The sequence below is a fragment of the Polynucleobacter sp. AP-Capit-er-40B-B4 genome, assembly GCF_018882245.1.
Classification (GTDB): Bacteria; Pseudomonadota; Gammaproteobacteria; order Burkholderiales; family Burkholderiaceae; genus Polynucleobacter.
In genome coordinates this window covers 1-461,373 of record NZ_JACVOV010000001.1, presented here as the reverse complement: position 1 = coordinate 461,373, position 461,373 = coordinate 1, and the positions used below count along the sequence as shown (strand labels likewise).

The 461,373-nt window shown below is 45.4% G+C and carries 436 protein-coding genes, 5 tRNA genes, 1 other RNA gene and 1 pseudogene (1 of these 443 only partly in view); 299 read left to right on the top strand and 144 right to left on the bottom strand.

From position 1 onward, the window contains the following. From xsc to ICN19_RS02190, 4 genes are all read left to right on the top strand, one after another. Nucleotides 1-287, top strand: partial view of a sulfoacetaldehyde acetyltransferase gene (gene xsc / locus ICN19_RS02205; protein WP_216245404.1) — the 3' end only. It extends 1,522 nt beyond the left edge of the window; only the last 287 of its 1,809 coding nucleotides appear in the window; the start codon falls outside the window, past its left edge; the stop codon is at nucleotides 285-287. 91 nt (nucleotides 288-378) lie between these two features. Next, nucleotides 379-1,362, top strand: coding sequence for a tripartite tricarboxylate transporter substrate binding protein (locus ICN19_RS02200; protein WP_216245401.1), 984 nt, complete (start codon nucleotides 379-381; stop codon nucleotides 1,360-1,362). Nucleotides 1,363-1,380: 18 nt separating this feature from the next. Continuing rightward, nucleotides 1,381-2,613, top strand: a complete 1,233-nt coding sequence (locus ICN19_RS02195) for an aconitase X catalytic domain-containing protein (RefSeq protein ID WP_216245399.1) — start codon at nucleotides 1,381-1,383, stop codon at nucleotides 2,611-2,613. Then, nucleotides 2,610-3,017, top strand: a complete 408-nt coding sequence (locus ICN19_RS02190; RefSeq protein ID WP_216245397.1) for an aconitase X swivel domain-containing protein — start codon at nucleotides 2,610-2,612, stop codon at nucleotides 3,015-3,017. Before ICN19_RS02195 ends, ICN19_RS02190 begins: the two co-directional genes overlap by 4 nt. 7 nt (nucleotides 3,018-3,024) lie before the next feature. Here ICN19_RS02190 and ICN19_RS02185 read toward each other — a convergent pair whose 3' ends face one another. The 6 genes from ICN19_RS02185 to ICN19_RS02160 are packed head-to-tail and all read right to left on the bottom strand — an operon-like array spanning nucleotide 3,025 to nucleotide 9,849. Further along, on the bottom strand, nucleotides 3,025-3,600 hold the full coding sequence (locus tag ICN19_RS02185; RefSeq protein ID WP_255536906.1) for a nitroreductase: 576 nt from the start codon (nucleotides 3,598-3,600) through the stop codon (nucleotides 3,025-3,027). A gap of 9 nt (nucleotides 3,601-3,609) precedes the next feature. Further along, nucleotides 3,610-4,545, bottom strand: a complete 936-nt coding sequence (locus ICN19_RS02180; RefSeq protein WP_216245395.1) for a DmsC/YnfH family molybdoenzyme membrane anchor subunit — start codon at nucleotides 4,543-4,545, stop codon at nucleotides 3,610-3,612. Then, a complete protein-coding gene (locus ICN19_RS02175; RefSeq protein WP_216245393.1) occupies nucleotides 4,545-5,204 on the bottom strand; it encodes a 4Fe-4S dicluster domain-containing protein in 660 nt (219 codons plus the stop codon). Before ICN19_RS02175 ends, ICN19_RS02180 begins: the two co-directional genes overlap by 1 nt. After that, nucleotides 5,201-8,089, bottom strand: a complete 2,889-nt coding sequence (locus tag ICN19_RS02170) for a molybdopterin oxidoreductase family protein (protein WP_216245391.1) — start codon at nucleotides 8,087-8,089, stop codon at nucleotides 5,201-5,203. Before ICN19_RS02170 ends, ICN19_RS02175 begins: the two co-directional genes overlap by 4 nt. A gap of 11 nt (nucleotides 8,090-8,100) precedes the next feature. Beyond that, on the bottom strand, nucleotides 8,101-9,009 hold the full coding sequence (locus ICN19_RS02165) for a bifunctional enoyl-CoA hydratase/phosphate acetyltransferase (protein WP_370625107.1): 909 nt from the start codon (nucleotides 9,007-9,009) through the stop codon (nucleotides 8,101-8,103). 39 nt (nucleotides 9,010-9,048) lie between these two features. Further along, nucleotides 9,049-9,849: an IclR family transcriptional regulator gene (locus ICN19_RS02160; RefSeq protein WP_255536905.1), complete on the bottom strand. Its 801-nt coding sequence runs from the start codon at nucleotides 9,847-9,849 to the stop codon at nucleotides 9,049-9,051. Nucleotides 9,850-10,040: 191 nt separating this feature from the next. Between ICN19_RS02160 and ICN19_RS02155 the strand changes: the two genes are divergently transcribed. Genes ICN19_RS02155 through ICN19_RS02145 form a run of 3 tightly spaced genes read left to right on the top strand, consistent with a single transcriptional unit; the run spans nucleotide 10,041 to nucleotide 14,026 of the window. Continuing rightward, nucleotides 10,041-11,027 (top strand): tripartite tricarboxylate transporter substrate binding protein, encoded by a 987-nt coding sequence (locus ICN19_RS02155; protein WP_216245383.1) that lies wholly within the window; start codon nucleotides 10,041-10,043, stop codon nucleotides 11,025-11,027. A 49-nt stretch (nucleotides 11,028-11,076) separates the two neighbouring features. After that, nucleotides 11,077-12,486, top strand: coding sequence for an aldehyde dehydrogenase family protein (locus ICN19_RS02150; RefSeq protein ID WP_216245375.1), 1,410 nt, complete (start codon nucleotides 11,077-11,079; stop codon nucleotides 12,484-12,486). 4 nt (nucleotides 12,487-12,490) lie between these two features. Beyond that, nucleotides 12,491-14,026: an AMP-binding protein gene (locus tag ICN19_RS02145; RefSeq protein WP_216245373.1), complete on the top strand. Its 1,536-nt coding sequence runs from the start codon at nucleotides 12,491-12,493 to the stop codon at nucleotides 14,024-14,026. 5 nt (nucleotides 14,027-14,031) lie between these two features. On the opposite strand, the gene ICN19_RS02140 is transcribed toward ICN19_RS02145, so the two are convergent. From ICN19_RS02140 to ICN19_RS02125, 4 genes are read right to left on the bottom strand one after another with little or no spacing between them, the layout of a single operon-like run. Next, nucleotides 14,032-15,303 (bottom strand): SulP family inorganic anion transporter, encoded by a 1,272-nt coding sequence (locus tag ICN19_RS02140; protein WP_216245370.1) that lies wholly within the window; start codon nucleotides 15,301-15,303, stop codon nucleotides 14,032-14,034. Nucleotides 15,304-15,308: 5 nt separating this feature from the next. After that, a complete protein-coding gene (locus tag ICN19_RS02135; RefSeq protein WP_216245368.1) occupies nucleotides 15,309-16,910 on the bottom strand; it encodes a GMC family oxidoreductase in 1,602 nt (533 codons plus the stop codon). Between the two features lie 5 nt (nucleotides 16,911-16,915). Beyond that, nucleotides 16,916-17,746, bottom strand: a complete 831-nt coding sequence (locus tag ICN19_RS02130) for a 3-keto-5-aminohexanoate cleavage protein (protein ID WP_216245361.1) — start codon at nucleotides 17,744-17,746, stop codon at nucleotides 16,916-16,918. A 15-nt stretch (nucleotides 17,747-17,761) separates the two neighbouring features. Next, the gene (locus tag ICN19_RS02125) at nucleotides 17,762-18,574 is read right to left on the bottom strand and encodes an IclR family transcriptional regulator (protein ID WP_216245359.1); all 813 of its coding nucleotides are present in this window, start codon (nucleotides 18,572-18,574) and stop codon (nucleotides 17,762-17,764) included. Nucleotides 18,575-18,687: 113 nt separating this feature from the next. On the opposite strand from ICN19_RS02125, the gene accB reads away from it, so the two are divergent. The 7 genes from accB to ICN19_RS02090 all read left to right on the top strand — a co-directional run bounded on the left by accB (nucleotide 18,688) and on the right by ICN19_RS02090 (nucleotide 24,652). Then, on the top strand, nucleotides 18,688-19,254 hold the full coding sequence (accB, locus tag ICN19_RS02120; protein WP_370625106.1) for an acetyl-CoA carboxylase biotin carboxyl carrier protein: 567 nt from the start codon (nucleotides 18,688-18,690) through the stop codon (nucleotides 19,252-19,254). Next, a complete protein-coding gene (locus ICN19_RS02115) occupies nucleotides 19,254-20,711 on the top strand; it encodes a pyruvate carboxylase subunit B (RefSeq protein ID WP_216245357.1) in 1,458 nt (485 codons plus the stop codon). The genes accB and ICN19_RS02115 overlap by 1 nt, the downstream gene beginning before the upstream one ends. Nucleotides 20,712-20,770: 59 nt before the next feature. Next, the gene (locus tag ICN19_RS02110) at nucleotides 20,771-22,054 is read left to right on the top strand and encodes an ABC transporter substrate-binding protein (RefSeq protein ID WP_216245355.1); all 1,284 of its coding nucleotides are present in this window, start codon (nucleotides 20,771-20,773) and stop codon (nucleotides 22,052-22,054) included. Between the two features lie 5 nt (nucleotides 22,055-22,059). Continuing rightward, nucleotides 22,060-22,833: an ABC transporter permease gene (locus ICN19_RS02105; RefSeq protein ID WP_216231457.1), complete on the top strand. Its 774-nt coding sequence runs from the start codon at nucleotides 22,060-22,062 to the stop codon at nucleotides 22,831-22,833. A gap of 29 nt (nucleotides 22,834-22,862) precedes the next feature. Further along, nucleotides 22,863-23,651: an ABC transporter ATP-binding protein gene (locus ICN19_RS02100; RefSeq protein ID WP_216245354.1), complete on the top strand. Its 789-nt coding sequence runs from the start codon at nucleotides 22,863-22,865 to the stop codon at nucleotides 23,649-23,651. Beyond that, on the top strand, nucleotides 23,648-24,400 hold the full coding sequence (locus tag ICN19_RS02095; protein WP_216245351.1) for a sulfite exporter TauE/SafE family protein: 753 nt from the start codon (nucleotides 23,648-23,650) through the stop codon (nucleotides 24,398-24,400). The genes ICN19_RS02100 and ICN19_RS02095 overlap by 4 nt, the downstream gene beginning before the upstream one ends. A 105-nt stretch (nucleotides 24,401-24,505) precedes the next feature. After that, complete coding sequence (locus ICN19_RS02090) at nucleotides 24,506-24,652, top strand: hypothetical protein (protein ID WP_216245349.1); 147 nt, start codon at nucleotides 24,506-24,508, stop codon at nucleotides 24,650-24,652. 97 nt (nucleotides 24,653-24,749) lie between these two features. Here ICN19_RS02090 and ICN19_RS02085 read toward each other — a convergent pair whose 3' ends face one another. Continuing rightward, entirely contained in the window at nucleotides 24,750-24,914 is a 165-nt protein-coding gene (locus ICN19_RS02085; RefSeq protein ID WP_216231461.1) for a hypothetical protein, read from the bottom strand. A 111-nt stretch (nucleotides 24,915-25,025) separates the two neighbouring features. Beyond that, nucleotides 25,026-25,802: a ferredoxin--NADP reductase gene (locus ICN19_RS02080; RefSeq protein WP_216180507.1), complete on the bottom strand. Its 777-nt coding sequence runs from the start codon at nucleotides 25,800-25,802 to the stop codon at nucleotides 25,026-25,028. Nucleotides 25,803-26,014: 212 nt separating this feature from the next. On the opposite strand from ICN19_RS02080, the gene ICN19_RS02075 reads away from it, so the two are divergent. Further along, on the top strand, nucleotides 26,015-27,199 hold the full coding sequence (locus tag ICN19_RS02075) for an acetate/propionate family kinase (RefSeq protein WP_216245347.1): 1,185 nt from the start codon (nucleotides 26,015-26,017) through the stop codon (nucleotides 27,197-27,199). Nucleotides 27,200-27,287: 88 nt separating this feature from the next. On the opposite strand, the gene lysS is transcribed toward ICN19_RS02075, so the two are convergent. The 4 genes from lysS to ICN19_RS02055 all read right to left on the bottom strand — a co-directional run bounded on the left by lysS (nucleotide 27,288) and on the right by ICN19_RS02055 (nucleotide 32,750). Next, nucleotides 27,288-28,838 carry a lysine--tRNA ligase gene (lysS, locus tag ICN19_RS02070; protein ID WP_216245345.1) on the bottom strand — a complete coding sequence of 517 codons (1,551 nt, stop codon included), beginning with the start codon at nucleotides 28,836-28,838 and terminating at the stop codon, nucleotides 27,288-27,290. Nucleotides 28,839-28,871: 33 nt separating this feature from the next. Then, nucleotides 28,872-29,976 (bottom strand): peptide chain release factor 2 gene (gene prfB / locus ICN19_RS02065; RefSeq protein WP_216245343.1). Its coding sequence is split into 2 segments (ribosomal slippage): nucleotides 28,872-29,894 and nucleotides 29,896-29,976, totalling 1,104 coding nucleotides; the frame shifts between segments, so codons are not numbered across the junction. 34 nt (nucleotides 29,977-30,010) lie between these two features. Continuing rightward, complete coding sequence (gene recJ, locus ICN19_RS02060; protein WP_216245341.1) at nucleotides 30,011-31,762, bottom strand: single-stranded-DNA-specific exonuclease RecJ; 1,752 nt, start codon at nucleotides 31,760-31,762, stop codon at nucleotides 30,011-30,013. Between the two features lie 7 nt (nucleotides 31,763-31,769). After that, a complete protein-coding gene (locus ICN19_RS02055) occupies nucleotides 31,770-32,750 on the bottom strand; it encodes a hypothetical protein (protein ID WP_216245339.1) in 981 nt (326 codons plus the stop codon). A 46-nt stretch (nucleotides 32,751-32,796) separates the two neighbouring features. Between ICN19_RS02055 and ICN19_RS02050 the strand changes: the two genes are divergently transcribed. From ICN19_RS02050 to ICN19_RS02000, 11 genes are all read left to right on the top strand, one after another. Continuing rightward, nucleotides 32,797-34,059 (top strand): lipoprotein-releasing ABC transporter permease subunit, encoded by a 1,263-nt coding sequence (locus ICN19_RS02050; protein WP_216245338.1) that lies wholly within the window; start codon nucleotides 32,797-32,799, stop codon nucleotides 34,057-34,059. Beyond that, on the top strand, nucleotides 34,052-34,747 hold the full coding sequence (locus ICN19_RS02045) for an ABC transporter ATP-binding protein (RefSeq protein WP_216245336.1): 696 nt from the start codon (nucleotides 34,052-34,054) through the stop codon (nucleotides 34,745-34,747). Before ICN19_RS02050 ends, ICN19_RS02045 begins: the two co-directional genes overlap by 8 nt. An 11-nt stretch (nucleotides 34,748-34,758) precedes the next feature. Beyond that, a complete protein-coding gene (locus tag ICN19_RS02040) occupies nucleotides 34,759-35,595 on the top strand; it encodes a TatD family hydrolase (protein ID WP_216245334.1) in 837 nt (278 codons plus the stop codon). A gap of 64 nt (nucleotides 35,596-35,659) precedes the next feature. Further along, complete coding sequence (locus ICN19_RS02035) at nucleotides 35,660-36,448, top strand: ComEC/Rec2 family competence protein (RefSeq protein ID WP_370625138.1); 789 nt, start codon at nucleotides 35,660-35,662, stop codon at nucleotides 36,446-36,448. Further along, nucleotides 36,417-37,970: a recombinase family protein gene (locus tag ICN19_RS02030; RefSeq protein ID WP_216245332.1), complete on the top strand. Its 1,554-nt coding sequence runs from the start codon at nucleotides 36,417-36,419 to the stop codon at nucleotides 37,968-37,970. Before ICN19_RS02035 ends, ICN19_RS02030 begins: the two co-directional genes overlap by 32 nt. A gap of 496 nt (nucleotides 37,971-38,466) precedes the next feature. Then, entirely contained in the window at nucleotides 38,467-38,778 is a 312-nt protein-coding gene (locus ICN19_RS02025; protein ID WP_216245330.1) for a hypothetical protein, read from the top strand. Beyond that, nucleotides 38,778-39,383, top strand: a complete 606-nt coding sequence (locus ICN19_RS02020; protein WP_216245328.1) for a hypothetical protein — start codon at nucleotides 38,778-38,780, stop codon at nucleotides 39,381-39,383. The genes ICN19_RS02025 and ICN19_RS02020 overlap by 1 nt, the downstream gene beginning before the upstream one ends. Before the next feature lie 107 nt (nucleotides 39,384-39,490). Then, the gene (locus ICN19_RS02015; RefSeq protein ID WP_216245326.1) at nucleotides 39,491-39,865 is read left to right on the top strand and encodes a hypothetical protein; all 375 of its coding nucleotides are present in this window, start codon (nucleotides 39,491-39,493) and stop codon (nucleotides 39,863-39,865) included. A 205-nt stretch (nucleotides 39,866-40,070) separates the two neighbouring features. Continuing rightward, nucleotides 40,071-42,137: an AAA family ATPase gene (locus ICN19_RS02010; RefSeq protein ID WP_216245324.1), complete on the top strand. Its 2,067-nt coding sequence runs from the start codon at nucleotides 40,071-40,073 to the stop codon at nucleotides 42,135-42,137. Between the two features lie 353 nt (nucleotides 42,138-42,490). Continuing rightward, complete coding sequence (locus ICN19_RS02005; RefSeq protein WP_216245322.1) at nucleotides 42,491-42,733, top strand: hypothetical protein; 243 nt, start codon at nucleotides 42,491-42,493, stop codon at nucleotides 42,731-42,733. Nucleotides 42,734-42,972: 239 nt separating this feature from the next. Next, nucleotides 42,973-43,362: a hypothetical protein gene (locus ICN19_RS02000; RefSeq protein WP_216245320.1), complete on the top strand. Its 390-nt coding sequence runs from the start codon at nucleotides 42,973-42,975 to the stop codon at nucleotides 43,360-43,362. Between the two features lie 10 nt (nucleotides 43,363-43,372). Here the strand turns inward: ICN19_RS02000 and ICN19_RS01995 are convergent, their stop codons facing one another. After that, entirely contained in the window at nucleotides 43,373-43,687 is a 315-nt protein-coding gene (locus ICN19_RS01995; protein ID WP_216245318.1) for a helix-turn-helix domain-containing protein, read from the bottom strand. A gap of 160 nt (nucleotides 43,688-43,847) precedes the next feature. Here ICN19_RS01995 and ICN19_RS01990 point away from each other — a divergent pair, with 160 nt between their 5' ends. The 3 genes from ICN19_RS01990 to ICN19_RS01980 are packed head-to-tail and all read left to right on the top strand — an operon-like array spanning nucleotide 43,848 to nucleotide 45,762. Further along, complete coding sequence (locus ICN19_RS01990) at nucleotides 43,848-44,738, top strand: hypothetical protein (protein ID WP_216245310.1); 891 nt, start codon at nucleotides 43,848-43,850, stop codon at nucleotides 44,736-44,738. Between the two features lie 10 nt (nucleotides 44,739-44,748). Beyond that, on the top strand, nucleotides 44,749-45,264 hold the full coding sequence (locus ICN19_RS01985) for a hypothetical protein (protein ID WP_216245309.1): 516 nt from the start codon (nucleotides 44,749-44,751) through the stop codon (nucleotides 45,262-45,264). Between the two features lie 57 nt (nucleotides 45,265-45,321). After that, a complete protein-coding gene (locus ICN19_RS01980) occupies nucleotides 45,322-45,762 on the top strand; it encodes a hypothetical protein (RefSeq protein ID WP_216245308.1) in 441 nt (146 codons plus the stop codon). A gap of 13 nt (nucleotides 45,763-45,775) precedes the next feature. On the opposite strand, the gene ICN19_RS01975 is transcribed toward ICN19_RS01980, so the two are convergent. From ICN19_RS01975 to ICN19_RS01940, 8 genes are read right to left on the bottom strand one after another with little or no spacing between them, the layout of a single operon-like run. Continuing rightward, nucleotides 45,776-46,318: a hypothetical protein gene (locus ICN19_RS01975; RefSeq protein WP_216245307.1), complete on the bottom strand. Its 543-nt coding sequence runs from the start codon at nucleotides 46,316-46,318 to the stop codon at nucleotides 45,776-45,778. Between the two features lie 8 nt (nucleotides 46,319-46,326). Beyond that, complete coding sequence (locus ICN19_RS01970; RefSeq protein WP_216245306.1) at nucleotides 46,327-47,205, bottom strand: exonuclease domain-containing protein; 879 nt, start codon at nucleotides 47,203-47,205, stop codon at nucleotides 46,327-46,329. A gap of 36 nt (nucleotides 47,206-47,241) precedes the next feature. Further along, nucleotides 47,242-47,592 carry a DnaJ family molecular chaperone gene (locus tag ICN19_RS01965; RefSeq protein WP_216245303.1) on the bottom strand — a complete coding sequence of 117 codons (351 nt, stop codon included), beginning with the start codon at nucleotides 47,590-47,592 and terminating at the stop codon, nucleotides 47,242-47,244. After that, nucleotides 47,579-48,319, bottom strand: a complete 741-nt coding sequence (locus ICN19_RS01960) for a hypothetical protein (protein WP_216245301.1) — start codon at nucleotides 48,317-48,319, stop codon at nucleotides 47,579-47,581. The genes ICN19_RS01965 and ICN19_RS01960 overlap by 14 nt, the downstream gene beginning before the upstream one ends. Before the next feature lie 3 nt (nucleotides 48,320-48,322). Beyond that, nucleotides 48,323-49,147 (bottom strand): DUF2167 domain-containing protein, encoded by an 825-nt coding sequence (locus ICN19_RS01955; RefSeq protein ID WP_216245298.1) that lies wholly within the window; start codon nucleotides 49,145-49,147, stop codon nucleotides 48,323-48,325. Further along, entirely contained in the window at nucleotides 49,144-49,434 is a 291-nt protein-coding gene (locus ICN19_RS01950) for a DUF6804 family protein (protein WP_216245296.1), read from the bottom strand. The genes ICN19_RS01955 and ICN19_RS01950 overlap by 4 nt, the downstream gene beginning before the upstream one ends. Before the next feature lie 15 nt (nucleotides 49,435-49,449). Beyond that, nucleotides 49,450-50,787: a J domain-containing protein gene (locus tag ICN19_RS01945; RefSeq protein WP_216245295.1), complete on the bottom strand. Its 1,338-nt coding sequence runs from the start codon at nucleotides 50,785-50,787 to the stop codon at nucleotides 49,450-49,452. A gap of 49 nt (nucleotides 50,788-50,836) precedes the next feature. Further along, on the bottom strand, nucleotides 50,837-51,172 hold the full coding sequence (locus ICN19_RS01940; protein ID WP_216245293.1) for a hypothetical protein: 336 nt from the start codon (nucleotides 51,170-51,172) through the stop codon (nucleotides 50,837-50,839). A 330-nt stretch (nucleotides 51,173-51,502) separates the two neighbouring features. Between ICN19_RS01940 and ICN19_RS01935 the strand changes: the two genes are divergently transcribed. Further along, nucleotides 51,503-53,215: a DNA internalization-related competence protein ComEC/Rec2 gene (locus ICN19_RS01935; protein WP_216245291.1), complete on the top strand. Its 1,713-nt coding sequence runs from the start codon at nucleotides 51,503-51,505 to the stop codon at nucleotides 53,213-53,215. A 28-nt stretch (nucleotides 53,216-53,243) separates the two neighbouring features. Next, nucleotides 53,244-53,615: a glycine zipper family protein gene (locus ICN19_RS01930; protein ID WP_216245288.1), complete on the top strand. Its 372-nt coding sequence runs from the start codon at nucleotides 53,244-53,246 to the stop codon at nucleotides 53,613-53,615. Nucleotides 53,616-53,714: 99 nt separating this feature from the next. Here the strand turns inward: ICN19_RS01930 and ICN19_RS01925 are convergent. Beyond that, nucleotides 53,715-53,791 (bottom strand) — tRNA-Met (locus ICN19_RS01925). A 155-nt stretch (nucleotides 53,792-53,946) separates the two neighbouring features. On the opposite strand from ICN19_RS01925, the gene ICN19_RS01920 reads away from it, so the two are divergent. From ICN19_RS01920 to radA, 3 genes are read left to right on the top strand one after another with little or no spacing between them, the layout of a single operon-like run. Further along, nucleotides 53,947-55,890: a potassium transporter Kup gene (locus ICN19_RS01920; RefSeq protein ID WP_216245287.1), complete on the top strand. Its 1,944-nt coding sequence runs from the start codon at nucleotides 53,947-53,949 to the stop codon at nucleotides 55,888-55,890. Then, nucleotides 55,887-56,396: a hypothetical protein gene (locus ICN19_RS01915; protein ID WP_216245285.1), complete on the top strand. Its 510-nt coding sequence runs from the start codon at nucleotides 55,887-55,889 to the stop codon at nucleotides 56,394-56,396. Before ICN19_RS01920 ends, ICN19_RS01915 begins: the two co-directional genes overlap by 4 nt. Before the next feature lie 33 nt (nucleotides 56,397-56,429). Next, complete coding sequence (gene radA / locus ICN19_RS01910) at nucleotides 56,430-57,794, top strand: DNA repair protein RadA (protein WP_216245283.1); 1,365 nt, start codon at nucleotides 56,430-56,432, stop codon at nucleotides 57,792-57,794. Between the two features lie 24 nt (nucleotides 57,795-57,818). Here the strand turns inward: radA and prmB are convergent, their stop codons facing one another. From prmB to dapD, 3 genes are read right to left on the bottom strand one after another with little or no spacing between them, the layout of a single operon-like run. Next, entirely contained in the window at nucleotides 57,819-58,715 is an 897-nt protein-coding gene (gene prmB, locus ICN19_RS01905) for a 50S ribosomal protein L3 N(5)-glutamine methyltransferase (RefSeq protein WP_216245281.1), read from the bottom strand. 45 nt (nucleotides 58,716-58,760) lie between these two features. Further along, the gene (dapE, locus tag ICN19_RS01900) at nucleotides 58,761-59,912 is read right to left on the bottom strand and encodes a succinyl-diaminopimelate desuccinylase (protein WP_216245279.1); all 1,152 of its coding nucleotides are present in this window, start codon (nucleotides 59,910-59,912) and stop codon (nucleotides 58,761-58,763) included. A gap of 9 nt (nucleotides 59,913-59,921) precedes the next feature. Continuing rightward, nucleotides 59,922-60,749: a 2,3,4,5-tetrahydropyridine-2,6-dicarboxylate N-succinyltransferase gene (gene dapD, locus ICN19_RS01895; protein ID WP_216245277.1), complete on the bottom strand. Its 828-nt coding sequence runs from the start codon at nucleotides 60,747-60,749 to the stop codon at nucleotides 59,922-59,924. A 175-nt stretch (nucleotides 60,750-60,924) separates the two neighbouring features. Between dapD and smc the strand changes: the two genes are divergently transcribed. Genes smc through ICN19_RS01875 form a run of 4 tightly spaced genes read left to right on the top strand, consistent with a single transcriptional unit; the run spans nucleotide 60,925 to nucleotide 68,044 of the window. Continuing rightward, nucleotides 60,925-64,446, top strand: coding sequence for a chromosome segregation protein SMC (gene smc / locus ICN19_RS01890; protein WP_216245275.1), 3,522 nt, complete (start codon nucleotides 60,925-60,927; stop codon nucleotides 64,444-64,446). Next, a complete protein-coding gene (locus ICN19_RS01885; RefSeq protein ID WP_255536903.1) occupies nucleotides 64,447-65,514 on the top strand; it encodes a cell division protein ZipA C-terminal FtsZ-binding domain-containing protein in 1,068 nt (355 codons plus the stop codon). Nucleotides 65,515-65,523: 9 nt separating this feature from the next. Then, nucleotides 65,524-67,539 carry an NAD-dependent DNA ligase LigA gene (gene ligA, locus ICN19_RS01880; RefSeq protein ID WP_216245272.1) on the top strand — a complete coding sequence of 672 codons (2,016 nt, stop codon included), beginning with the start codon at nucleotides 65,524-65,526 and terminating at the stop codon, nucleotides 67,537-67,539. A gap of 13 nt (nucleotides 67,540-67,552) precedes the next feature. Next, complete coding sequence (locus ICN19_RS01875) at nucleotides 67,553-68,044, top strand: NUDIX hydrolase (protein WP_216245270.1); 492 nt, start codon at nucleotides 67,553-67,555, stop codon at nucleotides 68,042-68,044. Here the strand turns inward: ICN19_RS01875 and ICN19_RS01870 are convergent. Both ICN19_RS01870 and map read right to left on the bottom strand, forming a co-directional pair. Then, the gene (locus ICN19_RS01870; RefSeq protein WP_216245268.1) at nucleotides 68,041-70,638 is read right to left on the bottom strand and encodes a [protein-PII] uridylyltransferase; all 2,598 of its coding nucleotides are present in this window, start codon (nucleotides 70,636-70,638) and stop codon (nucleotides 68,041-68,043) included. The two genes, ICN19_RS01875 and ICN19_RS01870, sit on opposite strands and share 4 nt — an antisense overlap. 4 nt (nucleotides 70,639-70,642) lie before the next feature. Next, on the bottom strand, nucleotides 70,643-71,521 hold the full coding sequence (map, locus tag ICN19_RS01865; RefSeq protein ID WP_304608687.1) for a type I methionyl aminopeptidase: 879 nt from the start codon (nucleotides 71,519-71,521) through the stop codon (nucleotides 70,643-70,645). A gap of 226 nt (nucleotides 71,522-71,747) precedes the next feature. Here map and rpsB point away from each other — a divergent pair, with 226 nt between their 5' ends. The 16 genes from rpsB (at nucleotide 71,748) to ICN19_RS01785 (ending at nucleotide 86,713) form a co-directional block, all read left to right on the top strand. Further along, nucleotides 71,748-72,497 (top strand): 30S ribosomal protein S2, encoded by a 750-nt coding sequence (gene rpsB, locus ICN19_RS01860; protein ID WP_068322489.1) that lies wholly within the window; start codon nucleotides 71,748-71,750, stop codon nucleotides 72,495-72,497. After that, entirely contained in the window at nucleotides 72,497-73,381 is an 885-nt protein-coding gene (gene tsf / locus ICN19_RS01855; protein WP_216245262.1) for a translation elongation factor Ts, read from the top strand. The genes rpsB and tsf overlap by 1 nt, the downstream gene beginning before the upstream one ends. 186 nt (nucleotides 73,382-73,567) lie before the next feature. Further along, the gene (gene pyrH / locus ICN19_RS01850; RefSeq protein WP_068322494.1) at nucleotides 73,568-74,278 is read left to right on the top strand and encodes a UMP kinase; all 711 of its coding nucleotides are present in this window, start codon (nucleotides 73,568-73,570) and stop codon (nucleotides 74,276-74,278) included. Between the two features lie 11 nt (nucleotides 74,279-74,289). Continuing rightward, entirely contained in the window at nucleotides 74,290-74,850 is a 561-nt protein-coding gene (gene frr, locus ICN19_RS01845) for a ribosome recycling factor (RefSeq protein WP_216187785.1), read from the top strand. A gap of 25 nt (nucleotides 74,851-74,875) precedes the next feature. Further along, nucleotides 74,876-75,649 (top strand): isoprenyl transferase, encoded by a 774-nt coding sequence (locus ICN19_RS01840; RefSeq protein WP_216245261.1) that lies wholly within the window; start codon nucleotides 74,876-74,878, stop codon nucleotides 75,647-75,649. Between the two features lie 26 nt (nucleotides 75,650-75,675). Beyond that, a complete protein-coding gene (locus tag ICN19_RS01835; protein ID WP_216245260.1) occupies nucleotides 75,676-76,503 on the top strand; it encodes a phosphatidate cytidylyltransferase in 828 nt (275 codons plus the stop codon). Next, entirely contained in the window at nucleotides 76,503-77,699 is a 1,197-nt protein-coding gene (gene ispC / locus ICN19_RS01830; RefSeq protein ID WP_216245259.1) for a 1-deoxy-D-xylulose-5-phosphate reductoisomerase, read from the top strand. The genes ICN19_RS01835 and ispC overlap by 1 nt, the downstream gene beginning before the upstream one ends. Then, nucleotides 77,687-78,820: an RIP metalloprotease gene (locus tag ICN19_RS01825; protein ID WP_216245258.1), complete on the top strand. Its 1,134-nt coding sequence runs from the start codon at nucleotides 77,687-77,689 to the stop codon at nucleotides 78,818-78,820. The genes ispC and ICN19_RS01825 overlap by 13 nt, the downstream gene beginning before the upstream one ends. After that, nucleotides 78,817-81,156, top strand: a complete 2,340-nt coding sequence (bamA, locus tag ICN19_RS01820) for an outer membrane protein assembly factor BamA (protein WP_370625104.1) — start codon at nucleotides 78,817-78,819, stop codon at nucleotides 81,154-81,156. Before ICN19_RS01825 ends, bamA begins: the two co-directional genes overlap by 4 nt. Nucleotides 81,157-81,174: 18 nt before the next feature. Continuing rightward, nucleotides 81,175-81,702, top strand: a complete 528-nt coding sequence (locus ICN19_RS01815) for an OmpH family outer membrane protein (protein ID WP_216245257.1) — start codon at nucleotides 81,175-81,177, stop codon at nucleotides 81,700-81,702. Nucleotides 81,703-81,707: 5 nt separating this feature from the next. Next, complete coding sequence (gene lpxD / locus ICN19_RS01810; protein ID WP_216245256.1) at nucleotides 81,708-82,775, top strand: UDP-3-O-(3-hydroxymyristoyl)glucosamine N-acyltransferase; 1,068 nt, start codon at nucleotides 81,708-81,710, stop codon at nucleotides 82,773-82,775. A 46-nt stretch (nucleotides 82,776-82,821) separates the two neighbouring features. Next, nucleotides 82,822-83,271 carry a 3-hydroxyacyl-ACP dehydratase FabZ gene (gene fabZ, locus ICN19_RS01805; RefSeq protein WP_068322521.1) on the top strand — a complete coding sequence of 150 codons (450 nt, stop codon included), beginning with the start codon at nucleotides 82,822-82,824 and terminating at the stop codon, nucleotides 83,269-83,271. After that, nucleotides 83,271-84,068 carry an acyl-ACP--UDP-N-acetylglucosamine O-acyltransferase gene (gene lpxA, locus ICN19_RS01800; protein ID WP_216245254.1) on the top strand — a complete coding sequence of 266 codons (798 nt, stop codon included), beginning with the start codon at nucleotides 83,271-83,273 and terminating at the stop codon, nucleotides 84,066-84,068. Before fabZ ends, lpxA begins: the two co-directional genes overlap by 1 nt. A gap of 4 nt (nucleotides 84,069-84,072) precedes the next feature. Then, a complete protein-coding gene (lpxB, locus tag ICN19_RS01795) occupies nucleotides 84,073-85,284 on the top strand; it encodes a lipid-A-disaccharide synthase (protein ID WP_216245998.1) in 1,212 nt (403 codons plus the stop codon). Further along, nucleotides 85,281-85,874, top strand: a complete 594-nt coding sequence (gene rnhB / locus ICN19_RS01790) for a ribonuclease HII (RefSeq protein WP_216245253.1) — start codon at nucleotides 85,281-85,283, stop codon at nucleotides 85,872-85,874. The genes lpxB and rnhB overlap by 4 nt, the downstream gene beginning before the upstream one ends. Nucleotides 85,875-85,888: 14 nt before the next feature. Then, nucleotides 85,889-86,713 (top strand): RNA methyltransferase, encoded by an 825-nt coding sequence (locus tag ICN19_RS01785; RefSeq protein ID WP_216245251.1) that lies wholly within the window; start codon nucleotides 85,889-85,891, stop codon nucleotides 86,711-86,713. A 15-nt stretch (nucleotides 86,714-86,728) separates the two neighbouring features. On the opposite strand, the gene ICN19_RS01780 is transcribed toward ICN19_RS01785, so the two are convergent. Next, on the bottom strand, nucleotides 86,729-87,556 hold the full coding sequence (locus tag ICN19_RS01780; protein WP_216245249.1) for a pyruvate, water dikinase regulatory protein: 828 nt from the start codon (nucleotides 87,554-87,556) through the stop codon (nucleotides 86,729-86,731). A gap of 106 nt (nucleotides 87,557-87,662) precedes the next feature. Between ICN19_RS01780 and ppsA the strand changes: the two genes are divergently transcribed. Then, the gene (gene ppsA, locus ICN19_RS01775; protein WP_255536902.1) at nucleotides 87,663-90,068 is read left to right on the top strand and encodes a phosphoenolpyruvate synthase; all 2,406 of its coding nucleotides are present in this window, start codon (nucleotides 87,663-87,665) and stop codon (nucleotides 90,066-90,068) included. 83 nt (nucleotides 90,069-90,151) lie between these two features. On the opposite strand, the gene ICN19_RS01770 is transcribed toward ppsA, so the two are convergent. The 5 genes from ICN19_RS01770 to smpB all read right to left on the bottom strand — a co-directional run bounded on the left by ICN19_RS01770 (nucleotide 90,152) and on the right by smpB (nucleotide 94,881). Continuing rightward, nucleotides 90,152-91,024, bottom strand: a complete 873-nt coding sequence (locus tag ICN19_RS01770; RefSeq protein ID WP_216245247.1) for a peptidase — start codon at nucleotides 91,022-91,024, stop codon at nucleotides 90,152-90,154. A 52-nt stretch (nucleotides 91,025-91,076) separates the two neighbouring features. Beyond that, a complete protein-coding gene (locus tag ICN19_RS01765; RefSeq protein ID WP_216245245.1) occupies nucleotides 91,077-91,874 on the bottom strand; it encodes a transglutaminase family protein in 798 nt (265 codons plus the stop codon). An 18-nt stretch (nucleotides 91,875-91,892) separates the two neighbouring features. After that, nucleotides 91,893-92,870: an alpha-E domain-containing protein gene (locus ICN19_RS01760; RefSeq protein WP_216245244.1), complete on the bottom strand. Its 978-nt coding sequence runs from the start codon at nucleotides 92,868-92,870 to the stop codon at nucleotides 91,893-91,895. A 13-nt stretch (nucleotides 92,871-92,883) separates the two neighbouring features. Further along, entirely contained in the window at nucleotides 92,884-94,296 is a 1,413-nt protein-coding gene (locus ICN19_RS01755) for a circularly permuted type 2 ATP-grasp protein (RefSeq protein ID WP_216214219.1), read from the bottom strand. Between the two features lie 132 nt (nucleotides 94,297-94,428). After that, nucleotides 94,429-94,881 (bottom strand): SsrA-binding protein SmpB, encoded by a 453-nt coding sequence (gene smpB / locus ICN19_RS01750; RefSeq protein ID WP_068321829.1) that lies wholly within the window; start codon nucleotides 94,879-94,881, stop codon nucleotides 94,429-94,431. A gap of 25 nt (nucleotides 94,882-94,906) precedes the next feature. Here smpB and ICN19_RS01745 point away from each other — a divergent pair, with 25 nt between their 5' ends. The 13 genes from ICN19_RS01745 (at nucleotide 94,907) to ICN19_RS01685 (ending at nucleotide 106,242) form a co-directional block, all read left to right on the top strand. Further along, nucleotides 94,907-95,338 carry a type II toxin-antitoxin system RatA family toxin gene (locus ICN19_RS01745; RefSeq protein ID WP_215348746.1) on the top strand — a complete coding sequence of 144 codons (432 nt, stop codon included), beginning with the start codon at nucleotides 94,907-94,909 and terminating at the stop codon, nucleotides 95,336-95,338. Further along, nucleotides 95,331-95,681, top strand: a complete 351-nt coding sequence (locus tag ICN19_RS01740) for an RnfH family protein (RefSeq protein ID WP_216245242.1) — start codon at nucleotides 95,331-95,333, stop codon at nucleotides 95,679-95,681. The genes ICN19_RS01745 and ICN19_RS01740 overlap by 8 nt, the downstream gene beginning before the upstream one ends. A 26-nt stretch (nucleotides 95,682-95,707) precedes the next feature. Beyond that, nucleotides 95,708-97,171, top strand: coding sequence for an IMP dehydrogenase (gene guaB / locus ICN19_RS01735; protein ID WP_216245240.1), 1,464 nt, complete (start codon nucleotides 95,708-95,710; stop codon nucleotides 97,169-97,171). 35 nt (nucleotides 97,172-97,206) lie between these two features. Beyond that, nucleotides 97,207-98,814: a glutamine-hydrolyzing GMP synthase gene (gene guaA / locus ICN19_RS01730; RefSeq protein WP_068321816.1), complete on the top strand. Its 1,608-nt coding sequence runs from the start codon at nucleotides 97,207-97,209 to the stop codon at nucleotides 98,812-98,814. A gap of 30 nt (nucleotides 98,815-98,844) precedes the next feature. Next, nucleotides 98,845-99,642, top strand: a complete 798-nt coding sequence (locus ICN19_RS01725) for a ferritin-like domain-containing protein (RefSeq protein WP_216245238.1) — start codon at nucleotides 98,845-98,847, stop codon at nucleotides 99,640-99,642. A gap of 4 nt (nucleotides 99,643-99,646) precedes the next feature. After that, nucleotides 99,647-101,545: a radical SAM protein gene (locus tag ICN19_RS01720; RefSeq protein WP_216245236.1), complete on the top strand. Its 1,899-nt coding sequence runs from the start codon at nucleotides 99,647-99,649 to the stop codon at nucleotides 101,543-101,545. A 65-nt stretch (nucleotides 101,546-101,610) separates the two neighbouring features. Further along, complete coding sequence (locus tag ICN19_RS01715; RefSeq protein WP_216245234.1) at nucleotides 101,611-102,312, top strand: hypothetical protein; 702 nt, start codon at nucleotides 101,611-101,613, stop codon at nucleotides 102,310-102,312. Further along, entirely contained in the window at nucleotides 102,288-103,016 is a 729-nt protein-coding gene (locus tag ICN19_RS01710) for a hypothetical protein (protein WP_216245232.1), read from the top strand. Before ICN19_RS01715 ends, ICN19_RS01710 begins: the two co-directional genes overlap by 25 nt. A gap of 28 nt (nucleotides 103,017-103,044) precedes the next feature. Then, nucleotides 103,045-103,698, top strand: coding sequence for a 7-carboxy-7-deazaguanine synthase (gene queE / locus ICN19_RS01705; protein WP_216245231.1), 654 nt, complete (start codon nucleotides 103,045-103,047; stop codon nucleotides 103,696-103,698). A gap of 35 nt (nucleotides 103,699-103,733) precedes the next feature. After that, entirely contained in the window at nucleotides 103,734-104,198 is a 465-nt protein-coding gene (gene queD / locus ICN19_RS01700; RefSeq protein ID WP_216245228.1) for a 6-carboxytetrahydropterin synthase QueD, read from the top strand. After that, on the top strand, nucleotides 104,199-104,657 hold the full coding sequence (gene tadA, locus ICN19_RS01695; RefSeq protein WP_216245227.1) for a tRNA adenosine(34) deaminase TadA: 459 nt from the start codon (nucleotides 104,199-104,201) through the stop codon (nucleotides 104,655-104,657). Then, on the top strand, nucleotides 104,654-105,598 hold the full coding sequence (locus ICN19_RS01690; protein ID WP_216245224.1) for an LD-carboxypeptidase: 945 nt from the start codon (nucleotides 104,654-104,656) through the stop codon (nucleotides 105,596-105,598). The genes tadA and ICN19_RS01690 overlap by 4 nt, the downstream gene beginning before the upstream one ends. Before the next feature lie 77 nt (nucleotides 105,599-105,675). Beyond that, on the top strand, nucleotides 105,676-106,242 hold the full coding sequence (locus ICN19_RS01685; protein WP_216245222.1) for a heme-binding protein: 567 nt from the start codon (nucleotides 105,676-105,678) through the stop codon (nucleotides 106,240-106,242). On the opposite strand, the gene ICN19_RS01680 is transcribed toward ICN19_RS01685, so the two are convergent. From ICN19_RS01680 to ICN19_RS01660, 5 genes are read right to left on the bottom strand one after another with little or no spacing between them, the layout of a single operon-like run. After that, the gene (locus tag ICN19_RS01680) at nucleotides 106,239-107,126 is read right to left on the bottom strand and encodes a 23S rRNA (adenine(2030)-N(6))-methyltransferase RlmJ (protein ID WP_216245220.1); all 888 of its coding nucleotides are present in this window, start codon (nucleotides 107,124-107,126) and stop codon (nucleotides 106,239-106,241) included. The two genes, ICN19_RS01685 and ICN19_RS01680, sit on opposite strands and share 4 nt — an antisense overlap. Before the next feature lie 12 nt (nucleotides 107,127-107,138). Then, the gene (locus ICN19_RS01675; protein WP_216245218.1) at nucleotides 107,139-107,924 is read right to left on the bottom strand and encodes a phosphatase PAP2 family protein; all 786 of its coding nucleotides are present in this window, start codon (nucleotides 107,922-107,924) and stop codon (nucleotides 107,139-107,141) included. 5 nt (nucleotides 107,925-107,929) lie between these two features. Next, complete coding sequence (locus ICN19_RS01670; protein WP_216245217.1) at nucleotides 107,930-109,189, bottom strand: glycosyltransferase family 9 protein; 1,260 nt, start codon at nucleotides 109,187-109,189, stop codon at nucleotides 107,930-107,932. 17 nt (nucleotides 109,190-109,206) lie between these two features. Then, nucleotides 109,207-110,250 carry a lysylphosphatidylglycerol synthase transmembrane domain-containing protein gene (locus ICN19_RS01665; protein ID WP_216245216.1) on the bottom strand — a complete coding sequence of 348 codons (1,044 nt, stop codon included), beginning with the start codon at nucleotides 110,248-110,250 and terminating at the stop codon, nucleotides 109,207-109,209. A gap of 49 nt (nucleotides 110,251-110,299) precedes the next feature. Continuing rightward, nucleotides 110,300-111,796: a glycosyltransferase family 39 protein gene (locus tag ICN19_RS01660; protein WP_216245214.1), complete on the bottom strand. Its 1,497-nt coding sequence runs from the start codon at nucleotides 111,794-111,796 to the stop codon at nucleotides 110,300-110,302. 47 nt (nucleotides 111,797-111,843) lie between these two features. On the opposite strand from ICN19_RS01660, the gene ICN19_RS01655 reads away from it, so the two are divergent. Further along, a complete protein-coding gene (locus tag ICN19_RS01655; RefSeq protein ID WP_216245212.1) occupies nucleotides 111,844-112,641 on the top strand; it encodes a DUF3047 domain-containing protein in 798 nt (265 codons plus the stop codon). Nucleotides 112,642-112,665: 24 nt separating this feature from the next. On the opposite strand, the gene ICN19_RS01650 is transcribed toward ICN19_RS01655, so the two are convergent. After that, nucleotides 112,666-114,936 carry a cation-translocating P-type ATPase gene (locus tag ICN19_RS01650; RefSeq protein ID WP_216245210.1) on the bottom strand — a complete coding sequence of 757 codons (2,271 nt, stop codon included), beginning with the start codon at nucleotides 114,934-114,936 and terminating at the stop codon, nucleotides 112,666-112,668. Between the two features lie 51 nt (nucleotides 114,937-114,987). Here ICN19_RS01650 and ICN19_RS01645 point away from each other — a divergent pair, with 51 nt between their 5' ends. From ICN19_RS01645 to ICN19_RS01580, 14 genes are all read left to right on the top strand, one after another. Next, a complete protein-coding gene (locus tag ICN19_RS01645; protein ID WP_216245208.1) occupies nucleotides 114,988-115,182 on the top strand; it encodes a heavy-metal-associated domain-containing protein in 195 nt (64 codons plus the stop codon). A 66-nt stretch (nucleotides 115,183-115,248) separates the two neighbouring features. Further along, complete coding sequence (locus tag ICN19_RS01640; RefSeq protein ID WP_216245206.1) at nucleotides 115,249-115,896, top strand: DUF47 domain-containing protein; 648 nt, start codon at nucleotides 115,249-115,251, stop codon at nucleotides 115,894-115,896. An 80-nt stretch (nucleotides 115,897-115,976) separates the two neighbouring features. Beyond that, complete coding sequence (locus tag ICN19_RS01635; protein WP_370625137.1) at nucleotides 115,977-116,918, top strand: anion permease; 942 nt, start codon at nucleotides 115,977-115,979, stop codon at nucleotides 116,916-116,918. Nucleotides 116,919-117,047: 129 nt separating this feature from the next. Then, complete coding sequence (gene apbC, locus ICN19_RS01630) at nucleotides 117,048-118,136, top strand: iron-sulfur cluster carrier protein ApbC (protein WP_216245202.1); 1,089 nt, start codon at nucleotides 117,048-117,050, stop codon at nucleotides 118,134-118,136. Nucleotides 118,137-118,150: 14 nt separating this feature from the next. Next, complete coding sequence (locus ICN19_RS01625; RefSeq protein ID WP_216245200.1) at nucleotides 118,151-118,684, top strand: DUF3305 domain-containing protein; 534 nt, start codon at nucleotides 118,151-118,153, stop codon at nucleotides 118,682-118,684. Further along, nucleotides 118,681-119,262 carry a DUF3306 domain-containing protein gene (locus ICN19_RS01620; protein ID WP_216245198.1) on the top strand — a complete coding sequence of 194 codons (582 nt, stop codon included), beginning with the start codon at nucleotides 118,681-118,683 and terminating at the stop codon, nucleotides 119,260-119,262. The genes ICN19_RS01625 and ICN19_RS01620 overlap by 4 nt, the downstream gene beginning before the upstream one ends. 11 nt (nucleotides 119,263-119,273) lie before the next feature. After that, nucleotides 119,274-121,364 (top strand): 4Fe-4S binding protein, encoded by a 2,091-nt coding sequence (locus ICN19_RS01615; protein WP_216245196.1) that lies wholly within the window; start codon nucleotides 119,274-119,276, stop codon nucleotides 121,362-121,364. After that, the gene (locus ICN19_RS01610) at nucleotides 121,361-122,011 is read left to right on the top strand and encodes a molecular chaperone (RefSeq protein WP_216245193.1); all 651 of its coding nucleotides are present in this window, start codon (nucleotides 121,361-121,363) and stop codon (nucleotides 122,009-122,011) included. Before ICN19_RS01615 ends, ICN19_RS01610 begins: the two co-directional genes overlap by 4 nt. A gap of 115 nt (nucleotides 122,012-122,126) precedes the next feature. Next, nucleotides 122,127-122,348 carry a formate dehydrogenase gene (locus tag ICN19_RS01605; RefSeq protein ID WP_216214270.1) on the top strand — a complete coding sequence of 74 codons (222 nt, stop codon included), beginning with the start codon at nucleotides 122,127-122,129 and terminating at the stop codon, nucleotides 122,346-122,348. Nucleotides 122,349-122,414: 66 nt separating this feature from the next. Beyond that, nucleotides 122,415-125,393 carry a formate dehydrogenase subunit alpha gene (locus ICN19_RS01600; protein WP_216245191.1) on the top strand — a complete coding sequence of 993 codons (2,979 nt, stop codon included), beginning with the start codon at nucleotides 122,415-122,417 and terminating at the stop codon, nucleotides 125,391-125,393. A 27-nt stretch (nucleotides 125,394-125,420) separates the two neighbouring features. Then, nucleotides 125,421-126,077 (top strand): formate dehydrogenase FDH3 subunit beta, encoded by a 657-nt coding sequence (gene fdh3B / locus ICN19_RS01595; RefSeq protein ID WP_216245189.1) that lies wholly within the window; start codon nucleotides 125,421-125,423, stop codon nucleotides 126,075-126,077. Beyond that, nucleotides 126,077-126,313, top strand: a complete 237-nt coding sequence (locus ICN19_RS01590; RefSeq protein WP_216245187.1) for a hypothetical protein — start codon at nucleotides 126,077-126,079, stop codon at nucleotides 126,311-126,313. Before fdh3B ends, ICN19_RS01590 begins: the two co-directional genes overlap by 1 nt. A gap of 47 nt (nucleotides 126,314-126,360) precedes the next feature. Further along, complete coding sequence (locus tag ICN19_RS01585; protein ID WP_216245185.1) at nucleotides 126,361-127,422, top strand: formate dehydrogenase subunit gamma; 1,062 nt, start codon at nucleotides 126,361-126,363, stop codon at nucleotides 127,420-127,422. Between the two features lie 3 nt (nucleotides 127,423-127,425). Continuing rightward, nucleotides 127,426-127,722, top strand: a complete 297-nt coding sequence (locus ICN19_RS01580; RefSeq protein WP_216245182.1) for a hypothetical protein — start codon at nucleotides 127,426-127,428, stop codon at nucleotides 127,720-127,722. Here ICN19_RS01580 and ICN19_RS01575 read toward each other — a convergent pair whose 3' ends face one another. Beyond that, nucleotides 127,723-128,430, bottom strand: coding sequence for an ATP-binding cassette domain-containing protein (locus tag ICN19_RS01575; RefSeq protein WP_216245180.1), 708 nt, complete (start codon nucleotides 128,428-128,430; stop codon nucleotides 127,723-127,725). After that, nucleotides 128,423-129,118, bottom strand: a complete 696-nt coding sequence (locus ICN19_RS01570; protein ID WP_216245177.1) for an ABC transporter permease — start codon at nucleotides 129,116-129,118, stop codon at nucleotides 128,423-128,425. The genes ICN19_RS01575 and ICN19_RS01570 overlap by 8 nt, the downstream gene beginning before the upstream one ends. A 66-nt stretch (nucleotides 129,119-129,184) precedes the next feature. On the opposite strand from ICN19_RS01570, the gene ICN19_RS01565 reads away from it, so the two are divergent. The 3 genes from ICN19_RS01565 to cls are packed head-to-tail and all read left to right on the top strand — an operon-like array spanning nucleotide 129,185 to nucleotide 131,609. Beyond that, the gene (locus ICN19_RS01565; protein WP_216245175.1) at nucleotides 129,185-129,385 is read left to right on the top strand and encodes a hypothetical protein; all 201 of its coding nucleotides are present in this window, start codon (nucleotides 129,185-129,187) and stop codon (nucleotides 129,383-129,385) included. A 38-nt stretch (nucleotides 129,386-129,423) separates the two neighbouring features. Continuing rightward, on the top strand, nucleotides 129,424-130,137 hold the full coding sequence (locus ICN19_RS01560) for an endonuclease/exonuclease/phosphatase family protein (protein WP_255536901.1): 714 nt from the start codon (nucleotides 129,424-129,426) through the stop codon (nucleotides 130,135-130,137). Further along, complete coding sequence (gene cls / locus ICN19_RS01555; RefSeq protein ID WP_216245171.1) at nucleotides 130,134-131,609, top strand: cardiolipin synthase; 1,476 nt, start codon at nucleotides 130,134-130,136, stop codon at nucleotides 131,607-131,609. Before ICN19_RS01560 ends, cls begins: the two co-directional genes overlap by 4 nt. On the opposite strand, the gene ICN19_RS01550 is transcribed toward cls, so the two are convergent. Together ICN19_RS01550 and ICN19_RS01545 are read right to left on the bottom strand one after the other, a co-directional pair. Further along, entirely contained in the window at nucleotides 131,606-132,790 is a 1,185-nt protein-coding gene (locus tag ICN19_RS01550; RefSeq protein ID WP_216245168.1) for a CaiB/BaiF CoA-transferase family protein, read from the bottom strand. The two genes, cls and ICN19_RS01550, sit on opposite strands and share 4 nt — an antisense overlap. 12 nt (nucleotides 132,791-132,802) lie before the next feature. Further along, on the bottom strand, nucleotides 132,803-133,972 hold the full coding sequence (locus ICN19_RS01545; protein WP_216245166.1) for an acyl-CoA dehydrogenase family protein: 1,170 nt from the start codon (nucleotides 133,970-133,972) through the stop codon (nucleotides 132,803-132,805). A 202-nt stretch (nucleotides 133,973-134,174) separates the two neighbouring features. On the opposite strand from ICN19_RS01545, the gene ICN19_RS01540 reads away from it, so the two are divergent. Next, nucleotides 134,175-134,678 (top strand): YqaA family protein, encoded by a 504-nt coding sequence (locus tag ICN19_RS01540; protein ID WP_216245164.1) that lies wholly within the window; start codon nucleotides 134,175-134,177, stop codon nucleotides 134,676-134,678. Here the strand turns inward: ICN19_RS01540 and ICN19_RS01535 are convergent. The 8 genes from ICN19_RS01535 to ICN19_RS01500 all read right to left on the bottom strand — a co-directional run bounded on the left by ICN19_RS01535 (nucleotide 134,675) and on the right by ICN19_RS01500 (nucleotide 141,821). Continuing rightward, complete coding sequence (locus ICN19_RS01535) at nucleotides 134,675-135,379, bottom strand: ABC transporter ATP-binding protein (protein WP_216245162.1); 705 nt, start codon at nucleotides 135,377-135,379, stop codon at nucleotides 134,675-134,677. The genes ICN19_RS01540 and ICN19_RS01535 overlap by 4 nt on opposite strands. 14 nt (nucleotides 135,380-135,393) lie before the next feature. Beyond that, complete coding sequence (locus ICN19_RS01530; RefSeq protein ID WP_216245160.1) at nucleotides 135,394-136,149, bottom strand: ABC transporter ATP-binding protein; 756 nt, start codon at nucleotides 136,147-136,149, stop codon at nucleotides 135,394-135,396. Then, entirely contained in the window at nucleotides 136,149-137,108 is a 960-nt protein-coding gene (locus ICN19_RS01525; RefSeq protein WP_216245158.1) for a branched-chain amino acid ABC transporter permease, read from the bottom strand. The genes ICN19_RS01530 and ICN19_RS01525 overlap by 1 nt, the downstream gene beginning before the upstream one ends. 14 nt (nucleotides 137,109-137,122) lie before the next feature. Then, nucleotides 137,123-138,007 (bottom strand): branched-chain amino acid ABC transporter permease, encoded by an 885-nt coding sequence (locus ICN19_RS01520; RefSeq protein ID WP_216245157.1) that lies wholly within the window; start codon nucleotides 138,005-138,007, stop codon nucleotides 137,123-137,125. An 87-nt stretch (nucleotides 138,008-138,094) separates the two neighbouring features. After that, nucleotides 138,095-139,330, bottom strand: coding sequence for an ABC transporter substrate-binding protein (locus ICN19_RS01515; RefSeq protein WP_255536900.1), 1,236 nt, complete (start codon nucleotides 139,328-139,330; stop codon nucleotides 138,095-138,097). A gap of 74 nt (nucleotides 139,331-139,404) precedes the next feature. Continuing rightward, a complete protein-coding gene (locus ICN19_RS01510) occupies nucleotides 139,405-140,646 on the bottom strand; it encodes an FAD binding domain-containing protein (RefSeq protein ID WP_216245155.1) in 1,242 nt (413 codons plus the stop codon). Nucleotides 140,647-140,655: 9 nt separating this feature from the next. Beyond that, nucleotides 140,656-141,114 carry a VOC family protein gene (locus ICN19_RS01505; protein ID WP_216245152.1) on the bottom strand — a complete coding sequence of 153 codons (459 nt, stop codon included), beginning with the start codon at nucleotides 141,112-141,114 and terminating at the stop codon, nucleotides 140,656-140,658. A 14-nt stretch (nucleotides 141,115-141,128) separates the two neighbouring features. Beyond that, entirely contained in the window at nucleotides 141,129-141,821 is a 693-nt protein-coding gene (locus ICN19_RS01500) for a TetR/AcrR family transcriptional regulator (RefSeq protein ID WP_068321682.1), read from the bottom strand. Between the two features lie 112 nt (nucleotides 141,822-141,933). On the opposite strand from ICN19_RS01500, the gene ICN19_RS01495 reads away from it, so the two are divergent. From ICN19_RS01495 to ICN19_RS01470, 6 genes are all read left to right on the top strand, one after another. Then, nucleotides 141,934-142,410, top strand: coding sequence for a CoxG family protein (locus ICN19_RS01495; protein WP_068321679.1), 477 nt, complete (start codon nucleotides 141,934-141,936; stop codon nucleotides 142,408-142,410). A gap of 128 nt (nucleotides 142,411-142,538) precedes the next feature. After that, nucleotides 142,539-143,393, top strand: a complete 855-nt coding sequence (locus ICN19_RS01490; RefSeq protein ID WP_216245149.1) for a xanthine dehydrogenase family protein subunit M — start codon at nucleotides 142,539-142,541, stop codon at nucleotides 143,391-143,393. Nucleotides 143,394-143,434: 41 nt separating this feature from the next. Continuing rightward, nucleotides 143,435-143,944 carry a (2Fe-2S)-binding protein gene (locus tag ICN19_RS01485; protein WP_068321673.1) on the top strand — a complete coding sequence of 170 codons (510 nt, stop codon included), beginning with the start codon at nucleotides 143,435-143,437 and terminating at the stop codon, nucleotides 143,942-143,944. 20 nt (nucleotides 143,945-143,964) lie between these two features. Continuing rightward, nucleotides 143,965-146,361 (top strand): xanthine dehydrogenase family protein molybdopterin-binding subunit, encoded by a 2,397-nt coding sequence (locus tag ICN19_RS01480; RefSeq protein WP_216245147.1) that lies wholly within the window; start codon nucleotides 143,965-143,967, stop codon nucleotides 146,359-146,361. Nucleotides 146,362-146,481: 120 nt separating this feature from the next. Next, complete coding sequence (locus ICN19_RS01475) at nucleotides 146,482-147,258, top strand: 3-hydroxybutyrate dehydrogenase (RefSeq protein ID WP_068321670.1); 777 nt, start codon at nucleotides 146,482-146,484, stop codon at nucleotides 147,256-147,258. A 197-nt stretch (nucleotides 147,259-147,455) separates the two neighbouring features. Continuing rightward, complete coding sequence (locus tag ICN19_RS01470) at nucleotides 147,456-148,049, top strand: urate hydroxylase PuuD (RefSeq protein ID WP_216245146.1); 594 nt, start codon at nucleotides 147,456-147,458, stop codon at nucleotides 148,047-148,049. A gap of 65 nt (nucleotides 148,050-148,114) precedes the next feature. Here ICN19_RS01470 and ICN19_RS01465 read toward each other — a convergent pair whose 3' ends face one another. The 3 genes from ICN19_RS01465 to ICN19_RS01455 form a co-directional block, all read right to left on the bottom strand. Next, nucleotides 148,115-149,284 (bottom strand): NAD(P)/FAD-dependent oxidoreductase, encoded by a 1,170-nt coding sequence (locus tag ICN19_RS01465; RefSeq protein ID WP_216245144.1) that lies wholly within the window; start codon nucleotides 149,282-149,284, stop codon nucleotides 148,115-148,117. Nucleotides 149,285-149,342: 58 nt separating this feature from the next. Further along, nucleotides 149,343-149,510, bottom strand: a complete 168-nt coding sequence (locus ICN19_RS01460) for a rubredoxin (protein ID WP_216245142.1) — start codon at nucleotides 149,508-149,510, stop codon at nucleotides 149,343-149,345. A gap of 61 nt (nucleotides 149,511-149,571) precedes the next feature. Continuing rightward, complete coding sequence (locus ICN19_RS01455; RefSeq protein ID WP_216245140.1) at nucleotides 149,572-150,057, bottom strand: rubrerythrin family protein; 486 nt, start codon at nucleotides 150,055-150,057, stop codon at nucleotides 149,572-149,574. Nucleotides 150,058-150,202: 145 nt separating this feature from the next. On the opposite strand from ICN19_RS01455, the gene ICN19_RS01450 reads away from it, so the two are divergent. Beyond that, nucleotides 150,203-151,108 carry a hydrogen peroxide-inducible genes activator gene (locus ICN19_RS01450; RefSeq protein WP_216245138.1) on the top strand — a complete coding sequence of 302 codons (906 nt, stop codon included), beginning with the start codon at nucleotides 150,203-150,205 and terminating at the stop codon, nucleotides 151,106-151,108. A gap of 82 nt (nucleotides 151,109-151,190) precedes the next feature. After that, on the top strand, nucleotides 151,191-152,291 hold the full coding sequence (locus ICN19_RS01445; RefSeq protein ID WP_216245136.1) for an alkene reductase: 1,101 nt from the start codon (nucleotides 151,191-151,193) through the stop codon (nucleotides 152,289-152,291). Between the two features lie 54 nt (nucleotides 152,292-152,345). On the opposite strand, the gene ICN19_RS01440 is transcribed toward ICN19_RS01445, so the two are convergent. From ICN19_RS01440 to ICN19_RS01420, 5 genes are all read right to left on the bottom strand, one after another. Further along, nucleotides 152,346-152,522 carry a hypothetical protein gene (locus ICN19_RS01440; protein WP_161484699.1) on the bottom strand — a complete coding sequence of 59 codons (177 nt, stop codon included), beginning with the start codon at nucleotides 152,520-152,522 and terminating at the stop codon, nucleotides 152,346-152,348. A gap of 23 nt (nucleotides 152,523-152,545) precedes the next feature. Beyond that, nucleotides 152,546-153,112, bottom strand: a complete 567-nt coding sequence (locus ICN19_RS01435) for a cytochrome b (protein ID WP_216245134.1) — start codon at nucleotides 153,110-153,112, stop codon at nucleotides 152,546-152,548. 67 nt (nucleotides 153,113-153,179) lie between these two features. Beyond that, nucleotides 153,180-153,371 carry a hypothetical protein gene (locus tag ICN19_RS01430; protein WP_216245132.1) on the bottom strand — a complete coding sequence of 64 codons (192 nt, stop codon included), beginning with the start codon at nucleotides 153,369-153,371 and terminating at the stop codon, nucleotides 153,180-153,182. A gap of 23 nt (nucleotides 153,372-153,394) precedes the next feature. After that, nucleotides 153,395-154,003 (bottom strand): hypothetical protein, encoded by a 609-nt coding sequence (locus ICN19_RS01425; protein WP_255536899.1) that lies wholly within the window; start codon nucleotides 154,001-154,003, stop codon nucleotides 153,395-153,397. A gap of 192 nt (nucleotides 154,004-154,195) precedes the next feature. Beyond that, nucleotides 154,196-155,341: an L-lactate dehydrogenase gene (locus tag ICN19_RS01420; RefSeq protein ID WP_216245130.1), complete on the bottom strand. Its 1,146-nt coding sequence runs from the start codon at nucleotides 155,339-155,341 to the stop codon at nucleotides 154,196-154,198. 147 nt (nucleotides 155,342-155,488) lie between these two features. Here ICN19_RS01420 and ICN19_RS01415 point away from each other — a divergent pair, with 147 nt between their 5' ends. After that, entirely contained in the window at nucleotides 155,489-156,391 is a 903-nt protein-coding gene (locus ICN19_RS01415; protein ID WP_216245128.1) for a DMT family transporter, read from the top strand. 114 nt (nucleotides 156,392-156,505) lie between these two features. Beyond that, a complete protein-coding gene (locus ICN19_RS01410; protein WP_216245126.1) occupies nucleotides 156,506-157,654 on the top strand; it encodes an aminotransferase class V-fold PLP-dependent enzyme in 1,149 nt (382 codons plus the stop codon). A gap of 91 nt (nucleotides 157,655-157,745) precedes the next feature. Here the strand turns inward: ICN19_RS01410 and ICN19_RS01405 are convergent, their stop codons facing one another. Further along, on the bottom strand, nucleotides 157,746-158,375 hold the full coding sequence (locus tag ICN19_RS01405) for an FABP family protein (protein ID WP_216245124.1): 630 nt from the start codon (nucleotides 158,373-158,375) through the stop codon (nucleotides 157,746-157,748). 81 nt (nucleotides 158,376-158,456) lie between these two features. On the opposite strand from ICN19_RS01405, the gene ICN19_RS01400 reads away from it, so the two are divergent. Continuing rightward, complete coding sequence (locus ICN19_RS01400; protein WP_216214327.1) at nucleotides 158,457-158,735, top strand: protein tyrosine phosphatase; 279 nt, start codon at nucleotides 158,457-158,459, stop codon at nucleotides 158,733-158,735. A gap of 11 nt (nucleotides 158,736-158,746) precedes the next feature. Here ICN19_RS01400 and ICN19_RS01395 read toward each other — a convergent pair whose 3' ends face one another. Both ICN19_RS01395 and ICN19_RS01390 read right to left on the bottom strand, forming a co-directional pair. Beyond that, entirely contained in the window at nucleotides 158,747-159,724 is a 978-nt protein-coding gene (locus ICN19_RS01395) for a DMT family transporter (protein ID WP_216245121.1), read from the bottom strand. Nucleotides 159,725-159,730: 6 nt separating this feature from the next. Beyond that, nucleotides 159,731-160,615: an NAD(P)H-hydrate dehydratase gene (locus ICN19_RS01390; RefSeq protein WP_216245120.1), complete on the bottom strand. Its 885-nt coding sequence runs from the start codon at nucleotides 160,613-160,615 to the stop codon at nucleotides 159,731-159,733. A 64-nt stretch (nucleotides 160,616-160,679) separates the two neighbouring features. Between ICN19_RS01390 and ICN19_RS01385 the strand changes: the two genes are divergently transcribed. Further along, nucleotides 160,680-162,095 carry an MBL fold metallo-hydrolase RNA specificity domain-containing protein gene (locus ICN19_RS01385; protein ID WP_216245119.1) on the top strand — a complete coding sequence of 472 codons (1,416 nt, stop codon included), beginning with the start codon at nucleotides 160,680-160,682 and terminating at the stop codon, nucleotides 162,093-162,095. Between the two features lie 9 nt (nucleotides 162,096-162,104). On the opposite strand, the gene ICN19_RS01380 is transcribed toward ICN19_RS01385, so the two are convergent. Continuing rightward, on the bottom strand, nucleotides 162,105-162,842 hold the full coding sequence (locus tag ICN19_RS01380) for an ABC transporter substrate-binding protein (protein ID WP_216245117.1): 738 nt from the start codon (nucleotides 162,840-162,842) through the stop codon (nucleotides 162,105-162,107). Nucleotides 162,843-162,905: 63 nt separating this feature from the next. Beyond that, nucleotides 162,906-163,106 (bottom strand): hypothetical protein, encoded by a 201-nt coding sequence (locus tag ICN19_RS01375; protein WP_068320974.1) that lies wholly within the window; start codon nucleotides 163,104-163,106, stop codon nucleotides 162,906-162,908. A 164-nt stretch (nucleotides 163,107-163,270) separates the two neighbouring features. Between ICN19_RS01375 and ICN19_RS01370 the strand changes: the two genes are divergently transcribed. From ICN19_RS01370 to ICN19_RS01360, 3 genes are read left to right on the top strand one after another with little or no spacing between them, the layout of a single operon-like run. After that, complete coding sequence (locus tag ICN19_RS01370) at nucleotides 163,271-164,128, top strand: LOG family protein (protein ID WP_216245113.1); 858 nt, start codon at nucleotides 163,271-163,273, stop codon at nucleotides 164,126-164,128. Nucleotides 164,129-164,152: 24 nt separating this feature from the next. Then, nucleotides 164,153-164,665: a hypothetical protein gene (locus tag ICN19_RS01365; protein WP_216245110.1), complete on the top strand. Its 513-nt coding sequence runs from the start codon at nucleotides 164,153-164,155 to the stop codon at nucleotides 164,663-164,665. Between the two features lie 3 nt (nucleotides 164,666-164,668). Beyond that, nucleotides 164,669-165,886 (top strand): NAD(P)/FAD-dependent oxidoreductase, encoded by a 1,218-nt coding sequence (locus ICN19_RS01360; protein WP_216245108.1) that lies wholly within the window; start codon nucleotides 164,669-164,671, stop codon nucleotides 165,884-165,886. A gap of 19 nt (nucleotides 165,887-165,905) precedes the next feature. Here ICN19_RS01360 and ICN19_RS01355 read toward each other — a convergent pair whose 3' ends face one another. After that, nucleotides 165,906-166,667 (bottom strand): TerC family protein, encoded by a 762-nt coding sequence (locus ICN19_RS01355; protein ID WP_216245106.1) that lies wholly within the window; start codon nucleotides 166,665-166,667, stop codon nucleotides 165,906-165,908. A gap of 63 nt (nucleotides 166,668-166,730) precedes the next feature. Between ICN19_RS01355 and ICN19_RS01350 the strand changes: the two genes are divergently transcribed. Beyond that, entirely contained in the window at nucleotides 166,731-167,708 is a 978-nt protein-coding gene (locus ICN19_RS01350; RefSeq protein ID WP_370625103.1) for a Bug family tripartite tricarboxylate transporter substrate binding protein, read from the top strand. Here ICN19_RS01350 and ICN19_RS01345 read toward each other — a convergent pair whose 3' ends face one another. Next, on the bottom strand, nucleotides 167,709-168,098 hold the full coding sequence (locus ICN19_RS01345) for a group II truncated hemoglobin (RefSeq protein ID WP_216245104.1): 390 nt from the start codon (nucleotides 168,096-168,098) through the stop codon (nucleotides 167,709-167,711). It lies immediately after the preceding gene. Between the two features lie 103 nt (nucleotides 168,099-168,201). On the opposite strand from ICN19_RS01345, the gene ICN19_RS01340 reads away from it, so the two are divergent. After that, entirely contained in the window at nucleotides 168,202-168,717 is a 516-nt protein-coding gene (locus ICN19_RS01340; protein WP_216245102.1) for a hypothetical protein, read from the top strand. A 62-nt stretch (nucleotides 168,718-168,779) separates the two neighbouring features. Here ICN19_RS01340 and ICN19_RS01335 read toward each other — a convergent pair whose 3' ends face one another. Continuing rightward, nucleotides 168,780-169,001, bottom strand: a complete 222-nt coding sequence (locus ICN19_RS01335; protein WP_216231565.1) for a TIGR02450 family Trp-rich protein — start codon at nucleotides 168,999-169,001, stop codon at nucleotides 168,780-168,782. Nucleotides 169,002-169,470: 469 nt separating this feature from the next. Here ICN19_RS01335 and ICN19_RS01330 point away from each other — a divergent pair, with 469 nt between their 5' ends. Continuing rightward, nucleotides 169,471-170,520, top strand: a complete 1,050-nt coding sequence (locus ICN19_RS01330; RefSeq protein WP_216245101.1) for a fumarylacetoacetate hydrolase family protein — start codon at nucleotides 169,471-169,473, stop codon at nucleotides 170,518-170,520. Nucleotides 170,521-170,570: 50 nt separating this feature from the next. Here ICN19_RS01330 and ICN19_RS01325 read toward each other — a convergent pair whose 3' ends face one another. Both ICN19_RS01325 and ICN19_RS01320 read right to left on the bottom strand, forming a co-directional pair. Further along, complete coding sequence (locus ICN19_RS01325; protein ID WP_216245099.1) at nucleotides 170,571-172,160, bottom strand: rhodanese homology domain-containing protein; 1,590 nt, start codon at nucleotides 172,158-172,160, stop codon at nucleotides 170,571-170,573. Between the two features lie 25 nt (nucleotides 172,161-172,185). Then, entirely contained in the window at nucleotides 172,186-173,160 is a 975-nt protein-coding gene (locus ICN19_RS01320) for a tripartite tricarboxylate transporter substrate binding protein (RefSeq protein WP_216245098.1), read from the bottom strand. 159 nt (nucleotides 173,161-173,319) lie between these two features. Here ICN19_RS01320 and ICN19_RS01315 point away from each other — a divergent pair, with 159 nt between their 5' ends. Further along, entirely contained in the window at nucleotides 173,320-173,508 is a 189-nt protein-coding gene (locus ICN19_RS01315; protein WP_028819023.1) for a hypothetical protein, read from the top strand. 102 nt (nucleotides 173,509-173,610) lie between these two features. Here ICN19_RS01315 and ICN19_RS01310 read toward each other — a convergent pair whose 3' ends face one another. Next, on the bottom strand, nucleotides 173,611-173,904 hold the full coding sequence (locus ICN19_RS01310; protein WP_255536898.1) for a DUF1330 domain-containing protein: 294 nt from the start codon (nucleotides 173,902-173,904) through the stop codon (nucleotides 173,611-173,613). A 55-nt stretch (nucleotides 173,905-173,959) separates the two neighbouring features. On the opposite strand from ICN19_RS01310, the gene ICN19_RS01305 reads away from it, so the two are divergent. Together ICN19_RS01305 and mmsB are read left to right on the top strand one after the other, a co-directional pair. Then, the gene (locus ICN19_RS01305; protein ID WP_216245096.1) at nucleotides 173,960-174,229 is read left to right on the top strand and encodes a cupin; all 270 of its coding nucleotides are present in this window, start codon (nucleotides 173,960-173,962) and stop codon (nucleotides 174,227-174,229) included. Between the two features lie 10 nt (nucleotides 174,230-174,239). Further along, nucleotides 174,240-175,121 carry a 3-hydroxyisobutyrate dehydrogenase gene (gene mmsB, locus ICN19_RS01300; RefSeq protein WP_216245992.1) on the top strand — a complete coding sequence of 294 codons (882 nt, stop codon included), beginning with the start codon at nucleotides 174,240-174,242 and terminating at the stop codon, nucleotides 175,119-175,121. Here the strand turns inward: mmsB and selD are convergent. The 5 genes from selD to ICN19_RS01275 form a co-directional block, all read right to left on the bottom strand. Beyond that, nucleotides 175,111-176,178, bottom strand: a complete 1,068-nt coding sequence (gene selD / locus ICN19_RS01295) for a selenide, water dikinase SelD (RefSeq protein WP_216245094.1) — start codon at nucleotides 176,176-176,178, stop codon at nucleotides 175,111-175,113. The genes mmsB and selD overlap by 11 nt on opposite strands. 26 nt (nucleotides 176,179-176,204) lie before the next feature. Next, entirely contained in the window at nucleotides 176,205-177,485 is a 1,281-nt protein-coding gene (locus tag ICN19_RS01290; protein ID WP_216245092.1) for a DEAD/DEAH box helicase, read from the bottom strand. A gap of 142 nt (nucleotides 177,486-177,627) precedes the next feature. Further along, nucleotides 177,628-178,206 (bottom strand): hypothetical protein, encoded by a 579-nt coding sequence (locus tag ICN19_RS01285; protein ID WP_216245090.1) that lies wholly within the window; start codon nucleotides 178,204-178,206, stop codon nucleotides 177,628-177,630. Nucleotides 178,207-178,226: 20 nt separating this feature from the next. Next, nucleotides 178,227-178,661 (bottom strand): YbgC/FadM family acyl-CoA thioesterase, encoded by a 435-nt coding sequence (locus ICN19_RS01280; protein ID WP_216245088.1) that lies wholly within the window; start codon nucleotides 178,659-178,661, stop codon nucleotides 178,227-178,229. Nucleotides 178,662-178,667: 6 nt separating this feature from the next. Then, nucleotides 178,668-179,105: a GNAT family N-acetyltransferase gene (locus ICN19_RS01275; protein ID WP_216860605.1), complete on the bottom strand. Its 438-nt coding sequence runs from the start codon at nucleotides 179,103-179,105 to the stop codon at nucleotides 178,668-178,670. 160 nt (nucleotides 179,106-179,265) lie between these two features. Here ICN19_RS01275 and ICN19_RS01270 point away from each other — a divergent pair, with 160 nt between their 5' ends. Beyond that, on the top strand, nucleotides 179,266-179,847 hold the full coding sequence (locus ICN19_RS01270; RefSeq protein ID WP_255536897.1) for a hypothetical protein: 582 nt from the start codon (nucleotides 179,266-179,268) through the stop codon (nucleotides 179,845-179,847). Between the two features lie 67 nt (nucleotides 179,848-179,914). Here the strand turns inward: ICN19_RS01270 and ICN19_RS01265 are convergent, their stop codons facing one another. Beyond that, a complete protein-coding gene (locus tag ICN19_RS01265) occupies nucleotides 179,915-180,730 on the bottom strand; it encodes a substrate-binding domain-containing protein (RefSeq protein WP_216245989.1) in 816 nt (271 codons plus the stop codon). Between the two features lie 85 nt (nucleotides 180,731-180,815). On the opposite strand from ICN19_RS01265, the gene ICN19_RS01260 reads away from it, so the two are divergent. The 5 genes from ICN19_RS01260 to ICN19_RS01240 all read left to right on the top strand — a co-directional run bounded on the left by ICN19_RS01260 (nucleotide 180,816) and on the right by ICN19_RS01240 (nucleotide 185,416). Beyond that, the gene (locus ICN19_RS01260; protein WP_216245086.1) at nucleotides 180,816-181,838 is read left to right on the top strand and encodes a substrate-binding domain-containing protein; all 1,023 of its coding nucleotides are present in this window, start codon (nucleotides 180,816-180,818) and stop codon (nucleotides 181,836-181,838) included. Nucleotides 181,839-181,877: 39 nt separating this feature from the next. Then, nucleotides 181,878-182,633 carry a molybdate ABC transporter substrate-binding protein gene (gene modA / locus ICN19_RS01255; protein ID WP_216245084.1) on the top strand — a complete coding sequence of 252 codons (756 nt, stop codon included), beginning with the start codon at nucleotides 181,878-181,880 and terminating at the stop codon, nucleotides 182,631-182,633. Between the two features lie 158 nt (nucleotides 182,634-182,791). Beyond that, nucleotides 182,792-183,037: a FeoA family protein gene (locus tag ICN19_RS01250; protein WP_216245083.1), complete on the top strand. Its 246-nt coding sequence runs from the start codon at nucleotides 182,792-182,794 to the stop codon at nucleotides 183,035-183,037. Next, nucleotides 183,030-184,943: a ferrous iron transporter B gene (locus tag ICN19_RS01245; RefSeq protein WP_216245082.1), complete on the top strand. Its 1,914-nt coding sequence runs from the start codon at nucleotides 183,030-183,032 to the stop codon at nucleotides 184,941-184,943. The genes ICN19_RS01250 and ICN19_RS01245 overlap by 8 nt, the downstream gene beginning before the upstream one ends. Before the next feature lie 77 nt (nucleotides 184,944-185,020). Further along, nucleotides 185,021-185,416, top strand: coding sequence for a cytochrome c5 family protein (locus ICN19_RS01240; RefSeq protein ID WP_216245081.1), 396 nt, complete (start codon nucleotides 185,021-185,023; stop codon nucleotides 185,414-185,416). Between the two features lie 46 nt (nucleotides 185,417-185,462). On the opposite strand, the gene ICN19_RS01235 is transcribed toward ICN19_RS01240, so the two are convergent. Further along, nucleotides 185,463-186,464, bottom strand: a complete 1,002-nt coding sequence (locus tag ICN19_RS01235; protein ID WP_216245080.1) for a tripartite tricarboxylate transporter substrate binding protein — start codon at nucleotides 186,462-186,464, stop codon at nucleotides 185,463-185,465. 106 nt (nucleotides 186,465-186,570) lie between these two features. Between ICN19_RS01235 and ICN19_RS01230 the strand changes: the two genes are divergently transcribed. Genes ICN19_RS01230 through ICN19_RS01220 form a run of 3 tightly spaced genes read left to right on the top strand, consistent with a single transcriptional unit; the run spans nucleotide 186,571 to nucleotide 188,652 of the window. Continuing rightward, complete coding sequence (locus ICN19_RS01230) at nucleotides 186,571-186,852, top strand: SemiSWEET transporter (RefSeq protein ID WP_216245079.1); 282 nt, start codon at nucleotides 186,571-186,573, stop codon at nucleotides 186,850-186,852. A gap of 34 nt (nucleotides 186,853-186,886) precedes the next feature. After that, complete coding sequence (locus ICN19_RS01225; RefSeq protein WP_216245072.1) at nucleotides 186,887-187,579, top strand: fumarylacetoacetate hydrolase family protein; 693 nt, start codon at nucleotides 186,887-186,889, stop codon at nucleotides 187,577-187,579. Between the two features lie 20 nt (nucleotides 187,580-187,599). Next, nucleotides 187,600-188,652, top strand: a complete 1,053-nt coding sequence (locus tag ICN19_RS01220; RefSeq protein ID WP_216245070.1) for an alpha/beta fold hydrolase — start codon at nucleotides 187,600-187,602, stop codon at nucleotides 188,650-188,652. A 16-nt stretch (nucleotides 188,653-188,668) separates the two neighbouring features. Here the strand turns inward: ICN19_RS01220 and ICN19_RS01215 are convergent, their stop codons facing one another. Beyond that, entirely contained in the window at nucleotides 188,669-189,448 is a 780-nt protein-coding gene (locus tag ICN19_RS01215; protein WP_216245068.1) for an enoyl-CoA hydratase/isomerase family protein, read from the bottom strand. Nucleotides 189,449-189,558: 110 nt separating this feature from the next. Here ICN19_RS01215 and ICN19_RS10150 point away from each other — a divergent pair, with 110 nt between their 5' ends. The 7 genes from ICN19_RS10150 to ICN19_RS01185 all read left to right on the top strand — a co-directional run bounded on the left by ICN19_RS10150 (nucleotide 189,559) and on the right by ICN19_RS01185 (nucleotide 195,353). After that, nucleotides 189,559-189,717 (top strand): DUF5993 family protein, encoded by a 159-nt coding sequence (locus ICN19_RS10150; protein WP_216187565.1) that lies wholly within the window; start codon nucleotides 189,559-189,561, stop codon nucleotides 189,715-189,717. A gap of 6 nt (nucleotides 189,718-189,723) precedes the next feature. Beyond that, nucleotides 189,724-190,287: a disulfide bond formation protein B gene (locus ICN19_RS01210; protein ID WP_216214395.1), complete on the top strand. Its 564-nt coding sequence runs from the start codon at nucleotides 189,724-189,726 to the stop codon at nucleotides 190,285-190,287. Between the two features lie 36 nt (nucleotides 190,288-190,323). After that, nucleotides 190,324-191,322 (top strand): tripartite tricarboxylate transporter substrate binding protein, encoded by a 999-nt coding sequence (locus ICN19_RS01205; protein WP_216245066.1) that lies wholly within the window; start codon nucleotides 190,324-190,326, stop codon nucleotides 191,320-191,322. A 103-nt stretch (nucleotides 191,323-191,425) separates the two neighbouring features. After that, nucleotides 191,426-193,276, top strand: a complete 1,851-nt coding sequence (locus ICN19_RS01200) for a COG3014 family protein (protein WP_255536896.1) — start codon at nucleotides 191,426-191,428, stop codon at nucleotides 193,274-193,276. 11 nt (nucleotides 193,277-193,287) lie between these two features. Further along, nucleotides 193,288-193,644, top strand: coding sequence for a YcfL family protein (locus ICN19_RS01195; RefSeq protein WP_216245064.1), 357 nt, complete (start codon nucleotides 193,288-193,290; stop codon nucleotides 193,642-193,644). A 34-nt stretch (nucleotides 193,645-193,678) separates the two neighbouring features. After that, the gene (lpoB, locus tag ICN19_RS01190) at nucleotides 193,679-194,269 is read left to right on the top strand and encodes a penicillin-binding protein activator LpoB (RefSeq protein WP_216245061.1); all 591 of its coding nucleotides are present in this window, start codon (nucleotides 193,679-193,681) and stop codon (nucleotides 194,267-194,269) included. 28 nt (nucleotides 194,270-194,297) lie between these two features. Next, entirely contained in the window at nucleotides 194,298-195,353 is a 1,056-nt protein-coding gene (locus tag ICN19_RS01185) for a hypothetical protein (protein ID WP_216245060.1), read from the top strand. Between the two features lie 34 nt (nucleotides 195,354-195,387). Here the strand turns inward: ICN19_RS01185 and ICN19_RS01180 are convergent, their stop codons facing one another. The 5 genes from ICN19_RS01180 to trxA form a co-directional block, all read right to left on the bottom strand. After that, nucleotides 195,388-196,779 (bottom strand): MATE family efflux transporter, encoded by a 1,392-nt coding sequence (locus ICN19_RS01180; protein WP_216245058.1) that lies wholly within the window; start codon nucleotides 196,777-196,779, stop codon nucleotides 195,388-195,390. Between the two features lie 3 nt (nucleotides 196,780-196,782). Beyond that, nucleotides 196,783-198,501: a glycosyltransferase family 39 protein gene (locus ICN19_RS01175; protein ID WP_216245056.1), complete on the bottom strand. Its 1,719-nt coding sequence runs from the start codon at nucleotides 198,499-198,501 to the stop codon at nucleotides 196,783-196,785. 89 nt (nucleotides 198,502-198,590) lie between these two features. Further along, complete coding sequence (locus ICN19_RS01170; RefSeq protein WP_068321059.1) at nucleotides 198,591-198,938, bottom strand: type B 50S ribosomal protein L31; 348 nt, start codon at nucleotides 198,936-198,938, stop codon at nucleotides 198,591-198,593. Between the two features lie 156 nt (nucleotides 198,939-199,094). Next, nucleotides 199,095-200,357 carry a transcription termination factor Rho gene (rho, locus tag ICN19_RS01165; RefSeq protein ID WP_011903147.1) on the bottom strand — a complete coding sequence of 421 codons (1,263 nt, stop codon included), beginning with the start codon at nucleotides 200,355-200,357 and terminating at the stop codon, nucleotides 199,095-199,097. Between the two features lie 284 nt (nucleotides 200,358-200,641). Continuing rightward, complete coding sequence (gene trxA, locus ICN19_RS01160) at nucleotides 200,642-200,968, bottom strand: thioredoxin TrxA (RefSeq protein ID WP_068321063.1); 327 nt, start codon at nucleotides 200,966-200,968, stop codon at nucleotides 200,642-200,644. Between the two features lie 97 nt (nucleotides 200,969-201,065). Between trxA and ICN19_RS01155 the strand changes: the two genes are divergently transcribed. From ICN19_RS01155 to ICN19_RS01130, 7 genes are all read left to right on the top strand, one after another. Further along, nucleotides 201,066-204,071: a PD-(D/E)XK nuclease family protein gene (locus ICN19_RS01155; RefSeq protein ID WP_216245054.1), complete on the top strand. Its 3,006-nt coding sequence runs from the start codon at nucleotides 201,066-201,068 to the stop codon at nucleotides 204,069-204,071. Next, nucleotides 204,068-207,583 carry a UvrD-helicase domain-containing protein gene (locus ICN19_RS01150; protein ID WP_370625102.1) on the top strand — a complete coding sequence of 1,172 codons (3,516 nt, stop codon included), beginning with the start codon at nucleotides 204,068-204,070 and terminating at the stop codon, nucleotides 207,581-207,583. The genes ICN19_RS01155 and ICN19_RS01150 overlap by 4 nt, the downstream gene beginning before the upstream one ends. Nucleotides 207,584-207,607: 24 nt before the next feature. Beyond that, entirely contained in the window at nucleotides 207,608-207,733 is a 126-nt protein-coding gene (locus ICN19_RS10175; RefSeq protein ID WP_255536895.1) for a hypothetical protein, read from the top strand. A gap of 152 nt (nucleotides 207,734-207,885) precedes the next feature. Further along, a complete protein-coding gene (locus tag ICN19_RS01145; protein ID WP_216245050.1) occupies nucleotides 207,886-208,368 on the top strand; it encodes a LexA family transcriptional regulator in 483 nt (160 codons plus the stop codon). Continuing rightward, nucleotides 208,334-209,695, top strand: a complete 1,362-nt coding sequence (locus ICN19_RS01140) for a Y-family DNA polymerase (protein ID WP_255536894.1) — start codon at nucleotides 208,334-208,336, stop codon at nucleotides 209,693-209,695. Before ICN19_RS01145 ends, ICN19_RS01140 begins: the two co-directional genes overlap by 35 nt. A 63-nt stretch (nucleotides 209,696-209,758) precedes the next feature. Further along, nucleotides 209,759-209,902, top strand: a complete 144-nt coding sequence (locus tag ICN19_RS01135; protein ID WP_216245048.1) for a hypothetical protein — start codon at nucleotides 209,759-209,761, stop codon at nucleotides 209,900-209,902. A 160-nt stretch (nucleotides 209,903-210,062) separates the two neighbouring features. Next, nucleotides 210,063-210,605 carry a TIGR00645 family protein gene (locus ICN19_RS01130; RefSeq protein WP_216245046.1) on the top strand — a complete coding sequence of 181 codons (543 nt, stop codon included), beginning with the start codon at nucleotides 210,063-210,065 and terminating at the stop codon, nucleotides 210,603-210,605. Between the two features lie 18 nt (nucleotides 210,606-210,623). Here ICN19_RS01130 and ICN19_RS01125 read toward each other — a convergent pair whose 3' ends face one another. After that, nucleotides 210,624-211,283 carry a putative quorum-sensing-regulated virulence factor gene (locus ICN19_RS01125; protein WP_216245044.1) on the bottom strand — a complete coding sequence of 220 codons (660 nt, stop codon included), beginning with the start codon at nucleotides 211,281-211,283 and terminating at the stop codon, nucleotides 210,624-210,626. 254 nt (nucleotides 211,284-211,537) lie between these two features. Between ICN19_RS01125 and ICN19_RS01120 the strand changes: the two genes are divergently transcribed. The 3 genes from ICN19_RS01120 (at nucleotide 211,538) to ICN19_RS01110 (ending at nucleotide 214,678) form a co-directional block, all read left to right on the top strand. Continuing rightward, nucleotides 211,538-212,104, top strand: coding sequence for an SRPBCC family protein (locus ICN19_RS01120; RefSeq protein WP_216245035.1), 567 nt, complete (start codon nucleotides 211,538-211,540; stop codon nucleotides 212,102-212,104). A 65-nt stretch (nucleotides 212,105-212,169) separates the two neighbouring features. Beyond that, a complete protein-coding gene (locus tag ICN19_RS01115) occupies nucleotides 212,170-213,159 on the top strand; it encodes a sulfurtransferase (protein WP_216245033.1) in 990 nt (329 codons plus the stop codon). A gap of 409 nt (nucleotides 213,160-213,568) precedes the next feature. Next, a complete protein-coding gene (locus tag ICN19_RS01110) occupies nucleotides 213,569-214,678 on the top strand; it encodes a linear amide C-N hydrolase (RefSeq protein ID WP_216245027.1) in 1,110 nt (369 codons plus the stop codon). 6 nt (nucleotides 214,679-214,684) lie between these two features. Here ICN19_RS01110 and ffs read toward each other — a convergent pair. After that, nucleotides 214,685-214,783, bottom strand: an RNA gene (gene ffs, locus ICN19_RS01105) — signal recognition particle sRNA small type. A gap of 32 nt (nucleotides 214,784-214,815) precedes the next feature. Between ffs and dnaX the strand changes: the two genes are divergently transcribed. The 14 genes and pseudogenes from dnaX (at nucleotide 214,816) to rlmD (ending at nucleotide 230,320) form a co-directional block, all read left to right on the top strand. Continuing rightward, nucleotides 214,816-216,492, top strand: coding sequence for a DNA polymerase III subunit gamma/tau (gene dnaX, locus ICN19_RS01100; RefSeq protein ID WP_216245025.1), 1,677 nt, complete (start codon nucleotides 214,816-214,818; stop codon nucleotides 216,490-216,492). A 56-nt stretch (nucleotides 216,493-216,548) separates the two neighbouring features. After that, nucleotides 216,549-216,872, top strand: coding sequence for a YbaB/EbfC family nucleoid-associated protein (locus ICN19_RS01095; RefSeq protein WP_072582156.1), 324 nt, complete (start codon nucleotides 216,549-216,551; stop codon nucleotides 216,870-216,872). Nucleotides 216,873-216,895: 23 nt separating this feature from the next. Beyond that, the gene (recR, locus tag ICN19_RS01090) at nucleotides 216,896-217,510 is read left to right on the top strand and encodes a recombination mediator RecR (RefSeq protein WP_215349117.1); all 615 of its coding nucleotides are present in this window, start codon (nucleotides 216,896-216,898) and stop codon (nucleotides 217,508-217,510) included. A gap of 89 nt (nucleotides 217,511-217,599) precedes the next feature. Next, nucleotides 217,600-217,818, top strand: coding sequence for a ParD-like family protein (locus ICN19_RS01085; protein WP_216245023.1), 219 nt, complete (start codon nucleotides 217,600-217,602; stop codon nucleotides 217,816-217,818). After that, nucleotides 217,815-218,087 (top strand): type II toxin-antitoxin system RelE/ParE family toxin, encoded by a 273-nt coding sequence (locus ICN19_RS01080; RefSeq protein WP_216245021.1) that lies wholly within the window; start codon nucleotides 217,815-217,817, stop codon nucleotides 218,085-218,087. Before ICN19_RS01085 ends, ICN19_RS01080 begins: the two co-directional genes overlap by 4 nt. Nucleotides 218,088-218,286: 199 nt before the next feature. Next, a complete protein-coding gene (locus tag ICN19_RS01075; RefSeq protein ID WP_216245019.1) occupies nucleotides 218,287-219,702 on the top strand; it encodes a carbohydrate porin in 1,416 nt (471 codons plus the stop codon). A gap of 184 nt (nucleotides 219,703-219,886) precedes the next feature. Next, nucleotides 219,887-221,437 (top strand): TolC family protein, encoded by a 1,551-nt coding sequence (locus ICN19_RS01070; protein ID WP_216245017.1) that lies wholly within the window; start codon nucleotides 219,887-219,889, stop codon nucleotides 221,435-221,437. Between the two features lie 9 nt (nucleotides 221,438-221,446). Next, nucleotides 221,447-222,718 (top strand): efflux RND transporter periplasmic adaptor subunit, encoded by a 1,272-nt coding sequence (locus tag ICN19_RS01065; RefSeq protein WP_216245015.1) that lies wholly within the window; start codon nucleotides 221,447-221,449, stop codon nucleotides 222,716-222,718. Further along, on the top strand, nucleotides 222,719-225,796 hold the full coding sequence (locus tag ICN19_RS01060; protein ID WP_216245013.1) for a CusA/CzcA family heavy metal efflux RND transporter: 3,078 nt from the start codon (nucleotides 222,719-222,721) through the stop codon (nucleotides 225,794-225,796). Between the two features lie 18 nt (nucleotides 225,797-225,814). Then, nucleotides 225,815-226,609 carry a 5'/3'-nucleotidase SurE gene (gene surE / locus ICN19_RS01055; protein ID WP_216245012.1) on the top strand — a complete coding sequence of 265 codons (795 nt, stop codon included), beginning with the start codon at nucleotides 225,815-225,817 and terminating at the stop codon, nucleotides 226,607-226,609. Nucleotides 226,610-226,638: 29 nt separating this feature from the next. Continuing rightward, nucleotides 226,639-227,262: pseudogene (locus ICN19_RS01050) on the top strand (protein-L-isoaspartate(D-aspartate) O-methyltransferase); the annotation flags it as partial. A gap of 37 nt (nucleotides 227,263-227,299) precedes the next feature. Beyond that, nucleotides 227,300-228,061, top strand: coding sequence for a peptidoglycan DD-metalloendopeptidase family protein (locus ICN19_RS01045; protein WP_216245009.1), 762 nt, complete (start codon nucleotides 227,300-227,302; stop codon nucleotides 228,059-228,061). A 17-nt stretch (nucleotides 228,062-228,078) separates the two neighbouring features. Then, the gene (locus ICN19_RS01040; protein ID WP_216245007.1) at nucleotides 228,079-228,900 is read left to right on the top strand and encodes a 3'-5' exonuclease; all 822 of its coding nucleotides are present in this window, start codon (nucleotides 228,079-228,081) and stop codon (nucleotides 228,898-228,900) included. Continuing rightward, nucleotides 228,893-230,320: a 23S rRNA (uracil(1939)-C(5))-methyltransferase RlmD gene (gene rlmD, locus ICN19_RS01035; protein WP_216245987.1), complete on the top strand. Its 1,428-nt coding sequence runs from the start codon at nucleotides 228,893-228,895 to the stop codon at nucleotides 230,318-230,320. Before ICN19_RS01040 ends, rlmD begins: the two co-directional genes overlap by 8 nt. A gap of 359 nt (nucleotides 230,321-230,679) precedes the next feature. Here the strand turns inward: rlmD and ICN19_RS01030 are convergent, their stop codons facing one another. Then, the gene (locus ICN19_RS01030) at nucleotides 230,680-231,381 is read right to left on the bottom strand and encodes a Bax inhibitor-1 family protein (protein WP_216245005.1); all 702 of its coding nucleotides are present in this window, start codon (nucleotides 231,379-231,381) and stop codon (nucleotides 230,680-230,682) included. A gap of 261 nt (nucleotides 231,382-231,642) precedes the next feature. On the opposite strand from ICN19_RS01030, the gene ndk reads away from it, so the two are divergent. The 15 genes from ndk (at nucleotide 231,643) to ICN19_RS00955 (ending at nucleotide 248,610) form a co-directional block, all read left to right on the top strand. Further along, nucleotides 231,643-232,068: a nucleoside-diphosphate kinase gene (ndk, locus tag ICN19_RS01025; protein WP_068321117.1), complete on the top strand. Its 426-nt coding sequence runs from the start codon at nucleotides 231,643-231,645 to the stop codon at nucleotides 232,066-232,068. A 31-nt stretch (nucleotides 232,069-232,099) separates the two neighbouring features. Then, entirely contained in the window at nucleotides 232,100-233,296 is a 1,197-nt protein-coding gene (gene rlmN / locus ICN19_RS01020) for a 23S rRNA (adenine(2503)-C(2))-methyltransferase RlmN (RefSeq protein WP_216245003.1), read from the top strand. A gap of 26 nt (nucleotides 233,297-233,322) precedes the next feature. After that, on the top strand, nucleotides 233,323-234,591 hold the full coding sequence (gene ispG / locus ICN19_RS01015; RefSeq protein WP_216244992.1) for a flavodoxin-dependent (E)-4-hydroxy-3-methylbut-2-enyl-diphosphate synthase: 1,269 nt from the start codon (nucleotides 233,323-233,325) through the stop codon (nucleotides 234,589-234,591). 38 nt (nucleotides 234,592-234,629) lie between these two features. Beyond that, nucleotides 234,630-235,958: a histidine--tRNA ligase gene (hisS, locus tag ICN19_RS01010; protein ID WP_216244990.1), complete on the top strand. Its 1,329-nt coding sequence runs from the start codon at nucleotides 234,630-234,632 to the stop codon at nucleotides 235,956-235,958. 47 nt (nucleotides 235,959-236,005) lie between these two features. Beyond that, nucleotides 236,006-236,665, top strand: coding sequence for a tetratricopeptide repeat protein (locus ICN19_RS01005; RefSeq protein WP_216244988.1), 660 nt, complete (start codon nucleotides 236,006-236,008; stop codon nucleotides 236,663-236,665). Then, a complete protein-coding gene (gene bamB, locus ICN19_RS01000; protein ID WP_216244986.1) occupies nucleotides 236,665-237,822 on the top strand; it encodes an outer membrane protein assembly factor BamB in 1,158 nt (385 codons plus the stop codon). The genes ICN19_RS01005 and bamB overlap by 1 nt, the downstream gene beginning before the upstream one ends. Further along, the gene (der, locus tag ICN19_RS00995; RefSeq protein ID WP_216244983.1) at nucleotides 237,819-239,183 is read left to right on the top strand and encodes a ribosome biogenesis GTPase Der; all 1,365 of its coding nucleotides are present in this window, start codon (nucleotides 237,819-237,821) and stop codon (nucleotides 239,181-239,183) included. The genes bamB and der overlap by 4 nt, the downstream gene beginning before the upstream one ends. A 161-nt stretch (nucleotides 239,184-239,344) precedes the next feature. Beyond that, nucleotides 239,345-239,587, top strand: a complete 243-nt coding sequence (gene hfq / locus ICN19_RS00990; RefSeq protein ID WP_068321135.1) for an RNA chaperone Hfq — start codon at nucleotides 239,345-239,347, stop codon at nucleotides 239,585-239,587. Beyond that, complete coding sequence (gene hflX / locus ICN19_RS00985) at nucleotides 239,580-240,821, top strand: GTPase HflX (protein ID WP_255536935.1); 1,242 nt, start codon at nucleotides 239,580-239,582, stop codon at nucleotides 240,819-240,821. The genes hfq and hflX overlap by 8 nt, the downstream gene beginning before the upstream one ends. Further along, nucleotides 240,811-242,295 (top strand): FtsH protease activity modulator HflK, encoded by a 1,485-nt coding sequence (gene hflK / locus ICN19_RS00980; protein WP_216244969.1) that lies wholly within the window; start codon nucleotides 240,811-240,813, stop codon nucleotides 242,293-242,295. The genes hflX and hflK overlap by 11 nt, the downstream gene beginning before the upstream one ends. Then, on the top strand, nucleotides 242,295-243,164 hold the full coding sequence (gene hflC, locus ICN19_RS00975; RefSeq protein ID WP_216244963.1) for a protease modulator HflC: 870 nt from the start codon (nucleotides 242,295-242,297) through the stop codon (nucleotides 243,162-243,164). Before hflK ends, hflC begins: the two co-directional genes overlap by 1 nt. A 20-nt stretch (nucleotides 243,165-243,184) precedes the next feature. Then, entirely contained in the window at nucleotides 243,185-244,348 is a 1,164-nt protein-coding gene (locus ICN19_RS00970) for an ATP phosphoribosyltransferase regulatory subunit (RefSeq protein ID WP_216244961.1), read from the top strand. A gap of 65 nt (nucleotides 244,349-244,413) precedes the next feature. Continuing rightward, nucleotides 244,414-245,754, top strand: a complete 1,341-nt coding sequence (locus ICN19_RS00965) for an adenylosuccinate synthase (RefSeq protein WP_216244959.1) — start codon at nucleotides 244,414-244,416, stop codon at nucleotides 245,752-245,754. A gap of 55 nt (nucleotides 245,755-245,809) precedes the next feature. Then, nucleotides 245,810-248,023: a malate synthase G gene (locus ICN19_RS00960; RefSeq protein WP_216244957.1), complete on the top strand. Its 2,214-nt coding sequence runs from the start codon at nucleotides 245,810-245,812 to the stop codon at nucleotides 248,021-248,023. Nucleotides 248,024-248,094: 71 nt separating this feature from the next. Beyond that, nucleotides 248,095-248,610, top strand: coding sequence for a hypothetical protein (locus ICN19_RS00955; protein ID WP_216244955.1), 516 nt, complete (start codon nucleotides 248,095-248,097; stop codon nucleotides 248,608-248,610). Here the strand turns inward: ICN19_RS00955 and ICN19_RS00950 are convergent. Beyond that, entirely contained in the window at nucleotides 248,576-249,091 is a 516-nt protein-coding gene (locus ICN19_RS00950; RefSeq protein ID WP_216244953.1) for a hypothetical protein, read from the bottom strand. The genes ICN19_RS00955 and ICN19_RS00950 overlap by 35 nt on opposite strands. A 108-nt stretch (nucleotides 249,092-249,199) precedes the next feature. Here ICN19_RS00950 and ICN19_RS00945 point away from each other — a divergent pair, with 108 nt between their 5' ends. From ICN19_RS00945 to ICN19_RS00930, 4 genes are read left to right on the top strand one after another with little or no spacing between them, the layout of a single operon-like run. Then, on the top strand, nucleotides 249,200-250,414 hold the full coding sequence (locus ICN19_RS00945) for an MFS transporter (RefSeq protein ID WP_216244951.1): 1,215 nt from the start codon (nucleotides 249,200-249,202) through the stop codon (nucleotides 250,412-250,414). Nucleotides 250,415-250,424: 10 nt separating this feature from the next. Then, nucleotides 250,425-251,111, top strand: coding sequence for a dienelactone hydrolase family protein (locus ICN19_RS00940; protein ID WP_216244949.1), 687 nt, complete (start codon nucleotides 250,425-250,427; stop codon nucleotides 251,109-251,111). A 5-nt stretch (nucleotides 251,112-251,116) separates the two neighbouring features. After that, the gene (locus ICN19_RS00935; protein ID WP_216244947.1) at nucleotides 251,117-251,923 is read left to right on the top strand and encodes a DUF4239 domain-containing protein; all 807 of its coding nucleotides are present in this window, start codon (nucleotides 251,117-251,119) and stop codon (nucleotides 251,921-251,923) included. Nucleotides 251,924-251,940: 17 nt separating this feature from the next. Next, nucleotides 251,941-252,441: a hypothetical protein gene (locus ICN19_RS00930; protein WP_216244945.1), complete on the top strand. Its 501-nt coding sequence runs from the start codon at nucleotides 251,941-251,943 to the stop codon at nucleotides 252,439-252,441. On the opposite strand, the gene ICN19_RS00925 is transcribed toward ICN19_RS00930, so the two are convergent. Both ICN19_RS00925 and ICN19_RS00920 read right to left on the bottom strand, forming a co-directional pair. Next, nucleotides 252,427-253,737, bottom strand: a complete 1,311-nt coding sequence (locus ICN19_RS00925; RefSeq protein WP_216244943.1) for an APC family permease — start codon at nucleotides 253,735-253,737, stop codon at nucleotides 252,427-252,429. The genes ICN19_RS00930 and ICN19_RS00925 overlap by 15 nt on opposite strands. An 89-nt stretch (nucleotides 253,738-253,826) precedes the next feature. After that, nucleotides 253,827-253,913 (bottom strand) — tRNA-Leu (locus ICN19_RS00920). Between the two features lie 157 nt (nucleotides 253,914-254,070). Between ICN19_RS00920 and rnr the strand changes: the two genes are divergently transcribed. From rnr to ICN19_RS00900, 4 genes are all read left to right on the top strand, one after another. Then, a complete protein-coding gene (gene rnr / locus ICN19_RS00915; RefSeq protein ID WP_216244942.1) occupies nucleotides 254,071-256,452 on the top strand; it encodes a ribonuclease R in 2,382 nt (793 codons plus the stop codon). Between the two features lie 35 nt (nucleotides 256,453-256,487). Further along, a complete protein-coding gene (gene rlmB, locus ICN19_RS00910) occupies nucleotides 256,488-257,255 on the top strand; it encodes a 23S rRNA (guanosine(2251)-2'-O)-methyltransferase RlmB (RefSeq protein ID WP_216244935.1) in 768 nt (255 codons plus the stop codon). A gap of 15 nt (nucleotides 257,256-257,270) precedes the next feature. Further along, nucleotides 257,271-257,456 (top strand): DUF2892 domain-containing protein, encoded by a 186-nt coding sequence (locus ICN19_RS00905; protein WP_216231624.1) that lies wholly within the window; start codon nucleotides 257,271-257,273, stop codon nucleotides 257,454-257,456. Nucleotides 257,457-257,541: 85 nt separating this feature from the next. Beyond that, nucleotides 257,542-258,405, top strand: coding sequence for a carotenoid biosynthesis protein (locus ICN19_RS00900; protein WP_216244934.1), 864 nt, complete (start codon nucleotides 257,542-257,544; stop codon nucleotides 258,403-258,405). A gap of 19 nt (nucleotides 258,406-258,424) precedes the next feature. On the opposite strand, the gene tal is transcribed toward ICN19_RS00900, so the two are convergent. Next, entirely contained in the window at nucleotides 258,425-259,402 is a 978-nt protein-coding gene (tal, locus tag ICN19_RS00895; RefSeq protein ID WP_216244933.1) for a transaldolase, read from the bottom strand. 93 nt (nucleotides 259,403-259,495) lie between these two features. Between tal and rpiA the strand changes: the two genes are divergently transcribed. Beyond that, the gene (rpiA, locus tag ICN19_RS00890) at nucleotides 259,496-260,206 is read left to right on the top strand and encodes a ribose-5-phosphate isomerase RpiA (protein ID WP_216244932.1); all 711 of its coding nucleotides are present in this window, start codon (nucleotides 259,496-259,498) and stop codon (nucleotides 260,204-260,206) included. A 235-nt stretch (nucleotides 260,207-260,441) separates the two neighbouring features. On the opposite strand, the gene ICN19_RS00885 is transcribed toward rpiA, so the two are convergent. Then, nucleotides 260,442-260,714, bottom strand: a complete 273-nt coding sequence (locus ICN19_RS00885) for an oxidative damage protection protein (protein ID WP_068321192.1) — start codon at nucleotides 260,712-260,714, stop codon at nucleotides 260,442-260,444. Between the two features lie 32 nt (nucleotides 260,715-260,746). Beyond that, nucleotides 260,747-262,111, bottom strand: a complete 1,365-nt coding sequence (gene argA, locus ICN19_RS00880; RefSeq protein WP_216244931.1) for an amino-acid N-acetyltransferase — start codon at nucleotides 262,109-262,111, stop codon at nucleotides 260,747-260,749. 65 nt (nucleotides 262,112-262,176) lie between these two features. Here argA and hrpA point away from each other — a divergent pair, with 65 nt between their 5' ends. The 11 genes from hrpA (at nucleotide 262,177) to ICN19_RS00825 (ending at nucleotide 277,289) form a co-directional block, all read left to right on the top strand. Next, nucleotides 262,177-266,211 (top strand): ATP-dependent RNA helicase HrpA, encoded by a 4,035-nt coding sequence (gene hrpA / locus ICN19_RS00875; RefSeq protein WP_216244930.1) that lies wholly within the window; start codon nucleotides 262,177-262,179, stop codon nucleotides 266,209-266,211. A gap of 59 nt (nucleotides 266,212-266,270) precedes the next feature. Beyond that, nucleotides 266,271-267,305 carry a cytochrome D1 domain-containing protein gene (locus ICN19_RS00870; protein WP_255536893.1) on the top strand — a complete coding sequence of 345 codons (1,035 nt, stop codon included), beginning with the start codon at nucleotides 266,271-266,273 and terminating at the stop codon, nucleotides 267,303-267,305. A 17-nt stretch (nucleotides 267,306-267,322) separates the two neighbouring features. Next, nucleotides 267,323-268,102: a polysaccharide deacetylase family protein gene (locus tag ICN19_RS00865; protein WP_216244929.1), complete on the top strand. Its 780-nt coding sequence runs from the start codon at nucleotides 267,323-267,325 to the stop codon at nucleotides 268,100-268,102. Nucleotides 268,103-268,105: 3 nt separating this feature from the next. Further along, nucleotides 268,106-269,077 (top strand): sterol desaturase family protein, encoded by a 972-nt coding sequence (locus ICN19_RS00860; RefSeq protein WP_216244927.1) that lies wholly within the window; start codon nucleotides 268,106-268,108, stop codon nucleotides 269,075-269,077. A 29-nt stretch (nucleotides 269,078-269,106) separates the two neighbouring features. Continuing rightward, the gene (locus tag ICN19_RS00855; protein ID WP_216244926.1) at nucleotides 269,107-269,976 is read left to right on the top strand and encodes an EI24 domain-containing protein; all 870 of its coding nucleotides are present in this window, start codon (nucleotides 269,107-269,109) and stop codon (nucleotides 269,974-269,976) included. Nucleotides 269,977-270,004: 28 nt separating this feature from the next. Further along, the gene (locus ICN19_RS00850; protein WP_216245984.1) at nucleotides 270,005-270,859 is read left to right on the top strand and encodes a molybdopterin-binding protein; all 855 of its coding nucleotides are present in this window, start codon (nucleotides 270,005-270,007) and stop codon (nucleotides 270,857-270,859) included. Nucleotides 270,860-271,064: 205 nt separating this feature from the next. Beyond that, nucleotides 271,065-272,480, top strand: a complete 1,416-nt coding sequence (glnA, locus tag ICN19_RS00845; protein ID WP_216244924.1) for a type I glutamate--ammonia ligase — start codon at nucleotides 271,065-271,067, stop codon at nucleotides 272,478-272,480. 14 nt (nucleotides 272,481-272,494) lie between these two features. Continuing rightward, nucleotides 272,495-273,628 carry a nitrogen regulation protein NR(II) gene (gene glnL, locus ICN19_RS00840; protein WP_216244922.1) on the top strand — a complete coding sequence of 378 codons (1,134 nt, stop codon included), beginning with the start codon at nucleotides 272,495-272,497 and terminating at the stop codon, nucleotides 273,626-273,628. After that, nucleotides 273,625-275,076, top strand: a complete 1,452-nt coding sequence (gene ntrC / locus ICN19_RS00835) for a nitrogen regulation protein NR(I) (RefSeq protein ID WP_216244920.1) — start codon at nucleotides 273,625-273,627, stop codon at nucleotides 275,074-275,076. The genes glnL and ntrC overlap by 4 nt, the downstream gene beginning before the upstream one ends. After that, nucleotides 275,069-275,917: an exodeoxyribonuclease III gene (xth, locus tag ICN19_RS00830; RefSeq protein ID WP_216244917.1), complete on the top strand. Its 849-nt coding sequence runs from the start codon at nucleotides 275,069-275,071 to the stop codon at nucleotides 275,915-275,917. Before ntrC ends, xth begins: the two co-directional genes overlap by 8 nt. 67 nt (nucleotides 275,918-275,984) lie before the next feature. Beyond that, entirely contained in the window at nucleotides 275,985-277,289 is a 1,305-nt protein-coding gene (locus ICN19_RS00825; protein ID WP_216244913.1) for a lipase family protein, read from the top strand. A gap of 113 nt (nucleotides 277,290-277,402) precedes the next feature. On the opposite strand, the gene ICN19_RS00820 is transcribed toward ICN19_RS00825, so the two are convergent. From ICN19_RS00820 to ICN19_RS00805, 4 genes are read right to left on the bottom strand one after another with little or no spacing between them, the layout of a single operon-like run. Beyond that, a complete protein-coding gene (locus ICN19_RS00820) occupies nucleotides 277,403-279,529 on the bottom strand; it encodes a M3 family metallopeptidase (protein WP_216244911.1) in 2,127 nt (708 codons plus the stop codon). A gap of 53 nt (nucleotides 279,530-279,582) precedes the next feature. Further along, nucleotides 279,583-280,437, bottom strand: coding sequence for a bifunctional methylenetetrahydrofolate dehydrogenase/methenyltetrahydrofolate cyclohydrolase FolD (folD, locus tag ICN19_RS00815; protein ID WP_216214530.1), 855 nt, complete (start codon nucleotides 280,435-280,437; stop codon nucleotides 279,583-279,585). A gap of 15 nt (nucleotides 280,438-280,452) precedes the next feature. Beyond that, entirely contained in the window at nucleotides 280,453-281,100 is a 648-nt protein-coding gene (locus tag ICN19_RS00810) for a response regulator transcription factor (RefSeq protein ID WP_068321237.1), read from the bottom strand. A 35-nt stretch (nucleotides 281,101-281,135) separates the two neighbouring features. Then, nucleotides 281,136-283,622, bottom strand: a complete 2,487-nt coding sequence (locus ICN19_RS00805; RefSeq protein ID WP_255536892.1) for a PAS domain S-box protein — start codon at nucleotides 283,620-283,622, stop codon at nucleotides 281,136-281,138. Nucleotides 283,623-283,866: 244 nt separating this feature from the next. Between ICN19_RS00805 and aceE the strand changes: the two genes are divergently transcribed. The 3 genes from aceE to lpdA (ICN19_RS00790) are packed head-to-tail and all read left to right on the top strand — an operon-like array spanning nucleotide 283,867 to nucleotide 289,980. Beyond that, nucleotides 283,867-286,563 (top strand): pyruvate dehydrogenase (acetyl-transferring), homodimeric type, encoded by a 2,697-nt coding sequence (gene aceE / locus ICN19_RS00800; protein ID WP_216244908.1) that lies wholly within the window; start codon nucleotides 283,867-283,869, stop codon nucleotides 286,561-286,563. A 15-nt stretch (nucleotides 286,564-286,578) separates the two neighbouring features. Beyond that, nucleotides 286,579-288,186, top strand: a complete 1,608-nt coding sequence (aceF, locus tag ICN19_RS00795; RefSeq protein ID WP_216244906.1) for a dihydrolipoyllysine-residue acetyltransferase — start codon at nucleotides 286,579-286,581, stop codon at nucleotides 288,184-288,186. Nucleotides 288,187-288,195: 9 nt separating this feature from the next. After that, nucleotides 288,196-289,980 carry a dihydrolipoyl dehydrogenase gene (gene lpdA / locus ICN19_RS00790; RefSeq protein ID WP_216244904.1) on the top strand — a complete coding sequence of 595 codons (1,785 nt, stop codon included), beginning with the start codon at nucleotides 288,196-288,198 and terminating at the stop codon, nucleotides 289,978-289,980. A 55-nt stretch (nucleotides 289,981-290,035) separates the two neighbouring features. On the opposite strand, the gene ICN19_RS00785 is transcribed toward lpdA (ICN19_RS00790), so the two are convergent. Further along, a complete protein-coding gene (locus ICN19_RS00785; RefSeq protein WP_216244902.1) occupies nucleotides 290,036-290,590 on the bottom strand; it encodes a phasin family protein in 555 nt (184 codons plus the stop codon). 198 nt (nucleotides 290,591-290,788) lie between these two features. Between ICN19_RS00785 and ICN19_RS00780 the strand changes: the two genes are divergently transcribed. Both ICN19_RS00780 and ICN19_RS00775 read left to right on the top strand, forming a co-directional pair. After that, nucleotides 290,789-291,676 (top strand): DMT family transporter, encoded by an 888-nt coding sequence (locus tag ICN19_RS00780; RefSeq protein ID WP_216244900.1) that lies wholly within the window; start codon nucleotides 290,789-290,791, stop codon nucleotides 291,674-291,676. A 119-nt stretch (nucleotides 291,677-291,795) separates the two neighbouring features. Beyond that, a complete protein-coding gene (locus ICN19_RS00775; RefSeq protein WP_216244899.1) occupies nucleotides 291,796-292,812 on the top strand; it encodes a serine hydrolase in 1,017 nt (338 codons plus the stop codon). Nucleotides 292,813-292,814: 2 nt separating this feature from the next. On the opposite strand, the gene ICN19_RS00770 is transcribed toward ICN19_RS00775, so the two are convergent. The 13 genes from ICN19_RS00770 to ICN19_RS00710 form a co-directional block, all read right to left on the bottom strand. Beyond that, complete coding sequence (locus ICN19_RS00770; protein WP_216244897.1) at nucleotides 292,815-293,639, bottom strand: IclR family transcriptional regulator; 825 nt, start codon at nucleotides 293,637-293,639, stop codon at nucleotides 292,815-292,817. A gap of 102 nt (nucleotides 293,640-293,741) precedes the next feature. Beyond that, the gene (locus ICN19_RS00765) at nucleotides 293,742-294,776 is read right to left on the bottom strand and encodes a quinone-dependent dihydroorotate dehydrogenase (protein WP_216244894.1); all 1,035 of its coding nucleotides are present in this window, start codon (nucleotides 294,774-294,776) and stop codon (nucleotides 293,742-293,744) included. A gap of 9 nt (nucleotides 294,777-294,785) precedes the next feature. Beyond that, nucleotides 294,786-295,532 carry an arginyltransferase gene (locus ICN19_RS00760; protein ID WP_216244892.1) on the bottom strand — a complete coding sequence of 249 codons (747 nt, stop codon included), beginning with the start codon at nucleotides 295,530-295,532 and terminating at the stop codon, nucleotides 294,786-294,788. Then, nucleotides 295,529-296,266 (bottom strand): leucyl/phenylalanyl-tRNA--protein transferase, encoded by a 738-nt coding sequence (aat, locus tag ICN19_RS00755; protein ID WP_216244891.1) that lies wholly within the window; start codon nucleotides 296,264-296,266, stop codon nucleotides 295,529-295,531. The genes ICN19_RS00760 and aat overlap by 4 nt, the downstream gene beginning before the upstream one ends. A gap of 9 nt (nucleotides 296,267-296,275) precedes the next feature. Next, complete coding sequence (locus ICN19_RS00750; protein ID WP_216244889.1) at nucleotides 296,276-296,836, bottom strand: NUDIX hydrolase; 561 nt, start codon at nucleotides 296,834-296,836, stop codon at nucleotides 296,276-296,278. A gap of 9 nt (nucleotides 296,837-296,845) precedes the next feature. Further along, nucleotides 296,846-298,672 carry a bifunctional chorismate-binding protein/class IV aminotransferase gene (locus ICN19_RS00745; RefSeq protein ID WP_216244888.1) on the bottom strand — a complete coding sequence of 609 codons (1,827 nt, stop codon included), beginning with the start codon at nucleotides 298,670-298,672 and terminating at the stop codon, nucleotides 296,846-296,848. A 24-nt stretch (nucleotides 298,673-298,696) separates the two neighbouring features. Continuing rightward, complete coding sequence (locus ICN19_RS00740; protein ID WP_216244886.1) at nucleotides 298,697-299,272, bottom strand: peptidylprolyl isomerase; 576 nt, start codon at nucleotides 299,270-299,272, stop codon at nucleotides 298,697-298,699. Nucleotides 299,273-299,354: 82 nt separating this feature from the next. Next, nucleotides 299,355-299,981, bottom strand: coding sequence for a 2-hydroxychromene-2-carboxylate isomerase (locus tag ICN19_RS00735; RefSeq protein ID WP_216244885.1), 627 nt, complete (start codon nucleotides 299,979-299,981; stop codon nucleotides 299,355-299,357). Between the two features lie 6 nt (nucleotides 299,982-299,987). After that, nucleotides 299,988-301,301 (bottom strand): replication-associated recombination protein A, encoded by a 1,314-nt coding sequence (locus ICN19_RS00730; protein ID WP_216244883.1) that lies wholly within the window; start codon nucleotides 301,299-301,301, stop codon nucleotides 299,988-299,990. Nucleotides 301,302-301,305: 4 nt separating this feature from the next. Then, nucleotides 301,306-301,785, bottom strand: a complete 480-nt coding sequence (locus ICN19_RS00725; RefSeq protein ID WP_370625101.1) for a DUF3429 domain-containing protein — start codon at nucleotides 301,783-301,785, stop codon at nucleotides 301,306-301,308. Nucleotides 301,786-301,817: 32 nt separating this feature from the next. Then, nucleotides 301,818-302,672, bottom strand: a complete 855-nt coding sequence (locus ICN19_RS00720; RefSeq protein WP_216244882.1) for a 3-hydroxybutyryl-CoA dehydrogenase — start codon at nucleotides 302,670-302,672, stop codon at nucleotides 301,818-301,820. 1 nt (nucleotide 302,673) lies between these two features. Further along, nucleotides 302,674-303,402, bottom strand: a complete 729-nt coding sequence (locus tag ICN19_RS00715) for a glutathione binding-like protein (protein ID WP_216244879.1) — start codon at nucleotides 303,400-303,402, stop codon at nucleotides 302,674-302,676. An 8-nt stretch (nucleotides 303,403-303,410) separates the two neighbouring features. After that, nucleotides 303,411-304,607 (bottom strand): pyridoxal phosphate-dependent aminotransferase, encoded by a 1,197-nt coding sequence (locus tag ICN19_RS00710; RefSeq protein WP_216244877.1) that lies wholly within the window; start codon nucleotides 304,605-304,607, stop codon nucleotides 303,411-303,413. An 85-nt stretch (nucleotides 304,608-304,692) separates the two neighbouring features. Here ICN19_RS00710 and yaaA point away from each other — a divergent pair, with 85 nt between their 5' ends. Both yaaA and ICN19_RS00700 read left to right on the top strand, forming a co-directional pair. After that, nucleotides 304,693-305,469 carry a peroxide stress protein YaaA gene (gene yaaA / locus ICN19_RS00705; RefSeq protein WP_216244875.1) on the top strand — a complete coding sequence of 259 codons (777 nt, stop codon included), beginning with the start codon at nucleotides 304,693-304,695 and terminating at the stop codon, nucleotides 305,467-305,469. Then, nucleotides 305,469-306,680: a DUF2863 family protein gene (locus ICN19_RS00700; protein WP_216244873.1), complete on the top strand. Its 1,212-nt coding sequence runs from the start codon at nucleotides 305,469-305,471 to the stop codon at nucleotides 306,678-306,680. The genes yaaA and ICN19_RS00700 overlap by 1 nt, the downstream gene beginning before the upstream one ends. Before the next feature lie 96 nt (nucleotides 306,681-306,776). Here the strand turns inward: ICN19_RS00700 and ICN19_RS00695 are convergent, their stop codons facing one another. Both ICN19_RS00695 and ICN19_RS00690 read right to left on the bottom strand, forming a co-directional pair. Next, nucleotides 306,777-307,151, bottom strand: coding sequence for a hypothetical protein (locus ICN19_RS00695; RefSeq protein ID WP_216214573.1), 375 nt, complete (start codon nucleotides 307,149-307,151; stop codon nucleotides 306,777-306,779). Between the two features lie 13 nt (nucleotides 307,152-307,164). Further along, a complete protein-coding gene (locus tag ICN19_RS00690) occupies nucleotides 307,165-308,154 on the bottom strand; it encodes a malate dehydrogenase (RefSeq protein WP_215349315.1) in 990 nt (329 codons plus the stop codon). Between the two features lie 158 nt (nucleotides 308,155-308,312). Between ICN19_RS00690 and ICN19_RS00685 the strand changes: the two genes are divergently transcribed. The 24 genes from ICN19_RS00685 to ICN19_RS00570 all read left to right on the top strand — a co-directional run bounded on the left by ICN19_RS00685 (nucleotide 308,313) and on the right by ICN19_RS00570 (nucleotide 330,912). Then, nucleotides 308,313-309,050 carry a GntR family transcriptional regulator gene (locus tag ICN19_RS00685; RefSeq protein WP_216244871.1) on the top strand — a complete coding sequence of 246 codons (738 nt, stop codon included), beginning with the start codon at nucleotides 308,313-308,315 and terminating at the stop codon, nucleotides 309,048-309,050. Between the two features lie 145 nt (nucleotides 309,051-309,195). Further along, entirely contained in the window at nucleotides 309,196-309,615 is a 420-nt protein-coding gene (sdhC, locus tag ICN19_RS00680) for a succinate dehydrogenase, cytochrome b556 subunit (RefSeq protein WP_216244869.1), read from the top strand. A gap of 24 nt (nucleotides 309,616-309,639) precedes the next feature. After that, entirely contained in the window at nucleotides 309,640-310,005 is a 366-nt protein-coding gene (gene sdhD / locus ICN19_RS00675; protein ID WP_068321349.1) for a succinate dehydrogenase, hydrophobic membrane anchor protein, read from the top strand. 4 nt (nucleotides 310,006-310,009) lie between these two features. Beyond that, nucleotides 310,010-311,788, top strand: a complete 1,779-nt coding sequence (gene sdhA / locus ICN19_RS00670) for a succinate dehydrogenase flavoprotein subunit (RefSeq protein WP_216244868.1) — start codon at nucleotides 310,010-310,012, stop codon at nucleotides 311,786-311,788. 17 nt (nucleotides 311,789-311,805) lie between these two features. After that, nucleotides 311,806-312,510, top strand: a complete 705-nt coding sequence (locus ICN19_RS00665) for a succinate dehydrogenase iron-sulfur subunit (RefSeq protein ID WP_216244867.1) — start codon at nucleotides 311,806-311,808, stop codon at nucleotides 312,508-312,510. Continuing rightward, on the top strand, nucleotides 312,507-312,776 hold the full coding sequence (locus ICN19_RS00660; RefSeq protein ID WP_216244866.1) for a succinate dehydrogenase assembly factor 2: 270 nt from the start codon (nucleotides 312,507-312,509) through the stop codon (nucleotides 312,774-312,776). The genes ICN19_RS00665 and ICN19_RS00660 overlap by 4 nt, the downstream gene beginning before the upstream one ends. 82 nt (nucleotides 312,777-312,858) lie before the next feature. Beyond that, the gene (gene gltA, locus ICN19_RS00655) at nucleotides 312,859-314,172 is read left to right on the top strand and encodes a citrate synthase (protein WP_216190122.1); all 1,314 of its coding nucleotides are present in this window, start codon (nucleotides 312,859-312,861) and stop codon (nucleotides 314,170-314,172) included. Between the two features lie 17 nt (nucleotides 314,173-314,189). Further along, the gene (leuC, locus tag ICN19_RS00650; RefSeq protein ID WP_216244865.1) at nucleotides 314,190-315,599 is read left to right on the top strand and encodes a 3-isopropylmalate dehydratase large subunit; all 1,410 of its coding nucleotides are present in this window, start codon (nucleotides 314,190-314,192) and stop codon (nucleotides 315,597-315,599) included. Between the two features lie 12 nt (nucleotides 315,600-315,611). After that, entirely contained in the window at nucleotides 315,612-315,818 is a 207-nt protein-coding gene (locus ICN19_RS00645) for a hypothetical protein (RefSeq protein ID WP_068321367.1), read from the top strand. 41 nt (nucleotides 315,819-315,859) lie between these two features. Beyond that, entirely contained in the window at nucleotides 315,860-316,507 is a 648-nt protein-coding gene (gene leuD, locus ICN19_RS00640) for a 3-isopropylmalate dehydratase small subunit (protein ID WP_068321370.1), read from the top strand. Between the two features lie 23 nt (nucleotides 316,508-316,530). After that, entirely contained in the window at nucleotides 316,531-317,601 is a 1,071-nt protein-coding gene (leuB, locus tag ICN19_RS00635; protein ID WP_216244864.1) for a 3-isopropylmalate dehydrogenase, read from the top strand. Nucleotides 317,602-317,650: 49 nt separating this feature from the next. Next, entirely contained in the window at nucleotides 317,651-318,808 is a 1,158-nt protein-coding gene (gene asd / locus ICN19_RS00630; RefSeq protein WP_216244863.1) for an aspartate-semialdehyde dehydrogenase, read from the top strand. 10 nt (nucleotides 318,809-318,818) lie between these two features. Next, nucleotides 318,819-320,216 carry a FimV/HubP family polar landmark protein gene (locus ICN19_RS00625; protein ID WP_216244860.1) on the top strand — a complete coding sequence of 466 codons (1,398 nt, stop codon included), beginning with the start codon at nucleotides 318,819-318,821 and terminating at the stop codon, nucleotides 320,214-320,216. 1 nt (nucleotide 320,217) lies between these two features. Then, nucleotides 320,218-321,048, top strand: coding sequence for a tRNA pseudouridine(38-40) synthase TruA (truA, locus tag ICN19_RS00620; protein ID WP_216244858.1), 831 nt, complete (start codon nucleotides 320,218-320,220; stop codon nucleotides 321,046-321,048). Between the two features lie 59 nt (nucleotides 321,049-321,107). Further along, nucleotides 321,108-321,782: a phosphoribosylanthranilate isomerase gene (locus tag ICN19_RS00615; protein WP_216244848.1), complete on the top strand. Its 675-nt coding sequence runs from the start codon at nucleotides 321,108-321,110 to the stop codon at nucleotides 321,780-321,782. Nucleotides 321,783-321,815: 33 nt separating this feature from the next. Beyond that, nucleotides 321,816-323,009 (top strand): tryptophan synthase subunit beta, encoded by a 1,194-nt coding sequence (gene trpB, locus ICN19_RS00610; protein ID WP_068321388.1) that lies wholly within the window; start codon nucleotides 321,816-321,818, stop codon nucleotides 323,007-323,009. 34 nt (nucleotides 323,010-323,043) lie between these two features. Then, on the top strand, nucleotides 323,044-323,841 hold the full coding sequence (gene trpA / locus ICN19_RS00605; protein ID WP_216244846.1) for a tryptophan synthase subunit alpha: 798 nt from the start codon (nucleotides 323,044-323,046) through the stop codon (nucleotides 323,839-323,841). A gap of 5 nt (nucleotides 323,842-323,846) precedes the next feature. Continuing rightward, nucleotides 323,847-324,734, top strand: a complete 888-nt coding sequence (accD, locus tag ICN19_RS00600) for an acetyl-CoA carboxylase, carboxyltransferase subunit beta (protein ID WP_068321394.1) — start codon at nucleotides 323,847-323,849, stop codon at nucleotides 324,732-324,734. 4 nt (nucleotides 324,735-324,738) lie between these two features. Continuing rightward, nucleotides 324,739-326,064 carry a bifunctional tetrahydrofolate synthase/dihydrofolate synthase gene (gene folC, locus ICN19_RS00595; RefSeq protein WP_216244843.1) on the top strand — a complete coding sequence of 442 codons (1,326 nt, stop codon included), beginning with the start codon at nucleotides 324,739-324,741 and terminating at the stop codon, nucleotides 326,062-326,064. Between the two features lie 3 nt (nucleotides 326,065-326,067). Then, on the top strand, nucleotides 326,068-326,883 hold the full coding sequence (locus ICN19_RS00590) for an SPOR domain-containing protein (RefSeq protein ID WP_216244841.1): 816 nt from the start codon (nucleotides 326,068-326,070) through the stop codon (nucleotides 326,881-326,883). After that, nucleotides 326,883-327,449 (top strand): CvpA family protein, encoded by a 567-nt coding sequence (locus tag ICN19_RS00585; RefSeq protein ID WP_216244839.1) that lies wholly within the window; start codon nucleotides 326,883-326,885, stop codon nucleotides 327,447-327,449. The genes ICN19_RS00590 and ICN19_RS00585 overlap by 1 nt, the downstream gene beginning before the upstream one ends. A 4-nt stretch (nucleotides 327,450-327,453) precedes the next feature. After that, nucleotides 327,454-328,992, top strand: coding sequence for an amidophosphoribosyltransferase (purF, locus tag ICN19_RS00580; protein WP_216244838.1), 1,539 nt, complete (start codon nucleotides 327,454-327,456; stop codon nucleotides 328,990-328,992). 60 nt (nucleotides 328,993-329,052) lie between these two features. Continuing rightward, nucleotides 329,053-330,261 carry an O-succinylhomoserine sulfhydrylase gene (locus ICN19_RS00575; RefSeq protein ID WP_216244837.1) on the top strand — a complete coding sequence of 403 codons (1,209 nt, stop codon included), beginning with the start codon at nucleotides 329,053-329,055 and terminating at the stop codon, nucleotides 330,259-330,261. A 30-nt stretch (nucleotides 330,262-330,291) separates the two neighbouring features. Continuing rightward, a complete protein-coding gene (locus ICN19_RS00570) occupies nucleotides 330,292-330,912 on the top strand; it encodes a bifunctional 2-polyprenyl-6-hydroxyphenol methylase/3-demethylubiquinol 3-O-methyltransferase UbiG (protein WP_216244836.1) in 621 nt (206 codons plus the stop codon). Nucleotides 330,913-330,916: 4 nt separating this feature from the next. Here ICN19_RS00570 and ICN19_RS00565 read toward each other — a convergent pair whose 3' ends face one another. Both ICN19_RS00565 and modB read right to left on the bottom strand, forming a co-directional pair. Continuing rightward, nucleotides 330,917-332,023 (bottom strand): ABC transporter ATP-binding protein, encoded by a 1,107-nt coding sequence (locus tag ICN19_RS00565; RefSeq protein WP_216244835.1) that lies wholly within the window; start codon nucleotides 332,021-332,023, stop codon nucleotides 330,917-330,919. Beyond that, the gene (gene modB / locus ICN19_RS00560; RefSeq protein WP_216244834.1) at nucleotides 332,023-332,676 is read right to left on the bottom strand and encodes a molybdate ABC transporter permease subunit; all 654 of its coding nucleotides are present in this window, start codon (nucleotides 332,674-332,676) and stop codon (nucleotides 332,023-332,025) included. The genes ICN19_RS00565 and modB overlap by 1 nt, the downstream gene beginning before the upstream one ends. A 155-nt stretch (nucleotides 332,677-332,831) precedes the next feature. Here modB and ICN19_RS00555 point away from each other — a divergent pair, with 155 nt between their 5' ends. The 17 genes from ICN19_RS00555 (at nucleotide 332,832) to mnmH (ending at nucleotide 345,580) form a co-directional block, all read left to right on the top strand. Then, nucleotides 332,832-333,119 carry a metalloregulator ArsR/SmtB family transcription factor gene (locus ICN19_RS00555; RefSeq protein WP_216244825.1) on the top strand — a complete coding sequence of 96 codons (288 nt, stop codon included), beginning with the start codon at nucleotides 332,832-332,834 and terminating at the stop codon, nucleotides 333,117-333,119. Nucleotides 333,120-333,138: 19 nt separating this feature from the next. After that, complete coding sequence (gene soxC, locus ICN19_RS00550; protein WP_216244823.1) at nucleotides 333,139-334,539, top strand: sulfite dehydrogenase; 1,401 nt, start codon at nucleotides 333,139-333,141, stop codon at nucleotides 334,537-334,539. Then, entirely contained in the window at nucleotides 334,523-335,611 is a 1,089-nt protein-coding gene (locus ICN19_RS00545) for a c-type cytochrome (RefSeq protein WP_216244821.1), read from the top strand. The genes soxC and ICN19_RS00545 overlap by 17 nt, the downstream gene beginning before the upstream one ends. A 67-nt stretch (nucleotides 335,612-335,678) precedes the next feature. Then, entirely contained in the window at nucleotides 335,679-336,131 is a 453-nt protein-coding gene (gene soxY, locus ICN19_RS00540; RefSeq protein ID WP_216239504.1) for a thiosulfate oxidation carrier protein SoxY, read from the top strand. Nucleotides 336,132-336,185: 54 nt separating this feature from the next. Beyond that, complete coding sequence (gene soxZ, locus ICN19_RS00535) at nucleotides 336,186-336,494, top strand: thiosulfate oxidation carrier complex protein SoxZ (RefSeq protein ID WP_068321433.1); 309 nt, start codon at nucleotides 336,186-336,188, stop codon at nucleotides 336,492-336,494. A gap of 52 nt (nucleotides 336,495-336,546) precedes the next feature. Further along, the gene (gene soxA / locus ICN19_RS00530; protein WP_216244818.1) at nucleotides 336,547-337,362 is read left to right on the top strand and encodes a sulfur oxidation c-type cytochrome SoxA; all 816 of its coding nucleotides are present in this window, start codon (nucleotides 336,547-336,549) and stop codon (nucleotides 337,360-337,362) included. Between the two features lie 19 nt (nucleotides 337,363-337,381). After that, complete coding sequence (gene soxX / locus ICN19_RS00525; protein ID WP_216244817.1) at nucleotides 337,382-338,020, top strand: sulfur oxidation c-type cytochrome SoxX; 639 nt, start codon at nucleotides 337,382-337,384, stop codon at nucleotides 338,018-338,020. 49 nt (nucleotides 338,021-338,069) lie between these two features. Further along, nucleotides 338,070-339,800, top strand: a complete 1,731-nt coding sequence (soxB, locus tag ICN19_RS00520) for a thiosulfohydrolase SoxB (RefSeq protein ID WP_216244814.1) — start codon at nucleotides 338,070-338,072, stop codon at nucleotides 339,798-339,800. 21 nt (nucleotides 339,801-339,821) lie between these two features. Beyond that, on the top strand, nucleotides 339,822-340,259 hold the full coding sequence (locus ICN19_RS00515) for a DsrE family protein (protein WP_216244812.1): 438 nt from the start codon (nucleotides 339,822-339,824) through the stop codon (nucleotides 340,257-340,259). 43 nt (nucleotides 340,260-340,302) lie between these two features. Beyond that, entirely contained in the window at nucleotides 340,303-341,223 is a 921-nt protein-coding gene (locus tag ICN19_RS00510) for an MBL fold metallo-hydrolase (protein ID WP_255536891.1), read from the top strand. Between the two features lie 77 nt (nucleotides 341,224-341,300). Continuing rightward, nucleotides 341,301-341,612 (top strand): hypothetical protein, encoded by a 312-nt coding sequence (locus tag ICN19_RS00505; protein ID WP_216244808.1) that lies wholly within the window; start codon nucleotides 341,301-341,303, stop codon nucleotides 341,610-341,612. Between the two features lie 21 nt (nucleotides 341,613-341,633). Then, nucleotides 341,634-342,755 carry a YeeE/YedE family protein gene (locus ICN19_RS00500; protein ID WP_216244806.1) on the top strand — a complete coding sequence of 374 codons (1,122 nt, stop codon included), beginning with the start codon at nucleotides 341,634-341,636 and terminating at the stop codon, nucleotides 342,753-342,755. A 19-nt stretch (nucleotides 342,756-342,774) separates the two neighbouring features. Continuing rightward, on the top strand, nucleotides 342,775-343,212 hold the full coding sequence (locus ICN19_RS00495; protein WP_216244804.1) for a YeeE/YedE family protein: 438 nt from the start codon (nucleotides 342,775-342,777) through the stop codon (nucleotides 343,210-343,212). Between the two features lies 1 nt (nucleotide 343,213). Then, nucleotides 343,214-343,660, top strand: a complete 447-nt coding sequence (locus ICN19_RS00490; RefSeq protein ID WP_216244802.1) for a YeeE/YedE family protein — start codon at nucleotides 343,214-343,216, stop codon at nucleotides 343,658-343,660. Nucleotides 343,661-343,714: 54 nt separating this feature from the next. Then, a complete protein-coding gene (locus ICN19_RS00485) occupies nucleotides 343,715-344,059 on the top strand; it encodes a TIGR01244 family sulfur transferase (protein WP_216214643.1) in 345 nt (114 codons plus the stop codon). Between the two features lie 21 nt (nucleotides 344,060-344,080). Continuing rightward, the gene (locus ICN19_RS00480) at nucleotides 344,081-344,500 is read left to right on the top strand and encodes a thioesterase family protein (protein WP_216244801.1); all 420 of its coding nucleotides are present in this window, start codon (nucleotides 344,081-344,083) and stop codon (nucleotides 344,498-344,500) included. 6 nt (nucleotides 344,501-344,506) lie between these two features. Beyond that, the gene (gene mnmH / locus ICN19_RS00475) at nucleotides 344,507-345,580 is read left to right on the top strand and encodes a tRNA 2-selenouridine(34) synthase MnmH (RefSeq protein WP_216244799.1); all 1,074 of its coding nucleotides are present in this window, start codon (nucleotides 344,507-344,509) and stop codon (nucleotides 345,578-345,580) included. An 8-nt stretch (nucleotides 345,581-345,588) separates the two neighbouring features. On the opposite strand, the gene ICN19_RS00470 is transcribed toward mnmH, so the two are convergent. Beyond that, on the bottom strand, nucleotides 345,589-346,767 hold the full coding sequence (locus ICN19_RS00470) for an acyl-CoA dehydrogenase (protein WP_216231704.1): 1,179 nt from the start codon (nucleotides 346,765-346,767) through the stop codon (nucleotides 345,589-345,591). Between the two features lie 104 nt (nucleotides 346,768-346,871). Between ICN19_RS00470 and ICN19_RS00465 the strand changes: the two genes are divergently transcribed. Further along, entirely contained in the window at nucleotides 346,872-347,582 is a 711-nt protein-coding gene (locus ICN19_RS00465; RefSeq protein ID WP_216244794.1) for a queuosine precursor transporter, read from the top strand. 103 nt (nucleotides 347,583-347,685) lie between these two features. Next, entirely contained in the window at nucleotides 347,686-349,293 is a 1,608-nt protein-coding gene (locus ICN19_RS00460) for an ABC-F family ATPase (protein WP_215349448.1), read from the top strand. A 38-nt stretch (nucleotides 349,294-349,331) separates the two neighbouring features. On the opposite strand, the gene ICN19_RS00455 is transcribed toward ICN19_RS00460, so the two are convergent. The 4 genes from ICN19_RS00455 to ICN19_RS00440 all read right to left on the bottom strand — a co-directional run bounded on the left by ICN19_RS00455 (nucleotide 349,332) and on the right by ICN19_RS00440 (nucleotide 352,904). Next, a complete protein-coding gene (locus ICN19_RS00455; protein ID WP_216244793.1) occupies nucleotides 349,332-349,601 on the bottom strand; it encodes a DUF1289 domain-containing protein in 270 nt (89 codons plus the stop codon). Beyond that, nucleotides 349,598-350,770: a GNAT family N-acetyltransferase gene (locus tag ICN19_RS00450; protein WP_216244792.1), complete on the bottom strand. Its 1,173-nt coding sequence runs from the start codon at nucleotides 350,768-350,770 to the stop codon at nucleotides 349,598-349,600. The genes ICN19_RS00455 and ICN19_RS00450 overlap by 4 nt, the downstream gene beginning before the upstream one ends. A 2-nt stretch (nucleotides 350,771-350,772) precedes the next feature. Next, complete coding sequence (gloA, locus tag ICN19_RS00445) at nucleotides 350,773-351,159, bottom strand: lactoylglutathione lyase (protein WP_216244791.1); 387 nt, start codon at nucleotides 351,157-351,159, stop codon at nucleotides 350,773-350,775. Between the two features lie 74 nt (nucleotides 351,160-351,233). Further along, complete coding sequence (locus tag ICN19_RS00440; protein ID WP_216244789.1) at nucleotides 351,234-352,904, bottom strand: electron transfer flavoprotein-ubiquinone oxidoreductase; 1,671 nt, start codon at nucleotides 352,902-352,904, stop codon at nucleotides 351,234-351,236. Nucleotides 352,905-353,062: 158 nt separating this feature from the next. Between ICN19_RS00440 and ICN19_RS00435 the strand changes: the two genes are divergently transcribed. From ICN19_RS00435 to ICN19_RS00395, 9 genes are all read left to right on the top strand, one after another. Next, nucleotides 353,063-353,764 (top strand): CoA transferase subunit A, encoded by a 702-nt coding sequence (locus tag ICN19_RS00435; RefSeq protein ID WP_216244781.1) that lies wholly within the window; start codon nucleotides 353,063-353,065, stop codon nucleotides 353,762-353,764. A 42-nt stretch (nucleotides 353,765-353,806) separates the two neighbouring features. Next, entirely contained in the window at nucleotides 353,807-354,457 is a 651-nt protein-coding gene (locus tag ICN19_RS00430) for a CoA transferase subunit B (RefSeq protein WP_068321494.1), read from the top strand. An 81-nt stretch (nucleotides 354,458-354,538) separates the two neighbouring features. Beyond that, nucleotides 354,539-356,368: an alpha/beta fold hydrolase gene (locus ICN19_RS10255; protein WP_216244778.1), complete on the top strand. Its 1,830-nt coding sequence runs from the start codon at nucleotides 354,539-354,541 to the stop codon at nucleotides 356,366-356,368. A 21-nt stretch (nucleotides 356,369-356,389) separates the two neighbouring features. Next, nucleotides 356,390-358,423, top strand: coding sequence for a bifunctional (p)ppGpp synthetase/guanosine-3',5'-bis(diphosphate) 3'-pyrophosphohydrolase (locus ICN19_RS00420; RefSeq protein ID WP_216244776.1), 2,034 nt, complete (start codon nucleotides 356,390-356,392; stop codon nucleotides 358,421-358,423). 219 nt (nucleotides 358,424-358,642) lie between these two features. Then, complete coding sequence (locus tag ICN19_RS00415; protein WP_216244775.1) at nucleotides 358,643-359,191, top strand: hypothetical protein; 549 nt, start codon at nucleotides 358,643-358,645, stop codon at nucleotides 359,189-359,191. After that, nucleotides 359,184-361,973, top strand: coding sequence for a hypothetical protein (locus ICN19_RS00410; RefSeq protein ID WP_216244774.1), 2,790 nt, complete (start codon nucleotides 359,184-359,186; stop codon nucleotides 361,971-361,973). The genes ICN19_RS00415 and ICN19_RS00410 overlap by 8 nt, the downstream gene beginning before the upstream one ends. Nucleotides 361,974-361,975: 2 nt before the next feature. Further along, complete coding sequence (locus tag ICN19_RS00405) at nucleotides 361,976-365,365, top strand: tyrosine-type recombinase/integrase (protein WP_216244773.1); 3,390 nt, start codon at nucleotides 361,976-361,978, stop codon at nucleotides 365,363-365,365. Nucleotides 365,366-365,668: 303 nt separating this feature from the next. Further along, a complete protein-coding gene (locus tag ICN19_RS00400; RefSeq protein ID WP_216244772.1) occupies nucleotides 365,669-366,262 on the top strand; it encodes a hypothetical protein in 594 nt (197 codons plus the stop codon). 217 nt (nucleotides 366,263-366,479) lie between these two features. Next, the gene (locus tag ICN19_RS00395) at nucleotides 366,480-366,767 is read left to right on the top strand and encodes a hypothetical protein (RefSeq protein ID WP_216244770.1); all 288 of its coding nucleotides are present in this window, start codon (nucleotides 366,480-366,482) and stop codon (nucleotides 366,765-366,767) included. Between the two features lie 356 nt (nucleotides 366,768-367,123). Here ICN19_RS00395 and ICN19_RS00390 read toward each other — a convergent pair whose 3' ends face one another. After that, nucleotides 367,124-370,429, bottom strand: a complete 3,306-nt coding sequence (locus ICN19_RS00390) for a hypothetical protein (RefSeq protein WP_216244768.1) — start codon at nucleotides 370,427-370,429, stop codon at nucleotides 367,124-367,126. Between the two features lie 128 nt (nucleotides 370,430-370,557). On the opposite strand from ICN19_RS00390, the gene ICN19_RS00385 reads away from it, so the two are divergent. The 7 genes from ICN19_RS00385 to ICN19_RS00355 all read left to right on the top strand — a co-directional run bounded on the left by ICN19_RS00385 (nucleotide 370,558) and on the right by ICN19_RS00355 (nucleotide 377,807). Next, on the top strand, nucleotides 370,558-370,707 hold the full coding sequence (locus ICN19_RS00385) for a hypothetical protein (RefSeq protein ID WP_216244766.1): 150 nt from the start codon (nucleotides 370,558-370,560) through the stop codon (nucleotides 370,705-370,707). 140 nt (nucleotides 370,708-370,847) lie between these two features. Then, entirely contained in the window at nucleotides 370,848-371,447 is a 600-nt protein-coding gene (locus tag ICN19_RS00380) for a hypothetical protein (RefSeq protein WP_216244764.1), read from the top strand. Nucleotides 371,448-371,461: 14 nt separating this feature from the next. After that, complete coding sequence (locus ICN19_RS00375) at nucleotides 371,462-372,193, top strand: hypothetical protein (protein ID WP_216244762.1); 732 nt, start codon at nucleotides 371,462-371,464, stop codon at nucleotides 372,191-372,193. Next, a complete protein-coding gene (locus tag ICN19_RS00370; protein WP_216244761.1) occupies nucleotides 372,190-373,599 on the top strand; it encodes a hypothetical protein in 1,410 nt (469 codons plus the stop codon). The genes ICN19_RS00375 and ICN19_RS00370 overlap by 4 nt, the downstream gene beginning before the upstream one ends. Before the next feature lie 159 nt (nucleotides 373,600-373,758). Continuing rightward, complete coding sequence (locus ICN19_RS00365) at nucleotides 373,759-375,126, top strand: DUF2779 domain-containing protein (RefSeq protein ID WP_255536890.1); 1,368 nt, start codon at nucleotides 373,759-373,761, stop codon at nucleotides 375,124-375,126. 209 nt (nucleotides 375,127-375,335) lie between these two features. Beyond that, nucleotides 375,336-376,439 carry an ATP-binding protein gene (locus ICN19_RS00360; protein ID WP_216244759.1) on the top strand — a complete coding sequence of 368 codons (1,104 nt, stop codon included), beginning with the start codon at nucleotides 375,336-375,338 and terminating at the stop codon, nucleotides 376,437-376,439. Nucleotides 376,440-376,442: 3 nt separating this feature from the next. Next, entirely contained in the window at nucleotides 376,443-377,807 is a 1,365-nt protein-coding gene (locus tag ICN19_RS00355) for a VWA-like domain-containing protein (protein WP_216244757.1), read from the top strand. Between the two features lie 27 nt (nucleotides 377,808-377,834). Here the strand turns inward: ICN19_RS00355 and ICN19_RS00350 are convergent, their stop codons facing one another. Next, complete coding sequence (locus ICN19_RS00350; RefSeq protein WP_216244755.1) at nucleotides 377,835-378,257, bottom strand: hypothetical protein; 423 nt, start codon at nucleotides 378,255-378,257, stop codon at nucleotides 377,835-377,837. Nucleotides 378,258-378,755: 498 nt separating this feature from the next. On the opposite strand from ICN19_RS00350, the gene ICN19_RS10250 reads away from it, so the two are divergent. From ICN19_RS10250 to ICN19_RS00300, 10 genes are all read left to right on the top strand, one after another. Continuing rightward, nucleotides 378,756-380,282 carry an OmpA family protein gene (locus tag ICN19_RS10250; protein ID WP_216244753.1) on the top strand — a complete coding sequence of 509 codons (1,527 nt, stop codon included), beginning with the start codon at nucleotides 378,756-378,758 and terminating at the stop codon, nucleotides 380,280-380,282. 16 nt (nucleotides 380,283-380,298) lie between these two features. Beyond that, nucleotides 380,299-380,946 (top strand): hypothetical protein, encoded by a 648-nt coding sequence (locus ICN19_RS00340; protein ID WP_216244751.1) that lies wholly within the window; start codon nucleotides 380,299-380,301, stop codon nucleotides 380,944-380,946. 44 nt (nucleotides 380,947-380,990) lie between these two features. Continuing rightward, nucleotides 380,991-382,553 (top strand): DUF4407 domain-containing protein, encoded by a 1,563-nt coding sequence (locus ICN19_RS00335; RefSeq protein ID WP_216244749.1) that lies wholly within the window; start codon nucleotides 380,991-380,993, stop codon nucleotides 382,551-382,553. Nucleotides 382,554-382,585: 32 nt separating this feature from the next. After that, on the top strand, nucleotides 382,586-384,547 hold the full coding sequence (locus ICN19_RS00330; protein WP_216244748.1) for a caspase family protein: 1,962 nt from the start codon (nucleotides 382,586-382,588) through the stop codon (nucleotides 384,545-384,547). Continuing rightward, nucleotides 384,544-386,226, top strand: coding sequence for a DUF4407 domain-containing protein (locus ICN19_RS00325; protein WP_216244747.1), 1,683 nt, complete (start codon nucleotides 384,544-384,546; stop codon nucleotides 386,224-386,226). The genes ICN19_RS00330 and ICN19_RS00325 overlap by 4 nt, the downstream gene beginning before the upstream one ends. Further along, complete coding sequence (locus ICN19_RS00320; RefSeq protein WP_216244746.1) at nucleotides 386,223-387,866, top strand: C1 family peptidase; 1,644 nt, start codon at nucleotides 386,223-386,225, stop codon at nucleotides 387,864-387,866. Before ICN19_RS00325 ends, ICN19_RS00320 begins: the two co-directional genes overlap by 4 nt. 2 nt (nucleotides 387,867-387,868) lie before the next feature. Beyond that, complete coding sequence (locus ICN19_RS00315) at nucleotides 387,869-388,987, top strand: hypothetical protein (protein WP_216244745.1); 1,119 nt, start codon at nucleotides 387,869-387,871, stop codon at nucleotides 388,985-388,987. 16 nt (nucleotides 388,988-389,003) lie between these two features. Beyond that, nucleotides 389,004-393,968, top strand: a complete 4,965-nt coding sequence (locus ICN19_RS00310) for an AAA family ATPase (RefSeq protein ID WP_216244744.1) — start codon at nucleotides 389,004-389,006, stop codon at nucleotides 393,966-393,968. Between the two features lie 84 nt (nucleotides 393,969-394,052). Next, nucleotides 394,053-397,361 (top strand): tetratricopeptide repeat protein, encoded by a 3,309-nt coding sequence (locus ICN19_RS00305; protein ID WP_216244742.1) that lies wholly within the window; start codon nucleotides 394,053-394,055, stop codon nucleotides 397,359-397,361. A 238-nt stretch (nucleotides 397,362-397,599) separates the two neighbouring features. Then, nucleotides 397,600-398,687 (top strand): IS3 family transposase gene (locus ICN19_RS00300; protein WP_216244739.1). Its coding sequence is split into 2 segments (ribosomal slippage): nucleotides 397,600-397,852 and nucleotides 397,852-398,687, totalling 1,089 coding nucleotides; the frame shifts between segments, so codons are not numbered across the junction. Nucleotides 398,688-398,724: 37 nt separating this feature from the next. Here the strand turns inward: ICN19_RS00300 and ICN19_RS00295 are convergent. The 3 genes from ICN19_RS00295 to ICN19_RS00285 form a co-directional block, all read right to left on the bottom strand. Continuing rightward, entirely contained in the window at nucleotides 398,725-398,949 is a 225-nt protein-coding gene (locus tag ICN19_RS00295; protein WP_216244737.1) for a hypothetical protein, read from the bottom strand. Between the two features lie 406 nt (nucleotides 398,950-399,355). Further along, nucleotides 399,356-401,251: a hypothetical protein gene (locus tag ICN19_RS00290; RefSeq protein ID WP_216244735.1), complete on the bottom strand. Its 1,896-nt coding sequence runs from the start codon at nucleotides 401,249-401,251 to the stop codon at nucleotides 399,356-399,358. Next, nucleotides 401,244-402,218 carry a hypothetical protein gene (locus ICN19_RS00285; protein WP_216244734.1) on the bottom strand — a complete coding sequence of 325 codons (975 nt, stop codon included), beginning with the start codon at nucleotides 402,216-402,218 and terminating at the stop codon, nucleotides 401,244-401,246. The genes ICN19_RS00290 and ICN19_RS00285 overlap by 8 nt, the downstream gene beginning before the upstream one ends. Before the next feature lie 141 nt (nucleotides 402,219-402,359). Between ICN19_RS00285 and ICN19_RS00280 the strand changes: the two genes are divergently transcribed. The 4 genes from ICN19_RS00280 (at nucleotide 402,360) to ICN19_RS00265 (ending at nucleotide 409,358) form a co-directional block, all read left to right on the top strand. Next, nucleotides 402,360-405,713: a hypothetical protein gene (locus tag ICN19_RS00280; protein WP_216244733.1), complete on the top strand. Its 3,354-nt coding sequence runs from the start codon at nucleotides 402,360-402,362 to the stop codon at nucleotides 405,711-405,713. A gap of 197 nt (nucleotides 405,714-405,910) precedes the next feature. Then, nucleotides 405,911-407,248 carry a formylglycine-generating enzyme family protein gene (locus ICN19_RS00275; protein ID WP_216244729.1) on the top strand — a complete coding sequence of 446 codons (1,338 nt, stop codon included), beginning with the start codon at nucleotides 405,911-405,913 and terminating at the stop codon, nucleotides 407,246-407,248. Nucleotides 407,249-407,273: 25 nt separating this feature from the next. Continuing rightward, complete coding sequence (locus tag ICN19_RS00270; protein WP_216244727.1) at nucleotides 407,274-407,816, top strand: GNAT family N-acetyltransferase; 543 nt, start codon at nucleotides 407,274-407,276, stop codon at nucleotides 407,814-407,816. Between the two features lie 75 nt (nucleotides 407,817-407,891). Then, nucleotides 407,892-409,358: a tetratricopeptide repeat protein gene (locus ICN19_RS00265; RefSeq protein WP_216244725.1), complete on the top strand. Its 1,467-nt coding sequence runs from the start codon at nucleotides 407,892-407,894 to the stop codon at nucleotides 409,356-409,358. Between the two features lie 11 nt (nucleotides 409,359-409,369). On the opposite strand, the gene ICN19_RS00260 is transcribed toward ICN19_RS00265, so the two are convergent. The 4 genes from ICN19_RS00260 to ICN19_RS00245 form a co-directional block, all read right to left on the bottom strand. Beyond that, a complete protein-coding gene (locus ICN19_RS00260) occupies nucleotides 409,370-411,205 on the bottom strand; it encodes a hypothetical protein (protein WP_216244723.1) in 1,836 nt (611 codons plus the stop codon). A gap of 68 nt (nucleotides 411,206-411,273) precedes the next feature. Continuing rightward, entirely contained in the window at nucleotides 411,274-411,447 is a 174-nt protein-coding gene (locus tag ICN19_RS00255; RefSeq protein ID WP_216244719.1) for a hypothetical protein, read from the bottom strand. Between the two features lie 6 nt (nucleotides 411,448-411,453). Then, a complete protein-coding gene (locus tag ICN19_RS00250) occupies nucleotides 411,454-413,394 on the bottom strand; it encodes an AAA family ATPase (protein WP_216244717.1) in 1,941 nt (646 codons plus the stop codon). Between the two features lie 231 nt (nucleotides 413,395-413,625). Next, complete coding sequence (locus tag ICN19_RS00245) at nucleotides 413,626-413,781, bottom strand: hypothetical protein (protein WP_216244711.1); 156 nt, start codon at nucleotides 413,779-413,781, stop codon at nucleotides 413,626-413,628. Between the two features lie 156 nt (nucleotides 413,782-413,937). On the opposite strand from ICN19_RS00245, the gene ICN19_RS00240 reads away from it, so the two are divergent. From ICN19_RS00240 to ICN19_RS00230, 3 genes are read left to right on the top strand one after another with little or no spacing between them, the layout of a single operon-like run. Continuing rightward, entirely contained in the window at nucleotides 413,938-417,615 is a 3,678-nt protein-coding gene (locus ICN19_RS00240) for a tetratricopeptide repeat protein (RefSeq protein WP_216244709.1), read from the top strand. Nucleotides 417,616-417,644: 29 nt separating this feature from the next. After that, the gene (locus ICN19_RS00235; RefSeq protein WP_216244707.1) at nucleotides 417,645-421,115 is read left to right on the top strand and encodes a tetratricopeptide repeat protein; all 3,471 of its coding nucleotides are present in this window, start codon (nucleotides 417,645-417,647) and stop codon (nucleotides 421,113-421,115) included. Nucleotides 421,116-421,124: 9 nt separating this feature from the next. Then, nucleotides 421,125-422,255 (top strand): leucine-rich repeat domain-containing protein, encoded by a 1,131-nt coding sequence (locus ICN19_RS00230; RefSeq protein ID WP_216244705.1) that lies wholly within the window; start codon nucleotides 421,125-421,127, stop codon nucleotides 422,253-422,255. 3 nt (nucleotides 422,256-422,258) lie between these two features. Here ICN19_RS00230 and ICN19_RS00225 read toward each other — a convergent pair whose 3' ends face one another. The 3 genes from ICN19_RS00225 to ICN19_RS00215 are packed head-to-tail and all read right to left on the bottom strand — an operon-like array spanning nucleotide 422,259 to nucleotide 424,287. Continuing rightward, nucleotides 422,259-422,816, bottom strand: coding sequence for a GIY-YIG nuclease family protein (locus ICN19_RS00225; RefSeq protein ID WP_216244703.1), 558 nt, complete (start codon nucleotides 422,814-422,816; stop codon nucleotides 422,259-422,261). Between the two features lie 3 nt (nucleotides 422,817-422,819). Beyond that, entirely contained in the window at nucleotides 422,820-424,070 is a 1,251-nt protein-coding gene (locus tag ICN19_RS00220) for a tyrosine-type recombinase/integrase (protein ID WP_216244701.1), read from the bottom strand. Beyond that, complete coding sequence (locus tag ICN19_RS00215) at nucleotides 424,063-424,287, bottom strand: hypothetical protein (RefSeq protein ID WP_216244698.1); 225 nt, start codon at nucleotides 424,285-424,287, stop codon at nucleotides 424,063-424,065. Before ICN19_RS00215 ends, ICN19_RS00220 begins: the two co-directional genes overlap by 8 nt. Before the next feature lie 139 nt (nucleotides 424,288-424,426). Here ICN19_RS00215 and ICN19_RS00210 point away from each other — a divergent pair, with 139 nt between their 5' ends. From ICN19_RS00210 to ICN19_RS00150, 13 genes are all read left to right on the top strand, one after another. Continuing rightward, a complete protein-coding gene (locus ICN19_RS00210) occupies nucleotides 424,427-424,603 on the top strand; it encodes a hypothetical protein (protein ID WP_216244696.1) in 177 nt (58 codons plus the stop codon). Between the two features lie 304 nt (nucleotides 424,604-424,907). Then, nucleotides 424,908-424,984 (top strand) — tRNA-Val (locus ICN19_RS00205). A 124-nt stretch (nucleotides 424,985-425,108) separates the two neighbouring features. After that, nucleotides 425,109-427,031: a threonine--tRNA ligase gene (thrS, locus tag ICN19_RS00200; protein ID WP_216244695.1), complete on the top strand. Its 1,923-nt coding sequence runs from the start codon at nucleotides 425,109-425,111 to the stop codon at nucleotides 427,029-427,031. Between the two features lie 43 nt (nucleotides 427,032-427,074). After that, nucleotides 427,075-427,599, top strand: a complete 525-nt coding sequence (gene infC, locus ICN19_RS00195) for a translation initiation factor IF-3 (protein ID WP_205627502.1) — start codon at nucleotides 427,075-427,077, stop codon at nucleotides 427,597-427,599. Between the two features lie 127 nt (nucleotides 427,600-427,726). Further along, nucleotides 427,727-427,924: a 50S ribosomal protein L35 gene (rpmI, locus tag ICN19_RS00190; RefSeq protein WP_011902674.1), complete on the top strand. Its 198-nt coding sequence runs from the start codon at nucleotides 427,727-427,729 to the stop codon at nucleotides 427,922-427,924. A gap of 25 nt (nucleotides 427,925-427,949) precedes the next feature. Beyond that, on the top strand, nucleotides 427,950-428,315 hold the full coding sequence (rplT, locus tag ICN19_RS00185; RefSeq protein ID WP_011902675.1) for a 50S ribosomal protein L20: 366 nt from the start codon (nucleotides 427,950-427,952) through the stop codon (nucleotides 428,313-428,315). Nucleotides 428,316-428,340: 25 nt separating this feature from the next. Then, nucleotides 428,341-429,387 carry a phenylalanine--tRNA ligase subunit alpha gene (gene pheS, locus ICN19_RS00180; protein ID WP_216244690.1) on the top strand — a complete coding sequence of 349 codons (1,047 nt, stop codon included), beginning with the start codon at nucleotides 428,341-428,343 and terminating at the stop codon, nucleotides 429,385-429,387. Between the two features lie 33 nt (nucleotides 429,388-429,420). Further along, nucleotides 429,421-431,877: a phenylalanine--tRNA ligase subunit beta gene (pheT, locus tag ICN19_RS00175; protein ID WP_216244688.1), complete on the top strand. Its 2,457-nt coding sequence runs from the start codon at nucleotides 429,421-429,423 to the stop codon at nucleotides 431,875-431,877. 49 nt (nucleotides 431,878-431,926) lie between these two features. Further along, nucleotides 431,927-432,250, top strand: a complete 324-nt coding sequence (locus ICN19_RS00170) for an integration host factor subunit alpha (RefSeq protein WP_216244687.1) — start codon at nucleotides 431,927-431,929, stop codon at nucleotides 432,248-432,250. After that, a complete protein-coding gene (locus ICN19_RS00165) occupies nucleotides 432,228-432,578 on the top strand; it encodes a MerR family transcriptional regulator (RefSeq protein WP_068321516.1) in 351 nt (116 codons plus the stop codon). Before ICN19_RS00170 ends, ICN19_RS00165 begins: the two co-directional genes overlap by 23 nt. Before the next feature lie 25 nt (nucleotides 432,579-432,603). Continuing rightward, nucleotides 432,604-432,680: transfer RNA gene (locus ICN19_RS00160), tRNA-Pro, on the top strand. Between the two features lie 34 nt (nucleotides 432,681-432,714). Next, nucleotides 432,715-433,128 carry a PaaI family thioesterase gene (locus tag ICN19_RS00155; protein WP_216244685.1) on the top strand — a complete coding sequence of 138 codons (414 nt, stop codon included), beginning with the start codon at nucleotides 432,715-432,717 and terminating at the stop codon, nucleotides 433,126-433,128. A gap of 183 nt (nucleotides 433,129-433,311) precedes the next feature. Beyond that, complete coding sequence (locus tag ICN19_RS00150) at nucleotides 433,312-433,596, top strand: H-NS family nucleoid-associated regulatory protein (RefSeq protein WP_216244683.1); 285 nt, start codon at nucleotides 433,312-433,314, stop codon at nucleotides 433,594-433,596. 84 nt (nucleotides 433,597-433,680) lie between these two features. Here the strand turns inward: ICN19_RS00150 and ICN19_RS00145 are convergent, their stop codons facing one another. Continuing rightward, complete coding sequence (locus ICN19_RS00145; RefSeq protein WP_216244681.1) at nucleotides 433,681-434,379, bottom strand: excisionase family DNA-binding protein; 699 nt, start codon at nucleotides 434,377-434,379, stop codon at nucleotides 433,681-433,683. Between the two features lie 299 nt (nucleotides 434,380-434,678). Here ICN19_RS00145 and ICN19_RS00140 point away from each other — a divergent pair, with 299 nt between their 5' ends. The 9 genes from ICN19_RS00140 (at nucleotide 434,679) to bamC (ending at nucleotide 446,114) form a co-directional block, all read left to right on the top strand. Next, entirely contained in the window at nucleotides 434,679-437,534 is a 2,856-nt protein-coding gene (locus ICN19_RS00140) for a 2-oxoglutarate dehydrogenase E1 component (protein WP_216244679.1), read from the top strand. Nucleotides 437,535-437,578: 44 nt separating this feature from the next. Beyond that, complete coding sequence (odhB, locus tag ICN19_RS00135; RefSeq protein ID WP_216244677.1) at nucleotides 437,579-438,790, top strand: 2-oxoglutarate dehydrogenase complex dihydrolipoyllysine-residue succinyltransferase; 1,212 nt, start codon at nucleotides 437,579-437,581, stop codon at nucleotides 438,788-438,790. A gap of 12 nt (nucleotides 438,791-438,802) precedes the next feature. Further along, on the top strand, nucleotides 438,803-440,239 hold the full coding sequence (gene lpdA / locus ICN19_RS00130) for a dihydrolipoyl dehydrogenase (protein WP_216244675.1): 1,437 nt from the start codon (nucleotides 438,803-438,805) through the stop codon (nucleotides 440,237-440,239). Next, nucleotides 440,240-441,343, top strand: coding sequence for a cell division protein ZapE (gene zapE / locus ICN19_RS00125; protein ID WP_216244673.1), 1,104 nt, complete (start codon nucleotides 440,240-440,242; stop codon nucleotides 441,341-441,343). A 9-nt stretch (nucleotides 441,344-441,352) separates the two neighbouring features. After that, nucleotides 441,353-442,204, top strand: a complete 852-nt coding sequence (locus tag ICN19_RS00120) for a 3',5'-nucleoside bisphosphate phosphatase (RefSeq protein ID WP_216244671.1) — start codon at nucleotides 441,353-441,355, stop codon at nucleotides 442,202-442,204. A gap of 39 nt (nucleotides 442,205-442,243) precedes the next feature. After that, on the top strand, nucleotides 442,244-443,446 hold the full coding sequence (locus ICN19_RS00115; protein ID WP_216244668.1) for a tryptophan--tRNA ligase: 1,203 nt from the start codon (nucleotides 442,244-442,246) through the stop codon (nucleotides 443,444-443,446). Between the two features lie 6 nt (nucleotides 443,447-443,452). After that, nucleotides 443,453-444,019, top strand: coding sequence for a bifunctional 2-polyprenyl-6-hydroxyphenol methylase/3-demethylubiquinol 3-O-methyltransferase UbiG (locus tag ICN19_RS00110; protein ID WP_216244667.1), 567 nt, complete (start codon nucleotides 443,453-443,455; stop codon nucleotides 444,017-444,019). A 77-nt stretch (nucleotides 444,020-444,096) separates the two neighbouring features. Beyond that, nucleotides 444,097-444,969, top strand: coding sequence for a 4-hydroxy-tetrahydrodipicolinate synthase (dapA, locus tag ICN19_RS00105; RefSeq protein WP_216245981.1), 873 nt, complete (start codon nucleotides 444,097-444,099; stop codon nucleotides 444,967-444,969). Beyond that, nucleotides 444,969-446,114: an outer membrane protein assembly factor BamC gene (gene bamC, locus ICN19_RS00100; RefSeq protein WP_370625136.1), complete on the top strand. Its 1,146-nt coding sequence runs from the start codon at nucleotides 444,969-444,971 to the stop codon at nucleotides 446,112-446,114. The genes dapA and bamC overlap by 1 nt, the downstream gene beginning before the upstream one ends. A 62-nt stretch (nucleotides 446,115-446,176) precedes the next feature. On the opposite strand, the gene ICN19_RS00095 is transcribed toward bamC, so the two are convergent. Then, entirely contained in the window at nucleotides 446,177-446,353 is a 177-nt protein-coding gene (locus tag ICN19_RS00095) for a hypothetical protein (RefSeq protein ID WP_167345990.1), read from the bottom strand. 109 nt (nucleotides 446,354-446,462) lie between these two features. After that, entirely contained in the window at nucleotides 446,463-447,695 is a 1,233-nt protein-coding gene (locus ICN19_RS00090; RefSeq protein ID WP_216244663.1) for a cupin domain-containing protein, read from the bottom strand. Between the two features lie 55 nt (nucleotides 447,696-447,750). Here ICN19_RS00090 and ICN19_RS00085 point away from each other — a divergent pair, with 55 nt between their 5' ends. After that, the gene (locus tag ICN19_RS00085) at nucleotides 447,751-448,350 is read left to right on the top strand and encodes a peptidylprolyl isomerase (protein ID WP_216245980.1); all 600 of its coding nucleotides are present in this window, start codon (nucleotides 447,751-447,753) and stop codon (nucleotides 448,348-448,350) included. Nucleotides 448,351-448,424: 74 nt separating this feature from the next. Here ICN19_RS00085 and cysE read toward each other — a convergent pair whose 3' ends face one another. Beyond that, on the bottom strand, nucleotides 448,425-449,186 hold the full coding sequence (gene cysE, locus ICN19_RS00080) for a serine O-acetyltransferase (RefSeq protein ID WP_216244661.1): 762 nt from the start codon (nucleotides 449,184-449,186) through the stop codon (nucleotides 448,425-448,427). A gap of 23 nt (nucleotides 449,187-449,209) precedes the next feature. Then, nucleotides 449,210-449,962 carry an RNA methyltransferase gene (locus ICN19_RS00075; protein WP_216244660.1) on the bottom strand — a complete coding sequence of 251 codons (753 nt, stop codon included), beginning with the start codon at nucleotides 449,960-449,962 and terminating at the stop codon, nucleotides 449,210-449,212. Nucleotides 449,963-450,104: 142 nt separating this feature from the next. Here ICN19_RS00075 and ICN19_RS00070 point away from each other — a divergent pair, with 142 nt between their 5' ends. Next, nucleotides 450,105-450,893 carry an inositol monophosphatase family protein gene (locus tag ICN19_RS00070; RefSeq protein ID WP_216244658.1) on the top strand — a complete coding sequence of 263 codons (789 nt, stop codon included), beginning with the start codon at nucleotides 450,105-450,107 and terminating at the stop codon, nucleotides 450,891-450,893. Between the two features lie 30 nt (nucleotides 450,894-450,923). On the opposite strand, the gene ICN19_RS00065 is transcribed toward ICN19_RS00070, so the two are convergent. Genes ICN19_RS00065 through ICN19_RS00055 form a run of 3 tightly spaced genes read right to left on the bottom strand, consistent with a single transcriptional unit; the run spans nucleotide 450,924 to nucleotide 453,104 of the window. Next, the gene (locus ICN19_RS00065) at nucleotides 450,924-451,706 is read right to left on the bottom strand and encodes a UDP-2,3-diacylglucosamine diphosphatase (protein ID WP_216244656.1); all 783 of its coding nucleotides are present in this window, start codon (nucleotides 451,704-451,706) and stop codon (nucleotides 450,924-450,926) included. Beyond that, the gene (locus tag ICN19_RS00060) at nucleotides 451,703-452,206 is read right to left on the bottom strand and encodes a peptidylprolyl isomerase (RefSeq protein ID WP_216244655.1); all 504 of its coding nucleotides are present in this window, start codon (nucleotides 452,204-452,206) and stop codon (nucleotides 451,703-451,705) included. Before ICN19_RS00060 ends, ICN19_RS00065 begins: the two co-directional genes overlap by 4 nt. Further along, complete coding sequence (locus ICN19_RS00055) at nucleotides 452,181-453,104, bottom strand: M48 family metallopeptidase (RefSeq protein ID WP_216244653.1); 924 nt, start codon at nucleotides 453,102-453,104, stop codon at nucleotides 452,181-452,183. The genes ICN19_RS00060 and ICN19_RS00055 overlap by 26 nt, the downstream gene beginning before the upstream one ends. A gap of 60 nt (nucleotides 453,105-453,164) precedes the next feature. Between ICN19_RS00055 and cysS the strand changes: the two genes are divergently transcribed. From cysS to ICN19_RS00025, 6 genes are all read left to right on the top strand, one after another. Next, on the top strand, nucleotides 453,165-454,586 hold the full coding sequence (gene cysS, locus ICN19_RS00050; protein WP_216244651.1) for a cysteine--tRNA ligase: 1,422 nt from the start codon (nucleotides 453,165-453,167) through the stop codon (nucleotides 454,584-454,586). After that, nucleotides 454,586-455,260, top strand: a complete 675-nt coding sequence (locus ICN19_RS00045) for a DNA-3-methyladenine glycosylase (protein ID WP_216244649.1) — start codon at nucleotides 454,586-454,588, stop codon at nucleotides 455,258-455,260. Before cysS ends, ICN19_RS00045 begins: the two co-directional genes overlap by 1 nt. Nucleotides 455,261-455,269: 9 nt before the next feature. Further along, complete coding sequence (locus ICN19_RS00040; protein ID WP_216244647.1) at nucleotides 455,270-456,241, top strand: acetyl-CoA carboxylase carboxyltransferase subunit alpha; 972 nt, start codon at nucleotides 455,270-455,272, stop codon at nucleotides 456,239-456,241. Further along, on the top strand, nucleotides 456,207-457,529 hold the full coding sequence (gene tilS / locus ICN19_RS00035; RefSeq protein ID WP_216244645.1) for a tRNA lysidine(34) synthetase TilS: 1,323 nt from the start codon (nucleotides 456,207-456,209) through the stop codon (nucleotides 457,527-457,529). The genes ICN19_RS00040 and tilS overlap by 35 nt, the downstream gene beginning before the upstream one ends. Nucleotides 457,530-457,589: 60 nt before the next feature. Continuing rightward, nucleotides 457,590-458,840, top strand: coding sequence for an aspartate kinase (locus ICN19_RS00030; protein ID WP_216244644.1), 1,251 nt, complete (start codon nucleotides 457,590-457,592; stop codon nucleotides 458,838-458,840). 72 nt (nucleotides 458,841-458,912) lie between these two features. Then, nucleotides 458,913-459,007 (top strand) — tRNA-Ser (locus tag ICN19_RS00025). Nucleotides 459,008-459,076: 69 nt separating this feature from the next. On the opposite strand, the gene ICN19_RS00020 is transcribed toward ICN19_RS00025, so the two are convergent. Next, nucleotides 459,077-459,349 carry a hypothetical protein gene (locus ICN19_RS00020; RefSeq protein WP_216244642.1) on the bottom strand — a complete coding sequence of 91 codons (273 nt, stop codon included), beginning with the start codon at nucleotides 459,347-459,349 and terminating at the stop codon, nucleotides 459,077-459,079. A 148-nt stretch (nucleotides 459,350-459,497) separates the two neighbouring features. On the opposite strand from ICN19_RS00020, the gene ICN19_RS00015 reads away from it, so the two are divergent. The 3 genes from ICN19_RS00015 to ICN19_RS00005 are packed head-to-tail and all read left to right on the top strand — an operon-like array spanning nucleotide 459,498 to nucleotide 460,794. After that, nucleotides 459,498-459,899, top strand: a complete 402-nt coding sequence (locus ICN19_RS00015) for a hypothetical protein (protein ID WP_216244641.1) — start codon at nucleotides 459,498-459,500, stop codon at nucleotides 459,897-459,899. Nucleotides 459,900-459,915: 16 nt separating this feature from the next. Next, complete coding sequence (locus ICN19_RS00010) at nucleotides 459,916-460,419, top strand: hypothetical protein (RefSeq protein ID WP_216244639.1); 504 nt, start codon at nucleotides 459,916-459,918, stop codon at nucleotides 460,417-460,419. 12 nt (nucleotides 460,420-460,431) lie between these two features. Further along, on the top strand, nucleotides 460,432-460,794 hold the full coding sequence (locus ICN19_RS00005; RefSeq protein ID WP_216244637.1) for a hypothetical protein: 363 nt from the start codon (nucleotides 460,432-460,434) through the stop codon (nucleotides 460,792-460,794). Nucleotides 460,795-461,373: the final 579 nt, after the last annotated feature.

The following is a 461,373-nucleotide window of genomic DNA, read 5'->3' as shown; positions in this document are numbered from 1 at the left end:
CTGAGAAAAAGAACCAAGTTGACTTCTATAACCGTCGCTTTGTGGCAGGCGAGCTTGAGAGCCCAAGTTTTGCGGGTATCGCACAATCTATGGGTGCAGAAGGCATTGTGGTTGACCAGCTTGATCAAGTTGGGCCAGCCCTGAAGAAGGCTGTTGAAATGCAGATGAAGGAAGGTAAGACCTGTGTTATCGAGATTATGTGTACTCGTGAACTCGGTGATCCGTTCCGTCGTGATGCTTTATCTAAGCCAGTACGTTTCTTGGATAAATATAAAGATTACGTATAAGACGTGATAACCATAAAGAAAGAGTCCGGTTTAGCTGGACTTTTTCTTTTACGCTAGACTATTTCTACCCACACTCTGCTGAGGTCTGTTTATGAATACCCTAATAACTAAAGGTTTCAAATGTTTCTTAGCATGCTTTGGTTTGATTGTTTTTTCAGGCAATGTGCTAGCCCAAACTTACCCGAGTAAGCCGATACGCTTAATCGTCCCATTTCCTCCTGGGGGTCCAACTGATATTGTCGCTAGACCGTTAGCGGTGCTATTAGGCGATCGCTTAAAAGAGCAAGTCGTTATTGAAAACAAGGGCGGAGCAGGGGGTTCAATTGGCGCTGATCTAGTGGCAAAGTCGGCCCCGGATGGCTATACCTTATTCATGGGAACGGTCGGTACGAATGCAATCAATGGAAGTTTGTATAAGCAGTTGCCTTATGACATGACTAAAGATTTCACACCAATCGCCTTGGTAGCTACAGCCCCAGTTGTAATTGTTGTGAACTCCAGCGATCGCATTAAAACTCTTGCAGAGTTAATTGCAGAGGCTAAATCAAAGCCCGAAACAATTGCGTATGGGTCTGCAGGAAATGGAACTCCGGGACATTTGACTGCGGCCTTATTTGAATCAACCACACAAATTAAGCTGAAGCATATCCCATATAAAGGAAGCGCTCCTGCAGTCACAGATTTAATTGGAAATCAGATACCTTTGGTTTTTGATCCAATTCAGTCAGTCTTACCCCATATCACTTCAGGAAAATTACGCGCTTTGGCTGTGACTAGTAAGACGCGTTCACCGTTGCTACCGAGTGTGCCAACAGTAGCAGAATTAGGTTATCCACAGTTTGAATCCACTGCTTGGTGGGCTTTATTTGCCCCAGCTAAATTGCCTGAGCCAATTACCAAAATACTAAGAATGGATACAGAAAAGGTGGCGCAATCAGCGGCTTTTAAGGAGCGCTTAGGCAACTTGGGAGTGCAGCCAAATACTGACTTTAAAGAAAGTTTAGCGAACTTTCAAACAAGTGAAATTGCTAAGTGGGCTAGAGTAGTCCGTGACTCTGGCGCTACTGTTGATTAATAGTTGATAAGAGAAAAAATGAAACTGAACGCAGAAGAAAAGGCAATGCTTGCTGGAGAGTTTGGGCCAGTTAGACAAATTGCAATTCAACATCAAATTAAGGTGGGTGAATTTTTTGGTGCTGAGGATTTAGTTCCTGTATCCCAGGCTCATATCATGGCTGATACAGAGAGTCTTGGTGAGGCTGGGGTTGAGTGGTTAGAGGGATTGGCAAAAAATGCTATTGCAGACCGCATGGTTCGTATCCCAACCATTACCGACCCAAGAGGAACCGATTTCACAAAAGCGAAACAATTGGGTCAAACCGAAAAGATGCTTGAGTTGGAGAGACGTGCGATTGATGCATTTGTCAAAATGGGTGTATCAATGACAGACACCTGTATTAATTACCAAACGATTATGGCTCCGGTGTTCGGCGAGCATTTAGCGTTTGGCGATACGGGCGTCGTGATCTACTCAAACAGTGTTTGTGGTGCTCGATCTAATTTTGAGGGCGGCCCTTCGGCATTAGCGGCGGGTCTTACCGGCAGAACACCGCGTTATGGCTATCACTTAGATCAATACCGTAAACCAACTCATCGTTTTAAAACTTCATGGACTCCTCAGACTTTGAATGAATGGGGTGCGTTAGGTGGATTAATCGGAAAAAAATCGGGTAACTACTGGTCTGTACCTGTGCTCGAGGGAATTGCAGGCCATCCTGGCTCTGATGCTATGAAGCATTTTGGCGCAGCCATGGCCAGTTTTGGTTCTACGGCTTTATTTCATGTGCTGGGAGTGACTCCTGAGGCTCTGCGGCCCCGAGATCTTGAGTATCTTCATCTTCCAGAGATTCTTATCACTAAAGAAGAGGTGATGGGATTGCAAAATTCGTATCGGATTGCGGAAGAAATCGATGTCGTTGTATTTTCGGCTCCGCAATTAAGCCTGATGGAAATGAAGAGTATTGCCGAGTTGTGCAATGGCAAGAAATTTATCAAGCCTTTGCTAGCCATGACAAGTCCGCAAGTGAAGCCTGACTCTGATCGCATGGGCTATACCGAAATGATTGAGAGTGCTGGCGGAACGGTGTTTTCTGGCATGTGCTTTTATCAATCGTATGCGAGAGAAATTGCCGAGACAAACGGATGGAAGGTGTTGGCAACAAATAGCGCAAAGATAGTAAATATTTTGGGTGGCTATGGCTACACGCCGATGTTGGCGTCGATGGAAGATTGTGTTCAGGCTGCTGTAACGGGGAGACTTAAGTGAGTACAAAAATATATAAGGCTAAACATGCTCAGGGCGAGAGTATCGAGGGTGAGTGCCTTAGCGCATCAGATGGTTTTTCCGCTCGTTATGACTTAGATCGTCTTAAGGGAGTCTTTTCAAGACCGGCTCATAAGTTATATGGCCAATCGTATAAAGATAAAATTTTGGTATTAGATGCCGCCAAAGGTGGCGTTGCAAGTGCTTGGATGCTATTTGAGATGAAGTCTAGGAATCTTTGTCCATCAGCCATTATTTTTAATGCTGTAAATCCAATTTTGGCCCAAGGCGCAGCACACGCCGGCATCCCCATGCTAAGTGGTTTTGATTGCGATATCACTCAAGCTATTGTCAGCGGGGCTAGATTGCGCATCGATACCAAGAACCAAACAGTAGAGGTTCTCTAGTTATCTTTTAAAAAATGGAGTGGTATTCAGATAAGCTCGGTCGAATACGGCCGGGCTTATTTTTTAATACCGTGCCGATCGTAATAAAGCAGATGGGCTCTTCGTCATCGGTGAGTTGAAATAATGCTCTAATGCGATCGCTTTGTAGTGCTCTACCGCTCGATAATCCTGAGCCAAAACCAAAGGCGTAAGCGCTTAAGAGAATGTTTTGAATGGCGCAGCCAAGAGATATGAGCTTTTCTTGCCTGCTGATATCTTCATTGCTGTCTTTGTAGTTTGCCACTGCCAGCAATAGTAGTGGTCCACGAGAGGCTTTATCAAGCGCTTCTTGTTGTTGTATTGAAGTAGCCTCTTGATCTCGATCTAGCAGACATTGACGAAAAACCTCGCCAAGAGCAGAGCGACTACTTTCTTGTATTTCAATGAAGCGCCATGGCACCATTCTGCCGTGATCAGGTGCCGCATTAGCTGCCAAGAGGATGGTTTCCTTTTGAGCTTGACTAGGACCTGGGTTACCCAGCCTTTTCGGTGATATGTGAGTTCTGCCGTGGATAAGCTGTTCGGCAAATTGATCCATCGGCATCAGGTGAATTTAGGAAACTCGTTGGTAATACAAATTTTGTGGATGGTTGGCTTCTGCAAAAAACATCCATCTTTCTGCGAGTAAACCCAGATAGTTGATGAGCAATGCCAATGCAATCACCAAGAAACTAGGTGAGCTAATGGCATAAGCCATCAAAATCATGGGGACCACATAAGCACAAAGCAAAATGATCTTACGTAAATTAGCTATCACTTTATCTGTTTGATGATGAAAGAATTCACGAGTATTAAAACTCCCGCCCATAAGACCCATAGAGGTTTGGCGAATATTGTTACCTTTGATGCCAGTCGCTGAAGCTAGATTTGACTTAGGCTTTAGTTTGCGGTTGCGGCTCCAAATCCAGAGCTTTAGATTGAATGATAAAAATAATAGTAAGAAAGCAATAACTGAAAGTGGAGCATCAATCATTTGTACAGAAGTATCTCCCCATACTGCAATGAGAAGTTCTAACAAGATCCAGCCTGAAGTCATCCCCAGCAGAATAAAGTTAGTTAGGGTGGAAGGGTGGGACCACTCCTGAATGAAGCGAATACACTGATAGATCTTTGCGGTGCATACCCAAAGAGCCATGGTGGTGAAAAGCAGAGCAAGCCATAGCCACTGCGGTACTTGGCTAAAGCGCGCATAGAGGTAAATAACTACTGTGACAGCCATAACTGCTGGTAGAGCGATAACCTCTCTCGATAACCAGGAAGTTCTCCACATCATGGCAGCGCGCCATGCTCGCTCGGGGTGACCCAAGTGAAAGAATGAAGCAACTAAGCCCAAAGCTAGCAGAACAAAAGCAACTGGTAGAGCGAGGTTAGTAAGAAATGCGCTTGGGGTGGCTTGGCTATGCAAGTTTGCTAGCGCTATAAAAAATAGTAGGCCTTGAGCCATTCCGGCCAAGGTGGTAAAGAAAATAATTGAAAATTGTGGGCGCATTATTTGTCATTCCTTGCTGCATCAATCGTTTCCATAATGGAGCGCGGTAAGTAGTGATTGGCTGGTTGAGTTTCCCATTCAGGCATGAGCGCATAACCTGAGCGTTCTTCTATCGCTTTGCTTGCGGCAGACTCTGGATCATGTACATCACCAAAGATGCGCGCGCTAGTAGGACATGCTAGTACACAAGCCGGTTTTTTCTCAGCCTCTGGCAAAGTCTCGCTATAGATGCGATCTACACAGAGTGTGCACTTAGTCATCACCTGGCGTTCTTGATCAAGCTCGCGTGCGCCGTAAGGGCAAGCCCAAGAGCAATAGCTGCAACCAATGCATTTATCGTAGTCTACGAGAACGATGCCATCCTCTTTGCGTTTATAGCTTGCACCAGTAGGGCAAACTGGAACACAGGGGGGCTCTTCGCAATGCAAGCAAGATTTTGGAAAGTGAACCGTCTGTGTATTTGGGAATGTACCTGCTTCAAAGGTTTGCACTCTATTAAAGAATGTGCCACTTGGGCTAGCCCCATAAGCATTAAGATCGGTTAGTGGACCTGCTGAGCCAGAGGTGTTCCACTCTTTACAAGAGGTAACACACGCATGGCAACCCACACATACATTTAAGTCAATAACGAGAGCTAGTTGTTTATTTTTTTTGCTCATTTTGTCTCCCCCGATTTTTTGAGGGCCATTCCAGGAACTTCATATGCTTTTACTTGTGGCCAAGTTTCTTTTGGTTCATTTTCATCTGCGGGCGCCAATCGAACTCTGACGTCATACCAGCCAGCTTGACCAGTGATTGGATCGGAGTTGCTGACGGTAAATCCGCCCAATGGAAGCTCTTCAGAGATGAGGTGGTTTAACAAGAATCCTTTTTTAGATTCATCCGCATCGTTTGTCAGGCTCCAAGCGGATTCTGCTTTACCAATCGCATTCCAAGTCCATACTGTGCCTGGGTCAACCGCCTCTGAATGCCTTGCCATGCAGCGGACTTTGCCCCATTGAGATTCAATCCACATCCAGGCGCCATCAGCGATGCCGCTCTTGAGTGCAGTAGCAGTGTTGACGTATAAATAGTTGTGGCTATGAATTTGCCTTAACCAAGCGTTCTGTGAGTCCCATGAGTGGTACATCGCCATTGGGCGCTGGGTAATTGCATTCAATGTAAATTTAGTGAGATCAGTTGCTTCATCTTCCAGCGGTGGATACCAGAAAGGCAGCGGATCAAAGTATTTGTAGATGCGTGCTTTGAGATGTTCTGGAGGTTGTGCGCCGGGACGTTTTCCGGTAGATGCCAATCTAAAACGTTGCAAGATATCTGAGTAGATCGCAATCATGATTGGATCATTCTTCTGGCGCAGAGCATTTTCTTTTGAGAAGTCTAAGTAGCCCTTGTTCCAGTTGCGCATGTATTGATGCTCTGGAGGCATGTGATATTGATGCACGCAATTGTTTTCAGCGTATTTTTGCCACTGATTTGGATTGGGTTCGCCGCGCAATGGCTTATCCCCATCTTTGCCGCGCCAACCACTCAAGAACCCAATACCTGAATCAGGAGTGGTTTGGAAGCGGGTAATAAAGTCAGGGTAATCTTTGAACTTGCGCTCACCTTCTGGAGTGGTAAACGCCGGGAACTTTAAACGTGAAGCCAATTCAATCAATACTTCCTGGAATGGTTTGCATTCGCCTAAAGGCTCCAGAACAGGGATGCGCACAGAATCAACAGGACCATCAAACTCCGAGATTGGTCTATCAAGCATGCTCATTACATCATGGCGCTCGAGATAGGTGGTATCAGGAAGTACTAAGTCTGCAAAGTCCACCATCTCGGATTGAAATGCATCACACACTACTAAGAATGGAATCTTAAATTCACCATCATCATTTTTGGCGTTGAGATGTTCACGAACTTCCATGGTATTCATGGTGGAATTCCATGACATATTAGCCATGAAGATCATGAGCGTATCGATGGAGTAGGGGTCACCCTTCACTGCATTGGTGATGACGTTATGCATTAATCCATGTGCAGCTAACGGGTGCTCCCAGGAATAGGCTTTATCAATACGCAGCGGTTTGCCATCAGAATCTAGCGCCAAATCTTCTGGCTGTGTTGGCCATCCGAGTGGAGGTTTAGCTAGCGGGGTATTTGGCTTGATGTCATTTTCAGAGGAAGGGGGCTTTGCATTTGGCGGCACCTGTCTTGGATAAGGCGCTTTGTGTCTAAAACCACCTGGACGATCGATGGTGCCCAATAGTGACATCAGTACAGCTAAGCCACGAGTTGTCTGAAACCCGTTTGAGTGGGCAGATAAGCCGCGCATCGCATGGAAAGCAACGGGTCTACCGGTTACAGAGTCATGTTTTTCGCCCCAAGAATCTGTCCATGGAATCGGTAATTCAAATTCTTGACCGAATGCAGTGTCTGCCATTTCAAGCGCAAGCTTCCGAATGCGTTCTGCAGGAATACTAGTGATAGCTGCAGCCCATTCTGGAGTAGTTTCACTAACTTGTCGTTTGAGAAGTTCAAATGAGGGAGCTACTTTCTTGCCTTGGTGTGGGCCTGGGCCCATCACATATTCGCCGAGCAGTGCTGGCGATGTTCCTTGCGCAAAACAAGGTTTAGCGCTTTGAGATTTTTCATCCCAGATATATTTGTTGTGTGGCAAATCGGTATTGAGTGGGTCAGAGTCAGGGTCATACAGGAATAAGCCTTCCTCCGGACCTGAATCCATACAAACTAATTGTGCTGAGTTGCTAAAGCGCTTTAAGAATGGGGCGTCGTATTTCTCAAGGCGAATCAGTTCATGCATCAAGGCCATAAATAATGCACCATCGGTTCCGGGTTTAATCGGAATCCATTCATCAGCAATAGCAGAGTAGCCAGTTCTCACTGGGTTGATAGAGATAAAGCGACCGCCAGCCCGTTTAAATTTAGATAAAGCAATCTTCATTGGATTGCTATGGTGATCTTCAGCTGTGCCAATCATGACAAATAATTTCGCTTGATCTAAATCTGGACCACCAAATTCCCAGAAGCTCCCACCGATGGTGTAGATCATGCCTGCAGCCATATTTACAGAGCAAAAGCCGCCATGCGCTGCATAGTTAGGCGTGCCAAACTGCCTTGCAAATAAACCGGTTAAGGCTTGCATTTGGTCGCGACCAGTAAAGAGGGCAAATTTCTTTGGATCAGTGGCGCGAATTTTCGCAAGACGCTCAGTCAGAATATCAAAAGCCTTTTCCCAGCTAATGGGCTCAAACTCACCGTTCCCTCTTTCACTTCCTGCTTTACGCAACAGCGGCTGCGTGATGCGCGCAGGGGAATTCTGCTTCATGATTCCTGAAGAGCCTTTGGCGCAGATGACGCCTTGGTTCAAAGGGTGCTCAGGATTGCCGTCGATATAGACTAATTTGCCATCGCGCAGATGTGCTCGAATGCCACAACGACAGGCGCACATATAGCAGGTAGTTTTTTTGATCTCCGTTGCGGGTGCTTGCTTATTAATCGGGTCATGCACGGGATCATTGGAAAATATTTTGAACATGGTCTTCTCAATTATTGAGGGTTTTTGGCAAGCAGAATAGCCATCGCTGTGGATGCCACTCTAGAAAAAACAGAATCAGATCTGGAGGTCAGGGTGATTGGAACTTGAGCGCCCAGAATGGTGCCTGCACATTCAGCACCCGCCATATAGACAAAGGACTTGTAAAGGATATTGCCGACTTGCAAATCAGGCATCAAAAGTAGGTCAGGATCGCCCGCTACCTTTGAATAAATCCCTTTTGTTCTGGCTGACTGTGCGGAAATCGCATTATCAAATCCAAAAGGACCTTCGATGATCGTATCTGGAAAAATTGGATGAGCAATATGTTCATCAACAATCTCTTTTGCATCCGTGGTGGAAGACATTGCAGGGTTAATCACTTCAGTAGCTGCAATGATTGCTACTTTGACGTTGCTAATACTTAATCTCTTTAAGGCATCCAAGCTATTCGCTAGGATTTCTCTTTTGAGTTGGGCGTTTGGCGCAATATTCACAACAGCATCAGTTACGCCAAGCAGCTTGTGGTAGCGCGCAAGTTCAAATAAGAAGAGATGACTGACGCGTTTATCAGTGCGCAATCCATCTCGATGCACAATCGGCCCCATGAGGTCTTCGGTGTGCAAAGATCCCTTCATCAAAACTGCTAGCTTGCCCTCTTTCACCATCTCAACCGCTTTCTTGGTTGCCAAGATCGGATCTTTAGGTGTGTCCACAATCTGTATGCCGTCTAAACAAAGTTCCTCTATTGCCGCAAGTTCTTCAATGTCTTTTTTGGGGCCTATCAAAATCGGAGTGCATAACTGTCTTTTAATGAGATCGAAAACAGTTTCTAGCGCTGGAGCACTGAGGGGATAGACCACCCCGAGAGGTAGATTGCTCTTAGCCTCCTCAATCATTTTTTCTAAGAGTGGATATTTCACGTTTAGATTTGTCCTGAGGTGGCTTTGATGCTGTACTAATTAGGAAAGGGTTTGAGAGATGCGCTCAGACGCTTCTTTTAGCTTAGGAATATGTTCCATCGCTTGATTTAGAGGGAGTCTTGCTGTTGCTGCATGAACGGCAATCGCTGCTACTACCTCACCTAGTGAGTCCTTGACGGGTACTGCCACACAAGAAACTCCTAATACATATTCTTCGTTGTCTACCGCATAGCCGGTACTCACAATTCTTTCCATCTCTGATTCCAATAGGTGGCGATCAGTAATAGTTCTATGAGTAAATTGCTGTAGCGGAAGACTTTCTAAAATCTTGGTACGCTCATCTACAGGTTTGTAAGCAAGAAGTAATTTTCCGCTGGCACTGCAATGTGGAGGTAGCACTGTGCCTGGCGGTAGGTGAAGGCGCAAAGCCCAGTCAGCTTCGACGCGATCCAAATAAAACAATTCACCGCGCCTTAAAACAGCAAGGTTGCAGGTTTCACCTAGTTCAGCGACTAAGCCGCGTAGGATAGTATGACGAATAGCTGAAACACTATCGTGCGTCATTGTGGACATCGCCAGATGAGAAAGTCGCTCACCAGGGGCATAGGTTCTTCCGCCTGGCTCCCTTGCTACCAAGCCTGCCTCTTCAAAAATGGCCAAGGTTCTATGCAGGGATGCTTTTGGCATTCCGGTAATTTGCATGAGTTGGGCTAGGGTGGCGGGCTGCTGCAATGCGGCCAAAGCCTCCAAGATCACTACGCCTTTGAGCATGGATGAGTTCTCGCTGGAACTATCCCTTTTAGCGGTATCAGGCTGTTCTATGGTGTCTAATTCAAGCATGGGCGTTAGATCTCATGAAATGTGTCATTTTGTTCATTCTAATAGAACAAGGTTGTAAATTCCAGGGAAAATGTTAGTATTTTTACTTATACGAAACAACTTGTTCCGTTTAATAAGATCATTTATGCTTTCTCATACAGTAAATAAGGGCTAAGATAAGCCTAAAAGTAGTACTAAATAGGAGATTGGTTATGCGTAGAAGCAATCTATTAGCCGCTGTACTGTCAACAACCCTTGCTTTTATGGGCTCACTCGGTTGGGCTCATCTTGCTCAGGCACAAGCATGGCCAACTAAGCCAATCAAATTTATCGTTCCTTATCCACCTGGTGGAGGCACTGATGTGATCGCGCGTATTGTGCAGGAGCCATTAAGCCAAGCGCTTGGTCAGCAGGTCATTATTGATAACCGCGGCGGCGCGGGAGGATCTATCGGAACGGATATTGCAGCCAAGTCACCATCAGATGGTTACACCGTTTTGTTTACGCTTTCATCACACACTATCAATCCGGCAATTTATCCAAAACTGGCTTTTGATACTGAAAAAGATTTTTTACCAGTTTCTTTAGTTGCTTCATTGCCCCAAATCTTAGTAGCCAATCCAGATTTCCCAGCTAAGTCTGTTAAAGAAGTTATTCAAATGGCAAAGGCAAAACCAGAAGCAGTTTCATATGCCTCTGTGGGTAATGGATCGCCTGGCCACTTAGCTGGTGCGATGATGGCGGGGTCTGCCGGTGTTTCAATGATGCATATCCCATACCGTGGGGGTGGTCCTGCAATTACTGATGTCATGGCTGGTCAGGTGCCGCTGCTTTGGGTTTCCATTCCTGCTGCAGCTAACTACGTCAAGGCTGGAAAGCTCCGTGCATTAGCGGTGTCTACCGTAAAACGTTCACCAGTTTTCCCAGACGTGCCAACCATGGCTGAACTAGGTTTCAAGGATTATGAAGTGGACTCTTGGTATGCCATGTTTGTGCCAGCGGGTACACCACAGCCAATTATCGATACTTTATATAAGGCTACAGTCAAGGTGCTCGCGGAGCCTGCCGTTAAGGACAAATTGCTTGCTCAAGGTGCTGAGGCAGTTGGTAGTACGCCTGCTCAATTAGGAGCGATTGTTAAAACTGAATTGGTTAAATGGAAAAAAGTAACCAAGGATGCAGCAATTAAAGCCGAATAAATAAGTTCACCCTAAAGATGTGCAGTAAATAAATAAGATAAGAATACTAATGATGACGCCAGTTGAAGCAATTATTGAACGTGGACGTGTTGCCCAGAAGTTATATGAGGGTTACACACAAGCTCAAGTGAACTTAGTGGTTGAGGCGGTTGCCTGGGCGATTCTTGAGCCAAAGCGAAATCAAGAGTTGGCAGAGCTTGCTGTTCAAGATACTGGCTTAGGGGATGTGGCTGATAAGTTCAAAAAGAACTTTAGAAAAACCTTGGGATTAGTGCGCGACTTAAGTTACGCAAAAACAGTTGGCATTATTTCCGAGGACTTAAAGTCGGGTTTGACAGAGTATGCTCGTCCCGTTGGTGTGGTGGCTGCTATTACACCGTCAACCAACCCTGGCGCTACCCCGATTAATAAAATCTTAAATGCTTTGAAGTGCCGAAACGCGGTAGTAGTGGCGCCTTCTCCAAAAGGGTATTCGACTTGTGCCCGTTTGCTCGAGTTCGTACATCAACAATTAGATCTAGTTAAGGCGCCTAGAGATTTAGTGCAGATGTTGCCATTTCCGATTACCAAAGATTCCACCAATGAATTGATGCGCTTAGCTGATTTGGTTGTGGCAACTGGATCTCAGGCAAATATTCGTGCTGCATATACCTGTGGCACTCCTGCTTTCGGTGTTGGGGCTGGTAATGTTCTGGTTATTATTGACGAGCATGCTGATCTTGCTAGTGCAGCCAATAAAATATTGCAGTCCAAAACATTTGATAACGCCACTAGTTGCTCTAGTGAGAATGGCGTGGTGATTTGCTCTCAGGTTTATGACAAAGCTATCGGTGCGCTGGAGGCGGCAGGTGGCTTGATGCTAGATGCCGCTGATAAGAAGCGACTGGAAGCTGTTATGTTTCAGAATGGCAAACTGACTTCAACATTGACCGCTCAGAATCCAGCGGTAATTGCTGAGCGTGCGCAATTGCAAAATCCAAAGGCAAAATCAGCCAAATTCTTTATGGTTGAAGAGCAGGGCTTCGGGCCTTCAGTTCCTTTTTCTGGCGAAAAATTAAGTCCCGTCTTGACGGTGTGGAAGGCTACAGATTTTGAAGCTGCCAAAGCATTAATTTCCAATGTATATGCTTATCAAGGAGCGGGTCATTCTGTTGGTTTACATACCGCACAAAGTGGTGAGACTTTAGAGTCTCGGGCTGCCGCTCTTGCACAGCAATTGCCTGTTGCCAGAATCATTGTTAACCAGGCACATGCGATTGCTACTGGCGGTAGTTTTGAAAATGGCTTACCGTTTTCCTTATCCATGGGTTGCGGAACATGGGGTAAAAATAATTTCTCAGAGAACATGAACTATCGCCACTACCTCAACATTACGAGAGTGGTTAGACCCATTCCGGAGCATGTGCCCAAGGTTGAAGATTTGCTGAAAGAGTATTTCAGTCGCTATCCTCAGGCGTAATTCGATGATGACTGCTTCATGCAAGAGTTTGGGTGAGGTGCTTTCATATTGGGAGAAGGTTCAGCCTGAAAAACCATTTTTGTTTGCTCCTGAAATTAGCGCTGCCCTGACTTATGGGCAGCTTGCCAAGGAAGCGCGTCATTTTGAAGCCTGGTTGGAGCAGGAGAGTATTAGTGCAAAGGGTCATGTGGGCCTCTTTATGCAAAATGGGCGCCAAACCACTACAGTTTTTTTGGCAACCATGGCCTGTGGGCGAGTGATTACCCCTTTAAATCTATTGGCGCCCACCGATCAACTAGCTTGGGTGTTAGATCACAGTGATATTGAGGTGTTGTTTTATTCGCCCGATAAGAAGCAGGGATTATTTTTAGCTCTTGAGAAGACCAAAAGAAAATTCAAGGTGATTGAGCTAGATCCAGATGCGGCAGCAGGACCATTTATGCAGTGCGCACCCGGAATATTGCCATCGGCTACGTCTTCACAACCTGCTCTCTTGATGTATACCTCCGGTACAACCGGAACTCCTAAGGGGGTCTTGCTTACCCACGCTAATCTATTGCATGCTGCGCGCTCTATGGCAGCATGGCACTCATTAACACAGTCAGATATTGTGTTGAGTTCACTGCCGATTTACCACATCAACGGACAAGTTATCTCAACAATCACACCATTTGTATCCGGTGGGTCTGTGGTGGCGCCACATGCTTTTTCTGTTTCAAGTTGGTGGAGTTTGGCAATTCAGTATCGCTGTACTTGGATCAATATGGTTCCTACCATCATTGCGTATTTGATTAATGCCGCTAAGAGTGGTGGTGCATTGCCTAGTCGCGAGGACTTGAAGTCGATTCGATTTGGTCGATCTGCCTCTGCTCCTCTACCGCCCGAGCATCATCGTGAATTTGAAGCTCTCTTTGGAATCACCGTCATTGAGGGAATGGGTATGACAGAGTCAGCCTCAATGGTCTTTTGTAATCCCCATGACGAAAGTAGACGCTACGGTAGTCCTGGCCAACCTTGTGGTGTAGAGGCTAAAGTTATTGATCCAGAGGGCAACCTTCTTGGTAACAATACCGTGGGTGAAATTTGTCTACGCGGTGGGAACGTACTCAATGCTTACTACAAGGCGGAGGCGGAAACCACCAAAGCTTTTGATAGTGAAGGTTGGTTAAAAACTGGTGATCTGGGTATGCGTGACGATGATGGTTTTTATTTCATCACCGGGCGCTTGAAAGAGTTGATCATCAAAGGCGGAGAGAATATTGCTCCACGCGAAATCGATGAGGCAGTCTTGAAGCATCCCGCAGTATTAGATGCCGCGGCAGTGGGTATTCCTGATAGCAACTATGGACAAGAAATTATGGTCTGTATTGTTCTCAAGCCAGAAGCAAAATGTACTGAAGACGAAATGCGTTCATTCTGTCTAAAAGAGCTGGGGAAATTTAGAACACCCAAAATCATTCTCTTTATGGAAGATCTACCGCGTGGACCCTCGGGTAAAGTGCAGCGCCTAAAGCTATTGGATCTACAAAAAGCACACTAGGTTTTCTAGGTCTTTGCGGTAAAGCGTTTGATGAGTATGGAACTGATGATTCCAGCAAGTATTGCCCATTCCAGTGGAATAGTAATAGTGCCAATGCCGGTAATTAACATTGGAATCCATTCTCTTGCTCCCATATGAAATTCATGGCGAATCTGCTTTATATCAATTAAGTTCCAGGCTACCACTAGTAATAGGGATGCAATAACTACGTAGGGGATATGCTTTGCTAGTGGCGAGACAAAGGCAAGCAAGATAAAAAGAAAAACGGCAGCGCAAATCGCTGAGAGCGGTGTTTTTGCTCCAGAGGCAAGGTTTACGCCAGTGCGATTGAATGAGCCGCTAGCAGGGTAGGCAGAGAAGAATGACCCGCATACATTGGCCAACCCTTGCCCAATAAATTCTTGGTTAGCATTGAACTGATCTTTTGTTTTTAATGCAATTGCGCGTGCAATAGCCATTGCTTCGGTCGATGCCAGCAGTGTCATGATCAGGGCGGCGCTAAATAGCTTTTGTAAAGTTTCGCTACTTAAGTCTGGGCTGGATATTGGCGGGAATGCACCGGGTATTTCCTGAACTTTTTTGAAGGCAACCACGCCAGGCATTAATGTTTCAAGTAAAGCAGCTGCAATGCTTCCTAGTACAACGGCTACCAGCATGGCAGGTAGAAAGCGATTCAGTGGCTTCCAGATTTGAATGGCGATTAAGGTGAAGAGCACTACCGCTGGCGCTGCCATTTGCCATTGATTGTTGATCAGTGCGAATGCTACAGCACTGATTGTTTCTGGAACACCCTTGCCTCTTGGAATATTGATGCCAAGAAGGGTGCCCAGTTGGCTATTAATAATCAGAATTGCTGCGCCAACAGTGAAACCAACAATGACTGAGTGTGGAATCTTTTCTACCCATTTACCAGCTTTAGCTAATCCTAAGACGAGTTGCAATGCGCCTACTAAAAAACTCAGCGTTAAAACATAACCAACATATTGATCTGACTCCGGAAGTGCGAGCGGGGAAATCAGTGCCATCGTTGTGAGGGAGATGGCGTTGGCTGGACCAGTAACCATTAAGCGGCTTGAGCCAAATAGCGCTGCAATTAGGCACGGAATCATGGCTGCGTATAGGCCATAGTGAGGCGGCATACCTGCTAATAATGCAAAGGCAATACCCTGAGGCATAACAACAATGGCGCCAGTCAGGCCAGCAAAAATATCTGCGCGTATCGTTCCTAGCGTTCGGTACTCAGGAAGCCACTTACTAAAAGGTAGTTGCCAGCGCATCGGGCTTAAATTCGACCCAAGATCAAATCGGCAGCTCTTTCTGCAAGCATTACCGCAGGCCAGTTGGTATTGCCCGAAGGTAAGGTTGGCATCGCCGAACAATCAACAACTCTGAGGCCTTGTACACCCCTCACTTTTAATGAAGCATCGAGTACTGCCATCGGGTCGCTATCTGGTCCCATTTGGCAGGTACCGGTTGGATGAAAAATCGTTGCGCCATTATTGCGGCAAAACTCTAAAATTTCTTCATCGGATTGTGGGTTATTCGGTTTTACCTCTCTAGTAATCAGAGAGCGAAGCGGTTCAGTTTGCGCAATTTTTCTGGCGTACTTAACGGCAGCAATGCTAATTTCACGGTCATATGATGTTGACATGTAATTAGCAAACATCTTGGGGGGTACCAGTGGGTCTGTTGACTGAATGCGGACGTGACCACGGGATTCTGGTCTGAGTTGGCATACCGACATAGTAAATCCAGAGAAGGGATGAACCTTGCCACCAGCCATCTCTGCAGAAAGTGTTGCTAAGTGAAACTGAATGTCAGGTGTTTTGGAGTCCTTCATCACGCGTGTAAAGAGACCGCCTTGATTGATGCCGATTGAAAGCGGTCCACCGCGAAAGAATAACCAATCTAAGCCCATCTTGAGTTGTCCAAACCAAGAGGAGAGTTGGTCATTAGTCGAGATGGGTTGATTTAATTCATAAATTAGGCGGTGCTGTAGATGATCTTGTAGATTTTCTCCAACTCCTGGCAAGTCATGCACAAGCGGGATATTAAATTCTTGCAATAGTTTGGCTGGACCCACTCCAGATAGTTGCAAAATTTGGGGGCTCTGAATAGCGCCTACACTCAGGATGACTTCTTTATTAGCGCGCACTATGCTTTTTTTACCGTTACGGAATATTTCAATACCTACGGCTTTTTTATTCTCAAAAATAACTTTACAAGCCTGACTGTCTGTCAGGATTTCTAGGTTATTACGATGCTTAGCGGGTTTTAAATAAGCAACCGCGGTACTGCAGCGAAAACCTTTGTGGGTAGTGAGTTGATAGTAGCCAACCCCTTCTTGCGTTAAGTTATTGAAATCATCTGTCTCGGGCACCCCTAAAGCATTGGCAGTCTTTTTAAATGCTTCCACCAATGGATGTTTCTTCGGAATAGACGACGCCTTTAAGGGGCCTTTTTGTGAATGGAGTGGCTCGCTTAAGCGATCATTTCCTTCTGCTTTTTTAAAGTAGGGCAGTACATCATCCCAGCCCCAGCCAGGATTTCCAAGGTCGCGCCAAGTGTCGTAGTCTTCTTTTTGTCCGCGAATAAAAATAAGACCATTGATTGAACTGGAGCCACCTAGTGTCTTGCCTCTAGGCCAATAAATCTGTCTATTGTTTACACCGGGATCAGGCTCAGTCTGAAATTTCCAGTTCAGCTTTGGATCCCACATCGTTTTTGCGTATCCAATTGGTAAATGAATCCAGGGAGAGCGGTCCTTGGGTCCCGCTTCAATTAAGCAAACAGAGTTCTTGGGGTCCTCTGAGAGGCGGCTAGCTAAAACACAACCAGATGAGCCGCCGCCGACAACGATGTAATCAAAAGATGTATTGGACATATTGATTAATGCTTTCTTAATCCCAAAATTTCACGAGCTTGCGCCGGGGTTGCTACTGTGCGGTTGTAATTAGGCGCCATCTCAGCAAGGCGCGCAACGAGTTCGGCATTGTCTTTAGCGGCTCGAGTTTTATCAAAGCGCGTATTGTCTTCAAGGCCTGTTCTGACATGACCACCTAATTCGAGAGTCCATTCATTGACTGGTAATTGATGACGTGCAATACCGGCTGCAGTCCATGTCGCATCTGGCATGATTGCCTTTAATTCGGAAATGAGAAATTCTAGAATCGTGCGTCGTGCGGGCATTGCATTGGGGATGCCCATGACAAATTGCACGTGTGCTGGTGCTTTGAGGAGACCGCGTTCAACTAAATTGGCAGCGTTATAGAGCATAGCAAGGTCAAAAATCTCGATTTCTGGCTTGATCTCGTACTTCAGCATCTCGCTTGCAAGGCCATCTACAAACTCAGGGGGATTTTCATAAATCCCCGTTGGAAAATTCACGGAACCTGTTGCGAGTGAGGCCATGTCAGGTCGATGGAACAACATTCCACCGCGAGCAGCTTGATCTCGTCCACGACCACCAGTGGAAAACTGAATAATCATTCCTGGACAATGTTTTTGTATGCCCTCTTGAACAGCTGCATATAAATCAGGATCTGAACTGGGGGTTTCATCTGCATTACGCACATGAATATGCGCAAGGGATGCACCCGCTTCAAACGCTTTATGCGTTTCTTCAATCTGCTCGCTAGTAGTGACTGGCAATCCTGGACAATCTTTCTTGCGAGGTATTGCGCCTGTCATTGCTACTGTGATGATTACGGGAGTGGTCATATTGTTTCCATGAAATTAATTGCTGGTATCGGATAGGCTGCTTTGAATATCATTCGCTGCACGCTTTAATGGCTTGACATAAAAATCAATCGATTTTTCTTGCATGCGTGGGGCTGGACCATGCGCTGTAATAGTGGCAAATGTTTTATATTTTGAATTGATGACTGGCACGGCAATTCCAATAAATCCCTCTAGGAAGGCCGATTCATCAAGGGCATAGCCATCATTGCGAATTTTTTCAAGCTCAACAAATAGTTTGTCGTAAGTAGTTATTGTTCTTGGTGTGTAGGTTTCAAATGGCTCGTTACCTAGCGAGCGTCGAACCTGCAACTCAGTCATGCCTGAGAGAAATAACTTTCCACTCGCAGTGCAGTGCAAGGGCACGCGCATGCCGAGATCCACGTGAAGACGAATAGGCGCGCTTGTCTCGACGCGATCTAAATACATTACTTTATTGCCGTCCAAGATATTGAAGTTACAGGTTTCACCAATTTCTTCAACAAGACGTTTCATTACCGCTACGCGTTGTGACCGAATTGAGTCCACAGAGAGAATATTCATTCCCATGATTCTGAGTTTTGCGCTTGGCTGAAAACGTCTGCCATTGGGATCGCGTTCGATAAATCCTTGGGCAACTAATGTATTAAGCAATCTAAATGCCGTGGGTTTGGCTAAGCCGGTTCCTGTGGAAATAGTCTCAAGAGTGAGTGGAAATTCTGATTCGGCAATAGTTTCCAGTATGAGCAATACCTTTTCCGCCATGCTGGATTTAGCGGATTCTTCCAATATTTCGGCTGGAGGAGTGATGCGGGAGAGCTTTTGTGGCATTTATTGAGGATTTTTTGAAGATATTTGCGTTTTTAAGTGTTTACCCTTAAAGCATTTCACCTGATGATACTTTAAATTTCATTAGAGAAAATATTAACTAAAAATACGAGACAGTGCAAACAAAAAAGAAAGTCGCCTCAAAAGCGAAAGTAAAGACAAAGCCTTCCAAAAAAGTTCCAGTTAAAAAAGCTGCAACGAAGGTTAAGTTGCCACCTGAATTCACGATGAAGCAGGTGAAGGAAATTGTTGCCCTCATTAAGGATGCAGGCACGTTCACTACCTTCGGCTATAAGACTGAGGAATTTGAGATTGAGATTTCAGTAGGTCCACAAATCACATCAGCGCCGAGCACTTATGTTGCGCCTCAAGTAGCCATGCCTACATCTGTAAGCATTGCCGCTCCTGCTGTTGCTGCATCTTCGTTAAGTCTTTCCCCATCAGAGCGCGCTATTAAAAGCCCGATGATCGGAACTTTTTATCGCAGACCAAGTCCTAGCTCCGATCCGTTCGTTGAGGTGGGTGATAGCGTCACACCTACAACAGATCTATGCATTGTCGAGGTCATGAAATTGCTTAACACCATACCTGCGGAATGCACGGGGAGGGTATCTCGTATCCTGGTTGAAGATGGTGCGACGATTGAAGTTGGACAACCACTCATGGTGATTGAGCTGACTTAATGGCAACTAAAAAACCATTCGAAATGATCGACGTCACTCTGCGCGATGCGCATCAGTGCCTTTGGTCTACTCGTATGACTACTCCCCATATGTATCCAGCTCTAGCTGATATAGATCAAGCCGGCTATGGCTATATCAACATATTGGGTGGCGCTGTTTTTGATGTCATGGTGCGCTTCTTGCGCGAAGACCCATGGAGGCGCATGAGGTTTTTAAGCGAGCAACTCAGTACTCCAACAGACGCATTAACGCGCGGTCAAAGCATTTATACATTTGAATTGTTTCCAGACGATGTTGTGGCACTCAATGTAGAGTTGTTGGCTCAGTCCGGCGTCAGAGTATTGACTGTTTATGACGCTCTGAACGATAACCGCAATATCGAATCTTCTGTAAAGGCTGGCAAGAAACACGGCATGCTCATTAATGCTATGTTGACTTATGCCTTAAGTCCTGTGCACGACGATGCTTACTTCATTGCCCGTACACGTGAGTTGGTTAAATTAGGTGTAGATTTCATTTCGGTAAAAGATCCTACCGGCTTGCTTACCCCCGAAAGATCGGCGACTCTTTTCCCTGCCGTGGTTTCTGCGGCAGCAGGCATTCCCATTAAATTACATTCGCATTGCCAATCCGGTTTGGCGCCATTGGTATACGAAGAGGCTATCAAGGCTGGGTTTGCTTATGGCTATGTGGCAACTGATTGCTTAGCAAATGGTGCCTCTCTCCCTTCAGTGCTGGATGTGTATGCCAGCGCTCAAAAACTCGGTCGAGCGCCCAAGATGAATCATTCAGCCTTGCAAAAGGTGGATGAGTACTTTGATTGGATTTGCGCGCGCGACAATTTTGCTCGAGGAGAGAAGGCGGCGTATGACCCAGCTCTATACGAGCATCAAATCCCCGGCGGGATGATTTCTAATCTGCGCGCTCAATTAGCTACGATGGGCATCTCTCATAGAGAGGCAGAGATTCTGGAGGAGACCGCGAGAGTTCGCGAGGATTTGGGTTACCCCATTTTAGTGAGCCCATTTGCTCAATATATTGTTACTCAAGCAGTCCTGAATGTGATGCAGGGTGAACGCTATAAAACAATCCCTGATGAGATAAAGCTTTATCTCAAGGGTCACTATGGAAGATTGGCTGGCACACCAAGCGCTCAGGTTATGGCGCGTGCGAACGTAGACTATGACGCCTCTCGTCGACCTGGTGAATTAATTGAGCCTGCTTTGCCTGGCCTAAGAAAAAAATGGGGCCGCTCAATTAGCAAGGAGCAGTTGAGTCTTCATGCCTTTTATCCTGAGCATCTTGCCTTGGGTTTGAAGGACGGTGCCCAAGAGGCTTTGAAGCAGGGACCTGCTTTACAGCCCTTTACTGAGTTGGTGAAGTATTTAGTTATGAAAAAAGAATATAGAAAAATTAGAACCAGATTGGGTGGTATAGAGTTAAGCTTCAGCAGTTAGTTTTTTGGCCTTTGCTTTTGGTATTTGGTGCAAGAAATTTCAATTTTAAGGAGATCGTAATGAAACAATTTAGCGCATCACGCCGTATCTTTTCAGTGCTCGCTGTCGCCATGTTATCGGGCGCTCCAATGCTGTCAATGGCACAAAACGCCACAAAGTTCAATGATTATGGGTGGCCAGAGGGAGCGGATGAGAAAGTCTCAGCTAAGTCTGTAGCTTGGCTCAAGGAAAAAGGCTGGTGGCCTGTGCAAATTGCTTTCCAACCGCCTTGGTCTGGTCAAAATACAGTCAATTTGGTAATGGATAAGAAAGGTCTTTTATCTAAGCGCGGTATCGAGGCTAAATTACAGGCGTTCCCATCGGGACCTGCGATCAATGAAGTCATTATTTCTGGGCGATTCCAGTTTGGTAATGGAGGTAACTTCCCATTCACCTCTTTGATTGATAAAAACATTCCCGTGAAGACAATCGCGGTAATTAATACTAATTTGATGCACGCTGTTTTAGTGCCATTGGATTCCAAGATCAAATCCTTTAAGGACTTCAAGGGCTCCAATCCACCAGCAACTATTGGTATCGTGACTGGCTCCTCAGCTGAGTTTTATATTCAAGCAGCAGCTAAAGCGAATGGCATTGAGATTGGCAAAGATATCATCCTAAAAAATATGCCTCCAGGTGAGCAAATGGCGATGCCAAAAGGTATTGATGCGGTAGTTCCTTGGGACCCAACCCCAACCATCATGTCTAAAGAGCGCAAGAACGCTAGAATTATTAGCGACAGCTATCCGTACAACATTTATGCCGGTACCTTCTATGTGCGCCAAGAAGTCATTGATAACGCACCTGACGTAGTGCAAGCATTTACTGATGCGATTGCCGAGGCAACACTTTGGATTAGAAAGAATCCAGATGCTGCGGTTGATGTCATGCAAGAAGATCCAAACTTGAAGAACTATTCAAAAGACATCTTGCGTCAACAAATCTCTGCCTACAACTTGCTCTATAAACCTAATTACATTTACCCAATTCCGGTATTTTGGGGTCGTGCAAATGAGCCAATCTACACATGGCTTTATGAGAACAAGCGTATTCAGAATAAGTTAACCGGCATTGATTTTGCGCGCGCAGTAGATACACGCTTTATGGATAAAACGTTCGAGAAGTTAGGTTGGGCAACAATTTCAAGACCACCATTTTTACCAGCCAGCTGGTCTGCGCCAATGGATAAAACTCCGTATCCAACTTATATGAATCCATTAAATACCACTACACCACAGCCTTTCCCAGAAAAGGGTGATCTCGTAAGAGATTGGTCCTTTGATGGTAAGACCTATAAGAAATAAGAGCTATGCCAATAATTAACTTTTTCAAGCAATTTCGTCGTCTAGCTTTATTGATTATTTTGCTTGCCGCCTGGGAATATGCCAGTCGGTTTATTTTGGATAAAACTGAATCTACCTTGTTGCCACCTCCTTCGGGAGTGGCGCAAGGCGGTTTTGAATTAATGCAGTCTGGAGAAATCTGGAAGCATTTATTCGATAGCTTATCTAGAGAATTTGTGGCGTTTTGTTATGCCTCTGTCGCTATTCCCCTGGGAATAGTGATGGGGTGTTTTAAATGGGTGAACGAGCAGGTGGATCCAATTGTAGAAATTTTGCGACCTATTCCCCCAATCGCCTGGATCCCGCTAAGTATTTTGTGGTTTGGTGTTGGTAACACTCAAAACCAATTCATTATTTTCTTGGGAATTTTCTTCCCAATATTATTGAACACGATTGATGCTGTAAAAAATGTAGAGCCGAACCTCATTCGAGCAGCACGCTGTTTGGGTGCTGGTTCTTGGGGTGTGATTACTCGTGTAGTTCTGCGTGCAGCCCTACCTCAGATAGTGACCGGTATTCGTATTGGTTTGGGAGTGGGTTGGATGGCCTTGGTTGCGGCCGAGCTGGTTGGCGCCAATTCTGGTTTGGGATTCTTAATTAATGATGCGCGTACTGTTTTGCGTACTGACTATATTTTGGTTGGTATGTTGGCTATTGGCGTAATTGGCTTATGCCTCGATAGACTCATTAGATACACGGCCCAGAAACTCATGCCGTGGTCAAGAGCGCTTAATGCCTAACCAGTTTTGTTAATAAACTAATCATTCAAATGAATAATTCAATGCCAGCACTTAAAGTAGATCACGTAAGAAAAATTTATCCTTCAATGCATGCTAAGGGTCAAGAGGTCTTGGCTATTGAGGATATCTCGTTAGAAGTTCGCAAGAATGAGTTTTGCTCAATCTTGGGCCATAGTGGCTGTGGAAAGACAACTCTTCTCAATTTGATTGCTGGATTTGAAACTCCGACAGCAGGTCATATTGAATGTGCTGGCAAGGTAGTAAATGGTCCTGGGGCAGATCGCTCGATGGTTTTTCAGGACTATGCGCTATTCCCATGGCTAACCGTTTACGACAACATTGCATTTGGTTTAAAAATCAAAGGCATTAATGCGGGTGAGGTTAAGCAGATTGTGACGCGCTTTGCTGCGCTGGTAGGCTTGAGTCAATTTACCAATCACTATCCTCATCAACTCTCCGGTGGTATGCGTCAACGAGTATCTATTGCTAGAGCGCTAGTTGTTGATCCTACCGTCTTGTTAATGGATGAGCCATTTGCTGCCTTGGACGCGCAAAATCGCGCCATGATGCAAGCTGAAATGATTCGAATTTTGAATGAGGAAAGCAAGACAGTTGTCTTAGTTACTCATAGCATTGAAGAGGCTATTAATCTTTCAGACGTCATTGTCGTGATGACACGTCGCCCTGGAAGAGTGAAGGAAATTATTCGGGTACCAGAGCCTCGCAGAATGGTTGAGGATACTCCTGCTTATTTAGAGATCCGCCGTCAAATTCGCGATCTCATCGCCGGCGAGCACGATGTTAGCGAGGCTGTTTGATTTTTGAAAACCTAGCCGCAATTTGTTTATTAACATTTGCGGCAATTTTTGGTGGTTTCATTCGAAGGTTAAGTGGTTTCGGTGGGGCGCTCATTATGACGCCCGTTCTCATGTGGATATTTCCGATTCCATTTTTGATCCCGATCGTGATGTGCTCTGAAGTGTTCGGTGGTGCATTGCTTTCTAGGCACTGGAAATTACATCAAGAAGATCGATCTCGTCTTTGGGCAATGTTATTTTTTTCAGTCATTTTTCTACCTCTGGGTATTTGGCTGGGCGGACTAATACCAATCTCAATATTGAAAACAGCTACAAGCGCAGTCATTCTATTTTTTGTTAGCTACTTACTTCTCAAGCCGCATGTGCGAGTAACAAGCTCGAGTCTTTTGGATGGCTTAGCAGGAAGTCTTTCGGGCTTATTGTTGGGTTCTTGTGGAATAGGTGGGCCACCTGCTGCGCTGTATCTTAATTCGACCAATCAAGCATTCGATAGAACACGGGCCCTGTTATCTCAATTTGTTTCTGGTATTTCAATCTTTGCAATTGTTGCGGCGAGTCTGATGGGTGGTGGAATCGATTGGCTTGCCTATCTTGTGGTCGCCATTCCAGCGTATTGGCTAGGAATGAGGGTCGCTAAAGGGGTTTTACAGGCCCACGCAGTATCAGATGGCGTATTGAAAAGGCTCTGCCTGCTGCTACTGATTGCGAATGCGGCAATTAATTTACTGTTTTTGTTTATATTGAAATAGGTATAAGCAAATGAAATATATATTCTTTTCAGATATATAAAAAAACTCTATTCTCTAAGCTCACTAGATGCATATGCCAGCTTAGATCAAATGAAGGAGTTCAAAATGGGTTACACAACAGAAAATAAGCAAGATGCTGTGGTTGAATCAGTTTTGCTAACTACAGAAAAAATATTTATCGCCTCAAAGGGTAGCGATCGCTCTGACAGCACCCAAGCCAATGAAGTGGTTTACTTTCAAATAGAAGACTAGTGCTTCTGAAAAACATGCACCCTTATGCGGGTGTAAACCAGAAAAATAAAAACCGCCACTGAGGCGGTTTTTTTATATCTATTTTTAAATCAAAACATTATGAAAAAGAGGTCTCAAATTCCTCAGTTTTGATGGCATTCATTAGAAAGAGAATTTGTCTTTGAAAGCTTTTTCTCTCATCAACCTTGTCGTGAGGCAAGCGATCATGCTCGCGTAGCAAGCTAATAATGGCTGGGTTGTAATGCTCTCTGACCGGGGACATCTTGGCTCCTTGAAACCATATTCGTTAGAAACACTGTAACAAGGACGCTATATATTGACAAGTAATATATAGCGATAACTAAACTACTTTTGTGTATATAAAGCTTAGCGCTTACTTTTCTACGAAAGCACGTTCAAATACGTAGTCGCCAAGCTGGCCAAGGCTTGGAGAGACCTTAAAGCCTTTGGCATCCAGCATTTCAGCGGTTTCTTTGAGCATGGAAGGGCTGCCGCAAATCATAGCCCTGTCTACTGCTGGGTCTAATGGAGGAAGGCCAATGTCTTTAAATAGCTGACCAGACTCAATGGCGGTAGTCAGGCGTCCAGTATGTTTAAAAGCCTCTCTAGTTACTGTTGGGTAGTAGATCAGTTTTTCACGAATGATTTCACCAATATATTCATCTTGAGTGAGTTCATTCTTGATGTAATCGCCGTAAGCCAGTTCACTAACAAGGCGTACCCCATGGATTAACACTACCTTCTCAAATTTCTCATAGGTATCTGGGTCGCGAATAATGCTCATGAATGGCGCAAGACCTGTTCCTGTACTAAAGAGGTATAGATGTTTACCTGGGTTTAAATCGTCAATAACCAATGTGCCAACGGATTTTTCGCTGACGAGAATGGGGTCTCCTACTTGAATCTTTTGTAGGCGCGAGGTGAGTGGCCCATCTTGAACCTTGATGCTTAAAAATTCTAGATGCTCTTCATAGTTTGGACTGGCAACACTGTAGGCTCTCACTAAGGGCTTGCCCTCAACTTCGAGGCCAATCATCAGAAAGTGACCACTCCGAAAGCGCAGGCCTTTATTGCGGGTGGTTGTAAAGCTAAAGAGCGTGTCGTTCCAGTGGTGAACGGTTAGAACGGTTTCAGTGTTGTAGGCTGCCATAAAAGCTTAATTTGATTGTCTAAAACCTAATTATCCTCAATCTTGAAGTGATTCAGGGGGTATCGCGGCGCTAAAGGCCAATTAACTTCTCATAAGTTATCTACTTTTACTTATAAGGGCCTTGGTTTGGGCTTTTAGGGGGGTAACTCGCTATCATCTAGGGGCAAGCAGCGCCAATGCTGGTCGACCTTTAATTCACACTATATTTTCTTATGGCAATTCTGACTGTTAATGCAGGTTCTTCATCTCTCAAGTTTTCAATCTATCCGACTAAGCAGGGATCGGTGCTGCCATCCATCCTCTCAGGCAGTTTTGAGGGGCTAGAGCCCGGTGGAAAAACAGAGCTTCGTTATGCCTACCAAGGGGTGGAGCATGCTGAGCATTTTCAGGATGTAGATCAGGATCCATTTATTGCAGCTTTAATGCACCTCAAAGAGTTATTGCTTGAAATCAAAGGATTGCCATCAATTAGAGCGGTCTCCCATCGCATTGTTCATGGAGGCTCAGAGTTTTTTCGACCGATTGTCTCTACTGACGCAATACTAGAAAAACTATCTGCTATGAGTGCGCTGGCACCATTGCATCAGCCTCATAGCTTGGATGGTGTGAAAGCATTTTCTCAAGTGTTTCCCGGTATTCCTCAAGTGCTTTGTTTTGATACAGCTTTTCACAAATCAATGAGTCACCTTGAAACTTCTTTGGCCTTGCCTAAAGAGATTACCGATCAAGGTGTGCGACGCTACGGTTTTCATGGCATCTCTTATCAGTACATTATTGGTGAATTAAACGAGAACTCCAATAGGGCGAAAGATAAAGTACTTATGGCTCATCTAGGCAACGGCGCTAGTTTATGTGCCGCGATTGATGGAAAAAGTATTGCTACAACAATGGGCTTCTCCGCCCTGGACGGCCTAATGATGGGCACTCGTAGCGGCTCGTTAGATGCTGGTGTGTTGATGTATCTGGTGGAGCGTGGTTATACCCACGATCAGTTGCAAGATCTACTCTATAGAAAGAGTGGTTTGCTTGGGGTATCCACTATTTCAGCGGATATGCGCAAATTGAGAAGTGATTCCAATCCTTTAGCTAAAGAAGCGATTGAACTTTTTATCTACAAAATTATGCGTGAGGGCGGCGCCATGATTGCTTGCCTTGGCGGCCTTGATTTGATTTCATTTAGCGGCGGCATTGGTGAGCATGATCCCGCTTTGAGGTCTGCGGTATGCAAAAAATTTGCTTGGCTTGGCATTGAGTTGGATGAAAAGTTGAACCAAGAAGCCATCAAAGGATTAACTCTAAAAATTAGCACACCGCAAAGTCGTGTCGAGGTTTGGGTTGTTCCAACTGACGAAGGGGTAATGACTGCGCAAGAGGCCCTTAATTTGCTACGCTCTTAGTGCTGAAGTCATGCTCTTTGGTAACTAGAGGCTGAGTGAGTAAATAAAAAAGCGGGGTAATAACCCCGCTTTTTCTTTGTGGAGGAATTTACTCTTCTTCGCGACGTAAATGCGGAAACAGAATCACATCACGAATATTTGGCGCATCAGTTAGCAGCATCACCAAGCGATCAATGCCGATACCGCAACCGCCGGTTGGAGGCATGCCGTATTCTAGGGCACGGATGAAGTCGTGGTCAAAGTACATCGCTTCTTCATCACCCGCTTCTTTTTGCTCTACTTGCTTGCGGAAGCGATTGGCCTGATCCTCGGCATCGTTTAACTCAGAGAAACCATTGGCAATTTCGCGACCGGTGATAAAGAGTTCGAAACGCTCAGTAATGCCTGGTCGGGTATCGGATTCTCTGGCAAGAGGACTCACTTCAATTGGGTAATCAATGATGTAAGTTGGCTCCCAGAGGTGCTCTTCAGCAACCAATTCAAAAAGGGCCAATTGAAGGGCGCCAATGCCGGCATTCTTGAGGGTAGGGGCATCCGGATTCTCGCCGCCTTTTTTCAATTCAGTGCGAATGAAGTTAATGTCTTCAAGTTGGGCCGCTTCATAGCTCTTGCCTGATTGACCGCAGTACTTGAGGATGGCTTCAGTAATGGTTAGGCGCTGGAATGGCTTGCTCAGATCAAGCTCGCGACCTTGGTGGGTCAGCACAGCAGTACCTTGTGCATCAATGGCAGCAGCACGAATCAACCCCTCGGTGAAGTCCATGAGCCAACGGTAATCTGTGTAGGCCGCATAGAATTCCATCATGGTGAATTCTGGGTTATGACGTGGACTGACGCCTTCATTGCGGAAGTTGCGGTTAATTTCAAAGACACGCTCAAAACCACCAACCACTAAACGCTTAAGGTAAAGCTCAGGAGCAATACGCAAGAACATTTGCATATCGAGAGCATTGTGATGAGTAATGAACGGCTTAGCTGCTGCGCCACCAGGAATGGGGTGGAGCATCGGAGTTTCAACTTCCATAAAGTCTGCATCTAACATGTGGCGACGTAATGAAGCGATCGCGTTACTACGTGCTTTAAATGTATTGCGGCTTTCTGGATTAACAATCAAGTCTACATAGCGTTGACGATATTTAGTCTCTAGGTCTGAGAGGCCGTGGAACTTATCGGGCAATGGACGCAATGACTTGCTGAGAAGACGTAAATTGCTGCACTCAACCGAGAGTTCGCCCTTATTGGTCTTAAAGAGATTACCTTCAGCAGAGATAAAGTCGCCCATGTCCCAATGCTTGAAGGCGCCATGAACATCAGCGCCGCTGAGCTCATCATTGATATAGAACTGAATCTGGCCGCTGCGATCTTGAATAGTGGCAAAGCTCGCTTTACCCATCACACGCTTGAGTACCATGCGTCCGGCAACTTTGACATGAACCTTCTTTGCTGCTAACTCTTCTTTAGTGAGGCTGTCATAGTGCGCATGCAAATCAGATGCCAAATGCGTAGGAACAAAATCATTTGGGAATGCAACACCGCCAGCGCGAAGCTTGGCGAGCTTTTCACGGCGCTCGGCAATGATGTGATTCTCATCAACTACTTCAGTAGCTGCGGCAGTGTCTAAGTTGGTTTTATCGTTCATGTTTATCGCGGTGCAGTAAAGGGTATGAGGTTATTACACGCCTTGTTTCAGGCTGGCTTCAATAAAAGCATCAAGATCGCCGTCCAATACTTTTTGAGTATTGGAAATCTCAACGTTAGTACGTAAATCTTTGATGCGGCTTTGATCTAAAACATAAGAGCGGATTTGATGGCCCCAACCTACATCTGTCTTGGTGGCTTCTAGCTTGTCTTGTTCGGCGCGACGCTTTTGCATCTCATGCTCATATAGGCGAGACTTCAGCATGGTCATAGCCTCAGCACGGTTGCGGTGCTGGCTTCGGTCATTCTGACACTGCACCACAATACCAGTCGGAATATGGGTTAAGCGTACTGCTGAGTCAGTTTTATTGATGTGCTGACCACCCGCACCAGAGGCGCGATAGGTGTCTGTACGAATATCAGCAGGATTGACTTCAATCTCAATCGAATCATCAATCTCTGGGTAAACATAGATAGAGGCAAATGATGTGTGACGACCATTGGATGAATCGAATGGTGATTTGCGTACTAGGCGATGCACACCAGTTTCAGAGCGGAGGTGACCATAAGCGTATTCACCATCGACTTTGATGGTTGCGCTTTTAATACCCGCAACATCACCATCAGATTCTTCGAGGATTTCAGTTTTGTATCCTTTGCGTTCGCAATACTTGAGATATTGACGATAGAGCATACTAGCCCAGTCACAGGCTTCAGTACCGCCAGCACCTGCTTGAATATCGATAAAGCAATTGCAAGAATCCATCTCATTGTGGAACATTCGACGGAACTCAAGGTCGCCAATAATCTTGCTGTAGCCTTCAACATCTTTCTCAATAGCGGCAATCGTTTCAAAATCGCTTTCCTCTTTGGCCATATCAAATAGCTCAAGAGCGCTAGTAATGTTGGTGTTGAGATCAGTGAGGGTGGCAACTACGCCATCGAGCAGTTTCTTTTCTTTGCCCAGGGCTTGCGCTTTCTTTTGATCATCCCAAATTGTGGGATCTTCCAGTATTGAATTAACTTCGGTAAGGCGACGTGACTTTACGTCGAAGTCAAAGATACCCCCGAAGAGCTTGCTCACGGGTGAGCAGATCGGACAAGGTATTCGAAATAATATTTAGTTGTTCAGCTTCCATCCCCTAATTATAAGGGGGTTATTGCTGCGGACCCTCAGGCGCTAGGGGCCTCATCATGGGCTTCAATCATCAGCTGAACGCGAGCTTGACCTTGATAGCGGTCAGTGACCAATCGATAGGCTAGTCTGGCTTTGGCCGGCAGGCTTTGCGTGCGGTTAAACCAAACTGCTGTTAATGGTTTGGGGCTTGCTCCAGCCCCTAGGGGCTTCACCATTAAGCGAAGATGTTTTTCTTTCATGAGGCTTTGCTGGGAAATCTCAAATTCCCCGTAGAAAATAGGCTGAGGGAAGCCTTGACCCCAGATTTCTTCCGCTAAAAGGTCGCCAATTTCCGAGGTAAATTCAGAAGGATCTAAACCACCATCATGTGCATGGCGGCGCTCGAGCAATTCATCTGTGAGTAACTCGGATGCAACCTGCTGAAAGCAAGTATCAAACCTCTCAAAATCTTCTTTGCGAATAGTTAATCCAGCAGCCATAGCGTGACCACCAAATTTCAGAATGAGTCCAGGCTCACGTTTAGAGACTAAATCTAGCGCATCTCTTAAATGAAAGCCTGTCAGTGAACGGCCTGAGCCACGCAATTCTTCTCCGGTATTGCCATCCGCAGGGGCAAACACAATTGCAGGGCGATTAAAACGTTCTTTTAGACGTGAAGCAACAATACCTACAACGCCTTGATGCCATTCTGGATTCCACAAGCAAATACTATTGCGCTCAGACATGGTGCCAGAAAGCTGATCTTCAGCTAGATGAGAGAGTGCGGTTTCCTGCATGCCGGCTTCAATCACGCGACGTTCGCGATTAATGCGATCAAGCTCATGCGCTAAGGTCATTGCTTCATCTGTATTGTTGGTCAGTAGTAAGCGGATGCCTAAGGTCATATCCGCCAGACGACCAGCTGCATTGAGTCTGGGACCAATTGCAAAGCCTAAGTCAAAGGTATTAGCCTTGCGTGGATCACGTGTAGCCGCCTGAAATAGCGCTTGAATTCCTGGCTGTGATATTCCCGCGCGAATGCGTTTCAAGCCATTGGAAACTAAAACTCGATTGTTGCGATCAAGTTGTGCAACGTCTGCGACTGTTCCCAAAGCAACCAGATCTAAAAGGTTCTCTACCTTTGGTTGAGTTTCATTCGTAAATTTGCCACGCTTGCGAAGTTCAGCGCGAAGGGCAACTAGTAAGTAAAACATGACGCCAACACCAGCGAGTGCTTTACTCGGAAAGCTGCAACCAGGTTGATTTGGATTTACGATTGCCAGTGCTTTTGGTAAATGATCTCCAGGAAGGTGATGATCAGTCACAATAACTTCCATGCCAAGTTCTTTGGCACGATTAACACCAGCTTCGCTTGCGATACCGTTATCAACGGTAATTAAATATTTTGGTTTGGGGTTTTGCTGCGCAGCTAATTCCACTACTTCGGGGGTCAGTCCGTATCCCATCGTAAAGCGATTGGGCACCAGAAATTGAATCGGAGTGTCTGGTCCGCCTAGCATACGTAAGCCTCGGAGACCAACAGCGCAGGCGGTAGCCCCATCGCAGTCGTAATCAGCAACGATGAGCATCGACTCTTTTCTTTCGAGGATATCGGCAAGTAAAGCGGCGGTGCTGATGCAATTCTTAAGCTCAACCGGTGAAATGAGCTGCTTTAAATCTAACGAGAGTTCTTCAGGGGACTGCAGGCCACGTGCAGCATAGAGCCTGGCTAGCAATGGATGCAAGCCGCTCTGCGCCAACCAGGTTGCAGTACGTTCTGAAAAAGGGCGTTGAGAAAATAGGCTCATAAGAAACTCATGCTTGCGTGATTTCTTTCCAAGTCAGATGTTCTGACTTTTTCCAGAATGCCCAAGATTTTTTATAAAGATCCTTGACCGTAAGAATACGCTCACGAACTTTTCCTTTTGGAAAATCAATCAGAGCAACTTCATCGATTTGTTTTCTTATCAGTGCCGCACTGAGTTGTGGCCATGCCAATTGAGGTTGCTCAAGCCAAGCAAAGGAGCCAGCTAGATTATTCTCATTCACAGTAATTTCGTATGAAAGGCCTAAAAGCCTCGCTAGACCTGGCAATAAAGGGTGTTGACCAATTATGCGTTGGGATTGTTTTATTGACTCCGCTGGCTGCACATCATTCAGTTTGCCAATACCACTAATCCAGAGCGAGTTAATGCTAGGCATACCACGTTGTTCGCGCTCTTCGTTTACTGGACCAATATGCCAGAGCATTTGAATTTCATTTTGGAGTTTGCGCCAACGCTTAGCGATGCCTTCTTTGCGACTATCGCGCGGCATCCACCAATCAATATTGCGGCCATGCGCTTGATCAACGCTATAACTGGTAAGACTAAAAAAAGGTCCTGCAGGAATAAACCAATAGTGCTGGTTTTGGAAAAGGATGGGCTTCTGAAAATCTTCCTCTATAAAAGGTAGTGCTGCTTTTAGTAGTTGGGCAGATTCTTCTGCTGTCAGGTCAATCTGGTTTTGCCCCATCAAAATAAGGTGATCTCGTGTGGCATGCAGATGAACTGGTTGTAGGCAGGCAATGACTTCGGTTGGATTGACTGCTTGATTTGATTGCCCAAGTAGTAATACTGGGGCAAGCGGCATCGCCTCCCCGAGCAAAAAGCGCTCATGGGGCAAGCCTTGTCTTGGACCTTTCTTACTTTCGGGCTCGTCTAAGACATCTTCCCCTGAAAGTAACAGGGTAAAACGGCGAAGTTGGCCTAGGGTGGGGGTGGAATTAGCAATCATTCCCCTGATTTTAGGTGGCATTTGAGTATTCCATCAGTTTGCCCGCGCGATTCACTAAACTGTGGCTATGTTGAGACTTCCTATTGAGCTAGAAATTGGCCTGCGCTACACCCGATCCAAGCGTCGTAAGACGGTGGGAAAGCGTGACGGCTTCCTATCCTTTATCTCCGGAATCTCTACCGCAGGTATTGCTTTAGGAGTTGCATCACTGATCGTAGTTCTCTCTGTCATGAATGGCTTTCAGAAAGAAGTGCGCGATCGCATGTTGTCGGTTTTATCTCATGTGGAAATTACTGCGCCTGATGGCTTGCCAAACTGGGAGCCGCTGGCGCTCAAAGTGGCGGCTCAACCTCATGTTGTTGGCGTGGCCCCTATGGTGAGCTCTCAAGGACTTCTTAGTCGTGAGAGCATGATGCGCGGCGTAGCGATTCGTGGCATCTTGCCAAGTGAAGAAGGTAAAGTATCTGACCTACCAAAACAATTTGTTGCAGGCAGCATTGACGATTTAAAGCCAGGAAGTTTTGGCGTTGCCTTAGGCGCGCAGTTGGCAGCAATTGTTGGTGCACACGTGGGTGATCGTATTAATTTAATTGTTCCTGAGAGTGATTTAACTCCAGCAGGTGCAATGCCTCGCATGCGCACACTTCAGGTGGTGGGCATTGTGGATAGTGGTCATTATGAATATGACAGCTCCTTAGCCATCATGCATTGGAAGGATGCTGCTGCCTTATTACGGCTTCGTGACCCATCTGGCTTGCGCGTCAAGGTGGATGATATGCAGCGTGCACCAGAGGTTGCTAATGAGTTGGCAGCCATCGTGCCTCAAGCTCTGTGGGTGACAGACTGGTCAAGATCTAACCGTAATTGGTTTGCAGCTGTTCAGACTGAGAAAAAGATGATGTTCATCATTCTGACTTTGATTATTGCTGTTGCGGCATTTAATTTAGTATCCACTCTAGTAATGACGGTGAATGAGAAGCAGGCAGATATTGCTATTCTGAGAACAATGGGTGCTAGCCCCGGGCTTATTCAGAGAATATTTTTAATTCAAGGCTTATCGATTGGTTTATTGGGGTCCTTAGCTGGGGTAGGTTTGGGTTTATTAATTGCGCTCAATATCGATGTCATTGTTCCAGTTATTGAAGCAATCTTCCGGGTGCAATTCTTGCCGCGCGAGGTGTATTTCATTAGCGAGCTACCTTCTGATGTCAGAGCTAGCGATGTGTTGACGGTTGGTTTGATGGCCTTTGGCCTATCTGTATTGGCGACCTTGTATCCAAGCCGCAGAGCAGCTAAGGTTCAGCCAGCGGAGGCATTACGTTATGAGTAATTTGGAGAACTTAGTGCTCAAAGCCAGGGGCCTCGCCAAGACTTATGGTCAGGGGCCTACTGCAGTTGAGGTTCTTAAAGAGATTGATTTAGATGTAGCACCTTCAGAGAAAGTTGCCATTGTTGGATCCTCAGGTTCTGGCAAGAGTACTTTGCTACATCTTTTGGGCGGTTTAGATAATCCAAGCTCCGGTTCAGTGGTTTTGGCTGGCTCTAATTTAAATAACTTATCAGTGAAGAAATTGGATCAGCTGCGCAATCGTAGTCTGGGCTTCATTTACCAGTTTCATCACCTCTTAGATGAATTTAGTGCTGTCGAGAACGTTGCATTACCGCTGCGTATCCGCGGTTTGAGTAATGATGAGTCGATGGATTGCGCTAGCAAAATGCTCAAAGCAGTTGGCTTATCGGCACGTGAGCTTCATACCCCGGGTGAGCTGTCGGGTGGAGAGCGTCAGCGTGTTGCGGTTGCTCGAGCCCTAGTTGGCAATCCTGCTTGTGTTTTGGCGGATGAACCTACGGGCAACCTAGATACTGAGACTGCTGATGGTGTATTTGATTTGATGTTAAATATTGCTCGCGACCAAGGCACTGCCTTTGTGATCGTGACTCATGATCCTGTACGCGCTAAACGTTGTGATCGGATTTTGCATTTAGAGCGTGGAGTATTAAAGCCATTCTCAGTGTAAGTAGATATCCCATGTGGATCGATACTCATTGCCATCTAGATGCCCCAGAGTTTTCGAGCTCATTAGATGCAGTTATTCAGGCGGCCAAAGAAAAAAACGTTAAAGCAATACTGCTGCCGGCCGTAAAGGCGGCTGATTGTGCGCACGTAAAAGAATTGGCTCACCAATATAGCCAAGAAATTCCTGGATTGGTTTACACCCTTGGAATTCATCCCTTGTATACCAATCAAGCACAAGAGGATGATATCGCTACGCTTGAGAAGCATATTGTTGAATCACTCTCTGATACCCGCTTTGTAGGTGTGGGCGAGATTGGTTTGGATTATTTTGTCGAGCATCTAGATCCTCATAAGCAGGAATTCTTTTTCAATGCTCAGTTGGATTTAGCGCAGAGATATCAGTTGCCCGTAGTCTTGCATGTTCGCCGCTCGCAAGACACCATCCTAAAAGCATTGCGTCGCCGCAATATCTCCAGTGGTATTGCGCATGCTTTTAATGGTAGCTTTCAACAGGCAGAACAATTTATTGAGCTTGGGTTTAAGTTGGGCTTTGGTGGTGCAGCCACTTATGAGCGGGCCTTGCAAATCCGCAGACTCTTAAAAGAGTTGCCACTCGGCAGTATTGTTACTGAAACCGATTCCCCTGACATTCCGCCTGCATGGCTTAGGAAAGAAGGCATTGCCTTTAATGAGCCCGCGTTTGTGGAGAGAGTTGCAAGAAAATTAGCCGCAATTCGAGGAGTTGATGATTCTGAGTTTGCTTCAGTCGTATGGGGCAATGCAATGCAAGCATTGCCACGTTGGTCTGTCCTCTGTACAAGTATTCCTAATCTCCATTTAGCTTCTTAATAATTTGCGTTTAGCTATTACGGCGTTTATCGCCGGGGGATCGCTCCTTCTCTTTTTACCGCAAGTGCCAGAATATTGGTCATACATATGCATTGGGAGCTGTATCACTTCCTCGGTTGCAATCTTCTTTGCTTCAAATAGATCCCCTTTAAAAACACTAGCAGTAATTGCATTGTTATTCACGATGGGGTTTTCATGGAATGCTCGATATGCTGAAAACCGCTTGGAGAATATTCTTGCGCTAGAGTTGGAGGGCAAGGAGTTAAATCTTGAGGGTAGAGTGGCAGCATTGCCGCAAAGTCATTCGTCGGGAGCAAAGTTTGCTTTTGAGGTTGACAGGGTCAGTATTGGAAAAGAGGTTCTTGAGCGCTTTCCAAAAAGAATTTATTTGAGCTGGCAGCCCGCCTGGAGAAATCCTCAGACTATCCCAGATATCGTTCCTGGTCAGCGCTGGAAGTTCAAGTCTAAATTGAAACGTCCATATGGTTCACTGAATCCTTATACCTTTGATTTTGAGCGCTGGTCCTTTCATCAAGACTTTGGCGCAAGTGGCTCAGTCAGGTCCGGGGAGTTGTTACTAGATAAAGATATTTCCTGGGCTGAAATTGAGTTGCGTATGGAAGTTATACGTTGGCACTTGCGTAAAAAGATACGGTCCATGCTACCGGACGATGCTAGGTACGCGGGCGTGCTGATTGCTTTAGTGATGGGTGATCAAAACGCAATTGATCAGGATGACTGGCAAGTGTTCAACGCAACTGGCATTGGACATCTCATCTCAATTAAGTGTAATATATACCCATCATATAAGGGGGCGCATCGTGCCAATAGCATTCAGTTACTTACGGTTTAGTAGTGAGAAGCAGAGCAAAGGTGATAGCTTGCGTCGCCAACGTGACTTAGCTCTGAGGTATATAGAACAGAACCCAGACCTAGAGTTAGAGCTAGACACCACACTAAATCTAACTGATGCAGGTCTGTCCGCATATAAGGGGGTGGCGCAGAAGAAAGGTGCGTTGGGCGTCTTCATGCGACTAGTTGAAGATGGTGAGATACCAGCCGGCTCTTATTTACTTTGCGAATCCTTAGATAGGTTGAGTAGGGAAACGCCACGTAAAGCCATGGAGCAACTTGGCTCGTTAGTCGATGAGAACATCATTGTGGTTACCCTAAACGATGGTAAGACCTACACCAAAGAAGTTCTGGACGAAGATCCAACCGCACTACTGATCAGTATCTTATTGATGTCACGAGCGCATGAAGAATCAAAGACAAAATCACTGCGGATTAGCGCGGCATGGAATAACAAGTTCAACAAGATTAAAGACGGAGTGCAGCTCACAGCCCGTGTGCCGTTCTGGATTCAAAAGACAGACAAAAGCAAAACAATTGAGGATAAGGCTGCGATAGTTAAGGAAGTATTCAGGCTGTCTGCTAGTGGCTTAGGGGCCATGAAGATAGCGCAAGAGCTTAATGATAAGAAGTTCCCCACGCCAACAGGCAAAACCAAAGTTTGGGCGCTATCTAGCGTGAAGAAGATATTAGCCTCAGAGGCGGTGCTAGGTACCTTGGTAACAGCTGATGGCCAAAGACATGAGAAGTATTACCCTGCGATCATCAATTCAAAGCTGTGGTTAAAGACTCGTTACATTGGTCAAAGCTCTGCAGGGGCTAGAGGTACATTGGAGGCTCATCCACTGTCTGGCCTAATGTTTTGTAAGCACTGTGGAGCTACTGCTCAGCGCAGCGGTAAGTCTGGGCGTGTGAGGCAAGATGGCACCAAGAATAATTGGAAAACCTTAGTATGCGCCAAGTCTTTAAGCAATCCAAAAGATGAGCATGGAAACGCCAAGAGCAAGAAGAACTGTGAATACCGCTCGATCAGCTATGACCGCATTTTAAATAGCGTTAAGTCTGCGCTAGTGCAGATGGATGACTATACCCCGACCGATGATATTGGTAAGCAGTTAAAAGAAAAGCGCCATCGTGCTGAGCAGATTCAAGATTTGATTGACATGGTTATGAGTCCAATAGACGGAAAATACACCAAAGAGACGCCCACATCAAAAGCTAACCTAGCGAAGATGTTCATGGAGTTAGACGGCATTAAGAAAGAGATGGTAGAGCTGGAGCAGGTGAGAAGACCAACTAGCCAACGCCTATTTGAGGGGGCACGTAAAGCAATCTTAGGTGGTGAGGTATCAAATGCCTTGATGAGGCAAACCATTAAGAAGTGTGACATTGACTTCAAGCGTGGTCAGCTGGATGTATATGGACACGATGGGCATTCTATTCTTGGTGTCGTTTTGAAGGACGCAGAAGAGCTCAAGAAGGATGCGAAAAAAAGACTCTTTATAGCTGGGAGCAGGGGATAAATATGATTATTGGTGGAGTAATTTCAGCTCTTAGTTTGTACGACATATTTCACAATGGGTTCACTATTTCGGTTTTGGGCTGCTTTTTACTGGGGCTATATTTAATGACTCATGAGCATAATCATTAATTGATACGCCTGATTTTGATTCAATTGATAGACAATTGTTTGGGGCGAAACAGAACTTTATTTTGGATAGGCAGTAAAAAGTGGGGCGGAAAGGCTGTTTTTCTTGTATTAATATATATAGAGGGAACATTTTTGAGTCATAAAACAGCAAGCCTTGTAGGCAGTTTTGAACGACTTGAGCGTCATGATCACTCTAGGTTTAAACGAGGCTAAAAACAGCCTTAAAACGCCTCAGAATTGAAGACTTGTACCTGAAGTAATGGCAGTAGAAGTAAGCCGATGCGTCGGTAGTGCGGTCACCATTGCGCTGACACCACTTAGCAAACAAATCACATTTTTATTCGTTAATTTATTTAAAGGGCATTCCTATGCGCTCATCATTGCTACATCCATCGAAGCACATTCCACAACATATCCAGTATTTATCTGGAGAAATTCACACGTCTATGAACAACGTAAAACTTACTCAATCACAAACTCAAGAGCTAAAAGCTATTTGGGCCCCCATACGCCGAAACCAACTGGTAGAGGACAAAAAGTCGGCCCCTATTTGGATTCGATTGGCTCAGCCTGAAGCTGAAATGTCACACGCTCAGCTGTTTGCCTGCGCCACCATCTTGGCTGACTTGGATCTTGATATTCCACAATTCGTTCACGATATTTTGCATGGAGGGGAGTAATGAACGCTCAGGAGATCAATAAGACCTTAGATAAGGCTCACGATTACACAAATAGCATTCTCCAAGAGATGGATGGGCTGTACCTACCTGAGCAGATCCCATACTTTTTGCACGTTTGGCTATTGCAGGCTGCCTATGGCCTTCGTCATCATGGTTTTCAGTTGGCTGATATACAAAATCTCATCCTTGAAGAATTTAAGCCCGCGCAAGACATTGCATTTGATGATGTGTTGGAGGCGCTGCCAAATCCGCGCAGTCTAGCCCATGAGGCTTGGGAGTTTAGATTTTTATTTTCTGAGTACGAAGTGTCAAAGCGAATTTACGTTGATGCTGATGAGGCTATTCCAATGCTTAGATTAACCTTCCCAATGTCCGCTAAGAATGGACGTGGGCGGGTATGGTTAAAACGATCGGAAAGCCAAGAAAAATTAGATAAGACCGATCTACGTGATTTCGTTCGAATTGTTGAGCAAATTCGTGACCTTAGCGGATTGGAGGTGGTGGTGACGTCATCAGCCCATCATTGGTTGGTAAAAACGATTGCCGCTTCCGAGTTCTTTGAGCACCCAAACGTTTCTATTGCGAAGCGCGGAGATGTGAGATGAGTGGGGGTATTCCAAAGGGTATAAAAATCATATCAACACCCAAGTACCAAAAGGAGTTTGAGGACAGAATTATTGAGCTTGGAAAGGCTGGAGCCACACCTTCAATCATGGCTGATGAGCTAGGAGTGAGCGTTGATCAGTTGGAAGATTGGGCTCGCTCTAAGAAGTTATTCAAACAGGCTTTATCAGTTGCGATGACTTCTAGTCGGGCATTTCATGAGCGACGACTTATTGAGTCATATAGCAATAAAGACTCAAATAGCACGTTAATTCAAACACTATTGAAGGCTAACTTTGGAGATGCATATCAAACCAGCACTTATCAGCCCGTTGGATCTGGCGGAAGAAATAAAAAGCAAGATGTGGCAGACCCGATTGATTTCCAACTCGAAATTTCAGCATTATTGATGGAGCTGAGGGGTAGTGGTGACTCAACTCCCATTGGAGTCATGAAGAATAAAAAGAAAACGGAAGTGCAGTAACTAAAACGACTGGGCAGGGTCGCCCAATTGGTTGATAGCTACGAATTAACCATGTAAGACCGAGCAAGTAGCTCTCCACTGACGCGGAATGAGTCAGTGGTAAATCAAGTTGCGGGGCGGCTGGAAACAGTGAGAGTCCCGACGAAAAATGAATCCGCACCGAGTTCGTGGCATTTAACGATCGAGTGAATGAAGGATTTACAAAATGAAAGAATCTAAAGGCGCGAAGCGCCCAAAGTGCAACTACAGTTCAATACCTAAGCAATTAAGAGCTGAGCGCACATACATCTATTGGAAGTTGGAGCAAGACCCTAAAACGGGCAAGACTATCAAGAGACCAATAAACCCTCAAACAATGCTCTATGGTGGTCAGAACGACCCGACCTGCTTTGTCACGCTAGACGAGGCAGAAAAGGTGTTTACCCAAGAAGCAGCAAAACAAATGCCTGCTATTCATGGCATTGGTATGGCGTTTAAGAACGACCAAATCATTGGTATAGATTTGGATAAGGTGTTTGATCAAAGCGGGAACTTAAAGCCTGTTGCCAAGGATATTTTGGAAAACGCCAGAGGATTTGTGGAGAAGTCTGTCAGCGGTACTGGTTACCACATCATTACTAAAACAGATAAGCCATTTACCAATTACAAGGACCATGACATTGGCTTTGAGGTCTTCAAAAGTAATATGTTTATCGCGCTCACTGGAGATGTGGACGAGCAATATAGCGCCAAGGAGTTCCCTAAGTCACCAGTTGATCTTGCTGTATTGGATAAGTATTTAAAGCGCTCTACAGAGGCGTATGAGGTCTCTAAACAGGCATTTGATGGCTTCTCTCAAACAAGAGATTTAAACCTCTGTAATGACGAATTAAGAAGCATTGTGATGTCCATACAGCCGCCTGACGATGGTTATGAATTCTGGCTTAAGGTGGGCATGGCAATCCATCACCAAACCAGAGGATCGGACGAAGGTTTAGATATTTGGAAAGAGTACTCAACTCAAGATGCGGATGTGTTTGGTGCTTATGGCGGTGACTCACAGCTTAATTACAAATGGCGCACCTTCTACAAAGGCGGAGCTAAGGAGTCTGTTACAGCTTCAACATTGCGCTGGTTGGCTAAAGAGTTTCCAAAGTTTAGACAGGCTGCTCTTAAGGACCAAAGCTACGCACTGGGGCAGACTTCCGCCACGGAATATGTAATAGATGGAATCATTTCCGAAGGTATCTTTGTGTTGGCTGGGCAGAGTGGAATTGGTAAGACAACCTTGCTATTGCCATTGGCTGCGTATGCCGCACATCTTTGTGCTGATAGGGATGAACTCAAGCCTGCATTAAGAAGACCCGTTCTATACCTCACAGAAGATAGAAAACAAGCTCTTAGGATTCTCTCAGGCTTGCGCAATCATTGCGGAGTTACTAAGTCTGAGGATGAGTTTAATAAGTGGTTCCACGTTAGAGAAACCCAGCGCATGTCTAAAGGGCAGATTGCGAAGTTAATAAGAGACTTTGCGGCTGAGAATAAGGTTTACATGGATGGAGCTAATGGCGAGCCCGTTTTAATACCTCCACTAATTGTTGCGGACACACTTGCTGCCACGCTAGACCTAGAGGACGAAAATAACAACGCACTGGTCTCTGAGTTCATCAGTACCATTAAATTGGCTTGTTCTGAGACAGGTACATCCCTATGGCTCATTGCTCATATCAGCAAGGTAAATAACAAGGCGGAGATAGAGAACATGACAGCCAGAGGAGCATCAGCTTTTGGTGCGGATGTTCATGGCACTGGGTTTGTTATTAAGGATCCACAAGTCGGCGAAGACAAGCGGTTCTTGATTATGGGTAAAAAGCGTTACGAGGCCTCATTCAATGAGCTGTGCTTTAAAACTGAGCGGTACGAGGTTGAGGTAACCAATCGCCTTGGACATAAGTTAATCGAGTCCTATCGCGTTGGTTTCGCTTCTAAGTCAGGATTTGAGGAGCGTAAAGAGGAGGGCAAGATTCGCCAAATTACCAAGTACGAAACCGAAGTGATGGGTGCTGTGCGTGGGTATGGGCAGCCATACATCACCATTAAGACCCTTTCAGCCATTATGGACTCAACTGGGGGTACTAAGTACCAAAGGCTAACCGCATCGGTCAGCAAGCTAGTCCAAGACGGCGTGTTGGAAATGATAAGTGGCAAAGACGCTATCGAGCTTGGGATACCTTTGGAATCCAACACTAAGGCGGTGTATTCGCTTCCAAAAGTGGAGGATTTTGCGGTATGAGAAATGGAAATAGCTTTTGCAAACTACTTGGAAATAGGTGGAAACAACCAAAAATAGACCCCTATAAACAGGGGCTCTGCGGGGAGGGGGTTGTTTCTTCCCCTAAGGAAATAACAAAAGGAAATAACGAAACAACCTGCGCCATTTCCAAAATAAAAAGGTCCTCGAAAGATGGGAGGGAGAGATTAAAAATCTCTCTCCCCTCCTCCCTATCTCTCTGTTTTCGTTCTTTGAGAAACAGATTGGAAATAGCTTCGAAACAACTTGGAAATAACCCGAAACAACCCGTAGTTACAAGGCCCTAATTGGAAATAGCTTGGAAACAACCCAACAAATAACGATGGAAAAATACTATGAATGAATCAAAAACAACTCTTCACACACTAACCGCAGCCCAAACCTTAGAGCTAAAGCAGATTTGGGATGGGCAGAGGGCAAAACTAAAGCCTGACGACTTTATTTTTATCAAGGTAAAGCTAGGTAGACCTCAAGCCAAGCTGACCATCAACCAGCTATACCGAATGACTATGACTTTGGCAGAGGCGGGTTATGAAGAAATACCAGAGTGGCTGTTAAGCATGCTTGACCCTGAGTAGTGCCGATAAAAAAAGGCCGAGGTGGTGGATGGACATAATCTTTCCGCTTCCTCGGTAAAAAGCTATACGAACACCGCGCCCAGCTGCAATAGGGGCTATGTGGCAAAACATCACACACACATCACTAGCAGCTCCACAAACAACAGCCAATTAGGTGCTGTGTAAACACACTAAACACAGCATTTCAAACTTAATGGAACAGTAGCACCCAAACCAAACATTTAAAGGAACCAATCAACATGGAACAGAACATAACCAAAACACGCAAACCAAAGACTCCAAGACGTGTAGACCCAGCTAAAAGGGATGTCCGCAAGGCAGATACCACTAACTTGGATGTAGTTAAATTAGCTCGCACCTATTGGGAAATAGCAGACCTACTCGAAGGCACGCTTGAGAATCTGACGCTTCATAACTCGCAGCGAAAAGTAAATCTAGCGCTCATGTACAAGTGCCGCTTACAGGCCAAATCACTGTGGCATCACATGGAGCCGCCACGTAAGGATTGCTTTGTGAGTTACGAGCTAACCGATCAAATGTACCGAGCGGCGCTGGAGGAAGAGAAAAGACGTATATCTAGGGAGTCGGCAGCGGTCCCAAGAACTACGGAGAAAATCCACTTTAGTTAATTTAATATGACTAGAGCTGCTTTTTAATTTTTTGTAACTCAGCCACGCTCAGCTTTGCTAGCTGAACAATCAGATCCGCTAAGGCCTCGTTTTCACAATACAAGTATGCCAATGGAACATTTAATACATCTGCAATTGCTTTTGAGGTTGTGACAGCGGGCTCATGGATTGAGTTCTCATATCGACTAATTCGCGTGCCAGCTGAGCCTTCCTCCAGACCAATTAATACACCCAGCTTTTCCTGAGATAAACCGTTGGCTAGCCTTGCGGCCTGTATTCGAGGGCCAATTGGGGATTTAGGGTGGCTATTTGAGGCCGTATTCATTCATACGATATTCGTAGGTTATGCTTGCACTGTCCTTACGTTTTTCGTAGTATTTATAAAGAATGTAAGCAAATTTAAACCCTACTGGCCCGCACTAATGAAACCTTTGTTCATCCTGCCACTTCTAACGTCGATGCTATTAATTGCCGGGTGCAATCAAATGCGTCCTCAGCAAAATTACAATTCCAACCCGAGTGTTAGCCAACCAGAAAATAAGAACCAAATTGCAAATAGGGCTGGCCAAGCATCAACCGAATGCCAGAAGCGCGTAAGAGAGACTCCTAATGGCAAGCTGGTAGAAGCAAACCTTCTAGTATTTACTGATACCCAAGCAAATAAGTTTGACCTGTACTCATCCAAAGCTCGCTTAAATGATCAGCAAAAAAAGAGCTTGAAGCAATTTCTGTCGGAAGTAATGCCCTGTAGAACTATTAGGCTTGATGGCACAAAAGGAACGGCCTATTACCCAATTCTTCAAAAAGATTACGCAAGCAAAGACGCGATCTATACCAAGATGATCTCCGGGCAAATGAGTATTGGGGATGCCAATAATGCTATTAAGCAAATCAACCTTAATACGGGCGAGGAGTTTAAGAAATTAAATCCACAGGCATCTAGACCCCAAGCGCCAGCTGGACCCGGTAATGTGATCGGTCAAACTTTTGATAGCCAAGCAAATGGAAATATCTATTTGTACGATGGTCCTTGCAAACTCCCAAATTACAGTGGCAACTACCCATTACGCTGGGACGCCAAGAGGGCCGACAATGGTGCCTTCATTGGTGAAGGTTGCTACACGGTGAATCAGCAACAAGTCACCATGATTGCAACTACTGGATTAACTGTCAGTCGTCCTATGTCCGTATTTCAAGGGGGCGGTAATAAGTCTGTTTTCCAATCTTTTGGCGAAGGACTTCAGAGAGCCACAACTTATTGGAATAACTCTGCAGCTGAAACTCAAAGAAACACTACGAACTTAACCCCCGGCATGACTGGTGGAAATGGCATGAACTGCACTCCAGATGGTCGTGGCGGATATAACTGCAGATAGAAAGATCGAAATGAAGAAAAAATATCTAGTACTGCTCACATTAGCTTTTTTGTGTAATGAGGTCATGGCTCAGGCGGCGGTTATTGGCAGAACCTATGATTCACAGGCGAATGCTTATTTCACTTTATATAGCTCCGGATGCAGGGACTCGCGCTATTCAAGCTCTTATCCTTACCATTGGGAGGCAACAAGCCCGAATGGGGCTGTTTTAACAGCACAAAATGGCCAGCAAATGATTGGTTGTTACGCATTAAATCAACAAACTTCTCAAGTCCTGCTTAATGCCAATGGCCACGAAATGCCGCTACCTTTTTCTGGGTTTGCAATTGCATCCAATCAAAACCCCGGCGGCGGTATCTTAGACTTCTTGAGGGCCATCGGTGATGGCGTTAATAGAGCGGCTACCTATTACAACAACTCGGCAGCTCAGACACAAAGAAATACGACAAACCTAACCCCGGGAATGACGGGTGGCAACACAATGAACTGCACGCCTGACGGTCGCGGCGGCTATAACTGCCGATAGAAATCTGTGAAATATTTTTTAATAGCCTTAGCCGCTATCCTGCTATCGGGAAATACTGTGGCAAAAGATATTCAAATCTTTGTTGATCCATCCGATAATTTCACTGAAATAACACTTACAGATGAAGAGTGTCCCAATAAAATTGCTCGCGATAAAAACTATCACTGGCTATACAAAATTAAAGGGGTGAAAACGGGATGTTACGGAGACAATGGAAAAGATGGAGCTGAGGGCATTTGGTTCTATATGGTCTTCGTGGATGGATCCTACAGGAAAGGGAAGTACACGTTGCAACAAATAGCCGATGCTATTGAAGCAAAACGACACCCTGCGCCCTTGGTGCCACTCCCGCAGTTTAACTATCCAATGCCCGCTCAAAACAACCCGGCCCCTCCAACCTACACACCTCCTACCAACTTAACGCCCGGACTTACCAGAGGCAATTCTGGCGGCTTTGATTGCACGCCAAACGGCTCAGGCGGATTCTATTGTCGGTAACAGCAACCGACCATCAAAACAAGCCTTGTTGGGTCTGTGCCCCAATCGCATTGTGTTGTTTTGCTGCCTTTTTTTGCCACTCCCAATGATCATGGGTGGCCTTAGTCAATTTATCGAATACCACTTTATTGAGTCGCCTATCTTTGTCTGAAGCGGTGAATTCATACCCACATTTTTTATTATCAAGTTTTGCTTCACAACTCTTAGGAGAATTTCTCCAAATCTTTCCCGAAGTAACATTCCCGCATTTTGGGCATTTTTGCTGCCACTGATCGTAGACGCCTAGAGTCTTGTACTTAGCAAATCGAATCAAATTAGTCACTGACTCAATTTGAGTCTCATGCTGGTATGAACCCCAAGCCGGAGCACCGCTTGTGCTCTTCTCAAATCCAGAAATCCAATAGGTTCTTGTTAATTGCTCAGAAGCAACAACCTCCGTTTCCTTGGCAACAATATTGGTTGAGTACACGAAATAGTATTTAGCATCTGGAGAGACAAGCTCTAACTCCAAGTCCTTATTGTCGAGTAATTCCCTTACAACGTTTTCTAGTTCCATAGCATCACCTAACTTAACTTACAGATCTGCATAAAATCGCTTTCTGAAAATATTCTGACTCTATTACCATCAGCAACCATTTTCTCAACTTTTAATTGCTTAGAGCTTTTGTCCTTACCCTTCAAATGAGCGGGCTCTTGAACGCCCGTTACCAAGCATGTGGTACCTTTTTTTACGTCATTGTGAATAGTAAAACCAAGACTTGCAGCCAATTTTTGCGCCTCGACCCTAACCATTGAAAGGGCTCCTGTAAACACAATAGCCTCACCGTAATACTCTCCCTCAGGATTGGGTTCAAAATCCTTGGGATCAAATGGCTTATATGAACTTGATCCAGAACCTAGGGAAATAGGCCTATTTACCAACTCTAACCAATCTTCAATTTTAGTGTTGGTTAGTTCAAGTAGTTTAATTACAACCGCAGCGCACGTAGATGCATCATCAAGTGCGTCATGAGGCTTAGTACTTAAGTCAAAATGTTTAGCCAAATTCTGAAGTCCATATCCTTTGCGAGAATATTCAGGCAGCGCCCTTCGTACGACACGCGTGGTATCAAGCCAAGGGTTGTTAATGGGTGATAACCCATATTTAACAATCACTTTTTCAAGCGCCCGTCTATCAAACCATCCATGACTTAAAACTAGGCTTCCTTTAAGAAAATTTTCCACATCTTTATAAATTTCCGGAAATGTTGGAGCACTCTCAACATCCTCTTCTTCTATTCCATGAATTGATACATTCATCCCGGCGAAGTAATCTTCTGGATTCACCAATGATTCGTAAGCATCAACTTGAATTCCATTTTCATATCGCACGATTCCAATTTGACAGATGCTGGATATGTCCTCATTTGCAGTTTCGAAATCAATGACGACAAAGTTACTCATAGGCTAGCCAATCAAATATCTATTATTTTGGTACGGTCAATTATTAAAACTACGAATTGCCTCATCATAGGCTGCGTTTATCTGCTTAGTCTTACGCTGTGCAATTTCATTAAATTCTGGGCCCATAGTGCTGACCTTATCAGGGTGGTACATAGAGATCTTACGTTTATAGGCTGCCTTGACCTCATCCATAGAGGCGCTTGAAGGCAAATCCAACACAAGGTACCAAGCGCCATCACTTTTATCAGGGGGGGATGCGCGCTCACCACTGTTTGACTGAGCGCTAGTCCAATCATTCTCCTTTTTAAAAAATCTTATTACCGCCGATGTTCCCCAGTAGCCAACTAGAGCCAGGACAATAACTACATACCAATCATTGCTCGACATCACTTAACCCTAATTTTGATTTGTAATTCTTAAGTTCACGGTTCCGAGAGTCAGATTCATCGTAAAAGGATGCTAATAAATCAATCTTTCGAGAGACTTCATATTTGGTGGATTCAAGGTCCGCCGATTTTTGAAGCGAAAAGTAGAAGCCATCACATTGGAATGCTTGCTTATTGGCAATCTTTTTTGTGATAGCCGCCATATACGCAGGGACTAATAGCAACTCAAAATATATTGCAGCAATATCAGCATAGGAAAGTTCTAATTTCTTTCTCAAAGTCAAAAGAAAGATCAGGGCACCTATTAAACAAAGTGCATGTATGGGCAATAAAATGATGAATGCGCCTGAAATCCCAAAATAATAAGTAAGGAACGGGCCCGATACTAAGTAAAGAAATGCAATTGATCCAATCACTCTAAACGGCAAGATACGGCTCTCAAATAGTCTGATGCGTCGAGCGGTCCTTATATAACCTTCTTTGTGTGATCGATTTGAATCAACCTGCAATCTAAAAAATGAAGAAAAAGGGGTGAGGGGATTGAGTAAATTAACCTCTTTCCCTCCAAACTCAAAACCATTAAGAGAGATCAGTGGCTTAAGGCGACCCCATAGCGTTTCAGTGATGATGACCTCATTAGACTTGGTAAGCTTTATGTTCTCCAAAAGATAAAATAAAAAAGCTACCAACCAAAATAGATATTCTGTCGTTAATAGCTGATGTATCAAAACTTATCCTTGCTTTTTACCAAATAACTTTTTCACAAATGCGCCTACTGCTGCAAATGCGCCAAGGATTGCAACCCACAATAATTTGAAGCCGCCCTTAGAGGCGACTGCTGCTGCTGCACCGCCCGCAACTAGTGCACCCAAACCGTATGCGGCAATTTTGTCGCCCTCTTTAAACTCTGAGTATCTCTCACCGGGGTTATATTCAAATTTTGTAAGGGCGGTGTTAAAGGACTTAATATCCCTATCTAAAGTCTTTGGATCTGTAACCAATACAGCGCTCATATATCCACCACGGCCCAATATACGAGTCGAAAAATTAATTGTAGAAACATTTTTCTCATCATGCAATTTTGTCGCCCACTCTAAACGTTTCGTAGCTGAATCGTATCGCGGAGGAATATACCAACCATCTAGATATAAAGGTGGCAGTCCTTCTTTTTTTCGATCCTCATTGTCAACCTTATCTCGCTCTTTCATAGACTTCATAAGAGCATCAGCATCTATTTTTTCATCATCCTTAACATACCCTGCCGCCGTGAAGTGGAAAATTGCAAACCAACCCTCCGTTGGGTTGTAGATCGTATAAGTATTTGGTGCCTCAGGATTACCATTTAACTTTAAAAACTTTTGAGTATCTTGGTTGCCTAAAAACAAAACATCTTTTGGGATTTTAATTTTTGCTTTATCACCAATATCCCCCGTTGCCGGGGATGTCTTCCAATCTAGAGCTAGTAGAGCCTTGTCAGCTTCACTAAGTTCATTTGCCGCATTTGCTGAAAATATAGTGAGCAAAGATAGACTAAGAGCTACCAATATTTTTCTCATGACCAATCCTCTTTTTTATACTTTTTAAATAAGAAATAACTACAAGCCAAGTCAATTGGCACCCAAACTAATTTCGATAAAAAAACTGCAGCAAATGGATTAAAGAGCACAGCGATAACAATAGTGATTGCTTTTGTGTTTTGACTTAGCTGCTTCCAATCTCGAATAAGCAAATAAATTAAGCCCAAACATACCACCGGACGAAGCAGTAAATAGTAGCCATAGGGCAACGGCAGCACCGCGATCAGAATTAAAACTGCTAAAGCCTGCGGGAAGTTAATCTTCATATGCTTAAAATTTCCTTAGAACTGACCAGCGCCAATTTTGATGCTTTGGGTATTTCCACCGCGGACTGCCTGCAAAGTCAGACTATGACCAATGTACTGATTACCCTCGATGTGAAAATCCACCAAATCCTTTATTTCCGAGTAGTCAGTTTGACTGCCAAATAAACTATAGGGTCCATACCAAATATTGCCAGATGCAATTTTTACTTTATAAACCCCAAGCGGTACAGAAAAATCTACCGTTTCACCTGCTCTGGCAAATCCAGTCATAACGGTCATCCCCGTGCTGGCATTCACCAATTTAACAACGTAGTTTGGTCCGTATGAATTCGAAGTAACCCTAAACGTTGGGTACTGTTGATTGGGGTTTAAAGAAACTAAATAACTCATTGGACCAGACTCCGGGGTAGGCATTACTGCCAATGAAGAATCTGGATTTGCAGGAGTTTGATATGTAGGAGCGGACCTTTCATAAGCAACATTTGACTTATGATCCTCGTAGGCAATCCATGTCCAAAGACTTCCAATAATCCCTACGGCCAATCCCAATTGCCATATAAAGACTTTGCCTTTGAATCCCCATTGATTCTTTAACTCTTTAATTGGGCTACCGTTATTAAGCGCAGCTAATAATGATTGAACTCGGCTTACCAATTGCTCGGCCTCTTCATCCGCAGGATAACCAAGCTTTCGTCTTTTTCCATCTTTTTGTTTTTGCAACTTCAAAGACCACTCTAGAGCTTCGGATGCCACACTTCGTGCTAAATCAAGCTTTCCAATTGAATAGAAATAGGCAGCTTGATACGCCAAGATATGTGCATTCTGCTCAATAGGCTGCTCACCACCCAATAAGTTTCTAAATAAAGCTGGAACGCTATACAAAGGACCCCACGGGAATCCCCACCAACCAAAAAACCATGTGATTGCACTGCATTTAAGGGCTTGCTTAGCCGCACAGGTTGCGCAATACATTCCTTGCGTTGCGTCTTTATGCGTCATTACAAGATAGCTGTAGACCTTATAAAAAATCGCGTATCTTGGCTGTGCGGTAATGCAACCGCAAGCCGTGCACTTAATTGGCTCTAATGGCTTGTCTTCTGCTTGCGGACCGCTTTCGTAAGAGCCTGTATTCAAACCCAAAGTATCGTATTCAGATCGCTTATTGGGATCGCCTAGCACTGAGTAGGCGGTTTGAAGTTGTTGGAAAATACTAGTTGTATCTTTGCCGGGGTTTCTATCTGGATGCAAGTCCATCGCCTTCTGGCGATAGGCTTTTTTAATGTCTTCAGAAGTGGCACTAGAGCTTACGCCCAACAATGCGTAATAACCTAATGGGTCATTAATATTTGACATTAAGTAAGGTCAATCTTTCTTAACTAAGTTCACCATTGAAAGAACCGATTTAGCCGGTAATGAGGCCAACTAAAAAGAAGAAAATAAAAGTAGCAAACTTCACAATGAGGGTGCTAATAAATGCACGTATAAGCACATCATTTACAACTTTGCTTTCTTCCTCCTTTTTGCTTGCTGCACGCTCCTGTAAATACATAAATACAACAAAACATGCTGTGCTATAAAGCATGCTTGATACTAAGGAGCTCGGGAAGTAGCTCCAATTAATGTCAGCTTCTCCTGTGTATGGGGTGGTAACACCCAAAAAAGATATGAGAAGTCCAAAGATGCTCCAATTACGCAAATAGCGCATGGCATCTTTCGTTTTATATATTTCAAAATTCATTATTGACACTTTTATTAGGGGTTAAATATTCGCTGTAAGTATTTAAAGGGTCGTTCAAATAATTATCACCATATTAAGGCATCACTATGCCCAACACTCTGTTTTAAGTGTTATTTCCATTCGGCAGGGTCTGCAAAGTGAAAAACGTGCTTCATACTTATCTCCAGAGACTCTAATGCCGTAACTTTTTTCAAAAAATTATCTGAACTTGCTTGCTGTTGGAGCCTCTGGATCGATGGGGTGGGGTACCTGAAATGTCGGGGTTGGTTATTAAAGAAGCCCCCGGGGTGCCCATTGAGCTAAAAATATCCCCTAAATCATGGGTAGTAGTTGCATTTAATCTCAATATCAGGGCTTCATGTCACGATGTTGGCTGGTGTGGGCGCTTCTTTTGCGGCCTTCATTTGGCGTCGACGTACTTGGCCTCTGATTGCACCGGTTAGTAAGGTTGCAGCAATCTCTGGATTTATCACAGCATTTGTTTATGCATGGTTAGCTGGCTTTCAGATTCCGGCGCAAAGAACGATGTATATGGTTGGTGTTGTAGCGTTTGCTTTATGGACCGGCAGAAATCCTCGTTCGTTTGATATCTGGTGGTGGGCTTTGGCTTTTGTGCTGCTCATTGATCCTATGGCTCCTTATACCCCAGGCTTTTGGCTATCTTTTGGTGCAGTGGCGGCTATTTTGTATGCGATGGGTGATTCGTCTGGTTTGCTCGGGATTCCGACTGGAAAGGAGTTGCAAGTTCATTGGTCACTTCGTGCGATTCAAGCTTTGCGTGAGGCATGTCGTGTACAAGCTGTTGTCACGCTGGCACTATTGCCATTTACTTTGTATTGGTTTTATCAAGTTTCTGTTGTCTCGCCATTGGCCAATGCTTTTGCCATACCTTTAGTGAGTTATGTCGTGACGCCGTTGGCAATCATCGGAGCAATGCTTCCAGAATTCATTGGCCGCTGGTTAATATGGTCCGCCCATGCTGCTATGGAATATTTGGCCATCACCCTTGAATGGATGGCGAATTGGAGTTGGTCTGTAGTCTGGTCACGGCAGCCGGAGTGGTGGCTGTTCCTAGTCTCTAGTGTAGGAATTATTTATGCGATCCGTCCAGGCGATATTAGGGATACATGGAAGCGAAGATTGCTTGGAATTGTTTTTTCTATTCCATTATTTATTTCACCCTTCCAGTTTTTGAACGTATCTGATCTTGCACAAGGAGAATTTAGCGCAAGCATTTTGGATATCGGCCAGGGCACTGCAGTGCTTATTGAAACTGCAAACAGAAGATTGCTCTATGACGCTGGACCCATTCAAGGCAAGAAAGACGATGCTGGTCAGAGGATCATTCTTCCTTATTTTCGCGGTAGAGGAATCGATCATATTGATCGCATGGTAATTAGTCATAGTGATAGCGATCATGTAGGTGGTGCCGCGACACTGCTAAAACACATTCAGTTTGATTTTATGATGGGGTCTTTGCCCAGCGGCAATCCCTTGTTGGAAAATTTGCGGGCCAGAAGCATTCCCAGCATCCCATGTCGATTTGGTCAGCGCTGGGTATGGGATGGCGTCGAATTCGTTATCTGGCATCCCCATGAAGCAACGGTATTTTCGAATCAACACCCTGGAAAACCCAATGAGATGAGCTGTGTGCTGGAAGTGCGAAATACGCAAAGCTCACTTTGGTTAACGGGCGATGTTGAGAAACAGGGTGAGGCAGAAATCACAGAACGGCTAGATGCGGAAATGCTTAAGGAAATTGGCGAAAGGGAATTGATATTTATGGCGCCACATCATGGCAGTAAAACATCTTCTTCGGTGGCGCTTCTCAAGCGATTGGAGCCCAATCAAGCATTTGCCCAAAATGGCTATCGAAATCGATACGGGCACCCGCATCCTGATGTGACTGCTCGCTACAAAGATTTAGATATTCCTTTTTATCAAACTCCAGAAACGGGATTTCAGACTTGGTCATTTAAAAATAATGCCAAGTCTTCAACACAATTTTGGAGGCATGATATAAAACGACTATGGCATCGCTAGATGTGGAATTGAATAAAAGGAATTGCTTATGAATAAGCTACTCGTCTTATCTTCTTTGGTAGTTGCTATTACAGTTGGTTGTGCTGGAGCAAATGTGCGACCGCTAGTGGATATGAAGGGCGTCAATGAATCTGCTTATGAGAAAGATTTAAGTGATTGCCAGGCTTATGCGCAACAACAGTCTGGCATGGGCGAGACTGCCGCCAAGGGCGCTGGTGCCGGTGCAGTGGTGGGTGGATTGTTGGGTCTTGTTACGGGCGGCAATAAGACTGGCATCGTTCAGGCAGCTGGTGCTGGTGCAGTGATTGGAGGTGCAGGCGGCGCCTTTACAGGCAATCAAGCCCAGGAGGCGGTTGTAAAGCGATGTTTGAGTGGGCGCGGTTACAAGGTTTTGAATTAAGTCCAAGCCTAAATAGTCCAAAAGCCTGAGAAATCAGGCTTTTCTATCGCCTAGAAAAGCAAAAAGCCCTTAAAAATTAAGGGCTTAGAGCGTAAATCTTGGTTGCGGGGGCAGGATTTGAACCTACGACCTTCGGGTTATGAGCCCGACGAGCTGCCAGACTGCTCCACCCCGCGTCTGAAGCTGAAATTCTACCATTTTTTGAGGGTCCCTGTCGAGGTATTCCTGCAAATAAAGCATATATAAGCGGTTTTGGAGTGCAAATTCTGGATTTGACGCGTCTCCAGAAGGAGTAACATATTGCCACGCAACATCACGCTAAGGTTTATTAATGTCAGTTAGCAATCCTGAGTTTTCCGAGTCATCCTTATTAAGGCCTGTGGAGATTTCTCGAGAGGATCATCCTCATAAGAAAGGTGCCTCCATATCTTTGATGTTTGCCGCAATCGGCGTTGTGTTCGGAGATATTGGCACAAGTCCCCTATACGCACTTAAGGAATGTTTTAGCCCCGAGCACGGAATACCGTTTTCACCAGAGGCTGTCTATGGTGTGATCTCAATGGTTTTTTGGGCTTTTGCGGTTGTCGTTTCGCTGAAATATGTTCTATTCGTGATGCGTGCAAATAATCATGGTGAGGGCGGCATTTTGGCGCTGATGGCGCTAGCGCTAAGAACGGCACCTGCTAACTCCAAACGTTCATTGCTGATCATCATGGCCGGTGTATTTGGCGCCTGCATGTTCTATGGCGATGCAATCATCACACCGGCGATTTCAGTTCTGTCTGCGGTTGAGGGTCTAGAGGTCATCTCTCCTGATCTGACTCGATATGTCATACCAATCACCATCTTTATCTTAGTCATCCTCTTTTTTATTCAGAAGACAGGCACTGATCTAGTTGGAAAACTTTTTGGACCCATCATGATGCTTTGGTTCATTGCCATTGGATTGATGGGCTTGCATCAGATTATTCAGAACCCAGCTATTTTTGCGGCCATTAATCCTCTGTTTGCCATTCGTTTTCTGATTGAGCATTCACTACAAGGCTTTATCGTTTTGGGCGCAGTCTTCTTGGTATTGACTGGTGCTGAGGCTTTATATGCCGATATGGGTCACTTTGGACTCAAGCCTATTCGTATGGGTTGGTTTTTTATTGTGATGCCTTGCTTGCTCTTGAATTACTTCGGGCAGGGTGCAATGTTCTTGAATGATCCTGAGACGATCACCAATCCATTTTTCTTAATGGTGCCAGAGTTCTTGGTCTTTCCATTGGTCATTTTGGCTACTTCAGCGACCGTGATTGCTTCGCAAGCAGTTATATCAGGCGCCTTCTCAATGACCAGTCAGGCGATTTTGCTGGGCTTTTTACCTCGCATGAAAGTGCGTCATACATCCGACAGGGAAATTGGACAGATCTATATGCCGCTCGTGAACTGGGTGCTGTTGATTCTGGTAATTGCGGTTGTTTTGGCGTTTAAGCAATCGGCAAACTTGGCTGCTGCCTACGGTATTGCTGTTACTACCACCATGATTGTGACGACATTCTTGGCGGCAATCGTGATGCGTGTTGTGTGGCGCTGGAATTCTCTTTTAGTTGCTTTGGTAATCGGCGCTTTCTTGGTGGTGGATTTGGCTTTCTTAACTGCCAATTTATTAAAAATCATGGAGGGTGGCTGGTTCCCATTATTGCTAGGCGCTGTTTGCTTCCTATTCTTGATGACGTGGTACCAGGGTCGTAAGATTTTGCGTCAGAATGCCATGAATAATGGCATTGAATTAAAGAGTTTTATCGATTCATTGATGATGCATCCTCCGCATCGGGTTGAGGGAACTGCAATCTTCCTAACGGCACACGTAGATTATTTGCCTGTTTCATTCCTGCACAACTTAAAACATAACCACGTATTACATGAAAGAGCTTTTTTCTTAAAAGTCAGTATTTGGGATGTGCCATACGTAAAAGATAGCGAGCGCATTACCTTGCGCGATCTTGGAAATGGAATTTATGTAGTGCGTGCGGTATACGGCTTTAATGAAACTCCGGATATGGGTCAGATTATTGAGTTAATTGAGAAATCATCAGATCTGAAGTTTGATTTAATGAATACTTCATTCTTTTTATCGCGCGACACGATTGTTTCGTCTCCCGTTTCTGGGATGGCTGTATGGCGCGAAAAATTGTTCTGCTGGATGTATCAAAATGCTGGCCGTCAGTCCGACTTCTTCAAAATTCCTGCAAACCGTTTAGTTGAGTTGGGTGCGAAGGTAGAGATTTGAGAAAGAATCTTTTGCTCCAATCAAAGATATTAATTTCAATATTTTTGTTGTCGACTGCATTGAGCGGTGTTGTATTAGCCACTCCTGCAGAAGAGGCTGAGCTCGAGCAGTTAAACAGAATTGAGCAAGAGTTAGAGCTTCAGCGTGAGTGGGCAAAGTATCGTTGGGGCAAAGCCTCCTCTGACTGTTATCAAAATTATTGGGTTAATAGCTGCCTTAAGGATGCTCGCGCCACGTATCGCAAAGAAATCGACCCAATACGTGAGCAAGAAGTAGCCTTACATGAAGTTCAGCGCAAGCTGCGTGAAAGTCTCAAGAGCCAAGAAGATATCAAGCGCGCTGCTGAGAGGGCATCATCAGAGAAAGCGGCTGAACGTGCAGCGAACCAGCGCGAGTTTGAGCAGAAGCAAAAGGATGCAGCAGCTCGAGCTGCTGATTTAGAGCAACGTCGTAAAGATGCCCCTAAGCGTGCGCAAGAAAATAAAGCGGGCACTCAGCTCGATTAATGTTTTACTAATTTCAATTTTATTGGGCAACTCTTGGCTAAAGTCAAAACGGTTTATATCTGTCAGTCTTGCGGTGGCACCTCTGCCAAGTGGCAAGGTCAGTGCCCATCCTGTCAGGCATGGAACACCTTGGAAGAGGGCCTTCCAGAAACCACCTCTAATGCTCGATTTCAGGGGCTGGCGCAATCATTGCCAAGGCAAAAGCTTTCCGCTATCACTGCTGAGGACTTGCCAAGATTTAGTACGGGCGTAGAAGAGTTTGATCGTGTTCTAGGTGGTGGCTTGGTTCCGGGTGGCGTTGTACTCTTGGGTGGCGATCCTGGTATCGGTAAATCAACTTTGCTATTGCAAGCACTCGCAGAGATGAGTGCTGCTGGTATGAATGTGCTCTATAGCAGTGGTGAAGAGTCAGCTGCTCAGATTGCATTGCGTGCAAAACGTATTGCATTGGACGCTCCTCAATTAGAAGTCTTAGCAGAGATTCAGCTGGAGAAGTTGATCTCTATTATGGATACCGTGAAGCCACAAGTATTAGTGGTGGACTCTATTCAAACTTTGTACTCAGAGGTGCTGAGTTCGGCCCCTGGTTCTGTTGCGCAAGTGCGTGAGTGTGCGGCGCAACTCACTAGAGCTGCTAAATCTAGTGGTATCTGTGTGTTGATGGTGGGTCACGTGACTAAGGATGGTCATCTCGCTGGCCCTAGAGTTTTAGAGCATATTGTTGATACTGTTTTGTATTTCGAAGGCGACACCCATTCCTCTTTCCGCTTAGTTCGATCTATTAAGAATCGTTTTGGTGCTGTGAATGAGTTGGGTGTATTTGCCATGACTGAAAAAGGCTTGCGGGGTGTTACTAATCCGTCGGCAATTTTCTTGTCACAACATGAGCAAATGGTTCCTGGTGCTTGCGTGCTAGTGACGCAGGAAGGTAGCAGACCTTTGTTGGTAGAGATTCAGGCCTTGGTAGATATAGCGCATGTGCCCAATCCTCGCCGCTTAGCTGTTGGCCTGGAGCAGGCTCGCTTAGCCATGCTCTTGGCTGTGTTACATCGTCATGCTGGTGTTGCTTGCTTTGACCAAGATGTATTCTTAAACGCGGTAGGTGGCGTCAAGATTTCTGAGCCGGCTGCCGACTTAGCTGTATTGCTAGCAATTCAATCATCGATTCGCAACCGTGCGTTACCAAAAGAGTTAATCGTATTTGGTGAGGTTGGTTTGGCTGGAGAGATTCGTCCCTGTCCACGTGGTCAGGAGCGTTTGAAAGAGGCTGCTAAATTGGGTTTCACTGTGGCCATCATTCCAAAAGCCAATATGCCTAAGACAAAGATTCCAGGCTTAAAGGTTATTCCGGTCGAGCGAATTGATCAGGCTATCGCTGCTGCTGCAGAGCTCAGTTAATTTTCTAGCCAATCGTTAACTTGCTTAACGCAAGTCTTCTGCTTGAATCAGTAAGACCTGTTCTTCACCTGCAGACACTTCCATCCAGATTGCCGGAATTTGTGGGAAAGCCTTTTTGAAATTCTCATACTCATTACCAATCTCAAGCAAAATGGCACCGCGCTCTGATAAATAATCAGGGGCTTGAGCAAGAATACGTCTAACTAAATCCATACCATCCTCACCGCCGGCTAAAGCAAGCTCTGGCTCAGCATGGTATTCAGCTGGAAGCGCATTCATAGAAGCTGCATTCACATAGGGTGGATTGCAAATAATGAGATCGAAGAGATTGTCTTCATTGGGCTCGGGTAGCGCATCCCAAAGGTCTCCATTCAATAGTTCTACTTGGGAGCTTAGGCTATGACGATCAACGTTACGCGCTGCCACTGAGAGTGCAGGCATGCTGATATCGCAGGCACTCACGTGTATATCTGGACAAGATAGCGCTAAGAGTATTGCGAGCGAGCCATTGCCAGTGCAAAGATCCAGTGCTTTGCCGTCTGCTGGTAACCAAGGTTCTAGCGAACCATCGACGATAAGTTCTGCAATCCAGGAGCGCGGCACTATGCTTTGTTCGCTGCAAAAGAATGGCACACCCATGAGCCATGCTTCACCCAGAATATAGGCTAGTGGCTTGCGTGTTGAGATTCTGGTATCGGCAACAGTGGATGCCTTTTTCTGTTGATCTTCAGAGATTGCATCGTCTAAATGATCAAGCGCTTCTGCTGGGCTGAGATCAAGTTGTTTGCTGACAATCCATAAGGCTTCGCTTTGCGCATCAATTGCCCCATGGCCGTAATGCAGTTTTCCCGCTTCGAGTTTTTGTGCAATCTGGTTGATGCACTGGTTCACGGTAAGGTATTGCTGAGACTCAGGGTCCATGATGGAGGGTTCTTTGGAAAAAAAGGGTGGGGCGCAGTTAAGCGATCAAGCGATAAGCTGTTCGAGAGTCTTACGGTAGATGTTTTTGAGGGGTACCACGTCATCCACAATGACGCACTCATCGATCTTATGGCTTGTAGCATTCAAGGGCCCAAACTCCACCACTTCTTTGCAGATTCTGGCAATAAAGCGGCCATCGCTTGTGCCGCCAGTGGTGGAAAGCTCTGTATCGATATTGGTTTCTGCTTTGATGGCTTTGCGTAATGCGCCAGCCAAATCGCCATCACCAGTAATGAATGGGCTACCGCCTAATACCCAATTAATCTCAAATTCAAGGCCCGCATCCTTCAGAATTTTTTCTAGACGTTCACGCAATTGTTCTGGTTTGCTCTCAGTGGAGAAGCGGAAATTAAAGTCGATAACAAGTTCGCCAGGAATGACATTATTTGCACCAGTACCAGCATGTACATTGGAAATCTGAAAACTCGTAGGTTGAAAGTATTTATTACCTTTATCCCACTCAGTTTCTACTAATGCAGAAATTGCCGGAGCAGATAGATGAATAGGGTTCTTGCCTAAGTGAGGGTAGGCAATATGCGCCTGAATACCTTTTACTTTGAGCTTGCCGGATAGTGAGCCGCGACGACCGTTCTTAATCATGTCGCCGAGCTGATCCACTGAGGTGGGCTCGCCAATCACGCAGTAGTTCAAACGTTGACCATGCTTTTGTAGACGTTCGCACATAATGACTGTGCCATCGTTAGCAGGCCCCTCTTCATCGCTGGTGATTAAGAAGGCGATAGAGCCTTGATGATCTGGGTGCGCAGTGACAAATTCTTCTGTGGCCACTACAAAACCAGCGAGAGAGGTTTTCATATCCGCTGCGCCACGACCATAGAGCATGCCGTCACGAATCGTTGGCGTGAAAGGATTGCTTGTCCACTTTTCTAAAGGACCGGTAGGGACTACATCGGTATGTCCAGCAAACATCAAGACTTTGCCTTGATCTCCAGCTTTACCTTTTTTGATCGCCCATAAATTCGTTACCTGAAAATTTTCAGGGCCACTCACTACGCTTTCAGTATGAAAACCGATTGCTTGCAAACGCTTAGCAATTAAATCTTGGCAGCCACCATCGGCCGGTGTAACAGAATGGCAGGCGATGAGAGCTTCGGTGAGCTCTAGTGTGGCGCTCATAGATTTAACTTAATCGCGGAGTAATTCGTTGATGGCAGTCTTAGCTCGAGTCTGAGCATCAACCTTCTTCACGATGATGGCTGCATACAAGCTGTATTTGCCACATGCAGATGGAAGGGATCCTGGAACTACTACAGAACCTGCTGGTACGCGACCGTAGTGCACTTCACCAGTTTCACGATCGTAGATCTTGGTACTTTGGCCGATATAGACACCCATAGATAAAACAGCGTTTTCTTCGATCACGACACCTTCAACAACCTCGGAGCGGGCGCCGATGAAGCAGTTATCTTCAATAATGACTGGGCCGGCTTGAATTGGCTCGAGAACGCCGCCAATACCAACACCTCCAGAAAGGTGAACGTTTTTGCCGATTTGGGCGCAAGAACCTACGGTTGCCCAGGTATCCACCATCGTGCCTTCGCCTACATAAGCGCCAATATTGACGTAAGAAGGCATTAAAACGGCGTTTTTACCGATAAATGAGCCGCGGCGGGCTACGGCAGGGGGTACTACTCTGAAGCCGCCAGCAGCAAAGTCAGCTGCTGTGTAGTTTTCAAACTTGCTTGGAACCTTGTCATAGAACTGGGTAAAGCCGCCAGCACTCATGGGTTTGTTGTCTTCTAGGCGGAAAGAGAGCAATACAGCCTTCTTAACCCACTGGTTCACTTCCCATTTGCCTATGTCGCGGCGCTCAGCCACACGAATAGTGCCGGCATTTAGGCCTTCTAAGACCGCATTTACGGCATTACGGACATCCCCAGGGGCGCTATCTGGGGACAGGTTTGCGCGGTTTTCCCAGGCTTGTTCAATGATGTTTTGTGGTGATTGGCTCATGCTTTTTAGTTAACTATCGGATTGTTAAGGGATTTTGTCCCTGAGGGTAGATTTATCATTATATAGATGGGGCAAAAACGCGTCTAAGCACCCTCAAGCTTGCTATCATCTTCCCACTTTAGCTTTAATTTTTACCCCTTTATTTGAACCCTCTTTTTTCCCTGCAAAGTACGCCGTGCAACTGAAATCCATCAAACTTTCTGGCTTTAAGTCTTTCGTAGACCCAACCCATTTTGAAATGCCTGGCCAATTAATTGGCGTTGTGGGTCCTAACGGTTGCGGAAAGTCGAACATTATTGACGCTGTTCGCTGGGTTCTGGGTGAATCCCGCGCTAGCGAATTGCGTGGAGAGTCCATGCAAGACGTTATTTTTAATGGTTCTGGTTTACGTAAACCATCTGGTCGTGCCAGCGTAGAACTCATTTTTGATAACACTGAGGGACGTGCTCAAGGTCAGTGGAGTGCTTTTACAGAATTGGGTATCAAGCGTGTTTTAACGCGCGATGGAAATTCTAGTTACTACGTAAACAATCAAGTAGTACGTCGTAAAGATATTCAAGATATTTTCTTGGGCACTGGTATGGGTCCAAGAGGTTACGCAATTATTGGTCAAGGTACTATCAACAGAATTTTGGAAGCAAAGCCAGAAGAGTTGCGCGTATTTTTGGAAGAAGCTGCTGGTGTTTCTAAATATAAAGAACGTCGCAAAGAAACTGCTTCACGTTTAGAAGATACGGTAGAAAATTTAACACGCGTTGAAGATATCTTGCGCGAACTCGATCAGCAGCTCACTCGTTTAGAAAAACAAGCAACTGTTGCTGAGCGTCATGCCGAGCTTTCTACGCAGATGAAATCACAGCAACAACTGTTGTGGTTTGTGCGTCAGACCGAGGCTGGTAAAGAGCAGGAGCGTCATGCCAACGGTATCCGTGATACTCAGGTTGGCCTAGAAGAACAGACCGCAAAGCTGCGCCACGTAGAAGCTGAGCTAGAGACAATGCGCACACAACAGTACGCATTACAAGATAAAGTTTCTCAAGCCCAAGGCGATTTATATCAAACCAATTCTGACGTGAGTCAGGTTGAGTCACAGATTCTTTACGTGCAAGAAGCGCGTCAACGCTTACAACAACAAACCCAAGACTTGCAGGCTCAATTACAGCGTTGGACTGTGCAAGAGACTGATGCAGCGCAAGCGCAGCGTACTACTGAGCACGAGCTTTCTTTAGCTGCTGAAAAAGAGCAAACACTCTTGGCGGATTTAAATGGCTTGCAAGAGCAAATGCCAAGTCGTGAAGAAGCTTATCAAAATGCCTCACGCGAACTCAATAGCGCACGTGATGCATTGGCTTCAATTGAGCAACGCTTGGCAAGTTTGGGCGAACGCCTGCGCTCCATGTCGGCTCAGTCAGATGAATTAAAAGGGCGCGAGACTCGCCTTGTTGGTGAATTCGATGGCCTGCGTCGTCCAGATGCTGAAGCATTGCAGATGGCGATTGATCGTCAAGCAATGGCAGCTCGCAAAGTGGATGAAGCCAAGCATCGCGCTGTTGAAACCCAGCAACGCGTACCTGCTGCTGATGAAGCGCGTAACGCTGCCCAGCAAAAAATTCAGGAAGCAAATCAGGATTTAGCTCAAACCGAAGCTAAATTGACTGCATTGACTGCCTTACAGGCTAGCGTTCAGGCGCAAGGCAAGATTGGACCTTGGCTAGAGAGCAAGGGTCTTAAAGAAAGCAAGCGTCTTTGGCAGGAACTCAAAGTAGAGAGTGGTTGGGAAGCCGCGCTTGAGTCAGTATTGCGTGAGCGTTTGGCTGCGGTTACTGCAAAGAGCGTCCAAGAAACATTGGCTCTGGCTAATGATGCACCCCCAAGCCGTTTGGCAATTTTGCTCGCGGAAGAAATTACTCCAGCGCATACCTCTGCCCCAGCTGACTTCACGCCATTACTAAGTCGCGTTCAAAGTGCTGGTGCAGCACGACTCACTTCCGTATTGCAAGAGTGGTTGGACAACATCTATATCGCTAGCAGTCTTGAGGATGCTTTACATCGTCGTGAAAAATTACCTGCTGGTGGCGCATTTGTTACTCAACAAGGCCATTTGGTTAGCCGCGTTGGTGTGCAGCTTTACGCAGCTGATTCTGAACAAGCCGGTATGTTGGCTCGTGCTCAAGAGATGGAGAGTCTCGAGAAGCAATTACGTGCGCAACAGCTGATGCAAAGCGAACTAAAGGGTGAGCTGGATCAATGTGTTGCCAACTATCAGGCAGCCCATCAAGCGGCTGAGCAAGCTCGTGAAAATGCCGAACATGCTGTTCAAGAATCGCATGGCTTTGAAGTGGAAAGAATGCAGTTGACCCAGGCTGAAGAACAGTACAGTCAACGTGCGGCGCAGATTCAGGGCGAGTTAAGTGAATTGCGCCAGCAGATGGAGCAGGTGAGCCAGACTCAAGAGCAGTCTGCTGCTGAGTTGCTTGAATCTGAAGAATCAAAGCAAGGTTTGCAAGAAGCCTTACAAGTAGCTCAAGAAAAATTAGAGCGCTCTACTGAAGAGCGTGATCGTTTGCGTGAGTCGCTCCGTGCTGCCGAGATGGCCGCACAAGAGGCAGCATTTGCTACTCGTTCATTGCAACAGCGTATTGCCGACTTGCAACGTGATCAAAGTACTGCGCGTACACAGATCATGGAGATTCAAGATAAGCACGATGCTGCCGCTCAAGAATTAGAAACTTTGAGTGATGAAGAAGCGCAAGATAAATTGCAGGGCTTATTGCTAGCTCGCAGTGCACGCGAAGCTGCTTTGGCAAATGCGCGTACTGAACAAGATGCTTTACTACATCAGTTACGTGAAGCTGATGAGTCTCGTATGCAAGTTGAGCGTAGTTTGCAGCCAATGCGTGACAAAGTGGTTGATTTGCAATTACGTGAACAAGCTGCGCGATTGAATTTTGAGCAATTCGCTACCTTATTGTCTGATGCTGAAGCTGATCTCACTGCACTCGAGGCGAGTTTTAGTCCTGACCTGAAAGTTGGTGCATTACAAAGCGAAGTGAATCGCTTGAATACTGAGATTCAGTCTCTAGGGCCTGTCAACATGGCTGCGCTAGATGAATTGTCTAGTTCACGTGAGCGTAAGCAGTTCTTGGATGCACAATCTGCGGACTTGAATGAAGCGATGCAGACATTGACGGATGCAATTGCCAAGATTGATGCAGAGACCCGCGATTTATTGCAGGGCACTTTCGATCAAGTGAACGGCCACTTTGGAAAACTGTTCCCTGAATTATTTGGCGGTGGTCATGCTGAGTTGGTGATGACTGGCGAAGAGATTTTGGATTCAGGTGTTCAGGTCATGGCACAGCCTCCTGGCAAGAAAAACAGCTCGATTTACCTCCTGTCTGGTGGTGAAAAGGCTTTGACTGCAATTGCCTTGGTGTTCTCACTCTTCCTCTTGAACCCAGCCCCATTCTGCTTGCTGGATGAGGTTGATGCGCCATTGGATGATGCAAATACCTTGCGTTATGCAAATCTAGTGGCCAAAATGTCAGATAAGACACAGTTTTTGTTTATCTCACACAACAAGATCACTATGGAAATCGCCCATCAATTGATTGGTGTCACGATGCAAGAGCAAGGTGTATCCCGCATTGTTGCTGTGGATATTTCTTCTGCAGTATCAATGGTAGAGGCAGCCTAAATGTATGTAGAACAAATCATGACGATGTTGGGTTTGTCTGATTTGCAGTTGGCGTTGGCTGTTATTGGTCTTTTAATTCTGATAGCGGTAGCCGTTCTGAACATTAAGTATGCTCGCGCACGTCGCAAAGCAAAGGAAATTTATTTTTCTGATGATCGTTTTGCACGTGAACCAAGCTTTAACCAGGGATTTGCGGATGCTGATGCTTCAGGTCGAGCAGAGCCCAGCTTTAGTGAAGCCTTAACAACCATCTCCGCCCCAGAAAAGTTCGCGATTGATCCGCGCATCGATTGCGTCATAACCTTGCGTTTTGATGAAGCCATAAGCGGCGCAGAAATTCTGGCAGAAATTAATGCTTGGACTGACCTTGAGGCTCAATCTACGGCTCGTTGGATGTGCGAGGGCTTAAACGCGGATATCGATGCAGCTGAAGATTGGGAAGAATTAAGTCCCGAGGGATCTTATTCAGAGTTGCAGCTAGCTATTCAGTTGGCCAGTCGCAAAGGTCCAATTGGCGTCTTAGAGCTTTCTGATTTCTGCTCTCGTGCTCAGGCTCTTGCTGAAATTTTGGGCTCCCAAATTGATATGCCTAGCGTTAGCACTATGCTGGAAAGTGCTAAAGAATTAGATGTGATGGCTGCTGAGAGTGATATTCAATTGAGTATCAATGTTCTTTTTGATGAACCATGTCCGTGGGGTAACTTTGATGCCCTCATGCGTCAACGTGGCTTCAAGTTATCTCGCAACGGACGTCAATACGAATATCTCAGTAAAGGCGTGGTGCTTTTCAATAGCGCCGATTTGGACCCGAATAAGTCGGTAACTCAAGTCACTTTGTTGTTAGAAGTGCCTTTAGTTTCGCAAGATGAGCGCGCATTTGAAAGAATGCTGTCTGAAGGTGTGGAGATTGCACAAGCAGCACATGGCCGCTTGGTAGATGACAATGGCATTAACTTAAGTGAGGCTGCGGTGATTAGCATTCGTCAGCACCTTGATGTTCTTTATGCCAATCTAGAGAAATCCGGCATTTCTGCTGGATCTTCTACAGCCAGCAGACTCTTTAGCTAGGAAATTACTTTGTCGTCCACAAGTCCGACAAATTTAGCGGAGCGCTACGCATTCTTACAAGCCGAGCTCGCGCGCCTTGAGCATGCATACTATGTTTTAGATAATCCACTCCTGCCTGATATTGAGTATGACCGTCTCTATCGCGAGTTATTGGATATTGAAGCCGCTCATCCAGAGTGGATTACCCCAGAGTCTTTATCTCAGCGTGTAGGTGGGGCAGCTCTAAAGGAGTTTGATTCAGTCACTCATGCAGTGCCAATGCTTTCTTTGAATAACGCCTTTGAAGACGCTGAATTGATTGCCTTTGACCGTCGTTGTCGCGAGGCGCTCCACTCAGATCATGTCACTTATGCTGGTGAACTCAAGTTCGATGGCCTTGCAATCTCCCTTCGCTATGAAAATGGCTCATTAGTTACCGCTGCAACTCGTGGTGATGGAGCTAGCGGTGAAGATGTCACGGCTAACATCAAAACGATTCGCGCTATTCCGCTCAAACTCACTGGAAAAAACATTCCACAAGTCTTAGAGGTGCGCGGCGAGGTCTTTATGTATCTCGAAGACTTTGAGAAGATGAATCGACAAGCCGCAGAGTTGGGTGAAAAAGAATTTGCTAATCCTCGCAATGCTGCAGCAGGCAGCCTGCGTCAATTGGATTCCAAGATTACCGCTAAGCGACCTTTGTCTTTCTTTGCCTATGGCTTAGGTGCTCTAGAGCCTCAGTCTTGGTTGCCCAAAACCCATGCAGAACTACTCAATGCTTATGCGGAATTGGGTCTACCAGTTTGCTCTGAGCGCAAGGTATTGCACTCAGTTCAAGAAATTCTCAATTTCTACAATGAGATTGGTGCTAAGCGTGATTCCCTGCCTTATGACATTGATGGTGTGGTCTATAAGGTGAACTCCATTGCTGAGCAAGCTAAGTTAGGCTTTGTCTCGCGCGCCCCTAGATTTGCGTTGGCCCATAAGTATCCCGCTCAAGAAGCGCTTACTACCGTTTTAGGTATTGACGTACAAGTAGGGCGCACGGGCGCAATCACCCCAGTAGCAAGACTTGCTCCGGTAGAAGTAGGCGGCGTTACCGTCACTAATGCAACCCTACATAATGAAGACGAAGTTAAGCGCAAAGATGTACGAATTGGCGATACCGTTTCAGTACGCAGAGCAGGTGATGTAATTCCTGAAGTGGTTTCGGTAATTAAGGACCGCCGTCCAGTAGATGCAAAAGAATTCCAAATGCCAATTCGTTGCCCTGTCTGCGATTCTCATATCGAGCGCCTGGCAGATGAAGCTGTAGCGCGCTGTAGTGGCGGACTATTCTGTGGCGCTCAGCGTAAACAGGCTTTAATTCACTTTGCGCATAGAAGAGCTCTTGATATCGAAGGTCTAGGCGAGAAGATCGTTGATCAGTTGGTAGATCACAACCTCGTTAGAACTCCCGCAGATCTATACAGATTAGGCTTCACAGCACTGGCTAACTTAGAGCGCATGGGTGAGAAGTCAGCCGATAACCTCATTCAGGCAATCAACCAATCCAGAAATACCACGCTAGCCCGATTTATCTTTGCATTGGGTATTCGTCATGTGGGCGAGACTACCGCCAAGGATTTAGCAAATCACTATCAATCGATGCATGCCTTAATGGATGCCAATATGGAAGATCTGCTCACGGTCAAAGATGTTGGGCCTGTAGTTGCTGATTCCATCACGAGTTTTATGCAAGAGGCTCACAATCGCGAAGTGATTGAGCAACTCCTAGCATCCGGAATGCAACTCGCCGTAGAAGAAAAAGTGATTAGTGCTGCAGTAGCAGGTAAAACCTTTGTGCTGACCGGCACATTCCCAACAATGACAAGAGATGAAGCTAAAGATCTTTTGGAGAAGGCGGGTGCCAAGGTTGCCGGATCAGTTTCAAAGAAAACAGACTATGTAGTTGCCGGTACAGATGCTGGCAGCAAGCTCACGAAAGCAGAAGAATTGAGTGTTCCTGTGATTGATGAAGCTGCAATGCTCGATCTTCTTAAGTAATTACTTTTTGTGCATGAATATTATTTCTCAAATTGCCGTTCAGGCACGTAACACTATTCATGAGGCTCAGTGCAATGCGATTCTGGAGTCATCAAACCCATTTTCTCGCGCAACCATCCAGGGTCATATTACAGCTAGCGGTTTAGTAGTTAAGGATGGTAAGGCTTTACTAATTTTTCATCCTTATATCAAGCGCTGGTTCCAGCCTGGCGGCCATATTGATGAAGGCGAATCTCCGATTGCGGCTGCAATTAGAGAGGTTTACGAAGAAACTGGCTACGTCTGCGAACTAGACTCTGACAGTCAAGATCCGATTGATATTGATATTCACGAGATCCCTGAAAATCCTAAAAAGGGCGAGGGCGCTCATTTACATATTGATTTGCTTTATTGCTTGCGAGTCGTGCGACAAGAACAATCAGCAGAAGATATTGAATGTAAGTGGTTTGCTTTCAGTGATATCGAAAGCATTCGAATCCAGCGCACCTTGGCTAAACTCGCTTAAGCCCCCAAAGCCTCAAGTAATTCTGTCTCAAGCTGAATCTGTAGTTTAGGATTCTTACCCAAGTTGGCAGCATCTAAGAGTAGAACGTCTTCCACTCTTTCGCCAAGCGTGTTGATCCTTGCCGTATGAATCGATACTTGATGTTTGGCTAATACTCGAGAGATGGTGTAGAGCAAACCAGTGCGGTCGCTTGCTGATAGAGCGAGTGTGTAATATCTGCCTCGTTCATCTGGAACCATATGTACGCGTGGCTGAATAGGGAAAGTGCGCGATTGTCTTGAGAGGCGACCCATGCTTGGTGTTGGTAGTGGCTCACTATTGGTTAGTGCTGCCGTTAGCTCAAACTCGACCAGCTGAATAATGTCGCGGTAGCTGCCACCCTCATCTACCAAGTTGCTACCTGAGATTTGGAAGCTATCCAAGGCATAGCCGTGACGTGTTGTATGAATGCGAGCATCCCAAATAGAGAAGCCGTGTTTCTCAAAGTAAGCGCAGATTCTGGCAAATAAATCTTCTTGGTCTTTAACGTAGACAGCTACCTGCAGTCCCTCGCCAATCGGAGACAGTCTGGCCCTGACAATCGGCTGCTCACTATTTACTTTATTAAATAGGTGTCTTGTAAGCCAGGCAATATCGGAAGAGTCCTGCCTTAAGAAGAAGGCTACATCTAATTGCTTCCAGAATTCTTCGTAAGCATCATCATTAATGCCGTAAAGACGTAACTTTGCTTTTGATTCTTCTTGGTGTTGCGCTAATTCTGAGGAGGCATCTGGCTTAGCTCCACCTAATACTCTTAACGTTGCGCGATACAAGTCTTCAAGGAGTTTGCCTTTCCAGGCATTCCAGACTTTCGGGCTAGTGCCTCGAACATCAGCAACGGTGAGTAAGTAGAGCGCAGTGAGATGACGCTCATCACCCATCTTTTTAGCAAAAGCTTTCACGACATCAGGATCAGTGATGTCTTGCTTCTGAGCTGTTTGGCTCATATTGAGATGTTCAGCTACCAACCATATTAAAAGCTCAGTATCTTTTTTATCCAAGCCATGTTCTTTAGCGAACTTGCGTGTATCTGCCTTTCCTAGTTGCGAATGATCGCCCCCACGCCCTTTAGCAATATCATGAAAGAGGGCTGCAATGACGAGTAACCAAGGCTTCTCAAAGTGAGCAATGAGACTGCTGCAGAAAGGGAACTCATGAGTGTGTTCAACCACCATGAAGCGGCGCACATTGCGTAGCACCATCAGGATGTGTTGATCTACTGTGTATATATGGAACAGGTCATGCTGCATCTGCCCAACAATTTTTCTGAAGGCAGGAAGGTATCGCCCTAGTACGCTGCTACGATTCATCAGGTGGAAAGCACGGCTTACACCTTCAGGCTGCTTCAAGATCTCCATAAAAAGCGCGCGATTAATCGGGTCTTTGCGCCATTTGCTATCCATCTTAGTTCTGGCGTTGTAGAGCGCCCTGAAGATGGTTGCCGATAAGCTCTTTACATTAGATGTTTGGGCAAACACTAGGAAGGTTCTTAGAATTTGCTCTGGATGTTTTTGAAAGAGCTGCGGGTCGGTAATATCCAATACCCCTTGGCGCTCAATAAAATATTCATTACCTTCACCTGGAATAGGGTGAGTAGTTTTGGATTCCTGCGGGAAGAGAATAGCCTCAATGTTCTGCAATAGAACATCGTTCAATTGGGTTACCGCTTTAGCTGCCCAATAGTAGCGGCGCATGATTGCTTCGCTAGCAACCCTTGAGGATTCTTCTTCGATGCCCATAGATGCTGCTAAGGATGCCTGCAAATCAAAAGCCAGGACATCTTGTCTGCGTTTTGCTAGGAGGTGGAGGTTAGCGCGTAAGGTCTCTAAAAATCGCTGATTTCGATTAAGTTCAGTAAGCTCACGTTTAGTAACCAGTCCAGCCTCGTGGAGATCTTTGAAAGTGTCGCCCAAAAGCGCGGCTTTACTTACCCAGGAGATCACTTGTAAATCGCGTAATCCACCAGGACTCTCTTTGCAGTTAGGTTCTAATGAGTATGGAGTATTTTGATACTTGTAGTGGCGCTGAATTTGCTCTGCTTGCTTTGCTTGAAAGAATGCCTTTGGATCCATGGCTGCTTCAAATGCTTTGGTGAAGTCTTTGAATAGCTGTTTCTTGCCACAAAGGAATCGTGCCTCTAGAAGCGAGGTGCGTACGGTGACATCTTGTTCGGACTCGGACATGCATTCAGCGATATTGCGCACTGAGGAACCAATCTCTAAGCCCACATCCCAGCAACTGGCAATAAATTGCTCAACTTGCTTTGATAGGGCGATGGCTTGCTTTTCATCTTCCGGCAAAAGGATGAGGATATCGATATCAGAGTATGGAAATAAAGCATTTCTTCCATAGCCGCCAACAGCTATTAAAGTGGCTTCATTTTTTAAGCCGCAGCTATTCCAAAGATAAGCAAGCAGTTGATCGCTCATCTTGGTAAGTTGTTTGGTTAACTTACCTACTGACTGTGTTTTTTTAAACTCGTCGTAAGCGGTTTCGCGAGCAGCACGCAGGCTAGCTGCATCAGTGATATTGCCGGCTGCCCGAGGCTTGCTCATGAATTTATGCGCTTACTAGAGTTGGTCTAAAAGATAGGCCCTTTACACAATCAGGCGGGGGGTTGCTACCCTCGGACCAGGTCAGTACTTCAACGCCAGTTTGAGTCACTAGCAGAGTGTGCTCCCATTGAGCTGACAAGCTGCGATCTTTTGTTTTGACGGTCCACTGGTCAGGCATAGTGCGAATATCTCTTTTGCCAGCATTAATCATTGGCTCGATAGTGAATGTCATGCCGGCTTCTAGTTTTTCACCAGTACCCGGTTTGCCGTAATGAAGAATTTGCGGATCTTGGTGAAATACTTTGCCGATGCCATGACCGCAGTATTCACGAACTACTGAGTAGCCAGCTTTCTCAGCATGAGTTTGAATGACATAACCAATGTCACCCAAAGAGGCTCCTGGTTTAACTTGAGCAATACCAAGCCACATGCATTCAAAAGTAATTTGGGTGAGACGCTTCGCCATGACAGAAACTTCGCCCACCATGAACATGCGACTGGTATCGCCGTAATATCCATCAGGGGTAATAACGGTGATGTCCAGATTTACTACGTCACCAACCTTCAAAACTTTGTCGCCAGGAATGCCGTGGCAGATCACATCATTTACTGAGGTGCAAATTGAAGCTGGAAAAGGAGGGTAGCCGGGGGGCTGATAGTTCAATGGAGCGGGAATGGTTTTTTGGACATCGCGCATGTATTCATGGCAAATGCGATCCAGCTCTCCAGTGGTAATCCCGGCTTTGACATGAGGGGCCACATGATCTAGAACTTCGCTGGCTAAGCGGCCAGCTTCGCGCATCCCTTGGATGTCTTTTTCTGCGGTAAATACACTATTCATGCCTTGATTATCAACGACTTGGAGAGTTTTGGTTTGCTCCAATTGCCTAAAAATTAAGCAAATATCCCATTTTTAGGGCATCTGAAGGCTATTTTGGGGGTTGACCCCTTTTTCTGCCTGAGGGCGAAGGCGGCTAGAGCATTGATATTTAAGCTATAATTTTGGTCTCAGGTCTATTTTGGACTTGAAATCGCGAGTTGAGCCTTCCAGGGTGGCGTTTTTTAGCGCAGCTAGGACTCAACTTTAGAACCAACCCTTAGGAGAAGTTATGTCAGTAACTATGCGTCAAATGCTGGAAGCCGGTTGCCATTTTGGTCACCAAACTCGCTTCTGGTCCCCAAAGATGGCCCCATTTATTTTCGGTCATCGCAACAAAATCCACATCATCAACTTGGAAAAAACATTGCCAATGTTTCAGGACGCCCTGAAATTTGCAAAACAAGTTGCTGCTAATCGTGGCACGATTTTATTTGTTGGTACTAAGCGCCAATCACGCGAGATCATTGCTGAAGAAGCTGCTCGTGCTGGTATGCCTTACATCGACAGCCGTTGGTTGGGCGGTACGCTCACTAACTTCAAAACTGTTAAAGGTTCCCTCAAGCGTTTGAAAGACATGGAAGTTGCTAAAGAAGCTGGCGACTGGGAAAAGCTTTCCAAGAAAGAAGCTTTGACTAATGACCGTGATCTCGACAAATTGCAAAAAGCGCTTGGCGGTATCAAGGATTTGAACGGCGTTCCTGATGCGATTTTCGTAGTGGACGTTGGCTATCACAAGATTGCCATTACTGAAGCTAACAAGCTTGGTATTCCAGTGATCGCTGTTGTGGATACCAACCACTCACCAGAAGGTGTTGACTACATCATCCCTGGTAACGATGACTCAAGCAAAGCTGTAACCCTCTATGCACGTGGCATTGCTGACGCAATCCTCGAAGGCAAGGCTAACTCTGTTCAAGAAATCTTGACAGCAGTTAAAGAAGGTGAAGAAGAGTTTGTTGAAGAAGGGAACGCTGAATAATGGCCGCTATTACCGCTGCAATGGTTGGCGAGTTACGCGCCAAAACTGATGCTCCAATGATGGAGTGCAAAAAAGCTTTGACTGAGGCTGATGGTGATATGGCACGTGCAGAAGAAATTCTGCGTGTAAAGCTTGGTAGCAAAGCTGGTAAAGCAGCTTCTCGTGTAACTGCTGAAGGTATCGTTGCTGCTTCTATCAATGGCACTACTGGCGCATTGTTAGAAGTGAACTGTGAGACAGATTTCGTTTCTAAGAACGATGACTTCTTGGCATTTACAAACGATTGCGTGAAGTTGGTTGCTGAAAAGAACCCAGCTGACGTTGCTGCATTGTTGGCATTGCCATTGAATGGTCAGACTGTTGATGAAGTTCGTAGCGCATTGATCGGTAAGATCGGCGAGAACATCATGCCACGTCGCTTCAAGCGTTTTACTGGTAGCAGCAAGTTGGTTTCATACCTCCATGGCACACGTATTGGTGTAGTGGTTGAGTTCGAAGGTGACGACACTGCCGCTAAAGACGTAGCAATGCATATCGCTGCGATGAAGCCAGTGGCTTTATCCATGGCCGAAGTTCCTGCTGAAGCGATTGCTGTTGAGCGTAGCGTTGCTGTTCAAAAAGCTGCTGAATCTGGCAAACCACCAGAAATCGTTGAAAAGATGGTTGAAGGCTCTATTCAGAAGTACCTCAAAGAAGTTTCTTTGTTGAACCAGACTTTCGTTAAAAACGACAAGCAAACTGTTGAGCAAATGCTCAAGGCTGCAAATACAACAATCAAGGGTTTCACCATGTTTGTTGTAGGTGAGGGCATTGAGAAGCGTCAAGACGACTTTGCAGCTGAAGTTGCTGCACAAGTAGCTGCCGCCTCTAAAGCAACTGCTTAATTAGCCAGTTTGGGGCTTGCCCCAGCCGGTCGGCAATACCCTAAAGGGCGCAGAAACTAAGGTTTCTGTGCCCTTTTCTTTGGTCCCTCCCAAGCCCTTTATAATTCGGCTGAGATATTAAAAAGCGCTTAAAGATCAATAAGCTAAGTAAGTTAATTACTTGGCAAATTACGGAAAATTAAAAACATGCCAGCCTACAAACGAGTCCTCCTAAAACTATCTGGTGAAGCCCTTATGGGTGACGATGCTTTCGGCATTAACCCAGTCACCATTGATTCCATGGTCAAGGAAATTGCCGAGGTTGTGAATAGCGGAGTGCAGCTAGCGATTGTGATCGGCGGCGGCAATATTTTCCGCGGTGTTGCTGGGGGTGCTGCAGGGATGGATCGCGCAACTGCCGATTACATGGGCATGTTGGCAACCATGATGAATTCTTTAGCGCTGCAAGATGCCTTGCGTCAAAAGGGTGTTGAAGCACGCGTGCAATCTGCTCTGCGCATGGATCAAGTCGTTGAACCTTATATTCGTCCTCGTGCAATTCGTGCGATGGGTGAAGGCAAGGTGGTGATCTTCGCGGCGGGTACTGGCAATCCATTCTTTACAACCGACACAGCGGCCGCTCTTCGTGGCGCTGAGATGGGTGTCGAAGTGATGCTCAAGGCTACCAAGGTAGATGGTATCTATAGCGCAGATCCAGTAAAAGACCCAACAGCTACTTTATATAAAACCATTACGTTTGACGAAGCATTAATCAAGAATCTACAAGTGATGGATGCAACTGCATTTGCGTTGTGTCGTGATCGTAAATTACCAATCAAAGTATTTTCAATACTCAAGCCAGGCGCATTAATGCGTGTAGTGCAAGGTGAGCCTGAAGGTACTTTGGTGCACGTTTAATAGGAGGCCTGATGTCTGCAGCAGAAATTAAAACCACTACCAATCAAAAGATGGAAAAGTCTCTTGAGGCTTTGAAAACCAATTTAGCCAAGATTCGCTCTGGCCGAGCCAATCCAGGAATCCTGGAGCACATTCATGTGGATTACTACGGTAACCCAACACCATTAAGTCAGGTTGCTAGCTTGGGCTTAGCCGATGCACGCACAATCAATGTTCAGCCATTTGAGAAGACTATGGTTGCTGCCATTGAGAAGGCAATTCGTGATTCTGATTTAGGTCTAAATCCAGCTTCTCAGGGCACTGTAATTCGTGTTCCAATGCCTGCTTTGACTGAAGAGCGTCGTCGTGAGTTAACAAAGGTTGTGAAGAGCGAAGGCGAAGATACTAAGATTGCTGTGCGTAATTTGCGTCGTGATGCGAATGAGCATCTCAAGCGTTTAACCAAAGATAAAGAAATTTCTGAGGATGACGAGCGTCGTGCTACTGATGATATTCAGAAGATGACTGACAAAGCGGTAGTTGATATTGACAAGATCATCGCTGAAAAAGAAAAAGAGATCATGACGGTTTAAAGGCCTGATTGAACTTCAGATTCTAATGACTCAACACTCCAGTTCAACCCTAGCCATTCCAGAGGTCAGCGCTGTACCTCGCCATGTAGCAATCATCATGGATGGTAATGGGCGCTGGGCTAGTAAACGGATGATGCCTCGTGTGGCAGGACACTCCGAAGGTTTAGGCGCCGTTCGCAGAATTGTTCAAGAGTGTCGCAAACTTGGGGTGGAGTATCTAACTGTATTTGCTTTCAGCTCTGAGAACTGGCGTCGCCCACCTGAAGAAGTGGGCTTTTTGATGAAGCTATTTTTAAAGTCTCTTAAGGGTGAAGTTTCCCGTCTTGCAGAAAACGATATTGCTCTGCGATTGATTGGCGACTTAAGTCGTTTTGATACCGCCATTCAAGAGATGGTGGAATTTTCTGAGAAAAAGACCGCTGGTTGCAAGGGTCTCACTTTTACGATTGCCGCAAACTATGGTGGCCGCTGGGATATTTTGCAGGCAATGCGTCAATGTATTGCGGCAAATCCCAATTTGAAGCCAGAGCAGGTCACCGAGGAGTTGCTTCAACCCCATCTTTCGATGGCTTACGCTCCAGAGCCGGATTTATTTATTCGTACTGGTGGCGAACAACGCGTCAGTAATTTCTTGTTATGGCAACTAGCTTATACCGAGCTGTATTTCACAGATATCTTGTGGCCTGATTTTGATGAGAAAGAATTACACAAAGCGTTCGACTGGTTTAGTCAGCGCGAACGCCGTTTTGGTCGTACCAGTGCTCAGCTTGCATCGCAAGCGATGAGCGATGCAGTTTGATGTAGTTCATTGCTAAGCTAATTCCCATGCTAAAAACCAGAGTTATTACCGCCCTTGTCTTATTGGCGGTTCTTCTGCCTATTTTGTTTCTACTGCCACCAATTTATATTGGCGTCTTCTTCTTGCTGACTTTGATGGTTGCTGCTTGGGAGTGGAGTCGCTTACTTGCTCCTGAAGCAGGTCGCGCAGCCTGGCTGTATGCTTTATTTTGCTTGGTCATTATTCTGTTTTTACTCGGCATGCAAAATGCCTCCTGGCAGTTTGCTTTATTGCTGCTAGCAGTTGTATTTTGGTTCTTTGTTGCGCCATTTATATTGGCCAAAGGAATGAATCTTTCTTTGCAAAAGCTACAACCTTTTTATGTCGTACTTGGCCTCATATTGCTCCCGGCAACTTGGTTTGCATTGGTGTTCCTACGCGAGCTAGGCCTGATCTTTTTGCTGAGTACGATAGCTTTGGTTTGGGTCGCAGATATTGGCGCCTACTTTGTGGGGAAGGCCTTTGGTAAGCGTAAGCTTGCAGCGCAAATTAGTCCGGGTAAATCTGTTGAAGGTGCGGTTGGTGGCTTAATACTTTGTTATGTTTATGCATTTGCTTGTGTCTACTATTTCTCCTTTGAATCTACTTTATTCGGCGCCTGGGCAATTCGCTTTGGTTGGATTCCAATGTTCTTAATGGTCACGGTACTAGTAGCCTTCAGTATTTTTGGTGATTTATTTGAGTCTCAACTCAAACGCTTGGCAGGTGTTAAAGATTCCAGTCATTTATTGCCCGGTCATGGTGGGGTATTAGATCGCGTAGATGCCTTGATACCAACGATGCCGATCGCGGCGCTCTTAGCAGGGTTTATCTGATGTCAGTAAAGCAGGTCGCCATCCTAGGTTCAACGGGATCTATCGGCGTCAATACGCTGGATGTGATCCGAGCGCATCCAGGTCGTTTTAATGTGGTTGCGCTTACTGCAGCCAAGCAAGTCGATTTACTTGCTCAGCAATGCGCAGAATTTAAGCCGTCTATTGCAGTTGTATCTGATGCGGATGGTGCTGCTCGTTTGAGCAAGCTTCTGCTTGAGAAAAAAATCAATACTCAAGTTTTGTATGGGCCAGAAGCTCTGGTTAATGCTGTTACCGATTCTGATTGCGATACCGTGATGGCTGCGATTGTGGGCGCCGCTGGATTAGTTCCTGCATTAGCTGCAGCAAAGGCTGGCAAAAGAGTGTTGCTGGCAAATAAAGAAGCGCTGGTGATGTCTGGTGATTTGTTTATGCACGCTATGAAAGAGGGTGGCGGTGAACTGCTGCCAATTGATAGTGAGCACAATGCCATCTTTCAATGCCTACCCGAGCAATTTTCAAAAGAGCCAAATCCTCGACTTGGGGTTGAGGAACTTTGGCTAACAGCATCTGGCGGACCATTCCGAAATACGCCATTGGATCAGCTGGCGAACATTACTCCTGAACAGGCTTGCGCACATCCTAATTGGGTGATGGGCAGAAAAATTTCTGTTGATTCTGCAACGATGATGAATAAGGGTCTTGAAGTCATCGAGGCGTTTTGGTTATTCGGCTTGCCTTTGGAAAAAATCAAAGTATTGATACACCCGCAAAGCGTGGTGCATTCAATGGTTCGTTACCGCGATGGCTCAGTATTGGCGCAACTGGGTCAACCGGATATGCGCACCCCGATTGCTTATGGCTTGGCATGGCCAGAGCGCATTGATGCAGGAGTGGCGCCGTTGAGTTTGACGCAGTTAGCATCCTTGAGTTTTGCCGAGCCTGAGTTGACACGTTTTCCTTGCCTCTCCCTGGCCTTCGCTGCTGCCAAAGTGGGCGGTACCGCTCCAGCAGTTCTCAATGCTGCAAATGAGATTGCGGTAGCGGCATTTTTGGATGAAGGCTTGCCATACTTACAGATTCCAGTTGTGGTGGAGAAGGTATTGAATGCTATCCCTGCATCCAGCGCGAATTCTCTTGAGGTGATATTAAGTATTGATGCAAGGGCACGTGAGGCAGCAAAAGAAGTGGTGAAGGATATTCTTTGCAGGCATTGATTACTCTCGCTGCCTTTTTATTAACTCTGGGCGTGCTGGTTAGCTTTCATGAGTTTGGACATTTTTTAGCTGCTCGTTGTTGTGGTGTTCGAGTACTTCGCTTTGCGATTGGTTTTGGTAAACCGATTTACACCTATCATGCAAAAAATAAAACCGAATGGGTGTTGGCCTCCATTCCACTCGGTGGTTATGTGAAATTGCTGGATGGAAGAGATCGTCAACAAGTTATTTCGCCGGCAGAAGAGTGCCAGGCTTTTGATAAAAAACCCCTTTGGCAACGTTCTTTGATTGTGGCTGCAGGCCCCTTCGCTAATTTTTTCTTGGCGATTGTTTTCTTTGCCTGTATTTATCTATCTGGCGCTCCCCAGTTGCCGGCCGTATTGCAGACTCCCCCTGAAAGTTCGGTAGCTGCCAAGTTGGGTGTCGCTGAGGGCGATCGGGTAATCGGCTGGCAGGATTTGGGTTCTCAGGCTGATAGCGTGCCCCTTTTTGGTGAATTCAAGCCTGTTCCCAGCTGGAATGCTTTGCGCTGGAATTTGATGGATGCCTTAACGGGGGAGGACGGCTTTGCGCTAGAGCTCCAAACCCCCTTGGGCGCTCGCTACATAAAAGCCTTTCATGCTAATGATTTACCCAAAATCAGCCCTGATAAGGACCCAATCATGGCTTTGGGCTTGCTACCTGCGCCTAGCCCACTAGAAAAGTGGCAGGAACTCAGATTAGGCCCTTTGGATGCCGTCATATTTGCTTCGCAAAGGGTATGGGTCATCACCAAGGTATCCGCAAGGTTAATGGCTGGTCTATTTACAGGGAGTACCTCCTTAAAGCAACTGGGCGGACCTCTCAGTATTGCGGATATGGCAGGCAAGACAGCTCAGGTAGGGTGGCAACCATTTTTAGCCTTTTTAGCACTTATGAGTATTAGCATTGGTTTGCTGAATTTGCTGCCTTTTCCGATGCTTGATGGGGGTCAGCTACTGTATGATGCATGGGAGTTGGTCGCCGGTAAGCGGATTTCGATATCAATGCAGGAACAGTTTCAAAAACTGGGCTTTATTTTGCTGATTTCTATGTCATTGCTGGCATTGTTTAACGATTTACAACGCTATATTTCGCCTTGAATTCTCTGACAATATCTTTCCGTATTTTTGCCCGTTTCATTGCCCACATCTCGGTTCTTTTTGCGCTTGGATTGAGTTTGAATGTTTCAGCGGCTGATTCTTTTGTGGTGAAAGATATTCGTGTTGAGGGTCTCCAGCGTGTCGAGCCTGGTACGGTATTTAGTTATCTACCTGTTCAAGTCGGCGATACCTTTACAGAAGAAAAAGGTGCTGAATCGATCAAAGCACTTTATGGCACTGGCTTTTTTAGAGACGTGCAGATCCAAGCGCAGGGCAGTGTTCTGATTGTGATTGTTGAGGAGCGCCCAACAATTTCTCGAATTGAATTTACGGGGATGAAAGAGTTCGACCCTGAGAACGTACGTAAATCACTGAAAACGGTTGGGGTAGCCGAAGCCCGTTTTTACGACAAAGCCATTATTGATAAAGCGGAACAAGAGCTTAAGCGTCAATACGTTGGTAAAGGTATGTACGCAGCAGAAGTGGTGGCTACCGTAACTCCTGTAGAGCGTAATCAAGTAGCGATTTACTTCAATATTGACGAAGGTCCAGTTGCCAAAATTCAAGAGATTAATTTCATTGGCAGTGAAGTATTCAGCGAAGGCACTTTAAGAAGTGAGATGCAGCTTAAAACAGGCGGCTGGCTATCTTGGTACAGCAAGGACAATCTTTACTCAAAGCAAAAATTAACCGCTGACTTAGAGTCCATTCGCTCCTATTATTTGAATCGTGGTTATCTCGAGTTTGTGATTGAATCAACTCAGGTGTCGATTACGCCGGACAAAAAAGGTGTCTACCTCACAATCAGTATTCGTGAAGGAAAAAAATTCACCGTTAAGGATGTGCGCCTAGCAGGTGAAACTCTTGGTAAAGAGGCAGAGCTAAAACAATTAATTGTTTTAAAGCCTGGCGATACTTTCTCGTCAGCACGTTTGACAGAGAGCACGAAGGCGATTGCTGAGGTCTTAGGCTCTTATGGTTATGCCTTTGCCACAATTAACCCACAACCCGATATTCGCCGTGATGTAGCCGAGGTTGATCTCACCTTGGTTATCGATCCGGGGCGTCGCATTTATGTTCGTCAAGTGGCCATTACCGGAAATGCTAAAACTCGAGACTTGGTGATTCGTCGCGAGATGCGCCAGTTTGAGAGCTCATGGTTTGATAGTGAAAAAATTGACCTTTCTAAAAAGCGCTTGGGTCGTTTGGGCTACTTTACAGAAACTGATATCACCACAGAGGATGTTCCAGGATCCCCCGATCAAGTTGACGTTAATGTGAAAGTAACGGAGAAGCCAACTGGTGCAGTGACTATCGGCGCAGGCTTCTCTTCAACAGAAAAATTGATCTTGTCTGCTGGCGTGAATCAAGACAATGCTTTTGGTACCGGCACGGCAATTGGTTTGAATGCGTCCCTGGGTAAGATTACGCAAAATTTAACGCTTTCTAATTACGATCCTTACTTTACTGAGGATGGCATCAGTCGCTATACCGATTTGTACTACCGCTCATCTAAGCCGCTGTACTACGCGGGCGATCCGGATTATCAAATTAAATCCGTAGGTTCGAATATCAAGTTTGGTGTCCCTTACACAGAAGTTGATCGCGTTTTCTTTGGAACTGGTATTGAGGTGTTTAGTATTTATGCCACTACCAACACGCCAATTCCTTACCAAAACTATGTCACTAGTTACGGTGGAACCGTGCCAGGACGTCTACAAACATACAACGTGCCCTTGACTGTAGGTTGGGCGCGTGATGGTCGTGACAGTACATTGATTCCATCAGAGGGTTCTTTGCAGCAGCTCTCCGGTGAGGTGGGCACTCCTGTGGGCGACCTTACTTTTTATCGACTCTTTGGCCAATATCAGAAGTACCACTCTTTCTCTAAAGGCAATATCTTGTCCTTTAACGGCGAGGTTGGATATGGTGAGGCGTATGGCAATAAACCATTCCCAATTACCAAAAACTACTATGTAGGTGGTATTGGTTCTGTGCGTGGTTACGCCCCTGGCTCATTAGGGCCTCAGTATTACAACACCGTCATCGGCGCTTACCAGCCTACAGGTGGCCAGTCTAAGATTGTTACGAACGTGGAATACACCTTCCCGGTTCCAGGTTCTGGCACAGATAAAACCCTGCGCCTCTTCACCTTCGTGGATGGCGGTAATGCTTTTGGGGAAAACATCAATTTAGTTCTGAGATACTCCTACGGATTGGGTTTATCATGGATATCACCGCTAGGGCCTTTGAAGTTCAGCTACGGTATTCCGTATAAGTCACTACCAACGGATAATATCCAGCGTTTACAGTTCCAAGTGGGCACAGCGTTTTAATTGTTTAAGGAAAGTTTTATGAAGTTCTATCAACCTTCAAAATGGATTCAAATTGGCATTATTGCTGCTGTAACAGCAATTGCTGCCCCTCAAGTGTTTGCTCAAGACGCTGGTACGCGTGTTGCAGTTGTGAACTCTGAGAAAGTATTTAACGAGTCTAATCTCGCTAAAGCAATGCAGACTCGTTTGCAGAATGAGTTTACAAAGCGTCAGAATGATTTGCGTGACAGCGCTCAAAAGATTAAGTCTGCTGCTGAAAAGTTAGACCGTGATGCTGCTGTGATGAATGAAGCAGAGCGTATTCGTCGTCAACGTGAATTGGCTGATCAGGATCGCGAATTGCAGCGTAAGCAACGTGAGTTCACCGAAGATCTCAATCAGCGCACTTTCGAAGAGCGCGCCAAGATTGCAGAAAAAGCAAATGCAGTATTAAAGCAAATTGCGGAACAAAGAAAAATTGATGTCATTGTTCAAGAAGCAGCTTATGTCAGTCCTAAGGCTGATGTGACCGATGATGTTATCAAGGCTTTAAATAGCCAGAAGTAAGTTTTATGCCGACCGCCATCGAGCTGGCCGAACAGTTTCAAGCAAGCTTGGTGGGGGAGGCTTCCCACGGATTTACGGGCCTCGCTCCATTGGAGCGAGCACAGTCCGACCAAATATCCTTTTTATCCAATCCGCTCTACCGCCAGCAGGCTAGCGAAAGCAATGCCGGAGCTTTGATTGTTGGTCAATCGGACCTCGAATTTTTACAAGCCAATCCTAGTGCCAATTCAACAAAGCGCGTGTATTTTGTTTCCAAAAATCCATATGCTACTTTTGCAAGAATGGCGCAACAATTCGCTAAAGCGAGCGGTCCAAAATACGAGCCAGGAATTCATGCTAGCGCGGTAATTGATTCAACTGCTACTGTTCCATCCTCATGTCATATTGGGCCGTTTGTACACATCGGTGCAGGTGTAAAACTTGGCGAGCGCGTTTCTATACTTGGCAACACTAGCGTTGCTAAAGATAGCGTTATTGCAAGCGATACGCTGATCTACCCATCTGCATCAATTTATTACGGCACTCAAATTGGTGAGCGCTGCATTATTCATAGTGGTGCAGTAATTGGTGCGGACGGTTTTGGCTTTGCTCCTGATTTTTCTGCAAAGGGTGGGGAGTGGGTCAAGATTCCACAGACAGGACGTGTTGTCATTGGTAATGACGTCGAGATCGGTGCATCAACCACCATTGATCGTGGCGCAATGAGTGATACGGTAATTGGCGCTGGTACCAAGATAGATAACCAGGTGCAAATAGCGCATAACGTCATCGTTGGCGCTTGCTGCGTAATAGCCGGTTGTGCAGCAATCTCTGGCAGTACTAAGATTGGTAATTTCTGCATCATTGGTGGCGCCGCCAACTTTGCAGGCCATTTGACAATTGCAGATAGAACCACGGTTTCTGGCAACACTTCGATAATTCGCTCCATTACAGAGCCTGGTCAGCATTTCACGGGCGTATACCCATCAATGCTCCACGGTGCGTGGGAGAAAAATGCTGCTATTTTGCGTGGTCTAGATAAAATACGTCAGCGCTTGCGCTTACTTGATAAGAATAAATCTTCAGAGTCTTAAGATTTTATAAATCTAAAATTAATATTTACTTTTCAGCGGGTCATTTATGAGCACACCAATCGCAATCGACATTAACAAGATTCTTAAATTGCTGCCGCATCGCTACCCGTTTTTATTGGTCGATCGTGTGCTAGAAATTTCCCCGCGTGAAAGTATTACTGCGTTAAAAAATGTCACGATGAACGAGCCATTCTTTCAGGGCCATTTTCCTGATTTTCCAGTGATGCCTGGAGTGCTGATTATTGAGGCCTTGGCTCAAACAGCAGCCCTACTCACTTTCTCTGAGGAACGCGCTGAGGATGCCATTTATTACTTTGCCGGCATTGATGGCGCACGCTTCAAAAAGCCTGTTTTACCTGGCGATCAGCTGATCATGACCGCTACATTAGAGCGGGGTCGTGCTGGTATTTACAAGTTTGCAGTTAAGGCAACTGTAGATGGTGAGATTGCTGCAGAAGCAAATATCACTTGTGCGGTACGTACGAAAGGCGCGTAATGACTCGGATTCATGCATCTGCCGTAGTGGACAGCAAGGCTGAGCTAGCTAGCGATGTTGAAGTTGGTCCTTATTCCGTAATCGGACCTAACGTCAAGATTGGTGCCGGAACGAAGGTTGGTTCTCATACCGTGATTGAGGGTTTTACAACCATAGGCAAAGAAAATAACTTTGCACACTTTGCTGCTATTGGTGGTCCTCCGCAGGATATGAAATACCGTGGCGAGCCAACCCAACTCATTATTGGTGACCGTAATACTGTCCGTGAGTTCACGACGATTCATACTGGCACATCACAGGATGAAGGCATAACCCGTATTGGCAATGACAACTGGATCATGGCTTATGTGCATATTGCTCATGATTGTCAGGTTGGTAATCACACAATCTTTTCAAGTAATGCCCAAGTTGCTGGCCATGTGCAAGTAAATGACTGGGCAATTATGGGCGGCATGTCTGGCGTGCATCAATTTGTTCGTATTGGTCAACATGCGATGTTGGGCGGTGCCTCTGCTTTAGTGCAAGATATTCCTCCGTTTGTGATTGCTGCTGGAGATAAGGCCTCCCCTCATGGAATTAACGTAGAAGGCTTAAAGCGTCGCGGATTCTCGAGCGAAACAATTTCTGCATTGCGCCAAGCTTATAAGGTTCTCTATAAGGATGGCCTGAGTTTCGAAGAGGCTAAAGTAGAAATTCAGAAGATGGTAGTTGCCTCTGCAGGTGATCCTGCAACTGCCGAGAAGCTTGCGCAGTTCCACGATTTTATTGCCGCCTCTACTCGCGGCATTATTCGGTAACGGAATTACTTTGCCAAAGTTAGCTTGTGTAGCTGGCGAACCTTCTGGCGATCTTTTAGCAGCGCCAGTCCTTAGCGCGCTAAATCAAATTCCAGATATGTCTGGTTTAGAGGTATACGGTATTGGCGGTCCTCGCATGCAAGCCGAAGGTATGCACTCTGACTGGCCTATGGAAACCTTGAGTGTGCGCGGTTATGTTGAAGCCATCAAGCAACTTCCAGCCATACTGAAGCTTCGCAAAGAGCTCATTCAAAATCTTCTCAACGAAGGTCGACCTGACGTCTACTTAGGAATTGATGCGCCAGACTTTAACTTAGGCGTTGAGTTGGAATTACGTAAGGCGGGTATCCCGACATTGCATTTTGTCTCGCCATCGATCTGGGCATGGCGAGCAGGGCGTATTAAGAAGATTTCACAAGCTGTTGAGCGCATGCTCTGCATCTTCCCATTCGAGACCGAAATCTATGACAAAGCAGGTGTAGCCTCGACTTATGTAGGGCATCCGTTGGCTAGCGAGATTCCGCTTGAGCCCAATGCCCACCAAGCCAGAGAAAAATTAAGCCTACATCTCAAAATACCTGCTGCATCTTTAGACGGATTGGTAGTGGCGGTCTTGCCTGGCAGTCGCGGTTCCGAGATCGAGCTTATTGCCCCTGTCTTTTTTGAAACCATGCAGTTATTGACCGAGAGATTAAAAGGTCAAAAACTTCACTTTTTAATTCCGGTGGCAACGCCACGCTTGCGTGAGCCGCTTGAGCAACTTTTGCTTAAGGCAAAGAATATCAATGCGGATATTCAGATTCGTTTGTTGGATGGCATGGCCGATGAGGTGCTTGAGGCATCCGATGTTGTACTCATTGCCAGCGGTACGGCCACATTACAAGCAGCCTTATGGAAAAAGCCGATGGTGATTTCGTATAAGGTACCTTGGTTAACTGCGCAAATCATGAAGCGTCAAGGCTATTTGCCTTATGTGGGTCTACCAAATATCCTTTGTGGAGAGTTTGTTGTCCCTGAACTTTTGCAGAATGAAGCAACTCCTGAAAAATTAGCAAATGCACTTCAAGATTGGCTAGATAATCCGATGAAGGTTGCCAAACTCAAAGAGCGTTTCGCGCAGATGCATGAAACTTTACGTCGTCCTACTGGCCTATTGGTTGCGCAAGCCGTGGCACAAACAATCGCCAATAATCGCAATAAGCAAGTAAGCGCATGAGCCTCATTTGGGTCTGTGGTGTTGATGAGGCGGGGCGTGGACCATTAGTGGGCGCTGTAGTAGCTGGCGCTGTAGTGCTCGATCCCAATAATCCGATTGAAGGATTAAAAGACTCCAAGAAATTAACTGCTGCTCGTCGCGAATATCTCTATGAGCAAATTATGCAAAAGGCAAAAGCCTGGGGTGTGGGCGAAGCTAGCCCGCTAGAGATTGACCAGATCAATATCCTGCAGGCTACGATGTTAGCAATGCGTAGGGCAATTGAAGATCTCACCACTCGCTTAGGCGCATGGCCTGATAAAGCGTTGATTGATGGTAATCGCTGCCCAGAGTTGCCAATTGCTGCGGAAGCAATTGTGAAGGGTGACTCTAAAGAGCCGGCCATATCCGCAGCTTCAATTGTGGCAAAAGTGACGCGTGATCGTCAGATGATGTCACTACATGAGCTTCACCCAGAATATGGGTTCGCACAGCATATGGGGTATCCAACAGAAGCTCATTTTGCAGCCCTCAAGCAATATGGCGCATGTGATCAGCATAGAAGAAGCTTTTCGCCGGTGCGTAAAGTGCTTGAATCGATTGAAAATTAAGTTATAAATAAGTTATGAACTTTGATCTCATTACCTCCAAGGAGAATCCTTTATTTAAGGAGGTTCGCAACCTGCAAGCCACAGGCTCTAAAGGGCTGAAGGCTAGGCTAGCTAGTGGTCAAGCTTTATTGGAGGGTATTCATCTTGTACAAACCTGGGTAGGTGATCCAGCGCTAAAGACTTTGCTTACTTCAGAAATCGGTCTAAAGAATATTGAAATCTCTCAAGCCGTCTACGAACATCTCGAGATTTGCCCTGAGACCAAAGTATTTCAGTTGGATAGCGCCCTCTGGGACTTACTTTCAGATTTAGTGAATGCGCCGCATATTGCAGGATTGTTAGACCTACCTAAATCGACTCTCGCAACACCGCAATCGATTCCAACTCTTAATGGCGATGTAGTGATATTGGATCGAGTGCAAGATGCCGGAAACGTAGGATCAATTTTGCGCACTGCGGCTGCGGCTGGATTTACTCAAGTGATTGCATTATCTGGTTGCGCTCATCTTTGGTCTACCAAGGTACTACGCGCTGGCATGGGGGCACACCGCTTGCTTGATCTTTATGAAGGTTGGTCTAATCAGCAAGTATTGAGTGCGGTAACCGCGCAATTACTGGCAACTACAGCCGATGCAGAACATGATCTATATTCCCTAAAAAAGGATCTGCTGCATCCAGTTGCCTGGGTGATGGGTAGCGAAGGGCAGGGAGTTTCAGGGGATCTGCTTGCTCAGGCTAAAGGTGTATCCATCCCAATTGACCCAAGGGTAGAGTCTCTCAATGTCTCAACGGCAGCAGCCGTGTGTTTATTCGAGACGATGCGTGTAAGGCGAATTTAGTTCGACCTTAAAGCATCAACCCAAGATTGTTTTATCTGACTTAATTGCTTGAAGAACGGTAGTAGCAATCTCTTCAATGGATTTACTGGTTGTGAGCACCCAAGGGATGGATTGTTTTTTCATCATCGCCGTTGCTTCATTAATTTCATAACGACAGTTTTCAAGCTTGGCGTAATTGCTACCAGGTCTGCGCTCATTGCGAATTTCTGAGAGTCGTTCAGCATCAATCATCAGCCCAAAGATCTTCTGACGATAGGGCACTAAATCCTTGGGTAGCTGTCCCCGTTCAAAGTCTTCCGGAATAAGGGGATAGTTTGCTGCCTTGAGGCCGTATTGCATTGCAAGGTACAAGCTCGTAGGAGTTTTCCCAACTCTGGAGATGCCAATGAGGATGACATCAGCCTCAGCTAAGTTTTGATTGGATTGGCCATCGTCATGGGCTAATGAGTAATTAATCGCCTCTATACGGTTCTTATAGGCTTCGGTATCCGCATTGTGGTGAAGCCGGTTCATGGCATGGGTGGATTTCATGCCGAGGGCTTCCTCGAGAGGGGCTACAAAAGTCTGGAACATATCGAGGATGAGGCCGTTTGCCTTCCCTACGATGGCATTCAGCTCGGAATTCACCAAAGTGGTGAAAACAATGGGTTGAACCCCATATTTGCTTGCTGCTTGATTAATGCTACTGACGGCGTCATGGGCTTTGTCAATGCTATCCACGAATGGCACTCGAATATGCTTAAAAGTGGCCTCAAATTGAGCCAAAATCGACTGGCTGAAGTTCTCGGCGGTAATGCCGGTACCGTCAGAAACGATAAAAACAATGCGGGTTTCGTTAGACATAGATTTAGCTTAAAAGTCGGGGTCAGCACTACAATAGAATCATATTAAAGCATGCCCCATATAAGGTGGCCGCTACACCAGTTTCCTTATCTTTAGAGAGTATTTTATGTCCAACCAACAGCAACAAAATAGCAGTATGGCTGATGCCTATGTTTTGCCTTTTGAGCAACTTCGCATGACGGATGTTGAATCCGTCGGCGGTAAGAATGCCTCACTAGGAGAAATGATTTCTCAGTTAGCTTCTACTGGGGTTCGTGTTCCAACTGGTTTTGCTACCACTGCATTGGCATTCCGTGATTTTCTAAAACATAACAATCTGACTGAGCGTATTCAACAGCGTTTAGAGGGTTTAAATATTGATGATGTACGTGCATTAGCACAAGCTGGTGCAGAGATTCGTAACTGGATCGAAACAGCGCCATTTCAACCAAAATTAGATGAAGAGATTCGCAAGGCATTTGCAGTTTTGGATGACTCTGGTAAAGGCTCATTCGCAGTGCGTTCATCAGCTACTGCTGAAGACTTACCTGATGCTTCTTTTGCGGGCCAACAAGAGACATTCTTGAACGTCGAGGGTATTGATGATGTTCTCAAGAAGATTCGTGAAGTATTTGCCTCGCTTTATAACGATCGTGCGATCTCCTACCGTGTTCATAAGGGCTTTGCACATGCTGAAGTAGCCTTATCTGCTGGTATCCAGCGCATGGTGCGTTCTGACCTTGGTGCTGCAGGCGTGATGTTCACATTGGATACTGAATCTGGATTTGAAGATGTGGTTTTCATTACTTCAAGCTATGGCTTAGGCGAGACAGTAGTGCAGGGCGCAGTTAACCCTGATGAGTTCTATGTATTCAAAACCACTTTAGCTCAGGACAAGAAGGCAATCATTCGTCGCTCTTTAGGTTCTAAGTTGATTCAAATGCAGTTTGCGCCTAAGGGCTCTGCAGAAAAAGTGCAGACAGTCGATGTCTCTCCAGAGAAGCGTAACCGCTTCTCATTAGAGGATGCCGATATTACTGAGTTGGCAAAATACGCCATGATCATTGAGAAGCACTATGGTCGTCCGATGGACATCGAGTGGGGTAAAGATGGTCAAGATGGTCGCATCTATATCCTTCAGGCGCGTCCTGAGACCGTAAAGAGTCAAGCTGCTGGCCAAGTAGAGATGCGCTACAAGTTAAAAGGTAGCTCAAAGGTATTGGCAAAAGGCCGTGCGATCGGTCAAAAGATTGGTGCTGGTCCAGTACGCATCATTCGTGACCCAAGCGAAATGGATCGTGTTCAGCCTGGTGACGTATTGGTTGCAGACATGACTGATCCGAACTGGGAGCCAGTCATGAAGCGTGCTTCTGCGATTGTGACTAACCGTGGTGGTCGTACCTGTCACGCTGCGATTATTGCTCGTGAATTAGGTGTGCCTGCGGTTGTTGGTTGTGGTGATGCGACTGAGCATTTGCAAGACGGCATGATGGTGACAGTTTCTTGCGCAGAGGGTGATGAAGGCCATATCTATGATGGCTTGATCGAAACCGAAGTTACTGAAGTTTCTCGTGGTGTATTGCCAGAGATTCCAGTAAAGATCACCATGAATATTGGTAATCCTCAATTAGCATTTGATTTCTGTCAAATTCCAAATGCTGGAGTTGGCTTAGCTCGTCTCGAGTTCATTATTAACAACTACATTGGCGTGCATCCACGTGCAGTATTGGAGTACCCAAACATTGACCCAGATCTCAAGCGTGCAGTTGAGAGTGTGGCCCGCGGCTATGCCAGCCCACGTCAGTTTTATGAAGATAAGTTGGTTGAAGGTGTGGCAACTATTGCTGCAGCCTTCTATCCAAAGCCAGTAATCGTTCGTTTGTCAGACTTCAAATCTAACGAGTACAAGAAGTTGATTGGCGGATCACGTTACGAGCCAGACGAAGAGAATCCAATGTTGGGTTTCCGCGGTGCATCACGTTATGTATCAGAAGACTTCGGCGAGGCTTTTGCTCTAGAGTGCGCAGCAATGAAGCGTGTTCGTGAAGATATGGGCTTGGATAACGTTGAGATCATGGTTCCGTTTGTGCGTACGATCAAGCAAGCTGAGCGTGTGATCAATATGATGGAAAAGTTCGGCCTCAAGCGCGGCGTGAATGGCTTACGTCTCATCATGATGTGCGAGATCCCATCCAATGCTATTTTGGCTGATCAGTTCCTCGAGTACTTTGATGGCTTCTCTATCGGTTCAAATGATATGACTCAGCTAACTTTGGGTCTAGATCGTGACTCTGGTATGGAATTGCTGGCAATCGACTTTGATGAGCGTGATCCAGCAGTGGAGTTCATGATTGCCCGTTCCATTGATGCATGCCGTAAGCAAAACAAGTACGTTGGCATTTGCGGTCAGGGTCCTTCAGATCACCCAGACTTTGCGCGTTGGTTGGTTGAGAAGGGCATTACTTCCATCTCATTAAATCCAGATAGCGTAGTAGCTACTTGGGAGATGTTGGGTAAGAACTTAAAAGCCTAATAACGGTTCAAGAAGTAAAAGTAAAAAGGCCTAGATTCTTCTAGGCCTTTTTGTTTGGTGAAACAGGAGAGTGTTGCAGCTGTTTATTTTGCTTTTACCTTGGCGCTAGTTTTCTTAACTGGCTTCTTGGCGATTGGAGGCGCTACTTTTATTTTTGATTTTGCTGGCTGGCGATTAATGGGAACTGCACCCATCTTTTTGGCCGGTGCTGAAATTGCGCTCGACTTATTGGCGCCACTCCAGCTTGGTTCTGAAATTGAGTTAAACGCTGCTCGCAGTTTTTCGCCCCAAAGCTGATGAATCATCTGGAAGTAGGGGTTAGACTCATCCATCGTTACTAGCTTATTGGCTTTGAGAGAGTTCTTCTCATAAACGAGCAAGTCAAGCGGCAGACCTACAGAAATATTACTGTTGAGAGTGGAGTCCATGGAGATTAAGGCGCACTTGGTTGCAAGATTCAATGAGGTGTTGAAGTTCAACACTCTATCTAGAATCGGCTTGCCATACTTAGATTCGCCAATCTGGAAGTAACAAGTCTCAGGTGTAGCTTCAATAAAGTTTCCGGCTGAGTAGATATTAAATAGTCGGGGTCTTTCACCTTTAACTTGTCCGCCAAAAATGAGATTGCAGTTAAAGTCAATTCCTGCTTTTTCTAATGCCCTATGGTCGCGCTCGTATACTTGTTTAATCGCATCGCCAATAACAACGGCGGCATCATGCGTGTTTTCAGCAGTCCAAAGATTCTTCCCATTCAAGAGCTGCCCTTGTAGGAGAATTTCTTTAACGGCTTGCGTGATGGCGAGATTACCGGCGCTCATCAGGGTGAAGAAACGATCCTTTTCTTGGAACAAGGTCATTTTTCTGAAGGTGCCGATTTGATCTACGCCTGCATTAGTGCGGGTATCCGACAAAAATACAAGGCCATCTTTCAGGCAAAGCCCAACACAGTACGTCATTCTCTAACCCTCTTCATTATTTCTGGTGATTATCTCTTAAAAACCAGATGGGCTAGCTCAGCTGTTGAATGGAGATATTGGCGCTCAGTTCTTCGCCACCGCCCCCGGTGCGCACCCCTTTTACAGGGGCTGCGGAGTAGTAGTCGCGACCTACCGCTAGCCTGATGTGACGCGAATCAATAAGGCAGGCATGGGTGATATCAACGCTCGTCCAAATACCTTTTTCAATGTCGCTGCAAAAGTCTATCCATGCATGACTTGCAAGATTTGGGGATTCTTCTGCAAAGAAATAGCCACTGACATATCGAGCTGGTATTCCAGAGGCTCGACATAGGCTCAGCATAATATGGGCATGATCTTGGCAGACACCAGATTTCATGGCAAAAGATTGCGCAGCAGTGGTGGCAAAGTTAGTCTGTCCTGGGGTATACACAATCAAACCTTGAACTGCCTCAGCGAGTTTAAGTACTTGATCAACAGAATTTTTCTTTGGCAGGCTGTATGAGAAATACTCCAACATGGCATCTGTTGGCTCGGTTAGATTGGTTTGCTGCAAAAGGTAATAAGGGGAAACTGATTTAGCATCATCAATGAACTCAAAAGCATCCTGCGTATGAACTTCACCCTCAGCCTCAAGCATCATCGAGGTATAGGGAGTCTCTTGCACAAAGACGCTGCATACGTTCCCGAAGGTATCAATGGAGTTGGATGCCTTAATCGGAGTGCTAATCTTCCACTTATCAATCTGCTGGCCTGCGACGGCCGGTGGAGTCAAGCGTAATTCCTGAATGGAGTAACGCACAGGCGTTTCATAGCGATATTCAGTGCGGTGGCGGATCTTTAGGTGCATATATTCTTTGGTGAAGTCTTAAGCAACCGCTAACGGGATGAGGTATGCATTACTAAATTCATCAGCAATGTGATTAATGCGCTCCAAGAAAGACTCAATATATTCTTCTAAGCCTTGCTCAAAAACCTCATCGATATCGGAGTAATCCATGCTTGCTTTGAGTTTGCCGAGTAAGCGTTCAATTTCTTTGGATTGCTGATTCTTTACCTCTGAAATAAGGGGAATGAGTTCATTTACGCAGCACACCAGGGAGCGCGGCATTTGTTTATTAAAGATCAGTAGCTCGGCAACTTGTTTTGGCGTTACCTGGTCTGAATAGATCTGACGATAGATTTCAAAAGCGGATACCGAACGGAGCAATGCAGCCCAGTGATAGAAATCAAAGAATTCCCCATCAGTACCTTCGTCTGACGATTTATTGGCGCCAAGCACCTTTAGGGTTGCTTGATCTTCATATTTGGTTTCTAGAATACGGGCAGTGTTATCCGCGCGCTCCAGCAGCGTTCCAACGCTAATGAAGTAGAAGGCCTCGTTCTTAAGCATCGTGCCATAGAGAACGCCTCTAAAGAGGTGGCAGCGATGTTTAACCCACTCCAGAAGGCGACTGGGGTCAGCTTGATGTCTCGCTTCTAGGATGCGCTGTAGTTCAAGCCAGGTAGTGTTCTGGGTTTCCCAAACTTCGGAAGTAATCTTGCCGCGAATGACGCGCGCATTCTCACGGGCGGCATACAAACATGACACGATGCTGGAGGGATTGCTGGTTTCATAAATCATGAAATCCAGTACATTCTCGCGATTGATCACATCATATTTGCTTAGAAAGGCTTCTTCTAATTTAGAAATCGTCAGCAATTTTTTCCAGCTTTGTTCTAAAAACTCAGCAGGCTGCGGAAGGAGGGATGTCTGATGGTTTACGTCGAGCATGCGGGCAGTATTCTCTGCGCGCTCGGTATAGCGAGCCATCCAATAAAGACAATCAGCGGTACGACTAAGCATGTTTACTCTTTCCTTATTTCTCTAGCACCCAGGTGTCTTTAGTTCCGCCACCTTGCGAGGAGTTCACTACTAAAGAGCCTTCTTTGAGAGCAACCCTGGTCAATCCACCTGGCACCATCTTGATGGTTTTGCCTGACAGCACAAAGGGTCTTAAATCGATATGTCTTGGGGCAATACCTGACTCAACAAAAGTGGGGCAAGTAGAAAGAGCCAGTGTGGGTTGAGCAATGTATTTATCTGGATTGGCGATGAGATGTGTTCTAAATTCTTCAATCTCTGCTTTAGTGGAGGCTGGACCCACTAACATGCCATAGCCGCCAGCACCATGAGTGAGTTTAACTACCAACTTCTCTAAATTTGCTAAGGTATATGCAAGATCATCGGTCTTACGACACTGGAAGGTTGGTACATTATTCAGAATCGGTTTTTCACCAAGATAAAACTCAATCATCTCGGGCACATAGGGGTAAATTGATTTGTCATCAGCTATACCCGTTCCAATTGCATTGGCTAATGTCACATTGCCAGCGCGATGCGCGGACAGCAGTCCCGCAACACCCAAGGTGGAGTCAGAGCGAAACGCCAATGGATCTAAGAAGTCATCATCGACACGGCGGTAGATCACATCGACTCTCTCAGGGCCCTGGGTAGTGCGCATAAAGACTTGTTCGTTCTTAACAAATAAGTCCTTACCTTCAACCAACTCAACGCCCATCTGCTGAGCAAGATAGCTGTGCTCAAAGTAAGCAGAGTTATACATCCCGGGGGTTAGTACAACTACGTTTGGTTTTTTAACATCATCGGGTTTTACGGACTTAAGACATTCCAGTAAAAGATCGGGGTAGTGCTCAACTGGCGCAATGCGATATTTTTGGAAGAGGTCGGGAAAGAGTCGCATCATCATCTTGCGATCTTCAACCATATATGAAACGCCAGACGGAACGCGTAAGTTATCTTCTAATACGTAGAACTCGCCTTCACCAGCGCGCACGATATCAATACCAGCAATTTGTGCGTAGATATCACGCGGCACACTCACATTGCGCATCTCTGGACGATATTGCGCGTTGTTATAAATCTGTTCGGCAGGAACAATCCCTGCTTTAATGATTTCTTCATCGTGATACACGTCATAGATGAAGCGATTGAGTGCTTTAACGCGTTGGCGTAAACCTGCTTCAAGTTGCTCCCACTCTTTAGCGGTAAAGATTCGAGGCACTTGATCAAAAGGAATGGTTCTTTCTGAACCTAGGTCGTCACCATAGACGGCAAAAGTAATGCCTACTCGTCTAAAGATGAGGTCGGCTTCAGCGCGCTTGAGACCCATAAGGGTGTCACTTTGCTGTTTTAACCAGTTGTGAAAGATTTGGTAGTGGGGACGCGCTTTGCCTGCGGCGTCGAGCATTTCGTCAAAAGGCAATTTCATAGTTACAAAACTAATGCCTTTATAAAAGCTGATACGAATGATTTGAAGCGGCTTGGTGCTGTACTGCACCAGAAAGGTGCATAAATGCTCAGGTACTAGCTTTCAGGCCAGTCTAACCCAGTTTTTGGGAAGTTAAGCGTTTAAATCGCCTCTGGCAATCCGCCCCTTTTGTACTTCCCACTCACGTTCTTTCGTGGCCGCACGTTTGTCATGCTGCTTTTTGCCTCTGGCAAGGCCAATTTCGCACTTCACGTTCCCTTTGGAAAAGTGCAGGTTTAGTGGGACAAGGGTGTAGCCCTTTTGCTCTACTTTCCCTATAAGCTTGCGGATCTCAATAGCGTTGAGAAGTAGTTTTCTGGTGCGGGTGTTATCAGGCACGATATGGGTAGAGGCTGATAGGAGTGGGGTGATATGGCAGCCAATCAGGAATAGCTCCGCCTTGCGAATGACAACATACGCTTCCTTGATGTGCACGCGACCTGCGCGGATGGCTTTTACTTCCCAGCCTTCCAGTACAAGCCCTGCCTCAAAGCGCTCCTCGATAAAATAATCAAAGAAGGCTTTTTTGTTATCGACGATACTCATATTTATTTAGCTCTCAAGAACGATTATGGCAGACGTCTACAAGACCGTTTTAATTGGCCAATCAGCCGACCGCATGTATGGCTTGGTGACAGATGTTGCCCGCTATCCTGAGTTTCTACCGTGGTGTGGCGGCGTGGAAATTTTTGAGCAAACAGAGACTGTGCTCGACGCCAAAATCAATATTCATTTCAAGGGAATTACCCAGTACTTTCATACTCGAAACGTGAACCATCGCCCAGAAACCATCGATATGGTCTTTGTAGATGGTCCGTTTAAGCATTTTTCGGGGCAGTGGAACTTTATCCCTTTGCGAGAAGACGCCTGTAAGGTGGAGTTCAAACTCCATTGGGAGTTTAAGAGCGCCATCCTAGATAAGATTATCGGCCCCGTCTTTGGCCACATAGCCGGTACCTTTGTGGATTGTTTTGTTAAGCGCGCTGAAGAGCTGTATGGCTGAGCGCATCATCAATCTATTTCTCTGTGATGCTAGGCAGGGGGAGCCAGTGCTCAAGCCGTTTCAGCTGCATCTGGACCAAGGTCAGTCAGCTACGGTAGGGTTGGCGCTAGTCAAGGCCGGTATTGCGACTGGATCCGATGACCCAGTTTTGGCTAGAAAGGGCTGCTTTGGGGTCTTTGGGAAGCGCAAGGACTGGGATAGCCCTATTTACAACAATGATCGCCTGGAGCTTTATTCACCCCTATTAATAGACCCGAAGACGGTTCGGCGCAAAAAGGCCAACCAGAACCAGGATGCCAAATTCCAGGCTGCCGCAGCTAAAAGAAAGGCTAGGAGGCTATAATCGGTTTTTGCGACTAGGGGTTTTGCATGCGACTCATTCAAAAAGCACTCACTTTTGACGATGTGCTCCTCGTACCGGCCTATTCATCGGTACTCCCTCGAGATGCCAGCTTGGCAAGTAAGTTAACTCGAGAAATTTCACTCAATACACCATTGGTGTCCGCAGCTATGGATACCGTGACCGAAGGTCGCTTGGCAATTGCCATGGCCAGCGAAGGTGGTATTGGCATCATTCATAAAAACTTAAAGCCTGCCGAGCAAGCGCGTGAAGTAGCGAAAGTTAAGCGCTACGAATCTGGTGTGCTGCGTGATCCAATCACCATCAGTCCGGATGTCACTTTGCGTCAAGTGATTCAGCTTTCTCGTGAACATGGCTTCTCTGGTTTTCCAGTTCTCGTTGGTAAAGAGGTGGTTGGCATTATTACCAACCGCGATTTGCGTTTCGAAGAAGACTTGGATGCGCCAGTCAAAAGCAAAATGACTCCACGTGAGCGTTTGGTGACTGTAAAAGAAGGTTGCTCATTGGACGAAGCAAAACGTTTAATGAGTCAGCATCGCTTAGAGCGCGTATTGGTTGTTAACGACAAGTTTGAGTTACGCGGTCTCATTACTGTAAAAGATATTCTAAAAGCTACCGAGCATCCAAATGCTTGTAAGGACGGCGAAGGCAAGCTGCGCGTGGGTGCAGCGGTAGGTGTTGGTCCTGATAATGACGAGCGTATTGAGTTGTTGGTGCGCGCTGGTGTTGACGTCATCGTAGTAGATACTGCACACGGCCATAGCCAAGGTGTTTTAGATCGTGTGAAGTGGGTTAAGAAAAACTACCCTCATGTGCAAGTAATCGGCGGCAATATTGCTACTGGCGATGCTGCTAAAGCATTGGCCGATCATGGTGCGGATGGTGTGAAAGTGGGTATTGGCCCTGGCTCTATTTGTACAACTCGTATTGTTGCTGGTGTTGGTGTTCCACAAATCACAGCAATTGTGAATGTGGCGACTGCGCTCAAAGGTACTGGTATTCCACTGATTGCTGATGGTGGTGTGCGTTACTCCGGTGACGTTGCTAAAGCATTAGCAGCTGGCGCTAGTTCTGTAATGATGGGTGGCATGTTTGCTGGTACTGAAGAAGCTCCTGGAGAAGTGTTCTTGTATCAAGGGCGTTCTTATAAGAGTTATCGCGGCATGGGTTCTTTGGGCGCGATGGCAGATGGTTCTGCCGATCGTTACTTCCAAAGCGACATTGTTGCGAATGCCGAGAAGCTTGTGCCAGAGGGAATTGAAGGTCAAGTGCCATATAAGGGCAGCGTATTAGCAATCTTGCATCAGCTCACTGGTGGTATTCGTTCCTCCATGGGTTACCTCGGCTGCAAAACCATTGCTGAGCTCCATGAGAAAGCCAATTTTGTAGAAATCACTTCAGCTGGTGTGCGTGAGTCGCACGTTCATGATGTGAAGATCACTAAAGAAGCGCCAAATTACCATATTGATTAACAAATAAAAAAGCTGAAATAAAGGCCGTTCCTTTCGTGCACGACAAAATACTGATTCTCGACTTTGGTTCACAAGTAACTCAACTGATTGCTCGGCGTGTGCGCGATGGGCGTGTGTATTCAGAAATCCATCCTTACGATTGCGATCCTGAATTTATACGCAAGTTCATTCAAGAGCAGGGCGGCAAAGGGATCATCCTTTCTGGCGGACCTAGCTCTGTTACTGAAGACGGTAGTCCACGTGCGCCACAAATTGTTTTTGAGCTTGGTGTTCCTGTATTGGGTATTTGCTACGGCATGCAAACGATGGCCACTCAGTTGGGCGGAGCGGTTGCATCTGCTGAGTCTTTGGGTAAGGCTCGTGAGTTTGGTTACTCTGAAGTTCGTGCGCATGGCCACACTAATTTACTTAAAGGCATTCAGGATTTCTCCACTAGCGAAGGCCATGGCATTCTCAAAGTGTGGATGAGCCATGGAGATTCTGTTACTACATTGCCTCCATCATTCAAGTTGATGGCATCAACTGAGTCATGCCCTATTGCCGGCATGGCTGATGAAGAGCGTCGTTTCTATGCATTCCAGTTTCATCCTGAGGTAACTCACACCATCCAAGGCACAGCAATCATTGAGCGCTTTGTGCATGAGATTTGCAAATGCAAGCCTGATTGGGTAATGGGTGACTACATTGCTGAGGCGGTAGAAAATATTCGCAAACAAGTGGGCGATGAAGAAGTCATCCTTGGTCTGTCTGGCGGTGTTGACTCCAGTGTTGCTGCAGCCTTAATTCATCGAGCTATTGGTGATCAGTTGACATGTGTGTTTGTTGACCATGGCTTACTTCGTCTCAATGAAGGCGATATGGTGATGGAGATGTTTGCACGTAATTTGGGTGTGAAGGTTATTCGTGTCGACGCTAAAGAAACCTTCATGGGTGAATTGGCTGGCGTTGCCGACCCAGAAGCAAAGCGCAAAATTATTGGTAAGGAATTCGTTGAAATTTTCCAAACTGAATCTGGAAAAATTCAGAATGCAAAGTGGCTTGCTCAAGGAACTATTTATCCAGACGTGATTGAATCCGCTGGTAAGGGCAAGAAGGGCGCGCATACGATTAAGAGTCACCATAATGTTGGCGGCTTGCCTGAAGACATGCATCTCAAATTGCTCGAGCCATTGCGCGAGCTATTTAAGGATGAAGTGCGTGAACTTGGTGTTGCTTTAGGTTTGCCTCGTGAGATGGTGTATCGCCATCCTTTTCCTGGGCCTGGCCTTGGTGTCCGAATCTTGGGTGAAGTGAAGGCTGAGTTCGCTAGTCTTTTGCAGCGTGCCGATGCTATCTTTATCGAAGAATTACGCAATACGATCGACGAAGCAAGTCAGAAATCTTGGTATGACCTGACTAGCCAAGCATTTGCTGTCTTCTTGCCGGTGAAGTCTGTTGGTGTGATGGGTGATGGCAGAACATATGAATATGTTGTTGCTCTCCGTGCGGTGCAAACCCAAGACTTTATGACTGCGCACTGGGCTCATTTGCCACATGAATTGCTTGGTAAAGTTTCTAATCGCATCATTAATGAAGTGCGTGGCATCAATCGGGTTGTATACGATATCAGTGGAAAACCACCAGCAACGATTGAGTGGGAATAAGGGGCGGGCTAAATCAGCCTGCTAATTCCTATGTTTGAGTTACGAGCATCAGCACTCGCAATCCTAGCAAGCTCTGATGCGCAGACTAAAGTAAGTCAGCTGCTTGAGTTGTTTGATGAATATCAGCGGCAACGAGTAACCCTTTATATTTCTCGCAAGATTGATTCTCAAGATCTCATTCTTCCTGGTCGTCCATTAAAGCCAGAACTCGTACTTCCTAAGCTAGTGCCCAAAAGAAGAATGGATACCCCTGAAGGTAGAGCAGGTTTATTGCACTCCTTAGCCCATATTGAATTTAATGCCATGAATCTTGCATTAGATGCTATCTGGCGCTTTCCTGATATGCCTCAGGAATACTATGAGGATTGGCTGAAGGTTGCTAAAGAAGAGGCTTATCACTTTAGTTTAGTAAATGAGCATCTGCATACGCTTGGCTTTACTTATGGCGATTTTCCGGCTCACAATAGTTTGTGGGAGATGGTTGAGAGAACAACGGATTCAGTCATCGCCAGAATGGCGCTTGTTCCCAGGACCATGGAAGCAAGAGGGTTGGATGCGGTGCCATCGATTCGAGATCGCTTTAAGCAAATCAAAGAGACTCGAGCTGTAGAGATTCTAGAGATCATTCTCAATGATGAAATCGGGCACGTGCTAATTGGTAATCGTTGGTTTAATTTTTTATGTTCTAAAGACAATCTATCCCCGATTACCGCTTATCGTGAATTAGCTGGAAAATATCGGGCACCTGTTCTGAAGGGTCCATTCAATATCGAGGCTCGTAAACAGGCGGGCTTTACATCTGAAGAGTTAAGTCTCCTTGGAGCATAGCCACATGAAGGTATTAAGCCTCATCCCTCCGATGACACAGCTCAATACCCCGTATCCCTCTACGGCTTATCTCACGGGATTTTTGCGATCGCGTGGTGTTGATGCTGTACAAGAGGATTTGGCTTTAGCTCTGGTACTCAGTTTTTTTACACCCGAAGGTTTATCAGAAATTCATGCCCAAGCTCTCAGCATGCCTGAAGAGAGTCGCAGTGCAAGCGTCAACTTTTTTCTAGATTACTTTCCCACTTATCAATCCACAATCTCGCCAGTAATTACTTTCTTGCAGGGGCGCGATAGCACCCTGAGTCATCGCATTAATAGCCGAACTTTTTTGCCTGAAGGACCGCGCTTTTCATCGCTTGATGCGTTTGATGAAGAAGAGGCTGGTGATTCCTTGTCTTGGGCCTTTGGTGCTCTGGGATCACAGGATCGAGCACGTCATTTGGCAACTCTTTATCTCAATGATCTTTCCGATGTTTTGCGTGATGCCGTAGACGAACGTTTTGAATTCGTGCGCTATGCAGAGTCACTGGCAAGCAGTCAGCCTACTTTCACACCCTTAGCGGATGCACTGCATGCCAAGCCAACCCTGATGGATATGCATTTGCATGCGCTTACCAACCAAGCAATTGAGCGTCATCAGCCGAGCCTAGTGCTTTTATCAGTCCCATTTCCTGGGGCAATGTATGCAGCGCTACGCATTGCCCAAGTTATTAAGAGTAAGTATCCACAAATCAAGATTGCTTTAGGCGGTGGTTATGTCAACACAGAGTTGCGCGAGCTCTCCGAAACCCGAATATTTGATTACGTTGATTTCATTACTTTGGATTCTGGGGAAAGGCCACTATTGGCCTTGCTAGATCATCTTGCTGGCAAGCGCTCTGTTGAGAGGTTGGTGCGCACTTTTATTCGCAATGCGAACAATCAAGTGCAATACCTCAATTGGCAGGAGCCAGATATACCTTTCGAAGAGGTTGGTACCGCCACCTGGGATGGATTGCCACTAGGTTCTTATTTATCGCTCCTAGATATGCTCAATCCCATGCATCGCTTATGGAGCGATGGACGCTGGAATAAGCTTACGGTTGCACATGGATGTTATTGGAAGAAATGTAGCTTCTGTGACGTATCGCTTGACTATATCTCTCGTTATGAAACTGCATCAGCGAGTTTGTTGGTGGATCGCATTGAGCAAATTATTGCCGAGACTGGGCAAACGGGCTTTCATTTTGTTGACGAAGCAGCGCCGCCAAAAATATTAAAGGCTTTGGCGGAGGAGCTTATTCGTCGACAAGTTGTGATTTCTTGGTGGGGTAATATTCGCTTTGAAAAAACCTTCACACCAGCATTGGCTGAACTTCTAGCTCAGAGTGGTTGTATTGCTATGTCAGGTGGTCTTGAGGTGGCTTCTGACCGTTTACTGAATCTGATGAAAAAAGGCGTATCAGTTGAGCAGGTGGCTCAAGTGACCAAGGGCTTTTCAGATGTAGGTATCTTGGTGCATGCATATCTGATGTATGGTTTCCCAACTCAAACTGTGCAAGAAACAGTGGATGCTTTGGAGTATGTAAGGCAGTTATTTGAGAGCGGCTGCATCCAAAGCGGCTTCTTTCACCGATTTATCTGCACAGTTCATTCTCCGGTAGGACTAAATCCACAAGAGTATGGAATCGAATTGGTACCCTTGCCTGAAATCACTTTTGCCAAGAATGATGTCTCCTTTATCGACCCGACTGGGGTGGATCACGACCTGTTGGGGCAGGGCTTGAGGAAAGCGCTTTATAACTATATGCATGGTGTGGGTTTTGATATCAAAGCACATTCTTGGTTTGATGGTTTGGGAATCGCTATTCCAAAGACAACGGTCCCCAAGAATTTCATAGAGAATGCCTTGTACCAATAGCTTGATCGCAGGATTCAGACTTAAAATAATTTCGTGAAGTAATCAGATTAATGCGGGAGCAGAAAATGAATTTATCGCGTCGTACTTTTATTGCATCAGCTGCCTTAGCCCCAGTCGCTTGCGGCGTACCTTTGGCCTACCAGAGAGGTACCCCTGTTGCTCAACCAAGACCTACTCCAAGTGTGAGAGCCCCTCAGGTTGGGCAGGAGTGGACATATGTCAAGCGCGATGTTTTCGATGGCAAGATCCGCGGAGTGATTACAGAAAGAGTCGCTAGTGTTGGCTCAACCATTGTGATAGAGCGCAGAGATGAGGATGGCAGTCAATTACCAAGTGAGATACAAGGGCCTTGGGGTGTAGTGCAATTAGATACATCATGGCCGCGCCTTATGAGCTTCAAGCCACCGATTCCCCTGTGGCCCGAAGAGTTGACATCAAGCTGGAGCAAGCAATTGAATACCAAATATAGCTTAGGCGGATACTCTGAAAACGCCTATGGGTGGCAAGAATATATGAGTGCACATGGTTGGGAGCAAATTACTGTTCCTGCCGGCACTTTTTTAACTTTACGTTATCAAAACCTGATTAACTTCGAGAGCAATGATGACAATAAAGTCAATTGCATTCGTAAGCAAACCATTTGGTTTGCCCCAAGCATTGGTCGCTGGGTAGCCAAAGAGTCATCCGGTTCGTACATGATTCAGGGGCAGTTAGGAATGCCCAATTTAGAGGATAGCTATCAATGGCAACTGACTTCATACAAGTAAATACTTTCCGCCGATTACTCTTTCTGGCTCTACCAGCTTTGCTATTGGGCTGCATTACTTCTCAGCCTGTTCCTAGAGGTCGAATTGAGGCGCAACCTGTGCCACCTCCTGCAGTAAGAGCGCCAAAGATTGGTCAAGAATGGGTCTATCAAGTTCGCAATGTTTTTAATCAAGAGATTGTGGATACCGTCACAGAAAGGGTGATATCGGTAGGTGATCAGATTCGAATTAGTCGCTCTGGAGTTAAGGCGGGACCACTGCCAGATGAAATTCAGTCGCCTTGGGGATATGTCATTCAAGATCCGCATTGGCAGCCTCCTCAAAAATTTACTAAAGCCATTCCCTTGTGGCCCGAGCAATTGCAGGTTGGCTGGAATAAGTTCTTTACCACCCAATATGAGGTCGTTGCTTATCCTGGGTCTACTTACTACTGGGGTCTTAGCATGACTGCAACCCAGTGGGAGCGCATTAAATCTCCTGCCGGTGAGTTTTTAGTATTACGAGTTCAAAACGAAATGCCGAATTTTGTCAGCAATGACCTCTTTAGGGTTGGCAATATTCGGAGTGAGGAGTTATGGTTCTCGCCAGAGATTGGTCGGTGGGTGGTTCGCAGGAGCTCCGGACGCTACATTACCTCTGGCGTATATTGGGCAAACGCCTACTGGGAGGATTTCCTGGAGTGGGAGTTAATCTCCTGGAAGTAAGCAAAGCGCTTAAAATAGGTGCATTGCTATGTATACCGTAAAAGAACTATTTCCCACCCTTCAAGGCGAAGGTGCCCATGCTGGTAGGGCGGCAGTATTTTGCCGCTTTGCTGGATGCAATCTATGGAGCGGTCGCGAAGAAGATCGCGCTACTGCCATTTGCCAATTCTGCGATACCGATTTTGTCGGCAGTGATGGTTTTGGTGGCGGCAAGTTTGATGCCGCTATTTCACTTGCGGATGCCATCGAGACTGCATGGCGCAGTACTTCTGCTGGACCTCAGCAACGTTATGTAGTTTTTACTGGTGGCGAACCACTTCTCCAGTTAGATGACGAATTAATCGCAGCGCTTCACCAAAAAGGTTTTGCAATTGCTATTGAAACCAATGGCACGATGAAAGTTCCCAAGGGAGTTGATTGGGTTTGTGTAAGCCCCAAAGCTGGTTCTGACTTAATTGTTCTGCAAGCAGACGAGCTAAAGCTAGTGATTCCACAACAAGATCATGCGGATTTAGAAAAGATCATGGCTCGTTTTGAGAAGATGGACTATCGCAATCGCTTCTTGCAGCCCATGGATGGATCGGACCTGAAAAGTAATACAGAATTGGCCGTCAGCTTATGTCAAAAACGTCCTTTATGGAGATTGAGTCTGCAGTCTCATAAACTGATCGGGATTCGGTAATCAAGCTAAGCGACAATATATTAAAAGAGCACTTAATGACAACTAAACAACCAGCCATCTCCATTACCCGCCGACTCGAGTTCGACTCTGGTCACCGTATTCCGAATCATGATGGACAGTGTCGCCATCTTCATGGGCATCGCTATGCAATAGAGGTGACGCTGACTGGTGAGGTGGCGGATCATCCTGGTAAAGCAGATGATGGAATGGTTTTGGATTTTGGCGATATCAAACGTTTAACCAATCAATACGTTGTTGAGTTGTGGGACCATGCATTTTTAGTGGCAAAAGAGGATGAGGGATTGGTTGCTTTCTTGGCGACATTACCTAACCATAAGACCGTCATCATGGAGCATGTGCCTACTGTAGAAAATCTTGCTAATGCAGCGTTTGCCATTTTGCAGCCTGTATTTAGTAAAGCTTTTGGTGGTCGCTTAGAGCTTTCATCCATTCGTCTTTACGAGACGCCCAATTGTTGGGCTGATATTCATTCTGCCTAAATGACCCAAGCTGAGCTTGACCAGCAATATATGCGCATGGCAATTGAGCAAGCTCAGTTGGCGGCGCAATCAGGTGAAGTTCCTGTAGGCGCTGTACTGGTCAAAGATGGCCAAGTTATTTCCAAAGCTTTTAATAAGCCAATTGCAAACCATGATCCTAGTGCACATGCTGAAATGCTGGCTCTAAGAGAGGCCGCTTTAGCCGAAGAAAATTACCGTATTCCAGACAGCACTCTCTATGTCACTCTTGAGCCATGTGCAATGTGTTCTGGAGCCATGCTTCATGCTAGGATTGGTCGTGTGGTCTATGGGGCGCCAGATCCTAAGACAGGCGCAGCAGGCAGTGTTTTAGATATTTTTGCCTCTAAGCAAATTAACCATCAGACTAGCGTGGAAGGTGGCATCATGAGTGAAGAGTGTGGTCAGTTGTTGCGCGATTTTTTTAAGGGACGACGTTGAAATCCATTCACCTGATTGCTCCGTCTGGAGCAAGCTTAGATAGCAAAAGTCCTCTAGCCGGCATCAATTGGTTAGAGGGTCAAGGCATTGCTGTAGAAAACACGGATTGTGTGAGTCGAGTTTATGAGCGCTTTGCAGGTAGTGACGAGGTGCGTCTTACGGAGATCAATCACTTATCCCAGTTAGATCCGCGTACCTTAGTGATGGCCATGCGAGGTGGTTATGGCCTCCATCGTTTGCTTTCGGGCATTGAATGGAATGCGATTGCAAAAGCGATTCAAAATGGTTTGCAAGTATGCGGTCATAGTGACTTCACGGTATTTCAGCTGGGTTTATTGGCGAAAACGGGTGCATTGACATTGGCTGGACCAATGCTCAATTATGACTTTGGGCGACTTGGCGATGATGGCGCTCCAGTAGTGCCGGATACATTCATGTGGCAGCATTTTCAAAATGCCACTGAAGGCCGCAAGTTGGAATGTGCAGTATCAGCTCCGCAAGCTTTCTTGGGTAAAGCCAAGACTAGCTCCCTCACAGGTCTGCTATGGGGTGGAAACTTAACTGTTGTAGCGGGTTTAGTTGGTACGCCTTACCTTCCCAGCAATAAGCAAACGCAAGGCGGCATCTTGTTCCTTGAAGATGTAAATGAGCATCCTTATCGGATTGAAAGAATGATGATGCAGCTTCTGGATGCGGGAGTACTCGCAAACCAGGGTGCCATTCTGTTGGGTGGATTCTCCGCTTACCGTCTATACGATAACGATAAAGGTTATTCGCTCGAGCGGGCTATAGAGGCGATTCGTAAACGTTTGCCAGAAGAGGTTCCAATTTTGACTGGTCTTCCGTTTGGGCATCAGGCAAATAAATTAACTTTGCCTGTAGGTGCTTCAGCAAATTTAAGCTTCAACTCAAATAGATTTCAGTTGAAATCCCAGTGGTAGCTATCAGAAATCTTTTGAGTCACCCTTTTTTAAAGGGTGCTTTCATTCTCATTGCATTTATATTTACAGGAGCAGTCATGGCAACCGAAGAGCCAAAATACACTGTTCTTGAAAAAGAATCTCCTTTTGAAATACGATCTTATGCACCAATGATTGTGGCCGAAGTTCAGGTTGAAGGGGATTTAGATGGGGCATCCAGCCAAGGCTTCCGTTTAATTGCTGCCTATATATTTGGCCAGAACCACGTGAGTGAAAAAATAGCGATGACCGCACCGGTGACGGTAGTTGATCAAACTATCAAGAGCTCAAAAATTGCTATGACCGCTCCCGTAGGGATTGAGTCAAATGCTGGTAAATGGGTTCTGTCGTTTGTGATGCCGGCTGAGTACACCATGGAAACGATACCTAAGCCACTGAATTCTCAGGTGCAATTGCGTCAAATTCCGGCAGTAAAAAAAGCTGTTATCAGCTTTAGCGGTTTTTATAACGACCAAAAAGTTGCCGAGAAAACTCTCGAGCTAGAGCAGTGGATGAATTCCAAGAATCTACAAAGCGTTGGTACTCCGAATTTTGCGCGTTACAACCCGCCTTGGACTTTGCCGTTTATGCGCCGTAACGAGGTCATGATTAACCTGCGTGACTAATTCTTCGCTTCAAAGCTTTTCAATAAAAACTGACCGCCACCATTAATGCCTAAAGCTTTCGTTAGGGTAGGTAAGGCTTGAGCCAAATGTTTTTCTAGGGTCCAGGGTGGATTAATAATAAACATGCCGCTGGACTGAAGACGACGTTCACCAGGTGCATTTTCAACGCGTAACTCTGTATGGAGCCAAGAGCGTTTATGAGTTGCCGCAATTTTTTTCAAGCGATCAGGCAGGGCGATAGATTCTCTTCTGGAAATAACGGGATACCAGATTGCATAGCAGCCTGTGGCAAAGCGTTGCAATGCCTCTTCCATAGCGGTCTCAAGATAGCGATAGTCTTGTTTGTCTTCATAAGAGGGGTCAATCAAAACCAAGCCTCGTCGGCTGGGAGGGGGGAGCAATCCTTTAAGTCTGGAAAAGCTATCTTCGGCATAAACATCAATCTGTTTTGATTGTTTCAGCTCACCAATATTATGGCGAAGAATATCAATCTCTTTGGGGTGCAGCTCAAATAACTTAAGACGATCTTGTGGGCGCAATAGGCGAGCCAGAATGAAGGGGGAGCCGGGGTAAGTTGTCAGTTGCCCATCAGCATTCTCTGCATTGATGAATTTCAAATACTCCAAAATACTTTCTGGAATTGGCGTATTCGCATGCTTGCAGGTTTCTACATATTGAGTGAGGCGAACAATTCCGCCATCCGCTTCTTTACTGACGGTAGAGAAACCATCTTGCAGGCTATAAATACCTGCCCCAGCATGGGTATCCACCAAGGTGAGAGCCCCAGGCTTCTCTTGTAGGTACTCGGCTAAATGAATGAGGGTGAGATGCTTGAGGATATCCGCATGACTGCCGGCATGAAACGCATGTCTGTAGCTAAACATATTAGGTTGCGCTCATTTTGGACGTGCTTGCGTAAATTGTGCTTTGCCATAAAGTACAAGCGTAATCACGATAATGGCGATCGAAGCGTATTGGAGTGGTTGATTTAATTCAAGATCCATTTTTTGGGTGAAGTGCGAGTAGGTTGCTACAACACCACCAAGCGCAATGAGATGAGCCCATATTTTTTTGGGTCCCAACTGACTCTCCGGAAAGTGATTAGCTAACCAAGCCCCAATCATGCCGCACCAAATACCAAAACCTGCTCCCCCTAAAACATCGGTTAGCCAATGTGCTCCAACAGCATTACGCGAGAGCCCTACTAATACAGCTACAACAAATAAAAGCAGGAGTGGCGCCCTTTTTTCTTTGGATGCTGAGAAATAGAAAGCGCTAGCAATAGCAAATGCTGTGAGGGTGTGACCAGAAGGAAAGGCTCTGTGAAGCAGTGCTTCGCCGATGCGATAAAAGCTTCCCTCAGTCAAAACCCCTGCGGGTCTTGGTAGATTAAATATACCTTTCAATACCGAGCTTGTTACAGCCGCTATAGCGCCAGCAAATAAACCTGCAGTGAGGATTCTTGGTGCTAACAATAAAAGCGGGAAAGCTAATGCAAAAACACCCCAGCCATTACCTAAGAAGGTAAGCCAAGCCCAAAGTGTGTCTGGTAGCTGCTGGGTAAATTGATTGATCAATAGAAAGCTACTGCTCTGAAGATCGCCAAAGTAGATGATGGCTGCAAGTGCGAGCGGGGCTAGCGGGATAAACCAAGCAAACCCAGGTATCGCATTTTTACTCATGCAGCTTAACGAGCCTTTGCCTGATCTGCATCTTGTAATTGCTTAATCACTTTATCTAGTACTTGTGGAACGGTGATGGCTTGCATGCAGACATTGTCATGACAAGGTGTTTTACGGTGATTAGCGGCGCTCACGCAAGGAGAGCAGGCCAAGTTAGCGGTGATGGCGATGGAATTGCCAACAGAACCATATAGGGCTGGAGTTTCAGGGCCAAAGAGAACAACAGTTCTTAATGGGGTTACCGCTGAAAAATGGCCAGGACCAGAATCGTTGGTCACCATCACATCGGATAGTGTGTAAAGGGGTGGTAATTCAGCAAAGCTGACCTGTCCTGCGAAGTTCAGAGCATTTTTAATATTTGCTACGGCACGAACTTTTTCTACGTAGACGAATTCAGCAGGTGATCCAGTAACGAGTATGAGGTCTTCTGGATATTTCTGATGAATGGCTTGAATCAACTCAGAAAAGCGCTGCTGTGCCCAACGACGCTGTGGCAGCAGATCGCTTGCGTTTGGGTTAATCAGAATGAGACGATTTTTGCCGGGCGCATAATGAATATTGGCTTCTTTGGCTAGCTTCTCAATGCGTTCACGAACTTTTTCTAAAGCGCTTGGATTAATGATGGCTTGCTCTAAGCGAACCTCTGAATCTGGAATTTCAATCTTGCTAAAAGGAACTTCAATCTTCTGTGCAAAGGCCGCATGAATCAGCGAAATAAAGTTCTTAGTAATGTGAATATGTGGGTTGTAATGAACCTTACGGGTCAACATGAAACCACGCCACAAGCCTTCGCCATGAAAGATGTGATAACCAACGCGACGGCGTGCGCCACACATGCCAGTTAGTAAAGCTGTGAAGCGTGAAAACAGCTCCAAATCAATGACGGTATCAATGCGATGTTTGCGGGCAAGCATCAGAAAGAGCAGAGTGTCTTTGATTAAGCCGCCCAAGCTTGATGAATCAATCGTAAAGATATTTTCTGGTTTAACAGTATTGAGCAAAGTGAGGCTGGCACGATTGCTTTTAAAGATGAGGAAAAATATCTCTGCTCCACGAGCCTGCGCATTGCGCATTGCTGGGTCTACCAAAATCGCGCTACCCATTTCTGAGAGTTCAATAAAGAGTAATTTTTTTGGAGTCTCTGGCCCGCGATTAAATACATTCTTAATACCATCAATCAAAGCAATAACAGGACTCACGATTGCACAAAGAGGTACGCCGACCCAATGATCAATGGCGCGCATAGTGTTGACGCTAATAGTCATAGTTTTGCTCTAAAAAATTATTTTCGTTTTAATAAAAAGTAGGCGCCAGGTAGAACTGACAGAACGGTAATTGCCCCATAGCTGATGGAGGCCAGAACTGTTAACGATGGATTCACACCCCACAGAGCTAAGACTGAAGAAAGGGTAGCTTCACGCAATCCCCAGCCAGAGATGCTGATCGGCAGCATGAGTAGAAGACTGAGAGCCGGTAGGCCAATCATGAGACCTTCAATAGGTGCATCTACTCCATAAGCCTTTAGACAACATAGCAAGGCCAATATGGTCAGGAAGTGGATGCCAATTGCTAAGCCAGCTTGCGCAATATTTTTGGGCCATGAAAATGCTAGCTGAATCCCAGGCATCGCATTATTCATATTGAAGCGATCCAGAAATTTTTGTAATAGCTGCTTGCTTGGCCCCCAAGCCAAGATAAGTGCAATGGCTATGCCTGCTAACAGCATTACCGCCATGACTGCATAGCCTAAGTCTTGTCCCCATGCTGCAAGAGTGGCTCCACCCAATATCAAGCCAATGGCGCCGAGTAAGTTATTGCCTGCTAAACCTAAAAGGCGATCGACTAAAACCATTGCAAAGCTTAGGCGTAATTTCGGTGTAGCGTGCTCAAGGTCTACTGAATGATGAAGCTCTTCATCTAACACTTTGGTTTCGGAGAGGTTGCCAGTGTTAGTGAGGTGGGTTGCAGTAATCGCACGATAGCTATCGCCACCTAATGTGCTGGGTAGACCTTGGTTAATGAGACCGCCAGCAAAGTAGAGGCCGATATAGGAGCGGATACGGCGCGGGAATCCTACTGCTTGCATGAATAATCCCCAGCGATAGCCACCACAAATAAAGGCGCACATCATGCTCGCTAGTGCGGCCAGAAACCACAGGGGTTGCATCTGAATATGGGTGTCAAACAGTGAGCGCCAGTCAATTCCGCTGGTAGCCTTCCATAGCAAAGCGATGGACAGAAGAACCCGAATGGTGGGCCAAGCTCGCTTGAGAATGGATTTCCACCCCGACTGGGTTTTGGGGGTGGGCTTAGCTTGTGAACTCATAAGCGTAAGGATAATGCCTTGGGCGCCTAAGGTCTTGAATTTGGGGGAATTACTCTGAAGTACCTGGCCCCCGCCAGTTGCTACAAAGGCTAAAGTCAAATTTGGACAAAATTCGACCAAATCGCTCAATTTCAAGGCTATCAAGGGGCTGACATGCCTCAAAGGCCGACTTATTGCCTACCGGCAGAGGGTAAGTCATGCCAGACCAGCTAATAAGAAGGATATTTGCGCCAACTGGGATCTCGCCGAACCAGAGGTCAAATTGATCTTGTCTCTGATCTAAGACAAATACCGGGGTAGGTGACGCATACCAAGCAGCGCGACTACCTAAGGTCCAGTTTTGAACAGCGATGCCATTTGCTTTGGTGGCTTTAGTAAGCTCCGCTGCTTTCTGACCGGCAATTTTCCATCCATATAAATCTGCAATTGGATTGGATTTAATCGAGGCTGTATTGATGCCTCCGGATAGGACATAAGCAAAGCCAATACAACACATTGCAATTTGGATGAAAAACAAAATACGAATCCAATGGCGATGTTGCATTGCCCATGCTTTTGCTAAACCCATTCCGGCAAAAGGAGCGAGACAGAACCATGCAGGTGAGGTCCAGTGAGGAAGGCCGCCTCCACCTGCCAAGCTGGTAAAAATTACAAAAGGAATAAAAAAGAATCCTAAAAGCGCAACTAGAGAAAGCTTTGCCCCGTGCATGCAGTCTTTTAAAAAAACAAAAGTGCCCAAAACAAAGAGGGGGCCAAAGACGAGAATTTGAATGCCAATGTACGCAGCCAGTCGGCGCCAAAGCCATTCGCCGCCGCCGCCATGGGCAAGCTGGTATTTAAATGAAATCCAGTCATTAACCCAATTCCAATAAAGCACGGGTGAGATGAGCAATAGGGCTGTCAATGCTGCCAGCCAGAAACCTACTTTAGTGAACCAAGATTTTCTGGGTGAACTGAGGAATACAAACAACAAAGCAAACGCTGTAAATGCGGCGGTGTATTTGCTAAGGCCTGCGAGACCCAGCAAGATGCCAGTCACAATCCAATCACCAATACTGAATCGATCTTTCCTTAGCCAACGAAGTGCCATTAGCATCAGTCCAAGGCTTAACGGTGCCAGCAGGGTGTCGGGCAATAAACCAATTGCTAGTACATGTAGCATCGGTGCGGCAGTAATGATTAAGACTGCCAACAGACCGCATAAATTTGCTGATGGTAGTGCGCTGGTGAGGTAGCCAGCATTACGTCCTTGAATTAGACGATGAAGCTCAATCGTGACTTGATAAACCAAATAACAAGAAACAATCCATAACAATTCTGGGATAAGGCGAATGACACCTTCAGAAGATGTCAGGGCAACCAAAGGCCACTGAATCCAGCCCACTAAAGGCGGGTGATCGAAATAGCTCCAAGCCAAGTGTTGGGCATACAAAGCATAGTGAGCCTCATCCACCGAGAACTCAATAGAAAAACCCAGGGCCAAATGCACCACCGCGGCAATAAAGACGCAGATTACGGCCCAGCTTGAGGGTGATTGATGGCGCATGAGATGATTTTAGACTCACATCGAGCAATCTTTGGGACAATTGAGGTATGTGGAAGCGAGCCCCTTTATTTTTAATTCTCAGTACGATCCTTTTTTTGGTCGGTTGCGCGGGTTTAAGTAGCGATTCGGTACAAAACGAAGCCGGTCAACCATTTAATGCGGATCAGCTGCCAGCTCAAGAGGAGTTGCCTAAATTCTCTGCTGAGACAGCCCGTAGCGGTATGCCAAATGGGTGGAATTTTTATCGCATCGCACCCTTTAAAAAGAATACGGTGTATCGCCTTGAGAGTTACCAAGGAAAAACTGTGCTGAGTGCAAATTCGAAAACCTCTGCATCTGGATTGGCGGTGAAGTTGCGTCCTCGTCAGGCATCAAACCTACTGCTGCAATGGGAATGGAAGGCGCTAAACCCAATCGTCAATGCTGACAATGCCGATGGATATGCTGACGATGCGCCGCTGCGTATTTTGGTTGCGTTTGATGGTAATAAATCCAAGCTACCCTTAAAAGAAAAAATGACTTTTGAGATGGCTAATCTGATTAGTGGTCAAGAGATGCCGTATGCCACGCTGATGTATATCTGGTCAGGAAAATCGCCTATCGATACCATCATTACAAATGCACATACTTCCCGTATCAAAATGATTGTGGTGGATTCTGGTTGGGACAATTTAGGGCAGTGGCATAAACACCAGCGTGATATAGCTGCTGACTATAAGCGTGCCTATGGCGAAGCGCCTGGTGAAGTCATTGGTATTGCCTTGCTGACAGATACGGACAACACGAAGTCAGAGACGCGAGCGTTTTATGGCGATATTGAATTGATACGCAAGAATGCAAAATAAGTAAGACGTACTAAAAAGATGTTTTTAGTGGTGAGTAGGGCGCCAGCGCTTGAGTAAAAGCGCATTGCTCAGAACGCAAAAGCTAGACAGCGCCATAGCGCTTCCGGCCAGCATCGGCGAGAGATAGCCCAGAGCAGCTAAGGGGATGCCAGTGGCGTTAAAGATAAAAGCCCAGAATAAATTTTGCTGAATTTTTTGCCAGGTTCGCTTGGAGATATCAATTGCATTTGCAACTAATGTGGGGTCACCTCGCATTAAGGTGATGCCAGCGGCCTGCATTGCAACATCAGTACCGGTAGACATGGCCATACCAACATCTGCGGTAGCTAAGGCAGGTGCATCGTTCACACCATCACCTACCATCGCAACAAATTGGCGACGTCCCTCTTTAGATTGAAGTTTGCGAATAATCTCTGCTTTATCGCTTGGCATAATTTGCGCGAACACTTCTTCAATACCAATATTTTTTGCGACACGATTCGCTGCGGCAACGTTATCACCGGAAAGCATTACTGCTCGAATATTGAGATGGTGTAATGAGGTAATTGCCTCTCGAACATTCTCTTTCAGCTCATCCCCAAATGAGAATATGGCAATTGGTGAAGTGGGTACTTCATTGCTCATCAAGATCGAAACAGTTTGACCAGCCTCAAAACAAGCCTTAGCCTTGCCCAGTATTTCGGCATGATGGTGGTTGCCCTCTAGGGATGCAATGCTCTGTAGGGTAAGGCTCTGTCCAGCAAGGACGCCAGCGCTAGGTTTTCCGCTAATACCAATGCCCGGCAATGCTTTGCTGTCGGTCGGCGTTATCGGGGTCAAACCATTTTGTTTAGCGGCGTCTAGGAGTGCTTTTGCAAGAGGGTGCTCACTACCAAGTTGAAGGCCTGAAGCTGTTGCCAGAATGTCATTCTCTGAAAATGCACTATCAAAAGAAATCACCTTCAGCAGTCTTGGCTTGCCAACGGTGAGTGTTCCTGTTTTATCAAACGCAACCACATTCAAGCGATGCGCCAACTCTAAAACTTGTGGGTCTTTAATTAAAATTCCAAAGCGGGCTGCTACCCCTGTGCCTGCCATGATGGCTGCTGGCGTTGCAAGTCCGAGGGCGCATGGACAGGCGATCACAAGTACTGAGACCGCTCTTAATATGGCAATAGATGCTGAGTCTAAATAAAACCAGTTTGCCAATCCGGTAATGATTGCAATCACGATCACGCTAGGAACAAAAATAGCACTCACCTGATCTACCATTTTTTGTATTGGCGCCTTTTGGGTTTGTGCGTCTTCAACCAGGGAGATAATTTTAGAAAGTACGCTCTCAATGCCAACCGCTTGAGCCTCAATGACTAATACGCCTTCGCCGTTGAGTGAGCCGCCGATCACTTTTTCTCCGATGCGTTTTTTGACTGACTCACTTTCTCCCGTGAGGAGCGATTCATCAATGTGGCTATTGCCAAGTAGGATGATGCCGTCTACTGGTATGCGCTCGCCGGGCAGAACCAAGACGCGGTCTTTCGGAAACACTTGGTCTAAAGGCAGATCATGATATTGATCTAAGGCAGAGCTCTCGGTGATGACAATATCTCGTTCAATGACTTTGGCATGTTCTGGCCACAACTTTTGTAATGCACGAATTGCTTCGCTAGTTTGTTGCTTAGCTCTGGCCTCTAACCATTTGCCTAGTAAAACCATGCAGATAATGACTGCTGATCCTTCAAAGTAAAGCTCGTGACTCTCATCAGGTGATGCAATCATTTGGTAAATACTGAGACCGTATGCTGCGCTTGTGCCGAGTGCCACCAACAAATCCATATTGCCCACACCGGACATGAGAGATTTGAAGCCCGCTTTATAAAAGCGCCATCCCAAGAAAAATTGCACAGGGGTTGCAAGTAGAAGTTGCCACTTCGGCGAAAGCGCCCAATGTATGCCAAAAGGCATGAGGAACATCGGGAGAAAAAGTGGGGCGGAGAGGGCGAACCCGAGTAATACGCGCCCTAAACCATCTGCTCCCCAAAACAGCTTAGAGGGCGCTCTTTCAGAAATGTGATGGGGGCTGTTGATTTTTGCTTCATAGCCTGTTTTTTGGACTGTGGCGATAAGGTCGTCCGCATTGAGTCCGAAATCTGCTTTTAAGCGTACTTTGGCCTGTTCCGTTGCCAAATTCACGCTAGCAGCCTCTACTCCGGGTATTTTGTTCAAAGCCTTCTCAACCCTGCCTACACAGGAGGCGCAGGTCATCCCGCCGATATCCAGAGTAAATAGCTCTGATTTAGTGTCTATTTGGGGGTTCATATAGAAGATAATCTACTGCATGCAAGCCGTATTTACATCAAAAAGGCCTATATGTTGACTTTAAAAGTATCTGGGATGGCTTGTGGGGGCTGTATTAATGCGGTCACGAGAGCAATTCAGGCTCAGGACCCTCAAGCCAAAGTTCAGGCTGACTTGGCAAGCCAGACTGTCAACCTAGAAACGACATTATCTGAAGCGCAGGCCAGTCAGCTTATAACAGATGCTGGCTTTCCAGTTGCTAAATAGCAATTGTTTAGAATGTCATTAAACCTAACAAAACCCGTAGTTTTTGTTCCTAAAGGATCGTGATTTATGTTCTTCAGTAAGTTAATGCCTCACGATGGTAATTTCTTCGAGCTTTTCAATGAGCACGCTAGCAATATCGTTTCTGCCTCCGAATCTTTCTTAAAGTTCGTCGAGCACTACAACGATGAAGCTTTGCGTGCCAAATACACACAAGACGTTGATAAAGCAGAGCATGCTTGCGACGACGTAGTAAAAGAAGTGCATCGTCGCTTGCACAAAACGTTCATTACTCCGATCGACCGCGATCAAATTTTCTCACTCATCAATACGATGGATGACGTTGCTGATTTATTGCAAAACGGCACTGAGGCCATGCATTTGTATGATGTAAAGAAAATGACCCCAGAAATGGTGCAAATGGCAGAGCTGTGTAATCAGTGCTGCATCAGCATGAAGAACGCAGTTGCTACGTTAAAAGATATCTCTGATCCAGAGGTTGCCAAGGCTGCTTTGAAGACTTGCGACGAGATAGATCACTTAGAGTCAGGGGCTGACCGCCTTTTATCCACTGCGATTACCCGTTTATTCCGCGAGGATATCGAAGTGCGCGAACTCATTAAATGCCAGCGTATTTATGAGCTGCTTGAGGAAGTTACCGACAAATGTGAAGACGTTGCCAATTTAGTTGAAGGCATCGTTCTTGAAAACTCTTAAGGCGAATTAAGTTGCCAGCGATAGAAGTAGCTTTTTGGGTTGTAGCGCTTTTGGTAGCGTTAGCGCTTGCATTCGATTTCATGAATGGTTTTCATGATGCTGCTAACTCTATTGCGACGGTAGTTTCCACCGGAGTTTTGAAGCCGCAGCAAGCGGTAGTATTTGCAGCCTTCTTTAACTTTCTAGCGATCTTCATTTTTCATTTAAGTGTTGCCGCCACAGTTGGTAAGGGCATTGTGCATCCTGCTGCCGTTGACTTGCACGTCATCTTTGGCGCCTTAGTCGGCGCAATTGTGTGGAATGTGATTACTTGGTATTACGGTATTCCATCAAGCTCTTCTCATGCTTTGATTGGTGGCCTAGTTGGCGCTGCGTTGCCAAAGGCGGGCACAGATGGCTTAGTTTGGTCAGGAATTATTAAAACAGTTTCGTTCATCTTCATCTCGCCATTTGTTGGTTTCTTGCTTGGCTCTTTAATGATGTTGATCGTTGCGTGGATTTGCCGAAATGCAAACTTAGCCAAAACAGATCGCTGGTTCCGTCGTCTGCAATTACTTTCTGCAAGTGCCTATAGCTTGGGTCACGGTGGTAATGATGCTCAAAAGACTATCGGCATTATTTGGCTTTTGCTCATCATCACTGGCTACGCTGAAGCTAGTGCAAAGATGCCGCCTACATGGACAATTATTTCTTGTTATATCGCTATTGCTGCGGGCACGATGTTTGGTGGCTGGCGTATTGTTAAAACCATGGGGCAGAAGCTCACCAAGCTTAAGCCAGTGGGTGGTTTCTGTGCTGAAACTGGTGGCGCAATCACATTATTTGCAGCAACTGCAATTGGTATCCCCGTTTCCACTACCCATACGATTACTGGGGCTATTGTGGGCGTTGGCTCAACTCAAAGGGCTAGTGCGGTTCGTTGGGGGGTTGCTGGAAACATCGTTTGGGCGTGGATCTTCACCATTCCAGCAACTGCGCTCATGTCTATGGCGGTCTATTATCTGAGTCTGCTCATTTTCTAAAACGCTTTATTGCAGGTGGCTGAGGATTCTTTCAGCAAATATTTGCGGCTACGAGTAAGCTAGCGCTAATTAAGAAAAATACTAAAACCTAGAATCCCATTCTAGGTTTATTCATATTAGGAGAAGGTTGTGTCGGTTACACCAGAGTTGGTCCAGGCAGCACTCAAAGGCTTAGTTGATCCTAATACTAAGATCGATTTCGTTACTGCAAAAAACGTTAAGAATCTCCGCGTAGAAGATGGCGACATTTTTTTGGATATCGTATTGGGCTATCCAGCCAAGAGTCAGTTTGATTCGATTCGTAAATCGGTAATCAATGCTTTGCGCGAATTGTCTGGCGTTAAAAATGTCAGCGTCAATATTTCCAGTCAAATTGTTGCGCATGCAGTGCAACGTGGCGTGAAGCTATTGCCTGGCGTCAAAAATATTATTGCGGTTGCCAGTGGTAAGGGCGGCGTTGGTAAATCGACAACAGCAGTGAACTTGGCTTTAGCCCTAGCGGCCGAAGGTGCGCAGGTTGGCATTTTGGATGCAGACATTTACGGCCCAAGTCAGCCAATGATGTTGGGTATTACTGGTAGACCAGATTCTCTTGAAGAGAATACGATTGAGCCAATGGAGGCTTATGGCTTGCAGGCAAGTTCAATTGGCTTTTTGATTGATGATGACGCTCCAATGGTCTGGCGTGGTCCGATGGTGACCTCCGCTCTTGAGCAATTGCTCCGCCAAACCCGTTGGCGTGACTTGGATTATTTAATTGTGGATATGCCACCAGGTACTGGTGATATTCAATTAACCCTGGCGCAAAAAGTTCCCGTTACTGGCTCAGTGATTGTTACTACACCCCAAGACATTGCGTTGTTAGATGCTCGCAAAGGTCTGAAGATGTTTGAGAAGGTAGGCGTGCCTATCATCGGCATTATTGAAAACATGAGCACCTACGTTTGTACAAAATGCGGACATGAAGAGCATGTATTCGGTACGGGCGGTGGGCAGAAGATGTGCAAAGAATATGGAGTAGATTTCTTAGGCGATCTACCCCTGAATCTATCTATACGAGAGCAGGCAGATGCTGGTCGTCCTACAGTGGTCGCAGACCCTGATGGTGCAATCAGTGCAATTTATAAAGGCATTGCTAGACAGGTTGCTATTCGTGTTGCTACTCTATCCAAAGATATGAGCAGTAAATTTCCAAACATTGTTGTTCAAAATACCTAAGGCCCAGAACATTTATGCGCTTTGCTGTATTGATGCGTAAACAAAATATTGATAACCCATGGGTTTCTTACCGCTGGGCGCCTCAAGAAGTATTGCCTGATTTAGGGCAATTTAATAGCAAACAAAGCAATGCGATTTCAGGTCAATTTCTTGGGCGTGATCCCGAGGGAGAGTCTTGGTTATTTACTGGCTACGAACTTGATCTATTTCCGGATGAGGCTGAGGGTTACTACCTGAATGTTTCCGCCACAACCCCAAGCTGGTTTGTGATGTGGCGCTTAGAGGAGGATGTTGATCGTTACATTGATGAGCAATCTTTAGCTTTAGCCAAAGCGGAATCGACGTTCGCAGTACCACATCGTATTTGCGTTAGTTATAACGAAGCGGCCCGCTTGCTTGATGGCGGCGAGTCGGTCGACACAGTTCCCATGAGTGAGCAGCATGCATCTTGGTTGCAAGAGTATGTCAACGACAACTATCGACCTGAACCTAAAAAACGTCACAAGCCTGCATCATTTAAGGGTGCCGAGCGTCCTGCGGAGGAATGATGGCGGAGGGATTTCTTGGGCGTTGGTCTAAACGCAAGGCAGGTATTGAGCCTGATTCTGTAGAGAAGAAGGTTGAAGCGCCTAAGGAGTTATCTTCAACTCCGGCTGTTGAGAAGATTGAAGATGAAGCTCCACCATTGCCTACGTTGGATGATGTAGCGAAGATCGATCGCTTTGATCCTGATTTTTCTGCCTTTATGAAGCCGGATGTTGATCCTGCCGTTCAGCAGGCTGCTTTAAAGAAAATGTTCACAGACCCCCATTTCAACATCATGGATGGGTTAGACATCTATATTGACGATTACAGTAAACCAGACCCTCTGCCGCCAGGAATGCTTGAAAGAATGGTGCAGAGTGATATGTTGAAGCTCTTTAGTAAGCCTGCTGAAGATGCTGCTAATGAGCTAGCCCCAGATTCCCAGCAAACTGAAGTTCAGGCCGCCCATCCTGAATCGGGGGCGAAGGCTTTGGATGTGCAAAAGCAAAGTGATTTAACATCCACACAACCGAAACTCTCCGCCCAGTTGGACGAGGTCCCCAAGGATGTGTCGACTGAGCCTGAACAGAAAAAAACCTAAGAAGATAGCGCATGAGTCAAAAATTAGTCTGTAACTGCAATGGCACCATGCCATTGGATGGAAAAGCGCTCGGTGTGCCGATGCACACTTCTTTGTGTAGACAAGAGGTCGGCTCTTTTTTGAAGGCCTTGGACGGTTCTGACTCCGTAGTGGTGGCGTGCACTCAAGAGGGCGCACTTTTTGGTGAGTTAGCGGATCAGGCTGAAAAGCCTTTGGTTGCTCCACTCCGTTTTGTAAATATTCGTGAAGTTGCAGGCTGGACACAAGAGGCAAAAATATCTGGACCTAAGATTGCTGCATTGCTAGCATTAGCCGATATGCCAGAGGCGGATCCAGTCCCGGTGGTGAATTATGAAAGCCAGGGCAGGTTGCTGATTGTTGGTGCTGGTTCCCAAGCTATTCCTTGGGCTGAAAAATTAAGCCCGTCTTTAGATGTCTCTGTTCTGTGTACTGAGCCTGGTGATTTGCCGCTCAATAGAAGTTATCCAATTTATACCGGTGTCGTTACTAAGTTGGATGGGTATCTCGGTAACTTTTCAGTGGATTGGGATTTGCAAAATCCAATTGATCCCGAGATGTGTACCCGCTGCGGTGCTTGCGTAGAGGTTTGTCCTGAAGGCGCTATTGATCTCTCCTTCCAGATTGATTTGAACAAATGTAAATCTCATCGAGCTTGCGTTACTGCCTGTGCTGGTATTGGCGCTATCTCATTTGATCGAAAAGAGCGTGGACGTAATTCTGAATTCGATTTGATCTTGGATTTACGCGTCGATCCTAAAATGCGCATGAGTCAAACCCCACAAGGCTACTTTGCCCCTGGCGTTGATCCCTTGGATCAAGCGTTGGCGGTAAATCAATTGTCAGAGATGGTGGGCGAGTTTGAGAAGCCTAAATACTTCACCTACAACGAAAAAATTTGTGCGCATGGTCGCAATGGCAAAGTAGGTTGCAGTGCTTGCATTGATGTTTGCTCAACCGGTGCTATTGGCTCCATCTTTAAAAATGGTCAGGGCTCTGTAGAAGTAAACCCAAATCTATGTATGGGCTGTGGCGCTTGTGCCACCTCCTGTCCATCTGGCGCGATGAGCTACAACTATCCGAGCGTTGCTCACCAGGGTAAAGAGTTAAAAACAGTAGCGAATGTATTTACAGCTGAAGCTAAAAAGATCAACCAAGCAATGGCACCTAGTTTGCTATTGCACACCTTAAAAGCTGGCACGCAAATGATTGATGGCTTGGGTAGATCCTCGCACATCATGCCAAAGCAGTTTGAAGGCCTTCCAGCATTTGTAATTCCTTATGGTATTGAACATATCGCCTCGACTGGTTTGGATTTGTGGCTAGGCGCTTTGACCTATGGATTTGCTGAAGTCATCTTGTTGCTTAGCGGGGATGAAGATCCTGGATACCGCGCCGCTCTTGAAGAGCAGGCAGATTTAGCGAATAGCATTCTGAAAGCATATGGCTTCGATGAACGCATTCATTTGATATTGGCTAACTCGATAGATGATTTATCAACGGTATCGAAGGCAATGGGGGCATTACGTCGACGTGGCTCCTTAAGTTCAATTTGCACTCCCGCAAGCATTGGTTTATCCAATCAGAAGCGTGAAACATTAGAGGCTGTTTTAGAGCACTTACAAAAGCAAGCTAAAACACCTTTGCCTGAGGCGGGCGTCGTACTTCCTAAGTCATCCTTATTGGGTGGGCTGACAATTAATAAAGAGGCTTGCACCTTATGCATGTCTTGTGTGAGCAGCTGTCCTGAAGGTGCGCTTTTAGATAATCCCGACGAGCCCATACTGTCCTTTATTGAAAAGCAGTGTGTTCAATGTGGCCTCTGTGTGCAAACTTGCCCAGAAAAGGCCTTAACTCTTGCGCCTCGTTTGCAGACTGTAGAGCAGCGTAAACAGAGATCCACTTTGAATGAAACCCAGGCTTTCCATTGCATTAGTTGTGGAAAACCTTTTGGAACATTGAAGATGGTTGACTTGATGCTGACTAAGTTGGGCGCTCATGGCGCATTTGCTGGGGCAGCAATGGATCGATTGAAGATGTGTAGCGATTGTCGCGTAGTAGATATGGTGAAAAAAGAAACATGAGCGAAATAGCAAAAGACTCAATTAATGAAAATGCATCTACCGAAGTGGGAGATGTTGGTTTGCCAGAGGATTTGGCAAGGGCAGATTTATATGGCTTGATTGCGCGCTTTTTTCAGATGCCACCCGATCAAGAATTATTAGATCAAATCGCCGCTACAGCAGATCAGCAAGATGCCGCTAACGAAGCGCCACTAGCCAAGGTGTGGATGGATGTAGTTGAGGTTGCCAAAAATAACCCTGCCAAGGCTTGGCATGATGAGTTTGACTTGAATTTCATTAGCGTTGGTAAGCCTAATGTTGTTCTGAACGGCTCTTTTTATATGGCGGGCCATCTCAATGAGAAGCCTTTGGTCAATATTCGTAAAGCTCTAGAGGGATTTGGGCTTGAGGCAGCCGAAGAGATTACTGAAACCGAAGACCATATTTCCGCGCTTTGCGAAGTGATGCGATACCTAATTGCCGGGGATGATGTTGAAGTCTCAAACCTTACAAATCAGAGGGTTTTTTTCAATGAGCATATCCGCCCCTGGTATGACGAATTGTGCGATGCAATAGAAGGCATTCCAGAGATGCACTTGTACCACCCGGTTGCCGCCCTCACTAGAGAATTCCTGGCTATCGAGGGTCAAGGTTTTGACATGATTTAATGTTGCAGCGCAATAGAGGGTAAGCCTTATATGCATTTTGTTATGGCGATATGCGAAAAATGCAATTACCAATTACACTTGACCCAAATCAAGAATAACTAGATAGGAGCATGCCATGAGCACTAAATCCAAAGTTGCTTTAAGTGACCAAGCGAAGCCATCGCGCCGCAATTTCTTTATTGGTGCAAGCGCTGCAGTAGGCGCTGTTGCAGTAGCCAGCCAAACTCCGGTCGGTAAAGCAGTCATTCAAGAAATTAGTAGCACCAAAACAGTGAAAGATGCAGGTCAAACAATGACTGCTCACATGCGCAAGTATTACGAAACCACTTTGATTTAATTAGTTTCATCAGTTATTGCTTTAACAGTTAATTAATAAATACAAAAACTTTCTCAGGGACACCATATGAGTCTGACTCGTAAATCCAATACCCCACAAAGCAGTCGTTCAACATCACGCCTGATTGGCAGTTTGTCACGAGGCTTAAAAGCCGCTGTGCCAACAATGGATCGCCGCACATTCCTTAAGCGCTCTGGCGTAGGTGTTGGTGCAGGTATCGCTGCTAGTCAATTGAGCTTTGTACAAAAAGCATCTGCAGAGCAAAGCAAAGCAATGCTCGACGGTAAGGGCAAGATTGAGGTTAAACGCTCCATCTGTACTCACTGTTCAGTAGGCTGTGCGGTTGATGCAACTGTTGAGAATGGTGTTTGGGTGCGTCAAGACGCCGTGTTCGATTCGCCTATTAACTTAGGCGCTCATTGTGCAAAAGGCGCAGCATTGCGTGAGCACGGTCATGGTGACTATCGTCTGCGTTATCCAATGAAATTGGTTGACGGAAAGTATCAGCGCATCTCATGGGATCAAGCGCTTACAGAAATTACTGCACAGATGAAGAGCATTCGTGAGAAGTATTCTCCAGACGCAATGTTCTTTATCGGTTCATCAAAGCACAACAATGAACAGGCCTACTTACTCCGTAAGTGGGTCTCTTTCTTTGGCACAAACAATACAGACCATCAGGCTCGTATTTGTCACTCCACAACAGTTGCCGGTGTTGCAAACACCTGGGGCTATGGTGCGATGACCAACAGCTATAACGATATGATGAACTCCAAGGCTGCTTTGTACATTGGTTCAAATGCTGCTGAGGCTCACCCAGTTTCTATGTTGAGTCTGTTACACGCTAAAGAAAATGGCTGCAAAGTGATCGTGGTTGATCCACGCTACACCCGTACAGCAGCGAAGTCAGATCAATACATCCGCATTCGTTCCGGTACAGATATTCCTTTCTTGTTTGGACTTCTGTATCACATCTTCAAAAACGGTTGGGAAGACAAGAAGTACATCAATGACCGCGTTTACGGCATGGAAGAGATTCGTAAAGAGGTTATGGAGAAGTGGACTCCTGCTGCCGTGGAAGAAGCTTGCGGCGTACCAGAAGCGCAAATGTACAAAGCTGCAGAAACCATGGCCAAGAATCGTCCAAGTACGGTTGTTTGGTGTATGGGTCAAACACAGCACACCATTGGTAACTCCATGGTTCGCGCATCTTGCATCTTGCAGTTGGCATTAGGTAACGTTGGTAAATCTGGTGGCGGTACAAATATTTTCCGTGGTCACGATAACGTTCAAGGTGCAACTGACGTAGGTCCTAACCCAGACTCATTGCCTGGCTACTATGGCTTGGCTGCTGGTTCATGGAAGCACTTCTCAACAGTTTGGGGTGTTGACTACGAGTGGATTAAAGGTCGTTACGCGCCAGACATGATGGAGAAGTCTGGAACTACTGTTTCTCGTTGGGTTGATGCCGTTCTTGAGAAGAACGACATGATCGATCAACAGACTAACGTTAAAGGCTTATTCTTCTGGGGCCATGCTCCTAACTCACAAACTCGCGGCTTAGATATGAAGCGCGCGATGAATAAGTTGGATCTATTGGTAGTTGTTGATCCATACCCAAGTGCAACGGCAGCGATGGCAGCAATGCCTGCGGCAGAGGGTGATGTAGTCAACAAGAACCGTAATGTTTACTTGTTGCCAGCAGCAACCCAGTTTGAAACATGCGGAAGCGCGACAGCATCTAATCGTTCTTTACAGTGGCGCGAGAAAGTAATCGACCCATTGTTTGAATCTGTGCCTGACCATGTGATCATGCAGGCTTTTGCTGATCGCCTTGGCTTCGGTGAAGAGTTGTCCAAGAACTACAAGATGTTGAACTCTAAATTTGCTGGTAAGCAATGGAAAGAGCCGCAAATCGAAGACATCTTGCGTGAAATCAATCGCTCCGTTTGGACTATTGGCTACACAGGCCAAACTCCTGAGCGCCTTAAAGCTCACATGAGAATGGTTGCAACGTTTGATCCGAAGACACTCAAATCCCGTGGTGGTGTAGATCCAGTCACCGGTTACGACACTACAGGTGATTACTACGGTTTGCCTTGGCCTTGCTACGGTACTGCCGCAATCAAACACCCAGGTTCACCAAATCTCTATGACACCAGTAAGAGCGTCATGGAAGGTGGCGGTAACTTCCGCGCAAACTTCGGTGTTGAGCGCGAGGGTGTGAGTTTGTTGGCTGGTGACGGTTCCTGCTCTAAGGGTTCTGCCATTACTACTGGCTACCCAGAGTTTGATCACGTGTTCGTGAAGAAGCTTGGTTGGTGGGATCAGTTAACTGAAGATGAGAAGAAGCTTGCTGAAGGCAAGAACTGGAAGACTGACTTGTCTGGCGGTATCCAGCGAGTTGTGATGAAAAACGGTTGCCATCCATTCGGTAACGCTAAAGCGCGTGCCATCGTTTGGAACTTCCCGGACGCTATTCCTATTCACCGTGAAGCGCTTTACAGCACCAACGAGAAGATGATGCGTAAGTATCCAACTTCTGCGGACAAGAAGAATTTCTGGCGCTTGCCAACTCTCTATAAGACTGTTCAAGATCAAAACTTGAATCAGAAGTTATATGAGAAGTTCCCAATCATTCTGACCTCTGGTCGTTTGGTTGAGTACGAGGGTGGTGGTGATGAGACTCGTTCAAATCCATGGTTGGCTGAACTTCAACAAGAAAACTTTGTTGAGATTAATCCTAAGGCAGCAGCAGATCGCGGTATTAAGAACTGGGATTATGTTTGGGTGAAATCACCTACAGGCGCAAGAATTAAAGTTCGTGCATTGGTCACTGAGCGTGTCGATCAAGGAACCGCTTGGGTGCCATTCCACTTTGCCGGTTGGTGGCAGGGTAATGACTTGCGTAAGTACTACCCAGAAGGCGCGGCTCCAGTGGTTCTTGGTGAGGCGGTCAATACTGCAACAACCTATGGTTACGACCAGGTGACGATGATGCAAGAGACCAAAACCACTATGTGCCAAATCGAAAAATTTGCCTAAGTCAAAAAATAAAGTCAGGAGAACACAATGGCAAGAATGAAATTTATTTGCGACACAGAGCGATGCATTGAATGCAACGGTTGTGTCACAGCCTGTAAAAACGATAACGAAGTGCCTTGGGGTGTTAACCGTCGCCGCGTTGTAACGGTGAATGACGGCATCATTGGCCAAGAAAAATCAGTCTCAGTTGCATGTATGCACTGTAGCGATGCACCTTGCATGGCAGTATGCCCAGTAGATTGCTTCTACCGCACCGATGAGGGTGTTGTGTTGCACGATAAAGATATCTGTATCGGTTGCGGCTACTGCTCTTTTGCATGCCCATTTGGCGCACCACAATTCTTGAGTAAGGGTGCCTTCGGTACTCGTAGCAAGATGGATAAGTGCACATTCTGTAGCGGTGGTCCGGAAGAGAACGGCAGCGTTGCTGAGTTCGAAAAGTATGGACGTAATCGCTTAGCAGAAGGCAAGTTGCCACTTTGCGCTGAGATGTGTTCTACCAAGGCATTGATTGGTGGTGACAGCGACATTATTTCTGGCATCTTCAATAATCGTGTTGCGACGCGTGAGAAGAACGGCAAGTATCCAGGATCCAAAGCATTTGGTTGGACTACTGCTTACGGTGGCCCGGATACGCCAGCGCCAACACCAACACCTGCTGCAAAAATTCCAGGAGCCAAATAATGAAAGTTAATTTCAAAACTCTCGGTTTGTGTTTTGCAGCAGCAGCGTTGTTAGCTGCTTGCTCTGAGCCTCCAGAAATTGCTGCTAAGGCTGCTAAACGTCCGGACGTTGCTCCTTACATGGGTGCCAACAATGGCTTTATGACTAAGAATTGGACGCCGGGTAATCAGGCTAGTTGGACTGAGTCTACTGATAAGCGCACTCAAGGTCAAAACGAATACAGTCGCGTTAAGTGATCAACTAAATAACTATAAATAAAACGAAAACGTTTAAGGACATGTGTATGAAACGATCATTTTCAAAAGTTCTACGCGCTTTAGTGGTGACCGCAGGTTTGTCGCTAACTTTGGCAAGCGGGATCAGTTTCGCTGAGCGTGCACCGATGGCGCCGCTGCCATCCGCTAGCGGAGTAGATATTCCGCCATTGTCTGTGCCGGCCAATCCAAATGCTTTGGCTAATGGAACGCAGGCTCAGTCTCAGCCAGCGAACCCATCGATTTTTACTACTGCCAATAGCGATCCATATAACTATGTCAGCATTCCAGACAAAGAGGCTAGCGTATTGATTCAGCGCTCTGGTCAACAGTGGCGCTTGATTCGCAACGGCGTAATCACAGTCTATGGCGGTTGGTTATTAGCAATCGCTTTCTTTGGCATTATTGCTATGTACACCATCAAAGGTTCAATCAAGCTGCATGAACCAATGTCAGGCGTGAAGATCAAACGCTTCAGTGCATTTGATCGCTTGGTGCACTGGTTGATGGCATTTAGCTTTTTAGCCTTGGCATTTACTGGTTTGCTCATTCTCTATGGAAAATACTTTGCAATGCCATTGATGGGTGGAGCTGCTTATGGCTCTTTCCTAGACGTTTGCAAAAACATTCATAACTTTACCGGACCGTTGTTTACGATTTGTGTCGTGATCTTCTTCTTGCTTTTTGCACATAAGAATTTACCTGGCAAAGGTGACTTGCAATGGTATTTAACCTTTGGTGGAATTTTCAGTGGCAAGCATGTGCCAGCTGGTTTCTTCAATGGCGGTGAAAAGATCTGGTTCTGGTTTGGTATGACATTCTTGGGTCTGGTAATTTCAGCCTCAGGATTTGTGCTCGACATGATCGTGCCATTTATGACTATTGAATACACTCGTGGCACGATGCAGATTGCTAACATCATTCATAGCAGTGCTGCAATCTTGATGTCTGCAATGGCAATGGGACACATCTATATCGGTACCATTGGTATGCAAGGCTCAATTGATGGCATGAAGACTGGCTATGTTGATGCTACTTGGGCTAAAGAGCATCATGAGCTCTGGTATGACGAACTCAATAAAAAGGGATAAGCCATGAAAAAAATCATTGCTTTCACATTCTGTGCTTTTGCTGGAACTGCAGCTTTTGCTGCATTACCTCCATTGACACCTGAGCAAGCAGAAGCTGCAGCTTTAACTAAAGCTAAGTCAGCTTATGGGGATAGAGTAGGGGCCTATCAGCTTTGTCAAGCCCAGAACCGTGTTGCAGATCGCTACAGAGTTTCTGGAACTGCAGCTCCAGCAGCTTGTGTAGCGCCTCCACCATTTACTCCGCCGGTAGCTGCGGCAGCAGCTGCACCAGCAGCTCCAGCGGCACCTGCTGCTAAGTAATTAATCGGATAACAACTCTTGATGTAAGTAGCGCTTCGCTGCTTTTGTTTGGGGATTATCAAAGAAGGGGCCTACGGGTCCCTTTTCTTTTATCTCGCCTTGGTCAATGAAGATGATGTGCTGAGCGAGTCTTTGGACTTGAGCAAGTTGGTGAGATGAAAAAATCACATCCGCACCATGTTGATCAAATTTCCGAATGAGGTCTTCAACCTGCTCAGTGGTGTTTGGATCAAGATTCGCGGTAGGCTCATCCAATAAAACTAAGTTTGGCTTTAAAAGAATAGCTCTTGCAAGACATAGTTTTTGTCTTTCGCCAGCAGATAATTTATGTGCTGGACTATTAGCTAAGTTGCTAAGACCAACTTCATCCATAACCTTTTGTACATCTAATTTGGTGATGCTTGAATCGACATCTTGAACAATCCCAATGTTAGCGGCTGCAGAAGCTTTAATCATGGGGGTGTGATGCAGAACTAAAGAAGTCTTAGTTTTGAAAGAGTAGGTGACAGTGCCGCTATCCGGTTTGATAAGACCATCAAGCACCTTGAGAAAAGTCGTTTTTCCAGCACCATTCGGACCAATGCAAGCAGTAATTCTGTCGGCTGGAATAATCGCATGCGGAATATTGAGAATTATTCTGCCATTGCTCTTGACGATGATGTCTTTGAGTTCAATAAACTTCTCAAAATTTTCAACGGCATTAACCATAGCGGTGCTCCGCGACTTGGCGCACTGCAAACGTAAATAAATTAGCCAGCAGGACAATCATCAGTAGGACTATTCCAAGGGCGAGAGCTAAAGGCAGATCTCCTTTGCTTGTCTCTAGTGCAATAGCTGTGGTCATAGTTCTGGTGGAGCGATCGATATTGCCGCCCACAATCATGACTGCTCCCACCTCAGAGATCGCCCTGGCTAGACCAGCAAGGACGGCAATCGTCAGGGAAAAGCGGCAATCCCATAAAAGCCACTTAAAACGTGAGAGTGGGGGTAGTTTTAGGCTTAGAAAAGAATCTCTATGAACCCTCCAAGAATCCTCGAGGATTTGTCGGCTCAGGGCAGCAATTAGCGGGGTCGTGAGCAGGGTCTGAGCCACAACCATACCCTTGATCGTAAATAACCAGCCCCAAGCTCCCAGGGGGCCTGTACGCGATAGCATGAGATAAACCAGGACCCCAACTATCACTGTAGGCACGCCCATCAGGGTATTGAGGGTCACAATAATCGTCTTTTTGCCGGTAAATTGCTCGGTTGCCAGAAGGGCGCCAATAGGCAGGCCTAAAAGTGTGCCAATCAAAAGGGCGCTCAGGCTGACTTGTAGTGATACCAGAACGATGCCCAAAACTGCACCATCAAGATGGGCAAGCAAAGTAAGGGCGTCCTGAAAAGCTTTCAACATGCGCTAGATTCTATCAAGGCAATGGCAAAATGGCTGTAATGAGATTGATTTCCCTATTTTCGACTTATGGCTGAAGTGGTTTGCCTCTGCAATGAGGTCCTCGATGTGGATTTGCGTGAGTATTTGGATACTCATCCGATCGACTCTATTGATGAGTTGCGTGAGCAGGCTTCTATTTGCAATAAATGTATGCAGTGCCAGGATTTGGTTGAAGGTGAAATCTACTTGGCACGCGTTCGTCGTCAGCGCGCAGCAGGGCAGTTTTAATGAACCTAGTTAACTCTTCCCGCTTTACGGTTTTAAGCATGAATGTTCATAAGGGTTTATCGCCCTTGCATCGGCATGCAACGATTTATCAATTGCGCCAGAAAATGCGCAGTCATTATCCAGACCTACTCTTTTTGCAAGAATTGCAGCAGGAACATCGAGGAAGGTTAAGGCGCTTTGAGCAATGGCCGCTGACAGAGTTAACTCACTTTCTCTCCGAGGATTTTTGGCAGCATTGGCATTATGGAAAGAATGTGGAATATCGTGATGGGCACCATGGCAATGCGATTCTTTCTAAACATCCTCAGCAAAAAGGAAATAACTACGATATCTCCGCATATCGCTTTGAGAGTCGTGGGCTGCTGCACAGCATTACTAGGCTAGAAGGTATCGATAGGCCTATTCATTGTTTTTGCGTGCATCTGGCGCTCTTTGAGCGCGGTAGAGAGCGGCAGCTGGAGGCTATTATTCGGCACATTCAGGATTTGACACAAGATGGACCCACGATCGTTGCAGGAGACTTTAACGATTGGCGTAATCGCGTGAGCGCGCCTATGAAAGCCGCTGGTTTTGATGAGGTATTTGAGGTACTCACTGGTTCGCCGGCGAAAACTTTTCCGAGTGTGAAGCCATTACTTCCTATGGATCGGATTTATGTGCGTGGATTAAAAATTCATTCTGCAAAAATTTTGCATGAATGGCTAAAGCTATCAGATCATCTAGGTATTACTGCTGAATTGGAACTTGTATGAATATTTTGTCGTTTATTTTTGGATCCGTTTTTGGATTCTCTCTAATATGGGTTCCAATCGTACACATCCTCATTGTGCTTTTGTTTGGCCTTCACTTGATTTCAGCCAGAAGGCCAGTGGGTGTAGCATTCGCATGGTTTCTGATCGTGATATTAGTACCCCTTTTGGGAATTGCCTTGTACGTTCTGATAGGCGAAAGACCCGTAGGCCGAAAGCTTACCCGCAAGATTGTTCGCATGAATCACGAGTACGAAAAAATTACCGAGACAATGCGCCAGGAGTTTGCAGGCGATAGACAGGAGTTACCAGTCGAGGGTAGGGCCCTTAGTCTGTTGGCTGAATCTAAAAATGGCTCACCAGTGGTAGCTGGGAACAAAATTGAATTGCATACCAACTCACTCAAAATCTTACAAAATTTTATCGATGAGATTAACAACGCCAAAAAAAGCTTGCATCTTGAGTTTTATATTTGGGCTTTGGGCGGCGATGCCGATAGAGTTTGCGAAGCTTTGATTGCGGCATCTCAGCGCGGTGTGGCTTGTCGTGTATTGCTGGATTCTCTGGGTAGTAAAGATTGGTTTAAGTCTCCTTGGCCAGCACGTTTTCGCAAGGCTGGGATCGAGGTAACAGAGGCATTGCCGATTCAGATTGGTCGCTTTCAGTTCCGTCGTGCTGATTTGCGCCTTCATCGCAAGATATTCGTTATAGATGGTGCTGTAGTGTGGACCGGTAGTATGAATTTAGTTGATCCGCGCACATTTAAGCAGGACTCCGGTGTGGGTGAGTGGGTGGATGCGATGGTGCGTATCGAAGGCCCAGTCGCTGCACAGTTTGAGTTGACCTTTGCATTCGATTGGAGTGTTGATAACCCAAGTATTACTAACTTTAAAGATCGAGAGCCGCCAGCATCGCCTCATGTAGGAGGCGCTATAGCTCAAGAGTTCTCTTCTGGTCCAGTTTACCGTGACGATATTCTTTATCAGGTCTTGCTATCGGCCATCATGGATGCTCGTGAAGAGTTGACCATTACTACGCCTTATTTTGGACCGGACGATGGTTTAATCCAGGCGCTGATGGCTGCTGCAGCCAGGGGCGTCAAGGTCACTCTGATTGTTCCGAAATTGAATGATTCCACCTTGGTAGCTTGGAGTAGTAAAAGTTTCTATGAGGACTTGATGAACTCGGGCGTAACCATTGCCGAGTTTCATGGGGGCTTGCTGCATACCAAGAGTCTATTGATTGACAAGCGGATTTCCATCTTCGGTTCAGTGAACTTTGATCAACGCAGTTTGCGCCTGAATTTTGAAATCAGCCTCATTGTTTACAACGTTGATTTTTGCGCTAAGTTAGAGGAGTTAATAGAGTCTTACTTAGTGCAATCAGATTATGTTGATCCAAAAGCCTGGGCTAAAAGACCAACATGGCGTCGCTATCTTGAGAACGCCGCACATCTGACCTCGCCGCTACTTTAAATCGCTCCGCTCGCTCGCATATCTGCAATATCGGAATCTGATATTCCAAGTTCTTTGAGGATGGCGTCAGTGTGCTGTCCTACGGCAGGTATGGGATCCATGCGGTAGTCGTAGCTGTCATTGAGGCCCGGAGGTAAAAGGGCGGCTATGGAGCCATTCGGGGTATCAACTTCAGTCCAACGTTTACGCGCTTGCAATTGCTCATGCTTCCAAAGTCCCGCCATGTCATTGAGATGGGCATTTGCAATTTGTGCTTTTTCTAATCGAGCAATTAATTGCTCGGAACTGAGTTTGTTAAAACAAGCATCAATGATCTCTAAGAGTTCGGCACGTTTTTCGTTGCGTTTGAAGTTGCGATCAAAGCGTTCATCTTGAGCTAGTGCGGGATTCTCTAAAACTGTCTCGCAAAACTGCACCCATTCACGTTCATTTTGAAGACCCAGCATGACAGTCTTGCCGTCGCCTGCCTTGAATGGTCCATATGGGTAGATGGTTGCATGGGATGCACCATTTCTTGGTGGGGGCTCCGCGCCTTTATAGGCGTAATACATTGGGAAACTCATCCACTCACTTAATGCCTCAAGCATGGAGATATCAATCACCGAGCCTTTCCCGGTTTTGCCTCTTTGTAGCAATGCTGCCAAGATATTCGTATACGCGTACATTCCTGCCGCAATGTCGGCGATTGAGTTACCAGCTTTGCTTGGCGTCTCCGGCGTCCCGGTAATTGAAAGAAATCCCGCTTCACTTTGGATAAGGAGGTCATAGGCCTTTTTATCGCGATAGGGTCCATCATTGCCGTAACCCGAGATAGCGCAGGTAATTAATCCTGGATTGTCCTTCTGCAAAACCTCTGGGCTCAGGCCCATGCGAGAGGCTGCGCCAGGCGCAAGGTTTTGAATAAAGACATCTGCGGTTTTCAATAAATTTTTTAAGATTGCCATTGCGGAGTCTTGCTTGAGGTCAAGCGTCAAACTCTCTTTAGATCGATTGACCCAAACGAAGTGAGAGGAGAGCCCCTCAACCTGAGTGTCATAACCTCTCGCAAAGTCTCCACCGCCAGGGCGTTCAATTTTAATAATGCGCGCACCTAAATCAGCCAATTGCCGAGTGCAGAATGGTGCTGCAATGACATGCTCTAGTGCAACAACCGTAATGCCATCTAGTGGACGAACGCTCATATGGGTGATTTCTTAGAAAGATCTTGGTAGTCCAAGAACGTGTTCGGCAATATAGGAATAAATCAAATTGGTTGAAATTGGCGCTACTTGATAAAGGCGAGTTTCTCTAAACTTACGTTCAACATCATATTCATTGGCAAAACCAAAACCACCATGGGTTTGTAAGCACACGTTAGCAGCCTCCCAAGATGCTTTGGCTGCAAGGTACTTAGCCATATTGGCTTCTGGGCCGCAAGGTTGGTGATTATCAAATAGCTCACAGGCTTTAAAGCGCATGAGATTGGCTGCCTCAGTTTCAATATAGCTATCTGCGATCGGAAATTGAATGCCTTGGTTTTTGCCAATAGGTCGATCAAATACAACTCGGTCATTGGCATAACGACGTGCGCGATCAATAAACCAGTAAGCATCACCTATACATTCAGCCGCAATTAAGACGCGCTCTGCATTTAAGCCATCCAAAATATATTTAAAGCCCTGACCCTCGGTACCAATGAGGTTCTCAGCGGGAATTTCAAGATTATCAAAGAACACTTCATTGGTTTCATGATTGACCATATTAGCAATTGGTCGAACTTCCATACCTTTGCCAATAGCATCAGCAAGATTCACGATAAAGATCGACATACCTTCTGATTTACGCTGCACTTCACTGATAGGGGTAGTGCGAGCCAGCAGGATCATCAGATCGGAGTGCTGAATGCGGGAGATCCAAACCTTTTGGCCATTTACCACATACTTGTCACCCTTTTTAACTGCAGTGGTTTTTAATTTAGTGGTATCGGTCCCTGTTGTCGGCTCAGTCACAGCCATGCTTTGCAAGCGCAACACGCCTGATGCAATTTTAGGAAGATACATTTTTTTCTGGGCCTCTGAGCCGTGACGCAATAAGGTGCCCATGTTGTACATCTGCCCATGGCATGAGCCTGAATTGCCGCCGGAAAAATTAATCTCTTCCATGATGACGGAGGCTTCGGCAAGACCTAAGCCTGATCCACCGTATTCTTCTGGAATTAGGGCAGCCAACCATCCAGCTTTGGTCATCGCATCCACAAAAGCTTCTGGATAGCCTCTTTCGTGATCAATTTTTTGCCAGTAAGCGGAATCAAAAGAGCCGCAGAGGTCGCGTAATGCTTCGCGCATTTCTTGATATTGGTCTGGCTTTGGAATGGGGTAACTCATGGATGTCTCAATTTATAAGTTTTATGGTCTAACTACTCTTACAGACGTTAGTTTAAGCAAGATTTAGAAATCTTGGATCCTGACCAAAACAAGGCAAAATAGGCCATATGAGACCAAATGAAGGCACCATAATTGCCAACAAGCTTAGCCAGTGGATTGAGTCTGCTTGCTTGCGCACCTATGCCTTGGAGACTTGGTCTTAATGGAGCATATGTTCGAGCATTTCTTTGCCTGGTTTGGGATGCCATCTGTAGGGTTGCCAGCGGTATTTATTAGCGCATTTATTTCCGCCACATTAATACCGGCGGGCTCCGAGCCTATCTTGTTTGGCTATATCACTCTAAATCCCCACTTATTCTGGCTTGCGATTATGGTTGCCACAGTTGGCAATACATTGGGTGGAATGGTCGACTGGTGGCTTGGAGTGGTGGCTCGCAATAGCTTTAAAGCAATGGATGAGCCAAGTAATAGTCGTCTTAAGCGTTGGCTAGAAAGTTGGGGCCCTAAGCTGTTATTGCTTTCTTGGCTTCCTGGTCTTGGCGACCCTTTATGTTTAGCGGCGGGATGGTTAAAGCTTCCCTGGCAGCCATGCTTGATTTATATGTTTATAGGCAAGCTACTGCGTTTCATTATGTTTACTTGGCTCCTGACTTTGGTGCCAGATAGTTTTTGGCACCAATTAGGTCGCTGGTTGCACCTGATTTAAACCGCGCAATACTTTTGCTGAATCTCATCGTTGTTTAAGAGATTCTGAGCGGTATCGTGGAACACAATCTCACCTTGATCCAGAATATAAGCACGATCAGAAATTTTTAGAGCTTGCTGGACGTTTTGCTCTACTAAAAGAATCGTCAGTCCCTGCTGCTTCAGCTTGGCAAATAACTCAAACATTTCATCGACTAAAACCGGCATGATGCCCTCTGAAGGCTCATCAAGCAAAATCACTTTAGGCTTACCAATCATGGCTCTAGCGATTGCTAGCATCTGCTGCTCACCACCAGACATTGATGTGCCATCCTGATGTAGACGCTCTTTAAGTCTGGGGAAGGTTTCAGCGATTTCGTCAACGAGGGCGGCCATGTCGCCAGAATTCTTTTTGGCGATTACGCCAAGCTCTAAATTCTCTTTTACGGTAAGGCCTGGAACAATACGGCGATCCTCTGGAACATAAGCTAAACCAAGGTGAAAGCGTTCATGTGCCGGTAAATCTAAAAATGAGGTGCCATCAATTTCAGCTTTACCTTGACGCTTGGAGAGCAAGCCCATTAATGAACGCAGGGTGGTGGTTTTGCCTGCACCATTACGACCCATCAGGGTGACGATTTCACCTTTATTTACTTGAAGTGATACACCTTGCAAGACGTGACTGCGGTCATACCAGGCATTTAAATTCTCTACACGCAACATAATTTGCTCTCTATTTAACCTTGACCTAGATACACGCGTCGTACCTCGGCATTATTTTGAATTTCTTCTGGCGTACCTTCTGCCAAGAATTCACCATGGTGCAAAACGATGATGCGTTTGCATAAACCCATAATGAGTTTCATTTTGTGCTCAACCAAGATGACCGTGCGCTCACTAGCGAGTGTGCGAATTAATTCCATCATGACTAAGGTCTCTTCTGGCGACATGCCTGCTGTAGGCTCATCCAGCAATAGCAGGCTAGGGTTGCAGGCCAAAGCCATCGCAATCTCTAGCGCGCGTTGTTGACCATGAGCTAAATCACCAGTTTTCTTATTGCGCAAATGCTCAAGATTGACGCGGCGAAGTAGTTCATCGGCGATCTCAATGGGCTTTGGATAACTCTGCGCATTACTTAAAAAGTTATAGCGTGATGTCTCCATTTGAGCTGCTACGCGGACATTTTCATGGACGCTTAATTGCTTGAAGACATTGGTAATCTGAAAGCTCTTAGAAATTCCAATACGAGCAAACTCATGTTGCTGCATGCCGGTAATGTCTTTGCCATTAAATAAGATTTGACCACTCGAAGGAGGGAAGGCACCGCTCAGAACATTAAAGAATGTACTTTTGCCAGCGCCATTGGGTCCGATGATTGCAGTTAGCGTTCCAGGCATAAAGCTGGTTGATACATTTTGTAAAGCCTTGAACTTGCCAAAGCTCTTGCTAACGTCACGCGCTTCAAGAATAGGGGTTGTAGTTGCGCTATTCATTATTTCGAATCCTGATTAATTTGTAGCTTGCTCAGAATGGTTCCCCAGATTCCCTTGGGGAAGAACAGCACAAAGAACATGAAAATCAAGCCAATGACGGCCATCCAATGTTTGGTGAAGGTGGTGACAACATCTTCTAGGTAAAGCATGACTGCTGCACCAACAAATGGGCCAAAGAATGTGCCCATTCCACCCAAGATACTCATCATCACCGCTTGACCAGATTGCAGATAATGTAAGGAATCAATTGGCACAATAGATAAGTGGAGGGCGCGCAATGAACCTGCTAAACCACAGATTGCTGCCGATAAGACGAACACCAATAATTTGGTACGAGCAACATCAAAACCACAAGCCGCAGCGCGTTTCTCATTCTCGCGAATTGCTTCCATCACGGCACCCAACGGCGAGCTCAGAATGCGAGAAATTAACCAGATAGCGATTACTACAAAGAATAGGATGATGTAGTACTTTGTCAGCGGGTTTAAGAAATCAACTGGGATCCCAAAAATATTGAATTGATCGACTCGAACGCCACGCAAACCATTTTCACCACCGGTAAGACTCTCTGCCTTATAGAAAATGTAATAAATGATTTGACCCAGAGCCAAAGTCACCATGGAGAAGTAAATGCCGCGAGTACGGATGGCCAGGTAACCCATGATGAGTCCACCAATCGCCGCACCAATAATGCCAACCAAGATTGCGGCACCCCAAGGCATGCCATAGTGAACAATGCCAATGCCGGTGAGGTAGCTACCAATTCCTAAGAAGGCTGCATGACCAAATGAGAGAAGCCCCATGTAACCAAATAGCAAGTTAAAGCCCATAGCGAATAATCCAAAGATCAAGATATTGATCGCCAAAGCCTCATACGGCATGATGAATGGGAAGATTGCCAAAAATAACGTACTTGCTAGTACGCGATGACGTGCAATGAGTTGGAAGAATGAATTCATAAATATACGGAGCCTTAGCCCATCGCTCCTGCTTTGCCAAATAAACCTTGCGGGCGAATTAATAGCACTACAGCCATCAATACAAAAATAGATAGCTCTGCTAAGTCTGGGAAGAAAAGGGATGTCATGCTGTAGACCACACCCACTAATAGGCCGGCAACTACTGCGCCTACTGGTGAGCCCATGCCACCGACTACAGTCACCACAAATGACTCTGCCAGAATAGGGATGCCCATCTCAGGATTTACAGAGCGTGTTGGCGAGGCCAAGATCCCTGATAAGCCTGCAATTGCACAACCCAATCCAAAGACTAAAAACCATACTTTGGCAATATCAACGCCCAATACTTTGACGATCTCTTGATCGGCTGCGCCGGCTTTAATAATGAGGCCATACCGAGTTTTTTGGATGAGAAACCACACTCCCAAAATAATGACTGCGGTGGCAGCAATTAAGAAGAGGCGGTATTTAGGGAAGTAACCAATTCCTACATTCATTGTTCCGGTGAGCCCTTCAGGAGTTACTGAGGGTAGGCCTTCAATGCCGAAGGTCACACGCATAACTTCGATCAAGACATAAGAGAGGCCAAAGGTCAGTAGCAGAGGGTAATCCAGTCCGCGACCATATAGCGGTCTTACCAAGAAGCGCTCAGTGATCAAACCAATAGCGCCTGTAAGTAATGGAGTTAGCACCAAGCTAAACCAAAAGCTTCCAGTGACACCCAAGAAGTACACGCCCAAAAATGCGCCGACCATAAAGAAGGCGCCATGAGCAAAGTTCACCACATTGAGCATGCCAAAAATAAGACATAAGCCCAGGGCTAGAAGTGCATAGATACTGCCCAAGGCGATGCCTGTAAGCAGCTGCATGCAAAGAAGTTCAAATGTAAGGCCGGTCATAAATGTACTCAGAAAAAACTCCCCTCTACCAAATGGTGTTGGGGAGTGGATCAGGGTGAACGATTAATCCACCCTGAAATTTTTGGATTAGGCTTTGTGGCCTAGCTCTGCGCAGGAGCGCATGTTTTTCTCAGTAGTAGGCTCAATCGTCAAAATATTGAAGACGTCATGCTTGTCTTTCATATTCTTAGATTTTGACTCTACGATGATGACTGTTTGAACAGCTTGATGGTCGCATTTGCGGTAGTACTCTGGACCCTTGTAGAAGTCATACTTCAAGTTTTCCAGTGCAGTGACAACCTTCATTGTGTCGGTAGATTTTGCATTCTTAACAGCAGCAAGAACAGTTTTTACACCGGCATAGCCTAATGCACCGTAATCGGATGGCACTGAACCGTTATACATCTTGCGGAATGCATCATTGAATGCCTTGGCTGTTGGGATGCGATCCTCCAGACCCCAGTAATAAGATGTGCCGCCAATAATGCCTTCGAAAGCCTCTGGGCCACCAGCTAGTCGCGCTGTGTACAAAAGAACTGGCGTAACAATTTTCATGCTGGATTTAAGACCAAAGTCAGTACATTGTTTTGCTGCATTGACAAGGTCACGACCAAAGTTACAGAGGACCAGGATATCTGGATTCAACGCTTTAATGCGTGGCAAGAAAGCGGAGTAGTCAGAGGCGCCCAATGGATGGCGAATATCAGCCAATGTTGTGGCACCCATTTCTTTTCCGGCACGTTCAAAAGCACGCACCATTTCATGGCCGTAAGCATAGTCTGCTGTAAGGAAAACAATTTTCTTGCCGAAGCGAGGAATAGAGTAACGCGCTACGGCGCCTGCAGTCATGGTTGGGTTAAGCGCTTCATGGAATGTATACACACTCCAGTCTTTTGCTTCGTTAATCGCATCAGATTGGCTGATGGAGTTAAAGAGCACCTTACGTTCTTTGCAGACTGCATTGATTGAGAGTTGTGTTGCTGCAGAGAGTGAACCAACAACATAATTCACTTTATCTTTTTCAATCAACTCCAGAGTGCGGGTCGCAGCTTCACCTGGGTTAAGTTTGTCATCTCGAACCAAGAGTTCTGCTTTACGACCATTAAAACCGCCAGCATCGTTGAACTCTTTAATAGCTAATTCAGCAGCCCTGACTTGGTCTTGTGCTTCAGCAGAGAATGGGCCGGTCAATGGAGTTGGGAAGCCAATCTTAATTGTTTCAGATTGAGCGTTCGCAACGTTTAGCCAAAGCGGGGTGCTTGCAGCAGCAGCTCCACCAATCAGCATCTGTCGTCTTGTTTGATTCGTTACTTTTTGTTTCATGGTTGTCTCCTCCATATAAAACTTTGTTAAATAAGAATACTTTTGTTTTTTTAAATCTTAACTGAATGCGCTTTTTAATGTGCAGATTCAGGTACTGCTTTCCCTTGAGCTAATAGTTCGCTGATATCGATAGCAGTTTCTGCCATTACAGTATCCGCATTTCTTTTGAGCTTCTCGTTATCCCTATTACCTTTGCTGCCCTGGGCTTGCATATAGCGCCCTAAATATTGCGCCCTAGCTACTACCTGTTGTCCTAGCTTGAGTCGCTCATCGCTATATGCGTTCAGTGCTGCTGGAGTTGCTCCAAGTGCTGCAATATGTTTTGCAATTACTATGGCCTCATCTCCTGCTTTAGTGACTCCCATTCCCACATGAGGTCTGCCTACAAAAGCAGCGTCTCCCATTAATGCAATTCTGCCAAAGACAATTTGCTCCGAGCGCACGTCATAGATTGCTTGCAAAAAGGGTGCTGCTGTTTTTTCAAGAATCTCAGCATATTGGGGGGCTAGAATCTCTTGCGCCACTTTGCGCATATGAGCAATATGTTTCCAGGAGACCTTCAGCGGTGGAATGCCGGTAGGGTAATGATGTCCATCATCATCTGTCAGTAGTCTTACTAGCTCTTCATGCTCCGAGGCAGGGCGATACCAAACAAAGTTATAGCGACGCTTTCCTGGGCGAGTGTCGTTACCTGAGCCAGCTACGGGATAGCCTAGCATTTGCTCACCATTGGGCAGGCAAAAGCCAAAACAATTAAATAGTGTATCGAGGGTGTACTTCGACAAACAAGCCTCATCACAGACGCCACGCCAAGCGATATAGCCTGCGTATTCAGGCTGAATCTGTGGGGCAACTTGAGCTCTTACTGCAGAGCGGATGCCATCGGATGCAATGAGTAGTTCAGCATCATGGTTGCTGCCATCATCACATAGAACGTGCACAGCATTCTCATCTTGCGTAACCGTCTTAACAGTTTTTCCTTGCAGGTAGCGTTCGCTCGGAAAGCTTTCTTTAAGCATGTGATACAGGCGGCTCCAAGAGGTAAGCACCTGGGGCAACTCCATTTCCCCGAGACTTTGACCATCGGCACCCAATGTAACTCGCTTAGAAACGGATACACCTAGAGTTTCATCCACAGTCACGCCTGCAGCGCGGAGTGCTTCAGCTAGGGCGTCATGGGTCACAATCCCGGCGCCTCTCCCATCTAGGGATCCAACCGTTTTCTCTAGGAGGGTCACATCGTGACCTTGGCGCAGCAGAATATTGGCAACAAATAAGCCGCCAAGAGATCCACCTGCTACCAAAATTTTTGCCATCAATAGCTCCTATGCTGCTTTCGCATCCAAGGCGGTTTTTTCTGCTGCTGGATAGTTCAACTCAATAACAATCCCATTGGGATCATCCAAAAATATTTGATGGAGTCCTATTACCGGCACGGTTCTCTCGCGATAGGCAATATTTAATTTTTTGAGGAGCGCAATTTTTTCTTCCAGGCCATTTGCAAAAAAAGCAATGTGATCAACTGCGCCAGATCCATGCAAGGAGCTAGGGTCGCGCTCACCTAAATATTTTTTTAGTCCGTTCGGATCATTTTTATCAATCGCAATAAGGTGCAGGACTGCATTAGCCCAGCTACTTTCGTCGCCGTTATAAAGCCAAACACCTGGAAACGGGAACTCTGGTCTGGGGCCGACCGTTAGGCCAAGTAACTTGCTGTAAAACTCAGTAGTTTTTTCGATCTCTAGACTGCGAATTGAGAAGTGGTTAAGGCTTAAGTTAGACATGATGACCTTTGTAATTAAGCGAATAGTGATTTGGCGGAATGAAGGTAAGCCTGAACGCGATCTCGAATAATTTCTTGCTCGGTATCAGGGCTCTCGGCGGCATAGATGGCTTGCCCGTAGATCCAGCGGCGCATACCAATATAGAAGACGCCGCCATGCAGACCCATTAGGAATTCAAGCTCGCGTTGAGTCGGTTTTGAGGTATTGGGTCTACCGCAATACTTGCGGGTTTCTCGAATGAGTCGCGGTAATAGGCGTGAGCGCAAAAGCTCAAAGAATTTGTCGCTAATGGAATGATCGCTTAAGCCAGAGAATATCAAGATGCGTACGAAGTCGTAAGTGAGTACGGTGTTCGAATAATCGAGATAAAAAGCATTCAGTTTTTCCTCTGGAGTGAGCGAGTCATCGTCCAGTAATTCTTCCCACTCAGGCTTCCAGCGGGATTCAAAAACTTCTTTATAAACCTCTTGAATCAGCGCATCTTTGGTGGGGAAGTAGTGATAGAGCAGAGTGTGTGTAACACCCAATTCTTTTGTTAAATTTCTTAATTGACCATCAATGCCATGCTTGGCAAAGAATTGAATGGCGCTATCTAATATCTGGCGTTTGCGTTCAGCTGTGCCCATCCGCTTTCTGGTTGGCGTTGCTACTCCCGCTGAAATTTCAGCATTATTTGGGCTGGAAACGCTATCTTCAGTGAAACGCATGGGTTCTCAGGGTTTATCCGAATTTGGACTTATTGACCAAAAGTTAAATAATGGTACATTGTTGAACAATTGGTAGATAAGACTCTATTCGTACAAACCCCAAGGAGATCAAATGGAATTAAATGGCGAGCAACTGATATCGGCTCCAATCCCTGATGTGTGGAAGGGTTTGAACGATATTGACGTTCTGGCCAAGTCCATTCCTGGTTGCGAGGAGATCAGCCGAATCTCCCCAGAAGAGATTCATGCCAAGGTAATGTTCAAAATTGGGCCTGTTAGAGCCCGATTTGCTGGGAAATTGCTCCTGAGTGACATTGTTCCTGACCAGTCTTGCTCTATGGCTTTTGAGGGGTCAGGTGGGGCAGCGGGATTTGCTAAAGGAAAGTCACGCGTAGAACTGAAGCAGGCCGAAGGAGGGACTTTGGTCTCTTACACAACGGAAGCTTCGATTGGCGGCAAGTTGGGTCAAATTGGCGGTCGCTTGATTAGCGCATCGGCAAAAAAGATTGCAGACGACTTTTTTCAGAAGTTCGCAAAAGAATTAGGCGGGGAGACAGTGGCGTTGGAGTCAGACGCTGGCAGTAAATAAAAGAGCAAACATAAAGCTCTATAAAACTATAAAAAGCAGTTGCAGTAAAAACTGAAGAAGTAAAAAACTAAAGCAGTACAAAAATAAAAAGCTAAAAAGCGAATTACATTGGTGGTGGAGGAGACGTAATGAAAGCTGCAGCATTTGACTATGTGAAGCCTAAGGCCTTACATGAAGCCCTATCTTTGCTTGAGGAAGCTGGCGAAGATGCTCGTTTAATTGCGGGCGGACAAACTTTGTTAGCAACGCTCAATATGCGCTTGTCTGAGCCAAGCGTATTGATTGACATTACTGATATCGCTGAGCTCAAAGGCATTTCTGTTGTGGGTAATAGTTTGCGCATCGGCGCGCTTGTTACTCATACCGAAATTGAAGATTCTGAGTTGGTTGCAAAGCATGCGCCGCTTTTGAAGGCTGCTGCACCGCATATTGCACATCGAGCTATTCGCAATCTGGGTACTTGGGGCGGCTCTTTGGCTTACGGTGATCCTGCAGCCGAGTGGCCTGCTTGTAGCTTGACTCTGCGTGCCACGATGATTATTCACGGCCCAGCGGGTGAGCGTCGTATTTCTGCAAAAGATTTCTTCATTGATTTGTATACAACCTCTTTAGAGCCTGATGAGATTTTAGTTGCAACAGAAATTCCTCTTGCAAGCAAGCAAGAGGTTTTCTATTTTCATGAGCTTGCTAAACGTCATGGTGACTATGCAGTTGCTGGTCTTGCAGCGGTGGCACAAAAGCAAGGTGATGTATTAACCAATTGCGCTTTTACTTTCTTCTCGGTTGGCGCTACACCGGTGATGGCGACGGCTGCGCAAGATTTGGTTGACGGCAAAAAGCTCAATGATGAATTGATTGCTCAAGCGGTTGCTGCAGCTCGCAATGAAATTGAAGCAATTGCTGACATCACTAATAGTGCAGAAGCCAAACAACATTTAATTGGTGTTTTGCTTGAGCGTGGTCTCAAGCACATGGCCGCATAAGCCAAAAGAACGAACATCAGTAGAAGAATTTGGAGATCAAAATGACTTTGAAGAAAAAAATTTCAATGACCGTAAACGGTCAACTTGTAAATGCAGAGGTAGAGCCGCGTAAACATCTAGTAGATTTTTTACGTGAAGATCTTTACCTCAAGGGACCTCATTTAGGTTGCGAGCAGGGCGCTTGTGGTGCCTGTACCGTCAAGGTCGATGGACAAATCATTCGTGGCTGCCTATTTTTGGCGGTTCAAGCTGATGGTAGCGTGGTTGAGACTGTTGAGGGGCTGACTAAAAACGGCGTTTTGACTGACCTTCAAGAGTCTTTCATGCGGCACAACGCAATGCAGTGCGGCTTTTGCTCTTCAGGCATGTTGCTAGCTGCTGCGGAGTTAATTGAGAAGCAACCAAAGGCAACGCGCGAACAAGTGCGTGAATGGATCTCTGGTAATTACTGTCGTTGCACTGGCTACCACTCCATTGTGGATGCCATTGTTGACGTATTGGATGCTCGCGCTAAGGGCCAAAAAATTAAACCTGTCCTTGCTAACGCTTAAGGTATTGAGGGAAACGCATTATGAATAAGCCAAGTGATTTGAAGGGAATGGTTCTGGATCCCGTAACCAACGATCAGCGTTACATCGGTCATAGCGAACCAAGACACGGCGCTCGACGCCTACTAGAAGGTCAAGGAACTTATATTGACGATATTCAGCTGCCACGTATGGGGCACGTTGTGTATTGGCGATCTCCAGTAGCGCATATGAAGATTGGAAAAATTCATACTGAACAGGCGAGCAAGATGCCTGGCGTTCTAGCCGTTGTAGATGGTGTGCAAATGGCAAAACTCTGTAAGCCATGGGTTGCAACCTTGGGCCACTTGGCTGGTATGAAGTCTGCTCCTCAACATGCGCTAGCTATTGATCGTGCGTGCTGGCAAGGTGAGCCAGTAGTTGCGGTCGTTGCAGAAACTAGAGCACAAGCAGAGGATGCTTTACAGCATATTGATGTCGAGTGGGAAGAGTTACCTGCGGTAGTTTCTATGGAAACTGCTCTTGATGCAGATACCCCTTTGATTCATCCAGAGCTTGGCGACAATTTATGTTTTACCCGTAGCCTAGATGTCGGCAATGTGGATGAGGTGTTCGCAACAGCTGATGTGGTTGCTGAAGCCACTTTTGGATTTGGTCGTCATACTGGAGTTACGCTTGAGCCGCGCTGTCAGATTGCAGATTACAACCCAGGCGATCGTCGCTTGACCGTGTATCACTCGCAACAAGCGCCTCATATGATGCAAGATTTATATTGCCGTCAGTTTGGGCTTTCCGAGTCTGATGTTCATGTGATCTGTAAAGATGTTGGTGGCTCATTTGGTATCAAAGTACATGCTTATCCGGACGACTTTGCTACTGTCGGTCTTTCTATGATGCTTCAGCGTCCTGTGAAGTTTGTTGCTGATCGTCTGGAATCATTTACCAGCGACATTCATGCGCGTGAGCATCGTATTAAAGGCCGTATCGCTGCCAACAAGGTAGGGGATATCTTGGCTTTTGAGATTGATGACTTAACGGCAATTGGTCCTTACTCTATGTTCCCAAGAACGAGTGCTATTGAGGGTAACCAGGTTGTCAATTTAGTGGGCGGACCATACAAGCATCAAAACTATCGCGCTCGTTTAAATGTAGTCTTCCAGAATAAGACTCCAACTTGCCAATATCGCGGCGTCGGTCATCCGATTGCTTGTGCAGTGACTGAGGGTTTGGTTGACTTGGCTGCGCAAAAATTACAAATGGATCCACTGGAGTTTCGTAAGCGCAATGTGATTCCGGACGACGCATATCCATGCTCTGGAATCTCTGGAATCAAGCTAGAAGTCCTCTCGCATGAGCAGTGCTTGCGTGCAATTGAAAAAATGATGGATTACCCAGCCTTACGCAAGGAGCAGGCAGAACTCCGCAAGCAGGGTATCTATCGCGGCATTGGATTTGCAACCTTAATTGAGTTAACAAATCCGAGCCCTGCTTTCTATGGAGTAGGCGGAGCTAGAATTGCCTCTCAGGATGGTGCCACTGTCCGTATGGATCCAAGTGGTGTGGTTTCTGTATTGATCGGTGTTGGTGAGCAAGGTCAAGGAACCGAAGGTATCTACACTCAAATTGCTGCTGATGCGGTGGGCGTATCAATTGATCAAGTACGGGTCATCACTGGCGACACTGATGTCACTCCATATGGAGGAGGCACCTGGGCATCTCGCGGTGCAGGCGTTGGCGGCGAGGCAGTTCTGTTGGCTGCCCAAGCCTTGCAAGAAAACATTCTGAAACTGGCTGGTGCGATTTTGAATCGACCTGTTGCAGAGTTGATTGCTCGTCGTGGCTATATTTTGGACAAGGCAACTGGCGAACAGTTGCTGCCATTTAGTGAGGTTGGTAGGGTTGGCTATTTCCGTACCGATACTTTGCCTGCAGGTTTTTCTGCTGATCTCATGGTGACGCGTCATTACACCCAAAAAGAGTATCCATTTATCTTTACTAATGGCGTTCAGGCCTCCTATGTTGAGGTAGACCCAGAGACTGGATTTGTGAAGTTATTAAAACACTGGGCCGTGGAAGATTGTGGACGCGTGATTAATCCGATGTTGGTGAATGAGCAAGTGCGCGGTGCAATTGTTCAGGGTATTGGTGGCGTTCTCTTTGAAGAGTGTCTCTATGATGAAAGTGGTTTGTTGCGCAACGGTAGCATGGCTGACTACTTAGTGCCAATGGCTAATGAGATGCCTGATATTGAAGTTGCTCACGTTGAGACTCCTACACAATCCTCGAAATTGGGGGCCAAAGGAGCGGGCGAGGCGGGTACTGCTGGCGCACCAGGTGCGGTACAAAATGCAATCAATGATGCTTTAGCGCCATTTAATGCAAACGTCTTTGATCAGCCCATCACTTCAGAAAAGATCTTGCGAGCCCTCAAAAAGATCTGATTTTTAATGGGTTCTGGCCGCCCTGGTGCATTGTCTGCTGGGGTGGTTCAGCTCATCCTGTAACATCAAGTTTTTGGGCAAATTGAACGGCCCTTTAGTTAACTTGATACGGTAAAACAAATGTCCACATTAAAAGGTAAAACTGCCCTAGTTACTGGCTCTACCAGCGGTATTGGCTTAGGGATGGCTATTGCATTAGCAAAGCAAGGCGTCAACATTATGGTTAATGGTTTTGGCGAGAAAGATGAAGCCATCGCCAAAATCAAAGCTTGTGGAGTAGAGGTTGATTATCACGGTGCTGATATGAGCAAGCCAGCTGAAATTGAAGACCTCATCAAGCAGACAGAAAAGCGTTTTGGCTCACTGGATATTTTGGTTAATAACGCTGGTATTCAATACACTGCAAATATTGAAGAGTTTCCGACTGATAAGTGGGATGCCATCATCGCCATTAATTTGAGCTCCGCATTTCATACCACTCACCATGCATTGCCTGGAATGAAGAAGCGTAATTGGGGTCGCATTATCAATATCGCATCCGTACATGGTTTAGTGGCCTCTACTCAGAAGGCTGCTTACGTAGCTGCAAAGCACGGCATTATTGGTCTTACTAAGGTTACCGCTCTAGAAAATGCCCGCACTGGTATTACCTGTAACGCAATTTGTCCAGGTTGGGTTTTGACCCCGCTAGTACAGAAACAAGTGGATGCTCGTGCAGAGCGTGAAGGCATTTCTAACGAAGCTGCAAAAACAGCTTTGGTATCTGAAAAACAGCCATCCGGCGAGTTTGTTACCCCAGAGCAATTAGCAGCTTTGGCAGTATTTCTATGTGGGCCGGATGCTTCCGAGGTGCGTGGAGTGGCTTGGAATATGGACGGCGGTTGGACAGCGCAATAAGCTGATCAATTCCCCGTTGTACCGAGTGCCGGCAATCAATTGCCGGCATTTTCTTTTAATCTCCGCAGGGCAGAGCTCCCGCCAGATATGGGTCTAAGTCTCTAATTTCAGTGAGAATTCTGGATTTTGGATCGTACAAACAAAATTGGCAGAATCGTTTATAGTTAGACCCATTATTACTCATAGGAGATCCTTAAATGGCATCAATCTTGACCTCTTTAGGACGCACCGTTTTTGCGGGCTTCGTTCTTCTCGCTTTAATTATTCTCGCGTTAGGCGGCAACTTTAGTTCTGCTGAACTCCCATTTGTATTCCGTTGGTTGCACGTGATGTTTGGCGTAATGTGGATTGGTTTGCTCTGGTATTTCAACTTTGTGCAAATTCCTTCTATGCCAAAGATTCCTGATGAGCAAAAACCAGCCATTGGTAAAGTAATCGCTCCAACTGCATTGTTCTGGTTCCGTTACGCAGCTTTGTTTACTGTAGTAACAGGTTTGATCGTTGCTGGCTTAAGTGGCTACTTGCACCAAGCTTTCACATTGCAAGCACCGTTCCGTGCAATCGGTTTAGGCATGTGGATTGCTCTGGTAATGGCTTTCAACGTTTGGTTCATCATCTGGCCAAATCAAAAGCGCGCTCTTGGTATCGTTGCTGTTGAGGCTGATGTAAAAGCAAAATCTGCTCGCGTTGCAATGTTGACATCACGTTTAAACACATTGTTATCTGTACCAATGTTGTTCTTGATGGTGGCTCAATCACATAACACTACTTGGTTCGTGATTGTTTCTTAATCACTGCTAGCTGCATAAAGAAAAGGCCCGCAATGCGGGCCTTTTTGTTTCTGTATCGGTATTACTTAGGCCAGTATGGCTGGCAGTTCTTTGGTGAGGGCGCCACGTTGTGCTGTGGCCGCACCCATTAATGCAAAGCCCAATAACTTACCATCAGCAGATTCAAAGCGGGCTTCTAGACCGCCTTCTACTGGGGTGGCAGTCCACTTGCCTTCAGCGCCCTTTGCAGGTGGAGAAACTATGGTGGGTAAAGCAGGGGTCTTTACCATCACCGGCATTGCAGGGTAGGTGAGTGCTGTGGCTTGACCCAATAAGGTTGGCGCCAATGCTCTTGCTGCTTGCATGATGGGCATCACGTATGGCAAGACCAAGCCATCCACCTCTGCACAATCTCCGATTGCAAAGATATTTTTGATATTAGTTTCTAGTTCACGATTGACCTGAATGCCAGCCCCAACGTTGATGCCGGTTGCTTTGGCTAATTCAACTCTCGGTTTTAAACCTACGGCAGATAAAAATACATCGCAATTTATCGTACTGCCATTTTCTAAGGTAACCTGTAGACTATCTCCATTACGGTCAATCGCATTTACAGTTGTAGCAAGATGCCAGCGTACTCCGGCTGCGCTTAACTTTCCTTGTAACTCAAGCGCCGCTGCTTCCGGCAATAGGCGACCTAAGGCCTGGGGAGCTAAATCAATAACGTCTACCTCATATCCACCCAGCACAAGATCATTCGCAAATTCACAGCCAATTAGGCCCGCACCCAGAATGGCAACTTTCTTTTTGCCTTCGATAGCAGTGCGAAAACGGGCGTAGTCCTCAAGATCATTAACAGTGAAGACTTCGTTGGCAGCGCTACCTTGTAATGGCAAGCGAATTTGATCGGCCCCTAATGCCATAACCAGTTTTCCATAAGAAAGATCGCCCTTGCTAGTTTTAATTGTTTGAGTGCTAGCGTCAATCCCGCTGACATCACATTCACCTAAGATCGTCATTCCTAATTGTGTTGCCATACCATCGGCCGCAGTAGAGACGAGTTGCATCGCTTCTTTCTTGCTGGCAAGTGCAGTAGAGAGCATTGGCTTTGAATAAAAATAACCAGGCTCTCTTGTTACTAAAGTGATGGGCGCTACTTTGTCCAGTTTACGAATTTCTCGTACAACAGTGTAGCCAGCCAATCCACTGCCAATGATGACAATTGGGGATTGGGATTGAGGGGTAGTTTGATCCAAAGCTGGGCTCTCCAAAAAAGACGAGTGGTAAAAAAGAATTAAAGGTTCTGCGCTGAAATTAGCTTACTTGAACCATTTCAAAGTCAGCTTTTGCAACGCCGCAGTCAGGGCATTCCCAGTCTTCGGGTACATCGGCCCAGAGCGTTCCAGCTGGAATACCATCTTCAGGAATTCCTTTTGACTCATCATAAATATAGCCGCATACGATACATTGGTAAGTTTTCATACTGTTTCCTTAAATAATTCATTCATTTTAAATTTAATTGCTATTTATTTCTGAGTCGCTCTTATTGAGCAGCAAAAACCTTTGCTCTTTCTAAAGCCTGCTTGTAATGGTTTGCATGGCGTTCTTCAACATTAGCTAATGCTGCGAAGCGTTTTGCTGCTTTAGCCAATACCGCCTGAAACTGCTCTGCATGCTCTTTTGATTCAGCGATTTGCTCATCAATCTCTTGAATTACAGCTGCATTACCTTCTTCTACGGCAGTTTTTCGGAATGAAGGATACATTTCTGTGTATTCATAAGTTTCACCTTCGATTGCAATCTCTAAGGCGCGTGCTGGTGTGATTGTATTGGCAGGGTAGAGTAAGTCTAGGTGACCAAATGCATGCATTACCTCTTGCTCGGCAGTTGCTTCAAATATTTTGGCTGTCTCTTCATCGCCCGCAGCGCGAGCTAACTTAGCAAAGTAGCGATATTTAATGTGGGCCATAGATTCGCCAGCAAAGGCAGACTCTAAGTTGTGGATGGTTTTGATTTCTGGACGTGCCATTTTGACTCCTTTTCATTGAGTTCGATTTGTTGAGTCTTATTTGCTACTTTCTCAACCATGAATGTAGTGTGCGCTTAATTTATTTATCAGTCCAGTAAATCATTATGATAGTATTTATCTAATAAATCGATAACAAGGGGTATATATGGCTTATTTACCGTCTTTAAGGCAATTGGGTTATTTCGTTGCATTGGCTAAGGAGCTCAACTTCACCAGAGCCGCGCAAGCTTGCTTTGTCGGGCAGTCGACATTAAGTGCTGGATTGAAGGAATTGGAAGATGCTCTAGGGATTCATTTAGTAGAACGTGACCGTCAGAACGTTTCGATTACCCCAATTGGCTTGGAGGTGCTTGAGCGCGCAAAACTCATTTTGGCTGCCTCTGAAGATTTGGTGGAATATGCTGGCGCAACAGGCAAGCCGATGACTGCCACAATTCGTTTGGGGGTTATACCAACTATCGCCCCATTTTTATTGCCGGCAGTTTTGCCAGAAGTCCGCACGCGATTTCCAGATCTCAAAATTACTCTTAGAGAAGACCTAACAGCAAATTTACTTTCAAGACTGGCTGAGCATAAGTTGGATTTTGCTTTGATTGCACTGCCATATGATGTCAGCGGACTTCTAGTGCAAGAATTGTTTGATGACCACTTTTGGTTGGTTGCGAAAGAGGGTGATCCAGCCTTAAAAGGGAAAGAGGTAACTTTGCCAGCTAAGATGGCTGAGCGACTCTTATTGTTAGAGGAGGGGCATTGCTTGCGAGAGCATAGTTTGCAAGCTTGCAGGCGAACCGATATCCGCAAAGCTGAAGGCTTGGAGGCAACGAGTTTGCTAACCCTATTGCAAATGGTCGAGTCAGGCCTTGGGATCGCCTTGCTTCCTGGCATGGCGGTCAAGAGCAGCTTATTGAATAACTCTCAATTAGTGGCAAAAGAGCTGGCATCGCCTGCACCTAAGAGAGTGATTGCTTTGGTTGCGCGATCATCCACGGCACATACCCAAGAATTTAATGCACTAGCAGATTGTATTCGTGAGCAATTTGGACATGCCTAATTAAGCCGGTTCCTTGCTCAGCAAAAATTACCAATCCTTGTTACAGTCCATCATCTAATTTATTACTACAAAAAGGCAGCAAATGTCAGGCAAAGAAATCATGTTCACACCGGTTAGTCTCGGTTCAATTCAATTAAAAAACCGTCTAGTTATGGCGCCACTCACTAGAATGCGTGCGGTTGCTGGTGATGTGCCAAACCCATTAGCAAAAACGTACTACGCTCAGCGTGCTAGCGCTGGATTGATTATTACTGAAGCAACTCAAATTTCCCCATTGGGCAAAGGCTATCCTGCTACACCCGGAATTTATTCCGCAGAGCAGACTGCTGCATGGAAAGAGGTCGTTGAGGCGGTTCACGCGAAGGGCGGATCAATTGTTGCGCAGTTATGGCATGTAGGCCGTATCTCTCATTCTTCTTTGCACCCAGAGCAGGGCGCACCTGAGGCGCCTTCAGCTATTGCTGCATCAGGTCAAACATATGGCGCTGATTGGAAGCTGCATGACTATGAAGTGCCAAACGCAATGAGTGTGGAAGATATCGCTCGTTTACTCAAAGAGTTTGAGGCAGCAGCTCAAAATGCAAAGGCTGCAGGCTTTGATGGTATTGAAATTCATTCTGCTAATGGCTACTTGCTAGATCAATTCTTACAAGATAAAACCAATCAACGTACCGATGAATATGGCGGCTCTATTGAGAACCGCCTGCGTTTATTGGGTCAAGTCATCGAGGCAGTCTGTAAGGTATTCCCAAGCGATAAGGTCGGTGTACGCCTTTCGCCTTACGGCACTTTTAATGATATGGGGGATAGCGATCCCGTTGCCTTATTTACTGCTGCGATTGCAAAGCTCAATACTTATAACCTGTCCTATGTGCATATGATTGAGCCGCGCTCAACTAGCGCAGGAGGTGGTGATCAAGTGAATGAAGATGCGCCTATTACTTCTGAAATGTTCCGTGCCGCTTATAAAGGAAAATTTATCACTGCCGGTGGATATGACCAAGCAATGGGCGAAAAGGTTCTAGAGGATGGCTTGGCGGATGCAGTAGCTTACGGCCGTATATATATTGCTAATCCGGATTTGGCAGAAAGATTCCAGAAGAGTGCAACTTTGAATCCTTATAACCGAGCGACTTTTTATGGTGGCGGTGAAGCTGGCTATACCGATTACCCAACTCTCTAATGTAAATCCCCAGACTGGGGATGCATGTCAATAATCCCGTCTATATAGGCGGGATTATTTTTTGTCTTCAGGATCTTTTAGAAGATCGTAGTGATTAGCTACAAGCAGTAAGGCAATGGACGCGCAGCCCATTGCAAAGAATTGCCACTGGTGCAACATGGCGGTGCCAATAACGGTCATTAAGATTGTCCAGCCTACAGCCATCTTGGCTTTTTTAGAAAGTGGCTTCATTTGATTATTGCCCCAGCTTTAGTTTATGCATTCACTTTATTTAACATACGACGAAGTGTATCGTCTTTGATAACGTAATGTTGCCATAGTCCAGCAATCGCGTGTATGCCAATCAAAATATAGAGTGAATTTCCTAAAAATTCATGAATCCCTTCGACTACTTTTTTCATTTCAGGATTTGGGGTAACAAATTGAGGCCAAACCAAGCCAAAGAAGTGGATTTCTTTACCGCCATACTGAAAATACAGGATGCCGAAGATAGGCGATATCAAGAGGAGGGCATAGAGCAGCCAGTGCATTGCCTTAGCCAGTGAAACAATTGCGGGTTTTGGATTTGTAGGTTGAGGTACGCCATAAATGAGGCGGATCATCAAGCGAGCAGCCATGGCTAAAAAAATGAGCTGTCCAATAACTCCATGGACTGATTTACATAGATCACGATACTCGCTCCCTTTGGGAAACTGACCTTTAAGTTCAATAACGATAAAGGCGGCAACAACTAGGAAGAAAACAAACCAATGAAAGAATATGGAGGCTGGGTGATATTTGGATCGAGTCATGAGGCTGGCGTTATTAGTTAGATTCATCATAAATGATAATGAATCTCATTAACATTGGCAATACCAGGGGTAATTTACCCCCAAAAGCATCCAAAACTTAGTTGTTGAGCCGTACTTTAGCGCTGAGTTCGTTGGCTGTACCGCGTTTGTCTACTTGAGAGAGTCTAAGGGCCTCTACTTCAAAGTCCAGCTGTCCGGGGTGAAAGTCCTCGTCATTCTGAAGATGAATTACGTAGGTCCAGACCAACTCGCGGCCACGGTTTTTAAATACATCCACTACACGTTTCATCTGGACCGCCTTTATGGTGAAGCTTACTTAATGCCGACTGATGGCTGGGCTTTTTCCATCTGCTGCGTTAGATTATTTTTAAGTGCCACTAAATTTCTGGCTTCAATTCGAATTACGCCACCTCTTGGACTGTCAATATCGGCAATCAAAAAGAATGACACCGAAACAACAAAAGGAAAAATCATGAAGAGAGCCGTATTCTTCTGAAAATTACGTGCACCAAATCCCACCAATAGATTTGCACAAACCGCTATGGCAGCCATTAGTGCCCAGGCGGTATAGGGTATACGATTCCACCAAGCAGCCTGAACATAACCTTGAGAATTTAAGACATCATTCATCCCGGAGGCGACTAGCGTGATGGCGGGGGTATCTTTTGCGCGAACAACGGGAAGAATTTCATTCCAAAGCGCCATTTGCAGCTGATCTGTGTTGTTGCAAATTTCCTGAATCTTTTCTGGGCTTTGTTTGGAATAAAACAGAATGCGTTGATCTATATATTGGAGTAACAGTTCTTTAGTTGCAGCTGATGCCTTAGGGGGAAGAAGATCTGCGCGCAAGTACTCGGTTCCAATGGCGTTTGCTTCACCTTCTTCAAAAATTTCCCGCTGGTCGTGGCGATCGATAGCCATGGAGAAAGTAAACCCAATAATGAGGGCCAGCAAAGTTAATGTGGCTGTCTGAATGATACCCAGATCTTCAGAAGTCTCAGTGTCTTTGGTGCGGTAGCGACTAAGTACCGCATGCCCAAACCATACGGCAAAAGCGAATACTACAAGCGATACGCCAAAGACAGCAAGAGGGTAGTTGAGAAGGTGAAAAATTTAAAAAGTTCCTGGATACAAAATATCTTTAGTTACATTTTGAATATCGCGATGACCTGTAAATGCCATGGTGATGTCGAGTTCATTGTGAATCAGTTCTAGACACTTAGTTACACCTGCCTCACCCATCGCACCCAAGCCATACAAGAATGGGCGGCCGATCATCGTGCCACGTGCACCCAAGGCCCAAGCTTTAAGTACGTCTTGGCCGGAGCGAATACCGCCATCCATCCATACTTCAATATCTTTACCCACGGCATCAACAATTCCAGGTAGGGCTTGAATGCTGGAGATCGCACCATCGAGTTGACGACCACCATGATTGGAAACAATCAATGCATCTGCCCCGGAGTTTGCAGCTAAGCGTGCATCGCCTTCATCGAGGATGCCTTTGATGATGAGCTTTCCGCCCCAGAGTTTTTTAATCCATTCAACATCACCCCAGTTAAGTCCTGGGTCGAACTGTTCTGCAGTCCAAGAGGAGAGTGAGGACATGTTGCCAACACCAGTGGCATGACCAACAATGTTGCGGAATGTTCTACGTGGCGTCATTGCCATTCCCATACACCAGCGTGGCTTAGTCGCCATATTGATCATATTGGCAATGGTGAGCTTGGGTGGAGCAGAGAGACCATTCTTTAAATCTTTATGGCGTTGACCTAAGATTTGTAAATCTAGCGTGAGGACAAGTGCTGAGCATTTTGCCGCCTTAGCGCGCTCAATGAGACGCTCAATAAAGCCGCGGTCTTTCATGACATAGAGCTGAAACCAAAATGGCTTGGTAGTGCGTTCAGCTACATCTTCAATTGAGCAGATACTCATCGTGGACAGGCAAAATGGCACTCCGAACTTTTCAGCAGCCTTAGCCGCCAAAATTTCACCATCAGCATGCTGCATCCCAGTGAGGCCGGTAGGCGCTAGCGCAACCGGCATAGCAACTTCTTGACCAACCATGGTTGTCTTGGTCGTGCGGTTGGTCATATTGACTGCTACACGCTGGCGCAATTTAATTTTTTGGAAATCAGATTCATTGGCGCGATATGTGGACTCTGTCCATGATCCAGAGTCTGCATAGTCGTAGAACATCTTGGGGGTGCGTTTTTTATGGAGGACCCGCAAGTCTTCTATATTGGTAATGATTGCCACAATAAATCCTTCTATTTGATGCTATTTTGTTAGAGCAAAAGCTTAATTTAAGCTCTATCTTAGCAATACCGGGGGATTTGTTTCTACAATGCTAGGGTATCCCTTGTTTGGGGACGCTAAATAACCGTTCCCCCTCATAAATCTCCTATGCCCCAGCTTAATTTCGCAACTATTACCTACTTATTATTGGCTACCGCTTTATGGGCAGGTAATGCTATTGCTGGCCGTGTATTGGTCGGGAGCATTTCTCCAATTACTTTAAGTGCAGTTCGCTGGGGGCTTGCTGCATTGCTTCTTCTTCCTTTGGGTTGGCGTGTCTTCATGCCTGGAAGCGCTTTATGGCAAAACAAAAAACGCTTTTTACTCTTGGGTTTATTTGGGGTGGGGAGCTATAACGTTCTCCTATATCTTGCACTGCAAACTTCGACTGCCATTAATGTCACCTTAATTGGCGCCAGTATGCCGATCTGGATGCTATTTATTGGTGCGGTGTTTTATCAAGTAAAGCCGAGTGTGCTGCAAATGATTGGCGCGGTTGTGAGCTTGCTTGGCGTCGGTATCGTATTGACGCGCGGTGATTTAGCGGCGCTGTTGTCAATGGAAATGGTAATCGGCGATCTTTTAATTATGCTGGCCACCATCTTGTGGGCTTTTTACAGTTGGATGTTAAGTCGTCCTGGATCGAGTACAGAGCGCCAATGGCCATGGGCTGAGTTTCTAATGGCGCAAGTGACCGTTGGTCTTTTGTGGACAGGATTTTTTGATGGTTTTGAAATTGTTACCGGTCATGCGTACATTGACTTGAATTGGTGGACCGCATCTTTAATTTTGTTTGTCGCTATTGGCCCATCTCTCATTGCCTATCGTTGTTGGGGTTTGGGTGTTAATGGAGCTGGTCCCACAGTCGCCGCTTTTTTTGCGAATTTCATTCCCTTGTTTACGGCGCTTTTGTCGGCCGCCATGCTGGGTGAGCCCCCACAACTATTTCATGGATTGGCATTTGCATTAATCGTGGCCGGGATCGCTATTTCCTCTAAAACTGGAAAGTAATCTGGCAAAACAGCCAAAAAAGCCCTTTTAAAGTGGTTTTTGGAGTGATCTGCCCAAAAAAGACTTAAATCAGTATCATTTAGGGCTAATCACTGAAATCCCTAGGAAATTACTATGCCAGGCTTACTTCCCAACGTTGATCCAGACGGTTTATTGGAATTCTCGGTTGTTTATACCGACCGCTCTCTCAATCACATGTCTGAAGAATTTAAGCGCGTGATGGTCGATATTTCAAGTGTCCTGAAAGATGCTTATAACGCTAGTTCAGCAGTGATCGTTCCTGGCAGCGGCACTTTTGGTATGGAGGCGGTTGCTCGCCAGTTTGCCAATAATGAAAAGTGTTTAGTTTTGCGCAATGGTTGGTTTAGCTACCGTTGGACACAAATCTTTGATTTGGCGAATATCACCAAGGATGTCACCGTGATTAAAGGTCGCCAGTTAGAAGATTCCACACAAGGCGTTTTTGCTCCAGCTCCGATTGAGGAAGTGGTGGCATTTATCAAGAAAGAAAAGCCAGCGGTAGTGTTTGCACCGCACGTAGAAACTTCAGCCGGCATCATTCTTCCAGATGATTACCTCAAAGCAGTAGGCGAGGCAGTGCGCTCAGTAAACGGTCTATTTGTATTGGATTGCATTGCCTCTGGTGCAATGTGGGTTGATATGAAAGCTTGCAATGTGGATGTGCTGATTACTGCACCTCAAAAAGGTTGGAGTAGCTCACCATGTTGCGCACTGATCGCCTTAGGTGATCGTGCACGCGAGCGTATTGATGCTACACAAAGCAGTAGCTTTTCGATGGATTTGAAAAAGTGGCTGCAGATCATGGAAGCCTATGAAAAGGGTGGTCACGTTTATCACACCACCATGGCTACAGACGCTTTAAAGGTTTTGCGTAATGTGATGAAAGAAACCCAAGCACTTGGCTTTGCAGCCTTAAAAGATAAGCAAGTGGAGTTGGGCACTAAAGTGCGTAACTTATTGGTTTCTAAAGGTTATGACTCTGTAGCAGCTAAAGGCTTCCAAGCCCCTGGCGTAGTGGTTAGCTATACCAAGGATCCGGATATTCAGTCTGGTAAGAAATTTATTGCGCTTGGCTTACAGACTGCAGCAGGTGTTCCATTGCAGTGTGATGAGCGTCCAGACTTCCGCACTTTCCGTATCGGTTTGTTTGGTTTAGAAAAACTGGCTCATGTTGATCGCACTGTTGGCCATCTCGAAAAGGCATTAGAAAAAATTACCGAGACTGAAGCGCAGCCTGCGTAAAGACTTCGGTAGCTGAGCAACATCAATAAAGGCCATCACATGATGGCCTTTATTACATCTACCAACATTAAATTTAGCTTCATCTAACAAATCATCTGGCCAGAGGATTGGGCGTTGCCTCTCTAATCTTGTGCAGCGTATTGTTATCCACGTGATGGAATAACTCCGCCTGATCTTTAATTTTCATGACTGTGTCTTGCTCATAAGACCAAGTGCCATCATCATGAATCGAAACCTGAATGCGAAACTCCACCGTTCTAAATGCGTAATCTAAGAAGGGGTTCGAGGAAATGCCGGCACATCGATCATCTTCCTTGGCGAATAACTCAAATTGCTTGGCATCAGATGCGGCTTTGCCGCTTGCCATTGTGATCATGCCTCGTGGTATCGAGAGGGTATGAATAATGCTGCCAGTCGCTGGTTCCCATAGCCAATACCCTACCTGATCATGATAGGTTTTTACTTGGTCGGGCTTAGTAATGTGGGTGTGATATCTCAAGCCATAAAACAATTGAGGTCCATTGGTTTGGGGATCAATAGGTTGTAGTTCCATGCGCTCCACATAAGCTTGTTTCTTTGGCCCCTCAGCTTTGGGCTTCACATCTAAGCCACGAATGCCTTCCCAGATGCCTGCCATACCGGTCAAAGGTCCCAGCTGTTCAAGGGTATTTACTGAATAGCCTTGAGGTTCAGTAAAGATGTCACTCGGAAAATTACTCATGTCCAGCCTTCTAAAAATGAAGCATTAATCTCAATTTTTTGAGTATTATTAAATTATCCACAAACTTTCTCGGAGAATTACATGATTTCTCGTATCGCGCGCTTGAGCCTAGCCAGTCTTATTTCTGCTGCTATCGGTATTGCCCCGACTTCTGTGATGGCTGCTGACCCAGCACCAGCGTCTGCCCCAGCTGCCGCACCTGTTGCTGCACCAGCTCCTGCACCGACTGCTGCCCCAAGCGAGAAATCTGCCGAGAAGAAAGCTAAGAAAAAAGCTAAGAAAGAAAAGAAAGCTGAGAAAAAGTCTAAAAAGAAATCCAAGAAGAAATCTAAAGCGCCTGCCGACGCAGCAGCTCAGTAAATTCATTACCCCTAATTAAGGGGTTCTGTACTGTCTAAGTCATCAGATTTTTTTGGATCTGGTGACTTTTTTGTTGGTGCATCATTGCGCACTAACAGCCACATAGCTGCAATCACTAAAGTCATTCCGCTAATTTGCGTCCATGTGATTGGCTCAGCCAGAATTAAATATCCCATAAAAATAGTAGATACAGGGCCGAGTATTCCTGCTTGCGCCACCAATGGTGATCCGATGCGATTGATGGCAATCATGATGAGTAGCATTGGAATGACTGTGCAGAGGCTCGCATTCAGTAGGCTATACCAATATATCTGTGGGAGTTGCTCGAAAATAGCGGTTGGATTATGAATGGTTGATTGCAATATGCTCAAGATGGCTGAGGCTGAGCTGGCATAGACAACAAGGCGAACGCTTCCAATACGCTTGACCATCTCTCCTGCGCCAATCATGTAGACCGCGTAAGAGCAGGCACTACCAAAAACTAAAAACATTCCAAGCCAGGCGCTAAGTCCTGAAGAGCTGGCATCTTGAATGAATACGATAAATACCCCAATGTAGCCAACGATCAGTGAATACCACTGCAGTTTAGAGATTGGTTTTTTTAATACAAAGTAAGAGATGAGTAGAACAATAGTTGGCGTGAGATAAAGGACGATGCGCTCCAAACCAACAGAGATATATTGCAGGCCCAAGAAATCAATGTAGCTAGATAGGAAATAGCCTAAGAATCCCAAGAAGAATAGCTTGCCACGATCAAGCCAGGTAATTGTGCTCATTGCCTTGCGACGAGATTCCCACCAGAAGATCGCCCAAAACAAGGGAAGGGCCATGAGCATGCGTAAAGCTAAGAGTGTTTCTGCGTTTGCACCATAACCAAAAGCGAGTTTTACCAAAATCGCCTTGCCTGAGAAAAGCATCGAGCCAACTCCGGCCATCAGGATGCCATAGAGGTAACGTCGGTGATGATGTGCTGCGCTTACTGAATGCATAAAGATTTATAACAGTTTATTAAGTAGGGTCCGCATTTCTAAAATGGTCTCGGAGGGAGTAAGGCCAATGGGGCCAAACCCTTTGGTTACCAAGCTATCTGCTGCGCTAGCATGAAGTTCAACTGCAATCCCGGTTGCCTGCCATAAATTGATTTGATGGCGCACGCCTTGGCCAGCGATGGCAGCAATACTTCCTGTTAGAACATCGCCCATACCTCCGGTTCCCATGCCGGGATTACCAGCCAGGCATTGCGCTGGAGGATGTTCTGGAGACGCAATCAGGGTATGTTGCCCTTTGAGAACTACGATCGATTGCGTTAATTCAACAAGTTGTTGAATGGTGCTCACGCGATCTGACTGCACTTTGTCGGTCGTGGACTGTAAGAGTTTTGCCGCCTCCCCAGGATGTGGTGTGAGAACGGTAGAGCCGGGAAATTGTTGGTTGCGAATCTGAAGTTGCTTAAGTAATCCAGGAGATTCGCTGATGAGATTGAGGGCATCAGCATCAATTACCAGTGGAATACTTGGATAGGACAGTACTGCGTGCAAACAGCAAGATGCCAACTCTGATTTACCGAGACCTGGGCCAATAGCAATCACATCAGGTCTGGCAGCGGTAAGGCTTGCTTGAATACCCAATGTAGCAAGACGAATCATGAGCTCGGGTTGGCTGGCATCAGCACGTGCCGATGCTGGGTCTAGCATTTCTAGAATAGTCCAGCCTGCACCTAGATGTAAGCAGGCATTACCAGCCAAAATTAGTGCTCCGGCCATACCGGGTGCGCCGCCAATTAAAACAACTTTACCGGCATTGCCTTTATGTTCTGCAGGCTCACGCTTGAGAAGCTTAATTAGCTTCAATGTATCGAGTGTGGCTGGAAGAGGGTTCATTTGATTAGTATCGCTCTGATTGCAAAGCTCTTGAGCTAATTATAGGAAAGAGTATGCTGATCATATGAAGATTCAATTTCTTGGTGCGGCGGGCGAGGTAACAGGCTCACGCCATTCGGTTGAAGTGATGCTCTCTGGAAAGCCTAGGCGTTTTATGGTTGACTACGGCATGTTCCAGGGTGGTCGCGAGGCAACCAATAAGAACCTCGAGCCCTTGCCGTTTGCACCTAAAGACCTCGACTTTGTAGTGCTCACACATGCACATATTGACCATAGTGGTCTACTCCCTCGTTTATGCGCACAAGGTTTTTCTGGGCCAATCTACTGCACTAAGGCCACCTTTGAGTTGTTAAAAATTCTTTTGTTGGATAGCGCGCATTTGCAGCGTGCCGATGTGGAACGGGCAGAGAGAAAGAAAAAAGCAGGTAAGTGGCATGGAGAAATGCCGGTTGCGCTTTATTCCCGGGAAGAAGTTGAGATGACGCTGACCCAGTTTGAGCCTTTGGAGTATGGGGAGTCAGTGGAAATAGCCCCGAGTGTACGACTGGAGTTTCGTAATGCTGGACATATTTTGGGTTCGGCTATTGCGGTCATAGATATCACTGAAGATGGGCTCGAGAAAAAACGCTGCGTGTTTTCAGGGGATATTGGCATGAAGGGTAAGGTCCTCATGCCCGATCCTGATTTAATTCAGAAGGCTGATGTTGTTGTAGTTGAGTCAACTTATGGTGATCGACTCCATCGTAGCCTGCAAGATACCGAAGATGAGTTGGTGGAGGTTATTACTTCCACAATGACTGCGCATGGCAATGTGGTGATGCCAGCATTTGCTGTCGGTCGAACTCAAGAAATACTCTTTTTATTGATTGACTTGGTGAGAAGGGGGCGCCTACCCCATTTAAGTATCTGGGTGGACTCACCGATGGCTACGGCAGCAACTCATCTCACCCAGCACTTTTTTGCACAGTTAGATGGTCAGTCGCAAGCAACCTTTGAGTGGTACAAAAATAATCCAGATGCGGTGGATCTTCGTTTTATTGCAGACGTAGAAGAATCCAAGGCGTTGAATAAGCTTAAGGGTGGCGCCATCATTATTTCTGCTAGCGGCATGTGTGATGCTGGCCGCATTGTTCATCACTTGGTCAGTAATTTGCCGCGCTCGCAAAATGCAATTGTGATTACCGGGTTTCAGGCATACGGCAGCCTTGGTAGGCGCTTGGTTGATAAGGTGCAGAAAGTGCGCTTATTTGGCGAGGAGGTGCCTGTTAAAGCCTCAATACATACCATTGGCGGCTTATCAGCTCATGCTGATCAGGCTGGTTTGCTAGATTGGTTGAAGGGATTTGAAAAAGCGCCGAGCACCGTCTTCGTAGTGCATGGAGAACCAGAGTCTTCATCGGTGCTGGCCGAATGCATCAGAGATGAATTGCATTGGAGTAATGTCATCATCCCTGAGCGTTTGCACACCTATGAGTGCTAGATAATAAATTTAGTCAGCTACTTTTGCGCCTTGAATGTTGTGGCGATTCATGGCATCAGCAATGAAGTCAGATTGTTTTAGCTCTTTGATGACATTACTTAAGTAGGCGGTAGTGTCCTCATAGTGAGTGCGAGCCTTCGGAATGCCAATTGCCTGATTGATCACCATAAAGCGTCCGGGTAACATGCGCAAACCCTCGTAGCGTTTTGCATCACTCTCAAGCTGCTGTTTTACCCCTGCAGCTATATTTCCCTGGCCTGACATAAAGTCGTCCACGACAGCTTGTGAGCTGGCGGCGCGGAGCAGGGTAGCATTCTTGATCTCACGGGACAGGTAGAGGTCATAGGCACTGCCTTTACCAACCACGATTTCATTACCAACAGCATCTACCTCTTCATTGTTATTGATGGTTGAATCGGCTTTGACCATATAAGCCCCTTCAATCTGAATGTAGGCTGGGGTATAGCTAATATCGGCGCCACGCACTGGATCAATTGCTACAAATACCAAATCGATTTCCTCGGCCTTAACTGCGTCTACTGTGGCACCAGCTGTTTTAAAGGGAATGAGTTCTACCGGCAGAGAGATTCTCTTTCCAATCTCATTTGCAATATCAATCGTTACGCCATAAAGACGTTTTGTATTGGGCTCCTCATTTGCAAGAATTGGGTTGCCTAAATTGATGCCGACACGCAAGGTTCCAGTTGGAGCAAAGGAAGTGAGGGTAGAAGAGTCGATGGTTTTCATATCTACAAAAAGTGGGGATAAAAAAACCGCGGCGGACCGCGGTTTTATATGCAGAAGAAAGAATTACTTCTTAGCGTCAGCTGCAGGAGCTGCTGGGGCTGCTGCAGGAGCGGCAGGCGCATCTTTCTTTGCATCTTCCATGTGCGCAGCTTCAGCACCATGCTTTTCACCGCCCATATCAATGTCGCCGTCGCCTTTGATTAGTAAATAGGCGGTGGCACCAATTAAGACTAGTACCATAATGATAATTGCACGGTTGCTCATTGCTTTTCCTTCGATTGGATTGAAATTACATCAATATTAACTCGGGATGGGCTCTGGGTAAATCCCGATAATCCCTAGAAGCCCGTATCCTTGGTTGAACTAGGTATTAACACTTATTTTGGACGCGAGTTAAGATGGTCCAAATTACCCCAAAAGGTTGCCATATGAGTCCAAAGCTGCCCATTCATAACTCGCAAACGATCACCGAGTTTTTAAATCTACATCAAGGTCAAATCTCAGAGCAAGACTCTGATGACTCTTATAAGTTTGCTTTTGATGATGAAGCCTTTTTGGCTCGTAGAGAAACTATGGGCATTCGATTTGAGTTGGAGTTGCTTAAACCTGAAGTGCTACTCAAAGAACATGGTATCGAGCACACGATTACAGTATTTGGTTCAACGCGTTTTGTGAGTGAGGCAGAAGCATTAGTCCTCAAAGAAAAGGCCAAGACTACAGACGAGATAGCAGCTGCTAATAAAGCGTTATTGCATAGTCAATATTACGAATCCGCTCGTCAGTTTGGTGCTCTAGTTGCTTCCTACAATGCAACACAGAAAAAAGACTCTAACAAGTTGCATATTTGTACGGGCGGCGGCCCTGGCATTATGGAGGCTGCTAACCGTGGTGCATTTGAATCGGGCGACAAAACCATTGGTTTTAATATCAGCCTTCCTAGAGAGCAGCACCCAAATCAGTACATCAGCCCTGGTTTAAGTTTTCGTTTTCATTACTTTGCTCTGCGTAAGATGCACTTCATGTTAAGGGCAAGAGCAATCGTGGCCTATCCAGGAGGTTTTGGTTCTTTTGATGAGTTATTTGAGGTCTTAACGCTTATACAGACCAAAAAGGTTGTGCCTATACCAGTGATATTGGTAGGAAATAGCTATTGGAATGAGATGGTGAACTTTAAGGGTATGGTGGAATTTGGTGTAATTGACAAAGAAGATATGCAGAGTATTCACTTTTCTGAAACGGCCGAAGAGGCTTGGCAGGTGATTCGAGATTGGTATCAGCTAGGCTAAGAAGGCGCCTGTAAAATCACCACTATGAATCCCTCGCAAGCCAATCTCGCCACATCTCTTGATCTTCCTGGTTATCTTCTGGGTGGGGCTATGCTCTTATTTGTTATGGTGTTTCATGGCGTAATGCTGCTCCAGATTGCTAAGCGCTATGAGGTTAAAACATTTTTGTATTTGGCTGAGAAAAAGTACTCTGCTGTAGCGCTCTGTTTTTATATCAGCGTATTTCTATTATTTCTAACGCACATTGCTGAAATACTCATCTGGGGTATTGCGTTATATGCATTCAAATTGCTGCTAGCATTAGGTCAAAGCATTTTATTTAGCGGTAGTACTTATACCGCGATGGGCTTTATGGAAGATATTCTTCCGGATGGCTGGAAAATGTTGGCAGTTATCATCGCTTTTTCTGGAATGTTTTCTTTTGCATGGACTGCATCGGTCATGATCTCGATGACTAAAAACTTCCGTCAGGCCTATACCAAGCTTCATATGAGAAAGCTAAAGATCTCATCCGACATCATCGATCGTTTTGAGTAATACATGAGTAAAACTTGGGATGCCATCGTTATCGGTGGTGGTGCAGCGGGCCTATTTTGTGCAGGCGTTGCCGGTCAATTGGGAAAGAGGGTGCTGGTACTGGATCACGCAGAAGTATTGGGTGAAAAAATACGTATTAGCGGGGGTGGCCGTTGCAACTTTACAAACCTGCACAGCAGTCCAGCCAATTTCTTATCCCTCAACCAGCATTTTGTTAAAAGTGCGCTTGCCAGGTATCCATCCTCGGAATTTATCAAGCTAGTTACTGCTTATAAGATTGGTTATCACGAGAAGCATCAAGGTCAATTGTTTTGTGATGACTCTGCCAAAGAAATTATTGAGATGCTGTTTGCTGAGTGTGCCAAGGGCAAAGTCACTATTCGTCATCCTGTCACGATTCAGTCTATCGCTCAAGATGGCGATGAGTGGACCGTGCATACCAATATGGGTATTGAAAAGTCGAAGTCAGTGGTAATGGCTACGGGTGGTTTGCCTGTTCCTGCTATTGGAGCCACTGCCTATTCTTTAGATATTGCAAAACAGTTTGGACTCAAGGTGGTCGACCCAAGGCCTGCTCTAGTGCCACTTTCATTTACTGCGGATAATTTTGGGAATCTCAATGAATTAGCCGGTCTGAGCGTTCCCGTCAGAATTGCTTCAGGCTCCAAGGGGCATCGTTATGGTGCCTGTAGATTCAATGAAGACCTGCTTCTCACTCACAAAGGCTTATCGGGTCCTGCAGTTCTCCAGGCAAGTAGCTATTGGGAGGAGGGTGAGCCGATTCATATTGATTGGTTGGGGGCAATTGAACGTCCCGGTGGATTTAATTGTGATGAACTCTTTAACAATGAAGAGAATCGCTTAAAACTTACTGAAACTATTCTGGCCTCTGTTTTGCCACAGCGCTTAGCTAAAGCATTTGCTGATCAAAAAGGCTTAACGGGTCGTAAGTGGGCGGAAGTTTCTAAAAAAGATCGACAAGCTCTCAAGGAGCTCATCACAAACTGGTCAGTCAAGCCTGCAGGTACCTTGGGGTGGAAAAAAGCTGAGGTAATGTTAGGTGGCGTAGATACCAAAGAGCTCGATGGGCAGACCATGATGTCGCGCAAACATCCAGGACTCTTTTTTATTGGTGAATGCGTTGATGTTACTGGTCACTTAGGTGGTCATAACTTCCAGTGGGCTTGGGCAAGCGGATTTGCTTGCGCACAAGCCCTATAAGTAGTGATGTAACCGAAGATTACTTTAACCTTTTCTTTTTTTCACGTGAGCGGATATTTAAAAGCTCCACGGATAGTGAAAATGCCATGGCAACGTAAACATACCCCTTGGGAATATGAACCCCCATGCCCTCTGCGATTAGGACTACGCCAACAACCGTTAGAAAAGATAGCGCCAGAACCTTTATGGATGGATGGCGATGAACAAAGTCCCCAATTGGCTTTGCTGCAACCAGCATGATGACTACAGAAGTTAATACCGCCGCAATCATCACGCTAATTTGATCAACCATGCCTACCGCAGTAATGACGCTATCTAGAGAAAAGATAATGTCCAGCAAGCCAATTTGCAAAACTGATCCGATAAACAAGGAGAGTAGTGTTTTGGCTTTCTTTTTTTCGCCAGATTCGCTATGCTCATCGCTATGATCGCCTGCCTCAACCTCAACATAAATTTCTTTTGAAGCTTTCCAGATTAAAAAGAAGCCCCCTAGCAAGAGGATGAGATCTCTGCCACTAATGGATTTGCCAGCAATATCAAACAGTGGTTCTGTGAGACCCATTACCCAGGAAAGGCTTAGTAACAATAGGATGCGGGTCACTAGCGCAAAGATCAGGCCAAACTGACGAACCTTTTCTCGAATCTCAATTGGGAGTCTGTTGGCGATGACGCTAATAAATATGATGTTATCAATGCCAAGAATGATCTCAAGAGCAGAGAGTGTTAAAAAAGCGATCCATGCGTTAGGGTCGCTAATAAGTTGTATGAAACTTTCAATCATTTTTTTCTTTTCTGAGATGGCCTTCAGGTAAAGTGTATCTAAATTTATTCAATGCAGTCTTTTATGCCAAACTCCATGCGGATCTATAGGGAATTGTTATTAGGCTTGATGCTATTTTTGGCAATTAATCCTGCTAAAGCCGTCTATCCCGATAAACCCATCAAGATCATCATTGGCTTTCCAGCGGGCGGCCCGTTAGATGCGCATATCCGTCTTTTCGTTGATAAATTGCAAACATCCTTAGGTCAAACGGTGATCGTGGATTACAAGGCTGGGGCAGGTGGTACGGTAGGCGCACAGTTTGTTATGCAATCTCCTGCCGATGGGTATACCGTTCTACTGGCCAATACGGGAACAATGGTGATTAACCCTGCGATTTATACCAAGTCACCTTATGACACCTTAAAAGATTTTCAACCTGTCGCAAGAACTGCGCAGCAACCGCTTGCATTGATTGTGAACAAGGATGTACAGGCCAATACGCTCAAAGAGCTGGTTGCTTATGCAAAAGCAAATCCTGGTAAGTTGAACTATGGATCGGCTGGCAATGGCGGTATCTCTCATTTGGTGCCAGAGATGCTTAAGAGTGAGACTGGAATATTCATGGTGCATATTCCCTTTAAAGGCAGCGCCCCTGCCTTTACTGATTTGATTGCAGGGCACGTTCAATTTATGGCAGAGTCTGTACCGCAGGCGGCCAATTACGCCCAGCAGGGGAAAGTTAAAGCCTTGGCTGTTACTAGTGCCAAACGGAATTCCGCCCTACCAAATACTCCGACTGTTATTGAAACCGGTGTAGCTAACTTGGATGTCGTAGGTTTTTATGGAATTTTGGCGCCAAAAGGTACGCCGCCTGAAGCGATCAATAAATTGAGCCAAGCTTTTAAGGAGGCTTTGGAATCGCCTGATGTTCAGAAAAAAATGATCGATCAAGGCGCTGACCCTGCTTACTTAAATGCCGAGCAGTTCGCTAAGTTTCTTGCAAACGAAATGCCGCGCTGGGCAAAAGCAGTGAAGCAAGCAGGCGCCAAGATTGACTAATTAGTTTGGTTGATTTCTCATCCAGTCTGCGGTGTTGAAAAATGATTCTTCAAGTTGTTTCGCAACGCTGCCTTCAATGCCGCATTCTTCCATGGCTTTATACATACACGCCAACCACTGATTGCGCTCTTTCAGGCCGATCTTAAATGGAAGATGGCGGGCTCTAAGCATGGGGTGTCCGTATTTGGGTGAGTAGATATCGGGGCCACCCATCCAGCCGGTTAGGAAAAACTTTAGCTTTTCTCGTGAGTTCGAAAGATCTTGGGGGTGCATCGTACGTAAATCACTAAAAACTGGCTCTAAAGCCATTAAATCGTAAAAACGATCCACTAATTCATCGATTTTGTCGATTCCACCAATACTGTCATATACGGATTTTCTTTCGGTCATCCTCTTATTTTAATGCCTGGAATCAGGGGAATTGGCAGCTCATCTAATTCGGTATAGAGTTAAGTATCAAAGTCTTATTAACCCTTGTTCATAGGAGCGAAAAATGGATGCAAAAGATCTACAAAAGTGGCAACAAGAAAAAGCCAAGGAATTGTTTGATTACTCGCACAAGCTGTTGGATGCAGCTAAACAATTAAGTGAGCATCACATTGCTGAAATGGAGTGGGGTATGAAAAATGCCCTCGATAGCGCTAAGTCAGCTGCAAAAAATGATTTGGCTAAGCTAAAAGACCTGCAAGAAGAAGCCACAAAAGAAGCCGCTAAGCGAGCTACGGTTTATCAAAAGAAGGTGAAATCAGTTCTCAAAGATATTGGTGAGAGTGCTGCCGATGAAACTGAGAAGCATCTTGAGAAAGTTCGCAGTTCATTAGTCAATTGGTTGGAAGACGCTGAAAATAAAATTCCAAGTCATGCTGACAAGCTATCTAAAGTTGTCAATGAAATGTCTACAACTGGGCAGAAGATGTTTAAAGAGGGTCGTCGTATTGTGAATCAAGTAGCTGACGCTGCTGAAAAGAATATCGATGACTTGGTTAAAAAATCCGGAGGCAAAAAGTAGTCTGATTAACAATCATCTCTACTAGCGCACTACAAAAACCGCCTCATTCCCGAGGCGGTTTTTTATTGCCAGCCCTGCAACCATAATTCGCTATTGGTGAGATCACGCCAAGCAATGAGCGTCGTTTTCTTAGAATAGACTGCCTCAATTTCAACAAATTCAATCTTGTCGCTGGGTGGTTCAGGAAGAATCACTTTGCTGACTAAAAAATGCTTCTGTTTGGCAATCGGCTTTACGGCCGTCCACTTGGTAAGTAATAATTTCTTGGGGCTGAGGCGATTCATAGATTAATTAGGCGCTGTTCTCTTTACAACGCTGCACATTGCAAGTCTTGATCTTGATTTATCAATAATCCAGTGGAGGGTGTAAATGTAATGCTGGATTGATTGGTTTGGACTGGGCATTTTTGATCAAAGTAACTCTGATTTCCAAGGCTGCCGCAATAGTCAAATATATTCCCCTGTAGTTCCATTTGAGCTTTTCGAAGCACCATAGGAATCTTGGTTTCCGTTTGAGAATTGCAACTCCAGCTTGTATAGGTTTCGCGTTCGCAGGCGCAAAGACTAAACAGAATAGATATGCAGGCAAGAGAGCGGACGGGGAATGGGCGGGTAAAAGGGCGCATTGCTCAAGAATAGTGATTTTTTCAATATTCTGCCCAAGATCAGAGTTTGGTATTAATATTTACTGCAGATCGTTTAAAGAACGTATCAGTATTAATAAAAACACTAATAAAAGATTAAAGGAGAAGCCGTGGATACAAATCGGAGAGATGCGCTTAAATTGGGTGCGTCCGCTGCCATGAGTGGTATGTTTATTTCGAATGCAATTGCTGCGCCTGATGGCCGTCAGCCTATTGTGGTTGAGCCAATGACAGGTAAAGCAGGATTTCGTATTGCTAACTACTTGCCAAAAATGGGTGCCACTTCAAGATTGGGTTTAGTAACCAATGATGGCATGGTCATAGATATTCCTGCTGAGGCAGTGCGCCAAAAAGTACAGCTTTCATTCGATCCAACGTCAACAATTTCATTGGCGGCCTCAGGCAATAGGGGGCTCTCTGAATTAGCGGCTTTGTTTAAGGGTCGCGGATCTAATTTGCAGAATGTAAATCAAGTGGTTTTGTTATCCCCAATTCCCAAGCCACAAAGTAATATTTATTGCGTTGGCTGGAATTACTTGGACCACTTCGACGAAGGCAAGGATAGACGTGCTGATCAGGGTGTTAAGGAATATCCAAAGGTGCCAGTACTCTTTACCAAAGGTGTGCAAACCATGAATGGACCTTTTGACTCCATTCCTTATGATGGTAGCTATTCCACTGCAATCGACTGGGAGGCTGAGCTAGCCGTAGTGATTGGCAAAAAAGGGAAGAATATTCCTGAAGAAAATGCAATGGACTATGTTTTTGGCTATGCTGCCTATAACGATACAACTGCTCGCGATGTGCAACAAAAGCGTCACTCAGGTCAGTGGTTCAAAGGTAAGAGCTTGGATGGTCACGGCCCGATGGGTCCATGGATTGTGACTGCCGGAGGTGTTAACCTAGACGACACGCGCATTATCTGTCGCGTGAATGGCGTTGAAAAGCAAAATGCCAGTTACAAGCAAATGTATTTCAAGATTCCAGTGGTAATTGCAGAGCTGTCACGCAGCTTGACATTGATGCCCGGTGACATCATTGCTACGGGTACGCCTGCTGGTGTTGGTTACAGTAGAAAGCCGCCAGAATTTTTGAAACCAGGTGACACTATGGAAACAGAAATTACCGGTGTTGGCATTATTCGTAACAAGATCGCCTAATTGCAGCAACTGAGCTGCAATTAGGTAAGCGGCAAGGGCGACTTAAGGCTTTATAGAACCCAGAAGTGATGGGTTCCGTCCTTGCTTAGCTGCTCCACTAGTCCAAACTCCCAGTCTAAATAGGCTTGCATAGCTGCCGGGTCAACGTTGGTGCCTTCATAAGGGCGCTTATAGCGATCAAGAGGTGGCGAGGCCAAATGACTTGCCCCCTTCTCAAGCTCTAACCCAGCCTTTACCCAAGCTGAATTTCCTCCTGCTAAAACAAGCACCTCCGCATCGGTGAGGGCTTGCAATTCTTGGGCAGCAAAAAGACTTAATTCGCTTGGCGAACTGGTGACGATATAGCGATCCGCCTGAGGGATTTTTTTCATCGCCTCGGCAAGTTCAGAGCGCAGGGCATACCAACTTCCTGGGATATGCCCTTTAACGTAATTAGCGTGCGTACTGAAATCGATTGCAATGGTGTTGCTGTCATTCTTGAGCCAATCAGAAACTGTGGCCGCATCTACGCTTTTTATTGTTGGAAGGTCTGGCAAAGGTGCTTGCCATGATCCTTTCTCTGTGAGATCGGAGGTGTGGACTCCATCGAGCACATACACATCCCAGGCCATTTGCGCCAACCAAGAGGCTGGCATATTGGCGCGTACTCCGCCACCACTAGGATCTGCTAGGACCACGCGGGCGCCACGAACTGGGGCAACCATCTCAGTCTCTTGAACAAGTTGTCCGCCTGGTACGGAGCGGAATCCAGGTAGATGGCCTGCCTCATATTCTTCTGGTGTACGTGTATCGAACAAATAAGTAGTGCGATCAGCTTGTGTTTTCCAGGTTTGGACATCTGCAAGACTGGCGCGTTTGACGCCAGCCCTATCGGCAACGCTGCGAGCACGTATCGCTGCTTCATTTTTTGTGTCGTCGCTTACCTCATGAAATTTTCTACTCTGGCCTTTGTCTAACTCTTGTCCGGCTAGTGTCCAGCCAATCGTGCCATTGCGTAGGGCATTCACTTCATTAGGGATGCCGGCGTTAATAAGTGATTGGGTGCCGATGATGCTGCGGGTTCTGCCGGCGCAGTTCACAATCACTTTAGTTTTAGGGTTAGGGGCCAATTCAGGCAGACGGAGAACAAGCTCAGCACCAGGCACACTAATTCCAGTCGGAATGCTCATAGTGTTGTACTCATCAAAGCGACGAACGTCTACAACTACAACATCCTCTTTGCTATCAATCAATTGTTTTACCTCTTGAGCTGATAAAGAGGGCGTATGACGCTTTGATTCTACAAATTCACCAAAAGACTTGCTAGGAACATTCACGTCCTTAAATACTTCGCCACCTGCTGCCTTCCAGCTCTTAACGCCACCTTCAAATACGGAAACATCCGTAAAGCCTAAATTGATTAAGCGCTGTGCCGCAAGTTGGGCAAATCCTTCGCCATCATCGAGAGTGACAATAGGCACACTCTTCTTTGGTAGCTTGGCGTATGCATCAATCTCAATTCTGGAAAGAGGTAGGTTGGCAGCAAAAAGAGGGTGCTCTTGTGCGTGCGGATCTTCTTCGCGCACATCTAAAAATGCAACCTCTTCCTTATTGAGGAGTTTGTTGCGAATAAAGGAATGGTTTTTAGTTTGAATGGTCATGCTGTCTCTTGATAAATTTATTCTTTTAGTCTAATTTAGCGCCGGACTTTTTAACTACTTCACCCCAACGATTAATTTCCTGGTTGATATAGGCTGCGAGCTCAGGTCGAGTCATTTTAGGAACGCTTGCACCCATTGATGCCCAGCGCTCTTTAATATCAGGGGAAGCAAGTGCTATCTGTACTTCGGCGCTCATCTTTTCAACTATTTCTTTAGGCGTACCTTTGATGGCCCACATTGCATACCAACTAGACACGATGAAATTCGATATTCCTAGTTCTTGAGCTGTTGGAACATTTGGAAACGCATCAACTCGTTTAGAGGTTGCTACTGCGACGGCAATCAGTTGCCCATTCTTGATGAAGGGTGCGGCACCCGCTAGCGTGTCAAACATCATGTCAACTTGGCCTGCAACGAGGTCTTGAAGCGCTGGCCCTGTACCACGGTAAGGAATATGCGTAATGAACAGCTTGTTCTGCATCTTAAATAGCTCACCTGTTAAATGCTGAGAGGTGCCATTTCCTGTAGATGCGTAGTTGTATTTACCTGGATGCTTGCGAATCTCTTCCATGATGGATTTCAGATCATTCTTTGGGAACTTAGTAGGGTTCACAACAATGACATGGGGAACGCTGCCGATAATCGCGATTGGCTCAAAATCCTTGGTGATGTCATAAGAGAGGCTGGTGTACATACTTGGCGCAATCGAATGATGCACTGCACCAAGAAGCCAGGTATAGCCATCCGGCGCCATTTTTGCTGCGGCTGCAGCACCGAGTGTGCCGCCAGCTCCACCACGGTTATCTACCACGATGGAGTCATTTAGTTGAGTCGATAGTTGCTTAGCAAGCGGGCGACCAAACGCGTCTACAGCCCCGCCTGGAGGGAAGGGGTTGATAAACGTGATCGGCTTGCTGGGATTGGGCCAGGAGGTGGTTTGTGCATTGGCTGAGAGCCCTATGAGGGCGCCAACAACCAATAGAAAGATATTTCTGATCATTTTGTCTGTCTCCGAGTTATTTTTATTAATCGACCTATTTTGGCTGAAGCCACCAATATAAGAGTTATCCCTGATTTAGGGGGTGATTTCCTGTGGTTTTTATAGGGATATACTGATTTCGCTGTCAGTATAAATATTCATTTGTTAATAGGAGACGAGATGTCACAACACGATACATTGTTGGCTGCTTTCGAAACATACAAAGCTGAAAACGAAAAGTTTATTGAAAAAGGCATTAAGGCATCTGCTGCGCGCGCACGCAAAGCCTTGCAAGAAATCGCCGGTGCTTGTAAAGAGCGTCGTAAAGAAATCACTGCTGCTAAAGAGGCAATGGAAGCGAAGAAGTAATTCTCACCTCATATTGATTGATCAGCCTAGCTTACGAGCTAGGCTTTTTTATTTCTGGAGCCTGATTTAAAAAGTAGTTCTTAAAAAATAGTTCTACTCGGCTTATATTGCAATACTTAATAAGGTCAATTTCATCGCTTTGTTGCGAATGGGTACAAGTGCTTGGTACTCAGGGCTATTAGCCCAAGTCTTGGCATCTTTTGTGCTGGGAAATTCCAGTTCTACGAATGCGCTGAATGGCGCACAGCCCAGTTCATTCCAAAACATGTCGACAACGGAGCCCCGATTTTTGATAGAGCCCTTATATAGCTCTACGGTCTGACCCACTTGGGAGCGGTATTGCTCAAAAGCGCCTTCATCCCTCAATTCAATCAACCCAATTACTTTTATCATCATGCCCTCGTGAAAATTGCCTCATGCTAGGTGAGTATATCCACGCTATAGTTAAGGCATGAATTCAGAGCAATTTTTGCAGTTACTTCGACAGGATGGATTTCCTGAGCCGGTGGAGGTTCAGCAAGTCCCCAATGGTCAGCTTGGGATTCATGAACATCCATTTGAGGTGAAGGCTCTTGTTGTCGAAGGCGATATCACCATCGTGATTGATGGCTTAAGTAAGATTTACAAAGCTGGAGAAATTTTTCACCTGGAATTTAAGCAGCCTCATGCAGAATCATATGGACCTGAGGGTGTGAAATACTTAGCCTCAAGAAAGCAATAAAACTAGGAGCATTATGAAAATCGGATTTATTGGACTTGGCAATATGGGCTTACCAATGGCCCTGAACTTATTAAAAGCAGGCCATCAGGTATTGGGCTTTGATTTGGCAAAGAGTCAGCTAGATGCATTTTCTACTGCAGGAGGCATTGTTGCAGCTAACGCCAACGACACGGCAAAAGATGCTGATGTATTAATCAGCATGCTGCCTGCCTCACGTCATGTTGAAGGTTTGTATCTTGGTGATGCCGGCTTATTAGCAAACGCCAATCCAAAAACTTTGCTGATTGATTGCTCAACCATTTCACCTAAGGTGGCGCAAGCAGTTGCTGCTGCAGCTAAGGCAAAAGGTTTTGTCATGATTGATGCGCCTGTCTCTGGCGGTACCGCTGGTGCGCAAGCTGGCACCTTAACGTTTATGGTTGGCGGTGAAGTTGGAGCTGTTGATTGCGCTCGCCCAATATTGGAGAAGATGGGTAAGAACATTTTTCATGCTGGCGCGAATGGGGCGGGACAGACTGTTAAGGTTTGCAACAATATGCTGTTGGGTATCCAGATGGTGGGCACGAGTGAAGCACTGCGTTTGGGTATTGCAAATGGCCTTGATCCCAAAGTCCTATCTGACATCATGACCAAGAGTTCGGGACGCAATTGGGCGCTGGAACTTTACAACCCTTGTCCGGGCGTTATGGAAAATGTGCCATCCTCTAAGGGATACGCCGGTGGTTTTGGGGTAGATCTAATGCTCAAGGATTTAGGCTTGGCAGTTGAGAATGCCGAGAACTTGGATGCTAGTGTTCCGCTTGGAAAGTTAGCGCAGCAACTTTATGAAACTCATAGCAAAGCAGGCAACGGTCAGCTTGATTTCTCAAGCGTATTTAATCTCAAGAAATAACCAAGGGCTTGCCTTGGCGCTTGCTCATTTGACCAATGACGCGGGCGCCCAAAAAATGATGTTGATTAAAAATATCCAGCACCTCTTTGACGCTATCGGGACTGCAAGACACAAGTAGTCCGCCGCTCGTTTGTGGATCCGTTAATAAAGCACGTTGAGCTGGCGTGAAGTCTGCTGGGATACCGACTTCATTGCCGTAGCTAAGCCAGTTTCTATCTGAGGCGCCAGTAATCACACCGTCATCGGCCAATGTCTGTACATTAGAGAGCAGGGGTACCTGGCTCCAGTCAATATGTGCTGTGCAGTTTGACCCGCGTGCTAACTCTAGAGTGTGACCGGCTAAGCCAAATCCCGTCACATCGGTTAAAGCATGCACGCCAGCTAGCTTAGCCAGATCCGGGCCAGCAGCATTGAGCTTAGTGGTGTTGGAGATCATCTCTCGATATCCGTCTGGTCCCAATAGATCTTTTTTCAAGGCGGCCGATAAGATTCCTACGCCTAGAGGTTTTCCGAGGATGAGTGCATCACCTGGTTTGGCACTAGCGTTACTCTTTACGCGCTTAGGATCAACAATGCCAATTGCCACCAATCCATAAATAGGTTCAACAGAGTCAATGGTATGTCCGCCAGCAATCGGGATGCCTGCGCTACGACAAGCTTCAGCGCCGCCCTCTAAGATGCGAGCAATGGTTTTGTTAGATAAGACCTTAATGGGCATGCCAACTAAGGCAAGCGCAAACAATGGAGTGCCACCCATCGCATAGATATCGCTAATCGCATTGGTAGCAGCAATTTTTCCGAAATCAAATGGATCGTCCACGATCGGCATGAAAAAATCGGTAGTCGCAACGATCGCCTGGGAATCATTGATTTGATAAACAGCAGCATCGTCAGATGTTTCAATACCAATAAGCAACTCTTTTGGAAAGGGTAGCTGCGGAACATTCTTCAGAATCTCAGAAAGAACTCCAGGGGCAATCTTGCAACCACAGCCCCCGCCATGTGAGAGTGAGGTGAGGCGTGGTTCGTTCGGTAAGGTTTCTGCGTCTTGGCTCATGCTAAATATTCTAAACGTAGGCGTAATTAACGATTAAAGCTTCTTTTAGGTGGGCTGCTGCGCTTGGCTGGAGTCTTTTTAGCCGGGGCGCCACCAGAGCCAGCAGGCCTTGGTTTTCTGGATTGCTGATGCTGTTGACTGCGCAGCTGAATGGGTTGAGCCACCGCATTCGGATCTGGTTCAAAACCTGCAATCACTTCCTGCGGTAGTTTTTGCTTAATCAGTTTTTCAATATCCCTCAGCATCTGATGTTCATCAACGCATACTAAAGATACCGCTACGCCATTTGATCCTGCGCGGCCTGTACGTCCAATGCGGTGCACATAATCTTCAGAGACATTCGGTAGATCGTAGTTAACAACATGAGGTAATTGGTCAATATCAATTCCGCGCGCTGCAATATCGGTAGCAACTAAGGCGGTTAACTTACCTGCCTTGAAGTCGGCCAATGCTTTTGTACGGGCGGATTGGCTCTTATTGCCATGAATAGCCATGCTAGTGATGCCATCTTTTTCTAGCTGCGTCACTAATTTGTTAGCGCCATGCTTGGTGCGAGTAAAGACTAGCACTTGCTGCCAGTTGTTGCTCTTAATGAGATGAGCCAATAATGGATGCTTCTTGGTTCTATCTACTGGATGTATGAGTTGGGCGATTGCCTCGTTAGTGCTATTGCTACGGGCTACCTCAATTAACTCTGGTGCATTCAGTAATCCATCAGCCAGCGCTTTGATCTCGGTGGAGAAGGTTGCTGAGAAGAGCAGATTCTGACGTTGCTTTGGTAGCGCGGCTAAGATTTTCTTAATGTCGCGCAAGAAGCCCATGTCGAGCATGCGATCGGCTTCATCGAGAACTAAAATTTCAATATCTTTAAGAGACACGCAATTTTGTGACATTAAATCTAATAAGCGTCCTGGTGTTGCAACCAAAATATCGAGACCACCAGCAATCGCTTTAATTTGGGGATTGGCACCAACTCCGCCAAAAATTACTGTGGACTTTAAGCCAGTGTATTTGCCATAGGTCACGACAGACTCTTGGACTTGGGCGGCTAATTCGCGAGTAGGCGTCAGAATCAAAACGCGTAACAAGTGCTTGCCTGAGCTTGCCTTGCTTGAAGTTAAGCGCTGCAGAATTGGAAGAGTAAAGCCAGCAGTCTTACCTGTGCCAGTTTGTGCTGCGGCTAATAGATCACCACCTTTTAAAACAGCGGGAATCGATTTAGCTTGAATCGGTGTGGGGCTGGTATAGCCCTCTTCAGCAATAGCGCGAAGAATGGGTTCTGATAAACCAAGATCTGTAAATAACATAGGGACCAATAAAGTATTGACCCGTATTCAACGTACTTAAAAATCGACTATCCCGGTCAATGGGGTGAGCTGCCACGCTAGTGCGTTTGCAGTAAGAGACTCTATTTTAAGTCATCGACCCCAAAGCTCGAGAATTACCTGATTAAGCTGTATTCCAGAGGTTTGGTACGACGGAATTGGCGTAGCCAGAGACAAACGATTTTTCTGCTCCGGTGACAGGATCAAATACGGAGCGATGAATGCGTCCAATATTGCCGCCATAGACATGAATGCTGATAGAAGTCTGGTCACTCATATTGTTTTCCACTACATGAATATCATGGGTAGCCGGTGAGACAGTATCCACATGTCCTGGCGGACTAACGCAGGATTCGCCAGGTTTAAATTCACCATTTGCTTGTCGATAGTAAGGCGTGCCTTTTTCTTGGCCGCGTAATTGACCAACCATTCCCCAGACGGTGTGATTATGAACGGGTGTTTTTTGTCCCGGACCCCATACAAAGCTCACTACTGAGAAGCGATCTAGAGGATCCGCATATAAAAGATATTGCTGGTAATACTGGGGGTGGGGCTTAGTAAATTCTTCGGGAAGCCAATCATCTATGGCAATGAGATTCTCTAGTAATTTTTTTCCATCAGTAAAAATCACGGCCTCACTTGGCTTTTGCTCAAGCAGTAGGCTAAGTTCCTTTACGAAGGTCAGCAGCTTTCCGTCAGACATGGTTTGCTCCATTAGATGCATTACTCATCTTGAAATACGCAATCAGGCCATGCCTTGGGCTTGAGGGTATTGGTATCAACGCAGACGATATGCAATACAGCACTTGCGATCACTTGAAACTCCTCGCTATCAGGAAGTTTTCTTTGTGCCGTTTGTTTAACAGTCACTTGTGTGCGGCCACGGTGCTCAATCACTTGGTCTATGTAAAGCAAATCATCCAGACGTCCTGGCTTATAGAAGTTCATGGTGAGTTCACGTAAGGGCATAACCATAGCGAATTCATTTGCAAGCTTAGTAGGGCTTAAGCCTCGTTGGGAAAGCCACTCTGCACGACTACGCTCAAAAATCTCCAAATAGCGACCGTGATAAACAAAACCAGCAGCATCAGTATCGGAATAGCAAACTCGATGAACGTAAGTAAAAGTTGAAGGGGCTGAAGTAGTGTTAGTAGTCATTGCTTGTTAATTTGAATTTGCTAATGTGAGCATCATATTACGATGTGGAATGCCGGCCTCATCATAGGCGTCCCCTTGGGCTTGAAAGCCCAGCTTTTCATAAAAAGGGATCGCGCTGACTTGGGAGTGCAGAATGATCTCCCGCATTCCCTGCGAGGCGGCTAGATCTACTAGCTTTCGCAGGATTTGCTTCCCTACGCCTTTTCCTCTGAATTTGGCTAAGACGGCCATGCGTCCAATTTGAGCCTGCTTAGCGCTTAATTTCACCAGTCTTCCTGTGCCAATACAGTGCGTGTCTTGATAGGCTAGGACATGCGCTGATAAGGAATCAAACTCATCCAATTCAAGCTCGACTGGAACACCTTGCTCGAGGATAAAAACTTCCTGGCGCACCAAAAAGGCATCTACTTCAGCTTCTTTCCACGATTTCAGCAGTATTTCCAAGATCTTTGACGCCTTTGTATTGATTTTCCGTTCAATTTACCAAAGAAGTAGGGGTAGCAGATAGTTCGCTGCTGTACTAAAAACAGCCCATTCCATGGTTACAATGAATTGTGGCTCTGTATTGAGCCCCTCTGAAACCTTTTACTCATTAGGAGTTATCTTGAAGAAATCTTTATTGGCTGGTTTATTTGCAGCAGCAGGCGTTACCCTTGCAAGCTCTGTGTTTGCGCAACTCCCTGCAAAAATGATGCCTTTGGCAGCTGACGTTGTAGTTTTGAGTGCTACTGTTGATTCAGTAGATGCTAAGAAGCGCATCGTTGTATTGAAAGATGCTAACGGTAATTTGGCTCAGATGAATGTTTCTAAATCTATCAATGATTTAGATAAAGTTAAAAAAGGCGACGTATTCTTGGTTGAACATGCTCAAGCGGTTGCTGTTGGCTTGACAGCTGTTGGTAAAGATCAAAAACCTGGCGTATCTGGTGTACGTTCAGTAGTAGTGGCAGGCAAAGGTTCTGCTAAGCCTTTTGAAGAGACTACAGAAACTGTATATGCAACTGTAAAGATTTCAACAATTGATCAAAAGACACGTATCGTGACTTTCACATTGCCAAGTGGCGAGAAGCAAAAGGTAAAAGTGGATCAAGCTGTTCTCGGTCTTGAGAAATTTAAAGCTGGTGATGACGTGATGGTTGAGTTCATTGACGACACAGCTATCGGCTTTGTAACACCAAAGAAATAAAGATGTCGCAGTATTGAATTAGCTGGGCGGTACGCCAGTAAGAAAAAGCCCGCTAACGCGGGCTTTTTTATTTCTTGGCATTAGGGAAGAACAACTGCTCGCCATCAATCTTGTAGCTAGCAATCACGTCTTGACCGTTCTTGGAAATGAGCCAATCAATAAACTCCTGACCTTGTGCTTTTTTCACATGAGGAAACTTAGCTGGGTTTACTAGCATCACACCGTATTGGTTAAATAGCTTTGGATCGCCTTGAACCAAAATTGCGAGATCGCCACGATTCTTAAAGCTGAGCCAAGTACCACGGTCAGCCAAGATGTAGCCATTCATTGCGGATGCAGTGTTCAGGGCAGGTCCCATGCCTGAGCCGGTTTCTTTATACCAAGATGGGCCAGGGGAGACTGAAACGCCAGCGCCTTTCCAGTAACGCAATTCAGCTGCATGAGTGCCGCTCTTATCTGCGCGCGATACAAATGGTGCTTGTGCAGCAGCAATTTTTTGCAGTGCTACTTGAATATCTTTGCCGCCAGCAATTTTCGCTGGATCTGACTTGGGTCCAATGAGTATGAAGTCGTTGTACATCACCTCATATCGTTTTGTTGAGAAACCTTCCTCAACAAATTTTTCTTCAGCTACTTTATCGTGAACAAACACGACATCTGCATCGCCACGTCGACCAATGTCTAGCGCCTGACCAGTTCCTACAGCTACTACTTTGACTTCGATGCCAGTTTTCATCTTAAAGATGGGCAGCATGTAATTAAATAGGCCTGATTGCTCAGTCGAGGTGGTGGATGAAACCACAATGCTTTTCTCCTGCGCATAAACCTGTGCTGTAGGAATGGATAGGGCTACGAGGGTAGCAAGGAATAGTCTCCGGAACATTTTTTTCATATTTGCACTCGAAAGGGTTGATTAAAGGGATATGATCGCATACATTAATACTTAATGAATATGCAAAAAATTACATATGAAAATTAAAGTCCGCCCCACATTGATTGTTAATACCAAGGTCGATGGAAGGGCTTCTGTCGATCTGATTTGGCTCGCCCAGCTGCTCAAAGACATCGGTCAGGGAAGCTCCCTGGTGGTTGCTAGTAAAAAATCAGGCACTTCCTATAGAGGAGCGTGGGGCAAGCTCAATCAAGTCGAAGCTGAATTAGGTATGCCGCTGATTATTCGGACCAAGGGCCATGGTTCCGAGTTGACTGAATTCGGAACTTTTTTAATTCAGTTTATTGAAGATATGCAGGCCGAGCACTTAAAGCATGATGCCCAGTATCACGATAGATTGTTAAAAGAAATTAAGAAAATACAAAAGTCAGAAAGCGTGCGCTGGAAATTTTTCTCCAGCAGTGATTCAGTCATTCAAAAGGCGGCTGGAGAAATTCAGGGACTTGAGCTCAAAATTGCGGGTTCAGGTGAATCTTTAGAGAGACTTCTCAATAACGAAGCGCATATTGCGGGCTATCACGTCTCTGATCAAGATAACTCAAAAGCAATTTATCAGCGCTTATCAAAAAATAATATTGAAATCTATCCTGTGATGAAGCGAATTCAAGGGTTGATAGTGAAAAAGGGAAATCCACTTCATATTCGTTCGGTTGAGGATTTAATTGGCAAAAAAGTACGCTTTATCAATCGCCAAATCGGCTCCGGCACTCGTTTGCTGTTGGATAACTTATTGATGGAGGAGGGAATCGACCCCTCAGACATTAATGGCTATCTCCATGAAGAATTTACACATTCAGCCGTAGCCAATGCGATCCTTGCAGGTAAGGCCGATGTGGGCTTAGGGGTGAAGAATATAGCCCTAGAAAATGGTCTTGGATTTGTACCCCTCAAGGATGAGATTTTCTTTGTAGCTATGCACAAGGAGATGGCTGCTCAGTCAGCATCAACTAAGTTGATACGCAAGATACGAAGCGCTTCTGGTGAAACGCCGGGATATAAAGCGGTCAGTCTCAATAGACAAATTCAGGATTGGCTATAGTTTTCTAAAGACCAATGAATCCACTAGAATGGATTCGACATGACCAAGCGGATCTTTATCTTCCTCGCAGTATTTTTTGCCCTTACCGGTAGCGTATTCGCACAGGTTGCCACTATTGCTGTTGCGGCCAATATGAAAGATGCCTTTGCGGAGATTGCCGCTGAATTTAAATCTACTGGTAAGCCTGAGATGAGAGTGGTTTACGGCTCATCCGGTAATTTCGCTGCGCAAATTGTGAATGGAGCACCTTTCAGCTTATTTATTGCGGCTGATGAGCAGTTTCCGCTTGAGCTCTTTAAAAATGGCAAGACAGTGGATGATGGCTCGGTATACGCCATTGGTAAGTTAGTCATCATTACCAAAACATCTTCTGGTATTTATTTGTTAGATAGTAGGTCAGACATTGCTAAGGCAATCGGTAGGGCCAATAAGGTAGCGATTGCTAAGCCTGAACTTGCACCCTACGGCAGAGCAGCTGTTCAGTATTTAAAAGCGGAAGGTCTATGGGATCTTGCAAAAGACAAGCTTGTTTATGCCGACAATATTGGGGCAGCTACTACTTATGTAGCTAGTGGCGCTGCTGATATTGGCTTCACTGCATTTTCATTAGCAAAGTCGCCGGAACTTTTAAAGCAAACAAGTTATGTGGTTGCTGATATAAAAATGTATGAGCCTATAAAGCAACGTATGGTGCTGATAAAAGGTGCACCTCAAGAGGCGCAAGATCTATACCGTTTTATGCAAGGACCCAAAGCAAAAGCGATCTTGCAAAGATATGGTTACAGCACGCCTTAGCCACTACAGGGCGCATTAATCCCCCACAATTTGTTCTGGATCAAGCCTTAGATCCCTCGAAACGGGCATTATTGCCAGATAGTCAGCCCGTTAAACGAATGATATTCATTCTCATTTGTCGCTATAATGGGCCTTAAACAAGCTAAAAAGCATATTTAATGAATTTAGACCAAGTCGACTTAGGCAGTCTTTATCGCGTTACCGAGGTGGACGTGCCCAAAGGTGCGCCCCAAATTAAAGGGCAATTAGAAGATATTGGCTTTTTACCTGGCGAGCAAGTCACGGTATTGCGTAAAGGTTTGCTTGGTAAGGGTCCATATATGGTTCGCGTAGGTGCCTCAACTTTTGCTTTGAGGCAATCGGAGGCGCGCATGATTTTGGTTGAATCTTTGCGGCATGTCTGAATCCAAAGTCCACTTTTTTCCTAGTGAGCCACTCGTAGCGCTTTTGGGTAATCCCAATTGCGGCAAAACAGCATTATTTAATTTATTGACTGGTAGTCGCCAAAAGGTGGCTAATTATTCTGGCGTCACTGTTGAGCGTAAAGAAGGGCGTCTGACGCTAGACTCAGAAAAGAATATTCGTGTTCTCGATTTGCCCGGTGCATATAGCTTGTACCCAAGATCACTTGATGAGCGGGTAACTTGTAATGTATTGCTTGGTAGAGCGGAAGGTGAGAAGCGCCCTGATTTAGTGATCTGCGTATTAAGCGCAATTAATTTACGTCGTAACTTACGCTTGGTATTGGCCGCCAAACGCCTTGGCTTGCCATGTGTCGTGGTCCTCAATATGCTCGATATCGCCAAGCGTCAAGGCTTGCAAATAGACACTGCTGCGCTTTCAAATGAATTGGGTTTGCCGGTACTCACCAGTATTGGTATTCAATCCAATGGTGCTGATGAGATTAAACAGTTTCTGTCCAATCTAGATTGGCGAAACTTAAATAGTCTTCGCACTGGAACAAGTGATGCCACCCTGGAGAATGTTGCTTCTCATATTGCGCATACTGAATCAGACAATGTTCAAGTGCAAAAAATTCTGCAAAACCTGAAGTTAGATCGCATCATTCCCGATCAGTTAAGTGATCGCTTGGATGCGGTATTGCTTCATCCAGTTCTTGGCCCCATTATTTTGGTGGTCTTACTCTTTTGTATTTTTCAGGCGGTTTTTAGTTGGGCGACCGTGCCAATGGATCTTATTAAGGATGCAGTCGAATATCTTGGCGGTCATATTGCTGAATTACTTCCCAATGGTTGGTTGCGTAGTTTATTGATCAACGGAATTTTGGCTGGCTTAGGTGGCGTGGTGATCTTCTTGCCGCAGATTCTGATTTTGTTCTTCTTCATCCTGTTGCTTGAAGAGTCTGGCTATCTTCCAAGAGCCGCGTATCTCTTAGATAGGGTGATGGGGTCGGTTGGTCTTTCCGGTAGATCTTTTATTCCGCTGCTCTCTAGCTTTGCTTGTGCAATCCCCGGAATCATGGCCACCAGAAGTATCTCGAATTCGCGTGATCGTATGGTGACCATTCTGATTGCGCCGATGATGACGTGTTCTGCGCGCTTACCGGTTTATGCCTTACTCATCTCAGCGTTTATTCCTGAGCAAAAGCTCTGGGCTGGGATTGATCTCCAGGGCTTGGTATTGTTCTTGCTCTACCTTGCTGGAATCTTAGGTGCGATGGCGGTTGCTTGGATTCTGAAACGCTTTACGAGTGAGCAATTTAAGATGAATGCGCTAATGATGGAGTTGCCTAGCTATCACATGCCACGCTTAAGTAATTTGGCGATCAGCTTATGGCAACGTGCAGAAATATTCTTGCGTCGCGTGGGTGGCATTATTTTGGTAATGACAATTGGCTTATGGGTGTTGTCTAGTTTCCCATTGCCTCCGGAGGGTGCAACAGGGTCGCCTATTCAATATAGCTTTGCTGGGATGTTGGGCCAAGCCTTGGCTTATGTATTCTCGCCCATTGGGTTTAATTGGCAAATCAGTATTGCTCTCGTTCCTGGCATGGCAGCGCGTGAGGTTGTAGTGAGCTCCTTGGCAACGGTATATGCATTGTCCAGCTCAAGTGCGGATGCAGCAGACGCATTGATTCCTTTGATTTCTAGCGGCTGGTCTCTAGCGACTGCACTTTCTTTATTGGCTTGGTTTGTATTTGCCCCTCAGTGCCTTTCTACCATTGCAGCAGTTAAGCGGGAGACTGGGGGCTGGAAGATCCCCGTCATTATGCTGAGCTATCTTTTTGGATTAGCCTATATTGCTGCATTTATCACCTATCAGATTGCTAGCGCCCTCGGCTTAGCCTGATTGTTTTATTGGGTGCAGGCAGATCTCTGCAATTTGAGATACATTCTTAGTCATCCATTTACTAAGAGGGTGCCCCGATGCGCTTAAAATCCTATTTCTATATCTTGCCTTGTTTATTCGGCGCTACGTTTTCACAAATTGCTAACGCGCAATCCGGCGAGAGTACTTATAAACAAGTCTGCGCTAATTGTCATGGTACGGGTGTTTTGAATGCACCTAAGTTTGGCGATAAGGCTAAGTGGGCGCCTTTAATTGCCGAGGGGCAAGTAGAGCTCACTGCGCATGCCTACTATGGTGTTCGATCCATGCCCCCAAAAGGTGGCAATCCCAATCTCAGCATTCAAGGGTTTGCGGATGCTTTGGTCTATATGGTGAATAACTCAGGTGGTAATTGGAAATCACCCGATGCTAAAACAGTCGCCGCTATCAATAAAGAAGTTGAAGCGCGTAAAGCAGGTACAAAAAAGCATTAATTAATCACCAACACTCTATGCAGAGTGTTGGTAGATTCGAACGGTATTAGTCCGCTTTAATATTGGCATCCTTTACTACTTTTGCCCACATTGCTAATTCTCTGTGAATACGTTTCGCAGAGTCGGCGGGTGATAAGTAGTTCACATACACACCTGCCGCCAACATGCGCTCCTGAACCTCAGGTCGTTGCAGGATTACCTTAACATCTTCACTAAGCTTATCAATAATCGGTTTAGGAGTTCCTGCTGGCGCCAAAATTCCAAACATACTGACTACATCGAAGTTGGGTAAGCCGGTAGCTTCAGTGATCGTTGGTACATCTGGAAGTTGGCTAATTCTTTTAGAGGTTGTTACCGCTAAGGCTCTTAGTTGGCCGGACTGAATAAATTGCAAGGCTGCCGGTACGGTCTCAGACATTGTCAGCACTTGTCCGCCAACTAGGTCGGTCATCGCAGGGCCGCTACCCTTGTAAGGTACATGCAATAAATCTAAACCAAGCTGATTGCGAAACATTTCCATTGCAAGGCGTTGTGGGGCGCCAGCACCAGATGAAGCGAAGGTGAGTTTGCCTGGATTCGCTTTTGCGTAGGCAATGAACTCTTTCATATTCTTTACTGGTAGGGAAGGGTTTACTACAAATACGAGAGGCACCACACCCACCACATCCACTGGTGTGAAATCCTTTTCTAGGTTGTATTTGATTTTGTCTTTATCCAAATTGGCATTAATGGAGTGCGATGTGAGGGCGCCCATCAGCAGGGTGTAGCCATCCGCCGGTGACTTGGCAACCATGTCGGCTCCAATATTGCCGCTATCGCCCGCGCGATTATCTGGAATCACTTGCTGGTTAAGTGACTTGGACAATTCTTGCGCCATGATGCGACCAATGACGTCAGTTGCCCCGCCTGGTGGATAGGGGATCACCAACTTAATAGGCTTTTCAGGATAGTTTTTGATTGCCGTACTATTGCTTTGAGCAAGGAGTGGGCTGCTGATGAGGCTACTGCACAGGAGTAGGCCTAGGCCCTTAATAATTTGTTGTCTCATTTTGTATTTTTAATGTTGGGTTGAGTTACGATTTTCTATTATGAACACAAATCAAATTCATGCGCTGCGTCAATGATTTGAAAATTTCCCTAATTACAATGGCTAAATGACCCTAGAGCCCCATCAAATTGAGATTATTGGTTATTGCGCCGCATTCTTAACCACAATTGCCTTTCTGCCTCAGGCGATTCGATCTTGGCGTACCAAGGATCTATCGGGTATTTCACTAGGGATGTATTCCTTGTTTACCGCTGGCGTGGGCTTGTGGCTTATCTATGGCCTCATTATTGAGAAGTGGCCCCTGATCATGGCAAATGCATTGACCTTTGCTCTGGCTCTCAGTATCTTGTTATTGAAATTGCGCCATACTTCTATGCATCAGAAATAAAACACTCATTTAGCAAATTCATGGAAAGGTTTTTATGTGCTCAGCATTTGTGATTGATCCCCCAGCAGTAGTTTCGTTGCCGGTAACGGGAGATACCCGTCGTTTTGCAGTCAATCGCATTTATTGCGTTGGCCGTAACTATGCTGATCACGCACGTGAAATGGGGCATGATCCAGATCGTGAGCCACCTTTCTTTTTTATGAAGCCCGCCAATTCGATTGTGACTGATGGTAAAGATATGGCTTATCCCAAGCTCTCTAATGATGTACATCACGAAATCGAAATGGTCGTAGCGATTGGCAAGGGTGGTGCAAATATTGCTGCAGATAAAGCGCTTGAGCATGTCTATGGTTATGGAGTGGGTTTGGATATGACCAGACGCGATCTGCAAGGTGAGGCAAAGAAGATGGGTCGCCCATGGGATACCGGTAAAGCATTCGATCAATCTGCGCCATGTGGAGAAATTACTCCGGCTAGTCAGTGCGGCCATCCATCCAAGGGCTCAGTGAAGCTGTTGGTGAATGGTGAAGTTCGTCAAGAGGGCGATCTCAATCAATTGATTTGGAACGTACCCGATACGATTGCTTATCTTTCCACCCTGTTTACATTAGAGCCAGGAGACCTCATTTTCTCGGGCACTCCAGCGGGTGTTGGGCCTGTGAAAAAAGGCGATGTACTAGAAGGTAGCGTTGCAGGCTTACCTAATTTAAAGACAAAAATTATCTAAATGCAGAAGAGGTTTTCTTGATGATTAGTTTGCTCAAGAGGGTAGGTTTCATATTGTCGGCAGGGGTGCTGCCCTTACTCGTTATCTCCTGCGCTCATCATGAGCAAGCTAGCAAGCCCACCCCTCCAGCCAGTCTCTATGCAGATGCAGCCCCATTAGATTTGCGCTTAAGTAAGTGGCCATATCCCTACCCCTTAAAAGAATTTAAGACCTCCTTACAAGGACAGCCAGCTAGCATGATGTATATGGATGTTGCTGGTTTAGGCAAGCAAAAGGGTGTGGTGGTTTTATTTCATGGCAAGAACTTTTCTAGCGACTATTGGGCGCCAACGATTGCAGGTCTATCTAAAGCAGGTTACCGGGTCATTGCGCCAGATCAGGTTGGCTTTGGCAAGTCCTCTAAGCCGGATGTGGCCTACCACTTTGATGATTTAGCTGCCAATACTCAGGCTTTATTAAAGTCTCTCAATATCCAACGAGTTTCAGTCATCGCTAACTCAATGGGTGGAATGGTTGGCGTTCGTTTTGCACGCCTATATCCTCAAACAGTACAAAAGCTGGTCCTAGAGAATCCGCTGGGTCTTGAGGATTACAGCAAAGATATTCCCCCGCAGAAGAATGAAGATCTTCTTAAGTTAGAAATGGCACAAACAGAAACCAGCTACCGTCGTTTTCTGCAAACCTATTTTCCAAGTTGGCAGCCTAGCTATGAAAAATTTGTAGAGGTCTATGTACGAGTACAAAAAGGCCCAGACTATCCAGCTTATGCAAAGACTTCTGTGCTGACCTATCAAATGATTGCTGAAAAGCCGGTAGTGAATGACTTGCCACAATTGAAGATGCCAGTGTTATTAGTTATTGGTCAAAAGGATCGTACTGTATTTGGGCGTCGCTTTGCGCCACCGGAGGCTGTTAAGTCTTTAGGTAACTTTCCAGAGTTAGGAAAAAAAGCGCAGGCAGCTATTCCAAATGCAAAACTAGTGCCAATCGAAAATGTCGGTCACGTACCTCATGTTGAGGTGCCGGATCAATTTGTAAAAATCGTGGTGGAGTTTTTAAACTCCAAAAGCTAGGACATAGCCCAGTACCTTATTTACCAATCCACTGGGGTGGACGGCCATCTAAGAAGGCGTTCACTCCCTCTCTGAAGTCTTTACTGTTATAGGTTTCACGCATGAGGTCTGTGCAATCAGGCAGATTGCTCTGCAGTAGGCGCGCCAATGCCAGTTTGCTTGCCTTTTGCGTGACTGGTGCTAGTGAAGATAGTTTTTGTGCCAGCACATTCGTTGCCATATCTATTTCTGATGCATCTATTGTTTGATACAGAAATCCTGACTCCAATAATTCCGGTGCTTTGATAAGTTCTGCAGTGAGTAACATTTTCTTCACGGTAGGCACTCCAAGGTGAGTCGCAAGCCAGGATAGATTGCTTGGCGATAAGCAGTTCCCTAGAGTCTTGGCTACTGGTATGCCAAAACGCGCTTCGGGTGTAGAGATTCGAAAGTCACAAGCGGTTGCCATTAATAGTCCGCTACCCACTGCCAAGCCTTCAATCATAGCAATCGTTGGCATAGGTAGTTGTTGCAAGGAGGCAAAGATGTGATCAACAGCCACTTCATAAGCCTCATTTTCTTTGAGATCAACAAACTGTTGAATATCGCTTCCCGATACAAATGCTTTGTCTCCCGCTCCCCGAAAAATAACTACTCGAATATCGGCGTTTTTTGCTAGTGAGTCGCAAATCTGTTTTAGCTCTTCATACATTGGCCAAGTTAAGGCATTGCGGGCCGCAGGATTATTAAAGATAACTCGCGCAATTTTTCCGTCGATTTGTAAATCCAAGCAGGGTGGGGAGGAGTTGACAGTCATGCTCTTATTCTAAACAAAGGCTTATGCCTTAAATTGATAAAAGACCATTTCTCAAGCCCTGTAATAGAGTTTTTATCCATACGCAGACTCTCCTGCGCTAGAATTCCTCTATGTATATGTTTCTGCCTTTTCTGACAGCTTTTATCGGACTTGTATTGGTCTGGTTTGAGAAACGCCTTGCAGGCTTAATACTTTTGGCAATTACCATTGGAATCCTGTTGGTTTGGTTCCGTTTTCATGCAAATAGCCATCTCAACATTAGTCTGTAACCCATTATGAGCAGACATTCATTTCCTTCATTAGCGGCATTAGGCAATCAGCTTGCGCTGCTAGCAGTTGTTGGTATGCTGGCCTATGCATTTGTAGATCAAATCTATTTTGGTGAGTTGCCTTGCCCTTTGTGCCTAATGCAACGTATTGGATTTGTAATTATTGGTTTTGCATTGGTTTTAAATATTCGTTGTGGTGCACACTCTTCTCATTATGGTTGGGGCATCATTGGCGGCCTAGTAGGCATGATGGTTTCATTGCGTCAGGTGTTCTTACATATTTTGCCGGGCGATAAAGGTTTTGGTAAAACCTTTTTGGAATTGCATTTTTATACTTGGGCTTATGTTGGCTATACCGGTTTGTTGTTGGGTTTAGCGGTGTTGTTAATGTTGCCTAATCGTGATGTGCGCTCCCGCTCCTGGTTCGCCAATACTTTAGTCATTCTTTTTATTCTGTTGGTATTCGGAAATCTTGTTTCCACTTTGCTGGAATGCGGTATTGGTCCTTGCGCTGATGACCCCGTGAAATACGAGGGCTGGCTGTGGCTGCGCTCTCGCTTTGGTTTTTAACTTAGACCCCTCGGTCTAGTTCTGGGTTCATCAAATATGCAATCCCCCAAGACTGTTAGGCGTCTTCTGCTTGTCTGTTTGGTATCACTAGTGACCTTCAGTGCTTATGGTCAAACCAAATCAGCGGTTAAGCCCACCTGGCCCAAGCAGCCAATTCGGATTATTGTCACCTTTACTCCAGGCGGTGCCCCCGATATCTTGGCCCGCGTGCTAGCTGAAAATTGGCAGCAAAATTTAGGGGTTCCAGTAGTAGTAGAGAATAAGCCAGGTTATGGTGGCAATATTGGCGCTGACCTGGTTGCGAAGAGTGAGCCCGATGGTTATACCTTGCTTATCGGCACCGTGGGTATTCATGCGATTAATGGTGCCCTTTATGAAAAACTTTCTTACGATCCCGTAAAAGATTTCACGCCCATTAGTTTTTTGGCTAGTACGCCCAATGTACTGATTGTGAATAAAAAATTAGGTGTCAATAATCTTCATGAGTTAATTGAGTTGGCAAAAGCAAAGCGAGATCAATTAACTTTTGGCTCATCAGGAGTAGGTACTTCGTTACATATGTCTGGTGAGTTATTTAAAGAAATGGCTGGCGTCCAAATACGTCACATTCCCTATAAGGGGCGCGCCCAATCATTGCCAGATTTATTGAGTGGCCGGATCTCCATGCTATTTGACAACTTGTCATCTTCATTGGCTTTGATTAAGGCTGGAGAGGTCCAGGCTCTAGGAGTAACCACACTCAAGCGTTCTCATGCAGCCCCAGAAATTCCGACTCTGGCTGAGCAGGGCTTGACTGGGTTTGAAGCAGTTTCCTGGTTTTCTTTGATGGCGCCAGCTAATTTATCTCCGCAAATTCAAAGGCAGCTCAATCAAATGGTGCGCCAAACCTTGAGTAGTCCTGAGGTTAAATCCCGTCTTTTGGCTGGTGGTCTAGATCCAGCCCCTGGGAGTCCCAAAGACCTTTCTAAGCTTATTGCTTCCGAGGCAGCTAAATGGGGCAGGGTAGTGCAGCAATCTGGCGCAAAATTAGAGTAATAAGCTCTTTTTGTGTCAGCCTTAGGCTGTTTATAAGCGTTAAAGAGACGACAGCTCAAGAAAGCTATGATTGTTCTTCTATTCTATTCACCAACCCATTAATTTGCTTAAATTTTCAGCATTAGACTTTTCTAAATTCGGTATCGTGCTGGCAGTCACATTCTTGGCGGGCTGCGCAACACAGACTCAGCAATTGAGGATGAATGAATCCAAGGAGCCGTTCAAGAACGGGGACTTGCAGAACACTGTAGCCGTGATTCAAAGTGCATTCAAAGATAAAAATACCCTTTACTACATGGAGATAGGCGAGGTGCAGCGTTTGCAAGGCCCCTCCCAGATTCCTAATAGCACGCAAAACCTATTGGCCGCTGACCAGTTAGTCAGTCGCTGGGAATTAACGACTAGCGACAAATTGAGACGCTCTTTTTCGGGGGCTAGCTCCTACGTTTTGTCTGAGGGTTTTAGTAGTGAGTACGACCCCAAGCCCTATGAGGTGACTTTGTTAAGCCAGACCTTAGCTTTAAATCATCTCTCGCAAGGCAGATGGGATGACGCCATGGTGGAGGCGAAAAAGATGGCACAGCGCGAGAAGGTGATTGAGGAGCTGATTCAAAGTAAAGTTGCCGCGGTATCTAAAGTGGAGCGCGAGCAGCAGGCGAACCCAAATACCCAGGCCGCTACCAGCCGCATTGAAAATATCAGCGGTTACCCAATCAATTTATTGGATGATGAAGAAACACGTAGCCTCAAGAACTCTTATCAAAATCCAGCAGCGTATTACTTATCGGGCTTTGTTCATGAGTCACAGGGTGAGGCTAGTTTGGCTGCACCAGGATATCGGCTTGCAATCGAGTTGCGCCCACAAGTTAATTTCTTTAAAACCAGTATTGCGAAGCTAGATTCCAATATTGCTAATCGCAGTAAAAAATCTTTTGCCGATACCTTGATCGTGATTGATACAGGGTATATGCCCAAAATTATTCCTTATCAAATTAGCCAAACATTTAATATCGGTGGCAATTCAAAACTCATCACCTTAACTTTTCCTGTGATTGAAAAATCTACTGAGCGTTTTAGGCCTTCATTGATTCAACTGGGTGATAGGGTGGCCAATCCTGAATTGGTTGCAAATATTGATGCAATGGCTCGCAAGAATTTGCGTGATGACATGCCGGCTTATGTCTTAAGGGCCTCTTCAAGGGCGCTCGTCTCTCTCGCTGCTCAATTTGCGGCTGATCGCGCAGCCCAGCAAGCTGCCAATCAGCGGAATCAGAATAATCAAAACAATGGTACTGCCGCCCTCATTGGTGCTATTGCTGGAATGATCACGGGATATAGTCTCCAGGCCATCAATGTGACCGATGTGCGCCATTGGTCAACATTGCCGGCACAAACGTATATGGCCAGAATGGGATTACCAATTGGCCCCACGGTTCTTAAATACACTTTGCCATCTGGGGTAACAGCTTCACAAACAGTGAATTTGGTGGGTGGGTATAACGTAGTCTACATTCGGATGTTTAGAAGTAGGGCGACCATACTCGCCTCAAATGATCCTGCAGCTCTTCCGCCTAAAGTAGTTACGCCTACACCAATTGCTGGCAGTCCAACTGCGGCTCCAGTTGAGGTCTCTACAGCCGCATCTTCATCTATTGCGCAGCCAGCTCAGCCATCAGGGAGTGCTATGGATGGCCTCAAGAAGCTATGGGGAAGTTTTCAGGATTCAAAGCCTGAGGAGTCAGCACCAGAGTTGCCAGCGCCTACCGCAACTAAGACAGCTGTTTCTACGCCTGCTGTAGCTCAGCCGTCGACGCCCACTCCAGCCCCAGCATCAAACCCCAATACCATCTCCGCTCCCGCTTCTTCTGATGCCCCCGCAAGCGTTAATATTGAAGGGGTAAAGCCGTATGAGCCACCCAATCTGCTAAACAGCTTTCAGCAGCTTTTTAATTAGGAAAGACCTCGATGAATAAGTACCTTGCCATTCTTCTGACCGCACTTGCACTAGCAGCGTGTAGCTCAACTCCGTCGATGAAGGACATGACAATACGCATGGGGGATACGGATAGCATTCAAATTACTGATATGCGAAGTTTGGTGCGCAATGGCGTATTAACTGCACAAGTGACTATTCTGAATGAGAGTAAATCCAATCTCGTTTCTTATCGCTTCAAATGGATTGGTAAAAACGGTATGGCAGTGACAGACGAAGAGGCATGGAAGCCTGTGACCGTTGGCAAAGGTCAGACGACCGTTATTATGGGTATAGCACCAACCCCAGATGCTACAGACTTTCGTTTTGAGTTAAACCAATACAAATAAAACAACTTATTGAAGATATTAGGACTGATTAAAAATGACTATGAATACCAAAACTATCCATTTATCCGCCATTGTTTTATCTGTAGCAGCTCTAGCTGCTTGCTCAGGACCGCAAGTACGTTACGGCGATGCGAAGGCTGTTGAGACGGTCAATGCGAATTATGGTTCTACTGATCTACAGATGATTGCCGAGGCAATGACTAGATCTTTATTGCAATCTAAGGCGATCTCCGGAAGCAAGGATGCTCCAATCGTGACCTTGGCAGATGTGAAGAATAAGACTTCTGAATACATTGATACACGAGTGATTACCGATAAGATCCGCACACAATTGATGAAGAGTGGTCAAGTGCGTTTTGCCGTTAGCGTTTCTGAGATGCAAAATCAAACAGATGAGCTAAAGCGCCAAAATCAGTCAGGTCTCTATAAGAACAGCACAATCGCCAAGACTGGCAATATGCAAGGCGCTCAATATCGCATTGAAGGATCGATTGCTTCTATTGTGAAGAACACGAAGGATGTAAAAGATGTTTATTACGTCTTTAACTTAAATCTTATTAATAACGAATCTGGTCTGCTTGAGTGGGCTGATGAAAAAGAGATTCGTAAGACTGCAACGCGCTAATACGCCAAACACTTCAGTAGAGGATTGAATGCAATTAAGTAAAAAAACTTTATTAGCTTGTGCGGGTGTGGGCATAGCCTTTTTGGCTGGCTGCGTCACTAAACCGCCTGCTCCAAATGCAGGATCGGCGATTGTTGGTCAAGTACCGGCTGATCCATCTAAGAACCCAGTCATTAATGCCGAGTCTCTCAAGGCTGCATCCAAGTCTATTGCTGTGACTGATATCTACTTCAAAAAAGAGGGTAAGAACCTAACCTTTATCGAAGAGACCAGGGTAACTACAGGCAATACCATCTCCTCAACTATTACTCCTAAGACGATTGAGGTGGATGCTGATAAAGCAAATGCTTCTGCTATTACCGGCGGCGCAAATTCATCTGCGTTCCCAGTGAAATTCACAGACTTGTCTGATCCAAAGGCAACGAGCCCTGGCGCAGGTGTGCCTCCAGCCCCAGTGGTTGATGCTGCGACACCAAGCTCAAGCTCATCGAGTGCAAACACCCAAAGCATGAAGAAGTCTGGTTATCAAAGCAATAGTGAATATGGCGAATTGCGTTACTTGGCCAACCCTATTCGCGGTCTCTTAATCAAGTCTGGCTATAAAGTAGTGCAAGCTAAGGCTGCGGTAGCTGCGCCTAACCAAGGCGATGAGTTCTTTGACATCGTCAAACGTATCAAAGCAGGTGATTTTGGTGATGCTGATTATGTGCTGTATGGTGTTTTGGCTGAAGTATCAAGCACAGATAATGTGGCAGATATCCCAGGTACAAAATCTACTTCGCAACAGGTAACACTGGAAGTGACGGTGGACTTTAATATCGTTGATAGCAAAACATCTCAAATCGTTGCCTCATTTGTAGCTTCGGGAGAGGGTAAGGATGTTCAAATCGATGGAAGAGATACCGGCTACAAACCAAGTAACGCAAAGTTAATGAAATTGGCTTCTTTAGATTTGGCAGAGGATGTCCGCAAGCATTTGGCTGATCAAAACTTTATTACCAATAACCCTGGATCTGCAGGGCAGCAGCGCAATCTGAAGAGGCGTTTAGATGATGATGCTTCTACTTTGAAGGTTTATAAGTAACAGAGCAGAAACGTAAAAGGCGTAAAGCCCTTTATTAAAGCTCAACCGGCGGATGCGTTTTTTCATAGCGCTCCGCCGTTCTTCTAAACAGGTAGAGTAAAAAGCATGCAGCCAAAGCTAAGCTTAGGCTATTTCCGGCCCAGAACCCATTGGCCCCCTGTAAGAACTCAGGCGTATTGCCTAAGACATTAAAACCCATGAGATAGCCTCCGCCAAGGCCAACACCCCAAAGCGAACCAGCGTAGATAACCATAGGCCAAAAAGCAATTCGGTAGGCTCGCAAAATAAATGCCGCAGTAATTTGTAGCGCATCAAACACTTGATAAAACGCTATAAACAAAAAGAGGGGGATGGAGAATGCTTTCACTTCCGCTGGGGGATCATATAAATCAAGTAGTTGAACCCTCAAGATCCAAACAGTAATGCCAATGCTGATGCATAGTGCGGTTGTGAAAAAGACCGAAGACCAACCAATCTCTTCAGCGCGCTCAGGTTTATTAGCGCCAATCGATTGGGATACTAGCGTCATCGTCGCAATTGAGAGGGAGAGTGGCACCATATAAATAACGGTCCCCATATTCGCCACAATTTGATGGCCTGCTAATGCCGTGGTTCCAAGGCGGGCGATAAATAGAGACATAAAGGTGAATGACGTCACTTCAATTAAGTAGCTAAAGCCAATGGGCGCGCCGAGTTTAAGTAGGGTCCAAATGCGGTGCCAGTTAGGCATGCTAAAGCGCACAAAAATCTTAAAGGGTTTATAAAAGCGATCAAACAAGACAAACCCTAAAGTCATTAAGAGCCATGACCAATTAATAATTACTGTGGCAACTGCGCAACCCGGTCCACCCATACCCTCAATACCTAAGCCGCCATATATAAAGAGTAGATTAAGGGGTAATTTCAGAGCTAGACCAATGATTTGAACTACTGTAATTACGGTGGGGCGCGACACTGCATTGTGAAGCGCCATGAGGACGCGCATACCCATACTGGCAGGCAAGCCGATTGCCAGGATATTGAGATATAGCTTTGCCTTGCCTTCAATCGCAGCATTCATTTGCGAGATGGCAAGCAAATGATCTGCGTTGAGCAAAATAAAGCAACCTAAAACACTCAGTCCTAAAGCGAGCCATGTTGCTTGCCGAACTTCCTCGCCAATTTCTGAAAAGCGTTTCGCTCCAAATAGTTGACCAGCAATTGGTGCAAGGGCGGAAATAACCCCGGTTAAACCGACGTAAATACTAATAAAGATGGCTGAAGCCATAGCGAGTGCTGCTAAGTCGTCAGCGGAGTAACGTGCCGTCATTGCCGTGTCTAGAACGCCAAATGCAATAACGGCTAGTTGCCCAATGAGCAACGGTCCGGCCAGTTTTAGTAAGGAGGGGATATCCTCGCGCAGGCGCGATAACTTAAAGTGCAGCACGATTTATTCTGGGATGACTTCGTAAAGACGCAGGCGTTCGTCACGGTCAGCTGCGCGACGATCCTCCCACAGCAGGTGAAGTTTTTTGTTATTGAGCTTGGCGTATGCTTTTGCTTCAGATTGGCTGTGAGTCAGCATCCAAGGACAATTGTGATCATCCCTAAAATTGAGTTTAGTGAAGTATTCAAAAGAGGCGAGCTGTGCAAAGCCTAGATTGCTTGTATTGATGCAGCCACCACCTGTGGGTATTACTTGAACTAAGCGCGCAGAAACATGGCGATAGGTCTTGGCATAGTTAATCGTGGGTAACCAAAGGGTCATTAACAGGACCCACATGAGTGTTGTACCTGAGGCCGAGATGATGAGGCAACGCCAAATTTCTTTAGGGGCGCGTGAAGTTCTCCAGCGAACTACAGCTAGCCATACGCCAGTAATCGCTAGTGCCACAACAAATGCCAGTACATTGAACTGACTCTCAAAGCCAGGTAGCAGGCGTGCAATATTGGCTGCCGTAGTTTCTGGATAACCGGTGACTTTTGCTAACCAAATAATCCAAATGGCTAGAGCGATGAGAGTAAAGCTAAACATCGCAAACCAATCAATAAAGCTAATCACGCTGCGCTTAAGGACGGGTAGGCTAAACGCTGCAATGATACAAAGACTGGGAATCAAAATCATTAAATCGTGTTCATTCGCCTCAAGGCGGAACAAGACGTAAATTAAGCTGCCAATAAATAAGCTTAGCGGTATACAAAGATGTGGTGCGCGCCATGAGCCCGCTTCTTTAATGCGGCCCCAATGGGCGAGTGAAACAATCGCCAAGGGCCAAACTGGCCACGCGTAAGCCCAAAAGTTCACACTCAGGAATCCCAGTGACTCAATTGATGGTGTGGCACTCATTTCTGGCATATTGCGCCATCCCTCTTCGGCAATGTGACGCCAACCTGGAGAAAGATCAGTTAAATACCAAATTAAAGGCCAAATCGCAAAGCCAATTAATCCCAAGACGGTGCTAGTGAGCGTCCAACGAAAGCGCAGTTTTGCATTGCTGGCAATCACCGCAATAATAGTTGAGGTGACAACAATTAAGCTGAGGGTGAGGTTGCTTGATAGTGCGACGATGGCAATACCAAGACCAGTCCATAAGCCACCTTGCCATGGCTTATCCAAACCACGCACAGTTCCGTAAAGCACAATACTGATGCCCATCAGTTGCGCCATCATTGGCGTAGTTTCATGAGCGCGTTGAGCAAGACCAACGCAAGCCAAGAAGATGAGTAAAGCGCCATCGGCCAAGGTCATGCCGTAACTCTTCAAATCCGGTTGACCGCCAACGGCCAGCGCCATTGGCTGCACTTCACGACGACGACCTAATAAATAGGTTGCATACCAAATGGCCAGTGCGGCAGCAAAGAAGCAAATTGCCGAATACAAACGAGCGGCATTAGCAGCGCCAATGAGCGGACCAAACCATTTAATGAGAGTAGCGCCAATCCAATAGGGTAGCGGTGTACCAAGGGAGATATCGCGACCAGCTAGATGCGGAACAATCCAATCGATAGAGTCGCCGCGAAAGAGCGTCCACATGCCACCAAAGCCAATGGCATCTTCGTTTTTCCAGGGATCCCGAAAGAAGAGGCCAGCAAAACCATAAACCAAAGTCAGCGCAAAAATAATAATGCGCGGAATCGATTTAGTAGCAGCGGCGGTAAGTTTGACCATGTGTGCAGTTCAAAATAAAAAAGGCAGCAAACGCTGCCTTGATTATCTCGCAGAGCAGGTATTTCACATACCCTGCGAATAGAAGTGTATTAAGCCTTCTTCTTGGCTGGCTTTTCAGCAGCTTTAGCTTCTGCAGCAGCAGCTTTTTTCTCAGCTGTTTTAGCAGCGCCATCACCGGAGGCCTTAGCAACAGCCTTGGTACCGAATTTCTGACGGAATTTCTCAACACGACCAGCGGTATCCATAATTTTCTGGGTACCAGTGTAGAAAGGGTGTGATTCAGACGAAGTCTCGATCTTGGCTAATGGATATTCATTGCCATCTTCCCACTTAATGGTTTCTTTAGTAGCCATTGTGGAGCGAGTCTTGAAGCTGAAGTTGTTGGAAACGTCTACAAAGACGATTTCACGATATTCGGGGTGAATGCCAGGTTTCATTATGAGTCCTATGAGCGGGTAGCCGTTTGAGCCAAATTGACTTAAATACTTTCCCAGGTTTTAAAAGCAGTAAAGGCGAAATTATGCCATGAAATCAACAACAAAGCGCGCTTTTGGGGTCCAAAAAGGGCTGAAACAGCCCCCTGGACCTCTAAATTAGCCTCCGCGACGCATTAGGTCGAAGAATTCGCCATTATTTTTGGTGGATTTGAGCTTATCTACGATGAAGTTCATCGCCTCAATATCGTCCATATCAGCCAGCAATTTACGCAATACCCAGATCTTCTGGAGGTTTTCAGCTTTAACCAGCAACTCTTCACGGCGGGTGCCAGACTTATTGAGGTTAATAGATGGGTAAACGCGACGCTCAGCCAAGCGACGCTCAAGGTGAACTTCCATATTGCCGGTACCTTTGAACTCTTCATAGATGAGGTCATCCATGCGGCTACCAGTTTCAATCAGAGCGGTAGCGATGATGGTCAATGAACCACCTTCTTCAATATTACGTGCGGCACCGAAGAAACGCTTAGGGCGTTGCAATGCATTTGCGTCCACACCACCAGAAAGTACTTTGCCTGATGAAGGAACAACCGTGTTGTATGCGCGAGCGAGACGAGTAATCGAGTCAAGCAAGATGATTACATCTTTGCCCATTTCCACTAAACGTTTTGCTTTTTCAATCACCATCTCGGCAACTTGAACGTGACGCACGGCTGGCTCATCAAAAGTAGAGGCAACGACTTCACCGCGAACGGAACGTTGCATTTCAGTAACTTCTTCAGGGCGCTCATCAACGAGCAATACGATCAAAATCGCTTCAGGATTGTTGGCTGCAATTGCATGTGCAATGTGCTGCATCATCACGGTCTTACCGGATTTCGGTGACGCTACGATCAAGCCACGTTGGCCGTAACCAATAGGGGAGATCATGTCGATAATGCGGCCAGTCAGATTCTCTTCTGCCTTGATATCACGCTCTAGGCTGATCACGCGATTTGGGTGCAAAGGCGTTAAGTTCTCGAACATGATGCGGTTCTTGAGGGCTTCTGGAGCCAAACCATTGATCTTGTCAACCTTTACCAATGCAAAGTAACGCTCACCATCTTTAGGCGTACGCACTTCACCTTCAACGCTGTCACCGGTGTGCAAGTTAAAGCGGCGGATCTGCGCGGGAGAAATGTAGATGTCATCTGGAGAAGCCATGTAAGAGGCTTCAGGTGAGCGCAAGAAACCAAAGCCATCAGGCAATACTTCCAAAGTGCCGTCGCCGAATACTGTTTCACCAGCCTTCGCACGCTTTTTCAGAATGGCAAACATCAATTCTTGTTTGCGCATCCGTTGTGTGTTTTCAATCTCCAAGCTAGCTGCCATTTCGAGCAGAGCGGATACGTGGAGGACTTTGAGTTCAGTTAATTGCATGTGGTTCTCGGGTGTAAATAAAAGGGGAAATCAGAATGGGATGAATTTGTTTTGAGGTATCGCTGCGCTGATCAAGATCACGCAGATGTGGAAAAACAGAATTTTTGGATATTTGCTAAAAGAAGGGGGAGGTAAATTGCTGGGAATTGGCGCTGTCTTTGATGAAGTCCTAGGAGCGCTGAACTACTGTTAAATGCAATACTACACTAAAAAACGAGCCTGACAAGTACGGTAAATCGGTAAAAACCACAGGCTCAGCGGGTGAACCTGTGGTCTGAGACTATTTACAGATGACTATCAATAAATGCAGTCAACTGAGATTTGGCCAAGGCGCCTACTTTTTGAGCAGCCACGGTGCCATTTTTGAAGAGGATCAGGGTAGGAATGCCGCGAATATTGAATTGGGCAGGTACGCCTTGGTTCTCATCAACGTTCATTTTTGCGATCTGTAGCTTGTCGCCGTATTCACCAGCGAGCTCTTCCAGGATCGGACCAATCATTTTGCAAGGACCACACCACTCAGCCCAGAAGTCGAGCAGAACAGGTTTATCGGACTTGAGGACGTCTTGTTCGAAAGAGGCGTCAGTTACATATTTAATGCCGGCACTCATGAAAATTCCTTATTTAGGCTTATTTAGTTATTGCGTTACAACGCTTATATTAGCAATAAGCGAAACATTCTGCTCAAAATAGATAAATACACACTTAATGCCTCAGTCTTTCCCAACCATTTCAGACCAAAAGCAGCCACATGCTTGGGCAATCACGCCTAATAGCCAAGCGCTTGCCCAATTGGCTAAAGGTATTTGGGATTGTGCAGTGCAAACGAATCAGCGCCCCTTGGTGGTGCTTAGTACCGCTGGACCTCTGGTTGGGGTCAGGGCGGCATTGGAGCAAAACCGACCTAAAGACTTGCCAAGCAGCATTGCTTTCTTACCGCAAGTCATCAGTTTTACGGATTGGCTAGAAGCAGCACCAGGCGCATGGAAGTTCCCAAAGAAGCAAAGCGATCTTGAGAGATGGTTATCGGTCTTTGTTAATTTGCGCAAACACAAAACATTGCAAGCATGGTTTAAGGCAGAAAGCGAAGCTGGTGCATGGGGATTGGCGCAAGCAGTGATTGACGCATGTGATTCATTGTCCGAAGTCGTTGTGCCGCAATTGCAGGGTGAGTTAAATAACTTGCTACAAACACGCGCCTTAGATACCGAAGCTTGGCTTAAAAAAGTAGAGCTTATTTTGGATCAGGCGATTGCCAAGGCTTATGTGGGGCTCTCGCGGAATGTTGTAGATGAAGAGTCTGCAGTACTACTCACTTTCTGGCGTTATCTAACCAGCATTGGTGATCCAGTCATACGCAAACATTTAGCAATGTCTGCACATTTGCAGTTGGCAAAGACCAATGCAGAAAATAAGTGTGACTCAGTGCGCCCATTTATCTGGGTCCAGACCGCAGATCCAAAGCCGGTAGATCAAGAATTAATCGATGCCTACTTAAAAGATTACGCCCACTTCGCACCAGTAGTGCGGGTAGATTTGGAGTGGAGCTCAGTAGCGCTATGGTCTGAAGCGCTTTGTGGGCTTGATGCGGAGGGTCATATTGCACCTGCAACCCTTGTAGAAGATTCTCAAGTGAGTGGCAATATTCAAGCCAATAGAAATGATGCTTGGCGCTTACTGGCAGCAAGACGCTTTGAGGAGTTGGCATGGGCTGCAACGAAATCGATTGAGTCTCATCTGATTGCCGGCAAGAAAAATATTGCTCTGGTTGCACAAGATCGTTTAGCAGCTCGAAGAGCACGAGCGCTGTTAAGTCGCTTGGGCGATGCTTTACGTATTCGAGATGAAACTGGTTGGAAGTTATCAACCACCAGAGCTGCAGCTGCATTTGATAGTTGGCTTGAAGTAGTGCGCGCTCCCAAAGAAGGGCCTAGTGCAAGCGCATTGTTAGAGTTTTTGCAAAACCCCTATTTTGATCTGGCGCATAGCCTCAATAAATCTCCCGAGGTATGCATTGGGCTGCTTGCTCAACTTGAAGAAATTTTGATTGCGAGTCAGGCTAAGTCTGGGTGGGAAACTTTTCTTATGTCGATTGAGCGAGCCAATAACCATGCGGCATCTCATGGTGGCTCACCCAACGAGCATTTAATCGACCTCATCAAGTTTGTAAGGCGCCTTCATGTCGCTTGGCAGTACTTATCTGTGGATTGTTCTAGCGCATACGAGCTGATGCAGAAAAACCTTATCGAGACAGGGATGGCAGGGCGCCTAGAGAGTGATGCTGCCGGCAAGCAACTGTTAGAAGTTCTTGATAGTTTTAATCTTAGCAGTGGTGTCTATAGCAATCTGAAGATGCGTCTACCGGAATGGCTAAGCTTGCTAAAAACTGTTATAGAAGAAGCAACTTATGAGGAAACTGGTAAAGAGGCGCAAGCAACTCTGAGTATCTTGCCTCTGAGTTCAACACGCTTACGTCAATTTGATGCGGTAGTGTTGGTCGGGTGCGATGAGCGGCAGCTACCAGCATTTTCTGAGCCCCCATTATTTTTCTCAGACACGCTTAATCGCTATCTCAAGTCTTCTACGGTTGCTGCTCAGTACGTACAGCAGGCTAGAGATCTCTCTCAGTTGCTAGTCTCTTGTAAGCAAGTAGACCTTCTATGGCAAAGTAAAAGTAAAAGTGGTGAACCGCTACGTCCATCGGCATGGATTCAGCGTTTACAGGCCCAATTAAAAGACTGGAAAGCGATAGAGGTAAAGCCAGAGACGTATGAAGGCAAATCTCAACCACTGCAAATGTCGGTGAGCGTGCCTGATAGAGATTTAGCGATCCCGGTAACAGTTTCGCCAAGTGCCTATAAGGCTTTGCGGGATTGTCCTTATCGCTATTACGTTAGCAGCTTATTGGGATTACGTAAGGCAAAAGAATTCGAAGAAGGCTTTGATGCCTCTCTTGCTGGCCAAACTTTGCATGCTTTGCTCAAAACCTTTTTTCAAGCGCTGAAAACTGAGGATGAAAAATCTCACTCATCCATTCATGATGGTCCAGATGGGCGCCGTCAGTGGATGATCGAGCGTTTAATGAAATGCTCGGAGAAAGAATTTGAACGTCTGATTGCTGGCGATGCAAGAGTGTTGGGTACGCTAAGAGATTGGCAAAAGCAAATCCCAAGTTTTGTGGATTGGCAAATTCAGAGAGAGGGCGAGGGCTGGCGTTATCACGATGCTGAGCTGACGGTTGGCTTTACATTGAGTTTGACTGATCCAGATGGCGTACAAAGAGATATTCGTATTGCAGGACGCGCTGATCGATTTGATATTCATCAATCCGATAGCGCTGTAGCAGCCGTTATTGACTATAAAAATCAAAAGATGAAAAAGATTGTGGATCGTGCCGACAATCTCTTGGATGATCCGCAGCTCTTAATTTATGCTCGAGCCGCCAGTGAAAACGCCGTTGCAGCCCATATTCCGGGGCGAATCGTAGGGCAAGCGGAGTGGGTAAGTCTCAAGGCGGATCTGGATAAAGGCGATGATAAAAACGTCCGGACCCATACAGTAGAAAATATGCCTGAACTAATGACTCAGTTTTCTGAGCAGATCACTCATGATTTAAATACCTTGTGGGCACGTAAGCCTATGCACGCATTTGCACCAGATAGCGTATGTCAATACTGTGAAGCTAGGGGTATTTGCAGGAAGGGGATGTGGTGAGCGAAGAGTTTAATTATTCCCTAGCCTGCAATCCAGAAAGATCTGTAATCGTTTCAGCTTGTGCTGGAAGTGGTAAGACTTGGTTATTGGTAGCTCGTATGATCAGGTTGTTGTTGGCAGGTGCAAAGCCGCAAGAGATCTTGGCGTTGACCTTTACGCGTAAAGCCGCACAAGAAATGCGTGATCGCCTCTATGGTTTATTGGAAGAGTTTTCCACTGCGGATGACGTAACGCTTGCACATGAATTGCAAATGAGAGGGCTAACTAAAGAAGAGGCTATTCAACTGTTGCCTCAGGCTAGAACTCTATATATCAAGGTGCTGTCTAGTCCGCAGGCTATTGTGATTGACACCTTTCATGGCTGGTTTGGGCGTCTGCTTGGCGCAGCCCCCATATCTGCAGAGGTGCAGCCTGGTTTTAATCTGCGAGAAGATGCTAAGCGCCTACAAGAAGAGTGCATGGGTGATTGGTGGGGCAATCTGCCAGAGGATTTAAAAAAACACTATGACGTATTGCTGGCAGAGTTTGGTGCGAGTGAAACTCAAAAGTTCCTAATGGGAAATTACAGCCTCTTTAAACAAAGAGGTGCTTGGACATTCTTTCAAGATGCTTGTATTGCTCAAAATATTCAGCCAGCAGATTGTTTGGAAAAGATCTTGCCCTACCTTGCCAAGAAAAATCCGCTTGAAGCATTTTGGCAGCGCCCTGGTACCAAGAGTGATCTAGAAGTGCTCTACAAGTGCTTCAGTAATGGAACGCCAACACAGATTGGTAAAGCAGAGTATCTAAAAAAAGTCATTGAGCATCATGATGCCAATGGCTCAGTAATGGATATTGCCAACGAGTTTCAAGCTTACTTTCTGACTCAGGCTCGCACTCCCTTAGCGGATATTGCAAAAACTTCAGCTCCTATGCTTAAGTATTTGGAAAAAATGGGTGGTGATCCTAGAGAGATTACGAAGATTCGCAATAGCTGGGTAGAGGCTTATGAGGCTTTATTTGCCTGGCAAAGTGAGCATCTGATTCATGATCTTAATGTCGCATGGTTTGCCATGAGTGCGGCGATGCTTGCCCATATGGAAAAATCCAAAGAGGCTATGCGCGTCCGTGACTTCGATGATTTGGAGATTGGTGTGAGCCAATTAATGGCTAGCTCAGCCAACGCTTCCTATCTGCAGGCTCGCTTGGATGCAAAGTACAAACATATTCTGATCGACGAGTTTCAGGATACCAATCCATTGCAGTGGCAAATCTTGCGCTCATGGTTAGATGGTTATAGCGACGATGGTTCAATGCCAAGTGTCTTTATTGTTGGCGATCCTAAGCAATCAATTTATCGTTTCCGTCGCGCTGATCCAAGACTATTTGATAGCGCTAGAGATTTTCTAGTGAGCAAACTCAATGCAGTCGCTTTATCGCAAAATACCACCCGCAGAAATGCTCCGGCTATTAATGATGCAGTGAATCAGGTGTTCTTGGCGGGTACTTTGCCGGAGAGTTATCAATATGCTAAACAATCTACAGCCTGGAAGCCTTTACAGCAGGGCATGCCTGCAGAAGTCTATGCGGTAGATGGAGAGACAAAATTATTACCCCTCATTGAGCGAGTGGAGAATGAGCAGCCAGAACGATATGGCTCAGCTTTTGATGTTGCGATTCGAGATTCTAGTCAAACCAGTGATGTGCAGCAGCGTTATGAAGAGGGTAGGCAAGTTAGTCGATTAATTCATCATGTGATAGCAACACGCCAAGTGATGGATAAAAAAGACGGCAAAGATTATTGGCGCCCTGCAAGAGCAAGTGACTTTATCTTGCTGGTGAAGCGTCGTAAATATTTGCCGCAGTTTGAAAGAGCTCTTCGTGAGGCGGGTTTGGCTTATGACAGTACTCGCCTAGGTGGCCTTCTCAATACATTAGAAATTGATGACCTCATTGCATTGCTGACAGTGTTGGTTTCTCCTCGCCATGATTTGCCATTGGCTCAGGTTCTGCGCAGTCCAATCTTTGGCTTTACCGAGAAGCAGATGCAAGAACTCAGTATGAGCATTAGCAGTAATGGCCAAGGCTATCGCTCCTGGTGGGATGCTTTGCAGGCTAGCCAAAATCCACAAACTCAGAAGGCGGCGCGGTATTTGGAGCATTGGCGTGGGCTAGGCGAGGTGTTACCAGTTCATGATTTGCTGGATTTGATTTATCACGAGAGTAATTTGCGAGTGAATTATGCTGTTGCCGCTCAAAATCTAGCGAGGGCGCAAGTCTTGGCAAATTTAGATGCTTTTCTGGAGCTCGCCTTAAATCAGGATGGCGGTCGCTATCCAAGCTTAAGTCGCTTCATTGATGAGATGAACGCAATGCGTCGTGGCGATGATGATGAAACGCCAGATGAGGGCGATGTTGAAGCTGAAGCAAATGAAGATATTGGTGAAGTGGATGAGCAAAGCGAGATGTCGGAGGAGGATCGTCATCAGCGCGTACGCTTAATGACAATACATGGATCTAAAGGCTTGGAGTCCCCCTTTGTCATCATGCTCGATGCAAATAATACGGAGTGGCGTGCACCGCATCGAGGCGTTCTTCTGGATTGGTCACCAGAGCATAAGAGTCCGACACATCTCTCTCTGTATACCTCCAAGACGCTCACCGGCGAGCGTAGCCTCATCTTCAAAAAAGAGAATGAAGTTAGTCAGAATGAAAATTGGAATCTCCTCTATGTTGCTATGACTAGAGCTAAGCAGGGCTTATGGCTTAGCGGCGCAGCTAGCAGTAGTAAGACCGGACTGAATGAGCGCTCTTGGTACGGTAGAGCTCTAACTGCAGGTGTTCCTCTGTTGGATATCAATGCTCCTGACCTTAAAGAAATACCTATGGAACGGCGCGATATGCAGTTAGAGCTTGGAAGTGCTCCATTTAAGATTGATCACTTTCAGATTGCATGGGATCAAGCTAAGAGCAATTATCAAGACTCGATTGCAAAGATTGAGAGTGGAGCTCGAGCGCAGGAGCTTGCAGAAAAAGTCTTGGACCAAGCAAAAGCAGAGCCTGACCCAGAAATCCTAGAGGAGGGTACAAACTTTCATAAGTTGCTTGAGTTCCTCACACCCGATTCTAGTAATGAAACAAAGCCACCTATGCCGACTGAGCAAGAGTTGATGAATTGGCTGGGTGTGGATGAGGATCATGCAAAAACACTACTGACTCATACCAAAACAGTCTTGGGCACTCCAGAACTCCAGCGCTATCTGACATCGGGTGAATGGGTTCAAGCGTGGAACGAGCTAGATATTGCCGGCGAAGACGGCAAGAGCTATCGCATGGATCGCCTGGTGGAGTTGGATGATCATTTAGCCATCATTGATTACAAGCTCACTATTCCAGATGTGGGTAGCGAGAAGTATGAAAAGTATCGCAAGCAGTTGCAGGGCTATCAGGCTGAACTAGCCAGAATTAGAAAAGACAAGGCAAATAAGGCCTACTTAATTTCATCCAAGGGCGAGATAGTTGAGTTGAAGTAAGTCATAAAGCACTATCATTTGGGCATGGAACGCTTCCCCATCATTATTGAACTTTTAGAGACTGCTCAGCCTTGGTTTTATCGGGCCAGTATTTATCTATCCAATGCCTTTGTGGATGACCCGGCGATATTGGCTTTTGCTTTTTGCTAAGAGCAAAACAGCTTTGAACGGCCACCTACGGGTGGTTTTTTATTGCCTAAATTTTGAGCAAATAGCCCCAAAACAACAAAAATAGCCCTGTTTTTGCAGTTTTTACATATACTGTATAAACATACAGTATATTAATGGCTATGACGCAAGTAATGAACCCCGCAAAAGTAACCTTAAGCCAGGCACCACAAGCCTTGGCGGGGCATTTTGCTGCCTATGAGCTTAAGCTCCTAAGTCACCGGATTTCAGCTGGATTCCCTAGTCCAGCAGCAGATTACGCTGAGGATGGCCTGGATTTGAATCATTACCTCGTTCAGAACAAGCCAGCCACCTTTATGTTCACCGTGAAGGGGGATTCCATGCTGGGCGCAGGCATTTGTGATGGCGACAAGGTTGTTGTTGATAAGGCGCTCAAGCCAAAACACAAAGACATCGTTGTAGCAGTCGTTAACGGCGAGTACACCATCAAGCGCCTTTATCAGCTGCGCGGCCGTGTTGAGCTGCAACCAGAAAACCCCAATTACCAACCCATCACCTTTAACGAGGGTAGTGAGTTGCAGATCTGGGGTGTAGTTGTTGGAGTGGTGCGCAAGTACAGCAATGCCAGTACTAGATACAGCAAAGAGGGCAAGTGAGATGAATCCCTATTCACAAACTACATCAAGCTCATCAAATTCGCTCTTCGCACTCGTAGATGTAAATAATTTCTATGTTTCTTGCGAGCGCGTATTCCAGCCTAAGCTAGAAGATGTGCCGATGGTGGTGCTCTCGAATAACGATGGCTGTGCTGTAGCGCGTAGTGCTGAAGTTAAAGCCCTTGGCGTGAAGATGGGCACACCTTGGTTTCAGATGAAGGATCTTGCCAAGAAGCATGGCATCCTGGCTCAATCATCTAACTACACGCTCTATGGTGATATGAGTAGCCGGGTAGTTCAGGTACTCAGAACATTTACACCAAATTTAGAGGTCTACAGTATCGATGAGAGCTTCTTGCAAATCGAAACTGTCCTCAAGCAATACCAAGACACCATTGAGTTAGGTCAGAAGATCAAAGGACAGGTTAAAGACACTACCGGCTTACCGGTTTGTGTAGGTATTGGTGCCAGCAAGACTTTAGCTAAGCTAGCCAATCACTTGGCCAAAAAGCACAAGCAGTTCGCTGGTGTATGCGATGTCAATGCGATGGCCAAAGAAGAGCTCTATCAGTGGATGAGTGAAACTGAAGTGGGTGAGGTTTGGGGTGTTGGTAAGCAGATTGCCAAAAAACTCAAAGCTCAGAATATTCAAAGCGTATTTGATCTCTTGCAAGCCTCACCGCAAGCCATGCGTCAGCAGTTTGGTGTGGTGATGGAGCGTCTTTGCTATGAACTACGTGGCACATCTTGTCTGCAGTTAGAAGAAGTGGCGCCAGCCAAACAACAAATCATTGCCTCACGTAGCTTTGGTAAACCTGTAACTAGCCAGGCTGAGATTACGCAGTCGGTTGCTACCCATGTAGCCCGTGCAGCTGAAAAGCTCAGAGTACAAAACAGCACTACGGGCGCGCTCACCGTGTTTATTCAGACTAATCCATTTAAACAAAATGAGCCACAGCATCACCAAAGCATCACGATTCCACTAGCAGACCCAACAGATAACACGTTGACATTAACAAACGCAGCGTTAGCGGGCCTCAAGCAAATCTATCAAGGAAATTTTCGCTACAAAAAGGCGGGCGTCATCCTCAATCTGATTAGTGACAAGCCCACAGCCCAGCAATCTTTGTTTGACGACATCGAAACTAAAGGTAAATCTGCTCACCTCATGAAAGCAGTAGATGAGATCAATACGCGCTTTGGTAATGCGGCCATTAGATCTGCGGCCTCAGGAACTAATAGCGCTAAAGAAGAGTGGCAGATGAGGTCAAGCAATAGATCGCCGAACTACACCACACGCTGGGATGAGCTCCCAGTAGCTAGATAAAGAATTCAGTAACAAATCAATTCATCAGTAAATAACACATAACAACGCATAAAGGAGAAGCAAATGAACACAATCAGCAATTTAATGAATAACTTTAACGGCATCTCATTGGCAGCGATCATGATTCTGTCATATTGCGCAGTGTTGAAAAACACAAAGCGTCATGATGTTGAAACAAAGCAGATCTTTAATCGTAAGTATCAGTAAAGAATATTGCGGTAGCAGTAGGTAGAGAAAAAGCAGCAGGCAGAGGGGGAATAAGGAAATCACGGATTCCTTATTCCCTATTGCATCTCAGGGGTGGGTCGATAATTCCCCTAAGGTTGTTAAGTCTTTTATACCCCTAAAAAGTGGTTAAGATTTACACATGAACCAAAACAAAGAAACTTTCTTAGATAAAAAATTACGTCCATTGCCACGCTGGATATTTATGTCTCGCTGGCTACAGGCGCCACTCTATCTAGGTTTAATTGTTGCCCAGGGCGTGTATGTTTGGCAGTTCTGGATAGAGTTAGTTCATCTCATTACCATGATGGCCGATAAGTCGATGACTGAAACTGCCTTAATGTTGGTGGTTTTAGGATTGATCGACGTCGTCATGATCTCTAATTTGTTGGTCATGGTTATTGTTGGCGGCTGGGAAACATTTGTCTCGCGCCTAGAGCTGGAGAATCACCCTGATCAACCTGAATGGCTCTCTCATGTAAATGCAGGAGTGCTCAAGGTAAAGCTCGCAACTGCCATTATTGGTATTTCATCAATTCATTTGCTCAAGACGTTTATCAATGCGGCATCCTATGATGAAAAAACCTTGATGTGGCAAACCTTGATCCACATTACCTTTGTTCTATCGGCTGTGGCGATTGCCTATACCGAAAAAATAGTGACGGCAGCTCATAAGCCACACTAATAGCGATAAGGATGCGCGCTATTTAGCTTCTAAGGCTTTGCGCAGATATTCCGAGACATTATCTTGACGCAACATCCATTGCTTATAGTCAGTAGGCATTTGGCTAATCAACTCACCTTTGTGTTTGCCATAGGGCATTACCTTCGGAATGCGAGCTTTCTCAGACATTTCCCAAAAAGCATCCAAAGAGACGGGATGAAGCTTATTAATGATTTGCCCAACAATCTTTGAGCAAATCCACACATCAGCTAATGCGCTATGGGCATTGCGTAACTGATCTCTAGCCGAACTCCGCTCAAAGTGATAGAGGAGGGCGCTCTGAGTATGGCTATCGAGTTCAGGCCAAAGACTACGCGCGAGTGCCAAGGTGCAGATACGCTTCACTTCTGGTTTGCCAATGGCAACCCAATCAAAATCAATATTGTGACCAATTAAATATTTGGTACCAGCTGGCAATCGGAAGGAGCTGCTTGCAGGGCAATTGACTAAATCTTCATCCATGATGTGGTGTGTAGCAAGAGCGCCCAAGCTAATCGGTTTACCTGGGTTGTAGCGCTGAACCCAGGGGTTACCCACTTCAAATGGATTTAAGGAAGTGACATCTAATGAAGCAGCTTCAATAATGACAGCATCATTCTTATCGGTTGCTTCTACGTCGAAAATAATGGCTTGGGGCATAAGGGCTTTGGTGAGTTGTATAGATCTATTGTGCCTTGAATTATCTGAGAGCATTCCCGGCATGACTTAGTAGACTCAAAATTTATTACTGCTTGTAGACCAAGAAATTGGCTCGCATACTAATCTATAGCTAAAGGCCATATCTGATGAAGGAGCCAACATTGTGAGCTATTCCTGTGGTGATTGAGCTCCTTTTTACCAAAACAGCACAAAGAGCTCGTCTGAAAATACAAGATTTATTCTAAAATCCATAAATGAAATGGATATTAATCTCAATACTAAGTTTTGTATGTCTGCAAGCCTTTGCGCAAGACAGCAATAACCCATTTAATATTCAAATCAATATCAAACCAGCAAACGGTCGTTTTCACATCAATGCGAATTACTCTGTTCCGATTGCACCATGCAATGCATATGCTTTTTTGACAGACTATGAAGCCTCTAAAAATATTGCCGGCGTAGTCGACTTAAAAATTCTTTCTAGGTCTGCTAACAAGGTTCGTGTGAGTAGGGTTTTAGAGGAAGATATCCTCTTTTTTCATATTGAGCTTAAAACGGTAGTTGAATACACGGAAGTGCCTTATCGCCTTTTAAACTTTGAACAGGTAAGTGGCGATGCCAAGTACTATAAGGGTTCCTGGAGGGTAATGCCCGATAAGGATAAGGCAATTATTAAATACGATGCAGTGGTGGAGCTCGATTCTGTGGTGCCAATGGTGGTGATTGAGTACTTCATGAAAAACAATTTGTATGAGCGACTTGAGTCTATGGCTCAAAAGGCAGCCCAATACAAGCCTTCAGTAGTTCTCGCCTGTAAATAAAAAACAGTATTCACGAAATCAATGTCTTGGTGTATCGTTTATTCCATTAAGCCAAAGGAATTCCCATGAGATCATTATTAGCAATCATTCTGACATCGATCATTTCACTTGCGTATGGTCAGCAAAAAACTACCATCATTCAAACAGATCAGGTGCAGCAGGCGGTTGCTCGTGGCGCAATTATTTGGGATGTGCGTGATGAGAAGAGCTACCTAGAAGGCCATATACCAGGGGCAATCAATATTGGCGAGATCGGCAGTACTCTGCGCGACCCCAATAAAGAAGATTACATTCCCACGGAGCAAATTCAGAAGCTTTTCAACAATGCTGGCTTAGACGTCAATAAAGATATTGTGGTCTATGGAGCACGTGGCAATCCTTACACCTATTTTGGCTTGTACACCGTTAACTATTTTGGCGGGAAGAATGCGCAGGTCTACCACGATGGTATTGATGGTTGGAAGCAGGCGGGGTTGCCAATTCAAAAAGAACGCCAAACTTTGCCTCCGGTATCAGTAGCACTCATCGCACAACCTCAATTGGTGGTGACAAATGAAGAGATGCTCAAGATTGCCCAATCTAAATCAGTTCAGATTATTGACGCTAGAACTCCTGATGAATATTCCGGTAAGGATGTGCGTACGATTCGGGGCGGGCATATACCAAATGCCATTAACATTCCCTATGAAGACAATTGGCAGGATCCAGCAACTGCTATCAAGTTAAGTAAGAAGCAGGTTGCCGATAACTCAGGTATGACGCTGAAGAATCAAACAGATCTTAAGCAGTTGTATGCCAAGCTTGATCCTGATAAAGAAACTGTTGTCTATTGTCAAAGCGGTGTTAGGGCAGCTGAAACTGCTACCGTACTGAAGACCTTAGGCTTTAAGAAAGTCAAAGTGTATGACTCCTCATGGTTAGGTTGGGGCAATAATCTCAAAGCGCCAGTAGCGGATGAAACCTTCTTAAATGTTGGCGCTCTGAATGCGAAGATGGCTGCGATGCAAAATAAAATCAATCAGCTTGAAGAAGCGCTCAAGAATAAAAATAACTAATTTAGTTGTTCCAGCGATGGCTGATATATAGTTACCAATGATTCTTGAGTCTGATTTGAGTGTTTGGCGCTCATTCAGATTCAATTAATCATAAGCAAAAAATTTGGCTAGTTGCATGCTTTCTTACGATCATTTCACCCCTAATTCCTACCTATTGCTCCCTAAAGTCTCTACGCTGAATCCATCTATATAGAGGAGGATTCAGTTTGCAAGTATCTGTTGAATGCACTCATAAGACATTACGTCTCTTTAAGATCCAGTTAGACGCAAGAACTGTCCTAGTTTTGCTCATTATTTGGATGATTTGGGGAATTTTCAGGATTCTGAAAATCTTCTAGGTGATTGGATTGTTTTGCATGGTTATTCAGCTAGAATTTCCTGAGATAACAGTCTACATAAAGGGATTTACATGAAACATTCATGGACTAGGCAAATTCTTGCTGCTTCAGTTTCTGCCACGTTAGCGTTTACACCATTAATCAGCAATGCTTGTACTAGCTTCATGCTAAAGGGTAGCGATGGTGGTTCTGTATATGGTCGAACCCTTGAATTTGGGATGCCACTAAAGTCCGAGCTTATTACGATTCCAAAGAACTACGCATTAAAGGGAATTGGTACTGATGGTCAATATGGTTCTGGTCGTAGCTGGACTACTAAATATGCTGTCGCTGGAATGAATCCATTGGGTCTGCCAGAGTTAGTTGATGGCATGAATGAAAAAGGTTTGATGGGTGGCGTACTCAATCTTCCGAATAGCGCTCAATACCAAGCAGTTTCTCCTGCTGAATCTGCCAATAGCATTAACTCAGTTCAAGTGCTTACTTATGCACTATCTAATTTTGCAACTGTGGATGAGATTAAGGTGGGCTTACAGCAGATTAAAGTTAATGGCGCCAAGCTTGCAATCTATGGAAATGCCACCCCACTAGTGCATTACACCTTCCATGATGCCAATGGCAAAAGCATCGTAGTGGAGTACGTTAAAGGCCAATTGACGATTTTTGATAATCCAACAACCGTCATGACTAATGATCCACCGTTTGAGTACCACCTGCGTGATATTGGTAACTATGTCAATCTTTCTAATGTTGAGAAGCCACAAATGAAAATTCGTGGTGCGACTTTCGATGCGCCTAGCTCAGGTACTGGCTTACATGGAATGCCCGGTGATTTCTTGAGCACCAGTCGTTTTATTCGTGCATTGTTTTTATCTAACTCAGTACCAACCGGTTTTACAACTGCGCAAATGGGTGATGCTGCTTGGCATATCCTAGGAAGCTTTGATATTCCACCGGGATCAGTAACATTGCCTGCAAGCAATCCTTACGGTGGTGGTCTTGGTGGTTACGAAGTAACCGAATGGAGCGTCGTGGCCAATAATAAGAATATGACCTATAGCGTCAAGATGTATGAAAACACCAATATCTATGTATTTGACTTTAAGAAGTTAGACGTCAACGCCAAAGAGATTAAGTCAGTGAAGCTAAATCAACCGAAATTAACGTTTCCGGTTAACTGAAATAGGGTGGATGAGCCAAACCCCCGGCACTGGCAGAAATTGGGTTTGGCTGCTTCGTTCCCGACCTGACCAGGTTATCCAACCCACCATGCGGGGAGGCCCATCCAATTCCATTTTAGCTTGTTAGAATGTAAGACATGACAGCATTGGCATTGGCCCGTTCGTGGCGCCCCAAAACCTTCTCTGAATTAGTTGGCCAAGACCATGTGGTTAAGGCGCTAACCCATGCTCTAGACCAAGGTCGTCTGCATCACGCTTGGCTATTTACGGGTACCCGTGGAGTAGGCAAGACCACCATTGCCCGAATTATGGCGAAAGCCCTCAATTGCACGGGATCCGATGGATCCGGCAAGATGACTTCAGAGCCATGCGGAAAGTGTCCAGCTTGCATGGAAATCGATGCCGGTCGCTTTGTTGACTATATCGAGATGGATGCTGCAAGTAATCGTGGTGTTGATGATATTGCTGCCCTGCTAGAAAAGGCAGCTTACGCACCAAGCAATGGTCGTTATAAGGTTTACATGATTGACGAGGTGCACATGCTCACCAATCATGCTTTTAATGCCATGCTTAAAACTTTGGAAGAACCTCCAGAGCACGTCAAATTTATTTTGGCTACAACCGATCCACAAAAGATCCCAGTAACCATTTTGTCTCGTTGTTTGCAGTTCAATCTCAAGCAAATGCCAGTACCGCTGATCGTTGAGCATTTGGAGAAAGTACTCGCCTCAGAAAAAGTCGAATACGAAGTCAACGCCTTACGTGTCTTAGCTAAGGCGGCCCAAGGCTCTATGCGTGATGCCTTATCGCTCACAGACCAAGCGATTGCTTACGCCGCCGGCAAAGTGACTGAAGAATCTGTGCGCGGCATGCTCGGCACATTGGATGATGCTTATCTCATTCGTATTCTCGATTGCTTAATTGCTAAAGATGGCGCAAGCCTGCTCGCAGTCGCGAATGAAATGGGTGAGCGCAGCATGTCTTTCTCATTAGCATTGCAAGATCTCTCAAGCTTGTTGCAAAAGATTGCAGCAGCGCAAGTTGTCCCTGAATCTGTATTGGATGATTGGCCAGAAGCAGGCGAGATTCGACGCTTGGCAGGTCAGTTAACAAAAGAAGAAGCACAACTCTTCTACCAAATTACGATTACTAGTCGCCCAGATTTATCACTTGCGCCAGATGAGCAAACCGGCTTTGCCATGACGCTCTTGCGCATGTTGGCGTTTCGTCCGGGCAATGGTGGAAGCGGTAGTTCATCTCCAGCACCCTCGGCCCCACCAGCAAATACTGCTCGCCCAGCACCTGCTGTACCAGCGGCCAGAACAGCTGCTCCTGCTCCGGCGGCAAAAGCTGCCTCTACAGCTCCAGCACCAGCTCCAGCACCGTCAACTGCTACTTCAGCCCCCGTTGCTGCTGCAGGCAACTCAGCCGAGCGCCCTGATTGGCATGCATTGATGCGTCAGCTGCCAGTAAAAGGCTTAGTGCAGCAGTTAGCATTTCAGACGGAGTTACAAGATTGGAATGACTCAGCGGCTGGAGTGCGTGCAACGATTGTGACGCCAATGCCTCAGCTTGCTTCAGAAGCATCTGTTGGTCGTTTATGTGATGCACTGACTGCACACTTTGGTAAGCCAGTGAAGATCGTGATTGAGAAGGGTGAGGTAGAAGGCAAGACTGTTGCTAAGGTTGATGCCCAGATTCATCAAGAGAAAAGAATGAACGCTGAGCAAATGATTGCAGCCGATCCTTTTATTCAGCAATTAGAAAAAGAGTTTGGTGCCAAGGTAGTTGGCGGCTCTGTTAAACCACTCTGAATAAAAAACCAAATTTAATTTTCACTCTATAAATGAGTCATTAAGGAAAAGAAGCGATGATGAAAGGTGGACTTGCTGGCCTCATGAAACAGGCTCAGCAGATGCAAGAGAAGATGAAGACTGCGCAAGCCGAACTGGCTGCTTTAGAAGTGACTGGCCAAGCGGCTGGTGGCTTAGTTAAGGTAACCATCTCTGGCAAATACGAACTGAAGCGTGTACAGATTGATCCGGGTGCAATGGACGATCGTGAGATGTTGGAAGACCTCATCGTGACTGCCTATACAGAAGCATTTAAGCAAGTAGAGGCCGCTAGTGCGCAGATGATGTCTGGCGCCACTGCTGGTATGCCAATGCCTCCTGGCTTCAAGTTGCCTTTCTAACTTAATTAATAGTTGAATTCTTAATGGCACGCATAGAGGCACCTCAAGACGCACTCGGTCGGTTGATCGAGGCTTTGCGCGTGCTTCCTGGAGTAGGTCCAAAGTCTGCTCAGCGCATGGCGTTCTACCTACTGCAGCATGATCGCAATGGCGCAGCTGTACTAGCTCAGTCATTAGGCGAAGCGGTTGAAACGGTAGGGCACTGTGCTCGTTGCAATACATTTTCAGAAACACAGATTTGCAGCACTTGCTCTGATGAGCGTCGTGACCCATCACTTCTTTGCATTGTGGAAACGCCAGCTGATCAAGTGATGGTGGAGCAGACCCTCAGTTTCAAAGGCAATTACTTTGTATTGATGGGACGCCTCTCACCACTCGATGGCATGGGTCCAAATGAAATCGGCTTTGATCGCCTACTCAATCGTATTGAGACTCCTGATACCGGTGTACCCATTCGTGAGGTGGTCTTGGCCACCAACTTCACCAGTGAGGGCGAAGCAACTGCCCATTACATTGGTGAGGTTCTCAAATCTAAAGGCATCAAGGTGACTCGCATTGCGCGCGGCATTCCGGTGGGTGGTGAGCTCGAGTATGTTGACGCTGGCACGCTAGCTCGTGCCTTAATGGACCGACGATAGTCATTTACCGCCTATTGTCCAAAGTCCTAAAAGGTTGCAATTTGCAACCTTTCGTGTTAAATTGACACTCATTCGATGGAGGATCAATTATGTCTATAGCCATTAAGTTATCCGATCTTTTGGTGGAAGATGCTAAGCCTTATGCACAGGCGATGCATAGATCTATTCCGAAGCAAATAGAATATTGGGCTCGCTTAGGTAAGGTTGCGGAGGAGAATCCCGATCTCCCGATCCATATGCTCCAGGATATGTTGGTCAGCATTGAGGAGGTAAAAGCCGGCAATCTCAACCCGTATAAATTCGGATGATCGTATCCACAACCCCTAGATTCGATAGGGCAATTAAGAAAATATCACCTGCTGAAAAAAAGACCCTTGATGGAGCAGTGAAGAGAATCATGGCTGAGCCATTTAAAGGCGAGGCAAAAAAAGGTGATCTATCGGGTATTCAGGTAATTAAATTTAGACATCTGAAGCAACAGATGCTGTTGGCATATTCAGTAAGCCTCGATGGTGCTCAGCTAGTATTGATGGGTTATGGAGTTCATGAAAATTTCTATCGTGATTTAAAGCGCTAGGCATTAAATCTTGCATTATTAGTAGTGATGTGTGGCCCATTTTTCACATTGCCGTCATAAAGACTAGGTAAATTGCCTCTTTTTGGGGATAATTTGGACTGCACCACCCTTGGGCTTCAATTCCAAGCTGTGTTTGCCTCGTTTTTCCCATCGGCATGTTGCTAATGCATAGCACTGGCATCCCAACTAGAAATTGTGAATGACCCGCAAGATTTATCTACTCCTCCTGTTGAGCATGATCTGCACGTTTTTCGGAGCAACTGCATTTGCGCAGAAGGCAGGATCTGGCTCGGATCAAATTGCAAGTTTTGCATCACCTATTGATGGTTTGCCTACCGAAGGAACGCTTTTTGGTTTGCCCGTAAATGTTCATGGCCAAACAACTTATATCAATCAGCGTTACAACAACTTCACTTCTAGCTACTCTGGGGCAAATAGTCTGTCCTCATTGAAGTCGATGAGCTATACCTGGTCAGGAACTTTGTTCTTAGGTGCGCGCTTAGCCCCAAATACGGATGTGTACTTCAATCCAGAGGTGGTATCTGGCGTGCCATTTTCAGATCTCTCTGGTTTGGGTGGATTTACAAACGGTGAGGCTACTAAAGCAAATGGTGCACAGGCCAAGTTTTATTCAGTACGTGCATTCCTGCGTCAAACGATTAATCAAGAGGGTGAGAAAGTTGTGCTTGAAAATGAAGCCAATCAAATCACGCAAACTGTTAGCAGTAATCGTGTAGTGGTCACTGCTGGACAGTTTTCTACTTTAGATATTTTTGATGATAGTCGTTATGCAAAAGACCCCCGTATTCAGTTCATGAACTGGGGCAACATGACCTATCTAGCCTATGACTACGCGGCAGACGCGCGCGGCTATAGTACTGGCTTGGCGGGTGAATGGTATCTCAGTAATTGGGTCATGAGAGCCTCTCGCATGCTTGCTCCAAAGAACCCTAATGGCCGTGATTTAAATTGGCAAATATTTAATACTTATGGTGATCAAATTGAAGTGGAGCGCCAACATCACATTGCTGACTTACCAGGTAAGGTGAGTGTGCTTGCTTATCGCAACAAAATGATCTTAGCGCGCTTTCAGGATGCAACAAATTATGTTGTTGCTAATAACGCGCAAGGTACACAGGCAATTAATAATGTGCGCGCCAATTACCAATACAAAACCGGTGTTGGTATTAATGGCGAACAAGCATTAACAAAAGACTTGGGTATCTATGGCCGCGCTTTTACTTCTGATGGCCACACTGAAACGATGTCGTTTACTGAAGCAGATAACTCGCTATCAGTAGGTATGGGTTTAAATGGTACAAGTTGGAGTCGCCCTAAAGATACGGTTGGTATATCGATGATGCAAAACGGTTTATCTAGCTATCGCAAGAGCTATTTGCAAGCTGGTGGCGTGTCTTACTTTATTGGTGACTATGCCGGCCCTGGTCAGACGATTTCTTATCGTCCGGAGCGAATCGGGGAGGTGTATTACAACGCCACTGTTATCAAGAATGTCTTGGCGGGTTTGAACTTCCAGCACATTAATAACCCAGCCTATAACGCTGCTCGTGGGCCAGTGAATATCCTGTCTTTTAGGATTCATGCCGAGTTTTAAGGGGTTTGCTGACTTTAGTGATAATTTTTATCTTTAAAATCAATGGGATAGAGAACCCAAATAATTCGACTTTTGACTTTTGTCCCCTATAATCCTTAAAACCCCCTTAAATGGGCTTGGATTAGATCTAAATCTCCATCTGGGGCTATAAAAACAGCATAAATTGATTTAGAGGCAGTGGCATTTGTTGATTCTTGGCAACCATACAACTAGCGCAGTTAAACCGCTCAAAAGCAAGAATGCATTTGCGGTATTTGCATGTGCTCTTTGCGCTTCCCTCTCTCCGTTTTCAGTCTTGGCTCAGTCATCCCAGAGTAATGCCCCAGCAAGCGTTACCGTTCAGTCTGGCGATACATCTTTAGCTGCGCCGCCATCAATAGGTGCACAACTAGCAGTGCAGGATCCGCCACTGGGCTCAAGCTCAAAGGCAGCAGAATTATTTGCTCCGGTAACTAAGGCGAATACTCCAAAGATTTACACCAAGCCAATTTCATCTGGCCCGACGGAGATGGATTTACGTCAGCTATGGAATGAGCTCAAGTTGAATAATCCACAGCTATCTTCATTGCGTGAATCATATTTGTCTGCCAAAGCCACTGTTCCGCAGATTAATGCTCCGGCTAACCCGCAAGTGGGGTTGGTCTGGTCCGGCATGCCAGCGAACTCGCCATTTGCATTAGGTGGAGCAAATGCACCATCACAGCAATACCCCGGCGGCATTAGTAGTAATAACTCTATTTCAGTAGCTCAACCTTTTCAGTTTCCCGGCAAGAAGAGTCTTGCTGCTGATATTGCTGATACCAACGCTGAAGCCTTGCTAGCAAACTCAGAGTCTACCTACCTGCAATTGGGCGCTCAGCTTTCAACCTTGTACTACAGTGCCTTGTCTTCACAAAAGCAATTGGTAGTTCTCAAGGAATCTGTTATTCGCTTAGAGATGATTAAGAATGTAGCGAAGGCGCGATATGCCAATAACGCAGCAGCGTATGTTGAATATCTGAATGCCCAAGTGGCGCAGAGTGCTGCTCAAGCAGACCAATTCAATGTAGAGCGTCAGCTCAACGTGGCATTGAATAGCATCAACACTTTGGTTGGCCGTCACTCTCGTGAAAAATTAGTACTGCGTGGAGATGTGCGTCGCGCTATGAGTGGTGTACCAACCTTAATTGAGTTAGAGGATTACGCAGAAAGTAGTCATCCATCTTTAAAGAGCTCAGCATTGCAATTGGATGCTGCTCGTAAAGGTGTGGATTTGGCAAAAAAAGCTTATTTGCCAGACTTTCAGGTAATTGGCTCATCCTATACGCCGCGTGGACCATTCTCCGCAAATAATGGCGCGTTGTTTTATCAGTTTGAATTGGATTTGATTATTCCACTGTACTTCTTCACTAAAGAGAAATACGGAGTAGAGCAAGCGCAGCGTAATCAAGCTGCAGCTGAGGCGGGTAATATTTCCAATCGCCAACAAATCGTCTTAGCTGTTAATACGGCCTACGCTGCTTACGAGCAAGCCAAGAATCAAACCCAGTTTTTGAAAGAACGCCAAGTGCCGCAAGCTGATGCTGCTTACAAGGTAGGTCTGACTCAGTATTCAAATAATGGCCAAGGCTTTAATGATTTATTGACTGCGCAAACCCAATTGCGTAACTTGGAGATTGCATTGGCTCAAGCCGAGAGCAATCTACTGCAAACGCAGGCGGTATTGATGGTTTCAGCGGGCAAAGAACCCTTTTAAGGAGCAGTTTTGAAAGACAAAATTCTTTCGTTTCTAAAACAATTAGCTGATAAGGCCAAGCCTATTCTGCATAAGGGTGCACATCACGGCACGCACCATGCAAAAGTTGCTGCTGCCGGCTTAGCGGGTTTGTATTGGAATCTATCGCCGCAGAATCGTTACCGCGTTCGTCTGGCTGCTTTTGCTTTTGCCATTCTTTCTGTAGGCATCGTAGTTGGGCGCTTAACTAATGTAAATCGTGCAGTGAAGTACGAGTCAAGTGGCAAGGAGTTAAAGGTTCAAAAAAGTGGTGTACTTGAATTAACTCTCCCGGGGATTCAGTTAAACCCAGAAATTTATATTTTTCAATCTGCTGAAAAAGTTCAAGTTCCCGTTGATATCAAAGTGCCAGGACGCTTGGCATTTAATGCAGAAAAATCTAAGGTACTTTCAGCTCGTGCGCCAGGCCGAGTAGAGCGAATCTATGCTTTCGATGGCGCTCAAGTCGATATTGGTTCACCAATTGTGGAGATGTATAGCCCAGAATTTTTATCTGCCCAGCAAGAGTATCTGCTGTCGTCAAAAACTGCCAAGGTTCTCGAGGCAAACAAATCAATGAGCGACTTATTGGGTGATGCACGTATTACCCAACAAGCAGCCGCTAACCGCATGAGAAATCTAGGTGCTGGTGAGGGCGATATTAAGAGTATTGAAACTACGGGTAAGACAACTAATAACTTAATCATGCGCTCCCCTTTAAAAGGGGTTGTGGTCAAGAGGAATGTCGAGCCAGGTTCTGCTGTGAGCTCGGGTGATGTCATTGCTACTCTTGCAGATCCTAAACAACTTTGGTTCTTGGGTAATGTATTCGAACAAGACTTCCATATGATTAAGCAAGGCCAGAAAATGATCTTGACGCTTGAGGCATATCCCGAAAAACAATTCGTAGCTTATGCTAATTACATTGCTCCAGCTGTTGATCCTCAGACACGTGCATTACTGATTCGTGCCGATGTAGAAAATACCGATGATCTTTTGCGTCCTGATATGTACGCCTCTGCATTATTAACCACAGGTATGGCTGATGCGGTTGTGGTGCCTCAGACTGCGATAGTTCGGGTTCGCGAAACTCGTTATGCAATCATAAAAGTTGGTCCTGAAAAATATCGTCGTGTGCCTGTTAAGGGATATGACCTCAATAGTAAGAGCTTTGCAATTACGGAAGGTATAGAGCAGGGCTGGCAGATATTGGCCCAAGGCGCGGTTTTGTTAAACGATCGTTTTGCAAAGCAGGAGGACTAAGTGAGCGTTTTCACCTCCTTCATTCGAGGGGTCGTTGAGAAGCGCGTACTCGTCATATTTGCCTCGATCATTTTGCTTGGTTTGGGTGCATTTAGTTTGAGTAAGTTACCAATCCAGCCTTATCCTGGCGTTGCGCCATTAACAATTCAAGCAATTTCTCAGTGGCCTGGAAGAAGTACTACCGAGGTAGAGCAGCAGGTCACTATTCCGGTTGAGAATGCATTAGCTGGTATCCCGGGTTTGCAAGCTTTCCGCTCGGTATCTTTATTTGGCCTTTCAGTTGTTACACTTAAATTCACAGAGACAACAGACCCATTTAAGGCTCGTCAGGTATTTATTACCAACCTAAGTAGCGTCAATTTTCCGCCTGGTGTCACATCAAGCGTTAGCCCTGATTCTGATGCGATTGGTGAAATAATGCGTTACGAAGTTAGGTCAGACTACGCATCCCCAACCAGATTAAAAACATTACAGAATTACGAAATATATAAGGAGCTCAAACAAACTCCAGGTGTGGCGGATATTTCATCTTTTGGTGGCAAGGTACGTCAGTACCAAGTAATTGTTAGCCCAGAAAGTTTGCAGGCTAAAGGTGTATCTGTAAATCAGCTGATAGATGCGTTAACAAACGCAAATTCTAATGCTGGTGGAGGCTTGCTTCCAACTGGCGAGCAGCAGTTTGTGGTGCGCGGTGTTGGATTACTAAAAACTATCGATGACATTAAGCAAGTTGTTATTGCAAATAATAAAGGCGTACCCATTCGTATTGGTGATGTAGCTCGAGTTGAAATTAGTAATGCGCCACGCTTAGGTTTATTTCAATTTAATGAAAACCCAGACTCTGTAGAGGGAATAATATATTTACGTCGCGGCGAAAATGCCACTGAGGTTTTGGCTCGTGTTCGCTCTACGATTGAAAATATTAATAAGCATGTATTGCCTCCTGGCATCGAGGTAAAACCATTCTATGATCGTCAGGCATTGTTGGATATTACGATTGGCACGGTTAAGCACACCCTTATTATTGGGATGCTTTTAGTTACGGTTGTCTTGTATTTATTTCTAGGTAATCTTAGGGCTGCTGCAGTGGTGGCTGCAATCATTCCGCTTTCCCTTTGCGTTTCGTTTATACAGATGCATTTATGGAGTGTGCCAGCGAATTTAATTTCCTTAGGCGCAATTGACTTTGGCGTGATTGTGGATGCAGCAGTTATATTGTGTGAAAACGTAATGCGCCATCTGGAAGAGGGTGGCAAACGCCTTAATCAAAGCATTATTCTCGCGACAAGCGAGGTGCAGCGCGCGATGATTTATTCGACCGGCATCATCATTGTTGCTTACTCACCATTATTTTTCATGGGTGGAGTAGAAGGAATTATCTTCAGGCCAATGGCATTTACGATGGGTTTTGCTTTACTTGCGGCCATGATATTGAGCTTAACTTTTTTACCCGCAATGATTTCTTTAGTTTTTGGTGAAAGTATTCAACATAAACCTCCAAAATTCATTACAAACCTTATTGCTAGCTATAAGCCGTTGTTGCGCAGGTTGATGGATCGCCCCTTGACGGTCTTCTCTGTAACGGTGTTTGTGCTTGCTCTTACATTATTAAGTATGACGCGTCTAGGAACCGCTTTTTTACCAACGTTAGAGGAAAACAACATCTGGTTACGGGTTACTCTACCTAATACAGTAGATTTAGATTACTCAATTAAAATTGCAAATCAATTGCGCGAAAAATTTATGGCTCGTCCAGAGATTGATAAGGTTGCCGCTCAAATTGGACGTCCTGATGACGGCACCGATTCAACTGGAGTATTCAACCAAGAGTATGGGCTTTACTTAAAGAGCCCAGATAGAATGCCCGATGGTAGCTCTAAGAAGCAACTCATTGCCCAGTTAGAGAGGGAGCTTAATACCATACCCGGCATAACTTATAGCTTCTCTCAGTATATTGAGGATAACGTGAATGAGGCCCTATCGGGTGTAAAAGGAGAAAACTCGGTAAAAATTTATGGTGCTGACTTAGAAGTTTTAGATCAGAAGGCACATGAGGTAATTGATCAGCTTAAAAAGGTCCGAGGCGTTGCTGATGAGGGTATTCTGAAAGAGTTAGGTCAGCCGACTCTCAATATTCAGATTGATCGCGAGCGTGCATCACGTTACGGCATAAATGTAAGTGATATACAAACAATCGTTGCTAACTCTATTGGTGGAGCTGCAGTCACTAATCTACTTGAAGATGAAAAAACTTTTGGTATTGCCGTCCGACTAAACGAAGGCAGTCGTAACGACGTTGCTGACATTGGCCGCTTGCTTGTAGACTCGCCAGACGGTTCAAAGATTCCTTTGTCAATGGTTGCTTCAGTTCGCTTAACGGATGGGCCGTTCTTCATCTATCGGGAAGCAGGTAAGCGCTATATTGCGATCAAGTTTAGTGTTCGTAATCGTGATTTGGGTAGCGCTGTCGAGGATGCGCAATTTCTGGTGGAGAAAAACATTACATTGCCACCAAATTACTCAATCAGCTGGGATGGTCAATTCAATCAAATGAAGCAAGCTCACAAAAAGTTAATGGTAATTGTCCCATTGGCTTTGACGGGAATATTTTTACTCCTCGTCAGTGCCTTTGGAAATTTCCGTGATGCATTTATTGTGATGATCAACGTGCCATTTGCTGCTATTGGTGGTGTGATAGCTTTGCATTTAGCAGGTGAGACCTTGAGTATCTCGGCATTCTTCGGATTTTTATCTCTCTTTGGCATTGCGATCCAGGATGGTGTAATTTTAATCTCCTTTATCAATAAAACCACTGCTACTGAGCATGGCGAGATGAAGGACGTAATGGTCGATGGTGCTGCACTACGCGTACGACCAGTATTGATGACGGCCATTCTTGCGGGCTTAGGTTTATTACCCGCAGCTTTATCTCATTCGATTGGATCTGAAGCTCAACGACCTTTGGCGTTGGTAATTGTTGGCGGCATGGTTTCTACAATCATCCTGACATTATTGGTTTTGCCAGTTATTTATAGCTGGTTTAGAGGTCGCGCCTTAACTGCAACCCAAAATATATAAAACATAAAGACTATTTTCATGAGCAATCATCAACCTCACATCTTGGTTTCCAATGATGATGGCTATTTAGCTCCTGGTTTATTGGCTTTAGTAAATGCGGTACGTCCTTTGGGTCGTATTACAGTGATCGCTCCCGAGCAAAATCATAGCGGCGCATCGAATTCATTAACACTCTCAAGGCCACTCTCGATTCATCGGGTTGCCGGTGGTGAGCGTGACGGATTTTTCTTTATCAATGGTACGCCGACAGATTGTGTTCACGTTGCGATGACTGGCTTTCTTGATGAGAAACCAGATTTGGTGATTTCTGGCATTAACCAGGGTGAGAATATGGGTGAAGACACTCTGTACTCTGGTACGGTAGCCGCTGCTGTTGAGGGTGTGATGTTTGGAGTGCCTGGTATTGCTTTCTCACAAATTGATCGTGGTTGGAATCGCATTGAGGATGCCGCTAAAGCGGCGCACGATCTAGTGGCGCAAATGCTGGTTTCTGCGTTAAGCAAAAATCATGCTGATGGCGTAGCAACACTACTCAATGTCAACATTCCAAATCGTCCTTACGCTGATCTTTATCGCTGGCGTGTAACTCGCCTGGGCAATCGCCATCATTCACAGCCTGTAGTGGTGCAAGATAGCCCTCGTGGTGAAAAGATTTACTGGATCGGCGCCGCGGGCGATGTCAAAGAGGGCTCCGAGGGCACTGACTTTCATGCGATTGCTGAAGGATGTATTTCGATTACGCCGATGCAGTTAGACTTAACGCATCATGCTCGTCTAGCGGCAATGCGCGCTAACGGATGGGACCGCGGTTGAAGGCTCCAACAGAACGCTTTGCTGCCTATCGGCAAGCGCTAGCTGCAAAAGTGCATGCGGGCGGCGTAAAGCACGGTAAAACTCTAGAGGCAATTGCTACCGTCCCAAGGCATGCCTTTATGGATGCCGGTTTGCATGCGCAGGCTTATGAAGACACTGCCTTACCTATTGGTCATGAGCAAACCATATCTAAGCCATCCGTAGTGGCAAGGATGATTGAACTGCTTCATAAGCCAAAGCACAAGCTTGGCAAAGTGCTAGAGATTGGTACTGGTTGCGGTTATCAAGCGGCGGTTCTCAGTTTGCTAGCGGATGAGGTTTACTCTATTGAGCGGATACGCCCATTACATGACATGGCCAGGGCAAAGTTACGCCCGTTTCGGATTAATAATCTGCGCTTAATTTATGGCGATGGTATCTTGGGTTTGCCTCAGGCAGCACCATTTGACGGGATCATTTTGGCGGCAGCAGGTTTGGGCATTCCAGATGCCTTACTTGACCAGTTGTCGATTGGCGGTCGCCTGGTAGCCCCAGTTGCCAAAAATGACAAAGAGCAGCAGCTTGTGATGGTGGAGCGAATGAGTTCCCAGCGCTACCAAAGGACTGTGCTGGACGAGGTCTTTTTTGTCCCCTTACAATCAGGGGTAGTGTGAGTTTTATGATGAATTCAATAATTCAGAACCCAATTTAATGCTAAGCACCTTATTTAAACCTTTTCTCGTTGCGCTGATATCTGCATCATTGATGTTGATGGTGGGCTGTTCCGTGCCACGCACAAAGCCTGCTAGCGTGACTGATCGCAGTGGCGGATCGAGTGAGCCAACACCGCCTGGTTACTATCGAGTTAAAAAAGGCGATACCTTGGCGCGCATTGCTTTAGATAACGGTCAAGCACCACGTGATGTTGTGCAATGGAATAAAGCGGCCAATCCCAACTTCAATCCCAATGTGATTGAGGTTGGGGATTTGATTTTGATTAAAGCGCCTGCAGGATCAAAGCCTGCACGTGTTGCGGATAAGAAGCCTGTAGCAGATAAGTCAGATTCACCGGCGACCTCTCCTGAGCCAGCAAAAGTTGAAGCCGTGGCTGAACCTGGCATCCGTTTATCTTGGCCCGCAAAAGGTAAAGTTATTGCTGAGTTTAGTGAGACCAATAAAGGTATTGATATAGCCGGCAAAGTCGGTGAGCCCGTTCTTGCTGCATCAGATGGCAAGGTGGTATACGCTGGCAATAGCTTGCGTGGTTACGGCAATCTAGTCATTGTGAAGCATGACAATACCTATCTCACTGCTTACGCCCACAATAGCAAGCTCTTAGTAAAAGAGGGTGACACTGTTCGTAAGGGTCAGAGGATTGCTGAGATGGGCGATACAGATGCTAATGCAATCAAATTGCATTTTGAATTACGCGTTAACGGAAAACCAGTTAATCCAACGCCGTATCTGCAGTAACGTTGCCTTAAGTAAGTATGGCGACCGTTCTCGTATTCGATATTGAAACCATTCCTGATGTAGCGGGATTGCGTCGTCTGGAAGATTTTCCGAAATCCATGAGTGACGCCGAAGTGGCTAGCAAAGCAATGGCTGATCGCGCCGCTAAAACCGGCAGCGAATTTCTTCCCCTGTTTCTGCAAAAGATTGTGGCGATATCTTGCGTGATTCGTAGAACTACCAAAGAAGGATTGCCACAAATTAAAGTGGGAACCTTAGGGACTCCACAAGATGACGAAAAGGTTTTAGTTCAAGCCTTCTTTGATCTCATTGAAAAATATACGCCGCAATTGGTTTCTTGGAATGGCAGTGGCTTTGACTTACCGGTATTGCACTATCGAGCTCTAGCTAATCATATTCAAGCGCCACGTTATTGGGAGATGGGCGAGAGCCAAGATTCTGATAGCCGAGAATTTAAATGGAACAACTACATTAGCCGTTACCACATGCGTCATCTTGACATGATGGATCTCTTGGCAAAATTTAATGGTCGCGCCAATGCACCTCTTGATGGCTTGGCTAAGTTATGTGGCTTTCCAGGCAAGATGGGCATGGATGGCAGTCAAGTATGGCCCGCTTATCAAGATGGCAAGATTAATGACATTCGCCGTTACTGTGAGACGGATGTAGTCAATACTTATCTCATGTACTGCCGTTTTCAGTTGCTGCGCGGTGGCTTCTCTCTCGAGGAGTACCAAGAAGAGATTGAATTTGTAAAAGCCTACTTAGAAAAAGAAGCGAAAGAGCCAAATGGCGCTCAATGGCAAGAATATCTCCGGGGTTTTTCAGCTGATGCGTAGAGGGGATAAGCCAGTCAACATCGAGGTGACTGAGCCAATCAAAGTTGAAGCCTTAGATCTCGATGCTCAAGGAATTGCGCGCTTGGTGCCGAACGAGGAAGAGCTGGCCCAGGGCCAAAGTGGCAAAGTCATCTTTATTAAAGGGGCATTACCAACTGAGCTGGTGACATACACGATAACCAGTGAAAAAGCCCGCTTTAGTAAAGCTAAAGTACGCGATATTCTCAAGCCCGCGGTATTTCGGGCTGAGCCCAAATGTAAAGCCTTTGGTATTTGCGGCGGCTGCACCATGCAGCATTTAGATATTCGTGCGCAAGTGGCTATGAAGCAGCGTGTGCTCGAAGATGATCTGCAACATATTGCCAAAGTAAAGCCAGGAGAAATCCTGCGCCCGATGGGTGGGCCCACTTGGGAATACCGTCATCGTGCACGTCTTAGTGCGGTTAATCGCTCTATTAAAAAGGGCACAGTACTCATTGGTTTTCATGAAGGCAAAAGTGGCTATGTTGCTGATATGCTGGCCTGTGAGATTCTGCCTAAGCATGTATCTGACTTATTGCCAGAGATGCGCAAATTGGTGATGGGTTTGTCTATCGTCGATCGTATGCCGCAGATTGAAATTGCAGTGGGTGAGCCAGAGGATTCCCAATCAGAGGATCCTAAAAAATCCAAGCCGGTTACTGCATTGGTGTTTCGAAATCTCAAGCCCCTGACAACTGATGACGAGCAACTGCTACGAGAGTTTGCCGATCAACATCAGGTCTGGATATGGCTCCAGCCCAAAGGCATTGAGACGGTAGCGCCGTTTTATCCCGAGACCGGCAAGCTTTGTTACCGACTACCTGAATTTGAAATTGAAATGCCATTTAAACCTGCGGACTTTACACAGGTTAATCATATGATGAATCGCGCCTTGGTGAGTAGGGCGATTCGCTTGCTGGAAGTAAAGCCTACCGATCGTGTGCTCGATTTATTCTGTGGCATTGGTAATTTCACATTACCGCTGGCCAGAAAAGCAAAACAAGTTTTAGGTATCGAAGGTTTGGCAAGCTTAACCACTAGAGCAAATGCAAATGCAGAACATAACGGCTTGGTTGAGAAGGCAAGCTTCATGCAAAGTGATTTGTTTGAAGTGACACCAGAAACGATTGCATCCTGGGGAAAAGCAGAGCGCTGGCTAATGGATCCTCCCCGCGAAGGTGCAATGGAAATTTGCAAGGCACTAGCTGAATTACACCTTCAGCAAAGCGACTTACTCCCTCAGCGCATTGTGTATGTCTCCTGCAACCCAAAAACTTTGGCCAGAGATGTTGAGATTCTGTGTCATCAAGCGGGCTACTCTTTGAGTAGCGCAGGGATCATTAATATGTTTCCTCACACCTCCCATGTGGAGTCTATGGCGGTATTTGATCGGCTGTAATCGCCTAAATACTTGATTTAGAAGTATTTCCCCAATAGTCCGGTTAAGATTGCCCCAATTTAGTGCGTAAAGCCTAAATCCAGTGCGACTTGCAAATACCTGGCTCCAATCCAAGAGTAGATTGAACTTATGCAGAGATATTGCTGCCAAACCCGTAAATTACTTTTGGGAGTCTGTCATGAAAGCCTCAGATAGTTTTGCCCTCTTATTCATTTTGATGGCACTGTCTTATGTTGTGAGTATGTTTGTTGCTGTCTAGCATCCAGTCATAAACAATTCACGCGAAGCTTTTTTGTAGCAAATAAAAAGGCGCCCGCAGGCGCCTTTAGAGAACATCACACTTCAGTTCTTAGTATTGCTTAATCTCTATTACCGCCAACAATACCCAAGAGGGCAAGTAAGTTGGTGAAGACGTTGTACACATCCAAGTAAATAGCCAAAGTAGCCATGATGTAGTTGGTCTCGCCGCCGTTAATCACACGCTGCACATCTACCAAAATGAATGCAGAGAAGATTGCGATGGCTAGCACCATCACTGTCAACATCAAAGCAGGCAGTTGCAGCCAGATGTTTGCCAAGGAGGCAACAATCAAGAGTAGTACGCCAACCATCAGCCATTTGCCCATACCGGAGAAGTCGCTTTTGCTTACAGTAGCGATCGTTGCCATAGTGGCAAAGATCGCAGCTGTGCCGCCGAAGGACAGCATGATGAGCGTTGCACCATTGCTATAGCTGTTGAGTGTGAAGCCAACCAAGCGGGACATCATGATGCCCATGAAGAAGGTAAAGCCCAGGAGCAGTAGAACGCCTACACCGGTATCTTTATTCTTTTCGATGGCCCAGAAGAAGCCAAAAGCAACTGCCATAAACACGATGAAGCCAATGAATGGGCTGCCTGAGAAGAGTTCCAATCCCATCGCAACGCCAAGCCAGGCGCCTATGACGGTAGGCACCATGGATAGCGCCAACAGCGCATAGGTATTGCGGAGTACGCGGTTGCGTATTTGGATGGTGCTAATCGAGCCGGTTTGGCCAAAGCCGTAAGAGTTCAGATCACTCATATTGACTCCTTCTTTTTTGATAGTTATTACAAGAGCCCATATAGGGCTGTTGACAGTAAGTATAGACAAAACACCTAAATTTCAAGCCCCCATATGAAAGACCTACAAATTAAAGGCTTATGCCCTGTAAATTCAAGGGCTTAGCCCTACAGACATAGGGGTAAATACGGTCAGGCAATGTATAATTCGGGGGTCGCTGGAGTGGGGTGGCTTATAGCCCCAACCTGGCAAAAACCTTTGAAATCACTATTGGAGTCTTGAATGGCAATTGAACGCACCCTTTCTATTATCAAACCTGATGCTGTCGCTAAAAACGTCATCGGCAAAATCTATGATCGTTTCGAATCCGCTGGTTTGAAGATTGTTGCTTCCAGAATGGCGCATTTGTCACAAAACGAAGCTGAGCAGTTCTATGGCGTTCACAAAGATCGTCCTTTCTTCAAGGACTTAGTCAGCTTTATGATTTCCGGTCCAGTCATGATTCAAGTTTTGCAAGGCGAAGGCGCTATTGCTAAGAACCGCGACTTGATGGGTGCTACTGATCCTAAGAAGGCAGAAAAAGGCACAATCCGTGCTGACTTTGCTGACAGCATTGATGCAAACGCTGTTCACGGTTCTGACGCTCCTGAAACAGCTGCTGTGGAAGTTGCTTTCTTCTTCCCTGGCATGAATGTTTTCAATCGTTAATCAACAACCTATTTATCTATAAGTAGGCGCATTGACCTCCCCGCGCGTAAATCTCTTAGATTTTGACGCTGACCAAATGGCAGCGTATGTCGCGGGGTTGAATGAAAAGCCCTTTAGGGCAAAGCAACTCATGCAGTGGATACATCAACGTGGTGTATCAGACATTAATGACATGAGTGATTTAGCAAAAAGCTTTAGAGCAACTTTGCTAGATAAAGCAGAAGTACTTTCTCTCCCCGTAATTAAAGACGAGCATGCGCTAGACGGCACCCGCAAATGGTTGCTGGACGTGGGCGCTGGCAATGCGGTGGAGTCCGTTTTTATTCCTGAGGATGACCGAGGCACTTTGTGCATCTCTTCTCAAGCGGGTTGCGCAGTGAACTGCCGCTTTTGCTCAACTGGGCATCAAGGCTTCTCACGCAATCTCACTTCTGGTGAAATCATCGGGCAACTCTGGTTTGCTGAGCATCTTTTGCGTAATGATCCGGAGGCTGTTCGTCGCATTGAAAAATTTCCTACTCCAGGTTGGGAGCATACGGGTCGTGTGATTTCTAATGTGGTGATGATGGGAATGGGTGAGCCATTACTCAATTACGACAATGTCGTTTCTGCATTGCGCCTCATGCTTGATGACAGGGCTTATGGTTTATCCCGTCGTCGTGTAACTGTTTCAACATCAGGCGTGGTGCCGATGATTGATCGCCTGGCGCAAGATTGCCCAGTAGCCTTAGCAGTTTCCTTGCATGCACCGAATGACGCATTGCGTGATCAATTGGTACCACTGAATCAAAAATATCCTCTACGTGAATTGCTTGATGCTTGTGAGCGTTACTTGCCATTCGCACCAAGAGACTTTTTAACTTTTGAATATTGCATGCTCGATGGCGTGAATGACTCCGATATCCAGGCAAAAGAATTGGTGCGCTTACTGAGAAACATTAAGTGCAAGATTAATCTGATTCCATTTAATCCTTTCCCAGAGTCTGGTCTCAAGCGTTCGTCAGCTCAGCGGGTAAATGCCTTTGCTGGCATTCTTTTGGACGCTGGCATGGTTGCTACTGTACGTAAGACTCGTGGTGATGATATTGCTGCAGCCTGCGGTCAGTTAGCGGGGGACGTGGTCGACCGAACTCGAGTTCGTGAGCGTGATGTCCACAGTGCCGAAATCGAAATTGCTGAAGTTGAATCAAATGAGCACCCAATTGAGTGGCTCAAAAAATTAAATTAAAGATTAGATCCTAGTCAATAGATCCAATGAGCTCTAATAATTCTTTGCCGCCACTACCACTAGGTCCAGCGCCTAAGCGCGCTACTCGTCAGGCTACCGTTGCCTGGAAAACGAACATCATTACTGTGGGTGGCGATGCTCCAGTTCGCGTACAGTCGATGACGAATACCGATACTGCAGATGCGGTTGGTACGGCAATTCAGGTAAAAGAATTGGCGCGCGCTGGTTCGGAGATGGTTCGTATTACCGTTAATACGCCAGAAGCTGCTGCTGCAGTTCCTTATATTCGTGAGCAGTTAGACAAGATGGATGTCTTGGTGCCACTCATTGGCGACTTTCATTACAACGGCCACACTTTATTGAATGATTTTCCGGATTGCGCCAAGGCGCTCTCTAAATACCGCATTAATCCTGGCAATGTGGGTAAGGGCGCTAAGCGTGACCCGCAATTTGCCCAAATGATCGAAGCTGCGTGCAAATATGACAAGCCGATTCGGATTGGTGTGAACTGGGGTAGCTTAGATCAAGACCTCTTGGCTTCCATCATGGATAGCAATGCGGCTTTAGCAGTCCCAAAAACTGCGCAAGAAGTGATGATTGAGGCGTTGATTCAATCTGCCTTGCAGTCTGCGGAAAAAGCAGTGGAGCTGGGCATGAACCCCGATCAAATTTTGCTGTCTTGCAAAGTGAGTAATGTGCAAGATTTAGTTGCCGTATATCGCGATCTTTCTCGTCGCTCTGACTATCCATTGCATTTAGGTTTAACTGAAGCAGGTATGGGTAGCAAAGGAATTGTTTCTTCTACGGCAGCAATGGGTATCTTGTTGCAGGAAGGTATTGGCGATACGATTCGTGTTTCATTAACACCTGACCCAGGCGCGCCTCGTGAAAACGAAGTGATTGTTGCGCAAGAAATATTGCAGACCATGGGCCTGCGTAATTTCACGCCGATGGTGATCGCTTGCCCAGGTTGCGGCAGAACAACCAGTACTACCTTCCAAGAATTGGCAGCCAATATTCAGTCCTACTTACGTCAACAAATGCCGGTTTGGAAGAAAACCCATCCTGGCGTTGAGAATATGAATGTGGCCGTCATGGGATGCATCGTCAATGGTCCAGGTGAGAGTAAGCATGCCAATATTGGTATTTCCTTGCCAGGTACAGGAGAAACCCCAGCCGCCCCAGTGTTTGTGGATGGGGTTAAGGTAAAAACACTGCGTGGTGAGAGAATTGCCGAAGAGTTCCAAGTGATTGTGGACGAATACGTCAAACAAAATTATGCGGCTAAGGTTTAAATAGGCTTAAGTAAAGTAATTACAAAACAATAATAAAAATGACTGATCAAAACGTAAAAGATAAAGTTCAAAAGACGCAGAAGATTAACGGCGTGCGCGGCATGAATGATTTACTGCCAGCCGATGCTGCTCAATGGGCGCATCTTGAACACGTTTTACGTGATCTCACTCGCGCTTATGGCTATGAGTTTTTGAGAACACCTATTGTGGAAGCAACGGCGGTATTTCAGCGCGGTATTGGTGAGGTGACCGATATCGTTGAAAAGGAAATGTATTCCTTTGAAGATCGCTTGAATGGCGAGCAACTGACTTTGCGCCCAGAGGGTACTGCTGCATTAGTGCGTTCCGTTATTGAGAACAATTTGCTGTATGAGGGACCTAAGCGTCTCTGGTATACAGGTCCGATGTTCCGTCATGAGCGTCCACAGCGTGGTCGCTATCGCCAGTTCCACCAGTTCGGTATTGAGGCCTTAGGCTTTGCTGGCCCTGATATCGATGCAGAAATCATCCTTATGGGTCAACGCCTATGGGATGAACTTGGTCTAAAGGGCGTTCGTTTAGAGATTAACTCTCTGGGTCAGGCGCCTGAGCGTGCAGAGCATCGTGCGGCCCTGGTAACGTACTTTGAGAAGAACAAAGCGCAGTTGGACGAGGACTCACAACGCCGTTTAATGACAAATCCTTTGCGCATTTTGGATTCTAAGAATCCAGAGATGCAGACCTTGATCGAAGGTGCGCCGAAGTTGTTGGATTTCTTGGGCGAAGAGTCGCTTAAACATTTCAATGCGGTGCAAGCATTGCTTAAAGCCAACAACATCCCTTGCAAAATTAATCCCCGTTTAGTTCGTGGCTTGGATTATTACAACCTCACTGTATTTGAGTGGGTGACAGATGAGTTGGGTGCTCAGGGCACTATCGCAGGTGGTGGCCGTTACGATCCATTGATCGAGCGTATGGGCGGCAAAGCTGCCCCCGCTTGTGGTTGGGCAATGGGTATGGAGCGTGTGCTTGAGCTCATGAAAGTTTCTGGTTCTTTGCCGGAAGTGCAAGCTCAGTGTGACATTTTTGTTTTGCATCAAGGTGGTGAGACTTTAACGGCTGCCATGATTATTGCCGAGCGTTTACGTAGCGCCGGAATCGATACCATTCTTTTCTGCCCTCCAGATGGTCAATCCGCTAGCTTTAAGTCCCAAATGAAGAAGGCAGATAGTAGTGGGGCTGCCTTTGCGGTCATTATTGGCCCCGATGAGTTGGCTAAGAACGAGGCCCAACTTAAGGATCTGCGTGGCACAGGCGAACAGAAGTCCGTTCCCTTGGATAACGTACTGGGGGCGGCAATTGATGCTCTGGTAGGCGCCTCCGAATAGAATTACCCTAATACTTATAAATTACTTATTAATTAGTTTGGATTGAAATGCCTTTAGATCTAGAAGAACAAGAACAATTAGACCAATTCAAAGCGTTTTGGCAAAAATATCGCAATCTCATTACGGGCGTGATCACTGCTGCTTTATTTGCCTATGCCGCCTATAGTGGTTATCAGTGGTGGCGCAATAGTCAGGCGCTTGAAGCCTCCAAGTTATATGAAACGATGGTTGGTGCAATTGCTAAAGGTGATAAAGATCAAACCTTGCGCGCTGCAGATGATTTACAAAAAGATTTTGGTCGTACGCCTTATGCAGCGATGTCGAGCTTAATTGCTGCGCGTATTGCATCAGACGCGGGTGATGGCAACAAAGCTTTGGACTATTTGCGTTGGGCTGCTAAGAATGCTTCAAATGATGGTTATTTGGCATTGGCAAAGTTACGTTTAGTGACGCAGTTAATTGAGCAAGGTGGTGAAAAGGATTTTGCAGAGGCAGATCAAATTCTGAATCAGAAACCTATCGCTGGTTTTGAGTCCCTCTGGCTTGAGCGTCGTGGCGATTGGTATTTGGCACAAAAGAAAAATGATCAAGCAAAACAAAGCTATCAAGAGGCTTGGAAGAAATTAGATCAAGCAAAAGAATTTCCAGAGGAGGCACGTCGACTCTTGAAGGTTAAATTGGATGCCGTTGGGGGAGTTGCTCAGTGATGACTAAAGAAATGAAGCGTTTGCCAGTGCGCCTAGGCGCCGCCTTGGTGTTGGGTTCCTTGGTAATGGCTTTAGTCGCTTGTTCCGGCAGCTCTCGTGTGAGAAAGCCTGCCGATTTGGCTGCAGTTACAAATCAATTTGATTTGCAGTCGGTATGGTCAACTAGCGTGGGTTCATCAGAAGGCTTTAACTTTCATCCCATTGTTGCTGGCGATGCTGTATATGCTGCTTCACATCGGGGTAACTTGGCCAAAATTGATTTGGCATCAGGCAATAAGGTATGGGAAGCATCTGTACCCGAGCGTTTATCAGTTGGCCCTGGTTCTGATGGTCGCACTACGGTTGCGGTTACTACAAAAGGTATGGTCTACGCGTATGACGAGACAGGTAAGCAGATTTGGAATATCAGTGTAGGTAGTGAAGTGTTGAGTGAGCCAGTAGTGGCGGGTGGCGTAGTCATTGTGCGAGCTCTTGATAATCGCTTTATCGGATTGGATGCTCTAACTGGAGCGCGTAAGTGGACCTATCAGCGCCAGCAGTCTGCATTGTCATTGCGTGTTGGTTACGGCATGTTGGCGATTGGTAACGAAGTCATTGTTACTGGCTTTGCAGGTGGACGTTTTGGCATGATTGTAATTGCCAATGGTGGTTTGGTGTGGGAGACCCCAGTATCTTTTCCAAAAGGGTTTTCAGAAATTGAGCGCTTGAATGACGTTACTGCTAAACCTAGCATGGAAGGTGAGATTCTCTGCGCTGTTTCTTATCAAGGCCGCATTGGTTGTGGTCAGGCGCGTACGGGCAATCTTTTATGGTTTAAGGATTACTCAAGCTATACCGGTACCTCCCAAAGTACGGATATGGTTTTCTCGGCAAATGATAAATCCTATGTCACTGCTTTTGCAACCAAGGATGGCACTCAGGTTTGGGAAAACACTCAGTTAACTTATCGCGATGTAGGCGAGTCACTTGCAGTGGGTAGAGTTTTGTTAATGGGTGATTCTCAAGGTTACATCCATGCATTTTCACAGGCGAATGGTGAGATGGTTGCACGTATTCGTCACGACAGTAGTCCAATCTCGGCTGCCCCTATTGCGGTAGGTGGCCTCATCTTGGTTCAATCTCAAGGTGGAAAAATAGCGGCGTACAGTCCAAAATGAATCCAGTCATCACTATCGTCGGCCGTCCCAATGTAGGGAAGTCGACTCTCTTTAATCGCTTAACGCGTTCACGTGATGCATTGGTGGCCGATTTTTCTGGCTTAACCAGAGATCGACACTACGGCAAAGGCCGCATTGGTGAGCGCGCATTTATTTGCGTAGACACAGGTGGTTTTGAGCCTGTTGCAAAGACTGGCATCGTAGCCGAAATGGCAAAGCAAACGAAGCAAGCTGTTGCCGAATCTGACATTGTGATTTTCTTGGTCGATGGTCGCTTAGGAATGGCACCACAAGATCGTGTCATCGCAGACTTCTTGCGTAAAACTGGTCGCCCAGTCATCTTGGCTGTTAATAAAACTGAAGGCATGCAAGCCGGCGTTGTCACGGCAGACTTTCATGAGTTGGGTTTGGGTGAGCCTTTCCCAATCTCTTCTGCTCATGGTGATGGTGTGCGTGGTTTGATTGATGATGCATTGGATTCTCTTGGCATCGCAGAACCAGATGAAGATGAATTAGCAAACGATCCAAATCGCCCAATGAAGATTGCGGTGGTGGGTCGTCCAAACGTGGGTAAATCTACATTGATCAATAAGTTGATTGGTGAAGAGCGTGTCATTGCATTTGATATGCCGGGTACAACGCGTGATGCAATTGAAGTTCCCTTTGAGCGCAACGGTAAGCCATACATCCTAGTTGATACCGCAGGTCTGCGTCGCCGTGGCAAGGTATTTGAAGCGATTGAAAAGTTTTCTGTTGTCAAAACATTGCAGGCTATTGCTGACTGTAATGTCGTGATCTTGATGTTAGATGCGCAGCAAGATATTTCTGAGCAAGATGCCCATATCGCAGGATTCATTGTTGAAGCTGGTCGTGCGCTCGTAGTTGCAGTCAACAAGTGGGATGGTATCGATGCATATGTAAAAGAACGTGCTCGTTTAGAGATTGCACAAAAACTACGCTTCTTAGATTTTGCAAACGTTCATCCGATTTCCGCTAAAAAGGGCACGGGCCTTAAGGAGCTCTTTAAGGATGTCGACGCTGCATATGCTGCAGCAATGGCGAAGTTGCCGACTCCACGTTTGACCCGCATTTTGCAAGAGGCAATTGAGCATCAACAGCCAAAACGCGTTGGTATGGGGCGTCCTAAATTGCGCTATGCCCATCAAGGGGGCATGAATCCCCCAATTGTGGTTATTCATGGCACATCCTTAAGCGGGGTAACGGATAGCTACAAGCGATACTTAGAAGGTCGCTTTAGGGATGTCTTTAAGTTACGCGGTACGCCTTTGCGGATTCAGATGAATACTGCCAAAAACCCCTATGTGGATGCTGATAAGGGTAAAAAAGGCAAAAAGCGTTAATTTGGGATAAGCTTAAATCCTCAGTTCCTTGTGGGCTTGATTTTTTCGAAAATCAGATCAATATAGAGGGCTGCAAAATGTAGTTGTTGTAAAGATTGATATTTAATTAAAAAAGCAAGACTCCGAAAAAAGTAGTTCAGAAAAGATAAATAAGGGGCAGTATGAATAACAAGCAAATCCAATTACTTCAGGATCCTTTCCTCAATGCTTTGCGCAAAGAGCATGTTCCTGTTTCGATCTATCTCGTAAATGGCATTAAGTTGCAGGGCAATATTGAATCTTTCGATCAGTATGTTGTCCTCTTGCGTAATACCGTGACGCAGATGGTTTACAAGCATGCAATCTCGACGATTGTTCCTGCTCGTGCGATTGATTTCCGTTTAGAAGAAGCTAGCCCTGTATAAAACTGGAGTAGATGCGGCACGCGCTGTTCTGGTTGGAGTGGATACAGGACGCGAAGATTTTGCTGACAGCATGGCCGAGCTCAGTCTTTTGGCTGATAGTGCCGGCTCTATACCTGCAGCCAGTGTTATCGCCCGCAAAGGCAGGACGGATCCAGCTTTATTCATAGGCTCAGGTAAGGCCAATGAACTCAAAAGGGTCATGGAAGAGCGGGGCGCAGAGCTCGCCATCTTCAATCATCCTTTATCTCCAACACAGCAACGAAATTTAGAACGTCACATTGGATTTCATGTGATGGATCGCACCGGTTTGATTTTGGACATCTTTAGTCAAAGAGCGCAAAGTCACATTGGTAAGACGCAGGTTGAACTTGCGCAAGTGCGATATCGCATGTCTCGATTGGTAAGAGCATGGAGTCACTTAGAACGTCAGCGTGGTGGTATTGGTGTGCGTGGTGGTCCTGGTGAAACCCAAATGGAGTTGGACCGCCGGATGTTGGCAACCAAGGCCAAGCGCCTTGAGAATGAATTAGAAAAACTACAGCGCCAACAAAGGACGCAAAGACGTGCTCGAAATCGCAAGGATGTGTTTTCAGTCTCTTTGGTGGGGTACACCAATGCGGGCAAATCCACTCTTTTTAATGCCCTAACCAAAGCAGGGACATACGCGGCTGATCAGCTATTTGCCACCCTCGATACCACCTCCAGAAGGGTCCATTTGGATGGAGTCGGGTCGATTGTGGTCTCCGATACGGTGGGATTTATCCGGGATTTGCCTCACCAGCTGGTAGAGGCTTTTAGGGCAACCCTGGATGAAACCATCCATGCTGACCTGATTTTGCATGTCATAGACGCCTGTAGCCCGGTAGCCAGGGAGCAAAAGGCCGAAGTTGAGGCTGTTTTGGAGGAAATTGGGGCTGATGACATCCCCAGGATCGAGGTTATGAACAAAATCGACTTAATGCCTCAAACCTTTACCCGGGGGGCGGTTTTAGAGCGCGATAACCTGGGTTTTCCTAGTCAGGTTTTCCTGTCGGCCCAGTCAGGCTTGGGCCTTGATTTACTTCGTTCAGCCCTCGCCGAATGCTCTCAAATGACTGATAGAATAAGGGTCGAGCACAACCGTGCCAAGAAACAATTGGCCCCGGATGAGTTTTTAGAGCCTTTACCTGAACGACCAGAAACTTCTGAATTTAATCCGATTTCCAACCCGAGCTATTTTTCTAATGACGCGTAAATTTCTAGGACTGTTTTCGGTCAATGACCCCGGATGGGGCAATAGCCACAATTCCGGTGGATCTAAAGATGCTAAGGATGGGCAGGGGGGCGATCAAGCTCCAAAAGTCGATCCAGAAACCAATCAGCCTGTAGAGACTCGACCAACCAGTCAACCAAATAAATCAGATGGCCCTCCAGACTTGGATGAGCTCTGGAGAGATTTCAACGACAGAATTGCTGGCATTTTTGGCGGCAAAAAATCTCCTGGCACAGCTAACAAGCCATCTAATAAACCAAGCAGCACTGATATTCCTCCGCCTTCACAACGAGGTGGTGCCGGTGGCAGTGGCGGCGGCAACGGCGGCATCAGTGCGCCTAATTTCAATTTCAGCAATCCATTCGGATCAAAGGCAAGCATCCTGATTGCAGGTGCAGTTGTCTTCTTTATGTGGGTATGCAGCGGCTTCTTCATTATTCAAGAAGGTCAAGCTGGCGTCATCCTTACTTTTGGTAAGTACGACTACACCGCGAAGCCTGGTATTAACTGGCGCATGCCGTGGCCAATCCAGTCTGAAGAGACGGTGAACTTATCGGGCGTTCGTTCTGTAGAAGTAGGGCGCCCAGTCTTAATTAAAGCGACGAATCAAAAAGATTCCTCCATGTTGACTGAGGATGAAAACATTATCGATGTGCGCTTTGCTGTGCAATATCGCTTGAAAGATCCTACTGATTATTTATTTAATAATCGTGATCCTGATGCTGCAGTAGTTCAAGCTGCTGAAACAGCCGTCCGCGAAATCGTTGCACGCAGCAAGATGGATACCGTGCTGTATGAAGGTCGCGAAAAGATTGGTGTTGATTTAGCGAATTCTATTCAGAAGATTTTGGATAGCTATAAGACCGGTATCTATGTGACGAGTGTGACCGTCCAAAACGTTCAGCCACCAGAGCAAGTTCAAGCGGCCTTTGATGATGCAGTGAAAGCTGGTCAAGACCAAGAGCGCTTGAAGAGTGAAGGTCAGGCATATGCAAATGACATTATTCCAAGAGCTAAAGGTACTGCTGAGCGCCTGATTCAGGAGGCTGAAGGTTATAAGGCCCGCGTAGTGGCTACTGCAGAAGGCGACGCAACACGCTTTAAGCAGGTATTGGTTGAATACTCTAAGGCACCTCAGGTAACGCGTGATCGTATGTATATCGATAGCATGCGCGAGATGTACAACAATGTCACTAAGATTTTGGTGGATACCACTAAGAGCAATAGTCTTTTATATCTCCCACTCGATAAGATCGTTGCGCAAGTGAGTGCGGAAAGCGCTCAAGCTGCCAATGCACAGGTTCAATCTGGTGCAAGTACCCCAACAGGAAGTGTGACAGTTGGCGGCGCTACTGGTGCAAGTGCACCCAGCCCGTCTTCTAGTGCTGTTCCATTAAATAATAATTCTGCAGATAAGCGTGATGGCCTCCGTAGTCGCGATAGGGAGTCTAGATAATGAATGCAAATCGTTTAATCGCGGCAGGCATTGGCTTTGTTGTACTCATCTACGTTTTGTCCTCTAGCATCTTTGTAGTTGATCAGCGTAAGTTTGCTGTGGTGTTTTCTTTTGGACAGATTGTTCGTGTGATCGAGAATCCTGGCATTCAAGTAAAGATGCCGGCACCATTCGAAAGTGTTCGCTTCTTTGATCGCCGTATTTTGACAATCGACAATCCAGAGGCAGAGCGCTTCATTACTGCTGAGAAGAAAAACTTATTGGTAGATTCTTATGTGAAATGGCGCATTGTCGATCCACGTAAGTTCTTCATTAGCTTTAAGGGTGACGAGCGCTTGGCACAGGACCGCTTAACTCAATTAGTTCGTTCAGCCTTAAATGAAGAGTTCACCAAGCGCACTGTTCGTGAGTTGATATCTGATCAGCGTGAAGAAGTGATGCAGGGAATTCGCAAGAAAGTTGCGGATGATGCATCTGATATCGGCGTTGAAATTGTGGACGTACGTCTGAAGCGTGTTGATCTCTTAGCTGAAATTAGTGATTCTGTTTATCGCCGTATGGAGGCAGAGCGCAAGCGTGTTGCCAATGAGTTGCGCTCTATGGGTGCTGCAGAATCAGACAAAATTCGTGCAAATGCAGAGCGTCAACGCGATACGATTTTGGCGGAAGCCTATCGTGATGCCCAAAAAATTAAGGGAGCGGGCGATGCTAAAGCAACGGCTCTCTATGCAGAGGCATTTGGCCGTGATCCTCAGTTTGCCCAGTTCTATCAGAGCCTAGAGGCCTATAGAAGTTCTTTCAAGGATAAGAAAGACGTGATGGTGGTTGAGCCGACTGGTGAGTTCTTCAAGTTCCTGCACAAAAAATAAGAAAGCAAATAGTTCACATCATGAATCGCTGGTTACTTCCTGAAGATATTGCAGATGTATTGCCTGCTGAGGCTCGCAAGGTTGAGTCTTTGCGTCGTGCCGTTTTGGATTTATATCAGTCTTATGGTTATGAATTGGTTGCCCCTCCAATCTTGGAGTTCTTGGATTCTTTATTAACCGGTACCGGTTCGGATCTCAATCTTCAGACCTTTAAGTTGGTGGATCAGTTGTCTGGTCGTACCTTAGGCCTGCGTGCAGACATGACACCGCAGGTAGCTCGCATTGATGCACACCTGTTAAATCGTGATGGGGTCACTCGTCTCTGTTATGCAGGCTCTGTAGCGCACGCTCGCACTCCAGTGGGCAGCTCTGCTCGCGAAGAATTACAACTGGGCGCTGAGATTTATGGATGCTCCACTTGGGAAGCGGATTTAGAGGCTATTACTCTATTACTCAAAACATTGTCTGTTGCCGGTTTAGAGAAGGTCTATATAGATCTGTCCCATGCTGGCATTTTGGATGGCATCTTAGACGGTCAGAACTTAAATAAAGAAACAATTGAAGCTTTGTACGGCCTTTTGCAAAGCAAGGATCGTCCACGTCTAACTCAATGGGCAACTTGCTTGCCAGCAAATATTGCAAAAGCGCTGATAACTCTGACCGAGTTGAACGGTCCTTGTGCAGAAGTGCTGGCAAAGGCGAAAAAAGACTTGCCTAAGCATGCTGCTATTGATCAGGCTTTAACAGATCTTGAGCGTTTAGTGTCAGCCGCAGCAAAGCTGTCAGGCAATTTGGAGCTCAGCATTGATTTGGCTGATTTGCGTGGCTACCAGTATCACAGTGGTGTGATGTTTGCCGCTTATGTTGATCAATTGCCGCAGCCGATTGCAAGAGGTGGTCGCTATGATCATGTTGGCCAAGCTTTTGGACGTCCACGTCCTGCTACTGGTTTTTCTTTGGATCTGCTAACGCTAGCAAGCTTGTCGCCTTTAAGTATTCGCAAGCTGGCAATCATTGCCCCATGGATCGAGGATGCAGAATTAAGCAAGGCGATTGCCACCCTTAGAGCTCAGGGTGAGGTAGTGATACAAGTTCCAGCGGGTACAACTCTTGAGGCTGCCGAATACGAATGTGACCGTGAGTTGGTGAAGCAGGGCAACTCTTGGGAAGTAAAAAAGAAGTAAGGCAGTAATTAAATTAAAGCAGTGAACAGTTAACTTATTTTGTAATTATCTTTTTGGATTTCATTATGTCTTCAAAGCAGCAAGCTAAAGGTCGTAACGTAGTTGTCATTGGCACCCAGTGGGGTGATGAAGGCAAAGGTAAGGTGGTAGATTGGTTAACTGATCATGCACAAGCAGTGGTTCGCTTCCAGGGTGGCCATAATGCTGGTCATACATTGATCATTGGCGATAAGAAAACTATTCTGCGCTTGATTCCATCTGGAATCATGCATAAGTCTGTTATTTGCTATATCGGCAATGGCGTAGTTCTCTCGCCTGAAGCGCTCTTCAAAGAGATTGGCGAATTAGAAGCTGCAGGCTTAGATGTTCAATCACGCCTCAAGATCTCCGAAGCAACTACATTGATCTTGCCGTACCACGTTGCAATCGACCATGCCCGCGAGAAGAAGCGCGGCGAAGCGAAGATTGGCACAACGGGACGTGGCATTGGACCGGCTTATGAAGATAAAGTGGCGCGTCGTGCATTGCGTGTACAGGATTTGTTTTACCCAGAAAAATTTGCTGAGCAGTTGCGTGAGAACTTGGAATATCACAATTTCATGCTCACCAATTACTACGGCGCAGAGCCCGTGAATTATGAGAAGACATTGGCTGAAGCTATGTCATACGCAGAGCGTCTTAAGCCAATGGTGGTGGATGTCTCTAGTGCTTTATATGCCGCTGAGCAATCTGGTCAGAATTTGTTGTTTGAAGGTGCTCAAGGCACATTGTTAGATATCGACCACGGTACTTATCCTTACGTTACTTCTAGTAACTGTGTAGCCGGCAATGCTGCTGCTGGCTCGGGCGTTGGCCCTGATTCACTGCAATATATTTTGGGCATTACTAAGGCTTATTGCACCCGTGTTGGTGCCGGCCCATTCCCAAGCGAACTTTATGATCATGACAATCCTGCTAAACAAGATCCAGTTGGAGTGCGTTTGGCTGAAGTGGGTAAAGAGTTTGGCTCCGTCACTGGACGTCCACGCCGTACTGGCTGGTTAGATGCTGCTGCATTGAAGCGATCTATTCAGATCAATGGCTTATCCGGACTTTGTATTACTAAGTTAGACGTTCTGGATGGTTTTGAAACCATTCGCTTGTGTGTTGGCTATAACCTCGATGGTAAGAAACTGGATGTATTGCCACGCGGCGCAGAATCCGTCGCTCGCTGTGAGCCAATCTATGAAGACTTTCCGGGTTGGAAAGGCACAACTTTCGGTATTCGCGAGTGGAGCAAATTGCCTATAGAGGCACAAAACTTCCTGCGTCGTATTGAGGAGGTAGCCGGAAAGCCAATCGCGATGGTGTCTACTGGCCCAGAGCGTGATGAAACCATCCTCCTCCAGCATCCTTTTCAGGATTAATGGAAAATACTCGATTCAATTTAATTTATTAACTTTTGCATAAGAAGATAACAACATGACTGCGCGCACTACCTGCAATAGCCTTCAAGTGGCAACCCCTTTATATCGATTTATCGAAGACAAAGTACTTCCCGGTACCGGTATCAAGAGTGCTGACTTTTGGAAGGGTTTTGATGAAATCGTTAAAGATCTCACCCCGAAAAATGATGCCTTGCTAGCTAAGCGTGATCGCATTCAGGCGGATTTGGATAAATGGCATCAAGCCAATCCAGGCCCAATTACTGATATGCCTGCTTACCGCAAGTTTTTAAAAGAGATTGATTACTTAGTTGATGTTCCAGGAAAAATTTCTGCAACAACTAAGAACGTAGATGATGAGTTGGCTCTTCAGGCTGGCCCTCAATTGGTGGTTCCAGTTCTCAATGCGCGCTATGCATTGAATGCTGCTAATGCCCGTTGGGGTTCTTTGTATGATGCTCTTTACGGCACTGACGTTCTCTCTGAAGAAGATGGTGCCACTAAGGCTGGTGCTTACAACCCAATTCGTGGTGCAAAAGTAGTTGCTTATGCACGTAACTTCTTGGATCAAGCTGCACCGTTGGCTAAAGGATCACACCGTGATTCAGTGGCTTACACAGTTGACGGCAATAAGTTGTCTGTTAAGTTAAAAGATGGCACATCAACTGGTTTGGCTGACGAGAAGCAATTCGTTGGTTACCAGGGTGATGCAGCTGCACCAAGCTCTGTTTTGTTGCGCAATAACGGCGTACACATTGATATCGAAATCAATAAGAGCAAAACGATTGGTGCTAGTGATCCTGCTGGTATCAATGATGTTGTATTGGAAGCTGCGCTTTCCACAATTTTGGATTTGGAAGACTCTATTGCTGCAGTGGATGGCGATGATAAGGTTCTTGCCTATGAAAACTGGCTAGGCATTCTCAAAGGTACATTGGTTGAAGAGGTGAAGAAGGGTGATAAGACAATCACTCGTGCCCTTAACCCAGATCGCAAGTACAAGGCCGGCATTGGCGCTGTTGATGCAAAAGATGGCATCGTGACATTGCATGGTCGTTCACTATTGTTCCTCCGTAACGTTGGTCATTTGATGACTAACCCAGCCATCATCACTGGTGAAGGCAAAGAGATTTACGAAGGCATCTTGGATGCAGTAGTGACTGTATTAATTGCTTTGTACGATATCAATCGCCCAGCAAGCCAAGCTATTGGTAATACGCGTAAGGGTTCTGTATATATCGTGAAGCCAAAAATGCATAGTCCAGAAGAAGTGGCTTTTGCTGGTGAATTATTTGGTCGCGTTGAAAAATTACTCGGCTTGCCAGCTGATACCGTGAAGCTTGGCATCATGGACGAAGAGCGTCGCATGAGTGCAAACATCAAGGCGGCGATTGCTGCTGCTGGAGCCCGCGTAGCCTTTATTAATACTGGCTTCTTGGATCGCACTGGCGATGAGATGCACACTGCAATGTATGCAGGTCCAATGATGCGCAAGGGCGATATGAAAACCAGCAAGTGGTTGTCAGCCTATGAGCGTCGTAACGTATTTGCAGGTTTGGATTGTGGCTTGCGTGGTCGCGCTCAAATCGGTAAAGGTATGTGGGCAATGCCAGATATGATGAAAGCCATGGTTGAGCAGAAGATTGTTCATCCAAAAGCGGGTGCAAATACTGCTTGGGTTCCATCTCCAACAGCCGCTACCTTGCATGCACTTCACTATCATCAAGTAAACGTAGCTGAGCTCCAGAAAGAAATGGAAAAGCTCGATACTCAAGCTGAAGCTGAAGCCTTACTCAATGATTTGTTGACTATTCCAGTTGTGGAAAAAGCTAACTGGTCCAAAGAAGAGATTCAGCAAGAGTTGGACAATAACTGCCAAGGTATATTGGGTTATGTTGTTCGCTGGATCGACCAAGGCGTTGGTTGCTCTAAGGTGCCTGATATTCATAACGTAGGTTTGATGGAAGACCGTGCAACTTTGCGTATCTCTAGTCAGCACATTGCTAACTGGTTACTCAATGGCATTGTGACTGCAGACCAAGTGAATGAAACTTTGCAGCGTATGGCTAAAGTGGTTGATGGCCAGAATGCTGGCGATCCTTTGTATAAGCCAATGATGCCAAATTACAAAGATTCTTATGCTTACAAAGCGGCTAGCGACTTGATTTTCAAAGGTCTTGAGCAGCCTAATGGTTACACCGAGCCTTTGTTGCACGCTTGGCGTTTAGAAGTGAAGAAGGCTAACGCTTAATACTTCTTTAGCGCTCTAGTTAAGAATGGATTTGCCCACAAAGCAAATCCATTTTTTATTAGCCCATATCTATGTTTGGATTTCTCAACCCCTTTTCTAAAACGCATGCCAAGTATTCATTTCAGTTAAATGATGGTGGTAGGGAGAAGGCTGGCTTTAAAGGTGGGGTAGGAGATTGCGTTGTTAGATCTATTGCGATTGCAGCGGATCTTCCCTATATGCAAGTGTATGAAGATCTCAGGCTAGCCAACGAAAGATATGCGCAAGTCAAAAACGATCGTCTTGCTAAGAGGTTAAGTATCAAAGGGGCCTCGCCCAGAAACGGCAATCACCGTAATGTCTTTCATGATTACATCTTGGCTCAGGGATTTGAGTGGGTGCCAACAATGAAGATAGGGGCGGGTTGCCAAGTTCATTTGCGACCTGATGAGTTGCCCGATGGAGTCCTGATAGCCAAGGTTTCCAAGCATCTCACCACCATCATTGATGGGGTGATTCATGACACACACGATCCATCACGAGATGGAAATCGCTGCGTCTATGGCTACTATATTAAGAAGCGCCAGGATCTTTTTGGTGGTGCTTGAGATTCCAGGCGGCTTTATATGAATTGGTCATGCCAATCATAGTAGAGGTAGTCCAAGCCACTGAAAATAATCCAGTGAAAGAAATAAAGAAGGCGAGACTCTTCCAGCCGGCAGGCAAAATATCGCCAACAAAGCCTACTGTGGTGTAGCAACTACCCACGAAAAGGAGGGTCTGTATACCATCACTCATGATGCCGAGCATCATCACATAAAGAGACCAAATAATAATTTCACTAATATGGATCAGGGCAATAAAGAAAAAGGATGCGTAAAAATGAAAAAATATGCGGTTATATTGCTTAAATTTCAGATTTCCATTGGTTAATCTCTCAAAGCGCAACATGATGTAATTAATTGCGCTGCCATGAAAGAGAAGAATAAGAAGTAGGCCAAGAACCCCATAAAAAGTATCTCTGAGTAATGGTAGAAGTGGGATTCCGCCTAGTGTTGATTGGGTAATGATTTCAGTGGAAATGGACATAAGTTAGGCGAATTTCATTTGGTTTAAGGCGGGCAAGTTTCCTTATCAGGGTTGATAATGTCATATTGATTAAGCCAAGTAAAGCATCCCTTGAATACCGCCCCTCATATGACTGAAACCAAGAAGCGAGAACGCTTCTTTTTGTTTTCTTTGGCGGGAATTCAGTTCACCCATATCTTGGATTTCATGATCATGATGCCATTGGGTCCTGAATTTATTCGAGAGCTCAATATCAATACGCATCAATTTGGTTTGTTGCTTTCTTCTTATACTTTTGCCGCAGCTGCTGCAGGTATTTTGGCAACTTATTATGTGGATCGATTTGAGCGTAGGAAACTTCTATTAAGCTTATATGCACTCTTTATCATCGCCACTTTTGCTTGTGGCTTAGCGCCTCACTATGAAGCGCTTTTTATTGCTCGTGCATTTGCTGGCGCCTTTGGTGGCATTCTTGGATCTCTAGTGCAAACTATTGTTGCAGACTCTATTCCATTTGAGCGAAGAGGTAAGGCGCTAGGTACGGTAATGGCTGCATTTTCGGTATCAACGGTTGCGGGAGTTCCGCTAGGATTGTTTCTTGCAAACCATATACCAAGTTTAGGTTGGCGCGCGCCATTCTTTTTTATTGCTCTAATTTCAAGTCTGATTCTTTATTTGGGTTATCGCAATATTCCCAAGATTGCAGGACATTTAGATCACGTTCATGAAGGCAGTCGACTGAGTCAGGTTTTGAAGATCTTGATTGCGCCCCAGCATGTCAAAGCCTTTGTCTTTATGGCGCTCATTATGATTACAGGGTTCTCGGTCATCCCCTATATCGCCCTATACCTCACATCCAATGTTGGAATTAGTAACTCCTATATTTCGTTGATTTACTTATGCGGCGGTGTGGCCACCCTCATGAGTTCTCGTTTTATAGGGCATATGTCTGATAAGTATGGAAAAGTTACTGTTTTCAGAGTCTTGGCCATTGTGAGTCTCGTGCCACTGTTGGTAACAACCAATTTACCGGTAACGCCGCTGTGGATTGTGCTGATTAATTCAACCGCATTTTTTATTCTGGTATCAGGGCGAATGATTCCTGCAATGGCAATGGTGAGCCAGGTGGTGGAAAACAAGATTCGCGGAACCTTTATGAGTTTGGTTGGCTCAGTACAAATGCTGTCCTCAGGCATTGCTTCGGTGTTGGCTGGCTGGATAGTCACTATTGGCCCTGATGGCATGATGCAGCACTACAACCTAGTAGGCTATGGTGCCGCAATTTGCGGGTTTCTCACTTTCTGGCTGGTAGGATATATTCATTCTGATACGAAAAAAGCATAAGGAGATACCCATGATTGAATTTAAAAGACCTGATGGCGCAGTAGTTAATGGCTACCTTGCAGAGCCAAGCGATAAATCAAATGCTCCAGGAGTTGTTGTGATTCAAGAATGGTGGGGTCTTGACGATGAGGTCAAGGCGGTAGCAGATCGTCTGGCAAAGGCTGGATATCGAGCGCTTGTTCCTGACCTTTATCGAGGTAAGTTGGCAATAGAGGCAAATGAAGCAGAGCATCTGATGGGCGATCTGAATTTTGGCGATGCTGCTGGACAAGATATCCGTGGCGCCGTTCAGTATTTAAAAGCTACTGGGAGTCCCAAAGTTGCGGTAACGGGCTTTTGTATGGGTGGCGCACTCACTATTTTGGCTGCCTGCAATGTACCTGAGCTTGACGGCTCTATAGTTTGGTATGGCAACCCACCCCTCGAGTATGTGGATGCAAAAGCAATTACTAAGCCGATGCTAGCGCATTGGGCTGTCCATGATGAATTCTTCCCAATCTCCGGCGTAGATCAACTGGAGGAAAAGTTAAAGCAGGCAGGCGTTCATTATGAGTTCCATCGTTATGACACCAAACATGCTTTCGCTAATCCAAAATCAGATACCCGGGGTTTATCTCCCCTGAAGTACAACGCTGAAGCAGCACAATTGGCCTGGGAACGAACACTGAATTTTTTAAATAAATATATTAATAACTAGGCTCTATGAATACTCGACGTGAAGATGCATTCTTCAATTGGATATACAAAAAAAGTAATGTCCAAATCTTATTAATACTGATTCTCTTTTTTGTGACCTTGCTGGATATATTGCCGCGTCTGCTGCAATGTATCCCTATATTTGCCCCAACCCAAGACAGCACCCGATTGGGCTTGGGTCTTTTCGGATCAATCATTACTTTAAGCGGTTTGTTAATTGGTTTTTTGCTCAATCAAGCGCAAACCAACTTTCGTGAGGTCCAGACCTTGGTTTCTCAAGAGGCGGGACGTATCAATAACTTAGATCGCTTGCTGACTCGCTTTGGTGATCCATCCATAGCGCCTGTACGCGCCGAGTTATTTGAGTATATGAATTCCATCGTCAATGACGAATGGGCCTTATTGCAAAAGGGTGAGGGAAGCTCCAAGACCCATATGCTGTGGCGGAGCATTTCCCGAAAACTGATGGCGATTGAGCCTCATACTAATCGGCAAACAGCCATGTATACCGACATCATTAAGAAGTCGGAAGAGGTGGCAGAAAGCAGGGAGGCCCGTATTGAGCGCTCAACTATCCGGTTGCCAGGTTTATTTTGGGTGGTCATTCTGATTTGTATGTTTGCACTAATGGGTATTAATACCTTATTCCTGCCTTCTGACTCGTTCTTCTTTGGTTTGAAGATTCTGCCGGTCACCATGGGGGCTTTAATTTCTCTATTGGTTATTACAGATCAGCCTTTTAAAGGGCAGAACTCTGTTAATCCCGATGCCTTCTATAAAATCATTGAATCTATTAAAACTCGTAAAGAGTAAGCCTCCTTTGAATCGCTATGCACTTATTTTCTGAAAATCTTGCTGTAGAAATTTCATCCTACTACCGTAATTTGGCCTTGGGTCATGGAGTTGTTCCGAAGGTCTTTACTTTGGTAAACGGCGAGGGCGATCAATATCTTTTCTTTATAGATGATCTCCCTTTTGATAAAGAGGAAGAAAAGAATCAGTATCTGGCATATATCGTCCAACAGCATGATGCCGTTTGCTATGCTCGTGGAACTCTGGTGATTGTTGAAAAAAATCAGCAGTACGTTGAGTTTGCGGTGATTGATAGAGATGATGCTGAAGCGATTGTCTGTTCTGCTCAGCTGACTAGGGATATGGATGATAAGCCAATTAGCTTGGGTGATTTTGAGAAGACTCTGGTCAAGAAGGGCTCCATTATTTTTGGAGGACTCTTTGAGCCAATTCAGTTATCCGAGGAAAAGACCGAAGACTTTGAAAGTCTCTGGTTGGAAATGAAAGCAAAAATCTTGCACCGCTCAATGGGCTTGTAATTTCTTTCTCAGAAATTTTCGAGAAGTTGCTTCCACTGCAAAAGATCCGATGAGTGCGGCAATGAGAGCGATTGCACTTCCTCGAGCGCTCTCAATCACGTTAATAAATAAAGTCATAAACAAGCTTAAGTTGATGATGATTGCTGCCCAGAGTGGCCAAAGCTTTGCGCCTGTTTGCTTCCGTACGCGAATATGTCCATAGGTGATTGCGGCGTAGACTAATAAAAAGGCGAGGCTTGCCATTTTCCCAACCACCTCTAGTGGGAATGCTAATACCAACGCAATAACTAAAACGGTAGATACAGTTAAAGAGCGTAATCCCGTTTTTAGAACGGACTCGCTAAGTGCTTTGGAGATCGAGTTTTTATTGGCCATGTCTGCAGCGATATTCGATGCGGCAAAGATCGTGGCATTCAGAGCTGCGGCGCAAGCTAAGAGGGCAGAGGCACCAATCACAACAAAGCCTGTCTTTCCGGCCACTATTTGGGCTGCATCAGCTAATACATGGCCGTTATAGGCAGCCATTTGAGCGGGTGAGAGCAATAGGATGGCTGCGGTACTTACTAGAACATAAGCAATGGTTACCAGCACAAGCGCTGAAAACATCGCAAGTGGCAGTTCCTTACGAGGCTCTTGCATGGCATTGGAAGAGTTGGTGACCACGCCAAAGCCTTGATAGTTGATGTACAAAATGCCGGTAGCAATAGCAATTCCATTGATAGACCAACTCGACATCTTATGTGCGCCAATATCAGCAACATAAATGCCATCTACCGAAAATAGTATTAGGGCTATTGTTACAAAGCCAATTGCTAGCGCCTCTACCTTGCCAACAAAATCGGTACCAAGCAATTTAATGCCGGCGCAAAAAACCACTATGCCAGCGCTAATAAGCTTTACTTCCAGTGGCGATAAATTGCCGCCAAGTAAGGTATTGGCATATTCAGCGAAACCAGCAGCGTAAAGCGCAGCAGCTATTAGGTAGGCGATGAATTGAAATATATTGAGACCACCAGAAATAACGCCTGGACCAAAACTCATGACGGTGAATGTGGCAGCTCCTCCGCTACTAGGAAAAGTAGCGCCTAATTTGGCATAGGAATAGACGGAGAAGGATGCAGCAATGGCGCCAAGCAAAAAGGCTAGTGGAATATGTGTTCCTGCATGAGCGCTTGCAGTACCCAACAGGGAAAAGAGTCCCGCACCCATCATCCCGCCAATTCCTAGGGCAGTCGCTGAAAAAAGGCTAATCCCTTTATTCTTCTTGCTCGAGGTTTTGAGTAGGGCGGGGTTCAATTTGGAGTCTATGGATAGTAATAAGTTGGGTTCAGTAGCGGAGCGACAGAACCCTGTATTCAGGCTCTTAAGGGTGACTTTAAGCTATTTGGTGCCCAGGAAGGGACTCGAACCCCCACAACCTTACGATCGCCAGCACCTGAAGCTGGTGCGTCTACCAATTTCGCCACCTGGGCATGCCTTTATTATAGAGGGATGGGCATTTCTAGGTCATTTCTGGCCCCATTTGGCTTTTTCCCATCGGACTTGGTGGTTTGATACAGTAGCCTTATTCATAACAAAAATAGATATCAGTAGATATATAGACAGGGCATGTATTGCCAAAGGAATTAAATGCGTAAAGCAAAAGACTTGGTGCCACGTGAGGCTGACCGTTTAGGAACAGTTCAAGGGCATCGAGATGGATTTGGATTTGTTATTCCCGATGACGGTGGCGAAGATATCTTTCTGTCTGAAAGAGAAATGTCTCGCGTCATGCACGGCGATAGAGTCAATGTTAGGGTTCTTGGTACAGACCGCCGCGGTCGTCCTGAAGGTCAAATCGTTGAAGTTGTTCTGCATGCCAATAAAGTAGTTATCGGCCGCCTCCTAAATGAAAATGGTGTTTTGATTGTTGCGCCAGAAGATAAGCGCATCGGTCATGATATTTTGATTCCACCAAAAGGTCAGGGCAATGCCAAATTAGGCCAAGTGGTGAGCGTCGAGATTATCGATTACCCAGATAGCTATCGCCAAGCAGTTGGACGAGTGGTAGAGGTCTTGGGCGAGATTGATGATCCTGGTATGGAAATCGAAATCGCTGTGCGTAAGTATGGTGTGCCCCATGAGTTTTCTGCTGCCGCCATGAAAGAGGCTGCAGCCTTACCGGATACAGTGCAACAGGCTGATCTAGACGGTCGCGTTGACCTGCGTGATGTGCCATTAGTCACCATTGACGGCGCTGACGCGCGAGATTTTGATGATGCAGTTTACTGTGAGCCGGTCATGTACGGCCAGACTAAGGCTTGGCGTTTAATCGTGGCGATTGCTGACGTATCTCATTACGTCAAACCAGGCCAGCCATTGGATGATGAAGGTTTGTTGCGCGCTACTTCAGTGTATTTCCCAAGACGCGTTATTCCGATGCTGCCAGAGAAGATCTCGAATGGTCTTTGCTCTCTTAATCCGGGTGTAGATCGTTTGTGTATGGTTTGCGATTCGGTTGTAGATAACAATGGCATAGTTTTGGCATATCAGTTCTATCCAGCCGTAATGCACTCAGCACAAAGATTCACCTACGACACTGTTTGGGAGATTCTTTCTAATAGCAAGGGTCCTGAAGCAACGCGTTTTGCACAGTTCCGTCCATTACTAACGAATCTCTACTCGCTGTATAAGATTTTGTTGTCTGCCCGCGAGAAGCGGGGCGCTATTGAGTTCGAAACAACTGAGACTCAAATCATTAGTAACGAGCTAGGCAAGATTCTGCGTATTGAGCCACGTCTCCGCAATGATGCGCACCGCTTAATTGAAGAGTGCATGTTGACTGCCAACGTATGCGCAGCAGACTTCATTGATAAAAATAAGCACCTCAGCTTGTATCGTGTACACGGTGAACCATCAGAAGAGAAGTTGGTTACCTTGCGCCAAGTTCTCAGAACCTCCGGCCTGTCATTGGGAGGTGGTGAGAAACCTAAGCCACGCGATTACGCTAAATTGATGCGTGAGATTAAAGAGCGGCCAGATGCCAATATGCTGCAATCCGTTGTTCTGCGCTCTATGCAGCAGGCTATGTACCAGCCAGATAACGAAGGCCACTTTGGCTTAGCTTATCCAGCATATTCTCATTTTACGAGCCCGATTCGTCGCTATCCTGACTTGCTAACGCATCGCGTGATCAAGTCGATCCTCCAGAAAAAGCCTTACGTACCAGTCTTGCCGCCGAAGGTGCCTCTCAATCTAACTCTGCCACGCAAAGGCAAGGGTCGTGAGAACGCAGTGAATGCCAAGAAATCCCAAAGCGATGCAAAAGCAGGGGTCAAGGGTGCAAAAACTCCTAAAGGCGCAAATGCCGCATTGCCAATCTGGGGACAGCTGGGTGTTCACTGCTCATCCAATGAGCGCCGTGCAGATGAAGCATCTCGTGATGTTGAAGCATGGCTCAAGTGTTACTACATGCGCGACCATTTAGGTCAAGAGTATGCGGGCACAGTAACTGGCGTAGCCAACTTTGGTTTATTCATTCAGTTGGAAAATCTGTTCGTCGAGGGTATGGTGCATGTCACTGAGCTCGGCGGTGATTATTTCCAGTATGACGAAGCGCGCCAAGAGTTACGTGGAGAGCGTACCGGTATTCGTTATCGCTTAGGTGATCGCATGCATGTATTGGTAAGTCGTGTTGATTTGGATGCGCGTAAAATTGAATTTAGCTTGGTCAAATCAGTTGGGGCAGAGCCCGGCGGATCATCCAATCGTCGTCAGCTTTTGCTGGCAAGCGATACCGGAAGACCAAATAAAAAGGCGGCAGCTAAAAAGAGTCGACCGGATAATAAGATTCCTCAAAAACCCAGTGGCATCAACGTGAATGCAGCTAAATCTGCGGGCACACTAGGCGCCAACCAGTCTAAGAGCAAAGCGACTCGTAAAAGTGGTAAGACCAGCAAGCCTGGAAGATCTATTGGTAAACCAGCCGGTAGCAAGCCGCCGGTTCGCAGTACTAAAGCGCGCCGTAAATAAAGACGCCCTGTATAGAAATTAAGTTAGAAAAGAAAATGAAACAAATATTAGTTGGATTTCATGCAGTACAAGCGCGTTTACGTGTAGATCCTGATAGCTTGAAGTCGGTGTACTTTGATTCTGGTCGTCGTGATAGACGCATGGGTGATTTCTTAAAGCAAGCTGAAGAGATTTTGGGCGAGCGTTTGCATGCAGCTGACGCAGAACGCCTGCATAAGTTAACTGGGCATGATCGTCACCAAGGCGTCGTCGCGTTGGCTGAAAAAATGACTGTTGCAAGAACCATTACTGAAGTGGTTGAAGATGCGGAGAGTGCGCAGAAGAAACCATTATTTTTGGTTTTAGATGGTGTTACTGATCCCCATAACTTTGGAGCATGTCTGCGCGTAGCGGATGGTGCTGGTGTAGATGCAGTTGTAATCCCCAAAGATCGCTCAGCATCGATTAATGCTACTGTAAGCAAGGTATCCAGTGGTGCAGCAGAAGTCATGCCGGTAATTACTGTTACCAATCTTGTTCGTAGTATGAAAGAAATGCAAGAAGCTGGGGTCTGGCTCATTGGCACAGATGATGAAGCGACTAAGTCAATTTATGACATCGACCTCACAGGTTCCATTGCTATTGTGATGGGGGCTGAAGGTGAGGGCATGCGTCGCCTGACAAAAGAAACCTGTGATGAGCTAGTTCGCATCCCAATGCAGGGTGTGGTCTCAAGTTTGAATGTGTCGGTTGCAAGTGGCGTATGCTTGTATGAGGCATTAAGACAGCGCCTAGCCAAAGTATCCGACAAAGCTGCCAAGTAAATCAAGGAGCTTGATATGAAATGCAATATGGGACACACAGATCGCGTTCTGCGAATGACTGTCGGTGTAACGCTGATGGGTTTAGCTGGATTTGGTATTACCGGCCCTTGGGCCTGGATTGGCGTTATCCCGTTATTAACGGGAATGATTGGTAATTGCCCTGCTTACTCAATACTCGGTATTAATACTGGCAAGAGGTAGGCTGTCACGCCTCTTACAAAGCTAATCATTGGGGCCTATATCCCTAGATAAATGCACAAGATAACTAAATTGTTCTAAGGTCTTTATGTTTAGAAAAAATAACGAATTCATTCTCTGGCTGCTAGTTGCTCTCACTGCCACTATGTCTATTATTGGTTCAATGCCATTTGCAGTCGGTATCGCTGGCAAATTGAGCATGATTGCAACTTCTGCGCGATTACTTTTTGCATTAATACACGGCTCCCAGCGTTTGGGTTGGCGCAGGCTGGGAATCATGTTTGTTATCGCATGTATTGTTAGTTGGTGTTATGAATCCTTAAGTATTGCAACTGGTTTCCCTTTTGGTCATTACGTTTACACGTCTGAATTGGGGTCAAAGATTGGTACTGTCCCTCTAATGATCATGCCATCCTATTTTGGTGTGTGCTATCTCGCTTGGGCTTTAGCTCACGTTCTTTTAGATAGATTCGATCTTAAAATTCAGAAGAGTTTGATGTTTGCAATTCCTGTCATTGCCAGTTTTATTATGGTGATGTGGGATATGAGCATCGATCCGGCATCATCTACAGTCAAGCATGAGTGGATTTGGCGGGATGGAGGAGGCTACTTCGGAGTTCCTTTTTCTAACTTCATGGGATGGTTCCTCTGCGTGTACACCATCTTCCAGTTTTGGGCGATTTATTTGATGCGTTCAAAAGAAATACAAAATTGTGCCGAGGATAAAAATAAGTCAAGCTGGTATCTTGTGATTGTTATCTATGGAAGCATTTTTTTAGGGCCTATCGCAGCTGCATTTACGAACAACGATGGCAGCATTACTGATGCCACTTCTCAGGTTTGGCCTTTGAAAGCGCTTTATGAAACTTTAGGACTTGTATCTATTTTTACGATGCTTTTTGTAATCTGCTTAGCTTTTTTCAAAGTGCAGAAGAATGATAATTTGCAGTAAGCGGTCAGAAGAATCGTAATTATTTTACGAGCAGCGCCTCTAGTTTTTCAGTGTCGATGCAGAAGTTCCGAATACCTTCGGCTAATTTCTCAGTCGCCATTGCATCATTATTGAGTTGCAGGCGGAAACTGGATTCATCGAGCTTAAGTGGTTTAATACCCTCAGCCTGCAATGCGGCTTGTGCATTGATGGGATTAAGTTTTTTCTCAATAGGCGCATTGCTACCCTGAAGTTCGGCCAATAGTTCAGGGCTAATGGTTAGTAAATCTACGCCTGACAACTCTAATATCTGACTGGTATTGCGAAAGCTTGCCCCCATGATTTCAGTTGGGATGCCAAAGTGCTTGTAGTAATGAAAAATTCTCTTCACTGAAGTCACGCCAGGATCATTTGCTCCACCATTGGCGACATCACTCCAGCTTGCTCCTAGCTTGGCTTTATTCCAATCGGTAATACGCCCCACAAATGGAGAGATTAATTGGGCATTAGCTGCGCCACAGGCTGCTGCCTGAACTAAAGAGAAGAGTAGGGTCATATTGCAATGAATGCCTTGAGCTTCCAATTCTTTGGCGGCAGCGATACCTTCCCATGTACCAGCTAATTTAATCAGAATGCGTTTGCGATCGATCCCATGAGATTCGTATAGGGTAATTAAATGCTTGGCTTTGGCAACAGTACCTTTGGTATCAAAAGAGAGTCTGGCATCCACTTCAGTAGAAACACGACCAGGGACAATCTTCAAAATCTCCAAGCCAAAGGCGACTAAGATGTAATCCACTAAGTCGGTTGGACTCATGCCTGGATGCGCTGCTCTTACAGACTTCACTAAGTCCTGGTAATTGCTTTGCTGAGCAGCTTTCAGAATGAGTGAGGGGTTGGTAGTCGCATCCTGCGGTTGGAAGGCCTGCATGCGCTCAAAATCGCCTGTATCGGCTACAACCGTGGTCAGTTTCTTGAGTTGTTCTAACTGGCTTAATGCTGAGGCGGTGCTATTCATAGGCTTGCTCAATGCTCAAAAGTGGTTTTCTTGTGAATATCATATGATAGATGGATTAATTACTCAGTTCCAGTAAAGGCATTTGATAGCACTATGAATCAAGATCAACTCAAGCAAATGGTAGGTGAGGCGGCCAGAGATGAGGTTCTCAAGTTACCCGCTGGACAAGTTTTGGGCGTAGGTACAGGCTCTACTGCCAATTGCTTCATTGATGCGCTAGCTCCGCATAAGGATCATTTTGCAGGCACGGTATCTAGCTCTAATGCGACTACTGAGCGCTTACTAAAACATGGTTTTAAAGTGCTGGATCCAAACGACGTGCAAGGCCTGCCGGCATATGTCGACGGTGCAGATGAAATCGATCCAGCCGGTCACATGATTAAAGGCGGCGGTGGGGCGCTTACTAGAGAAAAAATCATTGCCTCTATGGCAAAGCAATTCATTTGTATTTGTGACTCCTCCAAACAAGTGCCTATGCTAGGTAACTTTGCTCTACCAGTAGAAATCATTCCGCTTTCACGAGGTGTTGTGAGCCGTGAATTGGAAAAGTTTGGCGGTAAGGTGACCCTACGCTTAGCCAAAAATACTCGTGCTGATCTCAATCAAACACCTAGCGAGCCATTTGTGACTGATAACGGTGGGTGGATCTTGGATGTCGCAGGTCTGAAGATCGCCAATCCCGTTCAGATGGAAGCGCAAATTAATCAAATTGCCGGCGTAATCACGGTGGGCCTATTTGCCAAAGAAAAAGCAAATATTTTGCTGGTTAGCAATGCTGCTGGCGTTGAGCGCATCGTTCTCTAGGCATTAAAAAACCCGACGGGGTATCCCCATCGGGTTTGTTTGCCATGGTTTGCATGGCGCAGGCGCTCGGAAGATATTTGGTTCCTTAGCCTATAAGCACATAGATGCACTTATTAAGATTGGCTTTCGCCAATGTGGCAGGGCACTATAACTGCCTCACCACGACTTCATCCTACGCTTATCTTTGGCAGTGTCAACACCCCAAATCAATATTTAATTAAAAGGTAATGAATATTTATTCTGCTGGAGGTACGTAACCTTGCGCCATATCCGCACCACCCTCAAAGAAATACTTTTCTACCTGCTTTAAGAGGTATTGGCGTGCGCGTGGGTCTGCCATATTGAGGCGATTTTCATTAATCAACATGGTTTGCTGCTTTAGCCAGCCAGCCCAAGCTTCTTTTGAAACTTGATTCCAGATCTTTTTACCCAGCTCACCAGGGAGAGGGGCGAAATCCATGCCTTCGGCTTCTTTGTTGAGTTTGATACATTGAACCATGCGTGCCATCTGTAATGCCTTTCGTATATTGCTTATGTTGCTTATAGATCTTTAGTTAAAACCATGGACTTGCGGTCCCAGTTATAAATTTGTTTTCTTTCTTCAGGCAAGTCATCTACTGACGCCCGTTTAAAGCCACGCTTTAAGAACCAGTGCTCAGTTCTTGTTGTGAGAACAAATAATTTTTTGATGCCTTCTTGTTTGGCGCGCATCTCAACACGCTTTAGCAGACGCTCTCCGTCACCTGATCCTTGAACATCAGGATCAACAGCAAGGCATGCTAGCTCACCAACGCCATTTGGGAAAGGGAAGAGTGCGGCGCAACCGAAGAGAACGCGATCATGTTCAATCACGGAGAAGCGCTGAATATCCCGCTCAATCACATCTTGACCGCGTGCAGCCAGAATGCCTTCGTCTTCAAGTGGCATAGTTAATTGCAAAATACCGCCAACGTCATCTTGATTGGCTTCACGTAAGTTCTCAATATCGGATGAAGCTAGCATCATCCCAATACCATCATGGGTGAAAAGCTCTTCCAGGAGGGCGCCATCTTGATTGCATGGGAGGAAGTGGACGCGGCTAACGCCCGCCCGAATTGCTCTGCCAGCAGTATTCAACAAGCCCTTCATGCCGAGGTCCATGTCTTTGTTCTGTGCAACATATTCTTGTAGCTGTGGCATCGACAGTTCGGTAATGAAGTCACCTTCGGCATCTTTGAGGCCAGCGTATGGGCTTAAGAAAATCAGCTTATCCGCTTTGAGAGCTGCAGCAGTGGATGCTGCTACATCTTCATACGCCAAGTTGAATGCTTGACCTGTTGGTGAAAAACCTAAAGGTGAAAGCAAAACAATTTTGTTGCTATCCAGAGACTGTCTAATCGAACCAGAGTCCACTTTACGAACCAGCCCTGTATGAATGTAGTCAGTACCCTCGACAACACCTACCGGCATAGCAGTAATAAAGTTGCCAGAGATCACCGAAATGCGTGAACCAGCCATTGGTGTATTTGGAAGACCACGACTAAAAGCCGCTTCAATATCCAAGCGTAATTCACCAGCCGCTTCTTTGACGCACTCTAGTGCGGCGGCATCGGTGATCCGGTAGCTGTGCATAGCACTCTTGCCGAACTTGCTCTTAATGTTGCGGAGCATGAGCTGCTCTTCAATCTGTGGACGAATGCCATGAACTAAAACAATACGCATGCCCATGGCATGCAACATGGCGATATCTTCAATCAGGTTCTCAAGACCGATTTCTTGTACGAGTTCACCTGCAAAAGCAATCACAAAGGTCTTTTCGCGGAAGCTATGAATATAGGGCGCAACATCACGCAGCCACCCTACGAAAGGGAAGTTGGAGGTCGTTTCTTCGGCCAATGAGGCCTGGTTTGGTGCATTTGTCGGCATAGTGAGAAAATTATAGGGTGCAAGAGCCTATAAACCAACAAAAACCCAAAGCAATCCCCAAGCCTGTGCCTGCTTCCAACACCTTGCGGAAGCTAGATATTCGCTTTCCGGAGGAATTGCCGGTCTCTGGTCAGCGTCAGCTGATCAAGGATGCCCTGCAGAGCCACCAGGTGGTCATTGTCTGCGGAGAGACGGGCTCTGGTAAGACAACGCAGCTGCCAAAGATCTGTCTAGACTTGGGGCGAGGCGTTGTTAACGGTTGCAAGCTCATTGGCCACACTCAACCCCGCAGGATCGCAGCAACTGCCACGGCCAAGCGCATCGCTCAAGAGCTAGGTTCACCCATCGGTCAGGATGTTGGTTACCAAGTGCGTTTTGCCGATAAGACTAGCCACACAGCCTCTATCAAATTGATGACAGATGGCATCTTGTTAGCCGAGACGCAGCGCGATCCACAGCTACGTGCTTATGACACGCTCATCATCGATGAGGCGCATGAGCGCAGTCTCAATATTGATTTCTTATTGGGCTATTTGCGTCAGCTCCTACCAAAGCGACCAGATCTTAAGCTGATTATCACTTCAGCAACGATTGATGCACAACGATTTGCGGAGCACTTTGCCATGAATGGCAAGGTGGCGCCAGTGATTGAGGTGAGTGGTCGATTATTTCCGGTAGAGCAGCGCTATGCACCACTGGAACCAGATGCCAAGCCGGATGGCAAAAAAGAATCGAAGACTGCCAAAGAAATTCCGGATGCGGTTACCGAAGAGATTGCTAGCTTATGGCGTGAAGGCGCCGCTGGCGCTGGCGATGTATTGGTATTTTTGCCGGGTGAGCGGGAAATACGTGACTGCGCAGAAGCTTTGCGTAAAGATCATGTGCTGCAGCAGCGCTTTCATCCAGAAATTCTGAGTCTCTTTGCTCGTCAGTCCGTTGCCGAGCAAGAAAGAGTGTTTAGTCCGGGTAATGGGCGTCGCATCATTCTGACTACCAACGTTGCAGAGACTTCATTAACCGTTCCCAATATTCGCTATGTGATCGATAGCGGCCTGGCGAGAGTAAAGCGCTACTCATACCGCAACAAGGTCGAGCAGCTCCAAATAGAGCCGATCTCTCAAGCGGCCGCCAATCAAAGGGCGGGGCGTTGCGGTCGTGTATCGGATGGCATCTGCGTGCGTTTGTATAGCGAGCAAGATTATCAAGGCCGCCCCAAATTTACCGATCCGGAAATATTGCGAAGTTCATTAGCGGCAGTGTTATTACGCATGAGCTCCTTACGCTTGCCGAAGATTCAGCACTTTCCATTTATTGATAAGCCCTTAGGCAGAGCAATTGCAGATGGCGTACAACTATTAGATGAGTTAGGTGCAATAGAGTTTGATGAATCTGATTCAGTGGATGGCAAAGATATCAACAACAGCTTCAAACTCACTGCTATTGGTAAGCAGTTAGCGGACTTGCCGTTAGACCCTCGCATTGGACGTATGCTACTGGCTGCAAAAGAGCAGAATGCTTTAAAGGAAGTAACCATCATTGCTTCTGCCTTAGCTACGCAAGACCCAAGAGATCGGCCCATGGATCAGGCGGCCGCTGCCGATCAAGCGCATTTGCAATTTGCCGATGAGCGCTCTGAGTTCTTGAGTTTCGTAAAGCTTTGGAATTGGTATCAGGACGCTTTACAACACAAGCACAGCAATCGTCAGCTAGAGAACCTCTGCAAGAGTAAGTTTCTCTCTCCCCGTCGCTTACGGGAGTGGCGGGATGTCCACGGTCAACTCCATACGATGCTCGGCGAGAAGGGCTGGAAAGAAAATGGCCTGGCTGCAACATATGAACAAGTTCACCTATCTTTATTAACTGGCTTACTTGGGTATGTCGCTAAAAAAGAAGAGGATGAAAAATCTCAGGATCGCAATAGCAAGACTGGTGGTTACGTTGGTGCCCGTGGTATTCGTCCATTTATCTGGCCTGGTTCTACCATTGGTAAAAAGGCGGGTGCTTGGATTTTGGCCGGTGAACTACAAGAAACCAATCGCATGTATGCCAGAACCATTGCAAAGATTGAGCCGCAATGGGTAGAGCGGGTTGCTGCACATCGCCTAATTAAATCGTTGAGCGATCCATTCTGGGATAACCGTCAGGGCGAGGTCATGGCGTTTGAGCGTGGCACCTTGTACGGCCTGCCGATATACCATGGCCGCCGCGTGCGTTATGAACCTCATAACCCCGATGAAGCTAGAGAACTATTCATTCGCCAGGCTTTGGTCCAAGAAGAAATGTTTGGGCGCATGGATACGCCAGCGTTGCAACGCGAAACTGAAACTGATGCCAAGAAAAAGTACCCAAATCTGTTCGGATTCTTTTGGCATAACCGTCGCCTCATTAAAGAAATTGAAGCGCTAGAGCATCGCTCACGTCGGCCCGATGTTTTAGTAGATGATGAGTTGCTATTTGCTTTCTATGAGTCTCGCATTCCCAAAGGGGTATGTAGTCGAGAAAGCCTTAAATCGTGGTTAGCTAAAAAAAGTGGAGAAGATAAAAATCAGGGAAGTGAACTGGATGCTCAGCTTCGCCTAGAAAAAGCAGACCTGATGCGCCACGAGGCGGCCGGTATTACTGTGGATCGTTATCCCAAGACGATGTTGGTGGGCGGCGCGCAACTTAGCCTGACCTATCACTTTGAACCTGGAAGCCCCAAAGATGGTGTGACACTTGTTGTTCCGTTGACCCAGTTAAATCAAGTGGATGGACGTCGCTGTGAGTGGCTGGTACCCGGTATGTGTGAGGAGAAGGTGCTTCTCCTGCTCAAATCTCTGCCTCAGAAACTTCGCCGTCACTGTGTGCCACTACCGGATTACGCAAAATCTTTTCTGGAGCGGAAACTAGAAGAGAGGCAATTTGGTGTTGGCGACTTCTTGGATAGTTTGATAGGCGATATCCGCAAAGAGCGCGGCTTAGAAATTAAGCGCACGGATTTCAGGCCAGAAGCTTTGCCTTTGCACTCCTCTATGAATTTCCGCTTGATTGATGAGCATGGGCGACAGTTAGAAGTGGAGCGTAATTTAGCGCGTTTACGTTCTGAGTATGGTCAGACTGCCCGAAGCGCTTTCCAAGCAATTGCTCAGGAAACTGCTCAGGTAGAGTTAGGCGTAGAGCCACCAGTAGGCGAAAAAAATAAAGCCAACTCAAATAGCGGTACGGGTTCCGTTGATGCTACTCGAAAAGTAGAGCAGGGCGGTTACCGTACCTGGGAGTTTGGTGAGTTACCTGAAACATTAGAAATTCAAAAAGGCAATAAAACCTTATTTGGTTATCCGGCTTTGGTAGATCGTGGCGACTTTTGCGATCTTGAGGTATTTGATGATTTAGAGGAAGCTCGTAAACAACATGGTTTAGGGTTGCGACGTCTATTTGCTCTCAGCAACAAAGATACGCTTAAGGCTTTGCAAAAACAGTTGCCAGGGATTCGAGAATTAGGTCTGCTCTTTATTAATGTTGGCTCAGTCGATGGATTGATTGAGCAGATTTTGAATCTAGCTCTTGAGCGCGCTTATATGACTGAGCCATTGCCAGTCAATGCTGAGCAATTTGCGGAACGCTTGCAAGCAGGAAAACCAAGATTGGCGCTCATTGCCCAAGAGATTTCTCGTCACGCATTAAATGCATTGCAGGCTCATGCTGATTTGCAAAAAAAGATCGCCAGTGCAAAAGCTGCTTCACCGAGTGCTTATGCTGACATTCAGACGCAAATGCAAGGTTTGATATTTCCCAAGTTTGTTGCAGAGATGCCTTATGCCCAGCTGGTTCATGTGCCGCGCTACTTAAAGGCTATTGCCATGCGGATTGATAAGTTGCGCTCTAACCCAAGTCGCGATGCCCAGTGTCAAAAAGATTGGGAATCGGTTGCGCGTCCATGGCAAAAACTGATGCAGGGAAATAGGGGGAGCTCATCCTACGCAATGGCTGAAGACCAGACCTTGGTGGATTTCCGCTGGCAGCTGGAAGAACTAAGAGTGGCTTTATATGCCCAGGAGCTGAAAACACCAACCCCAATGTCCCTAAAGCGCCTTGAAAAGGTTTTGGCCAGCTTGCGCTAAGTCAAATCCATTGCAGTCTAGAGGTCATTTTGGGCCTCCCGATTGCTTACAATGGAGGTATGTATACATTTATCAAGATTAGAGGTTTTCGCACAATTGCGACCTCCGCTTTATTGGCTCTCCTTTTAGTCAATCAAAATGCATTTGCGCAAGCTAGCAATGCTGTGGCATCAGTAGCAGCAAATCAGCCTAAGTTGGCGGTGATTCTCAATTCTGGCGAAGCTTCAATCAGCTTGATTGATATGCCTACTCGTCAAGTCATCAAAACAATCCCAGTTGGTAAGGAGCCTCACCATCTGATGCTGACTCCGGATCAAAAGACTTTACTGATCGCAAATGCGGCAGGTAATGATGTAGCCTTAATGAATCCAACAACTGGTGAGTTGACTGGCAGAATTCCAAACATTATTGATCCATACCAAATTGGTTACTCTCCAAATCACAAATGGTTTGTAGCAAATGGCAATCGCTTAGATCGTGTCGATATTTACACTGCTGATGGCGCTAATCTGAAATTAGCAAAGACTGTAAAGTTAGCAAAGACTCCAAGTCATATTGCATTTACAGCTGACAGCAAAATTGCATTCATTACCCTGCAAGACTCAAACGAGCTCGCGGCAATTGATCTTGAAACACAAAATATCTTGTGGGTTATGCCGACAGGTAAGGTTCCTGCGGGCTTATGGATGACGCCTGGTGATCAGTACCTATTGGTTGGTATTACTGGTGAAGACAATGTCCAAGTAATCGACTGGAAAAATCGTAAGGAAGTAAAGCGCATCCCAACAGGGAAGGGCGCACACAATTTCCGCCCTCTAGGGGATAAGAAGCATGTATTTGTGAGTAACCGTATTGCCTCCACGATTAGTCTGATCAATATGCAAACCCTGGAAAAGGTTGGCGACATCACTGGTCTCCCGGCTGGACCAGATGATATGGAAATTACGCCTGACGGAAAAACGCTCTGGGTTACCTTGCGTTTCTCAAAAAAGGTTGGGGTGATCGATATCCCAACCATGAAGTTGGTTACTGTTATTCCAGTAGGTAAGTCGCCGCATGGAGTCTTCTTCACCCCAAGGGCTGGATGGGAGTAAGCATCATCATGAAGTGCATGAGTCATAAGGTATTCACACGTATTACAGCCGTGCTATTGCTCGGCTGTTTTTCATTGGGAGTCTCTGCTCAGCCTGCAGCATGTAATAAAAAGGTTTATCTCACTTTTGATACTGGCAATATGGCAGTCGCTGAAAAGGTGGCGGAAATTCTGAAGCGACAAAATGTGAAAGCCACATTCTTTTTGGCGAATGAGAAAACTTTTCGCGGTGATTTTTCCTTAGACGATTCTTGGAAGGCTTATTGGCAAGAACGCGTAAAAGAGGGACATCACTTTGGTAGCCATACCTATGACCATACTTATTTTGTCAAGGATGGACCTAAAGGTGAAGTATTTGAGAAGCCTCAGTTTGGACCCAAGGCGGGCATGACAGTTCTCTATAACGAGGCAGCTATGTGTAAAGAAATACGCCGTGTAGATCAGCGTTTTCAAGAACTTACTGATCATCCGATTCAAAAGATATGGCGTGCACCTGGCGGTAAAACATCTCCCACCTTGATTCGCATGGGCAATATGTGTGGATATGAACATATAGGCTGGGATCCCGCTGGATTTTTAGGTGACGAGCTGAATTCTGACAAGCACCCCAATAGCACTCTCCTGGATAAGGCTAGTCGCAACCTTAAGGATGGCGATATCACTATGGCTCATTTGGGTATATGGTCTAGAAAAGACCCTTGGGCGCCTGCCGTATTGGAGCAGCTCATTGCTAATCTCAAGGCTCGCGGATTCTGCTTTGGACTGCTGCCCAAGAATTCTGTAAATCAGTCAAAATAAAGCATGGATCTCAACACCATCACTTCTGCCATCTCAGCTGCTTACGCTAGCGTTCAGGAGTTTCTGTTTGCAAATATAGTGGCCCCAGTTTTATATCAATTCGATTTAATGGCTTGGGCTGAAGATGTGTTTGATGGACTTGATTGGTTTTTGTTTGGCTGTATCCAAATTTTCCTAATCATTGTTGTCCTAAGAACTTGGGAGCGTCTAGCCCCGGCAGAGAAGCAAGAGCGCTTTGCCAAAGCAAGCAGGGCTGATGTCTTGTATACCTTGTTTCATCGCTTGGGAATTTTTCATGGCCTAGTATTTATTGCTTTGTCTGGATTCTTTTTTGGAGTTGATTCCATCCTGCATGATTTCCGTTTCGATCGCTTCAACGTCGAGTCATGGTGGCCTGGTGTAACTTCTATTCCGGCTATTAGTTTCTTAATTTACTTGGTATTGCTAGATTTCGTTGACTATCTCTACCACCGTGCATCTCACGTATTTAACTGGTGGTGGCAATTGCATGCTTTGCATCACAGTCAAACAGTCATGACTGCTTGGTCTGATAACCGCAATCACATACTGGATGACATCATGCGGGCAGTCGTGATGTCTTTTGTTGCTTTGATGTTTGGAGTATCGCCCGGCCAATTTATTTTGCTAATTGCTTTGAGTGAATTTCTGCAAAGTTGGCAGCATGCCAATATCAAGACCCATTTGGGGCCCGCTAAATATCTATTGGTATCACCTATGTTTCATCGCATGCACCATGCAGTTGGGTACGGTCATGAAGCCAAAGGTAAGCCCGGTGTTTTAGGTGGCTGTAACTTTGGTGTTTTGTTTCCATGGTGGGATATGCTGTTCAGAACAGCTATCTTCCCTAAAGAGGTCTATCCTACAGGGGTAAGAAACCTAACGGTTTCACAAAACATTCTTACTCAACAGTGGCAAGGCCTTGTTCATGCCTTTAAAGAAATCATGCCAAAGTAGACTTCAAGTCTCAAGGCAATAGGAGTTGTATGGTCGGCTTGCAGCAGGTATTTAAATCATTTGGCATGGCCTTAGTTGGAACTATGCATCCACGGATGCTGTGGCTTAGCTTAAGACCATTTCTGATTATTTCTGTGCTGTGGGGCTGCCTCATTTGGCTTACATGGACCCCTGCACTCGAAGCATTAAGTATCTTTCTAACAACCTCGATGTTTACCAGCTGGATTCAAGAAGGCCTTATTTGGGCAGGATTTGATAGCGCGCGAGCATGGATAGCGCCATTATTTTTTGTCATGCTGATTATTCCGTTGATCACAATCAGCTTGCTCGTATTCGTTGCCTTTTCAACCGTCCCTGCAATTGTCAAAATTGCCTCAAGGAATTCTCAATTTCATGATCTCAAATGTAAACAGGGAGGCGGGTTCTTCGGCAGTTTGATTTACTCATTGTGGTCAGCCATTATTTGTCTGGCTCTCGTGATGTTGACTTTGCCCGTTTGGTGGGTGCCTCCACTTGTTGCTGTCTTGCCTCCCTTGCTCTGGGGTTGGTTAACAATGCGACTCATGTCCTATGACGTATTGGCTAAACATGCCAGCTCGGAAGAGCGCGATGTCTTGCTTGAAAAATATCGCTGGCCTTTGCTCTGCATGGGCATTGCATCGGGGATGTTGGGTGCAGTTCCTACATTCTTTTGGGCCACCTCGGCATTGGCTTTGGTGCTATTCCCGATCGTAAGTTTTGTAGCGCTTTGGATTTACTCTTTGATCTTTGTATTTGCTGCTTTGTGGTTTAGTTACTTCCTATTAGATGCACTTAAGCAACTGAGAGAAGAAGAGTTGGATAAAGCACTGACGGTGGAATCGCGTGTAGTGGACATAGAACTTCCGCATCATAGTTAATACGATGGCTAATGAGATAGTTGATGAAATGAAAAAAGTTGAAATAGACGAATCAAAAGATGTAGCAGCTGCAGCGCAACGTCGCTTCGGTTTAATCGTGATCGGCGATGAAATCTTGTCAGGTCGCCGTCAAGACAAACACATGAGCAAAATGATTGAGCTGCTCAACGAGCGTGGCCTCAGCCTTGCTTGGGCTAAGTATGTTGCCGATGATCCTGCGCAAATTACTGCTACGCTGAAAGAGAGTTTTGCAAGTGGGGACGTCGTGTTTAGTACTGGCGGTATTGGCGCAACTCCTGATGACCATACTCGTCAATGCGCTGCTTTGGCCTTGGGTACAAAAATTGAGTTGCATCCAACTGCAAGAGAGCTGATTGCCGGCAGAATTCAGTCGATGGCAGAAGGGGATCCGATTAAGTCAGATCTCAGCACTCCAGAAAATCAACATCGCTTCAAGATGGGCGAGTTTCCTATTGGCAGCGAAATTATTCCTAACCCATACAACCAAATTCCAGGCTTCCGCATTCAGGAGCATCACTTTTTGCCTGGTTTCCCGGTAATGGCGGCGCCGATGATGGCATGGTGCTTGGATACCCATTACAAGGATCTATTTCACCAAGATAACTGGGCTGAGCAGAGCTTTATTGTTCCGAAGGGGATTGAATCGACTTTGACACCCTTAATGGAGCGTATAGAGGCCAATTTCCCTGGGGTTAAGGTCTTTAGCTTGCCATCAGTAGGTGACGCAACCAGGGGTGGTGTGTACGCCCAGCGCCATATTGAGCTTGGTATTAAAGGCAATGCTAACCTTCTGGAAAGCGCCTGGATTGCCCTCAGGGCAGGCACCCAAGAGCTGGGTTACGAAATCCACGATATCGCCTGAAATTATTTGCACTAAAAAGGTGCAAATAGGGGTATTTGGGCTGGCATGAAGGGTATTTCAGCACTTAAACAGTGCAATAATGAGAGTTCCCATTTGTTTGCTTCAGTAAATTACATACATCCATAAGGCATGTTTGGTGCCTGGAATAAACAAGGGTGTATGCCTTAAGTTTTAATTCCGAATTTAGTTAATAGAGGAGATTTGCATGACGAAGACCGTCGCTGATGTGATGAAGTTAGTTAAAGAGAAAGAATGTACTTTCGTTGATTTCCGCTTTGTAGACACAAAGGGTAAAGAACAGCACACGACAGTTCCTATCTCTGCTTTTGACGAAGATAAATTTGAGAGCGGTCATGCATTTGACGGTTCTTCTATCGCTGGTTGGAAAGGTATTGAAGCATCAGACATGTTGCTCAAACCCGATCCAACAGCTGCTTACATTGATCCATTCTATGAAGAGCCAACCTTGGTTCTCACATGTGACGTAATCGAGCCAGCTGATGGCAAAGGTTATGACCGTGACCCACGTTCTATCGCTAAGCGTGCTGAAGCGTACTTAAAGAGCACTGGCTTGGGCGATACAGCATACTTTGGTCCAGAACCTGAATTCTTTATTTTTGACGGCGTTCGTTGGGGTGCTGACATGCAGGGTTGCTTCGTGAAGATTGATTCCGAAGAGGCTCCATGGTCATCTGCTAAAGAAATCGAAGGCGGCAACACAGGCCACCGTCCAGGTAAAAAGGGTGGCTACTTCCCAGTTGCTCCTGTAGATACATTCCAAGACATGCGTTCTGAAATGTGTTTGATCCTCGAATCATTGGGCATTCCAGTTGAAGTGCATCACCATGAAGTTGCTGGCCAAGGCCAAAACGAATTGGGCACTAAGTTCAGCACATTGGTACAGCGCGCTGATTGGACAATCTGGCAGAAATACGTTGTTCAAAACGTAGCTCATGCTTACGGTAAGACAGCAACCTTTATGCCTAAGCCAGTAGTTGGCGATAACGGTTCTGGTATGCACGTTCACCAATCTATTTGGAAGAACGGCGAGAACTTGTTTGCTGGTAATGGCTATTCAGGTTTGTCAGAATTCGCATTGTTCTACATTGGCGGCATCATTAAGCACGCTAAAGCATTGAATGCGATTACTAACCCAGGTACAAACTCCTACAAGCGTTTGGTTCCAGGATTTGAGGCTCCAGTCAAGTTGGCTTACTCAGCACGTAACCGTTCTGCTTCTATCCGTATTCCACACGTTCCAAATCCTAAGGGTCGTCGTATTGAAACTCGTTTCCCAGATCCATTGGCTAACCCATACCTCTGCTTCTCTGCATTGATGATGGCTGGTTTGGACGGCGTTCAAAACAAGATTCATCCGGGCGAAGCTGCTGACAAGAACTTGTATGACTTGCCACCAGAAGAAGATGCAAAGATCCCAACCGTTTGCGCAAGCTTGGAAGAGGCACTGGATGCATTGAAGAAAGATCACGAGTTCTTGACTCGCGGTGGTGTATTCACTGAATCTATGATTGATGCATATATCAATTTGAAGATGGAAGATGTCACACGTTTCCGTATGACTACGCATCCTATCGAATTTGATATGTACTACTCCCTGTAAGCGAAGGAGAGAACTTGAGCGCAGGTCTGTTGCGCAATTCGTTCAAGGGAGCAGCTTCGGCTGCTCCTTTTTTTCCGACATTGCTTGATCAGATGCCTAATGCCATCGTGGTATTTGAGGCTGAGACCCAACAATTGGTGTACGTGAACCCAGCTGCTGAGTCAGCTTTGGATCTCTCGCGTAAATCACTTGAGGGTCAATCTGTGCACAATTTATTTGGCGATAACGAAGCATTAAGAGTCATGATTGGCGAAGTGAAGCAGGGGCATGTGCTGGCGCAGCGCCAAGAAATGATTCTGGATTCCTTGCCCGGCAGTATTCATCAAGATTCAATCCCTGCCCATGTTGTTATTGCGGCCTTGGAAGATCCTACCCTGATCATGATGGAATGGTTTCCGATCGACCAGCAGTTGCGTAGTGAGCGCGATGAACGTGTAACGCAGCAAGTTGAGGCAAATAAACAGTTGATGCGCAATTTAGCGCATGAGATTAAAAACCCATTGGGTGGAATTCGTGGAGCGGCTCAGCTACTCGAATTTGAATTGCCGGATAAAGGTTTGCGGGAATACACGCAAGTCATTATCAAAGAATCGGATCGCCTGCAGACTTTAGTAGACCGTCTCTTGGCGCCACATCGCAAGGCGCATGTGATGGAATCCTTTAATGTGCATGAAGCATTGGAGCGTGTGCGTAGTTTGGTTTTGGCCGAGTTTCCAAAAGGACTCAGAATTATTCGTAATTACGATACGAGTCTGCCGGATGTATTGGGTGACCGTGAGCAGTTGATTCAGGCAACTCTCAATATTGTTCACAATGCTGCCCAAGCACTATCTGAAGAGATTCAAAACGGCGTTGCTCAAATCGAACTTAAGACCCGTGTAGCACGCTCAGTGACTATTGCCAAGCATCGCTATAAGTTGGCGATGGATTTGCATGTAATTGATAACGGCCCAGGTATCCCAGAAGAAATTATTGAGCGTATCTTCTTCCCGCTGGTCTCGGGTAGAGATGGTGGTAGTGGGCTTGGTCTTACTTTGGCGCAAACCTTTGTTCAGCAGCACCAGGGCTTTATTTCTTGTAATAGCCGTCCTGGACGCACCGATTTTCATATTCAAATTCCATACCGTAGGCAGGAGAAAGCATCATGAAACCAATTTGGATCGTCGACGATGATCAATCTATTCGTTGGGTTTTAGAAAAGGCGTTATCGCGTGAGAATATTCCGCATAAGAGCTTTTCTAATCCAAACGATGTTCTGAATGCCTTGGAAAAAGAATCCCCCCAAGTGTTGATTTCAGATATCCGGATGCCACGCGGTAATGGCTTGGATCTCTTGCAGCATGTAAAGGCTAGCCATCCGAATTTGCCTGTCATCATCATGACGGCTTACTCTGATTTGGATTCAGCTGTCTCTTCATTTCAAGGTGGCGCATTTGAGTACCTTACTAAACCATTTGATGTAGAAAAAGCGGTGGAGCTGATTCATCGTGCGGTTGAGCAGGGCATTCGCAATGATTCTGGCGCTAAAGAACTAACCGCCTGGCGCCAAGATGCTACGGAGATCATTGGTCAAGCACCAGCCATGCAAGAAATCTTTCGTGCGATTGGTCGTTTAGCTCAATCCAATGCGACAGTCCTGATTACTGGCGAGTCCGGTACTGGTAAAGAGTTGGTAGCTCATGCATTGCATAAGCACAGCCCTTGCGCAAAAGGACCCTTTGTTTCTTTGAGCACATCGGCCGTACCAAAAGATTTATTAGAGTCTGAGTTGTTTGGTCATGAGCGTGGCGCCTTTCCTGGCGCACAAACTCTGCGACGCGGTCGCTTTGAGCAAGCTGATGGTGGCACCCTATTTTTAGGTGAGGTAGGTGATCTTCCATTTGATCTGCAGACCCGTTTGCTCCGAGTCTTGTCTGACGGTCATTTTTATCGTATCGGCGGTCAAGACCCAATTAAGGCAAACGTTCGCATCATCGCATCGACCCATCAGAATCTAGATGCTCGAGTTGCTGCAGGACTATTCCGCGAAGATTTATTGCATCGCCTGAATGTCATTCGTTTGCGCATGCCTTCATTGCGTGAGCGTAGTGAAGATATTCCAATGTTGGCTCGTCATTTCATGCTCAGTTGCGCCAAGTCTTTAGGGGTTGATCCTAAAAAGCTCTCTGATGAAGTCTTAAAAGAAATCAGCGCTATGCCATTTCCAGGTAACGTGCGCCAATTAGAGAATTTATGCCATTGGCTCACGGTAATGACGCCCGCCAATGTGATTGGGGTTAGTGATTTGCCTGCCGATATCGTTGCGGAAGCTAGCGAGCAACCCGTGATTCTTCATGGTGAGTCCTCGCCAAGCAATCCCGCCCCCACTAAAGTCGCCTCAGGTGACTGGGAGAGCGGCTTAGGACGTCTCGCTGTAAAGATGCTGCAAGACGGCGATAAAGAAGTCTTTGATGCCCTCACTGCGCGCTTCGAAAAAGCGGTATTACAAGCAGCGCTTGAAGTAACGCGCGGTAGAAGAGTGGAGGCCGCTCAACGTCTAGGTATTGGACGCAATACGATTACCCGTAAGTTGCAAGAGTTGGGAATCGATGACTGATTCGGTTCGCATAGCCGCGTGGAATGTGAACTCCTTAAAAGTTCGCCTTCCACAAGTCCTGCGTTGGCTACAGGATCAGGAAAAAAAGCAGCAGCCTATTGATGCGCTGTGTTTGCAGGAGCTCAAACTTACGGATGATAAATATCCGCATAAAGAACTTGAGGATGCAGGTTACTTGAGTCTGGCTGCAGGTCAAAAGACCTATAACGGTGTAGCCATCATTGTGCGCAAGGCGGCACTAGCGCCGATTGCATCTGACACAGCAACCAGCTTTCTAAAACCCATTAGAAATATTCCAAGCTTCGAAGATGAGCAGCAGAGAATCTTAGCTGCCACGATTCCCTTTGCGGGAACGCAGCCGATGAGGTTGGTCTCTGCCTATTTTCCAAATGGGCAATCACCCGATAGCGACAAATTTGTATACAAGCTCAGCTGGCTTAATGCCTTGCAAACTTGGTTAGGCGAAGAGCTCCAGCAGAACTCGCGTTTAGCTTTGCTGGGGGACTTCAATATTGCGCCTACTGATGATGATGTGCACGATCCCTCTAAGTGGATCGGGCAGAACTTAGTTTCTCCAGAGGAGCGTCAGGCTTTCCAAAAATTGGTTGAATTAGGCTTAACAGACTCTTTCAGAATGTTTGAGCAGTCACCAAAAACCTTTAGTTGGTGGGACTATCGCATGATGGGTTTCAGAAGAAATGCCGGAATGCGTATCGACCACATACTGCTCAGTGAGGCGCTTAAAGAAAAATGCACCGCTAGCGAAGTGGATAAAGAGCCCAGAACCTGGGAGCAGCCTTCTGACCATGCTCCTGTGATTGCTATTATTCAAAAAGTATAGTTAACTCTAATTGCTGCATAGCTTGGTGTCTAATATAGGTTTAAGAACCTAATATCACCATCTATCCATGAAAAAAATCACTCGTCTTTCAGTTTTGGCGCTCGGTGTCGCCTTCGGAGTTTTATCTACCGCTGTATTTGCTGACCCTCCAGTGCAGCCTTTTTATGCAGCAGTAATGAAGATGGCCCCTGAAGGTAAATTAGGGCAAGTGATTAAGCAGGAAAAAATTGAAACATCTGTCAAAGGCGCTCAAGCCTGGAGGATTGCTTATATTTCATCTGATATCTCTGGTCGCAAAACCATTTCAACGGGCTTAGTAGTTGCGCCATTGGGTCAGGCTCCTGCAGGCGGTCGACCAGTGATGACGTGGGCACATGGCACAACGGGGGCAGCGCAAAATTGCGGTCCATCACAGGTTATTGATCCAGCAGTTCCTTTGAATGAGTATTTCTTGGTTGGTGGAAATTCTTGGACAGATTATGGAATTCCAGCGGTAGAAGAATTTATTAAAGAAGGTTACGTATTAGCTGCAACCGATTACCAAGGTTTGGGTAGTGGCGGTAGACATCAATATAGTGTCGCAGCTACTAATGGTATGGATACGCTCAATGCCGCTCGTGCCGCTGGCTCCATGAAAGAGACGGGTGCTAATAAGAAGACGATTGTTTATGGTTGGTCGCAAGGCGGTGGAGCCGTCATTGCCTTAGCTGGAATGCCTGACTATATTAAGCAAATCGGCACTGCATTTGATGGTGTAGATATTGTTGGTTTTGTGGCTCTAGCACCGCAAGATATTTCTATACTTGCTCCAGCAGGCAAGCTTGATCAAGCTGCTGCGGATAAATATCTGCAAGGTTCGCAAAAGATGTTTTTGGATAACGTCTTTAATTTCACCCATGCAACGATGTACTACTGGGGAACTCAAGCCGCCTTTCCTAATCTGAAATTATCAGACCTCTTTACCGATGAGGGTGTGAAAGTGGCTAATGATATTTATAGCAATAAATGTATGCACGCAGCCAGTGACACCTTTAACTTTAACTATGGTGCAAACTACGCTAGCTTATTAAAGTCTGCCCCTAGCAACACGCTTGCTTGGGCACAGGCAATGTTGAAGGGTGGTGTACCGGTAGTAAAGCCTATTGCACCAGTGCAAATTTACTTTGGCACTAAAGATACCGCCGTTCCTCCAATGATGCATAAGCTCTACCAAGATCAAGTTTGCAAACTTGGCGGGAATGTTGGAAGAATGCAATTACCTGGCGAGCAGTCTCACTTTACGACCCCTGGATCATCTAAGCCATTTTATTTATCATGGATTAAGGATCGTGTAGTAGGAAAGCCTCTAGAGAATGCTTGCCCAAAAAACTAAATCAGAAACGAAAGCAGAAGTTAAATCAAAAATGAACTCTTGAAATTCATAGCTCAAGAAGCTGAAAAACCACCCTTGGGTGGTTTTTCTGTTTGCGCAATCCAGCGAATCAATTAAGCCAAGCCACCATGCCTGAGAAGGGCATCAATGCTTGGTTCTCTACCTCTAAAAGCCTTGAAGGATTCAGCTGCTGGACGGCTGCCACCAACCTCCAAGATCTCTTCGCGATAACGTGTACCCGTTTTTTCATCTAGCACGCTACCAGTAAGCTTGGCGGCTTCTTCAAAGGCAGAGTAGACATCCGCGGATAAAACTTCTGCCCATTTGTAGCTGTAATAGCCTGCTGCATAGCCACCTGCAAAAATATGACTGAAGGTATTAATCCAGCGAGAGATGGCGGGCTGTGGGATGACATTAAATTGATCGGCAATCGTTCTTGATAGATCGAGCACTACCTGATCTTTTGCATCTTTGGTACTCAGGCTGGAGTGTAGACGCCAGTCGGTTAATGACATCACAATCTGACGCAAAGTCATATAGCCATTTTGGAAATTCTTAGCTGCTAAGATTTTTTCAAAGAGTTCGCGCGGCAACGGTTTACCAGTTTCAGCGTGCGCAGTCATCTTTTCTAAAACTTCCCATTCCCAGCAGAAGTTTTCCATAAATTGACTTGGCAATTCAACAGCATCCCACTCAACGCCATTAATGCCTGATACACCCAAAGCACTAACTTGAGTTAATAGATGATGCAAGCCATGACCACTCTCGTGGAAGAGGGTAATCACATCATCATGAGTAATCGTAGGTTGACGTAATACGCCATCGACTTTGACTGGGGGCGCAAAGTTACAAACTAAATACGCCACAGGTATTTGGATTTCTCCATTGGGCAATACTCTGCGACCGCGGGCATCATCCATCCAGGCGCCGCCACGCTTGCCAGGACGAGCATAGGGATCGAGATAGAAATAAGCCACGATGCTGCCTTTGGCATTCTTTACCGAGAAGGATTGCACGTCAGCATGCCATGTAGGCAGGTTAGCCGCTTCAATCTTCACACCAAACAAAGTTTGGATCACTTGGAAGAGTCCATCTAATACTTTGGGTAATGGGAAATACTGTTTGAGTTCATTTTCGGAGAATGAGTAACGCTCTTGCTTCAATCGCTCAGAGGCAAATGCAACATCCCAAGGTTCTAAGCCATTGATAATCGCAAGTTCGGATTTAGCAAATTCCGAAAGCTCTTGCCAATCCTTGAGTGCAAATGGTTTTGCCTTCTGGGCGAAATTCGTTAAGAAAGCGTCAACTTCCTCAACGCTATTAGCCATCTTTGGTGCCAAGCTTAGCGCAGCATAGTTCTTAAATCCCAGCATGCGCGCTTCTTCATCGCGCAGTCTGAGTTGCTCTAGCATATTTTGTGTGTTGTCCCAATCCAGCTTGCCTTTGGCGTACTGTGGCGCAAGCTCTGAAGCACGGGTGACATAGGCCTCGTACATCAAGCGGCGTAACGCGCGATTTTCTGAGTACTGCATGACTGGATAGTAAGAAGGGAAGTGCAGTGTAAATGCCCAGCCCTGTAGATTCTTCTGCTGAGCGGTATCGGCAGCTGCAGCAACAACATCCTCAGGCAATCCAACTAGATCTGCTTTATCCGTTACAAGGTGCACAAAGCCATCGGTTGCATCTAAGACGTGGTCAGAAAAGGCTTTACCTAAGGTTGCTTGCTCATCCTGAATTTGGGCAAAACGCGGTTTGTCTGCATCGCTCAGCTCTGCACCGCCAAGGCGAAAATCGCGCAAGGAGTTTTCAATAACTTTCTTTTGAGCAGAACTCAGTTTTACAAAGTCTGGAGACTTGCTGAGTTCTTTAAATTTCTGGTAGAGATCTAAATTCTGTCCAAGACTTGAAAAGAAGGCGGTCACCTTGGGCAGCATTGCGCCATAGGCGGCTCGTAATTCTGGTGTATCGGCAACACTATTGAGGTGAGAGATCACGCCCCAAGATCTCCCTAAAGACTCTGTAGCGTCCTCTAGTGGCTCAGCCAACGCATTCCAAGATGGCGCTGTATTTGGATTTACTGCTTCATCCACCGCGTCTTGTGCATGCTTCAATAGGTATTCAATTGCTGGGGCAATGTGCTCAGGCTTTACTTCAGAGTAGGCAGCAATGCCACGACCAAAAGTAACCAGAGGATTGTTTTGTAATTCAGCAGGGAGGGTCTTGGTGAGGGATGCAGTCATCCCTCTAGCTTAATGGACTGGGAGCAATTTTGCCAAAAGCCCCAGTTAAATCCTTAGTGCTTTGATGCCTTTTCAGCTGCTTCTAAGGTGTTCATCAGGAGCATGGTGATGGTCATAGGACCAACGCCACCAGGAACGGGGGTAATCCAGCCAGCGACATATTTGGCAGTGTCAAAATCAACATCCCCACAAAGCTTGCCATCTGGCAGGCGATTGATACCTACGTCAATTACTACCGCACCATTTTTGACCATATCACCAGAGATCATCTTAGGTTTGCCGGTAGCAACTACCAAGATATCAGCATCCTTTGTGTGGTGTGCCAGGTCACGCGTTTTGCTATTGCAGATGGTGACGGTTGCGCCTGCTTGTAGCAGTAACATGGCCATTGGCTTACCAACAATGTTAGATGCACCAACAATTACAGCGCGGGCACCACGAATTGGATATTCAATGCTTTCTAGAATCTTCATGCAACCATAAGGTGTGCACGGTTTGAATTCTGGTTGGCCAACCATCAATGCGCCAGCATTAGCCACGTGAAAGCCATCTACGTCTTTCTCTGGAGCAATTGCTTCGAGTACGCGTTCAGATGCAATGTGCTCTGGCAATGGCAGTTGCACCAAAATTCCATGAATAGCAGGATCTGCATTCAGGGTAGCAATTCGAGCTAGCAACTCTTCTTCACCAAGTTCAGCGGAGTAGCGCTCTAAAACGGAATGAAAACCAACGTCTTCACAAGCCTTGACTTTATTGCGTACATATACAGCGCTGGCAGGATTGTCGCCAACTACGATCACGGCCAAGCCAGGGCGAGTACCTTTGGCGGTAACAATTGCACCGCGGGCTGCTATCTCAGTACGAAGCTTCTTAGAAAGGGCGTTTCCATCTAATAATTGCGCTGGCATCTCTAGACCCTGATGTTAATTAGGTTGTGGATCAGATAAAGCCAAGCGGAGCAGGTCTGCTACGGTATTGACATTGAGCTTTTCCATGATGTTGGCACGGTGTGCTTCAACTGTCTTGATAGAAATACCAAGATCATCAGCAATTTGTTTATTTAAGCGACCGGCAACAATGCGCTCAAGAACTTGACGTTCACGACCAGTCAGTTTACTGAGTAAGCTCTGAGTAATTTTGCGTTGGCTTGCTTGTGAGTAATCAATGCGGGCTTTAGCAAGCATGCGATCTACTAAACCACAGAGATCATTTTCTTTAAAAGGTTTTTCAATGAAATCTACTGCACCACGTTTCATGGTGGAAACTGCCATAGAAACATCGCCGTGACCTGTGATGAAGGCAACTGGCATTGGCAAATTTTCAGCAGTTAAGCGCTCTTGTAATTCAAGGCCTGACATACCAGGCATGCGAACATCCAAAATGGCGCATGAGATGGTGGACTTATCGGTACTTTGCAAAGACTGCAAGAAACGTTCAGCGCTTGCATGGCAGCGTACAACATAACCGTTGCTCTCTAAAAGCCAAGTGAGGGAATCTCTAACTGCTTCATCATCATCAACAACATAGACGACTTCAGCTTGGTTTGGTTTTGCAGTAGCGCTTAAGTTCATATCAGTTCTCGCGAGGTAAACCTAAAAATTCAATGTTAAGTATTGGCCTTGGTTTCAGGGGATTCCAGGGGTAGAAGTATTGTAAAGGTGCAGCCAGCCAGCTTGGTCTGTTCTGAGTCTGTGACGTTGGTAGCCCAAAGCCTGCCATGGTGGGATTCAATAATAGAGCGGCAGATATTGAGCCCCATGCCCATGCCATCGGATTTAGTGCTAAAAAACGGCTCAAACATGTGTTCCAGCACGTTTTCGGGTATTCCACCCCCAGCATCAGTGACTTGAATTCTGAGCATAGCGGGGAAAATGCTGGTGTCTAAATCAACCGTAATCTTCACTGCAGGCGCTGACCAGCGCGAGGAGAGGGGGTAGGCCTCACGGACGCTATCAAGCGCATTTTTCAGGAGATTGACCACGACCTGCAAAATGAGGACTGGATCGAGATTAACTACCGGAAGATTTTCGGCAATCTCTGAGGTGATGCTGAGACGGTGGCGATGTGCTTCAATTTCAACTAGGCCAACCGCATCATTAATGATTTCGGAAACGCATGAAGCTTTGCGCTGAGGTTCACTGCGCTTAACGAAGCCTCGAATTCGTTGAATGATCGTGCCAGCGCGATGTGCCTGTTCAGAGGCTTTAGCTAGCGCCGGCAGGATCTCCTTGGAGATAGCGGGATCCAAATTACCATCTAAACGTTTTGCAACACCCATGCAGTAATTTGAAATCGCGGAGAGTGGCTGATTCAATTCGTGGGCTAACGAAGAAGCCATCTCACCCATGGTAGTAAGACGACTGGTGAACTGCATGCGCTCTTGTTGTTGGAGGGCTAAATCATCAGCCTCTTTACGTGCAGTGATATCGGTGGCAACCAATAATTGTGCGAGATGGCCGTCAACCCATGGAATAAAGCGACGTCTGACCTCAAACCACTTATTGCTGCCATCAGTCAACTGCACTTCTTCTGACTCTGATTCTTGATACAGAAATGAGGTCGGAATGCCATCGCGTATGTAGTCTTGAAGATCCTGTGCAATATTATGCAAAGTCGCAATTTCATTATCTTGGTGAGCTAATTGAAAGTGTCCTTTGGAATCATTGCCAAAATTTTCTCGGTAGAAGCGGTTTGCAAATAGCAGTTCATCGGTTTCCAGAGAGACAACAGACACTGCAGCATCTAGACTCTCGAGAACGGTGGTGAATCGTTCTTGTGACGCAGCCAATTCTTCACGAATCTTTTTTGGCTCCGAAATGTCGATTAAGGAAGTGACCCAGCCTGTCTGTTTGCCCTTTTCATTAATTAAAGGTGCAATGAAGGTGCGTGTCTGGATTAAGGTTCCATCCCGCTTTAGGATTGCACCCTCAATACCAATTTTCATACTGCCGCTGATGTTGGATTGCAGGGCCCGGTTCATCTTTTCTACAAGCTCATCTCTTCGGCTATCTGGCCAAAATGGAAATGGCGGGGTAAGGCCCATTAATTCTTCGGAGCTCCAGCCGGTCATTTCGCAAAAGGCTCGATTGACATAAGTGATTCGTTTTTCCATATCATGCGCACGAATACCCACTGGGGTGGAGTTCTCCATCGCATTACGAAAGCTGGTTTCTGTGCGCAGACTTGCCTCAGCTTCCTGGCGCACTTGCATTTGCTTGAGGACGGACCACAAGCTCCAAATCACGAAGATACTCAATCCCAATACAACGCCAATCAACATCCTGAAGGTGAGGTTGGTAGGCGGAGGATAGGTATCAATCCGCAAGGTGATATTTGGACTTAAGACGCCGATATCTAAGCTGGTCTGATTGCTAAAAGCTCTTTTAGGAGTCCCTTTATCCGAGGAGATCGCCAGAACTTTTTCGTTATCAGTAATGAGGGTGAAGCGGTAGTAAGACTTCAGCTCTCCGGGAATGACATCCAAAATTCCTTGGGTAGTGTAGAGCGCCGCCAAGTAACCTACAATTTCCCCGCTAACTATATTGGGCACTACTTGCCAGAAAACAATTTTTCTCTCAGCATTGATTGGCTCATCGCTAGGAAGATTAAGAGAGATAAATGGACTAAAGGCAGCACGACTGGTTACTCTGCTTAGTTCAATGGTGGATGCAAGACCAGTATTAACAAGTTGATCATTTTGACTCTTGGTAATCCAATCTGGCTTACCTGTTTCGGTTGGCGCAACCCACAGACGCTGGCTTTGGTTGGTTAGCCAAATGATTTTGACTATTTCATGGTTGTTAACAACTAGATCATCTGCCTGTTCTCTCGCGATTTGCTTGAATTTGACTTGATCTTCGCTAGCCGCAACTTCACGATTGATTGTGGTTAATGCATCGAGATTGCTAGCAAATCGAGATTGAATGCGTTGTTTGGCAAACGATAACTCTCTAAATAGAGCCGATTCTTGCTGATTCTTTTCTTGTAGGTGCAGGGTGCCCAAGATAATGCCCATGACTGCAGTAAAAATCACAATCGCAATCAGAGGGGTGTAAACAAGCCTAAATCCGCGTATTTTGCGGAGCCATTTCAAGGGCCGTAGAAAAAGATTGGAGGAGGCTGATACTTTCATGAATACAAAGCATTTTGCCCTATTGCAACCCCTGAAATGGTATTTCTGGCTTGATTAGCCATTCTTATTTGCACCGCAATAAATTACCACATTATGAGAAATATTATCATTATGTGGAAAATTGCTTGTTTACACCCATATACCTTCCTAGAATATTGCCTATAGAGTTAATGACAAATTAAGCACTATTTAACGGAGACTAAAGATGGCAGCGGTTCCAGACCAAGTATTAGGCAAACAGAATGCTCAGGACGCTGATCCGGGTGAGACTCAAGAATGGTTGCAGGCGCTCGATGGCGTTATTCGGAATGAGGGGCCAGAAAGAGCCGCTTATCTCATTGATCAACAAATTTCTCATGCGCGTGTTAACGGGGTAGTTCAGCCATTTCATGCTGAGACTCCTTACATCAATACGATTCCCGTTGAAAACCAAGCACGCTTGCCTGGAGATCAGAACGTAGAGCATCGTATTCGTTCGTACACACGATGGAATGCCATGGCAATGGTCTTGCGCGCCAATAAAGATACCAACGTTGGCGGCCACATTTCTTCTTTCCAATCAGCAGCGACTTTATACGACGTTGGCTTTAATCACTTCTGGCATGCACCATCTCCGGAGCATGGTGGTGATTTGATATTTGTACAGGGACACTCAGCTCCAGGTGTATATGCACGTGCTTATATGTTAGGTCGTCTTGAAGAGGGTCAGCTCAATAACTTCCGCCAAGAAGTGGGTGGCAAAGGCATCTCTAGTTATCCGCATCCTTGGCTGATGCCAGACTTCTGGCAGTTCCCAACAGTATCAATGGGTTTGGGTCCGATCATGGCGATTTACCAAGCGCGCTTTATGAAGTACTTAACTGATCGTGGTTTTATCCAAGAGCAGGGCCGTAAAGTTTGGGCCTTCTTGGGTGATGGCGAAACTGATGAGCCAGAATCTTTGGGCGCAATTGGTATGGCTGGTCGTGAAAAACTCGATAACTTAATTTTTGTTATTAACTGTAACTTGCAGCGCTTGGATGGACCAGTGCGCGGTAACGGGAAAATTATTCAAGAGCTCGAGAGTGAGTTCCGTGGTTCGGGCTGGAATGTCATCAAGGTAGTGTGGGGCGGTCAATGGGATGCTCTATTTGCGCGTGATAAAAAAGGTATCTTGATGCAGCGTTTGGGCGAGATCGTTGACGGTCAGTACCAGACAATGAAGTCTAAGAATGGCGCCTATGTGCGTGAGATCGTTTTCAATACCCCAGAATTAAAAGCTTTAGTCAGCGACTGGAGTGATGATGAGATTTGGCAGCTCAATCGTGGCGGTCATGACCCTCACAAAGTATTTGCTGCGTTTCATGCTGCGGTAAATCACAAAGATCAGCCAACAGTGATCTTGGCTCACACCATTAAGGGTTACGGTATGGGTGGCTCTGGCGAGGCGATGAATATTGCCCACCAGGCGAAGAAGATGAATGCGGACGACGTTCGTCGCTTCCGTGATCGCTTTGAGATTCCAGTTAAAGATGAGCAGTTAGATGAAATGCCTTTGGTGAAATTTGCTGAAGGCAGCCCAGAGCTTGAGTACATGAAGGCTCGACGTCAGGAGTTGGGTGGCTATTTACCTCAGCGTCGCACAAAAGCGGAAAGCTTGCCAGTGCCTTCATTGGAAACTTTCTCACCGTTGCTTGAAGCAACTACAGAAGGTCGTGAGATCTCAACAACGATGGCATTTGTGCGTATGCTCAACACCGTTGTGCGCGATAAGGTGCTCGGTAAACGTGTAGTTCCGATTGTTCCGGACGAGTCACGTACTTTCGGTATGGAAGGGATGTTCCGTCAATTAGGAATCTGGAATCAGTTAGGCCAACTCTACACCCCAGAAGATCATGATCAATTGATGTTCTATAAAGAGGATAAGACTGGTCAGATCTTGCAAGAGGGTATCAACGAAGCTGGTGGTATGTGCGATTGGATCGCTGCCGCTACCTCTTACTCTACGCACGGCGTACCGATGTTGCCTTTCTACATCTTCTATTCCATGTTTGGTTTCCAACGTATTGGTGACTTAGCTTGGGCTGCAGGCGATATGCGTAGCCGTGGTTTCTTGCTAGGCGGTACTGCTGGTAGAACTACCTTGAACGGCGAAGGCTTACAACACGAAGATGGTCATAGCCATCTATGGAGCGGTGCAGTTCCAAACTGTATTAGCTACGACCCTACATTCTCATTCGAATTAGCAGTAGTTATTCAGGATGGTATGCGTCGCATGTTGGAGGTTCAGGAAGACGTTTACTACTACGTCACATTAATGAATGAGAATTACGCTCATCCGGCAATGCCCAAAGGCGCTGAAAAAGACATCATTAAGGGTATGTATAAGTTGAAGTCAGTCGGTGATGACAAGGCTAAGCTGCGCGTACAACTCTTAGGCTCTGGAACAATCTTCCGTGAAGTTATCGAAGCGGCAGAGATTCTGCATAAAGACTGGGGTATTGCTTCAGACCTGTGGGGTTGCCCAAGCTTTACTGAGTTGGGCCGCGATTGGACTGCAGCGCATCGCAGCAATCTCTTAAACCCAGCTGCTGCCCCAACCTTATCCCATGTTGAGAAGTGTTTAAAAGACACTACTGGTCCGATCATTGCTGCCACTGATTATGTCCGTTTATTTGCAGAACAGATTCGTCCTGCGATTCAGCATATGGGCCGTCGCTATGAAGTGCTTGGTACCGATGGCTTTGGTCGTTCCGATACTCGTGAAAAACTCCGTGATTTCTTTGAAGTAGATCGTCGTTGGGTAGTTCTGACTGCTTTGAGATCTTTAGTTGACTCCGGTCAGCTTGATCGCTCTAAGTTGGCAGAAGCGATTAAGAAATACGACATCGACACTACTAAACCAAACCCAATGACGGTTTGATAAGAGATAAATACTATGAGTCAAATAATTGAAATCAAAGTTCCGGATATCGGTGACTACAAAGATGTGCCAGTGATCGAAGTCTTGGTTAAGGCAGGCGACAAGATAGAGAAAGAGCAATCCATCGTCGTCCTTGAATCTGATAAAGCTACGATGGATGTTCCGTCATCACACACTGGCGTTGTGAAAGAGGTCAAAGTAAAGATTGGCGACAATCTTTCTGAGGGCTCTGTTGTCATTACCTTGGAAGAGGGTGCTACAGCGGCGGCACCAGCGCCAGTAGCTAGCGCCCCTGCATCTGCGCCAGCAGCAGCGCCGGTCAGTGCTGGCGGATCTCCCATTGAAATCAAAGTTCCGGATATCGGTGACTACAAAGATGTGCCAGTGATCGAAGTCTTGGTTAAGGCAGGCGACAAGATAGAGAAAGAACAATCTATTGTCGTGCTTGAATCCGATAAAGCTACGATGGATGTTCCTTCATCACACTCTGGCGTTGTTAAGGAAGTCAAAGTAAAAGTTGGCGACAATCTTTCTGAAGGATCAGTAGTTGTGATCTTGGAAGGTGGACCCTCAGGTTCTGTAGCTGCTCCAGTAGCCGCCAGCGCAGCTCCTGCTGCACCAGCAGCCAAAACAGTTGAGCCTCCGATTGCAAGGGCGCCAGCACCGCCTCCACTGAGTAATACTCCACCGCCTGTTGAAACGGCGGTAAGTCACGCCAGCCCATCTGTCCGCAAGTTTGCACGTGAGCTTGGCGTCACGATCGATCAAGTTAAAGGATCAGGTCCAAAGGGGCGTATTACTCAAGAAGATGTACAGGCATTTGTCAAAGCAGCAATGAGTGGCGGGGCAGGTAGTCCTGCGGCAGCTTCTAGTGGTGGCAGTTTAGGTGGCTTGAATCTCATTCCTTGGCCGAAAGTCGATTTCACAAAGTTTGGTGAGATTGAGCGTCAACCATTAAATCGTATTAAGAAGCTTACTGCAGCTAACTTGGGTCGTAACTGGGTAATGATTCCAGCTGTGACGTATCACGAAGATGCTGACATTACTGACTTAGAGGCATTCCGCGTTCTCACCAATAAAGAGAATGAGAAGAAGGGCGTCAAGATTACGATGCTTGCTTTCTTAATGAAGGCCGCAGTAGCAGCGTTGAAAAAATACCCCGAGTTCAATAGCTCATTAGATGGCGATGATCTGATTTTGAAGAAATACTTCAATATCGGTTTTGCCGCAGATACACCTACTGGTTTGGTTGTGCCGGTAATTAAAGATGCAGATAAAAAAGGTATCTTTGAGCTAGCTAAAGAAACTTCAGATCTAGCAGCACTTGCTCGTGACGGTAAATTAAAGCCTGATCAAATGCAGGGCGCGAGCTTTACGATTTCATCACTTGGCGGTATTGGCGGTACGTATTTCTCGCCAATCGTTAATGCTCCTGAAGTAGCTATTCTGGGTGTCAGCAAGGCTGCGATGAAGCCGGTGTGGGATGGTAAGCAGTTTGTACCACGCCTGATTTGCCCATTGTCCTTATCTGCAGATCATCGCGTGATTGACGGTGCTTTGGCTACTCGCTTCAATGTGTACATTGCTCAGCTCTTGGCCGACTTCCGTCGCGCTAGTCTGTAAGGGGAATTTATGGCTAAGCAAACAATTCTCGTTCCAGATATTGGTGACTATTCTGATGTACCTGTCATTGAAGTGCTGGTTAAGGTTGGTGATGTTATTGAAAAAGAGCAACCGCTCTTGGTGCTCGAATCAGACAAGGCAACAATGGAAGTGCCAGCAGATGCTGCAGGCACTATCACTAGCATTGCAGTTAAGTTGGGCGATAAGGTTGGCAAAGGTTCTGTCATTGCAGAAATTGAAGCAAGTGGCGCGGCGCCTGCCGCTAAACCTGCTGCAGCTGCTGTGGCACCAGCTCCTGCCGCTCCAACAATGACCGCCGCACCTGCACCAGTAGCAGGGCAGTACAGCGGCAAGGTTGATCATGAATGTGAAGTATTGGTACTTGGTGCTGGCCCTGGCGGTTACAGCGCAGCATTCCGTAGTGCCGACTTGGGGATGAATACCGTTTTAGTAGAGCGCTACCCAACTTTGGGCGGGGTTTGTTTGAACGTCGGTTGTATTCCATCTAAAGCATTGCTCCACACCACTTCAGTGATGGATGAAGTGAAGACCATGGCAAAGCATGGCATTACCTTTGGCGCACCAAAGATCGAGATTGATCAATTGCGTGGCTATAAAGAATCTGTTATTGCTAAATTAACTGGCGGTCTTGCTGGAATGGCAAAGGCTCGCAAAGTCAAAGTAGTGCGTGGTCTGGGTAAGTTCTTAGATGCAAATCATGTCGAGGTTGAGTTAACCGACGGTACTGGCCAAGACCTCACTGGTAAAAAAGAAGTGGTGCGCTTTCAGAAGGCCATTATTGCTGCCGGCAGTCAGCCAGTGAAGTTGCCTTTCTTGCCAGAAGATCCGCGTATTGTGGATAGCACTGGAGCTTTATTGCTCAAGAGCATTCCAAAGCGTATGTTGGTAATTGGTGGCGGCATTATTGGATTAGAGATGGCAACTGTTTACAGCACGCTAGGCTCACGTATTGATATCGCTGAGATGATGGACGGCCTCATGGCTGGTGCAGATCGTGATTTAGAAAAAGTCTGGGAGAAGTTTAATGCCGGACGTTTTGAAAAGATCATGCTCAAGACTCGTGCTGCTAAGGCGGAAGTAAAGCCTGATGGAATACAAGTGAGCTTTGAGGGCGACAATGCTCCTGCTGAGCCGCAAACTTATGACTTGGTATTGGTTGCAGTGGGCCGTACTCCAAATGGTAAAAAGATTGATGCTGGTAAAGCGGGCGTGCAGGTAGATGAGCGCGGCTTTATTCCGGTTAATAAACAAATGCGCACTAATGTTCCCAATATTTTTGCAATTGGCGACTTAGTTGGTCAGCCGATGTTGGCTCACAAAGCCGTGCATGAGGGTCACGTAGCTGCTGAAGCGGCTGCTGGTGAAAAATCCTACTTCGATGCGAAGCAAATTCCATCGGTTGCTTACACCGATCCGGAAGTGGCTTGGGCCGGCTTGACAGAAGAGCAGTGCAAAGCACAAGGCATTGCCTATGAAAAAGGTTTGTTCCCATGGGCAGCTAGCGGACGAGCGATTGCTAACGGACGTGATGAAGGTTTCACAAAACTCATTTTTGATGCAACTACTCATCGCATTATTGGTGGCGGTATTGTTGGTACGCACGCTGGTGATTTGATTGGTGAAGTGTGTCTCGCTATTGAGATGGGGGCTGATGCCGTGGATATTGGTAAAACAATTCATCCACATCCAACCCTCGGTGAATCAGTAGGCCTTGCGGCTGAAGCAGCCCATGGCCATTGCACCGATCTACCACCAGTGAAAAAGAAATCCTAAAAGAAAAAGCCCCGAGTCATCGGGGCTTTTACATTGCAGATTGCTCCGCAGTAACTTACTTCTTCTTCGTGGCTTTGCTCGCTGTATCGGCAGCCTTCAACACGGTTTCAGTGGCGCTATTCAGATTAGTTTGTGCAACTTCAACCGCATGCTTCACAGCCTTTTGGCTAGTCTCAAATACATTGTTCGCTGATGCAATGGCTTGCTTCATGGCTTGAACGGCTGCATCAGATCCAGCTGGTGCATTCTTAGTCCACTCTTCCACTAAAGAATTGATTTTCTTTTGACCTGCCTGAAATTCTTTTTCAGCAGATTCGGTAAAGCTATTTTGAGTCTCATGAGCTAGCTCATACAAGTGACGGCTGTAAGCCATAATTTTTTCAGCCATGGGCTGCACTGCTTCAGCTTGATGGGCGAGTAGCTGTTGAATATCCTTTACTTCTAATGCTTTCTTGGCGCTATTCATGCTATCGCTCAAGCTTTGCTTGGCAATATGCATATTCAGTTCCACTAATTTTTCGATGCTTTGCAAAGCTTGATTGGTTAATCCACTCAAGGTCTCTAGGTTTGCTTTTTGTGCTGCTGCAATTTGTTCTGGAGTTAAGTTCATTTCAGTCTCTTTCCATTTGATAATTATTTTGATTCTGACTTTAGGCTTTCCCTAATGTACTCTCTTTGACAAATTATATGGCATATATGTTGCGATGCAGCATATGTTCCCAATCTTGGATATAAATGGGGTAGGTAGGCAAAAGCGCCTAAAATCGAAGATTCAGTAAAAAATCCTAATATTTTCAGCAAGTTACTCATGAAGCTTACGCTAGACACCGCTATTGCACCGATATTTGTACTCATTTGGAGTACGGGTTTCGTCATTGCGCGTTTAGCAATGCCTTATGTTGAGCCAGCAACCTTCCTGTTTTGGCGGTTTGCAGGGGTTTTGGTGGCGATGGCAGCGCTTAGCCTAGTGTGGAGAATCACTTGGCCTAACTGGTCGCAAATCAAGCATATTGCCGTTGCTGGCATCTTGCTTCAGTTTGGTTACTTACTTGGCGTATGGTTTGCGGTCAGATTGGGAATGACTGCTGGGTTGGTTGCGATTATTGTTGGACTTCAGCCAATTGTGACGGCCTGGTTTGCTGCTTGGATTTCGGAGAAGGTGTCACCGCGTCAGTGGATTGGTCTGGGGTTTGGTTTTGCTGGTGTTGCTTTAGTTGTAGCTGAAAAGATCGGTTTTATGCATATTCCTTTGGCGAGTTACGCGCTCGCATTTGGAGGGCTTCTCTCGATAACCTTTGGCACTCTTTATCAAAAGAAATTCTGCCCAGTGTTTGATCTGCGCGCTGGCTCCTCTATTCAGTTTGGCGTTTCAGCGGTGCTGTGCTTTATCTGTATGTATTTTTTTGAATCAGGCGAGATGGTTTGGAACCCCTCCGTTATTGGTGCATTGCTCTGGGCAATCTTCCCCTTATCGATAGGATCAATCAGTTTGTTATTCATGATGATTCGCAAGGGCGCTGCTACCAAAGTCACCAGCTTTCTCTATTTAGTGCCACCGACAACTGCTGCAATGGCTTGGCTGTTATTTGATGAGCCGTTCACCTTACTGATGGCTGTTGGTCTATGTCTAACGATGACGGGGGTAGTGCTAGTAAACGCGCGTCAGGCCAATACAGTGGCAACCATTGCAGAGTAGGGTGTACTGAAGAGTGGATATTGGTAGGCGGAATACCTAGATTGGGGCGAATAAAACCGCCTTGCCTTGGGAAATTAATTATCATTCCGTATGTTGAAAGTTTTGGAAGGTATTTTGGGATGCGTTTGAATCGATTTTGGCTTTTTGCCTTGGCGGTATTTTTTGCGGTTGGCGCTTTGGCGAATGCACCTGCAATTGCTGCCAATAAAGATAAGCAGCAAGCCAAAACTTCCACTAAAGCAGCTGCCAAGACAAATACCAAGGCTGCCAAGAAACCTAAAACAGTTCGCGTAACAGTGACGCGCTCAACAGAGCCGGTCATACCCGCAAGACCATCTCTTGCAACTGCATTAGGGTTGCGTGGACAGCATGACGAATTGAATCTCAAATCCAGCGTGGCGATGGTGGTCAATCAAGATACCAAAGAAGTGTATTTTGAAAAGAACCCCTCCGTCAGTTTGCCAATCGCTTCTATTACAAAGTTAATGACAGCGATGGTAGTGTTAGATGCCAAGATGCCTTTAGATGAGACATTGGTAATTAATTCTGAGGATGTACAAATTTACCGCACTTCACGTTTGGCTGGCGGTACGGTGTTGACTCGTGAAGAAGCCTTACTACTAGCTCTAATGTCCTCTGAGAACCGCGCTGCATATACCCTGGGAAGAAATTACCCAGGCGGTATTCCATCATTTGTTGGTGCCATGAATCGCAAAGCAAAAGAGCTTGGTATGGATCATTCTCATTTTGCGGATCCAACTGGTCTCCTGAGTGAGAACGTTGCCACAGCGGAAGATCTGACGCGCATGCTCAGTGCGGCATATCAATATAAAACCATTCGTGAGTTTTCAACTTGGCCAGATCTGACCATGGTGATTGCCAAGCGTCCACAGAAGTTTTTGAATACCAATCGCTTAGTGCGTTCTGGTGATATGAATATCGGCCTGCAAAAAACTGGCTTCATTAATGCTGCTGGTAAATGTTTGGTGATGCAGGCTAGAGTAAATAACACGCCTTTGTTATTAGTGTTCTTAGATTCTGTGGGAACGCAATCGCGTTTTGCTGATGCCGTGCGTGTGCGTGATTGGTATGAGCGTATGCCATCTGGCGCTCAGCCAATTCGCCGCTTAATGTAAATCTAGTTTGTGCTGCCTGGTTCGGCAGATTTGGGTTTAAAGCCCATACCCTTGGAGATCTGTAGGGCAGTTTCTTGAAGGGCGCGCAGCCAATCTGCCTGAATGCGATCGGTTGGAGCGCTTAAAGATAGCCCGGCAACCAATTTCCCGGTGTCATCCAAGATAGCGGCAGCTAAACAGCTCACGCCCAACTCTAATTCTTCATCATCGCGAGCATTGCCCACTTTGCGTACTTGATTGAGCTCAGTTTCGAGTTTGCCTAATTCGGTGATGCTATTGCGAGTATGTCCAGATAGGCCGGTGCGTGTGACATAGGCGCGAACCTGACCAGGATCATCGCTAGCTAAAAAGAGTTTGCCAACTGAGGTGAGGTGCAAAGGCGCGCGACCACCAATAGCACGGACAACTTGCATTCCTGAACGTTCGCTATAAGCACGATCAACATAAACGATTTCATCGCCTTGGCGAACAGATAGGTTTACTGTTTCACCGGTGAGCTTGTGTAGGGTACGCATTGGTAACTGCGCTGCTTCGCGGACTGACAATCTTGCCTTCACTAAATTGCCAAGCTCCAGTAGCTTTAAACCAAGACGGTAAGTGCCGCCATCACCACGCTCAACTAGTCTGCAGGCAACCATGTCATTCAAAATGCGGTGAGCAGTAGAGGGGTGGAGGCCAGTGAGTTCAGCAAGGTTTTTGAGGCTGCTTGAGTCCTCTTGATCAGCTAGCGCATCTAGCAAATTCATCATGCGCTCCACTACCTGGATGGCTGTTTTACCAACCTCACCGGTAGATTTGGGGGTTTTGATGGTTTTGCTAGTACTCATAGGCCATATTGTAGCGATTTCAGATGAAATTGCATATTGTGAAATGCCATTTTATGGGGCAAGCATTAAAAAGCCCCCCATTTGGAGTGATCTAAAGGCGATTTAAGGCTGTCTTAAGGCGGTGGCGCACTCGTTGACTAAGTCTGGGCCACGATAGATCAAGCCGCTATAGAGTTGGACTAGGCTAGCACCTGCCATGATCTTTTCTCTGGCATCGGCGCCAGACATGATGCCGCCAACACCAATAATCGGCAGTTGATTGCCAAGTCTGGCTTTTAAAGCTTTGATGACAATATTGGAGGCATGGCGAACAGGTGCGCCAGATAGGCCACCGGCTTCTTCCCCAAATTCCATTCCTTTGACTGCATCTCTAGAAATGGTTGTGTTGGTAGCAATGACTGCATCAATACCAAACTCTAGAAGTAGATCCGCAATGAGATTGATATCGCCATGATCTAAGTCCGGCGCAATCTTCAGGAAGAGTGGCTTGCGTACACCGTAGCGATCAGATAAACGTTTTCTGGCTTCATCCAAGCTACCCAACAATTCACGGAGCATTTCTTCGCCTTGTAGAGCGCGCAGATTTTGAGTGTTGGGGGAGGAGATATTAACCGTAATGTAAGTGGCAATTTCATAGACAGCTTCCATGGCCAATACGTAATCACGCGAAGCTTCTTCTATTGGTGTGCTGGCATTTTTGCCAATGTTCATACCGAGTACACCACCGTTTTGCCAAAACTTAGAGCTGCGCACTCTGGAGACGCAGGCATCAACACCATCGTTGTTAAAGCCCATGCGATTGATGATGCCCTGTGCTTCAGGAAGGCGAAACATCCGAGGTTTTGGGTTGCCGGGTTGTGGGCGTGGCGTCACGGTGCCGATTTCTAAAAATCCAAATCCCAATGCGGCAAGCGCATCAATGTGTTTGCCATCTTTATCCAATCCAGCAGCAAGGCCAACTGGGTTCGGAAACTCGATGCCGCAAAGCATTTGTGGATCGTTAATCGGCTTAGTTATCAAACGCTCTAATAGTCCCCAGCGCTGCGCGCGATCCATATTACTCAGAGTGAGGTTATGGGCTTTTTCAGGGTCTATACAAAAGAGCCAAGGGCGTAGAAGGGAGTAGCGATCGATCATGGGTAGATATTATGACTCAGACAACGGTTGCCAATGATCGTCGATCAGCCCCTCCATGGGCTGATATTTAATCTTGTACGACATCTTGTTGCTTTCTTTGATGTAGTAGCCAAGATAGAGGTAGGGCAAACCTAAGATCCTTGCCTGCTCTATTTGCCACATGATGCTGTAGCTGCCATAGCTAGCTGCATGGCTTGAGGTGTCATAAAAGGTATAAACCGAGGAGATGCCTTGTTCCAAGATATCGATCATGCTAACCATGCGTAATCGACCTGGGTGTGGATCGTGAGGACCATCCCGAAATTCCACAATGCGCGAGTTCACTCGACTTTGCAATAAAAATTGCATGTACTGGTCTTGATCGTCGCTATCCATATCTCCACCTTCATGTCGCTCATGTTGATAGCGTTGATAGAGTTGGTAATGCTCTTCTTGGTAGCCAAGATTTAATACTGATGCTTCAAGACCAGCGTGTTTTTTCTGGGCGCGGCGCTGACTTCGTGAAGGTATGAATTGATTTACCAAGATGCGCGTCGCAATACAAGCCTTGCATTCATCACAATAGGGGCGATAGGTATACAAACCACTGCGTCTAAACCCAGCATTTAACAAATCACTGTAGACATCCGCATGAATCAAATGAGATGGGGTAGCCACTTGAGAGCGTGCAGTCTTGTTCGGAAGATAGCTACAAGTATATGGAGCTGTTGCATAAAACTGCAGGGTAGTTAGTGGGAGTTCTTTGAGCTGGGTCATAGCCAGTGATGCAATATGGTTTTATCAAAAGTCCAAGATTGACTAATCTTAGTTTGATTTACAGAAACTTGCAGTTGCTCTAAAAAGTCTTTGCGTGGTATGGGAGCGGCGCCCAAAGAAAGCAGATGAGCGGTCTCTTGCTGGCAATCAATCATGTTTACCTCATTACTTAGGCACCAGGCACTGAGGGCTGCTAAGGCGATTTTGGATGCATTGGTTTTGCGACTGAACATGGACTCACCAAAAACCATAGCTCCAAAAGAAACGCAATAAAGTCCGCCCATCAGCTGGCCATCCTCTATTACAGCAATACTATGAGCATTGCCTTGCTCATGCAATGCCGTGTAAGCGTCCATAATTTCATGGGTAATCCAGGTGCCATCTTGGTCTTTACGTGCACTGGTTGCGCAGGAGCGGATGACAGCACCAAAATCACCATCTACTTCTACTTGAGACTGGGTATTTTGACAAAAGAGGCGAATAATTTTACGTAAGGAATCGCTGCATTTGAAGTTGCTTGGCTTTAAAACCATTCTAGGGTCTGGTGACCACCAGAGTACTGGCTGGTTGTCGGAGTACCAAGGGAAAATGCCCTGTTGGTAGGCGCGCGCGAGTTGTCCTGGATATATTTGTTCGCTCACCGCGATTAACCCAGGAACGGTAGGATCTGGATCGGCCTCCAGTAGAGGGTTGGGGAAAGGGTCATGAGGCCCTAGCCAGGCAATCTGACCCATAGCAACCCTTTAAATTCTTTCAGATGGCAAGATGTCACGACTGCGCACATGAAATTCTTTGCCAGCCTCTAAGTTGCCTGCAGTGCGATCAGCAAAAAACCATTCCAAGGTCTGCTTCACTGTGGGAAAGGCCAATTCATTCCAGGGAATGTCGGCCTCATTAAAGAGTGCAACTTCAAGACTTTCTTCACCAGCGGAAAACTCTGGCGTATTCATCGTTGCTAAATAAAATAGATGTACTTGCTCGGCATGGGGTACGTTGAGTAGTGAATAGAGTGGTCCGATGTTCACTTCAGCACCAGCTTCCTCGAGAGTCTCGCGAGCGGCACCATGACTCGTACTTTCACCTAACTCCATAAAGCCTGCAGGAAGAGTCCAATAACCATGACGAGGCTCAATCGCTCTACGACATAAGAGCACTTGCTGGCCGTATACAGGAATGCTACCCACTACATTGCGAGGATTCTGATAATGAATGCTGCCGCAGGCTTCGCATACATGGCGTTCACGAGAATCATCGGCTGGAATTTTGATCGTCAATACAGCAGCGCAGTTAGGACAATACTTCATACTGACTTTCTAAAAATGGGCTTTGATAGCGCCACGAAGGGCATTGCTAAGGATAATCTCATCTGCCATTGAAACATCATTAATAGTCAGGTTAGCTTCACGGGCATTCATTTTGGGAGCAGCAAGCAAGGCGGCACGCATGACGCCTGGTAGAAGACCTGCTGAGACAGGTGGCGTAAGCCAATTAGAGCTACCTCGAGGTTTAACAAAAATGCTAGTTCTGCCGCCTTCTGTCACAAAACCCTGCTCATTGCAAAAGAGGGCATCAAATCCACCTAGCTTGACTGCTTCTTGCCATGCTTGATCATAAAGAGTTCTTTCGCTAACTTTATGCTGCAGCAGGGCATCTCCTGAATGCATTGTTACGTCACCAGACAAAATATCTTTAGCCCAAAATATTTTGACGGGTTCATTTGTCTGATGAATGACGGCGCTTGAAACAGAAAGCGCTCCATTAGCTGCAAGATCTAGTCTTAATCGATGCGATAAGTTTTTATCAAAAGACGCACAAGCATTCAGAATCAACTTTTCTGCAGTCACAGATTCAAAGGGAATTCGCAAAGCCAAAGCAGAGGCTTGCATGCGCTCTAGGTGTGATCTCAATCTCTGTGGCTCACCGTGTAGCACTGCAATCGTTTCGAATAAACCGGTAGCACTTGGAAGATCCATTAGAAAGGCAGATTTAATATGACATTCTTGCCACTCTTGTTTGGCATCGGAGTCATTGGTAATGCCAGCGCCTACTCCTAAAGTGAAAGTGGAGGCGTGTGATTTGCTGTTTGCAGTAATTTCAACAGTTCGGATAGGTACGCTAAAGGCAAAGTTGCCGTTGGGATCGAGCCAGCCTAATGCGCCACAGTAGTAACCTCGATCTTCGGGTTCAAGTTCTTGAATAATCTCCATGCTGCGCTTCTTTGGGGCGCCAGTAACAGAGCCACACGGAAAAACGGCCTTGAAAATATCAAAGAGACTGACATCAGGCCTAATTTGACCTTGCACAGTAGAGGTCATTTGCAACACATCACCATGTCTTGCCACTTCGAAAAGATTGGGTACCGTTACTGTGCCCGGTAAGGAAATGCGACTGAGATCATTGCGCAGTAAGTCAACAATCATGACGTTCTCCGCCTGATTCTTTGGGTCATCGGATAAAGCACTGGCAACCGCAGATAAGGCGCTGGCAGTACCTTTCATGGGCATGGCTTTTAAAGTATCGCCATTGCGCGCAATAAAGAGTTCCGGAGACTGAGATAGTAGAAAGTTGCCATCTTGCTCTATGTAAGCGCCAAATCTACCGGGTTGCCTATCCCGCAAGCGACTGTATAAGGCTAGCGGAGCACCATAGATCTCACCCTTAATGCGATAGGTATGATTAATTTGGTAGCTATCGCCACTGCGAATGTATTCCTGAATCGCGTCGATATCTGCCGTAAAGCGATCCTCAGATATCGATTCCTGAACATTCAATACGCCTGCACAACGTTGAGAACTCTCAAGCAAGGATAGCTTTTCTGAGATGCAGCTATCAACATCTTGCTTGGACAGTTTTTTAAAGCTTGAGAAAGCCCAAGCCTCTATTAATGGATGTGGCTCATCAGATAAAGATGGTCTCTGAGGAAGTTTGTGTATTTGCCTACCTAATTCATAGGCAAAAGCAGCCACAACATATTCACCTCTAGCGAGAGAGTCTGAGATTTCAGAAAGACATTTCTGGGTGGCAGATAAATCTAGAGCACTATCACTGCTAGGAAGTACGCGCCAGTAGTGGATCGTATTTTCATAGAGGCGGCTAGTGGGCGAGGCCGCAGTGCTTTGCGCGTCATCGAGCAAAATCATTGCGGCTTACCTGGGAGTTCCTAATTACTTCAGAATCGTTGCGGATTCAATGGTGACGGTCTGACTTGGGACATCAGCCATTCTGCCCATACGTGGCGCTGGTGCAACCATGGTCGGGATCTTGCGAATAGCATCAATCGTTTGAGTGCCGGAGATCACTTTGCCAAATACGGTGTAGCCATTACCCATCGCATTGGGATAATCTAATCCCGCATTGTCTTTGACGTTAATAAAAAACTGTGCAGTTGCAGAATCAGGATCGGAAGTACGGGCCATCGCAATCGTATAGGCATTATTTTTTAAACCGTTTTGCGCCTCGGAAACGACTGGAGCATTAGTTGGTTTTTGATTGAGATCTGCAGTAAAGCCACCGCCCTGAATCATGAAACCATCAATCACGCGATGGAAGATGGTGCCGTTATAAAAACCACTCTTCACATAATTTAAAAAGTTAGCGGTGGTCTTAGGCGCTTTAACGTCATCCAACTCCACTACGAAATTGCCCATAGTTGTTTTAAATTCCACCTTTGGCCCTGCAAATGCAGCTTGGCTAGCAAAGCAAGAAAAGGTAATGATGAGGGCTGCGAATAGCTTGCGCATATGAACTCCTTAAACAGTGTGAAAGTAACTTGAATTGATTGTATTGCTCATTACTGCCTGATGGGTGAATGAAGCTGTATCCTCAGCTCAGACCATTAGGCACATTGCCAGCGTAGGCGTAAGAAGCCTCTTTAAACATGCCAGGTCTAGCGAGATACTCCAAGACCCAGTCGATCGTATCGATGCCCCAAAAGCACTGTTGATTGACTATCAGAGCTGGCACTCCAAAAGCACCATCAGCTTTGGCCTGGTTGGTATTGGCAATGAGCTTTGCTTTTACCTCTGGATTTTCAGGTTTAGGGGTGTCAGCAGGCAAACCTAAGTATGTGCAAAATTCTGGCCAAGATAAGTTAGGGTCTTTGCCTTCCACCCAAACGTAATCAAATGCGCGTTCAACCATTGTCCAGTCAGCATTCTGCTCAACTAACAGACGTTGTGCTGCAACCGTCATAAATGGATGGTGTTCAGGAAAGCGAAAAGGGATGCCTAGCTTCTCAGCCTGCCATACACAGAACTGATAAGTGTGGGGACGTTTAGCTGCAACCTCACCAGGACCTTTATTTTCAGTAGCGCGAAGTAGGCCGCCCAACAGAATCGGAACTGGTTTGATATCTAGCCTGCCCTCAAGGCGATGTCTTTGCTTGACATAAAGATAGGCAAATGGCGAAACAATATCGTAATAAAAAGCAGCTGGAGTCTTTGTGCTCATATCGCCTTACTTCTTCTGATGCTCATCGTCGAGCTTTTTTAAGAATGCCAATTTCTCTTTAATCTGTGACTCTAGGCCACGTTCAACGGGCTCATACCAGTGCGGCTCTTTCATACCCTCAGGTAAGTAGGATTCGCCGGCAGCATAACCATGGGGCTCATCGTGGGCATAGCGATACTCTTTGCCATGACCAAGCTCTTTCATTAACTTAGTTGGGGCATTACGCAAATGATTGGGCACGCCTCTAGATTGGTCTTGAGCCACAAATGCACGGGCGGCATTAAAAGCGTTGTAGCTGGCATTGCTCTTGGAGGCAACGGCAAGATAAACCACCGCTTGGCCAAGCGCAAGTTCTCCTTCCGGTGAGCCGAGTCTTTCAAAGGTTTGCGCAGCATCATTGGCTAATTGCATTGCCCTTGGATCTGCCAAGCCAATATCTTCCCATGCCATGCGGATAATGCGACGCGCTAGATAGCGGGGATCTGCTCCACCGTCGAGCATGCGGCAAAACCAATACAAGGCGGCATCAGGATTGGAGCCACGGACAGATTTATGTAGGGCGGAGATTTGATCGTAGAAGTGATCGCCACCTTTATCAAAACGTCGTGCTTGCGCACTCAAAGCGTTTTCAATAAATTGTTGATCGACATTCTTGAGTTCAGCATTCGGAGTAAGTGCTGCATTGCGTACTTGTTCAACCAAATTTAATAGGCGCCTAGCATCGCCATCGGCATTCGAGATGAGGGTATCAATAGCGGCAGATTCAAATTGCACATGAGGCATTGCATGTTGGCGCGCACGATCAAAGAGTAATTGCAACTCCTCTGGTGTGAGTGACTTCAATACATACACCTGAGCTCGCGATAAGAGTGCTGAGTTCACTTCAAAAGAAGGGTTCTCGGTAGTTGCGCCAATAAAGGTAAATAGGCCTGATTCCACATGGGGTAGCAGGGCATCTTGCTGGCTTTTATTAAAGCGGTGGATCTCATCTACAAACAAAATGGTTTGCTTGCCGTACTGAGCCATATTCTGTTGAGCTTGCTCAATAGCTTCACGAATTTCTTTTACGCCAGCCAATACTGCAGAGATGGCTATGAACTCACGATCAAACGCTTTTGCTGAGAGACGTGCTAGCGTTGTCTTGCCGACACCCGGAGGGCCCCACAAAATCATCGAGTGCGGTTTGCCTGAGGCAAATGCGAGGTTAAGAGGTTTGCCGCTGGCTAATAAATGAGTTTGCCCAATTACTTCATCAATTGTCTTTGGACGCAGAGCTTCCGCTAGGGGTGGGGGCGGAGTGCTATCAAAAAGACTGCTCATTGCATCATGCTTGAATAAAAAGAATCACCAAAGATGCCCAGGTTAGGCATGCGGCGGCAACATAGGTCAAGCGATTACGCATGGTCATAAATGCAGAGCGAGTTGCATCATCAGAAAAATAATATTGATATGTATTTTGATCAATATTGCGCTGAATAATCAGAGTGGAGGCAAGGATGAGTAGGCCCACAGGGATGTAGATATGCAGTGCAACCCATGCAACCAGGGCTGGAATAACGCCCCAGATCCACGCATTACGGTCTTCCCAGCGATCTCCAACAGGTGCTTTACCCAGGAGGTGCAAATTAGCACCCCAATGTAAGGCGCCCATAAATGAAGTGATTACAGCCCCATAACCAGCCAAAGATTCAGCACTCAGATAGTTCATTGGTGTGGGTGCTAATTGCACCATTAAAGCTAGCCCAATAAATGGAATAAGACCGGCATAACCAAGTTTGCGTACTAGGGGTGGAATGGGGTTCACGATGGGATGGTTTCGTTATTTAAATTAAAAAATTATTTATCGTAGGTATAAACGCCGCGACCTGTTTTGCGACCGAGATATCCAGCCGCGACCATTTCACGAAGCAGTGGGCAAGGGCGATATTTAGAGTCGCTAAAGTTTTCAAAATACACTTCCATCACAGCCAAGCAAGTATCCAAACCAATCAGGTCAGCTAATGCCAGTGGACCAATCGGCTGATTGCATCCCAACTTCATACCGGCATCAATATCTTCCGGACTAGCAAGCCCTTCAGACAGAACAAAGAATGCTTCGTTAATCATCGGTAACAAAATACGATTTACTACAAAACCCGGAGAGTTTTTAACGGTAATCGGCTCTTTGCCAACTCGCTTGGCCATCTCAATAATGGCGGCATGGGTTGTATCGCTAGTCTGTAGGCCGCGAATCACCTCCACCAGAGCCATCAAGGGTGGCGGGTTAAAGAAGTGCATACCAATAAAGCGCGCAGGATTGGAATCAAGAGCTGCTAACTTGGTAATGGATAAAGAGGAGGTGTTAGTAGCGATGATAGTGTCTTTGTTCACAATCTCATCGACTTGCTTCAAGATCTTCTCTTTGATCGCTTGATTCTCGGTGGCGGCTTCAATGACTAAGCCCAAGCCCTTGAAGTCGTTATAAGAAGTACTTCCTTTGATGCGCTTTAGTGCAGCATCTTTTGCTTCAACCGTTAAAGTTTCTTTTTTGACGAGACGATCTAAGCTCTTGCTAATTTGTTCGAGACCACGTTGAACCGCTGCCTCGTTAATATCAACCATGACGACATCTAGGCCGGCAACTGCACACACTTGTGCAATACCATTTCCCATGGTGCCTGCACCGATTACACCGACTGATTGAATACTCATCTTATTTCCTCTTTTGATACTGGGTTGAACCAAATAACTGCTCTCTTGCCTTGGCATCATGCAAAGGTTTACGTAATGCGGTTAATACTTCGCAACCACGCTTAACTGCTGGTCGCGCACCAATTTTTTCAAACCAACGTTTGAAATGCGGGTACTCATTGATATCAATACCTTGATTTTTCCAATTACGCGTCCATGGATAAATCGCAATATCAGCAATCGAATACGTTTTCCCTGCTACATAGGGATTATCTTTCAGTTGGCTATCCAATACCCCATAGATTCGCTTTGCCTCATTGGTATAGCGATTGATCGCGTATTCAATTTTCTCAGGTGCATATAGACGGAAATGGTGGTTTTGCCCAAGCATAGGGCCGAGACCGCCCATTTGGAACATTAGCCACTGCAGCACTTCATACTTTCCGCGGGTATCTTGAGGTAAGAATTTGCCAGTCTTAGCGGCCAAATAGAGAAGAATCGCACCTGACTCAAAGAGGCTAATGGGTTTGCCATCCGGACCATTGGGATCAACAATTGCTGGAATCTTATTGTTGGGGCTGATCTTTAAAAACTCAGGGGTAAATTGATCTCCTGCGCCAATATCAATTGGGTGAGCGATCCAATCCTTACCCAATCGAAAGCCGCACTCCTCCAGCATGATGTGCACTTTGTGGCCATTTGGTGTGGGCCAGCTGTAAACATCCATTACGGTTGATTTTTTATTTGCCATGATGTCCTTTAGATTTTTTCTAAGCGTTGTAAGGCGCTTGTGAGTGTTTGATCTTGTTTCGCGAAACAAAAACGAATTACGCCAGATTCGGTCGCTTGCTCATAAAAAGCAGAGACTGGTATGGCAGCCACCCCAATTTCAGTTGTAAGCCATTTGCAAAAGTCTGCCTCGTTAAATTTTGCCTGGGGAATGCCTAATGCCGAGTAGTCGACGCACTGAAAATAAGTGCCTGGAGTAGGGAGTAATTTAAATTTAGTCTTACCCAGTCCTGCTCTAAAAAAATCACGCTTTGCCTGATAAAAGGCCGGGAGACTTAAGTAATGTATAGCGTCTGCAAGATATGTTGCTATACCGTATTGCATCGGCGTGTTCACGGTAAATACATTGAACTGATGAACTTTGCGAAACTCTTTTGTTAGTGCCGTTGGTGCGGCCACATAACCTACTTTCCAGCCAGTGACGTGATAGGTCTTGCCAAAGCTAGAGATCAGAAAGCTCCTAGCCGCGAGTTCCGGATGGGATGCAACACTGTAGTGCTGCACTTCGTCATAGACCATATGCTCGTAGACTTCGTCGCTCAATATCAATGCGGAAGTATTGCGAACTAAGTTCGCGAGGCAATCTAGATCATTCTTACTCCAAATCATGCCGGTAGGGTTATGCGGAGTATTAATAATGATCAAACGGGTTTTGGAATGGATTGCCTTGGCTAATTGATCCCATGGAATTTCATAAGAGGCAACTTGCCCGCGCTCATCACGAATCACTTGCAAAGAAATGGCAATGGTTTTGCCACCCGCCAGTTCGATGGAAGGGCGATAGCTGTCATACGCTGGTTCAATGATGATGACTTCATCGCCCGGACTAACGCAAGCGAGTATGGCTGTCAGGATGCCTTGCGTGCCACCCGCAGTGATAGTGATTTCAGTATCGACATCGTAGTGATGACCGTATAAGTTTTGAATCTTTTGGCAAATGCCATTGCGTAGTTCTGCAATGCCAATCATGGGAGGGTATTGATTGCGGTCAGCCAACATGGCTTCATTGACTTCAGCAATCAGTTTTCTATCGCATGGAAAATCTGGAAAACCTTGACCCAAATTAATAGCTTTGTGCTCCGCAGCTAAAGCGGACATCACCGTAAAGATCGTGGTCCCCACCTTCGGCAGGCGACTTGGAAAAGAGGGGGTCTCTAGTGAGTTCATGGAGGCGCAGGGTGGTGGTCAGTCGTTTAGAGCGGATATAGCTGGTAGTCGCTAGAATGGTAAAAATACATAAACAAATTGTGCCATGCTGATCGTCCTTTCACCCGCTAAATCCCTGGATTACAAGACCCCAACCAAGGTTAAGGCGCCAACTTTGCCTGAGTTTGTCTCTGAATCAGCCAAGTTGATTGCTGACTTGAAGAAATTAGCCCCGCAAGATGTTGCCAAGCTAATGGGCTTATCGGATCAATTGGCTACTTTGAATGTTGGGCGCTACCGGGATTGGTCCAAGAAATTCACCGAAGAAAACAGCAAGCCGGCGATCTATGCCTTTGATGGTGATGTGTATGACGGTTTTGATGTCAAAACCTTGGACGCCAAGTCCGTTCAGTTTGCTCAGGACCATATGCGTATTTTGTCTGGCCTTTATGGTGCTTTGAAGCCTCTGGATCTGATGCAGCCATACCGCCTAGAGATGGGCACCTCATTCAAGAACGCCAGGGGTAAGGATCTTTATGCCTTTTGGGGTAGTAGAGTGACTGATTCCATTAAAAAGGTCTTAGATAAGCAAAAGAAGCCTGTACTTCTTAATTTAGCTTCGGAGGAGTATTTCAAGGTGCTTCAACCTAAGGAATTAGATTGCCCAGTTATTTCTCCTGTGTTTCAGGATGCCAAAGACGGTAAGTACAAGATTATTTCCTTTTACGCTAAGCGGGCTCGCGGTTTAATGGCGCGTTACGTGGTGGAGAATCGCATTACCGACCCGGCGGATTTAAAAGGCTTTAACTTGGACGGGTATAAATACTATGCCGCAGAATCTAAAGTGGATAAGCCTGTATTTAGAAGGGCAGAAAGAAAATAATGGCTGTACATCGGACCAAAGCCTCGCAACGTAATTCTCCTGAGGTGGAGAAGTTGGTGGCTGACGCTATTTCTTTAGCGGCCTCTGGAAGCCAGGTTGAGGATCGTTTTTGGGAAGAGCGTCTGAATGTACGTTTGATGCGTTTACTCAAAAGCCAGAATCAAAACGTGATTGATGCTGCTCTGGATCAAACCTTCCGTATTAATACGGTAGCTTTTGAGGTGCTTGCCGATATCGCCGAAACCTTGGCCGAATCGTTAAGGATCGAGCATGAAGGGCAGGAGTGGGATGTGTTGTTATTGGCGCTGCCTATCGTTGCTCACACGCGTTACCAGATCCCGTCCGGCCCACTTCCGGTCAACATCATTGAGTCTACAGCCCAGGCTTTACATAGCGCCATTGCCTCAACAGATACACGCTTAGCGATTGTTCCTTGGTTGTATAGCATTGATCAGATGCCTCATTCACATTGTCAAACTCTTATCCTCACTGAGTCATTGGCAAGTGCAGCGATCTCTGGAAAAGACGTTAAGCTTGAGTTGCGCGATATGTCAGAAACAATCGCAGTCTTGGCTGATCCTCGTTTTATTATCGCGGCCTTAAGCGCGCCTGTTGGCTCACCAATATTCCGTTGGCAGGCTGAGCCGCCGGCTCGTCAAGAGCGCGGCGTGAGTTTGATAGGTTGGCAAAACGCGATGCAAGAGCCGATTGCCTCTTTGCTGCCAGGCTGTGAGTTCGAGCTTCTTTTGCCCGAGGCGTATTTCACGAACTGCCGCTTGGCAGATAAACATGTTCGACCTTTAAGCATTCGTGCGGCAGTGAATTTCCTCGAGAGCACTCTCGGTATTCTCCCTGCAGGCTTATCTTGCGTTGTTGGCGCCTTTGGCGAAGAGCAGGCGGATGAGTACCGAATTTCATTCAGCGCAAAAGGCTCTTCGGAAGTCATGTATGGCGTGATTTGGCCCCTCTATGATCGTGAGAGCGTGGCAAGTGATGCCTTAAATGATTTATCGGATGATGAGAGCCCTATCAAGAAGATTTGCGATGCTTTGCATGATGCTGGTGTGGAGGATGTCTTCCGTCATGCCATGCTATTTGATCCGGAGCTCTGTGATGACTGCGGCGCCCCTTTATTTCCTGATCGATCTGGTGAAGCAGTGCATGCTGAAATGCCGGATGATGCACCGTTACAGCAACCTTTGTTTCACTAAAGAAATAAGAAATTAAGCAAAAAAACTACGCAAAGAAACTACGCAATAAAAAAGCCGAGGATTCCTCGGCTTTTTTATTTAATGCAACGTGAGAAATTAATTCTGCACAAATGGTTCCGCACCAGCAAACAAATGAGGTAACTTGCCAGACTTCATTTCTGCTGTTTGGCAGAAATCGGCAAGGCGCACACCCGCTTTGATGTTGAATAACATTGCTTTGTTGCCTAGCACTACAAGATCGTAACCAGAATTCATATTCTTGTAACGCAAGCTGCCTGGCAATGAAGTTTGGCGCTCTAAATCATAAGACTTAGATTCCCAAGTTAAGCGAACCTTTTCAGTGGTGCCAGTAGTTTTGAACTGCTTGCTTTCCTGACAAGTCCATGTAATTACTTCTTCACTAGCGCTAGCATTTACAGCGCCTAAAAGGCTTGCAAGTACTACGCTAATGGCGAGAAGATTTTTTTTCATGTGCAAATTTTCCTTATGAGAGCAGGTGCTTAACGCCAGCTTGCTCTTCGAGTAATTCGTTCAGGGTGTGTGTCATGCGCTCGCGGGAGAACTCATCGATCTCTAAACCTTCGATCATTTTGTATTCGCCGTTTTCGCAAACTACTGGGAAGCCATAAATCACTTCAGCAGGAATGCCATATTCGCCTTTAGAAGGAATGCCCATAGTTACCCACTTACCGTTTGTGCCGAGTACCCAGTCATGAATATGATCAATCGCTGCGTTCGCTGCAGAGGCTGCAGAAGAAAGGCCGCGAGCTTCAATAATGGCTGCACCACGTTTACCAACGGTAGGAATAAATACATCTTTGTTCCATGCTGCATCATTAATGGAGTCTTTTACAGACTTGCCATCGATGGTTGCAAAGCGATAGTCTGGATACATTGTTGGGCTATGGTTACCCCAAACAACTAATTTCTCAATGTCAGCTACAGGCTTGTTCAGCTTGTTGGCCAATTGTGAGAGAGCACGGTTATGGTCGAGACGTAACATCGCTGTGAAGTTTTTCGCAGGGATATCTGGAGCAGATTTCATGGCGATATAAGCGTTGGTGTTTGCTGGGTTACCAACAACCAATACTTTTACAGTCTTCTTTGCTACGGCATTCAATGCTTTGCCTTGCGCTGTGAAAATTTGTGCGTTTGCGGAGAGCAGGTCTTTACGCTCCATGCCAGGACCGCGTGGACGTGCGCCAACCAAAAGGGCAACGTCGATATCTTTAAATGCTGTCATTGGGTCTGAGTGGGCTGTCATGCCGGCCAAGAGTGGGAATGCACAGTCTTCCAGCTCCATCATCACGCCAGTTAAGGCTTTTTGAGCTTTTTCATCTGGAATCTCAAGTAATTGCAAGATTACGGGCTGATCTTTGCCCAAAAGGTCGCCATTGGCGATACGGAATAAAAGGGAATATCCGATTTGACCGGCTGCACCGGTTACGGCGACACGCATTGGGGCTTTTGCCATTACTAATAACTCCAGAAGAAGGTTAAGAGGGTTAATTTACGAAAACTTTTCTATTATCCATTCAAGTGTAGGGACTTTAGCTTTACACTGTCAATGATGTCTTATATAAGACTAGAATTACCTAGAATTTTATCCAATTGACGCGGTCTGGAGTTAATTTGTCTGATGTGACTTTGCCTGTTGCCTCATTTAGCCCTCTGTACGAGCAGATTAAGGCGATGATTTTGGCTAGTTTGCAAGCCTCTGAATGGCTTCCAGGGGAGGCTATTCCCAGTGAAATGGAGCTGGCAGCCCGTTATGCCGTCAGTCAGGGCACGGTTCGCAAGGCGATTGATGAGCTTGCTGCCCAAAACCTCCTAGTCCGTCGCCAGGGTAAGGGCACTTTTGTTGCCACCCATCAAGAGGATGACTGGCAGTACCGTTTTTTACGTTTAGCTCCCGACTCTGGCGAGAAATTTCACCTTACCAATCAGTTTTTATCCTGCGAAAACACCAAGGCAAGCCTTTATGTGGCCAATTTGCTTAAATTAAAGGCAGGTGACCCCGTTATCCACATTGACCGGGTGCAGAGCTTTGCGGGAAAACCCATTGTTTTTGAAGAGATTTTTCTTCCTGGGGCGCGCTTCAAGGGCTTAGATTTAGAGGTGCTCAATGCTTGGCATGGTCCGGTGTACGCCTTTTATGAAGGGCAGTACGCGACACACATGGTGCGCGCAGAAGAAAAGATCAAGGCCGTAGCTGCTGATGAGACTTTAGCTAGGCACCTGCATTTAGCGCAGGGTGCACCGCTCCTTTCTGTGGAGCGGGTGGCATTTACCTACGGGAATAAACCAGTAGAAATTCGTCACGCTAGATACGACACTTCAGAGCAGCATTATGAGAACAAATTGAACTGAGTAATAAAGCGAGCTAGATCAGTAAAAACCAGTAATTAACCCCTTTAAACGCCAAAAAATCCCCACCACCCCTAAGGTTTCCAATAGAATATGTTGCGATACAACAAAACCACACTGAACCTCCACCTAAAGATAGAGATTACCCATGGTTGATTCACAGCAAAACGTAAAAAAAGATAGACCGGTTTACCGAAATATTGGTCTTGCCCAGTTGATTAAATACCGCCTTCCTTGGGCGGGAAAAGTGTCAATTCTTCACCGCATCAGCGGAGCAGCATTGTTCCTCTTATTGCCATTCATCCTCTATCTCTTCGATCAGAGCGTTGCTTCTGAGTTGAGCTATCAAAAATTCCAGACTTTTACCGGCAACATCTTGGTAAAAATTATTTGCCTTGGTTTGATCTGGTGTTTTTTACATCACTTCTGTGCTGGTATCCGCTACCTCTTGCTCGATTTAGAAATCGGCGTAGAGAAGTCTGAAGCCAATCGTTCGGCCATTGTTGTTCTCGTTATTGGTCTGGCTTTGACTGCAGTAGTTGGTCTCAAAATGTTCGGCTTGTACTAAGCGCTCATCATTTAAGGAAATCTCATGCCTATTTATCAAATCGGACCAAAGCGCTTAGTTGTCGGTGCGCATTACGGCCTCAAAGAATGGATCATCCAACGCGTAACTGCGATTGTGATGGTGGTATTTACGATTGTTCTGTTAGTTGACTACTGCATCACTGGCAGCGCCTCCTACGAAGGCTGGTCTGGCTTGTTCAGCGGTCAAGTAATGAAGTTGTTAACGCTCTTGGCTTTCATCAGCTTGTTCTATCACGCTTGGATTGGCGTGCGCGACATCTGGATGGATTACATCAAGCCCGTCAGCATTCGTTTGACACTTCAAGTGTTGACCGTTTTGTATCTCGTAGCCTGTGCGGCGTATGCCGTTCAAATTTTGTGGAAAGTGTAATTCGATGACTGCAATTAAAAAATCATTGCCACGCCGCCGTTTTGATGCGGTGATTATTGGAGCAGGTGGTTCAGGTATGCGCGCTTCATTGCAGTTGGCAGAAGCCGGCTTGAATGTTGCTGTACTGACTAAAGTTTTCCCAACACGTTCACATACTGTTGCTGCACAAGGTGGTATCGGTGCTTCATTAGGCAATATGAGTGAAGACAATTGGCACTATCACTTCTACGACACCATCAAAGGATCTGACTGGTTAGGTGACCAAGACGTTATCGAGTTTATGTGTCGCGAAGCTCCAAAAGTGGTTTATGAGTTAGAGCACTTTGGTATGCCGTTTGACCGTAATCCAGATGGCACGATTTATCAGCGTCCATTCGGTGGCCACACAGCTAACTATGGCGAGAAGCCTGTACAACGTGCTTGTGCTGCTGCTGACCGTACTGGCCATGCAATGTTGCACACTTTGTACCAACGTAACGTCCGCGCAAAAACCAATTTCTTTGTTGAATGGTTGGCGCTCGATTTGATTCGTGATGACGACGGTGATGTGGTTGGTGTAACTGCTCTCGAAATGGAAACAGGTCAGGTTTACATCTTGGAAGCTAAGATTGTGATGTTGGCTACTGGCGGTGCAGGTCGTATTTGGGATGCATCTACTAACGCATTTATTAATACCGGCGACGGTATGGGCTTGGCTGCTCGCGCAGGCATTCCTTTAGAAGACATGGAGTTCTGGCAATTCCACCCAACTGGCGTAGCTGGTGCTGGCGTGTTGTTGACAGAAGGTTGCCGCGGTGAAGGCGGTATCTTGCGTAACAAAGATGGTGAGCGTTTCATGGAACGTTATGCGCCAACATTGAAAGATTTGGCTCCACGCGATTTCGTATCTCGCTCAATGGACCAAGAAATTAAAGAAGGGCGCGGTTGCGGTCCTAACGGTGACTATGTTGTGCTCGATTTGACACACATTGGCGCTGACACGATCATGAAGCGTTTGCCTTCTGTTTATGAAATTGGTATCAACTTTGCTAACGTTGACGTTACTAAAGAGCCAATTCCAGTGGTGCCAACCATTCACTATCAGATGGGTGGTATTCCTACCAACATCAATGGTCAAGTAGTTGTGCCTGCAAATGGCATTCACAATGAAATCGTGAATGGCTTGTATGCAATTGGTGAGTGCTCATGCGTTTCTGTGCATGGTGCGAACCGCTTGGGTACAAACTCATTACTCGACCTCTTGGTATTCGGTCGTGCTGCTGGTAACCACATTGTTGGCCTTGATCTCAAGAATCGCGAATTCAAGCCGTTACCTGCTAATGCTGGTGAGCAAACATTGGAGCGTATTGCGAAGTTGGATAACTCAACTTCTGGTGAGTACGCACAAGATGTTGCAAACGATATTCGCAAGTGCATGCAGAAATACGCTGGCGTATTCCGTAATCAAGAGTTGATGGACGAAGGTGTTCGTCAAATGGCTAAATTGACTGAGCGCGCCAAACACTTATGGGTTAAAGACAAATCCGAGATTTTCAATACAGCACGTATTGAAGCTTTGGAAGTGGCTAACTTGGTTGAGACTGCAAACGCAACGATGATTTCTGCGGCAGCTCGCAAAGAAAGTCGTGGCGCTCACTCACATGATGATCATCCGCATCGTGATGACGAGAACTGGATGAAGCATACCCTTTGGTATAGCGAGGGCAATAAGCTTGCATACAAGCCAGTGATTTTGAAGCCTTTAACAGTTGAGTCCTTCCCTCCAAAAGAACGTACTTTCTAAGCGAAGAGAAATAGAAAATGAGTGATATCCGTATATTCGAAATTTACCGCTACGATCCAGATGTCGATGCAGCTCCACGCATGGAACGCTATGAGTTAGAGCTTACTGGCGAACGTATGTTGTTGGACGCATTAATTTCTTTGAAGAAACAAGACGAAACAATTTCTTACCGTCGCTCATGCCGTGAAGGTGTGTGCGGTTCAGATGCAATGAACATTAACGGTAAAAATGGTTTGGCATGCTTGACCAATATGTTGACTTTGCCTAAGGTCATCACATTACGCCCATTGCCTGGCTTGCCAGTTGTGCGTGATTTGATCGTCGACATGACTTTGTTCTTCAAGCAATACTTGTCTATCAAGCCTTACTTGGTAAACGATAATCCGCCTCCTGAAAAAGAGCGTCTCCAGAGTCCTGAAGAGCGTGATGAGTTGAATGGTTTGTATGAGTGCATCTTGTGCGCATCATGCTCAACTTCATGCCCATCATTCTGGTGGAATCCTGATAAGTTCGTTGGCCCAGCTGGCTTGTTACAGGCGTATCGCTTTATTGCTGATAGCCGTGACGAAGAAACTGCGCAGCGTTTAGATAACTTAGAAGATCCATACCGCTTGTTCCGTTGCCATACCATCATGAATTGCGTGGACGTATGTCCTAAGCACTTGAATCCAACGAAGGCAATTGGCAAGATCAAGGAGTTGATGGTTCGTAGGGCAGTATGACCCTCGGAAATGCAGAGTTATATCGTTTAAAAAGTGACGCTCGCAGAGGCCTGCTAGAGAACGATTTAATTCTGCAGCGTTTCTTTGAGCGCTACGGCACTCAGTTAAGCGTTGAAGATGGAAAGGTATTAAGCCGGCTATTGGCTTTAGATGACAACGACTTAATGGATTTGTTGATTGGTCGTAAAGATTCTGTAGCAAGCTTGGAGAAAGAGATGCAAGCTGACTCTTTCAAGCTCGTTTTACAAAGGTTGAGAGAGAAGTAATTCAGCCTGTTGGTGCAGTAAGTGTATAGATGCATGAACGAATAGTGTATTAATCATAATTTTGAATGACTAAGGATTAGAAATGATTGAATCGGACATCAAGGCAAAACTCTCGTTTTCGGATGGAACACCAGATATTGATCTGCCAATTTACAAGGGGACTGTAGGTCCTGACGTAATTGACATTCGTAAGCTCTATGGTCAGACCGGTAAGTTCACTTACGATTCAGGCTTTCTGTCTACTGCGTCATGCAATAGCAAAATTACCTATATCGATGGCGACAAAGGCGAGTTGCTCTATCGCGGTTACCCAATTGAAGACTTAGCAAATAACTGTGACTTCTTAGAAGTTTGCTACCTCTTGATCAATGGCGAATTGCCAAATGCAAAAGAGAAGAAAGACTTCGACGAAATGGTTATGCACCACACCATGGTTCATGAGCAGATGCAATTCTTCTTGCGCGGCTTCCGTCGCGATGCACATCCAATGTCTGTGTTGACTGGCTTGGTTGGTGCAATGGCTGCTTTCTACCATGATGAGATTGATTACAGCGATCCGCATGCTCGTGAAGTTGCCCAAATTCGCTTAATCGCAAAGATGCCTACATTAGTGGCGATGGCTTACAAGTATTCCGTAGGACAGCCATTTATCTACCCAGATAATTCTTTGTCATACACAGCAAACTTTATGCGTATGATGTTTGCAACACCATGTGAAGAGTACAAGGTAAACCCAGTATTAGTTCGCGCTTTGGATCGTATCTTCACATTGCATGCAGACCATGAGCAAAATGCTTCTACTTCTACAGTGCGTTTGTGCGGCTCTTCTGGCACAAATCCATTTGCAGCGATTTCTGCTGGTATTGCTTGCCTCTGGGGCCCAGCCCACGGTGGTGCAAACGAAGCTTGCTTGCAGATGTTGAATGAAATTCAAGCGCAAGGTGGCGTAGACAAGATTCATGAATTCATTGCTCAAGTAAAAGACAAGAACTCTAGCGTTCGCTTGATGGGCTTTGGTCACCGCGTTTACAAAAACTTTGACCCACGCGCTAAATTGATGCGTGAGACTTGCTATGAAGTATTGAATGAATTGGGCCTGCAAGATGACCCATTGTTCAAGTTGGCAATGACTCTCGAGAAGATTGCTTTGGAAGATGACTACTTCGTAAGTCGTAAGCTCTATCCAAACGTAGACTTCTACTCAGGAATTGTTCAGCGTGCTTTAGGCATTCCAACAGAAATGTTCACTTGTATTTTTGCTTTGGCAAGAACAGTGGGCTGGATTGCTCAGTGGGAAGAAATGATTACTGATCCTGAGTACAAGATTGGCCGTCCACGTCAGTTGTATGTTGGCGAAACAGCGCGTAAGGTTCCAAACATTACAGTTCGTAAATAAGGTTTTTAAGGTCACTCATGTCTCGTACGCTTTATGACAAATTGTGGGATGACCACGTTGTTTACTCAGAAGAAGATGGTACAGCTACGATCTATATTGATCGTCAGCTGCTCCATGAGGTAACTAGTCCTCAGGCCTTTGAAGGTCTGAATCTGGCTGGCCGTCCAGTTTGGCGTATCTCTGCTAATTTGGCTGTCTCGGATCATAACGTACCAACAACTGATCGTTCGGAAGGCATTACTGATCCAATCTCCAAGTTGCAAGTGGATACCTTGGATCAAAACTGCGATGCCTTTGGCATTACTCAATACAAGATGAACGATACCCGTCAAGGGATTGTTCACGTTATCGGACCAGAGCAGGGTGCAACTTTGCCTGGCATGACGGTAGTCTGCGGTGATTCGCATACTAGTACCCATGGCGCTTTTGGTGCCCTGGCATTTGGTATTGGTACATCTGAAGTGGAGCACGTATTAGCTACCCAAACCTTGCTCATGAAAAAGAGCAAGAACATGTTGGTAAAGGTGGATGGCCGTTTGCAGCCAGGTTCCACCGCAAAAGATATTGTTCTTGCCGTGATCGGTAAGATTGGCACAGCTGGTGGTACTGGCTACACCATTGAATTTGCTGGCGAAGCTATTCGTGAGCTTTCGATGGAAGGGCGCATGACTTTATGCAATATGGCAATTGAAGCTGGCGCACGTGCTGGTTTAGTTGCCGTAGATGAAACAACGATTGAATACATTCAAGGTCGTCCGTATGCGCCTAAGGGCCCTGCGATGTTGCAAGCTTTGCAATACTGGAGAACATTGCACTCTGATCCGGATGCGAAATTTGATGCTGTTGTTGAATTGCGTGCTGAAGAAATTGCTCCGCAAGTTACCTGGGGTACATCTCCTGAAATGGTTCTTGCAATTAGCGACCGCGTTCCCGATCCAGAAAAAGAACGTGATCCAAACAAGCGTTCTGCCATGGAACGTGCGTTGCAGTACATGAACCTCAATCCGAATACGCCCATCAGCAGCATCTCTATTGATAAAGTATTTATTGGTTCTTGTACAAATAGCCGTATTGAGGATATTCGTGCTGCCGCAAAGGTAGTAGATCGTTTAGGTAAGAAAGTGGCGGCTAATGTGAAGTTGGCTCTTGTGGTTCCAGGTTCTGGCTTGGTTAAAGCCCAAGCAGAACGCGAAGGTTTGGATCGCATTTTTAAAGCCGCTGGTTTTGAATGGCGTGAGCCAGGTTGTTCTATGTGTTTAGCAATGAATGCTGACCGCTTGGAGCCAGGTGAGCGTTGCGCTTCTACTTCAAACCGTAACTTCGAAGGTCGCCAGGGTAATGGTGGCCGCACTCATTTGGTAAGTCCTGCTATGGCAGCAGCTGCCGCCATCGAAGGTCACTTTGTTGACGTTCGCAAGATTTCATAAGGAAACTGATCGATGAAATTTTCTTCACTCTCTTTAATTTCCAGATTAGCTATTGTTGGCATTGCTGGCTTGGTGATTTCAGCTTGCAGCAGCACAATGGAAGGTGTCGGTAAAGATTTGCAAAATATGGGAACTTCCATGGGTGGATCAAGCAACACACAACAAGGCAATCAATCTCAAACCAAGGGTAAGGACGTTGTCGTTACTCCCGTGAAGTAAATCATTAGAGCAAATAGAGCAAATAGAGCAAAAGTCGAATCATGGAAAAATTTACGGTATACAAAGGTTTAGTTGCTCCGCTTAATCGTGAGAACGTGGATACCGATGCCATCATTCCAAAGCAATTCTTAAAGTCCATTAAAAAGACTGGCTTTGGACAAAACCTCTTTGATGAATGGCGCTATTTAGATCACGGTGAGCCTGGTCAAGATTGCAGCACTCGCCCAATTAATCCCGACTTTGTCCTCAATCAGCCTCGCTATAAAGGCGCAGGCATTCTGTTGGCTCGCAAGAACTTTGGATGTGGCAGCTCCCGTGAGCATGCACCATGGGCATTGGATCAATACGGTTTTAGAGCAGTTATCGCCCCAAGCTTTGCGGATATTTTTTATAACAACTGCTTCAAAAATGGCGTTTTACCCATTGTTTTGACAGAAATGCAGGTGGATCACCTCTTTAATGAAACCATGGCTTTCAATGGTTACCAGTTGACGATTGATCTAGAGGCTCAGCAGGTCATTGCCCCTGATGGCACCGCCTATAGCTTCGATGTTGCCCCCTTTAGGAAGTATTGCCTTCTTAATGGCTTAGACGATATTGGCTTAACTCTGCAACATGCAGATAAAATCAAGGCTTATGAAGCTGAGCGCATCCTCAAGATGCCTTGGCTTGCTACACAATTGCCGTAATTTCGTTGATTTAAAGGCCTTTCATGAAAATTGCAGTTCTACCGGGCGATGGTATCGGCCCGGAAATCGTTGCTCAAGCCGTTCGAGTTCTCCAGGCCATTGGCCCGAAGTTTGATTTAGAAGAAGCTCCAGTTGGTGGGGCTGCTTATGACGTTGCTGGCCATCCTTTACCACCGGCAACATTAGAGCTAGCTAAAAAAGCCGATGCTATTTTGTTTGGTGCGGTAGGTGATTGGAAGTACGACACCCTTGCGCGCGAACTACGTCCTGAACAAGCGATCTTAGGTTTGCGTAAACATTTAGAGTTGTTTGCCAACTTCAGACCGGCGATTTGCTACCCAGAACTGACTGCTGCATCAAGTCTTAAGCCAGAAATTATTGGTGGCTTAGATATCTTGATTGTGCGTGAACTCAATGGCGATATTTATTTTGGTCAGCCGCGCGGTATTCGTACTTCAGAGTTACCTTTATTTAAGGGTGCTCGTGAAGGCTTTGACACTATGCACTATAGCGAGCCAGAAGTAGAGCGTATTGGACATGTTGCTTTTCAAGCTGCACGCAAGCGCGGCAAGAAAGTATGCAGCGTTGATAAAGCGAACGTATTGGAAACTTCACAACTTTGGCGTGAGGTGATGATTCGTATTTCAAAAGAGTATCCAGACGTTGAGTTGTCACATATGTATGTGGATAACGCCGCAATGCAGTTGGTTAAAGCGCCTAAGGCATTTGACGTAGTGGTCACTGGTAATTTGTTTGGTGACATTCTGTCTGACGAAGCAGCTATGTTGACTGGCTCGATTGGTATGTTGCCTTCTGCCTCTTTGGATAAGAACAATAAAGGCTTGTATGAGCCAAGTCATGGCTCTGCGCCCGATATTGCCGGTAAAGGCATCGCCAATCCATTGGCAACGATTTTGTCTGCTGCCATGATGTTGCGCTATTCCTTGGGGATGCCTGCTGAGGCGGACCGCATTGAAAAGGCGGTTCAGAAAGTATTGGCGCAAGGATTGCGTACGGCTGATATTTATACCGAAGGCACGAAAAAAGTATCAACCATTGAAATGGGCGATGCTGTTGTAGCAGCACTTTCATAAGAAACAAAAAAACGTATATAGAAATCAAATTCACTAGATAGTTAACATCATGGCAAATACAAAAACACCTTTGGTTGGTTTAGTTGGCTGGCGCGGTATGGTTGGTAGCGTTCTCATGGAGAGAATGCTGGCTGAGAAAGATTTCGATCTGATTGAGCCAGTATTTTTTAGTACCAGCCAAGCTGGCGGTGAAGTGCCACTCCTCAATGGTCAAAAAGTTACTAAGAGCGAAAGTACTTTGCAAGATGCGAATGACATCAAGGCGTTGTCACGTTGCGACATCATCTTGACATGCCAGGGTGGCGACTACACCAACGACATCTTCCCTAAGCTACGTGCTGCAGGGTGGAATGGCCATTGGATTGATGCTGCAAGTGCGTTGCGCATGAAAGATGACGCTGTATTGGTCTTGGACCCAGTGAATCGTCCGGTGATTGATAAAGCTTTGGCTGCTGGTGGTAAGAATTGGATCGGTGCCAATTGCACTGTGAGTTTGATGATGATGGCTATGGGCGGTCTGGTGAAGGCTGACATGGTTGAATGGATTAGCGCCATGACTTACCAAGCAGCTTCTGGTGCTGGTGCGCAGAATATGCGTGAGTTGCTCTTGCAAATGGGCGCATTGCGTGACAGCGTGGCTACTGAATTGGCTGATCCATCTTCATGGATTTTGGATATTGATCGCAAAGTTACTGAGACATTGCGTTCAGCAGATTTTCCGAAGAAAAATTTCCGTAATACAGCATTAGCAGGTAGCTTGATTCCTTGGATCGATGTACCTGTTGAGAACGGTCAAACTAAAGAAGAGTGGAAGGGTGGCGCTGAGTTCAATAAGATCTTGGGTCGTCCTGCATTCCGTTCACCAGGCAGCATTCCAATTGATGGTTTATGTGTGCGTGTTGGTGCAATGCGTTGTCACTCACAAGGTTTGACTGTAAAGCTCAAAAAAGATATTCCACTTAAAGAGATTGAAGCAATTTTGGCTGCGGATAATCAGTGGGTCAAAGTGGTGCCAAATGATCGCGAAACTACTGAGCGTGATTTATCTCCCGCAGCTATCAGCGGCACATTGACTGTACCTATTGGTCGTTTGCATAAGATGGCAATGGGCCCAGAGTACTTGGGTGCATTCACGGTGGGCGACCAACTCCTGTGGGGTGCTGCTGAGCCATTGCGTCGTATGCTCCGCATTCTGCTAGAAAAGTAATCCCTTCTTTATGTACCGCATTTGCCAGCTGAGCTTTTTAAAGCTTCTTAGCTTTGTTTTGCTTAGCTGGTCTTTCAACGCCGCTGCAATCTCCTTAGGTGCGCCACAACTTCAGTCTCGTCCAGGTGAGCCATTACGAGTAGAAATTCCTATTCGAATGGGAGCTGATGAGCAGAGCGCTCTTTCGACTCTGAATGTGTCGATGCCAAATAAGGCTGCATATGAGCGCCTCGGAATCTCTCAAAAGATACTGCAGTTAAATCCACAGGCGATGGTGTATCGCAATCGTCAAGAGCGGTTAATGGTGCTCGTTGAAACCGTTGACTCTGTTCCCATGACAGATGATCCATTTCTAGATGTATTGGTCAATCTCAATTGGTCGAGCGGAAGTCTGACCAAGACATTTACTTTATTGCTGGGTGATGTACAAAAAATCACTGTAAAGCCAGGCCAAACCTTATCTGAGATTGCGGCGACCATAGCGCCTCAACTAGAGGGCGCTACTCTCGACCAAACCATGATGGCTTTGTATAAAGCCAATCCGGATGCTTTTGCTAGCGGTAGTATTAATCGCCTGGCTGCAGGTGCTGAGTTAACTAAACCAAGCCAGGCCTTGTTGCGCTCAATCAGCCCTGCAGAAGCAAATCAATTTGTTGCGGATGCCAATGAGCAATGGCGTACTGAGCATGGTGACAAAGGTTCCAATGGGGGCGCTGGATCCAATGCCGCCAAGCCGGGCGAAGTGGCTCCTAAAGATCGCTTAAAGATTGGTTCAAGCGCTGAGGGTAACGAGCAAGAGCGTCGATACACTGAAGAGTTGGTCGCTCAAGAGAAGATGCTCGAGCAAACTAAAGCTCGTGTCGCTGAATTAGAAAAGAATATTGCCGATCTACAAAGACTTTTAGATAAGTCAAAAGAGAAGAAGGCGGTAGATAGTAATTTTGGTTTAGGTGGCTTTGGCCCAGCCATTTTGGCTATTGGCTTAATCGCATTAACTGGGTTACTGCTGTGGGGCTTGGCTCGCAATGCGCGTCGCTCAGAGGTTCCAAGCTTTCATGCCAAAAATCAACACGCAGGCAATAAAGAGAGGCACCAAGAAGAGAAGCCTGCGTCAGGATCTCCTTTTGAAATGCCGGCCCGCGCTAAAGCATTGTTTGAGGGAATCGATCTTGATCTTTCAAAACCAGCAAATGCGGCACCATCGGTTACGACAATCCCAGCTTCTAATCCTCTAGCGGATACCTTGCGCGTCAAACTTAATTTGGCTCGCGCTTACATCACGATTGAGGATTTTTCTGCTGCGAGGAAATCTTTAGAAGAAGTGCTGAGAATCAGCAATTCTGTTGATCCCGCAATCACTATTGAAGCGCAGGGCTTGTTGGCAGAAATCTCGCATCGCAATACCTAATATGCGTATAGCCCTTGGCCTTCAGTATGATGGCAGCCCATATTCTGGCTGGCAAACTCAGGTTAATCACAACACCGTACAAGACGAATTAGAAAAAGCAATCTCTGCTTTTGTTGGTGAGCAGGCGAGTGCAGAGCATCCCATTCATACCATCACCGCAGGTAGAACTGATACTGGAGTTCATGCTCTGGGGCAGGTTGTGCACTTTGATACCAATGTCGAGCGGGAAGATTTTTCTTGGGTGAGGGGTGTGAACTCTTTCTTGCCGCCATCGATTGTGGTGAATTGGGCAAAACCCGTTTCCAATGAATTCAGTGCGCGTTTCTCAGCTTATGAGCGCGAATATATCTATGCGCTTCAGGCTGGGCCATGTCGCTCGCCGATGTCGCATTCGCGTGCTGGATATTTAATGCTGCCGCCAGGTCAGTGCCTCGACGTGGATGCAATGAAAAAATCCGCTGAATGTTTAATTGGCGAGCATGACTTCAGTTCATTTCGCTCATCCGAATGTCAGAGTAAAACTCCAGTAAAAACGATTTACTCCATTGAGATTATTTCTGAGCAGCCTTGGGTTTATTTCCGGATCCGTGGAAATGCCTTTTTGCATCATATGATCCGCAATATTGTTGGGTGCTTTTTGCAAATCGGGCAGGGCAGACAAAAGCCAGAGTGGATGACGGAAGTGCTAGCAGCCAAGAATCGGCAAATTGCTGCCCCGACCTTTATGGCGGATGGTCTGTACTTGGCCAAAATTACTTATCCCGAGGAATTTGCTATTCCACAGCCATGGCTAGAAAACTCCTGGCTACCGGCTAAGGTTATCGGGAAGTAAAAGAAAGAACAAAAGAAAGAGCAAAAGTAATAATAGGCCCCAGGCCTTATCATTCATTTATGGGCTTACTGACATATTCTCCCGGCCGAACTAGGGTCAAAATCTGCGGTTTAAAGACATCTGCTGACGTGGATTCAGCCGTTGCCGCAGGCGTGGATGCGGTTGGCTTCGTCTTTTACCCGCCAAGTGTGCGCGCTGTCAGCCCCAATATCGCTGCCCAGCTCATTTCTAGGCTCCCAGCAGGGGTGGATGCCGTTGGATTGGTTGTAAACGCTACAGATGAGCAATTTGCCGCTATTCGAGCTGCTGCCTCGATCACCTTATGGCAGTTTCATGGGGATGAGACCCCAGAGCGCTGTGCCCAGCTTGCTGCTGGGGAGCCCTGGATGAAGGCCGCCCGCGTAGGAACAGGCTTCGCTTTTGATGATTTTTCCCTACAATATGGCCAAGCAAACGCTTTTCTGCTGGATGCCCTCGTCGAGGGATATGGTGGCGGAGGCGTTCCTTTTGATTGGCAAGGAATACCGCAGACATGGGTAAGCGAAAACGCGCCTCGGGTCGTTTTGAGTGGTGGATTGAACGTGCACAACGTGGGCGAAGCGATTGCTCGCCTGCATCCTTGCGCGGTTGACGTCAGTAGTGGCGTAGAAATCAGCAGGGGTGTTAAAGACCCTGCGCTCATGGCTCAATTTATTCAAGCAGTGCGCGCAGCAGATGCGAAAACATCATCCTAATAATTTGCTGTAACCAAATCAAAAGAGGTAGTTATGTACGATAAGCCAGATGCACGAGGACACTTTGGTCCCTATGGTGGCGTATTTGTTTCTGAGACATTGATGTATGCATTGGATGAGCTCAAAGAGGCTTATGCAAAATATCAACACGATCCAGAATTCATTGAAGAGTTTCATTACGAACTCAAACACTTTGTAGGTAGACCATCACCGGTCTATCACGCTAAGCGTTGGAGTGAAATGCTCGGTGGTGCGCAGATCTATCTCAAGCGTGAAGATTTAAATCACACTGGCGCACACAAGATCAATAACGTGATTGGCCAAGCCATGTTGGCTAAGCGTATGGGCAAGCCTCGCATCATTGCTGAGACTGGAGCGGGGCAGCATGGCGTTGCCACTGCTACTATCTGCGCCCGCTTTGGCTTGGACTGTACGGTTTATCAAGGCTCTGTTGACGTAGCTCGTCAAGCGCAAAACGTATTCCGCATGAAGTTGCTCGGCGCCAAAGTCGTTCCAGTGGAATCCGGTACTAAGACTTTGAAAGATGCACTCAACGAAGCGATGCGCGATTGGGTTACAAACGTTGATAACACTTTCTACATTATTGGTACCGTTGCAGGACCACATCCTTATCCAATGATGGTGAGAGATTTTCAAAGCGTAATTGGTGAAGAGTGCAAAGTACAAATGCCGGAGATGACTGGTCGTCAACCGGACTTCGTTCTCGCTTGTGTGGGCGGTGGTTCAAATGCCATGGGTATTTTCTATCCATACATTGATTACCCAGAAGTCAAACTGGTTGGTGTTGAGGCAGCGGGTCATGGCTTAGGAAGCGGTTTGCATTCTGCAGCGTTATGCGTCGGTAAGCCGGGTGTATTGCATGGCAACCGCACTTACTTATTGCAAGATGAGAATGGTCAGATCTCTGAAACCCATTCTGTTTCTGCTGGCATGGACTACCCAGGAGTCGGTCCCGAACATGCCTGGTTAAAAGATTCTGGTCGCGCAGACTATGTGGCAATTACAGACGAAGAAGCATTGCAAGCATTCCATGACTGTTGCCGTATTGAAGGCATCATTCCTGCACTTGAGTCTTCTCACGCTATCGCCTATGCCTGCAAGCTGGCTAAGACATTGCCAAAAGACAAAACGATCTTGGTAAATCTATCGGGTCGTGGTGATAAAGATATGCATACCGTTGCTCAAGCAACTGGCTCCGAAGGCTAAAAAGAAAAAATAAAAATAGAAAAATAAAATAGCTATGTCAAAAATTACTGCACTCTTTAAGGAACTAAAAGCTACAGGCAAAAAAGGATTGATTCCTTTCATCACTGCTGGCGACCCAGATCCAAAGCAAACCGTTGAGTTAATGCATGCATTGGTGCGCGGTGGTTCAAGTGTGATTGAATTAGGCGTGCCATTTTCGGATCCAATGGCTGATGGCCCTGTCATTCAAAGATCATCAGAGCGCGCATTAACGCATGGCGTCACTTTGCATACTTGCTTAGAGATGGTGAAGGAGTTTCGTAAGAGGGACGCCAACACTCCAGTGGTGTTGATGGGCTATGCAAATCCAGTTGAGCAAATGGGAGCGGAGCGTTTTGCGACTGAAGCAAAAGCTGCCGGTGTTGATGGTGTACTAGTGGTTGATTACCCTCCAGAGGAGTGTGTTGATTTTGCCGCTCGTATGCGCGTTGCTGGCATTGATCCGATTTTCTTGTTGGCACCCACTTCATCACATGAGCGCATAAAAGAAGCTGCCAAAATAGCTTCTGGTTATATCTATTACGTTTCTATGCGGGGCGTTACAGGTGCATCCCACCTCAATACCCAGGACGTAGCCAGCATCATCCCGAAAATCCGCGAAGAAACGGATATCCCAATCGCTGTAGGCTTCGGAATTAGCGATGCCGCTAGCGCCAAGGCTGTGTCGGCCAGTGCTGATGCTGTGGTCATTGGTAGCCGAATTATTCGCCTTTTAGAGGATGCGCCCCCTGGCCAGGCGGTACAATCACTGGAAACCTTCATTCGTGAGATTCGCGACGCATTGGATAGTTAAAACTAATGAGCTGGATAGATAAATTACTCCCACCCCAAATTCAACACACTGATCCTGCGAATCGCAAATCAGTTCCTGAAGGATTGTGGGTTAAGTGCCCTGGTTGTGAAACGGTTCTCTATAGCACTGACATCGAAGCCAATTTATCTGTTTGCCCAAAATGTAGCCACCATATGCGTATCGGCGCTCGTCTGCGCTTAGATAGTCTGCTAGATGAAAAAGGTCGCTATGAAATTGGCGCTGATATTTATCCAACCGATCCACTGAAGTTCAAAGATTCTAAAAAATATCCAGATCGCATTAAAGAAGCGAACGATGCTTCTGGTGAATCTGAAGCTCTAATTGTAATGGGCGGCAAGATTGAAACGATTCCTGTAGTTGCAGCATGTTTTGAATTCCAATACATGGGCGGCTCAATGGGCTCTGTAGTGGGTGAACGTTTTGCACGCGGCGTCCAAGAAGCGATTAATAAGAAGTGTGCATTTATTTGCGTTACCGCTACCGGCGGAGCTCGTATGCAAGAGAGTTTGTTATCTCTGTTTCAGATGGCTAAGACCAACTCGATGTTGACCTTGTTGGCTAAAAAAGGTTTGCCTTACATCAGCGTTCTTACCGACCCAACGATGGGTGGTATCTCCGCGAGCTTTGCCTTTATGGGCGACGTTGTAATGGCTGAGCCTAAAGCTTTGATTGGTTTTGCTGGTCCCCGCGTGATTGAGCAAACTGTACGTGAGAAATTACCAGAGGGATTTCAACGTTCAGAATTCTTAATGCAAAAGGGCGGCATTGACATGATTGTTGATCGTCGTCAGATGCGTGGTGAAATTGCCCGTTTGCTGGCTTTGCTGCAAAAGCTTCCTGAGCCTGCAATAGCGGGTAGCGCAGCCGTTTAAGCGCTTGAGCTCCGCACATCAAGCCCCCATTTTATTTTCTAGCCTAGAGGCTTGGCTTAGCCACCTCGAAACTGCTCACCCTGTCGGTATCGACATGGGGCTTGAGCGCATCAATCGTGTGAAGGCCGCATTAGATTTGCATTTCGATTGTCCGGTGATTACGGTTGCTGGTACTAATGGCAAAGGTTCCACTTGCGCCTTCTTGGAAAGCATTCTCCTCGCATCCGGTTATCGCGTTGGTTGCCACACTTCACCACATCTTCTGCAGTTTAATGAGCGCGCTCGTATCAATGGCGAGGATGTTAAAGACAATATCTTGCTTGAGCATTTCGCTGCCGTAGAGAATGCACGCGTTAGTTTGGTTGATGCGCCAACGTTGACCTATTTTGAATTCACCACTTTAGCCATCATGCATCTTTTTTCCAAGTCGAATTTGGATGCCGTTGTATTAGAAGTAGGTATGGGTGGACGTTTAGATGCGGTCAATATTATTGATGCTGACTGCGCCATCGTTACTAGTATTGATATTGATCATGCGGATTTCTTAGGTGGTACACGAGAAGCGATTGGTTTGGAGAAGGCGGGCATATTCCGCCCGGGTCACATTGCGGTATGCGGTGACCCTGTGCCTCCACAAACACTCATTGACCATGCTGAAAAGTTAGGTTGCGATCTTTGGTTGCAGGGACGTGATTACAACTTCCAGGGCGATAAACAGCAATGGGGTTGGGCCGGGCGTAATAAGCGCTTTAGCGGACTTGGTTATCCAGCCCTCCGCGGCGCCAATCAGATTCTCAATGCATCCGCTGTTATTGCTGCCTTAATGGCGCTGCATCAGCGCTTGCCTGTAAGTGCTCAAGACATACGTAATGGCTTTGCTCTAGTGGAGTTGCCTGGTCGCTTTCAGGTCCTTCCTGGCCAGCCTACGGTCGTTTTGGATGTGGCTCACAACCCCCATGCTGCTGCTACCTTGGCTCAGGGCCTGGATAAGATGGGCTATCACCCCTATACCTATGCCATTTTTGGGGCAATGGCCGACAAAGACATCGAAGGCGTCATCAAACCCCTTCTGAATATCGTAGATTTCTGGTTTTGCACGGATTTGCCGACAGCTAGGGCAGCTTCAGGGCAGTTCCTAGCTCAGAAGCTTGAAAGCATGGGTGTAAAGCCTAAAAATGGGTCAGATGGCGGCATCGAAATCTTTGAAAATCCCGCTTTAGCGTATCAAAAAGCGCTATCTCAGGCTGGTGAGGGTGATAGAATTGTCACCTTCGGATCCTTCTATACCGTTGCAGGCGTAATGACTTACCGAAACAACCAGGCCCACTGATCCATGATTCGTTTACCAAGCTTTTTTAAGCGAAAAACCCAGTCTGATGACCTTGAATTTGATTCAAGGGGTGGTCGCACCGCCAAAAGAGCGGCACCACGTAGTTTTCAGCGTGCAGCAGAAGCTGAAGAGTTGGCCCTAACCGAAGATCCAGAACAACAAAGAGCGCGTCATCGTCTTATAGGCGCAGCTGTATTGGTCTTAATTGCAGTGGTTGGCCTGCCTCGTATTTTGGACAGCAAACCAAAGTTAGCTCCAAATGATATCGCTGTAAATATCGTAACCAGCTTACCTATTCCTGGTGCTGAAACCAAGCCTGAAGAAAAGCCAAAAGCAGAAGCGCCTGTTGAGGCTGCTAAAGAATCTTCTAAGGTGGCAGCTGCACCCGTACCTGCGCCAGAAGTAAAGCCAGAAACTAAACCGGACACCAAGGCTGAAGTTAAACCAGCAGCCCCTGCAGCAAATAAATCTGGCACTTTGGGTTTAGCTGCCGGGGAAGAGGTGGTTGCTGCTACCGCTCCCAAAGCAGACAAACCTAAAACAGACGAGACAACCAAACCTGCGACTACAAACGGTTCGGGCAAGTACGTTATTCAGATCGGTGCTTTTGCATCGGAAGAGCGCGCTAAAGGTTGGATTGCAAAACTAAAAGATCAAAAGATTCCAAACTACGTCTTAAACAAGACTGGTACTGATGGGACCAAGTTGTATGTGCTGCGCGCAGGACCATACACCGATAAAGACGCCGCTGAAGCAGCGGAAAAGAAAATTAAGGCGATGGGTCTGTCACCAAGACTTGTCGAATCCGGTAAGCAGTAATGGAATACTTATCCACCCTCAAGCTAACATCGGTGGATTACTTCACCCTAGTTGTGCTCCTGGTATCGGCATTGGTCGGCATCTCTCGCGGGTTGTTTAAAGAGGTGCTTGCTTTAGCTTCTTGGTTTGCTGCAGCTTGGGTTGCTTATCACTACAGCAATTATCTTTCTACAGAATGGCTGTCTACATTTCACCTAGATGAGTTGCTTAGTTTGGGTATAAGTTTCCTTATTCTCTTTATATTGACACTCATTGTTTGTGGCTTGTTTGGTGGGGTAGTGCAAAGAATTATCTTGTCAGTAGGCCTGAGCTTAACTGACCGTTTCTTGGGTTTGATTTTTGGTGTGATTCGTGGTGGCTTGATTGTTGTAGTGCTTGCCACCTTGGCTGCGCTCACTCCCATTCCGCAAAGTATGGCCTGGAAGAATGCCATTACCAGACCAGCAATTGATATGGCAACCGGTTTAATTAAAGGTTGGCTTCCTGCTGACTGGGCAAAGCAATTGGGTGATGCTATGCCCAAGGTTACCCCTACCATTACTCCTAAAATAACAATAGGAATCTAGAGATATGTGCGGCGTCGTCGGAACTGTTTCCCACTCACCAGTAAATCAACTTCTCTATGATGCCTTGTTGCTTTTGCAACATCGCGGTCAAGATGCTGCAGGTATTGCAACGATGAACGGTAATTCGTTCACGATGCATAAAGCCAACGGCTTAGTACGAGATGTTTTCAGAACACGCAATATGCGCAGCCTAGTAGGCAATGCGGGTATTGGTCAGGTGCGTTACCCAACTGCTGGCTCAGCAAGCAGCGAAGAAGAGGCGCAACCTTTTTATGTCAGCGCACCATACGGCATCATCTTGGCGCACAACGGCAATCTGACAAATGCACCAAGTCTGCGTGTTGAGATGGCTTATCGTGATCGCCGTCACATCAATACGAGTTCCGATACCGAAGTATTGCTGAACGTATTGGCTGACGAATTACAAAAAGAAACCAATAGTGCGGCTCTCGATGAGGGCGCGATGTTTAATGCAGTCACTGGCGTTACCGGTCGTGTTAAAGGTTCATATGCAGTTGTGGCTTTAATTGCTGGCTATGGTTTGTTGGCTTTCCGTGATCAGTACGGTATTCGCCCTCTTTGTATCGGACGTATTGATACGCCACAAGGCCCTGAGTGGATGATTGCATCTGAGTCTGTTGCTCTCGAAGGTTTGGGCTTCACATTTGTGCGTGACGTCAATCCAGGCGAGGCAATCTACATCGATTTAGATGGTAATTTCTATTCACGTCAGTGCGTGCCTAATGCAGTGCTTACTCCTTGCATCTTTGAGTATGTCTATATGGCTCGTCCAGACTCCACCATTGATGGTGTCACCGTCTATAACGTGCGCATGCGCATGGGTGATTACTTGGCTGAGAAGATTCGCAAAGAGACCAATGTCGACGAGATCGATGTGGTGATGCCGATTCCGGACTCTAGCCGTCCAGCAGCAATGCAGGTAGCCAAGAATTTAGGTGTTGACTATCGCGAAGGCTTCTTTAAAAACCGTTACATCGGTCGTACCTTCATCATGCCGGGGCAGGCTGTTCGTAAGAAGTCAGTTCGTCAAAAACTCAATGCGATGCGTATCGAGTTTAAAGATAAGACTGTACTGATCGTAGATGACTCTATCGTGCGCGGAACTACCTCCTTCGAGATCGTACAAATGGCTCGCGAATCTGGTGCCAAGAAAGTGATCTTTGCCTCTGCTGCGCCTCCAGTACGTTTCCCGAACGTCTATGGCATTGATATGCCTACACGTAGTGAATTGGTTGCTTATGGCCGCACTGATGAAGAAATCAACAAGATGATTGGCGCTGATCAACTCATCTATCAAAGTATTGAAGACATGAAGCAGGCAGTAAGGGATGTTAATCCGGACATTCAGAACTTCGAGGCATCTTGCTTTGATGGCTTCTATGTCACGGGCGACATTACCGAGTCCTATTTGGATGCTTTAGAAGCCGCCAGAAATACTTCAGCTGCTAAGGCTGACCGTCAAAAGGATTCGAGTGACTTCGCTCGCTCCCAGCTTCACCTGCATTTAGCAACCGAAGACTAAAAAGCGACAGGATATTGCCTCACACGAGGCAATTCCTCAATTCGGTGTCAAAATAGCATCATGAAGAGCAAAACCACACGCAAAAAACCTGATTTTTCTAAGTTGGCCCTAGAGACTCTAGCGGTCCGCGCTGGCACACGTCGTACTGCTGAATATCAAGAACACTCCGAGGCAATGTTTCTCACTTCAAGCTTTTGCTTTGATAGCGCTGAATTAGCAGCCGACGGTTTTGCTCACGCCGATCAAGGTTTTATCTATTCCCGCTTCACTAATCCCACGGTGAGTATGTTCCAAGATCGCTTGGCTGCTCTTGAGGGTGGCGAGGCTTGTATTGCAACCGCATCTGGAATGGCTGCGATCATGACATTGGCGATGGCGCATCTGCAGGCAGGTGACCATGTTGTTTGCTCTCGCTCCGTATTTGGTGCAACGATCCAGTTGTTCACCAATATCTTGGGTCGCTTTGGCATTACGACGACTTATGTTGATTTGGCTGATACCAAGTCATGGCAAGCTGCTGTCCTACCGAATACCAAACTCTTTTATCTAGAGACGCCTTCCAATCCATTGACTGAGATTGCGGACATTAAAGCAATTTCAAAGATTGCCAAGAAAGCAAAAGCACTATTTGCTGTAGACAACTGCTTCTGTACGCCAGCCTTACAAAAACCATTGGCACTTGGTGCTGATGTCGTGATTCATTCGGCTACTAAGTACTTAGACGGTCAAGGTAGGGTAGTTGGTGGTGCGATTGTGGGCAGCAAAGACTTCATCATGGGTAAAGTTTTCCCATATGTCCGTACCGCAGGCCCAACGCTGTCTGCATTTAATGCCTGGGTATTCCTAAAGGGCCTAGAGACTTTAGAGCTTCGTATGAAACAACAAAGCCAGAATGCGCTCGCCTTAGCTCAATGGCTAGAGAAGCAGCCTGGTGTCGAGCGTGTATACCATCCAGGCTTGAAGTCGCATCCTCAACATGCATTGGCTAAGCGCCAGCAAAAAGAGGGCGGGGCGATTCTGTCATTCACTCTCAAAGGTGGAAAGAAGGCTGCGTTCAAACTCATTAACCAAACTAAGCTTTGCTCGATTACTGCAAACTTGGGTGACACTCGCACAACCATCACCAATCCAGCAACAACAACGCATTGCCGCGTGCCGCCTGAAGCCAGAAAAGCTGCCGGAATCACAGATGGCTTAGTTCGTATTGCAGTTGGTCTAGAGAATATCAATGACCTCAAGAACGATTTGGTTGGCGGCTTAAAAAAGTAAATAAAACTCAAGTTCAAAAAGAATATTCCAATGAGTTTTTCTGATGCAACCCAGTTCTGGAATGAGCGCTTTGATAAAGAGGAGTTCATTTTTGGCAAAGAGCCAAATGAATATCTAGTTGAAAAAGCAAATCAGTATCTAAAGCCAAAAAATAAGGTCCTTTGTATCGCTGATGGCGAGGGGCGCAACGGAGTCTGGCTTGCTAAACAAGGAATGCAAGTTATTGGATTCGATGCGTCTGATATCGCGCTAGCTAAAGCAAAGCAGTTTGCCAAAGACAATCACGTTGAGGTTGAGTATTCATTCTCGGATACCGATAGTTTTACATGGCAAGCCAATACTTATGATGCAGTGATTGGTATCTTTATCCAATTTGCTGATCCAGCAATGCGCGAACGTATCTTCAAACAAAGCTATGCTGCCTTGAAGCCAGGTGGCTTATTTATTCTGCAGGGCTACACACCAAAGCAGTTGGAATACAAGACTGGTGGACCAAGCTTAATTGAGCATCTCTACACAGAAGAGTTAATTAGAAGCCTTGCTAAAGACTTTCAGATACTTGAATTAGTGAGTTATGAGAAAGAACTCTCAGAAGGTCCAAGACACACGGGTATGTCTGCAATTTTGGGCTTGGTAGCCAAAAAGAATTGATTGCTTAGTTAGTAAAGCGCCGTGGGTCATTGATGGGGCGTAGCGGCATGATGTGAATCTTGCTGCCATCGATATGGAGATAAGTCTCCTTGCCGATATCTAAAGCGAGTCGCTTCACTTCAGCAGCCGAAGCTTCCCAAGCAATTACATGCCCACCTTCAATTGTACGAAGTTGAATCACTGCAATTTGACCTAGCGTACCAATCTGCTCTACAGTTGCCTCAATATTTTGAGGGCTTTTATCCGTATGAAGGCTTAAGCCTTCGGCTGGAATGACCCATGCAACAGGAGTATTGGGCGGAATCTTACCTTTATCCGCTACATCAAAGATGCGATTGCTGCCGTCCCAGCTTAACTTCCCAGCAGAAAATATACCTTCAAACTTATTACTTATACCTACCAATTCAGCAACCCTGGAATTTCTGGGCCTGTCAAATAGCACTTGAGGCGGGGCAGTTTGCAAACCAACTCCTTGATCAATAACGGTAATGCGATCTGCCAACAAATCTGCTTCACGCAGGTCATGGGTAACCAAGAGGATGGGAATATTTAAATCTTTGCGTAGTTCGGCTAATGTTTTGTAGAGGCCTTGACGGGTGGGCGCATCTACCGCAGAGAAAGGTTCATCAAGTAATAGAATTTTCGGTGAGCGCGCCAATGCTCTAGCAAGTGCAACACGTTGCTGTTGGCCTCCAGATAATTGGTTTGGCATGCGGTTTGATAGCTCACCAATGCCCATGCGATTAAGCCATTGTTGGCCTTGTAATCTGCGCTCTGAAAGTCCTGCAACCGAGTTGTAAAGCGGAATACATACATTCTCTAGCGCACTAAGATGCGGGAAGAGGGCGTATTGCTGAAATAAGAATCCGCACGAACGCTCAGCCGGGCTCAAGGAGGTAGTGATGCCACTGACATCATTAGCCTCGAACCATAACTGCTCATCACATTCAATTTTTCCACTCTCAGCGTGATTTAATCCAGCGATTGTTCGCAAAGCGGTTGTTTTGCCACTGCCTGAAGGGCCAACTAAGGCGTGTAATTCACCTGGCATGCATTCAATATTGAGTTGTAAAGGATTGGGAATGCTTTGGGAGAGTTTGATTTTCAGCATTAGCCTCTCCACTTTTTAGAAGTCGAGGGATTGCGACTGAATACGCCATATGAAAGAGCGATTGCGACTAAGGATGTGCCCAAAAGTATGAGCGACAGAGCTCCAGCACCAGCGGTATCAAAACTTTGAACCTTGTCGTATATGGCAATAGAGACTGTCTTGGTTTCCCCAGGAATTGCACCACCAACCATGAGAATGACTCCAAACTCACCCAGGGTATGTGCAAATGTCAGTACGGCGGCGCTGGTAATGCCGCGCCAAGCAAGGGGGAGCTCTATAAGGCGAAAAATTTGCCACTTAGAGAGTCCGCTTACTTGGGCGGCTTCGCGAATCTCAGGATTGATTGCCTCAAAAGCCCTTTGAATTGGCTGAATGGCAAATGGCAGGTTGACAATCAAGGAGGCAATCAAAATGCCCGTAAAGGAAAAAACCAAGGGAGTACCAAAAAAGCTCTTTCCACCCAATCCAACCAAGAGGTAATAGCCTAAAACTGTAGGGGGTAAAACCAGCGGCAGTGCTAAGGCAGCTTCGATCCAGGATCTTCTCTTGCCCATGCCTTGAAGTGAGTGAGCCACCCAGACCCCAAATGGCAGGATGAGGACCAGGGTCCATATGGCCAGCTTTAGCGAGAGAAGAAGGGCTTCGATATCCACAAATTGATTGTATCTGTAGATCCTGTAAGGGTATCTCACTATATAAAGTTGTCTATCTTGAGGGTTAAATATGTATATATACGCATATATACATATAGATAGGCCGCATGAAAGCTAGGGTGCAAAAAGCAACAAAAAACTTATCCCCAAAACAAATGGAGAAAGTTTTTTCTAAGGTAGCCGCCTATTTCAATGTTTTATCCGAACCTTCTCGTTTACGCATCATGTATGCAGTCTGCAGTGGTGAAAAATCAGTATCCGAAGTTGTGGAAATGTGCGGCTCCAGCCAAGCTAATGTTTCAAGACATCTATTGGCTTTACATAAAGTGGGAATTTTGCTTAGGCGCAAAGAGGGTGTGACCGTTTATTACTCGATCGCAGACAATGCCACGGTTGATATGTGCCAATCTGTATGTACCAAGATTGCCGAAGGTATCCATTAATTTTTATATAAAAGTTTCTATGACAAATAAGCAAATTGAATTGAGTGCCAAGGATATCTCTGTGGTTGAGAAGCCCGCCAATAGAGCGCGCTTGGTAAAGGCACCTGAGCACTTTGTCTCCCAAGAATTAATTGCAGACATTAATGCCAATGGTTTGGACGAGGCTCGCCGTGGATTCTTGCGCAAGGGCTTCTTTTCAGCCTTGGGTGGAGCAGCGGCCGGCTTAGCTGCGCCAATGGCCTTTGCTGCTGGCGAAGGTGATCCCGCTATTTTGGAAAAACAAGAATGGCAAACAACGCTTGGTAAAAACGTTGCCACCATGCCCTATGGTGTGCCGTCTATTTATGAGGCTAATTTAATTCGCCGTGAGTCACCAGGCTTAACACGTGTATCAGCAGCATCGGTTGCCTTTACACCTTTGCAAGGCTTATTCGGAACAATTACACCAAACGGTTTGCACTTTGAACGTCACCATCAAGGTTGGTACAACTTAAATCCTGAGACCCATCGATTGATGGTGAACGGTATGGTGAAAAATGCTCGCGTCTTTACGATGAACGACTTGATGCGTTTGCCTTCGGTTTCTCGCACTCACTTTATTGAGTGTGGAGCTAACACTGGTTTAGAGTGGGGTAACGTTGCCGTACCTACAGTGCAGTACACACACGGCATGTTGTCTTGCTGCGAATTCACAGGTGTACCGCTCAAAGTATTACTGGAGGAGTGCGGCGCTGATCTGAAAAAAGGCAAGTTCTTGCTTGCAGAGGGTGGCGATGGTTCTGGTATGACTCGAACAATTAATCTCGAGGCTTGTCTTGAGGACACAATCGTTGCCTGGAGTATGAACGGCGAGATGCTCCGTCCAGAAAACGGTTTTCCATTGCGCTTAGTAGTGCCAGGTGTCCAGGGCGTTAGCTGGGTTAAATGGTTGCGTCGTCTAGAAGTTGGCGATATGCCTTGGAATGCCAAGGACGAGGCGGTTCACTATATTGAGCTCATGCCAGATGGTATGCACCGCCAATACGCATCGATTCAAGAATGCAAATCGGTAATTACTACACCTTCTGGTGGCCAGCAGCTCCTGGACAAAGGTTTCTATAACGTCAGCGGCATGGCTTGGTCAGGTCGCGGCAAGATTAGACGTGTAGATGTTTCTTTTGACGGTGGCAATAACTGGCGCACAGCGCGTTTAGAAACTCCAGTCCTCACCAAATCAATTACCCGTTTCAATATTGATTGGGTGTGGGATGGTTTACCTGCAATTTTGCAGTCAAGAGCAATTGACGACACTGGTTATGTGCAGCCATCCATCAAGACATTACGCGATGCACGTGGCAATCGCTCGATTTATCACAACAACGCAATACAGTCTTGGAAATTAGATTCAAATGGCGAGGTGAGCAATGTACAAGTTGGTTAAATCAATTGCTCATCTAGGGCTAGTCTTAGCGACTGTGCTGGTTGCTAATGCAGCCTATGCGCAAAGCACTCAGGGGTCCGCAAAGTTTCCTGGAATTGGTCGCAATGCAACACCGGCCGAAGTGATCGCTTGGGATATTGATGTTCGCCCGGACTTTAAAGGTTTGCCAAAGGGCTCTGGTTCGGTAGCACAAGGCCAAGTCATTTGGGAGGCTAAATGCGCTAGTTGTCACGGCGTATTCGGTGAATCGAATGAGATCTTTACGCCGATTGCCGGCGGCACAACGACCGATGATATTAAGACTGGAAGGGTAGCATCACTTGCTGATCGCAAACAACCGCAGCGCACTACTTTGATGAAGGTGCCTACGGTTTCTACTCTCTGGGATTACATCTATCGTGCAATGCCTTGGAATGCTCCTAGATCATTAACACCAGACGATACATATGCATTAGTTGCATTTATTTTGAGTTTGGGTGAAATCGTTCCAGACGATTTTGTTCTAAGTAATGCCAATATTGCTGATGTGCAGAAGAAGATGCCAAATCGCAATGGCATGACTCGCAATCATGGCTTCTGGAGCGTGAACGGTAAACCAGACGTGAATGGTTCATCTTGCATGACTAATTGCGTGAAGTTTGTACAAATTGGCTCTACGCTTCCAGACTTCGCCAGAAATGCCCATGGCAATATTGCCGAGCAAAATCGTTTGTATGGGCCGTATCGTGGCTCAGATTCGACTAAGCCGCCAATTGATAAGTTACCCGGTTCTTCGGGTGAGGGCTTGGCTCATGCTGCGGACACACATGCGGCAACTACGAAGGGCCCTGCCGCATTATTTAAAAATGAGAACTGCTCTGCATGTCATGCTCCTAATGCGAAGTTGGTAGGACCGTCGATTGCAGATATTGCAGCGAAATATAAGGGTCAAAGTGGGGCTCAAGAAAAGCTCATGGCTAAGGTCAAAAATGGTGGTTCAGGGGTTTGGGGAGCCATTCCAATGCCGCCACAGGCGCAGTTATCGGACGAGGATAGAGCTACTCTTGTCCGTTGGGTGCTAACCGGGCAATAGGTTTGCAGAAGGTTTTTTGAAATACCGCTATATTTGATACTAAGAGTAGATTAATTAAGGAGTTTTTATGAATCAGCAGCGACGCAGTTTATTGAAATATTCAGCCGTTTTTGGCTTGATGGCTTCTGCGGGTCTTATTAGCGTAGCCCAAGCACAAGAGTGGAATAAAGCCGCTTTTGAAGGCAAGAGTCTCGACGATGTATTCAAGATTCTAGGTGCAGGTAGTCCAGATAAGTCTGGTGCTGTTACTTTGAACGCCCCAGATATTGCAGAAAATGGTGCAGTAGTTCCAGTTGGCATTGTCACAACTCTCAAAGCTGAGCAAATGGCAATCTTGGTTGAGAAAAACCCAAGCGCCTTAGCCGCTCAATTCTTTATTCCTGCGGGCACAGAACCATTTGTTACAACACGTATCAAGATGGGTCAAACCTCCAACGTATACGCCTTGGTAAAAGCTGATGGCAAGTGGAGCATGGCTGTTAAGGAAGTGAAAGTAACTTTAGGTGGTTGCGGCGGTTAATCCCCCAATCTATCTGAACACCATTAATTAATTACTAGATTACAAGAGGAAAACATGGCTGATCCAATGCGCGTTAGAGCTGCTGAGAACGGTGGAATTGTAGATGTAAAAATTTTGATGAAACACGATATGGAGTCTGGCCAGCGTAAAGATGCTTCCGGCAAGACAATTCCAGCATGGTTTATCAGCACAATCAATGTCAAAGCAAATGGCAAAGATGTATTGAATGGTCAATTTGGTCCAGCAGTTTCTAAGGATCCATTCTTGAACTTCAAATACAAGGGCGCTAAGGGCGACAAGATTGTTGTGAGTTGGGTAGATAGCAAGGGTGACAAGCGTACCGACGAAGCAACTGCTTCTTAATTGCTTGTCTTTATAGATTTTTACTATCACCTGAGTTTTGAAAGGGTTGCAAATGCAGCGTAAATTAACTTTAGGGTTGGCCTCTGGATTGTTGGCCGCCTTATTAGCAGTGTCATCGTCAGTCTCTGCGCAAAAAAGTGCAACAGACGATATCGCTAAATATCGCGAGATGATCGCTGACGGCAACCCTTCGGAACTTTATGAGGCGGCTGGTGAAGATCTATGGAAAAAACCAGCAGGCCCTAAAAACGCTACTCTTGAGAAGTGTGATTTAGGTTTAGGGCCTGGTGTTGTGAAGGGCGCAGCAGCTCAGTTGCCGCGCTACTTTAAAGATACCAACAAGGTGCAAGACCTCGAATCACGTTTGATGACTTGTATGCAGGCACTGCAAGGTCGCGATCCGCAAGAAATGATCGATGCCCCTTTTCAAAAGGGTCCTAAGAAGGATATGGAGGCGATTGTTGCTTACGTGGTGACTGCGTCCAAAGGCGACAAAATTAAAGTCAGCACTAATCACCCAAAAGAAAAAGAAATGTATGAGCTCGGTAAGCGCGCATTCTTCTTCCAAGGTGGTCCAATGGATTTCTCATGTGCATCTTGTCATGCTGAAAACGGTAAACGTATTCGTTTGCAAGATTTGCCTAACTTAACGGAGCAAAAAGGCGCCGCTATGGGTTGGGGTTACTGGCCAGCATATCGCGTTTCAAGCGGTCAGTTCTGGACGATGCAGCAGCGCTTGAACGATTGCTATCGTCAGCAGCGTTTCCCATTCCCAATTTATGGTTCAGATGTAACGATTGCTTTGTCTATGTATATGGCAAAGACTGCCAACGGCGGAACAGTTGAAACTCCTGGATTAAAGCGTTAAGAGATAAGAGATAAAGATCATGAAAAATACAAATATCAAAAAGCTCTTAACTATCGCCGGATTTATTGTTGCTGCAAGCTTTCTACAAAACGTAGCTGTTGCTCAACAAAAGAATGATCCAAAGTTCAATAAGATGATGTCCGATAGTTTTAAGGCTGAAGGCATTGCAGGATTGGATCGTATTCAACAAGATGAAACGCAAAAGTTCTGCTCAGACCCAAAGTTTGCTAATAGCAAGCAGGGTGAGAAGATGCGTGAAAAGATTCAGAAAATCAATATGGCTTCAATCAAGCAGCCATCTGATGGCAAATATATTGGCGACTGGAAGAAGGGCGAGGCAATTGCTCAAAGTGGCCGCGGTGCAACCTGGACTGACAAGGCTGACACTGTAGTGGGCGGCGGTTGCTATAACTGTCATCAGATTGATGCTAAAGAGATCTCTTATGGAAACATCGGACCATCTTTGACCGGTTACGGAAAGCTGCGTGGCTATTCTCAAGAGGTGGTTACTTACACCTGGAATCGCATTAATAATTCCAAGGCGTATAACGCGTGTAGCAATATGCCGCGATTTGCACACTTCAAGCTCTTAAATGAGCAGCAGATTCAGGATGTTATGGCCTTACTGCTTGATCCTGCCTCTCCAGTTAATCAGTAACGAATCAAAGAACAGGCCGGCAGGCCTGTTTTCTTAAGGAAATACTTATATGTCATTAAATCGTCGCGACTTTCTGCAGGCTTTGGCTATTGCATCAGCAGGTGGATTAAGCTTGCAGTCCAATTTCGTGAATGCTCAAACCACAGCACAGAAATTCTATGACTTGCCCAAATTCGGTAACGTGCACTTTTTGCATTTCACGGACTGTCATGCGCAACTATTGCCGATTTACTTCCGCGAGCCTAATGTAAACCTTGGTATTGGCGCGCAAGAGGGCAAGACTCCGCACTTAGTTGGCGAGTATTTCCTAAAGGCCAACGGTATTGCACCAGGCACACGTGATGCCCATGCATTCACTTACTTGGATTACGTAGCTGCAGCCCAGAACTACGGCAAGATGGGTGGCTTCGCCCATATGGCTACATTGATTAAGCAAATCAAGGCAAATCGCCCTGGCTCGCTCTTATTGGATGGCGGTGATACTTGGCAGGGTTCTGGTACGTCTCTTTGGACCAACGGCCAGGATATGGTCGATGCTGCTTTGGCGTTGGGCGTAGATGTCATGACACCGCATTGGGAAATGACTCTTGGTGAGAAGCGCGTAATGGAAATCATAAATGGCGATTTCAAAGGTAAGGTTTCATTTATTGCTCAAAACATTAAGACATCTGACTTTGGCGATATGGTGTTTAACCCATACGTCATGAAAGTGCAGAACGGTATTCAGGTTGCCATTATTGGCCAGGCCTTCCCGTACACCCCGATTGCAAATCCTAGATACTTCACCCCAGACTGGACCTTTGGTATTCAAGAAGAGAATATGCAAAAGACCATTGATGAAGTTAGATCTAAAGGGGCTAAGGTAGTAGTGCTTCTGTCGCATAATGGTATGGATGTTGACCTGAAGATGGCATCGCGCGTACGCGGTTTAGATGCAATTCTAGGCGGCCATACTCATGATGGTGTGCCTATTCCAGTTAAGGTAAAGAATGCGGGTGGTGTAACGCTTGTTACCAATGCGGGATCCAATAGCAAGTTCTTGGGCGTGCTCGATTTCGATGTGAAGGGCGGTAAGCCAGTCGACTTCAGATATAAGTTACTCCCGATCTTCTCTAATATGATTCCTGCTGATCCAACGATGAGTAAGTTGATCACCAAAATTAGAGCGCCATTCGAAGCTAAACTAAATGAAAAATTAGCCACTACTGAAGGCCTCTTGTATCGACGTGGCAACTTCAATGGCAGCTTTGATCAACTTATCTTAGATGGCCTCATGGCGCAGAAGAATGCGGAGATTGCATTCTCACCAGGCTTCCGTTGGGGAACCAGCCTGTTGCCAGGTCAAGCAATCACACGCGAGAACCTGATGGATCAAACGGCGATTACTTATCCGTACACTACGGTTACCAATATGAGTGGTGAAACCATCAAGACCATTCTTGAGGACGTGGCCGACAACTTATTTAATCCGGATCCGTATTATCAACAGGGTGGTGACATGGTTCGCGTTGGTGGCATGCAATACACCATTGACCCTGCACAAACAGCTGGCAAGCGCATTACAGATATGCGCTTAAACGGTAAACCTATTGAGGCGAGTAAGACTTATAAGGTTGCAGGCTGGGCACCGGTTAGCGAAGAGGCAAAGAATGCTGGCGGCGAGGCGATCTGGGATGTGATGGAACGCCACTTGCGCGATGTCAAAGTAGTTAAAGCAGTCAAGCTCAATGAGCCAATCATTAAGGGTGTTTCAAATAACCCTGGCATGGCCCCAATCTAATTTATTACCGAGGATGTACGCATGAAAAAATTACTCTTTATTCTTGCCATGCTGACTTTGGCTTTTGGCTTTGGTTCTTTTGCCTCAGCTCAGTCCGCCGGCAATACAAAAGTGGTTTACCACATTGATGATGCCGAAACCCAAGGTCTAAAAGGTCTGCGCAATATCCGTAATCATTTGGATGTAGCACCTCAAACAACCATTATTGTGGTCACTCATGCCAATGGCGTGGACTTGCTGATGGAAGGTGCCAAAGACAAAAAAAGTGGCACAGACTATGCGCCATTGGTAGGCGCTTTAAAGTCTCGCGGTGTGAAGTTTGAGGTTTGCGAGATTACTCTCAAGAATCGTAACTTGAAAAAAGATCAGTTCACACTAGATGCTGATTTCACGCCATCGGGTGTCGTTCGTGTAGCGGATCTGCAATATAAAGATGGTTTTGCTTACATCAAGCCTTAAACAGCCATATATGAATTGCTTCAAAAGTCTTGTGGGGATCCTGATGGGATCCCTTATCTTTTTGGGTTCGGCTTATGGGCAGGGCAAGTCTGGCGATACGATTCAGCTAAAGCCAATACAGGTAGCGCCCCATACCTATTTTGTACAAGGCTTTCCAGAAATGGGAAGTAGTGCCAATCAAAACTTTATTTCTAATGCTGGCTTTGTAGTGACTCCTGGCGGAGTGGTTGTTGTTGATGCCTTGGGTTCCCCGATTCTTGCACAAAAGCTCATTGCTGAAATCAAGAAAATTACTCCACAGAAAATAGTGGCAGTGATCGTTAGTCACTACCACGCAGACCATGTTTATGGCTTGCAAGAGTTTAAAAAAATTGGTGCAAAGATCTATGCGCAGGGTGAGGGTAGAAATTACCTCTCTTCTGAAACTGCCAAGCAACGTTTAATTGCCTCAAGAATCGATTTTGCTCCTTGGGTTAATTCAAATACCAAGTTAATTTCTGCGGATGTATGGATTGATCAAAAAACAAAGTTGTCTGTTGGTGGAGTGGATTTCTTTGTAAGTAGAGTTGGACCTGCGCATGCACCCGAAGACCTGATGGTGTATGTGCCATCTGAAAAGGTGCTATTTGCTGGTGATCTTGTATTCAGGGGTCGCATTCCATTTGTTGGGAACGCCGATAGCAAAGGGTGGCTCATTGCTTTGGATGAGATTGAAAAACTCAATCCCAATATTGTGATTCCAGGACACGGTAATTACTCGGTTAAACCGGCTGAAGACATCGCCTTCACTAGGAATTACCTCAAGTATTTGCGTGAATCCATGGCTCAAGCCGCAATTAACCTAGATCCTTTCGAAGAGGCCTATAAGCAGGCTGATTGGTCTGAATACGAGGGAATGCCGCTGTTTAGGGCTGCTAACCGGATGAATGCCTATAACGTCTATCTGTCGATCCAGGCTGAGTAAGACGGCCAACTAAGGCAAATTCAGCCATTGGGCCTTAAAATAGAGGATTAATGCTAAATCCTTGATTTGTAATGAAAATGACTTTTCTCCGATCTATCTCAGCAATCGCTTTCAGTGCGCTCATAAGCGCTCCAGCGATCGCCGCCCCAGATTTGGCAAATGGCAAGACCATAGACCAGCAGAAGTGCTACGCATGTCATGCTAAGAAAACCGGCTTTGGTAATGGCGACATGATTTATACGCGCTCTGATAGCAAGGTAAAGTCTCTCGCCAATTTGAAGAAGATGGTGTCCCTCTGCAATACAGAGCTTCGCCTTGATTTATTTCCTGAGGATGAAGCGGATGTCACCGCTTTTCTCAATCAACAGTTTTACAAATTTAAACCTTAATTTTTTCAAGATTTGATCGCTATGGATGTTGTAGATATTAGTTCGTTAAGCAAGTCAGTTCTCTGGGCAACTTTTGCCATTACCTTTTTTCTGGGTGCAGTGATGCAGAAAACAGGGTTTTGCAGCATGGGCGCAGTTTCTGACATTTTCATCATGTCTAGCTGGGGCCGTTTAAAGCAATGGTTTTTGGCTATCGGCGTTGCCATTATTGGTTTCACCTTGATGTCTTATGTTGGTTTGATTGATCCACTCAAAAGTTTTTATACCGGCAATAAATTTTTATGGCTCTCCACAATCGTCGGAAGCGTTCTGTTTGGCTTGGGTATGGTGTTAGCTTCAGGATGCGGCAGTAAAACCTTGATCCGTATTGGTGGTGGCAATTTAAAGTCCATCGTAGTGTTTATGGTGCTGGGATTAACAGCCTATATGACAATGCGTGGTTTCTTGGGTGTAGTGCGTATTAATACTTTGGATACGTTTTTTATCGCCTTTAATACTCCACAGGATTTACCTAGTCTTTTGAGCGCGCCTCTTGGTATTGCTCGCCCTCAACTTCATCTGGCTCTAGGCTTGATCATTGGTGCAGCATTCATTGCTTATGCCTTGGCTAGCAAAGCATTTTGGACCGCTGAAAATCTATTTGCAGGTATCGCTGTAGGATTGGCGATTTGTGCTGTGTGGTGGGTATCAGGAAACCTAGGGTATGTCGCCGAAGATCCAAACACTTTAGAAGAAGTGTTTTTGGTAACCAATTCAGGTCGCATGGAAAGTCTATCGTTTGTTGCTCCATATGCTTATTCCTTGGATTGGTTGATGATGTATAGCGATACATCCAAAGTGCTCACAGTAGGCATTGTTGCTGTGCTAGGCATGATTTTGGGCTCTGCTGTGATATCGATCGCCACTAAATCGTTTCGCTGGGAATCCTTTCGTAATACCGAAGACACTGCTAACCATTTGGTTGGCGCTGCGCTCATGGGCTTTGGTGGCGTAACTGCTTTGGGTTGTACAGTAGGACAGGGCTTAAGCGGTATTTCCACTCTTGCCATTGGTTCATTGCTGGCTTTGCCTGGATTTATCTTTGGGGCTTATTTAGGTTTGCGTTATTTGCAAATACGACTTGCTCCTAATCCTTGCAGTTAATTTCAAATACGGCTGAATAATGCAAATTGATTGGATGTCTTTTACCCCCATTCCTTCCTTGTTAGGCGGGATGATTCTGGGGATTGCTGCGGCCTTGTATGTTTTATTGCATGGTCGTATTTTGGGTATTAGCGGAATTGTTTCTGGTTTATTGCATCCTAAATTGACTGATTCAGCATGGCGTGTTGCTCTAGTGTTGGGTTTGATAACCGCACCTTTTCTGGCAGCGTTATTTTTTGGCATATTCCCGGTAGTAGAAATTGAAGCGGATTGGTTCGCGATTGTGATTGCTGGCCTTCTAGTAGGCTTTGGTGCTCAATATGGTTCAGGCTGTACGAGTGGTCATGGTATTTGCGGTCTTTCACGTTTATCGCCACGCTCATTAGTGGCTACGCTCTCTTTTATGGGTGCAGGCTTTATCACTGTGTACTTTTTGCGTCACTTGATCGGAGTGTGAGATGAGAAAACATTTCAGCCTCTTTGGTCAGTATGCAATTGGTGTGCTTTTTGGCTGGGGCTTGATTATCTCCGGCATGAGTAATCCTCAGAAAGTCTTGGGATTTTTAGATTTAACTGGCAATTGGGATCCATCATTAATGTTTGTCATGATGGGTGCTGTGATTGTTGGTCTAGCGGGGTTCTACGTTGTTAGTAAGAGAACTGAAGCTTTTTTTGGTGGGGCGCTGCATATCCCTACACGTAGAGACATTACTAAGCCATTGATTATCGGCAGCTTGATTTTTGGAGCTGGCTGGGGGATCGCTGGCTTTTGTCCTGGTCCAGCCCTAGTTGCTCTGGGCGCAGGCCACCTGAAGGCCTTGGTGTTTGTTGTTGCCATGCTAGCTGGCATGGAGATTTGCGAGCGCTTCTTTACTGCCCATAAAAACAAGCCCACGAACATCTAGGCAAGCCTGCTTTAAAATCAACCCTATTCATATTTATTCGATATAGAGGGTTTCATGAGTCTTCCTATTTCTTGCCATAACGCTCAGTTTGGCACTCTCGGTCAGATCGACCCAAGCCATTTGGCTGAAATTGCCAAACAAGGCTATAAGAGCGTCATTAATAACCGTCCAGACGGTGAGGGTGGCCCAAGCCAACCTTTGAATGCCGCAATTCAAGCCGAAGCGGAAAAGCTGGGCTTAAATTACGTTTACTTACCAGTGGTGCCAGGTGCATTCACTCCTGCTCAAGTACAAGAAATGGCGCGACTCTTAAAAACATTGCCTGGACCCGTTCTCGCATTTTGTCGCTCTGGCGCACGCTCTACAAATTTGTACCAACTTGCTTTACAGCTTGGTTAATTAAAGTCTGCTCGCTAAACCATGCGTATCGCCATTCCTGAAGAGCGTAAGCTAGTTCACGAAATGATCATGCCCATTCGTTGGGGTGATATGGATGCGTATGGGCACGTGAACAATACTATTTACTTTCGCTACATGGAGCAGGCCCGTTGTGAATGGATTACTGCTATGGGTTACGAGGTTGCCCCTGGTCGCGAATCTATGTTGATGCTCAACGGTTTTTGTAACTTCTATCAACAACTCTCGTTCCCGGGTGAGTTGATATTAAAGACCTCCATTGGCGCCATTGGCAGAACCAGTTTGGACGTCTATACCAGCATGGCTTTAACTACCTCGCCTGAAGTCGAGGCGGCTATTGGTGGCGCCACCATGGTGTGGGTAGACCTCACCACTAATAAGTCGGCCCCTTGGCCTGAACATGTTTTGCAAAAGTTGCGCTAGTCTATCGTGCAACCCAGTAATCCGCATATCTTAAGAGTTGATCAATTTTTATCTGAGCTAGATCAGTTTGATCTCGTGATTGATGTGAGATCTCCTGCTGAGTTTGCTTTAGACCATATTCCTGGCGCAGTTAATTACCCCGTTCTTGATAATGAAGAGCGCGCAAAAATAGGAACACTTTATAAACAAGAGTCTCCATTTGCAGCCAAAAAGCTGGGCGCAGCTTTAGTATCGAAAAACATTGCCGCTCATCTTGAAAATCACTTTCTAGAATTGCCTCGTGAATGGCGTCCATTAATTTATTGCTGGCGTGGTGGAGAACGCAGTGGCGCCTTTACTCACATTCTCAATCGGATTGGTTGGAAAGCTAAACAGCTAGAAGGTGGTTACCAAGGTTTTCGTCGTACGGTGATTGATGGTCTAGAACAGGCAGCTGGTCAATTTTCATTTCAGGTTATTTGCGGAATGACGGGTAGCGGTAAGACGCGAGTACTTCAAGAGATTGGCGCTCTGGGGGCTCAGATCCTTGATTTAGAGGGTCTAGCAGTTCATCGTGGCTCGGTGCTTGGTAATGAACCCAATGAGGACCAGCCATCGCAAAAAGGCTTTGAGACTGCACTATGGAATGCCTTACGTTCGCTTGACCCCGCTAGGCCAGTATTTGTGGAGTCCGAGAGCAAGAAGGTAGGGGGCTTACATGTACCCGATGCCTTGATGGAGAAAATTCGTAATGGGTCTTGTATCGAACTAAGATCGAGCACACAAACACGAGTTTCCTGGTTAATTCGTGAGTACCATCACTTCTTAACTGATACGGATAACTTCAAACGTAAATTAGCGCTGCTAACAGCTCATTATGGAAAAGTGCAGATTGCCAAATGGAATGAGGCAATTGATGCTGGCAATTTTCCGGAGCTTGTTGAAGAGTTGTTGGTAAAACATTACGACCCATCCTATCAATCATCGATTGTGCGCAATTTTCCTCAATACAGAATGGAGAATTTTGTACAGCTAGATGATGATAGTGATGAGGCCTTTGCCAGAGCAGCAAAGGCCATCGTCAGTAAGCTGGGTGCTTAATTGGCTTATTAACTAAAGGCCTGAATGCCTGTTTGCGCACGACCCAGAATGAGGGCGTGAATATCGTGAGTACCTTCATAGGTATTAACGACTTCTAAGTTCAGCATGTGACGCACAACGCCATACTCATCTGAGATACCGTTACCACCATGCATATCACGTGCCATGCGGGCAATATCTAAAGACTTGCCGCAAGAGTTACGCTTCATGATGGAGGTGATTTCTGGAGCGGCGATACCTTCGTCTTTCATACGACCTAAGCGTAAGCAGCCCTGGAGTCCCAATGTGATTTCGGTTTGCATATCAGCCAATTTCTTTTGAATCAATTGATTGGCAGCCAGTGGCTTGCCAAACTGCTTGCGATCCATGGTGTATTGGCGCGCGGCATACCAGCACCATTCAGCAGCGCCAAGTGCTCCCCAGGCGATGCCATAGCGGGCTGAGTTTAAGCAAGTGAAGGGGCCTTTGAGGCCTTCAATTTCAGGAAATTCATTTTCCGCTGGTACGAATACTTCGTCCATGACGATTTCGCCGGTAATAGATGCGCGTAGACCCATCTTGCCAGTGATCTTCGGCGCACTTAAGCCCTTCATGCCTTTTTCAAGGATATAGCCACGAATGATGCCTTCATCATTCTTTGCCCAGACCACAAATACATCCGCAATCGGGGAGTTGGAGATCCACATCTTGGAGCCAGTTAAAGAAAATCCGCCAGGAACTTTCTTGGCGCGAGTAATCATGCCACCAGCATCTGAGCCATAGTTGGGTTCTGTTAAACCAAAACAACCAATCCATTCGCCGCTTGCTAATTTAGGAAGGTATTTTTGCTTCTGTGCTTCGCTACCAAATTCATTAATAGGAACCATCACCAAGGAAGACTGCACGCTCATCATGGAGCGATAACCAGAATCCACACGTTCGATTTCACGGGCGATTAAACCGTAGGAAACATAGTTGAGATTTGCTCCGCCGTACTGTTCTGGGATGGTGATTCCCAAAAGACCAAGTTCACCCATTTCGCGGAAGATAGCCGGATCGGTGGTTTCATTGCGATAGGCATCATGAATGCGCGGCATTAAACGGCCTTGAGCATATTCAGCGGCAGCGTCACGAACCATGCGCTCTTCTTCAGTCAGCTGGGTATCAAGAAGCAGGGGGTCTGCCCAGTTAAAACTTACTTTACTCATTGCCTTGTCATCCTCTATGCGGTGTTGTTGTTACTTTTGGCCTGCGTCCTGCGAATTTTCAGGAATGCAGATATTCTATTTCTATTATCCATTTTTCTGGACTTATGGACTCACCTAGACGCCACCATCGTTATTACGACCTCATTCTGACTGCCTTTGTGGTGGTTTTATTGTGCTCGAACTTCATTGGTGCTGGTAAGGCAGCCGTCATTGATCTTCCGTATTTTGGTAGCGTGCCATTTGGTGGGGGAATTCTATTTTTCCCCATCGCTTATTTCTTTGGCGACATCCTCACGGAAGTCTATGGGTACGCTTACGATCGTAGAGCGGTTTGGGCAGGCTTTGCCGCTCTTGCATTTGCCGCAATCATGGCGCAAATAGTCATTGCTTTGCCGGTCGCTCCTGGTGATTACATGGCTAATTATCAGCACGGATTGGAAACAGTATTTGGAAACTCTTGGCGTATTGCTTTGGCTTCCATGTTTTCTTTCTGGTGCGGAAGCCTGGTCAATAGTTATGTATTAGCGAAGATGAAGATCTGGACCCAGGGCCGCGCTCTATGGATGCGCACAATTGGCTCTACCGCAGTGGGTGAGATGGTCGATTCTTCCTTTTTCTATATGTTGGCGTTTTATGGCATTTGGCCAACCCATGAAATCATTCAGGTGGCCTTGGCGCAGTACGTTCTCAAGACATCCTGGGAGGTCTTGGCAACCCCATTGACTTACTTGGTCGTGAACTACCTCAAACGTAAAGAAAACGAGGATTTCTACGATATTCATACGAATTTCACCCCATTTAGGGTCAAAGTCTAAGCAAGACCACGGCTTCCTGCCAACAAAGACGTCTAAGCCGTTAAAATAACGGTCTTTGCCCCTCCGGGGTAACTATTGAATTTCAGAAAGCTAGAAAACATCCGTGCTGTCAGCATCTAATATCACCATGCAGTTTGGGGCAAAGCCTCTGTTTGAAAACATTTCCGTGAAGTTTGGCGGCGGTAATCGTTACGGCCTCATTGGTGCCAACGGTTGCGGTAAATCGACCTTCATGAAAATCTTGGGTGGCGAGCTTGAGCCAACCAGCGGTAATGTGAGTTTGGATCCTGGCATTCGTTTGGGTAAATTGCGTCAAGATCAATTTGCTTATGAGGATGTGCGTGTACTCGACGTAGTGATGATGGGTCACGAAGAGATGTGGAAAGCCGCAGCAGAACGCGACGCGATCTACGCTAACCCAGATGCTACTGATGAAGATTACATGAAGGCTGCTGAGCTTGAAGGTAAGTACGCCGAATACGGCGGCTATACCGCTGAAGCAAAAGCAGGCGAGTTGTTACTGGGTATCGGCATTCCTATTGAGCAACACAACGGCCCAATGAGCAATGTTGCGCCAGGTTGGAAATTGCGTGTATTGCTAGCGCAAGCATTGTTCTCTGATCCAGACGTTCTCTTGCTTGATGAGCCAACCAATAACTTGGATATTCACTCCATTCATTGGCTTGAAGACATCCTTAATCAAATTAAGAGCACCATCGTCATCATTTCCCATGATCGCCACTTCCTTAATGAGGTCTGTACGCACATGGCCGACATGGACTATGGAACCTTGAAGGTTTATCCAGGCAATTACGATTCCTACATGCTGGCATCAGTACAGGCACGTACACAACAACTGAGCAATAACGTTAAAGCCAAAGAAAAAATCGCTGAATTGGCAGCTTTCGTGGCGCGCTTCTCTGCAAATGCTTCTAAGGCACGTCAAGCGACTTCACGTCAGAGACAGTTGGAGAAAATTGAGATTGTTGAAGTAAAGCCTTCATCACGTCAAAACCCATTCATACGTTTTGATACTGAGAAAAAATTACACAATATGGCGGTAGAGTGCAATGCACTGACTAAGGCTTATGACCGCGTTATCTTCAAGAATTTCAAATTAGGTGTTCGTGCTGGCGAGAAGATTGCCATCATCGGACAAAACGGCGCTGGTAAGACGACACTACTCAAGACTATTCTAAGCAAGCGCTTTGAAGGTATTGCTGCTGATAGCGGTGATGTGAAATGGGCTGAGAACGCTAACGTTGGTGTGATGCCTCAAGATAATACTGAGATGTTCGCAAAAGACGAATTACTCATGGATTGGATGAATTGGTGGCGTAACACTGGTGACGATGACCAAGTGATTCGTGGCACATTAGGTCGCCTCTTGTTTTCTGGTGACGACATTGGCAAGTCCGTTAAGGTGCTCTCTGGTGGTGAAAAGGGCAGAATGATTTGGGGCAAACTGATGCTCCAAAAATATAACGTGCTAGCAATGGATGAACCTACGAACCATATGGATATGGAATCCATTGAGAGCTTACAAATTGCACTTGAGAAATTTGACGGTACTTTGATATTTGTTTCTCACGACCGTGAGTTTGTATCTGCTTTGGCTAATCGCATCTTAGAAGTGAAGATGGATGGCACTGTAGTGGATTACTCCGGAACTTACGAAGAGTATTTGCGTAGCCAAGCATTGGCTGGCTAATTTAAGTTCAGCAGTAAACCTGTTGTAAAAATAGGCCCCTACGCGGGCTTATTTTCTTTGGCTTGTCGTTGAAAGCGGGTTGCAGTACCTTCTTCGCGAATGCGCTTCCACACTGAATCCTTTTCTTCTTGAGAAAAGAAAACCCAATTACTGACTTCTCCGAGAGTGCGACCGCATCCTTGGCAGATTTCATCGTAAAGAGTGGTGCATACACCAATACAAGGGGAGTCGGACTCATTGTCCCCAGTCGATAGGGAGTGAGAGCCATCTTGCGAGGCTAATTTGGTGTCGTTGCTTCCAGAATTCATGGCTGTACTTTAGACGATTTCAAAGGACTGTGCTCGGCAAGCTCATCGACATAAGCCCCAATCCCTTGATGCTCACGATCTAAGAAGTGTTGCACTGCTTTGGCAAAACGTGGATCGGCAATGAAATGGGCTGATTGAATCGTGGTGGGTAAGAAGCCGCGCGCCATCTTGTGTTCACCTTGTGCGCCACCTTCAAAGGTCTGTATCTTGTTGGAAATGCAGTATTCAATAGCTTGGTAATAGGCAGTTTCAAAGTGCAAGCAGGGAATGTGCTCGATCGCACCCCAATACCTGCCATAAGCCTTGGAGGTTTTAGGGTCTATCACTAGTAATGATGCAGCAATAGGATTGCCTGCACGTTCAGCAATGATTAAATGAAGATTCTCAGGCATTCGCTTAGCCCATAGCTTGAAGAATGCCTCATTGAGATATGGATTGGAGCGATGCTCTAAGTATGTATTTTCATAGCAACGATAGAAAAATTCCCAATCATCATCGCTTGAAAATATTCCTGGCACATGCCTAAAGCTAATAGATTCTTTTGCCACTTGCTCGCGTTCACGCCGAATATTTTTGCGACGCTTCATTGTGAGGGCTGCTAAAAATTGTTCAAAGTTCTCAAAGCCTTGGTTATGCCAATGAAACTGCACGGAGTCACGCAGCATGAAGCCTTGCTCTTGAAGGCTTTTAGATTCTGAGGCGTAAGAGAATAAAACGTGCGCTGAAGACAGATTGTTTTGAACAACTATAGTTTTTAAGCCTTCAATTAGATACTGCCTAACCATATCGGCATCAATATGACTGGCACTAAGAATTCTTGAGCCTTGAACTGGCATGAAGGGGATGGCGCAGAGCGCTTTCGGGAAGTACTGCATGCCTTGTTGCTCATAAGCCTGAGCCCATGACCAATCAAATACAAATTCGCCATACGAATGTTGCTTTAAATACAGGGGCATTGCACCTATCAGCTGGCCATGATCTTTTAGGAGTAGGTGCGCAACTTGCCAACCAGTATCACCTCCGACGCAACCCGTCTCTTCTAGGCCACTGAGAAATTCATGACGCAGAAAGGGTCCTGCATCAGCAGGAAGCAGAGCATTCCAGTCCTGGCAAGGGATATCGCTTAAGCGATCAAGTATTTCTAATTGATATGAATCGGGCTGGGCCACGATTAGCGCTGAATAAGCTCTATTTTGTAGCCATCAGGATCGGTAACAAACGCAATGATGGTGTCGCCGCCAGCTACGGGCCCAGCTTCACGAGTGACATTGCCACCAGCCGCCTTAATCTTGGCGCATGCAGCATATGCATCAGGAACACCAATGGCTATATGACCATATGCTGTTCCCATTTCGTAGTTAGAAACTCCATGGTTATAGGTCAGCTCAATCTCAGCTTGTCCATCGCCATTACCTTTGCCGTATCCCACAAAAGCAAGTGAGTACTTTTGCTCGGGGCGCTCAGTGGTACGCAGTAAATTCATGCCCAATACTTTGGTGTAGAAATCAATCGAGCGATTTAAATCGCCAACGCGAAGCATGGTGTGTAGGATCATCATGGTTTAAATATAACGCTATTTATTGATTCTTGTTTTGAATGAAAAACCCCGGCATATAACCGGGGTTGCTTTTATTACATTGATGCGTAGTTCGGGCCGCCACCACCTTCTGGCGTAACCCAAACGATGTTTTGAGTTGGGTCTTTGATGTCGCAAGTCTTGCAATGTACGCAGTTTTGCGAATTAATTTGCAAACGTGGCTTGCCGTCAGTTTCTACGTACTCATATACGCCAGCAGGGCAGTAACGTTGCTCAGGGCCTGCGTAGGTTTTGAGATTGATATCTACAGGCACGGAATCATTCTTCAAAGTTAAGTGAATGGGTTGATTCTCGGCATGATTCGTATTGGAAATAAATACGGATGAGAGGCGATCAAACGTAATCTTCCCATCTGGCTTCGGATAATCAATTGGCTTGTGTTGAGCAGCGGGCTCTAGGCATTCGTGGTCAGCATGTTTTAGATGGACAGTCCAAGGCATATTACCGCCCAACAACTTTTGCTCTAAACCCACCATTAGGGTACCGAGATAGAGACCTTTTGACATCCATGGCTTGAAGTTACGCGCTTGATTGAGTTCTGTATGTAACCAACTATTTTGGAATGCAGTTGGGTAAGCAGATAAAACATCTTCAGAACGATTTTCATTAATCGCTGCGACAGCTGCTTCAGCAGCAAGCATGCCCGTCTTAATTGCGGCATGACTGCCTTTAATGCGCGATGCATTTAAATAGCCGGCATCGCAACCAATGAGTGCGCCACCAGGGAACACGGTTTTTGGCAGGCTGTTTAAGCCGCCTGCAGTTAATGCACGGGCACCATAAGCAATACGCTTACCACCTTCAAAAGTCTCGCGAATCTTTGGATGCAATTTATAGCGCTGGAATTCTTCAAAAGGAGATAGGTAAGGGTTCTTGTATGAGAGGCCAACAACCAAGCCAACCGCAACCTTGTTATCGCCTAGGTGATAGAGGAATGAGCCGCCATAGGTATCGCTCTCCAATGGCCAGCCTGCTGTGTGGACAACCAGCCCAGGCTTGCTTTTGGAGGGCTCCACTTCCCAGAGCTCCTTAATACCAATGCCATAGCTTTGTGGGTCGGCATCTTTATCTAATGCAAATTTAGAGATGAGCTGTTTGCCGAGATGACCGCGTGAACCTTCAGCAAAGAGGGTGTACTTGCCACGCAATTCCATGCCGAGTTGAAATTGATCGGTAGGGTTGCCTTCTTTATCCAAACCCATTGAACCAGTAATCACTCCACAAACTGCGCCTTGATCGTTATAGAGAATTTCTGCTGCAGGAAAACCGGGAAAAATTTCAACACCAAGATTTTCTGCTTGTTGCCCGAGCCAACGTGTCACATTTGCAAGGCTGACAATGTAGTTACCTTCATTCTTAAAGCAGTGTGGCAACATCCAATTGGGAACTTGATAGGAGTTATCGCCGGTCAAGAATAAAAACTGATCTTGAGTAACTTCTGTTTCAAGTGGTGCACCTAATTCTTTCCAATCCGGAAATAACTCAGTAAGTGCCTTTGGATCCATCACTGCGCCAGAAAGTATGTGAGCGCCGATTTCGGAGCCCTTTTCTAGAATGCAAACACTGATCTCTTTGCCAAAGGCGTTAGCCAGCTGCTTTGCTTTAATGGCTGCTGATAGGCCAGCGGGCCCGCCTCCAACGATGACTAAGTCATAGTCCATGGAGTCTCTGGGACCAAATTGCTCTACCAGTTCAGCAGCATTCATTCAATTTCTCCGAAATTTCTCAAAAATAGGGCTTTTCAGCCCTAATAGTTTAGTTCCAACTGTCAAAAACCGAATTAGTGCCAAGACCACCTGAATCAATGGGCTTGAAGCGTTATGATTGCTTTTTTACCCATTTTGGCAATATTAGGACAAAAGTTATGAATAAAACTTACCCATCGGCAGTTGATGCCTTGCGGGACATCTTAAAAGACGGACAAAAATTAGCTGTTGGTGGCTTTGGTCTGTGTGGCATTCCTGAAGCTTTGATCCAGGCTGTGAAGGATTTGGGTGTTCAAAACTTAACTGCTATTGCAAATAATGCTGGCGTTGATGGTTTCGGATTAGGTTTGTTGCTGAACTCACGCCAAGTCAAAAAGATGGTTGCTTCATACGTGGGCGAAAACAAAGAATTTGAGCGTCAGTATTTGGCAGGTGAGTTGGAGTTGGAATTTACGCCACAAGGAACCTTAGCTGAAAAATTACGCGCAGGTGGTTGTGGTATTCCTGCTTTCTATACCAAGACTGGTGTTGGCACTTTAGTTGCTGAAGGTAAAGAAGAAAAAGAATTTGATGGTGAGAGATACATCATGGAGCGCTCAATTGTTTCTGATATCTCTTTGGTGAAAGCTTGGAAAGCGGATAAGTCAGGTAACTTGGTCTATCGCTATACAGCACGTAACTTCAATCCAGTTGTGGCAATGGCTGGCAAGATTACCGTAGCTGAAGTAGAGGAGATCGTTGAGAACGGTCATTTACATCCAGATGAAATCCACACGCCTGGCATCTATGTGCACCGCTTGGTGCTCCATAAAACACCTGAGAAGCGTATTGAGCAGCGCACGATGACTGCAAAAGCGTAATTTCACGAATAGCAATAGAACAGAATATTTAGGAAGATCGAAATGCCTTGGACAAGAGATGAGATGGCAGCACGTGCTGCTAAAGAATTAAAAGACGGTTACTACGTGAACTTAGGTATTGGTATGCCTACATTGGTTGCGAACCATGTACCAAAGGATATGGAAGTATGGCTCCAGTCTGAAAATGGCTTATTGGGTATTGGCCCATTTCCAACCGAAGAAACGATTGACGCAGACCTAATCAATGCAGGCAAGCAAACTATTACTACTTTGCCCGGTTCATCCATTTTTTCTTCTGCCGATTCTTTTGGCATGATTCGTGGCGGCAAAATCAATATTGCGATTTTGGGTGCAATGCAAGTAAGTGAACACGGCGACTTGGCCAACTGGATGATCCCAGGAAAAATGGTCAAAGGTATGGGTGGCGCGATGGACTTGGTGGCCGGAGTAAAGCATGTTGTTGTATTGATGGAGCACGTTGCCAAGAAAAAAGATGGCACAGAAGAGCTTAAAATTTTGCCTAAGTGCACATTGCCTTTAACGGGCGTGGGCGTTATTAGTCAGATCATTACAGATCTATGTGTCCTTGACATTACTCCTAAGGGCTTAAAGTTGACTGAACTTGCTCCTGGCGTAACTAAAGAAGAAGTGATTGCAAAGACAGGTGCCCCTGTTGATACAACGGGTTTCTGAGCAATTTATCCAGATGAATGAAATAATGGAATCACTATGTCGGGATTCCATTTCTCTCATTCAAAGCCCTCGACGCCAAAGATGAATTCCGGTGTTGATCCCTCGCTGCATGCTCATAAAAAGGGTGATGCAAAACACACCCATAGCAAGCAAGTCTACAATCAAAATTTACTGTTAATTGCCTTAGTACTTACTTTAGGCTTTTCCGGTGTTGAAGGGGCGGCAGCATACTTCGCCAATTCATTGGCGTTGATTTCCGATGCGGGTCACATGGTTACCGATGCGGCAGCCCTCGGATTGGCTTTGTTGGCGCAAATTATTTCCCGTCGTCCACCGTCTCCTAAACATTCATTTGGCTTTGGAAGGGCGGAGGCCTTAGCTGCTTTTGTTAATAGTATTGTGATGCTGGCCTTAGTCGTGTGGATTATGGTTGAGGCAATCAGTCGTTTCTATGAGCCGCATAAGGTAGATGGTCTTACCGTCACCGTTGTTGCTGCCATTGGCTTATTGATGAACATCGTGGTTGCTTGGGTGTTATCGCGCGATAAAAAAAGCGTGAACACTCGCGCAGCCTTAGTTCATGTCATGGGTGATTTGCTGGGATCAATCGCCGCACTGATTGCTGGCGTAGTTATCCAGTTAACAGGCTGGATGCCAATCGATGCCATTTTGTCTATCTTGGTATCGCTACTGATTCTCAAGTCAACCATCTCTATTCTTCATGAGTCCTATCACTTCCTCATGGAAGGTGTGCCGCTCCATATTGATTATTTACAGGTAGGTACTGATTTAAGAAGAGTCCAAGGAGTACTTGCGGTGCACGATCTTCATGTCTGGGAGATGACCCCTAGCTTTCCAGCATTGATTGGCCATATTGAAATTGCCAATATGCAAGAATGGCCTCAGATCATGGCCAAAATTAATGAGATGCTGCTAGACAAGCATGGTATTGATCATGTGACTTTGCAGCCTGAGGTGATTGGTGAGGATCACGATCATGAGCATGATCACGCCAGTCATGAAGTTCACAATGAGGCCCAAGCTTCCAATGTTTTCCATGATGGCGAAACGTTTTATGTTGACTGCTCTAGTGGTGATGAAAAACACCGCATGGCCTATCACGTATGGGGCAATCCAGGTAATCCAGTTTTGATGTGTGTGCATGGCCTCACAAGACGGGGTAGTGACTTTAAGACCCTTGCACAGGCGATGTGTAAGGACTATTGCGTTGTTTGTCCAGACATTGTTGGTAGGGGAGATTCAGATCGCCTTAGCAATCCAATGCTTTATGCCGTGCCGCAGTACGTTTCTGACATTGTTACGCTAGTTAAAAAGCTCGGGGTTTCACAAATTGAATGGTTTGGCACCTCCATGGGCGGTCTTATTGGAATGGTTTACGCATCAATGCCAAGCTCGCCAATACGTCGTATGTTGATTAATGATGTAGGTCCTCGAATTGAGCCTGAGGCAATCAAACGTTTAGGTTCTTACGTAGGACAACCATTTTCTTTTGCCAATCGTGAAGATGCTCTTATTCGCTTGAATGAAATCTGCGCCAGTTTTGGTGAGCACACTCCGCAAGAGTGGGAAATCTATAACGGCCCTATGTTGATTCAGAAGGAAGGTAAATGGATCATGCATTACGACCCAGATATCTCGGTACCTTTTGCCTCAGTGAATCCAATCATGGCTAAGGCTGGCGAAATGGCGATGTGGCATGCCTTTAAGCAAATCCATATTCCAATGTTGATCGTTCGCGGCGGCAATTCTGATTTGTTATCTGCCGCAACGGTTGCTCAAATGTGTAAAGTAAATCCTTATGCGCGCAGTATTGAGATTCCAAACGTGGGTCATGCTCCTGCATTTGTAAAGCCGGAACAAATTGCGTTGGCAAAAGAATTCTTCAGCTAATTCCTGCACATCATTTTGCCTATGGCAAATAATCCCCATACATCCGAAAAAGTAGCCGTATTTCAGGATGCCTGGTATGGCGAGCCAGCAGAAGTGCACGCCCTTGGGGTTACGCAAATCCTGCAAGTACTTAATTTAGATGAAGCAACTTTAGTTGCGGCAAATAATATTGCGCGCACCCATGGTAAAGAAGCGCTCATTAAGCTGATTGGTGAAGAGCCCGCCAAGTTACTCATTGGTTATCGGGGTTTACGTCAGGCACAGGCAAAGTTAATGCGCGATGATGGTGGACTCAGTGTCACCGGTCAAGAGGAAATGCTCCGTAAAATGCTTTTAGCATTCGGTGATGACTTAAGGGTAGTGCTGATTTATCTTGCGTCTCGATTGCAGACTCTGCGTTGGGTTACTCAGGAAAAAATTGAGATGCCAGCAGCTTGGGCGCAAGAAATTCTCAATATTGATGCCTCATTGGCTAACCGTCTGGGTATTTGGCAGATGAAGTGGGAGATGGAGGATTTAGCATTCCGGGCGCTGTCTCCAGATACTTATCGTGAGATAGCCAAGATGCTCGATGCAAAACGTATTGAGCGCCAATCCTTTATTGATCAAATTGTTTTGCAGCTGCAGGATGAGCTCAAGGCTGCGCAAATTGATGGTGAAGTACTTGGGCGACCTAAGCACATCTATAGCATCTGGAAAAAAATGCAAGGCAAGTCTCTAGATTTCGCCAATCTCTATGACGTTAGGGCATTTCGGGTATTGGTTGAAGATGTGAAGTCTTGCTATGCCGTGCTGGGTATTGTGCATAACGTTTGGCAACCAGTGCCACGTGAATTTGATGATTACATTGCTAGACCTAAGCCCAACGGCTATCAATCCTTGCATACCGTAGTCATGAATGAAGACGGCACTGCATTTGAAATTCAGGTGCGTACACAAGAAATGCATCAGCAAGCTGAGTATGGTTTGGCAGCACACTGGCGCTACAAAGAGGGTGCTTATGCTGGAATGGCGACGCCACCTAATCCTGCAAAAACCAATAAGCCTAGTGTTAACCATCAGCAAGGTACACACAGCGCAGAAGTAGCTTACGAGAGGCAAATAGCCTGGGCTCGTCAGCTCATCTCATGGAAAGAAGATGCTTGGGAACAACTCAAGCACCATGAGATTGATGATCATATTTATGTACTCACACCTTTGGGCAAAGTGATCTCATTGGAAAAGGGTTCAACGCCGATTGATTTTGCGTATGCAGTGCATACCAATCTCGGCCATCGTTGCAGAGGTGCAAGAGTGGATGGCGCCATGGTGCCGTTAGAGACATCGCTGCAGAATGGTCAAACAGTTGAAATCATTGCAGTGAAGCATGGTGGTCCATCACGCGACTGGATTAGTCCCGATAAAAACTACCTACGTTCGCAAAGAGCGCGCCAAAGAGTGCGCGCTTGGTTTAATGCATTGGACGATGAAGAAGCTGGCCAATCCACTAAAGCTGTTGATAACAAGCAAGAAGTCAGCCCGGAAATAAAAACAACTCCAACTACGCCTGAAATTGTCTTGCGTAGTAGCGCTCATAAATCAGGAAGGGGTGGTGACGTCTTGGTGGTTGGGGTAGATTCTTTGTTAACGCAGTTGGCGCGTTGCTGCAGACCTGTTCCTCCAGACGCTATTGCCGGATTTGTGACTCAGGGTAGAGGGGTGTCGATTCATCGACGCTCATGCAAAACCTTCAGAGTTCTTTTGGAAAGGGCTCCGGAGCGAGTAATTCAAACGGCTTGGACCGCTTCAGCAGCAGATCCTATCGTCAATCAGGAGCAAAAACGGGTATTCCCAGCAGATTTGGTTGTAACTGGCCTAGATCGACCTGAGCTCATGCGGGAACTCTTTGAGATTCTCACGCGGCAGGGCGTCCATGTGATCGATTTGCGTAAATCTGCCAAAAAAGGCTTAGCTCAGATCCTTTTAACGGTTGAAGTGAAGGATTCTGAAGTGTTGCGAGTAGTTCAAAACAGCCTAGAAGAGGTCAAAGGGGTCACCCAAGTGCGTCGCCGGTGATAAACTCCATGGCTGTATAGGCTCGTAGCTCAGCTGGTTGCACCACCTTGACATAGTCGAGCTCATATTTAAAAAACAGCGTTAAAATGCGTTAAAATAAGGTTTTATACATATTAAGACCTTTTAAAACTGACAAAAACATAAAAATAATAGTCAAAGACCATAGTAGATTTTCGGTAAATAGTGTGCTAAAAAGGGAGCACCACCCAAATTGGTCTCATGACGAAAATCAAGCAAATTTCTCTTACCATCCAGCAAATCGAGCTTGAATCAGACTTTGTTGTGAATCAGCCGTTTCTACAGCAGTTAGCCCAATCCCTAAATTCTGAAGCCCTTGAGACCTTGCTTGTTATGCACCCCATTGTCTTGCTTGAGGAGTCCTCTGCCGAATTCCTGGCTAACGGGGGAAGGGCAAAATATCAGGTAATTTGTGGAAAACCCCAACTTCTCCTAGCAAAAGCAATTTTGGGTCTGAAGACGAAGATCCCAGTTTGGCTTGTTGACGATGCCAAAACATCAAAATTGGTTGAATCGACTCAAGATCTATTAATCCCATTGTTTTTCTCTGGAAACAGACCTAAGGAGTTGCGAGAGAGAGTTAGAGCCCTCCCCAAAGATGAATTGGCCAAAATGGGCCCACCCCTTAACCTGCCTAAAAATTGGTCAAAGTTAATAGATTTAGCCTTTCAAGATCCCGATAAAAAAACAGAAGAGGTGCTCGGTTCGGCTAAGGCATTAAATATTGGGGAGTCGAGGACTGGTGGATAACGAAGAGTTACCCCAGATTCTCGAGGGGAAGGGCCCCCGTAAATCCCCTGCTAGGGATGAAGACAATCGAGCTCAATTTCTGTCTGCCTTTGCAAAATATGATGGTTTTGAGGCTTTGCACCAGCTGGCCGAAAGGTATCTCGATATTCCCAAATCTTTGGCCGGTCTTTGGCTGAACCTAGATAATTTGCCCGAAATTCTGACTTGTGCAAAACAGTGGAGTTTGGGTCAAGGGCCAATTTACACCCATGATCTAGATGAGATTTTTCATGATTTAGGACGGTGGATTGAGATTATTCAAGCAGAGCGTCAATCCCCTGAGCTCCAAAAGATATACCTTTTAAGCAAGGTTGAAAGAAGATGGGGCCCAGAAGCTGAGGGTGGTGGGGCGTCGAATAAGAAGCGGGTTTTGAAATCGATTGGCCCGCCATTTTGGGGGATTGAGGAGGAGCATCCCGTGTGGATGACTCTTTGGTACCGATCAGGTACGCCTCCCACTGAGGCTATTTATACGGTGCGTGATCAGGTCTATCGAGGCTTGCAAGGCTTGTATCTAAGCTCCTATATGAGGCTGTGCCGCTCCCATGAAGAAACGCAGTCAAAGTATTTTTACGGTAGCGACCTCTATGCTCGCTTGCGGGACTCCGGGCGCTTATTACGCAAAATTCATTCTATTGAGCATGGTTTTTTACTAGAACGCCTAAGCACGCATTGTTTTGCCTATAACAAGCCCAATGCGATGCATCAGGCGTTCTCGGATATTCACGCAAATCCTGAGGAATTATTCCGTCAGGAGTTTGCTGGGTTTGCCGATGTAGTCAATTTTGGGTATGTATTGAGGCATCCCAGTGAGTTTGCAAAAAAATTAGTTGATACCTTTTCTCTTCCTGGCGATAGAAAAAAGATCCCCCAAAGAAAACTGACGGATTCAAGGATTTATGAGGATCACCATTTATTTTGGATTGCCCAAGGTTTTCCCACTATCGCATCAAAGCGTAAGAATAATACCCGGCCCCATATCGAATGGATTGGTCCGGAAGTAGATGCAGTGGCGACTCTATTTGAGGAGGGTGCTCATCCCGGCGAGTATCTTGAGGCAGAAGAGATCTTTTTTGAGCCTGACGATTTTTTAGATCCTCCCTCTACCGAAGGCGGTCCACGAGAGCTGCCCCCATTAAATACCCTTTACGCTGCAGCTAGAGCTAGGTATCGAATGGAAATCATGAGGGCACAATCTTTTCGTAACCGTCTGGATCGTGCCAGAGTCCCGCTCTTTGTCAGGGTTATGGGGGCTTTGCAAGATCTTTATAGTCAAAGTTTATTGGATGGTAGCGACCAAGCTAAAGCTTTGCTTAATGAGACCGTCAAACTTTGCGCAGTAGCTTTATTTACTGGCCATAGCCTTAAAGAAGCGACCTCACTGCATTGTTTCACCTCTATTGAAGAGTTGCCATCTGAATGGAAGATTGCTTATTCAGATCAGTATCGTATTTGGCTTCGACCATACCCAGTGCCCGATAGAAATAAGAATGCTCGAGTCATTTTTAGCGACTCCGTTGCGGTGTCCCCTCGAATTGCCTTTTCGGACATATGGTCGGTGGGTCAATTACTTCCCAAAACTCGCAACAAGAAATGGTTCACCCAAGCTGAGGCGGTCTATAAAAAAGTTTTTATTACGCAGATAGTGCCTGCCTTAATTGAGGCGGGGGTTGATGAGGATTGGGTCGGGGTCGATAGCATTGGGGAGCTTTTGCCAAGCTGGTTCGAAGGTCTGGAAGAGGGGGAGTTGCTCAGAAACTGTGCTCTTTTTGGCAGAAGTAGCCCCCAGTCTGAGGTCCAGTCTCATTACGCCGCCCTAGATAGAGCGGTTTTGGATGATTACTACTGCAAGATTATGCGTAATCTCTGGAAGCAACTTCAAGTTGCTACGCCTGATGATCAAAAATTACTAAAAGAGGGCTCACTAGTAAACCCTCTCTTTTCTTTATCGAAGAATACTGCGCAGATTCCAAATAGTCTCACGGGCAATGATTGGGCTCCAAAAGTAGAGGGTATTAAAACACTCTTAGAAATGCTGCGTATTCAGATTATCGGTCATGATCAACAAGATCCGCATCAATATCACAACCTAGTAGCGGCCTATACAGGCATTACTCTGAGTATTGTTACGGCCTTTCGTAATGCCAATACTCCCATTTTGGATTTAGGTCTAATTGATCAGGAAACAGGCTTCTTGCATATGGAGGAGAAAGATCGGGACAACGGTTCGCATGCGCGCCTTGTGTGGATTCCTGACGATGTACGTGCTTGTGTAAGCGCCTATTTGAATCACCTCAAAAGATTATGGGTAACCCTTTCCTATCAAACCAGTCCAGAGCTCAAAGTCCCTGCGACGAAAAATCGCGACATCCGCATCTACGGCACCAAGTCATTTGCGCTGTCATTGCAAAGCTCACTCTTTCTTTTTGAAGAAGTGGGCGGCATATGGCAACCCAAGGAATTCTCGGGCAGAAGATTGCAAGCGCTATTGGATTCCCTGAAGTTGGGTTCTTGGCCGATCCCTAATAATGGGCGCCATTTTTTAGCAACAACTTTGTTTAATGAGAAGCAGAAAAGTTTTGCAACGGTGATTAAAACGTTGATGGGCCACTGGCAACTCGGGGAATCTCCTTGGGGGCCTGTTTCGGCGATGGATCCTTACCATCTACGAGAGGCGCTCAAAAGTCCATTTGAAAAATTATTGGGCAAAGAGGGCATTGATTTTCAGGTGATCGATTTTTAATCATGGCACGAGTCCAGATCTCTGATTTAGATCCCGATATTTGGGTGGGCTGGTCACATTTGGAGAAGTCATATCCCAAATTATCAGACAAAGCTCATGCCGAGCAGTCGATAAATTTAAGCGATCTAAGCGTGGACACGCTCAAAATCTTGTATCAGGTTCAGAAAAAAAATACTCAAATTCTCAAGTGCAAACCTGAGACTCTTAAATTAGACAAGTCTGCTATCAGGGCAATTCTTTTGGAGGTGAAGCACTCCGCAAAAACTGGCTCAGGATTTAAAGTGCGGCGTCGATTTTTAGAGGTAATTGAGGCCGGCAATACTCTGGGCCGTTTTGATATTCCCATTCCCTATGTGCCGGCACCGCTACCTCCTATGCCGCCATCCCCTTTTACTCATGAAAATATGAAAAAGAGGGCAAAGATTAGCCCTTTGCTTGAAGCTTTCAATCAATCTTTAAAAGAGACTCGGTGTACCGTAAGTTCGCAGGCTTGGTGGGGTCAAGTACTACTTTCGGCCATGTTAAATGGTGCATTGGTGGATAGTGTTTTCCTGATGGAACTTCTTAAATCTCTCGTGGAGGGGAGGCATGATCCGCAGCTACGCTGGGTTTCTTTATATCCCGTTAAAGGGAAAAACCCTCCCAAGCATCCCGTATTACGGCGCTGGTTTATTGACCCGGCAACCCGTTTAATCTTAGTTAGCTCTATCAATCAGCAAAAACTAGTAATGCCAGAACTCAAACGGATTTCTGATGGACAAAATGTTTATGGCTTGATTAGCGCCTATGCACAACACCATGAGTTTTCAGATAAGTTGCCCGGTGGAATTAACGCCCTTTTGGATGGGGTAAGGGCACGGCTTCATTTGCATATGCCTCCTTGGTTGGTTCAATATGCAAGCGATCGCCTTGTGAGTACCTCGCTACCCGAGCATGTTTGGGACCGATTGATTCATCCTCCTACCAAGTATTTCAGTAGCCTCACCAGTAGGGAGATGCCCGCCTTGGCAGGCCCCGTTTCTTTAGTAGATGATGCAGACGATCTGGAGCAAGAGGAGGGTGATGATGGTGAGCATGAGCAGGGTAACGCTCCGATCGAGCAAGATGAAATGCTTCCCTCGCAGTTGCGAGACTTGGGTGGCGTATTAAATTCGAAACTGGATGAGCCTCAAAAAAGGGTAAAGGCCTGGTTGGCTGCCAATGAGGGTGAGCTACTGCCAAGTGTCCGCATCCTGGGGTTATGGGCAGCGGAGTATCTTCTGGCCAAGGGTCGTGGACGAAGGGTTAAAAGACCGCGCACCACTTATCAAATGGTGAACTGCATTGCTGGGCGCTTAGTGGGGCAGCTGGGACATTTGGATTTAACGAAGTTAGGTGATGAGGAAGCCTATCTCGAAGTCTATCAAGTTGCTCTAGAGGACACACCTTCTAACGGTGTTCGCCGTATTGTGGGCCGGGCTCTTAAATCGCTACATCAGTATATGGAATCCAAGCATGGCGTATTGCCTTTAAGTGACCATGATATTTTTCGGGTAAGTGGTCGTGGTAATAGTGCTGTAGATACTAATCTGATTAGTTTGGATTCCTGCCTTCAAATTTCCAACCACCTTGAGCAAGAAATTAAAAAGCTCTATGGGGGTCTAGAAGGCAAGAATCCAAAAGTGAATGCTCTAGTCCAGCAACTTCAGGTTGCTCTGAGTTTGGGTTTTTTTTGTGGTTTGCGACGATCGGAGGTCTTGGGTTTACAAATTCAAGATATCGACTTTATTGAAGATGTCTCCATTACACAGGAAACCCCGCCTGAATTTTGGATTGAAATTTGTAAAAATGGATTGCGTGAACTTAAGTCACGTTCTGCTAATCGACTTTTGCCGGCTTTTGCTTTAATGCCTGCACATGCATTAATTGCAGTGCGCAATTTATGGGTGATTCGCCACCATCAAATTAGGTCAAGCGATAAAGCTCAAAATCCCGATGCCCATGATCCACTGAGGGCGATCACAGGGACTGAGCCCTTGTTTAACCTATTTGTTAAAAATGGCAAAGTCAATGATAGAGACCCCAATTTAGAGCGCCTCACCAAAGCGCTTAAGCATTTAAATGATGATGAAGGGCTACGGTTTCATCATCTACGACATAGTTTTGCCAACTGGCTTGCGGTGATTTTCTGGCTAGGCGAGCAGGGTAAAGGCGTCTTTTTGCCGGAATGGTTCTTGCCAACAGAGCATGATTCCAGAAGATTAATGATTTCTGCATTCGTGCGGCAATCATTGCTAGGATCAGCGCCAACCAATACGAGATCTATGCTTCAGATCAGTAGCTTGATGGGTCATGCGGGACTTGATATTACGATGGGCTCATACATCCACTTAGCGGATTTTATTTTAGGGCGCATGGCTTATAGACTGACGCCCCAATTGGATATTGCCACTTTAGGGCTTCTAAGTGGTTACTCGACTTCATATCTATACGAAATCGAGAGAAAACTATCGGTTGCTACGCCTCCTCAGATTAGGTCGGGCGTTTATTTGGATTCCATCTGTGATCGAATATTGCTGGAGGGAAAAAATATCGCTCCAGTCAAAAAGAAGTCGACAGTGAAATTTACAAAGTCATCGGCTGTAATTCCACCAAAGGAAATAACGGCAAAAACTTTGCAGGTTTTAGAGATTCTGAATTTCATTGAATATGCAAAAACTGTGCCATTACCTGAGAATGAAGATTCTGCTTTGTACCCGTTAAAGCTGGCGTCAGAGCGTTATGGCTATCGGTTGGAGGATTTGAATTTATGGATCCAGAAGCTACAAAGTCTTCCTCGTGGGGTATTGCGCTCAAGAGGGGTGCCACTAGCAAAGCCTAGAGCCGAGAGGCTAGTTGCCGATTTGGTTTCCAAACCTGAGCAAAAAAGTATTGCAATGGCAACTTGTGAATTACTGAAAAAGGTCTATCAAGGCGAAAAGCCAGAGCTTGGCAAAAAGCTAGCCTGTCAAAAGCGTGTCCATGAGTTATTGAGTGATTTCCTAGAGCTTTGGGTTGCGGGAACCCATCTTTCTATTGAGACTGATTCGTTGACAAAGGCTAAGCGCTGGCTTTGGTTTTTGCAGGAGTTAAAAGTTGGCAGCGCAATTGATATCACTCATACCCCATCGATTGGTAAGGATTTCCCATCCGCTAAGCGCCAGCGTCAATATTGGAAAGATCAGCTTGAGATAAGTCGGATTAAAGAGTCGGAGCCAAAAGTCTTCGATAGCACGAGGGGGAGGATTCGAGTAGATCTCGATTTAACTCAAATTTCCAAAGAGGCCGGCATGCCGCGATATGAAGGGGTTGCTGTGTTATTCGGTGTGAGGTCGGCATTATCTCTTTTAACTTTGGTTCAGTCGCCTTTCTAAGTTGAGACTTGTATTCTGTCTTTAAGGAGAGGCAAGCAGATTAACTGGTTTAGGTTACTAAGGGTTGTATGCCAAATACTTCCTTCTGGTGTAAATTGATATTAATTTTAATAATGCGGAGATTATCAAATTAGTCCATCGGAGGAATCATGATCATAGAATTGGAAGGTAAGGGCATAGTTTGTGATGTGTACTATCTCGCTCAGGATAAATTTTTGGCTTTAACTACTGATGCTGAACTCAAAAGCGTTGGCATATCATCTCTTGTAACAGAATATTGCGATTGCCATATTCCTGTGTCGCGTGGATTTTTTTTTAGACAATCCAGATACGACTTGCCATTTTATTAAAGATCTAGGCGAAAAGATTTCAGTGGCGATGGATGACTTTCGTTTGTTTGATGAAATTCTAGGCGAAAAAGAGAAAAGTGGCGCCCCAGAAGATGGAGATGACTTAGGCCTGGATTTTTTTACCGTTCAACTTCCTGTTGAATCTCTTGCGCCTAACGAAAACCAGGTCTGCCTTGTAGCCTATACAGAGTTCGAGCATGGGATGAGTGCAACAAATCTTCCCTTAGGCGCCACAGAAAGTCTAAAAGGGCTCCGGTTTATAACTAAGAGCGTAGATTGCGAGGGATTTGTAAGGCAGGCTACTTATGAAGAGAATATCGTCGGATCTGATGAATATAACCGTGCTGAACAGGCGATTATGGGTGTTGAGTTCCATGACCAGCAATTTTGGATTGCTCCGCCTGTATTTCAGAGCGCGCGTAACAGAGTATGGCTGTACAAATTCGATGAGGGTGAGCAGAATCACCAGCTTGACTTCGTGGCAAGTAAAAAAATCAGATGGTTATCTGCCTCAGATGATCAAAGTAAAACTCGCATTAATGGATAAGGTTTAAGGGTTACTGAGTGAAATTCTTGTTTTAAGAAGTAGAGGGTAAATCGAGATGACTAAGTTTGACTGGGCCATCATAATCATTTGATTTGGCGCCAATCACATTATTTAAAAACGAAAGCTTGAAATCGTGATAGGTTTGATCGAAAATTTCGTTATATGGGTTAAAAGAATAGTAGTTTTTATGACTTGGCAATATTGGAGGAGGGTGGAAATGGATTACGAAAAGGCATTCCAGGATTTGTATGATTATTATGAGCGGGCTATTTCTAATGGGGATATAAACGGGGATGATTTTGACAGGGTTGAAAGCATTCTGTCTATTGTTTGGCAGTTGGAAGAGCCCGATACAATCTCGGGAATATTCGACGGGCTTGATAACGATACTAACAAGGCGCAATTTCTAGAGGATTTCAAGAGCGCGGTTGAGGTGGTTAACGGCGAGTCCGAGACTCCCGATGAAGAATTGGCTGATAAAGTTATCCTCGATCGAACTCTTTAAAATCTTACAATGGATTGTAGGCTCGATGAAGTGCTGGTATGCAGCTCGCCTTTATTTGAAGGGCTGTTTCAGTCGGTAACAGCATCCTACAAACGAAGGCTTATAACCATATGAGGATAATATTTTTATGCCAATTTAATAGCGTGGAAAATAAGGCAAAAAATTATAAAGTCGCTAGGGGTTGCTAAAAACACCATTGCATCAATCCATATGAAGATCAATAATTTTATGCGCATGACGTCCAATTAAGTCGCCATACTTTAAATTAATTGATTCCTTAAAAAAATCTCTAATTGAGATTAATGGAAGAATAATTTTTACTCCCGCAGAGTGACTGCATAGGTGGGTGAATTGATTTATTTAGCAAGCAGATGTGGAGGCGGTGGAAGTTTAGCTTCTTGACAAATTCTCAGTTGCAACTCGCGTACCTTTCCTGGGGAGTCGTAGATGCTACTTCCCAATTTATACGATAAGTTACCGCGAGGGTAGAACCAAAGGCCTTGCAAGTTTTGAATGGGGACAAGCCATACCAAGGAATCAAAACTACAGTTTATGTCATATTCTCTGAGGCTCAAGGTGTGGAGATTTCTTAGCTGATTGATTGATGCGAGATCGAAAATAGATTCCGTTTTATTACCCCAATAACTTGAAGGTCCTTTAATTTGTAAATTGATAGACTTCAATTTATTAAGGGCTTCCTTAAAGGCTTTAGGTAGCGTAGCAGATGTTTTGGGGTTATTTTTTTCTAAAATAATTTCATGTAAATTAATATCAATGGTTATCTGGGGTATGTTGATGATCGCACTTATATCGGTTATTGATAACGGCATTCCTATAAATTCAAGCATGCTACATGGCGGTAACCCCTTGAGTGTATTAAGCTGAGTGCAATAGTTGGCTATTACCTTTTTAAGGGTAGCCGGGGGTTCGCCCAAATCAGTAAGCGCAGAACAGCCCTCGGCTGAAATTGACTCCAAGGATTTAGAGAATGCAATGCCATCAAGCTTTGACAAAGATTTGCTTCCGTCACACACTAAACTTTTTAATGATTCTGGTAATTTTCCTAAGGACTTAAGTGAATCACAGTCCTTAAGAGTGATCTCGGTCACCGAGCTAGACCAAGATTGAGGCATTTCTTCAACACCACTTTTACTTAGGTCAATAGTTTTCAAGTTTGATAAAGCCCCAAGAGGCCTAGCATCCTGCAAGCTTGAGCAATTATTAAAATCAATTTCTTTTAATGCTGGCATTGAAATAACATCTTTTAGACTTACTAATCCGCTGTTAGTTGCGTTGAGATTTGATACTTTTGATAGTTGCGGAAGGCCGCTAAAGTTTTTGAGGCTTTTTGTATTCGTAAGGGACAGATGGGTGATTAAGTCATTTGATAATGGAAAGTATTCAAGGGAAGTCAGTGAAATACAACCATCCAAGGAAAACTCAAAATTACCACTGTAATTGGCTTTATATTCCAGAGGGAGTTTCTCTAAGCCCTTTAGAGATAGCAGGTTTTTACAGTTCTCAATATTTAGAGTGTGCAATGACTTACAGCTGGCTAGGGGCTCTAGAGAGCAGATGCTTTCACATTGCTGTAAATTAAGTGCTTCTAGCTTGGTGGCCTCGGCCAGAGGGTCTAGATGCGCCACTTGTTTGCATCCTTCTAGGTTGAACTCTAGAAGATTAGGAGCGCAGGCTTTGATTCCTTCAAGATTCACCAGCGATTCATTTTCCTGAAGGCTTAAAGATGTAATTTCAGGCGATTGCATGAGGGCTGAGATGTCTTCCATCTGAATTGAGCTCAGATCCACTTCCTTTAGCTTTGGTGCAATTAGACCCTGAAGTGTTTTAAGTCCACCCAGAGGATTCCAGCGACGTCCTGTTATCTTAAGAGTTTTGAGTTTAGGCATCGGACCAAATTTTGATAGGTCAGGCGCAATTCCATCGATAGGAGTTAAGCATAACGTTTCTAGATTTGACAGCCCTTCAAGCGGAGGAGCCGTGGATGCCAGGGTTAGATTTAGTTCGGTAATCTTCTCTCGAATGATTGCAAGTGGGCTACCGCCTTTAGCTTTGCCCATCAAGCCAAAGAGTGCGAAATCTAGATATGGCTGCGCGGGGCCGGTGCCCGTAAAGCGTTTCCCGCGCTCTAGTTTGCCGTCTTTAACGCTCACACCCTCATGCAAAACTTCAAGACCGCCTTCAACAACCGATGAAAGCTCTAGACCCATTAAGATATCAGCAAAATTGCGCGAAGATAGTAATTTCCAAGCGGAACTTAGGTCTGACTTTAGTGGCCTGGCTGGCTTGGCACGTGGCAAGAGACGTCTATCATCAATTTCGATTGTTTTGGAATTGATTCCAGGGGGGAGCCCTTTGATTGGCTTAAGGTTCGAGCATCCGCTTAGAGATAGGGATGTGACATGTGATCTCCAGATTTCAGGAAGCTTTTCAAGCTTCACACAGTTTTTAATAGAGATAATGCGTAGATTTTTAAGTGAACCTAATGCGCAAGCATCAACCAGCTCTGGACATGAGGTAATCTCTAATTCTTCCAGATGAATTAACTTCGCTAGAGCGGTAAGATCGGCTATTTTAGCCTCACTAATTTTTAGTTTCTTAATTGAGCCAGCAGAGGCTTTTAGACCATCAATACTCACCAACGCTTTTGCATCATTGATTGAAAATTCGACCACGTTAGGGCTAAGCGGTGGCAAGCCATCTAGTGATTTCAGCGATTTCATGTTGTTGAGATAAAGCCAGGATCCAGGCTTTTGACCAAAATTTTCTTGTGAGCTCGTTAGTTCGCGAAGAGGGATACCTTGAAGTGATTCAAGGCTTTCGCAATCACTGAAGTCTAGCGTGCGCAGCTTGCTCAGTTTTTTTAAATCACCAAGGTCTTTGATTTGTTTTAACTCAGCTATCTGCAAATGTTCGATGTTTATGGCTTCGCGGAGTGGGGCAAGGGATTGTAGGTCGCGGCAATAGCTTAAATCCACTTCTTTAAGCGAGGCTGCGCTCGATGTCAGTGCGCTTATAGTGGTGATATCTATACCTCTTAGGCAGAGATACGTTAACTTAGTGCAAGCTGTAAGCGCGCTGACGTCATGTAGGCACATATGAGGTGAAGATAAATACTCAAGCTGATTTGCATGTAACCCATTCAGGGTTTCAAGGATAGGATTGTCAGATCCATACAATGTTGTATGCCTTTCAAAGCTAAGCTTTTTAAGTTTTGGCATTGGACCAAGAGGCAATAAATCCGGACTCCTAAACTCAGGCGTGAACTTAAGTTCTAGCTCTTCCAGGGATCTGAATGTCTCCAATGTGGGAAGTACAGGTGAAATACAGCTTAGTTTTTTAATTTGGTTGCGGATATCGTAGGCCGGGGTTCCCTTGGGCGCTAGGCTCAGCTGTAATAGCAACAGGGCATCTAACATCGGCTGTGTTTTAGGATTACCCGTAAAGCGTTTGCCTTTAATTAATTCCCCAGTAGATTGATTGATGCCGATCTCATCTAGCACCCCATCGAGAGGTTTCCCAAGTGCCTTGGCAAGCTCTAGCCCCTGCTTTAGTCCTCCCAATTCCTTTTCTAGGCATAGTTTAAATATGCGTGAAGCTTCAGGTTTTAGTGGTTTTAGACGGACTTCACTGGATGTAGGCATGCTTGATTCCGATTCTTCGATTTCGCGGGTTGTAATCCTAATTTAGTATAAAAGTGGTTTACCAGAAATTTTCTCTGGGTTAGGATGTTTTTGACTTCCTTTACCTTTAAATCCATTAGGAGGCTTTAATGTATAAATATGCCATATGGGCTCGAATTAATGAACTTCAAACTGTAAATACGATTGTTTGGGCTGATAATGATTTTGCTGCCAAGCAAATAGCAGAAGCTCAGTTTGGTGTTGGTAATGTACTGGGTTACTCGAGAGTCGAAGATTAGTCTGTTTTTGGATTTGGCAGTCCGATTTGGTTGCCACCAGATTTGCCTTACCTTCGATTTGTTGCACTTTTGAGTAAAACTGCAGAATAAGTCTAGAATAATAGCTTTAATATTTAGAATTAAAGAAAGGCTTTTATCAGATGGCAAAACCAATAGTAGCCTCTCTTTCGGGTAAGGAGTATTCCTTTAATCTAAGTAAAATTGATCGAACCAAGATATATGGTTCAAAGAAGCGGGTGGCATTGGACTCTCAAGGCCGGTTTTGTACCCGCGCGGCATTAAGTTCCGATGGCGCGCACCTGCTGCTAACGGGTATGACAGCCCAAGCATATTTTAAGCAAGACGGTCATTTAGTCGCTAGGCAAGAAATGGTTGGCATAACACCAGACGGAAAACTTGTCGAACAGATGCCTTCAACATTAGGGGTTGCTCAAAATTTAGAGGGCCCAGTAAATCCTTCTGAAGTTCTGAGTCTTGAAGTTGAAGGCATATATTTCTTAGAGTCAATTGACCCTGCCAGTGAATTATTAGATAAGTTAAATTCAGGCGAGATTTATAAACTCCCAATTAATTACACTGCTGGACTAGAGATGGAGACCGGATATCTCATGGCTAACGATGAGGGTTGTTTTGCTATCGTAGGAAAGCCCGCACAAACACAATGGATTGAGTCGGCAACGCTGTTTGAGTCGGTAGAAGCGGCTGATGATGCCGATGATCTTGATTTTGAGTCTATGTAAATGGAGCGAAAATAATGACAAACTCTATTCATATTGCTAATGCCAAAGGTAGGGATGCAACAGTTGGTCTTTTGCACATAAAAGCTCCTGAAGGACCCAAGCTCGGTGTGCCTAATGAGCACCTTAATTTTCAGCGCTATATTGCAGCAACAGAATCAACGACTCACGAGGCGCTAACAAAGCAGTTCGGTGAAATCTATTCGCAGCAATTAATCGCTGGCGATCCCGAAATAGATACTGAGGCTGTAGGCCTAAAGATTGAACATTCTCAAACGGTTTATTTGGACGGTGATAAATCTCTTCTGTATATAGAACCCAGTTTTATTGAGTTAGTTTTGAATCCAGATGGATCTGAAAAAGAGCGACGCACCCCAGTTGAAGTGGACATGAATATTAATGGCGAAGTGCCAGTACGTTTCTCAGGACGCCTTGTGCCGATTAAGGATGCGGTTAGACGCTTTGCTTTTAAACGCAAAGTTCAGTTACATCATGTGGACGGACTGACCTTTGATTTTCTGTATGAAATTGCTCGGGATTTGGAGGCTCAAAATTCGCTAATGGTGATTGGGGCTGGTGATAAAGGGGCTCAGCCACTGATTTTTCAGGCAAATGGCAAGCCCTATCGTGGTTTTTTGGAAGGCAAGACGAAAGATAAGAGTTACCAACTCGTGCTGCACTTAAGTGAAATGGAATTAAAAAAACCAGCCATCTCTAAAAAAGTCGATAACGAAGGAGATACGGCATGAGTGATTCTTTAATTTCCGGGGGCGATGCTTTTGGCGCTGGAATAGCCAATGCTCAACTGCAAGACTTCGATTTAATAGATCACCTCAGGAGTTATAAAAAACGAGTGGCTGGTAATTATCGGGCAGTATTGCCTGAGGATATCGGCACTTTACCGAGCAATGGTTTGTTGGTCTCAACAAAAATTGATGGTGAATTATGGTTTTTAATAGCCCACTCTGGAGAAGTATTTTTTTCGAACCCCAGAGGACGTGTCATTACTGGTAAATTACCCATCTTCAATGGGGTGAAGAAATTACCTGACGGCACGATTATTGCAGGGGAGTTGCACGTTAAAGTTGAAGGTGGCCGTTGCCGCGTAGGAGATTTATCTGCACTTATTGGTGAGGGTGCTAAAGCAGATCCCTCCAAATTGTGCTTTGGTGCTTTTGACCTCGTTAAGTCTCTAGATGTGGATATTCAAGATGTTTATACAGAGCGCTTAGCTGAATTAAAGAAATTATTAACACCTACTGATAACTTATTTGTAATTGATAGTCAAGAGCTTGATCGCAAGCAGTTATCCGAGAAATTTGAATCTGAGGTGGTAACTGGAAAGAGTGAGGGATTAATTGCACGCCTCACCACGGGCCTTATCTATAAATTAAAACCCGCGATTACGATTGATGCTGTAGTAATCGCCTATACGCCCAATGGTGATATGGCTCGCTCCCTATTACTTGGTCTGATGATGCCAGACGGTAAGATTCAAATATTTGGAGGGTGCGGGAATATTGGGTCTGATGAAGATCGCAAGGATCTTTTAAAGAAGTTAACTCCACTAAATATCTCAACGAATCTTCGGTACGCTAGTGATGGGGGGAGTTTATACACCTTTGTGCAGCCTCAAATAGTTGTGGAGCTTAAAGTAACCGACATACAAGCAGATCATTCTGATGGCAGCGCGTCTAAAGCGATGCTGCTGGAGTTTTCTGAAAACCAATGGAAAAACTTGGGTATGGCTAATTGCCCAAGGCCTATCCATCCAGTATTAGTGGGAATTAGAGGGGACAAATTAGCAAATCCAGTTGATATTCGTTTTGAGCAAGTAAAGACATATGCAGTAACTGAAGTTGCAAAACCAAAAAGTAAAGATTTTCCAAGGAGTGCTGTCATTCGTCGTGAAGTTTGGACCAAAGAAACTAAAGGCGTGACAGCAGTTAGAAAGTTAGTTGTCTGGAAGACTAATAAACAGGAAGTAGATGATGGATTTCCTGGTTATGTCGTGCACTGGACAGACTACAGTCCGGGTAGAGCCAGTCCCTTAGATCGGGATGTGAAATTGGCTCCAGATGAAAAAACCGCAATGACTTTAGCTGATTCTATGGTGGAAGCGAATATCAAAAAGGGTTGGGAAAAGCACCCTTAATAAAAACAGACCATGTTAATTTTAAAAAAATGGCAGAAGATAGTAATGAGGCTAAAAATAAATTGTCAGAAGATCTAAATGGCTAGCCTAAGCAAATCAAAGATCCTACTTTATCTTCAATGCCCTAAAAGGCTATGGTTAAGCATTAATCGCCCCGATTTGGTTGATATTATCCCTGCCACTAAGGAACGTTTTGCTGAGGGCAATAAAGTTGGGGATATTGCTCGCTACAATCACCCTGGTGGCGTGTTTATTGACACTCGCATAGAGGCCGAGGCCCTCTCTCTAACTGCAAACGCTCGTGAGCGCCATCTTGCTATCTTTGAGGCTGCTTTTTTAGTGGAAGATGTTCTTATTCGGGCAGACTTATTATTGCCTAATAGAGAAGGTTATCGCCTGGTGGAGGTGAAGTCATCCACTGAGGTAAAGCAATACCACATTGATGATGCGGCCGTCCAAACTTGGGCAATGACTAAATCGGGGTGTGAGCCAAATCAAGTAGCCGTTGCATACATCAATAATCAATTTGTATATCAAGGTGATGGCAACTACTTTGACCTATTTACTGAGGGTGATTTGAGTAACGAAGTCAAGGAGCGTCTACCGGATGTAGAAGGTTGGGTACATGATGCTAAAAAAATACTAGCATTAAGTTCCGCTCCAAATATTGCTCCTGGTACTCAGTGTAAAGAGCCATTTTTATGCGATTTTTACAATTACTGCAATCCTCCAGAGGAGGAAGCGCTCTATCCGGTAGATATCTTGCCTTATGGTCGTAAAAAAGCAGACGAATTAAGGGCTAAAGGGTACAAAGATCTTCGCAATGTTCCGTCTGAACTTTTGGAAGATCCTAGGCATATTAAAGTACATACTGCTTCAGTCAGTGGAGTGTCTTCTTTAGAACCCGAGGCAACAAGGCAAATTAATGAGCTGCCTTATCCGAGGTATTACCTTGATTTTGAAACAGTTGCCTTTGCGGTGCCAATCTGGAAGGGTACCCGTCCTTACATGCAGATTCCATTTCAATGGTCTTGCCATATCGAGAATCAGGATGGCACTATTGCTCATCATGAGTTTTTGGACATATCGGGCAATGATCCGCGTTTAGAATTTGCCGAAACATTGGTTAGTGCTCTAGGTAATGGCGGGGTGGTGATTGTCTATAGCGCTGGCTTCGAGGGTGCCCGTCTTAAAGAACTTGCCGAAGAATTCCCATTATTATCGAATTACTTGCTAGCCATTAAAGAGCGCTTCTTTGACTTATTGCCTTTAGCCCGAAACTATTATTATCATCCTGATATGAAGGGGTCTTGGTCAATTAAGCATGTTTTGCCAACGATTGCACCAGAATTAAATTATTCAAAACTTGAAGTAAGTGATGGAACAGTGGCGCAAGAGGCTTATAAGGAAGTGATGAACCTTACCACCTCAATTGAGAGGAGGGAGCATTTGCGTAAAGAAATGCTCAAATATTGCAAGCAAGATACTTGGGCAATGGTCAAAATTGTTGAGGCATGGCGTAAATGACTAAATTTTTGAGTGCTGAGAATTTTCCGTTGGGGCTCTGGTGTTCAGTCTCTCGAAGGGCTGGAAGACGTGCCCATTAAAAAATTAGAAGTGATTTATAGTTTTAAAGCAAAAAATACATTCAAACTTAAAGATCTCATTTGCCTAAAAGGGCCAAGCGATGACCCTAAATTTGAAATTTCAGAATTTACTATCCGAAAGGGATATCAATGAGCGTTTACGGCGAAACATTAAATGCCCAAGACTTAGATGAGTTTTTGGCATATTTGCTCGACTCTAATCTTAAAAATGAGACTGAAACTGGTAATAGGCCAACCCCTATTTGCGTCTGGGGAAAGCATGGTCTTGGTAAAACTGCTTCTGTAGTAGATTTCGCTAAAAAGCGAGGGTGGAAGTTAGCATATTGTGCTCCAGCTCAGTTTGAAGAGATGGGGGACTTTCATGGACTTCCTATTAAATCTCAGGCAAGTAATGAAACGGTGTATCTTCCTCCGGATTGGGTGCCCAAGGAGGAAGGTCCTGGAATACTTTTGCTCGATGATATTAATCGTGCAGACGATCGAATCTTGCGTGGTTTAATGCAACTCTTGCAGAACTTTGAAATGTTTTCTTGGAAATTGCCTTCTAAATGGCAGATAGTCTGCACCGCCAATCCAGAAGATGATGAATATTCTGTGACCACTATGGACGAGGCAATGTTAACAAGGATGCTGCATACCAACATGGTCTTTGACGTCAAGGCTTGGGCAGCATGGGCAGTAGCTAACAAGGTTGACTCTAGAGGAATCAATTTTGTCCTCACCTATCCAGAATCAGTTACTGGTAAGCGCACAACACCAAGGTCTTTAGTTCAAGTTTTTTCCCAGATATCAGGTATTAGCAATCTGAAGCAAGAAATAAAGAAGGTCGGTACGATCATGCGAAGCGGTCTTGATGAATCCACCGTTAGTTCATTTTTAGCTTTTGTTAATTCTGATTTGGAATTTTTGGTGAGCGCCGAAGAGATCTTAGAGGCAAAGACTTTTGATGAGGTGAGGTCAAAGGTAGTTGCGGCTGCCAAGGGTAAGGGTGGAACGGTACGGCTTGATCGACTTTCCGTTATTTGTACCCGTCTAGTTCTGGCGATCGCTGGATCAGATTACGCTAAGCCCTCAGCCAAAAATAAGGCGAATATTGTTTCGTTTTTAATGATGTCTGAACTTCCTGCGGATCTTCGCTTTAGTGTTCATCGCGATATCGTGTCACTTCCAGATCAAAGACCAACCCTAGTTCAAGATCCTGCTCTGGCAAAACTAGTCTTGCAAACTGTTTAGGTTGTGGCAAAAGGATCAATTAAACCAAACAACCCCTCTGCATCTTCATATGCGGAGTTATTGCCTTTAGCTCAAGCGGAGATTTCGAGGTGCACCGTTGACCTTATTCGCAATGAACCATTCTTTGGCCATATCTTAGGTGGTATGCAGAGGCACTTCACCGAAAGTATTGATACATTGGCAGTAGGCTTGCGTGGTGATGCCATTCAGTTGATGGTAAATCCCCATTTTTTGTTAAAAGAGCTTACAAAAGGGGAGAACAGGATTGCAGTTTTAAAGCATGAAGTACTTCACATTGTTTTCAAGCATGTGTTCAGAAACAAAACCTTGTCACATGACCCTATGCTTTGGAATTTAGCATCCGACCTTGTTGTAAATCAATATGTAGCGCCATATCACTTGCCTGAAGGCGCCATTCTTTTGAGTACATTCCCTGACCTAGGTCTTACGCCAGGGGATACTGCAGACAATTATTATGCTGCTTTGAAAAAACTACATGATGAGAGCGAGCGTGCAAATCAAAAGTCCAAAGGTTCGAAAGGGGGTAGTGGTAGCGGGGGCTCCAAGGGCAGCTCAAAGTCACCCTTGAGTTCTAAAGCTTTAGAGGAAATATTAGCCGGGCATGCGCCTAGCGATCATACGTATTGGGCCGATTCAAATGGCCCAGACATTGATGGCGAGAAGACTGGCGAGAAAATCTCCGGGATGGTTCGTGATGCTATAGAGCAAACCTCTGAAGATCAGATATTAAAGTCTTATGAGCGATCTAAATACAGTAAGGGCCTTGCAGGTAAAGTCCCGGGTTGGCTTGAACGTTATATTTCCGAACTTATTGAGGCGCGTAAGCCGAAATTAAATTGGCGCAATACGATACGTATGTTTGCAGCCTCTAGCCGAAGAAGTCAGATGGTTGTCACATCCCAAAGAGAGAGTAAGCGATTTGAGGCGCTTGATGGAATGCCTCCAAATCCAGGGCTTAAGCTAAAGCGCTTTCAGAATATGGCTGTAGCGATAGATACTTCTGGATCAATTGATGAAGAGGCTATCTCCAGTTTTTTTGCTGAAATTCATGGAATGTATAAGCAAGGAGCGAGTATTACTGTAGTTGAATGTGATGCGGATATAAGAAGAAGTTATCCTTATGTAGGGAAGACCCCATCATTCGTAAAGGGCGGCGGTGGTACTAGTTTTGAGCCCGTTATGCAATGGCTGAAGACCAAAGGGCAGCGATTTGATGGTTGTGTTTACTTGACTGATGGCGTTGCTTCCGCACCAGAAACAAGGCCACCCTGTAAATTGCTGTGGGTTCTTGTTGGAGGGCACGGAGGAGAGCATCTCAAATTTGGTCGTCAAATTGTGATTGAGTAATAGGGGCATATTTAAGTGACCAATGACCTAGTTTACGTTCACCCAACCCGTATCGGATTTGAAGAAATTAAAATTCATTGTCTTCTGAATTTTTTGGTTAACCCTAAATGCTGGCTTAGGATCATCGGCTTTTGCGGCTTGATCCTGTGAGCCTATTTCATAGTCTATATAAACTTGGCAATTGACTAACTTTTCTCCCGCTGCTTTACATGAAATTTTTTCAATTTTGTTGAATACCAATTGATCAGAACCGATTATTTTTGAAATAATGCCGCCAATCGGATTCGCATTATTTTCATTATTCATCTGGTTTGCTAGGGAGATTTTTACCAAACTGGAGATTTCTTCTTGATTGGGGCCTGGGCTAATTAGATCGCATCCAGCTAACAGGTCAATAGAGCAAATAGCCAATATAGCGAAGTACTTTTTTAATAGGGTAGTATTTTTCATTATTTCTATTTTTTAACACAATAATCAGACGCCCCAATGGGAAATGCCCCAGCCTTTCTTGCCTGTAGAAAATGCAATTCGACTCAACTAGATGGGTATCGAATTTGTAGTGTCTGTGGCCCGGTAAATGTTTTATATAAGGGTAATCCCTTGTCTGATGGGAATGCTGTTGAGATCATTTGCGAGAAATGTCATCAGGGAATTGAAACTAAAGGGTCAGTAAAGCTACCGCATTCTTGTTTGTATTGTGGTTCCAGCGATTTGGGTTGGCGGGAACTCAATACGCTCAGGTGGGTGCAGAGCTCCCCTGGGGCTGATACTGACGGATCCGATATTTGGATTACCGGCGATTTTGACGGCAATTACAGCGGGTCTCTTAGAGGGGATTCTGGCGGGCAGTTAGATCAGTCACAAGAATTTTCCATACTCATTAATAATGGCAAGCTTTATAACCCTAAACGAGTCAAGGGTCCCCCTTTAAAAAGACATACTAGTGAGGTGAAGCCTCTTTTCCAGGGAGAAGTTGATCAAGTTCAGATCTGCGAGGGAGAGCCCAATTCGCATTCGGTCAAGACTCTATATATCGGTCAATTAGATGACTTTAGATTGCATGAATGGTCCAACCTGAGTGAAGAGGTTGATCGTGGAAAAGTTGAGTCCTTGATAGGCCGTATCTCGGGCACTGCCTATGCAAAACTGAAGTCACCGCAGGAAAAACAAAAGGCTGAGCCGAAAAATCCTCAGTCTGCAACTACTTCTCCACCTCCGCCTCCATCGTCTAGTGAGCAGCCGCTTGCGCAGAATCCTATTGGAAAAATGTGGAATAAGATTGTTCAATTAGCCAAAGAGTCAAGCCAGCCAATGGTTTCCGGCTCGCAGCAGCCTGCAGCCGATCCTGAGTTGCCGCCAGTCAAAGTGTGTAAAAAATGCCATTGGTTGTTGACATGCCTTGTATTTATTTTAGTTTGGGTTGCCTGTTCGTTAATGCATGCTGTGATAGCGATTGCTCCATTAATTGCTATTTGCTACTTGGTAAATGCCTTAACCGATGACTTGGCTCCATCGCTGCATTGGAGTGATCGCATTTCTAATTGGGTCGGTGGAATTTTTATATTGACTGCACTTGTCATTTTGATTTTCTTTGCAATTCCCGAAGTTTCTCGCCAAGAGTGCGCTGCTAACTTCCCATGGTGGTTATGGGCTATTGCATTAATCCTGATTTTTACCAGCATTTTGAAGAGATGCTGGCCTTGGTTTCTGATGATAATTATTTGGGTGTTTGTGATCTTGATTAATTATTCTGGCCCATGCTTTTCTCATGTTTCGACAGGAAAGATATCTGAAAAAGCGCCAATTGCACAGGTTGTTAAAAAGAATCCATCAGATGAAGATAAGACCAAAAAAACGGTAGATCAGCCCAAAAAAGAGGAACCCAAGAATCAAGAGACTGGACCCAGCAAAACCCAGGAAATTTTAGATAATATTCAGCGAATAACCGACCGCGTTGTGAAGAATATTGATGATAATATTAAGAATGTTATTTCTTCAGATGAAGATGGCAATTTAGTCGCTAACAGCAATAAAACCAAGAGGGCTGATTTGGATATGGCGGTAAATAATCCAAGCAAGTATTTTAGTTGTCCAGACGGTACTCGTAAGGTTGATGTTTACGATATTTATATAGGTGGCGCAGCTTTATTCCCATTTAATGACGATCAATTGAGTCCAGATGCAAAGATTTATCTCGATAAGCTGAGGCAATTAATGGTACTAAGGCCAGATGCCAAAATTATCTTGACGGGTAATTCAGACATCACTGGATCGGAAGATGTGAAGTTTCAAAAAAGTTTGGGTCGTGCCAATGCGCTAGCAAATTGGCTAGTTGAAAATAATGTGACGACGATGGACAAAATACAAGTTAAAGGGGCTAGCGATTTGAATCTTTATGTTCAAGATCCAAAACCTGAAATGCAGGCCTTAAACCGTAGGGTAGATTTGCGCATTGATTGCCCAGCAGCACGTTAATTGAAGCCAAGAAAAAATGTTCAGAATAAAAACTTCAAAATTGCCTTTTAGGGTATTTTCTGCCCCTAAGTTGGTAAGTGTGGAGTCGCTTTACTCTGTTACTGTGCCCAATAGTCTTCTGATTGCCAGAGTAAAGGTGGCAGGGTGGGGCGCATTACAAGTTCAAATTAGTAGTGAAAGATCGACTTGGAGTGAAAAACTCAGATTCTTTGGTGGATCTAGGGAGTATGAGATTGTTGCCCCAGTGAATTCGGCAATGATTTTCCATGTTGGAAATCTTTTTGGGATGAAGCAATTTAAATATATTGCCAAGCCTAGTCTTGATCAGTATCCCGAGACCCAGCCTTTGCTATCCCAAGAGATGGTTGGGTTAGATGACTTGACGGGATCTATTCGCCATGATTTGAGTGCTCTGCCTAAGGCGGAGATTCAACTTAACAGTAGCCCTTTGTATTTTGAGCTTACTCATGATGTGCTCAAACCGCAAATGATGAGATTTAATATCGAATTAACCAAGGGTGATACGGAGCCTCAGATCAATAGCAGTGCAATAAAAGTAATGTTGGAAGAATTTCAAGTGCCGCTACTAGATAGGCAAAAGATGGGGCGACAAATGGATGTCGAGTCAGAATTGGCAATAATGCCTCGAGCACTTCGCTTGTAAAAAATTTAATTATTTTCAGAATTCATATTCAGAAGGAGATTTTCATGGCTGTAGATAACAAATTAAAGTTAGGTGATTTGGACGACTATAACTATGAATTTGGCGAAGAGGCTCCTAATGATGCCGATGCCTTCACAAGGCTCCGTTATTGGTTTCAAAACAAGGTTGAGGGTATTTTGTATTTTGCGGCTGGTGTCGATACGCAACTACTTCAGAACTGCCCTCATTCAGATAGAGTCAAGGAGCAGTGCATCGGAGGCACTGTATTGGCAACTGCAGTGCTGGCATTTTTATCAAGTTCCTACGCTTTTTATATCGTTTTTTCACCAAAAGTTTCTTTGGCAATCGAGACCGCTAAAGCACCAATTCATGTATTCACTTATATCGCAGCCATTTTCTTCGGGTTAATTTGGGCGGCAATGATCTTTAACTTGGATCGATTTATTGTTTCTTCTACTGGCCATGGAAATGGCAAGGAGACTATTGATCGATACGAGATATTGCAAGCAATGCCTCGTATTATGATGGCGCTTCTCATTGCGGTAGTTCTCTCTAAGCCATTAGAGATCAAGATTATGGCTACCGAGATTGACAGTGAACTTCAGGATGAGCAAAAGGCCTGGATTGATAACACCGAAAAAGAATATCGACATGTTTTTGATGAACGTCAAAAAGCAATCGAAACAAGAAAATCTGAGTTAACAAAGCAGCGGGATGAGAAAAAAGCTGAACTTACGCTTTCTGACGAGCGAATTGTTCAGCAGCAACAAGAATTGCAATGTGAGATTGATGGTACTTGCGGATCAAGGCAAAAGGATTTTGGGCCAGCCGCTAAGAATAAAAAAGATAGACTAGAGTCACTAAAGCAAATTAGCGAAGCAAAGCATACTTCTCTAGAGCCTGAAATCAAATCTACACAAGAGCAGTTAGACGGCCTTGAGGTTGAGTTGAAGTCATTGGCCGCTGAACGAAAAGCAAATAGAGATGTGCTTACAGAGCAAGCCGCTAAAAAGAATGGCCTTATTAAGCGTATTTTGGTTGCACACGAACATTATTTCTGGAGCGGGACCTTATTATTTTTATTAATGGCCTTTTTAGAAATTGCACCCATACTTTTTAAGATGATGTTAAGGCTCAGTCCGTATGACTATATGCAGGAAAACATCAAGCTGAAAACATTGGCTGCTAAGGGCATTGACCTTAATGAACAACTGGATGGTTCTGCGGATGGAAAAGATAAGAACATTGAATTAAAGGATGCCAAGTATTACGAGGCAGATTTACTTAAAGAAAATCAAGTTGGTAAATTAAGAATTGAGCAAGAGTTAACTAAGGTAGCTCAACAGGAATTTTTGGAAAGAGTTAGGGTAGATATCAAAAATAACCCTAGTAAATATATACGACAGAACCCACTTGTTAAGGATGGTGCTGTAGTTGCTGGCTCTTCTGAGGCTTCAGAATGGAAGAGGATTCGCAACTCAGTTGCCGAGTGCGCCGAATCTTTGAAGACTGAAAATGCTGGAAAGAGTTATAACTATGCTATTAGCGATTGCATGAAGTCTATTGCCGCCATGAAAGCAATCTCAGACAAGAATAAGTCAGATTAAGAAGGGCATCTTTACGCTTATAGACATCTAAGATGATGTTTAACTTCTTGCTATTGCGCTTCTTTGGATATAGTCCGGCAACCCTAGAGTCTATGGATGAAAAATCTATAGACTCATTGGTGCTTAGCTATTGGCTGAGCTTGGGCTCTGCTTTTTTAATGGCATTGTCAGGCGCATCCATTCCTTTTTTAAGGCCCACGGTAGATGCTTTTTTTATTGCTATCTCTGTCGGTATCTTTCTGGTGGTATTCATCTTTGCAATAAGCATGCAAAGACTGTTCGTAACAATGGGTGGATATGCACTTCATAACGATCCAGAAGAAATTAATAGTTGGCGTCATAAGCCGTTACGTATTTTTTTGATGCTACTGATGGCAGCCGTATTTTCACAGCCCATCCTTTTGTTTCTCAACGAACATTTTTCTTTTGGTGGCGCGTCCATCCAAAAGAATATTAATTTGTACATGGACAAAAAAGTAGCACTTTTTGAATTTAATCAATATCAAGCCACTCAAGAGCAAATTGACAATTTAATTCGGGATAAGGTCTTGCTTTCCGAGAGGCTGGAGCGCTTAACTGGCAAGAGATTTGGAAATGCTCTCGTTGGTCAGAGTAATCCAGTGGTTAATCCGATTACGACTCAGACCATAAATGTTGAGGCTAAGCGAAAAGCGCTCCTGATTGGCTCAAAGAGCTATACCAATGGTTTTACGTCTTTAGATAACTCACTCACTGATGTAAGTGCTATAGCTAATCTGCTAACGGGCATGGGCTATGCCGTACTTACCTCGGAAGATGAGTCAAGCGATTTGATTCAGCTGAAAATTAACCGATATATTAAATCCCTACGCCCAGGTGATTACAGCATTATTTATTATGCAGGCCATGGATTTCAAAGTGATGGGCATAACTACATCACATCAAAAGACGCCAATGGCGAAGAAATTGCTAAGGGTATAAACCGGGCAATTAAGGTAACGCCGATTGTTGAACAGGTCGCCAGTAGAAAGCCTGCGCTAAATGTCTTACTTCTGGATGCCTGTCAAAGTTGGATCTCGACTTTAAAGGGCGGCACCGGAGGGTTGGCTGGTCAGTACCAGGGTGAGAGTGGTGGAAACTATTTCTTTAGTATGGCTGCTGCGCCAGGCAAGGGGTCAATTGATGGTGTCAAAGGTTCTGGAAAACATAGCCCTTATACCTATGCATTGCTTAGATATTTAAATACCCCTGAAGATATTCAGAGTGTTTTTTCTAAAGTGATTAAAGAAGTTAAGGGTTTAACTGGTGGCGAACAAATTCCAGATGTTCGAAATAACTTAGAGGCCCCTTTTTATTTAGTTGAGCCAAGAGTTATTTATAAGAATAAGTCTAAGGTGATACAAGCCCCAGTAGTGGAGCTTCAAAGCGAGTCAGGAAATAATAATCCATGTAACCAGTATGTCGACGTAGGTAATGAGGCAATGAATTCACCACTTGCTGCCTGCTTAAAATTAGAAATTGATCTTACAAAAAATAAAATAGCCTATCTTCAGGATGATATTGATCAAAATACCGCTAGCAAGGTTGCCTGGTATAGATCTGAAATTACCGGGTCTGGCCTTATAAGCGAAAAGCTGCATCAAATGTGGCATAAGAAATTGACACTGCTTTTGAATCTTGTTATTACATTGTTAATTATTCTGCTAATGGTCTCGGGAGACCTACTTCGCTACTTTTGGCCTGCTGCATACCTAGCTATATCTAGCTATGAGCGCCTCAAAAATGATAGCCTAAGACGGTATTTAAAAGCGGTTCATTACGATGTTGATAAGCAAATAGTGAATGCGCTTGAAAAATATAAATCATTTGATTCTTCTAAGATCGGAAGATATCAGTGGTGGAATGCTGACACTGATTTTTATGATGTATTTCCAACTGTAAAAAATCTTAGTGACGAGAATCTATCTAGTCAGTCTGCTTACAACAAATTTGTTCGAAGGCTGGGTGAGGTATGAGTTACTCTGCAGATTCCAGTCGGACTGAGCCTATTTTCTCGCGCACTGAGAAGATATTTCTCTATTTGGCGGCTATTGATACTCAGGTATTAAGTAGGCACCGAAAACACTTAGGACCTGACCTCAGGCAGTTTTATTCAGAGGGCCTGTGCGTAGCCATGCTTGTTATATTGGCTACCTTATCTGGGGGCATCTTTTTTTATGAATTTCTATCACCAGGGAGAGTAATCGACTATGGGTCTGATTATGTTGCCTCTTCTTTTAGATGGCTCGCCATTATTGTGGGAGCAATATTAAGTGGCTTATATGTCATGAATTTGCAAAAGTTCATCATATTTTGTAGGAATGGCTTAGCTAATAAAAAGACCTCTGGATTTAAGCGGTATGGCAGGTGGGCGTTTGCAGTGATTTTCTCAGTTCTTTGTGGGTTTATGATTGCTATCCCGCTGCAGACTACCTTATTTAAGTCTGAAATTCAAATTGCATACCATTATCAGCTGCATCAAAAGCTAGATGCTGCGTTTGAGAGAATATCCAAAAGTTACCAGCCTTATTTTCATGATGTTTTTCAGCGTGCTTATGAAAATGGTTTGATTGCTAGCACATCAAATTCTCAGGCAAGCAGTCAAGTCAAGTCAGTCGAAACAATCGAGAGCCTTCGGAAAGACAGGGGGATCAAGGTTGAGAACTTAAGTATGAATATTTCAACCTTAAATCCTCAAACTGGTAAGTATGAGTTACAAGTTATCTCAACCAAGGACCAGGCCCCGGTCAATGAGCTTAAAGTCAGAAAAGATCTCGTATCGGACAGCTCAAAAATAGTTTCTTCTGAAAAGGTAAAAAAAGAGCCCTCTCAGAAGATCGTCAAGAAAGAGGTGCAAGATCCTTCTGTGGCTATAAAATCTGATAAGACCGAAATTAAGAGCAAAGATACGACTACTATCACTCCTCTCAATGAGGCGAAAGTGGTGACCACTGTTGTAGTTGAAACTAATAAAAATAAAGAATCTCCAATTATCGTGGTGCCGGCAAACTTAGATCTCTTAAATATCCGTGGCCGAGATCTTGCTTGTTATAACGAAGCGGTTACCCTCAATAAGATATCTAATCTTGTGTTTTACAAAGATAGCATCTGGGGATGTGTAAAAGAGATGGATGATTTGTTGCATGGAGTGAATGCACAAATTCCTGCTTTAGAGGCAAATAAGGGTGATGCCATATCCCTAGTTAACCTCAGCGTAGATCAATTAAATCTGCAGATGCAAAAAGAAAAACTAATGTCTCTCTTAAGTGTGTCACCAAATCCAGGGATTATTAGGGCCAGTACGATTGCCTTTGAGGAACTTAAACTTTTTTCATGGTTTCTGATTCTCAGTATTATTTTCATTCAAACAATGCCTATTTTGATGAAGGTATTTGGGTCTAGAAATGCATACGATTACTTGGTTGATGAACGGATGAGGCTATCTCTTGCAAAAAATTCTGGAGTTGAATATCAGGCTTATGAAATTTTTGATGCAAAAGGTCACCCTGTATATAAAACATTTTTTCACGAGGTAATTGCACGGCGGGCAGCTATAAGAGATCAACTTTTTCAGCTAAGGCAGAGTTTGCAACAATCTCGTATGGAGCAAATGAAAAGTAAGTTCAATGATATTAAGAAACGGACCAGCAAATGAGTTTACCTATTGTGCGGTATTTAGCGTTTCTCATCTTGATAACCGCCTATTCTCTAGGATTTAGTTATGCTTATGCGCAATCTAATGCTATTAGCTTTGGATTGCAGCCGGCAACACCAGAACAAATAAAAAGGCTACCTGTTGCACGGAAATATCGTGGTTACATACCGCCACAAGTAGACTTGACAAGTAGAATGCTTCTTCCAGGTTATCAGGGCCCTCAATCATCCTGTGTAGCATGGGCTGTTGCCTATAGTGCTGAAAGTTACTACGCAAACAATACCAATCCAATCAATTCACGTAAGCGTTTTGTTGGTAGTCCAGCATTTATTTACAACCAACTCACTACAGACAAAAATCGCTGTCAATCTGGTACTACGGTGATTGACGCGTTATCTCTTTTAAAGCAACAGGGTGTTCCCAACTTATCAGAATTTCCATACTACGAGAATTCGTGTTCAGAAATACCTAGTGAACAAGTTAGGGTTAGTGCCGAAAATCAACGTATTTCTGACTTTCATTACATACAAAGAAATGACAAAGAATCCATAAAAGCTCAACTATATGCTGGTCACCCTGTTATTTTTGGGATGAATGTGCCGCAATCTTTTTTAGACTTTCGTGGCCGATCAATCTATAGCGATTTGAGTAGTGGCGCCCCTAATGCCCATGCTATGGTCTTGGTCGGTTATGACGATAATAAAAGCGCCTTTAAAGTTATTAATTCATGGGGAGACTGGTGGGGTGATAAGGGGTATGGATGGATAGACTACGATACCCTCATCTCTCGCGGCTATGAGTTTTATGTAATTGATCCTGGCTTTCCAGTCCCTAGGGCGGATGAGGCTCCGGTTCGGATCATAGAGCAGCCAGTGAATCCAGTAGTGCCAACGCCTGCTCCTGTACCTATCGCTAGACCGATTCAGCCAATAGAAGTGATCAAGCCCCCTGAACCAATCAAGCCAGTGGTCGTGACTCCCCCTGTTGTGGTGCTGACTAGTTCAGAAATTGAACAGAAGATTAACCAAGCTAGCGATGCGCTACCTTGCTCTCGCATAAGGACAAATGTCAGTGATTCTGGAGTCGTAACGATGACAGGTTTTGTTAGGGATGCTCCTGATTTAAAGCAACTTGTAGCTAAAGCGAACTCCATTCCAGGAGTAAAGTCAGTTAATAGCAAAATTAATATCACACCGTGGCCAACTTGTGAGGCAAATCAGACTCTTGGTAATTCTAAAGTCAATACTTCAGAGGTAAAAATAGAGATTCCAAATCATGCTAATGGTATTTTGAAACATGGTGAATTATTTAATATTCAGGTTAATACTGCCAATACTGCGGGATTCTTATATTTAACTTATTTACAAGCTAATGGAGAGGCTGTTGAATTGATGTGGGGTAAGACTGTTCCAGCAAATAGTCGAGTGAAATTTGGAGGTCAGTTGCAGGTATCTGAGCCATTTGGTCAAGAAATGCTGATCGCGATCGTTTCACCTCAGCCCTTGTTTAAAGCCAACAACGATGCTTTTACTGATCGGCGCTTCTTGAGTTCCCTTAGGGAGACATTAGCAAAGGTGCCTAACAGCGAGATTGAGCAAATCTCAGTGAGCGTTCTTCCTATCAAAACGGTAGAACGCTAAATATGGAAATTTTGTTTACTATTTTTTATCCATTAGAGAGACTAACGCCTATTATTGTTGAGGGGGCTTTAAATCTTAACTGGAACAAGCATTACTCATCTAACGGGGCGTCAAGCAGTCGCGTATATCCAGATGATCTTGGTAGTGGACAGACCCTTTTGGCGCCCAAATTACTTCCTCAGGAGGTATTGCCTCCAGAAATTCAGGAGATTAACCAAGCCGCCCACGGACTTATTTATGTTTTGACTAGTATTTCTTATCCAATTCTTTATGTTGGAATTTCTAAGAAAAACTTAAGCGAAGGCTTTTTTGGTGAAGGCAGAATCTCGCACCATTTGAGAAAGCTTTTCGCTATTCATCATGTGTCGACTAGTCATACACAAGGTTGGAAACAGCCGGCTATAAAACGATATGAGGATAGGGTGGCTATTGAAGGTCAAAATAACGCTAGCATTCCATTCTCTATTGATATGTCATGCGTAGGCTCTGATCTTCAAATTGCATTCGGATACTGCAATGCAGAGCACTGGAACTGTGAGGACTATGAGGGCACTGTTTTCGATTATTTTGAGAGTAGGCTTAAATTGGCTCATTCTGATCTGATGGTGATGAATACCAAAAAAATGAATCGTAGCAAAGCTCACATTTCACAACCGGGCAATCTTGATGCTGTATTGAGTGAATTTGGCTCGTTGGACTTATTTAATATTGACCATAGCCTCAATTTAAAAACAGCAGCTAAGCACTATGCAGAATTGAAAACCGAAGACCCTGACTCTTCCCTTTATTACATCGCCACAGTATCTAGAGTTTTTAAAACCCTTTGGGAAGATAGCTGGAAAAACTGTCTTTATGAAATGGCTCAAGACTGGAAAGTAATTGATGAATATGCAGAGTTGGTATTCGACGCGGCAGTTTATTCTGCAGCTAAGCCGAAGTTCTACAAAGAATTTATTGGGATTTTAGATGTTTACATTAAAACCACCCATATTTATATGAATGATTTTGATGACAAAGGTGAGTGGAAGCTTGAAAGGATTAATCAGCTTTTAGAAATCTCTAGAAATGCATTTTCTAAATGTTCAGCAACATATGCTTTTAACACATCCAATGCTAAATAAGAGTCACTTAAGCTAAATGAACCGTACGTTTCGCCTATTTATAAGCTCCACCTTCTCAGACTTCATGCTCGAGCGTGAGGCTTTACAGTCAAGGGTATTTCCTCGATTACAAATTTATTGCCAAGAACGTGGCGCACAATTTTTAGCCGTAGATTTGCGTTGGGGGATTACAGAAGCAGCACAAGTTGATCATGATACGTTAAGGATTTGTTTGGATGAAATTCGACGTAGTCAAGAATTGTCTCCAAGGCCTAATTTCGCAGTTTTTATCGGTAATCGCTATGGTTGGGAGCCTATACCAGCGCGTATTCCAGTGGATCATTGGACTAGATTAATGGAGAACGCTAGCCCGTCTGATTCTAAAATTATCATATCGGCTTATTACTCCAAGCCAGATACAAATGCGATACCACCAGTATATATTTTGAAGTCTCGAGAAGGTAATTGGTCAGATAACGAGGCAAGAGAGCTTACCGTTCAAGCCGCCTTAAGAAGATGCACTCAGTCTTTTGAGGGGGCAGATCGTTTACCGTATTTTGCATCAGCGACTCATCAAGAAATTGCTCTTGGTGCAATGGAAACGCCTGATGCTAAAGAGCATATCCACGCATACATTCGCAGAATCAATAACTTGCCTATCTCACAAGATGCGAAAGCCTTTATTGATTGGGATTCAAAAAATAATCAAATAGTTCCCGGTGCCAGCATTCGCTTAAAAGAACTAGAGAGGGATTTAAAAGAAAAACTGCCGGAGATGTATAGAGAATACAGCGCTGATTGGATTGGGGGGGATAGCCTCAGCATGATTTCTGATGATTTCATTGATGATTTTTGTGAAATCTTCTATCAGGATCAGGTTACTTTAATTGATAAGGAATTAGCGTTACTAGGCAAAAGAGAGTCTTACCAAGTTCGTGCAGAATTACATAATCAATTTGCTATGAATCGTAGTGCGAATTTTGTAGGTCGAACATCAACATTGAAAGCTATTGATCACTATATTTCTTTATATAAGAAAAAAGATGTCATACCATTGATTCTTTATGGTGAGGGTGGTACGGGTAAGTCTGCCATCATGTCAAAGGCTTATCAACACATACAAAAAGAACATTTAAACGCAATCGTTTTGGGACGTTTTATTGGTGGAGTTCCCGGTTGTGAAGAAATTAGTCAGATTCTCAAAGACCTAATTGAGGATATTTGTCGATATTATCAATCACCTATACCCGAGCCTCTTCAAACTGCTAGAGAGATTAATCAGGCTTTTGATGAAGTATTGAATTTAAGTACTAAAGAGGCGCCACTTATTTTATTTATAGATTCTATTGACCAGCTAACAAATACCGATAATGCATTGCTATTAGAATGGCTACCTAAGAAATTAAATCAATTTACACGACTCATCTTAAGTACTCGAGAAGGCATTACTCTCACAAGCGCTAAATTGAGAGTGCCAAATTCATTAAAGCTAGTGCCAGCAATGAGCCTTGCTGATGGATCAAAAATGCTAGATGCATGGTTATCCTCTTATCAAGAGGCGAGATTTAATGCTGGCATTACACCAACGATTGGCAGAAAATTAAGCCCCATTCAAAAAAGAAGTGTACTTGAACAGTTTAAAAATTGCTCAAAGCCATTGTGGTTAAAGCTGGTTTATGAGGAAGTTCGTCAGTGGCATTCTTGGGATCCACCTAGACAATTCCCCAGTCAAATTAAGTCGATGGTGAGTGAACTTATTAATTCTCGTCTCCTCAATGACGAAAAGCATTTACCTACATTTACTCATCGCGCACTTGCTTATATTGCGGCAGGAAGATTTGGGTTGTCTGAAGAAGAGCTAGCGAAAGCCTTGGGTGCGGATGATGCGGTAAGACGAGAATTTAGTAATACCGAGAAGACAGATAAAAAATGGCCGTCAGATAGAGCTCAATTACCACCGATTCTTTGGTCAAGACTATATTTTGATATCTCACCTTATCTCACAACGGCTAAAGTTGATGGAGCAATTCTGTTTCGTTATTTCCATCGAGAGTTTAAAGAGGTCATTGAAGAAGAGCTTCTTAAAGAAAAAGTTGGAGAAGAGATACATTCTAGGTTAGCTCATTTGTTTTCAAAAATGGGTGATCAGAATCTAGATTTACTTTTTAAACAAACTGATATTAGTGGTGATCAACAGAGCCAATCTTTGCGAAGAATCATGGAAGAACCATGGCAATTAATAAGGGCAAAGAAAATTGAAGACTTCTCTAATTTAATATCAAACTTTGGCTTTGTCATGGCTAAGAGTGCTGCAAATCGGATAGAAGATTTATTTCAAGATTATCAAAGGGCGATTGTCGAAAAATTACCTTTCAAAAATACATTAGTAAATTATTGGTTATTCTTAAAAAATAGAATTCAAATATTCATTAAAGCAGATCAAGTTTGGCCTGCCCATCGAATTTTTTTACAATTTTCCCTAGAAATTGATAATTCCAACCAAGTTCATAACGACGCTATGAAGTGGTTAACAATTTCTAAATTTAATAAGGCTTTGGTTAAAAAAGTAATTATTCCTAAAACTAAAAAAGATGATGGTGTTTTTTGGACCAGCTATGAATATGCGCACTATCGAAAGAAGGGAACAAATGGATTATTAGTTTTATCAAAAAATATTTTACTTAGCTGGGACAATTTTCAAATTTTGGCTTGGAATACATTGGATGGAGGCTTAATCTCTTCCTATCCCCGTAGTGAGAAAGATCAATTATTTAAAGTTGATGGCTCTTTACTTTTGCTCCCTAGGCATGGAAAGCATATTACGTTGATTACTTTCGAAAATGGCTTTTTTTCGGAACAAAAGATCAATTTGCCCAGTGAACATAAATGGGTTAGGCAATCTGTAAATGGAAGCTTTCAGGATTGGCCGAATAAAGATAAAAAGAATAGCCAAATACTCATTCGTGGAATCGATGCGCATTACGTTTTAAGTGTAAAAGAAAATAATGAGCTAGTTCAAATAAGACTTCCTCTGATGAAGGAAGATAGGTATCGAAAAAGATATGATGTTGGCCAACATCCTGTATTTATTATTCATCAAGGTTGGTTTATTCATAAAACGACTGATATTAAGAAGAAAAATTCATGGGAATCTTATACCCGCATTGTTTTTCAGAATATAGGGAATATCGATGACTTTTGGCAAACTGATCCGATTCCATCAACTTTTTTTTCGAGCCGGTTTATTGCAATAGAAAATGTGATTTTATTTAAGTCTAATCATTGGTATCAAGTGGATTTGACTAGTCGCGTGGTGAAAATAATTGATGAACAAGTGAATAATTTTGTAACGGAAAAGGATAAAGATTTTGATCAGATTAATTTGCTAGCTTGTAATTCTAATTACATCGTTTTTACTTGCTCAATGAATCTGTCTTATCATTTTCAAGGGGTAGGAGAGTCTACTAAATATTCTCCACCTCACTGGGTCATTGCTTATCACCCTCATAGGGGAATGTTATGTAAGAGACAATTACTGATGGATTCAAGCAGCAATGTTTCTGCGCAGTTTATCTCTGACAGTACCCTTCGTATTTTAGAAAGCGGTACTCAACTGCAATCCCAATCTGTTTTAAGCACTTGGAATCTTGATGAGGATGAGTTTCATGATACCGATTATGAAGGGCTATCAAATTTTGAAGTTTTAACTTTAAATGGCGAGACTTCAATTGTTAGTCGACGATCACATTATGATATGGATTCTGGTTCTCACAGCGTTCCGGAACCAATCATATCAATTGATAAAGATGGCGATTTATATCATCTTTGTACAATGAATTTAGTTGTTGATTATGAAGATGAGTTCATATTTTCCTGGATAAATGACAGACAAATCGTTGTATTAGATCAAGAAAATTTAGTTTGTTTGAATATTCGCGAGGGTGATAGAGAATATTCAGCTGAGATTGATCAAAACATTGGTGGATTAGTCACTGTTTCAGAGTCTTGGAACGATCAGCAAATATTCGCAATTACTGGCACAAAAGCTATTCAAATTATTAATAACCAAGCACTTCCACCATCGCAAGTTTTTATCCCGCACGAGTACTCTCCAGGTGCTATTTCGGAATTAATTGGAGATGAATTAATTCTCTGGAGTGCTGATCGTGGGATGTCTGAGTCAGGAAATGGCGGTGGGTTCATTAAATTTTTATATCGAGATAAAGAATGGGTTTCTTTAGATCCTACTGCATATGATAGTTATTTTGGTGCATTCTTAGCAGAATGCAAAGATTATGATGGGTACTCAAATATTGACGTTACTCCAATGGATGATTATCTATTGATTTCTTACGAAGATCACATTTCTTTGTTTAAAAATAGTGGAGAGATCGACTATTTGGCTTTAGACACCATGCAAGTAAAGCCAGAATATAAGTATCTTGATTTTATTTCTCATCCATTCCTTAAAAATGGATTCTGGGTTATAGATGGCGAAATTATTTTCGCTGATGATAATAATCAGGAGTATTTTGTAGACTATCAATTTTATAAATTAACTGTCTTACCAAATCATCAGTTTTCTGAAGTAAAGCCAATTGCAATTCCTCAGGCATTAGCTGTTGCACCTCTTGAAGGTGTTGTTGCCCGAAAATATAGGGCATTTACTAAACCATTGCCAAATCTTTTGAAAATTTTTTATGTGGGGGAACCTCTGAAAACACTAACGTGTTTTGACGGTTCAGTGAATGGTTATCCCAAAAATTATGTAGAGTTTCGTGTAAACCATCAAATGATTCGTTGGTATGGTAGACAACTTGTCCGATTTATTCCGCATCGAGTTTCTTCTCAAGATCAGAGTAGTAGGGAATTTTTTGAACCCTACGGAGGCTTTCCGTTGTTGTCAATGGCAGTTGATGAAAAATTCTTTTTTATTACAGAATCCGATGGAACAGCTTCTTTAATAGGACTATATAGTCCTGACGAGTTAATTAATTCTTGAGAAAAAATGTTTTTTTAACGATTAAGAAGCTTTTGGGTGCCAGAAACCAACTTAAATCCCCCTTTTCTTTTCTAATAGTATTTCATGCAAAACCGCTCCGTCCGCATCTTCCTCTCCTCTACCTTTCGTGACTACGGGGAAGAGCGTGACCTTCTAGTTCGCAAAGTCTTTCCCAATCTTCGGGCTAAGCTCAAAGATCGCTTTGTTGAGTTAGTCGATGTTGATCTTCGCTGGGGTATTACCGCGGCGCAGGCCGAGCGTGGTGAAGTGCTACCCATCTGCTTAGCGGAGATTGACAGGGCAAGACCCTTCTTTGTTGGTATGCTCGGTGATCGCTATGGCTGGGTCCCCCCTAAAGATGCGTATGCCCCCGATTTAGTAGAGCGCCAACCTTGGTTAGATAGTCACCGTGGTGGCAAAAGCGTTACTGAACTGGAGATGCTCCATGGTGTCCTGAATAATCCCAAAATGGCTGGCAGAGCTCTTTTTTACTTTAGATCGTCCTCCTATGCCAAACAAAAAGGCGGCGATTATTTACCTGAGTCGCCAGCCGATCACGAGCGTCAGCAAAAGCTCAAAGCGCGTATTAGTAAACACCGCTTCCCAGTAGTGCGCTATCAGAACCCAGAAGCCTTTGCCAAGCGCCTAGAAAAAGACCTTTGGAAACTCTTAGATAAAGAGTTCCCCGCTACGAGCGTGCCAGATGCCTATACCAGGGAAGGTCTAAAGCACGAAGCATACGCTGCTCCCAGAAGAAGGTTGTACTTAGGGGGAGAAAAGTACCTCCAGGCATTGACTGCAGCAATTACTAAAAAACAAACCAAAATCCTCATTGAAGGCGGCTCTGGCGGTGGTAAGAGTGCGCTTTTGGCGAACTGGCTACAAAGCTACCAAGCCAAACACCCCGAACACCTGGTCTTTGAGTATTACCTGGGCGCCAGTACCGACTCAGCCGATCCTGCGGTATTGGTGCGGCGCTTAATTGAGACCATCAAACGCATTACGGGCAGTAATGACGAGATTGCAGGAGTCCCTCAATTGCTTGATGACAGTATCACTACATGGCTGGCCACTGGGAGTAGTTCTGCCGGCAAACGTAAGACTAGTTGGGTGCTCGCACTGGACTCTTTAAATAGCCTGACTGACTTAAAAGACCTGCGCTGGTTACCAGACTTCCTGCCACCTCACATCACGCTCATCGTCTCAACCCTTCCGGGGGAGGTCAAAGAAGCCTTGCTCACTAAGGTAAGTAATGCGGTCAGTACTAAAGCGAGCAAGCGGCCAAGCTCCGCCAAAAAGGAGCAGTGGCACACCCTTCAAGTAAAGCCTTTAACCAGTACCCAGCGCAAAAACCTATTAGTTACTTACTTGGCCAAGTACAACAAAACCTTAGCTCCAGATCTCATCAAGCAAGCACTTGCTCATCCGCTGGCTAACAACCCCCTCTTTATAAGAACCTTAGCTGAAGAGCTGCGCCTGTTTGGAGTCCATGAAGAGTTGCAAAGGCGCCTAAAACAATACCTCTCTAGTAAAACCATTGATGATCTATTTGAGCGGGTGCTCAAACGCGTTGAGGGCGATAGCGGCAAACAGGCAGTGCAAATGGCCATGCAATCTATCTGGGCTTCTAGAGCAGGTCTTACTGAAAAAGAGATCCTCGCTATCGTTAATCTCAAACCCGCCACCTGGGCTCCGATCCGCAATGCCCTAGATGAATGCTTTTTAGAGTCCAATGGCAAGATTGCCTTTGCGCATGACTACATGAGGATTGCTGTCAAAGACCGCTACCTCAAAACCAAGCAACTCCAAAAACAAGCCCATATCAATCTAGCCAAATACTTCCAAAAACAAACAGCGGATGCTAGAAGAGCAGAAGAAGAGCCCTATCAGTGGAGAGAGGCGCAGGAGTGGGAGAGCTTGAAGAGGTGTTTGGTGGATTATCAGCTTTTCCTAGATCTAACTAATGATAACCACCAAGATCAATTGGAAAAATATTGGATTGAATTAGAGAAAAAGAATAAAGTAAACATACAAAACGAATATCAAAGAGTTTGGGATCTTTGGAGAAATAGCGTTAACCCCGATAATTTGCTAAAAATTTTATTTCGTTTGGAGCGATTTCTTAGAAATAAAGGATTTCTAAGTGAGTTTACAGAAGGACTTGCTAGACAATCTGTTTCAATCTCCTCCACCCTTTACGGGACTAAAAGTAAGGAGTACCTTCTCTCCTTGCATCAGCTTGGTGTATTGCTATCTGAAAAAATGAATTTTATTGAAGCTGAGCATACTTTTAAGGAGTGTTTAGCACGCGAGAAAAGGTATAGCAGGTCTAGGGGGGCTTCAATTAATGGCCTTGCGTGGATATTGAGAAATACTAATCGTGCTACTGAGGCTAAAAATCTATATGAAGATTTACTTCTTAATTTAGAGAAGGTTGGCGAGGCTAAAAGCATTGATTACAGCAACACTTTAAATAATTATGCAATTTGCCTGTCTGATATGAATTTGAAGCGCGAAGCGATTGCTGCAATTGCGAAATCTATGCCCATTACAAGAGCCATTTTGGGTAAGAATAGCGCAACAGAGGCGATAAGAATTGGAAATATAGGCACTTTTTTGCGAGAGTCAAAGCATCCTAGATTTGCATTAAAGGCGCACCGGAGGGAGTTAGCCATACTACATTCGTTGTATTCAGATTTTCACATAGATGTTGCTGTGGCTTACAACAATTTTGCGTTATGCCTTGAGGATTTAAGAAAATATAGTAAAGCCGAGCTCTATTATCGAAAGGCTATAGCAATTCAAGAAAAATATGGTGGTGATAATTTCACAGTTCGGAAAGATTATTTGAACAACCTGGCCTCCTTGTTGGATGATCGCGATCGGGGATCAGAGGCGTCTGATCTTTATCGTAAAATTCTGTATTTATACAAAAAAAATGATAGGCAAGAAGATGTTGATTACGCATATTTTTTAAACGAAATTGGGGTTCATCTTTTCTTGGAAAAAGACAATAAAGATGAGGCATTAAAATATCTTATTCCTGCCCTTAAGATTAGAAAAAGTCATCTTTTATTAAATCATGAGTTGACTCAAGTCAGCTATCACAATCTTGCGATGTTACTAATGGCGATTGGGGATTATAGAGCCTCAATAAAATTGCGAAAAGAGCAAATTAGAGCGTTAAAAACTTCTGAATTAAAAGACTTTTTAGAAATCGGATGGGCCTTAAATAATTTAGGGTGTGCATATAAAAATGCCGGAGATAAACGATTGGCTATTAAGGCATTTACAAAAGGTTTAGAGTACTCAAAGATGCTGTCGGATTCCGGCAAAGAACTGCATGATTCATGTACTGCATGGATAAGATTAGTTCAGACCTCTAATGAGTGATTTAGCCTGGAGGAAGGTGTCTAGGTGTTTAGTTATCTTTCGTTTATTCGCCAACAGAATTCTTAAACTCTGTCCTTGAGTTAACGATGCTCCAGTCTGCCACCTCATCAGGAACTGATTGACCTAGTGTTAGATAAAGGCTCTGTTGTTTGGATAACGTAACGATTAGCTACTCGGTAATCCCCCCACAGGTTAACTGAGCTCAGAGGTAGAATTTTCTCAATTAGAGGAGTTCTACATGAAGCGTTCTAAATTTACTGACAGCCAGATCATGGATGCCCTAAAGCGGGTTGATGCTGGCTTAGCGGTTCCCGAAGTCTGTCGCGAACTAGGTATTAGTTCAGCTACTTTCTACAAGCGGCGTGCCAAGTATGGTGGCATGGATACCTCCATGATGGCTCGCATGAAGGAGCTTGAGGCTGAGAACGCCCGCTTAAAGAAGATGTACATCGAAGAGAAGCTCAAGGCAGAGATACTCAATGAGGCCCTCACAAAAAAGTGGTGAGGCCGTCTCACAGACGTGAGATGGCCCAAAAGGCAGTCAGAGATAAGGCAATCCCCATTCGGTTGGCCTGCGCTATCTTTAGCGTGAGTGAGACCTGTTACCGCTATGAAGCGAAGAACAATGCGCAGAATGAACTCATTGCTAACTGGCTGATCCGCTTAACGGATAACAATCGCAGCTGGGGCTTTGGCCTATGCTATTTGTACCTACGTAATGTCAAGAACTACACATGGAACCACAAACGGATCTACCGGATTTACCGCGAGCTTGAGCTCAATCTGCGCATCAAACCACGCAAACGTTTGGTAAGAGATAAACCCGATGCGTTGGTTGTACCGCTGAGCATTAACCAAGTCTGGTCGATGGACTTTATGCATGACCAGTTACAAGATGGCAGATCCATCCGCCTCTTTAACGTGATTGATGACTTTAATCGTGAAGCCTTAGGTATTGAAGTGGACTTCTCCTTGCCATCTGAGCGAGTGGTTCGCAGCTTAGATCAAATCATTGCTTGGCGAGGCAAACCGGCAGTGATACGAGCGGATAATGGCCCGGAACTTGTCAGTGGCAGACTGATGGAGTGGGCCGCAAAGCATCAAATCCACATACAACACATCCAACCAGGTAAACCACAACAAAATGCCTATGTAGAGCGCTTTAATCGCACCGTCAGATATGAGTGGTTATCTCAACATTATTGGGAAAGCATTAACGAAGTTCAAGAGTTTGCAACGCAATGGATGTATAAATACAATCATCAACGTCCAAACATGGCATTGGGCGGCATTACCCCGAAACAGCGACTGGCCATGGTTGCTTAATTAACTCTACTTCTAGGTTCGGTTAAATAAGGGGGGATTACCCTCTGAGGTAGCCTCCACCCTTTAAATAATCATTGACTACTTTTTGCTTGAACTGCGCACCGAGTTTGCTCAAGAAGTTGACCTTTTTAGTTGGATTGGTTGTCCAGCTTTTGTGGGTCAGTTCATTCTGCAAGGGGTTTTCCTTTGGTCCACTCAAGAGAAAAGTGCGGTGAAGCATTTCCAATTCTATAGATTCGCACCGATTTTCCAAATCAGTCAAAAATGCTATCTAAGAATCTTAATTGAGAATAATTTCATTAACTTTGTGTTGCTGAAAAACTACTTTTTACTAGGCGCTAAAGCTATACATTTATAACTTGTTTGTGTGCGTAGAGATTGCTTTGCCAACTCTTCCGCGCGTTGCTGGATAAGGGGATCCCAATCTACCGAGGGTGGCCGCATGTCGATGACAAGTTGATTGTAGATGCCTACTCTACAGTCAAATTCAGTGAAGTAGGTGCCTAATTTAGTGTTGGCACCTGTGCTGCTGGCGGCCAAGGCTACAAGAATCCAGTCCATTAGTCTGTTTTGGGATTTACTACTTTCCCATCCTCATAGTTAGAGTGAGTGAGTCTTATTGAATTGAGCAAGAGGGTGATAAAATCAGCGCCATCAGTGCAAATGGTTTACTCCCCAACCGGATTTTTAAATTCCTCTCGTGAGTTGACAATATACCAGTCTGCTACTTCATCAAGCACAGATTGTCCTAAAGTCAGGTATAGGCCCTGTAGTCTCTCGGTCTTATCAATCTTATTTTTTAGGGCGTTTTCATTATCAAGATTAATGATTTCATTGTGAATTTTTTCACTTTGCACATAAACATGTAAAGATGATTCATAACGCTTAATGAGCACATCAAAAGCATTCATTTTGCAGTAGCCTTTTGAAAGTGCTAGAAAGATTATGGCGCAGCCACTGATAGCATTAATTAGCTCTAGCGGTAATGGGAATCCTTCAATTCCGTTGAATATGAATTCTCGACCGAGGATAAAGAATCCGCCAGCAGTTACTCCTAAAGCTAGATTGAGTTGGTCAAATTTCTTTAGCTTATTTTCAAAGTCATCGATTTTTTTGCTTAAGTATTTGATTTGATCTTTAACCCAAGAGGTATCTAGGGTCGTAATGTTTTCAATAATTCTTTCTTGTGAATTTATCTCACCGTTCTTTTCGCCAAGGTCCATAAACCAGGCAGTCCTCAGTGCACGCCTCACCCATGAGTTATCCCCCATCTGAGTGGAGAGAAAAAAATCAGCAGGAACCTTGCGAATATTTGCCTTATGCCAGTATTCCTGTATTCGTAGTGCCTCGCTTAGCGCTCTATAACTTTCATATATCTCTTTGTATCCCTTTTTCTTTGCAACATACCAGACTAATAGAGCCATCCCCGCAAAGACATATTTAGCAAAAGGATTTTCTTCGAACCATGAAAGATGCTCAAGAACTCCTTCAAACCCATGGAGTAAGCCAATGAGAACGGAGAGAATAAATACCCAGTTTAGACAACGTTTATATTTAGCCTGATAATCTGAGGCTAATTTATCGCATGTACCGCGTAAGTGTTGAGTGTAGATGTCGCCGATAGAGATTGCTACCTTATTCTTGTGCTCATATATTTTGTAAAGAGCTTCTGTGGCCCAAGTTCGCTCTGGTGTGGCATTGCCACTTTTCATGGATTCAGCAAAGGTATTGATTAACTCTAATGATCTGCAATTGAGCAACTCGATTTCATCGGCTACTGTAGTCGCTTGATCGCCTGGTTGTATATAGCTTTTAATCTTTTCTATTGCTTTAGTTTTTGGCCTCTCATTAGAGAGACCTAATTCAATTCGAGCTTCTTCGGAACGATTCTTGCCATTAACGATAGGGGTGATGAAGTAGGCGTCATCCATTTCGGTAGGGGCTGACAGTTCTTTTTCATAGCTGCGTCTGACCCGAATCTCGTATAAAAGACCTTCTTCGGCGCATCGAATATTAGAGTCGCTAACCTCTAATAGATCAATACACCCTCGCTTTCGAAATTCCACAATTTCAGCCGTACCACCCTTTTTTAGGGCTGGCTCATTATTCATCAGGGCAAAAAGAACATAGGAGTTAATAGCAACAAATTCGCCAACCTCTTTGTACCCCTGGTTCCTTTGGTCCTCTGAAAGATTAGTTAGCTCGCTATTGAGAGTAATTTGGTTAATCAGTCTCTCGTGTGAAGTAAGGCTATCGAATTTCTCATGCCAATCAATGCCGATCGTATTTTTATATTCCTCTAAAGGAAAGGGATAGACGGTATGGAGAAAGCAGTTGTTGTCTTCCGCTAAAAAAGTCTCGGCTGCTATACAATCAGCGCCTTCGGCTAGCGGAGAAATAATGATTAGAGGGGTTTTAGGATAGCGCTTACGAAAGCTTTTAATTACGAGTTGGATAGATGCCTGGGCCCTTATGGCATCCTCAGGGAGGATATCTCTATGTCCAGTAATGCCAAACGTTATTGGCGATAAGAAGGTTTCGGGAAGCAAAGCAGCGCTAGTCATCTTCTCTCATTTCTAATGTTTCAACTGCAAAATCAATTGCATTTTCAACGGTGACCATTTCTTGGGCCCCAATCACTGCTAGCACGTCAAAGTGCATCCTGATAGATTGGGTCAATGATAAGCATGTCTTATCCTGATATCCGCAGAGAGCATAGAGATTATCGGTTTTCTTTAGTTTTGAGGGGTCAATATTCTTAAGGTCAAGAGCATCCAGTATTTTGGCTATCAACACTGAAATCTCTTTTTTGGCGTTCTTGGTGGTGATTGTGCTCAGTTCCATAGGGATATTTGGCTTGCCAAGGCGTTTACTTTGAATTTCAGGACCAAGGGCAGCTGTTTTTAGTTTTGCAAACTGCGTATCAATTACGCCGTCGCAATCAATTTCAAGTTCCACTCCACACCCTTCGGTATCAAAACCATTAAAGGGGAGATTTCCCATTTTCTCAGAGATAACATCAATGTTTAGCAGGTCATAAAGCTTCAATTTTTTCTTAAGCTTACTAATTTTTTGGTCTGAAGCTGTCCAGTCATCTTCTTTCTGAAAAAATGAAATCAAAGTCGCCCTTGCCATGCTATCGAGGGAATCGTCTTTAGGTATTGAGATTACAAAATTGACTAGTACATGCAGATTGTTGTTATTGAATTCGCCGTCATCATCAACTATAAATTCATCTTCCTCTTCAGAGTTTGGGTAAACTTTGACATCGCAGTAGACATCATGAAATCGCTGATCCATGATTTGCCCTATATTGGAGAGAAGGGCTGGCGTTATCTTTCGATCAATTAAGCGTTTAATTTCTATGCTGGCATTAACTAATGCTGGGGCAACCCTTTTTTCATAGCTTTGGTATGGAGCCCCGTTGTCATTTAGTATTTTTAATCTTCTTGCTTTTTCTTTTGGGCTAGCAGTTCCTCGGTCCAATTCATGGATCTCAGAGTTATTAACGATTTCAGTCGACTTTTTCATAGTAATAGCTCAAATATGTATTTGTATAAGAAGAAAAAAAACTGCTATAGTTTTTGTAATAAATTACATAATACAAGGGAATAAATGACCTGTATTGTGCTTATTTCTTCGGTGTACGCGCCTCAAGCTCAGGACGATTAAATGGCAATTGCGAAGCAAACTACAGTCAAACTGAATAAAGATGAGGCCAGTCTTTGGAAGTTGCTCTCAGCGCGTGAAATAGGCTCTATTCAGCAGGGGGTAGATATCGCATGTTCTCTAGGGGATGAAATATCTGGGATATTGGCTGGGGTTGAGGTAAGGGCATCCACAGGCGAGCTCCTAAGGGGTAGTCGCTTTTCTGGGACTGGGCCCGCCCAACCATACTTGGATTTTGCTCTAATGGGAATTCTATCGGGCGCAATGGAGGGAAGCAAGGCTTCTCAAATCAAAACAAAGGTAAGAAAACTCGTTTTAACCATTCCATCTGTGCCCAGGCTGAAGGGTTTCTCTGCTCTAGAGGATCTCCAATTGGTAATTCAAGATGGCTGCCACTTAGAGGACCTTAGTGCATTTGATGCGTTCCCAGTCTTAAGTCATTTATTAATTAGTGGAGAGCAAAAAACTATTTATGGGGAGAAAAACTCAAGCCTCGGTTCACTAAGAGGCCTGGATGCACCAATGTTACGAGTCGCAAGTCTAAAAGGAGTCGATCTATTGGATTTGGGGGGATTAGGGCGGGGGGGGTATTTGGAGGAGGTTGACCTAAGCGGTAATGAAAAATTACAACATATAGACTCTCTTGAGTCTTCCGCAGGGAGTTTAAGGTCTCTAAATTTATCTAGTTGTAAAGCTATAAAAAATATTGATTCCCTGAGAAATTCTCAAAAACTAGAGCATATTAATTTGAGTGAATGCGAGTCCCTAGTGTCAATTAAAGGTCTGGCAGATTCTATAGCGCTTAATAGCGTTGAGTTAGTAAATTGCAAGGTTCTTGCAAGTTTAGATGGACTTAATGATAAAAAAATTATAGTTAAAAGTGCTAGTGAGTACGACGAAACAAAAACATTTTCCTTGCGTGGATGTGAGACTTTAGTAGATTTAAAGTATTTCCCAGATCTTGGTGACGATGTCGATAGTCTTATTCTATCCAATATGGAAAAGTTGAAGGATATTAGTGGGATTTCAGTTGCCCCTTATGTAACTCAGCTTGATCTATCCTGGTCGGGCATTGAGGACTTAGGTTGCCTACGAGAATTTACCAGTCTTACTGATATCAATCTCACAAATGCGGATTGCCTTGTAAATGCTACCCCTTTGGGGGATCTAAAAAATTTGAATAAGGTAGACCTAACTTATTCAGGAAATCTTAAAATTTTGCCGAGTACATGGGGGTCACCCCTCACGGAAATCAGTTTAAGGACTTGCAAATCTCTGGAGTCCATTCAGGGATTGCCCAAGAGTCTTAATAAGGTATCCGGAGGCTGGAAGTTAGATATAGATCTTAGTGGTTGCTCTAGTCTACGTGATCTCAGTCCGCTGGCTATCCCAGGGCTTTTAAATAAAGAAACACTCGACTTGAGCGAGTGTGATCAGCTTAAGTCGCTAAATGGGCTTGAGAAATTCCATGAGATCACGCTAATTAAAATCCCATCAACGATCGAGGATGCAATAGCTTTAAATAAATTTCAGAATCTATCTATTGATATAGATTTGGGAGACCAGGAGAGGTTTCCAAAGTCGCTCGCCAAAGCCCTGAGTCAGCTTGACTCATTTAATCTAGTTGTTAAGGGCTTTATGCTAAATAACTGTTCCGCCATAGCGGACGTAACTGGTCTAAAAAATTTAGATGTAAGCGAGTGCTACGAACTCAAATCAATAAAATTTGTCGTTGGTCTTAATTCTTTAGTTGATTTACGAATTAGCAAAACTTCACCCGCATTTAAAGAGGCCGGGTCTCATCGGTTTGAAAATCAAACGCAGATTTTCAAGCTGCAAGAAAGAATTTGTGAAAAATATAAGTTAGCCAAACCAGTTCGTCAAAAGCTTGCAGTTAAGGCAGTATCGCCGGCTATGAAATCAGCATTATTTAAAAAAATTAAACCCCTCATTATTTCCAATAAAATTTCCGATGTATCAAAGGCGCTTAAGTTAATTGAGGGGTGTAGTGATCCAGAATTATTTGATGCACTTGTAGACGGCGTAAATACGGGTCAACTATTTTCTGGGGGGAGCGATGCATTAGGAAAAATCTTTAAAGCCACTCTTCAGGCTGATAGGGATTTTTCTAGGTGGAAAATTCTCTTTATTCTATCTTTGGCGCCTGATTCAGCTAAAAAGGCCATTGAGATGCGAGACTCAATCCGATCCATAATTTTTAATATCGGTGAGAATTTAAAGGTCTTGCCAACGATATCCCTAGAAAAATTTAAGGGCTTAACTAGTATTGAGTTTGAGAATTTCCTGGGAAAAGATCTCACCATGTTAAGTGGTGCGAAAGGTATTGAAAAAATCACCATTAGAGATTGTCCGCACCTTATATCATTTGCTGGTATTGAGGCTGCATCAAACCTTCAGTCTCTTGAAATTCGGTCTTGGAATGGTGGATTACCATTAACGGATGCTTCTGCTTTAGCTAATAAACCTAAATTAAGTATTGAGGATGGGGCCTTAGACCTGTCTTGTTGGGGTAATAGCCCTGGCTATTTGGAAGGTATTGAATTCGTAAGTAATCTGAAATCCGTCAAATCCTTGACAGCCAATATTGCTCAGTCAGTGAGCTTAAAGCCTCTTTTAGAGGCCCCTTGGATAAAGACCTTTTCCCTCAAGTTTGAAAACCAGACAATTGAGACGGCTTGTCTTAAAAATGCTGAAGATATAAGAATTGAAGTGCCTGATTTGGAATTCATCCCCAAAAAGGAGTGGGGAAACCCAGTGAGTTGGAAAGGAAATTTTCAAGAGCTAACCTCTTTATCTATTACCAATGGCGCACATGATTTTTCTAAATTTACAGCGCCCAATATCGAGACTGTTAAGTTAACCTGTATAAAGCTCGAGAGTTTGATCGCTTTCTCTGGCGCTTCAGAGCTGGAAATTATGAATTGTGTATTGCCAACTTTATCGGGTATTGAGAACTGCAATTTAACTTCCTTTGATCTTTGCTGGTTGGATAAATCAACGAAGGATATTGAGCCTCTTAAAAAAGTTTCATCCGTTGTAGAGTTAAGGATAACGTCTGCTAAAGCCTATTCTCCGGCAATATTAAAGCAACTGCAAAATTTTTCTCAAGTACAAACATTGCATGCAGGCCAATACTCGGGCTCTTTACTTTTTTTAACGGGCTGGGATAACGTGAAAACATTAGATTTAAGATCGTCGGGGGATTTGGAGGGCTTAGAGGTCTTAAATACCCTGCCTAAATTGGAAAAAATTCGATTAAATGGGGCCAAGATGAAGCGAGATTCATGGCCCAAGCATTTACAGACTTTGTTGGACTATAAGTCGACGGGGTGGTAAGTGCATATCTGTAAAGCTAATTTATATAATGGTGTCAGTATTAATGATCTTTGAATACCGTCTCTTATGGTGTTAAACGACTTTTTATTTGGATATGAAACATTATGAGTAACCCTTTTATATGCAACTCTTGTGGAAAAGTTTATCTGCATGGTGGTGGAGATGGTCTCTGCAATGAGCCTAGTTGTCGAGGAGCAATGCTTGACCCGCTACTGGGATTCATTAGCTATAGGCGTCGATGTGATACTCATCGCGGGCCTGAAGAAAACGATTTGGCCTCACGTATTAAAGACCGAGTAGAAAAAGTGTTGGCTGCAAGGCGTCTTCATGGTGGATTTTTCATAGATAAAACTGGCATTGAGCGCGAGGATTTTGAGAATAAGATTTCGACTACTATTCAAGTTTGTAAAGGCAGAGCGCTTCTATTGATTCTTACACCGGGCGCCCTAGATTCGAGGGATGAATCTGAGGAAGATTGGATGCGCAAGGAGATTGCTTTAGCCATTGAGTATGGAATGGAAATTATCCCGATTAAGGCGACTAAGTATCGGCAGGATGCTGATTTTGAGTGGCCAAAAATACTTCCCTCTGATATCGCGCCAATTAAGAAAAAAAACTTAAATTTGAGTTTTATTGGTGACTTAGATGAAAGGTATTTAGTTGATTCCGTTCAGCATATTGCTAATGAGGTTATTCAATATCTTCAATCCAATCAGATAATTGAAGCTCTCCCATCTAAAGAGGCTAAGTTGACCTCGACGGTTCCTGAAGGTCATCATGTTGTTATGTCACTAGATCGGTGGAGCTCTATAGTTGCCAAAAAAATGGTTCCCATTCCCGAGGGCATATTTCATATGGGGTCGATAAATGGACCTGTTGCTGAGCAACCACTTCACGAGGTCAAAATGACTTCATTCTATATGTCTAAATGCTTGGTAACTCAGCGGGAGTACGAGAAAGTCATGGGGGCAAATCCCAGCAACTTCATTGGCGACTTAAATAGGCCTGTAGAAAGTGTTTCTTGGTTTGATGCTGTTGAATTTTGCAATAAATGGAGTGCGCTTGATGGCTTAGATACTTGCTACGAAATAGCTGATGGGGAAGTTTTCCTTGATGCCAATAAAAACGGCTATCGACTGCCAACTGAGGCTGAATGGGAGTATGCCTGCAGAGCTGGAAGCTCTTCTGAATTTTTCTGGGGAGATGATGACAAGCTTGCGACCAAATATGCGTGGGATGAGACAAATAGTGATGACACAACACACTCAGTTGGAACTAAGCAAAAAAATGCGTTTGGTTTGTATGACATGTCTGGAAATGTATGGGAGTGGACTGGTGATTGGTATGCGATCGACTATTACCAACATAGCGATGAATCTAATCCACCCGGCCCAGAGTTTGGTGAATACAAAGTTATTAGGGGAGGGTGCTATTTTCAGGGGGTAAGTCGATTGAGATGTGCCAGCCGTATCAAAAGACTGCCAAAACTAGTTGATGATGTTACCGGCTTTAGATGTGTTGCAAGATTCGGCTAATTTTAAACTTATTGGGAATAGCTCCATGGAAGATTTATTGCTAGAGACTGCAACAGAGCGAGATATAGATGAGATTATGGATCTGGAGGTCCTCGGTTTTAAGCCAGGGGTAGTGGAGAGGGCCGATGTTTTTCTTGGCCGAATTAAACACTTTCCGGATGGCTTTCTGCTTATCAGGGATCCCTCCAGTAAAAAGGCTCTTGGATATATATCTTCGGAAATGTGGGTAAGGCATGAAGCTATCAAAGAGGAAATGTTTACTTTAAATCATGGCATAGAAGAAACCCATAGTTTTTTTGGCTCTGAAATTTATGTTACATCTATGACTATTCACCCAGATTACCGCGGTACTGGGTTAGGAGCCTTTTTATTCTCCGAGTGCATCCGAAAATTAAAAAATATTTATCCGAACATAAATAGTTCAGTATTAATAGTCAATGAAACATGGGTTAATGCAAAAAAAATATATGATAAAGAGGGGTTCATAGAGCTATTTCGTATATGTGGCTTTTTTACTCCCGATGGAGAGGCTCCGCAAGATGCTATCGTCATGCGCAAAGCACTCTAACTGTTGATGAACTAAATTTAATTATTTACGCTCAATCCATTTTATTAATGACGAGTATGTGAAAAAGGGATTCGAATGCCAAATTACACTGAAAAGCAGCCAGACGGTACTTACGTTACTTATACAGAGCAGGAATGGCGAGACAAAAATGCTGGCATGGGCTGGCTTATCGGAATAGGAGTGGTTCTATTCATTATCTGGGCTATTTATATTACTTTTGTCAATATTCTTGATGTCGTCGCTATTCCTCGCTATGGTTTTGATCTTTACTTTTCTAACATCACTCATTTACATGATGATGGGTATATCAAGTTAAACAAACCCGCTTACTTATTTTCAGATAGAACGACTATTGTGAATGCGGAATCGGGTAACGGCGCACAACTCTTATTAAGTGAAGGGCAGATGTTGCGTAATAAGGGTCATATATCCTCTGATGCATCAACATGGTTGGCAGTAGAGGCAAAGCAAGCTAATGGCATGGCAAGGGGCTGGATCTGGGGTCCTGGTAAGGTAGAAGGCGGGGGTGGTGTATGGTCTCAGGTCTCTAGTTCCGACTTAGATAGACAAATTGCTCGACAGATTAGGGCAGATTTGGAAAGCGCGCAAATTGAGGTCATCAGAATTCATGAAGGCCTAGATCTAGAGAAAGCACATCAAGATTCAGTATTTACTGCTAACTATGAAAAAGTTGACTCCTGGCAAAAGGATGAAGATAAGGGTAATACGCTTTTTGTAAGTAAAAGACAGGTGCAGCCTTTTCAGACAATTATTAAAGAAGCAAAAAATAAGGATAATTTAATATACCTCTCTGGAGCGAGGCCGATCCGAAAGGCGGTGATTGAGCCTCATAAAGAGATTCCAAAATCTGAGCCACCAATACCAGTACCAGCAACTGAGCCCGTTGCTCAATCCGAGGTTTCCAATTTAAACAGCAAGACACTTTCTACGGGCGAACAAGTAGTTAATGCCTCCATTGCTACTTCTAGCATAAAAGAGGTGATGGGACCAAGTTCTGCAGCCCCACTATTAACGTCGATGTTAAGAAACGACACCAATCAGATTGAGTTAGTAGACCTCAAAAATAAGATTGACGATCTTGGGCTACGCCCTGAAAAAGGGGATGTTAAAAGTAGTCGATTATTAAATGAGCAGGGCTTAGCAGCCTTTAAGGGCGGTCTATATAGCGAGGCTACCAATTATTTCTCGCAAGCAATTAAAGCTAACCCAGCGGATATAGAGGCTATCAACAATTACGGATATGCATTGCTTAAATCAGAGCAATATCCCGCCGCTGAAAAAATTCTGGGTTATTTATTGGCTATTGCGCCAGGACGTACTAGTGGTTGGGCAAACTTGGGAGAGGTATATGCGGAAACTGGAAGATTGGATGCAGCTTCCGCTGCTTATTTAGTGGGTTTCCAGTTCTCGACAAACAAACAAATGGCACTCGATTATTTAAGGGCTACCTCTGCAAATCCAGATACTTCGTCAAATCTCAAGCGCGCAATTGATAGTGCTTTGCAGCGGATGGCTAAATAAATCTAGTATGTTTATCCACCCTGTGGTGATTTGAATTTCAGGCGGCTATTCATGACGTACCACTCTGAAGTTTCTTCTAGGACCGAAATTCCAAGCATCTGAAATAAATCTCTAAATCGTTGAAGCGTACTGGGATTTAGGGGTCCTTCACTCTCAAGTAGATTCTGATAAATATTGCCCACCTGTTCAAAAATATGCTTAGATGCCTTGTAGCGCTTTACCAGCACCTCATAGGCCTGAATCTCTGCAAATCCTTTTGCTAATGTAAAAAGCACAAAAAATAATAAATAGAAGCCCCCAAAAATTAATGGCAAATGAAGATGTCTGGAGATAAATTCATGGCTTAATAGATAGGAGATCACCCCAAAGGAAAGGCAGGAGTAAGAAATAATCTTCAAAATTTTGAGCTTATATTCAAACTCTTTGATTCGAGCTGTAAAGAAGGCGATTTGACCTGAAATCCACATTTCTTTAGTTGACTTCAGTTTATGTATAAGCTTCTCCGGCGACGGTCTCTTGTTGGTCCGCGTCAGGTCAAAATCGAGAGTTGATGCTGATCTAAGCGTTCTGCGCACCCAAGAGCTGTCGCCTATTTGTGCGGCTAAAAGGTAATCAGCGGCTGACTCTTCAATTCCCAAATTAATCCAATAACCCTGCACCTTCAGGGATTCACATATTGCGCGAGTTGATTCAAAACGATGCTTAAATCGATTAATTAGTTCGCTAAATCCTATTAGCAGAAGACCGGAGATAAGAATAAATTTAAGAGTCTTGGTAACATCATCGACAGTAATTTGGTTAAGCAGCAGGCCCCCCCTTTTTTCTCCGATGACAAAATCAAAGGTTTCAAGTAAGGCAATAAGAAGTGCAATTATGAAGGCTGGGTATAAATGATATTTAATATAAGTATTCTTAAGTGATGTGGCAATTTTATCCAACTCATTGATGTAGTTAGTAGTAATGCTGTCCACATGTTTTTCGCTCACTCCATTCTTTCTTGAATTGCTTATAGCCTGATTTAGTAAATTGGTTTCAAAGGCAATAAGATCTGGATCGTGCAAGTGGCTTTGTTGATCAAATATTGTTTCAAACAAGTTATTGAGCCATGATTTGCCTAGTTTATGTGGGTCAATAACAATTGACTTGGCATTATTTTTTGATTCGTTGTTATGACGTTCGTATCTAGGAGTGTTGTAGCAGTATTCCGGCTCCAATTTTTCTGACGGATGATCTTTCCGCCTTACCCGTATTTCGTAAAGATGGCCCTCTTCGGCGCATCGAATATTATTTATACTTAAAACACCTGGATTCGTACAACCATTTCTACGGTAGTGAATAATATCTGCGGTACCACCAACAAAGCGCTTTAAGGTTCCCCAGTTATCCTTGATGGCAAATAGTATATGTGAATAACAAGCAACAAATTCCCCTGCTTTTTGATAGTACCTTTTTATGGCCTCTTCATCGCTTGAGATGTCTTCAGAAATGATGAGTGCAGGTAAAGATTTGGGATGTGCGAGTAATATATCAAATCGATTTTGCCATGCCCGAGAAATTGTTTCCCTGTAATGTTTTATTTCGAATGGAAGGGTAGGCAAGATAAATAATGAAGGGTCATTTATTGAGGCCACTGCTTCTGTGACAGTAATATCAGAGCCCTCAGCAAGAGGGCATAAAAACAAAAAAGGTGTAGCAGGAAAGCGCTGACGATAGTTCCTTATAACGTTTACAATCTTATTAGTAGCAATGCCTAAATCCTCATGTAAGACATCCCTATGTCCAATAGAGCCAAAAGTAATGGGTATCTTCCCCTCAATTTCAAGCATGAATTTATCTAGTTCAAGCATCTTAAAAGTACGATCCTAGTTATCTAATTAAAGTGGAGCAGTTTATTGGGCTAGATTAAATTAAAGCCTTACTGGGCAAATATAAACTTTTTCAACTTAGCAAGGACCGCCTGCGCTTTTTCAGGATCTATCTTTCTTTCCCTTAACTCAACCAGGCCATCGAAAATCGCATCATAATCATCCTCAGATAGTTCTACCTCCAGGGTTTTATTTTTCTCAAGATATTTAATTATTTTGTACATAGGCTCTTATTCCTTTGGATTTTCGAGTTGAGGGAGGGTGCTTAAATATGCCTGATAAATCTGACGCATTTCATTGCCGGTGATTTCCTCAGACTTCATTACTGCCTCAACTAAATTTTCCACTAATTTCCAATTCTTTTTTAAGGTGTCTACCGTAGCCTTATACTCAGCCTTAAGCACATCATCTATTTGGTTCCGCAACTCATCGTTTCTAGATAGGTCTGGTTCCCATGAAACAAGGGAGTCATTAATCCCAAAACCAAATGAAGTGAGCATATAAGAAGCCACACGGGTTGCGGACTCCAGGTCTGAGCTAGGCCCAGTTGAAATGCCATCTATACCCATATGAATTTCTTCTGCAGCTCTACCGCCTAGCTTTACTCGAATTGTCTCCAGCAAGTTATTACGAGTTTCGTCTGGGTCATCCTCATCAAAGGCGTAACTGGTAAAGCCAAGATAATCATCCTTTGGAACTACGGATAAATAGGTGATGTTCTTAAGGCCGCGATTGGTTAACAGCATCATGGCTGCATGGCCAGCTTCATGAAAAGCGGTATCTCGAATCTTATCAAGCGGTAGAGTACGTACAGATTTACTTGGCACCTCATAGATTTGATCAATCAGATCTGCAAGTGAAATTGGCAGGTTTTTTCTTCGAGCCTGTCTTTTTGCAGAGCGAACTATTTGCTCTGCTCTCGCTAAGGAACCTACATAACCTTGCGAACTATTGGCTAACTGATCCATCTCTAATTGAGATAACTCACAATCTACCGCCTTTAAGAGTGGTTGATAAACATCTTTAAGAATTCTGGCAGTTGGATATGGTATCTGAAAGACTCTTTCGATACGCTTTGCTCTGAGAAGATTATCTGGAATCACCCTTTTATTTCTTGCCAAAAGTATAAATACTGGCTCATCCTCATTAAAGCTATCAAATAGAAATGGGGTCAAATCTAATGCGGAAGTTCCTGTGTGAACGTAAAGAATGCAAGGAGATAGAGCTTTAGCTTCTTTTAGCTGAGCCATGAAGTAATCTTTTATATCACTGGCTGTTAGGTCTTCTATGGAGCATTCAAGCAGATGAACTCCGGAGGCTTTTGCTAGCGATTTAGCAAAATCCAGTTTACCCATGCCGTGCTTTCCAACCAGTAATATTCCCCTCTCAAGATCTCCCCACTTTAAAGTTTTAGACCCCGCCAATATTTCCCTAGCGTCTTTGCTCCAGTCATAAGCCCAATCTCGAGCTTCTCCGAAGGCATAGAGTTCTTCTAAATTACGCGCATCTTTGCATTGATATTGGGCTAACCGATGTTCTAGTGAATCAAGTATATGGGGCAGAGGGGAATCTTTTACTTTCGCATTGATTAGAAAGTCTTCTGGAACTAGGAAGCGTGACCAAGATAGATCCTGCTCATCTTTTATATGGTGGTTATAGAAAATCTTGCAGGCTTTTTCCAGACTTTCCTCCGTAAACCTTGGTATTGTGATGACGGAAATTGCTGTATCGCGATAATATTTATTGATGCTCTCTAAATTATTTTGAACAATAAAAACATCTTTTCCCTGAGTAATTAGGGAAATAATCTGGCCAAAATCAGGACTTGTTTTATTATCGAATTCATTTTTTTCAGAAAGCTCGCTAAATATATAGCCTTGATATTTATCTTGAGATACTTTGGACTCAAGTAGTCTGCAGGAGAAATTCAGCAACTCTGATAGAGCATCTGAAAATTCCCGGTCAAAATTTGGAAATCTTGATTCAATCAAGTAAAGCCCTGGTTTTCCAGAGACCTTCTGATGTTGTTTGTATAGCTCGGTAATTTCATCAGCAAGATGAAGTGCTAAAGTCTTTCTGGTGATTGCTGGCTCAGCTATAGCTGATTTACATTTTCGGCAGTAGATAACTCCAGACCGATTTTCGTACCCACATAACTGGCATGCGCTCATACTGAATTTACCGTTTCTTGGAAAGTTTTAATCTTTAATAAGAAGTGCTTTGCTATTTACTTTGCTATTTTCTTTCATTAAATTAGGATATTAATTAAAGATCTTAATAGCAAATATAACTTAGGTTAGCTTGTCTATCCGGAAAATGTATAGAGCTAAATTATCAATTTAATTAAGTAACAATATAGACCTACTTTCGTTAATGGAGAGCAGATCTATATTGGATATAAATTAATCTGCCTCACTCACAATGCCACAGTTATCAGAACCATACTGAGCCTCAAAGATATCTTTGGCCTCGAAGTAATCCTCAGCTTCAATAGTCATATTGACGTAACGATCAATTGAATCTGTTACCAAATGAACTTCACATACGAATTTAGGCATTTTACTCTCCTCGTCTTTAATTAATTAATTTAACCTGAATGCTCCATCTTAAGTCTGAGATTGAAGTGCTGCAAGGTGAAATCCATATATTTAATAAGTATTTTTTAGTGTAAATTGGGATAAATTCCAAAGTAAGCCTATCTTATCTTCCCCCCCATGAACCGCTCCGTCCGCATCTTCCTCTCCTCTACCTTTCGTGACTACGGGGAAGAGCGTGACCTTCTAGTTCGCAAAGTCTTTCCCAATCTTCGGGCTAAGCTCAAAGATCGCTTTGTTGAGTTAGTCGATGTTGATCTTCGCTGGGGTATTACCGCGGCGCAGGCCGAGCGTGGTGAAGTGCTACCCATCTGCTTAGCGGAGATTGACAGGGCAAGACCCTTCTTTGTTGGTATGCTCGGTGATCGCTATGGCTGGGTCCCCCCTAAAGATGCGTATGCCCCCGATTTAGTAGAGCGCCAACCTTGGTTAGATAGTCACCGTGGTGGCAAAAGCGTTACTGAACTGGAGATGCTCCATGGTGTCCTGAATAATCCCAAAATGGCTGGCAGAGCTCTTTTTTACTTTAGATCGTCCTCCTATGCCAAACAAAAAGGCGGCGATTATTTACCTGAGTCGCCAGCCGATCACGAGCGTCAGCAAAAGCTCAAAGCGCGTATTAGTAAACACCGCTTCCCAGTAGTGCGCTATCAGAACCCAGAAGCCTTTGCCAAGCGCCTAGAAAAAGACCTTTGGAAACTCTTAGATAAAGAGTTCCCCGCTACGAGCGTGCCAGATGCCTATACCAGGGAAGGTCTAAAGCACGAAGCATACGCTGCTCCCAGAAGAAGGTTGTACTTAGGGGGAGAAAAGTACCTCCAGGCATTGACTGCAGCAATTACTAAAAAACAAACCAAAATCCTCATTGAAGGCGGCTCTGGCGGTGGTAAGAGTGCGCTTTTGGCGAACTGGCTACAAAGCTACCAAGCCAAACACCCCGAACACCTGGTCTTTGAGTATTACCTGGGCGCCAGTACCGACTCAGCCGATCCTGCGGTATTGGTGCGGCGCTTAATTGAGACCATCAAACGCATTACTGGCAGTAATGACGAGATTGCAGGAGACCCTCAAAAGCTTTATGACAGTATCCCTACATGGCTGGCCACTGCGAGTAGTTATGCCGGCAAACGTAAGACTAGTTGGGTGCTCGCACTGGACTCTTTAAATAGCCTGACTGACTTAAAAGACCTGCGCTGGTTACCAGACTTCCTGCCACCTCACATCACGCTCATCGTCTCAACCCTTCCGGGGGAGGTCAAAGAAGCCTTGCTCACTAAGGTAAGTAATGCGGTCAGTACTAAAGCGAGCAAGCGGCCAAGCTCCGCCAAAAAGGAGCAGTGGCACACCCTTCAAGTAAAGCCTTTAACCAGTACCCAGCGCAAAAACCTATTAGTTACTTACTTGGCCAAGTACAACAAAACCTTAGCTCCAGATCTCATCAAGCAAGCACTTGCTCATCCGCTGGCTAACAACCCCCTCTTTATAAGAACCTTAGCTGAAGAGCTGCGCCTGTTTGGAGTCCATGAAGAGTTGCAAAGGCGCCTAAAACAATACCTCTCTAGTAAAACCATTGATGATCTATTTGAGCGGGTGCTCAAACGCGTTGAGGGCGATAGCGGCAAACAGGCAGTGCAAATGGCCATGCAATCTATCTGGGCTTCTAGAGCAGGTCTTACTGAAAAAGAGATCCTCGCTATCGTTAATCTCAAACCCGCCACCTGGGCTCCGATCCGCAATGCCCTAGATGAATGCTTTTTAGAGTCCAATGGCAAGATTGCCTTTGCGCATGACTACATGAGGATTGCTGTCAAAGACCGCTACCTCAAAACCAAGCAACTCCAAAAACAAGCCCATATCAATCTAGCCAAATACTTCCAAAAACAAACAGCGGATGCTAGAAGAGCAGAAGAAGAGCCCTATCAGTGGAGAGAGGCGCAGGAGTGGGAGAGCTTGAAGAGGTGTTTGGTGGATAAGGGTGTGTTCGATTATTTGCTAAAGCGTAAAGATCGAAGTGAAATCTTGGCTTATTGGTTAGACATCCAGAAGCAACTTGATTGCCATATAGATGGTGAGGTCAAAAAATTATTACGCAAATGGAAGCTTGTCAAAGGTAGCGTAGATGATGCAAGGTTAATTTATGGAGTGGCAGACTTCTTAAGGTATTCAAGTTTGCATGGAGTGGCCCTTCAATTTGGTGAGCTTGCTCTCCAATTAATTCAGGAAACCCTAGGCGTAAAGCATCCTGAATACTTTAAGGCAGGAATGTTAATTGGCGATCTTTTAATCGCAAAATCTCAATACGACAAAGCCCGCGAGTTGATTGGAAAACTCTTAAAGCAGGCTGAGAAAATATTTGGCAAAACCAGTCTGCAAGTAGCCGAGTTAACGAATTGTCTGAGCACCTTATATTTCGGAGCAAGCGATTACGTTAAGGCAAGTGCATTGACAAAGGCAACCATTGAAATGCGGAGTAAGCTTTTGGGAGATGCTCATCCCGATACCGTTACGGCCGGCAATAATTTGGCCAATATAAAAGAGGCCTTGAGTGAGTTTGACGATGCCATTGCATTACATAGAAATTATTTGGCGCGTTACCGTCAAATTTATGGCGTACAGAGTGCATGGTATGCATTGAGTTTGAATAATCTCGCCAGCTCGCTTGAGAAAGTAGGAAAGCTTGATGAAGCAGTTCAATGCTTTAGACAGTCAATTCAAATTTACGAAGATTTACTGGGTCCATATTCATCAGACATCTTGATGCCCATTTCAAACCTTGGCCTATTACTGCCGAAGCTAGGGATTGAGGGGGAGGGTGTTGAGCTGTGTCGTAGGGCTCTGCACATCTGTGAACGAGTTTTTGGTGAGAATAACGCTGAGACAGCAAGGTTGCTTATTAATATTGCTTCTCTCATCTATGACCAAGGTGAAAGAAAAAATTTAATTCTTCGCGCTCACCGTATTTGTGAAAGCGTATTGGGGGAGCATCGAATTACAGCAATTTGCCTCTCCTTTTTGGCCTCAATTTATGATCAAGAGGATGACCTTGGGCTGGCTGAAAAATATTACTTAGCGTCGCTTGAGATGGCGCAGCGGATCTACGGAGGTGAAGGATATATTACCGCTGACTGCATGTTTAACGTTGGGAACTTCTACTCCAATAACTTTACTGATGTCGCTGACACTGCTCTGCAATACTATAGACGCGCTCTGGAGATCAAGCGAATTACGGTAGGAGACGATAGCCCTCATTTATGCCCTATTATGTTTGCTATTGCCGACACAGAAGAATGTTTGGAGCAATTCGAGCAGGCTAAAAAGATTTACCAGGAAATTTATAGAATCATTGAAGTGAACTTTGGTTTGGAGAGTATTCAGATCATTAATTGTCTAGCGCGTTTAGCTGACATTGATGAGAGGGATAAACAATATCAATCCGCTGAGGAGCTTTATTTAAGGGCTTATCGTCTATCTTCTTTGCACTATGGTGAGTCAGCAGACCTTACTGGAATTCTGAGTGAGAGACTTGGCTGGCTTTATCTGACCACGAACAGGCTTGATCAATCTGAAAAATATCTCAACGAAGCCTTGAAAATTACCCAAAAATGCCATGGAGTTAATTCGGAGCTAATAATTAAGCCATTAAAGGCCTTAGTTGAACTGGGCATAGCTCAATCTAACGCTCGGCTGGCCAATAAATACTTAGTGCAAGCCATAAATGTTGCCAAGTCCAATGAATCCGAAGAGCTAGAAAGTTTGGAGAGAATTGCTAAAGAAGTTGGCTTCATACCTGGTAAATAATGTTAAACACAGCAATTGATTGCCAATAAATGACCACAGCCCTATGCCCCCAATGTTCTGAGTTAGCGACTTTTAGTAAGAAGCGAGGTCAGTTTTATTGTTCTGAGTGCGAGCTAGCCTTTGATCTTTCAGCCGCCCAAATTGAGCCCCAAACCATATTCTTAAGTTATGCACATAAAAGTGAGCGGGCCGATGACTATGACATCTCAGAAGAGCTGGTCTGGCTGATTAAAGATGAGTTAGAAAAAGATGGCCATAATGTATGGATTGATCATGAAGGTATTACTGCAGGTGCACAGTGGCGAGAGCGAATTACTAACGCCATTTTGGGTCATACCCATTTTTTATCCTTCCTCTCCAAAAGATCGGTGCGAGACCCTGGCGTTTGCTTAAATGAAATAGCGATTGCTTTAGGTAGCGGTCGCCAAATCCAAACCCTGTTAACGGAAAGTGAAGAGGCTGTTCGTCAGCCCTTAACGATCAGTCATTTGCAGTGGCATCAGTTTGTTGACTGGAAGGCAATCAAAGAGGGACAAAAGACAGGACCTAAAGGCGAAGCTTGGGATGCCTGGTTCAGTGAGCGCATGGCGCTCATCCGTGAGAATCTCTCTGATGTTCAGCATCAAAAGGTGGCTGGGGATCTGCAGCGCCTCAAGGAGATCTTGGAGCCTAGAACTTTTGAGGCTGACATCATTAAGAGCATTGAAGGTTTTTATGGTCGTAAATGGCTTTTTGAGGCTTGCGAGCAATGGCTCAATACCTCGTCTAATCGACTTTTTTGGCTCAAGGGCAGTCCAGGTGTCGGTAAAAGCTCTTTTGCAGCAAAGTTAGTACACCAATCTAACTCAGCCATCGTTGGATTTTTTAAATGCGAGTTCCAGGGTAGCAAATCACCCGAAGAGTCAGCTAGCGAGTGCATCCGAACCTTGGCATATCAACTTGCTGCCCGCTTGCCCGATTACCGTACAAAGCTGCTCTATCAGCAGTTAATCGATAAAGACAAGATTAGCAAGAAGACGGCAGATGACTTATTTACTTATCTGATTACTGAACCCTTAAATACCTCTGGCAAGATCCCCGAAGCAACTCGCTTGGCGCTCGTGATTGATGCGCTAGATGAAGCAGGACGTAACGATGGTACCAATGCTCTAGCCGACCTGATTTATAAGCATGCCGATAAGCTGCCGCCTTGGCTAGGCATTATTGTGACTTCAAGACCAGAGCCTTATTTAGAGCAGCAGTTAGGTAAGTTTGAATCAACTCCGATCGAGGGTGGTACGGAGCAAAATTTACAGGACTTAAGAGACTACCTAAATGAGCAGCTTGACCCATCGATAGAAGAGCCTCAACGCAGCGCCATCATTAATCAAGTGATTGAAAAAAGTGGCGGCACCTTCTTGTACCTCAAGCTTATTGAGAAAGATAAAACCTTAGATTTGGCCAAGCCTGAAACCTTGCCAACAGGCATTGATGATGTCTTCATGCGAGACTTTAAGCGTTACTTCCCCGATCCAAAAGAGTATGGACAAGAAGCGGAGCCGTTCTTAAGGCTCATGGCAGTTGCACCGGGACCCTTGCCAGTGGATTTAACGAAAGACCTACTATCCTGGACTAGTCGCGATATCACCACTAAAGTAACTCAACCGCTAGGTAGCCTCTTGCAAGAGAAAAATGGGGGACTTGTCTTCTTCCATAAATCTATCTCGGACTGGTTGCAAGATCCCAAGCGCAGCGGACTTTATCAAGTGAACGACACTGGCGCCAAAGAACTAGGCAACTTCTTATGGCAAGAGTTTGAGAAGGGCGATCAATCACAGTGGCAATCGCAAGTTTTAGACTGGTTGCCAGCGGTACTACCAAGTACAGAGTGTTGGGAGAATTTAGCTGGCTTAATTAGATTTTCTGAGTTTTTAGAGGATCACACTAAGTACCAAGCTGCCATCTCCATTAGGGGGCGACATTTAGCAGTTTCAGAGAAGACTTCTGGAGATAACAGTTTTGAAGTGGCTCATAGTCAATTTGCTCTTGGTTTAATTTTATGGCGCGTATCAAGATTTCAAGATGCCAAAAATAGCCTTCTTCATTCCAAGAAAATTCAGGAAATATTGGGCCTTGAAAAAACAGAAATGTATGCGTTGACACTTGATGAAATTGGATTCAATCTTAAAGATCTTGTATTGTTAGACGAAGCACTCTTGTATTTTCAGAAGGCATTAGAGATTCGAAATTCTTTCGATGAGAAAAATGCAATAGACATTGCTGGGAGTCTAAATAAGATTGCCGAGCTCTATGATGCTCAGGGAAGCTTTACGGAATCAGATAAAACTTATCGCGAGAGTCTGCGTGCATATGCGGATTCGAGTTTAGCCGTAAGCATGAAAACAGCATCACTCTTAAATAATTACTCCATTCTTCAATTGAGAATGAATGGAGGGTTAATATTCGGACCAGAAAATCCATTCACATACACAAATCCTGCATTTCAATCTGCCAAAGAATTATTATCGCTGGCATTAGAGATGGCTAAGAAGACTAACTTTAGTCCTCACCATCCAGATAACGCGATCATATTCAATAATTTAGGCATTATTTCGCAAAATATGGGGGATAACGAAAGTGCAAGTAGCGCTTTTGCAAAATCCCAAGAATTTCTTTCTCAATCGGTTGGTAGGGATCACTCTTTGTATGCAACAGTGTTAAATAATGAGGCTGGGTTGCTATCTTGTTCGGGTATCGAGTTAGAACGTGCGAATGGATTGCTTAAGCGAGCCATTGACATCTATGAAAAGTCCATGGGGGCCGATCATCCGCATGTAGCAAGATGCTTAAATAACCTTGGAGTACTTTCTTATCTAAGTTCTGACTACCTTACCGCTAGTAAGTCTTATGAGAGAGGTCTTGGAGTCTACCTGGATACACTGGGTGAATCGCACTGCGATACGTCCCAGATTCAATGCAATCTTGGTGTGATGCTAATGAACGAAGGAAAGCATGAGGACGCTCGCTTGCTTTTCGAAAAAGCCTGCAGCAACCGAATTCAATCGCTTGGGGTTAAACATCCACAGACTGGTGTTAACTATATTTATTTGGCGAGAGCTTCATATGAAGCTCAAGATTACCTAAAAAGTGTTAAGGAATATCTTAAGGGTATAAGCAATTTAAGCCTTTGGGTGGGGATGGATTCTAAATATATGTTACAGGTACTAAATGAATATAAATTATCACTCCAGAAACTAGAACCTAAAAACTTTGAACACTACTCAATTGATCTTGGTGTAAATAATGAGCAGGGGAGTACATCCTCTTTACAGCCCATAATTAATCGCCTCGAAAATAAACTAAAAAATGAGAGGGTTGTAAAAGATGAAGGTAATCTTGTATCGACGATTGAAGAACTTTCAAAATCTTATTTGCGTGACCAGTTGGAGGTTTTGGATCTAGGTTTATTTGATCGTAGCGTATTAAGGGTATTTGAAATTACCAAAAATTTAGTCGGGTAAGTTTGAGTCATGAAAATTTCACCAGAACAGAAGAGGTCATTAGCTAAGTATCGCAAACTCATTGGGTCAAACGATTGGGGAATCGTCAACCAGGCCTTAGAGTTACTAAAAGTTGATGGTGATTGCGACTTGTGGCATATATTTTCTGATGGCGTTAGGGTTTGGAGACCGGGGGACGCTGGCAATCCTTATTCGATCATTATTCCTAAGGAAGCAGAAATTTATAAAAAGGTTAAGGCGCCATACAGAGGAGTTGTTGCTCTAAACGCATTGTTAGCAACGGGGAAGTTGGAAGCCGAAGAAGGTTTATATCTTGAGAACTGCCAGTTTATATCTGACCTATCATTTTTTCAAAACCTTAAGGATCTAACCAGATTAACTCTATCGCTTAGTGATCTACCGATTAATCTGTCTCCCTTGAGGCATCTAAAAAAATTAGATATGCTGTCTTTGCAGGGACTTAAGGGGTTATCTGATATATCTGTTTTTGAAGAATTGCCTGCATTGAAAACATTGTGGATAAGTTTTTGTCCGTCCTTGACGAATTTCAATTCAATTTCTCGCTTGCACAATCTAGAGTGGGTCGTGATTGATTTTTGTCATTCTTTAAATGATCTCAATGCGCTACGCGACCTGAAAATGCTTAGAATACTTAGGATCAGTACTTGCTCAAATTTGACCGACTATTCTGCTTTGGAAAATCTTACATCCCTCGAGGAATTAGGCTTATCAGGTCTTAATATAGGTGATGGTGCTTTTTTGTCCGGAATGACTGGATTAAAAAAGGTTGATCTTTTTCAAAGCAATATTGACGATATCAGCTCAATTAAAAATGCTCAGAATCTTACAAGCCTTTCGATTTCGTATCTCGCAGGTCTAAAGGATTTAACCCCTATCGGAGAATTGGATAATCTAGAATTTTTGTCTTTGCGAAATTGTGATTTGGTTGAGAATTTAGAGCCCTTATTTGACTTGCCAAAACTCGAGAATGTTTATTTGGGCTTAAAGTCTATTAAAAGCATTGATCAGTTACGTGGATTTAAAAATATTAAGAAATTGACTCTATATGATTCCGGTATCGATCCTGGTGATATAAGAAAGCTTCGCAGCCTACTCCCTGGTTGTCAAATAAAAATTTAGATTTTATATTTGGAATATGTCTTCATGTTTTTTCCAATACTCAATGTACTCTTCAACATTAATAAGGGTAATTGGAAAAAGTGACTCTTCAAAATTCGCGCGAAATCGATGAAGCATTTCAATAAAACTCATATCTGCCATAATTTTTCCATGCTTATTTCGTGAACGCTTATGTTGGTGGATATAGATAAACATAGCCTCGGCATAATTTAGCTGTTCTTCAGTCGCTTCAGGCTGTAAGGCCAGCACAGAGAGCTTGATCCACTTGTCGTCCATCGTTTTAATATGCTCGCCGCAGATCCGATTAAAGACATTCACACTTTGCCCAATATAGTAAATGTGGCCCTGAGAATTAAATAAGAAATAAATTGCGGCGATAGGCTGTAAGTCTCTTCCCAATAAGTAAAGTTGACGATGGTCAGGGCGAATAATCCCTGCTCCCTTAATCTCTGGAAGAGAAAAGTCCATTAATCTATTTTTGGAGATCTTGCGAGCGGCCAGCGCGCCAAGACGTAAATAGTATTTATCTTGTTGCGTCATTAAATAGTATGGCGTGTTCATTTTTTATCCTAGAAGTTGTGAGTTCAAAAGTTGCTCAAATGCTGAGCCGTCTTTGCGGGTTAAGTTAGGAACGTATCTTGAATAGGTTGTAAAGAGCATGCGTGTCGATGTGTGGCCCATTTGCCGCGCAATCCACTCTGGGTTTTCACCTGATGCAAGCCAAAGGGTCGCCGCTGTGTGGCGGGTTTGATAGGGTCGCCGTCGCTTAATCTTTAATTCAGTCAGAAGTGGATGCCAAATACGATTTGCAAAGTTGTGACGATTAAAGGGCTTACCATTTGATGCACAAAAGACGTAATCCGATTTAATGGATTCTCTACTATTTCTCTGTGCAGTTAAAGCATTGATGACAGGCGTAGATAAATCAATCGTACGATCTGATCCCGATGTTTTCGTTGAGTCTAGTCCACCAGCAACCCATGCTTGACTGATAGTTAATTGGGCTCTATCTAGATCAACGCATTCCCAAGTAAGACCAAGTAATTCAGAGGTACGCATGCCAGTGAAAAAGGCAACAGTTAAGTAAGGCTTAAATTCGTCGGGAGCACCTTCGAGAATTTGACCAACCTCCATTAGCGAGAAGGGGTCAATCTTAGTTTTAGGAACCCTTAAAGGCTTAATTCCCCGAAACCCAGTTACAAAATCATGGCGATCGGCTGCCTCAGCCAATATCTGGTTCAAGATATTTAAAATCCCATTGATACGGGTAGCAGATAAGCTCTTGCCATCCTCGTCCGCTTTGGCGAGAACCCCGCGATACGACAAGATATCTGCTTTGGAAATCTCATGTACTCGTCGTCCGCGAAAGCGAGGTAAAAGATGTTTGATCAAGATATCCTTCACTTTGCTCTGGGTGGAGCGTTTCCAATCTAGCTGCCGCTCTGTAAACCATAAGTCGGAAAATTCGGAGAAGCTAGGCATGCCATCAATGTTTACGATTGCTTGTTTTGCACCGGTATTGCGCATCTCCTGAGCGGCAACTTGGGCACCAGCAACCAATTCTTCATTGGTAACGGGTGTAATGCTTGGAGTTGCTCTTTCAAATAAATCCGCACGCTTGCTGTTTGGAAAGTAATTACGGTAGGAGAAGGTTTCTTCGTCTATCTCCTTTTGAATTGTCTTCATGATTGCTTCCAATCTAAAGATATTTGCCTTAGTGGGCTTGAGTTTGGTAAGCTCTTTGCAGCGGATGCCACGATAGCGAAAATCAAAAAAGAGGGCGTTTGATTCTGCTCGTGTGCGAATACTACCCATGACAAACACCTCCATTAGCCATTGGAATTTCCAAGACCGTTTGTTTGAGGTAATCCGTTTGGATGGTTTCCCAGATGTACATAACGCGTCTTGATCCTGGTAACCGCACGTAGTGGGTTCCTTCTATGAAGACGCGATCTTTTAGGTATTCATTTATGTAGCGAGCCTTATATGGAATATGGGCTGCCAATTCTGCTGCTTTCATGTATGTAGTCATATTTATTTCCCGAAGTTAACGTTATTTGAAATACATTATTACTGTATTACAAATATATTGTATATGAAAACATTTAATTTGTCAATTTGTATGACAAATGAGACAATATGAACAACAAATAGTTCGCGGGAGTAGTTTCATGAAAGTAAGTGGCGAAAGTAAACAGTTGGCAGTCAGAGTTGACGAATCATTTTTGTCGGCGATTGACCAAAAGCGTATCGAGCTATCAAAGGGGATGGGCTCTATTCCTAGTCGTTCAGATATTGTTCGCATTGCACTGGAACAGTTTTTGCAAATGAGTTCAGAGAATAAATAAGTCTTGACGATTTTTTTCCTACTCTATGTAGAGGAGAAAAAAGTGGGGTGGTGTTCGTAGTCCATCTTGAGAAATTTATAGCTTAGGCCCAAAACTGTCCCAAAATGGGCCCAATTTGGGCCCAGACAAGTTTTTGAATATTTTTGCAGTGCCTACGCGTTACGTGAAAACTCTTCGCATAACTGCAATGAGTTGTAAAAGTGCCATACATTAATACCCTCGCAATGCTATATAAATCAAAGCTTGCAGGGTGATGGTGGTAATACATAAGCAGCAGAGATCAATAGGGTAAAATAAATAGATTAGGCTCGTAGCTCAGCTGGTTAGAGCACCACCTTGACATGGTGGGGGTCGTTGGTTCGAGTCCAATCGAGCCTACCAACGAATAAGACCCAAAAGAAGTGCCATTAAGGACTTCAAAGAGGCGCGGATGCCCATAAGCTACCGCGCTTTCTTTTTGGGAAAGAAGTCAGGAATGAAGTTCAGTAAATAAGATGGGGTCATCATGCTTGTAGTTACTCTGCCCGATGGATCAAAACGTGAGTTTGAGGCGCCTGTTCGCGTAGCGGATGTTGCGCAAAGCATCGGTAGTGGTCTTGCAAAAGCTGCCTTAGGCGGCATTGTTGACGGCAAGATGGTGGATACCAGTTTTGTTATTGATAAAGATAGTCAGCTGGCTATCATTACCGATAAAAGCCCTGAAGCATTGGAGATTGTTCGTCATTCCACCGCTCACTTATTAGCATATGCCGTAAAAGAATTATTTCCTGAAGCGCAAGTCACGATTGGCCCAGTGATCGAGAATGGTTTTTACTATGACTTCTCTTATCACCGTCCATTTACACCTGATGACTTGGTTGCTTTAGAAAAGAAAATGACTGAGCTCGCTAAAAAAGATGAGCCAGTAACGCGTACCGTAATGCCACGCGATGAAGCTGTTGAGTTTTTTAAAAAGCAGGGTGAAAACTATAAGGCAGAATTGATTGCCAGCATTCCGCAAGGCGAAGATGTTTCCCTTTATGCAGAAGGCAAGTTCACCGACTTGTGCCGCGGACCGCACGTACCATCTACCGGAAAGCTCAAGGTATTTAAGCTGATGAAGCTTGCTGGTGCTTACTGGCGTGGCGATAGTAAGAATGAGATGTTGCAGCGTATCTACGGTACTGCCTGGTTACGTAAAGAAGATCAAGATACTTACTTGCATATGCTTGAAGAGTCTGAGAAGCGTGATCATCGCCGTCTTGGTAAGCAACTTGATTTATTTCATTTCCAAGAAGAAGCTCCAGGCTTAATTTTCTGGCATCCAAAAGGTTGGTCTATTTGGCAAGAAGTTGAGCAATACATGCGTCGCGTGTATCAGCAAGAAGGCTACCAAGAAGTTAAAGCGCCACAAATTTTGGATCGTGGTCTTTGGGAAAAATCAGGCCACTGGGAAAACTACAAAGAGAATATGTTCACGACTGAGTCGGAGAATCGTGCTTATGCATTAAAGCCGATGAACTGTCCTGGTCACGTACAAATTTATAACTCTGGTTTGCATAGCTATCGTGAATTGCCATTGCGCTTTGGTGAATTCGGTCAGTGCCACCGCAATGAACCATCGGGCGCCTTGCATGGTTTGATGCGCGTACGTGGTTTCACACAAGACGATGGTCATATTTTCTGTACTGAAGATCAAATTCAATCAGAGGTGGCTGCATTTGATAAAGCTGTTCGTGCTGTGTATCAAGATTTTGGCTTTACCGAGGTCGCTGTAAAGCTCGCCTTACGTCCAGCTAAACGCGTTGGCGATGACGCCATTTGGGATAAAGCTGAAGATGCTCTGCGCGGCGCCTTGAAGGCCTCTGGCCAGGAATGGGAAGAATTGCCGGGCGAGGGTGCTTTTTACGGTCCAAAGATCGAATATCACCTCAAGGACTCCATTGGGCGCACATGGCAGTGCGGCACGATCCAGGTGGACTTCTCCATGCCGGCCCGTTTAGGTGCTGAATACGTTGCTGAAGACAATAGCCGCAAGACTCCGGTCATGCTCCATCGGGCAATTGTGGGTTCTTTAGAGCGTTTTATCGGCATTTTGATCGAAAATCACGCTGGAAACATGCCGGTTTGGCTTGCTCCGACCCAGGCCGTAGTACTCAATATCTCGGGAAATTCTGCTGCATATGCACAACAAGTGCAGCAATTGCTGAAAAAACAAGGGTTTAGAGTCGAATCCGATTTGCGGAACGAGAAAATTACGTATAAAATACGCGAGCACGCATTACAGAAGATCCCATTTTTGCTCGTTGTAGGGGATAAAGAATCTGAAAGTAATACGGTGGCCGTTCGTGCCCGTGGCGGAGTAGATTTAGGTGTAATGCCTATTGATGCCTTCGTTGCCCGACTCCAGCAGGATATATCCCAGAAAGTCGGACCCGAGCCTAGCTAGGGTTAGAACGGTTTTTTATTGTTTTTTTAAAGGAATTAAGAAGATCGCTACTGAAAAATTGCAACGCATTAACCGGGAAATTACTGCTCCTGAAGTGCGTTTGATTGGAATCGATGGTGAACCCATCGGTGTAGTTAAGTTGAGTGAAGCCTTGGCTGCAGCAGAAGAGAAAGAAACCGATTTGGTTGAAATTGCTCCGACGGCTGTACCACCTGTAGTCCGCATCATGGACTTCGGCAAATTCAAATACCAAGAAGCCAAGCGGATGCATGAAGCAAAGCTGAAGCAAAAGGTAATTCAGGTGAAGGAAGTTAAATTCCGCCCTGGTACTGATGATGGTGACTACGGTGTGAAGCTACGCAATCTAATCCGCTTTTTAGAAGATGGCGATAAGACAAAGATTACGCTGCGGTTTCGGGGTCGTGAAATGGCCCACCAGGAAATCGGAGTCAGAATGTTGGAGCGTTTGAAGTTGGACCTCGTTGAGTACGGCCAAGTCGAACAGTTTCCAAAGATGGAAGGCCGCCAGATGGTGATGGTATTGGCCCCCATTCGCAAGGCTAAGTAATCAGGTTCTACCTGGTTCTTATGTAGGGAGGCATCGCAAGGTGCCGGTAGTTTGAAGTGCTTCTGGGTACAGGAAGAGTAACCGTCGGTTACCACCTATGTTGCACAAGTAATTGAAGGGGTGCTTTATGCCCAAGATGAAGAGCAAGAGTAGCGCTAAAAAGCGCTTCACGGTTCGCGCAGGCGGAACGATTAAACGAGGTCAGGCTTTCAAACGCCACATCCTCACCAAGAAAACCACAAAGAATAAGCGTCACCTCCGTGGTTCCACAGAAGTTGCGAAAGCTGACGTTAAGTCAATTCGCTCTATGCTTCCATACGCTTAACCTCAGACTAGATTAGGAGAATTAAATGCCAAGAGTCAAACGTGGGGTTACAGCAAGAGCCCGTCATAAGAAAATCACCGATGCTGCTACAGGTTACCGTGGCCGTCGTAAGAACGTATTCCGTATTGCTAAGCAAGCGGTTATGCGTGCTGGTCAATATGCATATCGTGACCGTCGCAACAAGAAACGTGTATTCCGCGCTTTGTGGATTGCTCGTATCAACGCGGCAGTTCGTCAGCATGACATGACCTATAGCGTATTCATGAATGGTATGAAGAAAGCTGCGATCGAACTCGACCGCAAAGTACTTTCTGATATGGCCATTGCTGACAAAGCGGCTTTCGCTGCTTTGGTTACTCGGATCAAATCCGTAGTAAACGCTGCAGCTTAATCTTAGTTTTCTAAACTAAGCTGCAATGGTTTCTCTCGACCACATTGTCGAGGATGCTAAACGTGATTTCCTCGGGGCTGCCGATGCGGCAGCTCTAGAGGACGCGAAAGCCAAGTATCTCGGTAAGTCAGGTGTTCTCACTGAGCGTTTAAAAGCGCTTGGTGGAATGTCGCCTGAGGAGCGCAAGAGTGCTGGCGCCCAAATTAATCAAATCAAAACTCAAGTTGAAGTAGCATTACAAGAGCGTCGCCAAGCTTTGGCTGATGCGGTATTGATGCAACGTCTTGCAGCGGAGTCTATTGACGTTTCCTTGCCTGGCCGTGGCCAAGCAGTAGGTAGCTTGCATCCTGTGATGCGCACCTGGGAGCGTGTTGAAGAGATTTTCCGTTCGATTGGTTTTGATGTAGCGGATGGCCCTGAAATTGAAACCGATTGGTTTAATTTCACCGCCTTAAATAGTCCGGAGAATCATCCTGCTCGTTCCATGCAGGACACTTTTTATATCGATGGCAAAGATTCCAATGAGAAGCCTTTGTTATTACGCACGCATACCAGCCCAATTCAGGTTCGCTATGCGAGTGAGCATGTTAAGAAATATGCCAACGCAGATGTGATGCCGCCAATCAAAGTAATTGCACCTGGCAGAACCTATCGTGTTGATAGCGATGCAACGCATTCACCGATGTTCCATCAGGTTGAAGGCTTATGGATTGCTGAGAGTGTTTCATTTGCAGACCTTAAGGGTGTCTACACCGATTTCTTAAGAACCTTCTTTGAAACGAATGAGTTACAAGTTCGTTTCCGTCCATCGTATTTCCCATTCACAGAGCCATCGGCTGAGATTGATATGGCTTTTGGTAGCGGCAAGCTTGCCGGCCGTTGGTTAGAAATCTCCGGAGCAGGGCAAGTGCATCCAAACGTATTGCGCAATATGGGTATCGACCCAGAGCGCTATACCGGCTTTGCTTTTGGATCTGGCCTAGAGCGCTTGACGATGTTGCGTTACGGCGTAGATGATTTACGTCTCTTCTTCGAAAACGATCTGCGTTTCTTAGCGCAGTTCCCCGCATAACCAAATCAGCATTATTAAATCTTAGATCGCGCTATGCAATTTTCTGAATCTTGGCTCCGTCAGTATGTAAACCCATCGCTTGATAGTGATGCGCTTGGTCATGCAATGACTATGGCGGGTTTAGAGGTTGAAGAGCAACATTCAGTAGCGCCAGCATTTACTAAGATTGTGATTGCACAAATTTTGTCTGCTGAGCAACATCCCGATGCAGACCGTTTGCGTGTTTGCAAAGTGGATGCAGGCACCGGCCAAGAGTTGCAAATCGTTTGCGGTGCACCTAATGCGCGCGCTGGTATTAAGATTCCTTGCGCCATGGTTGGTGCTGAATTGCCTCCAGCAGAAGCGGGCGGCAAGCCTTTTCTTATCAAAGTAGGCAAACTACGTGGCGTAGAAAGCCAAGGTATGTTGTGCTCTGGTCGCGAAATCGGATTGGGCGATGATCATGAAGGCATCTTAGAATTGCCTGCTGATGCGCCAGTCGGAAAAGATATTCGTGAATATCTTAATCTCGATGATCAAATCTACGTCATTAAGCTAACTCCAAATAAAGCTGATTGCCTCTCATTAATGGGTATGGCAAGAGAAGTCTCAGCAATCACTGGTGCTGCACTCTGTGCGCCAAAATGGACTCCGCCTGCAGTAACAATCGAAGACAAGCGTAAAGTCACAGTAGAGAACAAAGAACTTTGCGGACGCTTTGCTGGTCGAGTAATCCGTGGCGTAAACCCACAAGCCAAAACGCCTGAATGGATCGTGCAGCGTTTAACGCGCGCAGGTCAAAGAAGTATTTCGGCATTGGTGGATCTTTCTAACTATGTGATGTTGGAAATGGGGCAACCCACCCACGTATTTGATATTGATAAATTGAACGGCAATATCAATGTTCGCTGGGCCAAAGCAGGTGAAACACTGGAGCTTCTCAACGGTCAAACGGTGACCTTGCAAGGCCCGGACTCTGCAGGCAAGATGCAAGAAGCAGGTGTTGTTGCTGATCAGAATGGTCCAGTAGCACTTGCAGGCATCATGGGTGGAAATCACTGCGCTGTAACGGATGACACTAAGAATATCTATGTTGAAGCTGCTTATTGGTTACCTTCAGCTATTCAGGGCCGTGCACGTCGCTTTAATTTCAGCACTGATGCAGCGCATCGATTTGAGCGTGGCGTAGATCCGCAAAACACGGTTAATTGCTTAGAGTATCTCAGCGCTCTAATCATTGAGGTTTGTGGAGGTCAAGCCGGCCCTATAGATGATCAGGTATTAAATGTGCCTGAGCGCAAGCCAGTCAAAATGCGTTTGGCCAGAGCGGAAAAAGTCATCGGTATTCCGCTAACAAGTGAAGTAGTGGCTGATGTATTTAAGCGTCTCGGTTTTGAATTCAAGCAGGAGGGTGATGCTTTTGTTGTTACACCTCCAAGCTATCGCTTTGATATCGAAATCGAAGAAGATTTAATTGAAGAAGTTGCACGCATGTACGGCTTTGAAAACATTCCAGATCAACCACCAGTAGCCTCATTGAAGATGAGCGCTAAAGCAGAAGCGAAACGTGGCATTCATTTGCTGCGCCAGCGCTTTGCTTTGCAAGGCTACCAAGAGGCAGTGAACTTTGGTTTTACTGATCTTGAAAGTGAGCAGCGTTTAGCGGGAGCTAAAGAGCAAGACCTCATTAAAGTACTTAATCCGATCGCTAATCAATATGGTGTGATGCGTAGCAATCTGTGGGGTGGCTTGCTTGGCAATCTTAAAGCTAATTTGAACCGCGGAGCAGGGCGTGTTCGCCTGTTTGAGACTGGTCGCGTATTTAAGCGTGACTCTAATGTGCAAGAAGAAGCTGGCAAAGTAGCCGGTTTTCATCAACCGCAAAAAATCGGCGGCTTAGCTTATGGTTCATTCATACCTGAGCAGTGGGCTAATGCAACGCGTGCAGTTGATTTCTTTGATGTCAAAGGTGATCTTGAGCGCGTCTTAGATCCACTACATTTCATTACTGAAGCTGCACAACAGCCTGCATTACATCCAGGTCGTTCAGCTCAAGTGATTTTGAAGTCAGGCAAAAACAATGTTGCCATTGGTTGGATTGGTGAATTACACCCAGGCTTGCAACAAGCCTACGAACTTCCCCAGGCGCCAGTTTTGTTTGAATTGGATTTAGAGCCGATTCGCGAACTTGGATTACCTGTACCTGAAGAATTAAGTAAATTCCCTGCTGTCCAACGAGATTTAGCGTTGGTAGTGAAACAAGGTGTTTCTGCTCAATCATTGCTGGATGTCATGGCTGCGTGCAAACAGAATTTTGTTCGCAATATTGAGCTCTTTGATGAGTTCAAGCCAAAGGCGGGTTCGAGCAGCATGGCTGACGACGAGAAGAGTTTGGCTTTCCGTGTCACCCTGTTAAACCCTAATGAAACACTGCAGGATCCCCAAATTGATGCAGTAATGGCTGCTTTATTGGGTGCCGTTGAGAAAAAGTGCGCAGCCCGTTTGCGCTAGGTTTAGTATTAGATATAAATCAAATAATTAGTTACCAAAGAGACTAGCAATGACCGAATTGATTTCTAACGATACCGTTACTAAAAATGAGCTTTCAGAAGCTCTATTTGATCAGGTTGGATTGAACAAGCGTGAAGCGAAGGACATGATTGATGCTTTCTTTGATCAAATTGGCCAATCACTTGAAACTGGTGTCGAGGTAAAGATTTCAGGTTTTGGTAATTTTCAGTTACGCAATAAATCGGCTCGTCCTGGCCGAAATCCAAAGACAGGTCAAATGATTCCGATTGCTGCTAGACGCGTAGTTACTTTTCACGCTAGTCAAAAGCTTAAAGATGTAGTGGAGTCACATGCTCGAGAAAACCGAGTTTGATGCTGGCTCAGCGCTGCTGAGCTCTCAACTTCCCCCAATACCTGCCAAGCGCTATTTCACCATTGGTGAAGTGGCTGATCTGTGCGGCGTTCGTTCGCATGTTCTGCGTTACTGGGAGCAAGAGTTTTCTCAGTTAAGTCCGCAAAAGCGACGTGGTAACCGTCGCTACTATCAGCATCACGAAGTTGTCCTAATTAGAAAAATCCGCTCACTTCTATATGAAGAGGGTTTTACGATTAGCGGTGCACGCAATCGCTTAGAAGAAGCTCGCGGCGACCTTCGTCTGCGCGAAGAATTGCAAGCAGTTCTGCAGATTCTCTCTAAATAGTTACTGATACAATTTTGTCTTTCGTCGGGGCGTAGCGCAGCCTGGTAGCGTACATGCATGGGGTGCATGTGGTCGGAGGTTCAAATCCTCTCGCCCCGACCATTCAACTTCATCCCATCATTTCAAAATTCATCACATGACAAGCATTGATAAAACCACTGAGTATTTTGGTCTCAAGATCCCTTTTTTAGCGCACTTAGGCGTAGTTCCTGAATATGCAAAAGATGGCAAGTCTCGGATCAGCCTGGAAATTAGGCCTGAATATGAAAATAGTTTTGGCATAGCCCACGGCGGCGTCATTATGACCTTGCTCGATTTTGCGATGGGAGCAGCAGCTAGAAGCACTACCGATGTTCCTCTTGGTGCAATGACGATTGATATGACTGTCAGCTTTTTGCGTCCTAGCATCGGCAAAATTGCCGTTGAGGGCACTATTTTGAAGCCAGGCAAAACTATTAACTATTGTGAGGCGATCGTTTTGAACGAGGCAGGGGAGATAACCGCTAAATCCAGTGGAACCTTTATGCTCAGAAAATCGAGTGCACCTTAATTAAGCATAGTATTTATAATGATTATGTCTTTTATTTAATTTAATTGATATAGCACTAATAAATATAGGCTAATAATCCTAATAATATATATTGTCTGGGGGATTAATTTATATATAATTACTCTCTAATGCAGTTTATATACGCTGCATATAACAACTTATTATTCGGAGAGTGAAAACAATATGCCTTCTTATAAAGAGCTTTTAGCCCAACGTGAGCAGTTGGATAAACAGATTAAAGAAGCAATTGCCCTAGAAAAGGCAGATGGCATTGCCAAGGCGAAGTTAATTATTGAGCAATACAACCTAACTGCTGCTGACTTATTTAGCCGTAAATCGGGCGTTAAGAGTGCTGGCGGCAAGGTTGCCCCTAAATATCGCAATCCTTCTACAGGGGAAACTTGGACTGGTCGCGGCAAGGCGCCTAAGTGGATTGAGGGTAGAGATCGCAGTAGTTATTTAATCTAACTCCTTGTTTTAGATGGGATTTAATACAAAAGGCCGCAAATTGCGGCCTTTTTGTTTGATTCGGTGTCCCCATCTAGCTAAATGCTAGGCGCACTTTCTGGCAAGTGCCTCAACAAATAGAGGTTCCAATAATTCATGCCTGCTTCCATGGGTCCAACTTCCCTCGGATTCTGGATTGGTGGCTGGATAGCCAATAATGAGTGGATTAAGATCGATTAGACCGTTTTCAAGCTCCTTTTTGATGCTTTCACTCAATGGGGGCTTACCACCTGAATTCTCATCTGCAAGAGCTACTACGCCCGGATGTAACTTTATAAAACCTTCATCTACTAGGATAGGTATACGCTGTGTGTCCTTGTTTTTACTTAAATAATGGATTAAATGGACTTGTTCTACCGGCGGAATAAGGGCATCTAAAAAGATCAAATCAGGGGCTATTGATACGGCCTTCATTAGGCCTTCTAGGCTATCTACCGCCATTTCCATATCTACTTTGAGTTGCCAATCGGCAATAGCCTCTATTAATTCTTGTCCATTTTCAGATCTTCTAAATATCCCCATGGCAATACAGTTTTGAGTTGTCTTTTGGCGCATGGCTCTCTTTCTGCGCTGCAACTGCTGATCCAAGGAGCTGGCCAGTATCCGGCGATGACCTCCCCGAGTCTTCCAGGCAATTAATTCACCCAATTCCACCATTTTCTGAACGGTGCCCAAGGAAACTTGTAAAACCTTGGCGCTTTGGCGGGTGCTGAGATATTCCGTTTCTGGGGTAATTGATTTCATATTTCCCTTAATTTCATTTAATTGTTTGAAGATTTAGAGAATAAAAATCAAAATCATTTGAATCTGTCGGCAATCCTTTAAAGAGGGGTAGGAAAGTTCTTATTAATTTGCCTAAATAGGGGGATACCCCCAAAACCCCCAAAATCAGGGAAAGCCCTTTATCTGTCAATGGTCATTCGTGTTAAATTACTGTTGTAGTACCGGTATTTGCACAGATCAATTCGTAAAGCGGTTTAGCCGTAGAGCGGATGGTTTTAACCACAGTTTTTAATCGGGAAACCCGATGAAAGGTGAGCATCATGATGCAGGATCAAAGAGATAATTCCTATCTCTTCGGCGGAAACGCCCCCTACGTAGAGGAACTCTACGAATCCTACTTGCACGATCCAGCTTCTGTAGCTGATCACTGGCGAGATTATTTCGATAACGTGAAACAGGTTCCAGCGGTCGACGGTTCATCTCGAACTGACATTGCACACGGACCGATTGTTGCTTCATTTGCTGAGCGCGCAAAGCAAGGTCCTATCAGAACGATTTCTGATTCGGCTGACTCGGAAATGGGCCGCAAGCGCGTTGCTGTTCAGCAGTTAATTGCCGCGTATCGTAACGTTGGTAATCGCTGGGCAAACTTGGATCCATTAAAGCGGACAGAGCGCCAGGATATTCCTGAGTTAGATCCTGCTTTCTATGGCTTTACTGATGGCGATATGGATATCGTCTTCAATACGAGTAATACATTCTTCGGCAAGAATGAAATGTCCTTGCGCGACTTGCTGCAAGCATTGCGCGAAACATATTGCGGCACTATTGGTGTCGAGTTCATGTTTATCGCCGATCAAAAGATTAAGAAGTGGTGGCAAGAGAAGCTAGAGTCTATTCGCTCAACCCCACAATTTAATGTGGACGAAAAGCGTCAGATTTTGGACCGCGTAACTGCTGCCGAAGGCTTAGAGCGTTACCTCCAAGCTAAGTATGTTGGTCAAAAGCGCTTCTCCTTAGAGGGTGGCGAGAGCTTTATTGCTTGTATGGACGAGTTGATTCGTGATGCAGGTAATAAAGGCGTTCAAGAGATCGTGATTGGCATGGCCCACCGTGGTCGTCTCAATGTATTGGTAAACACCTTGGGCAAAATGCCTAAAGACTTGTTTGCTGAGTTTGAGCACAAAGGCCCTGAAACATTGCCAGCAGGTGATGTGAAGTATCACCAAGGCTTCTCAAGTGATATTTCGACTCCTGGTGGCCCGGTTCATTTGTCATTGGCATTTAATCCATCCCATTTAGAAATCGTTAATCCAGTAGTTGAAGGTTCTGCACGTGCACGCATGGAGCGTCGCGGTGACATGTTGGGTGATCAAGTGATGCCAATCTTGGTTCACGGTGACGCTGCGATTGCAGGTCAGGGTGTAATGCAAGAAACATTGGCGATGTCTGAGGTACGTGGTTACTCAACCGGTGGCACAGTGCACATCGTGATTAACAACCAAATTGGCTTCACAACATCTGATCCACGTGACTTGCGTTCTAGCTTGTATTGCACGGACATCATGAAGATTGTTGATGCCCCTGTATTGCACGTGAACGGCGATGATCCTGAAGCGGTAGTCTTGGCAACCAAGTTGGCTGTTGAGTTCCGCATGAAGTTCCATAAAGATGTGGCGATTGACATCATCTGCTTCCGTAAGCTTGGTCACAATGAACAAGATACGCCTGCAATGACTCAGCCATTGATGTACAAAATCATTGCTGCGCACCCTGGCACACGCAAGCTCTACGCTGACAAGTTAGAGACTCAAGGTGTATTGCCGGCTGGTACTGGTGACCTGATGGTTAAAGAGTATCGCGCTGCAATGGATGAGGGTAAGCAGACATCCGATCCGGTATTGAGCAATTTCAAAGGTAAGTTTGCTGTGGATTGGTCTCCATTCTTGAATAAGAAGTGGACTGATGAAGCTGATACAGCGATTCCATTAACTGAGTGGAAGCGCTTGGCTGAAAAGATTTCTACTATTCCAGAGGGCTTCAAAGCGCACCCATTGGTTGCTAAGGTTTATAACGACCGCGCAGCAATGGGACGTGGCGAGGCAAATATTGACTGGGGTATGGGTGAGCACATGGCTTTCGCATCCTTAGTTGCAAGTGGTTACCCAGTGCGTTTGTCTGGCGAGGACAGTGGACGCGGCACCTTTACTCACCGTCACGCGGTATTGCATGAGCAAAACCGTGAGAAGTGGGATACCGGCACTTACATCGCACTTCAGCATGTCACTAAGGATCAGGCGCCGTTTGTGGTGATTGACTCCATTCTGTCTGAAGAGGCAGTGCTTGGATTCGAGTACGGTTACGCTGCAGCTGAACCAAACACACTCACTATCTGGGAAGCTCAATTCGGTGACTTTGCTAACGGCGCACAGGTTGTTATTGACCAGTTCATCGCCTCTGGCGAAGTGAAGTGGGGTCGTGCTAACGGCTTGGTCATGATGTTGCCGCACGGTTATGAAGGTCAAGGCCCAGAGCATTCCTCTGCACGTCTTGAGCGCTTTATGCAGTTATGCGCTGATACCAATATGCAGGTTATTCAGCCGACTACCGCAGCGCAAATCTTCCACGTATTGCGTCGTCAAATGATTCGTCAGTTCCGCAAGCCGCTGATCTTGATGACACCAAAATCATTACTGCGTAATAAAGAAGCTGCATCACCTTTGTCTGAATTTACTAAAGGTGGCTTCCAAACTGTTATTGGTGAGCGTGATGAGTCTATCGATGCTAAGCAGGTTACCCGTTTGGTAATGTGTTCTGGCAAGGTCTATTACGACTTGGTGAAGCAACGCGCCGAGAAGAAGATTGGTGATGTTGCCATTATTCGCTTGGAGCAGTTGTACCCATTCCCGCACAAAGCAGTGACTACTGAAATGAAGAAGTATCCAAAATTGGAAGATGTGGTGTGGTGTCAAGATGAGCCGCAAAACCAAGGTGCTTGGTTCTTTGTCCAGCACAACATCTTGGAAAATATGTCTGATGGCATGAAGTTGGGCTATGCGGGTCGTCCTGCATCAGCATCACCAGCTTGTGGTTACGCCCATCTCCACCAAGAACAGCAGAAGTCTTTACTGAATGCGGCATTTGCCAAACTCAAAGGTTACGTGATCACGAAATAATCGTCTTCATAACTCAACATACACATATATAAACAGGATTAATCATGGCTATTTTCGAAGTTAAAGTTCCCCAACTCTCAGAGTCAGTTGCTGAAGCAACTTTGTTGCAATGGAAAAAGAAGGTTGGCGACGCTGTTGGTCAAGACGAAATCTTGATCGAAATCGAAACAGATAAAGTGGTTCTCGAAGTTCCAGCTCCATCTGCTGGCGTGCTAACAGAAATCGTTGTTGCTGACGGTGGCACTGTTGTTGCTGAGCAGTTGATTGCGAAGATTGACAGCACTGCTGTTGCAGCCGCAGCTCCTGCTGCTGCCGCACCTGCACCAGCCGCTGCCCCTGCAGCCGCAGCACCAGCCAAAGCAGCCGCTCCTGCCGCTAAAGCTGGCGCAGCCGCAGCTCCTTCAGCTGCAAAAATTCTCGCGGAGAAGGGTGTCGATGCTGGTCAAGTTGCCGGTTCTGGACGTGATGGTCGTATCACTAAAGGTGATGCATTGAATGCTTCTGCAGGTGGCGCTAAGTCTGCAGCATTACCGAGTGCACCAATTCCAATGGGCGATCGTCCAGAAGAGCGCGTTCCAATGAGCCGTTTGCGTGCACGTATTGCTGAGCGCTTGCTTGAGTCTCAAGCAAACAATGCCATCTTGACTACATTCAATGAAGTCAACATGGGTCCAGTGATTGCTTTACGTAACAAATACAAAGACCAGTTTGAGAAGACTCATGGCGTGAAGTTAGGTTTCATGTCTTTCTTCGTGAAGGCGGCAACACACGCTTTGAAGAAATTCCCATTACTTAATGCTTCTGTTGACGGTAATGATATCGTTTACCACGGTTACTTTGATATCGGTATCGCTGTAAGCTCACCACGTGGCTTGGTAGTTCCAATTCTGCGTGACGTTGACCAAATGAATTTGGCTGACATCGAGAAGAAGATTGCTGAGTTCGGCACTAAAGCTCGTGAAGGCAAGTTGTCTATTGAAGAGTTGACTGGCGGCACATTCTCCATCTCTAACGGTGGCGTATTCGGCTCTATGCTTTCTACTCCGATCATCAACCCACCACAATCCGCTATTTTGGGTATCCACGCTACTAAAGACCGTGCTGTTGTTGAAAACGGTCAAGTAGTTGTTCGCCCAATTAACTACCTTGCTTTGTCATACGATCACCGCATCATTGACGGCCGTGAGGCTGTGCTTGGTTTAGTTGCTATGAAGGATGCGTTGGAAGATCCTTCACGTCTTCTTCTTGATTTGTAAGAGGGGAAGATCATGAGCCAAGCTTTTGACGTAGTAGTTATTGGTGGTGGCCCTGGTGGCTACATCGCCGCAATTCGTGCAGCGCAACTCGGTTTCAAGGTTGCCTGTGCTGAATCTAGTTCTTATGATGATCCTAAGGGTGAGTCACGTTTAGGTGGTACATGTTTGAACGTGGGCTGTATTCCTTCTAAGGCCTTGTTGGCGTCTTCAGAGGAGTTCGAGAAGATCAATCATCATGCTGCTGATCACGGAATTAAAGTGGGTGCTGTAAGCATCGACTCTAAGAAGATGATCGCCCGCAAAGATGACATCGTTACCAAGATGACTGGCGGCATTCAGTACTTGTTCCGCAAGAACAAAATCACTTTGTTAAAAGGCCATGCTTCATTTGAAGGTAAGGGCGCTGATGGCTATCAAATCAAAATTGATGGCAAAGACAAAACTACAGTTACCGGCAAGAATGTCATCATTGCAACTGGCTCTAAAGCGCGTCATCTTCCAGGTATCGCTGTAGATAATGTATTGATCTGCGATAACGAAGGTGCTCTTAAGTTTGATTCTGCGCCTAAGAAATTAGGTGTAATTGGTGCTGGCGTTATTGGTTTGGAGTTGGGTTCTGTATGGCGTCGTCTCGGTGCTGAAGTGACCGTGCTTGAAGCAATGCCATCCTTCTTAGGTGCCTGTGATATCAGCATCGCTAAAGAAGCGCAGAAGTTGTTTGCTAAGCAAGGTTTGAGCATTAACACTGGCGTAAAAATTGGCGATGTGAAGGCTGATAAGAAGGGTGTAGTGGTTAATTACACCGATAGCGCTGGTAAAGCCGCTAAGTTGGAATGCGATCGTTTAATTGTTTCAGTGGGTCGCGTACCAAATACCGATAAATTAGGTTTGGACAAGATTGGTCTTAAAGTGGATGAGCGTGGCTTCATTCCTATTGATGACCATACTTGCGCAACTGCAGCGCCTGGCGTATACGCTGTTGGTGACGTAGTGCGTGGACCAATGTTGGCACACAAAGCAGAAGACGAAGGTGTCTTGGTTGCTGAAGTGATTGCTGGTCAAAAACCACATATCGATTACAACTGCATTCCTTGGGTTATCTACACTGATCCTGAGATTGCATGGGTTGGTAAGACAGAACAAGCACTCAAAGAAGCTGGTGTTGCTTATAAAGCAGGTCAGTTCCCATTTGCTGCTAACGGCCGTGCATTAGGCATGGGTCGTGCTGATGGTTTCATCAAAGTGTTAGCTGATGCTAAGACTGATGAGATTCTTGGCGTTCATATTATTGGTGCCAATGCTTCTGACCTCATTGCTGAAGCAGCGGTAGCTATGGAATTCAAAGCAGCAGCAGAAGATATTGCTCGTATCTGTCATGCACATCCAAGTTTGTCTGAAGTGATGCGCGAAGCAGCGTTAGCGACAGACTCACGTGCATTAAATATGTAATTGAAAACCATTGAGTTTTACCAACAAGAGTTAAAAGCGCGCGGGTATCAAAGTGATCCCGCGCAGCTTCGTGCTGTTGAGCGTCTGCAAAAATGCGAAGACGAATGGATTGCCTACAAGGAAATCCGCAGCAATACCTTAAAGAAAAAGATTTTTAAGCCAAACCTCCCTCGTGGTCTTTATCTATGGGGTGGGGTAGGTCGCGGCAAATCCTTTTTAATGGACTGCTTTTATGCAGCATCCCCCTTAGAAAAAAAGATCCGCATTCATTTTCATGAGTTCATGCGTGAAGTGCATCGCGAACTCCATGAGTTATCAGGCTTATCTGATCCTTTGGATGAATTAGCAAAGCGTATTTCTAATCGCTATCGCTTGATTTGCTTTGACGAGTTTCACATCAATGACATCGCCGATGCAATGATTTTGTATCGCTTGCTTAGCGCACTCTTTGCAGATCGCGTACAGTTTGTGATGACGTCCAACTATCGTCCTGACCAGTTATATCCAAATGGCTTGCATCGCGATCGATTGCTTCCTGCCATTAAGTTGCTAGAAGAAAAGCTAGATGTTCTCAACGTTGACGCTGGTAATGATTACCGTCGGGTCCAGATGGCTCAAGTTGAGGCATACCTGACTCCCGTCAATGCTGAAACACAAGCGACCCTAGGTCAAATGTTCCAAACGCTGATTGGCAATCAAAAAGAGACACGCAATCCGGTTTTGAATATTGAGTCCCGTGAATTGCGTCCCCTACATATGGCGGATGGTGTGGTTTGGTTTGATTTCAAAACCTTATGTTGCGGCCCGCGATCGCAAAATGATTACTTGGAAATTGCCAACCAGTTTCATACGGTTATTTTGTCTGGGGTGCCTTATATGCCCCCAAGAATGACCAACGAGGCCCGCCGCTTTATTTGGTTAATTGACGTCCTGTACGACCACAAGATCAAGCTAATCATCTCCGCAGAGGTTCCAGCCCCGGATTTGTATACAGAGGGTCAAATTACCGCTGAATTCTCCAGAACCGTGTCCCGCCTGATCGAGATGCAGTCTCGTGACTACCTGGATGCGCCGCGCCGGGTAATTGATACCAGCTTGACCTAAAATAGGGTCATGAGCAGCTTTTCACCCCTTAATGCCGACTTGCATTGCCATTCAGTGATTTCTGATGGCACTTTGACGCCTGAAGAATTGGCGGAACGCGCAAAAGCCAATGGCGTGCATTTGTGGGCGTTAACCGATCATGACGAATTGGGTGGTCAGAAGCGCGCTCGAGAAGCAGCAAGTGCTCTCAATATGGATTATCTCGGTGGCGTTGAAATATCAGTGACCTGGATGGGTGAGACCATTCATATTGTTGGGCTTGGTATTGACGCGCAGCATATTGGAATTATTGAGGGCTTGCGTCAAACACGTGATGGTCGTGCGAATCGTGCGCAGCTGATGGCCGAACAATTGCTTAAGGTAGGAATTCCTGGTGCGTATGAAGGCGCACTCCATTTTGCTGGGAATCATGAGTTGATTTCCAGAACTCACTTTGCTCGTTTTTTGGTAGAGCAGGGCGTGTGTCGCAATACCGAGCATGTATTTAAAAATTACTTGATTGAAGGCAAGCCGGGATATGTTCCTCATCAGTGGGCTAGCCTAGACAATGCTGTGAACTGGATTAAATCCGCAGGAGGCGTCGCAGTGATTGCTCATCCTGGCCGCTACAGCAGGTTAAATGCTATGCAAATGGACGAACTCTATAAGCACTTTAAGGATCTGGGTGGTCTGGCGATTGAGGTCATTACTGGCAGTCACAGTCCAGATCAATACAAAACCTTTGCAAAGATTGCGCAGCAGTACGGCTTTTTAGCTTCTCGTGGATCGGATTTTCATGATCCAAATGAGAGCCATATTGATCTAGGCAGCTTGCCACATTTACCAGATCATCTCACTCCGGTATGGTCCGCTTTTCACTAATTCCCTAAACTAATTAATCACTAAGAAAAAGAAAAACAGATGTTTGCTGAACGCGTTCTCTCTGGCATGCGCCCAACCGGTAATTTGCACCTAGGTCATTACCACGGTGTTCTAAAGAACTGGGTGCGCTTGCAGTCCGAATACCCTTGTTTCTTTTTCGTGGCTGATTGGCATGCATTAACTACCCACTATGAAACCCCGGATGTCATTGAACAATCTGTGTGGGACATGGTGATTGATTGGTTGGCAACTGGTGTAGATCCAAATCAAGCTACTTTGTTTATTCAAAGCAAAGTGCCTGAGCATGCCGAACTCTTTCTGTTGCTATCCATGGGAACTCCATTGGGCTGGCTCGAGCGCGTTCCGACTTATAAAGATCAGATTGAGAAGCTCAAGGAAAAAGATCTCCAAACCTACGGATTCCTAGGCTACCCTTTATTGCAGGCTGCTGATATTTTGATTTATCGCGCGCAGTTTGTGCCTGTAGGGGAAGACCAAGTGCCTCACGTAGAGATGACTCGTGAAGTGGCTCGTCGCTTTAATTACTTGTATGGCCGTGAACCTGGGTTCGAAGAAAAAGCTTTAGAGGCAGTAAAAAAATTAGGTAGCAAACGCGCCAAGATGTACGCTGAATTGCGAGTTGCTTTTCAGGAGCGCGGTGATGATGAGGCACTTGAGCAAGCTAAGGCTTTATTGCAAGAAGCTCAGAGTTTATCAATGGCGGATCGCGAGAGACTCTTTGGTTTCTTGGAGGGTGCTCGAAAAATCATTCTGCCTGAACCACAAGCATTATTGACAACAGCCTCACGTATGCCTGGTATTGATGGTCAAAAGATGTCGAAGTCTTATGGCAACACCATTAGTATTCGCGAGAATCCAGAGGATGTGATTAAGAAGATCCGCACGATGCCAACCGATCCTGCACGTGTTCGTCGAACTGACGTTGGTGATCCAGCGCGTTGCCCGGTTTGGCAATTGCATACCGTTTACTCTAATGAAGAGACCAAGCAGTGGGTAGACAAGGGATGTAAGTCAGCAGGTATCGGCTGCCTTGAATGTAAGCAGCCCGTTATTGACTCAATCTTGGCGGAACAACAGCCGATGTTTGAGCGTGCTCAGAAGTACTTGGATGACCCTAGCTTGCTGCGATCCATCATTGCTGATGGTTGCGATAAGGCGCGTAAGGTTGCACAAGAAACCATGCGTGAGGTTCGTGAAGCAATGGGCCTGGCTTACGATTGAGAATTCATGTTGCCTAATGCGCATGATGTGATTTCTAATGCATCCCCCTGGGTGAAGCGGTTTTCTCGGCTCATTCCAAAGGGCGGAGTTGTCTTGGATTTGGCGTGTGGATCTGGGCGTCACTCCGAGTGGTTGGCAAACGCTGGTCATCAGGTATTAGCCGTAGACCAAGATATTTCAGTTGTGCAAGCTTTGAATAATTCTCTCATTACCCCAAAATGCTGTGATCTTGAGCAGGCAGAATGGCCTCTCGATCAATGTGACTTCAGCGCCATTGTGGTGACCAATTACCTCTATCGCCCACATTTAGACCGGCTACCCAAAATGCTGCAAGAAGGGGGCGTCTTAATCTACGAAACCTTCGCCCTGGGGAATGGGGAATTTGGCAAGCCATCGAACCCGAATTTCCTGCTAAATCCAGGGGAATTACTGTCATTTGCTGCTTCCCACGGGCTTAAAGTGGTGGCGTATGAGGACATTTATGCGGATCAGCCCAAACCAGCTATGGTTCAGCGCCTATGCGCTGTAAAAGGCGAGTCAAAACAGCGCATTCCGTTACAATTTCAGGGTTAAGACAGCTAAAAATCGGTGCATATTCGGTGACAAATACAGCTCATTCCAAAGGTAGTAAAAAGCCCATTGCTGGCAGCATGCCGGCTATTGTTACTCCGATGTTTGAAGATGGCAGTCTGGATTACGCCAGCTTGCGTTCTTTGTTAGATTGGCATGTAGCGGAAGGTACTGACGGAATTGTGATTGTTGGCACCAGCGGAGAGTCCCCTACGGTTTCTGTTGAAGAGCATTGCGAACTCATTCGCGTAACGGTAGAGCAGATTGCTGGACGTATTCCTGTGATTGCAGGTACTGGTGGCAATTCCACTATTGAAGCGATTGAGTTAACTAAATACGCTAAGCAAGTTGGCGCTGATGCCAGCTTGCAAGTAGTGCCGTATTACAACAAGCCCACACAAGAGGGTATGTATGCCCACTTTAAAAAGATTGCCGAGTCAGTAGACTTGCCGGTAATTTTGTATAACGTTCCCGGAAGAACGGTTGCCGATTTGACTGGTGATACCGTAGTTCGTTTAGCTGGCGTACCAGGCATTATTGGTATCAAAGAAGCTACAGGCAGCTTGGAGCGCGGTACTTTATTGATTAATGATCTCAAGCGCGCCGGTCACCAAGACTTTTCAGTGTTCTCTGGCGATGATTTAACGGCTGCAATGTTGATGTTGATGGGCGGTAAGGGCAATATCTCCGTTACCGCCAATATTGCGCCGCGTTTAATGCATGAACTGTGTGTTGCGGCGATGTCTGATGATGTGAAGCGAACACGTGAAATTCAATATCAATTGATTGCAGTTCACAAGGCGATGTTTACAGAAGCAAACCCAATCCCAGTGAAGTGGGCTCTGCATGAGATGGGCAAGATTACCGCTGGCATTCGTTTGCCATTAACCCCTTTAAGCAATTCCCTTCGTGAGCCATTAAAGGCAGCTTTAAAACAGGCCAACTTATTATGATGAATTTGCTTCAATTAGTCCGTCGATATCTATCGATTATTGCTTTGGTCACTTTTGGTGTTGCAGTGTTAAGTTCATGCAAGTCGGTGACCAGCAGCGATACAGTTGACTATAAGAGTGCCGGAGCTGTTCGCGGCCCTAATCTGTCATACCCTCCTGATTTAATTACTGCGCAAGCAGATCGCCGTTACATTGTTCAAGATGGCACAGCCACTATGTCTGAATACAACGCTGCGGTTAAGAAATCTGCCCAGATGCGTAGTAATGTTATGACCGGCATTCCTGGTATGCGGATTGCACGTGATGGTGAGCGTCGTTGGTTGGTTGTAGAAAAGCCGGCGCCTGAACTTTATCCACAGGTAAAAGATTTTTGGCAAGAGAATGGTTTCTTGTTAGTCGTTGATTCACCATCAACTGGCATTATGGAAACTGACTGGGCGGAGAATCGCGCCAAAATTGCCCAAGACTGGATTCGTTCAACTATTGGCGGTGCTTTGGATTCTGTTTACGATACTGGTGAACGTGATAAGTACAAAACACGTCTTGAAGTCGCAAAGCCTGGTGAAACAGAGATTTACATTACTCAGCGCGGCGCAATCGAAAAATGTACTACCGATACAACTGGTGCTTGTTTATCCACAATTTGGACGCCACGCCCCAATGACCCTGAGCTAGAGGCGGCTTTCTTGGCGCGCTTGATGGAGCGTTTGGGTATGACTCAAGAGCAAGCTAAGGCAATGGTTGCAGCACCTCTTGGTCCGAAAACACCAAAAGCGAAGTTTGTGCAGGATGGCGCCAATCAAGCTCATATTGAGCTGGGCGTAAGCTTTGATCGCTCATGGCGCGATGTTGGATTAGCGCTTGATCGCTCAAACTTTACCGTGGAAGATCGCAATCGTACTGCTGGGGTTTACTATGTACGCTATGTCAATCCTAAGGATTTGGGCGACACCAAAGGCTTCTTCTCAAACTTATTTAGCAGTAAAGATGAATCAAGTTTGAAGGCTAAAAAATACCAGGTTGTTGTAAAGAGCACTGGCGAGAATTCTGCCAATGTATATGTGCAAAATGCTGATGGTAAGCCAGAAAATACACCAGCTGGATTCCAGTTGTTAACCTTGCTAACGGAGCAACTAACAAGATAATTCGTTTTTTACAGCAAATAAAAAAGCCGCTTTGCAGCGGCTTTTTTCCTTCATGAAGAAGATTACTTCTTAGCGTCAGCAGCAGGAGCAGCTGGAGCTGGAGCAGCAGCAGGAGCTTCAGCAGCAGGAGCAGCTGGTGCAGCAGCAGGAGCGGCTTCAACAGGCTTTGCTTCTTCTTTTTTACCGCAAGCGGCCAAGGCGATTGCTAACATAGCAGCGAATACGAGTGACTTCTTCATTTGTAAATTCCTTTAAAAAAATTAACAACAATTACCGGTAATTGTTCTCTGGAAAACCAAGGGATAGCCCCTAAGTAGTTTCCAGTATTTATTATATCCATCTCTGAAATCAGTCCTCAAAAGTAAGCCAGCCAGCTAAATAAGCCTCATAAAGGCTTGATTTATCAAGACCATCGATTTTGGTCTTGGCAAGTAATTTTGATGCTGATAGGGTCTGCCAAGCCCTTGTAATGCCAGACCTTTGTGCTTTAGTCATCTCTTCTCCGTTGCAATAAACCTTCTCATTGAGGGTCAAAATGCGGGTTTGCGGATGCGGGGTGAGCTTACCGGCTGTGAGCATCTTCTGCAATTGTTTTGGGTTCAGGGGTTTTTTAGGAGGCTCAAATATGGCTTGTTGCTTAGGTTCAGATAAGTAACTTGTAATGCCAGGCAAGAAACTATTAATTTGATCGAGTTTTAATTCTTTGAGTTTGGAGCGCAGCTGCTGAATCAGCTCCTCAGGTAATTCTTCGGCGCTGTGAGTTGCCTTCTGTTTGGGGTCTGCAAATTTTTGGTCTAAAGCAGGAATATCTTCGAGAGATTCAGCTAAACGCCATAAACCTTCTTGCAGTAATTCTTTAAAACTAGGGGAGCGAAATCCAACGGACCAAGTCTGGCAGCCTGGGTCTAAAGCGATGCCATCATGCGCAATATGTGGCGGTAGATAAAGCATGTCACCAGGCTCTAGTAGCCATTCTTGCTCGGGCTTAAAGTGCTGCAAAATCTTCAGTGGTAATTTGGGATTCAGGCTAAGGTCTTTCTGTTCAGAAATGCGCCACTGTCTTCTACCAGACATTTGAATGAGAAAGACGTCATAAGAATCAAAGTGTGGGCCAACACCACCTCCAACACCAGCAATGCTAATCATCAAATCATCAAGACGAGCATCCGGTATGAAACGAAACCAAGATAGTATTTTTGCGGCAGCAGGGTGGTGGGCCTCCATGCCCTGAAACAATAAAGTCCAGTTAGGCTTATCAATAGAAGGTATTTCTTGCTTAGAAAATGGCCCATGATCAAAACTCCAGGGCTTGGCCCTCACTAAACGTGACTCGACCTCTTCATTTAATCCAAATTGAAGCAATTGCTTTGTTGGAATAGGGCTATCAAGAGGCTCTCCCTGCTGGGCAGAGAGGGCAAAAGCTGGAATCGCCCCACGGATCAGCAGGGGCTTTTTATGCCAATACTGCGTCATGAACTGATCTGGGCTAATTCCCCCAAATAAGGCCCAGGGCTTACCTAGAGGCAGCTTCAATGGGGCTTGGGGCGGTTGATAGGGTTTGCTCAAGTAAAATGAGGTCATAAAGATATAGATGCTTTTAGAAACTGATTAAAACCGAATGTTCGACAAATTCCGCATGAAGATTGAAAAAAATACTATCGTATCCCTTCGCTATAAGCTAACCGACGCACAAAATAATGTCATCGAAGAGCCAGATTCTCCGATGGTATACCTGCACGGTGGCTATGAGGGTACTTTTCCGAAAATTGAAACTTTGCTAGACGGCCAAGATATTGGGTATGAGGCTACGATCCAGTTAGAGCCAAATGAAGCTTTTGGTGAATACGATCCAGAGCTTTTGAAAATTGAACCCCGTACACGCTTTCCGGAGCCTTTGGAAGTGGGTATGCAGTTTGAGGGTGTACCCGATGCCGAAGAAGATGCGGCTGCAGACGAAGTAGATGACGAGCCGCTCATTTATACCGTAACCGATGTTGCTGACAACCAAGTAGTTTTGGATGGCAATCATCCATTGGCGGGCATGGCTTTACGTTTTTGGGTGCAGGTTGAAGATGTCCGCGCTGCTACTGATGACGAAATTGAAAATCGCCATCCAGAAGGTGGTGAGAGTTTCTCATTTGGCATGCCTAATGAGGAGGATGATGGTGACGACGATGAAGAGTTTCCAGGTGGCGCATTAGGTGGCAATGATGCGGGACCTCGCACACTGCATTAATTTAAATATCCATGAACAAAATAAAAGGGATAGCATGCTATCCCTTTTTCCTTTACAACTTCCTTAACTAGGAATTACTCTTTCAACCATTCTTTAATAGCGTCTAGATCACGTTTTGTATCGCTTGCGCTAGCATCTGCACCATCTGGGCTGTTGTTGATTTTTGCAAGGGCCTTTTCTAGCGCTGCAATTTTGGCTTCTTGCTCAATCGTTGCATCAATCAAACCTTTTAGCGCCATGGATACAGGGTCATCAATATTAGGTGTGATGCCATAAGCAGAAAAGTATTCTTTGGTTTTGCTATCGGCGCTTTGCGGTAAATCTGGATGCAATATGCGAGCAGGAATGCCAACCGCAGTAGCACCAGCTGGAATTTCTTTGAGTACTACAGCATTAGAACCAACACGTGCGCCGTCGCCAACGGTGAAGCCGCCGAGAACTTTTGCACCAGCACTCACTACGACGCCTTTACCCAGAGTAGGGTGACGTTTCACGCCTTTATATAGCGATGTGCCGCCTAAAGTTACCCCTTGATAAATGGTGCAATCATCACCAATTTCAGTTGTCTCTCCAATCACAATACCTAGGCCGTGGTCTAAGAAAACTCTGCGACCAATCTTGGCGCCTGGATGAATTTCGATGCCAGTCAAGAAGCGAGAAAACATGGAGAGTACGCGCGCGATCCACTTCAGACCAAGGTTCCATAAAAAGTGGGAGATGCGATGCAACCAAACTGCATGTAGACCTTGATAGCAAGTAATAACCTCAAGACGGTTCCGAGCTGCTGGGTCTCTGGCAATAATGGAGTCGACTTGGTCGAAGAAGGAATTTGACATATATTGATTTTAACGGGATGTGCTTATTTTCTCAGGAGCATCTGTTTTGCAATTCCTCGCAAAAGATCGATTTCTTCCTTATGCAGACGACTTCGGGCAAATAAAGCTTGAATACGCGGCATGAGCTTCTTGGGGTTTGCAGGGTCTAGGTAGCCGATGGCCTCAAGTCCTTCGCGCCAATGTTCCAGCATGGCGGCTACCGCTGCGGGATCGGCAAAATCAGCCATTTCTTCGCGGTTGGCTAAGGCATTGCGCTTACCGTCATGCTGGGTAAGTGTTTCTCTGAGGGTATAGGCGCAAACCATCAGCGCCTGGGCAAGGTTTAGTGAGGGGTAGTCAGGGTTGGCATCCAGCCAGACTCTGTGGGTGCATAAAGCCAAATGCTCATTATCTAGCCCCGTTCTTTCTGGGCCAAAGAGAAGCGCCACCTGTCCACCGTTCTGGACTGAGGCCCCAATCAGGGACTTAGCAGCTTCCCAATCGATAGCAGGAGGACCAAACTCTCGGTCACGGCTAGTGAGGCCCAAAACCAGCGAGCAACCCTCGATGGAGGCCGCTAAGGAGTCGCTCTCTATGGAGGTCTCTAGAACGTCTGCAGCACCGCTAGCTAGGGCTATGGCTTCAGGATGGAAGGCAACCCCTTTGATCTTTGGATGAATCAATCTGAGATCGCCAAAACCCATGGTTTTAAGGGCGCGAGCAGCCGATCCCACGTTTCCCGGGTGACTGGTTTCGACTAAAACCCAGCGGAGTAATGCGGATGTTTCGATATTCATCAAGGCGCTTTAGGCTGGTTAATAGGGGGTAATGAACGCTAATCGTTTAGAATCAATCTGTTAGCTTCGTATTGTCATGCAATTTACCCTAGTTGTAGGCATTACAAGGAGCTTGTTCTTATTTAATTTGTCCATCAATACTATGCATCCCATGTTAAATGTGGCCGTAAAGGCCGCCCGTCGCGCTGGAACAGTCATTAATCGTGCTTCCTTGAATTTGGAGCGCTTGCAGGTTGACCGCAAGCAACATAACGATTTCGTAACCGAGGTGGACAAAGCCGCAGAAGCGGCCATTATTGAAACGCTCAGCGAAGCCTATCCAACCCATGGATTTTTGGCTGAAGAGACTGGTGAGCGCAATGCCGATGCAGAAAATGTTTGGATCATTGATCCACTTGATGGCACTACTAATTTTATTCACGGCTTTCCACAATACGCAGTTTCAATTGCACTGCAAGTTAACGGCATAACTCAGCAAGCTGTTGTGTATGACCCAACACGCGATGAATTATTTACAGCTACGCGAGGTGCCGGTGCCTATTTGGACCGTCGGCGTTTACGTGTTGCCACACAAGATCGTTTGGCTAATTCTTTATTGGGAACCGGCTTCCCTTATCGTGAAGATCAGGACTTAGAAAAGTATTTAAAAATCTTTGCCGATATGTCACGTCAATGTGCGGGCCTGCGTCGTCCGGGTGCAGCATCTTTAGATTTAGCTTACGTAGCAGCTGGTCGCTATGATGGTTTCTTTGAGAGCGATCTCAAACCATGGGATATGGCAGCAGGTGCTTTGCTGATTACTGAAGCAGGTGGTTTGATTGGCAACTACCGTGGTGAAGAGGGCTTCTTAAAAAGCGGTGAAGTCATGGCGGCCAATCCACGCATCTTTGCGCAGATGGTGCAAACACTTTCCAAATACTCTGCTTCTTAATTTAAAAATCGAACTGAGTTGTCGACCTGTTTAATTTTTAATCAGATCGATATAGCGAGCACCGGTATCATTAATGAGTAGGGCGCTTGCTCTAGGGCGACCGCTCTCTGGGTGATCAAGATCCCAGTCAGACAGGACCCAACGCTGCCATTGCTGGCCATCCATTGACTCTTCATGGTGTGCTGGCATATGGGTATGCCCATGAATCAATAAATCCCCTGAGTGATCTTTTAGTACTGCAGCACAAGCCTGTTTCGTAACATCCATCTTGAGTCGACGCACGCTTGATGCTTGTGTTTTTTGGTATTGGGCGTGACTATTGCCGCGAAGGTGCTGAGCAATGCTCTTGCGCCAATTGAGTGGCAGGCTTAAGAAAATTTTTTGAATCCAAGACTTTCTTACCCAGCCTCGAAAGATTTGATAGCCAATATCTGCCGTACATAAAGCATCACCATGGGCCAATACCCATCTCTTCGAGGCGATCTCAACAGCAGTTGGATCCGCCAAGAGCGTCATTCCAGTCTTCTTAATAAAGCTTTGACCAATTAAAAAATCTCGATTGCCGTGTAGGTAATACGTTTTTACTTTAGTGGAAAGATTGGCGATAGTGCGTTGAACTTCTTGTTGAAATGGGGAGTGTGCGGCAGCGTCATCACCCACCCAGTATTCAAATAAGTCACCCAGAATAAATACAGCCTCTACTTTTGGGGCCTCTTTTTCGCAGAAGTCAAAAAAGCGTTGCGCCGTCAAGGGCATTGACGGCGTCAGGTGTAAGTCTGATATGAGCAGCGCACTCGCGCAATTTGGGATCATTCCTCGAGAACAGTGGCCTTCTCAATGACAACATCTTCAGCAGGAACGTCTTGATGAAAACCAGAGCTACCAGTCTTTACCTTGCGAATTGTGTCGACAACATCCATGCCATCAGTGACTTTGCCAAATACAGCGTAACCCCAGCCCTGAGCATTAGGAGCAGTATGGTTTAAGAAGTCATTGTCATTTACGTTAATGAAGAATTGCGCAGTTGCTGAATGTGGCTCGCTTGTGCGGGCCATCGCTACGGTATAGCGATCATTTTTTAGGCCGTTGTTAGCTTCGTTTTCAATTTCTGCTCCAGTTGGCTTCTGTTTCATGCCAGCAGACATGCCGCCACCCTGAATCATGAAGTTATCAATCACACGATGAAAGATGGTTCCATCGTAGTGACCGCTTTTAACGTATTGCAAAAAGTTGGCAACACTTTTAGGTGCCTTGGCTGCATCGAGTGAGAGGGTGATATCACCCTTATTAGTTTTTAGGAGAACTTTCGCCATTATTAGATCTACTTTCTGGAAGGTTAGTGGATGGATTATTGCTTGGTAATGAATCCGTTGTACTCAAAGATGGATTCATTACGCTATTAACAGGACGTTTTGCTGGAGGCTTCAATACATCCAAGAGTGCTTTTGCACGATTAGAGTACTGACGTTGATTAAGAAGAGCGTTCTTAGCCGCATCTTCATAGGCTTGAGCACCAAGGCGAATATAGATCTCACCTAAATTAGCAGAGGCAATGGCATAGCTTGGACGCAGTTTGAGTGCGAGCTCAAGATAATCTCTAGCCTCAATCCATTGACCTTGATTGGCAGCAATTGCTGCCAGGTTGTTATAGGGCTCGGGCAGCTCCGGAAATTGCTGTGTAATTTCAATCAAAGTCTTTTTGGCTTGATCAAATTGACGCATCTCAATTTGCAAACGCGCTTTTACGAAACGCAATTGCACATTTCGCGGGGTCTTTTTGAGATCAACATTAATTTGAGTCACTGCATCTTGGTACTTACGTGCCTTGATGAGTTTTTCAACGTCTGATGGGACTGCATTCTTGGTAATGGGGTCCGGCTCGATAATCAAGAAGGATAAAAAAGGCACTCCAACAGTTTCAGATAACTCTGGGTTTAGTGGATCAAATCCCATATCTGCAGAGAGTCTTGGTGGGTCTGTTGGACTGTAACCACCTAAATAAGGTTGGGGTACTCCCTGCGAAGTGCTGGATTCCTGTGCATTTAACGCTCTAATTTCAGTATCAGCCCGCTGCTGGGCAGGGGTGCTACAGCCCGACAATAGAGCCAGGATTGCCAAAGTGGCAAAAGCTGGGGTAATGACCTTATTCAAGGCGGGACGTGGCGCTGGGGCGTTGTGGGGCATAGAGGAAGGGGTGTGAAACGGGCTCATTCGATATACTCAGCGCTCAGTCTAACAAATTGGCGCTACTTGCCCCACCTTTATAGCCCTATGCTGCAAATCTATAACACCCTTAGCCGTTCGAAACAGGTCTTTAAGCCCATAGTGCCGGGTAAGGTGAAGATGTACGTCTGCGGTATGACGGTTTATGACTTTTGCCATATTGGGCATGCCAGGGTCATGATTGTCTTTGACATGGTCGTTCGCTGGCTTAGGGCTAGTGGCTACGAGGTGCTTTACGTTCGTAATATCACCGATATAGACGACAAGATTATTAATCGCGCCATTGAGAATGGCGAGCCAATTTCTGCATTAACCAATCGCTTTATTGACGCCATGCATGCTGACTCAGATGAGTTAGGTTTAATGCATCCTGATCAAGAGCCTCGTGCCACCGATTACATCGGGCAAATGCAAGGCATGATCGGTAAGCTCATTGAAAATGAATTGGCCTATCAAGCTAATGACGGCGATGTTAATTTTGCAGTGCGCTTATTGCCGCGTTACGGTCAGTTGTCTGGTAAAACTTTAGACGAACTAAATGCCGGTGAGCGTGTAGCGATTGGTGATGGCAAACGAGATCCCTTGGATTTTGTTTTATGGAAAAGCGCTAAACCTGAAGAGCCAGCAGATACGCGTTGGAAGTCACCTTGGGGTGAAGGTCGCCCTGGTTGGCATATTGAGTGTTCAGCAATGTCTTGTGATTTATTGGGCGAGCACTTTGATATTCATGGCGGTGGTGCTGACTTGCAGTTCCCGCACCATGAGAATGAAATCGCCCAAAGTGAAGGCGCCCTGTATGGCAAAGACCGCAAAGAAGATGATGCCCCCTTTGTAAATTACTGGATGCATAACGGTCACATTCGCGTTAATGAAGAGAAGATGTCTAAGTCATTGGGCAACTTCTTCCTAATAAAAGATGTGCTCAAATGCTTTGATCCTGAGGTGTTGCGTTTCTTCATGTTGAAGGCGCACTACCGTAGTCCTATTAACTATAGTGATGCGCAGCTTGAAGAAGCTCGCTCTGGATTGGCGCGCTTATATACCGCTTTAGCGCAAGGCCCTAAAACCCAAGCAATTCAGCTAGACCCAAATAACCCATGGGCTAAGCGCTTTGCTGATGCCATGAATGATGATTTCAATACGCCTGAGGCAATTGCTGTCTTGTTTGACTTGGCTAGTGAAGTTAATCGTGCGCAAGGTGAAGGGAAGCTATTACTTGCCAATACATTGAAGGCTCTTGGTGCGGCATTGAATTTCTTGCAACGTGATCCCACTGCATTTTTGCAGGCAGGCTCTAAGGATCAAGATGGCTTGACTCCATCACAAATTGAAGAACAAATTGGAGCACGCGTGGCTGCCAAGCAGGCAAAAGACTTTGCTAAGGCAGACTTGATTCGTAAAACATTGTTGGAGCAGGGCATTGTTTTGGAAGACAAACCCGGCGGCTTAACAGAATGGCGTAGGGCTTAATGACAGTTGCAAAAACAGAGAAAGCGGCAAAAGCTGAGGTAATCCTTGAAGAAGTCGCTCCAGAATATTGGGAGCAGGCTTGTAAAGAATTGATGAAGCAAGACCGTATTCTCAAAAAACTCATTCCAAAATATGGCTCAGGTTTTTTGGTCACCCGCGGCGATCCATTTAACACCTTAGCAAGAGCCATTGTTGGTCAGCAGATTTCTGTAGCGGCAGCGCAATCAGTTTGGAATAGGGTCGTTGCTGCTAGCAAAAAGAAAGTCACTCCGAAAAATATCCTGGCGCTCACAGTTGAGGAATTACGCGCCGCTGGATTATCGGGGCGCAAGGTTGAATACATTCGAGATCTGGCAGATCACTTTGATTCAGGGCGCCTACATGCCAATCAATGGAAAGATATGGACGATGAGAGTGTTATCAAGGAATTAAGCTCAATTCGGGGGATTGGACGCTGGACTGCCGAAATGTTCCTCATTTTCAACATGATTCGGCCCGATATTCTCCCTTTGGACGATGTCGGCCTCATTAAGGCTATTTCCCTCAATTACTTCAGCGGAGAGCCTGTCAGCCGCCATGAAGCACGTGAGGTGGCTGCTAATTGGGCCCCGTGGCGTACGGTTGCCACCTGGTATATGTGGAGAAGTATCGACCCAATCCCAGTTGAATATTAAAATCAGACTATGAAAACGACTTTCCTGGATTTTGAGCAGCAAATCGCCGAATTAGAGTCAAAGATTGAAGAGCTGCGTTTTGTACAAGATGAGTCATCGGTAGATATCTCCGATGAGATCAAAACGCTTGCTGAAAAAAGTCAGCAGCTAACAAAAGATGTTTACGCCAATCTCACTCCTTGGCAAGTTTCTCAAGTAGCGCGCCATCCACAGCGTCCATACACTTTGGATTATGTCGGCGCTTTATTTACAGATTTCCACGAGTTACATGGTGATCGTACTTTTGCAGATGATCAATCGATCATCGGTGGTCTGGCCCGTTTTGAAAATCAACCATGCATGGTGATTGGTCATCAAAAAGGTCGCGACACTAAAGAGCGTGCTCTGCGAAACTTTGGCATGAGCCGCCCTGAGGGTTATCGCAAAGCAATGCGTCTCATGCGCCTTGCAGAAAAGTTCGGTATTCCAGTATTCACTTTTGTAGATACTCCGGGTGCCTTTCCTGGTATTGATGCCGAAGAGCGTAACCAGTCAGAAGCAATTGGTCGCAACTTGTATGTACAAGCAGAGCTTGAAGTTCCTATCATCGCAACGATTATTGGTGAGGGTGGTTCTGGTGGTGCGCTAGCAATTGCCATGGGTGATGTGGTGTTGATGTTGCAAAACTCTACCTACTCAGTAATCTCCCCAGAGGGTTGCGCTTCAATTCTCTGGAAGACGGCGGATAAAGCTCCTGAGGCTGCTGAGCAGTTGGGCCTCACAGCGCAACGCTTAAAGACTTTAGGTCTGATTGACAAGATTGTGGCCGAGCCCATTGGTGGTGCGCATCGTGATTACGACAATATGATGAGCAATATGCGCAAAGCACTTGCGGAATCTTTAAAAACCTTTGATGGCATGAAAGTAGATGCTTTACTTGAGCGTCGTCATGAGCGTTTGATGAGCTATGGCAAGTTCAAGGAAATCACAGCAAAGTCCTAAATCAGGAAAACGAATTGCGGTTGCCTTAAGTGGTGGCCTCGATTCGGTTGTGTTGCTCGACACGGTTTGCAAAGCGCAAGCTAATGCTTCAACGCAAAACAAAAATCAAACCAATAACCAAATCTACGCTTTCCATATTCATCATGGCCTACAAAAGCCAGCCGATGATTGGCTAATCTTTTGTGAGAAGCTTGCAAAACAATACAAGATTCATTTTGATTTCCGTCTCCTACATTTAGATGGCGCCGAAGAGCAAGGCAATATTGAGGCTAGAGCGAGAGCGGGGCGCTACGAAGCGCTAGCTGATCTTTGTGAAGAATATGGCATCGAAGATTTACTCTTGGCGCATCACCAAAATGATCAAGCGGAGACAGTTCTCTTGCAGCTCCTCAGAGGCTCTGGCGTGGCCGGCCTATCGGGTATGCCGGCAAGCAGGGGGATTTCAGATAACCCAGGCATCACTCTGTGGCGTCCACTCTTAAATCAAAGTAGGCAAGAGCTGGAAGCTTATGCTAATGAACATAAGCTCAAGTGGATTGAAGATCCCAGCAATCAAAATACTCAATATCGTCGCAATGCAGTGCGTAAGAAAATTATTCCTGCACTTGCAAAGATCCAGCCTGAAGCTATGGCCAATATGGCGCGTAGTGCACAACTGCTTGGTGAGGCGCAAACATTGCTCAACCGTCTGGCTGAGCAAGATGGCAAAAGTATTCTCAATAAGAATCAGCTGAAAGTGGCGCCGCTACTGGTATTGGCAAAAGAGGATTTACCTGCAGCAAATAATGTCTTACGTTATTGGTTGCAAACACGGCAGTTGGCTATGCCATCTCAAGAGCGCTTGCAAGCATGGTGGCGTGATCTTGCACAAGTTAAAGCGGACGCTAATCTCGAATGGCTACATGACGAGAGAAAGATTTACCTATGGCGCGGCATGTTGCAGGTGGGCAATGTGGAAGCGGGGTGCTGGGTTTTAAAAACCTTGCCAGCCAACTCTAAGCAATTGGGGCTTCCTGCTGACTGGGTAAAAGAGGCTCAAGACAACAATGAAATTAGCCTCAGAGAGCGTCAAGGCTCTGAGAAGATTCAGATTAAGCCTAAGACCCCCCGTAAAACCCTCAAAAACCTCTATCAGGAGGCCGATATTCCGCCCTGGGAGCGCCAGGCACCCTTGCTCTACATCAACGATGAATTGATCGCTGTGGCCGGTATTGGGCTTAGCTTTCCTCACTTGACTGCCTCGGGTAGGCGTGTGCTCCCGGAATGGGTGCAAAACCCTGTAAAATAAGCCCTTTTTAGATCCTCAGGGAAGATTTCCCTGTCACCAATAGTTAAATAAACGGTTTTTATGGCTCTTATCGTTCATAAATATGGCGGCACCTCAATGGGCTCAACTGAGCGCATTGCCAATGTTGCCAAACGCGTTGCTAAATGGATGCGTGCTGGCCATCAAGTAGTGGTTGTGCCTTCAGCTATGTCAGGCGAAACCAATCGCTTGCTAGGTTTAGCAAAAGAAATTAACCCCGATGCAAATCCTCGCGAACTAGATCAAATCGCCTCTACGGGTGAGCAAGTGAGCTCTGGTCTCTTGGCCTTAGCACTCATGCGCGAAGGTATTGATGCAGTGAGCTATGCAGGCTGGCAAGTAACCGTGCATACCGACTCTTCTTTCACCAAGGCGCGTATCAAGAGCATTGAAAGCGACAAGATCCTCAAGGATCTCAATGCAGGTCGCGCAGTTGTAGTCACTGGTTTCCAGGGCGTAGATCCAAACGGTAATATCACGACACTAGGTCGCGGTGGCTCTGATACATCTGCAGTTGCTATGGCAGCAGCCTTAAAAGCAGATGAGTGCTTAATCTACACAGACGTTGATGGTGTTTACACCACTGACCCACGTGTTTGTGAAGATGCACGTCGCTTAGACAAAATCACTTTTGAAGAGATGCTAGAAATGGCTAGCTTAGGTTCAAAGGTATTGCAGATTCGTTCAGTTGAGTTTGCAGGTAAGTACAAAGTTAAAACCCGGGTTCTGTCTTCTTTGACAGACCCATTGATGCCTTTAGCTGACGAGATGAGCTCAGGCACCTTGATTACATTTGAAGAGGACAGCACTATGGAAGCCGCAGTTATTTCCGGCATCGCCTTTGCGCGTGATGAAGCGAAGATTACCGTTCTTGGAGTTCCTGATCGCCCAGGCATTGCTTATCAAATCCTTGGCCCGATTGCGGATGCCAATATTGATGTAGACATCATTATTCAGAACCAATCTGTAGAAGGTAAGACAGACTTCACTTTCACGGTGCCACGTGCTGATTATCAAAAAGCATTGGATATCCTGAAGAACACTGTGCAGGCTCACATTGAAGCAAAAGAAATCTCTGGTGATCCAAAGGTTTCTAAGGTTTCAGTCGTTGGCGTAGGTATGCGTTCTCATGTTGGTATTGCCAGCAAGATGTTCCGTACTTTGTCAGAAGAGGGAATCAATATTCTGATGATCTCCACTAGTGAAATTAAGATCTCAGTCGTCATTGATGAAAAATACATGGAATTGGCTGTACGTGCCTTGCACAAGGCATTTGAGTTGGACCAGAAGTAAGTCAAAAGCGCAATAAATCCCTCAGAAGCGGTTATCCGTTAAACTGTGGGGCGTTGTAATAGTAAGAAGTACGGAGACGTGGCCGAGCTGGTCGAAGGCACTCCCCTGCTAAGGGAGCATCGGGGCTAAAACTCTGATCGGAGGTTCGAATCCTCTCGTCTCCGCCAAATGTCAAGGATTTATGTGGGTTTGTTATCAAATCCACATAATTTCCCCCAATTTTCCCCACACAACTCTTAGTCCTCAAACCTCTCCCTGGTGAGTGGCAAGTTCTTTAGTTTGTCTTCTGGTGCTGGCGTTGTCATCCTTCTATGCCGTTGCTCATCTTCTATAGATGCTTCAAAGTCACGACTACGTTGCAATTCCATATCCTTAGATTCCGCTAGCTTTGATGCGGGAATCACGGTGCCATCCTTTATGAGTCGTTCTAGCTGAAATTGCTTAAAGGTTTGAGTCTTAATCTTTCCATTGAACTCAACGTTACTTAGATTATCTTTAGGCTTAGTCATAGAGTTAATTTACCAAGAAAATAGGGCCACCCCATCTTCAGTTCAGAAAAGGCTTGCCCCACCATACCCCCATGCCCTAAAAAGACCCCTTTGCTCTAGGCTAGCCTATACATAGTATTTTGCTCACTTGAATCATTAAACTGATGGGATGGGGAAAATTAACGTCAAATTTGGATATCCAATCTCTCTTGAGGAGCAGGAGCTTTTATCGGAAAAGGCCATTGAAAGAGGTTGCTCAATCGAGGCTGAGCTATGTGGGGGCTTTGAGTATTTATTAAATTCTCTAATTAATAGACCTGGCAAAGATAAATTCTTTGACCTAATCTTTCTAGTGATTACTGGAAAGCAGGCTAAGTCACCCAAGGCTAGTTCTGGAACTTATTTTGAAAATGGCTATAAGTTTCCAATGATAGTTCTCGATGATGAGTATTTAGGGATTGGAGACTCCGAAAGATTATTTATTTCTGATGAATTTATTAACGAACTTGGTAAGATCTATCAAGTTGAGTGTGATTACGAATATGCTGGCTTTGAAAGATGTAGAACTTAATCCAGGAAATTAAGAGTTGAAAAAAATTGCTGCAGTAACTTCCTTAGCTGGAATTTTTATTATTGGTCTAGTTGCAACATATGCGTACACATATAAAACATTTGTGTGTAACGGCTCAATATATACTCATGTAACTTATATGGGGGCGCCTTTAAAGGACGAGAATTCCACGGCAAAAATATCATTTAGTTTCTCATGGGATGCCTTTAGTAAGGAGCTAGATTTATCTGATATTGATGAGCTTGCAACACCTGCTAGGCATATTAATTTTTATAATATGAATAAAGACGATCAAAAGGGCATGTTAAATAGCAAGGGAAAGACAATCAATTTTTACTATTCTGCAGATGCCCAGAGAGACAAAGCTAGGAGTACATTCCACTATGAAGGATCAACTCTTGATTTTGATAAAAACTCCAAATTTATAGTGATTGAAATCATTAATAATGATGAAAATAAATTACTTAGCACCTACACGAAGAGAACTGTTAGGGCGCAGTGTGAAAGAGACTGGTTTTAATCTAAAAAATATATGAAAAAATTTATTCCACAAGCTATATCCTTGGTATTGTTATTGGGAGTATTCCTATATAGCCAGTTTTTTATATCCGCAGAATTTAGTTATTGGGATTTTCTGACATACAAATATGTCATGAATATTGGGGTAGCTGGTTTGGGAATAATGATCGGGTACGGCATTAAAAATTATTACATCACCCTAGCTAGTGCCACTTTTGCTCTTGTAATTTACTGCCTTGTCTTTATATTTGATTCAAAAGAAATTTTTGCTGCATTCTTTTTGGCAATGTATACCGTGTTCCTTGCTTTTGCTACAGCGGCTAATTTGGCTCGCCACTTTAAAGACTGGGTACTTTTGACTCAATCTAATCAATAAATTTCTATTGAAAAATGAAAAAGAATAAATTTGATCTTTGGTGCATTATGCTTTTAGCAGCATCGCTTACGATATTCGTTCCACATGAAATCTGTAGACATAATTTAGTCAAAGTATGGGACTGCTCATTCTGGGCTTGGTGGCCAGTATTTATCTCCCACGATAACTCTGGATACTGGTTATTTCGAGTGGACTTCATGAGATTTCTTCTTCAGGAATTTGTTCTTGTTTTGGTTATGTTTGGAGTTAGACGCTATAAATATTCTGATAAATAGGGAAGTTGCTTGAAAAAATTCACAGCAGTATTTTGGGCATCTGGTGTGTGATTTTTAGGAAACACCCCCCATCATCATTTCTATATAAAAGATGGGTAGGGTGTATACATTTTTTTAACGTCTTCTTTAGGCCGTTAGCAGGCCTTTGAACTGACCTGATTTTTAGTACCACTTCAGAAGAGAGGATTTTTGATAATCTTCACCTTAAAGGAGTGCTAAATATGGCAAAAGGCCAACGTCTTAAACCCGAGCAAATCGTCACCTTATTGCGTCAAATCGATGTCCTGACAACGAACGGCAAAAC

What these genes read in the sequence shown, in the direction of transcription:
- ICN19_RS02200 (WP_216245401.1), top strand. Translation starts at nt 379, where the DNA reads ATGAATACCCTAATAACTAAAGGTTTCAAATGTTTCTTAGCATGCTTT.
- ICN19_RS02195 (WP_216245399.1), top strand. Translation starts at nt 1,381, where the DNA reads ATGAAACTGAACGCAGAAGAAAAGGCAATGCTTGCTGGAGAGTTTGGG.
- ICN19_RS02185 (WP_255536906.1), bottom strand. Translation starts at nt 3,600, where the DNA reads ATGCCGATGGATCAATTTGCCGAACAGCTTATCCACGGCAGAACTCAC.
- ICN19_RS02180 (WP_216245395.1), bottom strand. Translation starts at nt 4,545, where the DNA reads ATGCGCCCACAATTTTCAATTATTTTCTTTACCACCTTGGCCGGAATG.
- ICN19_RS02175 (WP_216245393.1), bottom strand. Translation starts at nt 5,204, where the DNA reads ATGAGCAAAAAAAATAAACAACTAGCTCTCGTTATTGACTTAAATGTA.
- ICN19_RS02170 (WP_216245391.1), bottom strand. Translation starts at nt 8,089, where the DNA reads ATGTTCAAAATATTTTCCAATGATCCCGTGCATGACCCGATTAATAAG.
- ICN19_RS02160 (WP_255536905.1), bottom strand. Translation starts at nt 9,849, where the DNA reads ATGCTTGAATTAGACACCATAGAACAGCCTGATACCGCTAAAAGGGAT.
- ICN19_RS02155 (WP_216245383.1), top strand. Translation starts at nt 10,041, where the DNA reads ATGCGTAGAAGCAATCTATTAGCCGCTGTACTGTCAACAACCCTTGCT.
- ICN19_RS02150 (WP_216245375.1), top strand. Translation starts at nt 11,077, where the DNA reads ATGATGACGCCAGTTGAAGCAATTATTGAACGTGGACGTGTTGCCCAG.
- ICN19_RS02145 (WP_216245373.1), top strand. Translation starts at nt 12,491, where the DNA reads ATGATGACTGCTTCATGCAAGAGTTTGGGTGAGGTGCTTTCATATTGG.
- ICN19_RS02140 (WP_216245370.1), bottom strand. Translation starts at nt 15,303, where the DNA reads ATGCGCTGGCAACTACCTTTTAGTAAGTGGCTTCCTGAGTACCGAACG.
- ICN19_RS02135 (WP_216245368.1), bottom strand. Translation starts at nt 16,910, where the DNA reads ATGTCCAATACATCTTTTGATTACATCGTTGTCGGCGGCGGCTCATCT.
- ICN19_RS02130 (WP_216245361.1), bottom strand. Translation starts at nt 17,746, where the DNA reads ATGACCACTCCCGTAATCATCACAGTAGCAATGACAGGCGCAATACCT.
- ICN19_RS02125 (WP_216245359.1), bottom strand. Translation starts at nt 18,574, where the DNA reads ATGCCACAAAAGCTCTCCCGCATCACTCCTCCAGCCGAAATATTGGAA.
- ICN19_RS02115 (WP_216245357.1), top strand. Translation starts at nt 19,254, where the DNA reads ATGGCAACTAAAAAACCATTCGAAATGATCGACGTCACTCTGCGCGAT.
- ICN19_RS02110 (WP_216245355.1), top strand. Translation starts at nt 20,771, where the DNA reads ATGAAACAATTTAGCGCATCACGCCGTATCTTTTCAGTGCTCGCTGTC.
- ICN19_RS02105 (WP_216231457.1), top strand. Translation starts at nt 22,060, where the DNA reads ATGCCAATAATTAACTTTTTCAAGCAATTTCGTCGTCTAGCTTTATTG.
- ICN19_RS02100 (WP_216245354.1), top strand. Translation starts at nt 22,863, where the DNA reads ATGAATAATTCAATGCCAGCACTTAAAGTAGATCACGTAAGAAAAATT.
- ICN19_RS02090 (WP_216245349.1), top strand. Translation starts at nt 24,506, where the DNA reads ATGGGTTACACAACAGAAAATAAGCAAGATGCTGTGGTTGAATCAGTT.
- ICN19_RS02085 (WP_216231461.1), bottom strand. Translation starts at nt 24,914, where the DNA reads ATGTCCCCGGTCAGAGAGCATTACAACCCAGCCATTATTAGCTTGCTA.
- ICN19_RS02080 (WP_216180507.1), bottom strand. Translation starts at nt 25,802, where the DNA reads ATGGCAGCCTACAACACTGAAACCGTTCTAACCGTTCACCACTGGAAC.
- ICN19_RS02075 (WP_216245347.1), top strand. Translation starts at nt 26,015, where the DNA reads ATGGCAATTCTGACTGTTAATGCAGGTTCTTCATCTCTCAAGTTTTCA.
- lysS (WP_216245345.1), bottom strand. Translation starts at nt 28,838, where the DNA reads ATGAACGATAAAACCAACTTAGACACTGCCGCAGCTACTGAAGTAGTT.
- recJ (WP_216245341.1), bottom strand. Translation starts at nt 31,762, where the DNA reads ATGAGCCTATTTTCTCAACGCCCTTTTTCAGAACGTACTGCAACCTGG.
- ICN19_RS02055 (WP_216245339.1), bottom strand. Translation starts at nt 32,750, where the DNA reads ATGCCACCTAAAATCAGGGGAATGATTGCTAATTCCACCCCCACCCTA.
- ICN19_RS02050 (WP_216245338.1), top strand. Translation starts at nt 32,797, where the DNA reads ATGTTGAGACTTCCTATTGAGCTAGAAATTGGCCTGCGCTACACCCGA.
- ICN19_RS02045 (WP_216245336.1), top strand. Translation starts at nt 34,052, where the DNA reads ATGAGTAATTTGGAGAACTTAGTGCTCAAAGCCAGGGGCCTCGCCAAG.
- ICN19_RS02040 (WP_216245334.1), top strand. Translation starts at nt 34,759, where the DNA reads ATGTGGATCGATACTCATTGCCATCTAGATGCCCCAGAGTTTTCGAGC.
- ICN19_RS02025 (WP_216245330.1), top strand. Translation starts at nt 38,467, where the DNA reads ATGCGCTCATCATTGCTACATCCATCGAAGCACATTCCACAACATATC.
- ICN19_RS02020 (WP_216245328.1), top strand. Translation starts at nt 38,778, where the DNA reads ATGAACGCTCAGGAGATCAATAAGACCTTAGATAAGGCTCACGATTAC.
- ICN19_RS02015 (WP_216245326.1), top strand. Translation starts at nt 39,491, where the DNA reads ATGGCTGATGAGCTAGGAGTGAGCGTTGATCAGTTGGAAGATTGGGCT.
- ICN19_RS02010 (WP_216245324.1), top strand. Translation starts at nt 40,071, where the DNA reads ATGAAAGAATCTAAAGGCGCGAAGCGCCCAAAGTGCAACTACAGTTCA.
- ICN19_RS02005 (WP_216245322.1), top strand. Translation starts at nt 42,491, where the DNA reads ATGAATGAATCAAAAACAACTCTTCACACACTAACCGCAGCCCAAACC.
- ICN19_RS02000 (WP_216245320.1), top strand. Translation starts at nt 42,973, where the DNA reads ATGGAACAGAACATAACCAAAACACGCAAACCAAAGACTCCAAGACGT.
- ICN19_RS01995 (WP_216245318.1), bottom strand. Translation starts at nt 43,687, where the DNA reads ATGAATACGGCCTCAAATAGCCACCCTAAATCCCCAATTGGCCCTCGA.
- ICN19_RS01990 (WP_216245310.1), top strand. Translation starts at nt 43,848, where the DNA reads ATGCGTCCTCAGCAAAATTACAATTCCAACCCGAGTGTTAGCCAACCA.
- ICN19_RS01985 (WP_216245309.1), top strand. Translation starts at nt 44,749, where the DNA reads ATGAAGAAAAAATATCTAGTACTGCTCACATTAGCTTTTTTGTGTAAT.
- ICN19_RS01975 (WP_216245307.1), bottom strand. Translation starts at nt 46,318, where the DNA reads ATGGAACTAGAAAACGTTGTAAGGGAATTACTCGACAATAAGGACTTG.
- ICN19_RS01970 (WP_216245306.1), bottom strand. Translation starts at nt 47,205, where the DNA reads ATGAGTAACTTTGTCGTCATTGATTTCGAAACTGCAAATGAGGACATA.
- ICN19_RS01965 (WP_216245303.1), bottom strand. Translation starts at nt 47,592, where the DNA reads ATGTCGAGCAATGATTGGTATGTAGTTATTGTCCTGGCTCTAGTTGGC.
- ICN19_RS01955 (WP_216245298.1), bottom strand. Translation starts at nt 49,147, where the DNA reads ATGAGAAAAATATTGGTAGCTCTTAGTCTATCTTTGCTCACTATATTT.
- ICN19_RS01950 (WP_216245296.1), bottom strand. Translation starts at nt 49,434, where the DNA reads ATGAAGATTAACTTCCCGCAGGCTTTAGCAGTTTTAATTCTGATCGCG.
- ICN19_RS01945 (WP_216245295.1), bottom strand. Translation starts at nt 50,787, where the DNA reads ATGTCAAATATTAATGACCCATTAGGTTATTACGCATTGTTGGGCGTA.
- ICN19_RS01940 (WP_216245293.1), bottom strand. Translation starts at nt 51,172, where the DNA reads ATGAATTTTGAAATATATAAAACGAAAGATGCCATGCGCTATTTGCGT.
- ICN19_RS01930 (WP_216245288.1), top strand. Translation starts at nt 53,244, where the DNA reads ATGAATAAGCTACTCGTCTTATCTTCTTTGGTAGTTGCTATTACAGTT.
- ICN19_RS01920 (WP_216245287.1), top strand. Translation starts at nt 53,947, where the DNA reads ATGTCAGTTAGCAATCCTGAGTTTTCCGAGTCATCCTTATTAAGGCCT.
- prmB (WP_216245281.1), bottom strand. Translation starts at nt 58,715, where the DNA reads ATGGACCCTGAGTCTCAGCAATACCTTACCGTGAACCAGTGCATCAAC.
- dapE (WP_216245279.1), bottom strand. Translation starts at nt 59,912, where the DNA reads ATGAGCGCCACACTAGAGCTCACCGAAGCTCTCATCGCCTGCCATTCT.
- dapD (WP_216245277.1), bottom strand. Translation starts at nt 60,749, where the DNA reads ATGAGCCAATCACCACAAAACATCATTGAACAAGCCTGGGAAAACCGC.
- ICN19_RS01885 (WP_255536903.1), top strand. Translation starts at nt 64,447, where the DNA reads ATGTATGTAGAACAAATCATGACGATGTTGGGTTTGTCTGATTTGCAG.
- ICN19_RS01875 (WP_216245270.1), top strand. Translation starts at nt 67,553, where the DNA reads ATGAATATTATTTCTCAAATTGCCGTTCAGGCACGTAACACTATTCAT.
- ICN19_RS01870 (WP_216245268.1), bottom strand. Translation starts at nt 70,638, where the DNA reads ATGAGCAAGCCTCGGGCAGCCGGCAATATCACTGATGCAGCTAGCCTG.
- rpsB (WP_068322489.1), top strand. Translation starts at nt 71,748, where the DNA reads ATGTCAGTAACTATGCGTCAAATGCTGGAAGCCGGTTGCCATTTTGGT.
- tsf (WP_216245262.1), top strand. Translation starts at nt 72,497, where the DNA reads ATGGCCGCTATTACCGCTGCAATGGTTGGCGAGTTACGCGCCAAAACT.
- pyrH (WP_068322494.1), top strand. Translation starts at nt 73,568, where the DNA reads ATGCCAGCCTACAAACGAGTCCTCCTAAAACTATCTGGTGAAGCCCTT.
- frr (WP_216187785.1), top strand. Translation starts at nt 74,290, where the DNA reads ATGTCTGCAGCAGAAATTAAAACCACTACCAATCAAAAGATGGAAAAG.
- ICN19_RS01840 (WP_216245261.1), top strand. Translation starts at nt 74,876, where the DNA reads ATGACTCAACACTCCAGTTCAACCCTAGCCATTCCAGAGGTCAGCGCT.
- ICN19_RS01835 (WP_216245260.1), top strand. Translation starts at nt 75,676, where the DNA reads ATGCTAAAAACCAGAGTTATTACCGCCCTTGTCTTATTGGCGGTTCTT.
- ispC (WP_216245259.1), top strand. Translation starts at nt 76,503, where the DNA reads ATGTCAGTAAAGCAGGTCGCCATCCTAGGTTCAACGGGATCTATCGGC.
- ICN19_RS01815 (WP_216245257.1), top strand. Translation starts at nt 81,175, where the DNA reads ATGAAGTTCTATCAACCTTCAAAATGGATTCAAATTGGCATTATTGCT.
- lpxD (WP_216245256.1), top strand. Translation starts at nt 81,708, where the DNA reads ATGCCGACCGCCATCGAGCTGGCCGAACAGTTTCAAGCAAGCTTGGTG.
- fabZ (WP_068322521.1), top strand. Translation starts at nt 82,822, where the DNA reads ATGAGCACACCAATCGCAATCGACATTAACAAGATTCTTAAATTGCTG.
- lpxA (WP_216245254.1), top strand. Translation starts at nt 83,271, where the DNA reads ATGACTCGGATTCATGCATCTGCCGTAGTGGACAGCAAGGCTGAGCTA.
- rnhB (WP_216245253.1), top strand. Translation starts at nt 85,281, where the DNA reads ATGAGCCTCATTTGGGTCTGTGGTGTTGATGAGGCGGGGCGTGGACCA.
- ICN19_RS01785 (WP_216245251.1), top strand. Translation starts at nt 85,889, where the DNA reads ATGAACTTTGATCTCATTACCTCCAAGGAGAATCCTTTATTTAAGGAG.
- ICN19_RS01780 (WP_216245249.1), bottom strand. Translation starts at nt 87,556, where the DNA reads ATGTCTAACGAAACCCGCATTGTTTTTATCGTTTCTGACGGTACCGGC.
- ppsA (WP_255536902.1), top strand. Translation starts at nt 87,663, where the DNA reads ATGTCCAACCAACAGCAACAAAATAGCAGTATGGCTGATGCCTATGTT.
- ICN19_RS01770 (WP_216245247.1), bottom strand. Translation starts at nt 91,024, where the DNA reads ATGACGTACTGTGTTGGGCTTTGCCTGAAAGATGGCCTTGTATTTTTG.
- ICN19_RS01765 (WP_216245245.1), bottom strand. Translation starts at nt 91,874, where the DNA reads ATGCACCTAAAGATCCGCCACCGCACTGAATATCGCTATGAAACGCCT.
- ICN19_RS01760 (WP_216245244.1), bottom strand. Translation starts at nt 92,870, where the DNA reads ATGCTTAGTCGTACCGCTGATTGTCTTTATTGGATGGCTCGCTATACC.
- ICN19_RS01755 (WP_216214219.1), bottom strand. Translation starts at nt 94,296, where the DNA reads ATGAAATTGCCTTTTGACGAAATGCTCGACGCCGCAGGCAAAGCGCGT.
- smpB (WP_068321829.1), bottom strand. Translation starts at nt 94,881, where the DNA reads ATGAGTATCGTCGATAACAAAAAAGCCTTCTTTGATTATTTTATCGAG.
- ICN19_RS01745 (WP_215348746.1), top strand. Translation starts at nt 94,907, where the DNA reads ATGGCAGACGTCTACAAGACCGTTTTAATTGGCCAATCAGCCGACCGC.
- ICN19_RS01740 (WP_216245242.1), top strand. Translation starts at nt 95,331, where the DNA reads ATGGCTGAGCGCATCATCAATCTATTTCTCTGTGATGCTAGGCAGGGG.
- guaB (WP_216245240.1), top strand. Translation starts at nt 95,708, where the DNA reads ATGCGACTCATTCAAAAAGCACTCACTTTTGACGATGTGCTCCTCGTA.
- ICN19_RS01725 (WP_216245238.1), top strand. Translation starts at nt 98,845, where the DNA reads ATGTTTGAGTTACGAGCATCAGCACTCGCAATCCTAGCAAGCTCTGAT.
- ICN19_RS01720 (WP_216245236.1), top strand. Translation starts at nt 99,647, where the DNA reads ATGAAGGTATTAAGCCTCATCCCTCCGATGACACAGCTCAATACCCCG.
- ICN19_RS01715 (WP_216245234.1), top strand. Translation starts at nt 101,611, where the DNA reads ATGAATTTATCGCGTCGTACTTTTATTGCATCAGCTGCCTTAGCCCCA.
- ICN19_RS01710 (WP_216245232.1), top strand. Translation starts at nt 102,288, where the DNA reads ATGGCAACTGACTTCATACAAGTAAATACTTTCCGCCGATTACTCTTT.
- queE (WP_216245231.1), top strand. Translation starts at nt 103,045, where the DNA reads ATGTATACCGTAAAAGAACTATTTCCCACCCTTCAAGGCGAAGGTGCC.
- queD (WP_216245228.1), top strand. Translation starts at nt 103,734, where the DNA reads ATGACAACTAAACAACCAGCCATCTCCATTACCCGCCGACTCGAGTTC.
- tadA (WP_216245227.1), top strand. Translation starts at nt 104,199, where the DNA reads ATGACCCAAGCTGAGCTTGACCAGCAATATATGCGCATGGCAATTGAG.
- ICN19_RS01685 (WP_216245222.1), top strand. Translation starts at nt 105,676, where the DNA reads ATGGCAACCGAAGAGCCAAAATACACTGTTCTTGAAAAAGAATCTCCT.
- ICN19_RS01680 (WP_216245220.1), bottom strand. Translation starts at nt 107,126, where the DNA reads ATGTTTAGCTACAGACATGCGTTTCATGCCGGCAGTCATGCGGATATC.
- ICN19_RS01675 (WP_216245218.1), bottom strand. Translation starts at nt 107,924, where the DNA reads ATGAGTAAAAATGCGATACCTGGGTTTGCTTGGTTTATCCCGCTAGCC.
- ICN19_RS01670 (WP_216245217.1), bottom strand. Translation starts at nt 109,189, where the DNA reads ATGACTATTAGCGTCAACACTATGCGCGCCATTGATCATTGGGTCGGC.
- ICN19_RS01665 (WP_216245216.1), bottom strand. Translation starts at nt 110,250, where the DNA reads ATGAGTTCACAAGCTAAGCCCACCCCCAAAACCCAGTCGGGGTGGAAA.
- ICN19_RS01660 (WP_216245214.1), bottom strand. Translation starts at nt 111,796, where the DNA reads ATGCGCCATCAATCACCCTCAAGCTGGGCCGTAATCTGCGTCTTTATT.
- ICN19_RS01655 (WP_216245212.1), top strand. Translation starts at nt 111,844, where the DNA reads ATGTGGAAGCGAGCCCCTTTATTTTTAATTCTCAGTACGATCCTTTTT.
- ICN19_RS01650 (WP_216245210.1), bottom strand. Translation starts at nt 114,936, where the DNA reads ATGAACCCCCAAATAGACACTAAATCAGAGCTATTTACTCTGGATATC.
- ICN19_RS01645 (WP_216245208.1), top strand. Translation starts at nt 114,988, where the DNA reads ATGTTGACTTTAAAAGTATCTGGGATGGCTTGTGGGGGCTGTATTAAT.
- ICN19_RS01640 (WP_216245206.1), top strand. Translation starts at nt 115,249, where the DNA reads ATGTTCTTCAGTAAGTTAATGCCTCACGATGGTAATTTCTTCGAGCTT.
- ICN19_RS01635 (WP_370625137.1), top strand. Translation starts at nt 115,977, where the DNA reads ATGAATGGTTTTCATGATGCTGCTAACTCTATTGCGACGGTAGTTTCC.
- ICN19_RS01625 (WP_216245200.1), top strand. Translation starts at nt 118,151, where the DNA reads ATGCGCTTTGCTGTATTGATGCGTAAACAAAATATTGATAACCCATGG.
- ICN19_RS01620 (WP_216245198.1), top strand. Translation starts at nt 118,681, where the DNA reads ATGATGGCGGAGGGATTTCTTGGGCGTTGGTCTAAACGCAAGGCAGGT.
- ICN19_RS01615 (WP_216245196.1), top strand. Translation starts at nt 119,274, where the DNA reads ATGAGTCAAAAATTAGTCTGTAACTGCAATGGCACCATGCCATTGGAT.
- ICN19_RS01610 (WP_216245193.1), top strand. Translation starts at nt 121,361, where the DNA reads ATGAGCGAAATAGCAAAAGACTCAATTAATGAAAATGCATCTACCGAA.
- ICN19_RS01605 (WP_216214270.1), top strand. Translation starts at nt 122,127, where the DNA reads ATGAGCACTAAATCCAAAGTTGCTTTAAGTGACCAAGCGAAGCCATCG.
- ICN19_RS01600 (WP_216245191.1), top strand. Translation starts at nt 122,415, where the DNA reads ATGAGTCTGACTCGTAAATCCAATACCCCACAAAGCAGTCGTTCAACA.
- fdh3B (WP_216245189.1), top strand. Translation starts at nt 125,421, where the DNA reads ATGGCAAGAATGAAATTTATTTGCGACACAGAGCGATGCATTGAATGC.
- ICN19_RS01590 (WP_216245187.1), top strand. Translation starts at nt 126,077, where the DNA reads ATGAAAGTTAATTTCAAAACTCTCGGTTTGTGTTTTGCAGCAGCAGCG.
- ICN19_RS01585 (WP_216245185.1), top strand. Translation starts at nt 126,361, where the DNA reads ATGAAACGATCATTTTCAAAAGTTCTACGCGCTTTAGTGGTGACCGCA.
- ICN19_RS01580 (WP_216245182.1), top strand. Translation starts at nt 127,426, where the DNA reads ATGAAAAAAATCATTGCTTTCACATTCTGTGCTTTTGCTGGAACTGCA.
- ICN19_RS01575 (WP_216245180.1), bottom strand. Translation starts at nt 128,430, where the DNA reads ATGGTTAATGCCGTTGAAAATTTTGAGAAGTTTATTGAACTCAAAGAC.
- ICN19_RS01570 (WP_216245177.1), bottom strand. Translation starts at nt 129,118, where the DNA reads ATGTTGAAAGCTTTTCAGGACGCCCTTACTTTGCTTGCCCATCTTGAT.
- ICN19_RS01565 (WP_216245175.1), top strand. Translation starts at nt 129,185, where the DNA reads ATGGCTGAAGTGGTTTGCCTCTGCAATGAGGTCCTCGATGTGGATTTG.
- ICN19_RS01560 (WP_255536901.1), top strand. Translation starts at nt 129,424, where the DNA reads ATGAATGTTCATAAGGGTTTATCGCCCTTGCATCGGCATGCAACGATT.
- cls (WP_216245171.1), top strand. Translation starts at nt 130,134, where the DNA reads ATGAATATTTTGTCGTTTATTTTTGGATCCGTTTTTGGATTCTCTCTA.
- ICN19_RS01550 (WP_216245168.1), bottom strand. Translation starts at nt 132,790, where the DNA reads ATGAGCGTTCGTCCACTAGATGGCATTACGGTTGTTGCACTAGAGCAT.
- ICN19_RS01545 (WP_216245166.1), bottom strand. Translation starts at nt 133,972, where the DNA reads ATGAGTTACCCCATTCCAAAGCCAGACCAATATCAAGAAATGCGCGAA.
- ICN19_RS01540 (WP_216245164.1), top strand. Translation starts at nt 134,175, where the DNA reads ATGGAGCATATGTTCGAGCATTTCTTTGCCTGGTTTGGGATGCCATCT.
- ICN19_RS01535 (WP_216245162.1), bottom strand. Translation starts at nt 135,379, where the DNA reads ATGTTGCGTGTAGAGAATTTAAATGCCTGGTATGACCGCAGTCACGTC.
- ICN19_RS01530 (WP_216245160.1), bottom strand. Translation starts at nt 136,149, where the DNA reads ATGAATAGCGCAACTACAACCCCTATTCTTGAAGCGCGTGACGTTAGC.
- ICN19_RS01525 (WP_216245158.1), bottom strand. Translation starts at nt 137,108, where the DNA reads ATGAATTCATTCTTCCAACTCATTGCACGTCATCGCGTACTAGCAAGT.
- ICN19_RS01520 (WP_216245157.1), bottom strand. Translation starts at nt 138,007, where the DNA reads ATGACCGGCCTTACATTTGAACTTCTTTGCATGCAGCTGCTTACAGGC.
- ICN19_RS01515 (WP_255536900.1), bottom strand. Translation starts at nt 139,330, where the DNA reads ATGAAACAAAAAGTAACGAATCAAACAAGACGACAGATGCTGATTGGT.
- ICN19_RS01510 (WP_216245155.1), bottom strand. Translation starts at nt 140,646, where the DNA reads ATGGCAAAAATTTTGGTAGCAGGTGGATCTCTTGGCGGCTTATTTGTT.
- ICN19_RS01505 (WP_216245152.1), bottom strand. Translation starts at nt 141,114, where the DNA reads ATGTCTAACTTAAGCCTTAACCACTTCTCAATTCGCAGTCTAGAGATC.
- ICN19_RS01500 (WP_068321682.1), bottom strand. Translation starts at nt 141,821, where the DNA reads ATGCGTTTCACTGAAGATAGCGTTTCCAGCCCAAATAATGCTGAAATT.
- ICN19_RS01495 (WP_068321679.1), top strand. Translation starts at nt 141,934, where the DNA reads ATGGAATTAAATGGCGAGCAACTGATATCGGCTCCAATCCCTGATGTG.
- ICN19_RS01490 (WP_216245149.1), top strand. Translation starts at nt 142,539, where the DNA reads ATGAAAGCTGCAGCATTTGACTATGTGAAGCCTAAGGCCTTACATGAA.
- ICN19_RS01485 (WP_068321673.1), top strand. Translation starts at nt 143,435, where the DNA reads ATGACTTTGAAGAAAAAAATTTCAATGACCGTAAACGGTCAACTTGTA.
- ICN19_RS01480 (WP_216245147.1), top strand. Translation starts at nt 143,965, where the DNA reads ATGAATAAGCCAAGTGATTTGAAGGGAATGGTTCTGGATCCCGTAACC.
- ICN19_RS01475 (WP_068321670.1), top strand. Translation starts at nt 146,482, where the DNA reads ATGTCCACATTAAAAGGTAAAACTGCCCTAGTTACTGGCTCTACCAGC.
- ICN19_RS01470 (WP_216245146.1), top strand. Translation starts at nt 147,456, where the DNA reads ATGGCATCAATCTTGACCTCTTTAGGACGCACCGTTTTTGCGGGCTTC.
- ICN19_RS01460 (WP_216245142.1), bottom strand. Translation starts at nt 149,510, where the DNA reads ATGAAAACTTACCAATGTATCGTATGCGGCTATATTTATGATGAGTCA.
- ICN19_RS01455 (WP_216245140.1), bottom strand. Translation starts at nt 150,057, where the DNA reads ATGGCACGTCCAGAAATCAAAACCATCCACAACTTAGAGTCTGCCTTT.
- ICN19_RS01450 (WP_216245138.1), top strand. Translation starts at nt 150,203, where the DNA reads ATGGCTTATTTACCGTCTTTAAGGCAATTGGGTTATTTCGTTGCATTG.
- ICN19_RS01445 (WP_216245136.1), top strand. Translation starts at nt 151,191, where the DNA reads ATGTCAGGCAAAGAAATCATGTTCACACCGGTTAGTCTCGGTTCAATT.
- ICN19_RS01440 (WP_161484699.1), bottom strand. Translation starts at nt 152,522, where the DNA reads ATGAAGCCACTTTCTAAAAAAGCCAAGATGGCTGTAGGCTGGACAATC.
- ICN19_RS01435 (WP_216245134.1), bottom strand. Translation starts at nt 153,112, where the DNA reads ATGATGAATCTAACTAATAACGCCAGCCTCATGACTCGATCCAAATAT.
- ICN19_RS01430 (WP_216245132.1), bottom strand. Translation starts at nt 153,371, where the DNA reads ATGAAACGTGTAGTGGATGTATTTAAAAACCGTGGCCGCGAGTTGGTC.
- ICN19_RS01425 (WP_255536899.1), bottom strand. Translation starts at nt 154,003, where the DNA reads ATGGCTATCGATCGCCACGACCAGCGGGAAATTTTTGAAGAAGGTGAA.
- ICN19_RS01415 (WP_216245128.1), top strand. Translation starts at nt 155,489, where the DNA reads ATGCCCCAGCTTAATTTCGCAACTATTACCTACTTATTATTGGCTACC.
- ICN19_RS01410 (WP_216245126.1), top strand. Translation starts at nt 156,506, where the DNA reads ATGCCAGGCTTACTTCCCAACGTTGATCCAGACGGTTTATTGGAATTC.
- ICN19_RS01405 (WP_216245124.1), bottom strand. Translation starts at nt 158,375, where the DNA reads ATGAGTAATTTTCCGAGTGACATCTTTACTGAACCTCAAGGCTATTCA.
- ICN19_RS01400 (WP_216214327.1), top strand. Translation starts at nt 158,457, where the DNA reads ATGATTTCTCGTATCGCGCGCTTGAGCCTAGCCAGTCTTATTTCTGCT.
- ICN19_RS01395 (WP_216245121.1), bottom strand. Translation starts at nt 159,724, where the DNA reads ATGCATTCAGTAAGCGCAGCACATCATCACCGACGTTACCTCTATGGC.
- ICN19_RS01390 (WP_216245120.1), bottom strand. Translation starts at nt 160,615, where the DNA reads ATGAACCCTCTTCCAGCCACACTCGATACATTGAAGCTAATTAAGCTT.
- ICN19_RS01385 (WP_216245119.1), top strand. Translation starts at nt 160,680, where the DNA reads ATGAAGATTCAATTTCTTGGTGCGGCGGGCGAGGTAACAGGCTCACGC.
- ICN19_RS01380 (WP_216245117.1), bottom strand. Translation starts at nt 162,842, where the DNA reads ATGAAAACCATCGACTCTTCTACCCTCACTTCCTTTGCTCCAACTGGA.
- ICN19_RS01375 (WP_068320974.1), bottom strand. Translation starts at nt 163,106, where the DNA reads ATGAGCAACCGTGCAATTATCATTATGGTACTAGTCTTAATTGGTGCC.
- ICN19_RS01370 (WP_216245113.1), top strand. Translation starts at nt 163,271, where the DNA reads ATGAGTCCAAAGCTGCCCATTCATAACTCGCAAACGATCACCGAGTTT.
- ICN19_RS01365 (WP_216245110.1), top strand. Translation starts at nt 164,153, where the DNA reads ATGAATCCCTCGCAAGCCAATCTCGCCACATCTCTTGATCTTCCTGGT.
- ICN19_RS01360 (WP_216245108.1), top strand. Translation starts at nt 164,669, where the DNA reads ATGAGTAAAACTTGGGATGCCATCGTTATCGGTGGTGGTGCAGCGGGC.
- ICN19_RS01355 (WP_216245106.1), bottom strand. Translation starts at nt 166,667, where the DNA reads ATGATTGAAAGTTTCATACAACTTATTAGCGACCCTAACGCATGGATC.
- ICN19_RS01350 (WP_370625103.1), top strand. Translation starts at nt 166,731, where the DNA reads ATGCCAAACTCCATGCGGATCTATAGGGAATTGTTATTAGGCTTGATG.
- ICN19_RS01345 (WP_216245104.1), bottom strand. Translation starts at nt 168,098, where the DNA reads ATGACCGAAAGAAAATCCGTATATGACAGTATTGGTGGAATCGACAAA.
- ICN19_RS01340 (WP_216245102.1), top strand. Translation starts at nt 168,202, where the DNA reads ATGGATGCAAAAGATCTACAAAAGTGGCAACAAGAAAAAGCCAAGGAA.
- ICN19_RS01335 (WP_216231565.1), bottom strand. Translation starts at nt 169,001, where the DNA reads ATGAATCGCCTCAGCCCCAAGAAATTATTACTTACCAAGTGGACGGCC.
- ICN19_RS01325 (WP_216245099.1), bottom strand. Translation starts at nt 172,160, where the DNA reads ATGACCATTCAAACTAAAAACCATTCCTTTATTCGCAACAAACTCCTC.
- ICN19_RS01320 (WP_216245098.1), bottom strand. Translation starts at nt 173,160, where the DNA reads ATGATCAGAAATATCTTTCTATTGGTTGTTGGCGCCCTCATAGGGCTC.
- ICN19_RS01315 (WP_028819023.1), top strand. Translation starts at nt 173,320, where the DNA reads ATGTCACAACACGATACATTGTTGGCTGCTTTCGAAACATACAAAGCT.
- ICN19_RS01310 (WP_255536898.1), bottom strand. Translation starts at nt 173,904, where the DNA reads ATGATGATAAAAGTAATTGGGTTGATTGAATTGAGGGATGAAGGCGCT.
- ICN19_RS01305 (WP_216245096.1), top strand. Translation starts at nt 173,960, where the DNA reads ATGAATTCAGAGCAATTTTTGCAGTTACTTCGACAGGATGGATTTCCT.
- selD (WP_216245094.1), bottom strand. Translation starts at nt 176,178, where the DNA reads ATGAGCCAAGACGCAGAAACCTTACCGAACGAACCACGCCTCACCTCA.
- ICN19_RS01290 (WP_216245092.1), bottom strand. Translation starts at nt 177,485, where the DNA reads ATGTTATTTACAGATCTTGGTTTATCAGAACCCATTCTTCGCGCTATT.
- ICN19_RS01285 (WP_216245090.1), bottom strand. Translation starts at nt 178,206, where the DNA reads ATGTCTGACGGAAAGCTGCTGACCTTCGTAAAGGAACTTAGCCTACTG.
- ICN19_RS01280 (WP_216245088.1), bottom strand. Translation starts at nt 178,661, where the DNA reads ATGACTACTAACACTACTTCAGCCCCTTCAACTTTTACTTACGTTCAT.
- ICN19_RS01265 (WP_216245989.1), bottom strand. Translation starts at nt 180,730, where the DNA reads ATGTTCCGGAGACTATTCCTTGCTACCCTCGTAGCCCTATCCATTCCT.
- ICN19_RS01260 (WP_216245086.1), top strand. Translation starts at nt 180,816, where the DNA reads ATGAAAATTAAAGTCCGCCCCACATTGATTGTTAATACCAAGGTCGAT.
- modA (WP_216245084.1), top strand. Translation starts at nt 181,878, where the DNA reads ATGACCAAGCGGATCTTTATCTTCCTCGCAGTATTTTTTGCCCTTACC.
- ICN19_RS01250 (WP_216245083.1), top strand. Translation starts at nt 182,792, where the DNA reads ATGAATTTAGACCAAGTCGACTTAGGCAGTCTTTATCGCGTTACCGAG.
- ICN19_RS01245 (WP_216245082.1), top strand. Translation starts at nt 183,030, where the DNA reads ATGTCTGAATCCAAAGTCCACTTTTTTCCTAGTGAGCCACTCGTAGCG.
- ICN19_RS01240 (WP_216245081.1), top strand. Translation starts at nt 185,021, where the DNA reads ATGCGCTTAAAATCCTATTTCTATATCTTGCCTTGTTTATTCGGCGCT.
- ICN19_RS01235 (WP_216245080.1), bottom strand. Translation starts at nt 186,464, where the DNA reads ATGAGACAACAAATTATTAAGGGCCTAGGCCTACTCCTGTGCAGTAGC.
- ICN19_RS01230 (WP_216245079.1), top strand. Translation starts at nt 186,571, where the DNA reads ATGACCCTAGAGCCCCATCAAATTGAGATTATTGGTTATTGCGCCGCA.
- ICN19_RS01225 (WP_216245072.1), top strand. Translation starts at nt 186,887, where the DNA reads ATGTGCTCAGCATTTGTGATTGATCCCCCAGCAGTAGTTTCGTTGCCG.
- ICN19_RS01220 (WP_216245070.1), top strand. Translation starts at nt 187,600, where the DNA reads ATGATTAGTTTGCTCAAGAGGGTAGGTTTCATATTGTCGGCAGGGGTG.
- ICN19_RS01215 (WP_216245068.1), bottom strand. Translation starts at nt 189,448, where the DNA reads ATGACTGTCAACTCCTCCCCACCCTGCTTGGATTTACAAATCGACGGA.
- ICN19_RS10150 (WP_216187565.1), top strand. Translation starts at nt 189,559, where the DNA reads ATGTATATGTTTCTGCCTTTTCTGACAGCTTTTATCGGACTTGTATTG.
- ICN19_RS01210 (WP_216214395.1), top strand. Translation starts at nt 189,724, where the DNA reads ATGAGCAGACATTCATTTCCTTCATTAGCGGCATTAGGCAATCAGCTT.
- ICN19_RS01205 (WP_216245066.1), top strand. Translation starts at nt 190,324, where the DNA reads ATGCAATCCCCCAAGACTGTTAGGCGTCTTCTGCTTGTCTGTTTGGTA.
- ICN19_RS01195 (WP_216245064.1), top strand. Translation starts at nt 193,288, where the DNA reads ATGAATAAGTACCTTGCCATTCTTCTGACCGCACTTGCACTAGCAGCG.
- lpoB (WP_216245061.1), top strand. Translation starts at nt 193,679, where the DNA reads ATGACTATGAATACCAAAACTATCCATTTATCCGCCATTGTTTTATCT.
- ICN19_RS01185 (WP_216245060.1), top strand. Translation starts at nt 194,298, where the DNA reads ATGCAATTAAGTAAAAAAACTTTATTAGCTTGTGCGGGTGTGGGCATA.
- ICN19_RS01175 (WP_216245056.1), bottom strand. Translation starts at nt 198,501, where the DNA reads ATGGTCAAACTTACCGCCGCTGCTACTAAATCGATTCCGCGCATTATT.
- ICN19_RS01170 (WP_068321059.1), bottom strand. Translation starts at nt 198,938, where the DNA reads ATGAAACCTGGCATTCACCCCGAATATCGTGAAATCGTCTTTGTAGAC.
- rho (WP_011903147.1), bottom strand. Translation starts at nt 200,357, where the DNA reads ATGCAATTAACTGAACTCAAAGTCCTCCACGTATCCGCTCTGCTCGAA.
- trxA (WP_068321063.1), bottom strand. Translation starts at nt 200,968, where the DNA reads ATGAGTGCCGGCATTAAATATGTAACTGACGCCTCTTTCGAACAAGAC.
- ICN19_RS01155 (WP_216245054.1), top strand. Translation starts at nt 201,066, where the DNA reads ATGCCTCAGTCTTTCCCAACCATTTCAGACCAAAAGCAGCCACATGCT.
- ICN19_RS10175 (WP_255536895.1), top strand. Translation starts at nt 207,608, where the DNA reads ATGGAACGCTTCCCCATCATTATTGAACTTTTAGAGACTGCTCAGCCT.
- ICN19_RS01145 (WP_216245050.1), top strand. Translation starts at nt 207,886, where the DNA reads ATGAACCCCGCAAAAGTAACCTTAAGCCAGGCACCACAAGCCTTGGCG.
- ICN19_RS01140 (WP_255536894.1), top strand. Translation starts at nt 208,334, where the DNA reads ATGCCAGTACTAGATACAGCAAAGAGGGCAAGTGAGATGAATCCCTAT.
- ICN19_RS01135 (WP_216245048.1), top strand. Translation starts at nt 209,759, where the DNA reads ATGAACACAATCAGCAATTTAATGAATAACTTTAACGGCATCTCATTG.
- ICN19_RS01130 (WP_216245046.1), top strand. Translation starts at nt 210,063, where the DNA reads ATGAACCAAAACAAAGAAACTTTCTTAGATAAAAAATTACGTCCATTG.
- ICN19_RS01125 (WP_216245044.1), bottom strand. Translation starts at nt 211,283, where the DNA reads ATGCCCCAAGCCATTATTTTCGACGTAGAAGCAACCGATAAGAATGAT.
- ICN19_RS01120 (WP_216245035.1), top strand. Translation starts at nt 211,538, where the DNA reads ATGAAATGGATATTAATCTCAATACTAAGTTTTGTATGTCTGCAAGCC.
- ICN19_RS01115 (WP_216245033.1), top strand. Translation starts at nt 212,170, where the DNA reads ATGAGATCATTATTAGCAATCATTCTGACATCGATCATTTCACTTGCG.
- ICN19_RS01110 (WP_216245027.1), top strand. Translation starts at nt 213,569, where the DNA reads ATGAAACATTCATGGACTAGGCAAATTCTTGCTGCTTCAGTTTCTGCC.
- dnaX (WP_216245025.1), top strand. Translation starts at nt 214,816, where the DNA reads ATGACAGCATTGGCATTGGCCCGTTCGTGGCGCCCCAAAACCTTCTCT.
- ICN19_RS01095 (WP_072582156.1), top strand. Translation starts at nt 216,549, where the DNA reads ATGATGAAAGGTGGACTTGCTGGCCTCATGAAACAGGCTCAGCAGATG.
- recR (WP_215349117.1), top strand. Translation starts at nt 216,896, where the DNA reads ATGGCACGCATAGAGGCACCTCAAGACGCACTCGGTCGGTTGATCGAG.
- ICN19_RS01085 (WP_216245023.1), top strand. Translation starts at nt 217,600, where the DNA reads ATGTCTATAGCCATTAAGTTATCCGATCTTTTGGTGGAAGATGCTAAG.
- ICN19_RS01080 (WP_216245021.1), top strand. Translation starts at nt 217,815, where the DNA reads ATGATCGTATCCACAACCCCTAGATTCGATAGGGCAATTAAGAAAATA.
- ICN19_RS01075 (WP_216245019.1), top strand. Translation starts at nt 218,287, where the DNA reads ATGACCCGCAAGATTTATCTACTCCTCCTGTTGAGCATGATCTGCACG.
- surE (WP_216245012.1), top strand. Translation starts at nt 225,815, where the DNA reads ATGAGCAATCATCAACCTCACATCTTGGTTTCCAATGATGATGGCTAT.
- ICN19_RS01045 (WP_216245009.1), top strand. Translation starts at nt 227,300, where the DNA reads ATGCTAAGCACCTTATTTAAACCTTTTCTCGTTGCGCTGATATCTGCA.
- ICN19_RS01040 (WP_216245007.1), top strand. Translation starts at nt 228,079, where the DNA reads ATGGCGACCGTTCTCGTATTCGATATTGAAACCATTCCTGATGTAGCG.
- rlmD (WP_216245987.1), top strand. Translation starts at nt 228,893, where the DNA reads ATGCGTAGAGGGGATAAGCCAGTCAACATCGAGGTGACTGAGCCAATC.
- ICN19_RS01030 (WP_216245005.1), bottom strand. Translation starts at nt 231,381, where the DNA reads ATGAGTGATCTGAACTCTTACGGCTTTGGCCAAACCGGCTCGATTAGC.
- ndk (WP_068321117.1), top strand. Translation starts at nt 231,643, where the DNA reads ATGGCAATTGAACGCACCCTTTCTATTATCAAACCTGATGCTGTCGCT.
- ispG (WP_216244992.1), top strand. Translation starts at nt 233,323, where the DNA reads ATGAGCTCTAATAATTCTTTGCCGCCACTACCACTAGGTCCAGCGCCT.
- hisS (WP_216244990.1), top strand. Translation starts at nt 234,630, where the DNA reads ATGACTGATCAAAACGTAAAAGATAAAGTTCAAAAGACGCAGAAGATT.
- ICN19_RS01005 (WP_216244988.1), top strand. Translation starts at nt 236,006, where the DNA reads ATGCCTTTAGATCTAGAAGAACAAGAACAATTAGACCAATTCAAAGCG.
- bamB (WP_216244986.1), top strand. Translation starts at nt 236,665, where the DNA reads ATGACTAAAGAAATGAAGCGTTTGCCAGTGCGCCTAGGCGCCGCCTTG.
- der (WP_216244983.1), top strand. Translation starts at nt 237,819, where the DNA reads ATGAATCCAGTCATCACTATCGTCGGCCGTCCCAATGTAGGGAAGTCG.
- hfq (WP_068321135.1), top strand. Translation starts at nt 239,345, where the DNA reads ATGAATAACAAGCAAATCCAATTACTTCAGGATCCTTTCCTCAATGCT.
- hflK (WP_216244969.1), top strand. Translation starts at nt 240,811, where the DNA reads ATGACGCGTAAATTTCTAGGACTGTTTTCGGTCAATGACCCCGGATGG.
- hflC (WP_216244963.1), top strand. Translation starts at nt 242,295, where the DNA reads ATGAATGCAAATCGTTTAATCGCGGCAGGCATTGGCTTTGTTGTACTC.
- ICN19_RS00970 (WP_216244961.1), top strand. Translation starts at nt 243,185, where the DNA reads ATGAATCGCTGGTTACTTCCTGAAGATATTGCAGATGTATTGCCTGCT.
- ICN19_RS00965 (WP_216244959.1), top strand. Translation starts at nt 244,414, where the DNA reads ATGTCTTCAAAGCAGCAAGCTAAAGGTCGTAACGTAGTTGTCATTGGC.
- ICN19_RS00960 (WP_216244957.1), top strand. Translation starts at nt 245,810, where the DNA reads ATGACTGCGCGCACTACCTGCAATAGCCTTCAAGTGGCAACCCCTTTA.
- ICN19_RS00955 (WP_216244955.1), top strand. Translation starts at nt 248,095, where the DNA reads ATGTTTGGATTTCTCAACCCCTTTTCTAAAACGCATGCCAAGTATTCA.
- ICN19_RS00950 (WP_216244953.1), bottom strand. Translation starts at nt 249,091, where the DNA reads ATGTCCATTTCCACTGAAATCATTACCCAATCAACACTAGGCGGAATC.
- ICN19_RS00945 (WP_216244951.1), top strand. Translation starts at nt 249,200, where the DNA reads ATGACTGAAACCAAGAAGCGAGAACGCTTCTTTTTGTTTTCTTTGGCG.
- ICN19_RS00940 (WP_216244949.1), top strand. Translation starts at nt 250,425, where the DNA reads ATGATTGAATTTAAAAGACCTGATGGCGCAGTAGTTAATGGCTACCTT.
- ICN19_RS00935 (WP_216244947.1), top strand. Translation starts at nt 251,117, where the DNA reads ATGAATACTCGACGTGAAGATGCATTCTTCAATTGGATATACAAAAAA.
- ICN19_RS00930 (WP_216244945.1), top strand. Translation starts at nt 251,941, where the DNA reads ATGCACTTATTTTCTGAAAATCTTGCTGTAGAAATTTCATCCTACTAC.
- rnr (WP_216244942.1), top strand. Translation starts at nt 254,071, where the DNA reads ATGCGTAAAGCAAAAGACTTGGTGCCACGTGAGGCTGACCGTTTAGGA.
- rlmB (WP_216244935.1), top strand. Translation starts at nt 256,488, where the DNA reads ATGAAACAAATATTAGTTGGATTTCATGCAGTACAAGCGCGTTTACGT.
- ICN19_RS00905 (WP_216231624.1), top strand. Translation starts at nt 257,271, where the DNA reads ATGAAATGCAATATGGGACACACAGATCGCGTTCTGCGAATGACTGTC.
- ICN19_RS00900 (WP_216244934.1), top strand. Translation starts at nt 257,542, where the DNA reads ATGTTTAGAAAAAATAACGAATTCATTCTCTGGCTGCTAGTTGCTCTC.
- tal (WP_216244933.1), bottom strand. Translation starts at nt 259,402, where the DNA reads ATGAATAGCACCGCCTCAGCATTAAGCCAGTTAGAACAACTCAAGAAA.
- rpiA (WP_216244932.1), top strand. Translation starts at nt 259,496, where the DNA reads ATGAATCAAGATCAACTCAAGCAAATGGTAGGTGAGGCGGCCAGAGAT.
- ICN19_RS00885 (WP_068321192.1), bottom strand. Translation starts at nt 260,714, where the DNA reads ATGGCACGCATGGTTCAATGTATCAAACTCAACAAAGAAGCCGAAGGC.
- argA (WP_216244931.1), bottom strand. Translation starts at nt 262,111, where the DNA reads ATGCCGACAAATGCACCAAACCAGGCCTCATTGGCCGAAGAAACGACC.
- ICN19_RS00870 (WP_255536893.1), top strand. Translation starts at nt 266,271, where the DNA reads ATGTATACATTTATCAAGATTAGAGGTTTTCGCACAATTGCGACCTCC.
- ICN19_RS00865 (WP_216244929.1), top strand. Translation starts at nt 267,323, where the DNA reads ATGAGTCATAAGGTATTCACACGTATTACAGCCGTGCTATTGCTCGGC.
- ICN19_RS00860 (WP_216244927.1), top strand. Translation starts at nt 268,106, where the DNA reads ATGGATCTCAACACCATCACTTCTGCCATCTCAGCTGCTTACGCTAGC.
- ICN19_RS00855 (WP_216244926.1), top strand. Translation starts at nt 269,107, where the DNA reads ATGGTCGGCTTGCAGCAGGTATTTAAATCATTTGGCATGGCCTTAGTT.
- ICN19_RS00850 (WP_216245984.1), top strand. Translation starts at nt 270,005, where the DNA reads ATGAAAAAAGTTGAAATAGACGAATCAAAAGATGTAGCAGCTGCAGCG.
- glnA (WP_216244924.1), top strand. Translation starts at nt 271,065, where the DNA reads ATGACGAAGACCGTCGCTGATGTGATGAAGTTAGTTAAAGAGAAAGAA.
- ntrC (WP_216244920.1), top strand. Translation starts at nt 273,625, where the DNA reads ATGAAACCAATTTGGATCGTCGACGATGATCAATCTATTCGTTGGGTT.
- xth (WP_216244917.1), top strand. Translation starts at nt 275,069, where the DNA reads ATGACTGATTCGGTTCGCATAGCCGCGTGGAATGTGAACTCCTTAAAA.
- ICN19_RS00825 (WP_216244913.1), top strand. Translation starts at nt 275,985, where the DNA reads ATGAAAAAAATCACTCGTCTTTCAGTTTTGGCGCTCGGTGTCGCCTTC.
- ICN19_RS00820 (WP_216244911.1), bottom strand. Translation starts at nt 279,529, where the DNA reads ATGACTGCATCCCTCACCAAGACCCTCCCTGCTGAATTACAAAACAAT.
- folD (WP_216214530.1), bottom strand. Translation starts at nt 280,437, where the DNA reads ATGCCAGCGCAATTATTAGATGGAAACGCCCTTTCTAAGAAGCTTCGT.
- ICN19_RS00810 (WP_068321237.1), bottom strand. Translation starts at nt 281,100, where the DNA reads ATGAACTTAAGCGCTACTGCAAAACCAAACCAAGCTGAAGTCGTCTAT.
- aceE (WP_216244908.1), top strand. Translation starts at nt 283,867, where the DNA reads ATGGCAGCGGTTCCAGACCAAGTATTAGGCAAACAGAATGCTCAGGAC.
- aceF (WP_216244906.1), top strand. Translation starts at nt 286,579, where the DNA reads ATGAGTCAAATAATTGAAATCAAAGTTCCGGATATCGGTGACTACAAA.
- lpdA (WP_216244904.1), top strand. Translation starts at nt 288,196, where the DNA reads ATGGCTAAGCAAACAATTCTCGTTCCAGATATTGGTGACTATTCTGAT.
- ICN19_RS00785 (WP_216244902.1), bottom strand. Translation starts at nt 290,590, where the DNA reads ATGAACTTAACTCCAGAACAAATTGCAGCAGCACAAAAAGCAAACCTA.
- ICN19_RS00780 (WP_216244900.1), top strand. Translation starts at nt 290,789, where the DNA reads ATGAAGCTTACGCTAGACACCGCTATTGCACCGATATTTGTACTCATT.
- ICN19_RS00775 (WP_216244899.1), top strand. Translation starts at nt 291,796, where the DNA reads ATGCGTTTGAATCGATTTTGGCTTTTTGCCTTGGCGGTATTTTTTGCG.
- ICN19_RS00770 (WP_216244897.1), bottom strand. Translation starts at nt 293,639, where the DNA reads ATGAGTACTAGCAAAACCATCAAAACCCCCAAATCTACCGGTGAGGTT.
- ICN19_RS00765 (WP_216244894.1), bottom strand. Translation starts at nt 294,776, where the DNA reads ATGATCGATCGCTACTCCCTTCTACGCCCTTGGCTCTTTTGTATAGAC.
- ICN19_RS00760 (WP_216244892.1), bottom strand. Translation starts at nt 295,532, where the DNA reads ATGACCCAGCTCAAAGAACTCCCACTAACTACCCTGCAGTTTTATGCA.
- aat (WP_216244891.1), bottom strand. Translation starts at nt 296,266, where the DNA reads ATGGGTCAGATTGCCTGGCTAGGGCCTCATGACCCTTTCCCCAACCCT.
- ICN19_RS00750 (WP_216244889.1), bottom strand. Translation starts at nt 296,836, where the DNA reads ATGAAGTATTGTCCTAACTGCGCTGCTGTATTGACGATCAAAATTCCA.
- ICN19_RS00745 (WP_216244888.1), bottom strand. Translation starts at nt 298,672, where the DNA reads ATGATTTTGCTCGATGACGCGCAAAGCACTGCGGCCTCGCCCACTAGC.
- ICN19_RS00740 (WP_216244886.1), bottom strand. Translation starts at nt 299,272, where the DNA reads ATGCGCAAGCTATTCGCAGCCCTCATCATTACCTTTTCTTGCTTTGCT.
- ICN19_RS00735 (WP_216244885.1), bottom strand. Translation starts at nt 299,981, where the DNA reads ATGAGCACAAAGACTCCAGCTGCTTTTTATTACGATATTGTTTCGCCA.
- ICN19_RS00730 (WP_216244883.1), bottom strand. Translation starts at nt 301,301, where the DNA reads ATGAGCAGTCTTTTTGATAGCACTCCGCCCCCACCCCTAGCGGAAGCT.
- ICN19_RS00720 (WP_216244882.1), bottom strand. Translation starts at nt 302,672, where the DNA reads ATGAGTATTCAATCAGTCGGTGTAATCGGTGCAGGCACCATGGGAAAT.
- ICN19_RS00715 (WP_216244879.1), bottom strand. Translation starts at nt 303,402, where the DNA reads ATGGCAAATAAAAAATCAACCGTAATGGATGTTTACAGCTGGCCCACA.
- ICN19_RS00710 (WP_216244877.1), bottom strand. Translation starts at nt 304,607, where the DNA reads ATGAACTCACTAGAGACCCCCTCTTTTCCAAGTCGCCTGCCGAAGGTG.
- yaaA (WP_216244875.1), top strand. Translation starts at nt 304,693, where the DNA reads ATGCTGATCGTCCTTTCACCCGCTAAATCCCTGGATTACAAGACCCCA.
- ICN19_RS00700 (WP_216244873.1), top strand. Translation starts at nt 305,469, where the DNA reads ATGGCTGTACATCGGACCAAAGCCTCGCAACGTAATTCTCCTGAGGTG.
- ICN19_RS00695 (WP_216214573.1), bottom strand. Translation starts at nt 307,151, where the DNA reads ATGAAAAAAAATCTTCTCGCCATTAGCGTAGTACTTGCAAGCCTTTTA.
- ICN19_RS00690 (WP_215349315.1), bottom strand. Translation starts at nt 308,154, where the DNA reads ATGGCAAAAGCCCCAATGCGTGTCGCCGTAACCGGTGCAGCCGGTCAA.
- sdhC (WP_216244869.1), top strand. Translation starts at nt 309,196, where the DNA reads ATGGTTGATTCACAGCAAAACGTAAAAAAAGATAGACCGGTTTACCGA.
- sdhD (WP_068321349.1), top strand. Translation starts at nt 309,640, where the DNA reads ATGCCTATTTATCAAATCGGACCAAAGCGCTTAGTTGTCGGTGCGCAT.
- sdhA (WP_216244868.1), top strand. Translation starts at nt 310,010, where the DNA reads ATGACTGCAATTAAAAAATCATTGCCACGCCGCCGTTTTGATGCGGTG.
- ICN19_RS00665 (WP_216244867.1), top strand. Translation starts at nt 311,806, where the DNA reads ATGAGTGATATCCGTATATTCGAAATTTACCGCTACGATCCAGATGTC.
- ICN19_RS00660 (WP_216244866.1), top strand. Translation starts at nt 312,507, where the DNA reads ATGACCCTCGGAAATGCAGAGTTATATCGTTTAAAAAGTGACGCTCGC.
- gltA (WP_216190122.1), top strand. Translation starts at nt 312,859, where the DNA reads ATGATTGAATCGGACATCAAGGCAAAACTCTCGTTTTCGGATGGAACA.
- leuC (WP_216244865.1), top strand. Translation starts at nt 314,190, where the DNA reads ATGTCTCGTACGCTTTATGACAAATTGTGGGATGACCACGTTGTTTAC.
- ICN19_RS00645 (WP_068321367.1), top strand. Translation starts at nt 315,612, where the DNA reads ATGAAATTTTCTTCACTCTCTTTAATTTCCAGATTAGCTATTGTTGGC.
- leuD (WP_068321370.1), top strand. Translation starts at nt 315,860, where the DNA reads ATGGAAAAATTTACGGTATACAAAGGTTTAGTTGCTCCGCTTAATCGT.
- leuB (WP_216244864.1), top strand. Translation starts at nt 316,531, where the DNA reads ATGAAAATTGCAGTTCTACCGGGCGATGGTATCGGCCCGGAAATCGTT.
- asd (WP_216244863.1), top strand. Translation starts at nt 317,651, where the DNA reads ATGGCAAATACAAAAACACCTTTGGTTGGTTTAGTTGGCTGGCGCGGT.
- ICN19_RS00625 (WP_216244860.1), top strand. Translation starts at nt 318,819, where the DNA reads ATGTACCGCATTTGCCAGCTGAGCTTTTTAAAGCTTCTTAGCTTTGTT.
- truA (WP_216244858.1), top strand. Translation starts at nt 320,218, where the DNA reads ATGCGTATAGCCCTTGGCCTTCAGTATGATGGCAGCCCATATTCTGGC.
- ICN19_RS00615 (WP_216244848.1), top strand. Translation starts at nt 321,108, where the DNA reads ATGGGCTTACTGACATATTCTCCCGGCCGAACTAGGGTCAAAATCTGC.
- trpB (WP_068321388.1), top strand. Translation starts at nt 321,816, where the DNA reads ATGTACGATAAGCCAGATGCACGAGGACACTTTGGTCCCTATGGTGGC.
- trpA (WP_216244846.1), top strand. Translation starts at nt 323,044, where the DNA reads ATGTCAAAAATTACTGCACTCTTTAAGGAACTAAAAGCTACAGGCAAA.
- accD (WP_068321394.1), top strand. Translation starts at nt 323,847, where the DNA reads ATGAGCTGGATAGATAAATTACTCCCACCCCAAATTCAACACACTGAT.
- ICN19_RS00590 (WP_216244841.1), top strand. Translation starts at nt 326,068, where the DNA reads ATGATTCGTTTACCAAGCTTTTTTAAGCGAAAAACCCAGTCTGATGAC.
- ICN19_RS00585 (WP_216244839.1), top strand. Translation starts at nt 326,883, where the DNA reads ATGGAATACTTATCCACCCTCAAGCTAACATCGGTGGATTACTTCACC.
- purF (WP_216244838.1), top strand. Translation starts at nt 327,454, where the DNA reads ATGTGCGGCGTCGTCGGAACTGTTTCCCACTCACCAGTAAATCAACTT.
- ICN19_RS00575 (WP_216244837.1), top strand. Translation starts at nt 329,053, where the DNA reads ATGAAGAGCAAAACCACACGCAAAAAACCTGATTTTTCTAAGTTGGCC.
- ICN19_RS00570 (WP_216244836.1), top strand. Translation starts at nt 330,292, where the DNA reads ATGAGTTTTTCTGATGCAACCCAGTTCTGGAATGAGCGCTTTGATAAA.
- ICN19_RS00565 (WP_216244835.1), bottom strand. Translation starts at nt 332,023, where the DNA reads ATGCTGAAAATCAAACTCTCCCAAAGCATTCCCAATCCTTTACAACTC.
- ICN19_RS00555 (WP_216244825.1), top strand. Translation starts at nt 332,832, where the DNA reads ATGGAGAAAGTTTTTTCTAAGGTAGCCGCCTATTTCAATGTTTTATCC.
- soxC (WP_216244823.1), top strand. Translation starts at nt 333,139, where the DNA reads ATGACAAATAAGCAAATTGAATTGAGTGCCAAGGATATCTCTGTGGTT.
- ICN19_RS00545 (WP_216244821.1), top strand. Translation starts at nt 334,523, where the DNA reads ATGTACAAGTTGGTTAAATCAATTGCTCATCTAGGGCTAGTCTTAGCG.
- soxY (WP_216239504.1), top strand. Translation starts at nt 335,679, where the DNA reads ATGAATCAGCAGCGACGCAGTTTATTGAAATATTCAGCCGTTTTTGGC.
- soxZ (WP_068321433.1), top strand. Translation starts at nt 336,186, where the DNA reads ATGGCTGATCCAATGCGCGTTAGAGCTGCTGAGAACGGTGGAATTGTA.
- soxA (WP_216244818.1), top strand. Translation starts at nt 336,547, where the DNA reads ATGCAGCGTAAATTAACTTTAGGGTTGGCCTCTGGATTGTTGGCCGCC.
- soxX (WP_216244817.1), top strand. Translation starts at nt 337,382, where the DNA reads ATGAAAAATACAAATATCAAAAAGCTCTTAACTATCGCCGGATTTATT.
- soxB (WP_216244814.1), top strand. Translation starts at nt 338,070, where the DNA reads ATGTCATTAAATCGTCGCGACTTTCTGCAGGCTTTGGCTATTGCATCA.
- ICN19_RS00515 (WP_216244812.1), top strand. Translation starts at nt 339,822, where the DNA reads ATGAAAAAATTACTCTTTATTCTTGCCATGCTGACTTTGGCTTTTGGC.
- ICN19_RS00510 (WP_255536891.1), top strand. Translation starts at nt 340,303, where the DNA reads ATGGGATCCCTTATCTTTTTGGGTTCGGCTTATGGGCAGGGCAAGTCT.
- ICN19_RS00505 (WP_216244808.1), top strand. Translation starts at nt 341,301, where the DNA reads ATGACTTTTCTCCGATCTATCTCAGCAATCGCTTTCAGTGCGCTCATA.
- ICN19_RS00500 (WP_216244806.1), top strand. Translation starts at nt 341,634, where the DNA reads ATGGATGTTGTAGATATTAGTTCGTTAAGCAAGTCAGTTCTCTGGGCA.
- ICN19_RS00495 (WP_216244804.1), top strand. Translation starts at nt 342,775, where the DNA reads ATGCAAATTGATTGGATGTCTTTTACCCCCATTCCTTCCTTGTTAGGC.
- ICN19_RS00490 (WP_216244802.1), top strand. Translation starts at nt 343,214, where the DNA reads ATGAGAAAACATTTCAGCCTCTTTGGTCAGTATGCAATTGGTGTGCTT.
- ICN19_RS00485 (WP_216214643.1), top strand. Translation starts at nt 343,715, where the DNA reads ATGAGTCTTCCTATTTCTTGCCATAACGCTCAGTTTGGCACTCTCGGT.
- ICN19_RS00480 (WP_216244801.1), top strand. Translation starts at nt 344,081, where the DNA reads ATGCGTATCGCCATTCCTGAAGAGCGTAAGCTAGTTCACGAAATGATC.
- ICN19_RS00470 (WP_216231704.1), bottom strand. Translation starts at nt 346,767, where the DNA reads ATGAGTAAAGTAAGTTTTAACTGGGCAGACCCCCTGCTTCTTGATACC.
- ICN19_RS00465 (WP_216244794.1), top strand. Translation starts at nt 346,872, where the DNA reads ATGGACTCACCTAGACGCCACCATCGTTATTACGACCTCATTCTGACT.
- ICN19_RS00455 (WP_216244793.1), bottom strand. Translation starts at nt 349,601, where the DNA reads ATGAATTCTGGAAGCAACGACACCAAATTAGCCTCGCAAGATGGCTCT.
- gloA (WP_216244791.1), bottom strand. Translation starts at nt 351,159, where the DNA reads ATGATGATCCTACACACCATGCTTCGCGTTGGCGATTTAAATCGCTCG.
- ICN19_RS00440 (WP_216244789.1), bottom strand. Translation starts at nt 352,904, where the DNA reads ATGAATGCTGCTGAACTGGTAGAGCAATTTGGTCCCAGAGACTCCATG.
- ICN19_RS00435 (WP_216244781.1), top strand. Translation starts at nt 353,063, where the DNA reads ATGAATAAAACTTACCCATCGGCAGTTGATGCCTTGCGGGACATCTTA.
- ICN19_RS00430 (WP_068321494.1), top strand. Translation starts at nt 353,807, where the DNA reads ATGCCTTGGACAAGAGATGAGATGGCAGCACGTGCTGCTAAAGAATTA.
- ICN19_RS10255 (WP_216244778.1), top strand. Translation starts at nt 354,539, where the DNA reads ATGAATTCCGGTGTTGATCCCTCGCTGCATGCTCATAAAAAGGGTGAT.
- ICN19_RS00420 (WP_216244776.1), top strand. Translation starts at nt 356,390, where the DNA reads ATGGCAAATAATCCCCATACATCCGAAAAAGTAGCCGTATTTCAGGAT.
- ICN19_RS00415 (WP_216244775.1), top strand. Translation starts at nt 358,643, where the DNA reads ATGACGAAAATCAAGCAAATTTCTCTTACCATCCAGCAAATCGAGCTT.
- ICN19_RS00405 (WP_216244773.1), top strand. Translation starts at nt 361,976, where the DNA reads ATGGCACGAGTCCAGATCTCTGATTTAGATCCCGATATTTGGGTGGGC.
- ICN19_RS00395 (WP_216244770.1), top strand. Translation starts at nt 366,480, where the DNA reads ATGGATTACGAAAAGGCATTCCAGGATTTGTATGATTATTATGAGCGG.
- ICN19_RS00390 (WP_216244768.1), bottom strand. Translation starts at nt 370,429, where the DNA reads ATGCCTACATCCAGTGAAGTCCGTCTAAAACCACTAAAACCTGAAGCT.
- ICN19_RS00385 (WP_216244766.1), top strand. Translation starts at nt 370,558, where the DNA reads ATGTATAAATATGCCATATGGGCTCGAATTAATGAACTTCAAACTGTA.
- ICN19_RS00380 (WP_216244764.1), top strand. Translation starts at nt 370,848, where the DNA reads ATGGCAAAACCAATAGTAGCCTCTCTTTCGGGTAAGGAGTATTCCTTT.
- ICN19_RS00375 (WP_216244762.1), top strand. Translation starts at nt 371,462, where the DNA reads ATGACAAACTCTATTCATATTGCTAATGCCAAAGGTAGGGATGCAACA.
- ICN19_RS00370 (WP_216244761.1), top strand. Translation starts at nt 372,190, where the DNA reads ATGAGTGATTCTTTAATTTCCGGGGGCGATGCTTTTGGCGCTGGAATA.
- ICN19_RS00360 (WP_216244759.1), top strand. Translation starts at nt 375,336, where the DNA reads ATGAGCGTTTACGGCGAAACATTAAATGCCCAAGACTTAGATGAGTTT.
- ICN19_RS00350 (WP_216244755.1), bottom strand. Translation starts at nt 378,257, where the DNA reads ATGAAAAATACTACCCTATTAAAAAAGTACTTCGCTATATTGGCTATT.
- ICN19_RS00340 (WP_216244751.1), top strand. Translation starts at nt 380,299, where the DNA reads ATGTTCAGAATAAAAACTTCAAAATTGCCTTTTAGGGTATTTTCTGCC.
- ICN19_RS00335 (WP_216244749.1), top strand. Translation starts at nt 380,991, where the DNA reads ATGGCTGTAGATAACAAATTAAAGTTAGGTGATTTGGACGACTATAAC.
- ICN19_RS00330 (WP_216244748.1), top strand. Translation starts at nt 382,586, where the DNA reads ATGATGTTTAACTTCTTGCTATTGCGCTTCTTTGGATATAGTCCGGCA.
- ICN19_RS00325 (WP_216244747.1), top strand. Translation starts at nt 384,544, where the DNA reads ATGAGTTACTCTGCAGATTCCAGTCGGACTGAGCCTATTTTCTCGCGC.
- ICN19_RS00320 (WP_216244746.1), top strand. Translation starts at nt 386,223, where the DNA reads ATGAGTTTACCTATTGTGCGGTATTTAGCGTTTCTCATCTTGATAACC.
- ICN19_RS00315 (WP_216244745.1), top strand. Translation starts at nt 387,869, where the DNA reads ATGGAAATTTTGTTTACTATTTTTTATCCATTAGAGAGACTAACGCCT.
- ICN19_RS00310 (WP_216244744.1), top strand. Translation starts at nt 389,004, where the DNA reads ATGAACCGTACGTTTCGCCTATTTATAAGCTCCACCTTCTCAGACTTC.
- ICN19_RS00305 (WP_216244742.1), top strand. Translation starts at nt 394,053, where the DNA reads ATGCAAAACCGCTCCGTCCGCATCTTCCTCTCCTCTACCTTTCGTGAC.
- ICN19_RS00290 (WP_216244735.1), bottom strand. Translation starts at nt 401,251, where the DNA reads ATGACTAGCGCTGCTTTGCTTCCCGAAACCTTCTTATCGCCAATAACG.
- ICN19_RS00285 (WP_216244734.1), bottom strand. Translation starts at nt 402,218, where the DNA reads ATGAAAAAGTCGACTGAAATCGTTAATAACTCTGAGATCCATGAATTG.
- ICN19_RS00280 (WP_216244733.1), top strand. Translation starts at nt 402,360, where the DNA reads ATGGCAATTGCGAAGCAAACTACAGTCAAACTGAATAAAGATGAGGCC.
- ICN19_RS00275 (WP_216244729.1), top strand. Translation starts at nt 405,911, where the DNA reads ATGCTTGACCCGCTACTGGGATTCATTAGCTATAGGCGTCGATGTGAT.
- ICN19_RS00270 (WP_216244727.1), top strand. Translation starts at nt 407,274, where the DNA reads ATGGAAGATTTATTGCTAGAGACTGCAACAGAGCGAGATATAGATGAG.
- ICN19_RS00265 (WP_216244725.1), top strand. Translation starts at nt 407,892, where the DNA reads ATGCCAAATTACACTGAAAAGCAGCCAGACGGTACTTACGTTACTTAT.
- ICN19_RS00260 (WP_216244723.1), bottom strand. Translation starts at nt 411,205, where the DNA reads ATGCTTGAACTAGATAAATTCATGCTTGAAATTGAGGGGAAGATACCC.
- ICN19_RS00255 (WP_216244719.1), bottom strand. Translation starts at nt 411,447, where the DNA reads ATGTACAAAATAATTAAATATCTTGAGAAAAATAAAACCCTGGAGGTA.
- ICN19_RS00250 (WP_216244717.1), bottom strand. Translation starts at nt 413,394, where the DNA reads ATGAGCGCATGCCAGTTATGTGGGTACGAAAATCGGTCTGGAGTTATC.
- ICN19_RS00245 (WP_216244711.1), bottom strand. Translation starts at nt 413,781, where the DNA reads ATGCCTAAATTCGTATGTGAAGTTCATTTGGTAACAGATTCAATTGAT.
- ICN19_RS00240 (WP_216244709.1), top strand. Translation starts at nt 413,938, where the DNA reads ATGAACCGCTCCGTCCGCATCTTCCTCTCCTCTACCTTTCGTGACTAC.
- ICN19_RS00235 (WP_216244707.1), top strand. Translation starts at nt 417,645, where the DNA reads ATGACCACAGCCCTATGCCCCCAATGTTCTGAGTTAGCGACTTTTAGT.
- ICN19_RS00230 (WP_216244705.1), top strand. Translation starts at nt 421,125, where the DNA reads ATGAAAATTTCACCAGAACAGAAGAGGTCATTAGCTAAGTATCGCAAA.
- ICN19_RS00225 (WP_216244703.1), bottom strand. Translation starts at nt 422,816, where the DNA reads ATGAACACGCCATACTATTTAATGACGCAACAAGATAAATACTATTTA.
- ICN19_RS00220 (WP_216244701.1), bottom strand. Translation starts at nt 424,070, where the DNA reads ATGGGTAGTATTCGCACACGAGCAGAATCAAACGCCCTCTTTTTTGAT.
- ICN19_RS00215 (WP_216244698.1), bottom strand. Translation starts at nt 424,287, where the DNA reads ATGACTACATACATGAAAGCAGCAGAATTGGCAGCCCATATTCCATAT.
- ICN19_RS00210 (WP_216244696.1), top strand. Translation starts at nt 424,427, where the DNA reads ATGAAAGTAAGTGGCGAAAGTAAACAGTTGGCAGTCAGAGTTGACGAA.
- thrS (WP_216244695.1), top strand. Translation starts at nt 425,109, where the DNA reads ATGCTTGTAGTTACTCTGCCCGATGGATCAAAACGTGAGTTTGAGGCG.
- rpmI (WP_011902674.1), top strand. Translation starts at nt 427,727, where the DNA reads ATGCCCAAGATGAAGAGCAAGAGTAGCGCTAAAAAGCGCTTCACGGTT.
- rplT (WP_011902675.1), top strand. Translation starts at nt 427,950, where the DNA reads ATGCCAAGAGTCAAACGTGGGGTTACAGCAAGAGCCCGTCATAAGAAA.
- pheS (WP_216244690.1), top strand. Translation starts at nt 428,341, where the DNA reads ATGGTTTCTCTCGACCACATTGTCGAGGATGCTAAACGTGATTTCCTC.
- pheT (WP_216244688.1), top strand. Translation starts at nt 429,421, where the DNA reads ATGCAATTTTCTGAATCTTGGCTCCGTCAGTATGTAAACCCATCGCTT.
- ICN19_RS00170 (WP_216244687.1), top strand. Translation starts at nt 431,927, where the DNA reads ATGACCGAATTGATTTCTAACGATACCGTTACTAAAAATGAGCTTTCA.
- ICN19_RS00165 (WP_068321516.1), top strand. Translation starts at nt 432,228, where the DNA reads ATGCTCGAGAAAACCGAGTTTGATGCTGGCTCAGCGCTGCTGAGCTCT.
- ICN19_RS00155 (WP_216244685.1), top strand. Translation starts at nt 432,715, where the DNA reads ATGACAAGCATTGATAAAACCACTGAGTATTTTGGTCTCAAGATCCCT.
- ICN19_RS00150 (WP_216244683.1), top strand. Translation starts at nt 433,312, where the DNA reads ATGCCTTCTTATAAAGAGCTTTTAGCCCAACGTGAGCAGTTGGATAAA.
- ICN19_RS00145 (WP_216244681.1), bottom strand. Translation starts at nt 434,379, where the DNA reads ATGAAATCAATTACCCCAGAAACGGAATATCTCAGCACCCGCCAAAGC.
- ICN19_RS00140 (WP_216244679.1), top strand. Translation starts at nt 434,679, where the DNA reads ATGATGCAGGATCAAAGAGATAATTCCTATCTCTTCGGCGGAAACGCC.
- odhB (WP_216244677.1), top strand. Translation starts at nt 437,579, where the DNA reads ATGGCTATTTTCGAAGTTAAAGTTCCCCAACTCTCAGAGTCAGTTGCT.
- lpdA (WP_216244675.1), top strand. Translation starts at nt 438,803, where the DNA reads ATGAGCCAAGCTTTTGACGTAGTAGTTATTGGTGGTGGCCCTGGTGGC.
- ICN19_RS00120 (WP_216244671.1), top strand. Translation starts at nt 441,353, where the DNA reads ATGAGCAGCTTTTCACCCCTTAATGCCGACTTGCATTGCCATTCAGTG.
- ICN19_RS00115 (WP_216244668.1), top strand. Translation starts at nt 442,244, where the DNA reads ATGTTTGCTGAACGCGTTCTCTCTGGCATGCGCCCAACCGGTAATTTG.
- ICN19_RS00110 (WP_216244667.1), top strand. Translation starts at nt 443,453, where the DNA reads ATGTTGCCTAATGCGCATGATGTGATTTCTAATGCATCCCCCTGGGTG.
- dapA (WP_216245981.1), top strand. Translation starts at nt 444,097, where the DNA reads ATGCCGGCTATTGTTACTCCGATGTTTGAAGATGGCAGTCTGGATTAC.
- bamC (WP_370625136.1), top strand. Translation starts at nt 444,969, where the DNA reads ATGAATTTGCTTCAATTAGTCCGTCGATATCTATCGATTATTGCTTTG.
- ICN19_RS00095 (WP_167345990.1), bottom strand. Translation starts at nt 446,353, where the DNA reads ATGAAGAAGTCACTCGTATTCGCTGCTATGTTAGCAATCGCCTTGGCC.
- ICN19_RS00090 (WP_216244663.1), bottom strand. Translation starts at nt 447,695, where the DNA reads ATGACCTCATTTTACTTGAGCAAACCCTATCAACCGCCCCAAGCCCCA.
- ICN19_RS00085 (WP_216245980.1), top strand. Translation starts at nt 447,751, where the DNA reads ATGAAGATTGAAAAAAATACTATCGTATCCCTTCGCTATAAGCTAACC.
- cysE (WP_216244661.1), bottom strand. Translation starts at nt 449,186, where the DNA reads ATGTCAAATTCCTTCTTCGACCAAGTCGACTCCATTATTGCCAGAGAC.
- ICN19_RS00075 (WP_216244660.1), bottom strand. Translation starts at nt 449,962, where the DNA reads ATGAATATCGAAACATCCGCATTACTCCGCTGGGTTTTAGTCGAAACC.
- ICN19_RS00070 (WP_216244658.1), top strand. Translation starts at nt 450,105, where the DNA reads ATGCATCCCATGTTAAATGTGGCCGTAAAGGCCGCCCGTCGCGCTGGA.
- ICN19_RS00065 (WP_216244656.1), bottom strand. Translation starts at nt 451,706, where the DNA reads ATGATCCCAAATTGCGCGAGTGCGCTGCTCATATCAGACTTACACCTG.
- ICN19_RS00060 (WP_216244655.1), bottom strand. Translation starts at nt 452,206, where the DNA reads ATGGCGAAAGTTCTCCTAAAAACTAATAAGGGTGATATCACCCTCTCA.
- ICN19_RS00055 (WP_216244653.1), bottom strand. Translation starts at nt 453,104, where the DNA reads ATGAGCCCGTTTCACACCCCTTCCTCTATGCCCCACAACGCCCCAGCG.
- cysS (WP_216244651.1), top strand. Translation starts at nt 453,165, where the DNA reads ATGCTGCAAATCTATAACACCCTTAGCCGTTCGAAACAGGTCTTTAAG.
- ICN19_RS00045 (WP_216244649.1), top strand. Translation starts at nt 454,586, where the DNA reads ATGACAGTTGCAAAAACAGAGAAAGCGGCAAAAGCTGAGGTAATCCTT.
- ICN19_RS00040 (WP_216244647.1), top strand. Translation starts at nt 455,270, where the DNA reads ATGAAAACGACTTTCCTGGATTTTGAGCAGCAAATCGCCGAATTAGAG.
- tilS (WP_216244645.1), top strand. Translation starts at nt 456,207, where the DNA reads ATGGCAAGTTCAAGGAAATCACAGCAAAGTCCTAAATCAGGAAAACGA.
- ICN19_RS00030 (WP_216244644.1), top strand. Translation starts at nt 457,590, where the DNA reads ATGGCTCTTATCGTTCATAAATATGGCGGCACCTCAATGGGCTCAACT.
- ICN19_RS00020 (WP_216244642.1), bottom strand. Translation starts at nt 459,349, where the DNA reads ATGACTAAGCCTAAAGATAATCTAAGTAACGTTGAGTTCAATGGAAAG.
- ICN19_RS00015 (WP_216244641.1), top strand. Translation starts at nt 459,498, where the DNA reads ATGGGGAAAATTAACGTCAAATTTGGATATCCAATCTCTCTTGAGGAG.
- ICN19_RS00005 (WP_216244637.1), top strand. Translation starts at nt 460,432, where the DNA reads ATGAAAAAATTTATTCCACAAGCTATATCCTTGGTATTGTTATTGGGA.